The following is a 461373-nucleotide window of genomic DNA, read 5'->3' on the forward strand; positions in this document are numbered from 1 at the left end:
AACGATCGAACTCTGGAACAAGATCAGCACCGTCGAAGATCCGGAGTGGACTCGTCGGTATCACTCAAGTAATCCCGACGAGAAGGCGTTCGGCTGCAAGGCCGTCGTCACTCTCAAGAACGGCGAGGTGATCACCGATGAGCTGGCGATCGCCGATGCACACCCCCTGGGGGCGCGGCCGTTCGCCCGGGAGAACTACATCAACAAGTTCACTGTGCTGTCCGACGGCGTCATCGAGCAGCACGAGCAGGACCGATTCCTTTCGGTGGCACAGGGGTTGGCCGACCTGAAGGCCGGCTCACTGGGTGCGCTCAACCCGCTCGTGGATGCCGTAGTTCTCGACAAGGCGCCCACGACACCGGAGGGGATCTTTAAGTGAGCGCGCTTCTTGCCTCCGCCACGGACGCGGCCACCAAGCGTGCCGCGTTCCGGGCGGGCTTGTCTTCCGGTGAACTGCTGCGTTTTCCCGGCGCGTTCTCGCCGTTGGTGGCCAAGCTGATCCAGGAGGTCGGGTTCGAGGGTGTTTACGTCTCGGGTGCCGTACTGTCGGCCGATCTCGCGCTGCCCGATATCGGATTGACGACGCTCACGGAGGTGTCGGCCCGCGGCCGTCAGATCGCGTCAGTCACCGACCTGCCGACCCTGATCGACGCTGACACAGGATTTGGCGAGCCGATGAGTGCGGCACGCACGGTCGCCGTGCTCGAAGACAGCGGAGTCGCCGGCCTTCATCTCGAGGACCAGGTGAATCCCAAGCGGTGCGGGCATCTTGACGGCAAGGCCGTCGTCGAGAGCGCCGAGATGGTTCGGCGGCTCCGTGCGGCGGTCTCCGCCCGGCGCGACCCCAACTTCGTGATCTGCGCCCGCACTGATGCCGCGGGCATCGAGGGGTTGCCCGCGGCAATCGACCGCGCAAAGGCCTATGCCGACGCGGGCGCGGATCTCATCTTCACCGAAGCACTCAGTGATATCGGCGAGTTCGAGAAGTTCCGTGCCGCGGTCGATGTTCCCTTGCTCGCCAACATGACCGAATTCGGAAAATCCGAACTCGTGACGGCCGACCAGCTCCGCGACGTCGGGTACAACGTCGTCATCTATCCCGTCACCACCCTGCGGCTGGCGATGTTCGCCGTGGAACAGGGTCTGCGCGAAATCGATTCGGCGGGAACACAGTCTGGCCTGCTGGACCAGATGCAGCACCGCAGCCGTCTGTACGAGCTGCTCCGCTATTCCGAATACAACCAGTTCGACACCGAGATCTTCAATTTCAGCCTCAATGGAGGAGGAGCCCGATGACCACCGCGACCCCGACCATTCACAAGGGACTTGCCGGCGTCGTGGTGGATACCACCGCCATCTCCAAGGTGGTGCCCGAGACGAACTCGCTGACGTACCGCGGATATCCGGTACAGGACCTAGCCGCCCAGTGCAGCTTCGAGCAGGTCGCCTACCTGCTGTGGCATGGCGAGTTGCCGAACGATGCCGAGCTCGCGCTGTTCAACCAACGCGAGCGGGCGCAGCGCCGCCTGGACCGTTCCCTGATGGCGCTGTTGGCCAAACTGCCGGAGACCTGCCATCCGATGGACGTGGTACGCACCGCCATCAGCGTCCTGGGTGCCGAGGATCCTTCCGAAGACGACAGCACCCCGGAAGCCAACTACGCCAAGTCACTTCGCATGTTCGCGGTGCTGCCGACGATCGTCGCGGCCGACATGCGGCGCCGTCGTGGGCTGGACCCCATTCAGCCCCACAGCCACCTCGGCTACTCGGCCAACTTCCTGCGGATGTGCTTCGGTGAGGTACCGGACCCGGTGATCGTCACGGCGTTCGAACAGTCGATGATCCTGTACGCCGAGCACAGCTTCAACGCCTCGACCTTCGCCGCCCGCGTGGTGACCTCGACACAATCCGATATCTACAGTGCGGTCACCGCAGCGATCGGTGCACTCAAGGGCTCCCTGCACGGCGGAGCCAACGAGGCCGTCATGCACGACATGATCGAGATAGGTGACGCCGCCAAGGCTGCGGAATGGTTGCAGGGCAAGCGGACCCGTAAAGAAAAGGTCATGGGCTTCGGACACCGCGTATACAAGAACGGCGATTCCCGGGTGCCGACGATGCGCGCGGCGCTGGAGGACGTGGCCCGGGTTCGTGACGGTCGCCAATGGCTCGAGATCTACAAGGTGCTGGAATCCGAGATGGATGCCGCCACCGGAATCAAGCCCAATCTCGATTTCCCCACCGGGCCCGCCTACTACCTCATGGGATTCGATATCCCCTGCTTCACACCGATTTTCGTGATGAGCCGGATCACCGGCTGGACCGCGCACATCATGGAGCAAGCAGCGGCCAACGCCCTGATCAGGCCGCTGAGCGAATACTCCGGCAAGCCCCAGCGGTCACTCGCGTCGTAAGCGCGATCGCCGAGTGTGCGGTTTGTGTCGAAATCTCGCTGATTATCGACATAAACCGCACACTCGAGCTGGCTAGTTCGGCATCCTGTCGCAAAGCAATTGGATGAACAACTCGTCCGCCGGGGGCGCCTCCGGGTCGATGTTGAGGAAGCTGGTGTAGAAGCCATCTGGTGAGTGCACCGCGCGACTTACTTGCCCGGCAATGCCCGTGACAACACCCGCGTAGCCACGCGTATCGTCCACGCCCAGCCGCGGATCCGCCAGATCAACCGTCACTCGATCTCCCCGCGATGGGATCACCGCGCCAAACGCGTCTGGGGGCCCGAATAGATGCAACGTCCTGCGGCCACGATCTCGCGCATCACGCAGCGCCTCAATGTCATCGCCAGTCGGCTCCACTACTGAGGTCACACGCAGCCCCACAACGGATCCGGTGGTCACTCGATGCCCGATCTCACCCGACGGCGGCTGATCTGGCCAACGTGTTGCGAGTTCGGTGGGCCGGTACTGAAACGATGACGGCTCTTGGCTCACCTGACCGGACTCATTCAGACAGGTAGTGGCCGACACCTCATACAGCTCCTCGACGACACCCCGAAGACGGGGCCAGCTTTGGCTGTCATGCCAAGTAGCCCAGAGGATTACCAGCGCATTCGCAGGATCTCCGAGTGCTGGATCCCAGCTCGCACAACCGTAGGGAAACCGGACGATCTCGCGGTCCTCGTCCCAGTCGACCGTAGCAGCCGATGCCAGTAGGTAGCCACCCTCAGCGGGATGGGCAGAGATCTGCCAATCGACAGACTGGCCTATCTCGGGAGTCCTACCGCAGCACTGGTATTCCCAATGCGAAATACCCAGGTATACAAGCGATTCATTTCGATTGAGAATCTTGTTATTCACTGAAGAACCGGGTGTTAGACGAACGGAGCACGAACGCTCCGGACCCGGTGTACCGAATCCAAAGGTTAGCCAGCATCACGCCTAGCGTCAACACCCGTCACTCGGGCCGGGACAAGAGCCCGCCAACCCACCAATCCGCGGGGGCCTCTCGCCGATACCCACGCTGACGCAGCAAGCCCTCCATGTCGAATCCGACGGCTTGCGCCACCGCCCGCGAGCCATCGTTGCCGACGACGGCCCACCATTCGATGCGGTGCACGCCCAGCACGTCAAATCCCCACTGGCACAGCCGCCGAATCGCCTCCGTTGTCAGCCCCTTACGGCGATGCCGTGAGGCAGACCAATACCCGACTTCCACCACGCCGGGCGCAATCGACTTAAGTGAACAGGTGCCCACGAGTTCATCTGTGTCGGCGAGGAAGAACCCAAAGCCGTATCGCGCGTTGTCCGCCCATTCCTGCGCCGACCTGGCGACGAAACTCCGGGCGTCTTCACGGGTGTACGGAACCGGTAGCGGAAGGTAGTGCGCGATCTGCGGCTCGTTGCACGCTTCGACAATCGCGGCCTCGTCCGCAGCAGTGACCGCGCGCAGAACCAGCCGGTCCGTCTGCAACTCGGTAGGTTCCATGCGACCAGTCTCAACCACGAATTACAACGTGGTCAAAGGAATTCCGTACGACCCTGCCTGCCTCAGGAGGTCTCGCGTACCGGCGACCAGTACTCCAGCATCTCCGCGAAGGTCTCGAAGGCCGGCCTAGCCAGACCATACGGCGCTTCGAAATGCACGCTCAGAGGAAAGCCGAGGTCTGCGACTCCATCGATGACTCGCTCGTAGAGATCCACAAGCTGTGGCCGCCGGACATCTGGTTCGCAGGCAGCCAACGACTTCACGAAGTCCTGTTCGCGCGCAACAGCTTCATTGCCGGGGTCTTGGATCAACCAGTCGATGAGCCCGACCTTGGACTCCAGCTTCGGGACGAAACCGAACGAGAGCAACACCTCTGGCCGGTGTTCGGTTGTGCGCGCAAACTCCTGCAGAAAGCCAACCACCGCATCGGAATACAGCAGCTGGGTCATGGCGAAGGTGGCACCCTTGTCGCATTTGAAGGAGAAGCGGCCCTGTTCGCCACTGCGGGTGGGGATCAGGATCACTCCCCTGTTGTCGACGATGTCATCGAACTTCGACAACGCATCAGTCGGTGGAATGCCCGAACCGTCGCCGTCGCTCATGGTGCGCGGTACGCCGACGAAGATCACGCCGTCCATCCCGGCTTCCGTGAGACCGGTCAGCCGGCTCCGTAACGACGTCTCATCCGAAAAGGAAGTGACCTGCGTGCACAGTCCCCGCATGGTGGGTAGCTCCGACCGGATGATCGACCAATAGTCGACGACATCCAGCTTCGGCTTCATCTCCAGCGGACGATCGGCATCCTCCACGATCATCGACGGGATCATGACGTGGTCGATGCGCCCATCGATGCCGAACTCCGCCGAGAACCTGGACAGTTTCTGCAGTTCTTCGGATGCCTTCTCGAGGCCGCCATCGACATTGGGAGGCACCAGCTCCAGCGCAACGGTATTCATGGACACCAAGGACCTCCGATTAGTCTCGCTAATGGTTTATACACCAATCAAATTCACGCGCGAGCAGTCCCCCGCGAAGGGGACTGCTCGCGCGTTCGTCGGGAACTAGGCGCCCGCACGCACCTCGGTCGCAGCCGCCACCAGGTTGGCCAGCGAGGCAGTCACCTCGTCAGCCTTCCGGGTCTTCAGGCCACAGTCAGGATTGACCCAGAGACGCTGGGCCGGAACAGCCTGCAGCGCCTCACGCAGCGAGTTCGCCATCTCGGCCGTCGAGGGCACCCGCGGCGAGTGGATGTCGTACACACCCGGACCGACGCTGTTGGAGAAGCCGATCGCGTTGAGGTCGTCGAGCACCTCCATGTGCGAACGAGCCGCCTCGATGGAGGTGACATCGGCGTCCAGATCGGCGATCGCACCGATCACCTCGCCGAACTCCGAGTAGCACAGATGCGTGTGAATCTGGGTCGCATCGGACACACCCGAGGTGGACAGCCGGAACGCACCGACCGCCCAGTCCAGGTATGCGGGCTTATGCGCCGAGCGCAGCGGCAGGAGCTCGCGCAATGCGGGCTCGTCCACCTGGATGATCGCAATCCCGGCGTCCTGCAGATCCACCGTCTCGTCCCGGATGGCCAGTGCGATCTGGTTAGCGGTATCCGCCAACGGCTGATCATCACGAACGAACGACCACGCGAGAATGGTCACCGGCCCGGTCAGCATGCCCTTGACGTACTTGGGAGTCAGCGACTGGGCGTAGGTAGCCCACTCGACGGTCATCGGGTTCTGCCGTGCGACATCGCCGTACAGGATGGGTGGGCGCACGCAGCGGCTGCCGTATGACTGAACCCAGCCATTCTGGGTGGCGAAGAATCCGTCGAGCTGCTCGGCGAAGTACTGCACCATGTCGTTACGTTCAGGCTCGCCGTGGACCAGCACGTCCAGGCCCAGCTTCTCCTGTAGCGCAATAACATCGGCAACCTCGGCACGCATCCGCCGCACGTACTCGGCCTCGTCGATCTCGCCCTTGGTCAGGGCCTGACGGGCCTTGCGGATCTCGACGGTCTGCGGGAACGACCCGATGGTGGTGGTCGGCAGCTCGGGTAGCTGCAGGCGCTCATCCTGGCTGCGGCGACGCTCGGCGGCATCGCCACGTGAAATACCAGCCGCCAGAATCGAATCCAAACGCGCACGGATCTGACCGTTGTTCAGACGCGGATCTGTCTTGCGAGATTCGACAGCCGCATTCGACGCCGCGAACTCGGTAGCGTCGCGCGCCCCACCCACTGCCCGCGCCAGCACCACAACTTCCTTGACCTTCTCGTCGGCGAACGCCAACCAGCTGCGCAACTGGTCATCGAGTTCGGTCTCCGGTTCCAGCGAGTAGGGCACATGCAACGTCGAGCAGGACGTCGACACTGCGACGGCACCGGCGGATCCCAACAGCGTCCCCAGGGTGCCCAGCGCGGACTCCAGGTTGGTGCGCCAGATGTTTCGTCCGTCGACAACGCCCGCGACGATGGTCTTTCCGGCCAGCTCTGGCACCAAGGCCACACCCGATGCGGACCCGTAGACCAGGTCGACGGCAATCGCCTCGACGGGGGTACGTGCCAGCGCCGGCAGTGCGGCACCGAGGTCCCCGAAGTAGGTGGCGACCAGGATCGCGGGGCGATCGGCCACCGTGCCGAGACGGCCATACACCTGCTCGGCCAGTTCGGGACCATTCGGCAGGATGTCGGTGACGAGCACCGGCTCATCGATCTGCACCCAGCCGACGCCTGCCTCGGCGAGCTGCACCAACAGCTGCTCGTACAGCGACACCACCTCGTCGAGCCGTTCGATGGGCGCGGGGGCGCCGTCGACTGACTTACTCAACGCGAGGAAGGTGATGGGACCGACGACGACCGGACGTGCCGGAATACCCAGCGCCTGAGCTTCTTTCAGCTCTCCGAACAGCTTGGCCGGATTCAGTTCGAACTTCGTGTCCGGCCCGATCTCCGGCACCAGGTAGTGGTAGTTGGTATCGAACCACTTGGTCATTTCCAGCGGTGTCACATCATCATTGCCGCGAGCGGCGGCGAAGTAGCGATCGAGCTCATCGGCGATACCGGCGACACGGGGCGGGAGGGCTCCCAGCAGCACCGCGGTGTCCAGCACCTGGTCGTAGTACGAGAAGGTGTTCACCGGTACGGAGTCGAGCCCGGCGGCCGCCAATGCGGTCCAATTGTCGCGCCGAAGCCCTGCGGCGACAGTTTCGAGCTCGGTACGGCTGGTACGTCCGGCCCAGTAGCTCTCGGTAGCCCTCTTGAGTTCACGCCGCGGGCCGATACGCGCGGATCCGAGCGTGGTGGCGGTCAAAGGTTGAGCAGTCATGAATTAGTCCTTCATCAACAGCGGGGTAGCCACCGCCCGGGGACGAAGAACCGAGCACGGAACCACCGCGACAGATATCTGCTCGGTGAAACCGCTTCGGCCATACGCCCATTCCGCGAGGCGATGATCCGCCGGGTGCGGCGCACCCGGCACAGCTGGCAGGTCTTCGGACTTACAGGCGTTACCCGGACTCAGGTTTTCCTACTGGCCGCCGCTTCCCAGGCTTCTTGGTGCTCAACCCAGTGCATATGACGACTGTCGTTCCTGCATACCGCTGCGGGACAGTCCCGGATTCTCACCGGGTTCCCTCTTATGCCGGACCCGAGGGCCCGGCACTCGATGCTGATAAGGGCTCGGATCAAACCCGTGCCACTACCAGCAGACCAGCTGCGTTTCTCATCATATGCGCGCTATCCAACACAAATATTAGCGACTATTCTCTAATATCGTGATCACCTTGGACCAGGCTCAGCGGGTGCTCGATGCGCAGCCCTTCAGTCGCCTCCTCGGCGCATCCGTGTGCCGGGTCGATGCGTCCGGAATCCGGCTCGCACTTGATATCCGTGACGAGCTACGGCAGCAGAACGGGTTCATCCACGGCGGCGTATTGAGCTATCTCGCCGACAACGCGATCACCTACGCCTGCGCCCTTGGTTTGGGTGCAGACATTGTGACCAGCGGATACACCATCGAGTACGTGTCCCCGGCGGGCGATGGGGTGCGACTGCTCGCGGACGCCTCGCTGGTCAGCGCCGGCCGCACCAAGGCGCTGGGCCGCTGCGAAATCTCCGTCGAAGGCCACGACGGCAAGACCAAGCTGGTTGCGGTTGCTCAGGGCACGAGCATGGTCCGGCGCCGTGGGGCGTAAAGCGCAGTACACCGCGGACGACATCCTGGACGCGGCGCTGGCCCTGGTGACCTCGGGCGGCCCACCAGCGGCCACCGCCTCCGCCATCGGACGCATCCTCGGAGCACCGTCGGGTTCGATCTATCACCGATTCGCCAGCCGCGATGAGCTCATGGCCCGGCTCTGGCTGCGATCGATCGCCCGCTATCAGAACGGGATACTCGCGGCCCTGTGCCTGCCAGATCTCGACAACGCACTTACGGCGACCATTGACCACGCCTTCGATTGGACGGCGGCGAACCGCAACGAGGCACAGCTGCTACTCCAGTACGAGAAGGCCGATTTAGTCGCGCACTGGCCCGACACCCTCGCCGCGGAGCTCACGACACTCAACTCACGGGTCCGCATGGCGTTGCGCGAATACACCGAGCATCGGTTCGGCGTGATCACTCCCGAACTGATCGACAAAACGATGTTCGCATTGATCGACATGCCGTACGCAGCGGTGCGTCGTCACCTGCCCGATAGGGGCGAGCCCGCACCGTGGCTGCGCGAGTTCGTCCGGACCAGCGCCCGGGAGCTTCTCGCCCGCGAGAGTTAGACCGTGGCGTATTTCTGACGCAGGGCCTTCTTGTCGAGCTTGCCCAGCGCGGTCAATGGCAGCGAGTCGGCGACGATCACGTGTTTGGGCGACTGCACCGAACCCTTGCGGTCCTTGACCGCGGACTGGATCTCGGACGTCATCTTGGACACCGCGTCGCCGCTGCGGTCGGCATCCGCACGCAGCACCACGATCGCCGTCACCGCCTCGCCCCATTTCTCATCGGGCACCCCGATGACGCCGACCTGCGCCACCGAGGGATGCTCGGCCACAACGTCTTCCACCTCTCGGGGGAACACGTTGAAACCACCGGTGACGATCATGTCCTTGGTCCGGTCGACGATGAACCAGAAACCGTCCTCGTCTTCGCGTGCGACATCGCCGGTGCGCAACCAGCCGTTCTTGAACGTGTCGGCGGTCTGTTCGGGCAGCCCCCAATAACCACCCGCCACCAGCGGGCCGGCCACACAGATCTCGCCGGGCTCACCCTGCTTCACCGGCTGATCGTTCTCGTCGAGCAGCGCCGTGCGCAGGAACGCCGAGGGCCGGCCACAGCTGGAGAGCCGCTGGGTGTCGTGATCGCCCTTGGCCAGATAGCTGATCACCATGGGCGCTTCGGATTGGCCGAAGTACTGCGCGAAGATCGGCCCGAATCGCTTGATCGCCTCCGCGAGCCGTACCGGGTTGATGGCCGAGGCGCCGTAGTAGACCGTCTGCAACGACGACAGGTCGCGGGTCTGAGAATCCGGGTGGTCCAGCAGCGCATAGATCATCGACGGCACCAGCATGGTGGCGGTGATCTTGTGCTCCTCGATCGCCGCCAGCACGGCGCCCGCGTCGAACTTGGGCAGCACCACCATTGATCCGCCCTTCATCAGGGTCGGCATGAAGAACGCCGCCCCGGCATGTGAAAGCGGGGTACACATCAGGAATTTGGGGCGATCCGGCCACTCCCACTCGGCCAGCTGGATCTGCGTCATGGTGAGAATCGACTGTGAGGTTCCGATGACGCCCTTGGGCTTGCCCGTCGTGCCACCCGTGTAGGTAAGGCCGTTGATGTGATCCGGCGACAAATTGATCGGAACCAAAGGCCTCGCCTCGAAGCCTGCGGCCGCGGCAACCAGGTCATGTCCCACCTCGGCCAGCTCAGCGGGCACCGGCCCGAGCGTCAGTACGCGGGTCAGCGTCGGCACCTTCTCCACCAGGGCGGCGGCGCGCTCCACGAACTGCGGCGTGGGGTCGATGACGAGGGTGGTGATCTTGGCGTCGGCCAGCACGTACGCATGATCGTCGAGCGAACCGAGCGGATGCAGCGCGGTACGCCGGGTGCCCAGCAGCTGCCCCGCGCCGATCACCAACAGCACCTCGGGGCGATTGAGGGCCAGCATGCCCTGACCATCGGTCGGATCAGGCACCAGTGCCGTGAAGGCCTGGATGTACTTGCTGATCTCATCGGCCATCTGGGCGCCGGTGAGCGTCACATCCCCCAGCACCAGCGCGGGCGCGCTCGCATTCTTCTTCAGCGCGGCGACCAGCAGGTGCCCGGAGTTGATCGACCCGTGCAGCGGGTCAAATGAGTCAGGCATCGCGCTCCTTGAGTGGATAGTCGCCGATCAGGCACTTCGCTCGACGTTAGAACATGTTCTAGTTTTGGGCAAGAACGTGCTCCTGCCCCGCTGCACCGGGATCAATGGCGTTACAGGCGATGCTCGCGACGGATGCCCCTCAGACTGCGGTGAATCCCTTGGCCCGCTGCGCGTCCTGCGCACCCCACAACGTCGACGTGACCTCCGCCTTCACCAACGGGACCACCTCTTCGGCGAATCGGCGCAGGGTGTCCTTCTGCTCCTCGAAGTCGGCCTCAGGGCTCAACGAAATCGACTGGAACTCGTGGCCGAAGGCCTCATGCCACTGAATGATCTTCTCGGCCACGCGTTCCGGCGAACCGGCCAGCACCGGGCCGCGATCCGCCGCGTCCTCGATGGATTCGAAGGAGGGAAACTTGCCGACGGCTTTCGGATGGTCCTTGAGCTTGGCCATCTGCGCCAGGCGTGCCTCATAGATCGGCCGGTACTGCGCGATGGCCTGTTCGGTCGTATCCGCCAGGTAGAGCCCTCCCGAACCCGCACCCACGTGCAGATTGGCCGGGTCGTGCCCGTTCTGCGCGTACAGCTCCCGATACCTGTCGATGAGAATCTTGTAGTTCTCCTTGGGCTGCAAAGCATTTGCGGTGACTATCGGATCGCCCCACTTCGCGGCGAGTTCAACCGCGAACGTCGAGGTCGCCGACCCGTGCCAGATCCGGAACGGCCCGTCGTACGGCCTGGGCAGGGTTGTCGCGTCGGCCAGCGGATGCCGGTGCGTGCCCGTCCAGTCGACGTGTTCCTCGCGCAGTAGCCGCCGCAGCAACTCGTAATTCTCTTGCAAATACTCATACTGCTTGGCGATATCCAGCCCCATCAACGGGTACTGCCGGTCTTCATTGCCCTTCCCGATGACGATCTCGAGCCGTCCGCGGCTCAGCTGGTCGATGGTGGCGAAGTCCTCCGCCGCACGCACCGGGTCCAGGAGGGAGAGCACCGTGACGCCGGTGGACAACAGGATCCGTTCGGTCGCCGCAGCCACCGCTCCCAGCAGTACCGTGGGCGCCGAAGACAGCACGTCTCCCGCATGCCGCTCCCCCACCGCGAAGGAATCCAAACCCAGGCTCTCGGCTAGAACTGCCGTCTCGACCACGCGGTTCAGCCGGTCGGCGGCGGGTGCCAATGCGCCCGTTGCGGGGTTCGGTAGGTAGAAGACAATGTCGAGAAGCTGAAAGCGCATATCGCCAGTATGCCGAAACGGACCCCGGTCCGGCAGGGAGAAGATGCTCTGATGATCACCGAACTGGACTCGGTGCTTCTCGACGTTCCAAATCTCGCTGACGCAAAGGCTGCCTATGCGCGGCTGCTCGGAACCGACACTCCGCACCCCCAGCTCCATCTCGGGCTCCCAGATTGGGCAACGCACCCCGGGTTGCTGTTCGGCGTCGCAGACCTGTCGTCCGCGGCCCGGACGGTCGATCGCCGCGGCCTCGCACTGGCCACGCACGGAGAGCTCGTGGTGGGACAGGCCGACGGACTCACCCTGGGACTACGCGCGCGACCGGCAACACACGCGGTTCCGGCGAGCGAGCAGATCGATCACCTGGTGCTGTTCTCCCCCAATCGCGACAGGATCATCGCGACGCTCTGCGGACGGCTCGGCTTCGATCTGCGCCTGGACCGCATGCAGTCGTGGGGCGTACACCAACTGTTTTTCCGCTGCGCGGGCCTGGTGGTCGAGGTGGTGCTGCGCGACGACGACCCCACCGGACCCGACTCTCTGTGGGGAATCGCCTGGCGCACCAACGATATTGACGCTTCCCATACTCGGCTGACGGATGCTGGGGTGACTCTCAGCGCCATCCGTGACGGTCACAAGCCAGGCACCCGAGTCGTGACGGTCAAGGACCCCGGACTGGCAGTCCCCACAATTTTGATTGAGCAGCGCTAGCCGCCGACTAGGTTGGGGTCTATGACGACTCCGAACCCGGGAAGCTGGCAACCCGACCCCGACGGACGATTCGAATTCCGCTGGCACGACGGCCACCGCTGGACGGACCAGGTAGCCCATCAGGGAAAAGTCAGTTCAGCTCCGCTCGGAGGCTCCGCACCCGTCGCCCCACAGCCCGGCCCCTCGGCACAGGCCGCGCAACCGGCAGCGCAGGCCCAACCTCTCGGGGACCAATTCTCAGGTATCAGTGGAGATTTGGTGGACGGCCGATTCAGCGAGAATGAGGCCAAGCCGATCTCGAACCAGAACGCCAAACTGTTACGCGTTCGCCTTGGCGAGCCATTCCTGGCACGTCAAGGATCGATGGTGGCCTACCAGGGCAATGTCGATTTCGCCTTCGAAGGCGGCGGTGCGGCGAAGTTCCTGAAGAAGGCACTCACCGGAGAAGGCTTGCCGCTCATGCGGTGTTCGGGCCAGGGCGACGTATTCCTGGCCGAGCGCGCCTTCGACGTCCACCTACTGAACCTCAACAACGCGGGCCTTTCGATCAGCGGCAAGAACGTGCTGGCCTTCTCGGCAGGCCTGAACTGGAACATCGAGCGGGTCAAGGGCGCCAGCATGGTCACCGGCGGCCTGTTCAACACGACCTTGCGGGGAACGGGGTGGGTGGCCTTGACCACCGATGGTCCGCCGGTAGTGCTCAATGCCGCAGAGGCCCCGACATTCGCCGACACGAACGCGGTGGTGGCGTGGTCGGCCAACCTTCAGACGCAGCTCAAGACGAGTTTCAAGGCCGGCGCCCTCATTGGCCGCGGTTCGGGCGAGGCACTCCAAGTCTCGTTCCAGGGCCAGGGATTCGTCATCGTGCAACCATCCGAGGGCGTTCCTGTCGTCACCGCCGGCTAGAGGGTCATCAGCCCCGAAAGCTCCCGGGCCCCCCGGGTCAACGTCGCGATCAGTACTTCTCGCTCCGCGCGGGTCGCACTAGGCAGCAGCGGCCCCAGCTGAAGTTCGTAGGCGGCATCGGCACCCACGAAGATGGGCGCCGCTAGATAGCTGATCGGCAACACATCGTCGGATACCAGCTCGTCGCGTGAGTAGAGACGCGAGGTGAGCCGGGACAGCTGTCGCAACAGCCGTTCGCGGAGCGCCGCCTCCATCACCTCCGAGCCCACCGAACCGAGCAGATCCGAGAGCAGGTCAACCATCCCGGTGTCGTCATGGTCGGGGCGGTAGATCACGTATCCGCAGTCGGAAACCTGCCGCAGAAGCCGCTGGCCGGAACGCGCGCTCAAGCCGCGGGCGGTGCCGAGCCACTGCGCGCGTTCGTCTGATGAACGCCAGGGCATCACGGCCGAACCCGCGGGAAAGGCCAGCGGTATCGTCTGCCCGACCGCGAATCCGGTGACAGCTCTGCGGCCCGCTTGCGCCTTGGCGACGATCGTCAATGTCTTCGGACTGATTCGGCTGATGGTCGCCCCCGCCTGTGCTGCTCCGGCGATTCGGGTCAGCACGTCCTGGACCTCGCGGGGCATGGTCGCCTCGACCGCGCGCGGCAGCGCCGACCCAACCCGATAACGAAGCTCACCGTCGCGCGTCAACCATCCCGCCGACTCCAACTCGTTCACCACGGCGGTGGCGGTGGCCCGGGGAATACCTGTACTTGCGGCGATCTCGCTCAACGATTTGGGTTGTGTTGCAGCAGCAAGCATCTCCACGATTCTTATGACGCGTGCGGTCGGCGGTGAAATGGTCGCCATGAGTTCCCTCCCTCTTGCGTGTTGCAGTGCCCAGGTCTACAGTGCATCGACTATTCGCCCCAAGGTAGTCGAATATTCGACACGGAGGTAGACATGATTCTGGACCGCTTCAGGCTCGACGGCAACGTCGCGATCGTTACCGGCGCGGGTCGTGGGCTGGGCGCGGCGATCGCAGAGGCCTTCGCGCAGGCGGGTGCCAATGTGCTGATCGCCTCGCGTACTGAATCCCAACTGCATGAGGTCGCCGCGAAGGTGGCTGCCGCGGGACGCCAGGCCGAGGTCGTCGTCGCCGATCTGTCCGACACCGAAGCATCCGCCTCCCTGGCACAGAAGGCCGTCGACCGGTTCGGGCGGCTCGACATCGTCGTCAACAATGTGGGCGGCACCATGCCGAAACCGTTCTTGGACACTACTAACGACGACCTCGCCGAGGCCTTCTCCTTCAACGTTCTCAACGGTCACGCGCTGTTACGTACCGCGGTGCCGCACCTGCTCAAGTCTGACAACGCTTCGGTCATCAACATCACGTCCACCATGGGCCGGCTTCCGGGCCGCGCCTTCCTCGGATACTGCACCGCCAAGGGTGCTCTTGCTCATTACACCCGCACGGCTGCAATGGATCTGAGTCCGAGAATCCGCGTCAACGGTATCGCCCCCGGCTCCATACTCACCTCTGCGCTGGAGGTCGTCGCGGGCAACGACGAAGTGCGCGGGACCCTCGAAAAGAACACGCCACTGCACCGACTGGGCGATCCGGCCGATATCGCGGCGGCCGCAATCTATCTCGCATCGCCAGCCGGCAGCTTCCTCACCGGCAAGGTCCTCGAAGTCGATGGCGGTCTCATCGCACCCAATCTCGACATTCCCCTGCCCGACCTCGCCTGACTACTTCCAGAAGGAACCTGATATGACGAAGACACGTGTAGCTGTCTGGGGCACAGGAAATGTCGGCCAGCATGCGCTCGCCGGGGTAATCACCGACCCGACCATGGAACTCGTCGGCGTATGGGTGTCCGGAGCCAACAAGGCCGGAAAGGACGCCGGTGAGCTGGCCGGGCTCGCCACCACCACTGGTGTCGCCGCGACCACCGATGCCGCAGAGATCTTGGCACTCAAGCCCGACTGCGTGGTGTACACCGCTATGACCGACAACCGCCTGATGGAGGCGATCGAGGACTTGCGCTCGATCCTGGCAGCCGGTATCAACGTCGCCGCCAGCGCGCCGGTGTTCCTGCAGTATCCGTGGGGCGTCCTGCCGGATAACATGCTGGAACCCATCGAAGCCGCAGCACGGGAAGGCAACTCGTCGATCTTTGTCGGTGGTATCGATCCTGGTTTTGCCAACGACCTGCTGCCGCTGGCGCTCATGGGTACCTGCCAGCACGTCGATCAGGTGCGCTGTATCGAGATCGTCGACTACGCGACGTACGACAGCGCAACGGTGATGTTCGATGTCATGGGCTTTGGTAGGCCGATGGACGAGACCCCCCTCCTGCTGCAGCCGGGAGTACTGTCGCTGGCCTGGGGTTCGGTGGTGCGGCAGCTCGCAGCCGGTCTGGGCATCGAATTGGACGAGGTCACCGAGACCTATGAAAAGCTATCCGCACCTGAGGATTTTGACATCTCATCGGGACATATCCCCGCGGGCACCATGGCCGCGCTGCACTTCGAGGTTCGTGGGATGAAGGACGGCAAGGTGGTGACGGTCCTTGAGCACTTCACCCGCCTGCGCGAGGATCTAGCGCCGGACTGGCCACAGCCCGCACACGAGAGTGGCACCTATCGTGTCGAGATCACCGGGGAGCCCAGCTACATACTGGATTTGGGCTCGTTCAGCGCACACGGTGATCACAACTACGCCAATCTGATCGCGACGGCGATGCGCGTGGTCAACGCGGTACCTGCCGTCGTCGCAGCCGATGCGGGTATCCGCACCACTTTGGACCTACCGCTGATCACGGGAAAGGGGCGCGCGCGATAGCGTTCGGGCAATGCTCCCGGCGTGAATCCAGTTGCCCAGCCACACCGGCATCGCGAGCGCACCGCCAACCAATCCGAGCGGCCCGGGGAGCAGTGAAACGATTTGCAATGCGCACCACGCTAAACCCGTTGCACGCCAGATATTTCGATTGACATCGCTAATGGTCGGCGATGCCGCAAGGCTTCCGGCGATGTCGTTGACGATGAAGAAGTCTTCAACGAAGTTGAAGGGCAGGGCGAACATCAACCACACCGACCGAGGAGACCGCGTGCGCCCCCATTCGGGCAGGCGCACGAGAATGCGCTGCAGGGTAAGGCAATAGAGGGCTACCAGGCCGAAGAATGTCACGATGGTGGTCACCGCTGCCACTGGGCCGGTTGCGCTGAGTTCCCCGAGAATTCCCGATCCCCATCGCGGCGCCCATAGCGGCTGTAGCAGCAGTGCTACCACCGGGATGGTGAGCACCACGGTCCATGCACGCATCAGCAGACCCTACTGGCGGCTCTTGCGTGGTGGAGGATTACGGCGTGGTGCCGGCAGGGACGTACAGCCTGATGAGCTCTGCGAGCCGCTCACCGACGTCGTCGAGCGTCTCCGTCGACTGCGCGGCGATCGACATGATGACGGCGCCTTCGATCGCCGCGATCATGGTCCGGGCCAGCGAGCGTGCCGCCTCGGCAGCCACGTGATAGCGCGTAAGCCGCTCGGTGAGAATGGCCTGCCAATCCTGGAATGCGTCCGCCGCCACCGCCGAGGCCTCGGGCGCCTCGGTACGTCCCAGCACGGCAGCGACGATCGGGCACCCCGCCTGCATCTCGGTTTCGCCGAGTTGCGCCTTCCACAGTTCGATGAACAACTGAATGCCGTGTGCCGGATCGATATCGTCACCGGCCGCCTTGATGATGGCCGTCAGCTCTTGTCCCGCGAGGCGGGTCGCCTCGGCGACCAGTTCCTGCTTACCGCCGGGAAAGTTGAGGTAGATGGTTCTCCGTGACACACCGCTGTCTTCCAGCAGTGCGTTGAGACCGGTTCCCGCGACGCCACGGCGCCGCACCAGACCCGTCACGCTAGCGATCAACGTGTCACGTGCCGACATCCTGCCCGCCTCCCAACTTGTCAGGTGTTAACTATACCGCTCAGTCTACCGAGTCGCCGCCGGGCCGGGGCACTTATCGGAACATTGCGGTAAACCAATCGGTGTACTACCGTCGGCCGAGTGGCAGACCTACACGATCCTCTTCCACTGGCCTCGGGCCAGGTACTGCGCAATCGACTGATGAAGTCGGCCCTCAGCGAGGGCCTCGGCGACACCTCTCAGGGACCCGACCACCGGCTCGTCGAGTTGTACCGCCGCTGGGGCACCGGCGGGTTCGGCCTCGTCGTCACCGGCAATGTGATGGTTGACCGCAGCCACCTGGGTGAGCCGGGAAATGTGGTCATCGAGGACGACCGGCATCTCGATGGCCTGTCGCGGTGGGCCAAGGCAACCAAGGATGGCGGCGGCCTGATCTGGATGCAGGTGAACCACCCAGGGCGGCAAGCCAACCCGCTCGCCACGGCGTCCCAGCCGGTGGCACCGTCCGCGATCAAGATGAACGTCCCCGGATGGCAAGCGCCACGTGAACTCACCGATGACGAGATCGAGAACATCATCGACCGGTACGCGACCACGGCGTCGATCGCCGATGCGGCCGGGTTCGACGGTGTTCAGATCCACGGCGCACACGGCTATCTGGTGGCACAGTTCCTGTCGCCACGTACCAATCGGCGCACCGACCGGTGGGGAGGCGACCCGGAACATCGGATGCGTTTCGTTCTCGAGGTTGTCCGCCGCACGCGTGCGGCGGTGAGCCCCGGCTTCTCGGTCGCCATCAAGCTCAACTCCGCGGACTTCCAGCGTGGAGGCTTCACCGAGGAAGAGTCGCGGGCAGTCATCGCGGCGCTCGCCTCCGAAGAGGTCGACCTCATCGAAATCAGCGGTGGTACTTACGAATCGCCGGCAATGGAGGGCAGGCCGCTGGTGACATCGGCGTCGACCCAGGCCCGCGAGGCCTACTTCCTCGAGTACGCCCGCACCGCCCGCGAGGCGGCAGGTGACGTACCGATCGCCGTGACAGGAGGCTTCCGCACGGAAGCCGCCATGTCCGACGCCGTCCGATCGGGTGATTGCGATGTCGTGGGGCTCGGGCGCCCGACAACTGTCAATCCCGAGTCCGCCGACAGCCTGCTGACGGCGCGTCAGGACAAGCTGACCGTTCCGGACGCTTCACTGCCCCTACCCGGCTGGCTGGCTTCGACCGGCAGGGCGAAGTCTTTCCTGAGCGCACTGGAACTCCAGTGGCACAACACCCAACTACACCGCCTGGGCGCGGGGACCGACCCGGACCCCACCATCGGCCCGTGGATCACGGCACTTCGGCTCCTCAAGAACAACGGGGTCGACGCCTTTCGGAGAAGGAGAAGTTCATGACGGACAAGACACTGCGCAAGTTCCGCAGAGAGCGCGCCATGGGCCGTTACCTGCTCAACCCCGCCGTCTCGGCCCTGACAAAGCTTGGCCTGCGTACAGCGCTCGCCTCGGAGCTGGAAACCACCGGACGCAAGACCGGCCAGCTGCGGCGAGTCCCGGTCTCGGTCCAGTTCGACGCGACCGGTGCGTGGGTAATTAGCCAGCACGGCACCCGCTCGGGCTGGGGCAGCAATATCGCCGCGAATCCCAATGTCCGCCTGAAGCAGGGAAACAGGTGGCGTACCGGAACCGCCCAGTTCCGGCCCGATGACGACGTCGTCGCGCGGGGCCGCAAGTTCGGGGCCGTCGGCGCGCGGGTGGTCAAGGCACTGGAGACCACCCCGATATCGGTGCGCATCGATTTCACCGACTGAGGACAAGGAATCCGGGATATGCCTCTCTATCAGTGCATAACACGTGCGGAGAGCCTCACCGACGAGGTGCGGCAGGCCATCGCCCAGGAATTCACACGTATTCACTGCGAAATCACCGGCGCTCCGGCGGTATTCGTCCACGTGGTCTTCAATGAATACCAACCAGGCCACCACTATCTGGCGGGCAAACCGGAAAGCGACACCACCTTCATCGCGGGCACTATCCGTTCAGGGCGTTCCCTGGAACAACGTCAACAACTGCTCCGTGAACTCTCGTCCGCCTGGCACGAGCTGACCGGCCAGTCGGAGGAGGAACTCGTCCTGGGCATTTCCGAACAGGACGCCTCCGCAGTCATGGAAGCCGGGCTCATTTTCCCCGAGGCCGGCGCCGAGGCCGCCTGGTTTGAGCAGAACCGAGAGAAGCTGGGCTTCCTTCTCAATCAGTAGGCCCAAATCCGCCACTGGCACACTTGCGCACTTTTGTGCCATTGAGTTAGCGTGGTGCTCATGGTCGATCAGAGCGCCATCACCCGTCCCGTCAGCCTCGACGAAGGGCTCCGGGAAGCAATCCCCATGCCCGTGGAAGACCCTGCGGACGACTCCGTGGAAACCCCGCGACTGGGCGCCGACTCCCTGGTGTGGAAGTTCTACGGGGATGTCCGTGGCGTCCTCGGCTTTCAGCGGCTCGCCGGCACCGAGAACTGCATCGAACAGCTGGGTAAGGCGGTCGAGGACCATTCGGTGATCTTCACCGACACCCTTGGCCGCGCACGCCGCTCCGGGCCGCCCATCATGAAGACCATCTACTCGGCGGACCCACAGAAGTGGGGGCGGATGGTGCGCGATTTCCACAAGCCGATCACCGGAACCATCAGCGACGGATCGCGTTACCACGCACTCAATCCCGAGCTCTTCTATTGGGCGCATGCGACTTTCGTCGATCAGGTCTTGTACATCACCGACACATTCATCCGGCGTCTCTCCTACGCCGAGAAGGTACGGATCTTCGAGGAGAGCAAGGTCTGGTACAGCCTCTACGGGGTCAGTGCGCGCAATCAGCCGCAGACGTACGACGAGTTCGTCACCTACATGGAGGGCATGTTCGACCGGTTCGTGCCGACCAAGACGATCCTCTACGCGACGGGCTACATCCGCCAGGGCGTGCCCGGGCCCAAGCAGATTCCCAAGCCGCTGTGGCGTCTGCTGTCGGCGCCACTGAACGCCTTCATCCGGACGGTCGTCGTCGGAACGCTCCCGCCGCAGATGAAGCAGGTCTGCCGACTGGAGTGGAGCGACAAGAAGGAACGCAACTTCCAGCGCTTCGCCACGGTCATGCGCGCATTGAACCCGTTGTTCAACAGGCTGCCGGTGCGGGCGCTGTACCTGCCGTGGGCGTCCGAGGGCTGGAATCGTGAAGGAGTCGACCCCCGCCCGCTGTACAACCGGGCGCCATGACCACACTCGTGGGGGTGACCAGCGCCCCACCCACCGATGCCGTACTCGATGCCGCGCGCATTGAGTTCGAGCGGCACGGTATGCGCCGCGCCAACATGGACGCCATCGCACGTCGCGCCGGGGTGAGCCGCCGCACCCTCTACCGCCGCTTCCCCACCAAGGAAGCGCTGTTCGAGCACCTCATCGAGGCAGAGAGTCTGGGCATCTTCGGCCAGCTCGCCGTCGCCGCCAACGGCCAGGATGCCCAGGGCGCCATCGTCGAGTGCTTCACGCTGGCCATGCGGCTCATCACGGAAAGTCGGCTAGCGGGCACCATCATCGAGAACGAACCGGAACTCGTCATCGGCCTCAACACGCCTTCCGGTGAGAAGGCCATTGTGCGAGCCAGCGCGCTGGTGGCGTCCAGCCTGCGGCACAGCGGCGCCACAATGCCCGATGACGCAGTGCTCGCGGTGTCGGAAATCCTTGTGCGGCTGGTTGGTTCCCTGCTCACCAACCGCGCCGGCGTACTCGATATCACCGATACCGTGGCGGTACGGCGGTACGCACAGACCTACCTGGCTCGATTGGTCTGGTAGTACTACTCGTTCAGAAACCGACCTTGAGTCGGCATCTGACTAAACTGCCTGCATGGCGACACGGCGGCAGATGTACGCAGAACAGACTCGTTCGGACCTTCTGGATTCCGCGCGCCGGCATTTCACGACGACCGGCTACAACAGCGTGACCGTCGACGACATCGTCAGCAGCATCGAAGTCAGCAAGGGCACGTTCTACTACCACTTCTCCGATAAGCAGGCGATGTTCAGCGCCCTGCTCACCGAATGCCTGACCGAGACCGCCGATACCGTCACCACAGCCATCCGCCTCCTGGACAAGCCCGGCGCCAACGGCCCCCAGGTCGCCGCCACGTCAGCATGGGTGTACCTGTCCCGATCGCGCGACGACAGAACCTACCGGGAACTCATGCGCCAAGCGCCGATGGTCCTCGGCGAGGAGACCTACCGCCACATCGACGACACCATCGTGCTGCCTCCCTTGGTCACACTCATGGAGACCCTTGCCGCCCGTCATGAACTGAAGGCCGGTGTGCACACCCATATGGCCGCCCGGATGCTCATGACGATGTTCGTCACCGCCAACAGCATCATCGCCGAATCCGATGATCCCGCAACAACAATGACAGAAGTCGCCGATACGATCGCCACCATGTTCAGCGGGATCGTGCTCGGAGACGTCCCGCTGTCGCGGGCCGCCGCTAACGGATAGCCAGGAACAACAGCGTCCGCAGGAAGGGGCGCACCGCGAACGCCGTCCAGCGCAAGGGGAACCATCCCACCCACTTCGGGGTGAACGCCACTGTCCAGCGCACCAGCACCTTGTTCCCATCAGCGGCGAGCTCCCAACGTTCACCGAATGCCTTGATAACCAAGGGAACCGAAACACCGGTCCCGATCGCGACCAGCTTGAGGCCCTCTTCGCTGTGAACTACCTTCTCGGTGATCGCGAACAGCGGAGTGCGGGTCACCACCTGGTCACCCGATCTCACCGGGCCGGACACAAAGGGAATCGTCTCCAGGTAGCCGCCCTCGGAGACCTGAGTCCACACCCGCTCGACGGGCCCCGGCACGGTGACCTGCGCGGTGACAGCGAACGATGCCCCCTTGTCGAAAAAGTCGGTGTCCGGCATCGTCACCCCGAAGCGTCGCGGCCCGCTGTCGCCGGAAGCCAGGGCGAACAGCACCACAGCCCCCAGCAAGCCCCCGAGGGCCAGCACTCCCACGACGATCCCGATCAGCACCGGAGTGGACATGGTCCTCCTTGAGTACGAGTTGCCATTAACTGACTCGCGAGTCAGTTAGCAAGCTAGCCCTCCTACCAGCAGCCACAGAAGCGCAATCGCACAAGTTCGTGACCGAGGCCAGTCTGAGGCGCCCATTTCTTGTGACCCACCCCCGTATCGCTACCGGCGGCCCGCACGCAAACTTGCGTCGACAATTCGGGTAGCTCTACTCATGTCCTATCGGGCCTCAGCTGCCACCGTGGTCTCATGAGCACATCGGAGCCCACCGTCCGCGCCTCCACGGCGTACTACGTCCAGTCCGCAATCGCCTTCGCGGTCGCATTCGCCTCCACGCTGGGCGGCATCGCCTACCTACCGATATCGCCGTGGCCCCGCGCGTTCCTCGCGGTGTGCACCCTGTTCTTGGTCACCAGTTGCTTCGGGCTAGCCAAGGTCATCCGGGACACCCACGAGTCACAACAGGTCCGCAACCGCATCGACGAGGCGCGCATCGAGCAGATTTACGCTGAGCACAACCCGCTGAAGCCGGCGATCTAGTTCAGCACCCGATCACCGGCACGCAACAACGCACTGGGGACCTCGTGCCCGACGACCGATTGCACCACCCGGGCGGCCGCGATCGCGGCTTCGAGGTCCACATCGACGCCGATACCGCTGTCCCGCAGCAGATACACCAGATCCTCGGTGGCGATGTTGCCGGTCGCGCCCGGCGCGAACGGGCAGCCACCGAGGCCGCCGATCGAGGAGTCCAGCCGCGTCACTCCGGATTGCACAGCGGCGTACGCGCTGGCCAAACCAGATCCACGGGTGTTGTGGAAATGTGCGCCCAGCGGTGCATCACCGACGATGGGCCGCACCGCCGCAACGAGATTCGCGACGCGGCGCGGTGTCGTAGTGCCGATGGTGTCGGCAACGGCGTAACGGTCCACCCCCCAATCGCGGGCTCGGCGCACGATGTCGAGCACTCGATGTTCCGGGGTGGGCCCGTCGAAGGGGCAGTCCCATGAACAGGCCACTATCACCTCCACCGTGGCATCGGCTTCACGGGCGAGCGCCACGATTTCCTCGATGCGCGCGGTGGCCTCGGCGCTGCTAGCGCCGACGTTGGCTCGACTGTGTCCATCGGATGCCGAAACCACGTACTCCAGCGAGGTCAGTCCCGCCGCCAGGGCACGCTTGGCGCCGTTGGGGCTGGCGATGAGGGCAGAGAATTCGATATCCGGGTAGTTGTGCAGCTGTGCCGACAACTCGGCGGCGTCGGCCAGCGCCGGCATCTTGGAGGGTGAGACGAATGCGGTGGCCTCCACCTCTCGCACTCCTGTCGCCGCTATCGCATCGAGCAGTGTCAGCTTGTCCGCCAACGAGATCGGTGCCTCAAGCTGAAGTCCGTCTCGCAGCAGCACCTCGCGGATGGTGACGTGGGCAGGCAGACTCATACGACCCCCTCGGCCCGCAACTTCTCGATATCCGCGGCGCTCCTGCCCAGCAGTCCCCCAAAGACGTCCTCGTTGTGCTGGCCGGGCCGAGCCGGGCCGGCGTTGCGGACACCGCCCGGCGATTCGGACAGCACCGGGACCACGCCGGGCCCCAGCACCGACCGGTCGAGCCGTTCATCGAAATGTTCGACGAGCATCTCTCGGGCCTTGAGCTGCGGGTCCTGCACCACATCGGCGACGGTGTTGATAGGGCCTGCGATGACACCGGCCGCACTGAGCACGTCGATGATGTCGGCGGGCAGACGCCCAGCCGCCCATTCGGCGATGATCGCGTCGAGTTCGTCCTGATTGCGGCCCCGCGCAACGTGATCGACAAAGCGCTCATCAGAGCTCAGCTGCGGCTGATCCATCGCTTCGCACAGCCTGCGGAACACGGTGTCTTGATTCGCAGCGATGACCACCCAGCTGCCGTCCGCGCTCTGATAGATGTTCGATGGCGCAATGCCCTCCAGTCGGGTTCCCGACGGGCCACGCACCACGCCACCCACGTCGTAATCAGGAATGGTGGATTCCTGCACTGCCAAACAACTCTCGGTCAGTGCCGTATCGACGATCTGTCCGCGGCCGGTGACGGTTCTCCGGTACAGCGCAGCCAGCGCACCCTGGGCGGCGAACATCCCGGCAAGGGTGTCACCGATCGAGAGCGCCATTCGGGGCGGCGGACCGCCCGGAAAGCCGTTGAGATGCCGCAACCCGCTGGCGGCCTCGGCCACCGAGGCGTATCCGGCCTTGTGCGCGTCCGGACCGGTCTGCCCGTAACCGGAAACACGAACCAAGACGATGCCCTTGTTACGTTCGGCCAGAACGTCGTAGCCGAGGCCCCATTTCTCCAGGGTGCCGGGCCGGAAGTTCTCGACGATCACATCCGACTTCTCGACGAGATCGAGGAACAGCGCGCGTCCGGGCTCGGTCCGCAGATCCAGGGTGATGGCCTTCTTGTTGCGTGCGTGCACCGTCCAGAAAACATGGTGCCCATCGACCTCGGCCTGCCCCCACGTCCGCAACGGATCCGGCGCGCCGGGCGGCTCGATCTTGAGCACCTCGGCACCCATATCCCCGAGTAACCGCCCTGCGAAAGGCCCGGCAATCAGGGTGCCCAACTCCAGCACCCGGATCCCATCAAGAGCACCCGTCATGCAGTCACCATAATCCGCGCCGAGTGTCGACTTGTCGCGCCGTCGACTCGCACTTTCGCCCGACAAGTCGACACTCGGCGGTGGTCAGCTGCTCATAGAGCTGTACGGGGTCGCTATCGCAACCGGTGACTACTTCGTGGTGTAGCCACCGTTGATCAGGATGGTCTGCCCGGTGATCCACCAGCCGTCGCTGACGAGGAACCGGATGAACGGAGCGATGTCTTCGATATCGGTCAGTCCGGTCTTCGAGAACGGCGAGAGTGCGGCGGCCGTCTTGTGATACGCCACCGCGTCTTCACCCTCCGCCGGGTAGAAGAACGGCGTGTCCATCGGCCCCGGGCCCACGGCGGTCACCGAAATGCCGCGCTCCCCGAATTCCTTCGAAGCGGCGCGGGTGAAGTGCTCGACGGGCGCCTTGGTCCCCGCGTAGGCCGCGTAGAACGGGGTGTACGCACCCAGCAGCGACGTCACCAGCGTGACGATCTTGCCGTTGTCGTTGACATGCTTCCCGGCCTCCTTCAGGAACAGGAAAGCGGACTTGGCGTTCACCGCGCTCGCGGAGTCGTACTCCTCCTCGGTGATCTCGGTGAACGGCTTCTTGATGACCTTGCCGACGGTGTTGATCGCAATGTCGGGACGCCCAATCGCTTCAACGGTATCCGCGAACAGTTTGCTTACCGCGCCCCCGGTGGTCAGGTCTCCCTGGAACGCCACCGCCTTCGCTCCGGCCGCTTGGAGGGCAGCCACCGTCTCATCCGCGGCATCCTTGCTCGACGGGCTGTTGTAGTGGATCGCGACCGCACCAGCGCCGTTGGCAACCAGATCCCGGGCAATGAGACCACCTAGATTCTTGCCGCCACCGGTGATAAGAACAGTCTTGCCCTTTAGTGAATGATCTGTCACTCGAGTATCTCCCTCTAGTACGTTGTGGCCTTGTCATTGCGGGTGGGCTCCACGATCGCCCACATCTCCATACGAATCGTAGGTTTAGGTAGCACAAGGGAAAACCACATTATTCTTGTATAAACACAATCAGGAGTTGTCATTGCAGATGAGCGGGACAGCAGAGGGTAGTTCACTGGTCAATTTGCTGGATTCCCGGCGATTGTTTCAGTTCGTCGTGGCCGCGGAAGCCCCGACGCTCGCGGCCGCGGCGGCCGAGCTGTTCATCACGCAACAGGCACTGTCGTCGGCGATACGCCAGCTGGAGCGCGACCTCGGCGTCGCGCTCTTCTCACGCGCGCAACGCAGCCTGCAACTGACCGATGCCGGCCACGAGCTGTACACCGGTGCAAAACCACTTCTAGCCGGAATACGTGTGCTGGCCAATGCGACACGAAACCACTCGAATCCCCAGCGGGCCTTTGTCATCGGACACTCTCCGGCGATTTCCAGTGAAGAGGTCTACCGGATCATCGAGCCGACGGTCATCGCGGATCCCACAGTGTCGATCACCGTCCGACAGGTCTTCCCGAGCACCATCGGTGATGGCCTCCTGGACGGCTCACTGGACTTGGCCCTACGGCGCGGGGTGGGTATGCCCGCAGATTTGGCCACCGACACCCTGCTGTACCAGCCGTTGCGTATCGCAGTCGTGCGCTCTCACGCCCTTGCCGCCCACGATCGCATCGACATCACGGAGATCGCCGAGCACCCCATCGTGGTGTGGGCTCCACCTCGACACTCGTACTACACGGACTTGCTGGTTTCACATTGCCGTCGAAGCGGTTTCGAACCCCAATTGCTGGTCAATCCGGTGCAGGGCACTCCGCCGCATACGGCCGTGCTGGCCCACCCCGATCATTGCGCGTTCGTCACCGATGACCCCGGCGCCGTCTACCACGGCAAGGTGAAGGTGATCGAGATCGCCAATCCCCCATTGGTTCCCGTTCAGGCGGTTTGGCTCCCGCATTCGGTGTCGACCGTCCGTAACAGGCTTTTCGAGAATGCCCGTGGTGCAACTGTTGTCAGCGCGGGATCGCAGTTGGAAGATGGAGACATCCGGGCAAGCATTCCGAGTCCCTCCCATGTCGCACACGCATCGGATGTTCAGTGATCGCCAGGACGCGGGCCGCGTACTGGCAGGCATCCTTGCGCCGTACCGGGAGCAGGATGTGGTGGTGCTCGCGTTGCCTCGCGGTGGAATACCGGTGGGGCGGGAGATCGCGACAGCCCTGAATGCCCCGCTAGAGGTGCTGGTGGTTCGTAAGCTCGGCGTACCCGGACACGAGGAGTACGCGATGGGTGCCATCGCCAGCGGCGGAGAGGTAGTCGTCGACGAGGGCATTGTGCGCACGATGGGGATCAGCCAGGAACAGCTCCGCACTGTGACCGCCAATGAACGTCGTGAGCTCGCCCGGCGCGAACGGCTGTACCTGAGACATCGCAGTATCGAAATCGAGGGCAAGACAACCATTCTGGTCGACGATGGCGTCGCCACCGGCGCCACGATGCGGGTCGCACTGCTCGCGATCAGGCGAACATCGCCGGCTCGGGTGGTGGCGGCTGTACCTGTTGCACCTCGATCGGCGTTCCACCGATTCAATTCCCTGGTGGACGATTTCGTGGTCGCCTGTTGTCCCTCTCCATTCCAGGCAGTGGGGGATGCGTACGAGGACTTTCGTCAGGTCTCCGACGAAGAGGTCCGTGCCCTGCTCTCGCCGCAGATCACCAAATAGTCCGGTCGGGCGCATACCGTGGTGCCATGCGCCTGGTTGTGATGGCAGTCCTCCCCTTCGCCCTCCTGGTGGGCTGTGGCGACCGCGGGCTCGATACGCCACGAGCAGCCGCCGATACCTCGGCGGCTACCCCGACCGAGGTTGCGCTTCCCGCTTCATCTGTCGTGTTTGAGGACGACGCACGAATCCTCGATAGCCGTCCGATGACATTCGACAGCTGGAGTCGCTCCCCCGACGGCACGGCCGTGATCGTGCACTTCACCAGCGGCACCCCACAGTGCCACGGCGTGCACGCCACCGTCCGAGAGACCGACGACGCCGTCGCGGTTGCGTTGCGCGGTGGTACGCCGCCGGAGGCCGCAGGCAAGGCCTGCATCCTGATCGCCGTTCAAGGCAGCCTCGCCGTGCCATTGGCGACCCCTCTCGGCGACCGAAGAGTTCTCAGCGTCTCGTGACTGTCACTTCACGGGGTCGTGTTTAAAGCTCACCCTGACGATGCCGTGGTCTCCGGTACCAGTCTCCCGATGATTCTCGAAGTTGAGATGATCGTTGTTGATCAGCAGCCCTTCGAAGAGCCACACCCGCTTACGGCTGTGGTCATAGAACTGCTCGCTCACCATCACGTGGTCGAGCGACTCCCGCAGATCTTGATGCACGTGGGTGTAATACACGTCGCGGGTGTCCCGGTACTCCTGCAACGTCTGCGCCGAATAAAGACCAAAATCACTGCCCCCCTGCGAGTCTCCGACGAGATAGCGCGGCTGGCTCGTCAGGATGTTGGCCGTGTTGCTCTCCTTGCCGTCGTTGATATCGCCCAGTACGACGACCGGAGTCTCCGTGTCGCGCATGACGCCGTTGAGCAGCACCCGGACGGCTACCGCCTCGGCCGTTCGGCGGATGGTTGAGATCCCATCGCCCAGCGCCTGTTGATGTGGCCGATACGTCGCCGAGGACTTCTTGTACCAGGCCTCCTTGCTGATCTGCGTCGGCAGCTTGGACTTGAGGTGCACCACAAAGATTTCCGTGGCCGGTTCGTCGTCGCGCAGCTGAACCTGAAAGTTCAAGACCGGCCGGGAAAAGCTCTTGATCGAGACGTCGATGACAGGCGCCTGGGGGTCGGCCGGGTCATCCCTGGATTCAAGCCGGACCGCCTTGGGGAAGTCGGTTATCCATTTGGGCTTTCCGGTGAGGAGACCCTTGCGCACCAACGCGGCGCAGGTAATCGAGGTTCCTACCGCCGGAGTGGCCAGGACGTCGTACTCGTCGGCCAGGCCCTGCGGATCTACCGCAAGGACCGCCTCCAGGGCACTTTTGCTCCACACTTCCTGCAGGCCGACGACGTCGGCGCCGAGAGTGCCCAGTTGCCATGCCGCCCATTCGGTCTTGCGCTTGAACTCCTCGGGAGTCCATGGCTTCGACGTGGCATAGAGCGGAGTGTCTGCGTCCTGCAGGTTGTACATGTTGAACGTCGCGACGCTGAAGGTGGTGCGGGCCATGCTCGTCAAGGTATTCCGCGAACCGTCGAACGTCGAGAGTATTCACCCGGTTGCCACTCATCCGTCACACCCGAACGCTCACCGACCGCGAGCACGCCAGGTGGGGTTCTCGTGTTGTTTCCTGTCCCGCCATGTTCCGTGGCTAACTTCCAGCCATGGACATGGGTCTGGCGCCCTCGGACGTCATGGATCCGATGTATTGGCTGGGCGAGGGCGGACTATTCGGTGGCGCCGTTCTGGCCGGCGTTATGGTCATCGTCTTCATCGAAACTGGCTTACTGTTTCCCTTCCTGCCCGGTGACACGCTGTTGTTCTCCGCGGGGCTGATTGCCGCTCAGCCGAATTCCCCTGTCTCGATCCAGGTGCTGGCGCCTTGCGCCGCGTTAGCGGCCCTACTGGGAAGTCAATGCGGGTACTTCATCGGCCGCCGGCTCGGCCCGGCATTGTTCAGAAAAGAAGACGCACGTTTCTTCAAACAGCGGTATCTAACCGCCTCCCGGGAGTTCTTCGACAGACACGGACCCAAGACGCTGCTCGTCGCCCAGTTCATCGGCGTGGTCCGCACTTTCACCCCGGTCATCGCCGGCATGTCTGGCATGAGGTATCCAATTTTCTTGCTGTACAACGCTATTGGTAGTGCGGCATGGGGTGTCGGGCTGACGACGGTCGGCTACTTTCTGGGTAACGTCGCCTTTGTCGGTGAGCATCTGGACGTCTTCATCCTGGTGATCGCCATCTTGTCGACGCTCCCGGCCGCCGCCACAGCGGCCAAGGTGTACTTGGAGAAGCGGCGCGCAGTCACCGACAGCGGCTAAACACCCGTCGAGGTTTGGCGGTCGTAATGCCGCTTCACCCGCGCGCGGTTACCGCATTTTGGGGTGCACCACTCGCGACGGGGATGTTCCTTGACGAAATAGAGCACGCAGTGCGACGACAGGCAGGCCCGCAGCCGGTGACGTTCCGGGCCACCGAAGAAGTCGATTGCCTGACGCGCGATCAGACCGACCGTCAACCGTGCTTGCGATCCGCGGGCCGTCGCCGCCCTGCTGGGTTCTCCGCTCACCGGCCATACCAGCTCTGCCCGAGCACGAGCAAGCGTGTTGATCGTGGTGACGGCCTGGGTGTGCGTCATGCCCGATGTCGGCGGTCTCGGATCTGCGGTGACCTCCGCGGCCAGACACCGTAGGGCGTCACGCAGAGCCCGCAGATCGTCGGCGATGAACTGGGCATCCTCCAACGAGAAGGCAATGGTGTGCGCCCCCGATTCGGCCAGTATCCGATCCGCCATAGCCTCGAGCCACGCATGCACAGGCTGGTCGCCCGCCAGAGCATCCATTACCTCCCCGCGCCCACCGCGGACGGTGTTCATCAGCTCCACGGGGAGTGGTTCACCCAAGATGGCGGCGATAGTGCCCGACGTGCTCGTTTCCATGCCACGACCTTATCTCTCCTAATGGATAGCACCACTTGTAACCATGTGGCCTATCTAACAGTGCAGAGGAAATACCGCCTAATGTTTAGGGGTTCCTCTAAACGTTAGAACTTTCCGACGGTGGAAGGAACCGCCATGAACACCCAGATCACCTCATTCACCCGGTCGGCCATCCGATCGGCAGTTTCGTTCATGGTGGCGCTGGCCGCTCTCGGGGCGATGGCCGTGGCCTCATTCGCATTCACCGCACAAGCCTCTGCGTCCGCCGGGGGTGGCTCGTCGGCCGCCGACACCGTGAACCAGCTACAGGCGCAGGGTTACACGGTTCAGTTGAACGGCATCGCAGACACACCACTATCGGAGTGCGTGGTGACCGGTGTCGAAGGACTGCGCGGCGCCACCGCTTTCTCCACGGTCTACGTCGACATCTCCTGCCCCATCCACAACTGAAGACACGCTTCAGAAGCTAACGCGGACTGCCCCCGGTCGAATGGCCGTGGGAGTCCGCGTTTCGCGTATTCGGTTGTCTTGCTTAGTCGAACAGGCCGGTGCTCGAGATTATTCCGGCCCCGGATGACTGACTTATCACAGGTCATGACGGATTGCAGCCGATAGCGCTCACGTTATTAGAAGCATCGCAAGCAGATCTTCAAAAGCATTGGAGCACAGACAAAATGACCGCTATCACCGCCACCTCGCAGGCAATCTCCACTAACGCTCGCCGCGTTGTCGCCGCGGCCGGTATCGGTCTCGCGATCCTGGTGCCCACCTTCGCCGCCATCGAATTGGCAACGGCCCCCACCTCCGCTCTGGTCGCTGGCGCCGGCAACAACGGCTCAGGGGGCAACAACCGCGACCACGCTCGGCTGGGCACCGGCCAGTACACGATGAACACCTCCGGCCCACAGATGCGGTACACCCCTCCCGCTAGTGGCCAGTACATCGGCGGCATCAACTAGTCCGTCGGAAACACCAAGGGCCGCTTCCGGAATAACATCCGGAAGCGGCCCTTAGTGTTGTTCGGCGCTAAGCCCGATTAGGGCTAGGGCAGGATCGAGTCCACGTACCCGCCGTCGGCGCGAACCGCAGCACCTGTCGTGGCCGAGGCCAGCGGCGAGCTGAGGTAGACCACCAGATTGGCGATCTCCGCCGGCTCGATCAATCGCTGCAGCAGCGACTGAGGGCGATGCTTCTTCATGAATTCACGCTGTGCCTCATCCCAGGGCAGCGACTTATCGACGAGCTGATAGACGAAATCTTCCACACCCGCGGTGTGCGTCGGCCCGGCGATGACCGAGTTGACGGTGACACCCGAGCCGGCCGCGTCCTTCGCGAATCCTCGTGTGACTCCCAACAGCGCGGTCTTGGAGACCCCGTAATGGATCATCTCCTGCGGGATGACAATCGCCGAGTCACTGGCGATCTGAATGACGCGGCCCCATCCGGCGTCAATCATTCCCGGCAAGTACTCACGGATAAGGCGCACGGCGGACAGCACGTTCACCTCGAAATAGTTCCGCCACTGTTCATCGGTGATCTCGCGGGCCGGCGCCGCCCCGAAGATGCCCAAGTTGTTGACCAGGATGTCCACTTCGGGGAGTTGCGCACGAAGTGACTCGACACCTTCCGCTGTCGAGACGTCCGCCGCAACACCGATCACGCTGCCGTTCTGAAGCCCAACCTCCGCGATAGCCGCGTCGACGCGTTCCTGGGACCGGCCGTTGACCACAGCGCGCGCACCACTGGCCGCGAGCTGCCTAACAATCTCCAGGCCAATGCCCTGTGTGGAACCCGTTACTAGCGCTGTCTTACCGGTCAGGTCGATGTTCACGTATTCATTGAAGTCGCCCCGCACCCGACTTCATTCCCGAACGGGCTGATTGACGGGAATCATGAAGGTCTAGCAACCCTAGACATCGCGGTTGTCCGCCACGAGCAAGTGCGGGTCCGTACTGGCGTCGTCTATACCGAAGCTGATGATCCGGCTCGGGGTGATCCGGATGATCGCGGTATCCAACTCGTCACCGGCGGCACCGTGCGCCACCGGGGCCACGGCAGGTCGAGCAGTACCGCGTATCTCAAGACACCGCACCCGCCACGGCGCCCTGGACGGGATGTCATCCACCACAAACGCGACCTTTTCGTTGTCGATTATGTTGCGGTACTTACGGCTTCGACTCATGCGATAACCGGATACGTCTATGGTTCCCAACTGCTCGTTGTATGTGAATCCCACGGGACTCACCTGAGGCGCGCAGTCCGGCAAGATAGTGGCGAGTCTGCCAAGCTCGGCCTGACGCATGAATGCGATCTCATCGGGTCTGAAGGTCATACTCACGACGGTAAGTTCTCAACTGGACTTGAGATCAAGCACTAATAGGAAACGGGGCCGCACCCAAGATCCGATTCCGGGTGCGGCCCGGCGTCCTGCTCAGTCCGAGCAGCAGCATCCCCCCTGCTGAGCCGACGCCAACTCCTCCGAGACAACCTCAACCTTGCCGTCGGGGCGCCAATCGAACGGGAAGTGCTTGCTCGACTCACCGCGATGCTCATGTGACCACTCGAACCCGACCGAGTGGTCCTTCTTGACCACACCCCAGGTCGCGATCTGACCGGGGCCGACTTCGGCTCCTGGGGCGTTCGCGGTGGTAACCCGACGACTTGGGTCGGCGGTCGGGCCGGTCAGGGCCTCAACACGGAGATCCACTTTGCCGGGGATCTCCGCACCCCAGCTCGCCAGATCGTCGGCCTTGTCGAAGTTGATCGGGACGTACTCGATGCCGCGCAACTCCTCGATGAGGCTCGCGAACTCCGCGGGCCAGCCGCCCTCTTTACCGGTGAAGATCCGCTCGAGGGCGATGCGCTGGCGGGCGTCCGCCGACTCGTCGATGTAGAACATCAGCTTCATGGTCGCGTCCGGGTCACCTATCCACATGTTCCCCTTGAATTCGCCCTGGGCAACCACGCCCAGATTGCTCAACTCAACGTCGCCCCAATGGCCTTCGCTGACATGCCACACCAAGGTGAACAGGCAGTCCCCGTGTGTGGGCTCCTGCGCAAAGCTGCACGGGCACGGCAGCTTGCAGCTGCACACGTCGAACCAATCGCCCTTGAGATTCCAGTCGTAGGTATCTGTCGCCGACATTTCGTCCATTCCTTTCTATACCCCATAGGGGTATCTGACATCCCGAACGTAGCAGCGGTCGACACGCCTTGGCAAGTACCCCTAGGGGGTATATTTCGAAGCCTTTGGAGGCCGAGAAAACTCGATTGATATAGATAGGCGTATGCCCGAATCAGCCTTCGACCCCACACCTGTCACAAAGATCTGGCAGGAGCTGGGTGTCCCGGGGATCGTGGACGTGCACACCCACTTCATGCCCAAGCCCGTCATGGACAAGGTATGGGCGTACTTCGACTCGGCGGGGCCTCTCATCGGGCGCCCCTGGCCGATCACCTACCGCACCGAAGAGTCCCAACGGGTACAGACGCTGCGAGAGTTCGGCGTTCTCCGTTTCACCTCGTTGATCTATGCCCACAAGCCGCAGATGGCTGCCTGGCTGAATCAGTGGGCCACCCAGTTCGCGGCGCAGACCCCGGACTGCGTGCACACCGCAACCTTCTTTCCCGAAGCCGGCGCCATCGACTACGTGCGCGAGGCTATCGAGGCTGGCGCGGGCGTCTTCAAGGTCCACATCCAGGTGGGAGCGTTCTCCCCCGTCGATCCGCTGCTCGTCCCCGTGTGGGGGCTTCTCGAGGACGCCGCTGTTCCGGTGGTGATCCACTGCGGCTCCGGACCGGCGCCGGGCGAGTTCACCGGGCCCGAGCCAATCCGGGTGCTGCTCAAGCAGTTCCCCCGCCTGCGCCTGATCATCGCGCATATGGGTATGCCCGAGTACTCCGACTTTCTCGATATCTCCGCGCAGTACGACGAGGTACGTCTCGACACCACCATGGCCTTCACCAAGTTCTCGAATGAGAAGGCGCCGTTTCCGGAATCCGCCTACCCCCGACTGATAGATCTCGGTCACAAGATCTTCTTCGGCAGCGACTTTCCGAACATCCCCTACGGATATGCCGAAGCGGTTACCGCGCTGCAGACGTTGCCCGGTGTCGACGACAACTGGATGCGCGATGTCCTCTACCGCAATGGCGCCGCACTATTCCGTGTTGACAGCTAGACGAGCGAGCCCGCCCGATAGGCCTCCCGGACCATGAGCCGCTGGCGTTTTCCGCTCGTGGTCCGGGGAATGGTTCGCGCCGGTACCACAACCACCTCATCGAGGGAGAACCCGAAGGCGGCACGCACACCCCCGGCGATACGTGTCCGAAGTTCCTCATATTCGTCCACTGCCGCGCGGGTCCCGACGACGGCGATCACCGACTCACGGGCCCGCTGTTCGTCACGCAAGGAGAAGACGACAGATACTCCACCGGCGCCGGACATACTGTCGATCTCCCGCTCGATGTCGTAGGGCGGGAAATTGCGACCACGCACGATCAGCATCTCCTTGTGCCGGCCCACCACGAACAGTTCGCCATCGGTGAGAAAGCCCCGGTCGCCGGTGTCATGCCATCCACCCACAGGCGTGGCCACTCCCCCGTCTGCGGTGAGGTAGCCCGCCATCACCGATGGCCCCCTCACCTGAATATCGCCGACCGTACCGTCTGATGAGCGCGCACCGTCCGGGGTGACGATCCGAAGTTCCAGGCCATCGACCACCTTCCCGCAGGAGACCACGGGCTCGCCGTCATCCGGGCCGCGACCAACCCGCACCCGTCCGAAGGATGTCGCGTCAGGCATACAGGCTTGCAGCGCAACGGTTGTGGCGAGCACTGTCTCGGCCATGCCGTAACACGGCACCAACACATCGGTCCGCATCCCCAGCGGCGCAAACCTTTCGGTAACCTCGCGCAGCACCGAGAACGCAATGGGCTCGGCGCCGACGTAGGCGTGACGCAGCGACGACAAGTCCACGTCTGCTATCCCACCACCACGCGAGATCGCCTCCACTACTGCCCGATACGCGAACGGTGGCCCCGCGGTATGGGTGGACCCATGTTGGGACATGTGCCGTAGCCAGGACACTGGATCCCGCAAAAACCCCATCGGGGTCATCACACCGACCCGAAGACCGTAGAGCAGCGCGGCCAGCACCTGGATGAATCCCATGTCGTGGTAGAACGGTAGCCAGCTGAACACTCGATCCCGCCCGCGTAATGCCCTTGTGCCATAAGCGATTGCCGTGGTGTTGTGCACCACATTGCCGTGCGTCAGCAGCACTGCTTTAGGGGCCGACGTGGATCCGGAAGTGAGCTGGATGTGGTGGATGTCGCCGGGATCGGCACGCGAGCACCGCTTCCAGTCAATCGGTTCAGCATCAGTCAGCTCGTCATACATCACGACCAACGGATGCGTGGTCGCCACCTCTACTCGTGGCTGTGTGATGACCATGGCCGGGTTCAACACGCCCAGCGCCGCACTCAGATGCGCCACTCCCGCAGATTCCGGCCGCGACGGCGTCGGCGGCGGTGCGATCGCGCACGGTACCGCGCCCAGCAAGAGCACTGCCAGCAGCGTGGTCAGGTACTCCTCGTCGCTCACCGCAATCATTGCCACCCGGTCGCCACGGCGAAGGCCCCGCGCAGCCAGCGCCGCAGCACGAATCCTTGTGGCATGGACCAGGTCTACCGCCGCAAGCGTATACAGATGACGGCGCGAGTCGTAGAAGTCGATCTGCTCCAACTCCGAGCGCAGCAGCGCGGCGTAATCGATCGCGCCGGAGGCCAGAGCCGGAGCATTCGCCCTCACATGCCGACTAATTGCTATGTCAATCATGCCTGTTCGCGGCGTTTCGCCTTATCGCTAAGACGCTGACGGATGAGCACTCCGATATCGCCCACCACCGTGAACGCGAAGGCTTCCTCTTCGGGAATGAAGACCGAGAACCTATCCTCTAGCTCGTTCATCAACGCCATCAGCACCACGGAGTCGACGGGTAAGGCGAGTAGCGGCGAATCGACGTCGACCGCCTCAAGATCGACCTGCGCCAGATCTTCCGCGGGAAGCAGCCGGGTCAAGGCATCTCGAAGCGCACCGATGATTTCCGTATCGTCCGGGAGCGCAACGGTTTCTGTCATTTTTCCTCTTTCTCCAGCAACACGCCATCTTCGAGGTGCAGCACCCGATCAGCGATCCCGGTGAGGCGCAGATCGTGTGTCACGATCACCACCGCCGCTCCTTGAGTCCGGGCGGCATCCGCGAGTTGTTCGGCCACCTTCTTCCCGGTAGCCGAATCCAGGTTCGCGGTGGGCTCATCGGCCAGGACCAGCCCTGGTCGCGCTACCAGGGCGCGTGCGGCAGCGACGCGTTGCTTCTCTCCGCCCGAGAGCGCCGGTGGGCGATGGCCGGTCCGGTGCCCCAATCCCAGCTCGGTCAGCACTTCCCTAGCCCGTGTCATAGCGGCGTCCTTCTTGACGCCGGCATAGCGAAGCGGCAGAGCCACGTTCTCAGCGCTCGTCAACGCGTTGAGCAGGTTGTACTCCTGAAATAGGAAGCCCAAGCGCTCCAGGCGGATTCGTGATCGCTCCCGTTCGCCGAGCTCGCCAACGTTCTGTCCGTCGATCCGGACGTGCCCCGAATCCGGGGTAAGCAGAAGCCCCATGACAAGAAGTGCTGTGGTCTTTCCTCCACCGGAGGGGCCGACAACCAGAACCACCTCATGGGGTTTGACCGTTAGATCCAGACCCCGCAGAGCGCGCACCGCGGCATCGCCGGTTCCGTATTGGTGTTCGACATTCTCAAGTTGCAGTACAGGATTCATCGAATTCACCTCCGGAAGGCCTGAGCAGGGTCGATCCGCGTGACCCGCCGAACGGGAATCAGTGATCCGATGATCGCCATGACGCCCGTGGCCGCCGCCATCGCGGCGAGCATGGTGGGAGTGACCTGCACTGTGACGTCCCCGAGCCGGTCTTTCACCAGGAACTGCACCGCGTAGGTGACGCCCGCGCCCAGCACATATCCGAGTCCGGCGATCAAGGCGGCCTGGGTAATCACAGTGCGGCACAGCTGCGCCGGACGCACCCCCAGCGCGCGCAGCACTCCGAAATCACTCATCTGCTCGGTGGTTACCGCGAGCACAGTCAACCCCACCAGCGCCACACCGACAAGCGCGGCGATCCCGATCATCGTCTTCAATGGTCGTCCGATCATCGAGATCACAATCGCCCGGCTGTTCTCGGCGAACGTGTCGGAGGTGAGTGCGTCCATTCCGGGAGCCGACTTGCGGACCGAATCCGCGACCTGGTCGGAACTGAATCCCTCGGCCGGTTGGACCAGGAAGTAGGACACGCGATTTCCCGCACGCAGTAGACGCGTCGCATCAGGAAGCGAGATGAACGCATAGAAGTTGCCCACGGCGGCTGTTTGGTTCGACAACCCCACAACCGTGAAATCACCGTCCACGAGCTGCACCGTGTCGCCGACATGGATCTTGTTCTTCTTGGCGAGGACGCGATCGAGCACGACCTCACCTGACCCCGCCACGTTGCGCCCCTCCGACAATGACCACGGGCCCCCCACACCGGTGGCCGTGTCGTATCCGACGACGAAGTAGGCGGTGTGCCCGCCGTTGTGCACGAAATCCGATGGGAGTCCGAGAATCGGGTCGGCCGACTGCACACCGGGGACCTTCAACAGCTGGTCCTTGCCATCGGCAGGCAACCACGACACCGCGCGGAACATCTGGGAAACGCCGGGCTGGACAACCCACACCGCCCCCTTGGAGTGGTCGATGTAAGTGGTGACCTGATTCGTGGTTCCCACGAAGATGCCGGACATCACCAACACCAGGATCACCGCGACGGCGACCCCGATCACCGAAAGGACAAATCGGGCGCGCTCTGCGACAAGGTTCTTGACGGCGACGATCATCGGACCATCCCACCGGCCATGGCGCGCAACCTGTGTACGGCCCGAGTAGTGATCGCGACGACCCTGTCGACATCGTCCGGTGATACGTCGGGGCCCATCGAGATTCGCACTGTGGCCCGCGCCTGGTCCTCGGTCAACCGCATCGCCTGCAGCACATGAGAAACCGAGTCTTCTCCGGCGTGACAGGCCGATCCGGTAGATACATAGATGCCGTGCATATCGAGATCGTCGGCGAGGGTGTCGGCGCGAATTCCGTCAAAGCGGACGCTGATTGTTTCCTCCAGTACCGGCTCTGTCACGTTGAGATGCACACCGCCAACGGCACCTAGCCCGTCGAGCAGCTGCTCGCGGCGGTCGCGCATGCCCAGCCGGTAGCCCATCGAGACCGAGCTCAGACACGCGTCGGCCGCGGCGGCCATGCCCAGCGCACCGGGCACGTTTTCGGTACCCGCGCGCAACCGGTTCTCCTGCGGTCCCCCGCGCATGACCGGCAACAGCTGATGTCCACCGCGTACCAGTAGCGCACCCATTCCCCGTGGTCCGCCAAACTTGTGCGCGGAGACCGAGATCATTGTGGCACCAATGCTTGTCAGATCAAGCTTGCCGGCCGTGTGCACGGCGTCCACATGGAACGCCGAACCCGACCGTGCGGCGATCTCGGCGATCTCCTCAACCGGCTGGATGGCACCAGTCTCGTTGTTCGCGTGCATCACCGAGATCAGCCGCGTCTCACGGCGCAACGCACGAGCCACCTGCGCCGCATCCACATGCCCGGTCGGCGCGGGATCGACGAAGGTCACTTCCACACCCAGGTCCTGCAGCGCGTGAGCATTCGCCAGGACTGCCGGATGCTCGATCGATGAGGTCACCAGGTGACCCTGAAACCCCACAGCCGCAAAGGTTCCCCATAGTGCCAGAGTGTTGGCCTCGCTTCCACCGGAAGTCAGCACCACCTCCTCGGCATCGGCGCCGAAGAGCCTGGCAACGGTCTGGCGGGCATCGCTGAGGGCGTCCGCGGCGTCCCGCCCCGCGCTGTGTCGGCTCGACGGATTTCCGACTAGCCTGTGCCCGCTCAATATCGCCTGTGCGGCACGTGGATGCAGGGGTGAGGTGGCGGCGTAATCCAAGTAGATCTCTGCCGGCGCTATCTGCGCGGGTGGACTAAGTACCGGGGAGGGCGCTGACATCTTCGTGAATTCCGTTGCGGTAGTTGTTGGCTAGGCGTTGTGCGACATCGGCACCCAGGGCGGCGACGTGCTGCTGTTCCGGCGAGAGGCCCCCCGACCATTCCGCGACCTGCACCGCTTCGATCGCGGCGATCGTTTCCACCGGCATGCCGGTGAGCCGCTCGGTGAGGATGGACGCGACCGCCAGGGAAGCCGAGCATCCGTAGGCCTCGAAGCCGATCTGACTCACGGTCTCGCCCTGCACCTGCGCGGTCAGCAGGATCTGGTCCCCGCACACCGGGTTGCCAATGAAGGCCGAAACATCGGATTGCGCAAGGCGGCCCGAGTTGCGCGGGTTGGTGAAGTGATCGACCACCGTCGGACTGAACCGGGGCACTAGGCGTCCGCCAACTCGCACTCGGAAACGACTTCCCGAGAGTCGATGTACTTTTCGATACTTACTGCGCAGCAGCCCAATTCGGCGCCCTGGCGTCGCCGCCGGAACTTCACGGTCTGGCCGGTACGGCCGCACGGACAGTCACCCTCGTCTACCTCGCCGACGTCGTCGGAGAGCAGGAAGCCGGGATACGCGGTGTTTAGCGCGTCAAGGATCGCTATTCCGCCGGTCTTACCGGGTTCAAGCTCGACGGACGCGTCGGTGACGTCGCGGATCGAGATGTAGCACCACGGCGGCACATGTTTGCGTTGATGCTCGCACTCGATGGCGAGCATGTTGGACTCAATCATGCCGTACATGTCGCGGATGCGGGTGCGGTCAATGCCCAGCATGCGCTGTGCCTTTTCGTTGAAGTCGTCCCGGCTGATCGAGTTTCCGGTGTACTGCTTCCAGCCGCCCAGCATGATGATCAATGAGTCGGGGTCGAGGGTGAGCGGAATGTCCTCCAGCTCCAGGTACTTGAGGAATCTGGCGATGATGAACGGCGGACCGATCAGGTGCCGGGTCATCCGGCCCTCCCAGCTCCGCAGCTGGGCCAACGCCTCCTCGGGGTCGAAGGAGTATTCACGCACGATGTAGCGATGGTCATCGAGCATGCCGGTGAGAAGGTTGAAGATCTTGACCATGCCCATCTCGGGCACTTCGGCGGTGGATGGGCACAGGAACAGGCCCGCGCCCTGGGAGATACCGAAGAAGTCCCGGTATCCACCGAAGATTCCGACCGATGCCCGGGTGACAGTCGTCGAATCGCGCCGCGCCACCGATGGCACACCGCTTGTGCCGGTGGAGCGGATCTCGATCTCTACATCCTCAAGGCCGCAGGTCATGAGGACGTGCGCGCCAGCCTGTTTGAACATGCTGACGGGAAGCAGAGGGATGCGCTGCAGGTCAGCCCAGGCGCGGATGTCACTCGGGGCGAGTCCGGCGGCGTCGCACTGGGCGCGGTAGAAGCCGTTACGTTCGAAGTGCAGCGCGAAGGCCTGACGTACCACGTCGGTGAGCGACTCTCGCCAGTCGTCCCGCGCAACCCGGAGGGCTTCCCCCGGCATCCCGAGCATGGTGACCAATTCCACTGCGCATCTCCTTTGACTGCCTAGCCCACACAGGGCACCGGTGGAGTGGTCGAATCATCGTGAGGAAAAGTTCCCGCAGAGTTTCGGGCTGTTATGGAAGAGTCCGGGCCATGGCTGATGAACCAATGCGCGCTGATCACGCTGAGCTATTGAGGCGACGTGCGCTTACCGAAGACGCGGCTCGCCCCGATGCAGTTGCCCGCCGCCACGCGGGCGGCGGCCGCACCGCGCGCGAGAACATCGCCGACCTGGTCGATGCGGAGTCGTTCGTCGAATACGGCCGATTCGCTATCGCTGCGCAGCGCCAGCGACGGGACATCGCCGACTTGATCGCCCGCACACCCGCCGATGGTCTGGTGGCAGGGACCGCACGGATCGCGGGTCATCCGTGCGCCGTGCTGTCCTACGACTACACCGTGCTCGCCGGTACGCAGGGGGCGCTTGGGCACCACAAGAAGGACCGGCTGTTCGATCTCATCGAGCGCATGAAGCTGCCGACGGTGTTCTTCGCCGAGGGCGGCGGCGGGCGTCCGGGCGATACCGACTATCCCGTTGTCTCGATGCTCGATGTACGGGCGTTCAAGTTGTGGGCCGCGCTCTCGGGCGTGGTGCCGCGGATCTCCGTGGTCAAGGGCCGGTGCTTTGCGGGCAATGCCGTGATCGCGGGGTGCTCGGATCTGATCGTGGCAACCAGAGACACGTCCATCGGCATGGGCGGTCCGGCCATGATCGCTGGCGGCGGTCTCGGCGAGGTACACCCCGACGAGGTCGGGCCGCTGTCGGTGCAGTCGCCCAATGGGGTGGTCGACGTTGTCGTCGACGACGAAGAACAGGCCGTCGCTGTGGCCAAACGGCTCATCGGGTACTTCCAAGGGGCAGTGGAGCCAGGACACGCAGCGGACCAAACCGTCTTGCGCACAATGATTCCCGAACGTGCGCGGCGAGCCTATCCCGTGGGGCCCATCATCGAGACGCTCGCCGACGAGGACTCGGTGACATTTCTGCGAGAGAAGTTCGCACCCGAGATGGTGACGGCACTCGCACGTATCGAGGGCCGTGCCATCGGGATCCTGGCCAATAATTCGATGGTGATGGCGGGAGCGATCACCGCGGCCGCATCGGATAAGGCCGCTCGTTTCCTGCAGCTGTGCGACGCATTCGGGTTGCCGGTTCTTTCGTTGGTCGACTGCCCGGGATACATGGTGGGTCCCGCGGCGGAGGCCGATGCGTTGGTGCGGCGCGCCTCGCGCATGCTCGTCGCCGGAGCGGCACTTCGCGTACCGCTCGTCTCAGTCATCCTGCGTCGAGGGTATGGCCTTGGCGCGCAAGCTATGACCGGCGGCAGCCTGCACGAACCACTGCTGACGGTGGCTTGGCCCGGCGCACATCTGGGACCCATGGGCTTGGAAGGCGCGGTGCGTCTGGGGCTGCGCAAGGAGTTGGAGGCCATACCCGACGAGGCTGCCCGGGAGGAAGCGGTACGTCAGGCCACCGCGGCGGCACAAGAGAATGCCAAGGCGCTCAACGCTGCTCAGATATTCGAGATCGACGATGTGATCGATCCTGCAGAGACGCGATCGCTCATCGCCTCGACATTCGCCGCGGCCATGCGAGAGCCCCTGCCGCCGCGCAAATCCGTCGTCGACACCTGGTAGCTATTCCCCTGTCGCTATGAAATCGCGTTTTCCATACTGAATACTGGCGTCCTGCCAACGGCCACCGGCCGCATCCACGAGGCGATGCGCGGTGCTCACATCCTTGATGTCGGCAATCAGGATCAGCCACCCGTCTTCGGTGATCGACCCACCGCCCAACGCCTCCCGCGCGGATGCGTCCGCCGCGAGCGCGTCGTGGAACCGCACGCGGTCGACGCCCGGAACCTCCACCGCCACAGCGTTTATCTCCGCATCTCCGGCCGGTAGGTATTCGAAGGTGAGCACCGATTCCTGACCGTACTGCCGCCGCACCTGCTCACCGATGCGTTGCAAGTCATCGCGATCCACGCACGCGAGTTCGAACGCGCGCGACCGCTCGTAGGTCATGTGGTTGTTGTCCTGAGACCAGTACACGCCGTCAACCGGTGTCGACCGCACCGGCAGCACCAGATTCTGAGCGGTTATCGCGCTCACCTGCAGCGAAAAGTCATCGAGAGGATCCAGCAGACGCCCATCGGCAGGATCGGTGATGACCGCGGTGTTGTTGGTGGCGAAGAGCTCCGCTTGAGGCCGGGCAGCATCACCCGGAACACATGCCTGTGGGTCGGCGTGAGCGAACCCCGCAGGCGGCCCGCCCAAGATGAGCATCAGCGCCGCAATTCCGATCGCGAACACGCGGGTCATCCGGCCATTATTCAGACACATCGCCCCTGACGGAAGTACGGATTTGACCTCAAGCGCGCTTGAGCTTCTAGGTTGTGGATCCATGACCTCGATCCACGATCCGGCCGTCCGGCAGTTCCTCGATTCGACTCCCGCTCTGGTAGGGCAGCTGGGCTATCTCGGAAACGACGGACGGCCGCTTGTGCTGCCTATCTGGTACCGGCTCAACGAGGACCACCTACAGTTCGTCACGCACGTGAGCACCCTGAAAATCCGTTCTTTGCAACGTGATCCGCGCTCGGTGATCACCGTGGCCACGCCAGCAGAGCCCTACCTGTATGTCCAGGTTCAAGGGGAAGCCCACGTGGAACCCGGCACCTCGGAGGTTCGAGGCACCCTGATCGACATCACCACCCGGTATCTGGGAGCTGACCGTGCCGACGCGTACGTGGACGAACACCACAGCGCACCCGGCGAGGCGATTGTGCGCATACATCCCGTCCGTGTCCACGCCGCTCTCTGACACTCGGGAGGAGCCACGATGTACACCATCACCGTCAACGGAGCGCAGCTCACCTTCGACGATCAAGGCCTGGACAACGGACCGGCCATCCTGCTGCTCACTGGCTGGGGGCACGACCACCGTGCGTATGACGAGCTACTGCCCCACCTCGTTCCCCACCACCGCGTCATCCGCATGGATTGGCGCGGCCACGGTATCGACCGCACACCCGCAGCCGACTTTGGTATTACGGAACAGGTTTCAGATGTCATCGGGCTGCTTGATGCCCTCAGCGTGCAGTCGATCGTTCCCGTCGCTCATGCCCATGCCGGGTGGACCGCGCTTGAGATAGCCGACCGTCTCGGGACCGGGCGGGTGCCAAGCCTCGTGATCATTGATCTGATCATGTCAGCGGCTCCTGCTGAATTCCTCAACGGCATAAGAGACTTTCGTGATCCGCAACGCTGGCAATCCAGTCGCCTCGAATTCCTCCGAGCCTGGCTATCCGGCAGCGACAATGAAGCCGTCAACCGGCACATCCGTTCCGAGATGGGCGGTTTCGGGTTCGACGTGTGGGCGCGAGCCGGACGAGTCATCGAGGATGCCTACGCCACGTGGGGCTCACCCATGTCGCGAATGGAAAAGCTGGCCGAACCGCGACGCGTTCATCACATCTTCTGCAAGCCCGAGCGCACTGCCTACGATGATCTTCACCAAGAGTTCCAATCCCGCAATCCGTGGTTCAGCTACGTTCGCCTGCGCGGCACGACCCACTTCCCGCAGCTGGAGTTGCCCGCACAGGTCGCAGCGGAGATCACGCATCTGCTCTCGTAACTACTGACCGGTCATGGTCTTCAGGGTGGGGCCGGCCGTCCAGCCGCCGTCCACGGCAAGTTCGGCCCCCGTGACATAGCTCGCCGCGTCCGAAAGCAGATAGGTCACCGCACCGGCCACCTCGTCGGGCGTTCCCACTCGTCCCATGGCGGTGATGGGCATATTGCCTTCCCCCTCCCGAAAACCGGCTTGGGCCGTCATGGGGGTGTACACGACACCGGGATGCACTGAGTTCACCCGAATCCGCTCGGGGCCTAACTCAACCGCCGCAACCTTGGAAAGTCCACGTACACCCCATTTCGATGCGCCATAGCCAGAGGTGAGGGCCAGACCGACGAGACCGGCGGCCGAGGAGATGTTCACGATCGAACCGCCGCCCCGTGCGCGCATCGGCGGGATAACGGCCTGCATGCCGATGAAAACACCGACCAAGTTCACCTCGATCACCTTGCGAAAGTGTTCAAGGTGCTCGTCGGCAACCAACGAGGCACTGGAGATACCGGCGTTGTTCACCAATCCGGTGACAGCGCCGAACTCCGCCAGCGTGGTTTCGACCAGCGCGCGCCACTGGTCGGCGTCTGTTACGTCAAGCCGGGCAAATCGCGCGGAGTCACCGAGCTCGGCCGCGAGCCGCCGTCCGTCGTCCTCGAGCACATCGGCCACGACGACTTGGCCGCCCTCCGACACTATCCGGCGCGCAAAGGCCGCACCGAGCCCGCGAGCGCCACCGGTGACGATGACGTTCTTTCCTTGTAGCAGAGCAGAATTGCCATTCATGTTTCCAGGCAATCACAACGCTACGAAGGCACGCGGAACTTGTCCCGCCTATCGGGAACAGTGAGCGACAACACCAATTACGGGGTGGCGCCTATGGATTGGAGGTTCCTTAGATCGCGACGGCGTCTGCTTCAGCGGGGGCCTCGTCGGCGGGAGCCGGCTCGGCATCAGGCGCGAGGACCGACGCGGGGATCACCTCGGGACCTTCCCCATGAGCGGGTACATCCAGCGGAGCGGCCTCACCCTCATTGTCCATCGGCAGGTACATGTGCCGCTTGAACTGCGCCTGGTAGGCGCCGCCGCCACCGATCTTGACGCCACCGCCCTCGCCACTGGACACCGCAGTGCCGTCGGGCAGCGTGACAGCGGTGTGACCGCCGTTCCAGCCAATCACCAATGCACCTGGTGCGGTGCCGTACTTGAAACCACGCGCGAGGAGGGCACGCTCTTGGTTCCCCGTATTGAAGCGAGAACCGAAGGCGGGACGATCGGTGGCGACATTGGACACCCAGGAGGCCAGACCGGAGCAGTCGGTGCCACGAGCGGAGTCTCCGCCCGAGATGTACGGCGTACCCGAGACCTGATGGATAAACGCCAGCAAAGCAGCGAGATCAGACATGGGACGCGACGCTAACAACGAGCTTGACGACCTACCAAAATATGTGGCTTGCGTCATATTTGCTGAAGATTATGGCGAGAATTACTCTCCGCCAACGCCTTACTGATTACGGTAGAGCATGGATGAACGTTCGTCCAATCCAACAAACGCCCAGTACATGATTGGTTTGTTGAATGTTCGATGACCCCGCGCCGTAATTTGCTGTGCGCTAATCACATTGGTCACTTTTCTCACACATCCGTGCATCTCTTGTATTAACGCAGGAAATTTTCTGTTACCCATCCCACCTTTTGGGCACCCGTCGTCCCACTCTGTGGGATGGCTTACGCGCTATCTCATTCGGCGAAATAGCCGCGCGTCACGCCCATGAAATAGACGCGACATGCATTTTCTTCCGGTGGTGGCCGCCGTCATCCACGAATACGAGAACAAGGAACTGCCGTCTGACACCGAACCGCCTCTTGCACTTCTGAATCCGCTCCCGACCCCGGTGTTCGCACTCGCGAAGCATCCGTGCGCCAGGCAACTCCAATCTCATCGACGAGTACCGGACCGTATTTACTTGTGCCGCATGAGTTTCCGATGAATATCTTTATCCCACAGCATGATACGTGTCGTCCGTGGGGAGTCATGCCTCGGGCGCGCCAGCTGGGGAGACAGCGGTGCTCTCATACGTACGGGCCGAGTTCTCTTTCGAGAATCGGCCCGCAGTCTCAGTGCTCATCCGGGTAGTGGCGACACGGCAGGAGGATCGTTGGCAGATCCGCTCACTACCAGGTGCCGCCACCACCGAAGGGGTGGTTAGCAAGCCAGCGTGACGTACGCGACCTTTTGTCCCGCAGTAGGAACCGTCGTCGGCTGGTTGCGCATGTTGCGTCCCGGCTGCACGTTCTGAACGGCGGACTGCTGTGACACTCCCTGCACGGTGCACTGCGACGGATGATCCGACCCCACCTTGGTGACGATGACTCGGTACCCGTTGGACTTGAGGTCATTGATGACGGAGTCCGGGTCCGCAGCGGGACCGGCCAAGGCTGCGCCGGCTGTGGCCAGGGACAGCCCCGCGGCAGCGAGTAGCGCCGCGGCGGTCGTGATCTTCTTCATGGTTGTTGCTCCTTCTGCGTCGACGAAGATGAAGCGGACTTACATCTGGTTACGAAGCGTTGTTTTTGTTGGTGCCAAAGGGGACGTGCGGGTTGGTGCCCAGCGGGACCAACGGATTGGCGCCTTCATACGTCGGCTGGTGGACGCCCTGCTCATAAATGACATCGCCCGGAGCCACGCAAGGACGCAGATCAGTAGCGTTGACACTGGTCTCGCTGGCGTAGCAGACCGGAGGAGGCGTCGGCCCCGCCAGGGCGACAGGGGCGCCCATGACAGCGACGGCTACAGCGATGCCAGCGCCGCCGACGATTGCAGCGAGTGACTTTTTCATGTGGTGTTTCCTTTCCGCTCGGTCATCTTGCTAATGGCCTAGGAAGTGAACATCACTTGCCAAAGACATCAACGTTGATGCATTCACCCTGTTCAACGGTATTAAGGTCCACCTGGTTCCCAATTTATGAGATCCTCGGCTGATTCTCAGCTAAAACTCAGAATACCCCATGGGGGTTGGGGTCAGCGAAAAGTGGTATATAGCCGTTAACTTGCCGTTAACCAGGCGAAACAGCCTGAACTGTCTAGATCAATTGATCTATAATTCGATCATGCGATCTAAAACCGGTCGGGAGCCGACGTTCACTGAGGTCGCCCGCCGCGATCAGATCGTCGCGTGCGCCATCGAAGTCATCGCCGAGCTGGGTTATCCGCAGACCTCGATTCGGAAGATTGCCGAGCGTGCCGGAATCGCGATGAGCGTGGTGCTGTACCACTTCGGTTCCAAGGATGGACTCGTCGAGGCGGTGATCGCCTCGATGTACCGGTCCGGACTCGATGCGGTGATCCCCGAGGTTGATCGAGCGCGGACGCAGACTGACAAGCTTGCGGCCTATATCCGTTCCAGTATCAGCTATTTCGACAGCCACCGGATTCAGTTGGCGGCGCTGACACAGCTCGCAGCGGGCTACAAACCCAGCGGTGGCAGACATCTGCGCGACGTGGGATTGACACCCGAGCTAGCCGCGCAATTGACCCAGCTCGACCCATCAGCAATTCTCCGAGCCGGTCAGAAGTCCGGTGAATTCTCGTCCTTTCCAGTCGATTCCACCGCGATCGCACTGCGAGGAGCCGTCAATGCCGTCGTGGAGAAGATCCTGCAAGACCCCTCGTTCGATACCAACGGGTACACCGAGGATCTCGTGAAGATGTTCCGGCGAGTAGTGCGGAGGGTGTAATGGCCCGCATCCTCATCGCCGCCATCGGCAGCCACGGTGATGTCGCCCCGCTGACCGGTGTCGGTGTCCGCCTACGCCAGGCCGGACACCAGGTGACAATTGCCGCGTTTGATCGCTTCAGCTCCTTGATAACCGCTTCAGGCCTGCATTTCCGTGGCGTTGCTGAGCCGGACACACCGGCCCAGGACGCCGACGTCAACGTCACCAAGGGGCTCGCCGAGTTTCTCGCCCCGCGCGGCATGCGGTCCCTCGGCGCCGCAATAATCAGCGCCGTTCAGGACGTGACGACAGACATCTTGCTGCTGTCGCCCTTCTCCGAATTAGCAGGGCATCCTCTAGCCGAAGCGAAAGGCATTCCCTCCATGGGGATTCGGCTACAGCCCTGTTCTGCCACCTCCCAGTTCCCGCCAGCGACCCTCGGAGCTTGGTCCGCGGCCGCGGCAGGCAATCGTCTGGCATCCCACGCCGGGGCCTGGCTTGTCGATCGCCTCTATGGCGGGGTGGTAGCCGGCTTCCGGCGAGAGCTTGATCTGCCGAAGGTATCGGCAAGCAAGTCGCGCATGAACCGTACAGAGTCGAAATGGACTGTTCTGCACGGATTCTCGACATATATTGTACCGCGCCCGCCGGATTGGCGGCCGGGCCTGGAGGTCGCCGGGTACTGGTGGCCGGAAACCGATCCACAGTGGCGACCCGCCCCAGAGCTGACCGATTTCCTCGCGGCGGGTGATCCACCGGTGTACTTCGGCTTCGGCAGCACGATGACGTCGGCTGCCGACGCTGAACGCCTATCGGAGCTCGTGCGCGGCGCGGTACATCAGGCGGGTGTGCGGGGGATCATGCAAACAGGTTGGGCCGGGATCAATGCCGACGATGATGACATCCTGACCGTGGACGAGCTGCCGCACAGTTGGCTCTTTCCACGCATGGCCGCCGTGGTGCACCATTGCGGCGCCGGGACAACCGCTGCCGGTCTGCGTGCCGGAGCGCCCACGGTGGCCGTACCCGGCCTCGGTGATCAACCCTTCTGGGCTGGACGGCTCCGGAATCTGGGGCTCAGCACCGACACCATCCCACAACGCGCCCTGACGACTGAACGACTCTCGGAGGCCATCCGTGCGGCCACTACCGACCAAGAGCTCAAAGATCGGGTCCGCCTGGCGGCGAATGTCGTCGGTGCCGAGAACGGCGGTGCCTACGCTGTCGCAGCCATCGAACGACTATTGGGCTGAGGGTCGCTGCGAGTCCTGGTCAGAGGCGACCGAGGAAGTCCGCGACACCCCTCATGAGCCAGTCCACGTCATCAGCGCGGTGTGGACTCGGTCGCGGTTCCCTGGTCATGCCATCTGACTGAATTACGGAGACAGTGTTGCCGAAATTGCCGGGCGGTGTCAAGAGGGACATACTGGCCGGTGTGACGGACGAGCGACGAACACGCGGCCGCCCACCTGTACCCATGGATTCGATCGTCGACGCGGCGCTGCGGATCGTGGACGAAGAGGGCGGCGAGGCGCTGTCGATGCGCGCCCTGGCACGTCGGCTCGATTCCGGGACCGCGACGATCTACCGGCATTTCGAGAACCGCACCGAGCTCGTCGCGCATGTCGTCGATCGAGTATTTGGAGAGGTCGAGTTCGACGACGAGAAACTCGCGGAACTCCCCTGGCAGCGCGCGTGCATCGTCACCTCGCGTGCTTTGTTCGAGGCCATGCGGCGGCATCCGAATGTCGCCGCGTTACTCACCGAGCAGTTGCCCGTCGGGCCGAAGGTTTTCATGCTCCGCGAACGCACGCTCGCGCTGTTTGTGAATGCGGGATTCTCCCCGGGGGATGCGGCCCGCATCTATACGACTGTGGGCCGCTACGTCCTGGGCTTCGCGACTCAGCTAGGAGTGGAACATAGGAGCCGCGGCACCGATCCCGCACTTCTGATGCGCCTCGTGCAGGACCTCGACCTGGCCAACTTCCCGATGACACTCGCCATCGGGAACTCCCTGGCCGTTTCGATTGAGGATGATTTCGAGTTCGGCCTGGGACTGCTCGTCACCGGCCTGGAACATCTCCACGACAAGTAACCGGGCCCCCACGTTGATCTCAATTGAAAACGGGTGCCTGCGGGGCCCTAACCTCTTGGGGAAAGGACGGCGACAATGACCAGCACCGGATACGTGCTCAGCACCGACACCGCCATAACACTTATTGCGGCCGGGCTCCTCTTCCTTCTCGCCCTCGGATTGGGCGTGTGGAAGTACCGTCAGATGGTGACCAGCCCAAACCATCTCGCGCACCCGTATGTGGATACCGCGCATCGCGCCGCCCTGCTCTACGCATTCGCCACCTTGCTCACCGCGGTATTCGTCGAGTTGAGCGGGTGGCCCAGCTGGGTAAACCTGACTGCCGCAATGGTGCTGGTCTTCTTCTTTCTCGCCGCGATCGTGAGCTACATGATTCATGGCGCGCTGCGTGACACCACCAATCAATTCGAAAAACCCAGTGCGGCAATGCACCTGGCTATGGTCTCACTCATCGCCGGCGAGATAGGCGGGTTCGCGGTTCTGCTCGCCGGATTTGCACGTGCGCAATGGTTCTCGTGACAGTCACGACGCTCATTACCGAAGACACCGTGCAGCCGCGACACGGTGAATCCGCCCGCAACTCCCACCACCACGAGCACCAACGGAATCCACACACGCTTCAAGATCGTGAAAATCTCGAGTCCCTCCGACTGTCATCCGCGCTCGGCAGCATGTCAGCTGCACAAACATGTATCTCCAGATCGGATGTGAGCACAACGGATAACCGAACTTCGAATGCGGCGGCACCCAGGCTCGGTCATGTGCGAAGCACCGCCAACGTACGGCACGCCTCGTCGCGCGCGACCCGATTCCGACGAGTAAACCACGTTGACTCGTCACGAAGGACACAATCCGCGATCTCGGTCTGGAAACGTCTAATACCTTGATACCAAGCCTATTTGGGAATGAAATGCTCGTGCAGAAATCCCCGGACGCCCGAATGTGAGGCCTATCCGTAATCACATCGCACGTAGATGAAAGCTTGAGATCTACTGGGAGAGAAACGCATAGAAGGGTCTTACTGAATGTTCTGCAGCACGGCTATCCGTCAGCGTCGACAGAATCCGGATCCATTTCCGGTTGAATCCAACGGAATCCGGACTTGCTGCGTTCCATGAACCGGCGCTCGTAGGTGCCCTCGATCCTCTTGCCCTCCACGACACCGTTGAGCAGCAGCCGGTCCCGGCTGGGTTGAAGCGCCTGAAGAACCAGCTGAGGTGGATCGGACTCACGCTTGCGCAACTCGAGCCGATCATCCTTGACCTGTAGCAGCCACGCCGAGGTACGTCCGTCCGGCGTCTGGGAAACGAACTTCATCACGCTGAACTCCGCCACCGTGTCGCGGTGAGAGATCGCGACGTTGGGCCAGGGCGCCGGCTGAATCTGGTTCAGCGTTGCCCCTTGCCCGTCAATGGTGAATGACGTTGCATGCCAAACGCCGTCAAGACTCGAGGTCGGTGTGTTGTACGTCGAGTACACCGCGATCGACTGCAGGATGATGAGCGCGGTGAGAACCGATGCCACCCCGAACTTCAGCACGACACCGGTGGTGAGCGCCCACTTCCGACTGGAGCCGAGGGCTCGCCAAAGCCGCACCGGTTGCGTGCTCACGCGATTCAAGACCACCCGGACGAGGTTTGGCCACAGGGGCGCGGTGACGGCGACGGCTACCAGGAACAACTCTCCGGATACCTGCTTCACCGGAACGTCGTAGGTCATGTTGAGAAGGAACACCTGTGCCATGGCGAAGACTGACCCCAGGGCGCCCAGCACCCACGTGCGGTTCCACAGCAGCAGCAGTCCCGACACCAGTTCCACGAGCCCCGTGGCGATGGAGTAGGGCTCCGAGGCACCCATGAAACCCCAGAGCGTGTTGAACAAGCTTGTGTCGCCGACTAATTGCAGCTGTCGATCGGGCAGAGCCATGAACCCCATCTGCGTGGGAATCGCTTTCGCGATTCCATACGTGATCATCGACATCGCGAGACCGAACCGAGCGAACACCCACAGCGAGGCTGCCAGGCCCCGATAGTTCGACCGGCGGCGGTCCAACACCGTCCATATCGCGGTGATCGCCACGGCGAGGACAATCCACCCCAGGTGGTAGCACCACAGCCATAGCAGGTCGCCGCCGGAGGAGACGGTGAGTTCGATACCGCGACCGCGAATGAGGATGCTTCCAATCTGGGCCGTCAGCCACAGAACCGGCTCAAACAAGCTGTAAAGACCCAGGTTATCGTACACCGAGAGCAGGAGAATCCCGCCACCGATGGTGAACAGCAGACGGAATCCGAGCTTCTGCAACGGGGTCCACCGCGGCGCGGTACCGGCTCCCTCATCTTCGGCGGTGCCAGATTGCTCGGGCGCAACGGTCGTCATGCCAGCGAGCGTAGCCGTCCGACAGTGCTCCCCGCCTCCGGGAAAACCCTGAGTCACATCCTGATTCGAGGACGCCTAATCCCCCAGTGCGCCGCGCATCCAACGCAACACACTGGGCATCGCCCACCCCGCTGCGATCAGATGTTCGCCAGGCACGGGCAGGTAGTCCACCGTCGCTCCCTTGGACCGCCAACTCTCGACGAGCGCCTTCGCGCCCTGCTCCGGGACGAACTGATCACCGATGAACCGATCGCGTGATCCGTGGTAGAGCAGGATCGGCATCACCGGCGCCGCGGCGCCGGGCTTGTTCGCGGCGATCACATTCTGTGCGATCGTGGACTCGAAAGGCTCTGGAATTGCCGCTAATACGTCCAGATCAATACGTGCCACCCCGGCCACAGCCAGGGGCGGCTGGGGTAAGTCCTTGATCAAGGTCGTCATATAGAGAGCAAAGTCACCGAACAGCTCCAGCATGTCCGGATACTCACGCGCCTGCCCGATCGTGGCCGCGGCGAAAAGCCCAGATCCCAAGGCACTGTTCATGCTGCGATACAACAGCGCGTAATCCGTCGGTGTCCCACCCGCGACGGCCCCTTTGAAACTCAGCTCCGGCGCGTAGACCGGCTGCTCCTGGGCGGCCCACACCGTTGCGATGGCACCACCGCTGTACCCGTCCATCACCATGGGGGACTCGACGAGATCAGGGCGTAGTCCCCGCATTCCGCGTACCGAATCCAGTACGGCGTGAGCAGCCATGACGCCCGCAGAGTAGGCCATCCGCGGGCCCTCATGATCGGGTACGAGCACCGCGTAGTTTCGTGCCAGCAGCAGCGGCGCGAACGGCGGCACGTCCACGTACATGCCGCGCTCGATCCGGTACGAGGGCGCCGCCTTGAGCCCGAGCGAGTTGATCGGCTGGTTGCGGACCACCACGGGCCGCGCACCCGGGCCCCGCCACGGGCGGTTCGGCTCGATCAGGGTCGCCGTCACGGGTACCGCATTGCCCGCCGTATCGGTGGAGCGCACCATAAATCGCTGAATGGTCAATCCCGGCAGCGGAATCCGCGGAAAGACTCGATGGGTACGAACGATTTCTCCGTTGGCACGGCTGGTCAGATCACCTGGTTCGGAATAGAAGCTGGGCCCCGGTATCGGCGACGGCAAGATGGCGGCGTGCCGATCGGCCCGTTGCGCGTCGGTCAGCTTGCGTGCCGCCCAGTTGTTGAGCCGGCGCACCACCGCGGGACTGCGCAATGCGGTCGCGGTGCCTGCTATCCCTGCCACCGCCGCTGCCGCCCCGGCCCATGCGGTGCCACCGAGAACAGCTTTGGGCTTCGTTGCCATCGGCGACCTCCTGTGTCCAGGACAGCGTAGACAACGCGTTTTCACAACGGACGTAGTGGCTTTCACGACAGACGTAGTGGAAGGTCGACGATTCAGGCGCGCCCGGTATCGCTAGGCGCCCACATACTCAGCGAGGTGCTTGCCTGTCAGCGTCGACCGTGCACCAACAAGATCTTCGGGAGTACCTTCGAAGACCACGCGGCCTCCGTCGTGCCCGGCACCCGGGCCCAGGTCGATGATCCAGTCGGCATGTGCCATCACCGCCTGATGGTGCTCGATGACAATCACGGACTTCCCGGAATCCACCAGCCCGTCCAACAAGCCGAGGAGCTGCTCGACGTCGGCAAGATGTAGGCCCGTGGTCGGCTCGTCCAGGACATAGACACCCCCTGCCGCGCCCATGTGTGTGGCCAGCTTGAGGCGCTGCCGCTCTCCACCGGAGAGCGTCGTGAGCGGCTGACCAAGGCTGAGATAGCCCAGGCCGACCTCATTCAGGCTGGTCAAAATCTTGTGGGCTGCTGGAAGTTTGGCATCGCCTACCCCGAAGAACGTCTGTGCGTCCGCGACCGACAGTGCCAGCACCTGACTGATATCGCGGCCACCGAAGTGATAGTTCAGCACCGCGGTGTCGAACCGCTTGCCTTCGCACACATCGCATGTGGTCTCCACAGTCGCCATCACACCCAGATCGGTGTAGATGACACCCGCGCCGTTGCAATGGGGGCATGCCCCTTCCGAGTTCGCACTGAACAGGGCCGGCTTCACCCCGTTGGCTTTGGCGAATGCCTTACGGATCGGCTCCAGCAGGCCGGTGTAGGTCGCCGGGTTGCTGCGCCGTGAGCCCCGGATCGGTGTCTGGTCCACAGTGATTACTTCATCGAGCTTGGCCACCGATCCGTCAATCAGCGAGCTCTTGCCCGAACCCGCGACGCCGGTGATGACCACCAGCACACCGAGAGGGATATCGAGGTCTATCTTCTGCAGGTTATGGGTGCTGGCACCTCGAATTTCCAAGCAGGAGTTCGGTATCCGCACGGATTCCTTCAACGTGGCACGGTCATCGAGGTGCCTCCCGGTAATGGTGCCGCTGGTTCGCAGCTGCGCCACCGTGCCCTCGAAGCACACAGTCCCACCGCGAGCGCCCGCACCGGGTCCCAAATCGACGACATGGTCCGCGATGTGGATGGTCTCAGGTTTGTGCTCCACCACCAGCACGGTGTTGCCCTTGTCGCGCAACTGCAGCAGCAGACTGTTCATCCGCTGGATGTCATGCGGATGCAGGCCTATGGTCGGCTCGTCGAACACATAGGTGATGTCGGTAAGCGAGGAGCCGAGGTGGCGAATCATCTTGGTGCGTTGAGCTTCTCCACCGGATAACGTTCCGGCTGGCCGATCCAGGGATAGGTAGCCGAGCCCGATCTGTACGAACGAGTCCAATGAATGCCTTAGTTTTTCCAGCAGCGGGGCAGCCGAAGGTTCCTCCAGAGCACTCACCCACTCGGCCAGGTCGCTGATCTGCATCGCGCACACCTCGGCAATGTTCTTGCCTTTGATCTTCGACGAGCGGGCGAGCGCGGAAAGCCGGGTTCCGTCGCAGTCCGGACAGGTGGTGAAGGTGGCAATCCGCTCCACAAACGTGCGTATGTGCGGCTGCATGGACTCAATGTCCTTGGACAAGTAGGACTTCTGGATCTGCGGAATCAATCCGAGATATGTCAGGTTGACACCATCAACCTTGAGCTTGGTCGCCTCCTTGTGCAGCAGATCATGCAGTTCCTTTTTGGTGTACTTACGAATCGGCTTGTCGGGGTCCAGGAACCCGCAACCGCGATAGATGCGCCCGTACCACCCGTCCATGCTGTAACCGGGAATGGTCAGTGCGCCCTCGTTGAGCGACTTGCTGTCGTCATAGAGTGCGGTGAGATCGATATCGTTGATCGAACCCCGCCCTTCGCATCGTGGGCACATACCTCCGGTGATGCTGAACTCTCGACGCTCCTTGGTGGGCTGTGAGCCACGTTGAACGGTTACCGCTCCCGCACCGCTTATCGAGGCAACGTTGAACGAGAATGCCTGTGCCGAACCGATATGCGGCTTGCCGAGCCGGCTGAAGAGGATACGTAGCATCGCGTTGGCATCGGTTGCGGTACCCACCGTGGATCGCGGGTCCGAGCCCATGCGTTCCTGATCGACGATGATCGCCGTCGTCAGCCCGTCGAGCACATCGACATCTGGTCGCGCGAGGGATGGCATGAATCCCTGCACGAAAGCGCTGTAGGTCTCGTTGATCAGGCGTTGCGATTCGGCGGCCACGGTGCCGAACACCAACGAACTCTTCCCTGAGCCGGAGACACCGGTGAACACCGTGAGTCGGCGCTTGGGTAGCTCGACGCTGATGTCTTTCAGGTTGTTGACCCGTGCGCCGTGCACGCGGATCAGATCGTGACTATCGGCCGGATGGTGGTCGGTCGTTTTGGCGCTCTGGGCCATTCAGGGCAGCTCCTGGATGCGGACGGTGCAGCCTGCGGGATCACGGAAGGCACAGTCTCGGGAACCCCAGGGCTGATCGATGGGCTCCTGCATGACTTCGGCGCCGGTCGCCTGCACACGTTCGAAAAGCGCGGCCAGGTCATCGGTGGCCAGCATGATGCTCGCGTACGTGCCCTTGGCCATCATCTCGGAGACGGTCCGGCGCTCTTCCTCCGTGATTCCCGGGTCTGCAGCAGGGGGTGTCAACACGATGTTCATATCGGGACGCCCCACCGGACCGACGGTGATCCACCGCATGCCTTCATATCCGACGTCCTTGCGCACCTCGAACCCAAGCGCGTCACGATAAAAGGCCAGCGAGGCCTCCGGGTCGGTGTGTGGCAGGAAGCTCGCATTGATCGTGATGTCCATGCCGGTCACGCTAGCTGCGCCGCGCAGTGGTAGCTTCTTGATTCCTGATCGGTCTGGTGACGTGCTTGGCGACGCACGCCGGGATTCCTGCGACGTGCTCTGCAGAGCGCTCTCGGTACACACTGGGCGGAACACCGACCAGTTCGGCGAAACGCGTGCTGAAAGTGCCGAGCGATGAGCCACCGACCGCGAAGCAGACGTCGGTGACACTCATGTCTCCCCGCCGCAGCAGCATCATGGCCCGCTCGATCCGCCGGGTCATGAGGTAGGAGTACGGCGACTCCCCGTAAGCGCTCTTGAACTGGCGGCTCAGGTGCCCTGCGGACATATGAGCATCGCGAGCCAGTTCTTCGACGTTCAGCGGCTGCGCGTACTCGCGGTCGATCCGGTCGCGTACCCGGCGAAGACGCGCGAGGTCGCGCAGGCGCTGCTCCTCGCCTGCATGGGTCACAGGCGGGATTCTATCGGCTAGATCAGACCCAGCAGACTGATATCGTCGGCGTACTTGAGGATCAGCTCCTTGGTGACATGCGGGATCTCACCTGGTGTCTGGTCCAGGCCGCCGACCTTCGCCTCTCGCACCGCTCCGCTGAATTCGGCTGTCGGCAGCGCACTTCCGTCGATCGCCGACTGCGGATTCTGGTACATCTTGAGCAGCGGTAGCACGGACTGCTGGCGCTGTTGCTCGGGCAACCCCTTGAGGGCTGTCTCGAACCGCGCCAGCCACTGGCCATAGTCGTCAATGCGGGCGATCTTGTACCCGGCCTCGATGAGCCAATCCACGAAGGTATCCATCGAGACACCGTCGTGGTGGGGGTTGAACACATCGAAGCTGTGGTAACCGTCCGTCACATTCACACCGCCAATCGCGGTGATCGAAGCGGCCGTGAAATCACCTGGGACGCCGTCATAATGGGCGCGCTGACGATTGCCTTCGGCATCCAATTCGTAGAAGCTGCCCGGTGCGACGCCGGTGAGCAACAAACTCTGGATGGTTCGCGTGAACACGTCGGTGACATTGAGCTGACCGTGGTACTCGCTGTGGGCCAGGATCATGTCGGACCGGAACACCCGCACCGGCAGCCCCGCCAGGTCATGGGCCTCACGTAGCAGCACCTCGCCGGCCCATTTCGAATTGCCGTACCCGTTGGCGTAGCCATCGTTGATCTGCCGCTGCGCCGACATCTCCCTGACATCGGAGTCTTCCTCGAACTGCGTCACCGGGATCTGATCGGCGATGCCGACCGTCGACAGATAAGTGACCGGCTTGAGCCGTTCGGAGATCGCCAACTTGATGATCTCGGCGGTGCCCGCCACATTGGGGCCGAACAGCTGGCTGTACGGCAGCACATGGTTCACCAATGCACCGGAATGGACAATCAGATCGACATCTGCGGCCAGCTTCTGCCAAATATCCTGGGACAGACCCAGGTTCTGGTCACCGAAGTCACCGGCGATCACTTCAAGGCCCTGCTCGGCGAGCTGACGGTAGTGCGCCGACAGCTTCGGGTCTCCCGACTCATAGACGGCATCGAGGCGCGCACGGGCGGCCGCGGCATCGGTACCGCGGATGAGTGCGTATACCTTCCCGCCTGCGGGAACCAGCCGCTCGAGCCAGTCCAGTACCAGCCAGCGGCCAAGCCAGCCATTGCCGCCCGTTACCAACACGGTCTTCACGTCCGCGGTAGGTGGCTGAATTTCCTTGGCCGCTTTCAACACCGACTCGTCAATGAACTTTTCGAGGGTGAGTTCGGCTGCGTTGATAACCGTGGCATCTCTGCCGTGGACCGATGCGAACGTCGGCTGCGTCGCGGCGCCAGTGCGCTGTGCCTCAATGTGCCGGGCGATGGCAGCGAGATCATTGGCGACGCTGTTGATGACACCGACCGGAACGTCCACCTCGAAGATGTCGCGCAGCAATTCGGAGTACGACAGCGCCGAAAGCGAGTCACCGCCGAGGTCAATGAACCGGACATCTGGGCCCAGGTCTGCCGCTGACGCCCCCAACAGAGCCGCAGCGGCATCGGTCACGGTATCGAGCACCGGACGGCCCGCCGCCTCCCGCGCCAGCTCGCGCAGACGCTCGTTCTGACTTTCGGCCAGGTCGGCGTACAGCGCCTCCAGTCGTTCGCCGTAGTGCTCCTTCAGCTTGGGGCGCAACAGCTTGCGGGCATCCGATAGCAATCCGGACTCGACCGTGAACGGCACGGTCTCAACGATGAAGTCCCGGGGGATTTCGTAGGACTGTAGCTCCGCACTCTTGGCGACCTGCTGCAGTGAATCCTGGATTAGCGGCTTGAGCGCATCCGGCGAATCCGCATATCGTTCAAGGGCTTCCGGAGTGGGCACGACTACTGCCAGCAGGTACGAACGCTCGCTGTTGCCGTACACGAAGATCTGCCGAACCAGCGGACTACCGGTGTAGGCGGCCTCCAGCTTGGACACCGCGACAAACTCACCCTGGGCGAGCTTGAGCACGTTCTTGACGCGGTCGAGGTACTTGAGGTGGTCCGGTCCCAACTCGGCGACCACGTCGCCGGTCATGTAGAAGCCGTCTTCGTCGAAGACATCCGCCGTGGTTTCGGGGCGCTTGTAGTAGCCGGGGAACATGGTCTCCGACTTGATGCGCAGCTCACCCCGCGGATGCGGGGAATCCGTTGTGAAGTAACCAAGTTCGGGAACATCAACAAGCTTGTACTCGGTGACCGGAGGGCGCTGCAAGACACCGTCACGCCACACTGCGCCGGCCTCGGTGGAACCGTAGCCGTCGAGCATCGCTACCTGCAGCAACGACTCCATGAAGTCATTCATCTCGGGAGACAGTGGCGCAGAACCAGATCCGGCGTTGAGCACACGCCCACCGAAATCTTCCTCGCGGATGCGCACCTTGATCTGTTCGGCGATTTCGGCATTGCTTTCGCCAGGTGCGAGCGAGCGATCCAGCTCGGCCTGGTACCGCTGGAAGACCATCTCCACCACCCGCGGCACAAACAGCACCTCGGTGGGACGGATGAGCGCGATGTCCTCGAAGAACGTCGACAGGTCGCTGGACGCGATGTAGTAGGCCGTACCGCCGCCGGAGAGGGTGCCCATCAGAGTAAGGCGGCCCGCGAGGTGGCTCATCGGCATGAAGTTGACGCCCACGGATGGGATCACCGTTGTGGTGAGCCACTTCTTCTGCCACAGGTTGGCCACCAGCCACTGCGGGTACATCGCTCCCTTCGGGGTGCCGGTGCTACCGGAGGTGTAGATAAGCAGGCGCAGCGCGTCGGGATCTTCGCTGGGCTGTGGCGCTGCGGGAAGCTCGCGGCCACGGGCGATGGCATCGCCCAACGAATCGATGGTGATCGTCCGCCCGGCCGTCTCCAGCCGGTCACGCACGGCGCTCAGTGCCGCACGATGGGCATCCGCCTCCGGGTGGTAGTCGAACACCGACAACAGTTGCACGGACGGCGTCGCGAGCACGGATTCCACCGCGGCCTCGAGGTACTCGACGCTGGCGGCGAACACCGTGGGCTGCGTCTCTTCGAGGATCGCGTTGCGCTGCTGCACGGATGCGCCGGTCTGCAACGGCACCGAGACGGTGCCCAGACGTAGCCCCGCGACATCCAATGAGGCGAAGTCCGTGCTGGTAAATCCGAGCTGTGCGACGAAGTCCCCGTCACGAATTCCCTGTGCGTACCAGGCGGCGGCGATGGCCTCGGCACGATTCCACAGCTCACGGTAGGAGGTCGTGACGAACTCGGTCTTCAGCGCCACGGTGGTCACACCGTGCTCGTCGGTCACCAATTCGACGGCGCGTTGCCCGAGAGCCGGGCGATCCCCATAGCCCTCCAGCAGCCGCCGGATCAGCTCGATGAGCGTCAGGCCGGGTTCGTTGACCGCGTCGGACACCGTGTCATCGGGCAGGAGGGCCTGTAGCTGCGGGTCGTTGGACACGACCTGCGCGACACGTCGTTCGAGCTCTTGCTGATCGGCGAGGTCGGGCGTCGTAGTTGCGGCGGGTGTGGAAATCGTTTCAGTCATGCCTAGACACCTCAGTAGTCGATGTACGTACGTGGGGGGCGGTTACGCCTACAGAAGAAAAGTACATACCTACGCTAACTATTCCCTGTGAGCGTACGGCCCTCCCCTCCCACCGATCGGGCATTCATGCTGGTCCAGGCCGAGCGGTCCAGCACGGATGTCACCGCGGGGTGAGGAGCGTCACTCTCGCAACGCCTGTGGTGCATGCTCTCTAACCAAGGCCAGCAGCTGCCGCCGTGAGGGGTTCACCACGGCATGCCCCGCGACGTCGACAGTCGGCACCGTCTCGTTGCCGTTGGCGACGGAACGCACGTAGGCCGCCGCCTCCGCGGACTCCCAGATGTTGACCTGCGTGTAGCGAAGTCCGCTGAAGCGCAGTTCCGCCCGGAGTTTGATGCAGTAGGGGCAGCCCGGTCGCCAGTACAGGACAACCTCGTCAGACGCTGAAATGGGCTTCGTCATGATCCATGTCTACACGCGCTTCCCCGCAGTGACACCTGGCTTGAGCGTGTAGATGTCGTCGATCGCAATGACGACGGCACAGCGCGGGTACTTCAGACCGCGCTCCTGCGCGAACGCGACGGCATCGTCGAACGCGGGCCCCGACTCGTGAATGTGGGCCGAACCGACAAACCGGTAGCCGTCCAACGCTTCGCGATCGATCACCGCGACCGAGACCTTCGATCCCGCATGAATATTGGCCAAAGTCTGCCCACCGGTGTTCTCGTTGAAAATCAGCGAATGCTCGTCCCGGACCCGCAGGGAGCGTTTGGGTCCGATGTTAGGGGTCGTGCCGTCGGTCACGGTCGCAAGAATCGCCAGCTGGGAACCGAGCATCCGCTTCATCTCATCGGTGAGCGTGGGCATAGTGGGCGTGACCTCCTGGAGTGGTTGTACTGGAACGAGATTCGGAATAGGCGGCGGTGGTGTGCAGGTCCGGGCGGTGTCGAGTAGTCGCCTCGTATCACCGACCGGAGCCGTGCGCATCAGCACCGAGAGCAGGTGCAGCACACCCTCGGACACCACGAGCGGGCGCTGGCTGGTCCGTAAGATACCCGCCGCGGAAACCTTGTCTCCCTGAGCGATTGCTTGAGCTATCGCAACCGTCTCACACCAGGACGCGTGTCGGGACCCCAGATCCATCTCATGGTTTCGGGTCACCTAACTATATTATTCGGAATGACTAACTACGTCTAGTGCTCGCTTCCGCGGCGGCACCCCGCTCCGGTCGCGCCGTTCCCGTGGGGTGGTCGCTCCCCACACCCCGAAAGATTCGCCCGCCGCGATGGCGTACCTACCGCACGGGTCCCGCACCGGGCAATTCCGGCAGATCTGTTTGGCGCGTGCCTCCCGCAGATTTCGGGCCCTTCCCCGTTCGTTATCCGGCGAGAAGAACAGATCGGTCGACATGCCACGGCAGCGCGCCCACTCAAGCCACTTCATTTCCGCTACCCCACGATCGTCTGCGCGACTTTGACACCGACCAGCACCACGGCCAGCACGAGGTAGCCACGGAGAGCCACCATTCCCGCGGTACGCAGCGGCGACCACGTTGGGCGTTCCAGCGTGTCCAGCGCTGGGGTGCGCCAGGTTTCACGCTCCTGCCGCAGGACTTCCCGCCGCAGTACCCGATCACGCGGCGCGGACTCGAGGTCCCAGATCTCCGCGGGATCCAGTCCCCCGAGATCGCTGGCCGTGACACGAGCGCCAGCACGCTCGGCCCGCTTCTGCATCGCGTAAATCACCAGTCCACCAACGACTCCGGCAACGACTCCGGCCCCAAAGAACATCTTGAGCTGTTGGGTCGTCAGGTCCGGGAAGAATGTCACCGCGGTCAGCGACAACGACAGCAGTACCAATGACCAAACGATCACTCCCGCAACGATGTTCTGGCGCACGTTGTTGACCCACGGCCCCAGGACTGCCTTGTCGTTGCACAGCAGCACCAAGAACACCGTCGCCGAGGGCAGCAGCACGCCGGCAAGTGCCTGCACCCCCTGAGTGAGGACACCCAGCACCGGATCCGGGCTGAACGACACCGCCGCGGCTACCGCGAGCAACGCGCCATAGCCCAGGTAGAAAGTGGGTGCCTCGCTGAGCTTCCAGTGCAGCGAGTGGCGCTTGCCGAAGGTATCGCCCAGCGCATAGGTGGTGGCCAAACCCACCGCGTTGGCGCCGATGAGCGAGGCATCCAGCAGCAAGAGGGCGAAGAGCGCACCCACCGTAGGGCTCACATGCTCGTGCAGCAGCCGCGCGACGGCACCCGCGTCGGTGAAGTTCCCGACAGCGTCGGTACCCGCCAGGCCGAATGCGGCAGCTCCCATGATGCACATGGCGCCGACCATCACCACGACGATTCCGATCGCCAGATCGATTCGCTCGTAACGGATCCAGCGCGGAGTCAAACGCTTGTCCACGATGTTGGACTGCTGGAAGAACAGCTGCCACGGTGCCACCGTGGTACCCACGATCGCGACGATCAACATCAGCAGTTCTGCGTTCAACCCGCCCGGAAATGACGGAACGAATCCGGAGGCCGTTTCGGCCAGCGTGGGCCGAACCAAGACCACCATCGGAATCATCACCACGTTGAGCGCGATGAGCGCGAACAGGAATCGCTCCCAGCGCCGGAACGATCCTCCGGCGATCACCGCGAACAACAACACGGCAGCCAGCGGCACCGAGATCCACCGGGGAAGTCCGAAGTAGCTCAACGCCATCGCCACGCCGATGAATTCGGTCACGATCGTCAGCGCGTTCACCACAAACAGGTCGCCGACGCTGAACGCACCCCAGAACCGTCCGAACCTGGTGAAGATAAGCCGCGCATGCCCCACCCCCGCGACCGCACCGAGCCGGACCACCATCTCCTGATTCACGTAGAGAACGGGAATCAGCAGGGCCAACGTCCATATCAATGCCATGCCGTAGTTCTGTCCGGCCTGGGCGTACGTGGCGACGCCTCCCGCGTCGTTGTCGCCGACCATCACGATGAGGCCGGGGCCCAAGACTGCCAACAACATCCGGAATCGCTGTCGCTTACTGCGGCCCTCGGTGCTCTCATTCTGCCCGATGCTGCCCAGGGCGCCGACGATGTCGCCGACATGCGCGCTATCCATGACGGCGCTAGTAGGGGCTTGGGTGCCGTCGTCGTATCGGCGGGAAACGCCGTTGAAAAATGCCATAGCAGATGCCGCCCTTCTCAGGGTTCGGTCCACTGCGGACGATTTCCGCGCACAGCAAATCAAGCCTGGCGCAATGTTTTTCGCGACAGGTCAGACGTGAGCGGTATCGCAGCGGAAGGCTGGGAACACGTGTACGTGCTGGTCTAGGCCAGGTTGCCGACCCGGACTGGGATACGGACTATCGCCGGACTGCATGTCGTCCCTCACCTCCTCGCTGCCAGAGCGGCTGTGCCGCAACATCTTCATGTCAACGCACGTCAAAGGCGCCCAGACAGGAGAGAGCGCCCGCCAATGAGCGGGCCGACCACCTCTCTCGTCAGAGCTTCGGCACTGCACGACGTAATCCCCAACGGGAAGCCACCTCGGATCACCCCTTAGGCCGGGGAGATCTGTCCTAACCCTGGGCGTCTCTCGACGTCGTCGGATCAGTGGCCTGTGTTCGTGCAGGAGCCTCGCCTAGCGAGGTGCTGACGCGCGTTACTGTATGCCCGAGTGCTGCTGTGCGTCAACGCAAACCCTAATACCCCACAATTTCTTGACGCTATGCGCCGCAATCAGCCGAGGTCCCCGTACTCGTCGAACCAGTACGCGAGCTTGCCGCGCCGACTCACCGCACGCAGTCGCGACTCGGTCAACGCCCGCGCCTTGCTGGTAGTGACGATCATCAATTCATCGTCCGATTCGATCCTGGTGTCCGGTAGCGGAACGAAGGTGTTGCCCTGCCTGATGATCAGGGTGACGACAGCCGGATCCGGTAATCGCAATTCGAGGATGGTGACATTGCGTAACCGGGAATCCGACTGCACCTTCATGGTGAGCAGCTCGGCGTCCAGCACATCCAAAGGCGCTGCCTCGACTTGGATTTCACGGGTGGCCTCGCGAGTGATCAGGCCGAGCAGACGCGCGACGGGCCGCAAGCTTGGCCCCTGCACCAGGGTGAAAACCACCACCAGAACGAACACGATATTCAGCAGACGGTAACTGTTCGGCACGCCCTCCACGATCGGGAAGGTGGCAAGAACGACGGGCACCGCACCGCGCAAACCTGCCCAGGACAGAAAGGCCTGCTCGCGCCAGGGGATTCCGAAACCGACAAGTGATCCCACCACAGACAGCGGCCGGGCCACCAGCAGCAGCACGAGCCCGACGACGATTGCCGGAACCAGGTCGCCCCACAACTCACTGGGATTGACCAGCAAGCCCAGCAGCACGAAAAGACCTATCTGCGCCAGCCAACCGAGCCCCTCTGCGAACGATCGGGTAGCAGACCGGTGCGGTAGACCGGAATTGGCCAGCACCACGGCGGCCAGATAGGCGGCGATGAATCCGCTGGCGTGCACGCTGCCGGAGGCCGCGAACGCGACCAGACCGATACCGAATGTCGCGATCGGGTACAAACCCGACGCGGGCAGCGCAACGCGGCGCAGTGCGATCGCCCCAACAAACCCACACACCAAACCGATCGCAGAACCGGCCAGGAGTTCATACACGATCTGAACAACGGCACTCTTCGGCTCGAATACGAAGGGCACGATGCTGAACATCAAGACCAGAATCACGGCGGGAGCGTCGTTGAATCCGGACTCCGCCTCCAGCAGACCCGCGAGCCGGCGCGGCAGCGGCAGCACCCTCAGAACGGAGAACACGGCCGCGGCATCGGTGGAGGACACGATGGCGCCCAACAGCAATGCCAACTGCCAGTCCATACGCAACAACACGTGCGCACCGACGGCGGTTACCACCGTGCTGATCACCACTCCGACGGTGGCCAGCGCACCGGCGGGTGCGAGCACCTTACGAATGTCGGAAAACCGCGTGGTCAAACCACCCTCGACGAGAATGACCGCCAGTGCTGCGGTGCACACATTCCGGGCCAGTTCCACATTGTCGAAGTCAAGGCCGAGCCCGTCTTCGCCAAGCACCACACCCACCAAAAGAAAGAACAAAAGGCTGGGGAACCCGATACGCGTAGCCACCCGAGTGCCGACAATGCTGGCGAGCAGCACAAGCCCACCGATAAGCAAGGCCAGGTACAGCTCGTGCAGGCTCACGTCATTCCCGTCGGTCGACTCTGATTAATAGGGCACGATAGCGGGATGGTGGAACGGAAGATGCGAGTCGCTGTTGCCGGCGCCGGCAAGGTCGGCCGTTCCGTTGCCCGCGAGCTGCTCGACTACGGCCACAAGATCCTGCTGATCGAACGCGAGCGCAGCAACTTCGATCCGCACGCGGTGCCCGGGGCCGACTGGCTCAACGCCGATGCCTGCGAGCTGGAGACTCTCGAAGAAGCAGGGATCGAGACCTGTGACGTGGTTGTCGCCGCCACCGGTGACGACAAGGCAAATCTGGTCGTGGGCCTGCTGGCCAAGACCGAGTTCGGTGTGCCCAGGGTCGTGGCCCGCATCAACGACATCCGCAATCAGTCGCTGTTCGGCCCGAACTGGGGCATCGATGTGGCAGTCTCCACGCCCGGCGCCATGGTGGCGAGTATCGAGGGCGCGATCGACATCGGCCATCTGGTCCGCCTCATGGGGTTGCGTGAGGGCAGCGCGGAACTGACAAAACTCACCCTGCCGGAAGACAATCCATTGGTAGGACAGCGTGTAGCCAACCTGGACTTGCCGCCAAACACTGCACTGGTCACCGTGATTCGGAATGGATCCGTTGTTGTACCCAAACCAGAGGACATCTTGGAGGCCGGGGACGAGATGCTCTTTATCGCCAACAGTGCCGTCGAGGCCGCGGTTCGCGCAGCAATCCATGGAGCTGCGGTGTCACCCGACAGATAAATGGCTACACGCTGAGCAGGGCCAGTTCCTCGCGCACCCGCCGCTCCACCAGCAGTGGAACGTAGTCACGCAGCGGGCTGTCATCGAAGCGGGAGTGCTCGGCCCTAACCACCGCCTCGACGATGTCGCGAGTCAGATTCGGATGCCGCCCATGAAGCTGTTCCACGAGCTCGCCGATCCCTGCCTGCCTACCGAGTACCGCCACAGGGACAAAATTTGCACTACGTTTACAGTTTCGTCAACTGCCGAAATTGACGTCGACGACGGCCAGCCAAGGGCTCCGCAACCGAGTTTGTAGACTCGGATGACAGACCCTACGGAGGTGGATGTCACGGTGCAGGTCGTCTGTAATTCGTTGATCACCTGCGTATCTCGCAGTGTTTGGACCGGCCTCCTGGTAGCTCGATGAGCACCGCGACCGTAGTCGGCAGCGGACCCAATGGGCTAGCCGCAGCAATTACCCTCGCCCGCGCGGGGATCTCTGTCACTGTGTTGGAAGCCACTGATGAACCCGGGGGCGGGTGCCGCTCCTCGGAGATGCTCCACCCTGGGCTCATCCATGACCACTGTGCGGCCGTGCACCCGATGGCCATCGGGTCCCCGTTCTTAACCAGCCTGGATCTGGCTCGCCATGGTGTGCATTGGCTGCTGCCCGAGATCGACTGTGTTCACCCCCTCGATGACGGCTCGGCAGGCGTGCTGCTCCGGTCAGTCGAGGACACCGCCGCACAGATGGGGCGGGACGGCAACCGTTGGCGTGCGTTGTTCGGCTCTCCCTCGCGGCATTTCGACACCCTCGTGGAAGACATCACCGCACCATTGCTGCGGATGCCCAGCCACCCGGTGCAGATGGCGCGATTCGGAATACCCGCCGCCCTGCCCGCCTCAGCCATTGCACAACTGCTCCGCACTGAACCGGCTCGCGCACTGTACGGCGGCGTCGCCGCACATGCCTTCCGGCCATTGCACTACCCCATGACTGCCGCGGTGGGTCTCGGAATCATGACGGCCGGCCACCACTACGGCTGGCCCGTTGTCTCCGGCGGCACCGGTTCTCTCGTCGACGCCATGATCACAACGCTCAGAGACCTGGGAGCACAGGTGCAGACGGGCATTCGCATCGATGACGCCGCGCAACTACCCGCCGCCGATCTCACGCTGTTCGACCTTGAACCACGCTCTGTAGCAAAGATTCTCGGTGATCGGCTGCCCCCGCGAGCCGCCCGAGCGTTCACGCGTTTCCGGCACGGGCCCGGCGCCTTCAAGGTCGATTTCGCGATCGAGGGCGGCGTGCCGTGGACCGCACCCGCCGCCCGACGGGCAGGCACTGTGCACCTCGGCGGGAACTACGCGGAGGTGGCCTCAACCGAGCGGCAGATCCACGCGGGCGCCATGCCTGAGCACCCCTTCGTCCTTGTCGGCCAACAGTATCTGGCCGACCCGCAGCGCTCCTCCGGCAATATCCACCCGTTGTGGACCTACGCGCACGTGCCATTCGGTTACACCGGAGACGCTACCGAGGCGATCATCGGGCAGATCGAACGATTCGCACCCGGGTTTCGTGAACGGGTCGTCGGTCTGGCGGTGCGCTCCACCACGGAGATGTCGGTGTACAACGCCAACTACGTGGGCGGAGACATCATGACCGGCGCCAAGGACATTCGGCAGCTGGTATTCGGCCCCCGCGTCGGACTCGCCCCGTACAGCCTTGGCACACCGGGTATGTACCTCTGTTCGGCGGCCACACCGCCCGGCCCCGGCGCTCACGGCATGTGCGGTGTACATGCCGCGAAGACCGCGCTCAAACATCTCCCCCGATGAGGGCCGACGGCGTATGGTTGACACCGTAAACAAAATGTAGTGCGTGGGAACCCGCACGGAACGAGGTGAGGGCCATGATCGTCCTCGGGGCCATCCTGTTGGCTGCCGGTTTCTTTCTCGACATTGGATGGTTGTGGACCGGCGGGGTTGTGCTCATCGTCATCGGATTGATCCTGATGGTGGCGGGCCGCATGGGGCACGCCATCGGTGGCCGTCGCCACTACTACTAAGAGCCGCAAAGGAGTACATCATGCGGTACGCAGGATTGTTGCTCGCCGTCTGGCTGATCGTAGGGGCCATCGCCGTCGCTCAACGCGGATACTTCACCAACAGCCCGCAAACCTGTGCCAGCGCGGGAACCATCGCGCTGACTGTGCTCGCCGGTCCGCTCAACTACGCGGGACTCAATCCGACGGTCAGTCAGTGCAACATCCCGCAGCCAAGCCCGTGAACCACTCAGCCCGGCTCTGATCTGATCGCCGCACCCACCCGAACCAGCACGTCGAGCTGCGCCGGGTTGAACAGGTCCAACAGTGCCCGCGCCACCGTGCGTTCGGCGAATTGCTGCCCGCGCGGAGCGTCCGCGGTCGAGTTCAGCATCCCCGGGTGATCGGCGTAGAGCTTCCGGGCATGTGAGGACATCCGGGCCGCAAGATCGGCGCGCGTCTGCTCGTCGGCGTCCGACGCCAGATTTTCCAGCTCGCGGTCGAGATCGCGGTCTTGCTGGTCCAAGAACATCCCGATGAAAGCCTGCAGCCCTTGCGGACCGAGCACCCGGGACATGACGAATGCCAGCGAGCGGTCGGTATCGGTGAGCTCCATAGCGACTGCCGCGGAGCCGAATTCGGGCGGCATGTCGGCCGGCACCTTGCTGGACAGTATTTGACCAAGCTCGTCACGAATGCGTTGCAGCCGTTCGATGGTCGCGGCGAGTTCTGCGTCCAGTGCCCGTAATGCCTCTTGCGGATCCTCGTCGGCCTCATCCATCTCCGCGATCTGCTTCAAGGAGAGACCCAGCCCCGTAAGACGTTTGATTTGCAGCACCCTGACCAGGTGTGCGACTCCGTAACTCTTGTAGCCGTTCGACCGACGTTTCGGCTCATCGAGCAGGCCTATGTCGTGGTAGTGGCGCACAGCACGCAGGCTGGTGCCGGCGAGCTCGGCAAGCTCCCGCGTACTCCAGCCCACCGTTACTCCTTCTGCATCTGCCGACATACCGCCCACTGGACACTATGCCGCTGCGGCATGGTCAACATTCGAAACCCTCGGCTACCAGCAACTCCCCGGCCAACGCTCACTATCTGGTTTGCCACATTCTGATATTAGGGTAACCGAAGAATTCATAACGGTGCCTACTAGCTGCTAATTTTCCCATTTCAAGTGCATCACACAGGGGTATCGATCTGTTGCTGAGCGCACGCGGCGGTGCTAACTTGGTCCCCGTGCAGACCACCGCCAACGTGACCACCGTGCCCGGTGCGCTGCGCCGTCAGCTCCTGCGGTCGGTGTTCATCACGGCGTTGTTCATGGCGCCCGCACTGATCACTCGGATCGGTGGGTTGCATCCGAATCCGGTAGTAGCTCTCGTGATCTACGGCGCTGCGGTGGTAGCCGCCAGCTTCGTGTTGGCCTGGGCCGCGGAGGCCGCGCAGATCGACGTCTCCGGCGGCCTGGCCATCGCGGTGCTGGCCCTGATCGCAGTACTGCCCGAATACGCCGTCGACCTCTACTACGCCTACATCTCCGGCCAGGTCCCCGAGTACAGCCAATACGCCGCGGCGAACATGACCGGCTCGAACAGGTTGTTGATGGGACTGGGCTGGCCCGTTGTCGTTCTCATCGCACTCGCGGTGGCGCGCAAGACATCCGGTCGCCCCACCAACCTGCTGTCGCTGGAGCCGTCTAACCGCATCGAGCTTGGATTCCTGCTCGTGGCCGGGGTCGTGGCGTTCGTGATACCGGCAAGCGGCCAGATTCACCTCGTGCTGGGCATCGCATTGCTGGCCTGGTTCGGGTTCTACCTGTTCACGATCAGCCGCGGCGAAGCCGAGGAACCGCAGTTGGTGGGCACCGCCGCGGCCATCGGCATGCTGCCCAAGCACATGCGCCGCAGCACCGTGGTGACGATGTTCATTCTTGCCGCGTCGATCATCCTGTTGTGCGCAGAACCCTTCGCCAACAGCCTGGTAAGCGCCGGAACGCAACTGGGCATCGACCAGTTCCTGCTGGTGCAGTGGTTGGCGCCGCTGGCATCCGAAGCGCCCGAGTTCATCATCGCCGCGATTTTCGCCGCGCGGGGCAAGGGAACCGCCGCCATCGCGACCTTGATCTCGTCCAAGGTCAATCAGTGGACGCTCCTGATCGGTTCGCTCCCGATCGCCCATCTGGCGGGCGGTGGCGGCTACTCCCTGGTTCTCGATGCCCGGCAGGTCGAAGAAACCCTGCTGACCGCCACGCAAACCATGATGGGTGTGGCCCTGATCCTCGCGCTGCGATTCCACCGTGGCACCGCGTGGGCGCTACTGGCATTGTTCGTGATCCAGTTCCCCATCACCTCAACCCACGGCCGGCTGATCCTGTGCGGCGTGTACGCCGTCTTGGCGGTCGCCGGCTTGATCGTCAACCGCAGGCACGTCATCGCGACACTTCGCGCGCCATTCAGCAGGTCCGCGACCCCACAGTTGACTGTGCCGTAGCGGCATAGTTTCTCCTGGTGTTACTCCGCCACACCGAGAGGAACACCCACCGTGCTGCCCAAGCTCATCACCGTCGAAGAATTCTTCGATCCGCCGGTTCGCGCATCCGCATCGATCTCACCGGACGGCACCAAGATCGCGTACCTGGCACCGAGGAAGAACCGGCTCAACGTATGGGTCCAAACCCTCGATGACGACAACAACGCCGCCGCACGGTGTGTTACCTACGACGAAACACGCAGCGTCACAGGATTTCTCTGGGTCGATGACCCGCGTTGGCTGCTATACGTGCAGGACTCCGGTGGTGACGAGAACTGGCATCTATACCGGGTTGACCTGGACAGTCCCGATACCCCGGCACTCGATCTCACTCCGTACCCCGGCGTGCGTCTACTGGGCCTGGAGCAGCCCCACGGCCGTCCCGGAAAACTATTCGTTCAGCTGAACCACCGCAGGATCGACCAAATCGACCTGTACGAGCTCGATGTCGCATCCGGCGAACTGACCATGCTCGCTGAAAACCCCGGCAACGTCATGTCCTGGTTCTGCGGCCCTCATCATGAAGTGTTCACCCAATCGCTGACACCTGAAGGCGATATCGAGTTCTCCCGATACGAGTCCGGGGCGCTGGAGTCTCTCGTCGTGTACAACGGCGCGGACTACCCGGTCGGCATGCACCCGACACAGATGACCCCGGACGGCACCGGGTTGTGGATGGGCTCAAGCCGCGATACCGATCGCACGCGTCTGGTCCGGCTCGACCTGGCCACCGGCGAAGAGTCGGTGGTCGACAGCCACCCTTCGTTCGACCTCTCCGCTGCCCTGGGTCTGGCACCGGCGCTGATCCGGCAACGCAAGACCGGGGAGTTACTGGCCGTTCGCTATCTCGGTGAGCGGCAGGATATCCGGGTTCTGGATCCGGACTTCGCTCCGGTGCTGGAAAAGCTTCAGGAGCTCTCCGACGGCGACCTCGCGGAAATCTCGTGCGACGAGAACGGCAACCGTTGGGTGGTCAGCTTCACCCACGACCGGGATCCCGGTGTCACCTACTTCTACGACCATGAGAAGGGCGAAAGCAGACAGCTGTTCCGTCCGTACCCGCACTTGGATCCGGCGACGCTTGCGCCCATGACGCCCGTGACGATCACCTCGCGCGACGGCTTGAGTCTGCACTCCTACCTGACGCTGCCCGTGGGTGTGGAACCCGCAGGACTACCCCTGGTGCTGGTGGTCCACGGCGGTCCGTGGCACCGTGACAGCTGGGGATTCGATCCGTCGGTGCAGCTCCTGGCCAACCGTGGATACGCAGTGCTGCAGGTCAACTTCCGCGGATCCACCGGCTATGGAAAGGCATTCACGAAAGCGGCCATCGGCGAGTTCGCGGGCAAGATGCACGACGATCTGATCGACGCCGTTGACTGGGCGGTCAAGCAGGGCTACGCCGATCCGAGCCGGGTCGCGATCTTCGGTGGCTCGTATGGTGGTTACTCCGCACTGGTCGGAGTTGCCTTCACTCCTGATGTCTTCGCGGCCGCGATCGATTACGTGGGCATCTCCAACCTGGCCAATTTCATGCGCACCCTTCCCGCGTTCGTCCGTCCGAACCTGACCAACAACTGGTATCGCTACGTCGGCGATCCCGCGGTGCCGGAGCAGGAAGCCGATATGCTCGCCCGCTCGCCCATCAGCCGGGTGGATCAGATCCGCACCCCGTTGCTGGTTGTGCAGGGCGCCAACGATGTTCGTGTGGTCCAAGCGGAGTCCGACAACATCGTGGCCGCACTGAAGGCCCGCGGCGTCGAGGTCGAATACATGGTGAAAGAGGACGAGGGGCACGGGTTCTTGAACCCTGAAAACCAGATCGACCTGTTTCTTGCGACGGAGCGATTCCTGGCTCAGCACCTGGGCGGACGGCAGGTGTCGTGACCGAGGTCGTTGAGTTCTCAGACAAACCCCACAACAAGCCCACACTTCTCGAACAGGTCGGCGGACTATCCGGACTCATCTACGCCGGCCTACCGAGTGTGACTTTTGCACTGGGCAACAGTGCTTTTGGCTTAGCCGGTGCCATCTGGATATCCATGGCTACGGCGGGTGCCATCGCCGCGTGGCGGTGGTTACGCAACCAACCACTGCAGCCGGCAATCTCCGGGTTGTTGGGGGTGGCCATCTCGGTGGCCATCGCCTACCAAACCGGTTCGGCCAAGGGCTTCTTCCTGATGGGTATCTGGACCAACCTGATCGGCGCAGTCGTGTTCCTGGTCTCGGTCTTGGTGGGTTGGCCGCTAGCCGGAGTGATCTGGCACGGCTTAACCGGCACCGGGCACCGCTGGCGCAAAGACAAACCCTCGCGATTCGCTTTCACACTGGCGACACTGACCATGGCGGCCGTTTTCGCCTCCAGATTTGTTGTGCAGGAATGGCTGTACGCCGCTGATTCGGTTGGCTGGCTGGCCATCGCACGCATCGCGATGGGCTATCCGCTCGCCGGAATAGCGCTTCTGGTGGTCATCTGGGCAGTGCGGCGTTCGAAGAGCCGTGCATCTCAGTTTGATTCAGCCAGCGCGGCAACCGATCACGACCAATGAGTTCACACTTGCTGGTCGCGGCCAGAGCCTGCGCCTGGCGGGTGAAATCCTGATTGCTGACCACCATGGTGCGGGTGCAGTCGTAATGCCGCGCACCCGCAACGACCTCTTGAACGGCCCTGACACCCACTGTCTTCGAGTACCGCTTGCATTGGACGGCGACGACGTCACGCCGATTGGTGGCTATCAGATCTACGCCGTAATCACTGGATGCCGACGTTGTCTCGATATGCCATCCGGCTCCGTGCATACGAGCCGCCACGAAGGTCTCGAAATCGACGCCAGACATCTCATCGATCTCGGAAAGCCCTGACATTGTCATATACCTGCGCAGCTGGGCTTCGTAACGACGCTGCGCCATGACATCGCCGAGCCCACGCAGGCACCATCCCGCTCCGCGCAGAATCAGATACACCGCATACGGCGAAGCCAGATAACCGACCTGTGCCAGCGCGGCAAGCGCGGGGTCTGCCGTGTTCCGGTACACCAGGACACCGGGCCAGACAGCCAGCGCGATGATCGGCCCGGCAAGCACCACGATGATCAGCACGACCAGTGCACGCGAAAGACGGTGCCACCTACGAGCAGCCCTCCGTCTGAAACGCCGCAGCCTCATTGGATGGACTTTAAGCCAGCCCTCCGACACCCCGGGGGAACTGGCGCCCGGGTACGCGGCGTCACGTCACCGCTGGCAATTGGGGCACCAATATGTCACGCGCGGCAGGGCCTGATCACGCGTGATCCGGGTTCCGCAACGGCGGCACGGCCTTCCATGCCGGCCGTAAACCCACAGTTCACGGCCGGGGCGCGGATCACCGGTCGTAGTCCTGCGATGGCTGTCCTTGTTCGCATGCAACAACGCCTGGGCACGCTCGATGAATCGCTCGGGGTCGGTGAGGTCCCGCACCGGTGAGGTGGGCAGCATCCCAGCCAGAAAACACAGTTCGTTGGAATACACGTTGCCAATACCCGCCATGACTCTCTGATCGAGAAGCGTCGAACTCAGCTCGTCATCTGCTCGCGCCATCAATCGCTCCAAGGCGACCGACGGATCCCAATCTGCCCCAAGAAGATCCGGGCCCAGATGACCCACGATGTCGTTTTCCCGTCCCCGCTTGACCACATCGAGAACACCCAGGCTGACTCCGAGGGCCACCGAATCGTCCGTCCTCAGTACCGCTCTGATTCGATGGTCCCACGTGGGTACGGACTCCCGAGCGGACACGATTCGCCAGCTGCCATCCATTTTCAGATGCGAGTGAATGCTGGCCCAGCCGGCCCGAATGAACAGGTGCTTTCCGCGCGCAACCACGCCGTCCACGCGTTCTCCACTCAAATCGACGGTCGCGAAACGTGGAACACGGATATCGCAGCCCGTGAGCACCCGGCCGGTCAGCGCATCGCCCAGGCGCCGCGCCGTTCGGAAAACCGTGTCGCCTTCTGGCATTCCGAGGCCTCCTTGCGCTAGCCGTCACAGGCTACCCAACTCCGCACCGGCGTGATAGCGAAGCCGCTATACGCAAAGATCAGGCGGCAGAGACGGTCTCGTCTCCGACGGTTGCCGCATCGGAACTCTGGGCCCGTCCCCACCGTCCCGCTAGGGCCGCGCAGGTGATCAGTTGAATCTGGTGGAAGATCATCAGTGGCAGCACGATCAAGCCCACCGGGTGACCCGCGAACAACACGGTCGCCATGGGCAATCCGGTCGCCAAGCTCTTCTTGGAGCCACAGAAGATCACGACAATGCGGTCGGCCCGGTCGAACCGTAGTAGCCGTGCGGCCCCCGCTGTGACACCCAGCACCACCGCCAGCAGCACGATGCTGACCGCGAACACGGCCAACAAGCGGGAGATCTGCAGACCCTGCCACACATGCTCGACCATCCCGGCGCTGAAGGCCGCGTAGACCACCAAGTAGACAGATCCACGATCGACGACCTTGGTGAGCGTGGTGTGGGACAGGATTCGATACAGCTTGGGGCGCAACAACTGGCCCGCGACGAAAGGCAACAGCAGTTGCACCACGATCTCCAGGATCGCGGTGGGTGAGACCGCCGCCTCCCCGGTGGTCTGCATGAGCAGCATCACCAAGACCGGAGTCATGAAGACGCCCAACATATTCGACAACGAGGCGCTCACCACCGCGGCCGCGACGTTGCCGCGGGCGATGGATGTGAACGCGATCGAGGATTGCACCGTCGAGGGCAACAGACACAGGTACAGCACACCGGTGTAGAGGTCGTTGGTCAGCACCGAGGGCACCAACAGCCGCATCGCCAGGCCCAGCAGGGGGAACAGGACATAGGTCGCCGCCAACACCGTGGTGTGCAGTTTCCAGTGCTTGAGGCCCTCGATCGCCTCGCGCGGTTCCAATCGGGTTCCGTAGAGGAAGAACAGCACCGCGATGGCGATCTTGGTTGCCCAGTCCAGGACATCGGCCGCGTCGCCGCGCGCGGGGAGCAGCAGCCCAATCCCCATGGCAGCGAACAGTCCGAGTAGGAATCCGTCAATGCGGAGTTTGGCCAGCCACGTCACTACGCCACAGTACGAGCGCAGGAACTAATTATGAAAGCCGATAGAAGCGATATCTATGAACGCGTACCGTGATGGATGTGCTGGATCCTGAACTGCTGCGGACCTTCCTGACCGTCGAAAGAGCCGGGGGATTCACCGCCGCCGGACGTATTCTCGGGCTGCGCCAGTCCACCGTGAGCGGACATATCGCGCGGCTGGAGCAGTCCGTCGGCCGGGAGCTGTTTCGCCGCGATACCCGCAATCTGTCGTTGACCGCCGACGGTGCCGCGATGGTCGGCTTCGCCCGATCCATCCTGGACGCCCAGAGCCAGGCCGATCGCTACTTCGCGAGTTCGGAGCTGACCGGACTCATCCGGCTCGGCGCCTCCGATGACCTAGTGGCCCGTGAGCTGCCCGATGTCCTCGTCGAGTTTCAGGACTCCCACCCCGGTGTGGATCTGGAGCTGGTCGTGGGGCTCAGCGAGTACCTCAAGACACGCATGACCGCGGGCGAGCTGGATCTGATGGTGGCCAAGCGCCTGCCGGGTGAAAAGCATGGCGAATTGCTCTGGCGCGACAGGCTGGTGTGGGCGGGCCGGCCCAATACGCATGACGTGCGCGACCCGGTGCCCATCGTCACCTATCCCCCGCCGAGCCTTACGCGGCATGCGGCACTGCGCGCACTCGAGCGGGAAGGCCGCACCTGGCGCATCACCTGTGTGAGCGACAGTCAGCTGGGGCTGCGGGCAGCGGCCTTGGCAGGTATGGGTGTCATCTCACACGCCGAATCCCTTCTGCCCGAAGGCCTTGTCACGGTTCGCGATGACAGCCTGCCCGACCTTGGCGAGCTGGAGTTCGTGCTGGTGCGTCGACGCAGCGTGCTGTCCGAACCCGAACAGGCATTGTGTGACGCGATCATCGCCAGCACGCACCGGCTACATCGGTGACCCTGCCCTTAGGCCCTAGACCGGTAGCGCGAAGTAGGCCAGCGACCCCACCGCAAGTGCCAGGAACACACCGGGGAAGGCGATGTTGTGCAGCACATTGCTGCGGATATGCGCACCCACAGCGCCAATGAAGAACGCCACCAGCCCAATTGCCGCGGCAAGGCCTATCGGGCGCACGCCGGCCAGCCCGATGATCAGGCCGGCCACCCCGGCTCCTTCGATCACCGCGAGATAGGGAATCCAGCGCGGGGCCAATCCCACTTCACCGGAGTTCTGCACCACGAACTGTGCCTTGACGGCCTTGGCCACCACCTCGAATCCATTGGCGATAACGCAGAGGACCGTCGTCACCCACAGCCCAATTCCGAGAACCGACATCAGCCCTCATACCTTCCCAGCACGGTGAAATGTTGGGGTGCAACAGGTTCAACCGCCCATCCGGCGACCCTACCGCGGAAGTCGAGCGCATCCGGGATGCCCAGGAGTGGATTGTCGACCCCCTCGGCGAGCTGCAGCAGGAATACGAAGTCGGGGCCATCTCCGACCCTGCCTGCCGTGTAGGTCATGCCCGTGGGGGCCGCCGCGCTCACCGCTGTGAACAACGCCGCGATCGCATCCTCAACCTCGTGCACCCGTTCGGCATCTGTGCTGAAGCGGACCATCTGTACGCTCATCTGTGCCTCCTCTCTAGTCGGTTTCGTTGACCTCACCCCTCTTGACGACCGGCATGACGGAAAGGTGACCTCGTGGATCTCACGGAAAGATTCCAGGCCGCACGGCCACGGCTGCTGTCTGTGGCGCACCGGATCCTGGGTTCGCACCACGATGCCGAGGACGCCGTACAGGCTGCGTGGATCCGGGCACAATCGGCCGACCTCAACGCGGTGGACAGTCTCGACGCGTGGCTCACCACGGTCACGGCCCGGCTCTGCCTCGATCAGCTACGGGTGCGCGAGCGGCATGGGGAGATTCCCCTGACTGCCGAACACCTCCCGGGCACGCAGCTCGGCGCCGATGAGGACTTCCTGAAGCGCGAGCAGGTTTCGCGTGCACTACTCGTGGTGCTCGGCGAATTGTCCCCCAAACAGCGTGTGGCCTACGTCTTACACGACCTGTTTTCCGTACCGTTCGAAGACATCGCCGCAGCGCTTGATACCACTGCCCTCTCTGCTAAGAAGCTCGCCAGCCGGGCGCGACTGCGCCTCGATACCGCGGACCCGGTGCAGACCCGCGACGTTCCGAACCAATCGGCGATCGTCGATGCCTTCCTGTCGGCCGCCCGCGGCGGCAACATCGAGCGCCTGATCACGCTGATGGCACCCGATGTGGTCCGCACGGTCGACCGCTCACTCATCCCCAGCGACACAGCGACACTCGTGCAGGGCGCCCGAGCCGTCGCCGAGGAAACGCGCACCTTCGTCGACCGCATCGCCGTGGCGACAACGCTTTTCGTCGACGGCAGGCCGGGTGCCGTCATCGCGCCGGGCGGCCACCCCTTCGCCATCATCCGAATGGACATCCGCGACGGACTGATCACCCGTATCGACATCGCGCCCTATGCGCGTAACAGCGCCGAACTATCGATCTAATCTGGAATAGATCCAGATTAGACCAGGTTGCACCTGACATGCCGAACACAACCCGTACCCCCGAATCCGACGTCACCAACTTTCAGGCCTCCGCCGCACTGAGCGCGAGTCTGCAACAGGTCCTGGTCGACCTGATCGAACTGCATCTGCAGGGTAAGCAGGCGCACTGGAATGTCGTGGGCAGCAATTTTCGCGATCTGCACCTGCAACTCGACGAATTGGTCGACTTCGCCCGCGAATCGAGCGACACCGTCGCCGAGCGCATGCGCGCGCTCGATGCGCTGCCCGACGGCCGATCCGACACTGTCGCGGCGAGCACGACACTGCCGGAATTTCCGCCCTATGAACGCAGCACCGGTGATGTCGTCGACCTGATCACCACCCGCATCTATGCCACGGTAAAGACGCTGCGCGCAGTACACGACGCGGTGGATGACGAGGACCCCACCACCGCCGACATCCTGCACCAGCTCATCGACGGCTTGGAGAAGCTGGCCTGGCTGATCAAGTCCGAGAACCGGAAGGTGTAGCCGGCTGAGCGATGATGGACCGATGCATGCAGTGAAGCGCTTCGCAACGATCATCGGTCTATTGACCGCGGTACTGGTCCTTGGCCCCAACGCCGGACTGGCACACGCGGCCGATGCGTCGCCCGCCGGGGATGTGTTGTCCCTCGGCGACCCGGCTGCCCCGGGGCAGATCGATCTCTACCTGGACCCGTTGTGCCCTTACAGCGGGAAGATGGTTCAGAGTCAGGGCGAGGAGATCGGGCGGCGCATCGAGTCCGGCAAGCTGCACGTCAACCTCAGGTTCGTGGACTTCCTCGATAAGTACTCTGCCAGCGGCACATACGACAGCCGTGCGATCTATGCCAGCTTCGTGGTCGCCGATCAGTCCCGGTCAAGCGATATCACCTGGCGCTTCATCCGAGAGTTCTACGCCAAGGACCAGCAGCCCGAGGAGGAAGGTGACACGGACCTGAGCAACGACCAGCTGGCTGGGCTGGCCGCCCGGGTCGATGCGCCCCAGAGCGCACAGGATCTGATCAGGGTCGGACTGCCAGTGGCCTTTGATGCCCGTGCCATCGCGGCGAACAATCTGCCGCTGCTGCGCGCCTTTCCCAAATCCGGTGTGCCCATGGTTGTCATCGACAATCAACCCGTTGATGGAGAATCGGCTTGGCTAGATCGCATCCCGCGGTAACGGCGTCGCTCTGCGAAATACTGGTGAGGTGGCAGTGAACTCGAAGGTTTCACGCTCATGGCTTCTGGTCAATCCTTCCCGGGAGCCCGACCTCGGTGCCGCGGTCGCATCCACACATGCCGACGAGGTGATCTTGGACCTGGAGGACGCCGTCGCACCGAATGAGAAAGAGTCGGCACGCGCACGCGTGCTGGCATATCTCAACTCAGGCGGGCGCGCCTGGGTGCGTGTGAACGATGCTTCCAGTGATTTCTGGTCGGCCGACTGTCGAACGCTCGCGGAGGCCCAGGGCCTCAAGGGTGTGGTGCTGGCCAAGACCGAGGGCGGAAATCATATGTGGGACACCGCCAACCGCCTCGGTGGCGAAACTCCCGTGATCGCGCTGATCGAGACCGCGCGAGGCCTGTCCCGCGTACACGACATCGCGGCGGCTCGTCCCTGCTTTCGTATTGCCTTCGGTGTCAATGACTACACACTCGATATCGGTGTCGATCCAGACCCATTGGCCCTGGCCTACAGCAGATCCCAGCTTGTGGTGGCCTCGCGCGCTGCACACCTCCCGGGTCCGATCGACGGACCAACGCGCGAACCGGCCGAGCTGGCCGAGGGAGTAGCGCTGACTCGCCGCATGGGTATGACGGGAAAGCTGGCACTGCACTCATCCGATGCCGACACCATCAACAAGGGTTTGAGCCCGTCCGATGACGACATTGCGTGGGCTCAGAACTTCGTAGAGCAGTTCAACAGACACGGGGGAAAGCCGCAGGACGGTAGCGACCTACCCCGGCTCAATCGCGCCCGGATCATTCTGGAGCGCGCGCAGATGCTGGGCTTGATCACGCCGTAGCGGTCAACCGCGACAATGCCGCCACGGTGAGCGCCTCAACCCCGGTGCTGAGCGTCGGCTCCAGCACCGGCGCGAACTCCGGAGAATGGTTGGACGGCACCGGCTTTCCGGCCGCCGCGGCGTCCTCGAAACGCTGTTGCTCGTACCCACCCCAGAACCAGAACGCGGTGGGGACACCGGCTTCGGTGCCGAAAAATCCCACATCCTCACTGCCTGCCAGCGGATTCGGAGACTCGATCACCCGCGCGGCACCGAAATGCTCACGGAACACCGCGGCAATCGCCTGCATCGCCGCGTTGTCGACGACGGTGATCGGGAAGGTGTGCAGCGGCGTCACCGCCGGTTCCTTGTCAGCACCTGAAGCCGTCGACTCGGCCTGAGCGATCCGCGTGATCGACGCCAGCGTCTTGCGCCGCACCTCCTCGTTGAAGGTACGGACATTGATGCCGAGTTCTGCATCGTCGGGGATGATGTTGTCCTTTGCCCCCGCATGCAGGTAACCGACGGTCACCACGGCGGGTTCGAAAGGGGACAGCTCGCGCGACACGATGGTCTGGAGACGCTGCACCACATTCGAGGCCATCACCACCGGATCGACGGTCGATTCCGGTTGCGAGCCATGGCCACCCCGCCCGAACAGTTGCATCTTGAGCGAGTCCGAGGCGGCCAGTGCCGTGCCCGTCTTGTACGCAATCATCCCGGCCGGCAACGGGCCGACGTGTTGACCGAGAACGACCTCGGGCTTGGGGAACCGATCCAGGATGCCGTCAGCGATCATCGCCTTCGCACCCCCGCCCACCTCCTCGGCGGGTTGAAAAACCGCGACCACCGTTCCCGACCACGCGGTCTTGAGTTCATTCAGTAGCCGAAGGGCTCCCACCAGTGCGGTGACATGCATATCGTGCCCGCACGCGTGCATGACGGGAACATCCCTGCCGTCCGGGTTGGTGGCACGGACGGTGCTCGCGTAGGGAAGGCCGGTCTGCTCCTGCACCGGGAGTGCGTCGAAGTCGGCTCGCAGCCACACCACCGGACCGGATCCGTTGCGCAGCACGGCCACAACTCCAGTGCCGCCGACGCCCGATGTCACCTCCAGCCCGAGCGGCGCAATCGCCTCCTGGATCTTCGCCGCGGTCCGGTGTTCCTGAAAAGAGAGTTCCGGGTGCTGATGCAGGTCGCGGTAGAAGTCGGCCAAATCCCCCAAAGCGTCCGCCCAGTTGTCGGGCAGCGTGATCGTCATCCGGCCTCTCCCACTCTGTGTGTTGCTGCGTCTCAGACCGACCATACGGCGGTCGTTACGACCTACCCTCGGACATGTGAGCCAGTCCATCGATACCGAATTGTCTGTCGACACCATTGTCGTTGGAGGCGGGATGTCGGGTGCGTCGATTGCCTATGAGTTGGCTGAAGATCAAACCGTCGCATTGTTGGAACGCGAATCGACGCTGGCGTTTCACACCACCGGAAGGTCTGCGGCCACCTTCATCGAGAACTACGGAAATCCCGTCATCCGGATGTTGACGGCGGCAAGCCGCGACTTCTTCACCGAACCACGCGAGGGCTTCGAAGCTCCGCTCGCCACATCCTTACCGCTGCTGATCATCGCCGATGACGCGCATGCGGAGACGCTGCGTGAACTACATGGCCAGGCCCTGCTCCAGGGGTGCCATACGGAGTTGGTCGATGGCGCGGTTGCCGAGGAGATCAACCCGTACCTGCGTCCCGGACACACCCGCTTAGCGACCATCGATATGACTCCGATGGAGCTGGACGTTCACGGGCTGCACCAGGGCTACGTGCGCGGGCTGCGCCGCCGCGGCGGAAGCATCGTCAAGTCGGCGCCCATCGTGAGTGGCACCCGTCATCAGGGCAGGTGGGTCCTGAGGGACTCATCCGGACGGCAATTTGAAGCGGAAACCGTCGTGAATGCCGCCGGCGCCTGGTGCGATGAACTTGCGCACGTGATGGGCGCGCAGCCGGTGGGGATCATGCCGCTTCGGCGTACCGCATTCATGGTGTCCGCGCCGCAGGAGAGGTCTGCCGGCTCGATTCCTATGACACTGGACACGTCAGACACCTTCTATTTCAAACCCGACGGCGCCCAGTTCCTGTGCTCGCCCGCCGACGAGACGCTCCAGGCGCCCGGCGACCCCCGACCGGACGAGCTGGAGATGGCGCGGGCGATCGGGATGATCAACGAGGCCACCACCCTCGGTATCCGGACCGTGAATTCCGCATGGGCGGGGTTGCGCTCCTTCACCCCCGATCGCACGCCGGTTGTCGGAGAAGACCCGGATATCGAGGGCTTTTTCTGGTACGCCGCTCAGGGTGGCTACGGCATCCAGATGGCCCCGGCGCTCGCGCGGGTTGGGGCCGCGCTGGCCGCACAGTGCCCGGTTCCACAAGATCTGGCCACTCGCGGAGTGGACGCGGCCATGCTGTCGCCCGGTCGCGAGTCGCTGCGCGCCAGCCGCTAGCGGCCGTCCCGCAGACCCGGACCGCGCCGAGCGAATCCTGTTATCGTCGGCGTCGATGGTGAATATGGATCGGCGCCGGATGATGGCGTTCTCAGGGCTTGGCATGTTGGCAGCAGCGGCTTCTATGCCGCAGGCGTGGGCGCAACCCGCACCACAGAACCCGCCCAACCGGCCGCCAGCGGCACCCCCCACCGGCAAGTACGTCTTCGTCGACGAGTTCGACGGCCCGGCCGGGTCGGCGCCCGACGGGTCCAAATGGGCTGTTTCGAAGGCGCGCGAGTCCATGAAGGACCCGACGTTTTGGGAGCTCCCTGAGAACGTCGGCCAGTACCGCGACGATCGCAAGAATGTCTACATCGACGGCAACTCGAATCTGGTCATCAAGGCCGCCAAGGAAGGCAACACCTACTACGGCGGCAAGATCTACAGCACCACCGAACTTGGTATCGGCTACACCTGGGAAGCGCGTATCAAGTTCAACTGCCTGACCCCGGGCGCGTGGCCCGCGTTCTGGCTCGGCAGCGACCAGGACGGTGAAATCGACATCGTCGAGTGGTACGGCAACGGCAGCTGGCCGGCCGCAACTACAGTGCACGCCAAGGCAAACGGCTCGGAATGGAAGACCCACAATCTGACCCTGGACAGCGGCTGGCACACCTGGCGCACCCAGTGGGACGACAAGGGGATTCGCTTCTGGCGGGACTACACCGACGGGGCGGCGCCGTACTTCGATGTCCCGGCCAACTCCCTGGCGGACTGGCCGTTCAACAATCCCGGACACAAGGCTTTCGCGGTGCTGAACCTGGCCGTGGCCGGATCCGGCGGTGGTGATCCGCGCGGCGGCACCTACCCCGCGGAGATGCTCGTCGACTGGATCAGGGTCTGGTAGCTCAGCTGCCGATCTCGTCTCATCATCGGCGCTCATCGTGCGAGCGGCGGCGTTGCCACGGATACTCGATCCATGGCTGAGGTTACGGATCTTGCACCGATAGGCGCCGTCACCCGGACACAGGTGGGCCGCGAGGCCACCGAGCCGATGCGTGAAGACATCCGGCTGCTGGGCACCATCTTGGGTCTTACGGTGCGTGAGCAGTGCGGCAACGAAGTCTTCGAGCTCGTGGAGCGGGCGCGAGTGGAGTCGTTCAGGGTGCGCCGATCAGAGATCGATCGCGCCGAACTGGCGCAGCTGTTCGACGGCGTCGACATCCACCGAGCCATCCCCGTGATTCGGGCTTTCACCCATTTCGCGCTGCTGGCCAATGTGGCCGAGGATATCCATCGAGAGCGCCGGCGGGCCGTGCACGTCGCCGCGGGCGCGCCGCCACAGGACAGTAGCCTCGCCGCCACGTACCTCAAACTCGATGCCGCACAACTTACTTCGGATCGCGTAGCACACGCTCTCACCGGCGCGCTGGTGTCGCCGGTTATTACCGCTCACCCGACCGAGACCCGCCGACGTACCGTGTTCGACACCCAGCATCGCATCACCGAGCTCATGCGGCTGCGCATGCAGGGACTGTCGCAGACCGAAACCGGCCGGGATATCGAGCACGAACTTCAGCGGCACATTCTCACACTGTGGCAGACGGCATTGATCCGGTTGTCCCGGTTGAAGATTCAAGACGAAATCGCCGTGGGGCTGCGCTACTACCAGGCCTCCTTCTTCGAGGTGATACCTGAGATCAACGCCGAGATCCGCACGGCGCTACGCCGCCGGTGGCCGGATGCCGAGTTGCTCAGCGAGCCGATTCTGCGGCCCGGATCGTGGATCGGTGGTGACCGGGACGGAAATCCGAACGTCACCGCCGAGGTAGTGCATCTTGCGACAAGTAGTGCCGCACAGACGGCGATCGCCTACTACTTCGAACAATTGGTGGCACTGGAGCAGGAGTTATCCCTATCCGTCCGCCTGGTCACAGTCTCCGCCGATCTGATCGCATTGGCCGAGCAGGGCGGCGAAACCGACCGGGCAGACGAGCCCTACCGTCGTGCACTACGCGTCATCCACGCGCGCCTCACCGCGACGGCCGCGAATATCCTTGACCAGCTGCCCGAGCACGGTCTGGATCTTGACCTGATTCCGTACCGCACACCGGACGAACTACTGCGAGACCTCGACATCGTGGACGCTTCGTTGCGCGCGCACGGCAGCGTGGTGCTGGCGGACGATCGACTGCGTACGCTGCGAGAGTCCGTTCATGTCTTCGGTTTTCATCTCAGTGGGCTGGACATGCGGCAGAACTCGGATGTCCACGAAGAGGTGGTTTCCGAGTTGCTTGCCTGGGCCGGTGTGCACTCCGACTACCGATCGCTCTCGGAGCCGCAGCGCATCGAAGTACTTGTCACCGAGCTACGTACCCGCCGCCCCTTGATCGGCGAAGGCGCCGAGCTCTCCGAGCTTGCCCGCAAGGAACTCGACATCGTGGCAGCCGCCGCGCGAGCGGTTCAGACCTACGGCCCCAGGGCGGTGCCCAATTACATCATCTCGATGTGCCAGTCGGTTTCGGACATGCTGGAAGCGGCAATCCTCCTGAAGGAAGCAGGATTGCTGGACGCGTCACGGCCACGACCGTTCTGTCCGGTGGGCATTGTGCCGCTGTTCGAGACAATTGACGACCTACAGCGTGGATCCGCCATTCTCGAAGCAGCCCTGGAGCTTCCGCTTTACCGGGCACTGGTGGCAGCTCGAGGCGAAAGCCAAGAGGTCATGCTCGGGTACTCGGACTCCAACAAGGACGGCGGCTACTTGGCTGCCAACTGGGCCCTGTACCGCGCCGAACTGGACCTGGTGGAATCTGCCCGCAGGAACGGAATCCGATTGCGGCTCTTCCACGGCCGCGGCGGCACCGTAGGACGCGGTGGCGGTCCGAGTTACGACGCCATTCTGGCCCAACCGCCCGGGGCGGTATCCGGATCACTTCGTATCACCGAGCAGGGCGAGGTGATCGCCGCCAAGTACGCCGAACCACGCGCGGCCCACCGCAACCTCGAGACGCTGTTGGCCGCAACCCTGGAGTCGACGCTGCTCGATGTCGAAGGATTGGGAGAGGCGGCGGGCGCGGCATACGAAATACTCGATGACCTTGCCGCGCGCGCCCAAAGCACCTACCGCGAGTTGGTGCACGAAACACCCGGCTTCGTCGAATATTTCAAGGCATCGACGCCGGTCAACGAAATCGGCGCGCTGAACATCGGCAGTCGCCCAACCTCCCGGAAGCCCACCACATCGATCGCCGACCTACGCGCCATCCCCTGGGTTTTGGCCTGGAGCCAGTCGCGGGTGATGCTGCCCGGCTGGTACGGCACGGGCGCGGCGATCGAACAGTGGATCGCCGAAGGTGACGGACGGCTCGAGGTGCTGCAACAGCTCTACCGTCGGTGGCCATTCTTTCAGACGGTCCTGTCCAACATGGCCCAGGTGCTGGCCAAGTCAGACATGGGATTAGCGGCCCGCTATGCCGAACTCGTCGACGATGAAGCACTGCGGCACCGGGTGTTCGACAAGATCGTGGCCGAGCACGACAGAACCATTGCCATGCATCAATTGATCACCGGGCATGAGGATCTGCTTGCCGACAACCCGGCGCTGGCACGGTCGGTGTTCAACCGTTTTCCCTACCTGGAGCCGCTCAACCACCTACAGGTGGAACTGCTGCGCCGGTACCGATCCGGCGATCAGGACGAGCTGGTGCAGCGCGGCATACTGCTCACGATGAGCGGTCTGGCCACCGCACTGCGCAACAGCGGCTGAGATATCAAGCGCCGGAACGTGACTCCCACATGTTGCGCCATTGCGCTTCCTCTTCTTGTTTGTCACGATGCTGACCGGCGGAAGGCTCGGTGAGGGTGATCTCCGGATGCGGCAGTGTGAAGAAGTCGCCTTTGCCTTGTGCCGCACGATGTTGCCCGGTATCGAGGTAGCAGTACCCCAGACCCGAAAGTGCTGCGGTCCGGTCGGACCTCTCGAGATAGTGCAGCACGTTTTGGGCAGCCGCTTTTGCACCGTTCTTGGCAAAGATGGCCGCCTTCGGCAGTGGCCTGCCGGACGGTGATGTCACCGATACGGTGTCACCGATAGCCCAAATGCCCTCATAGGGCGTTTGCATGGTCTGCGCATCGACGCCGATCCATTCCGGCCCGTCGATGGTCACGGACGGCTCGTGAGGCGGTACGAACACCAACAGGTCGAAGCTCACCGTGGTGCCGTCGGCGAACACGACAACCTTTCCGTCCGGGTCGATGCGTTCTGTGGTGTGTTCACCGTGGAAGGTGATGCCGTTGTTCTTGAGTAACTGCACCAGCTGCGGTCCCGCGTAAGGGCCGGCCGAGGGCATCGGGTGCTTCTCCGGGGTGTACACGCTGATTTCGACAGCCGATCGCATGTTCTTGTCGTTCAAGAAGTCCGAGGCCAGTAGGGCGCCCTCATACGGAGCCACCGGACAACGGTAAGGCTGTGAAGTCACCAGGAAGACGATCTTGCTCCCCGAGAAGCCTTCCATCGCGCGCCGGGCATCACCGGCCGCATCGACGCCGTAGTAGTGCACCGCCTCACCTCGTGCTGCTGCTTCACTCAAGCCCGGAATCTTGTCGAGGGCGTTGCGCGCACCGGTGGCGATGATGAGCGCGTCAAAGTCCAGAGCCGATGCGTCGGAAAGGGTGACGGTGCGGGCAATGGGATCGATGCCGATGACGGAACCGGTGACAGTGGTTATCCCCGACAGCGCCTCGGAGCTGGGCCGTATCGGCACACTTGCCGCGTCGCGCCAGCCCCTCATGACCCACGGCAAGGTAAATCCCAGAAAGTGCGCGAAGTCTTCGTCCACGATGGTGATGTCGAGGTCGCCCAGTGGCACCTGCGACTGACGGAATTCGTTGACCACGCTCAGACCGCCGATTCCGGCACCCAGGATGACAACCTTCTTCTTCATGTTCTGCGATCCCTCTTCCTGAACAGGCCCCTATGCGGGCGGTTTGTTTTCACGGACGTAAGACGTGGCGACCCCGCCTGGGCTTAATGCGCCGGGCGCGGGCGCTGCAACTGGGTGAACTCCGGCACACCCGCCAGCACGGTGAGCGCGTCAAGAAGCGCACGCGCGTTGCCGCGCTCCGGCAATGCCGTCAACACAGGGCCGAAGAACGTGCGGCCGTTGATCTGCAACAGCGGGCTGCCGCCGACGTCTCCCAACGCCTGCTGCCCGGACTCATGAGAGGAACGGACCAGTGCATCGAGGGAACTGTCCGATAGCGATTCACGTGACACCCCGTGGGGTGCGACCGCCGCCAGGACCCGGTCCACCAGATATGCGTCGACGGGCATCGACTCATCGAAATACAGTTCACCGAAGCTGAAGTACGCGGTGCGCAGGCCCTGTTGACCCAACTCACGATGGACGCCGGCCATCAGTCGACCCACCTGTCGCGAGTCCTCCATACGTGCTTGTTGTGCGGGCGGGAGCTCCCTGCCCTCATTCAAGACCGCGAGGTTCATCAGCTGCCAATTAATCGATAGGCCCGACTGGTCCGCGAGTGTGTCCAGCCATCGCGCGGTATTCCAGGAGAACGGGCACACCGGGTCGAGCCACACCCTCACGTCGAACGTGTCGGCTTGTGCAGAACCACTGTCTGTGGACATTCGGCGTCTCCCATCACGGCTCACAAACTCGTTCTCCTTCCGTTTATACCATACCCCCTACGGTATATAAGCCCGGGATGAGATTCCGTCCATATACCGTAGGGGGTATGGTATTTGTAGAGTCGATGCGGGCGAAGAGGGCACACGTTGGCGCCGAAAGCATCTGATCTACAACAGAAAGGCGGCCAGAAGGTGCGCACAGCGATAGTTGCGGTGATGCGGCGCGCGTGGGTTGCGGCAGTGGTTGCATGTGCGGTCGGTGTCGGCGCAATCGCCGTGAATCACCTGCGGGGAGCGTTCGGCTCCGAACCCATATTCTCGGCCACCGGCAGCAGCGCACAGCCGCTCGCGCCGTCGGCGATCAAACACGTGCGATACGAGATCTACGGCCCCACCGACACCACGGGTGCGGTGAGCTACCTCGACAAGAACGCGCAACCACAGTCCGCCGATTTCACCACTTTGCCCTGGACCTACACCATCGAAACCACCGTACCCGCGGTTGTTGCCAGTGTTGTGGCGCAAGGCAATAGCGCCGCGATTGGGTGCCGGATCACCGTGAACGGCCGAATCGAAGACGATCAGTCTGCTGACGGGCACCACGCCCAGATCTCCTGTCTGGTGAAAGCCGCATGAACCCTCCTGCTCGAGAACGTCCTGCCTTCATGCGATTTGTTCGCAGATTCGCCATCCCCATTGTGCTGGCCTGGCTACTACTGACCGTGGCGGTGAACCTGCTTGTGCCACCCATTGAATCGGTGGCAAGAGATCACGCGGTGACGATGTCGCCGCGTGACGCGCCGGCGATGATGGCGGCTAAGCACATCGGCGAGAAGTACCACGAATCTGACTCCGACAGCATGGCCATGATCGTGCTGGAAAGCGACAATCCGCTCGACGCATCGGCACACCACTACTACGACAACCTGGTACGCGCACTGCGGACAGACACTGACCACGTTCAGCACGTTCAGGACGTGTGGGGCGACCCGTTGACGGCTTCCGGTGTTCAGAGCCGCGACGGTCACGCCGCGTATGTGCAGCTCAATCTGGCTGGCGACCAGGGCAGCACGCTCGGCAACAAGTCGGTGACAGCGGTCCGCGCAATCGTGGACAGCTCCCCGCCACCGCCGGGCCTCAAGGTTTACGTCACCGGCCCGGCGGCGCTGACCACCGACATGAATGAGGCCGCCGACAAAAGCATGCTGATCATGATGGGCGTGACCGGCGCAGTCATCATGATCATGCTCCTCATCACGTACCGCTCCGTCAGCACGATGCTGCTGGTTCTGGTCATGGTCGGCTTCGAGATGGGCACCGCCAGAGGTGTTGTCGCGATTCTCGGTAACTACGACCTCCTGGGATTCTCGACATTCGTGGTGGCCATGTTGTCCTCGTTGGCGATTGCCGCGGGAACCGACTACGCCATCTTTCTCATCGGCCGCTATCAGGAAGCGCGCCAAGCCGGCCAGGATCAAGAAACCGCGTACTACACCATGTTCCGGGGAACCGCCCACATCATCCTGGGATCTGGTCTGACCATCGCCGGTGCAACGCTGTGTTTGCATCTCGCGCGACTGTCGTACTTCAAGGCCCTCGGCATCCCCTCTGCACTGGGGCTGCTGGTGGTTGTCGCAGGCGCCCTCACCGCGGCGCCCGCCGTCGTCGTGCTCGCAACCAGGTTCGGGCTGCTGGAACCCAAACGAGCCGTGAAAGTTCGGCGGTGGCGGCGTATCGGCACCGCCACCGTGCGCTGGCCCGGCGCGGTGCTCGCCGCCTCACTGGGCATAGCGATCATCGGTATCGCGATCATGCCGACCATGAAGGTCAGCTACAACGACCGGTTCTACATACCGGCCGACCTGCCCTCGAACGTCGGTTACGCGGCCGCTGAACGCCATTTCACCGCCGCCACAATGAATCCCGACATTCTGATGATCGAGAGTGATCACGATATGCGCAACTCCGGCGACATGATCATTCTTGACAAGATCGCCAAAGACGTGTTCCGTTCACCCGGAATCGCCATGGTACAAAGCATCACCCGCCCCTTGGGGGGCCCGATTGAGCACACCTCCATCCCTTTCCAGATCAGCGCCCAGTCGATTCCGATCCAGCAGAATCTTCAGTTCATGAGGGACCGCGCAGCCGACATGCTCACCATGGGTGAGGATCTCGGCTCCATGATCGGCTCCATGGAGCGCATGCGATCCCTGCTGAGCCAGATGGGCAACACAACGCACCGCATGAGCGCGGACATGACAGATGCGACGGCAACACTCAACCAGATTCGGGACCATCTGGCCGACTTCGACGACGTGATACGACCGCTGCGCAACTATCTCTACTGGGATCAGCACTGTTTCGATATCCCGGCATGCTCTGCCATACGTTCGGTGTTCGACGCCATCGATGGCGTCGACACGTTCAGCGACACGATGCGCACACTGACCACAGACGTCGGGGACGCCGACGCAATCATTCCGCAAATGGCGGCCCAATTCCCCCCGATCATCGCCGTGGCCAAGTCCATGCGCGCGAGCCTGCTGACCATGCACAGCAGCTTCTCGAACCTGGTGACACAGATGGCACAGATGACCGACACCGCCAGCGCGATGGGGCAGGCCTTCGACGCCTCCCGGAGCGGCGACTATTTCTATCTTCCACCAGAAGCGTTCCAGAATAAGGACTTTCAGCGCGGGCTGAAGCTGTTCCTGTCCCCCGACGGCACAGCCGCGCGCTTCATCATCACCCACGACAAGGACCCGGCCACCCCCGCGGGAATCTCCTCAGTCATCTCCGAGTTGGAGGCCGCCCATCAAGCTGTCAAGGGAACCTCCCTGACCGACGCCGAGTTCTACCTCACCGGCACCGCCGCGATCTACCGCGACATCCAATCCGGCTCTCGCTATGACCTATTGATTGTCGGAATCGCAGCCGTGACACTGATTTTCGCTGTGATGATGATCATCACACGGGCACTGGTCGCCTCACTTGTCATCGTCGGCACCGTACTGCTGTCGCTCGGCGCTGCGTTCGGGCTGTCGGTGCTGGTGTGGCAGCACATTTTCGGCCTCGAGCTCAACTGGATCGCGCCGGTCTTCGGATTGATCATTCTGCTAGCTGTCGGCTCCGACTACAACCTACTGCTCGTATCCCGATTCCAGGAAGAGATCGGCGCGGGACTCAAGACTGGAATCATCCGTTCAATGGGAGAAACCGGCGGAGTCGTCACTTCCGCGGGGCTGGTGTTCGCGTTCACCATGATGTCCATGGCTGCAAGCGATTTGAGCTCGATCGGCCAGGCGGGAAGCACGATCGGCCTAGGTCTGCTGTTCGACACACTCATCGTGCGCTCACTGATGACCCCGTCCATAGCCGGGCTACTCGGCCCATGGTTCTGGTGGCCGCTGAGAATACGCACCAACCCTATACCCAGGAGGGTATACTGCCAGTAGCTAGGCGCCCCCGAAAGGTAGAGACATGATCGACGATCAAGACAGCATCACCGCGATCCTCAGCAGACTGCGCCGGGCACAAGGTCAGCTCAACGGCGTCATCAACATGATCGAGAACGGACGCGACTGCAAAGACGTGGTGACTCAGCTGGCTGCCGTATCGCGCGCCCTCGACCGCGCAGGATTCAAGATCGTCGCCACCGGGCTGCGGGAATGCATCACCGCCGATCGCAACGGAGACACCGCGCCCATGACCGAGGCCGAACTCGAGAAACTGTTCCTAGCCTTGGCGTGAGCGCGGCGCCTCGCGCCTGCCTTTCTTCGCGGCTCAGATATCGCCCGAGAAATCTGCGGTGAACCAGCGGTCGGGACGGATGGTGAACAGTACGTTCTCGCTGCCGTCGTAGCTGCGCACAAACTCCCGGCCGCCCTCCTCACCGAGGTAGCGGATGGCGATTTCCTCGCGCGCCGCCACCGGGGCCGGCTCAGCGGCCTCCACGACAGTGCCCTCGACGACGACGTACTGATAGGGCAGCTCTTCCTGCTGAACCGTCAGCGTCACCGCCCCGGCCTCCTGGATAAGCCGTGCCTTGCGATTTCCCGCACTCGTGCTGATACGGATGTTTCCACCGGGGACGTAGTCGTACCAGATCGGCACGCTGGCCGGCGGGCGCTCGTTGGCGGCAACCGACAGCACAGCGATGTGCTTGGCCGCAAGAAAATCCTGACGCTCTACTTCGCTGAACTGACGTGGCATGTTGCGTCAAACCCCCCGATCTGTCGGGCTTATTCCCGCACCTAGATTCATCTGGATTTGATCCCCCAAAGCACATTGGCGAGCAAGGCATCCACGAAGTCCGCCGTGAGCGGCTGATCCGGTACCAGCAGCCGGTGGTAGCAAGCGCCCCACAGTTGGTCCACGACGACTTCCGGGTCCGTGGCCGCATCAAGCTGGCCGCGTTCCTGCGCGCGGCGCAGCGCCGCTACCGCAAGTGCGCGCCGCGGACCTGAATATCGTTGTAGAAAGGCCGCTTTCAGGTCAGGATCGAGCTGCGCCTGACCAATAAGCTCCCCGATGATTCCGCCCCCGACCGTGTCACGGATGACGCCGAGGAACGCGCGCAGCTGCACGCGGAGGTCGCGCTCGATCTCCCCGGTATCGGGGAACCCTAATTCCGGTTCAACCTTTCGGAAGTAGCCATCGAGCGCGAGGGCGCCCTTCGACGGCCACCACTTGTAGATCGTCATCTTGCTCGCACCCGAAAGAGCAGCGACCTTCTCGATGGTGAATCCGCTCATGCCATCGGCGAAGAGCAACTCACCCGCCGCCTGCAGCACTTCCTCGCGCACCTCGTCAGCCGGGCGACGCCCTCGTCGCGGCCGCCTCACCGCGTTCCGTTCCGCCTGGGCCACCATCGCCTCCGTCCCCTTGCCAACTATGTGTACGTACCGTACATTATTGATATGTACGGTACGTACACATAATCGATCGGAGGTCGCGCATGAAGATGACGGGCAATACGGTGTTCATCCCCGGAGCCACCAGTGGGATCGGCTTGGAACTGGCCATAGCCTTGCAGGCCAAAGGCAATACCGTGGTCGTCGGCGGCCGCCGCACCGAGCTGCTTGAGCGAATCCGCGCCGAGCACCCCGGCATCTCGGCAGTGCAGATCGACATCTCTGATCCGGCGAGCATCCGCACCGCCGCCCAGCAGGTACTCACCGAGCATCCCGACGTGAATGTCCTCATCGCGATGGCGGGCATCATGCGCGTCGAGGACTGGCACCACCCCGAGTCGTTCCTTCAGTCGGCCGAGGAGATCGTCACCACGAACGTGCTCGGCCCGATTCGGTTGATCGCCAACTTCGTCGAGCACCTACAGGCCCAACCGGAAGCCACCATCATCACGGTGTCGTCCGGGTTGGCCTTCGCGCCGCTGAAGGTCACGCCCAGCTACAACGCATCCAAGGCTGCCATCCACATGCTCAGTGAGACGATCCGGCTGCAGCTCGCGGATACCACCGTCGCGGTCAAGGAACTCCAGCCACCCGCGGTTCGCACAGACCTCATGCCGGGACAGCAAGAGAGTGATTTCGCAATGCCCCTGAAGGACTTCGTCGACGAGGTGATCACCCTGCTGGAGACGCAGCCCGATGCCAACGAGATCCAGGTAGAGCGGGTGAAGTTCCTGCGCTACGGCGAGTCACGCGGCGACTACGACCACGTGGTCGCGACGCTCAACGCCTCCGATCCCCACGCTCGCCAGTAACGGGTGTCGCACACCTCACCTGGATACCTCGCTTCACTCTTGCCAAGATTGAGTGGATGACTGACGAGGCGAGTACCGGCGCACCCGGCACCAAGATCGCGCTGGCGCTGGGCGCCGGCGGGGCCCGGGGTTACGCGCATATCGGTGTGATCCAGGAACTGCGCGAGCGTGGCTTCGAGATCTCCGGGATATCGGGATCCTCGATGGGTGCGCTGGTCGGCGGTTTGGAAGCGGCCGGTGCACTCGACGGATTCACCTCGTGGGCGACCTCGTTGACGCAGCGCGCGGTACTGCGGCTGTTGGACCCGACCTGGACCAGCCCCGGCTTCTTCCGTGCGGAGAAGATTCTGGACGTGGTGCGCGACCTGCTCGGCGACGTCGCGATCGAAGATCTGCCGATCCCTTTCACCGCGGTCGCGACCGACTTGATCGCCGGTAAGTCGGTGTGGCTACAGCGCGGCTCATTGGCTTCTGCCATTCGCGCATCCATCGCGATTCCCGGAATGATCTCTCCACACGTACTCGACGGCAGAGTGCTGGCCGACGGCGGTGTTCTCGATCTGATGGCGGTTGCGCCGCTGGCCGGGGTGCACGCCGAGCTGCGAGTGGCGGTAAGCCTCAGCGGAGGCGAAGAGGTACGCGCCCCGGCGCCGCCGCTGGACCCCGAGCCCCGTGAGCCGCGCGTGACGACGGAGTGGCTGAACCGGCTGCTGCGCAGCACCTCGGCGCTGTTCGAAACCGATGGCACCGAGGCCGCCGGCCAACCCGATCCCGCCGCGAAACTGACGAGCTTCGAGGTGATGAACCGCACCATCGAGGTCATGCAGTCCTCCCTTGCCCGCATGCAGCTCGCGGCACACCCGCCTGATGTTCTCATCGAGGTGCCGCGCAGTGTCAGTCGCAGTCTGGATTTTCATCGCGCTTCCGAGGTCATCGAAGTCGGGCGCCGTTGCGCCGCTGAGGCTCTCGACGCATACGCGAACACGAACTAGCCGTTGCCATCCCGCCCACCAGTCGAATGACTGATGGCCGACCACCGCGCCCGCCGCTAGCATCCAATGAAGAGCGTCAACCGTCCCCGACCGCCCAGCACGCCTCATCCCCTTGGAGGGCACCATGGCCCGCACAGTCTCGCAACTCATCGTCGATACCGTGAAAGCCGCTGGTGTTCAACGTATTTATGGACTTCCCGGTGACTCGTTGAATGGCTTTACCGAGGCTCTGCGCCGCGATGGCACCGTGGAGTGGGTTCACGTGCGCCACGAGGAGGCGGCGGCATTCGCCGCAGGAGCCGAGGCCGCACTGACCGGCACTCTTGCGGTATGCGCTGCCAGCTGTGGTCCGGGCAATCTGCATCTCATCAACGGGCTCTTCGACGCGCACCGCAGCCGCGTTCCCGTCCTGGCAATCGCATCGCACATTCCCAGCGCCGAAATCGGCAGCGGCTACTTCCAGGAAACGCATCCACAGAATCTGTTCGCCGAATGCAGTGTGTACAGCGAGCTGGTGAGCAGCGTTGAACAGCTGCCGTACGTCTTGGACACCGCCATACGGGCCGCACTGGATCAACGGGGCGTGGCCGTCCTGACAATCCCCGGAGACATCCTCAGCGCCAAGACAGACGTGGCACCGCCCTCGGCTCCTATCGTGGCGGGCATCGGGACCCGTCTGCCCGATCCGGAGTCCCTGGAGCGAGCGGTACGTCTGTTGAACGGATCCAACGCGGTCACGATCCTCGCCGGGGCCGGCTGTGAGGGCGCCCATGCCGAACTGCTGGCGGTAGCCCGCACGCTGCAGGCCCCTATCGTGCACACGTTGCGCGGCAAGGAATTCGTCGAGTACGACAATCCGTTCGACGTCGGCATGACGGGCCTGTTGGGATTCCGTTCCGGGTACGACGCACTCGAGGACACCGAGGTGCTGCTGATGCTCGGAACGGATTTCCCGTATCGACAGTTCTATCCACCGAAGGCCACCGTGATTCAGGTCGATATCCGCGGTGAACACATCGGCCGACGTGTCCGGGTGGATGTTCCACTCATCGGTTCGGTGAAAGACACCTTGCAGCAGCTTAATTCGACACTTCTTCCGCATTCCGACGGCAAGCATCTGGAGCGCGCGAAGGAGAACTACACGCGTACGCGGGCTCAGCTCGACCGGCTGGCGGTGGACGATCGCAATCAGACGCCCGTGCGGCCGGAACTGGTAGCGCGCTGGATCGACGAGTTGGCGGACCAGGACGCGGTGTTCATCGCCGATGTCGGTACTCCCGTCATCTGGGCCGCGCGCTACCTGTCCATGAACGGCCGACGGCGCCTGCTCGGCTCGTTCAACCACGGCAGCATGGCGAATGCGGTACCTCAGGGAATCGGGGCCCAGGCATCACACCGCGGTCGCCAGATCGTCACCCTCTCCGGCGACGGCGGGCTGGCGATGATGCTGGGAGACCTCATCACACTGACCCAGTCACAGCTGCCTATCAAGATGGTGGTGTTCAACAATGGCGCGCTCAGCTTCGTAGAGCTGGAAATGAAGGCCGCAGGCATCGTGAACTACGGTACGTCCCTGGATAATCCGGTCTTCGCCGACGTCGCGAAGGCACTCGGGATTCACGGCGTCCGTGTGGAACGCCCCGATCAACTCGACGCCGCGTTGTCGGATGCCTTCAGTCACGACGGTCCGGCCCTCGTGGAAGTGCTCACCGCCCGCCAGGAGCTCTCGATTCCACCGACCATCACGGCGGCACAGGTGGCAGGCTTCTCCCTGTGGGCAACGAGAACCCTGCTGTCGGGCCGCGGCGACGAGCTGATCGACCTGGCCAAGACGAACCTCGGCGCACGCCTGCGCCGTCGGTAAGTCTCAACCACCGCTGCCACGCGGTCCTGGCGCTACCATCGCAAACGCCATGACCGCTCCTCATTCCCCTCCTTCGTTCGTCGGGCGCGACAACCTGCGCGACGCGGTCAGGCGCGTCGCGACCACGACGGATAACCCGCCCAACGTGCTACTCCTGCTCGGGGAGGCCGGGATTGGTAAGTCAGCGCTGCTGCTGGATGCCACCGCAGCTGCCGCGAACGCCGGAGTCCGGGTGCTCTTCGCCGCCGGGAGTCAGCCAGATCTGCTGCATGCCTACACGTCCCTGGCTGAACTCATCTGCCCCTTGAACGAGCACGTCAACGCGCTGCCCAGACTGCTGCGTGACACCCTCAACGATATCCTCGGTATCAACGGCACACCCTCACCACGCAGTCCTGCCGTCATCCGGCACGCGCTCCTTGCTCTCCTGAAATCCGTAGCCCGTGAACGCCCGCTCCTTCTCGCGATCGACGATGTCGACCTTCTCGACCGCGATTCACGTGAAGTGCTGACCTCAGTGTCACGCAGGCTCATCCACACTCCCATCTCGGTCATCATGACCGGCCGACACCGAGATGGGCTGCCGGGCTTCGACTCGGTCATCACCGTCATCGACGTACCGGCGCTGAACGATCGTGAAGCGAGTGATCTCCTCGATACACAGACGCCGCCTCCCGATCGTGGCGTTCGCGGTGAGATCATCCGGTGGGCGGGCGGAAATCCGCTGGCGCTGATCGAAGGGGCACGCTTCTACGGCCTTTCCGGCGCCACGGTGTTCCGCGGAAACAACATGGCCGGATACCGCGGTGCGCATTCCATCTTCTCCATAGAGCTGGCAGCACTCGACGCGACCACCCGGAAACTATTGTTGTACAGTGCCTCTGGTTCGGGATACGAAACCGTGGACGTCATCACCGACGTGGCCGGCTACGGCTCCGACATGTCCGTCTGGAACGATGCGGAAAAAGCAGGGCTGCTGAGTATCACCCCGGATAGGTTGATCAAGTTCTGTCATCCGCTGCTTCGGACCCTCGCCTACACCGATTCAACCCTGACCGAACAACGCGCCGCCCACCTCGCCTTCGGACAATCCCCGTTACTCGACAATGCCTGCCGCGCATGGCATCTGGCTGAAGCAGCGGGCGGGCCAGACGAGGCCATCGCGTCCGCACTGGAGCAGTCTGCGCAGCTGGCCCAGGAGCGCGGAGGCTACCTGGAGGTCACGCGTGCGCTGCAGCGTGCCGCAGAGTTGAGTCCACACGGTGACGACGGTGCGCGCCGGTATGCCCGCGCCGCGGCCGCCGCGAACTTCGGCGGCGATACCGCGTGGGCACTCATCCTCTGCGACAAGGCTTCTCAGCTAACCAATCAACCCGATATCCTCGGTTACGCCTCCCTCACCCGAGGTTCCATCCGGCTGCAATCAGCACAGGCGACCGAGGCCTTCGAATTGGTTCTCCGCTGCATGGAGGGCGCATCGCCTCCGGAGGGTCGGCTGGCCCTTACGCTGGCCTATCTGGGCGCCTCGGCCTCGTACTACTCCGGGGATATCGCACACCGCGAGGCCCTCCAGAAGTGGCTTCCCCGCCTCCCTTTCGACGACACCGAGCAGGAGGAGACACAGGCCGAATTCTTGACGTTCCCGGAGGGCGCCGCCGCCCTGCAGCGCACCTACATCGGCATGTACGCCGATACCGCCTCTTCGGGGCACGTCAGGCCGACATCCTTCGACCGGTGCTGGCTGACACCGCAGGCACCGATCTTGGAACCTTTTCGGCATCTGGTGGTAGGCGTGATGGCTGCCTCCACCGACGATTCCGACCTTGCCGTTCGCCATCTCTCGGAGGCGGTGGAATCCCTCAAAGGCAGTGGAGGCATGCGGGGCTTCACCTACGCGATAGCTCCCCTTTCCTGGGCACTGCTGGACACGGGCCGCTGGAGTCAACTCGACGAGCTCCTTGCCGCCACCACGGACCTGTACGAACTCCACGATCTCGCACTGCTGAGCAGCGAAACAGCCGTGTGTCGTGCGCAGCTGCTCGCGTATCGCGGTGACGTCACGGCAGCGACAGCGATGTTGCGAGGTATCGATACGTCCTCGTCGAGCACGCTGTCAGGAGCTACACGTGCGGCGCTGACGCGCGCACAGGGCTGGACGGCATTCCTCCACAACGACTTCGACGGCGCGTATCAGTATTTCCGCGCGCAATTTCATGCCGACGGGATGCCCACGCACTTCGTCGTATCGCACCGCGGGGTCGCCGAACTGGCCTGGGCGGCCGCGCGCAGCGGCCGCGCCGAGGAGGTCCGGCCGTTGATCGACGCCATCGGAGGCCAATTGGACTCCGCGTCACCCACCCGGATCCGGCTTCTGCATCACCAGGCGATGGCGCTGGTGTCCTCTACCGCGAATGCGGAGAACTACTTCCGGCTCGCGGTAGACGATTCCACCGGAGATCAGTGGCCGATCGAACGCGCGCGCGCCCGCCTGCACTACGGAGAGTGGTTGCGCCGAGCGCGTCGTCCCGCCGAGGCACGTCCACTCCTATCTACGGCCCTGGCGGTTTTCGAGCGCCATGGCGCCGAGGCACTGGCGGCACTCGCCCGTGCCGAATTGCGTGCGGCAGGCGTCGTCTCGAAATCCGTCCGGACCACAGCCGGTCTCGAATCGCTGACCGCGCAAGAACAGCAGATTGTCAGGCTGGTGGCGTCTGGCATGACCAACCGCCAGATCGGCGATCAGCTCAACCTCTCACCTCGCACCATCGCTTCTCACCTGTATCACGTCTACCCCAAGCTGGGGATCAGCCGACGGCACGAGCTGCGCGATCTGATCACGTAGCTGGGCCCGCTCACCGCACCAGTCATATGACTGATGCGCTCATGTCCACGGTGACGCATAGTGCACCCATGACTACCCTGCCCACAGCGGCACTGCAGGTAGCAGAGCTGTCGGCGCTCCCCGAGGGGGCGCCCTACGCCACCACAGTGAGCGGCGTGGACATCGTTCTGATCCGTCAGGACGAGAATGTTTCGGCGCTGTACGGGCGCTGCGCACACCGCGGTGCCCTAATGGCCGACGGCCACCTCGAAGGTGACCTCCTGGTCTGCGGGGTCCACGGCTGGCGTTACGAGGTGGACAGCGGCATCTCACCGGTCAATCCTTCGGTGGCACTGACGAAATTTCCCGCCTGGGTCTCCAACGGCACTGTCTACGTTGATAAATCGGCTGTCTCGGCATTCGCGAAGGTACATCCGGTGTCGTACGAGGACGACGGCTATCAGGGCGCGTGGATCAAACCTTCTGATACCGCGGAGGAGCCCTTCGTCACCCAGATCCACGAGCTCGCCGCCCACGGGCTCGACAGGGTCGGGCATCACGGGACGATGGCGGCGATGGGGGTTCCGCGCGACAAGCTGCCCTCGTGGGATTCGATTCAGCTGGTGACCGGCCAACTGGCTCGTCTGCCCCTGCTGGACGACGAACCCGTCGACACCCGCACGGTGATCGGTCCGGGCGCACGGCGCCCGCTGTCCCTCGACATCCCCCTGTTTGTCAGCGATATGAGCTTCGGGGCACTCTCGCAAGAGTCCAAGATCGCGCTGGCCGCGGGCGCCGATCTCGCCGGAACGGGCATCTGTTCGGGTGAAGGAGGCATGCTCCCCGAAGAACAGCAACACAATTCGCGATACTTCTACGAGCTGGCCTCCGCCAGATTCGGATGGAGCTTCGAGCACGTCAAGAAGGTGCAGGCTTTTCATTTCAAGGGCGGCCAGGGCGCCAAGACCGGTACCGGCGGGCATCTGCCCGGCAACAAGGTCGTCGGGAAGATCGCCGAGGTCCGTGGTCTCGCACCGGGCACCCCCGCGATCTCGCCGGCTCGCTTTCCCGATTGGACATCCCTGGACCAATTCCGCGACTGCGCGAACGAGGTGCGCGAGTTGTCGGGGGGAATCCCGGTCGGCTACAAGATGAGCGCGCAGCACATCGAGCGCGATATCGACGCGGCGCTCACCATCGGCGTCGACTACATCATTCTCGACGGTCGTGGAGGTGGCACCGGTGCTGCACCAATTCTCTTTCGCGACAACATCTCCGTACCGACCATTCCGGCTCTGGCCCGCGCGCGTAGACATCTCGATCGCTCCGGTGCCCGGGAGGTGACCTTGGCGGTGACCGGCGGCATCCGCACCGCGGCCGACATGGTCAAGGCGCTGGCGCTGGGCGCCGACGCCATCGGCCTGTCCAACGCCGCTCTGCAAGCCATCGGCTGTGTCGGCATGCGCGCCTGCAACACCAACACCTGCCCCGTCGGCATCGCCACCCAGAATCCAGCGCTGCGTGATCGTCTGCCCATCGACCTTGCCGCCATGCGATTGCAGCGATTCCTGCAGTCCACCGTCGAGCTGATGACAATACTGGCCAGGGCATGCGGGCATCGCCGTCTTGCCGACCTGGAGCTCGACGATCTCGTCACATTCGACCGCGACTTCGCATACCTCAGCGCAGTCCCCTACGCAGGAGCGATACCACTGTGAGCGAACAGGAACTGATCTGGCACAAGGCGGCTGATCAGGATGCGCTGGATGAGGGTGAGGTGACGGTCTGCCCGGTGGGCCTGAAATCCGTGGCCTTGACCAAACTGCACGGCCGTTTCGGTGCCATCGACAACCGGTGTCCCCACCAGGGCGGTCCGCTGGGTCAGGGCACCCTGGAGAACGACAAGATTCGTTGTCCCTGGCATGGATTCGACTTCGACCCGTTCACCGGAGAGGCAGCCGGTGGACCCGACTTCGATGTGCTGACCTATCCCGTAGACGTGCGCGAGGACGGCGTATACGTGGGCACTCCGCCGCCGGCTCCTCATGTCCGCACGGTCAGCGACGTGCTGATTGAGACCATGACCAACTGGGGTGTGGACACCGTCTTCGGCATGGTCGGACACTCGAATCTCGGTGTCGCCGAGGCGATGCACCGGGCCGAAGGCGACGGCAAGTTGCGGTACTTCGGCATCAGGCACGAGGGCGCGGCAGCCTTCGCCGCCTCGGCATACGGGAAGCTGACCGGACGCCCCGCCGCGTGTTTCGGTATCGCGGGCCCAGGCTCGACGAATCTGTTGACGGGGCTGTACGACGCGAAGGCCGATCGCGCACCGGTGCTGGCCATCTCGGGCAACGTGGATTCATCGGTGGCCGGTAAGGGCGCCTTCCAGGACATCGATCTGCTGGCGGCTTTCGCCGACGTGTCCGTGTATTCGGCAATGGTGCGGTCGGGCTCCGACCACGCTGAACTGATGACCATGGCGCTCAAGCACGCCATCCTGGAGCGCGGTGTCGGCCATCTTGTGCTGCCCGACGAAGTTCAGGTGCTCCCCGCGCCCGACGATCCGGCCGCCGGGCCGCAGGGCCGCATGCCGGATCTGCGGGTGGGCCCACCGGCAGCGGCGCTCGACGCGGCGCTGCGTCTCATCGAATCGGCCACGCGCCCAGTGATCGTGGTGGGCGCCGGTGCGAAATTCGATATGGCGGCCATCGCCGCGCTGGCCGAGCGGCTGAGCGCCCCGGTCCTCACCACCTTCAAGGCCAAGGGTCAGATCTCCGACCGTCATCCGCTCGCCGGCGGGGTGCTGGGGCGCTCGGGTACACCGGTTGCGTCCTGGATGATGAACAAGACCGATCTGCTCTTGGTATTCGGCGCATCGTTCTCGAATCACACTGGCATCTCGCCCTACAAGCCGACCATTCAGGTCGACACCGACCCACTGGCGCTCGGCCGCTTCCGGCCGGTCACGGCGCCGGTGCTCGGTGACGTCGGCGTGACGGCCACGGCCCTGTCCGATGGGCTCCGGATAAACCCGTCGTTAGTCGATCAACGCCCCGAGCTCGCGCAACGCTGGTCGGTATGGCGCACGGAAAAGGCGCGACGAGCCGCCGCCCCCGCACATGGACGGGTACCTGCTGCCGCTGTCTTCCATGAGCTCAACGGCTTGGTGTCCGAAAATGCGGTGCTGACAGTCGATGTGGGAAATCATGCATACTCGTTCGGCCGCTATTTCGAGCCCACCGCACAGTCGGTGCTCATGTCGGGATACCTCGGCTCCATCGGCTTCGGTTTTCCCGCCGCCATGGGCGCCTGGGCAGCGGCCCCGGATCGGCCCATCGTCGCGGTGACCGGTGACGGCGGCTTCGGTCAGTACCTCGCCGACTTCACCACTGCCGTGAAGTACGACATGAACATCACCCATATCCTGCTCAACAACGGCGAGCTGGCCAAGATCAGCGAGGAACAGCGCAGCTCCGAATACGCCGTGTGGCAAACCTCGCTGCACAATCCGTCTTTCGCGGAGTTCGCCCGCGACTGTGGAGCGTATGGCAGGCGCGTGAGCGATGCGGCCGAGCTGAATTCGGCGATTGCCGAGGCGCTCAGCCATCCTGGGCCTGCCCTGGTTGAGATCCTGACGGACCCACGGTCGCACTAGAGGATCTCCTGGGTTATCCACAATCGGCAGTTGGTCCACAACCAGGGTCTGGTGCACGGTGCGGCTCAACAGATTCCCCTAAAGTCGAAAATGTGTTCGATTCATTGGGAGACGCGGATCTGATCGATGTGGTCACGTCGGCACAGCGTGCCGAGGCGCAGGCATGTGCCCGACGCTTGGACGCTATCGGCGTGCTCGTCGACCGGCACGCTGACCTTGACAAGGCCGATGCACGTGACCGTCACCCCCTGGATCGCTGGGACAGGGTTGCCGCCGAAATCGCTGCGGCTCAGGGCATCACGCAGGCATTGGCCTCCAGCCAGATGCGGTACGCCCAGGTTCTGCGGCACCGCCTCACGGCAGTCGCTGAACGCTTCGCCGCCGGTGATCTTGACTTCAGGACCGTCGCACTGATCGTCAACCGGACCGAACTCGTCGACAACGATGCCGTGGTGACCCAGGTCGATACCGCGATTGTGCGGGCCCTGCCCCACTGGGCGCGCTGGTCACATAAACGCATCACCGCGGCACTCGATGCGTTGGTGCTTCGCTTCGATCAGGACGCCGTGCGGCGCAACAGATCCGCCAAGGAGGGCCGGCATATCGAAATCCGCCCCGTCGGCACCGGCGAACCCGTCGTCGAGATCTGGGGCACCCTGCAGGCCACCCATGCCGTCGCGCTGGACAAACGTCTCGATCTTCTGGCCGATACTGTGTGCCCGGCAGATCCACGCACCAAAGCCCAGCGCCGTGCCGATGCGGTCGGCGCGTTGACACGGGGTCTTGATCAGATGCGTTGCACCTGTGGGCGTCCCGACTGCGCTGGACGCGATATCGCCGATGTCGCGGTCGTCGTCAACGTGATCGTCAACCAGTCAACCCTCGATGGTCAAGACGACGTACCCGCCCATGTCCCCGGCTTCGGGGTGCTTGCCGCCGAGCAGGCGCGCACCCTGGCCGCCGGCGCCCGCACTCGGATGCTCGCTGACTCCCAGAGCACCGGATACCGTCCATCCGACGGGCTTGTGGCCTTCGTGCGATCCCGCGACCAGCTCTGCCGATTCCCCGGCTGCGAGGCAGCCGCAGACCGGACGGACACCGACCACACCGTGCCGTGGGCCGCGGGCGGCCCCACCACCGGCGCCAATCTGAAAGCGTTGTGCCGCAAACATCATCTCCTGAAGACCTTCGGCGGCTGGACCGAGATCCAGGAGCCCGACGGCACCGTGCACTGGAAGGCCCCAACGGGGCACACCTACGTCACCACTCCTGCCAGCCGCTTCCTCTTTCCCGCCCTTACCCGGCTACGCACCCGAAAACAGGAACGCGACCGTCGGCACCGCTCGGAACGAAGCCTCAACCGCCACCAACGATTACAACGCGAAGCAGCGCTGTCCGCACTCACCGCCCAAGATCCGCCACCGTTCTAGGGCGCCTTACCTACTCCGGCCAGCTATTGGCCCGGATCAGCTCCACCAGATCCGCCCGCACGAAGGACGGATCGAAATGCGCGAGCACATCGGCATTCATGTTGCCGAACGTACTGTCCGGCCGGTGCCGATTGCCCTCGAAGAAGGCGTTCAGGATTCTGTTCTTGAAGTCGGGCCGCGGGTGTGCGGCGGTCACCGCATCTAAATCTTTGGCAGACAGCGCATCCCGCGCAATGCCGACCACGTCGGTTTCAACCCCGGCAGTAACGAGGGCCACCTCTGGGCTCAAGAACTCCGTAATCCCGGGCGTGGTGTGCAGCGCGATCGCCAACCACACGTTCTGTGCCTCCTGGGCACCCACCCCACGTTCGGTCAGGAAGTCGCGGGCCGCGTTCGCGCCGTCCACCTCGAAACGCAGCTGCGAGTCCCGGAACCGCTCGGTAAGGCCGATGTCGTGGAACATCGCACCGGCGTACAGCATCTCCAGATCAGGTTTCACACCGCGACGCTGACCCTGCAACGCACCGAGCAGATACACCCGGCGGGAATGGTGAAACAGCAGATCGTCCTCGGTGTCGCGGATGTACTCGGTGATCTCACGGACCAGCGGGGTGTCCGGGATCTCGACTCCGGCAATCTCGGTCATGGCATCTCCTCATGTCTGGCGGAACGTGTCCGACGGAACTCGGTCACCTACGAGTCTCTGGCGCAGACACTCGCGGGTGGGAGGTGCGCAACCGCCGTCGATCCCACAGATCCGGACATGTGCACGGCCATGCATCTGCGATCCTGAGGTCATGTCCGATGAGCGGCTCATCACCATCGTCGTGTTCGACGGCATGAAGCTGCTGGACCTGGCCGGTCCCGCTGAGGTGTTCGCCGAGGCCAATCGATTCGGCGCGAACTACCGGTTGGTGGTGGCCTCGGTCGACGGGCAGGACGTGGCGACATCCATCGGGTCAGCGTTCTCGGTGACCGCGACAATCGACTCCATCGAGTCCACGGACACCGTGTTGGTGGCGGGTGGGGATGTGCTGATCGGGCGCCCGTTGGACCCCCCACTCGTGGACGCCCTGGCCCGAATACCCGCACGCTGCCGGCGCATCGCATCCATCTGTACGGGCGCCTTCCTGCTCGCGCAGGCCGGTGTACTCGACCATCGTCGCGCCACCACGCATTGGCGTCATACCGGGCTGCTGCAGCGGGCGTTTCCGAACATCACCGTCGAGCCCGACGCGATCTTCGTCAGAGATGCGGATGTCTTCACCTCGGCCGGGGTGTCCGCGGGTATCGACCTGGCGCTGGCGCTCGTCGAGGACGACTACGGATCAGACATCGTGCGCGAGGTGGCGCGGTCACTGGTCGTCTATCTCAAACGCGCGGGCGGACAGTCCCAGTTCTCGGTCTTCGTGGAGTCGGCGCCGCCTGCGGGCTCGGTGCTGCGTCCGGCAACCGACGCGATCGCCGCCGACCCTGCCGGCGATCACAGTGTCAACAAGTTGGCCGCGCGGGCGGCGCTGAGCACCCGCCAGCTCACCCGGCTCTTCCACACCGAGTTGAGCACTACGCCAGCGCGATACGTGGAACTCGCCCGAATCGATGCGGCCCGCGGCGCCTTGGATGCGGGCAGCACCGTCGCCGAAGCCGCACGAATCGCTGGGTTCGGCAGCCCCGAGACGCTGCGGCGGGTATTCGTCAGCGAGCTGGGAGTCTCACCGAAGGCCTACCGCGACCGGTTCCGAACCGCCGCACGCTAGTGCCCGCGCGCCACCCAATCGTCGTAGTGCACGATCTCGTCACCGATGGTGGTCGTATCGCCATGACCGGTGTAGACCACCGTATCGGCGGGAAGTGGACCAAGACGCCCAGAAATGGACCGCAGGATCGTCGGGAAATCGGAGAACGACCGCCCGGTGGCGCCGGGCCCGCCCTGGAACAGGGTGTCGCCCGAGAACACGGCCCGCAGCTCGGGTGCATACCAACATACCGAGCCCGGCGAATGACCCGGAGTGTGCAGGGCATGCAGTTCCAGTCCGCCGACGGCAAGCACCATGTCGTCCTCTACCGCACGGAAATCCTTGTCCGGATGAGTCATTCGCCACAGCACGTCGTCAGCCGGATGCAACAGCACCGGCGCGTCCAGCGTGTGACTCAACTCAGGAGCGACGGTGATGTGGTCGTTGTGGCCATGGGTACACACCACCGCCACAACATTGCGCCCGGCAACCGCCTCGACGATCGGCTCTGCCGAATGGGCGGCGTCGAAGACCACCACATCGTCGCCCTCGCCGACGATCCAGATGTTGTTGTCGACTTCCCAACTGCCGCCATCGAGTTCGAAGGTTCCGCGGGTCACGACCCGCTCAATGCCACTCATCCGTCGGCCTTTCGCATGGTTTCAGTATTGCGGATCGCCCCAGCACCGATCGATCGCACGCCATGGATCGGCGAAATGCCCACCCATCCCGCGGTACGGCGACTGCGATTTGAGCGCGGCCCACACTATGGGCGCTACCAATCGCAAGGGTGCGCGCCGCCACCCCACCGCGGCACTCGTCTGAGCATGCATCACGGGTAGCGAATGTCGCTGGAAGTCAAGGACTTGTTGAGAACGTTCGGTATCCATCCAATCGGTGACGAACCAGCTCCGATCATCGCCGGGATCGCCCGGGCGTCCCGCGGGAACGCCGCCGACAAGCCCCATCGCGGCCGCCGTTTCGGATGCGACGGCCGACTGCGTGGTGCGATGGGAGCTGTCGCCGCCGATCAGGAAGACCTCGCGTACCTGGCTCGTCGATACCGCGGCGCAAAAGGCCTGTGCAACATCGCGCACATCGACGGTCTGGATCCGGCCGTCCGACGGAAGCACCGCTTCAAACCGCAGCAAGTTGGGATCAATGCTCCACCGAGGTGCCGACGTCAAGACCCCGCCGAGCCGTAGCACAACCCATTCAAGTGCCGACGAAGTCACCAGCTTCTCGGCGGCAACCTTGTTGGCGCCGTAGAGATCACTCGGGTTGACCGGCGTCTGAGCGGTGAGCAGCCCCTTGTCACGATGCGGGTTTCGGGTGCCGTATACCGCGACGCTGGAGGCCAGAATGAAGCGCGGTGCCGATGCGAGCCCCGCGGCGGCGGCTACCAGATGCCCCGTCGCCTCGACGTTGACTGCCTGCGCCAACGCCCGATTCGCGTAACAGAACGGCGGAATCAGCGCCGCGAGGTGAACAATCGCCGCGGGCGCTACGGATTCGATCAATGCCGTGACCTCGGCGACGGATGTCAGGTCAGCCCAGTGCACCCGCACTCCGGATGGCAGACGTTCCGCGCTCCGCAGGTTCGCCGGTGTGCGCAGATCAGTGGCGGCCACGGCGTAACCCCGTGCCGCGAGGACATCCACAACAGCGGACCCCACCAGGCCGAACGCGCCGGTCACCAGAACACGATCACCGGTCACGCCAACCTCCAAATAGACAAGTGTCCAGCCCCTAAATGCTTGTGGCCGAGGCCATATATGCGACCTACCGCACCTACTATTGCCTAAAACCAGACACCTGTCCAGAATGGCCATGCGACGGCCCGGCGCTCCGGCGGATCGTTAGTGTTGGACCATGACAACAGCGTTTGTGTTGTCCGGCGGCGCCAGCCTCGGGTCGATACAAGTCGGCATGCTGCAGGCGCTGACGGAGGCGGGTGTCACTCCCGACCTGATCGTCGGCACGTCCGTCGGCGCCCTGAACGGCGGTTGGCTGGCCGCTCGCTCCGATATGGACGGCGTGAACGCACTCGCCGATCTGTGGCGTTCGCTCTCACGCGGTGACGTCTTTCCCACCAACCTGTACACGGGGTTCCTGGGGTTTGTCGGTCGCCGGCGCAGCCTGGTTTCAGATTCGGGCCTGCGCCGGTTATTGCGAGAAAACCTGGAGTTTCACCGGCTCGAAGACGCACCCATTCCCTTGCACGTAGTCGCGACAGACGTGCTCACCGGCAAAGACATTCTGCTGTCGCGCGGAAATCCGATCGACGCGATTGCCGCCAGTGCCGCTATCCCCGCCGTGCTGCCGCCGGTGACTATCGACGGGCGGGACTACATCGACGGTGGCGTCGTGAACAACACCCCTCTCTCGCACGCTGTTTCGCTAGGCGCCGACGAGATCTGGGTGCTGCCCACCGGATACTCATGTGCTCTTCGCGAAGCTCCGAAAGGCGCGCTGGCCATGGCATTGCACGCCACCACGCTGGCCATCAACCAACGCCTGGCCGTGGACGTGGCCCGATTCGAGGGAACCGTGGACCTGCGGGTGGTTCCGCCGCTGTGTCCCGTCCGTATCTCACCGATCGACTTCTCGCATTCCGGTGAGCTCATCGACCGTGCACGCGCGCAGACCCTCCGATGGCTACTCATGCCCAGATTCAAGATCAATCAGGCGGATCTGCTGGAACATCAGCACGACTGAGCACACCGAGCTGTAATACTGGCCCCGTGGTGCTCGACGACACCCCAGAGAAGGGCTCGCCCGCTTCCCGCAGCGGGCGTGAGCGGATCCAGAAACTGGCCCGCGCGGCACTCAACGCAGACGTCACCGTCGAGCAGCTCGACACCGTGCTCACCGACATGTCAGCCGTTCTCATCGACATGAACGACACACTTGGCGTCATCGGTGAGCTCACACCGCGCATGATGCTCGTCGTCGAGCGCATGGAGAACGTCATGACGCGCATCGAGCGGATCGTCGGGCTCGCGGAATCCGTGCTCACGCCGGTTACCGTCACCGAGTCCGCCGTGCGCGGCGTCCTCGCGTCGTTCCAGAACGAGATCAAGCGGCGGCTGAGTCCGCCACGTTCCGGCGATTAACGACGTGCCCCCAGAAGCTCGGCGGTAGCGTCCCATAACCGGGCCTCACGAGCCCGGTCGACGGCGAAGGATTTGACGTCACGCTCCTGGTCTTTGACGACAAACGCACCGTCACGCAGGTGCGCCCAACGGTCATCGAGGACAACCGACGCGAGCATCGGGCCGGATTTTGCCGGGGTGGAGACTCCCGGAATGCGCGATACCGCGCGCATCAGCTTCTGAATTCCCGCAGGCATCTCCCGCGTAATCCCGGTCCCAGGCATGAATCCCGGCTCGAACACCGACACGTGAACGCCATCGGGTACACGGCGCTGCAGCTCGTGCGCGTAGTAGAGGATCGCGAGTTTGGAATCGGAGTAGGCAACTCCTCCCGCTGTCCCCGCTCCGGGCCAGGCCAGCTCGATCGGGTCACGCCACTGCGCGGGCGGCACCCCGAGAATTCGCCGGAAAATGTTCTGGTGGTATGTGTTCGAGCCCAAGAGCACAATCCGCCCCGGCGTCTCGAAGACACCCAACAGATCGCCGATCAGCTGGGCGTGCGCCAGATGGTTCACGGCGAAGGTCAGCTCGTAGCCGTCCGCGGAGGCCGCGCGGGTGTCGACGACGGAAACTCCGGCGTTCGCCACCAACGCGCGCAGCGGGCGCACCGCACCCGCGGCCAACAGCTCGGTGACCTCCGCGGCAGCCGCACGCACATCAGCCAGGCGGGCCAGATCGCAGCCGACCGCGTGCACCGTGGCCCCAGCCGCTCGCGCCGCCTCCGCCACCTCGGTGAGTGCATCACCGGGCCTGCCGACCAACAACAGGTCGGGGCGGTCGGTGGCGTCACGACTGGCCATTGCCAGGGTCGCTGCTCGGCCAAGTCCCCCGGTCGGTCCGGTGATCAGCACTGTTCCCGACGAGATCGGGTGTGATGTCTTTGTCATGGCACCAGTGTTGAGCTCGTCCGGGCGTCCAGGCAGTCGTCGGGTTTTCGTAGGACTGCCAGTGCCAGGACAACGATCTTCTTGGCACGCATAGTTGTGGGGTGGAGTCGTGGGATTTCGGCAGGACCGTCCGGCACTGGCGTGACCGCATCGCCCCCGAGGCAGCGGGGGTTCCCGCCGGCACCCGGCGCCGGGCCAGTGGTCTGCGCCGTGAGGAACTCGCCGGCCTGGCCGGGATCTCGGTCGACTACCTGACACGGCTTGAGCAGGGCCGGGCCACCTCCCCGTCTGCTCAGGTGGTCGAGGCCCTGGCCCGCGCATTGCGCGTGTCTGACGCCGATCGGGATCTGTTGTTTCGCTTATCGGGACACGCGCCGCCCGGGCGCGACGTGGTGTCGACGCGCATCACGGCGAGCGTGCAACGTCTGCTTGACCGGCTGTCCTATACGCCGGTCGCGGTGTTCGATGCCACCTGGACGCTCGTGATCGCCAATGCGGCATACGACGCACTCATGGGCCCGACCACAACATGGCAGGGAATCGAGCGAAACAGCGTTTGGCGCAACATAGTCGGCCCCGGCACCCGGGTAGTGCACACTCCCGAGGAACATGCGGATTTCCAATCTCAGATCGTCGCGGATCTACGTCTCACCGCCACGCGTTACCCGGGCGATCACCGGCTCAAACAGCTGATCGGCGAACTATCTACGCAGAGCACACGTTTCGTCGAACTCTGGGAAGCCGGCGACCTCACGGCGCAACACTCGCCGGGGCGGCGCAAGACAATCCGCCATCCCGATGTCGGGCATATCACGCTGGACTGCGATGTGCTGATCGTCGCCGCAGACGATCTGCGGGTCATGATGTACACCGCCGAACCCGGAACCGAGGACGCCGAACGTCTTGCGCTGGCGATAGTCCTCGGCACGCAGTCGCTCGTCGAATAGCGGCGTCCCTAATCCAGCGTCTGCTCCCCGACCACGGCGAGCAGGCGCAGGCTCTCCAATGCCGACGACCCGGCGGGCGGGGTGAGTACCACCAACTGCTGGCCATCTGCCGTCGCGAGGACCTCACAGTCCAGCGTGATCGCGCCGACTCGGGTCAGAAATGTCTTGCGCTGCATGCGCCGTGCGGCGACCTCGTGCCGCTCCCACAGTCCGGCGAATTCGGGGCTGCGCTGCAGCAGGCTCTCGACAAGTTCACGCATGTCGGCGTCGGCGCGCCTGCGCCCCCAGGCCGCGCGTAAGTCGGCCACCAACGTGCGGCCATGCTCCTCGTGATCCTCCTCCGGCGCCAGCTCACGTATCCGGGGATCGGTAAACCACTGCCAGATCAGGCTGGACTGCAACCCGGCCTCTCCGGTAACGAGGTCACCCGAGAGCAGCTTCGAAAGTTCGTTCTGCGCCAACATGATCCCTGTGTCCGAGCAGACCAACGCGGCGGCATCTCGCAATTGATCGAGCACGAAGAGCAGCGCCGGACGCACATGCAACGCGGCGCAGGCACGGTCCGGAGCCGTATGTCCGGCAAGCCGGTACAGATGATCGGTCTCGTCATCGGTGAGACGCAGGGTTCGCGCGAGAGCACGCAGCATCTGCTCGGACGGTTGGGCGCTGCGGGCCTGTTCCAGCCTGCCGTAGTAGTCGACCGACATCCCCGTAAGCTGCGCTACTTCTTCACGCCGCAGGCCCGCGGTCCGACGGCGTGAGCCGGCCGGCAACCCGACCTCCGCGGGTTGCACCGCCTCGCGGCGACGGCGCAGGAAGTCCGCCAGCGACTCTCGATCCATCGCCCCATTGTTGCCGGGTAACGGCGCGCCAGCCAGGGACTGGCAGTCCCTGGCTCGACGCACCGTGGTTGTTCTGCCTGATCCGGCCAACACTGGCAAGCATGATGACCAAGACAATCGGCGCCCTGACCACTTCCGCGCTTGGCCTCGGCTGCATGGCCATGTCGGGCGCGTACGGGGTATCGGATCGCGACGAGGCCGCTGCGACCGTGCACGCCGCTCTCGACGCCGGAATCACTCTGCTCGACACCGCCGACTTCTACGGCATGGGACACAACGAACTGCTGATCGCCGAGGCGCTGCGCTCAGTGCCCCGGGACCAGTACCAGCTCAGCGTGAAGTTCGGCGCACAACTCGGCCCCGATACCTCCTGGGCGGGGTTCGACGCGCGTCCCTGTGCAGTGAAGGCCGCCGTCGCCTACTCGCTGCAGCGCCTGGGCACCGATCACATCGACATCTACCGCCCCGCACGGCTGGATCCGGCCGTGCCTATCGAGGACACGATCGGTGCAATCGGTGAACTCGTCGATGCCGGATACGTGCGTCGAATCGGATTATCAGAAGTCGGCTCGGAGACCATCCGCCGAGCAGCCGCAGTCCGGCCCATCAACGACCTCCAGATCGAGTACTCCCTGGTATCCCGCGGTGTGGAGGACAACATCTTGAACACCTGCCGTGAGCTGGGAATCGGCGTCACCGCGTACGGTGTGTTGGCCCGCGGACTGATCAGCGGCCATTGGACTAAATCCAGTGGCGGGCAAGGCGATTTCCGAAAAGCGAGCCCCCGGTTCGCCGAGGACAACCTGGACCGCAACCTGGCATTGGTCGAGGCGTTGCGTTCGGTAGCGCAGGAACTTGACGTCACGGTGGCCCAAGCGGCGATCGCCTGGGTGGGGTCACGCGGCGCCGACATCGTGCCGCTGGTGGGCGCGCGTACCCGCACCCGGCTGGCCGAAGCCCTGGGAGCGGCAACTCTCGAGCTGACGGTCGATCAACTGGACCGGATCGAAGTCGCGGTGCCCGCAGCACAGGTAGCCGGCGACCGCTACCCCGCAGCACAGATGGCGGTGCTCGACTCCGAACGGTGAGCCACCACCCGCTGACTAGAGTGACGTCATGGAACTTTACGACGTCATGCGCACCACGTTCGCGGCACGTGAGTTCACCGGAGAACCCCTGCCCGACAAGGTATTAGATCGCATCCTCGATAACGCGCGGTTCGCACCTAGCGGAGGCAACCGGCAGGCCGGTCACGTCATCGTGGTACGGGACCAGCGGACCCGTGAAGGCCTCGTCGCGGCGGCGCAGCCGGGAGCACGCCGCTACTTCGCGCAGATCATGGCGGGCGAATCGCCATGGAATCCGGTAACCCCCACGCAGGTTGATCAGGAGACCATCGATGCGACCACCGTTCCCGCGTCGGTAGCCGAAACGCTGCGCACCGCGTCAGTCGTCCTCGTCGTGTGCGTAGACCTGCGGCTTGTCGCCGCGACGGATCAGGAGCTCAATCGCGTCGGAGTCATCAGCGGAGCATCGGTCTACCCGCTGGCGTGGAACATCCTGCTGGCCGCGCGAGCAGAAGGCTTCGGCGGAACGCTCACCACCATGGCAGTCGCACAGGAGCCGAAAGTACGTGAGCTATTGGGTATTCCCGAAACGTATGCGGTGGCCGCGGTGTTACCCATCGGCAAGCCGATCAAGCAGCTGACCAGGCTGCGACGCAACGCCATCGAGGAATTCGTCACCCTCGAACGGTTCGACGGCGATCCCTATCGCCCCGAGCACGGCTGATCGGGTGGCCCGGAGGAGCATGCGAATGTCACTCACGGCCACACGAATATTCGAGATCACACTGATTTCCCTGGGCAACCTGATGTTTGATCGAATGGACGTGCCAGTCAGCGATCTGAAACGAGCAACCCGTGAACGCACAGGACGAGCCGGACACCACATCGGATGAATCGGATACCGCGCTACCCGAGGAGCCGGGAGAGGACGCTCCCCCGGAGAGTGCTTCGGCCCTGATCACCACCACGGGGCTTGGCGTGGACGGTGAACATGGACCGCTCTTCTCCGATATCGACCTGGAACTCACCTCGGGGTTCCACGCCATTCAGATGCCCGGTGGACCCGGACAGCACACCCTGCTGCTGGCGCTGGCCGGGCGACTCAAGCCCAGCCACGGCACGGTCACCGTGATGGGTGACAGCGATCCGCGGGCGATCCGCCGACACTGCGCCATCGCTGCTTTCGCCGATATCGATGAGCTCGAAGAGACCGTGACGGTGCAGACCGTTCTCGCCGAGCAGGTCCGCTGGCTGGCACCGTGGTTCTCGCGGGTCCCTGCCGACACCGGACGCGACAAACTGGCCGAAGTATTCGGTGAGCTTCCCACCCCTTCGGCGGGCACGTACATCGTCGAACTGTCTGACCTCGACCTGTTCCTGCTGCGGATCACGCTGGCACTGCTCTCAGACCGGCCCATCCTGGTCATCGGCGACCTGGAACAGGTCCGCGACAACTCCCGCCGGGCCACGGCCGTCGAACGACTCGGTGCGCTCGCCGAGAACCGCACCATCGTTGTCGGGGTGACCAACCCCCTGGGTATCGACGCGCCCATCCACGACTTGCACGACCATCGCATCCTCACGGGGAGGGACTAGCCCATGCTCGCTGGACTCGCATTTGGTTCAGAAATAAAGCGTTTCGGCCGCAGCCGAATGACCCGCGCCGCGATCGTGGTCCTCATGCTGCTGCCGCTGGTGTACGGCGCGCTGTATCTGTGGGCCTACTGGGACCCCTTCGGTCACGTCAACAAGATGCCCGTGGCCCTCGTCAACGCCGACAAGGGCGCCACTGTTTCCGGCCAGCAGGTGAACATCGGCGAGGAGATCTCCAAGAGCCTCACCGCTGACGGCAGCATGGACTGGCACGTCCTGAATCTCGATGAGGCGCGTGCCGGAGTTGACCACGGCAAGTACTACTTCATGTTGGAGCTACCGCCCGATTTCAGTGAGGCCATCGCCTCGCCACTGACCGGTCAGCCCAAGCAGGCCAATCTGGTCGCCGTCTACAACGATGCCAACAATTACATCTCCTCGAGCATCGGCCGCACCGCAATCGACCAGGTGCTCAATGCCGTCTCGACCCGCATATCCGGCCAGGCCGTCAATCAGGTTCTGTCCGTCGTGGTCTCCTCCGGCGCGGGTATCCAGCAGGCCGCCGACGGCGCCCAGAAACTCGCAGACGGCGCGGCCAAGGTCGACGACGGTGCCGGGCAGCTCGCCAACGGGCTGCACACGGCCCGACCCGGGTCAGCACAACTGGCCACCGGCGCCAAGCAGCTCTCCGACGGCATCAACCAGGCAACCGATCCCCTGCTGACCGTCAGCAAGGCGGTCGCGAACATCGGCGGCAGCACCGACAAGCTTCAGCAGGGCACCGACGCGCTCCGGCAGGCCAACGATCAGATCGAGGGCATCGCCAAGGCGCAGGACAGCGCCGCCAACGCACTCAGCCCGGTGATCGACCAGCTGGCCGGACGCCAGGACCCGGCGGCGAACACGTTGCGCGGGATACAGGATCAGTTACGCGAGCATCAGTTCACACCCCAGGTTCGCCAGCAGCTGACCGACGCGGAGAACGCGTCGATCGCAATGACCGAGACGCTGCGCGGACCCGGCAGCCCGCTGAAGTCTGCGCTCGATCAGGTCGGCGGCAAGGGCCAGGAACTCACCAACAAGCTCACCCAGCTGCGTAACGGCGCGCAGCAGCTGGCCACCGGGAACGCGCAACTGTCCAGTGGTATCGCCCAAATGGACGACGGTGCGCAACAACTGAAATCGGGTACCGCACAGCTGCGTTCCGGCTCGGCCGAACTGGCGACCAAGCTCGCCGAAGGCGCCAAGCAGGTGCCCAACTGGAGTGCCCAGCAGAAGGACGCCATCGCCGACACCATCGGCGGTCCGGTGCATCTGGAGACCTCGCATGAGAACGCCGCACCCAACTTCGGGACCGGCATGGCGCCGTTCTTCGTCACGCTGGCGTTGTTCTTCGGCGCATTGGTGCTGTGGATGATATTGCGGCCCTTGCAGACTCGTGCGATTGCGGCGGAGGTACTGCCGATTCGGGTGGCCCTCTCCAGCTATCTGCCTGCCGCCACCATCGGAATCTTCCAGGCGATCATCCTGTACTGCGTGGTGCGATTCGCGCTCGGAATGCACGCCGCGCACCCCGTCGCGATGCTCGCGTTTATGGTGCTGGTCTCATTCGCGTTCGTTGCCGCTACCCAGGCCATCAACGCGCTGGTGGGTCCGGCTGTCGGTCGGGTGCTGCTCATGGCCCTACTCATGTTGCAGCTAGTCAGCGCCGGCGGCATGTATCCGGTGGAGACCACCTCGAGACCCTTCCAAGTGCTGCACAAATACGATCCGATGACCTACGGCGTCGACGGACTACGTCAGCTGATTCTGGGCGGCATCGATGGCAGGTTGTGGCAGTCGGTGATCACACTGCTCTGCATCGCACTGGGCGGGCTCCTGATCACCAGCCTGTCGGCCCGGCGTAATCAACTCTGGAATCTGACGCGGCTGCTGCCGTCGATCAAGATGTAGCACGCTCCGCCGTGGCGGCTTTTCGCCGCGAGCGTGTCATGGCCACTCGGCGCTCCCGCGTTGTCATCGCACCCCAAACACCGTGTGGTTCATCGGTTCTCATGGCATACGCCGCACATGGCCTACGCACCGGGCACTCGTTGCAGATCTGTTTCGCCTGCACCTCGTATTGCTTTCGCAAGGCTCCGCGCTGAGTTTCGGCGTAGTAGAAGATATCCGTCGACATTCCGCGACAGACCGCTTTGACCTGCCACTCCAATTCATCCAAACCCGGTTCCAGGCCGCGAAACTTTGGTCGTGTCACGGCCGTGCCCCAAACCGCCCGAAAGCATTCCGGCGCGTCGATGCCATCCGCATCCACCGAGTCTGGAGCCCCTGACCGCCGGAATGCGATAGCCAGTTTGGACAATGTGCGCCACGGAATTGTCCCGACTGGCTCTAGGATTCGCCGGCGCCAATCGCTACTGTGCGCGTCCGCTGCGCCAATCCATCTCCGCGGGCAGGTGCGGCGACAGTCCAGGCGGCGATTGTGCTCGCCGCCGCGGTGCCCAAACAAATCGCGGCGTACCAAAGACTGCCGATCGGATCGCCGGCGCCGGTCACGCCATGGTCCGCCCCGAAGTAGCCGGGCAGCGCCGTCACCCACAGCACCGTCATCACCACCAGGTAGAACCCCGCATAGATCAGGATGGCCGGATGCGTGGTGTAACCGTCCGCGCCGTCGCGCCGAACACCGCGCCACTGCCTGATCAGCACAGGCACCGCCACTGCCACGACGGCGATCAGCTCCAGGACATAGACGACACCCACCACGGTGGTGCTGCCCGATGCCGCACCGGCGATGGTTGCCGGTAGCGGTAAGACCGCGGTACCGATCGATGCCAGCACGCCGATAACCACCGTGCGCCAGATGATCTGACCGCCCGTGAAGGATCGTCCGGCGTCCACATGCCGACCCACGAACAACTGGGCACAGAACGCCAGCGACATCGGCCACAGTGCGGCAAAGACGACCACGCTGCCCATCGGGACCGAGTCGAAGAATGGCTTGTTCAGCGGATTGTCCAGAGTCCATTCCCACCAGCGCAATTGCGGGCCGAGGTGGTCGAAGATCTCATAGAACGCGTGGTGCACCATACCGACGCAGGCTGCTCCGATCAGGACGCCGTAGCGGCGGAAGACGCCCAGTGTCCTGACGATCTCGAAGGCCACGGTGGCCATCATCGGGTAGATGGCGATGATGTACAGGGGCAACCGGCCCCACAAGAAGTCGACAGTAAAAACGTTGTGCGCGAACATCGTGTCCACGTGCTCGCTGATACCGAACGGCCCCGGGAAGTACAGCGGCGGTTCGATGATCAGCAGGTATGCGATCGCTCCGAACCACACGACGATGTTTGTTGGATCGTTGTGGCGGCGGAGCCGAATGATCGCGTAGACCAGCGTCAACACCGCCCCAGCGATTACGGTCAGCTCCAGGACCGGCAGCGTCCAGTTCTCCAGTGAGAACGGACTGCGGAAGGCGACGATCCCTCCCGCGGTGTCGCACGAGAATCCCAGGCGCGCTGCCAGATCGGCGAATGTGGGGGCACACAGATCAGACACGTTCAGACTCCCACCTGTGCCGCCGGATCAGCCGTGTACCACTGTGTGACTTCATAACCGGCCTCATATCGCGCGAACCACTCGTCGGCCAGGGCCGGCAACTTCTCGTGCGCCGGATTGTGCCCCGGGATCTGACTGCGCACCGCGCCCGACATCGCAACCATCACCTCACGCACCGGCAAGCTACTGAACGCGTTCTCGATGGGTCCGTCATACGGTGCGTTTACAAACGGAAGCCGTTGCAGCAGAGACTTCTTCCGCGCCTGCATGCCGAACATCGACAGCGCGTCCACCTTACGATCCTCGAGAGGGACATGCTTGTTGAAGCCCTCGCAAGCGATGCGCAACACCGACCAGACATGCCTGAAGATCGACGGCGCCACGCGCATGCGGTACCAGGGATCGTCGGCCACCGCGTCATAGATGATCAGCGCCGAGCTGCGATGTTCCACCTCTTCGACGAAGTGCCACAGGAACAGCGAGGCGACGCGATCATCGCCCGGCGCGAACAGGGTGTCGTCGTGATCCAGCATCAGTTTGAAGACCGGGGTGAACGTCGCCTCCAGGTCGGCGGTGTACGCCAACCGATACTTCAGCGGCTTGTTCGCGGTCAGTTCGTCGAAGGCGGCGACTACCTCATCCAGGGTCTCCTTGAGGCCCGGGTAGCTCTTGATCAGACCCTTGGCGTGCTGGCGATGACCCATGGAGTGCTGTCCCTCTTGCCGAACGAAGGCCTCGGCCTCCTCGGCGATCGCCGGATCGGCAATCAGCGGCATGGCCTCGGGAATCATCTGCCCGATCATCTTCTCGAATGCGATCGCCAGGAAGGAGACCGCGTTGGCCATGCTCGAAAAGGCCGGGTTGGACTCGTTCCACAGGAACGGAACGTGATGGTCGGCAAACGCAAACCGCAACTTGCGCACGATGAGTTCCGTCATGACAGGCACCTCGCTTAGAACATACAATCAGACACTTATTTGTTGTTCTGTATGATTACTGGATCGAGCGGGTGGTGTCAACGGTCGATATGCTGCGTAGATGCCGGCGGCCAGGGGACTTCACGATGGCGCGTAGACGGGGATGGGACGGTCAACCACCGAACAGTGACGTCGAGGCATCCGATCGGATAGTCGCCGCAGCCGTGAAGCTGATCGGCGAGACAGGTTCAGCGGTAAGCCTGGCCGACGTCGCGGCAGAGCTCGGCGTCATCCGGCAGACGGTCTACCGGTACTTCCCGACGGCTGACGCACTCATGCACGCGGCCTCCATCGCGTCGGTGGACAGCTTCCTGGACCGGCTGACGGGAGTCGTGCGCGGCATCACCGATCCCGCCGAAGCACTCACCGAGGGTGTGCTCTACACCTTGGAAGAGGTCACTCGCACACCACATTTGGCCATCATGATGTCCGAACCGTACGCACACTCACACACCAGCGATATGACCTCGGACGAGGCGCAGGCGTTCGGTCTGCGCATGCTCAGCCGATTCGACGTCGAATGGGATCAGTACGGATACGACGACGATGCCAAACGCGGACTCGTCGAGTTCGCCCTACGAATCATGTTGTCGTTCTTCGTCTCCCCCAATGAAGCCACGCGTTCCCGTGACGAACTGCGCAGCTTTCTCAGGCGCTGGCTCGGTGGAGCCATCTTGGCCCAGCGCCCCAATTAATCACCAATTCCGTTTGAATTAATCGCTTCTATCGCCTTTCATAATTAGTTGGGTGGTCCTACCTTGACGTTATGAAGCCGATCAATCGACGCACCGTCCTCGGCGGTGCCGGAGTGGCGGGGGTCGCAGCCGTCGCCGGCGCGGGGGCCGACCGGGCTCTGTCTTCTCCCCGCTCCCGTGACGACGTGAAGGATCAGACCGTGACCGATGACGCCGCCCGCTTCGGCGATCCCCGCCTCCCCGCCGAGCTGAACACCGCACAACCGCACCTGTTTCACCTTGGCGCACTGGCGCCGCAGACCTTCGACGGGGGCGATCTGCGGCAGGCTCACGAGGGCAATTTCCCTATCCTCACCGGGCAGCAGGCCAGCATCGTCATGGTGACCTTGCAGCCCGGCGGAATACGGGAACCCCACTGGCATCCCAGTGCCTGGGAGATCAACGTCATCACCAGCGGTGTGGCGAAGTGGACGTTGCTGGACCCGGAGGGACACAGTGAAACCTTCGATGCGCACGTCGGCGATGTCGTCTTCGCACCTCAGGGATCGCTGCACTATTTCGAGAACAAGGGCACCGAGGACCTCAAGCTGTTGATCGTGTTCAACGCCAGCACTGCGGAAGGCAAGGATGACATTGGCATTGGCGCGTCGATCAGCAAGCTGCCGCCCGATGTCCTCGCCGCGATATTCGGTGTACCGACGGAAACCTTCGCATCATTCAAAAAGATCGATGAGTCCGTCACCATCCTGCGCAGGCCTAACCGGTGATGTAGAGCCCCATTGCTCGTTCACTACCACTAGCCTTACTTCGCGGACAGCGGTCGGTGCGCGTTATGGAGGAGAAGGTGGCCACACCCCGACGCCGGCGTGTGTCCCTGAAGTTCCGGCGCGCCTTGGTTCTCACTCACCGCTGGATCGGCCTCATCGGTGGACTCCTCGTGGTGATCATCAGCACCAGCGGCGCCATACTCGTGTACCAGCCGGAGCTGGTCCGGGCACTGCACCCCGAGATCTTCCGCACCACATCCGCAGCCGAACCGGTCGGATTCGCGCGGGCGATCACCGAGGTCCAATCGCACTACCCCGAAATCCAGCTTGCGAGTGCTTCTTTCAAGGACGGTGTGTATCTACTCAACGCCTCCGGCACACATGACACATTCTTCGTCGACGCGGGCACCGGCCTCCTCAACGGCCGAATCGATCTCGGCGCGGGTGTACTGGGATTCCTGGTCAACATGCACGACTGCGGGTTCACCTGCGAGGGCTACAGCGGCTATCTGCCCATCCTGACTCAGCCTTCCCCGCTGGCGCAGCTCAACGCCTTCGCCGGAATGTCCTGGGGGTCCGCTCTACTCGCCCTGGCGGCCCTTATCCTGCTGCTCCTGGTGGTTCCCGCGCCGTACATCTGGTGGAAGGCGATTCGTAAGTTACGCAACGCCTTACGTGTGCGATGGGCCTCCGGACGATTCGCCCGTGATTTCGACCTGCACGCCATGATCGGCATCGTCGCCACGGCGCCGTTGATCGTATGGGGGCTGACCGGAATGCAATTCGAGGCCCCCGGGCTGACCACCCTCTGGTACTCCCTCACCGGAGGGCACGCCTCCGAGCGCACGTTCACGGGAAGCCCAGGCGGCCAGAACATCACCGTGGAACGCGCCATGGACGCCGCCGCGCGCCAGTTCCCGGGGTCCGAGGTGACCTGGATAGGGCTCCCGGATGACGACAATGCGTTCTACACCGTGGACCTCCTGGATCCCGGCGAACCGGATTTGCGGGCGCACAGCCTGAACTACCACGGCAACCGCTCCGTCGGGGTAGACGTCCACGACGCCGGCCACGTGCAGATCCTCCGCGACAAACCTGCCACCGCATCGAACGCCATCGCCGACGAATGGGCCGGGCCCGCCGCGCATTTCGGCCTTGCCGTAAACGGCTACTGGCGCTCGATCTGGTTCGTTCTCGGCATGGCTCCACTACTGCTCGGACTCACCGGCCTGAGCACCTGGCATTGGCGGCGCCGGGCCCGCTTGCGTGCGCGACTCAGGAACGCACCGGCTCCCGGCGCGGACGCGAAAGCACCCGCGTTGGCCACCAGAACCACGTCCCCAGTAGCCGAACGAGGGCCGGGACGATGAAGGAGCGCACGATCAGCGTGTCGAGCAGCAGCCCGATGCACACGGTGGTGCCCACCTGGCCGATGGTTCGCAAATCACTGGAAAGCATCGCCAGCATCGTGAAGGCGAACACCAAACCCGCGGAGGTGACAACCCCTCCCGTACTTCCCAGCGCACGGATGAGTCCGGTGTTCAATCCGGCATGGGTCTCTTCTTTGAGCCGGGCGATCAGCAGCAGGTTGTAGTCCGATCCCACTGCCACCAAGATGATGAACGTCAGCGGCAGGATCAACCAGTGCAAGGGCAGACCGACGAGATGCTGCCAAATGAGCACCGAAAGCCCGAACGCACCCGCGAACGAGAAGGCCACCGTGCCGATGATGACGAACGGCGCCACCAGACTTCGGGTGATGACCATCATGATCAAGAAGATCAGTGTGAAGGCCGCGATCGCCGCGATGAGCAGATCCGATGCGGCGTACTCCTTGATGTCCTTGTTGTTCGACCCCGCTCCGCCGATGTAGACCTTTGACCCCGCCAACGAGGTTTCCTTCAGCGCCGTCGTAATGGCATCGGGGAACTCGTTGACGTGTTCAATTCCTTCCGGCCCCATGGCATTGCCCATGTGCGTGACGATGAACCGGGCCGCTTTGCCATCCGGTGACATCATCAGCGCCATACCGGTTTTGATGTCCTCATTGTCGAAAGCTTCATGCGGTATGTAGAAGAAGTCGTCGCTACGGGACGCGTCGAAGTCGTTACCGACATTGATCATGTCGTCGAATGTCTGGTCCGTGGCGGTGGACTGCAGATTCGTCTGGCCGTAGGTGTTGACGATGAGGGCTTGTAGCGCTTCCTGGTCGTTGGCCGTGAGCTTCAACAGCGAAACCATCTGCGGCAACAACTGGTCGACGACCTCAAGGGAGCCCACCGCATCCTTGATGTCGGCGGCCAACTTGTCGATGCTGTCCAGCATGTCGAACAGCGATCGGAACGACAGGCATACCGGGATGTCGAAACAGTGCGGTTCCCAATAGAAGTAGTTGCGCAGCGGCCGCATGAAGTCGTCGAGGTTCGAGACCTTCTCGTTCATATCCTTGGTGACTTGCTGCATATCCTCCATCGTCACGACGGTGTTGTGCATTTCATCCGCGAGCTTTTGCGTCAGGTCGATGGTCTGTCGCAAGACCGCCACCGAGTGCGCCATGATCTGGGCCTGCTTGTCGGTGTTGGCGTTCTGCGCCTTCGTGAAGGGCAGTTGCTGACCGTTCCCGCTCCCCTGAGTGGTGAACAGGTAAGGCAAAGAAGCATGTTCGAGCGCTCGTCCCATCGGCCTGGTGATGCTCTGCACCATGGCAACGCCGGGAAGCCGCACCAGGCTCTTGGAGACCCGGTCCAACGAGATGAAATCGGCCGAGTTACGCATGTCGTGATCCGATTCGACCATGAGCATCTCGGTGAACAACTTGCTCGGCGGGAAATGCCGGTCTGCCGCCGCAAAACCTTCCTTCGCGGGGGCGTCGGACGGCTGATAGGCCCGATCGTCATAGCTCACCTGATAGGTGGGCACGAAGACCGCGCCCACGAGAACCGCTGCCGCACTTGCCACAAGGATCGGCTTGGGCCAACGCACCACACTGGCCCCGATACGCCGATACAGATGCGCCTTGGCTTTCTGCTTGGGATCGAAGAGCCCGAACAGGCTGCCCAGATGCAGCATGGCCGGCCCGAGGGTGAGCGCTGCTGCGATGGTCAAGAGCATGCCGATGGCGACCGCCGGGCCCATCGTGTGGAAGTAGTTGAGACGAGCGAAGCTCAGGCATAGACCAGCGCCCGCGATCGTCAGACCCGAGCCGATGATGACATGAGAAACGCCGCGGTACGCCGCATAGAACGCGTCCTCCCGGCTCAATCCCGCGTTGCGCGCTTCGTGATAGCGCCCCAGCAAGAAGATGCCGTAGTCGGTGCCCGCGCCCAGCGTCAGCGAAATGACGATATTGACGGCGAATGAGGACAGCTCGATATATCCGAAATGTCCGAGGGTCGCGACAACTCCTCTGGCGACCAGCATCTCGACCAGAACTCCGAACAACGGCACCAGCATCGTGGTGACCGACCGGTACACCATGAGCAGCATGAAGATGATGAGGAAGATCGTGACGATCGTGATGTTGTTCAGGCTCGAGTTCGCGACGCTCAACGTGTCCGAGGCCAGCGGTGCCGCACCACTGACGTAGACCTTGAGTCCCGGTGGCGGAGTGTCCTTATCGATCAGGTCCTTGACCGCGTCAACGGACTTGTTCGCCTGCATCTGGCCGATATCGCCGGCCAGACGTAGCAATACGAACGCGGACTTGCCATCGAGACTCTGAGCCCCGGCCGCCGTGATCGGCTTTCCCCAGGTGTCCATCACGTACTGCACATGCTCGGTGTCGTTCTTGAGCCGGCGCACCAACTCGTCGTAATAGTCGTGATCAGCGGCGCCGAGTGGCCGGTCGGCCTCCAGCACAAGCATGGTCAAGCTCGTGGACGTCGACTCGTGAAACTTCTCCCCGATTTGCAGCATCGCCCGCTGCGACGGCGCGTAGTGCGGGATCATCGGACCGGCGAGCTCGGCGGCAACGTCTTCCACGTGCGGCACGAACGTATTCGTCGTCACCGCGACAATGGCCCAGAAGACGATGATCGGCACCGCCAGGATGCGAACCATCCTGGGAACGAAGGGCCTCTTCACCCGGTGCTCGCTCATGCGGACTTCACCCTGCACATGACGTTCGCGTCCGCATGGTCATCGGACATCTCGTCGCGGACAACGTCATTCACCCGTATCCGGCAACCGACCTGCCCCCCACGCACCTGTACCGAAATGCTGCCCGAAACCACGGTGAGAGTCGTCGTCTCCGTGTGTGACCACGGCAGCGTAGTCACGTCCACCTGGTGCGGATGACCATCGATATCGACATAACTCAGCATCCCGCCATTCCCGACCGTGCCGAAGACCTCGTAGGTGAGCGTCTTGGGGGTGAACTCCGGTGGCGCCTGCGGCGGATTGACGGTGAGCACCGGTCCGGGAGCGGACAGTTCGTGCACCTTCAGCATCGAGCCACCAGCCACTCCCAGCGCAATGACGGCGACGAGCGGCATCCAGGCGCGTGCCAGGACCGTCCTGCCAACCGAACGTCGGCTCACCCGACCACCCTCCCGGACCTCGCACCGTGTGCATGTCAATGAAGCTGACATAAGTACGGTCGGAAATGCTATCAGCCAAACCTGGGAATGCGAGCGGCAACTTTCGCCGGCCCCGGCAATCCGTCAGATCGGTATCACGACGCGCGCGGCAGCCGCCCCTTCAGCCGCCGCATCCGCAGCACCTGCGCCGTGATGTTGATCGACGAGATCATCGGAATGACCCCGAGGAACGTCCGCTCGGAGGGGGTGGCTCCATGTAGCTGCTCCAGGCTGCCGAGCACATAGAAACAGCCCAGGCTGAAGATGGTCGCCGGAATGGAGAACGCCCACAACGATCCGCGATCGGCGATGGCCTGCCGTGCAAAGGTGAGCTCATCGGGCGACATCGGCTCCCGTTTGCGCACCTTCCTCAAGACCGATGGATAGCCACCGATCCGGTCCGCCAGCGGTGACGACACCTGCTTCCTCAAGCGCGTGGTGTACACGAACATGCACGTCGCGAAGGTCAGCAGGGCCACAAAAGCGAGAATCGCCAGGTACCCGAAGAGGTGCCAGTTGTGCCCCAAGAAGTTCCAGTTCATCGCACCGTCCCTTTGCCCCGCCATCGAGGAATCTCCCTGGAGATACTCGGGGTTTCTTTGAATCAAGTCAAGGTTCCTGACACTGCCTGCGGCTCACAGGGTTCTGCCGACACCGGGTTGTAGGTGTGTTGTACTGGCGAGATGGCCGAGTCTCGCGAGCTCAACGAGGTGGTGGACGCCGCGATCGAGCAGTCGCTCCTCGGTGGCCCCCGCAAGTACACCCGGTCTCAGGTGTCCGAGCTGTCCGGCGTTCCGGTCGAACGCGCCCGCAAGCTATGGGTGGCACTGGGCTTCGCCGCGGCGGAAAGCGACGACGAGGTCGTGTTCACCGATGCCGACGTCGCCGCGATCCGCACCTTCGCCGCATTGGGAACGGCTACCGCAGCCAACGAGCAGAGCCAGGTCACCGCGGCCCGCACCCTCGGCCAGGCCATGGCGCGGCTGGCCGAATGGCAGGCAGACCTACTGACCCGCGAGGTCGAAGATCGCATTGCCAACGATGGCGACGCGTTCACAACCGGCTCAAGCGTCGACGCGGTTACACGCACAATCTCCACACTGACCGACTTGCAGGACTATGCCTGGCAGCGACATTTGGCTGCAGCACTCACCCGGTCGAATGAATCCGGCAGCACCACAAGACAATTGCTTGTTGGCTTCGCCGACATGGTTGGCTATACCCGCCTCTCCCGCCATCTGGACCTCGACGAACTGACCAACCTGCTCGAGACCTTCGAGACCGCACTCACCGAGGCAGTCACCACCCACGGCGGCTGGGTGATCAAGAACGTCGGCGACGAAGTCATGTTCGCCGCCGCGAGCGCCGGGGCCGGCGCGCGCATCGCCGTTGCCATGAATGCAGCGATTACTGCAGCAGCACAGGACATTCCGGATATGCCGCAGATCCGGGTGGGCCTGGCCTACGGACAAGTGCTCGTACGCTTCGGCGATCTCTACGGCACCGTGGTCAACGTCGCCGCACGACTGACCGGCGTGGCCCGGCCCGGAACGATCCTTCTCGACGACGCCGCCGCGGCGGCACTGGGAGACGACGACGAGTTCGTTCTCCGTCACCTGCGCGGCGTACGCGTCAAGGGGTTCTCCCGGTTGGGTTCGCATGTCTTGCGAACCCGCAAACGCTCATAACGACCCCATGATTTTGACGGATAGGAAAGGACATCACATGGCGCAGTACATCGAGGAAACAATCTTCGAGGCACCCCGAACGACTGTGTATGAATTGTTCGCCGACCGCGAAGGGTACAACGAATTTCTGCCCTTCACAGTCAAGCTGGTCCGGCCTGGCACCACCGAACGGCAGGGTGTGGGGGCGATTCACCGAATCGGTGTGGGCCCTGTCGGCGTCAAGGAAGAGATCCTCGAACTTATTGCCGGGGAACGCATTCAGTATCGCGTCGTCGGTGGACTGCCGGTGCGCTCGCACATCGGAACCATCACCCTCACTGACCACCCGCAGGGAACGGCCGTGCGCTATTCCATGGAGTCCACCCCGCTGATTCCGGTACCCGATACCGCGATGGTGTGGGTCCTGCGTAAATCAATGTCGAGCCTCGTCGACGGCGCACGCCGGGAAGCGGCGCGCCGGGGTGCGGCCGGGAAAGCATAGGAAACCAAGACTATTTGAGTCACGAACGTATTTTGAATTCCAGAGTAGAAATTTGCATTTCTGGTTCAGTTCGTGCGCCATTCTTAGGCATTGCTAATTAATCACATTCGCCCCCCATAAACCGAGTGATCTTCATTTATTCAGATACCTGCGCTTTTACGTGACTACCGACTCATATCGAATACTATTCCGTCACAGTTCCATCTCGCCTGAAAATACCCCCGGTCTCATCGGTATGCGCCTTCTGACATGGCAATTAGCCGGACATCTGGGAGGCAACTGATTACCGCCGTGCGCCCGTTAGGTCACAGCCACAGTTCATATTCCGCATCAACTTCATAACCAACCTGAACGTCAGCTGGACGTCAATTTTGGGGCGTTATAAAGTTCAGCCATCGAATTTCACCAGCGTGATTTACACGCTCAAGCTAGGGAGTCGGGTCGGTGGCGATCATCATCTTTGATCGAATGGCTATTCAGGTAATTGCCAGCGCTGGTTTATGTGCGGCCGCGTTCGTATGGGCGCCATCCGCAGTCGCAGAGTCATCCGGGAGCGCGCACCACGCGGTTGAAGACGGCCCCGGAGGCTCCGGCAAGGGTGCGTTAGTCGGCGCCCCCGCCGCAGGCGCCGCGCCCGTGGCCGGGGTGCCGATACTGCCGGGGCCTGTTGCGGCACCTGTCGTACCGGCAGCGCCCATCATCCCGGCCGCACCGATTGTTCCTGCGGCGCCCGTGGTTCCGGCCGCGCCGGTAGTTCCGGCCGCACCCGCCGTGGTCCCCGCGGCCGCGCCCCTTGATGGTGCCCTGGCCGCAGGCCCCGTGGCCGGAAAGGGCGTCCCGGTCGGTTCCACGGTCCCGGGCGCGCCGACGCCGGGTGTTCCGACCCCCGCCGGTCCGCAAGGCTGATAGCCCAACCACACCCGCTTCTTCAATGATGCCGAGGCCGCGAATGCGGCCTCGGCATCATTGTTTCTCGCCAAATATTCAGAACCACAAAAGATTACGTTGGCCGCGCGCCACTACTCTTGCACGACCACCGGGTCGCCGACGTTGACGTTGTCGAAGTACCACTGGGCTGCCGCGGGACTCAGGCTGATACAGCCGTGGCTGACATTCTCATAGCCCATGGCCGGTACGGCCCACGGAGCCGCGTGCACGAACAGACCACGGCTGGTGAAGCGGACGGCGTACTCCACATCGATCTTGTAGCCATCGGCGGCGGTGACCGGGATGCCGACACTACTGGAATCCATCAGCACCGAGCGCTCCTTCCCCAGGACCGCGTAGGTGCCGATGGGCGTCGGATACTCCGGGCGGCCCATGGAGGCCGGGAAGACCCCTTCTTCCCCCAGGCGCGGAAGATGATGCGGCGCAGGCAATCCCGATGCCCCGTCCGATGGCCTTCTCCACACTCCCTCATAGGACACGGTGAACGTGTGCCGCGAGATGCTGGCGATACCGACGAGAGCCGGGCCGGTGGTGATCTCCGCGGGCTTGCCGCCCACCATAAGCTTCACGGTGCTGTGCGACGGCCAGAAACGATCGGGGATCCATTGCACGACATTGCTATCGAGCCATTCGTACTTTCCCGTCATGGCCGGCGTCGATGTGATACTCAGACTTCGCTCGGCTGCCGTGCGATCGGCAATCGGACCATTGAAGGTCACCACCACGGGGTGCGCGATGCCTACTTCCTTATCCGGCTCGGGCGCGATCGACCTGATATCCCATTCGAGCGGTCGGCTGACAGCTGTGGTGTCAACACCATCCGGGTGCCCGGCCAGTGTCGCGCCGACGACGGACACCGCTACAACAATGTGAAGAATTGCCCTCATCGACCGACCCCTCTGGGATGACCACTTCGTCATGAACGATGTGATCGTAAGGACGTGTCAACGGCCGAAGTAGCGGGCGCGCTTGCCGTTTCGATAACGCGTTCCCCACGGTTTGATAACGAAAACAGCAGCAGATCTGGCCCGCTAACTGATCTCATGCGCACCCCAAATATCCGCACTTCGGGAGGTGTTTTCAGGGGAGATAAGCGCCCTCAAAACGGGGTCGTCCACGCGAGAATCTCGTCGTCGCTGGCGGCCGCCACAACAAGCATGTGCGGTAGATCGCGCTGGCTAGCGACACCCCTCAGTACAACGCTCATCGGTGCCACCCACAGCCGTGCGTCAAGTTCATCGATGCCGCCGACACCGAACTCACCGCATGGCTCAGTTACCCACTCCTGCAACAGTTCCAGCGCGTTTTCGCTGGTCTAGCAGTTGCCCAGCAGAACCTCATCCCGCCATTCAGCTGTGGAACCTCTCCCGAGAGCGACCGGCACAAGTAGTTCGTCCGGATCGCCGCCAGATCCCGCACGCGCTACTCATCCACCGGCATGCGCCACCGGAGCCGCACACGGAAGAGGTTGCTCTTGCCCACGCGGTACTGGATGACTGTGGATTTTGTCGATACGGGCCACTGCTCTTGTTAGGCAAAGAAAGGAAATACGCCCGCTGAGCAGCAAAATCTAGCAGCAGCCGTCACCACTTCTCGTTGAGTGCCTGCTCGAGTATCCGTTCCAGCTCTCCTTGCACTCGCTCCAATGGCGCGGTGTCGCGATTGGCGCGCGCCAGGATCAGGCCACCCTCGATCGAGGTGACGATCAGTGTGGCCAGTCCCCCCGCGCGGGCCTGCGTGATACCGATGCCAGCCAGGCCCGACGTAATGAGTTCTTGCCAGGCACGAAAGACGGTGTCGGCTTGTGGGATAAGGCTGCTGTCAATCTCTCCGCCGCCGATCGCCGCCGACGCGATGGGACAACCGGCACCAAAATCTTTGTGCTGCACTATCAGCCCCGCAACGCCGCAATCAGATTCGTGAGATCAAGCGGGGTGCTTTATCGATCACAGCTGCGCCTGCAATCGCATTTCGTCGATGACGCCCCGGAGGGCGACCCGCCCGATCTCGATGGCGCTCGCGATAGCGGCAAGGTCCCGGGATAGCCCCGACACATCATGCGCGCCAACAGGAGGACGCACCTGAACAAACTCCACGCCTCGCGTCCGGGCGTTGTCAGCGCGCCGGTACGCGAGGTGCCGACTGAGGTGGCTCCGACCGGCACCGCGCGCGTGCCGCAGGTAGTACGGCATCAACGCGAGAAGTTCGAGCCCGGCCACGGATGCCGCCTGGTCCTCGCGCAGGGTGCGTAACACCAGTACATGCGTGGCACCCTGAGCGACAGCCGAGGGCCAGGGAATTGCCTCGGCAACGCCCCCATCGACGAATGCACGGCCTGCGAGTTGCACTGGCGGGCCTGCTAACAGCGGCAGGCACGCACTCGCCCGTAACGCTGTCTGCAACGACGCCCGGCCTACGATGTATGGAGCCAAGTCACATGCCGCACCGGTCCGCGCATCGGTGGCGATCGGGTGAAACGTGATCGAATTGCCAAGTATTGCATCGAAATTCATCGGTGTGATTGAGGTGTAGACGTTACCGACCAGTGCCTTCAGATCAACTACCGGGCCGCCGCGCAGCAGTCGCGCCGGATCATTCACCCTCGCAGCGGCCACTTCTGGCCACGCCCACGACGGCAGCCAGCGCTGCGCCTCCCCTGTCAGCAGCCAAGCCCCGTTCAGGGCGCCGCCCGAAGTGCCGTAGACCGAGTCGAAACAACTGGTCAGGCCGAGCTCATCAAGTGCGATGCACATACCGGCGGAGTAGGCCAATCGGTTACCACCGCCTTCGATCGCCAACGCGACACGGTGGCCGTCCTGGCGATTACCGGGGCGACTACCGGTAGCCAACCGGGCTGCCAACACTTCGATAAGCGAAAGCCGCCCGTCCGTCACTAGAGCGCCTCCCATACGTCGATAGTGCGCGACCCCTACCGGCCCGCGTTACGCGCCAGATCGATCGCGAACTGGTTCACGAAGGTGCCGGCCCGAGGGTCCCCGCGGTCGCACGAACCGTCAGATTCCCCGGGACGCTTGACCCACAGGTAGGCATCGACGTTCGGGCTGGCGGTGGCCGTCGTGGGAGGAGTGCCCAGTGCGCGCCCGCTGGGATTGCACCAGTAGAGGGCGTCCGCGGTGGGGCCCGCTCCATTGCGCGAGGTATCGATCACGTAATGCGCGCCATTCGTCATTCCCGAAATCGCGTCGCCGTAACCGATTTCCTCATCCGTGGTGAAGAAGTTCGCGGTGTTGAGGCTGAAACCCCGTGCTTTTCCGACGCCGACATCGTTGAGTCTGGCCGCCATCACGTCGGCACTCACCCACCGCGAGTGGCCGCCGTCGACATAGAGCGCCGTGGCCGGGTTGCGGGTCAGCGTGTCGACCGCGTAGCGCATCAGCTCGAAGCGTTCCTGGCGTTGGCCCGGCGACAGGCAGTCCGCCATCGCCAGGGCGTCCGGTTCGAGGATGATTACTGCCGGTCCCGAACCCACGGCCGAGGCGACGCCATCGATCCATCCCCGATAGGCATCGGCGGATCCGAAACCGCCGGCGGCGAAACTGCCGCAGTCGCGGTGGGGGATTGCGTAGAGGGCCAGCACCGGGGTGGCGCCGGAGGCCTGCGCCGCGCTGATGTACTTCGCGTCCACGCTGGGAGTCGACACATTGTCCATCCAGTACGCCTGCGGCGTGTTGGCGATGGCCGTCAACTCGGGGCTCCCGGCGCCCTGCGCGGCACGCATCGCCGCCGAGTTCGGGTTGACGTAGAACCCTTGACCGTCCAAGGGGTTGTCCGCCCGCGCCACCGGACCTACGAAGAGGCCCAGACACATCACGGCCAGCAGGGGAGCGATCCGTCGCGCGAGGACACCAGCAGCTGAGGAAATCACCTCAGAAAAATAGCCTCAGCACCACAACAAGCGCCATTCGGCCCAGTGGCGATCTGCGCTATCTATCCATCGTGTGCGGAGGGTCGTCGACTTCCTGCTTGTCCTCACAGGCGCCCAACGCGTTGACCAGTACACAGTTGTCTCCGCTGTCCTGCTGGTTGGGAGGGAGTTCCTCGCAATCGCCGACTTCGTTGACCCTCTCGCACATCACCCGAGTGCTGGGCGCCGCGTATGCCGCGGGGGCCGAGACCTGAAAAGCACCCGCGATCATCGCGGCAAAGGCCGCGGTCACGACACCTCTCATGATGGCTGCCACAGTGCCCTCCCTTCTTTGTACGGGCACAACCCCCGATCACCGTTTCAGAGCGAGAACAACGGTGAATACGGGCGGTGACCACCCATTTTACAAACTAATGATCACCGCAACGAGGGTTTCGGATATGGATCGGCGACCAACTACCCAGAACCTGCGCGCTAGGGTGCTTCCGTCGGCCTCAGCGAACAGGCCGGTAGAAAAGTTGGACACCTCATGACTGCACCCGCAGAAGCGTCGGCACTCGAAGCACGCGTCGGCCATTACTACCAGATGGACGGCCCCTACCTGGTGGGCCGCGAAAAGGTGCGCGAGTACGCCCGCGCGGTGCAGGACTACCACCCCGCGCACTGGGACGAGGCCGCCGCTGCGGGGCTCGGCTATTCCGGTCTGGTGGCGCCGTTGACGTTCACGTCGACCCCGGCCATGGCATGTAACCGGCGCATGTTCGAATCCGTGGTCGTCGGGTACGACACCTACCTGCAGACCGAAGAGGTCTTTGAACAGCACCGCCCGATCGTGGCCGGTGACGAGCTGCACATCGACGTGGAACTGACCTCGGTGCGCCGGGTTGCGGGCAGAGACCTGATCACCGTTACCAACACCTTCACCGACACAGCCGGCGCCCGCGTGCACACGCTGCACACCACCGTCGTCGGGATCACCGCAGATGAAATCAGTCCAGGGACGATGGCGGCCGTGCAGAGGGCGATGATGCACGACGTCGACTTCTCTGGCATCGGGACAGCCGCCGACGCCTACGAGAAGACCGTCCGGCCCGAGGGCGACGTTCGGATCGCCGCGGACAGCCGCGCACCGGGCACGCCGTCCTTCGACGATGTACAGGTTGGCGACGAGCTACCGGTGCACCACACCCGGCTGTCCCGAGGCGATCTGGTCAACTACGCCGGTGTCGCCGGCGATGCCAACCCGATTCACTGGGACGAAGACATCGCCAAGCTGGCCGGACTGCCCGATGTGATCGCGCACGGCATGTTGACCATGGGATTGGGTGCCGGATTCTTCTCGGTCTGGTCGGGCGACCCAGGTGCCGTGACGCGTTATGCGGTGCGACTGTCCGCGCCGGCCATCGTGTCGTCCGCCGAAGGCGCGGACATCGAGTTCGGCGGCAAGATCAAATCGCTGGATCCGGAAACGCGCACCGGCGTCATCGTCGTCACCGCGAAGTCCAGCGGTAAGAAGATCTTTGGCCTGGCGACGCTGAACGTCCGCTTCAGCTGATCTGACAGCGCTAGAGCTCTGTCACGCGTCCGTTGTCGACCTTCCAGGATCGATCCAGCCGGATGTTCTGCAACATCCGGCGATCATGTGTCACGAGTAGCAGCGCACCGTCATAGGCCTCGAGCGCCTGCTCGAGCTGCTCGATGGCGGCGAGGTCGAGGTGGTTGGTCGGCTCGTCCAGAGCCAACACATTGGTGCCGCAGGCCTGCAGCAGTGCCAGACCCGCACGGGTGCGCTCACCGGGTGAGAGCTCGTCAACCGGGCGCTCGACATGGTCGGCGCGCAGCCCGAACTTGGCGAGCAGGGTGCGTATATCGGCTGTCGACCATGGCGGTAACCGCTGCTCGAAGCGGTCGACGAGCCGGGCCGGGCCGGTGAAATCGCCACGCGCTTGGTCGATTTCGCCGATCGAGACATTTGCTCCCAGGCTCGCACGGCCCTCATCGGGTTGCAGACGCCCCAACAGCAGCCGCAGCAGTGTGGACTTTCCGGCCCCGTTGGGCCCCGTAATCCCGATGCGTTCACCGGCATCAACCTGCAAGGAGACCGGCCCAAGAACAAAGTCGCCTTGCCGCACAACAGCATTGGCCAGAGTCGCAACAACCGAACTCGAACGCGGTGCGGCGCCGATGGTGAACTCGAGCACCCATTCCTTGCGGGGCTCGGCCACCTCTTCCAGGCGTGCGATCCGGCTCTCCATCTGGCGAACCTTCTGCGCCTGCTTCTCGCTGGACTCGGAGGCCGCGCGGCGCCGGATCTTGTCGTTGTCAGGAGCCTTGCGCATGGCGTTGCGCACACCCTGGCTCGACCATTCCCGCTGAGTGCGAGCGCGCGCCACCAGGTCTGCCTTCTTTTCGGCGAACTCTTCGTATTGTTCGCGCCGGTGACGCCTGCCAACCTCACGCTCTTCCAGATAGCTTTCGTAACCACCACCGAACACGGTGGTGGTGTTCTGGGCAAGGTCCAGTTCGAGGACGTGGGTGACGCTGCGGGCCAAAAACTCGCGGTCGTGACTCACCAACACCACACCACCACGAAGATCGCGGACGAAGTCCTCGAGCCGGGCCAGTCCGTCCAGGTCAAGATCGTTGGTCGGCTCATCGAGCAAGACGATGTCGAACCGCGATAGCACCAGGGCCGCCAGTCCAACACGTGCCGCCTGCCCACCCGACAAGGACGTCATCAAGGTCGACTCCGGTCGCACCGCATCCAGACCGAGGCCCAGATCGGCCAGCGCCGCCGGCAGCCGCTCGTCAAGATCCGCCGCCCCGGAGGCGAGCCAACGATCAAACGCCGCGGAGTAGGCCTCGGCCAGATCGGCCTCCGCTAGCCCCTGCCCCGGGTCGGCCAGCGCCGCGGCCGCAGCCTCCATGGCCTGGGTGGCATCGGTACACCCCGTGCGGCGGGCAATGTAGGCCGCGACGGTTTCCCCCGGGAAGCGCTCATGCTCCTGCGGTAACCAGCCGATGAACGCGTCGGCCGGGGCAACGCTGACCACACCCTCGAGTGGTTCCAGATCCCCGGCGAGGATTCGCAGAAGGGTGCTCTTGCCGGCGCCGTTGGCGCCCACGACTCCGATCACGTCCCCCGGCGCAACAGTTACGTCGAGCCCCTCGAAGAGGGTGCGGTGAGCGAATCCACCGGCCACATTCTTCGCGACAAGCGTTGCCGTCATGGCTTCATCGTCGCATCATCACGGCGCAGAAGAACCCGCGCGCCCGTACCGGACCGATACCATCGCGCCATGCACCGGCCGGTTTCGAGACGCGATGCCCTTCGATACACCTTGGCCGCACCGATCCTCGCGGGTCTTCCGATGGTCCTCGCACCGAGCGCCTCCGCGGACGGGCTGAAGCTGATCGACTTCACCGAGCGGCTGGTGACCCCCGAACAGATCAAATCCGCCGGCTACGCGGGTGCCCTCGTCTATGTATCCGAGTTGCGGCCGGGAGCTACCTTTGACTTCAAACCCGTCACGCGTGACTACACCGCCGGGTTACGCGCCGCCGGACTGCACATCGTCAGCTGCTACCAGTACGGCAAGCCCGGATGGCCCACTCCGTCGGACTTCACGCGCGGCTACGACGGCGGCGTTGCCGACGCCCAGACCGCCCTGCGACTACACGGGGCCGCGGATGGGCCCGATACCGCGCCGATCTTCTTCAGCGTCGACGAGGACATCGACCAGAACACCTGGAAAACACTTGCGGTCCAATGGTTCCGGGGCATCAATTCGGTGCTCGGAGTTCGCCGTACCGGCATCTATGGTCACGCCCGGGCGTGCGGGTGGGCGATCCGCGACGGCGTCATCGGGCATTCCACGACCGGCGGTTACCGCTGGGCCTGGCAGACACGAGCGTGGTCAGGCGGGGCACGTGAGCCAGCCGCCGTGCTGTACCAGACCGCAGTGAACACGGCGACGAACCCCGGCCCACTGATCGGTGACGTCCACGTGGACGTAGACGATGTGCTGGCAACCGATTTCGGCCAGTGGGACTTGAGCCGATAGCGATCTGACACCGCGGCCGAACCAGATTTGCCGCGGAGGGACGCCCCCACATCGAAGGAAGGTTACGCTAACCTTCATTGGCTGGCCCGATCTCGCAGGCGGTCAGCAGCACTGGAGAGGAGACGCCAGGCTGCCCGCGTGTGGCCCTGGAAATCGGTCAGATGATGCGTTGTGAAACTGATTCCCCCACAGTCGGTCCGGTCGACCGCGCAGGCAACAGGTCATGACGGCTCCGGTATGGATGGCGGCACCTCCCGAAGTGCATTCGGCCCTACTCAGCAGCGGCCCCGGCCCAGGGTCTCTGCTCGCCGCGGCATATGCCTGGCGCTCGTTGAGCACTGAATACTCTGCAGCGGCAACCGAACTCACCACGACGTTGGGCACAGTACAAAGCGGTCCGTGGAACGGGCCCAGCGCGGATCAGTACCAGGCGGCGCATGTGCCATACCTCAGCTGGTTGCAGCAGACCAGTACCGTCAGCGCCGGAGTGGCCGCCCAGACCGAGACGGCAGCCACGGCCTATTCCGAGGCGCTGGCCACCATGCCCACCCTTGCCGAGCTCGCCGCGAATCATGCGGCGCATGGGGCACTTACCGCCACCAACTTCTTTGGTATCAACACCATTCCGATCGCCCTCAATGAGGCCGACTACATCCGGATGTGGATACAGGCCGCGACCGTGATGAGCACCTACCAGGCCGTCTCCGAAACGTCGGTGACCACAGCACCGCCGACCCTCCCGTCACCGGTGGTGCTCTCGCCAGAAAGTGGCCGCACCGCGCGGGCCGCGGCTCAGGACGCCACCAAGCCACCCCCCATCGTGCCTGATCCGAACGATCCCATCGAGATGTTGCTGGCGAACTCCCAACACTTCCTGGGTATGTATCGCGCGCTAAAGGGACTGATAACCGACCCGGTCGGCACCATCATCCAGATCATCATCGACTTCTCCACCAATCCGGCCGCAGCCCTGGTTACCTGGCAGCCGCTGTTCTTTGTATTCGCCTATGCCGCAACGTTTGGTGTGATGGGAACGCCGATCTACGCCGCAATCTTGGGCCCCGCGGCGGGTATCTCACTGCCGCTCGCCATCACCTTGGGCAGCCTCTCTCAGATGCCCCCGGCGCCACCTGCCGACGTCGCCGCGGAGGTCGTCCATCCCCGTGCCGACCAGCCGAATGCGGTCGCGATGAGCGGTGGCACGGTGACCACGGCGAGCTCGGCCGCACCTCCCCCACCATCCACCTCCACGGTGACTCCTACCTCCGCCCCGGCTCCCACCACCCCGCCACCCGCGGGCGCAGAAGGACTCGGATACGCCGTTCGGGGGGACGGGCCCGGATTCGGGTTCGGGCCAACCATGGGCCAGAGCACTGGCGCCGCGGCTCATGCCCCAAGCAGTGCCGTGGCGGCCGCGGCCGCACTGGCCTGCAACCCTGGAAAGTCCAAGAGCCGCAGGCGCCGTCGCGGAACCGCCGAGGACCGCGGGTACCGTCACGAATACGCCACCCTGGACAACGACATCTCTGCCGCCAACGTTGCCGACGATCCGCTGACGGTGAGCGCCTCACGTACCGGCGCGGGAAGGCTCGGCTTCGCCGGTGTGCGCACCACATCGGCACCCGCCGAGGCCGCCGGACTCACCACCCTCGCCGGCGACTCCCCCGAAAGCCGGGTGACCCCCATGCTCCCGGGAACGTGGAACACCGCGGAAGACGGCAGCGAAACCCCCTGATCCGGGCACCAGCTGCCGCACATACATGCCGTTCGAAACATTTGCCATTGTTCGTGTTTCGGAATCACATCGAGCGGGTATATCCCGGTCGTGAGGCCGAAGTGGCCGCTACGAACCTTGAGCAAGGAGAGCCGCATCATGATTATTCTCGGTGTTCTGCTGGCAGTCCTGGGGTACGTCTTGGCCGTCCCGATTCTCCAGACGGTGGGGATAATCCTGGTAGTAGCCGGCGCGGTCCTGTGGATCTTAGGGGCGGTGGGCCGGCCCGTCGCGGGTCGCAAGGTGTGGTTCTGAGTGTTGGTACGCCGCATTGCCCGTCCCATGCTCGGGTCCATATTCATCGCTGCGGGCGCCGATGGCCTCCGCCATCCGGAGGCATCGGCCGCCGTTGCCGAACCCCTGGTCAACGATCTTTTGGAGAACGCGCCCAGCTCAGCCACCCGATACCTGCCACGAGACCCGACGACCTACGTCCAAATACACGGGGCCGCACAGCTTGCCGCTGGCTTGGCCTTGGCCAGTGGACGGCTCCCCCGGATATCGGCCTGGGTACTGGCAGGCACCCTGGTCCCGGTGACCCTGGGCAGCAAGGCGTTCTGGCGCGAGACCGATCCAGCCCTCAAATTGCAGCAGAAGACCGACTTCTGGAAGAACGTCTCCATCTTGGGCGGTCTGATCATCGCCGGCATCGACACTGAGGGAAGGCCCGGCTTATCGTGGCGTGCGCGCAGGGCAGCTAGCGACGCTGTCGCTGTGGTTACCTCGGCGCTCCCCGGGGCCGAAGACACTTCGCAGTCGCTCCGCGCCAAGACGGTAGAGCTGGGAGAAGCGGCGCGCGAGAAGGTTCCCGTGATCGCCGAACACGCCCGCGAACGGGGTGCGGAGATCGCCGAGGCCGCGCAACGACGGGGCGGCCAGCTAGCGGATATCGCGTCACGGCGGGGAAGTGAACTCGCGGAACGCATCTCAGAACACAGCGCCGAACTGGCCAGCGCGGCAGATAGAGGCCGGAAACAGATCGAGGCACTTGCCGCCGATCCGCCACCGAAACTCCGCAGGTTCGCCCGCACCTTCGGCCGCCACTAAGAGACGGCGAAGCCCATTCCGCGCATGACGGTGTCCACGTGATCGTCGTAGAGCGCATCGCTGTCTGTCACGAGATCCCGAAGACTCCCGAAGATCTCGCCGGCGAGATACCCGGTGATGGATGCCCACGCTGAGATACCGATCCCGATGATCGCGGTGTCAGCCGGTGCGTCCGTAGTCGTTCCCAGCAGCGCAGCAAGTAGTGGCCCCGGAGCCAATGGGCGGAATGTAGTGCGTTGCGGCACCGCCTCACCCGCCGCGACGGCGCTGAGATACGCGCCCATGAAGGAGACGATGACTTGCACTGCAGCAGGACCGGTCTCGGAGGGCTGCGCACGATATCCCGGGATGGGCGTACCGCTGAGCAAGGCGAAATCTCCCGGATTCGCGAGCGCCCAGCGACGGGCGGCGACGAACGCGGCGCGTACCCGCCCCCTCGCACTGCCCTGCTCCGCGGCTTCTTGCCCCTCGCTCATCGCTTCGGCAAGGGCGACATTGGCGTCAACGCACAATGCGGTAATCAGCGCTGCCTGCGTATCGAAGTAGCGGAACAGTGCCGCAGGTGCCATACCCATTTCTCGGGAGATCGCCCGTAGAGACAAGGCACCGGTGCCGCCGTCGGCGAGCTGCCTTCTGGCGTGGGACTTGATCTCATCCGTTGTCTGCGCACGCTGTCTTGCCCGCCTCGTGGCGGGGACATCCGCGGCATTCGTCGGGGTGGGCACGTGGCCAGTCTATGAATGCCGTGTGCTCAGCTGTTGCTGAGCCTGGGCCGAAGTAGATCCACGCCCGGGCCGGTGAGCTCGGGCAGCGCGCTGGGACGGGCACCGACCGCCATCACGATTGCCTCTCCTGGGCCTCGAATCTCCGGGCCGTCACCGTAGGTCCAGTCCACATCGGTTGCCGTCCAACGCAACCCCTTGAGTCTGCGTTTCGAGTGAATAAAAGGGTCAGGATTCTCCAGTACCGTTCGCAGCGTGTCAGCGGGCACCTTCCGGAGCCGCTTCAGCGGGCGCCGGATGTCCTGGTGATGGATGAGCAGATCAGCGAGAACCAGCTTCGGCTGGATCTTCGCCGAATAGCTTCTGTCGATGGTGGATTCGAAGGCCGCGAGCAGCTCGTCGGTCGACCATCCTTCTGCTCGGTCGATATAGAGCTGGTTCAATTTATCGGCCGATCCGCGCACCCGGACGACCTCGTAGAGGTACCTGGGGAACGAAGTTCCGTCATACAGCACGTGGGCCACCACATCACGCACCCTCCACCCCGCACACAGTGACGGCGCGTCCCATTCCTGCGGAGTGAGCGTGTGCAGCAATGCGGCGAGGTCGCGCTTCTCCTGTTGAACCATCGCGTACACATCGGCTCGAGACATCTTTAGCTCCCTTGGCTCGGTGTTCCCTCGGCGCATTCAGTGAAATCGCAGCCGGATGAAGTTGCCCAGGCCGTTCCTTCGCCAGCTGGACAGCATCTTTGGCGTCGGCAGCCAGAATGGATCGGGCACATGGAATCCGAGCCGCGTGGCCCGGGTGAGACCCATCTGCCGCATTTGTCGTGCCATCGTCAGCAGCGGCAGACTGGGTTGGTAGGAGTAGTCGTGTCGCCCTCGCGCGATCGAACCGGAAATCAGGCGCGCCATCTCGGCGGGCGATCGAGTAACTCCGGCGATCCCGGGATGCTCTGCTCTCCACTGGTTCACGGCGTCCTCCGATGCAAAGAAGCTGTTGTAATCGCACCAGCCGACGACCCGATGGGGCATCTCACGAACCGGATATCCGAGGTGTACCCGCAGTGTCTTGGGTGAGAAGTCGACCAGCAGGCCGTCCCGCCCGACGAGGCGCACCGGCTGCTTGGTCTGCCGGCACACAGAGTCCACGATCACCTCCGCACCGGGGAACTGCCCGGATATCGCGCACGCCTCGACAGCACATTCCGCGAACCACTTCTGCTGACCATCAACGGTAATCGCGTAGTGGTTCGTGAAGGTCGCAAACGGGCGCGCGTAGACCAGCTCGCCCAGCGGCGGCTGCGGGGCACTGAGCACTTCGTCCTGGAAAGTCTCGCTGTCCGCATGCTCCTGGTCCTGGCGGGCAACACAGATCGCGCCCTCCAGGGCACGCAGGAGCAGAGCGACCTCTCCGTCCGACAGCGCGAATTCGCTGCGTAGTTGCGCAACCGTCGGCACGGTTCCGTCGGTCAGCACCTGCGCCATGATGCGCCCTCGGAGCGCACGCGCCTCATCAGTCAGTATCGCCATCGACGCCTCCAGTTAGTGATCACTGCTCACGTTTCGATCACTGTACACATACCGTCGGGCGTCCTCCATGCGCAACAACCCCCGTCCAGGCGGCACGTGCGGGGCCCGGTAATATGACCGTGTGGTCACATCGGTAATGGCCACCACCGATGTGAAGGGGATTCCGTGTCCGTACGCCGCACCGTCCAAAACCTTGCTCAGCGCCGCACCTTGCTGCCTGCGCCGATCGATTCACTGCTGGCAGGCCCGGGACGTGACGTCAGCCAGCTGACGGTGGTCGTTACGGGTGCGTCGGCCGGAATCGGCCGACAGGCCGTCATCCAACTACGCGCCCGGGGAGCTCGCGTGATCGGTGTGGCCCGGCGGGCCGACGAGCTGAAGGCTCTCGCGGAGGAAACCGGTTGCGAGTGGCGCACCTGCGATCTGAACGACGAGGCGGAGATCGCCCGGCTGCTGGAGGACCTCTGCGATCAGCGCGTGGATGTGTTGGTGAACAACGCCGGTCGCTCCATCCGCCGTCGCATCATCGACGCGACCGACCGGCTGCACGACTACCAGCGGACCATGGCGCTGAACTACTTCGCGCCCGTGCAGCTGACCCTGGGATTACTGCCCGGAATGATCGAGCGGGGCCGCGGCCAAATCGTCAATGTCTGCACGTGGGCGCTGCACGCCAACACTTTTCCGCGCTTCTCCGCCTATGCGGCGTCCAAGAGCGCACTGGCGATCTTCGGCCGCACCCTGAACGCCGAACAGCCACACCCCGGTGTCCGCGCGACCAATGTGTACTTCCCACTGGTGCGCACCGAAATGATCGCACCCACAGCCGAATACGAGGCCGCCGTAGCGCTATCCGCACCGGAAGCCGGTCGCTGGATCATGCGCGCCGTGACTCACCAGCCGGTGGAGGTCAACGCCGCCGTGCTGCGCGCATTGCTACCGGCGATCGACTTATTCTCACCGGCAGCAGCGGACACCACCATCGCGTCGATCACATAGGTCCGGTTACCGTACGGATTTGATCGGAAGCACTGCCAGCGCGCCGAGGACCGACAGCACCATGGACGCCAGATACAGGATGCTGAAGTCCCCTTGAGTGTGATGTAGCCCGAATAGCGCTGTTGCCAACATGGGCACAAGCAACTGCGGCAACAGGTACGCCATAGCCACCACGCCAAGGTCTTTCCCCGACGACTCCGTCTCGGGGAGCACCTCCGTCATCAGTGCCAGATCCACGGCGGCGTAGGCGCCCTGCCCTGCTCCGATCACAGCCGCGCCGAGCAACAGCGAATGAAAGTCTTTGAACAGCAGCAAGATCACCAGGCCGACCGCAGTGATCAGGCATGAGGTCCAGACGATGCCCTTGCGCCGCCCGGTGCGATCTGACCACCACGCCGATATCGCTGCGGTGATCGTATTGGTGATCAGGAAGGCACCGATGATGATGCCGTACTTGGCGGCTGCCTCATGCTCCGACAATCCCAAGGTGCCCGCCACGATGTACAGCATGTAGACCGTCACCAACAGCACCGACATCGTGACGAAAAGGCGGCAGATCCATGCCCACGCGAAATCCTGGTGTTTCCTCGGATTTATCCAATAGCTCGCGAGGATCGCTTGCCAACTTCGGGGGACGCGCTGCGTGCGGACGGTGTCACGCAGAATAAGTGCGGCGGCGCCATTGAACATCAGCGCCAGTACCGCCGGGAGTCCGAACCACCATCGCGGATCGTTCGGTAGGACGTTGATGAACACGCTGCCGACCACAGGCGCAAGGCTGGTCGAGATGCCAAACACCGCCGCCACACGTGCCCGGATCGCGACCGATATCTGATCTGCCAACAGCGCGTTGAAGACCACCAGAGTTGCGGCGAAACCAATCTGGGTGATGCACCAACCCGCGACTACTCCACCGACCGTCGGTGCCGTGGCCAATGTCGTCAGACCCACCGCGCCGACAAGGGTGCCGCCCACCAGAAACGGCCTGCGAATACCGAACCGCGAGATCGAGGTGTCACTCAGATGGCCCAAGGGAGGCGTCACCAGGATGATCGCAATGCCACCGAGAGCCATCGTCAGCGACAGCACCTGCGTCTTGTGCGCCGGGTCAAGCTCGGCCAGCCGCAGCGGGATGCTCACCGCACCGGCGGCGAGCAGCGCGACCGCGGAGGCGAAGTACGCCAGCAGAAAGACCGGCAGGAAGGCGCGCGGCTGCACAACCCGGACATCCGCCTCAAGGCGTGTAGCAGGCGTTTCCGTAGACATACGGTCCTCTCGATGTTCTTCGAACAACCACTGTAGGTGCTCACGCGCTAGGGCCGCTGGGCACGAGATCGGGGCACAATCATTGCGGCACCCTGAAACCGACAACTGAGGCGGATACTCATGGCACGCATCGACACCCACCATCACTGCATCCCGGCCCTGTATCGCAAGGTCCTACAAACCGCCGGAATCGATGAGGCCGGCGGGCGGGCGCTACCGGACTGGAGCCCCGAGGCGTCGCTGGAAACCATGGATGCCCTGGACATCGCCACCGCAATCCTGTCGGTGTCGACACCGGGCACTACCTTCTTGTCCTCCGCCTCTGATGCCGCGGCGCTGGCCCGCGACCTGAACGACTACACCGCGTCCGTCGTCGACGGACATCCGAAGCGGTTCGGCTTCTTCGCCACCGTCCCGATGCCCCATATCGATGCGTCTATCGCCGAAACCGTTCGTGCACTGGATGTCTTACGCGCAGATGGCGTGGTCCTGCTGGCCAACAACGACGGCGTCTACCTCGGCCAGGACGGACAGGACGATCTGTTCGCCGCTCTGGACGCCCGCTCAGCGGTGGTTTTCATCCATCCCGCCGATCTGCCCGGACCGGCCGTAACCGGGGTGTTGCCCTTTGCCGCCGACTTCCTTCTCGATACCACCCGTGCTGCATACCTTTTGGTCCGCAACGGAATCCGCCGCAAATACCCGAACATCAAGTTCATCCTCAGCCACGCGGGTGGCTTCGTGCCGTACGCCAGCCACCGCATGGCCGTCGCCATCACCAGCGACACGGGGGCCAGCCCCGCGGACAATCTGGATGACTTCGCAAGCTTCTACTTCGATACCGCACTGTCCTCCAGCCCCGCCGCACTGCCCTCGTTGCTGGCATTCGCCGAACCCGGTCACGTCCTGTTCGGATCGGACTGGCCGTTCGCGCCACTCGCAGCCTCACAGCTGTTCGCCGCCGGTCTGGAGAACTACCCTCTGGACAACTCGGCTCGCGCCGCGATCGACCATGCCAATGCCCTGAGGCTCTTTCCCCGTCTCGGCACGGCACCTACTCCCCCGACGCGGTCGCTCGCGGACAACGCACGGAACTTGGCGCGTCGCACCGTGATGCGTGGCGTCGCGCATTTGATGGCTTCGCGGTGAACTTCGCCGTGTAGCACCAACGAGGTCATCCGGACGTTGTCTGCGACATCGCCGGTGTGCTGCGCATCTGCATGCTGTCACCTTGCTTGAAGGGATAGGCCACGGGTCGCGTCAAGGAAGGGTGTCTGCGGGCGTTATGCCGGTAGCCCCATGCTTCTGGTCCGGCGATCGGGAGGAAGTCATCGATGACCTGGTGCCGATGGGCCATGGTGAGTGCCCGGCGCACGACCGCATTGTTGGCAGCCCATAAACGCTGATGACGTTGCACCCCAATAAGTTCCAACCATTCGTCCGGCAGGGTCGAAACCGCCGCGTGGGCGGCCATCCGCAGGAACGGGTTGATGGGTAGCAGCGGAAATGCTGGCGCGGCTGGGGGTTTCAGGAAGAACGAAACGAGCTTGTGCATTTCAGCGGTGGGCCTGATGATCTTCTTGGCGTCGACGGCGAGGTAGTCGGCGACGTCTTCCGGGGTGGCGGGCACGTAGCGCGGCGGGATGCCCAGCAGGTCGGCGGTGATGAGGCTTTCCCGGTAGAACCGGCGGATCTCCTCGTCGGTCAGCTGTTGCCCGGGCGGGCAGAAGCGCTGGTAGCACTCGAGCAGCCCATGCCAACCGGTCACATAGACGAACAGCAGCGTCTCAGGGACATTCGCGACATAGGGCTGTTGGGTATCGGGCACCACACCATTGACCGCACTGTGCCGCTTGAACAACCACTGGCCAATCTTCTCCGCGGCCTCGGTGTCGCCGAAGACCGCTTGGGTGAAGAACATGTTGGAGCGCCGGACTCGGCCAAGAGGATCCGCGGCATAGGTGGAGTGTTGATCGACTCCGGCGGCGCCGGCCGGATCGAACACGGCGACGATGGAGCCCCGGATGCCCGCGAGCGAGATGACGGGATGTCCCCACACTTTCCAGCTCACCGATTCCGGGCCAAAGTAGCCCGCGTTGCGACGCGGCCCGTTGGCGATCTGCAAGGCACGGCGGCCCGATTTGCCTAATGCGTCGACGAGAAGATCCATCCCTGGGCCTCTTTCCTGTATTCCCTTACGGGCAGAGCGATTTCAGCGCGATGTGCGAGGTTGGGGTACCGGCAGGCCCGGTGTTGTCATCCCGTTGAAAAAGACGCCAAGCACCGTGAGGACCTCGCCGAACACGTCGTGAGGGTCCTCCGCTTGGCAGATCAGCGTGTTGCCCGAACACAGCACCCGTAAAAGCAATTGCGCGGTCGTGACCACGGGCATGGCGGAGATCAGCTCGCCCCGCTGGACCATGTGCGTCAACAGCGCGACGAGCGGCGGCAACACGTACTGGTCATCGATCTGCTGGTAACGGTCCGGGCCCAGCGCCTGGGGTGCCTGACGCAGCAGCTCGCGATGTATCGGATCGCTGAGTGAGAGGCCCACGAACTCCGTCGCAGCGCGGCCCGCGATGGGCAATCCGGCTCCCACTGGCCGATCCCGCATCCGGGTATTCGCTGCTTCGATTCCTGCTGCCGCGACGACCAGCCGTTCGCTGAACACCGCCTCAAACACGGCCTTCTTGTCCGGGAAATGCCGATAGAAGCCGCCCTTACTCACTCCAGCATGCGCGGTCAACGTCGCGACACTGGTCGCGTCGTATCCGACCGTCGCGAAGCACTCTTTGGCGCTGTCCAGCAGCGCACGCCGCGTTCCCTCGGCGCTGACCTGTCGGCGCGACAGCTTCGGTGCCAACTCGACTGCCATGAGCCCCTCCTTTCAGCGACCGTCGGTCGCTGAACGACCGATGGTCACCATACCCACTGCGGGCCAGGAAGCCAAGCGGCGCAGCCCACGGGATGCACCAACCCATATCCGGCCTCTACCGTTGATCCGGTGAAGCTGCCGGGTGCTCGGGTCTGTGCCGTCGCCGCAGTACTCCTTGCCCTCGCGGGCGTGCCTTCTTGCCGGCACGCGACAAACCCGACCGCCCCCGCGCCAAGCGTGGAGCCCCAAGGTCCTTTCGCGCCCGTCATCCGCCTCATGAACGATGCGGTTGCGGAGCCTCGGCTACCGGGCGCGGTGGTGCAGATCGGGCACGCAGGCACGGTCGTGTTCCGGCAGGCCTTCGGGTGGCGCAAACTCCCCGATGAACCGGGACTGGACGGGTCGCCCGCACCGGCCGAACCGATGACCGACGACACGATTTTCGACCTGGCGTCGCTGACCAAACCGCTCGCGACGAGTGTGGCCCTTCTTCAGCTGTACGAAAAGAGCCTGGTTCGGATCGACGAACCCGTGCAGACATATCTGCCGGATTTCAACCCCGACAACGACCCGCGACGCGCACAGGTGACACTTCGCATGCTGTTGACGCATACCTCGGGCATCGGAGGCGACCTGAGCCATCAGGGGCCTTGGGGAGTGACGGAGGCGGACAAGGCAGACGGTGTACATCGGGCACTCACCGCCCCGTTGGCATTGGACCCCGGTAAGACATTCCACTACTCCGACATCAACTTCATCATCCTCGGCGTGCTCATCGAGAAGATCACCGGCGAGTCTCTGGATGTCTACGTGCAGGACAACGTTTTTGCGCCGCTGGGCATGTCCGACACGCGTTACCTACCCCCGGCCAAGGCATGTGGACCGCACCAAATCATCGGTACAGCAGTTTCTTTCGACAAACTGCCGACCGCGAACGTTCCCTGTCCGGTGGGCACCTGGAACACCGATCTGTTGACACGCATCGCACCGACGGCACGCGACGAGGACGCCCCGGCTATCAATCCCCACTACGGCAATCTGCTTCGCGGGACCGTGCACGACCCCACCGCGCGCCGGATGGGCGGCGCGGTCGGCAGTGCGGGTGTGTTCTCGACGGCCGATGACATCGGCCGGTACTCCCAGGCACTTGTTGATCGGCTCGCCGGACGACCGAGCCTGTTCCCGCTGAAGCGATCCACCCTGGAACTGATGACGACACCGCAGCAGCCAGGCCACACCACCGCACAACTCGAAGCGGCCAACAACGCCAGCCGCCAGGCCATCCAGAAGAGTCCAAACACCACCGATCCCCTACTTGCACCGCACTATCCGGCGATAGCGGGACAGAGCCTGCGCGGTTTCGGCTGGGATATCGATACGGAACTGTCCAAGCCGCGTGGAATGCTCTTTCCCATCGGCAGCGTCGGCCACTCTGGCTTCACCGGGGTGACGGTGTGGATCGACGCAGCGTCGGACACGTATGTAGTGGTCCTGGCGAACGTTATCCATCAGCGCGGCGGCCCACCCATTGTGGGGCTGAGCGGCGATATCGCCACCACTGCAGCCCGGGTTCTGCATCTCTACAGCAATTAACCGGCCCGGTGGCCGAGAACCACTGCGCCCCTGCCGATCACGGATTCTTCACCCTGATGCCAGAACGTTATCGGACGTCTCGGCGAGGCAACTTCTTTAACAACAGTCACATTGTTAACTTCCTGCGATGCACGATTCGTCGGGGACCAACGACCCTCTGCGCTCTTCACGATCGGTGACGCGACGTGACGCACTGCGCTACGCCACAGCCCTATCCGCATTGGCCGGGCTCGGTGCGGCATCTGCCGCTGCCGGCGCACCGACGGCGTCCGCCGCCGCGCCCACGTTGATCGACTTCGCCATGCGCCAGATTCCGGCAGAGGACATCAAGGCCGCGGGACACTCGGGAGTGATCAACTACGTCTCCACCTCACGCCCCGGCTCGTCCATGGGCGCCAAGCCGATCACCCGGCCGTATGCCCAGGCGCTCACCGCGGCCGGGCTGGTGATCGTCAGCAATTTCCAATACGGAAAGCCCGGCGGGACAGCGCCATCGGACTTCACACGAGGATTCGCCGGTGGCGTCGAGGACGCTCGCACCGCCTGGCAGCTGCACACCGCCGCCGGCGGCGGCCAGAGCGCGCCGGTCTTCTTCTCCGTCGACGACGACATCAACCGCGATACCTGGAACAACGTTGCACTGCAATGGTTTAAGGGCATCAACTCGGTGCTCGGCGTACAGCGCACCGGCATCTACGGCGGCGTCAATCCGTGTCAGTGGGCCGCTGCCGATGGCGTGATCGGCAATTCGCGCTCACCCGGCCACGTGTGGGCCTGGCAGACCCGGTCATGGTCACGCGGCCAGGTCTTCCCCGGTGCGGTCCTCTACCAGCGCATTGTGAGCACCGCATCGAATCCTGGCCCGGTGGTCGGTGGGCTCGAGGTCGACGTCAGCGATGCCCTGGCCCAGGATGTGGGCCAGTGGAACTTCCACCAGTGAGAGACACCCGAAGCTCGGCGTAGGCGTCGACGAGTGCATCGAGCGCGAATCGCCGGTTGAGACCGCTGGGATTCGGCAGCACCCACGTCGTCACCTCCGCGAAGCGGAATGGCTGTAGTCCGAATGCGATGCGCGGGGATTCGAGCATGGACACCACTGCACGCTTTCCGAGAAATGCCAGCGCCCCAGGGTTCAAGCGACGCATCCTCTCCTCGAAATCTGGTCGCGCCGCACGGAATTCGCTAGCCGTGATGTCGTCGGCGCGCGGTGTTGCGCGGCTGACAGCAGCAGTGATGCCGCACCCGTACGTCAGCAGTTGACGCTCGTCCTCTGGGCGCAAGCGAATGTCGGTGAAGCCGGCCCGGTAGAGCACTTCCCAGAAACGGTTACTCCGGTTGGAGAAGTTGTGTCCATCGGCCACTGCCGTGGCGGCAGGATTGATTCCACAGAAAATTACATCGAGTCCATGCGCGAGAATATCGGGAGAGTACTGACCCACAGCATGTAGGTTCTCATGCTCACCGGCCTGGCGGTACCGAACTATCTTGGGGGGCTGGAGGGTTCGGGCCTTGCCCAACGATGCGTTCCTGAAGCCGATACAAGGTGTACTTGAAGCTACCGACAAAGTAGGCCCAGTCGGCCTGCTTGGGTCCGTGGTAATCGCTGGACCCCTTGTAGCCCGCGTCGTCGATGTTGCCCAATGCCAGCTTGGCGATGTTGACGTCATGCGCTTGCGCACTACCGGCGTTCGCCTTAATGAGCATTGGTATCAGCCGGTTGAGTGCGACCAGGCTGGTGTCGGGACTCACCGCGATGTCGTTGAAGCCGCGCGAGATCGAGTTGAGGTCGGCGAGTGTGCTGCGGCCGTCAGTGCCCTGGATCGACGGGAATTTCGCAAGTTGGTCACTGATCTGCCCGCTCTTGTTGGCCAGGTCGCCGATCTGGTTAGCATCGATAGCTTGCACGCCCGGGCCCGATGCCGCGATCAGATCATTGATCGTCTTCTCCCGCGACGAAATCGAGGCGGCCAGTTGGGACGTCTTGTCCAATGAGCTTTGAATCTGTGCCGAACGCTTGTTGAGGGTATCCAGCAGCTGATTCGATTGCCCCACGATGTCGCCCAGGGTTTGACCATTGTCAGCCGAAGCCTTGCCGAGCCCATTGACCAGATGAGTCAGGTTGCGGACTACACCACCGTTAACCAATACCGCGGCTGAACTGAGCACACCTTCCACGGAGGCAGCCGATGACGTGGTTTGTAAATCGAGAACGTCGCCGTCCTTGAGGAGTTCCGCAGATGGCGAAATGGGGGGTTCGAGGGCTACGAACACATCACCCAACGGGGTCGCACTGCGCAGCTGGGCGGTGGATCCGACCGGCAGGCGCACACCCCTGAGTATCCGAAGTTTGACGACGGCCACATCGTCGATTGCCTCGATGGATTCGACCTCGCCGATATCGGCGCCCTTGAGGCGTACCTTTGCCATATCCGGCAGATTCAGGGCATTAGCAAATTTGGCCGTCACTGCATAGGCGTCGGAACCGATGCTCGGCGCCGGCAGGTCAAGACTCTCCAGTGTCGGCGGATCACAGGCGGATACTGTCATTGCCAGTAGAGCTGCCGCGGTAGCTTGAACGACCGGACGAGCGCGACGCGACGCCCCTGCTGCCGTTGAGCGGATGGGCACAACCGTACCAGAATTTACCTGGGAATGCGCGTCCCATGCCATCGCGCAACCGTATCAAGCGGAATTGGGTCAAACACCCTCGCTATCTCGTGAAAGCCAGTGATTTCCACTACATGACGGTGCCTCAGATGAGCCTCGTCACGGGCCTGCGTCGGGTGACGGATTTTGACTCGACGCGTTCAACGAACGAATCGGGACCGAGCGATCGCTGAGGGCAGGGGCGCGCCGGCGTACAGGCCACGAAGAGCGGTCAGGAGTTTGCTACATAGATACATTCTCCGCTTCCGTGAGGCACCAAACTCTCTTCACCACATTGATCGCCCGGTTTCGGGCACCCCACCCAAGCAATGCTGATTGTTCAGGCAATGAATTTGCCATCGCTTGGAGAAGGTCCGTGGGCGGTAGTCGGTACGCCTTCGGCAAGCTGGATCGACACCGTGAACCGAAGGTGGATCCAGAGGAGTTTGGCCGCCCGGTCTCGGCCGTGAATCGATATGCGGGGCAACACATAAGCGCCGCTAGGACGACCGTTTGTTCGTGAGGAATGTGTCCACGCTCACATGCGCTGCATACGATACCCCCGTAATGCACAATGCGCATATGACAGCTGATCCGAAGTCCGCCTGGAAGGCACTCAAAGAGGGCAACGAGCGTTTTGTGGGTGGTTTTCCGCAGCATCCGAGTCAGAGCATCGCGCGTCGTACTGAGCTGGCAAATGGTCAGAGCCCTGATGTGCTGTTGTTCGGCTGTTCGGATAGCCGGGTGGCTGCGGAGATCATTTTCGATCAGGGCCTTGGCGATATGTTCATCGTGCGTACCGCCGGTCAGGTGATCGACTCGGCGGTGTTGGGCTCCATTGAGTACGCGGTGGCGGTGCTGGGTGTGCCGTTGATCGCGATCCTGGGCCACGACTCCTGTGGCGCGGTGGGGGCCACGGTGGCCGCCCTGGATAGCGGCGAGGTACCCGGCGGACATATCCGGGACTTGGTGGTGCGGGTGATGCCCTCGATCCTGGGTGGCCGTAAGGACGGGCTGTCGCGTATCGATGAGTTCGAGGCTCGCCACGTCGAAGAGACCGGCATCAAGTTGTTGCAGCGCTCGCAGGTGGTCGCCGATGCGGTCAAGGCCAACAAGCTCGCCATCGTGTACCTGACCTACAAACTGGCCGACGGGCGCATCGTCCTGCACGGCCACGTCGGCGACATCGAGTAGGCAGCAGCCTGGCGCTTCCTATCCGAGCAAAGGGGCACATCTCGGCGCCAACGGGCAGTCGATGAAGTGCACGTCATCGACTGCCCGTTATCCCTACGATCCGGCATTCCGGTACGGCAGCACTACTGTGTTCGATGGAAGTGAAATCGTCAGCTGCACAACGGATTAAGGCGTTGGTACAGTCCGTCGGTCGGTGACCGCCCTGTGGCACAGGCGGTACTGACCCACGTCAGACGCCGGTTGTTGAGCGCGGCTTGGCTAGTCGTTTCCGGTTAACTTGTCCTTGACGGCCTCAACACCCTCTTTGACCTTATCGGCAGCATCAGCGATCTTCTGCTTGGCAGAGGCGATCCCCTGCTCGGCCTGTCCTTCAGCTTTCAGATCGTCGTCGTTGGTGACGGATCCGGCGGCTTCCTTAGCGCGGCCCTTAAGATCATCGAACTTGTTCTGGGCGTCATCAGTAATTCCCATGTTTCCCAACCTTTCTCATGATGTCGTACAGCGAGACAAGCGTCTCGTTTTTAGAATGGCCAACTCCGCTGTTGTCAGCAGCACGGGTCGTCTGCGGCGTTTTGAAGGCCACCGACGACCCGTGCCCGTGCTGACGTTTCTACTGGTTGCTCAGTTTGTCAGTGAGACTTTCGCATCGGCATCGCCGACTTTGAAAGTGATCGTTCCGTGCTCGAAGGTGGACTTGAACGAGCCGTCGGACTCGGTCACCTCATCGGCCGTGGGATAGCCGAGTTTGCCTTGTGAGGCTTGGTTTTCGTTCCAGGTGTCTCGGATCTTGCCCCACACGAAATAGACCGGCTCTCCATTGCGGTAGATCAGCACGCCGCCGTCAAACTGCTGATAGACGCCGCTGCGATCCAGGGTCTCCTTCTGATTGTCATACGGTGCGCCCAGGTCCTTCTTCTGAACATCGTTCAGGGTGTTCCACTTGGCGAGGATCGGTCCCTCCACGGTGTAAGGCGTGCCGTTTTTACCCGGAATCTGTGTGGTGCTGGGCTTTTCGGAGGGCGAAGCGGTGATGGACGAGATCGCCGACGAAGCGGCCGAGCTAGCAGAACTGAGCGAAGGCGCGTCACCAGTCTTGTGTGAGCAGCCCACCGCAACTGAGGCAATGACGCCTACTGCGACGGGCAACGCGGTGACATGCAGATTCTTGATGCGCATCTACTTCTCTCCCTTGGTGTGTGATCGATCTTCCGCGAAAAACGCGTACTGCACTCATGCCGATCGTGCGCCGGCAAGAGACATCTATGAACCAACCTCGGATGTCCGACGATGCTAGCAATTGTTTACAGAATAAACTAGGGTTATGGCTATGACGGGCAAGCCTTCAAACCGCGACCGGCTGTTGGGACGAGCGCTGGTGGTGTGCGGGGCCGTGGCTTTGTTCGGCGGCGCCGTCGCCACCAATCACGGCAGCCACGCTGGCGTCCTTTCCACGGTGATGGCACTCCCCGGCAATTCCGAGGTGGCCGATCCCGACAGCGATTCTTCCGGGGGTTCGGACGTGACCGGTCCCATCGGAAACTCTGACCGTTCCGACGTGACGGGCCCCATCGGTGGTTCACCTAGCGGTCCTATCGGCGGTTCCACCGACACGAATGTTCCCCCCATCGGTGGCCCAGGCGGCGGTTCGGCGGGCGGTTCTTCCAACGGTCCGGCTGGCGTGAACGGTGCCGCCGGTGGTGTCCCCAACGGTCCCCCCAACGGGAACGGTGTTGTTGGCGGCGGTCCCGGCACCTAGTGATTTCGTCAGGGGTTGTCGCACCCCCGGTGACGACAGTGCAAAAGCGACCACAATCAGCCAGCTAATCGCGACGCGATATCTATCGCGCTGCTTCATGACGGCCAGCGTCGGCACTGACCCATGTAGTAGCCACCAAACCCGGGCGCTTCAAGTTGATAACGATATGAAACCTCAGTGGTTGCAATGCGATACGTGGGCCTGCGTACTTGCTGGACACCACTATGTTCACTAAGTGCACCGTCGAACGGCCCTAAAGATTCCGCTGGCGCTGGCAGTAGCGACTCTCCCCCAGATACTGGCGCCTCTTTCGGCAATCCCGCGTGCGACCGCCGCGCCAGGCCAATGGCCGGTTGAACGCGCCAATGCGTGGTACCAGGCGCAGGGTTGGCAGGTCGGCACCAACTTCATCACCTCGAACGCGATCAACCAGCTCGAGATGTTCGCGCCGGGCACCTACGACGCGCGACGCATCGACAGCGAGTTGGGGGCGTGCCGGCTATTGGGGTTCAACACCGTACGGGTGTTCCTACACGATCTGCTGTGGGCCCAGGATCGCGCCGGATTCCAAAACCGGCTGTCGCAGTTCGTCGGGATCGCCGCGCGCCAGGGCATCAAGCCCATGTTCGTCTTCTTCGACTCGTGTTGGGATCCGAATCCTCAGCTAGGAGCCCAGCGGGCGCCGACGCCGGGCGTGCACAACTCGGGCTGGGTACAGAGCCCAGGGGCGCAGCGCATCGACGACCCGAGCTACCGCGGGATGCTGAGAGATTACGTGGTGGGCGTCATGAGCCAGTTTCGCAATGACAACCGGGTCCTGGGCTGGGACCTATGGAATGAGCCGGACAACCCGGCCAAGCAGTACCGCAAAGTGGAGCGCAAAGACAAGCTCGACGCCGTCAGTGGGCTGCTTCCACAGGTATTCAGCTGGGCACGTTCGGTCAATCCAGTGCAGCCGTTGACCAGTGGTGTGTGGCAGGGCAGCTGGGATCGCGGAAGCCGCAGTGAGATGGCCGGTTTCCAACTCGACAACTCCGACGTCATCTCGTTCCACTCGTATGCAGGCCCCACCGAGTTCGAGGCCCGCATCAACGAGCTCGCCCCGCTGGGCCGACCGATCCTGTGCACCGAGTACCTGGCCCGCGACCAGGGCAGCACCGTCGAGGGCGTGCTCCCAGTTGCGAAGCGGCACAACGTAGGTGCGTACAGCTGGGGGTTGGTGGCAGGCAAGACCCAGACCTACTTCCCGTGGGATTCCTGGGACAAGCCTTACACCAAGATCCCGGACGTGTGGTTCAGCGATCTACTACAGCCGGACGGGCGGCCGTATCGCGACGCCGAGTATCAGACGCTGCGAAAGCTGACTACGCGCGTGTAAGCATGCCGGCCAACTTTGTCCATGAGGCGGTAGGCAACCTCTCGGAGAGCCCCGCCATCAGCAGTGGCGGCCAGTCAGCGCCCGCGCATCGAAAAATGCCGGGCGGGGATGAAACTCGGGACCCTACAACCGATGTAGGCTCTCACATTTGGCTGCACCGACTCGCGCCCCTAAACTGGGATTTTCTGATTTGTCTCACGACGACTGCACCGCAGTTTGTCTCATACAACACTGCATCTCCTACGAATGCTCCGCGGCGCACTCGCCCTCATACGTGAATTACCGAGCTGGGCTCGCAACTCACTTATTAGCCGGTCTCGGCCGCTAAGAGTCGGCGCATGGCCAAGCCGGCGACGTTGGCGCGATTGCGAAGCGACTCGTCGCCCACGACGACGGCGGTCTCATCTTCGGTTGGCAGCTCAGTGATAGACCATTTCGCCTGCGGCACAACCATTTCAAACTCCTCAACGCATAACATCGGTCTATCGATAGCGATAGGTGAGTTGCTGCTCACGGGGGGTACGACCACAAAGCGGGCACCCAGCTCATGGGCTTTAGCCGATCCCGACGATATAAGCGTGTCAGCTTCGCCTCGCAGTTGCTCGATGATATCGGCCGGCAATTTTGACCACAGTCGCATAAAATCGATGCACCGAAGAGCGTCGACATCCGCTACGTCTGTGCTCAGATCAAGCCGACATACGTCGACAATACGTGACCGCACGCCCTGGCTGGCTGCCGCCATCGGTGCCTGGTTAATTCCCGGTACGGCAGCAGACGCATACAAGACTTCTGCAGTGGCGAGCAACCCTTCGGAAGCACAGAAATCGTCCAAACTACGCTGGGCTTCTTCGGGAGTTGGCGCACCGGCAACAGCGTGTCCAAGAAGAGCATTCAGCACCGTTGCCCAGCGGCCGAATACCCGACCTCCTTCATGGAGTCGCTGATTGAGAAAGATCGCTGCTCTACCGGTGTTTTGGGATGGCGATTCCGCGATCACCTCAATCGCACGCAGCAGTTTACGCAGAACGAGAGCAGATGACTGAGGCGAAGCCAACTTCTCGATGATCGTCGAATCCTGGCTTAATTCTCCGTTAGTGCAGAGCGCTACCAACTCCTCGCGCACCTTGTCGTCACTGACATCGCCAGCGGGGATGCACAGTGCCACGTAGCGGCCGAAGTAGTCCCGCGAGTTGATACGGCACTGCTCGTCATCCTGGCGCATCCCGCCTTTTTGAAATGCGCCGGGGAACAGTGCGCTCATCAAACGCAACACACCCTCAAGTTCGGTATCGCCGCGTGATGTTCCCACCTTGATCCCCATTGCCTCAACAATGAGATTGGACCAATTTTTGTCTTTGTTGGCCGAAAGACTCTGTACCTGGATGTCTTTGACCAGATCGGACCGCCAGCCTGGTAGATGCTCATATAGGGCCGGATACCACAATCGTAAGTACGTCACGAGTATGGCGTCGATGAAATTGAGGTTGCGCGCGCCAACCAGGGCGCACAGTACTTCCGCCTGACTGGCGAGTCGTTTGATTCGTCGCAACGTCATGCAGGCAATATCGTCGTCCGGCAGTGCATGGATGATGCGGTCAACATCATCCCATCCTTGTGTGCCTGCAGAGTTCGGGGAGATCCCGTGTGCGGCAGCCACCTTAAGTAATTCGGCGCGCAGCTCGGCTTCGAGCTGGCTGACCTCAAGAGGAGGCAACACAAATGGGTACTGGATGATCTTTTCAAGGTATTGCCGAGCACGCTTCGCCTCACGGTTAGCGATGTCAGACGCCACGAGTACATCCAGAATTGTCTGCTCGTCGTAAGACAGCAGATAATGCACACGGCTGAATCGGCCCAGTAGCCTGACCGCCTTGAGCACGCCGAGAAGCTCGTCGGTATGCAGGCGATCAATATCGTCGACCACCACTAGTACGTTCTGGCCAGCGTCGTTGATCGCCTCGGACAGCTTCTTAAAGCGTTTAAAGAACGGATCAGGTTCGAGCGTGAATTCCCCAGCTCTGTCTGCGAGAGCTCCTGCGACCGCCTCAGATGTGTCGCGTAATGCACCTTTCCCGATTTTGCTTTCGATCGCCGATGTCACAACCGCTTTGGCCGCCGCAGCAAACACCGGGGCCATTGACAGTATCCGGTCAGCCGCCCGGCGTCCCGCCTCAGTGGCGGGCATTGCCGCAGCAATCGCCCGATAGAACTCATCGGTCAGCGCGTCGACGTCGCCAGCCGACCAGGCCGTGAACCGCACGACCGCCCATTCTTGGTCACGCTCTTCAGTCAGTAGATATTCGATGAAATTGAGGACTGACGTCTTTCCCGATCCCCAGGGGCCCGCAAGACCGAATACCACGCTCGGACCGCTACCAGCTGCGTCGATTCGCTCCACGACACGTCGACAGAACGGCAGACGGTTGAGCCGATCGTCATTGAGATCACGGACCTCAACATCCGCGTTGACCGGCGGAGGCTTAGCAGCGGACGGATTAGGCACCACTACCTCATCGCGAGACATTCGCGAAGCACACGTACGACGGAAATCCACCGTGCATACACTAGGACCGGCGGGCCACTTACCTACCGCTTTACGGATACGGGCACCAATACCGCTCCCCGAATCTCTGGGCGACGCCGAACCCACAGTCGTCTACACCATCACCATTAACCATGACGCGCCCGGCTTTACCTGGAGACCACGCTTTCGGGTACATCGACACCCTGATCTCGTACCCCGCGCTGGCGAGCGCTAATAGTTCTCGCGCACATATTGATAGATGCGGTCGAACAAGTCGCCCTTGATCGGCAGCGAGTAGTTTTTAAGAACCGCGCGCAGCTCCCGGCGGACGGACTTGTCGCCGGAGTCGCTCGACGTCCAGCCTGTGTAGGCAACTTCGCCGACGATCGCGTCGATGCGTTCGACGATCTCCGGGACGATCTTGTGTAGCCCATCCGGCGTGTTCTCCTCCACGATCTGGGTAAGAACGCCCTTCTTCGGGTCGGCGAGGCGCTCGAGTGTCTCCTCGTCGCCCTCCTCGGCTGCGCGATCGGCTGCGACGACGTCTTGGGCGACTTTCAGCGCTTCTTCGAGGAACGCGAGCGAGTCCTCAACATTCTCGATCGCCTTGGCCCGGAGCTTCTCGATCCGTTCGGCGAGGGACTTGTACACAGGGCTGTCGCCCTCCGCGAGCCGGCGCTTGAGACGCGTTTCGATCGAATCCAGCACGTCCTGGTAGACGTCGGTGTCCCCCTTGCCCGACGAATCGTCTGGGAGCTTCAACTGCTCCGCGATCCTCTTCAGCAGCGCCAGCCCGGCGGCATCGAGGGTTACTGTCCGCGACGCCATCGACTTCACGGCGACCTCGTTCATGTGGCCGTGGATAAGTTCCGTGGTCTTCGCGCCGAGGCGGGCCCACAGGAAGGCCTTTGAGATGTCCTTCGGGCGGATGGACTCGTACACCTTCGCGAGCCAGTGGTACTGCTGCTTGAAGGGCAGCAGCATCGGGTGGGGGTCGAGGAACTCCCATACGGTCTGCAGCGCCACGTAGCCCTCGACGAACTCCGTTCGCTGCGAGCTTCCGTCGGGGATCCGCTCGTGCGCTTCGGCGAGGGACTCGAAGGAGGCGTCGGTAGTGTCTATGCCGGCGAAAAGGTGGAGGAGCTTCGTCAGGTCGGTGACGAACTTGCCCGCCAGCTTGGAGGCGTCGACAACATTGAGTTCGTTGTCCTCGTCCTCGCTTGCGTTCGGGCCTGCGATAGCCTTACCGATAGCCTTGGCGAGGCCGATGTAGTCGACCACGCGCCCGTAGTCCTTGCGCTGACCCGTGATTGGGTTCTTCCACGGCCGGTTCGGTCGAGTGATCGTCTGAAAGAGGTTCGCGTCCTTGGCGGGTTTGTCGAGGTACAGAACACCCTCGATGGGCGCGTTGAACCCAGTCATCCACTTCGCGGTGACCACGACGAACGACATCGGGTCGTCGACCTTCTTGAAGCGGCGCTTGAGCGCTTCTTCCTGCTCCGGGGTGAGCAGGTATTTCTTGAACTCATTCGGCGTGTCCTTGCTGTCGGCGACGTGCATCACCACGCCGACCTCGCGCAGCTGGCCGTCGGGCATCAGCGCCTCGCGACGAACGAGCTCAGCCTCGATGGCCCGTGCGTAGGCGATGACCAGACGCTGGTTGTAGGCCACGACTTGTGCCTTCTGCCCCAACGGGGCGACGAACGTCCGGAAGTGGTCGACGATGTCGGCGCACACTGCGGCGACGCGGTCCGGGTTGGACAGGATGGTCTCGATGTGCGAGGCCTTCCCCGAGAGGTACACCTTCTCGTCTTCGTCGAGGTTCTCCTCCGCCGCCAGTTCGTCGAATGCCTCGTCCAAGGCTTCCTTGTCGAGGCTGAAGCCGACGGACCTGCCCTCGACGACGACAGGCTTGGTGAACCCGTCGGCGATCGACTGCCCCGGGGTGTACCGCGACATGACAAAGTCCGGATCTGACGGATCGCCAAACAACCTGAAGGTCGAGCGGTCCTTGTCCTGGATCGCGGTTCCGGTCGCGCCGAAGAACTTCGCATTTGGGACCGCGTCCCGCCACGCCTTGCCGAATTTCCCTTCTTGAGAGCGATGTGCCTCGTCGACGAGGACGATGATGTTCGAGCGGTCGTTCAGGTGCCCTGCCTCGGCGAACTTGTGCACCGTGGTGATGACGACTCCCGGCTCATTGCCCCGGAGCAGGGCGAACAGCTCGCGCCGATTCTTGGGCACGCTCATGCGCGGCATACCGGCGGTCTCGAACATCTCCGCGGTCTGGCGCACGAGGTCCTTGCGGTCCGCGATGACGATCACCGTGGGCGCGCCGCCGAACTTCTCGATGACCGCATCGTCCCTCAGCAGGCGGGCTGCGGCGAAGGCCATCAGCTCGGTCTTGCCCGAACCTTGGTGGTGCCAGATCAGCCCGCCGGGTCGGTCGGCGAGCACTTTGTCGTGGATCGCCAGCGCCGCCTCGAACTGTGGGTAGCGCGGCAGGAACTTGATGTCGACCTCGGATGCATCCCGCGCGTGCCGGAACATCACCAGGTCCTTGAGGATCGGCAGGATCGTCTCCGGCCGAAGCAGCAGCCGCGCTGCGCGCTCGACGCGGGCCGGGCCGGTCACGACCTTGGGGTCGTCCTCGGTCGAGCCCCACGGAGCCCAGATCTCGGAGTCGGGGTCCGGGACCGAGCGGATCGGCGCCATCCGAAATTCAAGTCCCTCGGTGGCGACGTTGAAGACGTTGGCGGCGAAGAAATTTGGGTACTCCTCCTCGTACACATCGTGAATGTCCTTCGCGGCGTTCACCCATGAGACGGCCTGCTTGACGGGCGTCTTCGTCTCGGCGACGACGAGGGGGAAGCCGTTGACGTAGTAGACGACGTCGAACCGCCTTGTCTTCACCGCCCCTGTGATGGTGACCTCGTCGGCGACGACGAACCGGTTGTTCTCCAGGTACTCGAAGTCGATGAGCCTGCGCGGCACGTGCTTTCCGGCCATGGTCGGGAACGCGTGGTCGCCGCGAAGCATCACCGTGAGCCGCTCGTTGGCCGCCACGAGCCCGTTGTGTGCGTCCAGGACCGCCTGGTTGATCTCGTGCATCACAAGGTCCGCCGATTCAGGATCGTCGATGAGCTCGGGGTTTAGCGCGAGGAGCGCATCCCGAGCCCAGGTCTCGATGACGACGTCGTGCTCCTCGCGCGGCAGCTTGTCGCCCGGGGTGGGCTCCCAGCCTGCCTCGTCGGCCCATTCGATCAGCGACCGCTGGATCGTGCTTGCCTCTGTCCAGCCCATGTCAGGACACCCCCCCAAGCAGAGCGTCGTAAACCTCGGGAATCTCGATCTCCTGGTCGAGCAGAGACGAAAGGATGGCGGAACGGAATGCACGGAGACGCGAGAGTTCCGCGCGCAATTTACGAGCCTCCTCGCGCACCTTACCTAGTGCGCTATCCAGCTGGGCACTGGAATGGGCGGGCCAGGGAATCTGCGCGTTCCGGATCAAGCCCATGTTGAGTGATGGCACAGCGCCGCTCTGCACGAGGTCCGACAGTCGGATCGACTCAACGGCGGCGAGTAGCTGTTCTGACGAAACGCCTCCTTTCGGAGTGAGAACAAGGTGGTTCTCGTCGACAGCCGCTTCAACGTCCAGCACGCGCTTCTTCTCCGTGAGGACCGCGGCACCCACCCGCGGGAACACGACGGACCCCGCCGCGGCTACAGCCCCTTTCAGCCCGCGGATGTGTTCCCGAGCGAGGCGCGTGTCCGCAAGCGTGTACCCGTCTTCATTTCCCGGGCCAGTCATGTCGGCGATCTTGAACCAGGAGACGTCACCGATGCGCTGGCCCTGTACGGCCTTCGGAAGTGCTTTGCCCTGCGAGACATCGGCGAGTTCCTCGACATTCACGGCTTGCAGGTCGTCCGAGTCGAGAAAAAGTCGGATCCGCAGCGGCAGCAGTCTGTCAAGTTCTTCAGCTACCGACTCGATCTGCGCGTCCACCGCGGCCAAGATGTCGACTATGCGACGCTGCTCGGCCAGAGACGGGAGTGGAATCCTCCAAGCTTCAAAATCCGCCTCCTTCCAACGTGACCGTCCCTCACTGCCTGCGCGCATCACATCTATCTGTGCAAGCACGGACGACTGCTGGAAGTAGAGAAGTAAGAAGCGTTCCGACAGTTGGTCGGGATCAACTACATAAAGAGGAAACTCATTGGTGGCCAGCGCACCGTCGAGCGCTGCCGGGACGACATCAAACGCGCCCTTCTGTGTGTCGATGCGGTTGAAGACGAAGTCACCCTTGTGGGCTCGGAACAAGCGCTTAGCCTTAATCGTCTCGGTCGTACCAATCCCCCGGTCGTAGGCGCCCCTCCCGTACCAGCGCACGCCCATCGTTTGGTACTCGACACCGGGCTCAAGCGTGACAATGTCCTTCCGCTGTGCCGAAACAATCCCGGCAGGAACCTTCTCCCACTTACTCACCAGCTACCTCGAACATGCTCAGGTCGATGCCTGCTGCCGCAAGCCGCTCGAACATGGCTGCTTCGGTGTCGATCCGGTGCTGGCGGGCATCCGCGTACGCGACAAGTGCGGTGCCGAGGTCGGCGGTCTCGTCAGCGGCGACCTTGATATATCGTCCGATGTTGAGGTCGAAGCCGTTGTCCTTGATCTCGTCAAACGGCACAAGGCGCACGTTCGCTCCGCCTGCACCGTCAGGATCCTCGCCGGTGCGGTATGCCTTAACGAGCGTCTTCACGTCGTCCTCGGACATTCGGTTCTGATTGGTTGCCTTGACGAACCGGGCCGATCCGTCGACGAACAGCACGTGGTTTTTGCGGCTGTCTGACTTCTGGTCCCGGAAGATCAACAGGCAGGCCGGGATTGTCGTCGAGTAGAAGAGATTCGGGGGCAACCCCACGACAGCCTCGAGTATGTCCCTTTCGATCAGGCACTGCCGGATACGACCCTCCGCCCCGCGGAAGAGCGCACCATGAGACATCACGACCCCGACTCTGCCGGTTCCGGGGTTCATCGACGCCACCATGTGCTGAATGAAGGCGTAGTCGCCGTTTTGTGTCGGCGGAACGCCGCAGAACGCCCGCGGGTCCGACAGCCATCGGTCCGCCCCCCAGTTTGTCAGTGAGAAAGGCGGGTTGGCGATCACCGCGTCGAAACGGCGGACCGCGCCGCTGTTGTCCTTGAATGCGGGTGCGCGGAGCGTGTCGCCGCGCTTAATGTCGAAGTCCTCGATCTCGTGCAGGAAGAGATTCATGCGGGCGATCGAGGAGGTAGTCAGGTTGATCTCCTGGCCGTACAGGCGCAGCGTGCGGTGGTCCATGCCGGAGTCGCGTAGCTGATTGATGGTGGCGACGAGCATGCCGCCCGATCCGCACGCCGGGTCGTAGACGGCCTCGCCCGGCTGCGGTTCCAGGATCCCGACGAGCAGGTGGACGACCTCGCGCGGTGTGAAGAACTCGCCTGCTTTCTTGCCAGACTCGTCGGCGAAGTTCTTCAGCAAGTACTCGTACCCGGCGCCGAGCAGGTCGTGGGAGACCGTGGACGGGTCAAGTCGGATCTGGGTGAATGCCTTTATGAGCCCCAGCAGCGCCGACTGGGGCATGCGCTCCTGGTTTCCCCACGACGCATCGCCGAAGACGCCCGCCAGCGAGCGCGGGTTAGCCTTCTCGATCTGCTGGAACGTCCGCGCGATCTCAGCTCCAAGGTTCTTGACCTTGATCGTGACCTCGGACCACAGCGTGCCCGCAGGCATCTCGAACCTGTGGAAGTCGGCCTCGATCTCGTCGTCGAGGTCGTCGCCATACTCGTCGAGGGCTTCTTTATGCTCGTACGCCCAGGTGTCGGAGATCCACTTCCAGAACAGCATCGGAAAGACGTAGGTCTTGAAGTCGGCGGGGTCGACCGGTCCGCGCAGCGCGTTGGCCGCGTCCCATAGCCGCGCCTCAAGTTCTTGCTGGTTGATCGTCACCGGGTGCGTGCTTCCTTACGTAGTTGAACTCCTTCAATTCGGAGCCGCGTGACATTGTTTCAGCGGGCCACGGGCTTCCGCAGCCAGACGGGGCTAACGTCGACACACTGCGTGACGGCTTCCGTACGGACCCGCGGGCCAGGATCGTCGACTCCTCAACTTCAGCAACACGCATGCCGACCTCATACAGAGGTCGTGTCCGAGCATCACCCTAGTCAGGTGGGACGACACGCAGGGCATGAAAGCCCCGGTGGTGGTAGCACACCCGTTCTGCAACCACTACCAGCCTTTGTGTTGGCAAGCACGAACGTCTGCCACTACCTGCGCTCCGTCTTTGGTCAGTTTCATTGGGTGGCCACGTTCGGCGCGATCAAGGAGCTTCGTCCCGAGTTCGCGTTCGATGCGGTTGATCTGATTGACGAGGGTGAATTGATTCACCCCGAGCGCTCTAGCCGCAACGGCGAGCGTGGGATGCTGCGCCGCCGCTTCGAACCGCCGCAAGCGTTCCGACCCACCGATTCCAGCGAGCGCAGGCTTTAGCACTTCAGGCGCATCGGCGATCACATTCTGCGTAGCGAGCGTGGCGCTGTGGCTGGGGCCGCCCCTACCCCTCATCGGAATTGCATAGATCTTCGCCAAGCGCGCCAAGCTAGATGTGCTCACGCCAACTTCCTTCGCGATTTCGGGTAGGGCTCTCCGCTCGATGGAGTACTGGTCGTAGAGCCAGCCTCGATCAACCGTCACACGACGACGATGGACAGGGTCCCGCAACTGGATCTCGTAATCGCGCGCGAGATTCGTGATCGCGCTGCGTCCGACACCCACCCGAGCGGCAATCTCATCCAGCGACAGTCCGTCCTGCTAGCTTTCTCGTGTCAATGTTGAGTCGTGGCTCAGGGGCCGACTCATATCGATGCCGAACTCTTGCGACCAAATCAGGTGAAGTAGCGCCGACCGCGCCAGAGATCCGGGCCAACCTTGCAATACACCAATGGCTTTGCTGATCGACAGGTCGTCGATAGAGATCGCGCGTAGGGCTGCCAGTATCGCCGGGTCAAACAACGACCGGCGCCGGAAACCTGCGAGGAACCGCACATTCTGGAGCTCCGCGGCATTCGGCTCGCTCCAAACCTCGTATTGCCATCCGCGACCTTCGATCGCGGACCGCGTCCAGGCAAATGTTGACGCCACCTCCGGCCGAGACAGTCGGCCCACGGGCTTGACGTCGACAACCATTGGACCCTGATCGGTCTGCAATAGGTAGTCCGGAATATGTTTGGCCCAGACACCATTGGATTCCCTCACCAGCAGGAACGGCTGTGCGCAGATCCGGTTTACCGATCGGTCGAAGTCGGCGAACAATAGCCTCGCGAGCTCAAGCCTCGACTCGTAGATAACATGGCGGCCCTCAGTAGCCGACCAGTAGGCACCCGAATAGTGCTTCTGCCCTGCGCGCCAACGAAACTCACGCCACGGGTACGCATCGATGAGGCTGCTTGGGTCAGCATCAGCAAGCCTAACTGCGGTCACATCTACATTCGGAGCGGTCCGAAACCGCACCGTTGTGGTTGCAGCGGTCTTGGCCGCCGGAACCATCTCTCGCCGCTACCTCTCGGTTCGGCCAGCACGCAGAGTCATACGCACAGCGTGATACTCATGCGGACCGCAATCATGGACGTGCATCGGCGCGTCTCGCCAAACTTCAAATTTGAATCCCATTGGAAGTCAACAGTGAGATTTTGAAGTCAACCGCGAGAACCTACAACCGAATGTAGTTACCGCGCCATGTTGGTAAAGCGCGACAGGTGCAACTGGTGCGCCACGGTGATGGTGGCCGTCGGACCGTTACGGTGCTTGCCCAGAATCAGGTCGGCCTCACCACCGCGCGGATCGTCACGCTCGAACGCATCGGGACGGTGCAACAGGATCACCATGTCGGCATCCTGTTCCAGCGAGCCGGATTCACGAAGATCCGAGACCTGTGGACGCTTGTCGGTGCGCTGTTCGGGACCACGGTTCAGCTGACTGATCGCGATGACCGGAACCTCAAGCTCCTTGGCCAATAGCTTCAGGTTTCGGGAGAACTCCGAGACTTCCTGCTGACGGGATTCGTGCTTCTTACCGGAGGTCATCAGCTGCAGGTAGTCGACCACCACCAGCTTGAGCCCGGCCTTCTGGTTGAGCCGTCGTGCCTTGGCGCGGATCTCCATCATGGTCAGGTTCGGGGAGTCGTCGATGTAGAGCGGCGCCTCACTGATCTCACTCATCCGCCGTGCCAGCCGGGTCCAGTCGTCATCGCTCATCCGGCCCGAGCGCATATCACCCAGTTTGATCTTCGCTTCGGCCGAGAGCAGTCGCATGACGATCTCGGTCTTGCTCATTTCCAGCGAAAAAATCACGCTGGGCAGCTGGTGTTTGATCGAACACGACCGCATGAAATCCAGGCCCAGGGTCGATTTACCCACACCCGGCCGGGCCGCCACGATGATCATCTGACCCGGATGCAGCCCATTGGTGATCTCGTCCAGATCGGTGAAGCCCGTCGGCACGCCCTTGGACATACCGCCGGCCGACGCGATCGCATCGATCTCATCCATCGTGGGCTGCAGCAGCTCTTCGAGGGGCACGTAGTCTTCCGACATCCGCCGGTCGGTGACGTCGTAGACCTCGGCCTGTGCGCGGTCCACCACCTCGGCGACATCGGCGCCCTCGGCCCCGGCGTACCCGTACTGCACCACGCGGGTCCCGGCCTCCACGAGACGGCGCAACAGCGCCTTCTCGGCCACGATCCCGGCATAGAACCCGGCGTTGGCGGCGGTCGGCACGGTGGAGATCAGCGTGTGCAGATACGGCGCACCGCCCACCCGGCGCAGCTGCCCGCGCCGGTCCAGCTCGGCGGCCACCGTCACGGCGTCAGCGGGCTCTCCCCTGCCGTACAGGTCGAGGATGGCCTCGTACACGCTCTGGTGGTTGGGCCGATAGAAGTCGTGCGGCCGCAGCTTCTCCAGCACGTCGGCGATGGCGTCCTTGGACAGCAGCATCCCGCCCAGCACGGACTGCTCGGCAGCCACATCCTGGGGTGGTTGACGGCCGAACTCCTCCTCGGGAGGGGCAACTGGGCCGGACTGGCCCAGATCGTCGACTATCGCCACGGCGCGCTGGTCCTCCTAATCACATCAAGTCGAACACATGATCGCGGCGAGGTCTGACAAGTACAGTTCAGCCCGCGCGCCGCGGTAGACGTTAGATGTTGCTGGCGGCCCTGCCAAGCGCCCCTGTGGATGAGCCTGGGCATGGGGTGTGGACTACTGTCCAACCCGGTGTTAGGGGGTTGGGGACAACCTGGGGATAGCTACCTACATTCCTGCACTTTTCCCAGTTGGCAGCCGGTGAACTAATTGACAGGACTGTGGATGGGAATCCGCCCGGCGTGTCGCATCAGGTTGCGGGCTCGGGCGTGTTCTGTTACCCCTCTCAACCCTCTAGGTTAACTAGAGGTAGCTTCGCTGGAGTGGCACACGCGTACAATACGTTCGCCAACAGATACGGCAACGGCGCCGCGGAAACCCGCGACGCCGTTGACCCGGCAGTACTTCCGATCGGTCAGCCTGCGGCGACTACATCCACGGTGATCTTGGTCGCCACACCGGCGTGCAGGTGCACATCCAGTGCGTACGAACCGATCTGCTTGATGTGCGCCTTCGGCAGGGTGACGGTGCGCTTGTCCAGGTTGGGTCCACCGGCGGCCTTGATGGCGCCCACCACGTCAGCGGCGGTCACCGAGCCGAACAGCTTGCCTTCGCCGGCGGTCTTCACCGTCAGCTGAACAGCACCCAGGCCCTCGATAGCCTGCTTGATCTCGTGGGCGTGCTCGACACCACGGATCTCCTTGGCCTCACGGGCACGACGGATGTCGGTCGCCTGGCGCTCCGCACCACGGGTGGCAACAATCGCCAGTCCGCGCGGCAGCAGGTAGTTACGTCCGTAACCGTCCCGAACCTCGACGGTGTCACCGGCAGTGCCGAGGTGCTCGACCTCGGTCGTCAGAATCAGCTTCATCAGATGTCCCTCCGGTCCTACCGCGTCGCCGAGCTGAACGGCAGCAGGGCTACCTCGCGAGCGTTCTTCACCGCGATCGCGATGTCGCGCTGGTGCTGAACGCAGTTTCCGGTGACCCGGCGGGCACGAATCTTGCCGCGCTCACTGATGTACGTGCGCAGCAGGTTGGTGTCCTTGTAATCGATGTTCAGCGCCTTCTTGGTGCAGAACGCGCACTTACGTGTCTTGACCGGCTTTTCCGGGGCAGGACGGCGCTTAGTCGTCTTGGCCATGGTGAATCTCTTTCTTTCTAGCTAGATAAGTTGTATCGCCCAGATCAGAAGGGCGGTTCGTCGTCGGCCGCGGTGGAACCGGAGGCCGGGGCACTGCCCCACGGATCGTCGGCAGGCTCGTTGGAGCGGGAACCCCCGCCGCCACCGCCGCCGCCGAAACCTCCACCGCCGCCACCACCGCGCGAGGCCTTGTTGACCTTGGCGGTCGCGTACCGCAGAGACGGGCCGATCTCGTCGACCTCAATCTCCATGACGGTGCGCTTCTCGCCCTCGCGGGTTTCGAAGGAGCGCTGCTTGAGCCGGCCAGTGACAATGACACGGGACCCACGGGTCAGGCTCTCGGCCACGTTCTCGGCGGCCTCACGCCAGATATTGCACCGCAGGAACAGCGCCTCTCCGTCCTTCCACTCCGAACTCTGTCGGTCGAAGATGCGGGGAGTCGACGCCACAGTGAAGTTGGCGACGGCAGCCCCGGACGGTGTGAAGCGCAGTTCTGGATCGGCGGTCAAGTTTCCGACGACCGTGATGGTGGTGTCACCTGCCACGGTTCCTCCTCGTGTCTGTCAGCTGGCGTGGTTAACGGCAGCCTACGGAAGTCAACTGACTTCCGTAGGACCTCAGCGGGCTCCGGTACGCAGGACCTTGGTCCGCAGCACGGACTCGTTGAGGCCCAGCTGGCGATCCAGCTCCGAGACGGTGGCGGGCTCCGCGACCACGTCGATCACCGCGTAGATGCCCTCGGCATGCTTGGCGATCTCGTAGGCAAGACGGCGCTTACCCCAAACCTCCACCTTCGAGACGGTTCCACCGTCACCGCGGATGACGTTCAGAAACGTATCCAGCGATGGAGCTACGGTGCGCTCGTCAAGAGTGGGGTCGAGAATGACCATGATTTCGTACTGACGCATGAGAAACTCATCACCTCCTGTGGTCTAGTGCGGCCACGGCGTATCCGTGGCAGGAGAGTCGCCTGCGTCGGCAACCGGCCAAGGCTACCGCACAGCCCCCTGACCGGCGAAATCAGACCGACGCGCGGGCGATATGCGGTGTGGGCTTACGCGCGCGCAGCCACGACGGCAGCCAGGCCGGAGGATTGTCGGCAACCCCATCGCACGGCCCGCCCGCCGGATCGTCCGTGTCATCGCTGTGTCCGCGCACCAGGTCCTCGCTGGGGTGATAGATCTGGCGCAGCACCAAGGCGCACAACCCGATCACCGCGATATCGCGCACCAGCACCGTGCCGGTGAACCATTGCTCGGGCAACCCCTTGTTCTCCAAACCCAGCAGGTAGTACATCCGCGGACCCCAGACCAGCGCGTCGACGGTCATCCATGCCAGCAGGATTCGCCGATGCGGCAACGCCACCACGGCAAGTGGCACCAGCCACAGCGAGAACTGCGGGCTCCACACCTTGTTGGTCAGCAGGAATACCGCCACCACCAGGAAGGCCAACTGCGCCACACGCGGGCGCCGCGGAGCCGTCAGCGCTACGTATCCGATGCCCAGACAGCAGATCCCGAACAGAACAGCCGATATCGCGTTGAGCACGACCGGGGGCTCCCAGAAACCCAGCGGGCCGTCGAAGCCCTGCCATCCGGTGAAGGATTTGAAGACGTTGTACAGCGAGTCCATGTCGTCGCCGCGGCGGGTGTTGAGCCGGAAGAACTCCCCCCATCCGCGGGGGAAGAGCATCGCCACCGGAGCATTCACCACAACCCAACTGGCCAGTGCGGCCGCGGCGGTCTTGGAGAACTCATGCATCTTGCCGCTGCGCAGACTCACCAACAGCAGTGGAAACAGCAGCAGCACCGGATAGAGCTTGGCGGCCACGCCCAGCCCTATCAGCACACCCGCCAGCCACGGTTTCCTGCGAGCCCACGCCCACAGTGCCGTCATGCTGAAAGCCGTTGCAAGAGCATCGAAATTCGTGAAGATCTGGAAGATCACGATCGGGGACGCCGCGATCATCACCACATCCCACGGGCGGGTACGCGGGCTCAATCCCGCGCTGGCCCAGATGGTTACCAGCCACGCGAGCGCCAATCCGAAAGCCACGATGTTGAAGAACATCACCACTTCGGCGACGATGGGCAGCCCCAGTAGATCGCTGGCCTGGGTGTACGTCTTGGCCAGGGCCATCGCGGTGTACTGATACACCCCGGTCACTACCGGATACTCCATGTACCGGACCGCCGGAGTGCCGTCGTACTGAATCTTCTGATGGCCGCCCGAGTCCGTCTCCAGCCAGCTGGACTTGTAGGGGAAGCGCCCCTGATTCAGCAGCTCCGCGCCATAGAGCGGCACGGTGTCTGAGTAGCACAACTGGTAGTAGGCCCGGTTGTTGTCCCAATTGGCCACGCGCTGAGCACCATTGCCGGAACCACTCTGCTGCAGGCAGGGTGCCTTACTGGTCCACCCCAGGATGAGGAATCCCAGCGCGATGATGAACACCACCCGCAGTGGTGTCCAGAATGGCTGGCGCCCGACCAGGGCGTGCCCGCCCAACGGCCCACCGATCACCTCGGATAGCTCGGCACCCATCGCATCGGTGCGACTGGGGAAGTCGCGATCGTCGGCACTGCGCAGGTCATCGGCGAGCTTCTCGGGAGACACCGTCGCACGGGATTCGGCCGGCACCTGCCTACTGCCCCGGAGGCGGCGGCGCGTCACCCGCCGGTGGCGCCGCCGGGCCCACCGGAATCGTCGTCGGGGGTCCCACCGGAATGGTGATACCCGGTGCGATCTCGATGGTCGGCTGGATGACCGTCACCTCGCCGCCACCGCCCGGCGCGGGCGCCGGAGGACCGTTCGGAGCCGGCGGCGGAGGCACGTAGACCGGCACACCGGCGTATCCGCCGATGGCGCCCGGCTTGGGGAAGGTCTCCTTGGTGGAGCCGTCCAACGCGCCATTCATGGTCTTCTGCCAGATATCCGACGGCAGACCGGAACCGTAAATCGGTCCACCCCAACTGTTTCTGATCGGCTTGCCGTCGTCGGTTCCTATCCACACCGCGGTCGAGAGCGACGGGGTGAAGCCGACCATCCAGGCGTCCTTGTTGTCCTTGGTGTCGCCCAGCTGCGCGGTACCGGTCTTGGCGGCCGACTCTCGTCCACCCGCCAGGCCATGCCCGCGGGAGTAGGCCGCGATCGGTTTCATCGCCGAGATCGCGTTGTTCGCAACATCATCAGAGAAACGCTTCTCGCCCGTGTTGTCGGAAGAACCCGCGTCGAAAAGCACCTGGCCGTCCGCGTTCACCACCTTCTGGATGAAATGTGGCTTGCGGTAGGTCCCGGACGCCGCCAAGGTCGCGTACGCCGAGGCCATGTCGATCACCCGGGTCTGGTACTGGCCCAGCACCACACCGTTATTCGGCGGACCGCCCTGACCGTCCTCGGACAACGTGTGCGAGACACCGGGGAAGTTCTCGGCGATACCGGCGGCATGCGCGGCGGTAGCCACATCGTCGGGCCCGTTCTTCAGCTTCAGCATGAGCCGGTAGAAGCTGGTGTTCAGCGAGCGCTTGAGCGCCTCGGCCACCGAACACGTTCCGCACGAAGCGTCCTCGCTGTTCTTGATGGTGATGCCCTGATAGGTCAGCTCCGAGCTGTCCAGCTGGTAGCCCAGTCCGATTCCCTGCTGCAGCGCCGCCACCAAGGCGAACACCTTGAACGACGAACCGGTCTGCAGACCCTGCTGCGCGTAGTCCAGACCCTGGGCGTTGGAACCGCCGTAGTACGCCTTGACCGCACCCGTGCGCGGGTCCACGGACACCACCGCCGTTCGCAGGTCCGCGTTCTCGCCCTGCAAGGTGCTGTTGACCGCGTTCTCGGCGGCCTGCTGCGCCTTGGTGTCGATGGTCGTCGTGATCTGCAGGCCCTCGGTGTTCAACGTCTGCTCGTCGATGTTGAACAGATCGGTGAGCTCCGCCATCACCTGACGCTTGATAAGTCCGTTGGGACCGGTGGTCGCGTTCTGGGCAGCAGCCTGCTCAGGCGGCACCGTTGCGGGGTACACCTGCCCGGCACGATCCTGCGCGGACAGTGCACCGATGGTGACCATGCCGTCGAGCACCCAGTTCCAACGGTTCGTCGACTCGGGCAGATCAACGGCGGGATCCAGGCGCGACGGCCGCTGGATCAGTGCGGCCAACAACGCGCCCTCGGACACCGTGAGCTGTTCCACGGGCTTGTCGAAGTAGGCCTTCGACGCCGCCGAGATGCCGTACGCGCCACGTCCGAAATAGATGATGTTGAGGTAGGCCTCCAGCACCTGATCCTTGGACCAGGACTGCGACATCTTCGTGGAGATGACGATCTCCTTGGCCTTACGGGTCAGACCGCCGAGGCCGGCGCGCTGCGCACCCACCATCGCGTTCTTCACGTACTGCTGGGTGATCGTGGAACCACCCTGGGTATCGCCGCCGAACATGTTGTTCTTGACCGCGCGCAGCAGACCCGAGAAGGAGAAGCCCGGGTTGCCGTAGAAATCGCGGTCCTCGGCGGCCATCACGGCCGCGCGCACATGCTGGGGCACCTGGTCGATCTTGATGTCGACCCGGTTTCCGTCCGGTGGAACGACTTTGGCGAGTTCGGTGGTGCCGTCGCTGGCCAAGATGGTGGACACCTGGCTGGTACGGATATCGCCCGGCTTCGGGATGTCTACCACCGAATACGCCAGTGCGAACGTCGCCAGCGGGATGACGATGGCCAACAGCACCAGGGCGATCATCACGCGGCGGAAGATTTTCCAGCCGTTGCTCTTTCGCCTGCGGCGACGCTGCGGCGGACGCGACGAACCACCCGGCCGGCTGGAGGGGGGCGGCGGCTCATGTCCGTTGCCCTCGTCATCACGTTCCAGCGCCGCGCGAGCCGCGGCCACGGCATCCTCATCGCGCCGGTACAGCGGCAGATCCTCGACAGGGTCGAGGATCGACGTCGGCCGATCGTCCATGCTGGGGGTGCGCGGTGAATCCGAGCCGCCGGACGCTACCGGATTCTGTCCGCCAACCACGCCGCCCTCACCCTGTGGCCTATTCACTGGCCGTCCGGGCACGAGTTGTTCGCTGACGTGGGGTGGTCCCCTTCGGCGCCGGGAGGGCGCCCATGACATACGACTTCACCAAATGATTCCAACTGCAGGTCCGGCATACCTCGACAACGTGCACGGCGAACTCCGAGTACCGAGTGGCCAGCAACACCAGTTCCTCGGCCGTACGGGCCGAACCGGATACCGCGCCCAGATGCTCGCCGAAAACCCACGACACCAGCGTCAGTTGCTCCTTGCGGCAGATCGGGCACACCACCGCACTCGATTTGCCGTGGAACTTGGCCGCACGGAGCAGATACGGGTTCGCGTCGCAGACTTCGGCCACGCCGGTACGCCCGGAATAGACCTCAGCCAGCAGGGATCGCCGCTTGAGCGCGTAATCCACCACCTGTCTCTGCAATCGCACGGTAACCAGAGTACGTCCGATTACGCGCTGGCCGAGCCCGGGCCACACAGACAGCACGTACTTTGCGAAGCCGATCTCTGTCCGCGTTCCGCTCGTTACGATGGGGCGGCTGTCAGGAAGAGGGGGACATATGACATTCCGTCGACTATCACCGGTGCTCGGTGGCTTTGCGGCCTTGACCGTCATCGCCTCCGCGGCCATCAATCCCGCGGCGACCGCGTCCCCACCGGTTGGCACCGGAAAGGTCGTAGGAACGGCGGTCCTGAAGGTGATCGGCGGCGGGACGGCGACCGTCACCTGGAAAGAGAACGACGGCGCGGCCCACGTCGAAAAGGATGTGGCGCTGCCCTGGGAGCACACCATCGACGTCGTCGAAGAGGCGAACTCCGAAGTCCGGGCCAGCGGGGCCGGCGCCACCGGCTGCACGATCACCATGGGCGACATGCTGGTGTCGTTCAAGAGCGAGCCGAATCCGGTCTGCGAGTTCGCGTACTGGGGCTGACGCGCCCGGGCCCTGAGGGACCGCGCCGCTCTACGATTCCTCGCATGGCGACCCGTGCCAAGGATTCCGACCGAGACGTCACGTGCACGGCGCTCGACGCCGCCTTCGGCGACGGCCAGCTCTCCTCGGAGGAGCACCGTCAGCGGATCGCCATCGCCACCAGTGCGCAGACTCTCGGCGAGCTCAACGGCGTGGTCTCCGATCTGCAGATCGCCGCCCTCCCGGCCCAGGTACCCATCCCCCGGCCGCCGCGGCGCCGCTGGCCGGCGATCGTCGTCACCGCCGTCGTCGCTGCCGCCCTCGGAGCCGGGGTGAGTGCCTATGTCACACGGCCGGTGCCACCGGACCCGGGGGCGGCCGCCGACGGCATCGCTCCCGTCGTGATCGCCCCGACGAAGTTGTTCTCCGTTCCGGGCCTTTCCGGCCTGCTGGACCAGATGCGCGCAAAATTCGGCGACACCGTCGGCATCGAACTGACCGTCCGCTCCAACAACGCGGCGCTGGTCCGCATCGAATCCACCGATCCGAACCTGCCCATCACCTACCCGTATCAGGGCGGGTTCCGTGACGGCGGAGCGATGCCCGGTACCTGGCGCAACGTTCGGATCGGAGACCTGAGCCGATTCGATCCGGCCAAGATCATCGGGGTCCTGCGCGGAGCACCCGAAACCCTGAACGTGCCCGCCGCCGGCGAGGGCGGAACCGTCATGGTGATCAAGCCCAACGACGAGGGCGTCGACATCACCATCACCGTCTCGGAGCGGGACCGCACCGGCCGAATGGTCGTCGCGGGTAACGGCGAGCCCAAAGAGGTCGTGCCCGCATCCTGACCATCAAGATCGCTCTACGATTCCTCGCATGGCGACAGGCACCCGGGCCAAGGACAGCGACCGCAACGACACCTGCAAGCTGCTCGACGACGCACTGAGCGACGGACAGCTGTCCATGGAGGAGCACCGCGAACGCGTTGCCTCGGCCACCACCGCCTCGACGCTGGGACAGCTCAGCTCGCTGGTCTCGGATCTGCAGAACGCCAAAGCGGCCGCCCACATGCCCGTGCTGAAGGGTCCGCAACGCCCCTGGTGGCGACGGTGGTACGCGCCCGCCGGTGTGGCCGCCGCCCTGGTCCTGGTCGGTGTGCTCATCGGTTGGGGCGCCTACGGAAACACCAGCTCGCCGATGGACTTCACCACCGATCCCGGTGCCAAGCCCGACGGTGTGGCGCCCATTGTGATGACGCCCCCACGCCAGCTGATGTCGCTCGGCGGCCTCACGGGTCTCTTTGAGCAGATGCGCCAAAAATTCGGTGACACCACCGGGTACGAGCTGAACATCTACGGGGACTACGCGATTCTGACGCGCCCCGATCCCCGCGAACCTCGCCGCACGCTGCGCTACACCTATCAGGGCGGATGGGACCATCCCGACGACTCGTCGGGCAGTCACGCCGACCGCACGGTTGACCTCGCCAAGTTCGACGTCAAGACCATCATCGGCATCATGCGCGGCGCACCCGAGACCCTCGGCATCAAACAGAGCGAGGTCAAGAACACGTACCTGTTCATCAAACCGAGCGAGGACAAGACCGCACCACCGGACACCGTTCAGATCGACATCTCGATCAGCGGTGAATTCCAGAACGGGTCGATCTACGTCAATCCGGACGGCACCCCCATCCGAACCACGTACCCCTCCGGCAGTTAGATCTTCCCCCGTGTGGCGCCCGCATATATCGCGGCGATACTATGTCCCGATCGGTGCACGAGAGATGCTCCGGCGTCATACACGGTGTGAGGAGGTGACTTCATGTTGGAACTGGCCATCCTCGGCTTGCTGCTTGAGTCACCCATGCACGGCTACGAGCTGCGCAAGCGCCTGACCGGATTGCTCGGAGCATTCCGGGCGTTCTCTTACGGCTCGCTGTACCCGGCCCTGCGCCGCATGCAGGCCGATGGGCTGATCGCCGAAGACTCCGCGCCCGCGGGCACCACAGTGCTGCTTCGCGGCAAGCGGGTCTATCAGATGACCGCCGCCGGCCGTGCTCGCTTCAGCGAGCTAGTCGCGGACACCGGCCCGCAGAATTACACCGACGACGGCTTCGGTGTGCACCTGGCGTTCTTCAACCGCACCCCGGCCGAGGCCCGGATGCGAATCCTCGAAGGCCGCCGCCGTCAGGTAGAAGAGCGCCGGGAGGGCCTGCGCGAGGCCATCACCCGGGCAAGCAGTTCGTTCGACCGGTACACCAAGCAGCTGCACCAACTTGGCCTGGAATCCAGTGAACGAGAAGTGAAGTGGCTCAACGACTTGATCGCCGCCGAGCGCACCGCGCAGGCACGAGTCGAGGAGCGTTAGACGTGACACAGCGCACGACCATCGGTAAAGGAGAACCGTCCATGTCCAACACATCATCTGAGGTGCGAGTCGCCATCGTCGGCGTCGGCAACTGCGCATCCTCGCTGGTTCAGGGCGTGCAGTACTACCAGGATGCGGACGAGAACTCCACTGTTCCGGGCCTGATGCACGTCAAGTTCGGCCCGTACCACGTGCGCGACGTGAAGTTCGTCGCCGCGTTCGACGTGGACGCCAAGAAGGTCGGCTTCGACCTCTCCGAGGCGATCTCGGCGTCGGAGAACAACACCATCAAGATCGCCGACGTGCCGCCCACCGATGTCATCGTGCAGCGCGGACCGACCCTGGACGGCATCGGCAAGTACTACGCCGACACCATCGAGGTGTCCGACACCGATCCGGTCGACGTCGTGAAGGTGCTGAAAGACAACAACGTTGACGTCCTCGTGTCCTACCTTCCGGTGGGTTCTGAAGAGGCCGACAAGTTCTACGCCCAGTGCGCCATCGACGCCAAGGTGGCGTTCGTCAACGCGCTACCGGTGTTCATCGCCTCGGATCCGGTGTGGGCCAAGAAGTTCGAAGATGCCGGTGTGCCGATCGTGGGCGACGACATCAAGAGCCAGGTGGGCGCCACCATCACCCACCGGGTGATGGCCAAGCTGTTCGAGGACCGCGGCGTCACCCTGGACCGCACCTACCAGCTCAACGTCGGCGGCAACATGGACTTCAAGAACATGCTTGAGCGTGAGCGTCTGGAGTCCAAGAAGGTCTCCAAGACTCAGGCCGTCACGTCGAACCTCAACGGATCACTGGCCGACAAGGTGTACGACAAGAACGTGCACATCGGCCCGTCCGACTACGTCGCGTGGCTCGATGACCGCAAATGGGCTTACGTGCGCCTGGAAGGCCGCGCCTTCGGCGATGTGCCGCTGAACCTCGAATACAAGCTCGAGGTCTGGGACTCCCCCAACTCGGCCGGCATCATCATCGACGCGGTACGTGCGGCGAAGATCGCACTCGACCGCGGACTCGGTGGCCCGATTCTTCCGGCCTCGGCCTACCTGATGAAGAGCCCGCCGAAGCAACTCGCCGACGACATCGCGCGCACCCAGCTGGAGCAGTTCATCGAAGGCTGAGCCTGTTTCTTCGTTCTACCCACCGAGGGCACACCGTCAGGTGTGCCCTCGGTGTTATTTGTTGGCCCGCAACCGATTCGCGACTGCGGCTAGCTGGTCGAGCGCGGCAAGGGTCTCGTCCTCGCGCAACGGATCCAGATGAAGGAGCACCCGCTCCACGCCAGCATCCAGATACGCAGCGGCAGCCCGCTCCCCGGACACGCCGCTCACACCGACCGGCAGATCCGCGCGTCCCTGCTCCGCGAACCGGCGACGCGCCACCCGCACATCCTCGGGGCTAGACGTCGCCGCGTATGGCAACCACCCATCACCTAACCGCACCGCGCGTGACTGAGCGGCCCGGCTCGGACCACCCACGTACACCGGAATGGGCATCCGTGGACGCGGGCTCGCGGCGACGGGCCCGAAATCGAGGTGCTCGCCATGGAATTCCGCTACGTCCTCGGTCCACAGCTGTTTGAGGGCGACCAACTGTTCGTCGAGTTTCGCACCACGCAGCGTCGGGTCGGCGCCGTGGTTGCGTAGCTCGCCCAGATTCCACCCGACGCCGACTCCCAGCACGGCTCGGCCGCCCGACAGCGTGGCCAGCGTCGCCCAGGCCTTGGCGGTGTGCAACACATCGCGCTGGGGTAACAGTGCGACCCCGGACCCGATCACCAAATGCTCGGTGGCCGCCGCGGCGTAGGCGAGCACCACCGGAAGGTCTCGTATCAACGGAAGCCGCGCCCGGAACTCCGGATCGATGTCATCGGGTGTGTCGACCGGGAAGTAGGAGTGGTCGTCGAAGAGCAGCCAGTCGAAGCCGCGCTCCTCGACAGCGCGCGCGAGCACGTCGGGGGCCACGTATCCGTCGGCCGATGAGGTAGAGATACCGAAGCCGGTCATGACCTCCAGGAACCACCCGCGTGCCACCGAAATTCCTGGCAACGCGCTGCACGATCTGATTGCGGGGTGCAACATCGACCTACCCGGCTGTAAGGAGAATCCATGGCGACCACGGAATCGTCCAGCGAGGGCGGCCTGCAGCATTCGTTGCAGAAGCGCCACCTGACGATGATCGCGATCGGTGGCGTCATCGGCGCCGGCCTGTTCGTGGGGTCCGGTGCGACGATCAAGGCGGCCGGCCCGGCGGCCTTCCTCACCTATGCCATCACCGGTGTGCTCATCGTGCTGGTGATGCGCATGCTCGGCGAGATGGCCGTGGCGAATCCGTCGACGGGCTCTTTCGCCGACTACAGCCGCCGCGCCCTCGGCGACTGGGCAGGATTCTCTGTCGGCTGGCTCTACTGGTACTTCTGGGTAATCGTCGTGGGGTTCGAGGCAGTCGCCGGCGGCAAGATCGTCCAAGATTGGTGGCCGCACTTTCCGTTGTGGCTGATCGCACTTGTCCTCATGGTGGCCATGACCGCCACCAACCTCTTCTCGGTGCGGTCCTACGGCGAGTTCGAATACTGGTTCGCCAGTGTGAAAGTACTTGCCATCATTGCATTTCTCGTCCTCGGTACGATGTTCGTACTGGGCTGGTGGCCGGGTAAGCACATGGACTTCTCCAACCTCACCAAGAGCGGGTTCGCTCCCAATGGCACCGGTGCGATCTTCTCCGCCATCGTGGTCGTGGTGTTTTCGATGGTCGGCCCGGAAATCGCGACCATCGCGGCCGCCGAATCCAAGGACCCCGCGCGGGCCATCAGCAGGGCCACCAACTCGGTCATCTACCGAATCGGGCTCTTCTTCGTGGGCTCCATCTTCCTCATCGCGGTGATCGTGCCGTGGGACAGCCCGACATTGGGCACCTCACCCTTCGTCACCGCATTCAAGACCATGGGAATTCCGCACGCCGACAACATCATGCGGATAGTCGTGCTTACCGCCGTGTTGTCCTGTCTCAACTCGGCGATGTACACCGCCTCCCGCATGCTGTTCGTGTTGGCAGGCCGGGGCGAGGCACCGCGCAGCTGGCTGCGCGTCAACTCGCGCGGTGTTCCGGTGCACGCCATCTTGGCGTCCTCATTCATCGGATTCGTCTGCGTGGTGCTGGCATACGTCGCCGAAGATACCGTCTTTCTATTCCTGCTCAACTCCTCCGGCGCGGTAATCCTGTTTGTGTACTTCATGATTGCGATATCGCAGCTGGTACTCAGGCCCCGCACACCCCCAGAGAAGCTGATCGTCAAGATGTGGGGTTATCCGGTGTTGACGATCCTCACCGCCGGTGCGATCGTCGCGATTCTGGTCGCGATGGGCTTTCAGGACGGCACCCGCTCGCAGCTGTGGACCAGCCTGCTGTCCTGGGCGGTGATCCTGCTCGCCTTCGTGGCACTCCGGCTGACCCGGCGCCGCGCACCGATGCCCGACGAACCGGTTACCCGGTAATCGCCCCGGCCCGCCGGAACAGCTGCAGCGTGAGGCCGTGCAGGTAATCACCCACCGCCACAGGCGCTTTCCCGGCGAAGGCGCGGGCGTGCGTGCCCTCCAAGATGATGCCCAACTTGAAACAGGCGAGCACGGTGTACCAGTGGATCGCGCTGAGATCACGGTCCGTGCATTCCGCGTAGTGCGCGACGAGCTCCTCGGGCGTGGGCAGACCTCCGGCCTGCACGAGTGCTCCACCCAGTGAAGCATCGTCGCCATCCGAGGGCCACGTCGCCAACAGCCAGCCCAAGTCCAGCAGCGGGTCACCGATCGTCGACATCTCCCAGTCCACGATGGCAGCGAGCTCAGGACCATCATTGCGGAACATCATGTTCGCCAGGTGGAAATCACCATGCATGATCCCCGGCTTCCACCGCGACGGCCGATGCTGCTCAAGCCAATCCGCGACGGATTGCAGACCCGGGATGTCCGGGCCCGGGTACCCCTCGTGCTTGCTGAACGAGTCGAGCTCTTTGAGCCAACGCGGTACCTGACGCTCCAGGAAGCCGTCGGGGTTGCCGTACCCGTCCAGTCCCAGCGCCTGATAGTCCAGTGCCCCCAGGGCGGCGATACCGCTGACCGCCTCCAGCCCCATCTGGTGCCGAATCTGCGGACTGCTCGCGTGCGGCTCCGGCAGGGTGACCGAGGCATTGAATCCGTCGACCGGCTCCATCAGATAAAAGACCGCGCCGCCCAGCACCGTCTCGTCGGTGCACGCCGCGATGAGCTCAGGAGCGGGAACTCCCTGTCCGCGTAACGCTCCCAGCAATCGCGACTCCCGGCGGATCACATTGTTACTGGCCTCACGTAGATGCTTCGGGGGCCGACGCAACACATACTCGCGGCCGCCCCGGGTGAAGCGCACCATGATGTTCTGCGTGCCGCCCGTGATCGCCGAGACGTCCGCCACCTCACCCGCCGGAAGTCCCTGCTCATCCATCCAGCGCGAAACAACACCGAAATCAACGCTTTTCGGGTCGACATGCTGCGGAGCCGCCATTACAGGTTGCCCACCCGGTGCTCGAGCCGGGCCGCCACATGTGCCCTGGCCTTCTCCGTCAATGCCGGGATGTGACTCGGCGGGAACAGACCCTCATACGGGGTGTAGTCCTTGAGGACTTCCTTGGCGATGGTGACCTTGTGCACCTCGGTGGGGCCGTCGACTAGACCCATCACCTCCGAGTACAGGAACATCTTGGCCAACGGCATCTCTTCGGACACGCCGAGCGAGCCGTGCAGGTGCAGCGCACGCTGGGCGACGTCATGCATCACCTTTGGCATGGCGGCCTTGATGGCCGCGATGTCCTTGCGCACCTTGAGGTAGTCCTGGTGCTTGTCGATCAGCCAGGCAGTCCGAAGCACCAGCAGACGGAATGACTCCATCTCGATCCAGCTGTCGGCGATGCGCTCCTGCGTCATCTGCAACTTGGCGATGGTGCCGCCACGTGCTTCCCGGCTGATGACGCGCTCGCACATCATGTCGAATGCCTTACGCACCTGAGCCACCGTCCGCATCGCATGATGCACGCGACCACCGCCGAGGCGGGTTTGCGCGATCACGAACGCGGCACCCTCGGCACCCAGCATGTTCTCGGCGGGAATCCGGGCATTGGTGAAGCGGGTGTAGGCCTCGTCCTCGCTGAACCCATGCACGGTGATGTTTCTGACGATCTCCACCCCCGGCGCATTCGGGTCGACGATGAACATCGACATTCCCTGATACGGGCTGACATCCGGGTTGGTGACGGCCATGACGATCCAAAAGGCGGCGTGCCGCGCCTCGGAGTTGAACCACTTCTCCCCGTTGAGGATCCACTCATCACCGTCACGCACGGCAGTTGTCTTGAACAGCGTCGGATCGGACCCGCCCTGCGGCTCCGTCATGACGTAACAGGACCCGATGTCGCCGTCCATCAGCGGCTGCAGATACTTCGCCTTCTGCGCCTCGGTGCCGTAGTGCGCGAGGATCTCGGCATTGCCGGTGTCGGGAGCCTGACATCCGAAGATCGAGGGGGCCCACACCGAACGACCCAGAATCTCGTTGAGCAACGCGAGCTTGAGCTGCCCGAAGCCCGGGCCGCCCAGCTCGGGGCCGAGGTGACAGGCCCACAGCCCACGGCGCTTGACCTCCTCCTTGAGCGGTCGCACGTAGTCCATGGCCTCGGTATCGGACTTGTCGTACGGGTTGGGGAACACGTAATCGAGCGGTTCCACCTCGGTGCGGACGAATTCCTCAGCCCAGTCCAGCAGCTCCTGGTATTCGGGGTCGGTCTCGAAATCCCATGCCATGTCAGTTACTTCCTGTCGGTTCGGGTTCAATGGGAAGTTCATGCGGACGATCCGTATGCACGCCGTCCACCACCATGTCGGCGATGCGCTTGGCGATCTGCGCCGGGCTCTTGCCGTCGGCGCGGTACCAGACCGCCACCATGTTCAGCATCCCGAGAATCGCATTGGTGATCAGGTGATCGCTGGTGCGAAATACCCCGGCTTCGTAGCCCTCGTCGAGAACGCGTTGCCAGCAGCGCTGTAACTCGTCACGCATTCCCTGCAACTCCGCGGCCCGCTCGCCGGTCAGCGCGGAACCATCGCGGACCTGGATGGCAACCTGCTTGCGGTACTTGACGATAAGGATGACGTAGGAGCCGATGAGAGTGCGCAGACGCTTGGCGGGCGGGGTGTTCATGCCTGCGATGTGCGCAGCCTCGGTGAGCATTTCGTCGATGTAGCTGCGCAGGATCTCCCAGAGGAGTTCCTCTTTGGACCCGATGTGGTAGTACAGCGCGCCACCCCGTACACCGGCCGCAGCGCCGATCTCAGCAACACCGGTCGCGTGAAATCCCTTCTCGGCGAAGAGTTCCGTTGCCACATCCATGATCCGCCGGCGGGTCGCCGCGGCATCGCCATCGGCCGCGGGCGGACGGCCCCGACGCGGCTTGGCGCCGGCCTCGGTCACAGGATGCCGCCATCCAGTCGAATCGTCGTTCCCGTGCAGTAGGCCGATGCATCACTTGCGAGATACAGTGCCGCGCCGACGATGTCTTCCGGTTCGCCCACGCGGCGCAACGGAATGCTGGGAATAAGCGCCTCGGCGAATCCTTCCGGCCAGGCCGCCGCGATATCTGTGTTGAAAAGTCCGCATTGAATGGTGTTGGTGCGCACGGTCGGCCCAAAGCTGTGCGAGAGGCCAAGGGTCAGGGCATTCAAACCGGCCTTTGCCGCTGCGTACGGCAACGCGGTGGCGTCGGGCCGCACCGCTTCGATCGAGCTGATGTTGATGATCGAACCGCCGGCTCCTGCCGCCATCTTGGTGGCGATCAGGGCCGACAACCGGAACGGTCCCTTCAGATTGACCCCAATGACCTTGTCGAACAATGCTTCCGACACCTGGTCCAGGCTGGGGTACAGCGGGGACAGTCCGGCGTTGTTGACCAGGACGTCCACCCGCCCGAACTCCCGGTACACGGTGTCGACCAGCTCATCGCATTGCTCCCAGGAGCTGACATTGCAGGCCACCGGGAGCGCACGTCGACCGTGTTCGGCCTGCACCTGGGCGGCCAGCTCGTTACAGGAGTCGATCTTGCGGCTCGCAATAACCACATCGGCGCCATGCGCGGCGAACGCCTGCACCATCGCCCGGCCCAACCCGCGGCTACCACCGGTGACGACGACGACCTTGTCCTGCAGCATCCAGTCCTCCTTGACTAATGTGGCGATCGATACATTAAAGAAGCGATGCCGATAGCGCAAGAGGCGGCAGCCGTGGATCAGCGGGCGAGCTTGTCCAGCAGCAGCGTGAACATCGCCTCGGTCTTGTCATCGTTGGGGTCGAGTCGGCAGAACATCACCGAAGCGACGTAGTTCGCGCGCTGGCGCGCCACCAGACGGCAGGACCACGGTGAACGGTCAGTGGTTCGCGTCCAGTTCACCTCGTCTTGACCGCTGTGCCCGATGCTGAGCGTCCAATTCTCCGCGATGCCGTTCACCGAGGTAACCCCATGTACTCCATCGCATCTGGACATGCGCTGGGCGAATTGCTCGAACTGCCGACTTGCCGAGGTAGCGGTCTCGAAGACAATCAGCGCTGACCCTATGGTGTGCTGGCGAACCCTTCCGACCGTCTCCGAATACGCCTGGATGCGCGCCGCACCGAAGCTCAGGTACTGCTGCCGCGTGGCCAACGAGTATCCGTATGCACAGTCGGAGACCGTGTTGGCCGTCGAGAGCACAGACTCGACGGCGGGAATGGTCCTGATATCCGGAAGGCCCACTGCCGCACGGATATCCGACGCCGACAGAAGCCTATCTTCAAGGTCGGCCTGCCTGGGCGGCAGCACCGGATACAACTTCTCCGGCCTGGCGGGGGCCGCCGCGTCGCCCTCAACCGCGTGCGTACAGGAGGCCAACAGCGCGGCGGCCGTCAGTAAAACGACTGGTGCCCAGCGCATTACCGTGCCCCCGAGAGTTTTAGCGTCAACCGGTCCAGCACGTTGCCCGCCTTGTTATCCGAACCGTGGGTGCAGAACATCGACGATGCCACAAAGTTGGCCCGCTGTCGTGCAGCCATGTAGCAGGTCCAGCTCGAGTCGACCACGCTGCGCGTCCACGCCACCTCGTCGGCGGTGTCGGCACTGGTGATGCTCAGCTTCCATGAGGAGGGATCGCGCTGTGTATGCGTGGCGCTCGTGATCGCGTCGCACCTGGCCATCAGACCGTTGAACCGCTGGAACTGTTGTCGAGCCGTGGCATCGTCGGAGAAGGTCACCACCGCGTTTCCCACCGTATGCAGCCGCGCGACATCACTCTCCTCCACATACAACTCGATGCGCGCCGCCTCGTGCTTCTCATAGGAAGCGCTCTCGGCCAGAGAGTAGCCAGCCGCGCACACGGTGGCGTCGGTGGTCGAGCGGAACATCGCGTCCACTGCCTGCCCCGGCTCTAGTCGTGGCAACTCCGATATCTCGCGAATCTGCGAGCCAGTGAGCAGCGTGCCGCCGGGAAGCTTGTCGCCGATGGCGTGCAGTTCTGGATAAAGGCCAGCACGCTCGGGCGGCGGGGTCGCGAGTCCGTCGGCTACGCGGGAGCAGCCGCCACAGGCAACCATCACGCAGAACAACATCGCCGCCGCCCGCATCACCGCACCCCCTATCCCAGCATCCCTACCCGAGGTTTGCTAGAAGTGAAGCTACACCACCAGCGCCATGCGCGGGTCGGTAAGCAGCGCACCCAGATCCGCGAGGAACTTGGACCCCTGCTCACCATCCACCAGTCGGTGGTCGAAGGACAGCGCGAGCGTGGTGACGTCGCGGACGGCGAGTTCTCCGTGCACCACCCAGGGGCGTTTGGCAATCGAGCCCAGTGCCAGGATGGCCGCTTCGCCCGGATTGATGATCGGGGTACCCGCATCGACGCCGAAGACTCCGATATTGGTCAGCGTGAACGTTCCGCCGGACATGTCGGCGGGCGCGGTCTTTCCCTCGCGTGCGGTAGTTACCAACTGCGCGAATGCGATCGCCAGTTCACGCAGCGACATCCCGTTGGCGTTCTTCACGTTCGGGACCACCAGTCCGCGCTCGGTCGCTGCCGCCACACCGAGGTTCACGTAATGCTTGATGACGATCTCGCCGGCTTGCTCATCCCAGGTGGAATTCAGCGAGGGATGCGACCGCAGAGTCAGCAGCACCATCCGCGCGACCAGCGTCATGGGCGTGAGTTTGAGGTCGGGGAACTTCGCCTTCAACTCGGCCAGTAGCTCCATCGTCGCGGTCATATCGACCGTGAGGAACTCGGTGACGTGGGGCGCCGTGAAGGCGCTGCGCACCATGGCGGCCGCCGTGTGCTTGCGGACGCCCGCGATGGGAATCCGCGTCTCCCCGCCCACTGGGGCCGGGACCGGGGGCTCAGCCTGCGGAGCGCGCGCGGTGAGACTGCGCGTATAGGCCTCCACATCCTGACGGGTGATGCTGCCCCCGATCCCCGTGCCGCTGATCAGGTCGAGGGCCACGCCCAGTTCGGCGGCCAGTTTGCGCACCGACGGTTTCGCGGCGGCCCGCACCGGTTCCGGTGGAGCAACCGGTACTTCGGGTTCGACGAGGGCGAGGGCGGCCGAGCCCGCGCCCGCGCGACGCCGACGGCGGGTCTGGCCCGTCGACTCCGACGGGCCGTAGCCGACCAGGTTGGCGGGCTCGTCAGGTTCGGCACCGGCGACCTCGATCGAGATCAGCGGCGACCCGACCGCGAGGGTCGAGTTCTCCGCCGCCTCCAGGGCCACCACCGTTCCCTCGTACGGCGACGGCAGCTCGACCATCGCCTTCGCGGTCTCCACATCGGCGAGCACCTGGTTGAGCTTCACCTCATCGCCGACCTTCACCTTCCAGGCGATCAGGTCGGCTTCGGTGAGTCCCTCACCGAGATCCGGAAGCAGAAACTGTTTGACTGCCATGGATTTCGCACCTCTCCTACGCGGCGATAGCGCGGTCGACGGCGTCCATCACCCGCTCCGCATCGGGCAGGAAGTGGTGCTCCACCTTGTTGGCGGGGTATGGGAGAGCGAAACCACCGACCCGTAGCACCGGCGCCTCCAGGTGGTAGAAGCACCGCTCGGTAATGCGTGCCGCGATCTCGGCGCCCAATCCCATGAACACCGATGCTTCGTGAACCACCACCAGCCGGCCCGTCTTGCGTACCGAGGCCTCCAGCGTCTCGAAGTCGACCGGCGAAAGGGAGCGCAGATCAACGACCTCGATCGACATCCCCTCGGCCGCAGCCATTTCCGCCGCCGCAGTAGCGACGGCGACCATCGGGCCATATGCGGCCACCGTGGCCGCGGTACCAGGCCGGACGATGCGGGCGGACGACAGCGGCAGCACGTCTCGTGCTTCGGTGTTGACCTCACCCTTCTCCCAGTAGCGCCGCTTGGGCTCGAAGAAGATGACCGGGTCGTCGCACGCCACGGACTGGCGGATCATGTCGTAGGCATCTTGGGGCGATCCACACGCCACCACCCGTAGGCCCGCGGTGTGGGCGAAGTAGGCCTCTGGCGATTCCGAATGGTGTTCCACCGCACCGATTCCACCGCCGAACGGGATGCGGATGGTCAGCGGCATGCCCACCGCCCCCTTGGTGCGGTAGTGCAACTTGGCCACCTGACTCACGATCTGATCGAAAGCCGGATAAACGAAGCCGTCGAACTGGATCTCGCACACCGGGCGATATCCACGCATGGCCAAGCCCACCGCCGTGCCGATGATTCCGGATTCGGCCAGCGGCGTGTCGATGACTCGATGGTCACCGAAGTCTTTCTGCAGCCCGTCGGTGACCCGGAAGACGCCGCCGAGCTTGCCCACGTCCTCCCCCATGACGATCACCTTGTCGTCGTCTTCCAGGGATGCACGCAGACCCGCGTTCAGGGCACCGGACATCGTCATTCTGGTCATGATGCGATCCCTTCATCCTCAAAGCCGGCGAGATATTCCAAGTAGTCGCGCCGTTCCGCGGCGACAAGCGAATGTGGTTCCGCGTACACGTGGTTGAACATGTCGGCGGCGGTCGGCTCGATGGTGCCGAGACATCCCGCGCGCATTTCGGCAGCCACCGCATCGGCCTTGGCCACAATGCGCTGCTTCTCCGAATCTGTCAGCACCCCAAGTCTTTCCAAATATTTTTCCACTCGCGACAGCGGGTCTTTGGCGCGCCACTCCTCAAGCTCGGCGGAATTGCGGTACTTGGTCGGATCATCGGAGGTGGTGTGTGGTCCCATCCGGTAGGTGACCGCTTCGACGAGAGTGGGCCCGCTACCCTCTCGCGCGCGCCGCAGCGCCGCACGGGTCACCGCCATCACCGCGAGCACGTCGTTGCCGTCCACCTGGATTCCCGGCACGCCGAATCCGGTGCCGCGCGCGGCCAGCGGCAGATGGCTCTGCACCCGCACCGGCTCACTGATGGCCCATTGGTTGTTCTGGCAGAAGAAGACTACGGGTGCACCGAAACTCGATGCGAAGGCGAAAGCCTCCGACACGTCACCCTGACTGGTCGCGCCATCGCCGAAGTACGCGATGACCGCGGAGTCGGCACCGTCGAATTTGACACCCATCGCGTATCCGGTGGCGTGCAGCGACTGCGCACCGACGATGATCGCGGGTGCGGTGACATTGTGGTCGCGCGGATTCCAGCCCGACTGCGTTGAGCCGCGCCAGAATTGGAGCATGGCGGTGGGTTCGATACCGCGGCAGTAGGCAACGCCGTGCTCACGAAAACTGGTGAAGGCGAAATCATCGTGTGCCAGCGCACGCGCGGAACCGACCTGAGCGGCCTCCTGACCCAGCAGCGGCGCCCAGAGCGCGAGCTCACCCTGACGCTGCAGTGCCGTGGCCTCGGTGTCGATGCGGCGGACCACCACCATGTCCTCATACAGCGCGACAAGGTGCTGGTCGTCGATATCCGCGACCAGCGGCCCGTACGCCGGATCCTCGACCCGGTTGCCTTCCGGATCCAGGAGCTGGATGGTTTCCATACCCGCCTCGCTAACCATCTGATGCACTGTCCATACCTGACCGTCACCGCAGAGGTGTGTCTTGCTTCACAGTGCATCAGATAGTCATACTGCGCAACCGATGCGTGTCACATTGTGCATAGTGCCCAGATTTGTCGGTCAATTCTGTGCGATACTGCGCTCTATGACCACTCTGGATGCCACTGATGCGAAGTTGTTACTCGCGCTCACGCAAACACCCCGCGCGTCCGGCGTGGAGCTAGCGCAGCGACTGAATCTGTCCCGCAACACCGTGCAAGCGCGGCTGACCCGCTGGGACCAGCACGAGGCCCTGGCCGGTATCGACCACCAGATCGTGCCGCGCGCGATGGGTTATCCCATGACGGCTTACGTCACCGCACGCATCGACCAACATCAGCTCAAGGGGATTGGCGTGGCGCTAGCCGACGTGCCGGAGGTGGTGCAGGTGCACGGTCTGGCGGGCGCGGACGATCTGATGATCAAGGTGGTGGCCGTCGACAGCGACGATCTATACCGAATCGCCGGGAACATCCTCGACATCCCCGGCATCACTCGTACGTCGATCGCGATTGCCATGCACGAGTTGGTGGCATTCCGGATGACGCCACTGCTGCGGCGCCTCGCCGGACAAGACTGAGCGCTCAGCCCAGCCAGTCCAGAACCGCTGCAGCCGTCCAGGATTGCTGCATGCTGCCCAGCGGCGCACCGGTAAACGGTTCGTAGTACTCGGCGAAGGAGCCGTCACCCGCCTGCCGTAAACCCTCCTGCCGGAGCAGGAACGCCCGCTCACTCCATCCACGCCGCTCGAACGCCCAACAGAACAGCCAGGTGAGCACCGGCCACACCGGGCCCCGCCAATACTCGCGCGGACGAAAATCCCTCGACACCGGCGACGTCGACGGCACCAGTGCGTACCGCAGATCCGGGTGGCCGCAGAAACGTGGTCCTTCCAGCAGCCGCAGCAGCGCCAATTCCTGCGCACGCGGCAGGCCTCCGGATAGCAGCGGTGCGAACATGGCCACCGTGTCGGTCGCCACCCACTTGCCGGTCTTGACGTCGAAATCCCTTGCGGCACCGCTACGTTCTTCTGTGGTGTCGACTACCCCGGCACGGAACCGCTCGGCCCAGCCGTGCAATTCACGCACATCGGCTCGCGGGCGCGCGTGCTCCTCACCAATGGTGGCCAGGACCTCGCAGGCCACCGCGAAGATTGCCGAGACGAACACGTCTTCCATGACGAAGCTCATCACGTCCGGCAGCCGGGCATCGTCGTACCCCACCGATTTCATCTCTTCCAGCAGCCACAGATAGACGTCATACTCGGCATCCTTGGGGCGCTGCGAGGCGTCGGTGATGATTGCGGTGTCCTCCCGCACATACGGCGGTAACTCTCCGGGAACAACATTGGCGTACGCGCCATCCCAGCGCGGCGAGTTGTCCATTCCCGATTCCCACCCGTGATAGAGGGTGATGCGCCCGTGCTGGTTCTGATCGCGGGACTCGGCGAGCCACCGATGCCACCGCATCAGGTCTGCCCAGCGCCGATCCAGGAAGGCTTCCGCGATGCCGCGCGCACTCCGGCCACGGCGGCGCGCATGATCCAAGATGCGCTGCACCGCTATGGCATGCACCGGTGGTTGGGTGATGCCCGATGTCTGGTAATTCGACGGTGCGTTCACCGCCAGTTCCGAGGTGCGCCAGCGCGCGGGTCCGGGAAAGTAGCCGTCGACCCCGTTCGCGAAGACGATGTGCGGGATCATCCCGTTGGCCCATTGCGCGGAAAGCAGGGTGTCCAATTCGGTGACGGCGCGTTCGACGCTCAGCGGCGCCAGGCCGACCGCCACGAAAGCCGCGTCCCAGCTCCACATATGTGGGTACAACTTGGGGGCGGCACTGGTCATCGTCCCCCTGTCATTTCCCCTCAGCAGGTATGCCGCACGTGCGGCCAACTGCGTGGGGGTGAACATCGGGTGGGACGGCATCCGTCCATTGTGCGGCGTACCCGGCCATTCCCTCTCGCCGAAAGCCGACTTTTGGTGTGAAAGTGCGACTGGACGCCGCCAAAAGTCGACATTCGCCCGGAGGCGGCTAGCCTGGCGCGCATGCCCCTCGCTCTCATCACCGGCGCAAGCGGCGGTCTCGGTGCTGCCATCGCGCGTGCCCTGGCCCCCACCCATGCACTCCTGCTGGGAGGCCGCCCATCCACGCGGCTGGACGCACTGGCCGATGAGCTGCAGGCCACAGCATGGCCGGTGGACCTGGGCGATGAGCGCGCGTTGCTGGCGGCCACCGCCGGCATCGACGAACTCGATGTACTGGTGCACAACGCCGGGGTGTCCTATCCGGCGACGATCGCCGATTCGCAGTTGGCGGACTGGCGTAAGACCTTTGATGTCAACGTCTTAGCGCCGGTGGCACTGACCAAGGCCCTGCTTCCCGCTCTACGCGCGGCACAGGGCGACGTGGTGTTCGTGAACTCCGGAGCGGGAATCAACGCGCACCCCGGCATCGGCTCGTACTCGGCGAGCAAGTTCGCATTGCGCGGCGTGGCCGATGTGCTGCGGGCGGAGGAGCCGCTGCTGCGGGTGACCTCGGTGCATCCCGGCCGGATCAGCACCCCGATGCAGCAGGAACTCACCGAACATGAAGGGCGCGTCTACAACCCGGATGAGTACATGCGTCCCGAGTCCGTCGCACAATTGATCGTCGATGCCGTGCGGCTGCCGCGCGACGCGCGTGTGCACCAAATTGTGGTGCGCCAGAACTAGACGACCAGATTCACCATGCGCCCGGGCACCACGATGACCTTCTTCGGGGCAACGCCCGCCAGGAACTCCAGCACCTTCTCCTCGGCAAGGGCCGCCGCCTCGATATCGGCCGCCGGTGCGTCGGCGGCCACCGTGATCCGGCCGCGCACCTTGCCGTTGACCTGAATCGGGTACTCGACGGTGTCGGCCACCAGCCATCGCTCATCGAATCCCGGGAAGGGGCCGTGCGCCAAGGTCTCATCGCGTCCGAGCTGGCTCCACAGCTCCTCAGCCAGGTGCGGCGCCAGCGGAGCCAGCAACAGCACCAGCGGTTCCACCGCCGCACGCGGGGCACCCTCCGGGTACTCCTTGGTGAGGTGGTTGGTGTACTCGATCAACTTGGCTGCGGCGGTGTTATTGCGCAGAGCCGCATAGTCTTCGGTGACTCCGGCAATCGTCTTGTGCAACGCCCGTAGGGTGTCCTCGCTCGTCAGGTCCCCTTCGGTGACCCGGATCTTGCCGGTCTCCTCGTCGACCACCACGCGCCACACCCGCTGCAGGAACCGGTGCGCACCAACGACATCCTTTGTTGCCCACGGCCGCGACAACTCCAGTGGACCCATCGACATCTCGTACACCCGCAGGGTGTCCGCACCGTAGTTGTCACAGATGTCGTCCGGCGAGATCGAGTTCTTGAGGCTCTTGCCGATCTTGCCGAACTCCTGCTTCACCTCGACTTTCCCGTCGGGACCGGGCCAGAAGAACGTTCCGTTCTCCTCGACCACCTCGGCGGCGGGCACGTACATTCCGCGCGCATCCGTGTAGGCGTACGCCTGGATGTAGCCCTGGTTGAGCAGCCGCCGGTACGGCTCGCGGGAGCTGACATGTCCGAGGTCGTAGAGGACCTTGTGCCAGAACCTCGAGTAGAGCAGGTGCAATACGGCGTGCTCCATGCCGCCGACATACAAGTCAACGCCCCCGGGATCGTCCGGGCCGTGCTCGGCCGGGCGCGGCCCCAGCCAGTAGGCCTCGTTCTCCTTGTCGCAGAACGCGTCCGCATTATCCGGGTCCGCGTAGCGCAGCTCGTACCACGAGCTGCCCGCCCACTGCGGCATCACGTTGGTGTCGCGCGTGTACCGCTTGAGTCCGTCGCCCAGATCCAGCTCAACGTTGACCCAGTCGGTGGCCTTCGACAGCGGCGGCGACGGCACGCTCGATGCGTCGTCGGGATCGAAGGACACCGGTGCGTAGTCCTCGACCTCCGGCAGCTCGACGGGCAGCGCACCCTCACCCAGCGCTCGTGGTCGCCCGTCCTCGCCGTAGACGATGGGGAACGGCTCGCCCCAATAGCGCTGGCGTGCGAAAAGCCAATCGCGAAGCTTGTATTCGATGCGCGGTTCGCCGCGGCCGTCCTGCACCAGCCGGCGCGTCACCTCCGCCTTGGCAGCGGCGATATCCAGCCCATTCAGGTAATCGGAGTTCACCAGCGGACCGTCGCCCGTGTACGCGGACTCGGTGATATCGCCGCCGGAAATGACTTGCTGCACAGGCAAACCGAACGCATGCGCGAAGTCCCAGTCACGCTGGTCGTGGCCGGGCACCGCCATGATGGCCCCGGTGCCGTAACCGAACAGCACATAGTCGGCAATGAAGACCGGCACCGGCTTACCGCTCACCGGGTTGGTGGCGTAGGCGCCGGTGAATACGCCGGTCTTTTCTTTGTTCTCTTGACGTTCCAGGTCGCTCTTGGCGGCGATGGAGCGGCGATACTGCTCGATGGCCGCGCGCGGCGAATCCTGCCCGCCGGTCCAGCGCGCGTCCGTTCCCTCCGGCCAGGTGTCACCCGTCAGGCCGTCCACCAGTGGGTGCTCGGGTGCCAACACCATGTAGGTGGCGCCGAAGAGCGTGTCGGGCCGGGTGGTGAACACCTCGATATCGCCCACACCGGCGACGGCGAACAACACCGATGCACCCTGCGATCGACCGATCCAGTTGCGCTGCATGGTCTTGACCTTGTCGGGCCAGTCCAGGAATTCAAGATCGTCGATCAGCCTGTCGGAGTACGCGGTGATCCGCATCATCCACTGCCGCAACCGCTTACGGAAGACAGGGAAGTTACCGCGCTCGCTGCGTCCGTCCGAGGTGACCTCCTCGTTGGCCAGCACGGTACCCAGTCCCGGGCACCAGTTGACCACCGAATCCGATTGGTATACCAGGCGATACGAGTCGACCAGATCGGCGCGCGCGCCGTCGCTCAGCTCGCCCCATACCGTGCCGTCGGCCGGCGTACGCGCACCGGAATCGAACTCGGCCACCAGCTCGTCGATCCGGCGGGCACGCTGGGCTTCGACGTCGTACCAGGCGTTGTAGATCTGCAGAAAAATCCACTGTGTCCACTTGTAGAAGTCGACGTCGGTGGTCGAGAAACTGCGGCGCGAGTCGTGGCCCAATCCGAGCCGGCCAAGCTGACGCTTGTAGTTGACGATGTTGGCCTCGGTACGGACCCGCGGGTGGGTGCCGGTCTGCACCGCGTACTGCTCGGCCGGCAGACCGAACGCGTCGAACCCGAGCGCGTGCAGCACGTTGGCGCCACGCATCCGGTGGAAGCGGGCATATACGTCCGTCGCGATATAGCCCAGCGGATGTCCGACGTGCAGCCCGTCACCCGAGGGATACGGGAACATGTCCTGCACAAACATCTTGTCAGCGGGAATCGGCGTGCCATCGGCCGGTGCGAGTGAGCCCACCGGATTGGGTACGTGGAACGTGCCGCGGTCGGCCCAGCTCTGTTGCCAACGACGCTCGATCTGCCCGGCGAGCTGCGCGGTGTAGCGATGCTCGGGGGTATCGGTGGCGTCTTGCTGGGCTTCAGTCACGCATCAAGGGTAAATGCGGCAGCTCAGCGAACAGAAATCGCCGGTTTGGCGACGAGAGTTAATCACTCTGGTCACAATCCGGCCACTTCCGGGGGTGTCCGGGGTGCTTTCTCAGCTGCGCTTATTAACTTCGGGACCGCTACAACCGAGAGCCCCCTGTCGACATAGCGGTCGGCGTGCCCGCGCCCACGGTTGTCGTCCACAACTCACACACCACGCATTGGACAGAGCCGGAAGGACAGAGAAGGTGACGACCACACGGTATTCAGTCAGGTTCGCGGCGGCCACGGCCTCCGTCGCGGCACTGCTCGCCGGGACCACCGCCATCGCACTGGCGGACCCACAGCCGGCGCCTCCAGCACCGGTGGCCACTCCGAACGCAGCCACCTCGGCACCCATCGCACCGGCGGCGGCCCCCAACGCCCCCGCCACCCCGAACGCCGCCGTTCCGGCGACCGCACCGACCGCGTCGACGAACCCCCTCCAACCCGCCCCGCCGATCAACGGGGTCGCGCCCGCCGCCGACGGCACGCTGACGGAGTTCTTCGCTTCCAAGAACGTCAAGCTGGAGCCGCTGACCAAGAACAGCCATGGGGCACCGCGCGTCAGCATCCCAATTCCGGCGAACTGGGCGAACGTGCCAGATCCCAACGTTCCCAACGCGTACCAGGTGATCGTGAGCAAGGCCAACGGCACCGGGCTGTACCAGTCCAACGCGCAGGTCACGATGAGCAAGCTCGTCGGCGAGTTCGACACCAATGAGGCCGTTTCGCACGGCCCCGTCGAGGTCAAAACACTGCAGGGCTGGCAGCCGACCGACGCCTCGCTGGTCACCTATCAGGGCTTCCCCTCTTCGATCGTGGAAGGCACCTTCCGGCAAGACGGTGAAACCCTTAACACCTCGCGGCGCTCCGTGATCATCACGCAGGGCAAGGACCGGTACCTGGTTCAGCTGGCCGTCACCACGACAGTCGGAAACGCCATCTCCGAGGCTCCTGCCACCGACCTCATCGTCAACGGCCTGCGCTTCGGCGAAGGCGCCCCGGTCACCGCCCCGGTAGCGGACCCCAACGCGCTCGCCGATCCGGATGCGCTGCCCGCGGCACCCGTAACCCCTGCTCCGGGCACCGACCCCAACGCTCCGGCCGCGCCGGCGCCGGGAGTCCCGGGGCTGCCACCGCTGCCCACCCTGCCTCCGCTGGTGCCGCCGGCACCGCCCGCGGCATAAGCGCACTCCCATCCCGCTTAAACTGAGCGGGTGCTGATCGCCGCCATCGTGACCATTGCCCTCGCCGGGCTGCTGGGCGCGCTGTCGGCGGCGGCGTTTCTGCGGGCACCGCACGGCAGCCCTCAGCGCATGCTCGCGCCCGCGCAGGCCGCGGCCGCGCTGATTCTCGCGGCGGGCGCGCTCGCAGCCTTATTTGGTTCCACCGCAATCGGTTTGGTGGGACTGATGGTGTGCGGCGCTGCCGCCATCGTGACGGTGGGTGCGGCCGCCTGGCAGGTGGCGCGCTACACCACCGCCGCACAACAGATGTCGTCCTCGGGCGGCGGATGCGGCAGTTCCTGCGGCGGATGCCCCAGCGCGGGGCGGGCCGACTCCTCGGTGTGCGCTCGGCCCTGACGTGTCCAATCTTTAGACACCGCGGCGCTACCTCATCTGAATGTGATCCGTATTCGCCCATGTCGACCCATTTTTTGGTGTTATGTTCCCGGGCACTCGTGGACAGGCGTGGTCAGAAAGGGAGCCGTGAAAGACACCAAGCAGATGGTGAAGTTCATCCTCGTTGGTGTTCTCACGCTCGCCTCCGCTATCGCCGCGTACATCTATCGCGACGATCAGCTGATCGTGGACCTGCTCACGGTGCCGTTGTTCACCGGCATCATCGGCTACATCACCAACTGGACCGGCGTGCTGATGCTGTTCGCACCCTTGCGTTTCTACGGCTGGCGCATCCCCGGGCTGCGCACTCTGTACGCGTTCCTGCCCCGGCGAGTACAGGTGATCCCCGCCATCACCTCCGACGGGCGATTCGGGTGGCAGGGCATCGTGCCATCACGCGCGGAGAAGATGGCCAGCATCGCCGTCGACAAGAGCCTTGCCAAGCTCGGTAGCATCTCGGACTTCTACGAGCAGCTCGAACCGGACCTCATAGCCAATCACCTTGCACTGATTGCCAAATCAGAGATTCGCAGCGTCATCACCAAGATCATGGAGCGCGAGGATCCGCAGCTGTGGCACAACCTGCCGCCGGCCCTGCGGGAGATGATGTTCAAGCGCATCGAGAATCAGCTGCCGCAGATCGTCAAGAACATGACCGATCAAATCGGCGAGAACATCGGGCAACTCGTCGACGCCAAGCTGATGATCATCCGGTACCTCACGGCTCATCCCAAGCTGCTCAACGACATCTTCCGGACCATGGGGCACAAGGAACTGCAGTTCATGCAGAACTTCGGCTTCTACTTCGGCTATCCCATGGGCTTCGTACTCGTGGCGATCCTGCACTCGGTGCCGCACCACTGGTGGACTCCATGGATCGTGCTGCCGCTCGGCGGCATCATCATCGGGTACATCGTCAATTACCTCGGCATCACCATGATTTTCGAACCCGTCCATCCCAACAAGTGGGTGCCGTGGCGCCAGGGCCTGTTCATCAAGCGCAAGTCGGAGATCTCCGAGGAGTACGCGCGCACCATCTCCGAGAACGTCATCACCCTGGAAAACATCGGCAACGAGATGCTCAACGGGCCGCGGTCGGACCGCACCAGACAAATGCTGGCCGACGGCATCCGGCCGGCACTGGAGCAAGCACTCGGGCCCGCACGACGCGCCATCCGGGTAGCCGTCGGCCGGCGCCAATACGACCAGATCACCGAATCGGTCACCATCGAGGCAACCGGCTTTGCGCCCCTTGCGTTTTCCGACCCCGAGTTCAACAAGCAACGCCAAGGCAAGATCGGCGCCTTCGTCTCGACCCAGATGCACAAGCTCTCACTCGACGATTTCAACGAGTTGCTGCGCTCGGCGGTCAAACAGGACGAGTGGTTGCTGTTCGTGCACGGTGCGGTCCTTGGCGCGGCCGGCGGCCTGGCGCACCTGCTGATCTTCCCGCCAGCGGGGTGACACGTGACCCGAATCGACCTGACAAGATGATGCCCGATGACCGATAACACGCCCGTTCCCGCGCACAACAATCGTGAGCTCCGGCCCGATCGCGTGGTCCAAGGGGTCGCGATGCTGGCCGCGAAAACCTGGTGGCGCGGGGTGAAGTGGTCGGCCGATATCGCCACCACCACCGGCACCAAGATCATCGACGATGTGCGGGCGGGCCGCTCGGCCACCGACATAGCCCTGTCGGCCACCGAGCATGTGCTGGGCGCCGTGCGCGACGCGCTGCAGCTGCCGGCCAACGATTCCGCAGGGATCACTCTCGCCAAACCGCAACGGCCCGCCCCGTCGCGGGTCACCATCGACATCACCGAGTCCGGCTCCGCCGACTGCGATGAACTGCGCCGGCGCGGTGCCGAATTGCTGCGGCGTTCAGCCGATGTCACCGACGTAGAGGACACCCATCCGGCCTACGCGCGGATTATCAATCAGCTGGCACCCGATGAGGCGCGCATCCTGCGGTTCCTGGCCGCGCACGGCGCGCAACCGGTGGTGGACGTCCGTACCAGCCGCCCGTTCGACGTCGGCTCGGAGATGATCGCCGAGGGCCTCTCGATGGTGGCCGAACGCTCCGGCTGCCGCTACACCGACCGCAACAACGCCTACACCAACAATCTGGTACGGCTCGGCCTGGTCCGGGCGTCTCCGGAATCAGTTGCTGCCGAGCGTTATCAAGTGTTGGAGGTACAGCCGGACGTGGTGGCGGCCTGCCGCCGGGCGGGCCGCGCGCATAAGACCGTTCGCCGCAGCATCCACCTGACGCCATTCGGTGAGGACTTCTGCCGGGCGGTCATCCCCTCCGATCCGTCGGTGGGCGACGACCTGTAGGCCTAGTTTCGGCTCACGTCGATGGGGTGCGTCGCCAACAGCGACAACGGCAGCGGCTGACGACGCAGCACCCTTGCCCACAAGTCACCACTGACATCGGTGAGCACATCGGACGGCAGCGCGAACAACACGATCCAGTCGTCGCGCTCGACCTCACCCTCGAGCTGACCGATCGTCCACCCCGAATAGCCCGCGAAGACCCGGATGCCCTCCACCAGCGGGGCGATGTCCTCGGGCTCGGCATCCAGATCAACCATGGCCATGCGGCCCGCCACGTGACGCAGACCCTTCACACCGTCGATGCTGACACCGGCCCGCAGGGTCGCCAGGCACAGGGCCGCATCGCGTTTGACCGGCCCGCCGATGAACATCGTCTTCGGCTTGCCGGCGAGCTTGGCCCACTGCGGCAGCACGTTGTACACGGCGGTTTCGCTCGGACGGTTGAGGACCACACCCAAGGTGCCACCGTCGTTGTGCTCCACGATGAAGATCACGCTGCGCCGAAACGTCGGCTCAAACAGATTGGTGTTGGCGACCAGCAAGGTGCCCGCCCGCAGACGGTGTGCGGGCGGCGCCATATAACCCTCGCCATATGCCTCGCCCTCATCGGGCTCGTCCCCGTGCGCCACCTGAACATCATGACACCGTTTGCCGTTTCATGACTTGTGCTCGGCCAACCGCTACACATTTGTAGTGTGGGCGTAAGCGCTCCGCCTATTTCCCGTAGCCCGATCCAGACATACGAAAGCGACTCACATGACTGCGCGCCACTCGCCGCTGAGCCTGTGGCACGCAATCCACGATCTCCCCGACTTCGGGCGGCTGGTCTGGGTGCGGCTGCTCACCCAGTTCAGCGATGGACTCTTCCAGGCCGGGCTGGCTGGGGCATTGCTGTTCAACCCCGAACGCGAGGCCGAGCCGTGGGCCATCGCCGGTGCGTTCGCGGTGCTGTTCCTGCCGTACTCGGCAATCGGTCCCTTCGCCGGTGCGCTACTGGACCGCTGGGACCGGCGCACGGTGCTGATCTGTGCCAACCTGATCCGCGTACTGCTGGTGGCCCTCGTCGGTATCGAGCTGGCCTTCAGCGCCGACGACGTGGTGCTGTTGCTGGGCGCGCTGATCGTCAACGGGGTCACCCGGTTCGTGACATCGGGTCTCTCGGCGGCACTCCCCCATGTGGTGCCCCGCGACCAGGTCGCGACCATGAACTCGGTGGCCACCGCGGTGGGCGCCACCGCCACCTTCGTCGGCGCCAACTTCATGCTGATGCTGCGGGCGGTCTTCGGGGCGGGGGACTTGGGTTCTGCCACAGTCATTTTCCTGGTGATCGTGCCGACCCTCGCCGCGGCATGGATGGCCACCGGCTTTCCGGGCGATCGACTGGGTCCCGACGACAGTGTGCGCGCCGTGCACGGCTCGGCCTTCTACGCGGTGGCCACCGGGTGGCTACATGGTGCGCGCACCATTGTCGGCACACCCTCGGTGTTCGACGCGCTCATCGGTCTGGCCGCCCACCGCATGGTTTTCGGCATCAACACCTTGCTGGTCCTGGTGCTGGTGCGCAACAACGCCTCGCTGTTCGCGGGGATCGGGGCCGCGGCCTTGTTCCTGGCGTGCACCGGCATCGGCTCGTTCCTCGGAACGGTCTCCACCCCTGCGTTGCTCCGGCGCTTCGGCCGTGGCCGCACCCTCGGGATGGCACTCGGCAGCGCCGTCGTGCTGCAGCTGATCGCCTCGAGTCTGTACGTACCGATCGTGCTCGTTGCCGCGTTCGGACTCGGAATGGCCGGGCAGGTGATCAAGCTGTGCGCCGACGTCGGCATGCAGACCGATGTCGATGACGCACTGCGGGGACACGTCTTCGCCGTGCAGGACTCGCTGTTCTGGGTCACCTTCACCGGAGCGATGAGCGTGGCCGCCGCCTTCATCACGCAGTCGCACTGGCTGGCCTTCTCCGGGGCAGTGGTCTACTTGATCGGCCTGATCGTGCACATGACCCGAACTCTTTGGCCCAGCCCGGCCGAATCCAGCCAATCCGACCCGGAAGGACACGCCCGTGACCTCGACCGCTGACGCTGTCATCGATGACCTGCGTGACGAGAGCGATGGACTCGACACACTGGTAGCTCCGCTGTCCGCAGAGGGCTGGGCCCGCGACACCCCGGCCGCCGGCTGGACCATCGCCCATCAGATCGCCCATCTGCATTGGACCGACGCGCAGTCCCTACTGGCGGTCACCGATCCTGAGGGCTTCGCCAACGAGCTGCCCAAGGCGATGGCCGATCCCTTCGGATTCGTGGACAAGGCCGCCGAGGAGACCGCCCAGACTCCCCCGGCCGAGCTGCTCGCCCACTGGCGCGATACCCGCAACCAACTGCACGCGGCGCTGCGCGCGGTGCCCGATGGCGTGAAGATCCCCTGGTACGGGCCTCCCATGAGCTCCGCGTCGATGGGCACCGCACGCCTGATGGAGACATGGGCTCACGCCCTTGACGTCGCGGACGCGCTCGGCGTGGTCCCCGCGCCCACCGCGCGCCTGAAATCGATTGCACACCTGGGTGTTCGGACCCGTGACTACGCGTATTCCGTGCACTCACTGGCTCCCCCGGCTGAGCCGTTCCGCGTCGAGCTGACCGGACCCGACGGCGAGACGTGGACGTGGGGCCCCGACGACGCCGCCCAGCGCGTCACCGGATCGGCACTGCACTTCTGCTACCTGGTGACCCAACGGCGTCCGCGCGCCGAGCTGGATTTGCAGGCCACCGGCGAGGACGCAGAGAAGTGGCTCTCCATTGCACAGGCCTTCGCCGGCCCGCCCGGCGCCGGCCGGGGGTGAACACCGGGGCCACCATCCGCCCGCTATATCCCTCGGAAGCGATGTTCGCTGGGAATCGCAGCACCGTGGCGTACTCGGCGTTCGGCAGCGGCGCTCTCAAAATCGATGCTCTGACAACGGCTTTCCGCGCACTGCTGGCTACGTACCCGGTGCTTTCCACGCAGATTGTTTCTGCTGGGCACGGGTACGCGCTGCGCTACGCCGCCCAGCCGCCCGCCCTGCAGATCGGTACATCCACCGCCCTCCCCCGGGCAGGGTTCACCATCGTCGACCCCGGCGCGGTCTGTGCCATCGACGTGGCACAGACCGGCACTGACTTTCGGTTGACGCTGCTGACCCATCACAGCATCGCCGACGCGGGGGCCGCGCTGCGCTACCTGGAAGTGCTGTGCACGTATTACACCCGCGTGGTCGAGACGGGGTCGGCCGGGACCATTCGCACGCATCCACTCGCCCTCTCCCTAGAGCAGTTCCTTGCCGCGCGCGGCTACGTCATACCCGAGGCTGGCGAGCCCCCGGCGCCGCGAGCAGAAACGACGGTCGACGCGGCGGTCGTGGTTCGGCACGGGCGCACCCAGCTCGGGCGCAAGCAGACCACGCAGTTGTTCGATGCGGCGCACGCGGCAGGCCTCACCGTGCACGGAGTCGTGTGTGCCGCGATTCTGGCGGCCGCTCATGCGCTTTCGCGGTCGCAAGGCGCGGTCACATTTGGCCTGACGTCATCGGTGGACCTGCGCACACGAACAGACGTACCCATCGCCGCGGCGCAAGGGACAGTGATCCAGGGTGCCGACACCGCGATTCTGGCTGTCGTACCCGAGGACGACCCACTGCGCCTGGCTCGTGCCGTACTGGATTCTCTAGCTAGCGGCCTCGCGGATCACACTGTGCGTCAAGTATTTCTGCACCAACCGCAGCGACAGCACCCGTGCATCGAGAATCCACTCATGGTCACGAACTGGGGGCCTATACCGGCGCTGCGACTGCCGGAGGGCCTGCGCGTACACGATTTCCGCGCCACCGTCCGCGGTCGGTATATCGGGTCACGCGCCACGACACTTCCACCGAGCTTCTTCATCACCACCTGTGACGGCCGGCTCAGCATCGATCATCCCGCCTGGGTTGCCGACGGGTCCGACCCCACCATCGGATGGACGGAGGCGCTAGGGCGCGCCTTCGACCGCATTCTGCGCTGACGGGTGCGGCGGTCCGAGCGGCCGGGCGGCATCGGCAATCCCGTCGCCGTCCGCATCGGTGAGTTCGACATCCCAGCGGCCGTCACCCGTGGTGTCCGCATACACGGAGGTACCTGAATCGGTTGTCCGGAAAGCTCTTTCAGCATCTCCGTCGTTGTCCGCGTCGACCAGCTGCTCGGGCTTCCCGTCCCCATCGATATCTGCTGTGCCACCGGCGTGTTCGATCCCGTCAAGACCGAACCAGCTGATGGATCCGCTTCGTTCCACGTGAAACGCCCACGTGCCCAAGCCATCATCGGTGAAGTACGTCTCGGGCCTGCCGTCGTTGTCCACGTCAAGGACGCTGTGGTCCGCCGAACCATCACCGTCCGCGTCCCACATCACATCGTCGAACAACCCGTCACCGTCGAAATCCAGGCGCACCGCGTCCATGACTCCATCGCCGTCCAGATCAGCGTTGGGTGGTACGTCCCAGGCGGTGACGCTCCCGTCCCCGGTACCAAAGCAGTAATCCATACCCGATACGAGGCCGCGGCGGCTCCGCGCGTTCCGCCTTCTTGGGGCATGTGGATAACCACGGAGACAGAAACTGCGCTGATACCGGTTCACATAACGTAGGAGTGGATTCGGGGGCAATCGGTTCCGTCCGTAATCTCTGACCCCGTGGATGCCCCAACACTCACGCTGCTTCTCAGTGCAGCAGCCGCCGCAGGCTGGGTCGATGCGGTGGTGGGTGGTGGCGGGCTCGTCCTCATCCCCGTGCTGATGCTCGTCTTTCCCGGGATGACTCCCGCGACCGCCCTGGGAACCAACAAACTCGCCGCGCTGGCCGGCACGTCCTCGGCCGCCGTCCGGCTCTTTCCACGCACCCCGTTGAACTGGCGTGCGCTCCTGGGCGCATTCGTGCTCGCGGCGGCCTGTTCCAGCGCCGGCGCCTACACCGCCTCGCGGCTACCCGTATCGGTCTTCAAACCCGTGGTGCTCGTGCTGCTGGTGGCCGTCGGAGTGTTCGTCGCGACCCGTCCTCAGTTCGGCACCGCGACGGAAGGCGCCGCGCGCACCAAGGCCACCACTGTCGCCGCACTCGCGGTCGCGGCCATCCTGATCGCGTTCTACGACGGCATCATGGGTCCGGGCACCGGAACGTTCATGATCATCACCCTGACCGCCGTCGCGGGAATGACCTTCCTGGAAAGCTCGGCCACTGCCAAAGTGCTCAACTCCGGAACCAACGTCGGGGCTCTCATCGTCTTCGCGTCGCAGGGTCACGTGCTCTGGCTACTGGGCCTGTCGCTCGGTGTCGCGAACATCGCGGGAGCTCAGCTCGGCGCGCACATGGCGCTGGGTCGCGGCGCGGGATTTGTCCGCGTGGTGCTGCTGGTGGTCGTCGTGGTCATGGTGGGCAAGCTCGGCTACGACATGATCGGCTGAGCGCGCTCAGGTACGGCTCGCCCACCATTCGCGCAGCGCCTCAACCGCCTCGTCGTGATCGAGCGGTCCACGCTCCAGCCGCAGCTCCTTCAGGAACCGCCACGCCTGGCCGATGATCGGACCGGCCGGAACGCCCAACAGCTCCATGATCTCGTTGCCGTCGAGGTCGGGCCGCACCCGCGCCAGATCCTCCTTGGCGGTCAGTTCAGCAATGCGCTCCTCAAGCCCGTCATAGTTGGCCTGTAGCCGCGCCGCTCGTCGCTTGTTCCGCGTGGTGCAGTCCGCGCGCACCAGCTTGTGCAGCCGCGGCAACATCGGGCCGGCATCGGTGACATACCGGCGCACCGCCGAATCGGTCCACTTGCCATCCCCATAGCCGTGGAACCGCAAATGCAGGTACACCAGCTGCGACACATCGTCGACCATCTGCTTGGAGTATTTGAGGGCACGCATGCGCTTGCGCACCATCTTGGCCCCGACGACCTCGTGGTGGTGAAAGCTGACCCCGCCGCCGTCCTCGTGCCGGCGGGTGGCCGGCTTGCCGATGTCGTGCAGCAGCGCCGCCCACCGCAGCACCAAATCGGGGCCATCGTCTTCGAGATCGATCGCCTGCTCCAACACCGTCAGCGAGTGCCGGTAGACGTCCTTGTGCTGGTGATGCTCGTCGATGGTCAGCTGCATCTCACCGACCTCGGGCAGCACCACCGCGCCGAGGCCGCTTTCCACCAACAGATCGATTCCGGCGACCGGATTGACGCCCACGATCAGCTTGTCCAGCTCTGCCTGCACCCGTTCGGCAGTGATCCGCCCCAGCTGGCCGGCCATCTCATCCAGCGCCTTCAGCACCCGGGGCGCCACTGTGAAACCCAGCTGGGAAACAAAGCGGGCCGCGCGCAGCATGCGCAACGGATCGTCACCGAAGGAGATCTCCGGAGCCGACGGGGTGTCCAGCACCCCGGCACGTAAGGCCTCCAGTCCGTTCAGCGGATCGCAGAACTCTCCCGGCCCGTCCGGCCCGATTTTCACCGCCATCGCGTTGACGGTGAAGTCCCTGCGCACCAGATCACCCTCGAGGCTGTCGCCGAACACCACCTCGGGGTTGCGCGACTGCTGGTCATAGCTGTCGCTGCGGTACGTGGTGATTTCCACCCGCTGCCCCTTGCGCACCACGCCGAGGGTGCCGAAGGCGATACCGGCATCCCAGATGGCCTCGGCCCAGCCGGCCACCAATTCCTGCACCTGCTCGGGGCGGGCATCGGTGGTGAAGTCCAGGTCGGTGCCCAACTTGCCCAACAAGGCGTCACGGACGGTACCGCCCACCAGATACAGGTCAAAGCCTGCCGAATCGAAGAGTGCACCCAGCTCCGACAGCATCTTCTTGTGCCGGTTCAGGGTCACTGCGGCGGTGGCCAGCAGCTCGGCGGACGGTATCGATTCGGGCACGTCGGGCAGCCTACCGGCGCGTATCACGGGGGCTCTCAGTAGCGGGAACTACTATCACATGGGTGTCTGACTCCTCCGGCGGTTCCCGCACGGGTGGGTCGTCGGATGAACCCGGCTCGAACCCCGCCTCGGCGCGCGGCAGGGGGTCGCGACGCGGCCGGCGCAACCGATCGCAGGGCCGGGCGCAAGGCGCTGGCACTCCGGCGGCCTCCCCTGCCGCGGGCGCTCCTCACGCAACCAACGGAACCGGTGCTGCGGGTGCAAAGGGCCGCGGGCGCGGGCGCCCGAAGGGCGGCGCCGCAGGAACCTCGTTGCGTACCGTCCGTGAGACCTCCGCCGGTGGCCTGGTCATCGCCGGCATCGACGGCCCCAAGGACGGCCAGGTGGCCGCCCTCATCGGGCGGACGGACCGGCGTGGCCGAATGCTGTGGTCGCTGCCCAAGGGGCATATCGAACAGGGCGAGACGGCGGAACAGACTGCCATCCGCGAGGTCGCCGAGGAGACCGGTATCCGCGGAAGCGTGCTGGCCGCACTCGGCAGCATCGACTACTGGTTCGTCACCGAGGGGCGCCGCGTACACAAGACCGTCCACCACTATCTGATGCGCTCGCTGGGCGGAGAGCTCTCCGATGACGATGTCGAAGTCACCGAGGTCGCCTGGGTTCCCCTCGAGGAGCTGCCCACTCGGCTGGCGTACGCCGATGAGCGGCGGCTGGCCCAAGTGGCCGGCGACCTCATCGACAAACTGCACACCGACGGGCCAGAATCGCTGCCCCCCTTGCCTCCGTCCACCCCGAGACGCCGCCCGCAGACGCACTCCAGCACCCATAGGACACCGGGCCGACGAACCGGGCGTGGACCACAGCAATGACTCGAATCACGCTTCGCAACGCGACGCGTGTGGCGGCGGTACTTGCCGTCCTCGCACTTGTCCTGCTGGGCACTCCCTGGGCCGCGCCCCGCGCCCACGCCTATCGGGACGGGCAGTTCCTCAAGGTTGTCCTTGACGAGGTCACCCCACAGACCGTCACCACCGTCGATTCGACCGTGACGGTGCGGGGAACGGTGGTCAACGTCGGCGATCGCCCGGTGACCGACGTGGTCGTTCGGCTGGAGCGCGCCGAGGCCGTCGCGACCAGCGCCGAGTTACGCGCCAATCTTCATGGCCGCCACGATCAGTACCAGCCGATCGGTGATTTCGTCACTCTCGCAGGCACTCTCGAGCAGGGCCAGCAGCGCCCCTTCACGCTAGCCTTCCCGCTGCGCGGCGGCACCGGACCAACCTGGAACATCTCCACGCCCGGGGTGTATCCCGCCCTGGTGAACGTCAACGGCACCCCCGACTACGGGGCGGCTGCCCGGCTCGATGACGCGCGCTTCCTGCTGCCGGTTCTCGGAGTTCCGCCCCCCGCCGGTGCCGCAGCCGAACCCGAGGTCGCACCCGACACCTCTCGCCCCGTGGGTCTGACGCTGTTGTGGCCGTTGGCCGACCGACCGCGGCTGGCGCCCGGTCAGCCCGGTGGGCCTGCGCCGGTGCGGCTGCTCGACGATCAGCTCGAACGCTCCCTGTCACCCGGAGGCCGGTTGGACGCGCTGCTGGGAGCCCTGGAGTTCGCGACCGAGGCGGTCGTCGATCCCAAGGCAGATTTGGCCCGCACGGTCTGCCTGGCTGTGGACCCCGATCTGCTGGTGACGGTCAACGAGATGACACTCGGTTACCAGGTCCTCGACAATTCGGCTGATCCCGCCGGTCCGGTGCACCCCGGCACCGGGCAGGGACTCGCGGCAGCCTGGCTCGACAGGCTGCGCGCGTTGGCCAAGCGCACCTGCGTCACACCGCTGCCCTACGCCCAGGCCGGGCTGGATGCTGTTGCTCAGATGGCCGATGAGGGTCTGGCTCATCAGGCCACCACCGGCACCGCAGATGTGCTCGACCAGATTCTAGGAATCAACAGCCTGCGCGGTGCCACCCTCCTCGGCGACGGTCATCTCTCGAAGGCGGGCATAGGTCTGCTCACCGGGCAGGGCCCCACCGTCGCGGTGTCGGCCCTGCCCGCGGATCAGGAGACTCCGCCCGACTTCAACCCGCGCCGGGTGTCCGACACCGTCGTGGCGGCACCCTTCGACCCATCGGTGGGCGCCGCGATGAGCGCCGCCGGACGCACCCCCACCACGCCCGATTACGTGCCCCGGTCACTTCGCTTTACCCTGCAACATGATTCGCGCGTTGCGCGGATGCAGGACGCGCTCGGAGCGATGGCCTGGCAGGCGCTGACACCCCAGCAGACTCCCCGCCAGACGATTCTGCTGCCGGACGCCACCTGGGACCTGTCCGACGGCGAGGCCCGCGCCATCCTTTCCACCACGTCCACGCTTTTGCACGCCGGACTCGCGATACCGCGCCCGCTGCCGACCGTCATCGGCGAGGCGCGCGCCAGTGCCCAGCCCAACCCGGTGGACACCGCGTTCGGGGTGGATTCGCCGGGCGCCGTGGACGATGGGGTGTCGCTCGGGCTGGGCGACGAGGTACGGCGGCTGTGGGGCCTCACCGCAGCGCTGACCGTGGACGCCCGCACCGGCCTCACCGGTGTTCAGTACACCGATCCGTTACGCCAGGACGCCCTGCGCGCGGTGAGCCAAAGCGTTCCACCGGATGCTCGCGACGACACCGCCCAGGAACGGCTCTCGGCCATCCGCCGCACGGTGGGTGACCTGTTCAACGCCGTCACCGTCGTCAATCCGGGTGGCTCCTACACGTTGGCCACCGAACACAGCCCGCTACCGCTGGTGCTGCGCAACGAGCTTCCGGTGCCCATCCGGGTCGCTCTGCGCGTCGAAACGCCGGCCGGTATGAGTGCCACAGATGTTGGCGTACAAGAGATTCCGCCCGGCTTCCTGCCGGTGAAGGTGCCGGTGGAGGTCAATGTCTCCCAGCGCATGGCTGTCGACGTAACGCTGCACACCCCTGATGGTCTGCCCCTGGGTGACCCGGTACGCCTGTCGGTGCATTCCAACGCGTACGGGAAACCGCTGTTCTTCATCACCATCGGCGCGGCCACGGTGCTCTTCGCGTTGACGGGCCGGCGCCTGTGGCATCGCTTCCGCGGCCAACCCGACCGCGCCGATCTCGACCGCGAGGATGAGGTTTCCGCCGGCGGGAGGGGCAGCCAGTGGCAGCCGTGAGAAAGCCGCTGGACCCGCTACCCGATCCGGAATCCGACGACACGATCGAAGAGCTCTCGGATGCGGCCGTCGTAGCGCATTCCGGCTCGATGGCGGTGGCCACCCTGGTCAGCCGGATCACCGGATTCATCAAGCTGTTGTTGATCACCGCTGCGCTCGGCGCCGCGTCCGCCAGTGCATTCTCGACCGCCAACCAGCTGCCCAACATCATTGCCGCGCTGGTACTTGAGGCCACCTTCACCGCCATATTCATCCCCGTGCTCACGCGCGCCGAGCGGGAGGATGCCGACGGCGGTCAGGCATTCATGCGCAAGCTGCTGACCATCGCCACATCGGTGTTGGTGGTGGCGACGGTGCTGTCGGTGCTGGCCGCGCCATTGCTGGCCGCGCTGATGCTCGGCGATGACCCCAAGGTCAGCACGCCGCTGACCACCGCGCTGGCGTACCTACTGCTCCCGCAGATCCTGTTCTACGGACTGTCCTCGGTATTCATGGCAATCCTGAACACCCGCAATGTGTTCGGACCACCCGCGTGGGCTCCGGTGTGGAACAACGTTGTCGCGATCGCCGCGCTGATTCTGTTCTGGCTGATGCCCGGGGAACTCACCCTCGATCCGACGCGGATGAGCGATCCCAAACTCCTGGTGCTGGGCATAGGCACCACGCTCGGCGTGGTCACCCAGGCCACGGTGCTGATTCCCGCCATTCGTCGCCAGGGGATCCCCCTGCGCCCCCTGTGGGGAGTCGACGACCGGCTCAAGCAGTTCGCCGGTATGGCCGCGGCCATGTTCGCGTACGTCGCCATCAGCCAGCTGGGGTTCGTCATCACCAACCGGATCGCCGCCGGCGCAGCCGATTCCGGTCCCATCATCTACAACCAGACCTGGATGATCCTGCAGCTGCCCTACGGGGTGGTCGGCGTGACCATCCTGACCGCGATCATGCCGCGGCTCAGCCGCAACGCCGCTGACGAGGACACCTCCGCGGTGGTGGGCGACATATCTCTGGCCACGCGGCTGACAATGGTCGTCCTGATCCCGGTCGTTGCGGTGATGACCGTCGCCGGTCCGGCGATGGGTCCGGCGCTGTCCGCATACGGGCACTTCACCCTCGGTGACGCCCACTACCTCGGGCTCTCAATCTCGCTTTCCTCCTTCACTCTCATCGCGTATGCCCTTGTACTGCTTCAGCTTCGGGTGTTCTATGCGCGCCATGAGGCGTGGACGCCCACGCTGATAGTCATCGTGATCACCACGGTGAAGATTGTCTGCTCGGTGATCGCCCCGCATCTCACCGACGATCCCAGCCTGGTCGCCGGTTATCTCGGTGCCGCCAATGGACTCGGGTTCGTGGCGGGCGCCGTGTGTGGGTATCTGCTGTTGCGCCGAAGCATCGGGCGCGCGGCCGGGCCGCTCATCGGCCCGGGCGTGGTCCGTACGGTGCTGATCGCCCTCGCCGCCTCGGGTACCGCGGCGGCCGTCGGCCTGGGCATCGACCGCGGGTTCGACCTCGATCTGCTCACCCGGGCCGGCGGCGGCCTCGGTTCGATTCTGCGGCTGGTCATCCTCGGCACCGTGATGCTCACCGTCACCTTCGCGGCCATGGTGACGGTCAAGCTTCCCGAGGCACTGAGCATCGTCGCGCTGCTGCAGCGCCGCCTGGGCAGCCGGCTCGGCATCGGCATCCAAGATCACGCTTCGGTCATGGGCAACTCCCCGCCGCCATCCCTGCCGTACCCTGATTCGGGTGATCGAGTCGGCGGCGGCGACGCTGTCGGCCTGACAACCGCAAACAAATCAGTGCACGGGGGCGGCGCTGATACGAGAAAGGGCAGGGCAGTGACAGACACCCCTGGGTCATCGACCCGGTCTGTTTCCACCGAGTCCCCCTCCGGGGGCGCAGTCCCCACCTCCGTGATGCCGGGTGCCAGCATCGCGGACGGCCGTTACCGTCTGCTCACCTCGCACGGGGGCCCGGACGGGCTGCAGTTCTGGCAGGCCACCGATACCGAGCTGAATCGCCCGGTAGCGCTCACCATCATCGACGGCGCCACCTTCACCTCCGATCAGGTGCAGGACATCCTGTCGAATACCTTGCGGCTCAGCAAGATTGGGTCCTCAGGCCTCGCGCGTGTGCTGGACGCCGTACGCGAAGGAACCGGCGGCATCATCGTCGCGCAGTGGGTCCGCGGCGGTTCGCTGCGCGAAGTTGCCGACACCGAACCCTCCGCCGTAGGCGCCAGCCGGGCGGTCCGATCCCTGGCCGAGGCCGCCGATGCTGCTTTCGAGGCCGGGTCGGCGCTGAGCATCGACCACCCCGATCGCGTACGCATCAGCATCGACGGAGACGCAGTGCTCGCGTTCCCCGCCACACTCTCCTCGGCCAGCGCCGACGAGGACGTCCATGGCCTCGGCGCCACCCTGTACGCACTCACCACCCGCCGCTGGCCGCTGGCCGAAACCGGCCAGCCAAGTGGGCTGCCCGGCGCCAACCGCGCGCCCGACGGTCGCCCCGTTGAGCCACGAGTCATCGTCCCGACCATCCCCGCCGAGATCTCGGATGTGGCCTCCCGCGCGCTCAGCGATGATCCCGGTTCTGCCGCGGACCTGCTCGACGGCCTGGAATCGGCCATCGCGAGCGTCGATCACACCACCATGTTGGAGCCCGCCGCCGCAGCACCCACGCAGTCGTTCAGCATCGGTCGCCCCCAGGGTTTCCAGGATTCCGGGGACCCTGCGGACGATGACGACTACGACGAGGACGACGAAGACGAGGACCCCGAGGAAGCGGCCCGGCACCGGAAGATCTTCCTGATCGGGCTCGGCGTGGTCGGTGTCCTGGTCATCTCGCTGTGCATCGCGCTGGGCGTCTGGGTCACGCGGATCTTCGGCGATGTCGGCCCGTTGGACAAGATCAACATCGGTATCGGATTACCCACCCAGTCCGCCAACGGTGACGCCGCCAAGCCCGGTAGCCCGGCCAAGATCGTGCAGGCGACCGTGTTCCCTCCGGGCCCGGACGCCGACCAACCCGGCAAGGCGAATCTGGCGGTGGACGGCAACGCTTCCACGTCATGGTCGACCGACACCTACACCGACGCCGATCCTTTCCCGGTGATCTTCAAGCCAGGGGTTGGACTACTGCTCGATCTACAGTCGGCCAGCGCTCTGAGCAGCGTCACGATCGAATCTCACAGTGTCGGAACGCAAGTGCAGATTCGTTCTGCCGACTCGGCCACACCCGGCTCCTTCAACGACACCAAGGAGATCTCCGCTTCTACGACGTTGCAGCCCGGCAAAACGACGATCCCGATCACCAGCAGTTCGCAGGTCTCTCATGTGCTGGTGTGGATCAACAAGCTGGGCTCCACCAACGGTGATCACCATGCGGAGATCGGCGAAATCACCGTCACCACTGCTTCCTAGCTGCAGGAACGCCTGACCGTCGAGCGGTTATCGAACGGTTTTCAGTATCGCTCCACAAGCTCAAGTCGTCTTTTTCAGCATGGTTGAAACTCGATGGCAACCTAATGTTTAGCGACTGTACTGCGGTTCATGTTGTTCAGTTACCGGTATCGCTACCACCTATCGTTGAAAGTTGTACGACCGTTTGCTATGGGGTGACTTTGTGGTCGACGTCACCCCCCTTTCTTATTAGTGTGCGCGTGTGGGCATGGTTCAGGGGGTTCTCACCGCTCCTCAACACTCGGACGCCGAGCTGCTGGCTGCCCACGTCGCCGGCGACCCCTCCGCTTTCGAGCAGCTATTCCGCCGTCACCACCGTCGCCTCTACCGGCTCGCTCGGGCCACCAGCCGCACCCCCGAAGACGCCGCCGATGCGCTGCAGGAAGCGATGCTCTCAGCGCACCGTGGAGCCGCCAATTTCCGCAACGATGCCGCCGTCACCAGCTGGCTGTACCGCATTGTCGTGAACGCCTGTCTGGACCGACTACGTCGTACCAAGGTGCACAGCCCGCTCGAACTCGAAGAGGACGTCTACACCCTCGAGGACCCCTCGACCAATATCGACACCTCGATCGTCATCCAGAAAGCCCTGCTCAGGCTGCCCGCCGAACAGCGCGCCGCGGTCATCGCCGTCGACATGCACGGATACTCGGTGGCCGATGCCGCTGAGCTGCTCGGCGTGCCCGAGGGCACGGTGAAGAGCCGCTGCGCCCGAGCCCGCGCACGTCTGGCCGTCGCCCTGCACTATCTCGACAAGGCCGGCTCCGTCGAACCGGAAACCATCGACCACTAACCGTATGCCGCCGTACCATGCTCCGCCTGCGAAATTGGGTAACACGGGTGGCCAGCGGTAGCTGGGTACGAGGATGATGAATTCACATGGTCAACAATCCGCCGGACACCGCCGATGGCGAAGGTAACCTCGACAAGGTGAACCTCGCCGAGGTACCGCTGTCACTCGACGTCCTGGCCGACCTACACGCAGGCGTCTATAGCGCACGCGACGCCGAGATACTTCGGCAACGGGCAGAGCAGGATCCGGACGCGCGCACGACACTCGCCGCCCTCGACCATGTACGTGCCGACCTGGTGGCGTGGAGGGAAAGCCCCGCCCCCGATGTGCCCGCGTCTGTCGTCGACGGCATCGTTGCCGCACTGCACGCCGAGTCGTCCAAATCGACGTTGCCCGTGGTAGCTGCGGATGCCGTCCGGCCCGCGGAGCCGCGCCTCAACCTGGTGACCGGCCCCGTCCCCCTGGACCATCGCCGTCGTCCCGCGGCAAAGCGCCGCTGGCTCGCATTCTCGGGCGCGGGGTTGGCCGCGGCCGCCTGTATCGCGGTGGCCATCACCGTGGTCGCGCAGAACAACCAGCGCACCTCTGAGACCACCGCCACCGTGGCGGGCCCGTCGTTGTCGCAGTACATCGCGCCCAAGACCGCCGCACCCATGGCGCCGGAATTGCCGCCGCAGGGTGCCCTGGGCCAGACTGCCTTCCCGATTTCTGGCAACGAGATCACCGCACTCGTCGGCCGCACCCCCACATTCGGCACCCTCGAGGACCCCGCACTGCGCGCGTCCTGCCTCACCGGCCTCGGCTTCCCGGCCTCAACGCCCGTGCTCGGAGCGCAGACCCTGGACGTCGACGGCCCCGCGGTGTTGATGGTGCTGCCCGCCGAACGTCCGGGTGAACTGTTGGCGGTGGCCGTCCGGCCCGGTTGCAGCCAGTCCGATCCCCAGCGGGTGGCACAGACCCGAATCGGCGCGACACCCGGCCGCTAGAAGGCCGGGCCGCACCCGTATCTCCCACCGCCCGCCCGGCTGTATCTCCCACCGCCCGCCCGGTGCGGAACATCCCGCTCTAGGCTGTTGTTTCAGCACTCGCATGGCCTTTGTCTCCAACAGGCACTCAGATCGGATCAGAAGGGAACCGCATGTCGGAGGTTGTATCGACCGAGTCCGAATCGGACATCCATGAGCTCATCATCATCGGCTCAGGACCCGCTGGGTACACCGCGGCGGTCTACGCAGCCCGCGCCCAGCTGAAGCCGATCGTTTTCGAGGGCACCCAGTTCGGCGGGGCACTCATGACCACCACCGAGGTCGAGAACTACCCGGGTTTCCGCGAGGGCATCATGGGTCCCGACCTGATGGACCAGATGCGTGAGCAGGCCATTCGCTTCGGTGCCGACCTGCGCACCGAGGATGTCGATGAGGTCTCCCTGCAGGGCCCCGTGAAGACTGTCACGGTCGGTGGCGAGATCTTCCGTTCCCGCGCGGTGATCTTGGCCATGGGCGCCGCTCCGCGGTATCTGGGGGTACCGGGCGAGGACACCTTGCTGGGCCGGGGCGTGAGCTCCTGTGCCACCTGCGACGGTTTCTTCTTCAAGGATCAGGACATCGCCGTCATCGGCGGCGGCGATTCCGCGATGGAAGAAGCGACTTTCCTCACACGGTTTGCCCGCAGCGTGACACTCATCCATCGCCGCGACGAGTTCCGCGCGTCCAAGATCATGCTCGAGCGCGCGTACGCGGACCCCAAGATCAACGTCCTGACCAACACCAAGATCCTCGGGGTCGAGGGCACCGACTCGGTGATCGGGCTCAAGCTCGAGAACACCGTGACCGGGGAAGCCTCGCAGCTGCCCGTCACCGGCATGTTCGTCGCCGTCGGGCACGATCCCCGTAGCGAACTCGTTAAGGATGTCGTCGACGTCGATTCAGACGGGTACGTACTGGTGCGCGACAGAAGCACCTACACCTCACTGGAAGGCGTGTTCGCCGCGGGCGACCTCGTTGACCGAACCTATCGGCAAGCCGTCACCGCCGCCGGAAGTGGTTGTGCCGCAGCTATCGACGCCGAGCGCTGGCTCGCCGAGACGGCGCATTCCCAGACCCTCGTCGAGGCCTAGCCTCACCGCCACCCATCACAAGGAGAACCCATGAGCGACCACGCGACCGTTACCGTCACCGACGACTCATTCCAGCAGGATGTCGTCTCCAGCAACAAGCCCGTGCTGGTGGATTTCTGGGCGACCTGGTGCGGGCCCTGCAAGATGGTGGCCCCCGTGCTGGAGGAGATCGCCAAGGACCATGGCGAAACGCTGACCATCGCCAAGCTCGATGTGGATGCCAACCCGGAGACCGCACGCGCCTTCCAGGTGACGTCGATCCCCACCCTGATTCTCTTCCAGAACGGTGAGGCAACCAAGCGGATCGTCGGCGCCAAGAGCAAGTCGGCGTTGCTGCGTGAGCTGGACGGGGTCGTCTAACCGGTTCGACACCGGTCGGTTGACTCGGCCGGGAGTTTCTCTCATCGCCTAGGCATCTGAGACAATAGTGCCGTCCCGACGACGGGCAGCCCGTGTCCGGTCGGTGACAGTGCGGTTTCTTGCGAAAGGCGGAGTATGACGACAGGCGCGTCGAACATTCGCCGCGGCGATCGAGGCCCCGCCGTCAGCGAGGTACGCGAGGTGCTCACCGCACTCGGGTTCCTGGAGGATCCCGATGAGGTGCTTGCGACCGGTCGGCACGTCATGCCCGACCACTTCGACCCGACCTTGGACGACGCCGTGCGCGCGTTCCAGCAGCGCCGCGGCCTGTTGGTCGATGGTGTCGTCGGACCCGCGACCTATCGCACCCTGAAGGAAGCTTCCTATCGGCTTGGGGCTCGCACCCTTTTTCACCAGTTCTCCGCACCCATGTACGGCGACGATGTGGCGACTCTGCAGAAGCGCCTGCAGGATCTTGGGTTCTACACGGGCCTGGTCGACGGGAACTTCGGGCTGCAGACCTACAACTCGCTTATGTCGTACCAGCGGGAGTACGGGCTGACCGCGGACGGAATTTGTGGACCCGAGACCCTGCGCTCGTTCCAGTTGTTGGGTCGACACGTCACCGGTGGATCCGCGCACGCGATTCGTGAGACCGAACACGTCCGCAACGCCGGCCCACAGCTGTCAGGCAAGCGCATCGTGATCGATCCCGGTCTCGGCGGCGCCGACCGCGGAGTCATCGTTCCGGGTCGCGAGGGCCCGACCAGCGAGGCAGACATCCTGTGGGACTTGGCCAGTCGCCTCGAGGGCCGGATGACAGCGATCGGTATGGACACGTACATCTCGCGCGCCATCCAGAACAACCCCACCGATATCGACCGCGCCACCTACGCCAACAATGTGGGTGCCGATCTGATGATCAGCCTGCGTTTCGACTCGCAACCGACGGTGGCCGCCAGCGGCGTCGCGTCCTATCACTTCGGCAACCTGCATGGCTCGGTGTCCACCATCGGACACATGCTGGCCGACTTCATTCAGCGAGAAGTGGCTGCTCGCACGGGATTACGCGACTGCAGAGCACACGGCCGGACGTGGGACCTGCTGCGCCTCACCCGGATGCCCACCGTGCAGGTGGACATCGGGTACATCACCTCGCCGAACGATGTCTCCATTCTGAGCGCCGCCCACTATCGCGATGTGGTGGCCGAGTCGATTCTGGCCGCGGTCAAGCGTGTGTACCTGCTCGGTAAGAACGACCGGCCTACTGGCACATTCACTTTCGATGAGCTGCTGGCCCACGAGCTGTCCGCCGGAAGTTAGTCCGAGCGCACCAGCTCGATCGCGCTTGCCGGACAGAGGTGCACTGCCTCATCGGCCTTCGCCACCTGGTCCTCGTTCAACACCCCAGCAGCCCTCGGTACGGCAGTGCCATCCGCATCCGCACTGAACAACTCCGGGTGCTGCGCAACGCAGTATCCGGACCCCATGCACAGATCCTGATCGACGATCACACTGAACCCTGCGTGGGCCCCGACCACGGTCACGCCCTCGTTAGGGTAACGGGCAGCCCACCATCGAGCGTCACCGAAAAGTTGAAGTGGTGCTTGGGCTTCCAGGTCTGCGGGAACGTCAGCCGATACCTCTGGAAAATGATCGTCAACAAGAACTGCGCGTTCATGTAGGCCATGCCGGTGCCGAGGCAGTGGTGTCTGCCCGACCCGAACGGCATGAATGCCAGTCTCGGACGCTCCCTGACAAGTGCCTGATCCATGAATCGATTCGGGTCGTAAGAGTCTGGGTTCACCCACCAGCGTGGATCACGGTGCATCGAGTACAACGACGGGCCGACGATGGTGTATCGCGGGATGAGGTACCCACCTATCACGTCGTCTTCCATCGCGAATCTAGGATTGAGCGGGTGGCCCTGCAACCTCTGCCCCTCGTCGAAACACGCTTTCGCCCAAGATAACTTGGGTAGATCATCCGGCGTCGGCACTGCACCGTGCAGCGCGTCAACCTCTGCGTACAGCCGGTTGAGGTGATCCGGGTGTGCCAGTAGTAGCGCGAGTGTCCACGACAGCGACGCCACCACCGTCTCGTATCCGCCCGCCATCAGGATCATCAGTTCCATGCTGAGATCCCGCTCCGACAACGGACTTCCGTCATCGTAGGTCGCCTCCAACAACAGGCTCAACAGATCCGGGGTCTCGACGGGGTGCCTGCGGCGGTCCTTGATCAGCCTTCTCGTCAATCGCCACAGTCTCCACATGGACCTGGGCGCGCTCTCGCGCCCGGGTAGCGGCACCAGGTTTGGTAAGGGGCTCATCAACGTCACCGACGCCATCAGCGACATGAAAGTCCTTAAGTCCACGTCGGTTTCGTGGATCTCCTGCGCGGTGATCGACGAGGAGAACATCGCGCGCAGGAACGCGGGCAAGGTCACCTGTGCGATCGCGTGTTGCAAGTCCACCTCCTGCCCGGTGTCTGCCCACCGTGCCCAGCTGTCGACTCGGCCCACGAATTCGTCGGCGATCACCTCTGCCACCCGCGCCAGATGACGGCGTCCGAACATCGGCATGAGCATCCGGCGCCGTTGCCGGAACTTGTCTCCCTCCAGCATCGGAATCGCAGCACCGATCATGCCCATTGCCGCCTGGCCCGGTCCGATCATGCTGTACCGACCGACAGGGTCGTCCATCACCTGGCTGGCGTAATCCGGATGGTTCACCACAATAATGCTGCCGCCCAACGGAAATGGAACGCTATAGATGTCGCCGAACTCCTTTGCGCAGCGCCGAAAGAACTCGAAGGGTTCACGCCGCATCTCCGGGACACTCCCGACGAACGGTCGGCCAACGGGGCCCGGTGGAGTGAGCGCTGCTCGCCCCACTCCCCGCACGGCGCTAGCCGCCAGAGGAATGCCTGCGCGGGTGACCCGCCATGGATCATGCCTACCGAAGGCAGATCCTCCGTGTCGTCTACCAATCTCGTTGACTTCGCGCACCGTCGGATTGAGCGGCAATGGCCCCCAATCTCCCGTCAGCTCACGTGGCAGCGACACATCTATTGCGCCGGATTGGGTCCTTGCGGAAGCCTCGAATGGACAAGCATCGGTCGTGTTCTCGGCAGTGGGTGGCTGCGGCATGCTCCTTGGTCTCCTTTTCCGAGGGGTGACTACGCCACGGGCACGGGCTGTTTGGAGCGCGCGCCACGCGCCGGTCCCAACACCGTGGCTCCGACCGCATCGCGGTAACGCTGACACGTAGGTGAGTACGCCGCGATCACAACGGCCAGGAGGTTGAGGGCCGTGCACAGGATGGCGATCGCCCATGACGGTCCGGGCCCGAGTCCCAGATGAATCGCGAAGTAGTTCGGCAGCGTGCAGATGATGGTGTAGGCGAGATATGCCCCCGGTGCGACGAATGGGATTATTGCCCAACGGTATCCGCGCATATGCGGCCGGATCGCTACCAGTACCCAGGCGATCATCACCAGGAATCCGCCGTTCTGCACGAGGCTGGGCAATGGGACTCCGTACACCAGTGCGTTGTTGCTGTAGTACCTCATCAGGCCGAAATGACTGTTGACCATCTCACCGATACATTCGCCAATCCCGAAGATCACCGCGAACGAGATGAGTGTCCAAGCGGCCCAACCCTTTTTGATCATCTCGTAGACGAGTAGCGCCGTCGGCGCCGTACCCACCCAGACCAGCGGAACGAAGATCGGAAGGGGCCGGTCGGCGATCGTGACGTAGGGCAGGGCGTTGGTCATATAGGTGGTGGCACCAATGACGTCGAGCCACGGCTCGACGAAGTACGGCAGGACTGTCACCCCGCTGAGCATGATCAGCCAGTACATCAGCGCGTCTTCGTGCCTCCGTAGGGTCATCCATCCCACCCAGATCAGCGAAATCGCCAGGCAAGCAACAAGTATCGCGACGACGGTCCATGCCCACCACGGCTCACCGTGAATGACTGGTGGTGGACCCCACTGCGCACCCGCACTCCATCGTCTCGTCACAAGTGTCCTTTCGCCGTCGGCAAGCGGTTCATTCGGACACTAATGTCTGATTTGAGAATAAGTCAATCATTTCGAGACAAATCATTCCGTAAGGCGACACGCCTCATCGATAGCCTGCGGCGTCGACTATTCTCAGCCGCATGGAGGACCCCGCGGAAGCGCCGATCCGCATGGCAGACCGGCAGCGCGCTCGACGCAGCGAGCTCGTCAAAGAAGAGGTGGTGGAGGCTGCCCTGGCGGAATTCTCCGAGCGCGGGTACCACCAGACATCGATCGCGCATATCGCGGAGCGGCTCGGCACCGGCCACTCGATGTTCTATCGATACTTCACCAACAAACGCGACATCCTCGAGCACGTGGTGCAGCACGCCACCCAGCGCACCGTCGAAACACTCAGTCACACGCTGCCCGGCCGCATTACGTCGCTCGACGAATTCCACGATTTTGCAGTGAATCTCGGACTTGCCTACATCGGGATGGTGGTGGCAGATCCCCGACTGTCGCGCTTGATGCTGCAACAGGGTGCCGCTGTTGATGCGGAGATGACTGCGCAGTTCTGCCAGGTGTTCGACGCCGGGGCTTCGGTTCTCGCTGGCCTATTACGTGACGGGATCGAATCTGGTTATGTCCGGCCGGGTATCGACGTCGAGGCCGTCGCTGATTCGGTGGCCGGCATCCCGCTGGGAATACTTGCCCGCTACGGGCACGACCCCGATCAGGACATTCTCGCATCACGCGTACGCGCAACCGCCGACCTCGTCTGCCGGGGGATCGCCCCCTAGCGGGAATACGCCGCTCCCGGTGAGCGTTTCCGGCCGCTGTGAACACATTCACCGTCGGTGATGCGACAGTCACCCAGCTCACCGAACTTGCGGTGTGGCCGATCCCGCCACACGATTGGTATCCAGCCATCAGCGAGCAACAGCTCGCGTTCGCCCGAGCCGCCTATGCACCATCGGCCATCTCGGCAGATGGTGCCGCTCTGATCTTCTCCATCCACAACTACCTCATCGAGTTGGGCGACACCGTCGTGGTGGTCGACACCTGCTCAGGCAATCACAAGAACCGGCCCTTGTTCCCAGACCTCCACATGCTCGATACCGACTACCTGACTCACCTCAAGCACGCAGGATTTGATCCCGAGGACGTCGACATCGTCATCAATACCCATCTCCATCTGGACCATTGCGGGTGGAACACCCGGCTGATCAACGGCACCTGGCAGCCCACCTTTTCGAACGCCACGTATCTGTTCCACGCCACTGAGCTCAAATACATTCAGGCACAATGGGAGTCGTCTCCGGCAGGTGAGTGGGCCGAGGGGGGCGGCTGGGTCTATCAGGACAGTGTCCTTCCGGTCCTCGAACATTCTCCGCACCGCTTCGTCGCCCCGGGTCATCAAATCCACGCGCACGGCTCCACGCGCATCACCACCCTGGACACAGCCGGGCACACACCGGGGCACCTTGCCATCGAAATCAGTGCTCCGGGCACCGGTGTCATCATCTCCGGCGACGCGCTGCATCACCCCATGCAGGCCCAGTTTCCAGATCTGCCCTTTTTCGCGGACGCCGATCCTGTCATGGGTACCGCTGCTCGTCGCGCACTGCTCGGACGCTGTGCCGACGAAAACTTGCGCCTGGTGACCGCCCACTTCCCCGCACATCTACCGATGGGTGTCCGCCGCAGCGGCGCCACATTCGAATGGACGGACCCTCCGGCCGGGCAATGAGCCCTGCCGCTAGAACGCGGCGCCCACCACCGGGCCGGCCCCCGCAGGTTGCGGAATCCGCACCGACTCCAGGAGTCGCTCCAACGCGGCCTCCACGTCGGCCTTCCAGCCGAGCCCGCTGTCAAGCTCCAACCGCAGTCGCGGGAAATGCTGGTGCGGTGCGACCACCGTGAAACCCACATCCTTCAGGAAGTCGACATCGATCATGCACTGCTCGATGGTGCACTCCCCCAGTACATCTGCCGCTTCCGAATGCCTAGCCAACGACCCTTCGCAAAGATCCAGCGCCTCGCTGGTCCGGCCGAACGCCTCCAGCGCGCGCACACCGCGGCGCACCAACTCGGCGACCACATTGGCGATGATGCTGTGCGGCAATCCGTCTGACTCGTGACCCGGCTCCACACCCAAGGACGTCAGCAGGACTGCATCCGCACTGACCGGGGCGGTCGGGAACAATTGCGCGCGAGGCACCACCCCGGGCGGGGCATACAACGCGTATCCCACCGTCGCGGGCCGCGACTGCGGACCGGCTATCGCGACCTGACCGCATGACCCCCACTCGAGCATGACCATCGACAGCCATGCTTCCTTCTCGAACTCTGGGTCCGACAGGTGCTGGCTGTCTCCGACGGTAGCGGGGTCCACTTCCCAGAAGACACACCGCCGGGCGTGCTTGGGCAGCTGCTCGAAACCATCGAGCCGCAAAGGAACGATCCGAGCCGACACTGGTCTTGTACGCCTCCACGTCAGGTCCACATGGTGCGCGGAACGCCTCAAGCGTCCGGCAACCCTTCAAGGATATGCGAAATTTCTGGTTTGGCACCCGGCGACCTTGCCGCGATACCTGGAATGCACGGCCGGAGCCGTCGTCGTGCCGATGATTCCCCTACGGAGCCGAAACTTCTTACTTGCCAAGCGTTTTCGCGCGGGAGCCGTGCTTCGTGGGTTTTCGCGTCACAGTGACGTTTCTCCCCCGTGGGCTAGGACGTGGCTTCGCCGGACATCATGTCGACAATTCGCTGCAAATCTTCCACCGAGCCGAACTCGACGACGATCTTGCCCTTGCGCTTGCCCAGGCTCACCGTCACACGGGTGTCGAAGGTACCCGACAAGCGCTCGGCGACATCCTGCAAGCCCGGCATCTGGATCGGCTTGCGCCGCGGCGCCGGCTTGGGAGCATCGCTGCGGTTCGCCAGCGTCACCGCTTCCTCTGCGGCCCGCACCGACATTCCCTCGGCCACGATCCGGGCGGCAAGCTCCTCCTGGGCCTCGGCTCCACCCTCAAGAGCGAGCAGCGCCCGCGCGTGGCCAGCCGATAGGACTCCCGCCGCGACCCTGCGCTGTACCGCGATCGGTAGGCGCAGCAGTCGGATCATGTTGGAGATCACCGGGCGCGATCGACCGATCCGGGACGCCAGCTCTTCATGCGTCACTTCGAACTCATCGAGAAGCTGTTGGTACGCGGCCGCCTCTTCCAAAGGGTTCAGCTGCGCCCGGTGGATGTTCTCCAGCAGCGCGTCTCGAAGCAGATTGTCGTCGGCCGTCTCCCGGACAATCGCCGGGATGGTATCCAAACCGGCCTCCTGGGTAGCACGCCACCGCCGCTCCCCCATGACGAGTTGGTAGTCACCGCCCGCGACCGCACGCACCACGATCGGCTGCATCACACCGAACTCGCGGATGGAGTGGACCAACTCCGCGAGCGCCTCCTCGTCGAAGACCTGGCGCGGCTGCTTGGGGTTGGGCTTGATGGCCGTCACCGCGATCTCGCGGTACACCGCGCCGATATCGGTGGCCGGTGCAGACGGAGCCGCTGGGCCGCCGCCGATGATCACATCGGCGGCGGCGTCACCCAGGCGCGGGCCTGCGGGGGTGGGTGCACCATCCACCGGTGCCGTCGGGATCAGGGATGCCAGGCCTCGGCCGAGTCCGCCCTTACGCCGTGATGGTGGCGACTGACTCATCGGTTACTTCTCCCTTTTTGCATCCGCTGTACGCACATGATCATCTTCTCGTAGTGCACGGCGCTCATTGTGGATCACTCGCCGACGGGCTCGGCCGCTGCGCGAGTTCGCGCGCGGCATCCAAGTAGCTCAGGGCTCCCCGTGAACCCGGGTCGTATTCGAGGACGCTGGTTCCGTATCCCGGAGCCTCTGAGACCTTGACGCTACGCGGGATGACCGACCCCAACACCTTCGGACCGAAGTGGCTACGCACTTCGTCGGCCACCTGGTCGGCGAGCTTGGTCCTACCGTCGTACATGGTCAGCAGAATCGTCGACACATGCAGCGCGGGATTCAGGTGGGCCTGGACGAGTTCGATATTGCGCAGCAGCTGGCCGACGCCCTCCAGCGCGTAGTACTCACACTGGATCGGGATCAGCACCTCGTTCGCCGCCACGAGTGCGTTGACCGTCAGCAGGCCGAGCGAGGGCGGGCAGTCGATGAATACGAAGTCAAACGCGTCGGCGGGTAGCCCAGCGATCGCGCCACGCAGCCGGCCCTCGCGAGCCACCATCGACACCAATTCGATCTCGGCACCGGCCAGGTCGATCGTCGCCGGAACGCAGAAGAGGTGCTCGCTCTGTGGACTGGATTGGATCGCGTCCTTGATGGGGATCTCACCGAGTAGAACTTCGTACGACGACGGGGTGCCCGCACGATGATCGGCACCCAGCGCGGTGCTCGCGTTGCCCTGTGGATCGAGGTCGATCACCAGAACATTCAGACCCTGCATCGCCATCGCGGCGGCGAGGTTCACCGCGGTTGTGGTCTTGCCGACGCCACCCTTCTGGTTGGCGATCGTCAGCATCCGGCGATGCGCCGGCTTCGGAAGACGGACCGATCCTTGCTTGATCTGGGTGGCACGCTGAGCGGCTGCACCGATCGGAGTCTCCGACTCCTCGAAGTTCGCGGGCGAGCGGTGGCCGTCACCCGTTGCGCCGGTTTCACGTGAAACATCGTCGCTAGTCACTGTCGTCTCCTTGATCGGATGCTCATCGGCTCCGCTTCCGCGTACCGTCGCGGGAGCTTCCCCGTCGACGGCCTCCGTCGCATTCTTTCCGCCGCGCGACCACCACCGTGGTGGGCGGATCGAGGTACCGCGTGCCACACTGCACCACCCTCACATCGTCAGCGCCGAGCAGGCTCAGCGCACTACCGTACTGCTGCACTTCTTCATCGGCGCGATCGCCTTTGATCGCCAACATGCGTCCGCCGATCCGCGTCAACGGAAGGGACCACCGACCGATCTTGTCCAGTGCCGCGACCGCCCGAGACGTGACCGCGTCCGCCCCACCAACCTCCGCGATAACACTTGGTTCCTCCGCCCGGCCGCGCACCACCGATACGTTGGTGAGGCCCAGCCGCTCGATCATTTCACGGAGGAAGTCGGTGCGGCGCAGCATCGGCTCGACCAGAACGATATCGACGTCGGGGCGTGCGATACCCAACGGGACACCCGGCAGGCCCGCGCCGCTTCCGACATCGATCACTCGCTCACCGGAGTCGAGTAACTCCCCCAGCACGGCGCTGTTGAGGATGTGGCGCTCCCACAATCGATCGGCCTCGCGTGGGCCAATCAGACCGCGCTCCACACCAATCGTCGCGAGTGCGTCAACGTAGTCGACCGCTAGAGGCAGCCGCTCGTCGAAGACCTCGGCTGCGGCCTCCGGCACCGGGAGGGTCTCGCCGTGTTTCACGTGAAACATTCCTCCCGGAGCGCGGCCACTGAATTACATGGATGGGATTTGGTGGCTGACTAGTCGTGCAGGACGACGACACGACGCGAGGGCTCCACGCCCTCGCTCTCGCTGTGCACACCGTCGATTGCCGCAACGGCGTCGTGCACGATCTTGCGCTCGAAAGGAGTCATGGGAGCGAGCTCCTCGCGCTCACCAGACTCCAGCACCTGCTTGGCGATCTTGGTGCCCAGCGCCGCCAGCTCGTCGCGACGACGGCCCCGCCAGTTCGCGATATCCAGCATCAGGCGGCTGCGCTCACCGGACTTCTGCTGCACCGCCAGCCGTGTCAACTCCTGCAACGCGTCGAGCACCTCGCCCTTGCGGCCAACGAGCTTGGACAGGTCGCCCCCACCGTCGATGCTCACGATCGCGCGGTCTCCCTCGACATCGAGGTCGATATCGCCATCGAAGTCCAGGACGTCGACGAGCTCCTCGAGATAGTCGCCGGCGATCTCGCCTTCGGCAACCAGACGTTCCTCGAGATCCACCGTGCGCGTCTCACCCTCGGGTGCGGCGTCGACCTCGGTTGTGGTCTCTTCGGCTTGAGTGTCCAGATCGGTCATCGTTCTTCTCCCTCTGTCACGCCCGTGCAGAATCGCGGGCGGTTAGCGCTTGCGGCGACGATCGGGCCGAGCACCCGGCTTCGGGGTGCGGCTCGTCGTACCTGATCCATTGGTGGAGTCCGGGGAAGCCTGTCCCCCGGTGTCCTCGTCCGTGCCACCCGATTCCACAATCTCGGTGCTGTCGGATTCGTCTGCTTGTTTCGCCGGCTGGTTCTTCCCGCCGCGCGTCGGCTTGGCACCTGGCTTCGGGGCATTCGCGGCCCGTCGCTCCAGATCCGCCTGCTTCTTCTCTTCTTCTTCCTTGGCGATGTGGTTGAAGACGTAATGCTGCTGACCGAACGTCCAAATGTTGTTGGACACCCAGTACAGGATGATCGCGATCGGCAGGAACGGACCACCCACGACCACACCAAGCGGGAACACGTACAGCGCCAACCGGTTCATGATCTGGGTCTGCGGGTTGGCCTGGGCCTCAGGACTCTGCCGCGCGATAGAGGCCCGGCTGTTGAAGTAGGTCGCGATACCCGCGATGACCATCAACGGTATCGAGACTCCCGCGACAGCCCACCTGTTGAATTCGGTGAACGCGTCCAGACCCGTCGTCTGAATCATCGTGGCGCCCAGCGGGGCACCGAACAGGTTCGCGTCCAGGAAGTTGGCCACGTCGCCGGCGCTGAAAATGTAGTTACCCGTGGCGCGGTTCGCCTCTACCGACATATGCACCTGACCGAAGCCACCGGTAGTTCTGTTGAACGAACGCAGTACGTGGAACAGACCCAAGAACACCGGAATCTGCGCCAGCATCGGCAGGCAGCCGAGGATCGGATTGAAACCGTGCTCGCGCTGCAGCTTCTGCATCTCCAGTGCCATGCGCTGACGATCGTTCTTGTACTTCTTCTGCAGAGCCTTGATCTGTGGTTGCAGCTCCTGCATCTGCCGGGTGGTCCGAATCTGGCGGACGAACGGCTTGTACAGAATCGCCCGGAGGGTGAACACCAGGAACATCACCGACAGCGCCCATGCGAAGAAGTTCTTGGGGCCCAGCAGGTACGCGAACAGCTTGTACCAAACCCACATGATCGCCGAGACGGGGTAGTAGATGAACCCGAGACTGAACCAATCAAACATCCGCTGTACTCCTCCGCACGCTCACGTGCTCTACGTCTTCGTGCTTGGTATGGCGTTCAGGAATCGGATCCCATCCACCGTGGTGCCAGGGTCCGCACTTCAGTAGGCGAATCGTGGCCAACCAACCGCCGCGGACCAGTCCGTGCACGGTCAATGCCTCGACCGCGTACTGGCTGCAGGTCGGCATAAACCGGCAACTGGGCAGACGCATCGGCGAGACCCAGGTTTGATACAGGCGAATCAGGAAGATCACCGCGCGTGCGGGACGGCTTTTCATGGCTGCCGCTCGGGTGCGGGTTCCAACCGGGGTATCGACCGGTGGACTCCGTCACGCAATTGCTGACGCAGACTCGCCGAGAGTGCGGTGCTGCTACTGGGCAGCGCTCTGATCACCATGCGATCCACGGGTTCAAGTGTGGGGAGCACCTCGGCGGCAACATGCCGGAGCCGACGAGACACCCGATGGCGCACTACCGCGCCGCCTACCGATTTCCCGACGATCAAACCGACCTTGGGACCCTCGGCGTCGGCCGGTGTAGAACCCACACAGCCACGTTGCAGATGAATCACCAAGTCTGCGTGGGCAGTTCGCACTCCACGCTTGACGGTCTGCCGGAATTCGGATGATTTGGTCATCCGGTGTCGAGTCGGTAACACCGACTACCTACCTGCGCCCGAAACTCAGGCGGTCAGTTCCTTGCGGCCCTTACGACGCCGGACCGCAATGATTGCGCGTCCGGCACGGGTGCGCATGCGCAACCGGAACCCGTGGGTACGCGCGCGACGCCGATTGTTTGGCTGGAAGGTCCGCTTGCCCTTTGCCACCGCTACTACTCCTTTATATCCGTCACGTGCTCAACTGACATCACTCACGCCGCCCGTTCACGACGCATGCAATGTGCTGAGACGCATCAGTCCGTTGGTACTGCTCACTCGCCACCGGCGCGGTGCCTACGGAATCTCGGGTTTCACCCCTGATGACGTGCGGGTCGCGGCCGTGCCGCCAACGTTCGGGCGACTGTTTGAGGGTACTGACCTGCTCGTCGCCGGTCAAACTGATCTCAACCGTCACACGCGTATCCCCTCTGCACAGCAGTCCGTCACCTTTACGAAAGTTGTCACCGTAGTCACGGGATAGGTTGGCGGGGCGGCACAAAAACTGTTAGCTTCTGCGAATGCCGTTTCCACCGGGCGAATGCATCGGAACCACCCACGCGGGCCGATGCCGATCGCGGTCGGACACCGACTAGCCGGTCCCCCGGAACAGGTGATCCGACGTGATCTCCTGGTATGCGCACACTGACCACCACACGGGTGGTCTGCTTTGTTGTCCACAGGTGTGGATAACCGTGTGGAAACCCACGACCGATCATTGAAAAGGGGCTACTGTCGACGTGTCCCCTACTGCCAGAGAGATGCTCGCCGTTGACTGATGAACTGAATTCCCAGTTCACGGCGGTATGGAATACCGTCGTCGCAGAGCTCAATGGTGACGACAACCAATATTTGTCGAGTTTTCCGCCACTCACGCCTCAGCAGCGCGCCTGGCTCACATTGGTCAAGCCACTCACCATGGCCGAAGGTTTCGCACTGCTTTCCGTGCCATCCAGCTTCGTGCAAAACGAGATCGAACGGCACCTGCGCGGACCCATCGTGGAGGCCCTTTCCCGTCGCCTCGGCGAGAACGTCGAGCTGGGCGTGCGAATCGCGGCGCCGGCTCCTGGCGAAGATTTGGAAGTCGCCGGCCCCACGCCCGAACTCGAGCTCGACGAGGTCGATGAGACCACCGAGGCGCTTGCTAGCGCACACGAATCGTGGCCGTCCTACTTCATCAACCGTCCGGGCGGGGCCGACAAGGCCGAGACCCCCGACACGAGCCTCAATGCGCGTTATACCTTCGAATCTTTCGTCATCGGCGCATCCAACCGGTTCTCGCATGCGGCCGCCGTCGCAGTTTCCGAGGCTCCCGCCCGCGCGTACAACCCGTTGTTCATCTGGGGTGAATCCGGGTTGGGTAAGACGCATCTACTGCACGCCGCCGGGAACTATGCCCAGCGCCTGTTTCCCGGTATGCGCGTCAAGTACGTCTCCACCGAAGAGTTCACCAACGACTTCATCAATTCTTTGCGCGATGACCGTCGAGTCGCCTTCAAACGCAGCTACCGCGACATCGATGTTCTCCTGGTCGACGACATTCAGTTCATCGAGGGCAAGGAAGGTATCCAGGAAGAGTTCTTCCACACCTTCAACACCCTGCACAACGCCAACAAGCAGATCGTGATCTCCTCCGACCGGCCTCCGAAGGGCCTGGCCACTCTTGAGGACCGGCTGCGCACCCGCTTTGAGTGGGGCCTCATCACCGATGTTCAGCCCCCCGAACTGGAAACGCGGATCGCGATCCTGCGCAAGAAGGCACAGATGGATCGGCTGGACGTCCCCGATGACGTCTTGGAACTCATCGCAAGCCGGATCGAACGCAATATTCGGGAACTCGAAGGGGCGCTCATCCGGGTGACCGCTTTCGCCTCGCTGAACAAGTCCCCCATCGAGCTGTCGCTGGCCGAGATTGTGCTGCGCGACCTCATCCCCGACTCAAACTCCATTCAGATAAGCGCCGCCACGATCATGGCGGTCACCGCGGAGTACTTCGACACCACCGTGGAAGAGCTTCGTGGGCCCGGCAAGACACGGGCGCTGGCGCAGGCGCGCCAGATCGCCATGTACCTCTGCCGCGAACTCACGGACCTCTCGCTGCCCAAGATCGGCCAGACGTTTGGCCGTGACCACACCACCGTCATGTATGCCGACAAGAAGGTCCGTGGCGAAATGGCTCAGCGGCGTGAGGTTTTCGATCACGTCAAGGAACTCACCGCCCGGATCCGCCAGCGTTCCCGGCACTGACCTAATTCCTGCCCCACCCGGCCCCCGCGGCCGGGTTTTTTGTCTCACCGCACCGCGCCGGGCCCTCAACACGTACCCATTTCAAGACTTTTCGAGATTTTTCTCGATGATTTTTTGTCACCTCGTGTGGCTCACACGTCACATCCACACCAATCGACGTTGTGCACAGGACTGTGGACTGCCGTGGGGCAAACCTACGATCGGTTGGGGGTTGCTGAACGAATGACATGTCCTCCACATCCGCGGGGCGCAACCTTCGTCGGAATCCACAAACTCCTGACAACCCCTCTGAGCCTCTGTCGTGCGACAACACTTGTCTGTCCACAGATTCCACAGCACCTACTAATACTGCTTAGATCTCTATCTAATCTTTCTCTCTAAAAGCAGCTGTGTGGATGGACGCGTCAACAAGGACCGTCCAGCCGGTAACCCGGCCATGGACTTCAGGGATCCTCGGAGCGACTGATCCGCTTTCCCGATGCGTCGAAAGCATCTACGGTTGTGCTTCGGAAGTCGCAAGGCCTGAGACTTCCCACTCCGAGTGACAGAACTTGTGCGCGGTGCCCCGGTGACGTGCCGGGGGTCGTCCGATGCGCTGTCAACGCTGTCACCCGGGCGTGCCACGATGGCTATCACGGATTTTTGTGTGCAGACAGTCCGACCTGGACAACGAGGAAGCGAAGGGTATTCATGGATCTTGCGAGCCCCACTGCCGCAGACACCAGCCTGAAGTTCAGGGTCGCGCGCGACGACTTCGCCGATTCGGTGGCGTGGGTTGCGCGGAGTCTGCCCTCGCGGCCGACGGTTCCGGTCTTGGCTGGTGTGCTGCTGACCGCGCATGACACGGGTCTGACCCTCTCCGGCTTCGATTACGAGGTTTCCGCGCAGGTGCAGGTGCCGGCGGAGGTTGCCGCGTCCGGTAGTGCGCTGGTGTCGGGCCGACTTCTTTCTGATATCACCCGGTCGCTGCCCAATAAGCCTGTCGATGTGGCGTTGGAAGGTACACGCCTGTTGATCAGCTGTGGAAGCGCGAAGTTCTCGCTGCCGAGCATGCCGGTCGAGGATTACCCGGCGTTGCCCTCGCTGCCGGAGGAGACCGGCGCCCTGGGTTCGGAGGTGTTTTCCGAGGCGATCGGCCAGGTCGCGGTCGCTGCGGGTAAGGACGACACGCTCCCGATGCTGACCGGTATCCGGGTTGAAATCAACGGCGACACAGTGGTTTTGGCGGCAACAGACCGCTTCCGTCTGGCTGTTCGCGAGCTGAAGTGGACGTCCGGATCAGGCGAGACCAGCGCCGCGGTGTTGGTTCCGGCCAAGACGCTGTCCGAGGCGGCAAAGTCTGCGTCCAGTGGATCAGACGTGCAGCTCGCGCTGGGCGCGGGTTCGGCGATCGGATCCGAAGGTCTGTTGGGCATCGTCAGCAACGGCAAGCGCAGTACCACCCGCCTGCTCGACGCCGAGTTCCCCAAGTTCCGGCAGTTGCTGCCGACCGAGCACACCGCACTGGCCACCGTCGGTATTGCCGAGTTGGTGGAAGCCATCAAACGTGTTGCGCTGGTTGCCGACCGTGGAGCGCAGATCAGGCTGGAATTCGAGCCGGGACTGCTGCGGTTGTCGGCAGGTGCCGATGATGTGGGCCGTGCCGAGGAAGAACTCGAAGTGGATTTCGTCGGTGAACCGCTGACCATCGCCTTCAATCCGACGTACCTGACCGATGGTCTTGGGTCGCTGCACTCGAATCGGGTGACTTTCGGCTTCACGACTCCCAGCCGTCCGGCCGTACTGCGTCCGGCGGAAGACGATCAAAGCTCGCCAGAAGGCCCCGGGCCGTTTACGGCAGCGCAAACTGACTATGTCTATCTATTGATGCCGGTGCGCCTGCCCGGCTAGGGCTCGCACCCCAATCGGTATAGGTACTGGTCATCGGAGGTTATAGGTCATGCAGCTGGGTTTGGTTGGACTGGGCAAGATGGGTTTCAACATGCGCGACCGGCTGCGCGCCGGTGGGCATGAGGTCATCGGATACGACCCACGCCCGGAGGTCACCGATGTGCCCTCGCTTAAAGGGCTGGCTGATGCCTTAGAGGCGCCTCGTGTGGTGTGGGTGATGGTGCCGTCGGGTCCGATTACCCAACAGACGATCGCTGAGCTCGCCGAGGAATTGTCCGAGGGCGACCTCGTGATCGACGGCGGTAACTCGAGGTTCACCGAAGACCAGCCGAATGCGGAGCTGTTGGCGGCCAAGGGGATTGGATACATCGATGCGGGTGTATCCGGCGGGGTGTGGGGCAAGGAGAATGGCTACGGGCTGATGGTTGGGGGCAGCGACGCCGATGTGGCGCGGGCGTTGCCGATCTTTGACACGCTGCGTCCCGAGGGTGATCGTGCGGACGGCTTCGTACATGCCGGCCCGGTCGGCGCGGGTCACTACGCCAAGATGATTCACAACGGTATCGAGTACGGCCTCATGCATGCCTATGCCGAGGGGTACGAGCTGCTGGCGGCCGAACCGCTGATCACCGATGTGCAGGCCGTACTGCAGGCCTGGACCAAGGGCACCGTGGTGCGGTCATGGCTACTGGATCTGCTGGCCAAGGCTTTGAAGGAAGATCCCGGCTTCGACGCGATTTCCGGATACACCGAAGACTCCGGAGAGGGACGTTGGACGGTCGAGGAGGCCATCAACCATCGGGTGCCCGCGCCGGTCATCGCCGCGTCGTTGTTCGCGAGATTTGCTTCGCGGCAAGAAGATTCACCTGCAATGAAGGCGGTCTCGGCGTTGCGTAACCAGTTCGGCGGCCACGCGGTCAAGCGCGTCGGTCTCTCCGGCTAAGGACGCGCGCGGACCGACGTGTACGTACGACAGCTGGGATTGCGAGACTTCCGGTCGTGGGAACGAGTCGACCTGGAGCTCGAACCCGGGCGCACCGTGTTCGTCGGCCCCAACGGCTACGGCAAGACTAATCTTGTTGAGGCCCTTTGGTATTCGTCAACCCTGGGTTCGCACCGAGTCGCCACCGACGCTCCCCTGGTACGCAACGGTGCCGAAAGGGCGGTGGTGTCGACCATCGTCGTCAATGACGGTCGGGAACTGGCGATCGATCTGGAGATCGCGGCCGGGCGGGCGAACAAGGCACGGATAAACCGCTCCCCGGTGCGCAGCCCACGGGAGATCGTTGGAATTCTGCATGCCGTGCTGTTTGCACCAGAGGACCTGTCCTTGGTGCGCGGGGACCCGTCGGATCGACGCCGTTTTCTTGACGACCTGCTGATTCAGCGCCGTCCCCGGATGGCTGGCGTGCGTGCCGACTACGACAAGGTGCTCCGGCAGCGCACCGCGCTGCTCAAGACCGCGGGTGCGGCGTTGAGACAGCGGAATGATCAGAGTGTGCTGGATACCCTCGATGTGTGGAATGGGCATCTGGTTGCACATGGCGCCGAATTACTTTCTGCGCGTATCGAATTGGTCGGTGAGTTGCGGCCACTGGTGGAAAAGTCGTATCAGCTGCTGGCGCCCGCATCGCGGCTGGCCGATATCGCGTACCGCAGTAGCGTCGAGGGTGTCGACGGAGAACTTTCGGTGGAACGCCTTGCGGAGGCACTGCACGCCGGGCTGGTTGCTAAGAGGTCGGCAGAGATTGAACGCGGAGTCTGCCTGGTGGGACCACACCGAGACGACCTGGAGCTGCGGCTCGGTGATGGGCCGGCGAAAGGCTTCGCCAGTCATGGGGAATCGTGGTCTTTCGCCCTGGCCCTGCGGCTTGCCGCCTTTGACCTGCTCCGTTCCGACGGCACCGACCCCCTGCTGATGCTCGACGATGTGTTCGCAGAACTCGATGGCGCCAGGCGGAGGTCTTTGGCCACTGTTGCGGCCGACGCGGAGCAAGTACTCGTGACCGCGGCGGTCCCCGACGACGTTCCCGAGGAATTGTCGGCGCGCACGGTTACCGTCGACGTACAGGAAGATCCTTCGGGACGAAAGTCGGTGGCGCATGAGTGAGGAAGAGGCCTGGCCGCCGGAGCATCTGGCCGGGGTCACAGGGATGGATTTGGTGCGCCGGGTGCTCGAAGAGGCACGTGGCGCGGCAAAACAGCAAGGAAAAGATATCGGCAGAGGCGGCAGATCACCGCAGCAGCGTCGACGGGTCGCGGGAGGGCGCCGCACCTGGTCAGGTCCGGGCCCGGATGCGCGTGATCCGCAGCTGCTGGGAAGGGCGGCAGGAGATCTGGCCAATCGCCGGGGCTGGTCCGCGCGAGTCTCCGAGGGCGCGGTGTTCGGTCGGTGGGAGGCCGTCGTCGGCGAGCAGATTGCCGCACATGCGACCCCGACCGCCCTGAACGAGGGAGTACTGACAGTCTCGGCGGAGTCCACAGCCTGGGCGACGCAGCTGCGGCTGGTGCAGGCGCAGCTGCTAGCGAAGATCGCCGCGGCGGTGGGAGACGGGGTGGTGACGAGTCTGAAGATCTCCGGGCCGACCGCACCCTCCTGGCGTAAGGGTCCCCGACATATCGCCGGACGCGGCCCGCGCGATACCTATGGTTGAGGGCTCATCGCCGCGTCGTGCCGTAGAACCGGTGTCTAGAGCGTCCTGACACGGCCTGATCCGAGATATGCGACGGACGGCGTAAATAGAGGGGATGAAACATGCCCTGAAGCTAGGTGCCGCCGGTACAGACCAGTAGGATGTTGGTAACACGGTTCGCTGGGTCTGTGGCCCGCGAGAGTCGTTACTTCCAGACAGGAGACAAAGTCGATCGTGGCTGCGCCGAAGAAGAGTGCCAAGAGCGAATACAGTGCCGACTCGATCACCATCCTAGAGGGGCTCGAAGCGGTCCGGAAACGCCCCGGCATGTACATCGGGTCCACCGGTGAACGCGGTCTGCACCATCTGATCTGGGAAGTTGTCGACAACTCCGTTGATGAGGCGATGGCCGGCTACGCCACCACCGTCGAGGTGACGATGCTTGAGGACGGCGGCATCCAGGTCAAGGACGATGGCCGCGGTATCCCGGTGGCCATGCATGCCTCCGGCATACCCACCGTTGACGTCGTCATGACCCAGCTGCACGCCGGCGGCAAGTTCGACTCGGATTCCTACGCGGTGTCGGGCGGTCTGCACGGTGTGGGTATCTCGGTGGTGAACGCGCTCTCGACCAAGGTCGAGCTGGAGATTCTGCGCGATGGCCACGAGTGGCAGCAGGTGTACACGGCCTCAGTGCCGGGCACATTGCAGCAGGGCGCGGCCACCAAGAAGACGGGTACCACCGTCCGGTTCTGGGCGGATCCGGAGATCTTCGAGACCACTACCTACGACTTTGAGACGGTCGCCAGGCGCCTCCAGGAGCAGGCCTTCCTCAACAAGGGCCTGACCATCAAGCTCACCGACGAGCGTGTGAGTAACGCCGACGTGACCGACGAGGTGGTCAGCGACACCGCCGAGGCGCCTAAGAGCGCCGAAGAGCAGGCCGCGGAATCGGCTGCGCCGCATAAGGTTAAGAACCGCGTCTTCCACTACCCCGATGGCCTGGTCGACTTCGTCAAGCACATCAACCGCACCAAATCAGCCATCCACACCACCATCGTCGACTTCTCCGGAAAAGGTGAAGGCCACGAGGTCGAGATCGCGATGCAGTGGAATGCGGGCTACTCCGAGTCGGTGCACACCTTCGCCAACACCATCAACACCCACGAGGGTGGCACGCACGAAGAGGGATTCCGCGCGGCGCTCACGACGGTGGTCAACAAGTACGCCAAGGAGAAGAAGCTTCTCAAGGAGAAGGACACCAACCTCACCGGTGATGACATCCGTGAGGGATTGGCAGCGGTCATCTCGGTAAAGGTCGGTGAGCCTCAGTTCGAGGGTCAGACCAAGACCAAGCTGGGTAACACCGAGGTCAAGTCGTTTGTGCAGAAGGTATGCAACGAGCAGCTGCAGCATTGGTTCGACTCGAACCCTGCTGACGCAAAAACCGTTGTGAATAAGGCGGTTTCGTCGGCACAGGCGCGGATCGCGGCGCGCAAGGCGCGCGAGCTGGTCCGCCGCAAGAGCGCCACCGACATCGGTGGGCTGCCTGGCAAGCTGGCCGATTGCCGCTCAACCGATCCGTCGAAGTCGGAACTGTATGTGGTGGAGGGCGACTCGGCCGGTGGTTCGGCCAAGAGCGGCCGCGACTCGATGTTCCAGGCCATCCTGCCGCTGCGCGGCAAGATCATCAACGTTGAAAAGGCCCGTATCGACCGGGTTTTGAAGAACACCGAAGTCCAGGCGATCATCACCGCGTTGGGCACGGGTATCCACGACGAGTTCGATATCGCCAAGCTGCGGTATCACAAGATCGTGTTGATGGCCGACGCCGACGTTGACGGCCAACACATTTCGACGTTGCTGCTGACGTTGTTGTTCCGTTTCATGCGCCCACTGGTGGAGCACGGCCACATCTTCCTGGCGCAGCCGCCGCTGTACAAGCTCAAGTGGCAGCGCAGCCAGCCGGAGTTCGCGTACTCCGACCGTGAGCGCGACGGGCTGATGGAGGCCGGGCTCAAGGCCGGCAAGAAGATCAACAAGGACGACGGCATCCAGCGCTACAAGGGTCTTGGTGAGATGGATGCCAAGGAACTGTGGGAGACCACCATGGACCCGTCCGTGCGTGTGCTGCGTCAGGTGACACTCGACGATGCGGCCGCGGCCGACGAGCTGTTCTCGATTCTGATGGGCGAGGACGTCGAGGCGCGCCGCAGCTTCATCACCCGAAACGCCAGGGACGTGCGCTTCCTCGACGTGTAGTGGCGCTCGCCCACCCGGCGAGATAGTTGCCGTGTCTTCGACGGAATGGCCTCGGGCAGGTATCGACGTTAGTGCTGTGCCAGCCGTTCTAACAGCAGTGACGAGTCATCGTCCTTCAGTTCGATACCGAAGATGTCGCGCAGCGCCACCACGACTTCCGCGGGTGTCAGCTGCCGTGTCTTGCGGCCTATGGCGGGGCGGATGTCGTGCAACTCGCGGTGGTCCAGGATGTACGCGTGATCGGACGTGATCTTCTGTACGAAAACCCTTGTACTGAAGGGTGAATGGGGACTCGATGCGACGAAGTAACTCGCGGCGCGATAGTCGATCGGGTACTGCGGTTCCAGCACGAAGGTGTACCGGCTCATCCACCCCGGCAGCGTTCCGTCCCCGGCGGCCTCCGACAGGGTCCACCCGTCGGCGCCGGGTGTGACCTCGCCGCGCAGCAGTTGGTACGCCCACGATCCGTCGTCGATGGTGGCCTCGTCGACAATGCGTATCGGGGCAAGAGGGCTGGTACCGAATCCGACATCGCAGAGCCACTGTTGTCCGTCGAGCCGGACCACGAGCATGCCGTGCGTCGCCGGCCGAATGGTGGTGGCGCCCATTTGCACGCGCCCCTGAATTCCGAAGAAGTCGAAGCCGAGGCGCTCCAGAACCCCTGCGAACAGGGCGACGTGCTCGTAGCAGTAGCCGCCGCGGGGCCCGCGCAGCAGCTTCGCCTGAACCGCCGGGATATCCAGTGCGACGTGCTTGTGCAGCACCGCATCGAGGTTCTCCCACTTGACGTTCAGGACGTGCCCACGCTGTAGGCGCCGCAGGGTGTCCAGGGACGGCGCCTGGGCGCCGTCGAAGCCTATGAAGGCCAGGTATTCGTCGAGCGCGAGCTCGTCTCCGTTCCACATGGTGTGGACAACGTACTAGTCGCCCTGGGTATCGCTGTAGCGCCGCGGACCATATCTGGCAGAACGGTGGAACGGTGCTGGTCGCGACACCAATCGGACGCGTTTCGTCGCCGGTGAGGACGCCGATGGGCACGGGTCTGTCATGTCACCGCCCACCCGTACCCTAACCACATGGCCGCCGACCGCCCCACCATCTACTTTGCGTCGCAACGTGACTGGGAAGAGTGGTTGGAAGAGAACCACGCGGACTCCCCTGGCGTCTGGATCAAGATGGCCAAGAAGGCCAGCGGCATCCCCAGCGTCAACCACAAGGAAGCCCTGGAGGAAGCACTCTGCTTCGGGTGGATCGACGGTCAAGCCAAATCGCTCGACGAGCAGTACACCCTGCGCATGTTCACCCCGCGCCGCGCCCGCAGCACCTGGTCGAAGATCAACGTCGGCCATATCGAACGGCTCACCGGCGAGGGCCGGCTCAGGCCCGCAGGCCTACGAGAAGTAGACGCCGCCAAGGCTGACGGCCGTTGGGACGCCGCCTACAGCTCGCAGGCCACCATCGAAGTCCCCGAGGACTTCGCGCGGGCACTGCGCGCCGAGCCGCAGGCGCAGCAGTTCTTCGACTCTCTGACCAAGACGGCGCGCTGGCCGTTCCTGTTCCGCCTCACCACCATCAAGAGACCGGAGACTCGTGCCCGGCGGATCGTGCAGTACGTCGAGTTATTGGCGCAGGGAAAGAAGTTGAGCTAGCGCTCAGGCCTTGTGCGCCACGGACACGATGTAGTCCGAATGCAGCGAGAAGAGCCGCATACCCACCGAATTGAACTGCGCGCGCAGCAGCGGGTTGACATGTTTCATGTCGGGTTGGCGCAGCCGCTTGGCCAGGAACTTGGACAGCGGTGGATAGACATCATCGGCGATTGACCATGTCTCGGCCCGGGCAAAGCCCATGTCCAGCAGTAGATCTCGGTATCCCTGTACATCGACGGCCCAGGGCACCGCGCTCGGTGACGCACCCTGCCAGCCTCGACGTGCCACCTGATTGCGTGCCAGCGCGGTCAGCGCGGTACGCCGCGGGACGATATCCGCCGTCACCAGACGTCCACCGGGCTTGAGCACGCGCAGCGCCTCCCGGAAGAAGTCGATGCGCGACGGGAAATGAAAGGCCGACTCCAGCGCCACCACTTTGGTGCAGGACTCGTTGCCGAACGGTAGATCGGTGGCCGAGGCCTTGACGTAGGAGATCGTGTCGGACAGACCGGCCTCGGCGACCCGTTGAGTCGAGATCGCGATCTGCTCCTCGGCGATGTTGACCCCGGTGATCTTCTTCACCTTGAACTCGTTGGCCCACAGAATGTCTTGATCGCCGTATCCGCAGCCGCAGTCCACCACCACGTCCTTCGAGGTGAATCCGGCGCTGGAGGCAACCAGGCGCGCAAGGTCGCGGCTTGCCTCGTCGAGGGTTGTCGGGTGGTCGCGCCAGTACCCGAAGTTGATGAAGAGCGACTCTTCGCCGAATAAGTTCTGCGGACCGACGATGTCGTAGACCATTCCGGTCTTGGGGCCGTCGGCGTTCGACACCGCGACCGCCGCCATGCGCCGCCACTCGTCGGCCCATCGGCGTAGCCGTTCGCCGGTGGATTCCTCGGTGAAATCGGACGTCAGAGTGGTCATGGCTGGCAGCTCCCTTTCGGCCCTGGCCGCCTCGTTGCGGCTCACGCCTGCGTAACAAAGAGTACCGGATACTTGGGATATCGGCATCTAAAGCCGCTGAGAACGACGCACGGGCCTGGATCCGAGAAACCCATCGCAGAAGTGACTAGGCTGGTGGGGTTGCCCGGCCTTCTCCGGGCGCAGCATGAACGAGGAGCACATGACCGACACAACGCTGCCCCCCGGCGGTGACGACGCCGTCGACCGGATCGAACCGGTAGACATCCAGCAGGAGATGCAGCGCAGCTACATCGATTACGCCATGAGCGTCATCGTGGGCCGCGCCTTGCCCGAAGTGCGCGACGGCCTCAAGCCCGTGCACCGCCGCGTCCTTTACGCGATGTACGACTCCGGGTTCCGGCCCGACCGCAGCCACGCCAAGTCGGCGCGCTCGGTGGCCGAGACCATGGGTAACTACCACCCACACGGCGACGCCTCCATCTACGACACCTTGGTGCGTATGGCGCAGCCCTGGTCGCTGCGTTACCCGCTGGTGGACGGCCAAGGAAACTTCGGCTCGCCGGGTAACGATCCCGCCGCCGCCATGCGTTACACCGAGGCCAGGCTGACACCGCTGGCCATGGAAATGTTGCGTGAAATCGACGAGGAGACAGTCGATTTCATTCCCAACTACGACGGCCGGGTCATGGAGCCGACCGTGCTGCCGAGCCGGTTCCCGAACCTGCTGGCCAACGGCAGCGGCGGTATCGCCGTCGGTATGGCCACCAACATGCCGCCGCACAACCTGCGTGAGTTGGCCGAGGCCGTGTACTGGGCGCTGGACAACCACGAGGCCGACGAGGAGACCACCCTCAAGGCGGTCTGCGAAAAGATCACCGGCCCCGATTTCCCGACATCCGGCTTGATCGTTGGGACACAGGGGATTCACGACGCGTACACCACCGGGCGCGGCTCCATCCGCATGCGCGGTGTCGCCGAGATCGAGGAAGACTCCAAGGGCAGAACGTCTTTGGTGATCACCGAGTTGCCGTACCAGGTCAACCACGACAACTTCATCACCTCGATCGCCGAGCAGGTGCGCGACGGCAAGATCGCCGGCATCTCCAACATCGAAGACCAGAGCTCCGACCGCGTCGGCTTGCGAATCGTGGTGGTGCTCAAGCGCGATGCCGTGGCCAAGGTGGTGCTGAACAACCTCTACAAGCACACCCAGCTGCAGACCAGCTTCGGCGCCAACATGCTGTCGATCGTCGACGGCGTGCCGCGCACGCTACGCCTGGATCAGCTGATCCGGCTGTACGTCAATCACCAGTTGGACGTCATCGTTCGGCGTACCCGGTACCGGTTGCGCAAGGCCAACGAGCGCGCCCACATCTTGCGCGGTCTGGTCAAAGCCCTTGACGCCCTTGATGAAGTGATCGCATTGATCCGCGCCTCGGCGACGGTCGACATCGCGCGCCAGGGCCTGATCGAGCTGCTCGATGTCGATGAGATCCAGGCCCAGGCCATCCTCGACATGCAGCTGCGTCGCCTGGCGGCCCTGGAGCGGCAGAAGATCGTCGACGACCTGGCCAAGATCGAGGCCGAGATCGCCGACCTCGAGGACATCCTGGCCAAGCCGGAGCGTCAGCGCGCCATCGTCAAGGACGAACTCGCCGAGATCACCGAGAAGTACGGCGACGACCGTCGCACGCGCATCATCTCTGCCGACGGCGATGTCGCCGACGAAGACCTCATCGCACGTGAGGATGTCGTCGTCACCATCACCGAAACCGGATACGCCAAGCGCACCAAGACCGACCTGTATCGCAGCCAGAAGCGCGGCGGTAAGGGCGTGCAGGGTGCGGGCCTCAAGCAGGACGACATCGTCAAGCACTTCTTCGTGTGCTCGACGCATGACTGGATCCTGTTCTTTACCACCAAGGGTCGCGTCTACCGCGCCAAGGCGTACGACCTGCCCGAGGCGGCCCGCACCGCGCGCGGCCAGCACGTTGCCAACCTGCTGGCCTTCCAGCCGGAGGAGCGCATCGCCCAGGTCATCCAGATCAAGGGTTACGAGGACGCGCCTTACCTGGTGCTGGCCACCAAGAACGGTCTGGTGAAGAAGTCCAAGCTCACCGACTTCGATTCCAACCGCAGCGGCGGCCTGGTGGCCGTCAACCTGCGTGACGGCGACGAATTGGTGGGCGCGGTGCTGTGCGCCGCCGAGGACGATCTGCTGCTGGTGTCGGCGCACGGCCAGTCCATCCGCTTCAGTGCGACCGACGAGGCGTTGCGACCGATGGGCCGCGCTACCTCGGGTGTGCAGGGCATGCGGTTCAACGGCGAGGACGAGCTGTTGTCGCTCAATGTCGTCCGCGAGGGCACCTATCTGCTGGTGGCGACGTCGGGCGGCTACTCCAAGCGCACCGCGATCGAGGAGTACCCGGTGCAGGGCCGCGGCGGAAAGGGCGTGCTGACGGTTCAGTACGACCCGCGCCGCGGTTCTCTGGTGGGCGCGCTCATCGTGGACGAGGACGCCGAGCTCTACGCCATCACGTCCGGCGGCGGCGTCATCCGCACCATCGCGAAACAGGTGCGGAAGGCCGGCCGCCAGACCAAGGGCGTGCGGTTGATGAACCTCGGCGAGGGCGACACCCTATTGGCAATCGCGCATAATGCCGATGAGGGTGATGCTGACCCTGACGACGACACAGCCGGCGCAAGCGAGTAAGGAGCTGTAGGTGAGTTCACCGAACGATCCGGGGGAGTCTGGCGCCAACGAACGCCCCGTGGACCAGGCGGACTTGCCTCCCTGGCAGCGGGCGGAGCGGCGGCGTGGTTCACACGCCGCCGCCACCGGCCCGCAGCGGATTCCCAGCAGGGAACCGCGCCCCGGCGGCGCCCCGACGGAGATCATCCCCATCGTGGACGACGCCACCGCGCCTCCAACCGCTCCGACGTCGGCGCCGCGGCCCGGGCCCCGCCCGTCGGCCGGCCTGGATGCCCGGCTCAGCCGGTTCATCTCGGGCACCGCGGCCCCGGCCGGATTCAACACCCCGCCGGAGCGTCCCGAACCCGAAGCAGCAGTGCCGGAGCTGGAGCCCTACGACGAGGCGCCGGAGCATCCCGAGGTGCCGGAGCGTCCCGAAAGAACCGAGCGGCCCCAACGACCCGAGCCGGTGCGTTCGGGCACCCCGTGGGGCGAGGCGAGCGCGCAGGAGCCGGTGCGCGCCCCCAAGAACAATGACCTGCCCGACCTGTCGGGCCCGGTCCCCCGCCCTCCACGCAGAAGTGATGCGGCACAAGGTGGTTCGGCAGTGACGGTGGGCCCCTCGCGCCGCGGCCCGCTGCGGGCGGCCATGCAGATCAGGCGCGTGGATCCATGGGCGACCCTGAAGGTGTCGCTGGTGTTGTCGGTGGTGTTCTTCTTCGTCTGGATGATCGCCGTCGCGATGCTGTACCTGGTGCTCGGCGCGATGGGTGTGTGGTCGAAGCTCAACGAGAACGTCGGTGAGCTCATCACCAACAGCGGCGGCGGTGAGCTGGTGTCCAGTGGCACCATCTTCGGCACCGCGCTACTGATCGGTTTGGTGAACATCGTGCTGATGACCGCGGCCGCCACCATCGGTGCGTTCATCTACAACCTGACCACCGATCTAGTCGGCGGTATCGAGGTCACACTGGCCGATCGCGACTAACGGTTTGGGATGCAACCCATCCGTGCGGTAATCTCTGCCTTCGGTTCAGGGGCTATAGCTCAGGCGGTTAGAGCGCTTCGCTGATAACGAAGAGGTCGGAGGTTCGAGTCCTCCTAGCCCCACCACACTCGTTGGGAGGTCGACCACATGAGAGTGCTGTTGCTGGTGCTCACATTGCTGGGCGTGGCCTACGCGGCAGCAATCACCGTGGCGCGCAACAACATGGAAGTGTGGCACACAGCAGCAGGTGAGGGGCCTTAGCTCAGTTGGTAGAGCGCTACCTTTGCAAGGTAGATGTCAGGAGTTCGATTCTCCTAGGCTCCACTCAAGTTTCTCGTTCGCGCGACCCGATCCAGCCCTACGGCTGAGGTTGCGAATCCACACTCGGTGCCAGCGGCGACGGTTCGGGCTGTCCTGAGCGCCGCAGCACGCTGAACGCGACGGCGCCCGCACCCAGCAGACCGACGACCGCAAGGCCGGTCAGCGCGCGCGGTAGCTTGCGCTTGCGGGCTCCGCTGACCACCTCGGGCAGGGTGTCCACGACATCGGCGACGGCGTCCTGCACCTCCGACGACACCGCCTTGCCGCGACGCACCAGCTTGCCGGCCACGCCCGCCGCCGATTTCGCCAGCCCGAACCCGAGTCCAGCGGTACCGCGTGAGACGTCGATAGGGGCCAGCGCGGCCTCCTTCAGACCCCGCACGAGCCGCTCCCCGGAGGTCAGCTTGACGGCGGGTTCGGAGGTCTTGGTCAGCAGGCTCATTGTCAGCGGGTCCCTTCGTCGGGCGGTGATCTCCAGAATGACTGATACTCCAGATTGCCATCTTTGCGCCGCCTATTGGGAAACATCCGCATGAATGTCTTTTCGGCGCGGATAAGGTGGTCGTCGTGACTTCACCAATCCAGACACAGACCGCCACCTTGCACACCAACCACGGCGACGTCGTCATCGCGCTCTTCGGCAACCACGCCCCGAAGACCGTCGCCAACTTCGTCGGTCTCGCCGACGGCAGCAAGGACTACTCCACGAAGAACGCCAAGGGCGAGGCCGCCGGCCCGTTCTACGACGGCGCCGTCTTCCACCGCGTCATCGAGGGATTCATGATCCAGGGCGGTGACCCCACCGGCACCGGCCGCGGTGGCCCCGGATACCAGTTCGCCGACGAGTTCCACCCCGAGCTGCAGTTCGACAAGCCGTACCTGCTGGCCATGGCCAACGCCGGACCGGGCACCAACGGCTCACAGTTCTTCATCACCGTTGGCAAGACCCCGCACCTGAACCGTCGCCACACCATCTTCGGTGAGGTCGTGGACCCCGCTTCGCAGAAGGTCGTCGACGCCATCGCCTCCACCTCCGTCGATCGCGGCGATCGTCCCACCGAGGACGTCGTGATCAACTCCATCACCATCAGCTAGCTCTCGATGGCTCATCCCGGACAGGTACCGGTCTACGGGTGCGCTTGGCACCCGGACCGGGCCACCGCGGTGCGCTGCGTGCGCTGCGGGCGCCCCGTGTGTCCGGACTGCATGCGATCAGCGCCCGTCGGACAGCAGTGTGTCGAATGCGTCCAGCAGGGCGCCAAGTCGGTACGTCAGGTCAAACCGCTGCGGCAGGCACGGGCCTGGGTCACCTGGGCGCTGATCGCTGTCAACGTGCTCGTGTACTCCGCCGTGGTCGGGGGCACCGACGAGACGATGGCCGTAACCACCAGCCCGCTGTTCCGGGACCTGGTCCTGTACCTGCCGTGGGTGGCGCAGGGTGAACTGTGGCGCACGGTCACCGCGGGCTTCCTGCATTTCGGCCTGATGCACATCGGGGTCAACATGCTCTCGCTGGCCTTGATCGGGCCCGGACTCGAGCACGCGTTCGGTCGTGAGCGCTACGCCACGATCTACGGCACCGCGCTACTGGGCAGCAGCGCTATCGCCATGTGGTTCAGTCCGAATGCGTTGGTGGCCGGTGCATCCGGCGCTATTTACGGTCTGCTGGGCGCGGCACTGGTGCTGTATCTGCGGGAGCGGCTGAACCCGCAGACCATCATCATCGTGCTGGTGCTCAACATCGGGCTGAGCATCTCGCTGCCGGGCATCTCGTTGGCCGGGCATATGGGCGGCCTGTTGTTCGGTGTTCTGAGCGCAGGTGCGCTGCTGTACTACCGCGAGGTGTGCCGTGGGGCCGGTGTACCGGACCTGGCGCAGAAGCCCTCGACGCCCTGGGTGCTGGCTGCGGTCGTGATCGCGTTGTCGGTGACGCTCATCGTGGCGAGGGTTCTCACCTATTCCGGATAGTGCACGTGCGGCAGTTTGGCTCTGAGGAACTGCCATTGGGTGTGCTGCTTGACGATGTCCGGGACATCATCGGTGAACGGCCGGTCGTAGTGTGCGGCGATCTCGGCGGCCGTCTGCACGTCGGTGGCCCAGCCGTGGCCCGTCAGCCAGTCCGCGGGGGGCATGCGGGAATCCGGATATGTCAGCATCCAGAAATTGGCGGCCCGAATATCTCCGGGGACCACGGGTTCGGCCAGTGAATCCCACATCTCGGTTGACGGCAGGAAGATGTTGGCATCGCTGCAGATGGCGCTGCCCGGCGCGGACAGCTCGATGATGCGTTCGAAGAGCAGGTCCTGCGCCTGGCCGGGCAGACCCGCCATGATCAGCGGTGCGATCAGCCACGCGGTGGGCTGCTCGGGGTCAAAGCCCGCAGCGCAGAGATCCTCCACCCAGGGATCGGCGGTTGTTGCCGCGGGTACGAGCCGCTGGGTCACCGCGGGGAAAGCGCCGTGCTCCCTGAGCACACGGGACCGGAACTCCAGCGTGTGCGGATGGTCCACTTCGTACAGAACAGCATCGGCCGGCCACCGGAGCCGGTAGGCCCGAGTGTCCAGACCCGCGACGAATTGCACGACCTGCCGGGTTCCCGACTCAAGCTCCGTGGCGATGAAGTCGTCGCCGTACCGCGTGAAGATTCCCGACGCGTTGATGAGAAGAAAGGTGCCGTCGGCAGCCGAGGGGTTCTCGGGAAATCCGGTGGCGAGGAAGGCACTACTGAGCGGTTCGTTCGCCGCGGTGACCAGGACCTCCGCAAGTGGATCGTCGATCAATGGATGGCCGCGCCGACTTTCCAGCGCGCGCAGAGCTGCGGCAATCAGATCGAACTGATATTTGTGCGCCGGTGAGGTCACAGCCTTTTCCGGTTGACCATCCAAGGAATCACCTGCCTTCGTGCACGTTGTCCCCAAGATAGCCATCGCGCGGCGCAAAGGTAATGGCGCTGCGCAAGCTGTGCGGCGAGATCGGGCTACGGAACGAAGCTCATTGGTTCGCCGGCCCGTCACTCAGTGGCGATTCTGTGGAATGCGCAAGGTAATCGGTCGGCAGCATCGCGGTCAGGAAGCGACGGTCCGCGAGATCGTCGAAACCCGGCACCAGCTCGTTCCCGAACGGTCGGCCATAGCGCTCGGCGAGCTCACGTGTTGTGTACGTCCGGGTTAGCCACCCGTGCCCGGCGAGCCAGTCTCCGGGATGGGTGCGTTCGTCACGATGTGCCAGCGCCGAGTAGTCGGCGCCGCGAAGCGCGTCCGGCAGGACGGCGTCCACGGCCTCGCCCCATGTCCGCCCGGACGGGGCCAGCGGATCATTGTCTGTCGCGATGATGCTGCCCGGAGCCGACATCTCGATGATCCGCTCGAACATCGTGTCGTGGCTGCCACCGGGAAGGTTGCAGACGACGCACTCGGCGAGCCACGCGGTGGGGATGTCTGGGTCGAATCCGGCCAGCGTCAGCTCCGCTTGCCACGGCTCGCCCAGACCACACAGGACCATCCGCTGTGTCGTATGGGGCTCAGCTCCCGCGTTGTCGAGCGCCTTCATCTTGACGGTGAGGACCTCGGCATAGTCGACCTCATAGACGACGGTGCCCGCGGGCCAGGAGAGCCGGTAGGCGCGGGTATCGAGGCCCCCGGCCAGCAGCACCACCTGGCGGATCCCGTTGGTGACGGACGCGAGCAGGGATTCGTCGTAGTACCGGCACATCGCCGCCACGTAGTTGGCGAGCAGATGGGTGCTGAGCTCATTCGCCGTCGACGGGTTCTCGCGAAGGCCGATGTCCAGGAGCGCTCGGGTGTGGGGATCAGCGACGGCATCGAGGATGGTCCGGGCGTGCTTGTCGAACAGCAATGGCTGTGCGCGGCGTGCCTCGAGCGCCTTCAGTGCGGCGATCGTCAGCCCGATCTGCATACTCTGGCGGACGAATCCGCTGCTATGCCCATCTCCTGGCATCAAGTCCAGCTTTCAATCCCCCAACCGTCAAACGACAAGCCTTTGCCAAATGACCTGTTCGTACAGACGGCACCCTTGTGATCGATTGCATGGGAAACTTTAGTCGAAACGGGACCGAAGGCCCCACCCCAGCGTCGGTCCGCGCGCCTTGCGCGCAGGGGCTAGCGGGTGGCGGTGATGAAGTAAGCGTCCGACCACAGCGAGGTGATTTCGCTGTGCTCCTCGGGGGCGGGCCGTCCATAGGCGGCAGCCTGTTCCAGGCGGTTGGTGACGTCGACGTGCCAACCATGTTCGCCGAGCCACTCGATCGGGTCTTTGCGCTCATCGTCATAGATCAGATCGCCGATGCTGACGTTCTGGAGAAAGTCCGGCTTGAGTTTGTTCACGGCGTCTTGCCATTGGCCGGCGGTGGCCACGCGGCGGCGCCATTCGGTGGCCAGGAAGCTGCCGGGGGCGGAATGGGCGGTGATCTTCTCGAACAACGCGTCTTGGGCGGCACCCGGCAGGTACGCCAGCAGGCCCTCCGCGAGCCAGGCCGTGGGCTTGCCCGCGTCGAAGCCCTCGGCCTCCAGCGCGGCGATCCAGTCATCGCGTAGGTCGACGGCGACTTCGCGCCGTTCGGCCCGCGCGACCGCGTTTTCTTCGGCAAGGACGTGGTCCTTGAATTCGAGGACCTTCGGCTGGTCCAGTTCGTAGACGAGGGTGCCGTCCGGCCAGGGCAACCGGTAGACCCGCGCATCCAGTCCGGCGGCCAGGATGACTACCTGCCGGATACCGGAAGCTGTTGCAGTGGTGAAGAATTCATCGAAGTATTTGGTGCGGACGGCCAGGTGATTGACCAGGTAGGTGGTGGCGACGTCCCATTCGGACTCGGGACGCGGCGCGGCCAGGGCCTCGGTGAGATGAGGTTCCCCCGAAGCCTCCACGAAGGCGCGGGCGTGCTCGTCGCGAATGAGTGGCTCGGATCGTGTGGTCTCCAGGGCGCGGAACGACGACACCATGAGGGCCGTGAAACCGACGCTGCTGACAATGTCCCACTGATCGCCCTCGGTCCGTGTCATGTGCCCGCCTCTTACCTCGGAGTAATTACCTAAGGCAACGATACGCGCGTTGCGGCGTTCACGCCCGATAGTGGGCAGCGCGCAGTGCCTCGTGCACTTCACGAGGGTCGGTACCCAGGTCCCAGCGGTTCAGGACGATCAGGTTATCTCCGGATTCGATCTCCAGCAGCCGGGTGCGGCGACCCAGCCGGCGGAACTCGCTGACCTTCACCGAGTCCACCGCGGCACGGGGCAGCAGCGTGAGGCGGGTGAGGCCTTGCAACTCAAGACCCTCGTCGGTGATGCGCAATTTCGGACGGCACCGCCAGGACACGGCGGCGAACCCCAGCAGACCGAGCGCGGCCACCGAGGCCAACAGACGCCCCGGCGCATCGGCGACCAGGAAGACGGCGATACCGAACGCGACGCCCACGAGGGCGGCAGCAGCGATACCGGCTGGTTTCGGGCCCCATTCGGCAGGGGATGCGGTCGGTTTATCCACAGGCGTTATCCACAGTGGGGATAAATCACATCGTTGTGATTGGGTGTCTCTTGGGTGGACTCGATGGAAACGGGTGCTAACCGGACCGGCAACGACAGCCCGGGCTCCCTCTCGTCTCGTGTCACCGCCACCGCATGGTCAGCAATAGTCCGGTGATCATGAAGGCAAACGCGATGGCGTAGTTCCACGGCCCCAGATCCAGCATCCAGGTGATGTGTTGTGCGGCGAGCTGGAACACCATCAACCAGGCCAGGCCGATGAGCATGAGGGTGAGGAAGAACGCGACGAACCAGACGCTCGACGGACCGGCTTTCACCTTGACCGGAGTACGGCTAACGGTGGTCGCGTTGAACGCTGACTTCTTACGGACCTTGGACTTGGGCATCGACTACCTCGGAAGCATCTGGGATATGGCGGCACGGCGACGGGTCGCCATGGCCGGAGTCGTCATGGGTTCCTACGCAGGTTACAGCGCGATGCTGCGACAATCTTCTGGTGACCGCCGATGAGGCCCCCAGGAGCGGGGGCAGCCCCCAGCGTGAACCGGCGGCCCCTTCCGCCCGAGGGGGCCTCCTCTGGCGGGTCGGGGTGCCCCTGGTGTGCGCGCTTGCGGGCTTTCTGCTGGCCGCGACGCACACGGTGTCGGGTGGCAACGAGATCCGGCGGGGCGATTCTCCGGCGCCCCGGTTGGTGGATCTGGTGCGCGAGACGCAGAAGTCCGTCGACAAACTCAGCGCCATCCGTGACGGCTTGGCGAATCAGATGGCTGCCGCGCGGGCACAGTCGGCCGGGGGTGACAGCCAGGTGGCGGCGGCGCTCGCCGAAACCGGTGAGATGGCCGATGCCGCGGGCGTCCAGCCCGTCACCGGCCCCGGTCTGGTGGTGACGCTGACCGATGCCAAGCGTGATGCGTACGGGCGTTTCCCCCGCGACGCGTCACCGGATGACTTGGTGGTGCACCAGCAGGATGTCGAAGGTGTGCTCAACGCCTTGTGGAGTGCGGGCGCCGAGGCCATCCAGATGCAGGATGATCAGCGCCTGGTCGCGAGCTCGGTACCGCGATGTGTCGGCAACACCCTGCTGCTGCACGGTCGTACCTACAGCCCGCCCTACGTGATCACGGCCATCGGTGATGCCGATGCCATGCAGGCAGCACTCGACGCGGCTCCGCTGGTAACGCTGTACCGGCAGTACGTCGCGCGATTTGGCTTGGGATACACGGTGACTCGCGGCCATCACCTCGAAGTGGCCGGATATCGGGATGCGGTGGGGCCCGGCCGTGCGGCTCCGCTGGAGGGCCGGTAGACATCCGTCGGCACCTGTCTGGGTAAACCGGCTGGGAATCCGCTGGTGCGGGTCCGTACCCTTGACCTGTGCGCATCCTGGTCGTCGACAACTACGACAGCTTCGTGTTCAACCTGGTCCAGTACCTGGGTCAGCTCGGCGTGGACGCGACGGTGTGGCGCAACGATGACCCGCGACTGGCCGATACCGATGCGGTGGCCGCCGACTTCGACGGCGTACTGATCAGCCCCGGCCCCGGTACACCAGAGAGCGCGGGCGCGTCCATCGCGATGGTGCATTCCTGCGCGAAAACGGGCACCCCGCTGCTCGGGGTGTGCCTGGGACACCAGGCGATCGGCGTGGCGTTCGGCGGCACCGTCGACCGCGCACCGGAGTTGTTGCACGGCAAGACGAGCACTGTCGAGCATGAAGACGCCGGCGTGCTGCGCGGGCTGCCAAACCCGTTCACAGCCACCAGGTACCACTCGCTGACGATCCTCCCCGACACCGTGCCCGAGGGGCTTCGGGTGATCGCCCGCACCGCCAGCGGGGTGATCATGGGTGTCATGCACACCGAACACCCGATTCACGGGGTGCAGTTCCACCCGGAGTCGATCCTCACCGAGGCCGGGCACCGGATGTTGGCCAACTGGCTCACCTATTGTGGTGCGCCCCTTGATGAATCGCTGGTGCGCTCGCTTGAGGCAGAGGTCGCCTCGGCGCTGGACGGAGTCAGCGGACGTGTGAGCGCGCTCGGCGGCTGAGGTCTAGCCCGCGCCGAAGCGCAGCTTGATCGGTCCGTTGTAGTTGACCCCGGCACCGGCCGGGGGATCCTGCGAGACCACGCGAGCTCGGTTGTTGCCGTCGGAGGGCACGTCCTCGGTGGTCAGGCCTCCGCCTTGCCATCCGGCCTGATACAGCATCGGCTCGGCATCGGTCCAGAACTTGCCGACGAGGCTCGGCATGCGGAACTGACCGCCCTGAGACACCCGGATCTCGATGACCCCATCTTCGGCGAACATGGTTCCGGCGGCCGGATTCGTGCTGAGAATCTGCCCCTTCGATTCCGGGCTGGGGACCGGAATCACCGTGGGCGGTGCGGTGAAGCCATAGGTGGGCAGGTTCTTGAGGGCGACGTCGATGTTCTGCCCGACCAGATCCGGCGCGGGCTTCTCCCCCGGGCCCTTACCGACAACGATGGTGATGTTGTTGGTGACCGCCGAGTACTGTCCGGCCGGCGGGTTGGTGGCCATGACCCGGCCCTTGTCCTCGGGCAGCGATTTGGTCTCGCTCTGGGTGAAGGTGCCCTTGAACCCGGCGGCCTGCAGCTTCTTGACCGCGTCGCCGAAGCTGAGGCCATGGCAATCGGGCACCTGCTGGCTCTCCGGCCCGATGGACACGTTCAGAGTCACCTCGGAACCGGCCGTCACGGTAGAACCCTTCGCGGGATCGGTGTCGATGACTCTGTCGGGAGCAAGCTTTGAGCTCGTGTTCTTCTGGATCTTGGTCTTGAACCCGAGGTTCTGCAGGGCGGCGACAGCGTCGGCCTGGGACTTGCCCGTCACGTCGGGGACCTGGACATCACGCGAGGGGCCGTTGCCCAAGATGATGGCGAAGGTGACCACCACGGTCAGCACCACCAGCGCGGCAAGTCCGACCAGCCAGCGGCTCAGCGGATTGCGCCGCGGTTCTGCGTAATGGCTGGGCAGCGGGTTGGTCTGCGGCCCAGAGGCCGGGTAGGCCTTGGCGTTGGAGGGGGTGCTGAGCATGGAGCTGCGCTCGGCATCGGTGAGAACCTTCGGGGCCTCCGGCTGCTCGCCCTGATAGACCCGCATGAGGTCGGTGCGCATCTCGGCGGCGTTCTGGTACCGGTTATCGGGATTTTTCGAAAGTGCTTTGAGCACAACCGAATCAAGGCCGGGTGGAATCTCGGGGTTGTGCTTGGAGGGCGCTACCGGATCTTCACGCACATGCTGGTAGGCCACCGCGACAGGTGAATCGCCGACGAAAGGCGGCTCGCCGGTCAGCAATTCGTAGAGGACGCAGCCCAGGGAGTACACGTCGGAACGTGCGTCCACGGTCTCGCCGCGCGCTTGTTCCGGCGAGAGATACTGCGCGGTCCCGATGACCGCCGCGGTCTGGGTGACGCTGACGCCGGCGTCCGACACGGCCCGCGCGATCCCGAAGTCCATCACCTTTACCGCGCCGGTCTTGCTGATCATGATGTTGGCGGGCTTGACATCACGATGGATGATGCCGTGCTGGTGGCTGAAGTTGAGCGCCTGGCAGGAGTCGGCGATGACCTCGATCGCCCGGCGGATCGGCATGGGGCCGTCGTCCTTGACGATGTCGCGCAGGGTGATGCCGTCGACGTACTCCATGACGATGTACGGCAGCGGCCCGGTGGGTGTCTCGGCCTCGCCCGTGTCGTAGACGGCCACGATCGCCGGGTGGTTCAGTGCGGCGGCGTTCTGCGCCTCCCGGCGGAAACGCAGATAGAAGCTGGGGTCCCGGGCCAGATCGGCGCGCAGCACCTTGATCGCGACGTCACGGTTCAACCGTTGGTCGCGCGCCAGGTGAACCTCGGACATGCCTCCATAGCCGAGGATCTCCCCCAGCTCATAGCGGTCCGAGAGGTGCTGCGGAGTGGTCATTACGGTGATTTCGTCCCAGTGATCGGGTCCGGTTCGGCGACCGGAAGCAGAGCCACGATATTAGCTGGCGCAAGCGCTCCTGGCGAAGCTGAAGCCGGACTTGAGGGTGCCTCGCTGCTGGGCGTCGTCGCCGATGGGAGCGGCACGTCATTCTTCTGCTCACTTGCTCGCAGCAGGATGAGCGCCGCGATGATGATCGCGAAGATACCCAGCACCGCGGCGGCCCACATCAGGGCCTTCTGGCCGGGCGAGAACGTGCCACGCCGGGGTGGTGGCGGCCGGTGTGAGCCCGTCGGCGGTCGGGTGCGGGAGGTGGGCGGGGCAACCCGGCTGGGTGTCCCCATGGCGGGCCGCACCTGCGTGGCGGGCGGGATGGCCGCCGGCGTGGCCCTGCTGATGGTCGGCGCCTGGTTGGGCCGGGGTGGGCGGCGACCGGCACGCACCGCTGCCACCGCATCGGCGAACGGGCCGCCGCTGGTGTACCGATTCTGCGGGTTCTTCACCAGCGTGATCTCGATGAGCTCGCGCACGTTCGGGGGTAGATCGGCGGGCAGCGGTGACGGTGTTTCCTTGATGTGCTTCATCGCGACCGTCAGCGCGCCGTCGCCCGAGAACGGGCGCTTACCCGAAACTGCCTCGTAACCAACAACTCCCAGTGCGTAGACATCGCTGGCGGGCGTGGCGTCGTGACCCAGGGCCTGTTCGGGGGCGATGTATTGGGCAGTGCCCATCACCATGCCGGTCTGGGTGACCGGGGCGGCGTCCACGGCCTTGGCGATGCCGAAGTCGGTGAGTTTCACCTGCCCGGTGGGCGTGATCAGGATGTTGCCCGGCTTCACGTCGCGGTGCACCAGGCCCGCGGCGTGCGCGACCTGCAGGGCACGCCCGGTCTGCTCGAGCATGTCCAGCGAGTGACGCAGCGACAGTCGGCCGGTGCGCTTGAGCACCGAGTTCAGCGGCTCGCCGTGAATCAGTTCCATGACCAGGTAGGCGGTGCGGCCTTCACTGTCGATGTCGGTTTCGCCGTAGTCGTACACGCTGGCGATGCCGGGATGGTTGAGCATCGCCACGGTGCGTGCCTCGGCGCGGAAACGCTCGATGAACTCCGGGTCCGACGAGAACTCGGCCTTGAGCACCTTCACGGCCACTTTGCGGCCCAGGCGGCTATCGGTGCCCTCCCAGACCTGGCCCATACCGCCGGTAGCGATGAGCCGCTGCAACCGGTAACGGCCCGAAAGCGTTTCTCCCACACGAACTGTCATGAGGCCCCCTGTAGTGCTGCGGCGATGACCTGCCGCCCGATGGGTGCGGCGACGGAGCCGCCGGTGGCCGCCAGGGCGCGGTCTCCGCCATCTTCGACGAGTACCGCGATGGCCACCTTAGGGGTGACCGCCGTGGCTTGAGGATCCGATGTGGTGCTCGATGCCGGTGCAAAGGCGATGTACCACGCGTGCGGTGGGGTGTTACGCGGATCGGTGCCGTGCTCGGCGGTGCCGGTCTTGGATGCGATCTGCACGCTGGGGATGGCTCCGGTCTGTGCGGTGCGCTGTTCTGAGGCAATCATCAGTTCGGTCAATGTGTTCGCGATAGCGGGTGTCACGGCTTGGCCAATGTCATCCGGGGTGGTGGTGGACAGATTCGAAAGGTCTGGGCCCTTAAGGCTATCGACCAGGTGCGGCTGCATCAGCACACCCTTGTTGGCAACGGCCGCGGCGACCATCGCGTTCTGCAGGGGGGTCACCGCGACGTCCTTTTGCCCGATGCTCGACATCGCGACGGCCGCGTCGTCGGACATCGACCCGACGGTGGAAGTAGCCACCTGGAGTGGGATGCCGTCGATTTCGTGGTCGAGTCCGAATGCTTGCGCGGCCTTGACCAGCTTGTCGCGCTTGAGTTGTTCGGATCCGAGTTTGGCGAAGGCCGTGTTGCAGGAGCGCGCGAACGCCTCCTTGAGGGTGGTGTTGTCGCCACCGCCGCAGGAGGTCCTGTTGTAGTTCTCCAGGGTTGCGTTGCTACCCGGCAGGAAGATGGTTGGGGACGCGGTCACCTCGGTGTTGACGGTCTTGCCGTCGGCCAGTGCCGCGGCGGTGGTGATGACCTTGAAGGTCGATCCCGGTGGGTAGGTCTGCGAGATCGCGCGGTTCAGCATCGGCTGGGCGGGGTCTTCCTGCAGCTGCTTCCAGGCCGCGTTCTCCTTCTCGGAGTCCTGGCTGGCCAGCAGATTGGGGTCGTAGGAGGGCGTCGACACCATCGCGAGGATCTTTCCGGTGGAGGGCTCGAGCGCGACCACCGAGCCGCGGCAGCCGTTTTTGCAGCCGTGCTGCATGGCGTCGTAGGCGGCCTGCTGCACATCGGGACGGATGGTGGTGACCACGCTGCCGCCACGCGGATCGCGACCCGTGAAGAAGTCTGCGAGCCTGCGGCCGAACAGCCGGGGATCGGATCCGTTGAGCACGCTGTCCTCGGCGCGCTCCAGCCCGGCGCTGGAGTAGTTGAGCGAGTAGAAACCGGTGACGGGCGCGTACACCAGTGGATCGGCGTACTGCCGCAGGAACCGGAAGCGACTGTCGGTGGCCACCGAGGAGGCGAGCAACTGCCCGCTTGCCGATATCTGCCCCCGCTGGCGCGAATACTCGTCGAGCAACACCCGCTGATTGCGGGGGTCGGCGCGCAGTCCGGGTGCTGTGAACACCTGGGTGAGAGTGGCATTGGCCAGCAGCAGCACGACCAGTCCCATGACGACGAGAGACACCCGGCGGATCGATGTGTTCATACGCGATCGATCAGTTCCGTCCGGGCCTCCGCGATGGGGGCGGCGTTGGGTGCGGAGGTGGTGGTGAGCGGTCGCCGGGCGATATGCGAGATGCGCAGCAGGATGGCCAGCAGCACGTAATTGGACACCAGTGACGAGCCGCCGTAGGAGATCCAGGGCGTGGTGAGCCCGGTCAGCGGAATGAGTTTGGTGACGCCGCCGACGACGATGAACAGCTGCAGCGCCAGCGCCGCCGAGAGGCCGGAGGCCAGCAACTTGCCGAAGCTGTCGCGCACCGCCAGTGCGGTGCGGAAGCCCCGGACGATGAGGATGGTGAACACGAGCAGCACTCCGGCCAGGCCGACTAGTCCGAGTTCCTCACCGATCGCGGCGATGATGAAATCCGTTGAGGCGGCAGGAACTGTGCCCGGCTGACCGTTTCCGAGACCGGTGCCGAAGATGCCACCGGTGGCGAAGCTGAACAGCGACTGCATCATCTGGTAGCCGTTGCCATCCGCATCCGCGAAGGGGTCGAGCCAGGTTTCGACGCGCACGCGCACATGTGCGAATAGGAAGTACGCCAAGAACGCGCCGACGACGAAGAGGCCCAGGCCGATCAGCACCCAGCTAATCCGTGCCGTGGCGATGTACAGCACCGTCAGAAATGAGGTGTACAGCAGCAGCGAGGTACCCAGGTCCTTCTCAAAGACCATGACGCCCACGGAGATTGCCCACACCGCGAGCAGCGGGCCCAGGTCCCTGGCCCGGGGCGACTCCACGCCCCAGTAGCTGCGGCCGGCGGTGCGAAACAGGTCGCGTTTGGTCATCAGGAAGGCCGCGAAGAACACCAGCAACAGGATCTTGGCGGCCTCGGCGGGCTGAATCGACAAGAACGGCAATTCGATCCAGATCTTGGCGCCATTTCGTTCCGAGGCCGAGGACGGCAGCAGCGCGGGGATGGCCAGCAAGACGATGCCGACGATGCCGAAGGTGTAGCCGTACCGTGCCAGCACCCGGTGATCCTTGACGACTGCCAGGATCCCGACGAGCGCGGCGACACCCACCAGCGTCCAGAGCACCTGCGCGTTGGCTTCCACAGTCTCGGAGCCATCGCCGGCGGCCGCTTTCGCCAGGTCCAGGCGATGAATCATCACCAGCCCGAGGCCGTTCAGCAGGGCGACGCACGGCAGCAACAGCGGATCGGCGTAGGGGGCGTAACGGCGGATTCCCAGATGCGCCAACGTAAACAGGACGAGGTACGCAAGACCGTACTTCAATAGATCCCAGGAAAGACCACGCTCAAGGTTGGCCTCGACCAGGATCAGGGCCACGGTGGTGATCGCGGCGGCGAACCCGAGGAGCCCCAATTCCGCGCTACGTCGTGTGGATTGGGGCGGTGGCGAGGTGCCTGCCCCACGGGCCACTACAGCGGTTTGGGGCGCCGTCGTCATGACACGGTCCGGCAGGTGACGCCCGGCTCTTGTGGTGGCGCCGGCAGTGGCGCCGGCGCGGGGGTGGATGTTGTGGTCTGCGTGGTGCTTGCGCCGGGCGTCGCCGGAGACGTGGGCGCGGGCGACGGCCGCGTGGTTGTGGTCGTCGTCGTGGGGGATCCGGACGTGGCGGACGGAGAACGACCCGCGGTGGTCGGTGCGGGCGGCGCCGTCTTGGGTGCGGGGGGCGCGCACGGGGGCAACGCGCTCTTGGTGAGCTGACGTAGCTGGCCGATGGCCTGGTCGAGAGTGCCGCCGGGTAGGCCGGTTTCGACCTGCTGACGCTCCGACGGACGCAGATCGGACACCTTGAAGTACTTGCAGGACAGGCTGGATGCGGACTCGCCGTAGCTCACCAGCGACAGGTCGCCCCGGCTGTCGAGGCAACCCACGAGGTCCGGCCGCTGCAGCCGATAACCCAGGAGTGAGCCCTGGACGCCCTGCATGATGGAGACGTTGCCTTCGTAGGCGCTCACGTAATAGTTGTTGAGCACCACGCGGCGGCCTATCGCCAGACCGGCCAGCGCGATCAACACCACGAGCACCGCCGCGATCAGCCAGCGGAGCCGGCGTTTCTTGGGCCGTGTGGCTTCGGAATCGGCTGTGTCACTATCGGATTCGTCCGGAGTGGGCTCGGGTTCTTTGAGGGCGCGCTGGATGGCGGCGGCCCGTCCGGCGGCAGTGTTCGGCGGAGGGGTGTCGGTGTCGGAATCGGCGGATATCGCCCCCGCCACGATCGGGCGCGTCTGTCCGTAGTCCAGCTCCACGACATCGGCGACGACGACGGTGACGTTGTCGGGTCCGCCGCTGCGCAGCGCCAGCTCGATGAGCCGGTCGGCGGCGGCGGAGACATCGGGGATCTCCAACGCCTCGGCGATGGTTTCGTGGCTCACCGGATCGGACAGCCCGTCCGAACAGAGCAGGTATCTGTCACCCGCCTGCGCCTCACGGATCACGAGAGTGGGCTCGACCGGAGCGCCGGTGAGCGCGCGCATGATGAGCGAGCGCTGCGGATGGTTGTGCGCCTGTTCCGGAGTGATGCGACCCTCGTCGACGAGGGTCTGGACGAAGGTGTCGTCCTTGGAGATCTGCGCCAGCTCGCCATCGCGCATCAGGTATGCGCGTGAGTCGCCGATATGCACCATGCCCAGCCGCTTGCCGGTGAACAGGAAAGCCGTCAGCGTGGTGCCCATGCCGTCGAGCTCGGGCTCGGCCCGCACATGGTCGGCGATCGCCGCGTTACCGGAGTGCACCGCGTCGGCCAGCGTATCGAGCAGATCGCCGCCGGGCTCATCGTCGTCGAGTGGGGCCAACGCCGCGATGACCAGCTGTGAGGCCACTTCACCGGCGGCATGACCGCCCATGCCGTCGGCCAATGCCAAGAGGCGGGCACCGGCATAGACGGAGTCCTCGTTGTTCGACCGCACAAGTCCGCGGTCGCTACGCGCTGCGTAGCGAAGCACCAGTGTCACGAGCGCAGCTCGATCACTGTCTTACCGATCCGTACCGGCGTCCCCTGGGGAACCCGCAGCGCCGTCGTCACCTTCTCCCTATCCAGATATGTGCCGTTGGTCGATCCTAGATCCTCGACGTACCAATCGGCCCCGCGTGGCGATAGCCGCGCGTGCCGCGTCGACGAGTAATCGTCGGTGAGCACCAGTGTTGAGTCGTCCGCCCGGCCGATCAAAATGGGCTGGGTGCCTAGGGTGATCCGGGTGCCGGCCAGGGCGCCCTCGGTCACCAGCAGGTACTGCATCTGCCGCCGGCCCGCCTTCGCGGGACTGATCGCACGCAGGTTCAAACCACGATTGGCCATCAGTTGACCGGTGGGGGCGTAGATATCGGTCCGCAGTATGCGCAGCACCGACCAGATGAACACCCACAACAGCAACAGGAACCCACCGCGGGTGAGCTGGAGCACCAGTCCCTGCATCCGGTTGTCGTTCCTCTCGCTGGTCCATCGCGCCTCGGCGAGGGTGTCCGGAAGACCGGACATATTCGGCAGGGCAACGATACTTGGCCGGGTTACCCGCCGGGGCTCGATACGTGCAGCCTGTGTCGACCGCGGCGTTGTGGGTGCGGTTCTCCTGCCCCCTACTGGACCCGAACGATGATCTCGGAGTGGCCCAGCCGGATGATGTCGCCGTCGGCCAACTGCCATTCGGTGACCGGTGCGTTGTTGACGGTGGTGCCGTTGGTCGAATTCAGGTCCGACAGCAGCGCGGCATGCCCGTCGAAGCGCACCTCGAGGTGGCGGCGTGAGACACCGGTGTCGGGCAGACGGAACTGGGCGTCCTGACCACGGCCGATCACATTGGTGCCCTCACGCAACTGGTACGTGCGTCCACTGCCGTCGTCCAGCTGCAGCGTGACAGTGGTGCGACCGGCACCGGCGCCGCCTCCAGTGGGGGCGCCGTAGTCGGGACTGCTCTGGTAGCCGCCGTGCTCGTAGTCGCCGTACTCGGGCTCGCCGTAACCACCCTGAGGTGATCCGTATCCGCCCTGCTGCGGCGGAGCACCGTAGCCACCCTGCTGCGGGTAGGCCGGGGGACGACCGTAGTCCTGGCCGGGAGGCGGACCCTGCGGTGCACCGTAGCCGCCGCCCTGCTCGTACTCGCCGTAGTTGGGACGGGGAGGCTCGCCGTATCCACCCTGCTGAGGCGGGGCGCCGTAGCCGCCCTGCTGCGGAGGTGCCGGGGGACGGCCGTATTCCTGACCGCCGCCATAGCCGCCCTGCTCGTAGCCGCCGCGGCCGCCTTGGTCGTATCCGCCCTGCTGCGGCGGGCGCTGCTGGTAGCCGCCTTGCTCGTAGCCGGCCGGTGGGCGACCGTAGTCCTGGCCGTACTGCTGGCCCTGTCCATAGCCGCCCTGGCGCGGGGGATATCCCTGGTCACCCTGCGGAGGCTGCTGACCACGTGGATCCTGTTCGGGACGTCCGTAGCGGTCGTCCTCTCGGCCGTACTCTTCGCCGGGGCGTCCCTGCTGGGGACCTGGGTTGTCAGTCATGGATGCTCCTGGTTGTGGATCCGGGGTCGAAGGGGCAGTCGTCACGGCGCCGTGCGTACGGTCCCGCTTGGTGTCGGGATTGACCACACCGCGCGTGCGAAACTGGCCGGTGTGCAAGTTCGGTGATTGTTCGAATCGGACAACAACTTCACCATACGTTTGCCACCCCTGATCGCGAATATATTCGCGCAGGTGTTCGGCGAACGTGTCTGCGTTGAGATCGCGGTCGTCGGCCGCCTTCTCGTGATCTCCGGTGCTGAGGAGAACAAAGAACTCGTTGGGAGCCAGCAGCCGTCCCTGGCCCGCTGACCGGACGCCGTCGGCGGCCTCGCGACGCAGTGAGGCCTGCACTTCCTGAGGGACGATGCTGCCGCCGAATACGCGGGCGAAGGCATCGCCGACCACGTCTTCTAGCTTGCGTTCGAAGCGTTGGACAATTCCCATGCCTCCTCCTTTCGGCGGTCGCGTGGCAGTTCTGAGCGCATGACACAGCGCTCCGCCACGAGCGGATCTCGAGTAGATCGTATCGGTTTGATGATCGTCGGCACCCACTCCTCTATTACGAGACGACATCGTCTTTGCACCAAGAGGCCTTCTATGCTCGCCATTTGAGAGGATTGACGTGTGTGCGCGGGCTCTGGCGGGCTGTTCGCGGTTCCAAGATGAGGCCGGGAGCGTGATAGGCTCTCGCGGTCGTTGGGGCGAGTGGCGGAATGGCAGACGCGCTGGCTTCAGGTGCCAGTGTCCTTCGGGACGTGGGGGTTCAAGTCCCCCTTCGCCCACAAGGAGTGGTTTGGGCGACTCAACGGCAAAAGGTCAGGAACTCGAAAGGGTTCCTGACCTTTGCTTTCGACCGCTTTCCGGGAGTGTTGCGTAGATCTCCACGGGTTCGGGACTTCGGAGCTCGCGTCCCGATCTGAACAAAGGCGGCATGGCGATTCTGTCTCTGTTGTACTGCTGGCAGGGGGTGCGTTTGCAGCCGTATTGCCAGCCGGTGGAGGTGCCGTGCTGGGGGTGACTTCGCGGGTGAAGCGGCGTCGCGTCATACACCGAACCCACGGAGCGCCCGAGATTTTCGGCCATCACTTTGATGCCCAGCGTGGGATCGGTGAGCACCGCGGTGTCGGCGGTGCTCACACGGCGGGAGCGGCCTGGTTTGTGGTCGCGCCCTCGTGGGTACATCATGCGGGCAGCGTGCACGGGGGCCATGGGGCGATTTAGCTGGATCGCGGCTGACCGCACGTGAGGGCCGGGTCCAGCGCTACCGTCAGCGCTTCTTCGGAACGTCGCCTGCCCACAGAACCGCTCATTTTCCGGATTACTCGGCTGTGTAGAGGTGGGGGTGCGGCGGACACCTCTGCGTGGGCACAGTAGGCGTCCCTCTGCGGTTAGCCCAGCCCTCGATCCTCGTGGATTTCGCAGGGCTTTCCACTCATACGATGTCGGTCTCGTTCTTAGCTGTGACTCGCAGCACTATCACGTGCGATCCTTCAAAGCCATTGCTGTGCTTACGATTACATAGGCCCGGCTAGTGGTCCTTGATGGTTGAAGACCCAAGGCGAAAGCGACAATTTGACCAATGTGATCCGTCGTTTATTGCGCGGGTTGAGTCTGCCCCTAGTTTGGTTGACTCGGTTCGGTCAACTTTCTAGGCCGCGATCGCGGCTTTGTTGATTTTCTCAAATTCGATGGGTGGGAGTTTGCCGAGGGCACGCTGGAGGCGCCGCCGGTCGTACGTCCGTTCGATCCAGTTCGCGATGGCTATTGCCAGTTGGTCACGGTTGTCTCAGCGGCAACGTTTCTTCGACGTGGCCCCTTCCGCAAGAGACTCACCTATTCGTCTGGCTACGGCGTTCCGCGGTCGGGCTGCTGGCCTCGGATCGGCGGCGTATTCGTCAATTGCCTTATGGCCGCTAGGGTCTGGTTGATCGTGGCTGAAAGGTCCGGGTCGCCGGGCTGGTTGAGCCAGCGGGTCGTCGCTATCCGAAACGTGGCCACAGCGATCTCGGCCGCTACCCGGGCGGTCAGGTCGTCGGTGCCGCGGTCGCGGAAGCCCTGCTCGAAAGCCTGCGTCATCAGCGTGAATTTGCGCAGCTCACGCTCTTGCAGAGCCGGTTCGGCGTCGACGGCGGCGCGGCGGCGTAATAGATCTTCGACGCTGCGACCCGCGAAGATCTGGGCTGCGGCGGGGGCCAGGCGTTCGGTGATCAGTTCCATAGGGGTTAGCGACGGCGGAGCCCCGGCCATGAGGTCGGCCACCTGACTGGGCACCAATTCCTCATGGGCGAATAACACTTCACGCTTGTCAGCGAAATACCTGAAGAATGTTCGGGTTGTGAGCCCGGCGCGCGCCGTGATCTGCGGCACGGTGGTTTCGTTGAAGCCCTGCTCAAGGAAGAGGTCAAGTGCAGCCTGTTCGAGCCGTTCTCGCGCACCCGGTTGCCAGCGACCCATAGCGACAGATTCTAGTGATGACACGTCGTGCCACGCTATGCAATACTGATGACATGACGTGTCATCACGATAGGGCTGAAAATGACCAGTGAGATCTGGGTGCTGGGCGCGACCGGCCGGATCGGCCGGGAGACAGTGGATCTTTTGCGGCGGGCGGGCGCCGAAGTGGTGGTGGCCGGCCGCGATCGGGAGCGGCTGGCCCAGGTGAGTCCACATAGCCGGGCGGTTACCGGCTCCTTTGAGGAGGTCTGCGCGCGGCTGTCCGCGGAGGCGCCGGCTGTCGTGATCAACACGGTCGGGCCATTTGCGATCACGGCGGCGCAGGTCGTGCGGGCGTGCCCGCCAGGCACGCACTACGTCGATGTCTCCAACGAACTGGTCGCGTTCGAGCAGCTCCACGGCATGGATGACGAGGCGGCGGCAGCTGGCCGCACCGTGGTTTTCGGGGCGGGCTTCGGCGTGATTGCGACCGAAAGCATCTTGCTGCATCTGCTGGCTGGCGAGGAAAAGCCGTCGCGAGTACGCGTCGATGCCATCGCGTCGGTGGCGACCGAACCCGGCATCATCGGGGAAGCGCTGGCCGCCATCATCGTGCAGGGGTTGCGTGACGGTGGACGTGAGGTGCGCCATGGTCGGCTGGTACGCACTGCGGCTGGCGGCGCGGCCGAACGATTGACCACCCCCGACGGCGATGTGGTCACCACTGCTTCTATGAACAGCGGTGATCTGTTTGCGGCCTGGCAGGCTAGCGGCGCACCGGCGGTAATCGGCGCCTCGGCCCTTGCCCCGGCCAACCCGGCCATCCGGGCGGCGCTGCCAGCGGTTGGGGCGTTGCTGCACTTGCCAGGTATGACCAGGCTCGCCGCTCGGCAGCTCGCCCGCATCGCGACGACCACGGCCAAAGAGCGTCCGCGCCGATCGTCGTGGGGCCGTGCCCGGATCGAATGGCCGTCCGGTCGCGTGCGTGAGGGCTGGTTGCGCACCGGCGACGCCATGGCGTACACGGCCGCTGCCGTCACCGAGGTGGCCCAGCGACTAGCCGCGGGAGAGGGTCGTCCCGGTGCGTTCACGCCGGGCAGGCTGTTCGGCCCCGACTTGGCGCTGGCCGCAGGCGCCGAATACCTGGTGACGGACTGAGACAAGACCCAGCGTGCCATCACCGGATGGCACCCAATTAACCCCCTGGAGGAAGTTCAATGTCTAATGCCGCCACCCGCCCGAAGCGCCGGGACATCGAATACAACGTGCGAGATATCACGGTGCGCGGATGGTTACAAGTACCGGACGGTCCAGGCCCGCATCCGGTGGTCATCCTCGCCCACGGTTTCGGCGGGCTGAAGGAGTGGACAATTCCCGAACTCGCCGACACTTTGGTCAGTGTCGGCATCGCGGCAATCGCTTTCGACTATCGCAACTTCGGTGACAGCGATGGGAGCCCACGCGAGGAGGTCGACCACTGCGGCCAGATTGAAGACTTCCTGGGCGCGATCGCCTACGCGACCACCGTGTCTGAACTCGACCCCGCCCGAATCGGGCTATGGGGAACCAGTCTCGGCGGCCGCAATGTCCTTGCCGCCGCGGCGATCGACTCGCGAGTCAAGTGCGTCGTCGCACAGGTTCCCGGCGTGTCCCTAAGTAGCCGGCTGTGGGTGGACATGATGCTGCCAGACAGCGACGTCGCGACGTTAGAAGCAGCCATCTTCGAAGACCAGCGTGACCGCCTTCTCGGCAAGGAGCCGCGCTACGTCTCCATGGATGCACCCCCAGACAGCGAGCCCGGGAGCTATCTGATCACGCACGGCGAAGAGGAGAGGCGTAACTGGCGCAAGCGAATTTCGCTGCAATCCTTCGCACCGACAGTCGTGGATGATCTCGCTTACTTGATTCCGAAAATCTCACCCAAGCCGCTGCTGATGATCCTCGCCGAACAGGAGCACCCAGCCCTGCTGGCTGGCCAGCGTTCCGCTTACGCGGCAGCAGGAGAGCCCAAGTCACTGCTGAAGGTCGACGGTCACCACTACTCGGTCTACACCGACTGGAAAGACGTGACGACCGCGGCCACCACGGACTGGTTCTTGGAACATCTCACACCTTCACAGTCTTGGCGCTGACTCTGCCCAGGTGAATCCCGACGCCCTTGATTAGAGACCTCATATGACCACGATGAAACGAATTCAGTACCACCGGTACGGCGGCCCGGAAGTCATGCGGCTCGAAGAGTTCGAGCCGCAGAAACTCGGCTCTGACGATGTTCTCGTCCGGGTGCGGGCGGCAGCAGCCAACCCGATGGACTTCGGAATCCGCAACGGCGCAATGAAAATGGTGACCGGTCGCAGCTTCCCACGAGGAATGGGTCACGACTTCGCCGGCGTCGTCGAGGCCGTCGGCGAGAATGTCACTAGTGTCCGCGTGGGTGACGACGTTCTCGGTGCGACGCCCATCAAGTGGGCGGGCGCGTTCGCCGAGGCGGTCGTCGCAGAGCAGAAGGGCGTCGTCAAGAAACCCGCAGGACTGTCTTTCGAGGCTGCGGCCTCCATCCCGATAGTCGGCGTCACTGCCTATCAGGCGTTGTTCGCAAAGGGGAAGCTGCAACCTGGCGAATCGGTGTTCGTGCACGGCTGTCTCGGGGGAGTCGGCCGCTCGGCGGTGCAACTCGCGTCCGCCCGCGGCGCGGCCGTGGCAGGTAGCTGTCGCGTCGGCGCGGAACGTGAGGCCCGCGAACTGGAGATCGATCCCATCGTCGAGTTCGACTTCGACCCGACCCGACTCAAGGGACGATTCGACATCGTCCTCGACACCGCTGGCACGATGCCGGTCAAAGACGCCAGGAAAATGCTGACCCGGAACGGTCGGATCGTCAGCGTCCACCCCAGTCCAGCCAAGGTGGCGAGAAGCGCCGTCCCCGGCCCCTTCCGCGTCGTGATCGCTCAAACAGTTACAGCCGATATCGAGGCGATCGCACGAGCCGCAGCCGAAGGGACGCTGCGGATACCGATCGCCCGGACAGCGCCGCTCGCGGAGACAATCCCGGCGCTCAACGAGTTGGAACAAAACGGCGCAGCCCAGCGTGGCAAGCTCATCATCCTGCCCGAGATCGGTCGCCAGTACAGCTGATACGGACGTTCAACGATGATGAGCGAAGGGCCTGCCTCCACGGGAGTTTTCGCGGCAACTTTGGCCGCCAGTCAGCGCCGAGCGGCGCCTACCCAGATGATTTCTACTACAACAGGAGACGCAAACGATGGAACCGCAATCGACTTATCTCGTTTTCGGGGGGACCGGCAGGACCGGGCGCCACTTTATTACTCTCGCCCTCGCACGGGGTCATGCGGTGCGCGCCCTCGCTCGCCGTCCGGAGAACTTCGGAATCGAAAGTCCCAATCTGACGCTGATCAAGGGCTCCATCTCCGATCCCGGCATCCTTGAGGAGCTAGTGCATGGCGTCGACTGCGTCGTCGCCATGCTCGGCGACGCCAAAGCGCAAAGGATCAGCAAGGTCAATGCGAATTTCGTGAAGGAGCTGATACCAGCGATGCGACGGCACGGCGTGGATCGCTTTCTCTATCAGGCGGGCAGCGCGACAAGACCATATAAAGGACGGCTTCAGCCATTCCAATGGCTGATGAGAAACACCCTCGTTAGAATCAACGGCCTTTCCGGGCAACACGAAGACAACGAGGCCGTGATCGAATACCTAGTGGAACAGGCTCAAGACATCGCATGGGTTGTGCACCGCGCCAGCATCTTCTCAGACGGACCATCCAAGGGCGTACTGCAGAGATCGCGACGCCGGATAAGCATTGCAACCTTCGTAGATACCGCCGCCCACAACTACGAATTACTGCAAGACCCCTCGGCAGTCCACACCTACGACGCGAGCCGCTATGCCCACTAGGAAGTCATCGCCACTAGCAGTAGGAAATGACATAGCTTAATTTTCCGTGGTCTCGCCAGCGGGAGTGCGCGGCATGCAAGCGTTCATGATTTAGAAGAAAAACTAAGGTGACGGGCTCGGTGAACGGCTCGTTTCAGGCGAGCCACCCGATCCAGGGTGGAAATGCGGAATAGGCCGACTGTTTTTCAGGGTGTGGTGCGAAGGCCATCCATGAGGATGTTCAAGAGGCGGTTCGCGCGGGCCTTGTGCTCGGGCGGCTTAGCTACGGTGAAGACGCCGATGAGGCCGGCGGCAATGTCTTCGGCGCTGATATCGGCGCGGAGTTCACCGGTCGCGCGCCCAGCGTTGAGGATGTCGTCGATAGCCGCGAGCAGCTCGGTTCGGGTCTGCGCGTGCGCGATCTCGCCGGATTCGACCATCGCGACCAGTGTGTCGAGCATGCCGTTCTTGGCGGCGATCCAGTCGCCGAATAGGTCCATCCATCGCCGTAGCGCCTCCGGCGGGGGGAGCTGTGCGAGCAGCTCGCGTGCGCCGGTGACGAGCCGCGCGACCTGATCACGGTAAACCGCGTCAACCAAGGATTCTCGGTTGGGAAAGTGTCGGTAGAGGGTCGCGATGCCAACTCTCGCTTCGCGGGCGATTGCGCGCATTGACGGCTCGGCATCGGAGGAGGCGAACACGCGCGTGGCCACCTCGAGGAGTTGGTCGCGGTTGCGAGTCGCATCGGCTCTCGTTCGTCGATCCTCCAGGTCATCCAAAACGGATCACGCTCCGTTTTATGTTAGGGTTGCTCACGGAAACGGAGCATAGTCCACTTCCGTTCTATTCTGTCGAAGGAAAGAGCAGGTTGAGCATGCAAGAACAGCCCGTCGACACGTCACTGGCCACTGGCCGAGCCGTCCAGCTTGAGTCATTCGGCGGCCCCGAGGTTCTGACTCTGGGCCGGATACCAGTACCGCAGGCCAGCGCGGGCCACATCCGTGTACGTGTGAGGGCGGCCGGGTTGAACCCAATGGACTGGTTCATGACATCTGATGCGGACACCGCCGCCCGGTTCGGGTTGAGGCTGCCGTGCGGGTTCGGCACCGACTACGCCGGCGTCGTCGATCAGGTCGGTGACGGTGTGACCGACTTCGCGGTCGGTGACCGGGTTTTCGGTGGGATCCTCTCGCGTGCGGTGGCCGATTATGTCGTTATCGACGCTGCGGGAACCATGGCGGCGGGCGGCCAGGCCCACCACACCCCCGATGGGGTCGATGACCGCACTGCAGCGACCCTCGCGATCGCAGGCGCTACGGCTTCTGCCGCACTTGCCGTTGTCGGTCCCGGTCCAGGGGACACGTTGCTCGTCGGCGGCGCTGGCGGCGGGGTCGGCGTGTTCGCCGTCCAGCTCGCACGCATCGCGGGCGCGAAGGTGATCGGGACGGGATCGGCATCGTCGGCCCAGGCCCTACGCGCTCTGGGGGCAGAGCCAGTCTCCTATGGTGACGGCCTGGTCGAGCAGGTCCGCGCGCTAGCTCCCGCGGGCGTCACCGCCGCGATCGACCTGCACGGCACCGAGACTGTGCAGGCCGCGCGAGAACTCGGCGTACCCGACGAGCGGATCACCACCATCGCTGCGCAGGTCGACGACATCACCGCGGCCAACGGCGCCAACGCCACCGCCGGAGCCCTCGATGAGATCGCCAATCTTGTTGCATCGGGCCAACTTCGGGTACCCATCGCAGCAAGCTTCCCAATGGAGCAGATCCGCGCTGCGGTCGAGCTTCAAGCCGGCAGGCACGTCCACGGCAAAGTCGTCATCGACATCTAGGCGTCGCACCAGAAACGTCGCACCCTGATCCAGGGGTGCAGCGCAGCCTCGGCGATTCGCCACCATCACGAGGTACTCGACCGCTTCTGCGCGGGTCTGTCCGCACCTACACCAAGAGGAGCTGCATCATGATCGACGTTCTCATCGCCGGGGCAGGGCCGAACGGCCTCATGCTGGCCTGCGAACTCGCCCTGGCTGGGGTTAAGTCCTTGGTGCTCGACCCGACGCCCGGGCCGAACCTGGGGCCGAGGGCAGCTGGGGTGACGGGCCAAGGGCCGCGTCTGCTTGACCACCGGGGGCTCTACGAGCAGCTGTCCGGCACCTCCGATCGCCCCCGCCCGATCGCAGAATTCTCATTCGGTGCGTTGCCGGTTGATTTCAGCGAGGCGCCCGACTCGCGGATGTACATGCTCGCCGCGCCGCAGGCTGAGCTGGCGCAGGCGTTGGCGCGGGAGGCTGGCGAGCGCGGGATCGACGTACGGTGGGAGCATCAACTCACCGGCTTTGCCCAGCATGACGGCTTGGTCATCGCTCAGGTTCAGGGGCCGGACGGCCCGTACGAGCTGAACTGCCGCTATCTAGTCGGTGCCGACGGCGGGCACAGTCTGACGCGCAAGCTCGCCGGGATCGATTTCCCCGGTATGTCCTCCCAAGATGTGGTTACCCGGCTGGCGTTCGGGGTGCTGCCGCCCTACGACTGGGCAGACGACGTAGGTGGCCCACTGCCCTTCCGGCGCGGCGTGCGCGGCTTGTACTTCTGGGGACAACCAGCGGGCAAGCCGCCCTTGCTCGGCTCAATAGAGCTAGATCCCACAGCACGTGATGAGCGTGCGCCCGAACACGAGGCTGAGCCGATGACGTTTGCGGAGTTGCAGGAGAGCGTCGAGCGCATCATCGGCGCCCCTTTCCCGGTGCGGCTCGCGGGTGCAGAAGAAGACGTGGAGTTCCGCCGCTTCGCCGGCATCAACTCGCGCATCGCGTCCCGATACCGCGAAGGGAACGTCTTTCTCGTCGGCGATGCCGCGCACGTGCACTTCACCATGGGCGGCCCCGGGCTCAACCTGGGTCTGCAAGACGCCGTCAACTTGGGCTGGAAACTCGCCAACGTAGTGCACCGCCGTGTGGACCCGACTGTGCTCGACACCTACGAGGCAGAACGCAGGCCGATGGCCCTGCGCGTGCTCACCAGTAGCCGGGCACAGCTCGCGCTCATTCGTCCAGGACCCGAAGCCACGGCATTGCGAGAGGTCTTCGGCGAACTACTCGCAGACGCGCAGGCTGCCAGCCGTATCAGTAACCTGCTTTCCGGAGCCGACATTCGCTATCCCGTACCCGAAGGTGCCCACGAACTCGCCGGCTGGTGGGTACCCGACCTGACCATCGAGACCCCGGCCGGACGAAAACGACTCGCCGAGCTAGCCCGCGACGGCGAACCTCTCTTACTCGACCTCACCGGCGACGGCACCCTCGATTTCCGCGGGGAGCTTGGCGACCGCGTGACCCTCGTCGTCGGCAGTCCGGTCGAGCCGGTGGCTGCCGACCGGATGCTCATCCGACCGGACGGTTTCGTCGCATGGGCCGGCACACCCGAGCAACCCGACCACGACGGTCTCAAACACGCCCTGAGACACTGGTTCGGCGTAAACCTCACAGTGACAGGAGCGAACCCACCACGGGATATCCGCGGCAAGACAAACTAGAAAAATACCGAATCGTTTGCATCCCTTGACGAGCGATACCACCTGGCCAGCTGACGCTACGCCATCCGAAGATGCATGCAACGAATCTGTATACACACGAACGCAACCGCCTCGCGCAGTGCCCGTCGCAGCTTAGGACTGTCACTTTAACGGTGTAAGTGGCGCGCATTTCTAGCGGGTTGAGCCTGCCCCTAGCTTGGCTTACCCGGTTCGGTCAACTTTCTAGGCCGCGATTACGGCCGGATTTATTACCTCAAATTCGATGGGAGTGAGTTTGCCGAGGGCATCTTGGCTGCGCCGCTTGCGACACGTCCGTTCGATCCAGTGCCTGAAGGCAATCGCCAGCTGGCCGCGGCTAACGACAACACGATCTCATCGACACCATTCAACAGGCGCTGGAGTTTCTTGACGACGCGAACGTGCCGTCCCGGTCGCAGGACACCTCAATGGGCACCTGGCCGGCGCTCTCGGTGAGCACCGTTTTGGATCGGGTGCCATTTGCGAGTACTCGTCGATTCCCGGGCCGGGTCTGGCCGGTTCCTCTCATGTCCGAGATGCTCAGTCATTTCCTCATTGAGCGCAGTTTCCAGCACCCGGTTAGTGATCAGCGTGAGCAGCCCATCTGGGCCGTCAGCGATAGCCCCTGTTCCTTGGCTAGCCGCACCAACCCGGCCGCCGCCTGCTCCTCGGCTGACGGTTCGACCTTCGGTTTTCTTGCCACAACATCCAGTGTCGTCATCACAGCACCTTTCCCACCGGACAATCCGCCCAGCGTGTCAGGCCAAACACCGATTACTGCACAGTCCCGGCAATAGTGTCAGCTGCAGTTGGGTGTGGTGGGGACCCCGTTGAAACGGTCGGCGATCCAAGCCATGCTGCGTTCGCCGTCGACGAAGGCGGTCAATAGGGCGTTGGTGTTCGTTTTATTGAGGAACGGTGGTTGTTCGTTGGTCCACAGGGTGACGTCGGCCCCCAGCGCGCACCAATCTCTCGCAGTGGCCTCAACCGACTCATATGGCGCGAAAGAATCCCACCGATTGTGTGAAAGGTATACTGGTCCAGTGGGTTTCACATTACCAATGCGTTGCATCGCCAGGATTGAGTGGAGCGGCTCTGCCTGTACCGTTTGATAGAGATCTTCCTTGAACCATGACTGCAGATGTCGGAACGCGTAGTCGACGCCTGTTTGCAACATGCACTGCCGACTGGTGTTGGCCAGCATCTCCGCACCGCGCGGGGTCAAGGAATTCGCAATCGCTTGTGCCATCTCGGGATACGCCTCTTGAATACCACGTAGCACCCATCCCATGGTCCCGGCCAGCATGTTCCCGTCAAGGGGTGGCAGCATGCTGGGGAGATCGGTCGTCGCGCCGTTGGCATAGGTTCCGACAACGTTGAGTTCGGGTGCGTAGGCGCTAGCCAGCTCGGCCGCTGCCAACGCGGAATGTCCGCCGCCGGCCAGCCAGCCCCAGAAGGCGACGGGCCCGTCGGGCGACAACGTGGTGTCGGGCAGCTTCATCGCCGCACGCGCCGCGTCGTTGAGTGCCGTACCGCCCGCCATTCGGTTCAGGAACTGCGGTGCCATCTGGCCGTGCACTCCCAGTCCGACGCCATCGGTGACCACTATGGCGTAGCCCCGCGCCAGTAGCGTTGCGATGAATCCTTCCTCGAGATTGAACATAAGGTCGAAACCCGTGGCCAACGAAGCATGGATGCCCTGGTTGAACAGGCGAGAGGGAGCGCACTGCTCACCCATTCCGTAGGGGGCTGTGACATAGGCAAGCAGCGGGCGGGGTCCACTGCCGGCCCAGGGTAGGTCAGGCTCTATGTGAGTGCCAGTGACCGCCACGGGGTGACCTTGAGCATCCGTGCTGCGATACATTATTCGAGTTCCGGTCCCCACGAATGAGCCGAGCTGACCGGAAGGCTCCAGGACCAGCTCGGAAGGCTCCGTTCGTATGAGATCTCCCGGCGCGCCTGCGGGCAGGGGATTCGGTGGGGTGTAGAACGCCAGATAGCGTGATTCGTCAGCGCGAGCAACCGGCGTACTCGCCGAAATCGGCGTTGAAGCAACGACACACAAGGCGACCATCATTGCCCTAGCCCAGATCCGCGCAGATTGGGAAAAGAGAAATACGTTGTCGCGGAGGCATTTTGGGCAGCGCGTGTATTCGTCACTCGGAAAGGGAATCATCGTTGGATCTGTTGAGCGCGGAAAGCTGTTCGATTCGATCCTCGTGAAAGAAAGCGAGTAGCGCAACAATGCAATACAGACTGGTATCGACGGCTCTTGTTTTGACTGCCCTTACGACATCCGGGTGTTCAGTCACGTCGACGTGGCATGCTGGCACGATAGCGTCCGAAACACCACCAACCCTATCCGCACGACAGATTCCAAAAGAACAAGCGGGGAAGATCGCGGCCGAGCGCCTTGAGAGTCAATTTGGCGGCAAAGTGGAGTCGGTTGTATGCGATGGGCCTCTTGACGCGACTGTGGGCGCGACCCAACGATGCGTGATGAGCGAAGGCGGGCAGAAAGCGGGTCTGACCCTCACCGTCACAAAGATCGAGGGCGACAAGGTCGACTTCCGTTTCAAGGTAGATGACTATGCGCTGCCTGGATAATCACCAATTCTTACCGCTTTAAGTACCTGTTTTTAAACCGGAGGCAGGCCGTTCCTTGAGCTCTGCCGACGATCTTATTTTGGTCAGTGTCGATAGCAGATGTTTTGGATTTTTCCGGTTTCATCGAGTATCTGTTTGCTGACCGCGAAGTAGGCGTCGTTCCAGCCGGTCTGTACCGCACCGGGGGTTTGGGTTTGGCGTATGAGTGCTGTGGCCTGACCGGATAATTCGGCGATGTGCTGAGCAGGTGGGGCTAGGTCGGTTCGGGATACCTGTGCAGCCAGGCTGCTGAGCTGGTCGGACCAGCTCTGGTAATCGGTGACAGTAGGGCCTTGCGGTGAGGCTGCGTGCTTTCCTAGGAGCAGAGCCTCGTGCCCCAGGACCGTGTCCACGATCTCGGTGGCCAGGCGGCATTGCCACACTGTGCGTGGGCGCTGCAGGTAGGCCATCGCCCCCGCGGTGATGCCGATGATCAGGCCTGTGGCCCCGATCGCCAGCCAGAGGCGCCGGCCGAACATGGGCGGCGGTACCACGACCGTGACTTCCGGTAGCGGCACACCACCGACTACTTGGACGAGCTGCGACTGCATCAGTTCGACACGGGCACTTGTACGGCGCATCGTGTGATCGCTGAACCAAAACGTGGCAGCCAGCGTCAACATCAGCAGGGTGTAGAGGACGCTACGGCGTATGTCGGCGGTGGCGATAGAGACGACGGCCACCACAAGCATCACGACCGGCATCGCCCACTGGAACCGCATCAACCACCGCGGTGTTTGCTTCCTGAGCCCCAATATGAGTGTGCCCAAACGGATTCCCGCGGCAAGCACCACCGGATCGACTGGCACCGGGCCACGCCTGACCGAGATGATCGCCTCGCGTCGCTGGGCCCGGTCAAGACTGCTCAAGATCGCCACCACTGAGCGGTGCAGCGGCTGCTGTACCACTGTCATCAGCACCGCGGTGACCACCCCGATAGCCCCGGCCTGCAGCACGACCGGCCACACACCTGTCTGCCGATCAGCAAGCAGCAACACCCACATCGGGATCTGGATTAGCGACAGCGTCGCCGCGAGCACCAGAAACCGCCACCACCACGGGCACACCACCAGTTTCATCGACACAGCAAACATCTTCGCAGACGGCTACCCGGACCGTGCTTATGCCGCCGGACTTGCGGCATGGTGGACCCTGTTGGAGCACACCGACACCGACTGGACACAGATCCCGACATCGTTGTTCGGCAGTTTCCTCACCTACCTGCGAACCGGAGATCTTCCTGGCACCTCGCGAGTAGGGCCGACGGACAACTGGCTGGCACCGGCCACCGTGCAGCAGAGAGGCGCTGCCGTGCTGGCGTTCTACCGCTATCACGCGCACGCCCACCACCTCGACGTGCCGTACCAAAAGCTCTACGGCTCCCTGAGCAAACGCGGCAGGTCCCGTTATGCCCCAATGCTGGCCGGTGTCGCACGGGGGCGCCGCCAGGATCGACCCATCTACCGAGTACGCGGCGCAACTGCCGGCCGCACACCGATCTTGCTGCCTGCGCAGGTCCAGCTGATCCTGGACACGTGCGCAGCTCAAGGCGCCGACGGACAATGGTCGGGAACCCATGCGGGCCTGCGGGACCGGCTGCTGTTCGCCACCCTGGCCGAGACCGGGATGCGATTGGGTGAAGCACTATCACTGCGGCATAACGATTTTCACATCGGAGCCGGAGGCACCCCCTGGATCGATGTAGCCGCACGCCAAGACCATCCCCATGGCGTCCGGGTCAAGGGGCAGCGTCGACGCATCTATGTCGGCGACGACCTGGAGGCCCTGTATTTGGCGTATGTGTGGCAATTGGTTGATGCCGGCGCGGACCTGTCGGTGCCTGGCCTGGCCACCCATTTCGTATTCGTAAACCGCGCCGGCGGAATCCCATTTGCCGCGCTGCGCCCCGAGACCGTGTACACGAAGGTGCGCTCACTAAATACCGCCACCAAAGGTCTTCTTCCCCAAGGATGGTCACCGCATTGGCTGCGTCATACCCACGCCACGGCGCTGCTGGCCTCGGGGGTGCCCGTGCATGTAGTGATGCGCAGGCTCGGGCATCTGGACATCCAAACAAGGCTGTCTACATACGGATGGGTGACCGAGGACATTCAGATGCGCACAGCTGCGCAGTGGAAAAACTATGCCGCCGGTTGGAAAGGCCTGCACGATGACACCCACTAACCCGCCCACCGAATACCCCCGCCCCGAAAGCACCGGCAGTTCCCCGTGGGAGCAGCAATGGGCCAAAGTGCCTGCCGCATGGCGCAAACCGGTGTATCGGATCGACACGGAACCCTTTAGCGACGTGTTCGTGCAGAACCGTTACTACACCAAAGCCACATCGGCCTGCGACGGTTATGACTCTAGCCTGCCCGGGCCACCGCGGTTCTGCGACGAGCTGGCTTGGTGGGTGTACACGTGCTGGCGCGAAGGGCTGCGCCGCATCGATCCAGCCAAGATCGCCTGGTTCACCCAAGCGCTGCCGGAGGCCACCGCCGAATACCGGCGCCGCCACGGCCGAGCGCCCACAACTTTGCTCGATATCAGCGTCCCGGACATCATCCGGCACGCCACACGACAGTTCGAGCAGCGCCGCCGCCGCCTGCCCACGCCCAGCTACCGCCGTAACCTGCAATGGACCGCGGAGCATCTGCATACGTTGTTGGCGGCGCGCTGCACACCGGCGCCGTGGTGGAGTCATGACGTGTGGGATTTACGGATCGATCCGCGGATTCCGCAGCGCGAGCATGAACCTCATCACGAACGTGTGCTCAAACTAGTTGGCATACAACCTTTGTGGTTGCGCGAGGGACTGCGTTTCTGGATGCGCACCGCCATCACTCATCAGCTGTTCACCTGGACCACCGCCGTGGCGCGGTGTCAAACCCTCGGCCGGCACCTGGGACGGTTCCGCCACACCAACAATTATGTGAACGATCCACTGATCACCACCGACCCCGACGAACTCAGATCAGTGTTTCAGGACTTTCTGGCTTACCTGCGCAGCCCCGAAGCCGCCACCAAACCCGGCACGCTGAGTGCCTACCTCGTCGCTGAGATTCAATACCAGGTGTAAGCATTCTACACCTTCATGCACGATGCCGAGGCCGCCGCCGCCACCGGCGACAAGCGCTGGAAAGACATCGGGATCGGCCATACCCGGTTGTGGGCACCGGCCTACCTGCCGCGCAAGACACGTCGGTCCCGCGAATTAACGTGGTACAGCACCGCCGATCTGCAGCGCATGTTGTCGTATCTTGATGTCCTGGCAGCCGATACCGAGGAACGGGTCGTGCTCACCCACCCCGATGGAGCGATCTCGGTGATGACAGGTTTGGGGGATCCGCGGGCCGCGCGGACTTGGCTGCTGCAAGCCATGACCGGTCGCCGCGCTTCGGAGATCTTGATGCTCGATCACGATCCGCTAGAAGCGATTCCGGGTGTCACACCCGCAGCTGGTGCTGACAGCGGCATATTCGTGGCCAGGCTGCGCTATCAGCAGACCAAGGTCGCCGGGGTAGATCCCACGATTTTGGTCGAACAGCAGATCGTCGATGTCATCCGCGAACAACAACGCTGGCTCTCGCGCCGTCACCCTGGCATCAAATCCAAATACCTGTTTGTAGGGATGGTGCACCAGCATCAAGGATAGCGTGCCCGCCCATACACCTCGTACCTGAACTCCTTGAAGAAACTGGACACCATTCACAGTCTCATCGATGCGCAAGGCAACCCGCTGCGGTTCTCCCAAACCCACCGGCTGCGCCATACACGTGCCACCGAGCTACTCAACGACGGTGTCCCCTTCCATGTCGTGCAACGCTACCTGGGACACAAGAGCCCTGAAATGACCGCCCGCTACGCCGCAACGCTGGCCGCCACATCGGAAGCAGAATTCCTCAAACACAAGAAAATCGGCGCTCATGGCGCCGACATAGCGATCAGCCCATCGGACATCTACGAAATGACCCAACTCGGCAAACGCACCGACCGCGTGCTGCCCAACGGGGTGTGTCTACTGCCGCCGCTCAAATCGTGCGACAAGGGCAACGCGTGCCTATCGTGCGGGCATTTCGCCACCGACCGCACCCATCTTGATGACCTTCGCAACCAGCTCACCTCAACGGAAGAACTGCTAGCGCAGCGCCGCCGACCGTTCGCCGAACGCACCGGACGCGAGCTAACCGATGAAAACATTTGGGTCAGTGAACGTCTGCGGGAAATCGCCTCCATACAAGCAATCATCGCCCGCCTAAACGACCAGGGAGACGCCCTGGCAGACAATCAATCTGGCGGTATCGCGGTCGCGGGTGCAGCTACCGCCGGACGGCGACCACAACTGCCCATCCTTACCCGCGGCGCCCACGAGACCACCATCAGCCATGCCGACACCCGCCGGCGCAGCGATGACTGACCGCAGCCGTGGCGCCGACGGGCTGCGCCGACACGCTCAACAACGCTCCGCCGAGGTCCGTCGCCGCATCGAAAAAGCTATCCGCGACCTACGTAAACGCGGCGAGGCGATCAACGTCAACGCCGTGGCCCGCACCGCCGCGGTGACCCGCAAGACCATCTATGCTCACCCCGATCTTCTCGAACGCATCCGCGCCCACACACCCCTAAGCGTCTTAGCCCCCACACCAGCGGTCCGGCCGCCGGAGGCGCACAACAGCATCGTGGCCGCGCTACGCCGACAGCTCACCACCCAACAAACTCAACTGACCAAGCTCAAGGCTGAACTCAAAGCACGTGATGACGCACTGGCCGCCGCCCACGGCGAGATCGCCCGACTCTCATCCCAACAACAGTGATGCCACCTGCGGTGCCGAGCGAACGACCACCAATCCCGTCGCGCCCCTCCAGCACGACAACTTCGCATCCAGCTTCGGCGAGGCGGATAGCAGCACACAGTCCTGTCAGACCAGTGCCCACGACGATGGCTTTGGTCATTAGCCCATTAGACACCCGCCGCAATGACTGGCTCCTACCACGGAAAATAAGGCGCGAATGCCTGAGCATAGTGCTCTGCGGCAGCCAGGCAGCCGCGATGAGGGGTGTAATCGGTGTCCGCAGTGCTTAGTTGCACACCGTAGATACCGGTGGTTGCGGCGAGATCGACCTCGCAGGCGTGGGTCTGCACTGAGTTGGGCAGCACAAAACTCACAGCACGTCGACCACCGATGGTCAGAGCGTGGCGGTCGGCGCCCAGCAGTCTGGCTTGACCCTGATTCAACAGGCTGTTGGAGGCGATAATCGTGATGTGCTGGCTGTGGTCCGTGGACCGGTAGGTGCAGGTGCGGGTTTCTGTACCGCTACGCGTGGTGTGCTTGGACACGACGGCCGGACTCGGATCCAGCAGCTGCTGGCGCAGAACCAGATGCGGGATCTGCTCGCAGGGCCGCACAAAGACCCGCGCCAAACCCGCCCCGTTGGTGGGAACCGGTGCCCGAGTTGCGGTTCCGGCAACAGCCGAACATGATGCCAACGTTAGAGTAATCGCCGCCATCGCGGCTCGGCAGGCAATGTGGCGAGTCATCGCGGCGCTCACTTATTGCTGCTGGCAGGGCAGGTCGCCCGGCCGGCGGTTAATACGATGAAACCGGACCTGTGAGAAACGAGGGCGTTGGACGCCACCGACACTGCGCGCGAGCTCGGTGCGGCAAGACGCTTCATCAGCCCCAGGTCTCTCACCGGGCCAGGCTGCCATGGGCGCGTTCTTGACATGTCGATTCACCGAGTGTGGCCGCCCCAGCGTGCATGTGTCGTTGTTCTGAACTCATCGCCCAATCATCCCTGCATAACATGCGCATGCGCAACTATTGCGCGCAAGCGGGGATGACGTAGTATCGTATGCGTAAGCGCAATTATTGCGTGAATGTCAGCCTTTGGCGGCTGCGAGGAGGGTCCACAGATATGGTCATGGACGAGTTCGTCACCGCGGCGCTTGGTTTCGTGGTGGGTTGCGCAACCACAGCCGCGTTGTATATCGGGATGTTGGGCATGATGGGCGCCGTCCACGTGGTGCGCTGCACCGCCTGCAGCCATTGGATGGTCGACGGGACCGACTCCCCAGCGGTCTGCAGGCGCTGTAGCCACCCACGGCTGTGGCACCCGGTGATAGCCATGCGGCGTCGGCGAGGGATCGAAACTGAGGCGTTGACCCGCCTGTACGGGCCCGCGGGCGTCGCGGCGCCCCGAGGTGAGGCGGGCCTCTTGCACATCCCGGCGAGTAAGAGGTGACAGCGATGCGATCACCAGCGGGGATAGCAGCGGTCAGCGTTGCGGCAACGATCGGCGCTCTGGTCGTAGGTGCGGCCCCGGCCGCCGTTGCTCAGGGCTGCCAGCCTGAACAAGCCTGCCGCGGGAGTCAGATTCAGCCGGACAGGCAAACGCAGGCAGGCAGGCAACCAGAGGCTGCCCCGTCCACGCAGTGCCGGGCATCGATCATGAATCACATGTGCGCTAAGCCTGGCAATGCCCAGTTGCAGTCGTGGCCGAACCCTGCGATCATCCCCCCGGTACCGGTCACCATCCCACCGTGGCAGGTTCTTGGGGCCCCGGGCGAGGGTCGTTATCCGTGATGCCTGGCGGTAAGGTCAACGCGAAAACTATTGCAGCATAGAACTTTGCGGTCAGCATGAACGTAACAAGTCCGCAGCCTTGGCGCTGAAGTGACGCCGCACCCATCGGTTCGGATCTAAAACCGTAACCGCACGGCAATACCCATGCGTGACACATCGATGTGTTGCGCCGTCTCAAACTCGCATTTGCCCATACCGAACTGAACCCTGGTGTTTGTGAATTCTTTACGGGCACACCAGGTTCTTCACAGGTTCATTGGTTATCTTGGGTCATATCTAAAGTGTTGATATTGAATGGATTAACTTAATGTCGCTGCTCACTCATACGCATTGTCCGTACTGCGGCTTGCAGTGCGCGATGTCGGTTATCGGCACCTCGGTGACCCCCGTAGAGTTTCCTACCAACCGTGGAAGACTTTGCCAGAAAGGGTGGTCATCGGCTGAACTACTTACGCACACCGATCGGCTGTTGCAGCCGTTGGTGCGTCGTGGTGGGCAGTTGCGGGAAACTTCTTGGGATGACGCGCTTTATCGCGTAGCACGAGGGTTTCAGCGGGCGCAAGCTGTGGGTGGCCGTGACGCGGTGGGTGTCTTTGGCGCGGGCGCGTTGACCAACGAAAAAGCCTATCTGTTAGGTAAATTCGCGCGGGTCGCGTTGGGGACGGCCAATATTGACTACAGCGGCCGGTTCTGTATGGCCGCAGCGGCTGAGGCGGGGTTGCGTTCGTTCGGTGTGGACCGGGGCCTTCCGTTCCCGGTGGCTGATCTGGATGATGCTGGCGCTGTGTTGGTGTTCGGCGGCAATCCGGCAGAGACCATGCCGCCGTTCATGCAGCATCTGGAACCGGCCGCCTCGTCGGGGGGCTTGATCGTGGTCGATCCGCGGCAGAGTGCCACCGCCGAACGTGCACTGCGCGGCAACGGAATTCATGTTGCGCTCACGCCGGGAACCGATCTGCCGTTGGCGTTGGCGCTGACTCATCTGGCGGTCACCGAAGGTTTTGCCGACCGCGCCTATATCGCCGCACGCACCAGTGGTTTCGATGATTTCTGGGCGGCCGCGTCGCGGTGGTGGCCCGAACGCGCTGAGCAGGTCACCGGGGTGGCGGTCTCGCAGATGTACCAGGTGGTGCAAACCCTGTGTGCGGCACGCGATCGCGGTGCCGGAGCCTATGTGCTGACGGCGCGCGGCGCCGAGCAGCACCGCGACGGCACCGACACTGTCAGTGCCGTTATCGCCTTGGCATTGGTGTTGGGGCTGTGTGGCCGGCTGGGCAGCGGCTATGGATGTGTGACCGGGCAGGCTAACGGCCAGGGCGGTCGTGAGCTGGGCCAGAAAGCTGGCCAGCTGCCGGGCTACCGCAAGATCACTGACCCCGGCGATCGGGCGCACATTGGGAAAATCTGGGGCATCGATCCTGGCGAGTTGCCTGGTGCTGGCATGAGCGCCTGCGAAATGTTCGCGGCCTTAGGCCGCCCGGGCGGGATCCGAGCGTTGATGGTGTGCGGGTCCAATATCGCGGTGTCGGCGCCTGATGCCAGCCGTGTCATCGAGGGGCTGCGATCGCTGGATCTGTTGGTGGTCAATGACTTTGTGCTTTCGGAGACCGCGCAGCTGGCCGATGTGGTGCTGCCGGTGCTGCAATGGGCCGAAGAAGAAGGCACCCTGACCTCACTCGAGGGGCGGGTGCTGCGGCGGCGCCGGTCGGTGCCCGCGCCGCCAGGACCGCGGAGCGAGCTGCACATTCTGCAGGACCTCGCGGTGCGTTTAGGACAGCCGGCGGACCGTTTTCCGGCCAGTGCGCCGCAGGTGTTTGAGGAGCTGCGCGCTGCCACTGCCGGCGCGCCCGCCGACTACAGCGGCATCACCTACGAACGCCTTGACGATGGCCAGGCCCTCTACTGGCCCTGCCCAGGCCCCGATCACCTCGGCACTCCGCGGCTGTTCCTGGACCGTTTCGCCACCAGCGACGGCAGGGCACGTTTTGTGCCAGTGGAACCCCGGGGGCCCGCCGAACCCGCCGATAGCCAGTTTCCGCTGCTGGCCACCACAGGGCGGCTGTTGGCTCAGTATCAGTCGGGGGCCCAGACTCGTCGTGTTGCGGCGTTAGCTCAAGCCGCTGGCCCGATGTTCGCGCAGATGCATCCGGATGTGGCCGCGCGGGCAGGGCTTTCCGATGGAGATCCGGTGGAGGTGGTCAGCCGCCGTGGCCGCACAGCGGCCATCGTGCGCTGCGATCCCACGATGCGCCCCGACACCGTCTTTTTGCCGTTCCATTTTCCGGGCCTTGCCTCGGCCAATCGGCTCACCAACGCGGTGCTGGACCCCGACAGTGGTATGCCCGAATTCAAGGTATGCGCGATACGGCTCGACAAACCCACCCCAACGCCCAACTCAACGACCCATGACCACACCGATCACCACAACATCCGGGAAAGCAGCGATCCGGTCCAGACACCAAGGGCGTGCCCGTGACCGCATCGCAGGTAGTGATCGTTGGATACGGTCTGGCCGGGGCACGGCTTCAAGAAGAGCTGCACCGCCTGGATCCCCGCCAGCAGCGGGTGCGTCCTATCGTCTACGGCAAAGAACACATCCCGTCCTACAACAGGATTCAACTGCCCAATGTGTTAGCCGGGCGGCTTAGTGCCCGCGAAATCTATTTGCGGCCGCCGGGCTGGTGCGATGAAGAGGGCCTGCAAACCCACCTCGGGGTGTGGGTCACCGGAATTGATCGCGTCAACCACATCGTGTCGTGTTCAGATGGTTCGGCTTGTGACTACGACACGTTGGTCATCGCCACCGGCAGCCGACCTCATATCCCCAATATCCCCGGTGCCCGCGACGCCGATGGCGTGCTGACCGCAGGGGTGGTGCCGTTTCGCACATTGCAGGACTGCGCCGATATCGCCGAGCGGTTGCGCCCGGACAGCCGCGTGGTGGTGCTGGGCGCCGGCCTACTCGGATTGGAAGCTGCACGCGCTGCGCTGCTGCGCGGCGCCCAGGTCACCGTGGTGCATCCCAAAGACTTCCCCATGGAACGTCAGATGGATCCCACAGGCGGGTCGGTGCTGGCGCGGGTGCTGCAAGATATGGGCCTGAACATGGTGCTGGGCCGCCGGGTCACCGAAATTATTCCCGACACCGCCAACAATACTGTGATCCTCAACGATGGTCAGCAGATGCCCGCCGATGTGGTGGTACTGACCGCGGGAATCCGCCCGCAATGCGCGCTGGCCGAACAGGCCGGGCTCTCGGTCGACAACGCCATCATCGTCGATGACAGCTTGATCACCTCCGACCCGGATATCCGTGCTATCGGCGAATGTGTGCAGCACCGGGGTCAGGTCTACGGTCTGGTGCAGCCCGGCTGGCATATGGCCGAAGTGCTGGCCAAGCAACTCACCGGCGCCGATCCCGGCGCCCGCTACACCGGAACACGGCAAGTGACGCGCCTGAAGGCACAGGGCATCGACCTGCTGTCGATGGGCGAAATCGACGTCGCCGAACTAGATCCTGATCTGGAAGTGCTGACGTTGGCTGACCCCGCGCGTGGCCGGTACGAAAAAATCGTGGTCCGCGACGACCGCCTCATCGGCGCCATCGCCCTGGGCAGCCCCACAAACACCGGGGTGCTCAGTCAACTGTTCGACAGCCAGGGCCTTGTCCCCGCTGACCGAATGAGCCTGCTGCTTGGTACTGCTCAATCACAAGCACCTGCACGCCCCGAAGACCTGCCTGCCGAGTCCGTCATCTGCCGCTGCAACAACGTCACCAAAGGCGCGATCACCGATGCCTGGATACAAGGACAACGCAGTCTGCCGCAGATCATCGAAAAGACCAGGGCAACAACCGGTTGCGGCGGCTGCTCGGACACCGTAACCGCGTTGTGCACCGCCTTGCAGGCATCTGCCCCCGATACCGATCCCGCCCCGATCAACGCTTAGAAAGGCTCGCCACGTGGTAGACCAAGCAGAATGTACCCACCCCCGCAGAGCCCGTGGTTGGGGGCGGTTGGTGTTGGAGTTTGTTGGGCGTCAGGAGTGGCTGGACCGGCCTAGTTATCGGCTGGAAAACGTTCTGAGCTTTGGTTACAACGCTTTTGGTGGTGCCCGTAACCGGGTAACCAACGCTCTTCATGGGGTGTGGTTGGGTCATCCTGTGCATCCGCCGCTGGCATCGCTGGCTTCCGGTGTGCTGGCCGCAACGATGGCTTTAGATGCCCTGGCGGTCGGTGAAGCGGTCACTGGTCGGCGCACCCCGGGTGCGCACCGGCTGGCCACCTACACGTTGGGGGTGGGGATCGCCGCGAACGTCGGGGCGGCCGCGACAGGGATCACCGATTGGCAACACACCCATGAGCAGGATCGGCGTATCGGTCTGGTGCATGGGCTGCTGAACATGACAGCTACTGCACTGTACGGGTTCTCATGGCAATCGCGCCGGCGCGGTCACCGTCTGCGTGGCATCGCATTGAGCACGATCGGATACACCATCTCGCTGGGCAGCGGTTACCTCGGCGGGCATCTGGTCTTTGCTTCTGGGATCGGCACCGACATGTCAGGCCCCCAGCCGCCGGCTCGGACCTGGACGCCCGTGCTGCCCGAGCACATGCTGCCCGACGGAGCACTACGTCATGTTGAAGCCGACGGGTTCGGGATCGTGCTGGGCCGCGACGACCAATCGGTCATCGCAGTCGGCCAATACTGCCCGCACCTGGCCGCCCCCATGGCCGACGGATGGATAGATCGCGGCAGAATCGTATGCCCTTGGCACGGATCACAATTCGACACCAGCACCGGATGTGTGGTGCGTGGACCAGCATCGACGCCGCTGCCCTGCTACCAAACGCGGATCAACAATGGATACATCGAAGTATGCACACAAACAACCCCACAGGCAGATTCCACTGAATCTGCGGCACTCGAGAACGCATCCGAACCGACTTGCGATCGCCCCGGCCCCGCAGGGGCTGTGTCTCAACGCACCGGGTCGGAAAAAAAAATTAGTGAACAGCACCAACCAGCGATCTCGCCTCCGTCTCACAACAGAAGCGACCAAACCCACGAAAGGCAAACCCCGTGAACGCCTACGACGTGCTGCGCGAACACCACAGCCTGCTACGCCAATTAGGCCTCAGCATGCGCCACGCACCCGTCGGCTCGCCACAGCGTCAACGCTGCACCGAGGAGCTCCTGCGCGAGTTCGACATACACATGCGCATCGAGGACGACATCTACTACCCAGCCATGGCCGCAGCCAGCACCCTGATCGCCATCGCACACGCCGAACACCGACAAATCTACGACCAACTCGCCGTCGCACTACGCACCCACCCCAAATCCCCTCACTATCAAGCCGAATGGGACAGCTTCCTACAGGTCCTCGAAGCTCACGCCGATGAAGAAGAACGCGACCTAATCCCCCCGCCAGCACCGGTCAACCTCACCACCACCGAACTCGACGACCTCGGTCAAAAAATGAGCACCCGTATGCACAAACTCCGCACCTCACCCCTACACAAACTCCGCGTCAAAACCCGAACAAACACCCTGCGAACATTCTAAAAACCGCAGGACCAGTGTGGTGGGCTTAACGGAAGATAGTAGGCGCCTCGGCGGTATCCGTGAGGCGAATGGCATTGCGCGGCTGCTTCTGGCCGCGATCGATATCGAACAAGCTGATGCGATCCAGATCGACTACACAGTTAGTCCCCACGGACCCAACTGTGACCAAACCTGGGATAACTACATTCGCCCACTTGATAATTCAGGGCGATGGGGTTGTGCGGGTGCGTGCACCTTCGCGCAGGACGGTACTGAGCCACGCCACCCCCTGCGTGGTGTGTGTTCAAGTCCATCGGTCAGATCTCGAACATCGAGTCAGTAAGACAATGCAAGTCGACGGTGGGCGTGATTCACACAGCCTTGGTTATTCCGTAATAGGCCACAAGGTCTTCGGTCGTTGCGGTGGAACTGGTAAGAACCGCATACGAGCGGAGAAAGGATTCGCCGACGCATCCATCGATCTTGATATGTATGCCCTTGAGCGTTATCCGAGGCGACATACCTTTGAATTTTTTCTTGGTGACGCTTACGTTAATAACCTCCCCGGGCCTGGGCCTGACCTCGATGTTGCCCTGGATGGGTGCACTCATGTTGCCGATGCCGTTTTGGCCGATGGACGAGTTGATACCGATATTCGCAGTGAGACGCACGGCGTTTAGCTCTATACCACAACCGATTTGGTAACCAACCTCCACTGTCCCGCCATTTAGCGTGGTTCTGCCACTGCCTTGGATGCTGCCGGTGAATGTGCCGCCGGTCAGGTACTCGCGGGACGACAGTGAAGTGGTTAGGGGCGGGATGGGAAGTTGAGTTTCGTCCTTGGCGGAAATGGTCAGAACCCAATCATCGGGAGTGGTTGTAGTGGAAGGTGGTTCAGACGCAACTATGCCGTTATCCAGCGCCGGGCCGGGATCCTCCGCGGTGGACACATTGGGCAGTGGTGGTTCGGGATCCGCTGATGCCGGTGGCGCAGCCGCTGCTAGAGCACCGGCGAGAGCCAGGGACACAAACGTTCTGAGCATGATGCTGGCACCTCTCGAAAGAAAATTGACGGCAAATCAAACAGCTTTAGTCACACCCACATACGTGACCATGTCCTGCGTGTCGTCGGTGGAGCCGGAAAAGATCGCGTAGGAGCGTATGAAGGACTGGCCCATACAACTGTCGATCTTGATGCGAAGCCCGGTGATCGTCACACGGGCGTAGCCTCCTTTGAACTGTTTCTTAGTGATGGGGATAATGTTCACGGTGCCCGGCTTGAGCGTGGGACGGATTTGCGCAAATGCGCTACCCCCTAGACTGGGTACTCCGGCCGGGCTAAGCGTGGGCGTGAGGCCGCCACCGAATCTCAGATCGACGACATCAGCGGTTATGCCGCAACCAATTTGGTATCCAGCTTCCAATTCGCCCTCAGTTGGCTTTGTCCGACTTGAGCCCTGAATTGTCCCCATGAAGGTTCCGCTTGCCAGGTACTCGCGCGAGGACAGAGCCGTGGTAAGCGGCGCCACTGGTAACAGCACCTCGTCTTTGGCGCTGACTGACAAGATCCAGTCGTCAGGAGCGTGCAATATGCCGGGCTCAGCAGAAGCGATGGTTCCGTTGTCCGGAGGCGGACTGGGGGTAGAACCCGACATTTGTGTTGACGAAGGGCCGTCGTCGGGCGGGTCGGCGAATGCATATGGTGACGCAGTGCCCAGGGCGCCTACGACAGTCAGAGCTGCAAGACTTTTCAAGACAGCAGTGTCAAAACCAAAATCGTTCATGGCGCAACGCACGCTCCTTCACGGCTTTGGGGCTTCCTGCGGAAGCACCGTCATGTCGAAATCATTCAAAGATAAAACCTCCTGCGAGCATGAGCCCGAGAACGTAAGCGGCGAAACATATCAGGAGTTTCATTCGTCCACCACGTCTGCACTGACCGGGTCCTCGTACTCGAAGGAACCCTAACATCTATTGTCATAGGACAAATAATGATCTCGGTCACCCTCTCCACTCGCCGAACTTCAGGCGGCCAGTCGCGGCGGAATCGGCCAAAAGAGCATCGATCAGGTTGCTCGCCAACGGCTTTCAACGAGATATTGGAAGCCGATGCCCGAAGCATGGTTTCAGCATCTTCTATGGCAAACCAAAGAACGCGGATAACCCAATCACCCGCCCTAACCTGGCGTCCCACTTACATTCGGCGCAGCACCGACGTACGCGTCGATGGGGTTCGAGTTCAGAAGGGAAGGTACGGAAGGAAGGCTCCAGCGTAATGCAAAACAGCTGTAGGGCAATCAGGAAATGGGTCGTAGTCAGTGCCCGGTGCGCTGACCTGTACTCCGAAGATTCCCGTGATGGCCGCCAGATTGATCTCACAGGCACTGGAGCCCAGGAGTGCGGTGTGCGTGAATCGGATCGCACGTCGACCACCTAGTGTCAGAGGCTCTAAACCTTGACGGGGCCGGAAGTCGAGGTCCTTGCCCAGGGGGTCGTTTGAGGCAATGACTGTCACACGGTAACGGCGGTCAACTGGCCGGTAGGTGCAGGTTCTACTTTCCTTACCCTGGCGCGTGAATTGCGTGAAAGTGACAACCGGACTTGGATGGAGATTCTGCTCACGCAATACAGCCTCCGGAATGCCTTCGCAAGGCGAATGAAAGATGGTTGGGAGCCCCGCAATATTAGTAGGTACCGTTGCGCGCGTGGGAGTTCCGGGTATCGGAGCGCACGAAGTAGCCATCAGTGCGGCGACGATGACTCCGACTTTCGTAATACAGTGCAACGCCATAACGTTCACCACCCACTTCCTGTAGGCGCGGCGTTCCGAGTGGGGCCTACGAACCGCGCCATAGACTGGCACGAGCCACAGCTACCCGAATTCTGGCGATGGCGCGCTAGTTGCACCAACGCACGCCTGACCGGCCGTCTGTTCACTGCTGCCCGCTTCCCGCAAAATTCATGGTTCAACTCGAGCTCCTCGCAAGCTTCGAGGTCTTGAACCGAAGCGCTGCCGTGCCGAAAGCATCCGAATATCCAAATCTGGCCTGTGGTCTCACGATGCAGAGCCGGGGGCAGCCTAACATTCATTGTCATAGGACAAAAACTGGAGGTGTACTACCTCGTCGCATTTGGCTACATCGTGAGGTAACGCCCGGACACGTCACGCGCCAATGCTCACGGGCGTCATAGGCGATCCCAGCACTCGACGCTGATCTGCCAAACTCGTTGAACCTCCGGCGTCAGCGGCGAGCAGGGGCTACTGTCGGCGCGGCGACGAAGTAGACCTCGGGGGGTAGTCGCAGATGCCGTATGGCCTGTCTGGCCGTTCTTTGCCGCGAACCTCATACCGAGGATTCCTCCGACCGTGACGGCTCCAGGAGGGACCACTAGAGCGACCTGCACCTGGAGCCATAGCGGCACTCGGGGCATAGTGTGCACGCCATTCTTGTCGCTCAGCCTGCGAACGCCGAGTGCCTACTTCCTGTGCAATCACGATGCCGTCGTCGCGGAGTCAATGTGCCCGTACTTATTCGGAGATGTTCAGCGTTCGCCCGGAGGATGTATGCGAGTGCCCGTGACGATCTCGGCGGCTATTGAAATGAAAGAGCATTTCGGCGCATTGATCCAGGGCCCCATCCGTTCCTCGTACCGGGCGATCAGTGCCGGATCGGTTACCGGGCTCGCCAAGCCGGTCACCACTACACTCCAACCACATCGGTGCTCGGAGCTGATGTGGTCAGTTTCGTAGGCGACCACGACGGAAGTCGGGCGCCTGAGATGACTTTGCGTACCCTCAAACGAAGGTAGCCGGGTATGGACGACGATTAGACCGTCATCGACGATGTGATTGACCACCCGGATCGACGGCAACGCATCTTGACTGCATGCCATGCGACCGAAGCCTTCCATGGCCAGTAGCTCCCATGCTTGTCGCGCATCTAACGCTGTGTGCCGCGGCTCACCTGACGCGTCTACTCCCCGAACGCTCATCGCCGCGCCTCCTCGGATAGCCAAACAGACTGTCCCGCTGTATGCACGGGCGCGCACAGCGGTCCGCGACCCAACACATCGCAGGCCACAACTGTTGCCTGGTACACAACGGACCGCACTCTTCCAGTAAACCCTCTCATCGCTCAAAGGGCTAGAGGAAGGGCATGTGAACATACGCCAATTATCGGCCGGGCCAGATGTGAGCAGCGTCATGGTTGAGTTTTTACAACATTGATTGGATAATTTGGCCCACTACCCATCCGCGCTCTCACCAAGCCCGAGGAGCACACTGGCACATGGCAATCGGATCAGCAGCATCAGAACTCACAACGCGCTCAGCCCGCGCGCCGTTGATCGGCAGGGGCTGGGCCCAGGGCGTGGCTTTGGTGATGATCTTTGGATTTTTCGTGATGGGCATTCTTGTGTATCGCACCTACACCGCATCAATGCCGTTGCCGGCCAGCGTGGTCGACGAGTCAGGAAAGGTGATGTTCACCGATACGCAGATTACCCACGGCCAGGAGATTTATCAGGCGCGCGGGCTGATGGAGTACGGCTCGGTGCTCGGACACGGCGCCTGGCTCGGCCCGGACTACACCGCGGAGTATCTGCGTCGATCCGCGGAGGACGCCACCGCGCAGTGGCGAGCACAAGGGGTAGCCGACCCGAAGCAAAAAGTGGTGACCGAATTTCGTGCCAACCGCTATAACCCTGAGACCAAGACGTTGGTCTTCACTGACAAGCAGGCCGTCGCGTTTGATCATATCCAGGGGTATTACGCGGATTACTTTGGTCAGGATTCGACCAAGTACGGGCTACTTCCGCATATGATCACCAGCAAGGCCGATATCCATGACCTCACAGCGTTTTTCGCGTGGACGGCGTGGGCTGCGGCCGCAGAGCGGCCTGGGCACAGCTACAGCTACACCAACAATTGGCCGGGCGAGCCGCGGGTGGACAACGGCCCAACTGCTCCGATCGTGGTGTGGTCGGTGTTGTCGCTGATCCTGTTGCTGGGCGGTACCGGGATCATGTTCGCCGTATACGGGCGCTGGAGCCAGAAGATCGGGTGGCAAAGCGCTGAGGCATCTACTTTATCGTTCCGTCAGCCCGGCGAGGTCGGCCTGACCGCATCGCAACGCGCCGTGACCTGGATTTTCGGGATTGTTTCGGTGCTGTTTTTGGCGCAGACACTGATGGGGGGCGCCGCTGAACACTATCGTGCCGACCTATCGGCGTTTTATGGGCTCGACTTGGCGAAGGTGCTGCCCTACAACCTTGCTCGTACCTGGCACGTGCAGCTTTCACTGTTTTGGACGGCGGCGGCGTTCCTGGCAGGCGGAATCTTCTTGTTGCCCTTCATCAGTCGCCGCGAACCACGCCGGCAGAGCTGGCTGGTCTACGGCCTGCTCAGCGCACTGGTGCTGGTGGTCGGCGGTTCCCTGATCTCCGAGGCACTCTCGATCTACGGGGTGATCCCCGAGGGCGGCCTTTTTTCCCAGCAGTGGTCATTTCTTGACCTTCCGCGGTTCTGGCAAATCCTACTGACCATTGGCCTCTTTTTCTGGATCGTGATCATCTGGCGGGGTATCCGATCGCGTCTCAAAAACGATTCGAAAATGAATCTGCCGTGGATGTTCTTCTTTACCGGGCTGGCGATCCCCGCCTTCTACGCGGTAGGTCTGCTAGCTGGCCAAGACACTCATTTCTCGGTCGCCGATTTCTGGCGGTTCTGGGTGGTACACCTATGGGTCGAGGACTTCCTGGAGCTGTTCACCACCGTGATGGTCGCCTACATCTTCGTACTACTCGGTGTGGTGCGCGAACGCATCGCGCTCGGCGTGATTTTCCTCGATATCATCTTGTACTCTTCGGGCGGCGTGATCGGCACGATGCACCACCTGTATTTCTCTGGAACGCCCGTCGAGCACATGGCACTAGGCGCGTTCTTCTCGGCAGCCGAAGTGATCCCATTGACCTTCCTGACCGTCGAAGCATGGGCTTTCCTTCAGCTCGGCTCGCGGCAACAAAGCCACGCCACCCCATTCCCTCACCGCTGGGCAGTGATGTTCCTCGTCGCGGTCGGATTCTGGAACTTCCTGGGCGCCGGCATCTTCGGGTTCTTGATCAACCTGCCGATAGTGTCCTACTACGAGATCGGCACCGCCCTGACCGCCAATCATGCCCACGCCTCCATGATGGGTGTGTACGGCATGCTCGCCGTCGGGCTGGCGATGTTCGCCTTCCGCTATGTGATCCCCGCCGAGAAATGGCCCGAAAAGTGGGCTCGACTTTCGTTCTGGTGCTTGAACATCGGCCTGGCCTGGATGGTTTTTGCCACACTGCTGCCTCTCGGAGTTTTGCAGCTGTATCACTCAGTCAGTTCCGGCTATTTCGAAGCGCGTTCACTGGGTTACATCACCCAGCCGGGCAATGCACTGATCGAATGGCTACGTCTGCCCGGTGACCTGATCTTCATCCTCGGCGGTGTGCTGCCGTTCGTCTGGGTCGCCTGGATTGCGATACGCAATATCCGTCGCGCACCGGCAGCCGACGAGCTGCTCGAACATCCGCTCTACCTCGAAGTCGACCGGCCCCCAGTGCAGCAGGGGCAGCGGTGACGGGCGCTACGACTGCAGCATGGCTGGTTGCCGCGTACGCCCTTGCATTGGTGGCTGCCGCCTGGTCTCTCGACGTGACGGCGCGGCGCGTTTCGGAGCGCGCCGCGCAATGGCGCACCGGTCAATTTCGCTACCACGCCGACCACGACGCGTGGGTGTGCCCGCAGGATCATTGGTTGTGGCCCAGTTCCTTCGATCCTCAACATCGGGTCACTCGTTATCGAGCCAAACCCAGTGTGTGTAACAGCTGTCCGGTCAAATCGACCTGCACCACCTCAGAGCACGGTCGCGAGGTCAGCCGCGAAATTGACCCGTGGCCGCATTCGGAGGCCGGTCGCTTCCATCGTGGTATTGCGTGCTGCGTGGCAGCACTAGGAGCCGTTCTACCCGTAGTGATGCTTATCCGATTACATTCTGTCGCCGATATTCTTGTGTTAAGTTGCGCCGTCGCGATTGTAGTGGTTACCACACTTCCCTTGGTCCGCCATTTGTGGAACAGCCCGTCCAACGCTCCGGGTCATCTTCAGCCCCGCACCGCTACGCAAGACCGCACAGCGATCGCACAGGACCGCTACAAGACCCGATGGGGCACCCGACCGGCAGGACAGGACAGGACATCATGAATGCCGCTCTGATTGCGCTGGTCGCGGCGCTCATTGCGCTACTGGCGCTAGCACTGATCTCGCTGTCGGTGGTGCGTGAATACGAGCGCGGCGTGGTGTTTCGGATGGGGCACGCCCGCCCTCTATATCGGCCGGGGCTGCGGTTCTTAACTCCATTGGTAGACAAGATGATCCGGGTCGATCAACGTCTGGTGACATTGACCATCCCTCCACAGGAAGTGATCACCCGCGACAATGTGCCCGCACGGGTGAACGCGGTGGTGATGTTCCAGGTGGTAGATCCGCTCAAAGCGATCCTGGCTGTCGAAAACTACGCGGTAGCGACCTCGCAGATTGCCCAAACCTCGCTGCGCTCTCTGCTGGGACGTGCCGACCTGGACACCTTGCTGGCCCACCGGGAAGACCTCAACAGCGACCTGCGCGCCACCATCGAATCTCAAACCAAGCCATGGGGCATCGAAGTCCAGGTCGTGGAAATCAAAGACGTCGAAATCCCCGAATCCATGCAACGCGCCATGGCTCGAGAAGCAGAAGCTGAGCGCGAGCGCCGCGCCAAAGTCATCAACGCCCGCGGTGAACTACAAGCTTCCGACGAGCTGCGCCAAGCGGCCGAGACTCTCTCCAAAAACCCTGCATCGCTCCAGTTACGTTATCTGCAAACCCTCTTAGAGTTAGGCGCAGACCAAAATTCAACAGTTGTGTTTCCACTACCCGTGGACATACTCACCCCCTTCCTTCAGCAGGCAACCAAATCCCCTCGAAGCACCCTCTAGGTTCAGATCCACTGCGTTGCAGGCGTGTTGATCAAGGACTGCACACTATAAGCCCAACTACACACCTGCCTGTCTAGACACAATTCTCATCACCCCATCCTGCGTTAAGCCGGCCCGATTCCATTGACGTCTTGCGCCGCATCAAGTTGTCCTGACGGTGGGGGTCAGTGCAAGGATTTCTCTCTTCTGATGAACGGTGAGGTAGCGCAGCCCGTCTGGGCCAGCGGAAAATCCTCGCCGAGAGCGTCGAGGCAGCCACAGCAAGAAACCCGGGTAAAGCTCGATCGCGCCTACTTCTGTGGTGAGCTGACCAGTACCCCACAGTACGTAGATCAATACGTCAACATCAGCACCCGTATGCGAATCGATCCCACTATTTGGAGCCAAGGTGATCACGTTGGAGTCCAGATCACGTTCACGGACTTCCAGTTTCCAAGACACTCCCGCAGCGTCGGAATCGACTGGGGTGCCCACGATATCCGTGATATTCGTTAGAACTCGAGGCGGCGGCGTCTCGGCCAGCTTACGAATCCTGATACGCCAGGCCGCCGGGCCTTTCTCGACATACTCCCATCCATAACCACCCGCGAAATCAACGTCAAACTCCTCGCGCAGATGCTTGGGATCGTGATTGTTGACAAGGACAAACGCCCCACCTACAGGCAGATCGGCATAGACACGGAAGATCGCCGGATGCTTCTCAGGCTTGGGCAACGGCCGCACATCAAGTTCTGCACCTGACATGACTGATCACCTCCCTTTCGTTGTTTAAACAACGATCATTGTATAAATAGAGCATAGCGTGCGGCGCTACGATCTGAAAGCCCTCGCCCGACAGCGCCATAAGGTGATTCATTCTGAATGCGTAGCCACTCAAAGAGTTTCACGACACCTACGCCTGGATGCCGACCGCCTATCGAAGTAAACTGGTAGGCGAAACGCCAGTGGTGTTGAACCACTTACCCTAAAGAACTCAAATGCGGTCGACCCACGCGCTGCTGGAGCGGTAACCAACCTTCCGTGGCCAGCGCATCATGTAGAGGTGTATAGACCAACACGGTCAGGCGATGGGCTGGCGTTTGATCGAATGCGCAACACAGCGGTCCCATCGTTGACGGCGCCCGGGACAACCCCTCTGCTGGTTTCGCCAGCCCCGGTCACGTGCACACCTACAGGCACCAGGGCCATCGCCAAGCATCTACGTAACCTCGTTTCTACAACATAATTCGGGTAAACTCTGCGCTGTGACGTACGCATCGGCCGATCTTGTGCCCACGTCGCAGGTTGCATGTCGTACGGAGGAATGCTCAGTGGACTGGATTCACGAAGCTAACTCGCGACATCTTGATGTCCGCCCGGCTGTCACCCAACGTCGACAGGATTTGAGGCAGCTATGAGTGCGGGCACGAATGCCGGTGAAGCAACTAGCGGTCGCCGCCGTGATGTACTGAGGGTGCTGAGGGCGGCGCCGGGCCCGATGAGCATTGTGGCGATCGCTGAAGTTCTTGATGTACATCCGAATACGGTTCGTTTTCATTTGGAAAGACTGGTCAGCGACGGCACCGTAGAGCATATCGAGCCTGACCGTAGAGGGCCGGGACGCCCCCCGTTGATGTTCCGTGCTATACCCCAGATGGACCGCGGTGGGCGGCGGCATTACCAGCTATTGGCCGAAATCTTGGCGGTAACTGTTGCTTCCGGGCGCCAGCCCAGCGTCAAGGCGCAAGCTGCGGGTTACTCGTGGGGACTGCAGCTTAAAACCGGTGCGCGGGCCGGCAGGAAAGGAAGCATCAACGCATCGATCAGTCTGTTGGTCGACATGCTCGATGAGTTTGGCTTTGCCCCAGAACGCCGCGGATCAGGTGCGCAGCATCAAATTGGCTTGCGTCACTGCCCCTTTCTGGAGCTGGCCGAGGCCCGACGCGACATCGTCTGTCCTATTCATCTAGGGCTGATGCAGGGGATTTTGGAAGGCCAGGGAGCATCAATCACGGTCGACAAATTGGACGCATTTGTCGAGCCGGGTCTGTGCTTGGCCCACCTGGCCAAGCAAGGACACTCTCAGTGAGCGCCCTTGCCACCGCCGCAACTTTCCTGTGGTTAGGGATGGTGCTGGCTATTTCGTTTCTGGAGACGCCGCTAAAGTTCCGAGCACCGAACGTGACACCGCAGATCGGCCTGGAGATCGGAAGACTTGTCTTTCGAGCGCTCAACCTCGTCGAGATTGTTCTTGCCATCGGCATCGCCTGCGCTGTGTTCCGTGTACGTGATACGTTGCCCCCCAACGCCATAGTGGCATATGTGGCCGTATTCGCGGCACTCTCGGTGCAGATGGTGGTGGTACGTCCGATTCTGAGCAGGCGTTCGAATCAAGTTCTGGCCGGCGTCAATAGGGCGCGTTCGCGCGGCCATTACGCTTACGTGGTCCTAGAAGTAGTCAAAGTGATCGCGCTGGCGGTGTCCGGAACCGCTCTGCTGCTGCACGGCGCAGGGTACTGAGCCCTCACCGACCGAACTGGTGAATGTCGCCGTCGGCGGACATGAGCCTAGGTATGCCCACGTCAGCACGTTCACGGCATCTCTACCTACATGACTTCCAGATAGTGGTAACCAAGCTCACAACATCAAGACCTGCAGCAGTGACGCGGATACGTCATGGACACCGCGCCCTCCGATTGCCGGAGGGGCCGATCGATCGGCGTGGTCTTGGAGTTCCCGCAGAGCTGGCAGCGCATTTTTCTAGCCAATTAGGGCCCGACGGACTACAGTTTAGACAATTCATTTTGTATAAATCTCGTGTCGAGGAGGGCGATATTGCGCAGCAAGGCAAGCTCGTGGCAGCCAATGTCGGGCGGTAGCTCAAGTGCAGAGGATCTCCGAGAGTCCGCGGCACTGTGCGCGGTCTCGGCAGCTGAGGCGACTGCGTGATTGACTGGGAATTTTCTAGCGAGATGGCTCGGGAACACCACGAAATCGACAGGCGGATAGGGGATTTCATCGATGGCCTCGATTCGGGATGTGTCCAGCACGCGATGTTGGTGGAAGCGCTGGAGATATTGCGTCGGCATATTTACATCGAAGAGGTCTTCGTGTTTCCTCCACTTCGAGCTGGTGGAGCTGTGATGCCGATCTTCGTCATGATGCGAGAGCACGGACAGCTATGGCACACGATGGACGCCCTAGTCGACCTGCTTGACCGCGGCAAAAGCCCTGCCGCACTGAGAAACATCTGCTTGCAGCTGCTGGATCAACTGCATCGGCACAACTCTAAGGAGGAAGCGATTATCTATCCCACCGCCGAAACCGTCTTGCCGCTGCATCTGGGCGCGGAGATAGACCGGTTCGCGGGGCACGGTCAAGTCCCCGCCGGATGGGTCTGTCAGCACGCTCGACAATGGATTATCCGAACCTAATGGTTCGCGTCGAATCTGAAGGGAAGTCATTCATGCGCGTCGTAGTCGACCGTGATCGCTGTGAAGGCAATGCCTTCTGCGTGAACATCGCTCCAGCAGTATTTCGCATAGATGCAGACGAATATGCGGTGGTCACCGCGTGCCCCGTGCCCACTGAGCAGATAGCCGCCGTTGAACAGGCTATCCATGAGTGCCCCCGAGCGGCATTACATCGGGAAGACTGAGCCATCCGGGCGCAGGGACCTACCGGTACGCCACCTGACCAGAACGGTGCAGATACGGAATTGCGATTAGGACGCCAGCCCCACCTGTTAGCGTTTCAGTGATCGCGCATAGCGTGGAATGATTGCAGCAAGTCTTCCAATATGGGCGATTGTGTGCCGATGATTCTTTTGTGCATCGTGCACGCTATTTGCGTAGCTACCTTTTTGGCGTGATGCGCCACAGCTCCAGTAAATTTACTGTCGATAGTCGCTATCCACAAGCCGATCCAATGCTCGAAGTGTTCAGACTTCAGTGGGTATAGTGCGTGCAAGTGCAGGTGTGCGTACAGAGGGTCTTGCCGATACTCTTGGGTGCCGAACAGTGCTGTATCCCAAAAGTCGCACATTTTTGGAATATATCGTTCGAGCTCGCCGAATCGCAGTTCTAAAAAATAAGGGAATAAAGCTTCGTCACTCAAAGCGCGCGTATAGAAAGAATTTACTAAAACGTAAATGTCGTCACGGTCTGCTATTTCTCGCCGAGGTTGAGGAACGGGGGAAACATTTTCGGGCTGATTCAACATGTCAGCGTTACGTAAGCGGTCTTACGCCCTATCGTCGGCTTCGTGGTGGGTCTGTTCCGGACATCACGAGCAGCGTCCACGTCTCTCACTGCCGATAGCTGCTTGACAGACTTTACCGTGCATTCTCTAAGGTCACCGTTGCCGCTCTTAGTGACAATGACATGATAATCCTGTGCTTTGAGCTGATCCAGAACTGTCTGGGCATCGGCTGGCGAAGATGGTTCAGCCTGAGCGGGCGGTGCTGCGGCAAGGGCCACTACAGCCGAAACAGTGGCTAAAGCAATCCGACTGAATGGATGTGTCTTCACGGTGGCTGCCATTTCTTCCCGCGTTTTTAGAATGTTCGCAGGGTGTTTGTTCGGGTTTTGACGCGGAGTTTGTGTAGGGGTGAGGTGCGGAGTTTGTGCATACGGGTGCTCATTTTTTGACCGAGGTCGTCGAGTTCGGTGGTGGTGAGGTTGACCGGTGCTGGCGGGGGGATTAGGTCGCGTTCTTCTTCATCGGCGTGAGCTTCGAGGACCTGTAGGAAGCTGTCCCATTCGGCTTGATAGTGAGGGGATTTGGGGTGGGTGCGTAGTGCGACGGCGAGTTGGTCGTAGATTTGTCGGTGTTCGGCGTGTGCGATGGCGATCAGGGTGCTGGCTGCGGCCATGGCTGGGTAGTAGATGTCGTCCTCGATGCGCATGTGTATGTCGAACTCGCGCAGGAGCTCCTCGGTGCAGCGTTGACGCTGTGGCGAGCCGACGGGTGCGTGGCGCATGCTGAGGCCTAATTGGCGTAGCAGGCTGTGGTGTTCGCGCAGCACGTCGTAGGCGTTCACGGGGTTTGCCTTTCGTGGGTTTGGTCGCTTCTGTTGTGAGACGGAGGCGAGATCGCTGGTTGGTGCTGTTCACTAATTTTTTTTTCCGACCCGGTGCGTTGAGACACAGCCCCTGCGGGGCCGGGGCGATCGCAAGTCGGTTCGGATGCGTTCTCGAGTGCCGCAGATTCAGTGGAATCTGCCTGTGGGGTTGTTTGTGTGCATACTTCGATGTATCCATTGTTGATCCGCGTTTGGTAGCAGGGCAGCGGCGTCGATGCTGGTCCACGCACCACACATCCGGTGCTGGTGTCGAATTGTGATCCGTGCCAAGGGCATACGATTCTGCCGCGATCTATCCATCCGTCGGCCATGGGGGCGGCCAGGTGCGGGCAGTATTGGCCGACTGCGATGACCGATTGGTCGTCGCGGCCCAGCACGATCCCGAACCCGTCGGCTTCAACATGACGTAGTGCTCCGTCGGGCAGCATGTGCTCGGGCAGCACGGGCGTCCAGGTCCGAGCCGGCGGCTGGGGGCCTGACATGTCGGTGCCGATCCCAGAAGCAAAGACCAGATGCCCGCCGAGGTAACCGCTGCCCAGCGAGATGGTGTATCCGATCGTGCTCAATGCGATGCCACGCAGACGGTGACCGCGCCGGCGCGATTGCCATGAGAACCCGTACAGTGCAGTAGCTGTCATGTTCAGCAGCCCATGCACCAGACCGATACGCCGATCCTGCTCATGGGTGTGTTGCCAATCGGTGATCCCTGTCGCGGCCGCCCCGACGTTCGCGGCGATCCCCACCCCCAACGTGTAGGTGGCCAGCCGGTGCGCACCCGGGGTGCGCCGACCAGTGACCGCTTCACCGACCGCCAGGGCATCTAAAGCCATCGTTGCGGCCAGCACACCGGAAGCCAGCGATGCCAGCGGCGGATGCACAGGATGACCCAACCACACCCCATGAAGAGCGTTGGTTACCCGGTTACGGGCACCACCAAAAGCGTTGTAACCAAAGCTCAGAACGTTTTCCAGCCGATAACTAGGCCGGTCCAGCCACTCCTGACGCCCAACAAACTCCAACACCAACCGCCCCCAACCACGGGAGCCCTGAACTTGTCCGAACTGCTGCGGGCGGGGTTGTATTGATCTCTGCTCTAATGCGCTCATTAGGATGCCATGTCCCAACCCGAGCTGTAGTGGCCTGGGCCGCCAGGGATCTGCGGATTAGAACCCCACGGCACCATCGGATTGGTTCCGTACGGGAGCCACGGGTTGGTGCCCCCTTCCACGCAGTACATCGCGTCACTACAGCTCCCCGGCTCGTCGCTAAAAGCAGTGGAGTCCATAGGAGTGCCGCCGCCGAGCAATTCGCTGCCCACAAGAACGACAGCTGCCGCCGCGCCAGTAATAGCGATCCGCGCTACACCGCGGATCTGACTCAGATGATCCATCTAGCCGTCTCCTACCATTCTCAAGTTGTTCACCTACGAAGTTAACATCTTTTGTCCTAGGACAAAAGATGAGTAGGGTCACAGCTCTTTGTGGATAGGCTTGGGCCGTGACATCGATCTCCGGGACGACCGCTAGTGCGATCGCGAGCAGCATTCGGGATTTGGTGCTGCGCGGGGATTTCGCCCCCGGGCATGTTTTGCCGCCGATACGTGCGCTGGCCAGCGAGCTGGGGGTTAATCGCAACACGGTTGCCGCCGCATATCAACAGCTGGTGACAGCAGGGGTAGCACAAGCCCGCGGCCGGCTGGGCACGGCCATTGCTTCGGTACCTGAACTGGATGCTGAACATCTTCATGAACCCGGTCTCATTGACCTAGCCAGCGGTAACCCGGACCCCGATCTGTTGCCAGATCTGCAGCAGGCGATCTCTGAAATGCCTTACCGGGCACCTCTATACGGAGCCTCGGCAATCACCGAAAATTTGATGGCAGTGGCGGAATCAATATTTGCTAGCGATGTCGGCGACGGTTCCGCTATCGCTGTCACGCACGGCGCCGTGGATGCAGTGGAACGCGTGCTCAACAGCAGCCTTACTCGTGGAGACGCGGTAGCGGTCGAGGACCCTTGTTTCCTGGCCAGCATCGGAACAATTCGCCTCAACGGCTACCGGCGTGCACCGGTTCCGCTCGACGAGTACGGGATGACCCCAGCAGGTCTGCACCAAGCCATCAATAGCGACGGCGCGCGCGCGGTGATCATCACGCCCCGAGCGCACAACCCCACCGGAGTTAGCGTCAGTGCCGAACGCGCCAAAGAATTGCGTTCAGTGCTGGCCAACCACCCGGAAGTACTGGTGATCGAGGATGACTACTTTTCTGCCGTATCGTCAGCGCCATATTTTCGAGTCACCCCGGCCTCAACCAATCACTGGGCATTAGTCAGGTCCGTTGCCAAATTTCTGGGGCCGGATCTGCGGCTTGCCGTCGTGGCCAGTAACACCCAGACCGCCCAGCTTTTAACGGCGAGGCTGCGCGGAGGCAAGACATGGGTCAGTCACCTACAGCAGGAGGCAGCCGCCTACCTACTCACAGACCGCCCGACGCTGAAGACGCTCTCTCGTGCGCGGAAATTGTATGCTGAGCGCATCGTTGTTCTCTCTAATGCTCTTGCTGCACAAGGCATCGCTGCTTTCGGGGCGCCGGATGGTCTGAATTTATGGATCGATCTACCAGGGGCTGACGACGTCGACAGGATCGTCGCCCACCTAGCTCAAGCTCGGTGGGCCGTGCAATCAAGTCAACTATTCGCCGCAGACCCTTACCGTCCCCGCCATGGTATCCGGGTTACGTCCGCTACGGTTGATCGGCGCACGGCTACCGACTTTGCCGCCCAGTTATCAAGCGTGCTATGAGATCCGCAATAGCGGGGTGTGCGCCCAGCGGTTGCGCCACGCCGTCGGCACCGCACTCTGCCAGGCGCTGCTGAAACAGACCTTGCGCCAATAGATATGACGCGATGAAAACGCGCCGACCGGTCGCACGCGCTGCTGCGACCATGTCGGGCACCCGCGGTTCGCCTGTGGCGACATAGCCCACCCTGACGGGGCCGGTGTGATGCGCCAGCATGTTCGCCGCGGTGTGCACCTCATGGCGAGCCCGGGGATCGGAAGACCCTGCCGCCGCGAGCACCACCGCATCGCCATGACGCCACCCGGCCTCGCGCAGCCGCTCGGCCATTACGCTGGCCAGCACCGGATCGGGCCCCAATGTTTGGGTCACCGCGACGTTGGGATGTCCACTGAGCTCGACATGCTGCGGAATATCCTGGTGCACATGGTATCCCGAGGCCAAGAAGGCCGGAAGCAATACCGCGGGTCCGTCAATGGTGGATAACACTTCCGACGGGGTAGGACCCAGCACATCGACGAAGGCGGTGCGCACCGAACCGACACGCCGCGATACCGCCTCGGCAAGCGCGGCGATGTTCTCAACACCGGCTGCCGAACGGGTGCCATGGGCCACCAGTACGTGCTCAGCCATGGCATTCCCCAATCGTGGTCGGATCGATCGCCAGCCGGTAACCGCGCTTGACCACTGTTTGAATCACTTTCGGCGCGCCGAGCGCAGACCGCAGGCGCGTCATTGCCGTCTCCACCGCATGGGTGTCGTCTCCGCCTCCGGGCAGGACACCCAACAGATCTTCGCGCGACACCACCTGACCGGGACGCACCATCAGCCGTTTCATCAACGCCATTCCCGCCGGAGAGATCTGCCGTGTCTCACCATCGACGGCAATCCCGCAGCTGCGTACACTCACAACATGCCCACCGGCGTGGAAACGCGGTGCACGCCTAGGCAATTCATCAGCAACGTGCCGGGCCAACGCACCCAGCCGCGCGCGTTCGGGTTGCGTTGTCTGCACACCCAACACTTCCAGCGGCGCCGCGGTCACCGGGCCGACACACAGCGGCGCCACCCTGCCCCGCAGCGCGGACAGCAGCTCATCCAATCGTCCTGTTGCCTTGGCGCGACCAAGCATTGATGCCACCGCGGGGGCGCTTGTGAAACTGATCCCGTCCAGCTCGGCATTGATGGCCATGGAGATCATGCGGTCCATCGGCCGCTGGTCCTCCGGTGGTTCCCAGCGGTATACCGGCACCCGAATCACCTGCGCGCCAGCGATTGTCAGCGCTTCACAGAGATCGGCGATGGGCTCCCACTCGGTGGCAGCACCATGAAGCTGCACGGCGATACGCCGGCCCTCGACGCCCTCTTCCAGGAGCCTATCCAGCACCTCCGCTGACGACTCGGACGCGGGTGACCACTCTTCACGCAGACCCGCTTGGCGAATCGCCCCAGTGGCTTTGGGCCCGCGGGCGACCAAACGCCCGGACTCCAACGCCGACTTGAGACTTTGCGCCACACCCCATTCGTCAGCGGCTTCGATCCAGCCACGGAATCCGATTCCGGTGGTGGCCACCGTGACGTCGGGCGGGTCTGCGATGACGAGCTCGGTGGCCTCACGCAACTCGGCGTCATCCGCGAGCGGGATGATCCGGATGGCCGCGGCGTACACCACTGCAGCACCCCGGCGTTCCAGGAGCGCGATCAGTTCCTCCGACCGGCGCGCAGCAGTGACACCGATGGTGAATCCGTCGAGCCGACGCTCTTGTTCGTTACGCGGCAACCGCGTTCCGGTGTCGGCTCCTGAGCATTCCGATTTCGACATTTCCATTGCTCACCCGCACCTCGAAGACTGGCAACCGGCGCGACGCATCATCGAGGCAACGCCCGTCTATTAGCGAGAAGACCTGCTTAAGCAGCGGCGAAGCCACCGTCGGCTCACCGCCACGGTCACCGGTCAAACCGCGCGACATGACGGCGGCATGACCGTATGGATCGATGTTACCGACCGCGTACAGCTCTCCATTGGACAGCAGAAACAGTGCGGCCTGCACATCATCCGGAAGGAGCACCGCAGCACCCCGGCCCGGGGTGAGCGAGTCCACCGCACACACCGTCGACCACACGTACTGGTACCGCCTCACGCTGCTACAGCGATTCTCCTGTGACACCGGCACGGGTGCCTCCCTTCATCATTTGTCGGCCACGTATGTGTCCGTTGACTTTTCCTGTTCAGGCAACCACTAGTTGTGGCGCCGGACGTTCTCGATCGTCTCGGCGCCGTTGCCAAGACTGTGAAGTGCTTCTAGTCGCAGGGCCGGGACGTTACGACGGTGCCCGCAATCCCGGGGTGCCGAGCAGCACCGGCACCTTGCGCGGACCGCTGTCGTCGAATGCGATGGTGGAGTCGAGCTCTTCGGGCGCATTCACGAACGACACGAATCGGCGCAGCTTGTCCTCGTCGGCCAGGACGGCCGCCCATTCGTCGGAGTAGCCCTCAACGTGACGGGCCATGGCGGCTTCCAGCTCATCGGCGATACCAAGCGAGTCCTCGCATACCACGGCCCGGATGTGATCCAGGCCGCCCTCGATCGCTTCCTGCCACGGCGCCGTGCGCTGCAGCCGGTCCGCGGTGCGGATGTAGAACATCAGGTATCGGTCGATGTACTTGATGAGCGTCTCGGAATCCAGGTCGCCGGCGAGCAGTTTGGCGTGCACAGGAGTGGCGCCACCATTGCCACCCACATACAGGTTCCAGCCGTTCTCGGTGGCAATGACACCGACGTCCTTGCCCCGGGCCTCGGCGCATTCGCGGGCACATCCGGACACGCCCATCTTGAGCTTGTGCGGGGAACGCAGCCCGCGATAACGCAATTCGAGTTCGACGGCCATGCCCACCGAATCCTGAACCCCGTACCGGCACCACGTCGAACCCACGCAACTCTTCACGGTGCGCAGGGACTTGCCGTAGGCCTGCCCGGATTCCATGCCGGCGTCGATGAGTCGCTTCCAGATCAGCGGGAGCTGTTCGACCCGGGCACCGAACAGATCGATGCGCTGACCACCGGTGATCTTGGTGTACAGCCCGAATTCCTTGGCTACTTCGCCGATGACGATGAGCTTCTCCGGTGTCACTTCCCCACCTGGGAGCCGCGGCACCACTGAATAGGTGCCGTTCTTCTGCATATTGGCCAGGAAGTGGTCATTGGTGTCTTGCAGCGCGGCCTGCTCCCCTTCCAGGATGTGATCGCTCGACGTCGAGGCCAGGATGGATGCGACGGTGGGCTTGCAGATGTCGCAGCCGGTTCCGGTGCCGTGCTTGGCAATCAGCTCCGAGAATGTCCGGATGCCGGTCACCTGCACCACTTGGAACAGCTCGGCACGCGACTGCGTGAAATGCTCGCACAGCGCCTTGGACTGCTCGACACCCTGAGCGGCCAGGATCTGCTTGAGCATGGGAATGCAGCTACCGCAGGATGTTCCGGCGCAGGTGGCCGCCTTGAGAGCGGGCACATCGGTGGCGCCCTCACAGATGGCACTGCAGATCGCACCCTTGGTGACCGCGTTGCACGAGCAGATCTGCGCGTCATCAGGCAGTGCGCCGACGCCGATCTCCGCACCTGAGGGCGCGATCAGTGCGGCCGGGTCTGCCGGCAGTTCCCGGCCCAGCATGGGCCGCAGGGTGCCGTAGGCGCTGGCATCTCCGACGAGGATGCCGCCCAACAGGGTTCGCGCATCGTCGGAGACCACAAGCTTGGCGTAGGTGCCCTTGGTGGCGTCATTGAAGACGACCTCCAGGGCACCGTCGGAGGTACCGTGGGCATCGCCGAAGCTGGCGACATCCACCCCGAGCAACTTGAGCTTGGTGGACAGATCGGCGCCCGGAAACTCGGAGGTGCCGCCGAGTAGCCGGTCCGCGACAATCTCGGCGGTCGTGTACCCGGGCGCTACGAGCCCATAGCAGCGGCCCTCGATGGCGGCTACTTCACCGATCGCATAGATGTGCAGATCGCTTGTCTGGCAACCGGCATCGGTGAAGATACCTCCGCGTTCAGCCAACTCCAGCCCACACTCCCGCGCCAGCTCGTCGCGCGGCCGGATACCCGCGGAAAAAACCAATACCGACGCATCGATCGAGGATCCGTCGGACAGCTGCACAGAGAGCGTCCCGTCGGGCGCCGTCTCAATGGACTTCGTGGAGACGCTGGTGTGCACCGTCAACCCGAGCTCGGTCACCAGCCTCGTGAGCAGCGCACCACCACCCTCGTCGACCTGCAGATGCATGAGACGGGGATTGAGCTCCACCACATGCGGGGCCAACCCCATGAGGCGCAACGCATTCGCGGCTTCCAAACCGAGCAGCCCACCGCCGATGACGACACCCGCAGCACCGGGCGACTTGTCAGCGGTCGCCTTGATGGCATCCAGATCATCCATGGTGCGGTAGACGAAGCAGCCTTCGGCGTCGCCACCGGGCACCGGGGGCACAAATGGGTATGAGCCGGTGGCCATCACGAGCGCGTCATACTCCAGCACGGTGCCCGCCTCGGTGGTGACCGTCTGCCCCGCCCGGTCGATGCCGACCACCCGGTCGCCGAGATGAAGAGTCACCATGGGGTCATCGGTATAGCTGTTTCCGGTGAGCGCCAGCGAGTCCCGGTCCCAGCTCTCGATGTACGAGGACAGTGCCACGCGGTCGTACGCGGCGTCTGCTTCCTCGCCGAGGACGGTGACCTGCCACTGATCGGTGGCGTCACGCTCGCGGAGCACCTGGACAAATCGGTGGCCGACCATTCCATGGCCGATGACGACGACTTTCTTGTTCATGACTTTCACACCACCACTTCATTTTTGGAGCTGGAGATCGGAAGTCTGCGAGATCCGGGCGCGTCACGGCTTTGTCACACGATGCAAACGGCGATGTTCGGAGCTGAATTTCACCGCGTAGAAAGATCTATGCGGACGAGGAACGGGGCAGGATATAAGTGTCGAATATCTTGTCGTTCAGTTACTCTCACCGAACATCGACGCTCCGATGTACCGCCGAACTGGCGACCCTAACAGCAATACTCTTAATCGGCCTGTTCTGCAACCGCTGTTGATCTACAGCCGTCGACACAGACCGTGCCGGTCCAAAAATCATCGACTGCGGACATCTAATGGACGAGGTCATCAGCCCTCGCCACTGCGGCACCGCCGTGCGCGCATCCGCAGCGGCCACGACCACACCCGGCAAAGCGGAACGCTTACCAGAAACCGATGTCGGCCAATCTCGCCGCTCAGATCCCGGCCACGCCACATCAGTGGGCATCGAATTCATGAATCCATCCTCAAACAGAACTATGCGTTAGCGCAACTATTGCGGTGTGCGTGATTGCTCACACCGGCACCTCCACGACGTGGGTAAGTAGAAGACGTGCCGGATGCCGCACCCATTGCGCCACAGTGCAGGTCCAAATCTTTCTGCGCGTGACAAGCACACTTCACCGGCGAGCCGCTTGCGGCAAACGCTCTTGCTGGACAGTCCATCGGCGCCCACCCGACCTGCGATGCCCCCGCTGGCATAGCGCTGCTGCGATAACGAGGGATTGCGCGACGGTCGCTACTTCACCATCGTGTGCGCTGGATGCTCGACTTGATACTGGTTTTCACACGCGCCCACAGCATTGATGAGCACGCACGGGTCTGCACCTTCAGATGCGCTGCTATCGGATTGGCAATTACCGTAGACGTTGACCGATTCGCACTGCGCGAGCGGATGCCAGACTGTCGGGACACCGAGGGACGCCAGATGTATAACCCCCATGAATGCGCAGGTAAAGACTACTGCGCCGATACCGTGCCCTACAGCTGGCCTCGCTGAGGAAGTCTGGTGCGAGCGTTTGGCGCAGTGGCTGGCGTTGTCACACCGACGGGAGTGCGCATGTGTACGGACCATACGCACTCGGCGGCGACGCACATCGACTGCCACTGCCCTGACGTATTCGTTGTTGCCCAACGGTATCGGCCTCCTAGCAACCCAGTGCGCGAACTAACGCAATAATTGCGTCTACGCACACAAATATACGACGACGAGGCCGACGGTCAAGGATTAGGCGCGCCACAGTTCAGTTCGACACGGTGGTCGGCTCGGTGGATTTTCCTGTCTGACAATATATTTGAGCAGCGTTAGCGCACGATGGCGAGCCGAATGGGCCGGACACAAGGTGCGCGCCGCGACTTGCGCCGCCGCAAGGGTGGAACCCAGTCGGGCCCCTCTGATCTTCGGCGGCAACAGACGAGGCGCTCTGCGCTAGCGGCACTTGCGCGGTAGCGATCACCTCCAGCGCGCCTGGCGCCCGCGCGTTAGCAAAGGCCGCGGCCTCATCACGCCCCGAGGCCCGTTATACCTCGTCGTTGTCCAAGGTCAAGGCTGTGCCACTTTGGTCGTGAATGCACTTGGCTCCCACGTCCTCGCATTCCATGCCGGTACCGCTACTAGGCGGTGGCGGCATGACATTGTTCGAGTCACGATCGTAGGGTCCGCTGACGTCGGAGTCGGGATTGTCGTTACCGGAGTTATCGGCGGGCACCGCCCCAAGACGCCCTTGCAGCGATGCGGTTGCCCCGTCGCCGGACATCGGTCCGAAAGCCAGGTTCACACTCGAAATCGCCGATGCGCCCGGACCTATCCCCAGCACACAGACCATCAACGCCACAGGCGCCGCCACGCCCGTGATCCCCTCTCGTACCGTGTATTTCATGCTCGTTCACCTCATGACCCAGCGCCGGGTCACGGTGATCGAGGATCTCCAGACAACAACGGAACCCGCCGCGCCGCTCTGGCAGCGACACACATCACCACATCAACCTGGTGCATTATCGCAATAATTGCGCTTATGCAAGCAATACGATGCCGACGTTGCTTGTACGCAATGGTTGCGCTATAACAGTTAAGCGACAATGATGGCGGTCATGAGTTCAGTGCGAAGCAGCACCGGCACTCGGCGGGTGTCCGAAGCGCAAATCGATGTCGTGATGGAGGCCTGTCGCGCGTTGGTCGGTATTGCCGCGGCATCGGTGGCTGAGGTCGATGATCACGTCACGCTGCCGCAGCTTCGGGTGTTAATCATGATTTCAACGCAAGGCCCCCTGAATATCGCGGCGATCGCCGCCGGGCTCAAGGTCAATCCGTCCAATGCCAGTCGGGCCTGTGACCGCCTGGTGCGTGCTGGACTGCTGGACCGCCAGGAGTCCCCGGCGGATCGACGTAACTCGACGTTAAGCCTGACCGATCGCGGCACTGAGATTGTGCAGGCCATCACCGACCGGCGCCGCGAGGCCATTGAGCAGGCCCTGCGAGCGATCGACCCGGCCCAGCGCAACCATGTGGTGTCGGCGTTCGAGCACTTCACCGAGGCCGCGGGAGAATCCGCCGAACATCTGCAGTTCACCGTGCTCTGGCCGGGCAACGCCTAAGCCCCCCGGCGCTCGGTGTGTCGCTTGCGGTCCGGTCGCGCGCTAAACATGAGTTGCTGCGCAGATTCTTTCCGAACTGGCAGACCGCAGCGCTGCGGTGCACGGTGGCCGTCAGATGGTTTGGTGGCGGCCGAAAAATTCGTTGTCCTCGTTGCAGCCGCCATAGCCGCTGCCCAGCTCACGGTAGTGGGCAACGAACTCGATGCCGCGCAGCCATTTCACGTGGCGGAAGCCATGCTGCAATTCGTTGCGCAAGCGCAAGGGAGCTCCGTGCCCGTAGCTGACCGGTTCGCCGTTCATATCGTAGGCCAGCATGCTCAGATGATGGCTCATCTGCTTAATAGGGTGTGCCACATAGTAAATACCGCCGTCGGCACCCGGGCCTAGGGAGTAAAAGACCACCCATTTGGCTTCGGGGAGGGGAGCCACGATATCGATGATGGTTTGCATGGACACACCGCCCCATTTGGCTACCCCGGACCAGCCCTGGATACAGAAATGCTGGGTGAGGCTGGACCGAAACCCGCGATATGTCAGCAGTACTCGGACTTTCAGCGGAAGGCTTACGTGCGACAGTCTTCACAGGTCCCGTTGACCAGAAGGTGGCGCTGGAATCGCAGGAAGCAGCCCGTGCAGACCGCCTCGCGGTCAGCTCGTCGATCACAGTCGCATCGCGCGCAATGCGGGCAGCGATGTCGGTGGCATTCCTCGCATGGGTAGCCTCGAACCGTCACGGTGCGGCCGCAGCAGGTGACCTTGCGAGGACGGCCGACGATCGAAGTCGCCCGGTTCGTCAGCATGGAGCTTCTCGGCATTCCATAGGTCTACGTCCGCCAGAACAGCAACAACTCGCCTGCCGTCGCAAACCGCATCAGCGTAGTACTGGCGGCGGTTCCCTCAGGGGGCTTGCCAGTAGGTGCGTCGTGTTAGGGCGTCGCCACGGCGCATGTTCAACAGCGGGTGCCCAGCAGGCACGGTGTTTCCTGGCCAGGGAAACACCGTTGGCCAGCCCTCTTGCACATCAGGCTGCACGCTCGCGTGAAGGATCTCACCGCTTGCCCGGTCAATGAGTAGTACGGAGCCGCAGCACGGCAACCGCTTGGCTATCGCAATGGCGCACACCGGGCGACTGGCTTCGCTGCGCCCATACAGATCAAGCACATGATGCGCACGCACAGGCCCGACGAGGACGGAATCCACCAATGTTTCCGGCAGCAGCAGGCGCTGAGCGATCCTGTCGCATAGCGTCTCCAGCAGGTGCTGCGGCTCATTCTGATCGGCGAGCCAGTCGTAGAGCTCGTCGTTTTGCTCGATGAGCCAATGCGCCAACTCGTGAGCGAGGGTGAAATTCTCACGCTTACTCGATTGTGTTGGTGCATAAAGAATCACACCGTCCTGAAGAAACGACAGACCGTGGCAAGCTCCGCCGTCTTCACGATGCGCAGTCAGATGATCAACAGCCCGAATCTTCAGGCCGAGCCCGTCGCGAATGACCGCCACAGGATCTGTTGCGAACTTGCTCTGCAACGATAAGTCCAGGGCGCTGATACCCAGATCTGTTGCCCGGTCAAGATTCATGCCGAGGGTTCTGTTCCTGCTCTAGTGCGGCGATCAAAGAGTCCAGCGATCTCAGCATCTGCTCGTCGTTCGGTCGATCCCCGCGATGCACCGTCGCCAGCAGGCGTGATCGAAGAGCAGAAGATGCCAGGGACCGTGAGATACCTTGCAGTCTGGCCCACCGGTTCACCAAACCTTCAAAACTCGGCGAGTTGACTATCGCTGAAAAATCTTGTCGCTCCGGAGAGGTGCCACGATCTACGGTGAGCTGCTCTGCCCCAACGCCAAGAACTTCAGCGATCGCGTATCTGCCGGTGATGGCGCTTCGGTGATGGGTGCCATTGCTGTGGTTGGCGCCACGTTCGGTCACCGTGGTTTTGGGGTTGCGCGCCGCGGTAGACGCCTTGACGTAGCGGCCGGTGGCTGCGCTGCGGTGATGTCCCTTGGCCATCGTTCTTCCTTTCTGTTCGAGGTCATTCAGATTGACAAGACGTCGCACCGACCTGTGCTGTCCAGTTCGTGCAAAGCTCTGGTCGTGGCCTAAGTACAGCGGGGTTTGGCAAGAATGCCGAGGCGGGCTGGCGTACGGATCGCCCGCGCGGTCACACAGTGTCGGCTGCGGCGCCATGTACTTTTAACGACGGTTCTGCGGACGGGGATCGCTAAGTGGCGTCCGCGTCTCCAGGACGCACGTAGATCACGCGCGTGTTATCCGGGTACCGAAGCGCTAGACGGCGGGCGAGGGGCTCTTCGTAAGTGGTGACTAGGATCTGGCGCGCACCGCTAGTGGTGGCCGCGCGTGCAAGCATGCTGCCCACGTGGCGCCTGGTCGCGGGATCCAGGTGTTCAAGGGGGGCCAGCTCACAACTTCTGCTCCGGTTGCTGACTCTCGACGCCGCTACGCAGGCCGACTTTTGTTGGATTGACGAACGTGTGAGGGCACTCCGCTACCGTCATACGCGTGCAACCCGTCCGGTCCGGCAGCAAGGGAATGCCCCGGCAGGAGCGGGAGCAGTGGATCTTGACTGCCGCCGCGGACGAGTTCGGCGAATCGACCTTCGTGGCGTCGAGCATGAACGGGATCGCTGCCCGTGCCGGGGTATCGAAAGCCCTCGTGTTGGCCTATTTCGGGTCCAAAGAAGATCTCTACGTCGCTTGCGTCGAAAGGGCCGGGGAGCGGCTGGCCGCGGCAATCGGCGGTGCGCTGTCCGGATCGTCCGCGGGTAAGGAGGTCGCTGAATCAGTGTTGACGGCGATCTTCGCCACCTTGGAGGACCGGCGCAGCGACTGGCCAGTTCTCTACGACAGAACAGTGCCCAGCGGACGAGCCCGGGATGCGGCTAGGCGCCAGCGAACCGTACTGCGTGAACAGGCCGCAGCGGCGGTGACGGAGGCGCTCGGTGCCTTGGGCCTGAGTGACGAGGATGACCTGTCGGCCGCGACTCTGGTCTGGGAGAACATGGTTTCGGCCTTGGTGCAGTGGTGGTGGCACCACCCCGAGCGGTCGGCCGATGAGATGGCGGCGCGTGCACGCAGAGTCCTCTCGGCACTGTCCGACCGTCCGGTTGGGTGATCCCAACGCCGGAGGCGCGACGGGGGCGTCGTTGCTAGTGACTTGCGCCACAGTGGTCCGGCGATTTTCGGAGCCCAAGCCGTTAGCGCACTAAAGAGATTTTTCTAGACCGAGGGCGTAATAAGCGCAGTTCACACCCAAGCGCGGGGCGTCAATGGGGCCGAATATCGATTCCAGCAACCTATAATTTTCTAATTGAAACAGCTCAGTACTAGTGAATCGGCTTTGAGCGAACTATCGACAACAGTGTTAGGCGATGCTAATTTCCCTTTATGCGGTCATCGATTCGCAGGGTTGGTCGATCACCAATGATCTTTACAGCTACTTCAAATTGCCTGCAGGTGAGGACGTTTCCTCGTGCCGGTGCGCGCAGATGCGCCCAGGCCGCGTCTTCGCTCATCAGTGAGCATGCTGCTCAGGGAAGGGAGTACCCACGATGAATCTGAATGTCATTCCGGAAGGTCTGCTTGCCACTAGTGCTGCGGTGGAGGCGCTGACCGCGCGTTTGGCCGCCGCACATGCTGCTGCCGCGCCGGTGATCGGTGCGGTGGTGCCCCCGGCGGCCGATCCGGTGTCGTTGGAGACCGCGGCCGGTTTCAGTGCCCGCGGTGTGGAACACACCGGTGTGGCGGCGCTGGCTGTTGAGGAGCTGGGCCGGGCCGGGCTGGGTGTTTCGGAGTCCGCGGCCAGCTACACCACCGGGGATATGCAGGCCGCGGCAACGTACATGATCGCGCGGGGCTAGATTCCGTGTCCGCCCCCATCTGGATGGCTTTCCCGCCCGAGGTCCACTCGGCGCTACTGAGCGCTGGACCCGGGCCGGGAGCACTGTTGGCGGCTGCTGCTCAGTGGCAGGCGCTGTCCGCGCAGTACGCCACTGCCGCAACGGAGTTGACGCAGCTGCTCGCTGCTACCAACGCCGGGCCCTGGCAGGGGCCCAGCGCCACCCAGTATGTTGCCAGCCACGCACCGTATCTGGCCTGGCTGACGCAGCAGAGCGCGCTGAGCGCCTCCAATGCGGTATTGCAGGAGACGGCCGCCGCCGGTTACGCCACGGCTCTGGCCGCGATGCCGACGCTGGCCGAGCTGGCGGCCAACCACATGATTCACGGCGTGCTATTGGCCACCAATTTCCTTGGTATCAACACCATTCCGATCGCGCTCAATGAGGCGGACTACATCCGGATGTGGGTTCAGGCCGCCACCACCATGGGCGTCTACCAGGGGGTCTCGTCCACCGCGCTGGCTGCTACGGCTCCGACGGAGCCCTCACCGATGATCATGGCTCCGGGTGGGGAAATGTCGCGGATGTCCGCCGACATGACCTCGATGGCGGCGCAACCGCAAGCCCTCGAATCCGGTACCGCGCTGGATAACAGCAACAACATGATCGACCAGCTCATGCGGTTCATGACCAATCCGCTCGGCACGCTCCAGGACATGATCGAAGACTTCATGAAGAACCCGATTGCTGCGTTCTTCGCGTGGTTCCCACTGCTGTTCTTCATTGCGTACGAGGCGTTCTTCATCCCCTTCGGGTTCACCTTCTGGGGCATTGTGCTTTCGGCGCCGGCCTGGCTACCGATTGTGCTCGGACTCGCTCTTTCAGCGCTGGTTCCGCCCGCCGGTATCGAAGAGCCCGGGCATGAGGACGAGCCCGGCCGCGAGCCTGCACGGATCGAGCGCCGCAATCTCCAACAGGATCTACAGCTCGCGCAGGTGCCGTCGGGGCAGTCGATGCCGGGCGGATCATCCTCTGCCCCAACGACTTCCAGTGCACCCACGTCCACATCACCGGCTCCGGCGGCCGCCACTCCCGCATACATGGTGTACGCGGTGCAGGAGGATCCACCGGCGGCGCGGTTTGGGCCGACATTGAACGAAGGTGCGGGTGCCAAGGCGCCGGCAGCGGGGATCTCCGCAGCGGCCGCCGCGGCCGCGTCGGCGCGTTCACGTGCCCGCCGCAAGCGCGCGGCGCGGATCAAAGATCCGGCCCCGCAGTTCATGGACATGAATTCCACCGTGGACCCGGACTTTTCGGAACAGACAGCACGGCAGCCCGCTGGCGTGGGGGCTTCTTCTCGCGGCACGGGCCAGCTCGGCTTTTCCGGGACGGTGTCCAGGAGTACCTCGAGCACCAGCGCGGCCGGTCTGATCGAGCGCGAGACCGCCTCGGAGAGCATGGACGCCACGCGCACCATGCCCATGATCCCCACCACGTGGGGAGCCGAACCTGACGGACCCGCAGAAGGGGGGTCCAGCAGCTGACCGGCCGACCCACTTCACTGACCATTTGAATCACATGCAACACAACATAATTCAGGAGGAACAATGAGTTTGCTTGATGCGCACATTCCGGCTCTGGTGGCTGCGGAGGGCACGTTTGGTGCTAAGACTGCTTTGATGCGTTCGACGATCTCGCAGGCGGAGTCGGCGGCGTTGTCGGCGCAGGCGTTCCATGTCGGTGAGTCTTCGGTGGCTTTCCAGGCCGCGCACGCCCGGTTTGTGGAGGTCGCCGCGAAGGTCAACGCGCTGCTCGATATCGCGCAGATCAACCTTGGTGATGCCGCCGCGACCTATGTGGCTGAGGATGCCGCCGCCGCCAGCCGTTATGTCGGTGTTTAAGACCGGATTTTTGAGGAGATAGAAATGTCGCAGATTACTTTCAACTACCCCGCGATGCTGGCCCATGCCGGTGAGATGAACACCTATTCCGGTGTGCTGACCGCTCTGGGTGCTGATCTGGCTGCTCAGCAGGCTTCCCTGCAGGCGGCCTGGCACGGTGATACCTCGATGAGCCAGGCCGCCTGGCAGGCTCAGTGGAACACCGCGATGGAAGAGCTCATCCGCGCTTACCGCGCGATGGGTTCCACCCACGAAACCAACACTTTGTCGATGAACGCCCGCGACATGGCCGAAGGCGCCAAATGGGGCGCATAAACGCCGGCTAGCGATTCGCATAAGGGCCAGAAACTCTCAAGAGTTTCTGGCCCTTATGCTTTGCCGATCCGATGAAACCTACCGAGCTGCGTTGATGGCCTTGATGATTCGTTGCTCACTGACCGCACGCGCGGTGCCGAGCTGCTGGGCCCACAGGCTCACTCGCAATTCCTCGATGAACCACGCGATATCTCTGATATCGGGATCATCGGAACGTCCGGCGGGTAGATCACGCAGCAGATCGTCGTAGACGTCCTCGACTGAATGCACGCGTTGCATGCGTTCGCGGTCCGCCTCCACCCCCTGGGTCAGACGTTCCAGTCGCTTACCGATCGCGGTGACGTAACGCGCAAGGTCGGCCAGCTTCGCGGCGCCGGTGGCCGCGACGAATCCCGCGTCCAGGAGTCTGGCGAGCTGATCGCGCATGTCGGCGATCGCATCGGCCTGCACCGCAGGCACCGTGGTGGGCAGCGCCACGTGTACCTCACTCCAGGCCGTCACAACTTTCTCGGCACGGCGCACGGTATCGAGCGTGGTGGCTGCCAGACTCTGTGCCGTACGGTCGCGGAGCGCCGTGAACTCTGCCCGGGTCCATACCGGTGCGGGGGCCAGCAGATCGACGGCTGCGTCGGCACAGTCGTCGAGCAACGCGGCCAAGGAACCATCTGGGTTGGACGAGAGTAAGAGCCGGGATCGCGGGTCCAGGCCGCGTTCAACGGCTTTCATCGGTGACGGAATCGACAGACGCAGCAGGCGACGGGTGCCCGCCGCCATGGAGGCCCGTTGCTCGGCAGCGGTGGCGAAGACGTGAATGTCCACCGCGGTGCCCGTATCCACCAGCGCCGGATATCCGCGTACGGTGTGGGCGCCGCTGACTTGTTCGACGGTGCAGGGCAATTCGGGTAAGTCCTCCGGCCAGCCGCGTAGATCCCTGCGCTCCCAATCCCCCGCGACCGCCGCCGCCACGGCCTGGCGGGTGGAGCCCGCGAGCTGTTGCTGCAGCGCATCGAGGTTCTTGTCACGTGCCACCTCGGTGCCGTCGGCGGACTCGACCACGAAGGTCACCTGCAGGTGCGGGGGCACTTTGTCCAGGTCGAACGCGTCGGTGGGTACACGGATGCCGGTGAGCCGGTGCAGCTCCCGCCCCAACGCGTACACCAGCGGTTCGGATCCGGGCTCAATGTTCTCGAGCACCGCACGGGCGGTGTCAGGCGCGGGAACAAAGTTGCGGCGCAGATCCTTCGGTAGCGAACGGATGAGGGCGGTGACCAGCTCTTCACGCAGAGCCGGTACATGCCAAGCGAATTCGTCACCGCCCAGGCGAGCAAGAACCTCGACCGGAATATGCACGGATACGCCGTCATCAGCCGCACCGGGTTCGAATCGATAACTGACAGGCAACGCCACATCACCGGATCTCCAGGTGTTGGGCATATCGTCGGTCGCGTGCTCGGAACGCAGCAGATCGTCACGTGTGAACGTCAGTAGAGCGGGCGTCTTGTGCCGCTGTTTGCGCCACCAGGCATCAAAATGCCTGGCGGACACGGCATCTTCCGGTATGCGTGCCGCGTACAGGGTGAAGATCTCGTCATCGCCCACCAGCAGATCGCGCCGGCGCGCCTTGTCCTCGAGCTCGGACAGCTCGCGCAACAGTCGCGCGTTGTCCCGCAGGAAGTGGTGCTTGCTCTGCCAGTCGCCCTCCACCAGCGCGTGCCGGATGAACATCTCGCGAGCCAGCTCCGGATCCACCTGCGCGTAGCCCACCCGGCGGCGCGGCACCAGTGGCAGCCCGTAGAGAGTCACCCGCTCGAAGGCCATCACAGATCCGCGCTCGGCGTCCCAGTGCGGCTCGCTGTAGGTGCGCTGCACCAGATCCCCGGCGATCCGCTCTACCGATTGTGGTTCGACGCGGGCCGCGATCCGGCCGAACAGCCGACTGGTCTCGACCAGATCGGCAACGACCACCCACCGGGGTGGCTTCTTGGTCAGTACCGAGCCGGGGGCGAGTACGAATTTGGTGTTGCGCGCACCGGAATAGTCGCGGGAGTCGCCTTCGCGCAGACCGATATGGGACAGCAGGCCCGCGATCAGGGCCGCGTGGACCAATCCCGGATCGGCGGGCTCACCCGACTCGCGGATGCCGAGGTCACGCGCGATGCTGCGTAGCTGCCCCACCAAGTCCTGCCATTCCCGGATGCGCAGGTAATGCAGGAACTCCTCGCGGCACATGCGCCGGAAGGCGCTGCCCGAGAGTTGGCTTCGTTGATCTTGGATGTATCGCCAGAGATTGAGATAGGCACTGAAGTCGGAATGGTCGTCGGCGAAGCGCGCGTGCTTTTGGCGAGCCGCCTCTTCGCGGTCGACCGGTCGTTCCCGTGGATCGGGAATCGACAGTGCGGCCGCGAGTACCAGGATTTCCCCGACGCAGCCCTCGGCATCGGCCTGCAAGATCATCCGGCCGATGCGTGGGTCGAGGGGCAGCCGTGCTAGCCGTCGCCCCAGCTCGGTGATGGCGCCGCCGGTATCGAACGCACCCAATTCCTGCAGCAGCTGCACACCATCGCGGATGCTGCGTTTGTCGGGCGGATCCAGAAACGGGAAGTTCTCGATATAGCCGAGCTGCAGCGCCGCCATCTGCAGGATGACGGCGGCAAGGTTGGTGCGCAGGATCTCGGGATCGGTGTAGCGGGGCCGGGCCTCGAAGTCTTGTTCGGAGTACAGCCGGATGCAGATACCGGGTGCCGTGCGTCCGGAACGGCCGGAGCGCTGGGCGGCCGACGCCTGGGAGATGGGCTCGATAGGTAGGCGCTGCACCTTCGTGCGGCGACTGTAGCGGGAGATGCGTGCGGTGCCGGGGTCAATGACGTAGCGGATGCCCGGAACGGTCAGGGAGGTTTCGGCGACGTTGGTCGCCAGCACCACGCGCCGGCCGGTGTGGGGCGCAAAGACCTTATGCTGCTCTGCTGTTGGTAGACGTGCGTACAGCGGAAGGACTTCGGTGTTGCGGAAGCTGCCACGCAGCGTCTCGGCGCAATCGCGGATCTCGCGCTCACCCGACAGAAATACCAATACGTCCCCGGGTGGTTCGGCTTCCAGCTCGCGGACGGCGTCGGCGATCGCCTCGGTCTGGTCGCGGATCTCGGTACGGACGATTTCATGGTCGGGGTCGTCCGGATCATCTGACGAATCACTGGAAACAGGGACTTCCAGCGGCCGGTAGCGGATCTCGACCGGGTACGTCCGCCCGGACACCTCGACGATGGGTGCGCCCCCGAAGTGCTCCGCAAAGCGTTGCGGCTCAATGGTGGCCGAGGTGACGATGATCTTCAGGTCGGGCCGCTGTGGCAGCAGTTCGCGCAGATAGCCCAGGAGGAAGTCGATGTTGAGGCTACGTTCGTGCGCCTCGTCCAGGATGAGGGTGTCGTAGCGCAGTAGCCGTCGATCGCGCTGGATCTCCGCGAGCAGAATGCCGTCAGTCATCAGCTTGACCAGGGTGCGGTCGCTGGCTTGGTCGGTGAATCTGACGGTGTAGCCCACGGTTTCGCCAAGGGGCGTGCCCAGTTCCTCGGCGATACGTTCGGCGACGGTGCGTGCCGCGAGTCGGCGTGGCTGGGTGTGGCCGATGGTGCCCCGGATTCCACGGCCCAGCTCCAGACAGATCTTGGGAAGCTGTGTGGTTTTCCCCGAGCCGGTCGCGCCGGCGACGACGACCACCTGATGCGCGGAAATTGCGCGGGCGAGTTCGTCCCGATGCGCGCTGACGGGTAGGTCCGGGTACGTGATCGTCGGGACGGCAGCGGTCCGGGTGGCCACCAGTGCCTCGGCGGTGGAGATCTGTTCGAGGAGTTTCTCGGCATCGGCCGGGTTGCGCAGGTTTTTGAGGCGGCGGCCGAGCCGGGACGCGTCGCGAAGGGTCACGCCGTCGAGGCGCGCGCGGATCTCGGCGCGGGACAGGTCGGACACTCACGCAATCATAAACGCGCTGCCCGCGCTCCTACCGACTCGGCGTCAAACTGTGGAAATGCACTGTTGACCAGGGTGAAACGTGTTTGCCTGACCATGTCACGCGGGGAAGAGCGCGGTGGAGAAGGGGAAGCTCAGTGCAGGGACACACGATCGTGTACGGCAAGGACGCGCTGGCGGTGCGTATTGCCGAGGAGTTATGGAGCGCAGGGGTCGTCGTCTCAGCGTTGCCCGGCGTAGAAGGCCTGATCGCAGCGGGTGTCGTCGATGCCGCTGCCATTGTGTGCGCGAGCTCCGACGACGAGAAGAACCTCGAGATCGCCTTACTGGCAAGGCAACTCAACCCCACGATGAGGGTCATTGCCCGTCTTGCCAATGATGTGCTGCGCGCGGCCGTCGCGGCGGACAACGGGCCGGGTGCGGTGCTCAGCGTCGCGGATCTGACGGCGAGCTCGGTGGTGGAGGCATGTCTGCGGCGCACCACCCACGTCATTCCCGCGGCCGGTGTCGATTTCATTGTTTCGGGAGCGACCGTGCCGCGCGAGGGGACCCTACGAGGGATTTACGGAGACTTGGCCCCGGTGGCGGTCGTTCATGGAGAAGGCTCGCCCACCCCGGGAGAGGTAGTCGCGTGCCCGGGGCGGGATCTTGCGGTTCGGGAGGGTGATTGGGCGGCAATGATCGGTACGGGAGAGGAGCTGGCGGCCCAGGGAATTGTCGCTGTGTCGGGGCGGACGAAGATGCGGCGGCGGCGTTCCCCCGTATCGCGAATGCTGGACGGCGTTCGCGCCTTTCGCGACGATGTGAATCCGATCTTCTTCCGGGCGTTGGGCGTTGCCTTAGGGCTACTGGTCGGCGCGACCGTTCTGCTGCGGTACACCTACCAGCGGCCCGGAATGAGTTACGTTGATGCGCTGTACTTTTCTACTGAGACGATCGCCACCGTCGGATACGGGGACTTCAGCTTCGTCGATCAGCCGACGTGGCTGCGATTGTTCAGTATCTTCCTGATGTTCGCCGGAATCGCCACTACCGCGGTGGTGATGGCCTTTGTGGTGGATCTGCTGCTGTCACGGCGCATCGCGCAGAATTCGGGTCGCCGGAAGGTGCGCGAACTCTCGGATCACGTCATCGTCGTCGGTGTGGGCTCCTTTGGCGTCCGGGTGGCAACAGATCTGAAAGCGGCCGGTTGCGACGTCGTCATCATCGAGCGCTCGGAGAGCAACCGATACCTGGCGACTGTCACCGACCTGGGGATTCCGGTGATATTCGGCGACGCGACCCTGCCGCAGACGTGGGATGCGGCGCGACTCGACGAGGCAGCGGCAGTCGCGGTGCTCACCCAAGACGACGTCACCAATATCGAAACCGGAATTGTGGTGCGAAACCGACTGGGGGCCAGATGGTCCGACGTGCCGCTGGTGGTTCGGGTCTTTGACCGCACGCTTGGAACGGCTGTGGCGCAGCGATTCGGATTCGAGAATCTGCGTTCCACTGTCGAACTCGCGGCGCCTGGTTCATCGGCGCTGCGATGGGACTGCAGGTGCTGGGCACCTTCTCGGTGGGGCAGCAATCCTTCACCGTGGGCGGGGTGCTGGTCGAAGAAGGTAGTGAACTGGCCGGAATGCGGATGGCCGATTTGTCCACGAAGACGCGGGTCATCGCGATATCCCGGCAGGGCCTACCGATCCGGCTGCATCCCCGTCGGGATACCCGCCTTTCGGCTGGAGATACTGCCTACGTGGTCGGCCCGTACCGGGAGCTGCTTGAGACGCTTCGCGGGGGTCGGACGGTCTGTCGCGACTAGACGCTAAAGCCGAGATCATCGCCTCTAGATTCTGTCGGTGAAGCTGCCGTGGAATCCGGGAAAGTGGTGGCCCGGCAGGATCGCGATGGCGAGCGCAGAGTCTTCGATGGCGTGAGCGTCGAGGATATGGAGCTCTGTGCGGTGGGAGCCGCTGTTGTAGGCCACGGTGAGTATCCAACCCTCGTCCTCGTCGGCGGTCGGACTCTTCGGGACGAAAATGGGCTCACCGGCCACCAGGCCCGGCGCGAACGTGTGGTGCCGTTGCGTATCGGTGATGCGATCCAGCTTCACGATTACGTTCTGATCGGGTCGGCTCTGGGCCGACAGGTAGGTGTACCGATGTTCACGGCCCGTTCGTCTGTCGTCATGTGTGGGGAATTCTGCGGGATCCGTCGGGTAGTCGGTGACGTGCACCCTTCCGGTCCGCGTGATCCGCAGCCGGGTCGGCCAGCCCAGAGTGGGCGCCTGGGTGCGGAATTGCTTCAGCCCAGAGGTGAGAAAGCCGAAGTCTCGGTGGCGCAGGATATCCAGCACGACATCGTCGCCGTCCTCATAAGCGTTGTCGACGTGGACATAGACGAGGGGATCGCACTCGATGACGCGGTGCGGGCCCCCGTCACGAGGGACCAGCACGATCTTCATGCCCTGCTCGGGTCGATAGTCCGCGCTGTCACCGAGTGCTCTTAGTCCCAGACCTGCCCATGCTGCTTGAATGGGATCGACGGTGATCGGTGCGAGCGCGAACACCAAATAGGTTGGGGTGATGGCAAAGTCGTGCTGAATGTAGATGTGGTCCGTGGGGATCTTGGCAACCTGTTTCAGTGCGCCGTTCGGATCGACCCGGAAGCAGCGGAGGCACGCGACGGTAGCTCCAGTCAGGGATGGTGAAATGTCCAGCCCGAAATTGAACAGCTCACCGGTCACCGGGTCGATACGTGGATGTGGTGAGAACCGGGAGAAACGTGGCAGCTGACCGCCGAATGTGCAAGGACCGATTGTGCTCAAGTCATCCGTGTGAATTTCCCAGGGCCTTCCGCCATCGCTGAGCGCCAGTAACCGATCGGCGTGCAGGACGGCGTGAGTGTTCGCGGCATCGGCAGGCTGACGGCCGATGTTGTCCCACAGGTGCTTTCCCTGTGTGTAGATGCCTCGCACGTGTGCACCTCGGCCACGTGTCTCCTTGCGTCGCTTGGGGGTATCGACGAAGCGTGAGCGGAAACGGATCTCGCCGTTGTCGATGGTGAACTTCACCACCAGACCATCACCGTCGAACGGGTGTGCAGCGCGGAAACCGCCATGATCCCAGTCGGCCGGCCCATTGCGATAGAGGGTGCCGCGTAGTTCTTGTGGCACGGAGCCGAGGAGGGGTAACACGATTTCGCCGGGTGTTTCCTGCGCGGGTCGATACATCTTGAGTGCGTCGGCCACGTGGCTGTCGGCAAGGGTCATCGCGTGCTCCTCGGGCGGAGAGAGTATCGGCCATATCTGCACACATTTGTTCGCAGATATGGCCGATTGTGGTCGCCTCGAGGATCAGAAGTCAATAGCCAGGTCGGATCGATGAGGCGAGGGACGCCTCGTCGCGACTAGACGCTCCAGGCGCTCGCCAGGCCGGCCGAGACCGAGGCCGCCGCGGTGACCAGGCCATGCCAGGTCTCAGGCTGCAGCTGATGGATGTCCAGCGGGCCCGCCGTGGCGATATGCGGGTCATAGGGCACGGCGACGATGTGGTTCGGCGAGATCCAGCGATGGAACCGGGCGACCATCGCCGCGACCAAACGCTCGGAGTTCCTGCGATCCTCGCGACTGTCGTAGCCGCGGACGTGGTTGATCACCACCACCATGCGGGGGATCAGATACTCGTAACCCTCGGAAATGAGCCACTCGATCGCGCGGACAGCGCCCTCGGCGCCGACCGGCGTGGCGGCCGCAACCAGCACCACGCCGTTGGCGCACCGCAGCACGCCGGGCATCACCGGATGCCAGAAGTCCACGCCGGTATCGGTGAGCAGCAGGCTGTAGAGCCGCTGCAGCCGATTGTGGGCCTGGGTGTAGATCTCGGAATTGAGTTCTCCGCGCGGACGCACCGAATGTGCGTTGGCGGCAAGCACATCCAGGCCGGTCACCGGATTCTGGCCGACGAAGAAGCGCAGATCGAAGTTGCGCTCGGGTTCGTCTTGGGCCAGCACATCGGCGAAGGTGGACGAGGCCGATGGATCAATCCACGATGCCAGGTTGGCCGACTGGCCCGGATCGGCGTCGGTGGCCAGCACCATGTCCTTGCGGCGCAGCTCTGAAAGCACCGAACCGAGGGCCGCGGTGATCATCGTCTTGCCGACGCCGCCGTTTCCGCCCAGCACCGCCAGGGAGTGGATACCCCGCCAAGGGGTGCGCACCACGGCGGTCAGCTCACGAAGCTCGGCCTCTTCACGGGATTCGCCCGGGTTGATGACGCCAAAACTCCCGCGGTACACCCACTTACGCCAACCAATGGACGCGGGCCGACGCGGCGAGGGCAGAATTTCTGAACGAAGCTGCGCTCCCAAGGCATCGCCGATGGCCGGAGGGAGGTCGACATGCGGATCGTGGGGCGGCACGGCATCGACGATGGACAGCGGGCCACGAGGGGGCAGTTGCAGTGGGCGGGGTTCCGCTTCGGGCTGGCGCTGCTGCAGCGAGACGGCTTCGGCGCGCTGCCGTTTGGCGTGTGCGCCCAGCTTGATGGGGATGATGGGTCCGGTCCGGTCGAGGATCTCGTCCTCGGAGCCGTCCGCCGGGGAATCGTTGGGCGCACTCACGGCAATCTCCTCCTCCACCAGAAGCCGTTTGGCCCCAGCGCTCCGACAGTTTCGATCTGCATCGCGGGCAGCGTGAGACCCGTCGCATACGCAGTCTCTTATGGTCGTTGCGCGGTTGGCGAGGGCCGTTACCCACCCGTGTCTGAATCGGCATCAAATGGAACGAGGTTGGTATGTAGTCGGTACCGGAGCTAAATCAGCAGGTCACATCCACATACGTGGTCTTGGTGGTCGTGGTGTTGGTGAAGACGCCCGGACGCTTGTTGCTCGGCAGGCCGTAATCGGACCGCACGGTGGTCTGACCGGGACGCACGCTGCTGGCGGTGCACTGGTTGAGGGCCTTGGATCCGGTCTTGCTGACGATCACGCTGTAGCCCTGTGCCTGAAGCTCGCTGACGGTCTGTTGGGCGTTGGAGCCGTCGGTCTGAGCGGATGCGGTGCCGAGGGCGAAGCCGAGTGGCGCCAGCGCGAGGGCGGCGGCTGCGGTTCCGGCGATGATGTACTTCTTCATGATTTCTCCTGTGCCAGTGGGCCTTTGAGTTGGATCACCGGGTTGCTTGGTGATACTTCAACGATGCGGCGCGGAGGCCGGAATGTATGTCGGGCGACCGGCTGATACACCGGAGGATCTTGATGTCCCCCAATTGGGGGACACACGTGGATTTGGCGTGCCAAGCTTGCGTTTGTGCAGGTGAGCGGCGAACTTGTGCGGGTGGTTGTCGGCGATGACCACCCGCTTTTTCGCGAGGGTGTGGTGCGGGCGCTGACCGGAAGCGGCCAGATATCCGTGGTGGCGGAGGCTCAGGATGGCGCCGGTGCGCTCGCGTTGATCAGAGAGCACCAGCCCGACGTCGCGCTGCTCGATTACCGGATGCCGGAGCTCGACGGGACGCAGGTGGCGGCGGCCGTGCGCCGCGACGAGCTGCGCACCCGGGTACTGCTGCTCTCGGCGCATGACGACGCGGCGATCGTCTATCACGCGCTGGCGGAGGGTGCCGCGGGCTTCCTGTCGAAGGAATCCACGCGCGCGGAACTGGTCAGTGCGGTGCTCGACTGCGCGCGGGGCCGGGACGTGGTGGCGGCCAGCCTCACGGCGGGACTGGCCGGTGAGATCCGCAAGCGCGCACAACCGGCAGGCCCGTCGTTGAGCACGCGTGAACGTGAGGTGCTCCGGATGATCGCCGACGGCCTCACCGTGCCGGCCATGGCCAAGCAACTGTTCCTGGCTCCGTCCACTGTGAAAACGCACGTGCAGCGGCTGTACGAAAAACTCGGCGTCGGTGACCGGGCGGCGGCGGTAGCCGAGGCCATGCGGCGTGGATTGCTCGAGTAGCCGTGGCGCTGGAGCGGGTGGCCGGGTACTTCACCGCTGAACCCATGCGGGTTTCGGCCTGGCTACGTCTGCCCCTGATCGTGCTGATTGTGCTGCTGGGGTCTAACCCGAACATCGAAATGTGGCATGTCGGTGTGTATTACGGGGTACTGGCCGTGTACACGGTGTCCGCGATTGTGTGGGTGCTGATCGCGGTGCGCGGACATGTCCCGATGTGGGTGGCCCCTGCCGCCACCGCCGTGGACATCGCCGCCGTGGTGGCGCTGTGTGTGGCCTCCGGTTACGGCACGTCGGAATTACTCCCGGTGTTCTTCCTGCTTCCCGTTTCGGTGGCCTTCCAAGAGCGTCCGGCTGTGACGGCTGTCCTCGGAACCATCACCGCTGCAGGGTATTTGGGTGTTCTGGTGTTCTACACCAGGAGTGGCAATATCGACGGTATTCCCGGCGACGAGTACCTCACCGTTGTGACACTGCTGTGGCTGGCCGCTGCGACCGCCGGAATGTGCTTCGTGCTCAAACGCCGCTCCGAACACGTCGAGCAGCTCTTGCGCACGCGCGAGCAGCTGGTGCTGGAAGCGATGCGCGCCGAGGAACGGCACAACCGCGAAGTCGCCGAGCGCTTGCATGACGGCCCGCTGCAGAATCTGCTGGCGGCACGCCTGGAAATCGAGGAAGTTCTTGAACGACAACCTGATCCGGTGTTGGTGGCGGTGCATGCGTCGTTGCGCGACACGGCAGCGGAATTGCGCGGCGCGGTGTCGGCCCTGCATCCGCAGGTGCTCGCCGAGCTGGGATTGACGGCGGCGGTTCGTGAGCTCGGCCGACAGTACGCGGCGCGGGGCACCGTCGAGGTCAGCACTGAGCTGCAGGAAGTGGGCAGTCCCCCGGCCCAGCCGCTGGTGTATCGCGCGGTCAAAGAGCTATTGACCAATGCGGTGAAGCATGGACGTGCCAAGAACATTCACGTCGAGCTGGCTCGAGATGACGATCTCCTCACGCTGGTGGTCGCCGATGACGGCAAGGGCTTCGATCCGCGTGATCTGTCCGCGTCGGTCGCCGACGGGCACATCGGGCTGGCCTCGCTGACGGTTCCCATCAACGCCGCGGGCGGCGATGTCGCGATCACGTCGGCGCCGGGCGCCGGTACCCGGGTGTGCGTCACGGTGCCGGCCGATATGGCAGCGTAAGGGGCGAACGCTCGGCACCGAGAGAGCGCGCCCTCAACGGATGGAGAACAGGTGTACGACCTCGTCATCATCGGTTCCGGCAGCGGAAACTCGTTGCCCGATGACCGCTTCGCGGACCAGAAGATCGCGATCGTCGATCGCGGTGTGTACGCGGGCGCCTACGGTGGCACCTGCCTGAATGTCGGTTGCATACCCACCAAGATGTTCGTCTACCCCGCAGACCTGGCCGACGAGGCCCGTGACGGCTCGCGGCTCGGTGTGGACAGCTCGGTGCAGGGAACTCGCTGGGCCGAGATCCGTGAACGCGTCTTCGGCAGGATCGACCCGATCGCGGCGGGTGGGTTGCGCTACCGCGTCGAGGACTGCCCCAACATCACGGTCTTTCAGCAAGAAGCGCGATTCATGGCGCCGGGCACCGATACCGACGGCGACCCGATCCATCGACTCCAGCTGGCGGACGGCACGATCCTGGAGGCCCGGCAGCTGGTCATCGCCGCGGGTTCACGTCCGGTCATCCCGCCGGTGATCACCGACAGCGGCGTGGCCTTTCACACCAACGACGACATCATGCGTCTACCGGAGTTACCCGAGCGGGTGGTGATCGTGGGCAGTGGCTTCATCGCCGCCGAGTTCGCGCACGTTTTCAGTGGCTTGGGCTCGGCGGTCACGGTGATCGCGCGCGGCCCGCGGCTGTTGCGCGCGCAGGATGAGACGATCGCGCAGCGTTTCACCGATGTGGTGTCGGCGCGGTGGGATGTGCGGCTGAACACAGAAGTGGTGGCCGCTCGCGAGATCGATGGTGACGGTGTCGAACTGGACCTCACCGACGGATCAACGGTGACCGGCGATGTGCTGCTGGTCGCCACCGGACGCACCCCCAACGGTGATCAGCTGAACGTGTCCGCGGCGGGACTGGCGCTCGACGAGCAGGGCCGGGTGCCGGTCGACCAGTACCAGCGCACACCGGTGCGCGGCATCTACGCCCTCGGCGATGTGAGTTCGCATTATCTGCTCAAGCACGTGGCCAATCACGAAGCGCGGGTGGTACAGGCGAATCTGCTGTCCGGCTGGGATTCCCCGACTACCGCCAGCGATCACCGGTTTGTCCCCGGCGCGGTGTTCAGCCGTCCGCAGGTGGCATCGGTGGGGTTGTCAGAGGACCAGGCGCGGCAACGCGGGATCGACGTGGCGGTCAAGGTGCAGACATATGGCGACATCGCGTACGGATGGGCGATGGAGGACACCGAGGGGCTGTGCAAGCTGGTCGCCGACCGGTCGACGGGGCTGCTGGTTGGCGCGCACATCGTCGGCTACCAGGCGTCGGCGTTGATCCAATCACTGATCACTGCGATGAGCTTCTCGATACCGGTGCGCGAGATGGCGCGAGGTCAGTACTGGATACACCCGGCCCTGCCCGAGCTGATCGAGAACGCGTTGCTCGGCCTGGAGCTTTAGCCGAGCTCAGCCGGCCATGAACTCGTCGTACGCGGAGGCCAGGCCCGGCGGCAGCACGGTGACATTGCATTCGCGCTGGGCAGCACCGATCGGGGCCAGGATGCCGCGCAGCTCGTGGTACTCGGCGGGGTTGGCGGTGAAGTACGCGCGGATGTTCGCGGCGGCCTGGGCGCGCGGCTGGTCGGGCGCGGCGTCGAGCACCGCCCGTGCACCGGGGTGATTGTCGAGGTATCCGCGGGCGGCGATCGTTGTGGAGCCGACGGTGTCGGAGAGCCTCTCGCGGCTACAGTCCGGCGCGGCCGACGCCGTGGGCAATAGGGCCGTCGCGGTGATGAACCCGAGCACACCGGCGGTGCTGGTGGCACGGCGAATGCGGGTGTGGGAGAGCGTCATGTCGATGTTTCCTTCGCTGGGGCAGTTCTTGCTTCCCCGATCCACGCGAGGTGTACCCCGTAAACGCGTGCTGAAACATCAGGAGACGAGCGGTACCTCCGCGGCGATGAGGTCCAGCAGGGCCGGGTAGCGCTTGGCTTCCTTGTGGTTACCCGGCTTGCCGCTGCTGACCACACCGACGGATAGCGCACGGGCGGGGTCCGCCCACACGGCGATGTCCACCAGCCCGGTATGCCCGAACGCCGCAGGCGAGTTGCGCCCGAATGGTCCGAACCGCTTGGAGCCCAGCATGTATCCGGTCCCCCAGCGCATCGGCATGCCGCCGGTTGCCATGTCCGGCCGCAGGCGCCGGGCCGGTGCCGCCGCGGCCCGGATGGTCTCGGGGGACATGATCCGTACCCCATCGAGTTCGCCACCCCGGCAGAGGATCTCGGCAAATCGGGACAGTTCGTTCGCGGTGGAGACGGTGTTGGACGACGGCACCACGCCGGTGAGGAAGAAGGGCTGGTTCGACATCGGGATGATCTCGTGCATCGTCCCGCCGACCACCGCCCGGAAGGCCGCGCGCATGGGCGCGGGCAGTGGCTTACCGGTGGGATGGCTCGGCGCCACCAACGGCACATCCTCCGGGGCCACACCGTAGTTGGTCCACCGGAACCCAAGGGGATCAAGGATTTCGGTGGCAAGGATGTCGCGGATGCTCTTACCGGTCGCACCGAGCACGATCTCGCGCACCAACGGCCCCCAGGTTAGTGCGTGATACATGTGCACCAGGCCGGGACGGTAAAGCGGGCGCAGCTGGCCGAGCTGTTCGCGGGTGTACTCACTGTCATCCATCCGGGTGACATCCGGCCGGGGTCCGGTGGGCACCGGGATGCCCGCGCTGTGCGTCAGCACGTGGCGGATGGTGATGCGATCCTTGCCGCGGCTGGTGAAGGTGGGCAGGTACTCGCAGACACGGGCGTCGAGCGAGAGCGCTCCGCGTTCGATGAGTAGATGCATCACCGTCGTCGAGACGGCCTTGGCGGCCGAGTACACGCAAAACGGTGTGTCGGTGGTGACGGGGATCTTCTCGGCGTCGGCGGGATCGGTGGGCGCGTTACCCCATCCGTGCCCGATGGCACGGTTGAGGATCACTTTTCCCTTGTGCCGCAAACACACCTGGATCGCCGGGTGCATGCCCGCCTGATACCAGTGCCGGGCCGCCTGCCAAATGCGCTCAACGGCGGCGGGATCGATCTCGGAGTGGTCCTCGGCCTGATCGCCGCTGCCGATGTTCGTCACCGAGTCCAGGTCGGCTGGAACCCGTATGCGTCCGTCGTCAGTCATGATGCCCTTTCACCGAGTGGGAATCTCACGAGGAAATTCCGGCCAAACGCCTCGCCAGATTCCCATTCGACGGTAGCGGCCCGGGCGGGGTCGGATCAGAAGCCCAGGTCGCGACCGATGAGCTCCTTCATGATCTCGTTGGAACCGGCCCAGATCTTGGTGACGCGCGCGTCCATCCAGGCCCGTGCGACGCGGTATTCCTTCATGTAGCCGTAGCCACCGTGCAGCTGCACGCAGGCGTCGATGACCTCGTTCTGCACCTGAGAGGACCACCACTTGGCCTTCGCGGCATCGATCGCCGAGAGCTCGCCCTTGCTGTGCGCCAGCACACCCTGATCGACATACACCTGCGCCGCTTCGAGTTTGGTGACGAGCTCGGCGATGAGGAACTTGTTGTACTGCAGGCTGCCGATCTGCTGACCGAACGCCTTGCGCTCCTTGGCGTACTCGATCGTCTCCTCCAGCACGGCGGCCGCGTGGGCGATGTTGGCGACCGCACAGCCCATCCGCTCCTGGGGCAGGCGCTGCATCATGGAGATGAATCCCTGGTTGACCTCGCCGATCACGTTCTCGGCGGGCACCCGCACATCGGTGAAGAACAGTTCGGCGGTATCGGCCTCGGGCTGGCCCACCTTGTCCAGCTTGCGGCCGCGCTCGAAGCCGGGCATGCCCTCTTCGACGGCGAACAAGGTGATGCCCTTGGCCTTGAGCTCGGGTGCGGTGCGCGCGGCGACGACGACGAGATCGGCACGTGCGCCGTTGGTGATGAACGTCTTGGAGCCGTTGATGACCCAGTCGTCACCGTCCTTGACCGCGGTGGTCTTGAGGGCTGCCAGATCGGAGCCGCCCGACGGTTCGGTCATGCCGATGGCGGTGATCATCTCGCCGCTACAGAACTTCGGCAGCCAGCGCTGCTTCTGCTCATCGGTGGTCAGCTCGACCAGGTAGGGGGCGACGATGTCGAAGTGGATGGACATCGAGGAGGCCAGTGCGGCGCTGGAGCGCGACAGCTCCTCCTGCAGAACCGCGTTGTAGCGGTAGTCGCCGGCACTGCTGCCGCCGAACTCCTCGGGCACGTCGAGCCCCAGGTAGCCCTGCTTGCCGGCCTCTAGCCACAGCTCGCGGTCGATGTAGCGCTGCTCGATGAAGTTCTCGGCGCGCGGCTCGACGTGGCGCTGCACGAATGTCTTCACGGACTCCCGGAACGCGTCGTGGTCCTCGGTGTAGATAGTGCGTTGCATGGTGTTATCGAAGCACGCGTCTAAATCCGCGTGCTCGGGTGTTCGGTGAGGTGGTAGGGATGGAGATCGTGAAACTGCTCGCCGCCGCCGCTCTCGCTGTCCTCGTCGCGGGCTGTACCGCCTCGCCGGAGGGGCCCGAACAGCATGAACATGGGAACTCGCTGACCGCGCCGGTGGCGGGAGACCCGATCTGGACGCAGCCGCGTGCGCCTATCCGTGTGCACGGTGACACCTATTACGTCGGAACCGAGGGCATCAGTTCGGTACTGATTCGGACCGACGAGGGCCTGATTCTTCTGGACGTGGGCATGCCGCAGTCGGCGCCCCAGGTGGAGGACAACATCCGCACGCTTGGTTTCGCCGTCGAGGACCTGAAGTACGTGTTGTCCTCGCATACTCACGTCGACCATGCCGGCGGTATCGCCGCGGTGGTTCATGACAGTGGTGCCACCGCGGTATCGAGCCCTATCGGTGCACAGTCGCTGCGCGCCGGGCACGTGTCCGCCGATGATCCGCAGGCCTCCGATACCGCGAATGCAGCCTTCCCTGCCGTTGAACGAGTGCGGGAGATAGCCGATGGGGAGGTGCTGAAGCTCGGAAATGTCGCGGTGACAGCGCATTTCACGCCGGGTCACACACCCGGCGGTGTCAGCTGGACCTGGAAATCGTGCGAGGGAGGGCGGTGCCTGGACATGGTCTACGCCGATAGCCTCAATGCTGTCGCCACCGGTAACTACCGTTTTGCGCCCGGTCACGTCTCGAGGTTCCGGCAGAGCATTCAGACGGTGCGCGCGCTGCCCTGCGACATCTTGTTCTCCGTGCACCCCGAACAAGCCGACGACATCACGAAGCTGAACAGGCTCGCGGCGCAACGTGACCCGAATCCGATGATTGACCCGACGGCGTGCACGGCGCTTGCCAACACGTTCGACGCAAAGCTGGACAAGCGGATCGCCGACGAGCAGGCGGCCCGCTAGCGAGGCGGTGCGTCTGCGGTGACGGTGGCATCGATCACCGGCTCGACGTGACGCTGAACACCCCGTGAAGTGTGTTTTTCGGTTTGCTATAGCTATCGCCATCATCTTAGATACAAGTTGTGTCTATTATTCGAACAGTGGCCATCTCCGCAAGTGAAGAGGCATATCGCTCGGTAAAGGAGCGCATCCTCAGCGGCGATATCCCCGGCGGTGAGCTGCTGAGCGAAGGGGAGATCTCGGCGCGGATGGGGTGTAGCCGCACTCCCGTGCGGGAAGCCTTCCTGCGGCTTGAAACCGAAGGCTGGCTGCGGCTCTATCCCAAGCGCGGGGCGCTGGTCGTGCCCATCACTCCAGAGGAACGCCGACACGTCGTCGACGCGCGCCGCGTCGTGGAGAGTGCTGCCGCGGCGCGCATTGCCGAACGAGGCGCATCTCCGGCACTCCTGTCAGACCTGTCAGCACTCATCGAGGTGCAATTGGGGCGTGCCGCGCAGGGCGATGCCGCAGGTTTTGCCGCCGCAGACGTGGACTTCCACCGCGCGATCGTGGCCAAGCTCGGAAACCCACTGCTGGAGAACTTCTACGACAGCCTGCGCGAGCGTCAGCGCCGAATGGCGGCGGCCGCCATCGGGGTAGACCCGGTGCGGGTCGCACGCTCGGTTGCCGGGCACCGCGCGCTGGTGGACGCGCTCGCGGCGGGCGACGCGGCACGCTTCAGCGTCGAGCTGGTGGAGCACATGAAAGTGGTGACCGAGCGTGACTAGCCGACTGCTGGCGCCATGGCAGCGGGTGGCCCTCGCGATGTTCGGAATTGCCTGGGGCGGTAATGAGTTCACCCCGCTGCTGGTGATGTATCGGCAGGCCGGGCAATCTGCCGCATCCGTTGACACACTGTTGTTCGCCTACGTGCTGGGCATCATCCCGGCGCTCTTCCTGGGCGGACCACTTTCGGACCGTTACGGCCGACGTGCGGTGATGCTGCCGGCCCCGTTTATCTCGATGGCCGGGTCCCTGGTGCTGGCCCTGGGGGCACAGCATTTCGCGCTGCTCTTCACGGGGCGGGTGTTCTCCGGTATCGCGCTGGGCCTGGCCATGGCCGCAGGAAGCTCATGGGTCAAGGAACTGTCGGCTCCCCCGTTTGACCGGATCGGTGCTGGTGCGCGGCGCGGAGCCATGAGCCTGACCGCGGGATTCGCGCTCGGCGCGGCCGTGGCCGGAGCGTTGGCGCAGTGGGGCCCCTGGCCACAGCACCTGGCGTTCCTGGTCAACATCGCTATCACGATTCCCGGTGCGGTACTGGCACTTTCGGTTCCGGAGTCTGCGGCCGAGCGCGCGCCGGGCCGGCTGGTGGACGATCTGAAGATCCCTGCCGCGCGCCGTCGCCGCTTCCTGTTCGTTGTGATGCCTTTGGCGCCCTGGGTGTTCGGCTCGGCGGCGGTGGCGTACGCGGTGCTGCCCACGCTCATCGCCCCGACACTCCCGGGCGAGCGCATCGCGTTCTCCGCGTTGTGCTGTCTGGTCTGCCTGGGCTGCGGTTTCACCGCACAGCTGCTTGCGCCCAGGATCGATCGGCCGGGTACCGCGCGGCTCGGCATCATCGGGCTGGCGCTGGTCGCCGCGGGGATGGCGCTGGCCGCCGTTGCCGCGCACCGGCTCACGATCCCATGGGTCCTGATCGCCGCGCTGGTGCTGGGTGCGGGGTATGGGACGGCACTGGTCAGCGGGCTCCAGGAGGTGAACCGGATCGCCGGGCCCACGGACCTGGCCGGACTCACCGCCGTCTTCTACGGGCTGACCTACCTGGGCTTCGGGGTGCCGATGATGCTGACGATGCTCAGCGACACGCTGCCGGTGCTGACACACCCCGTGCTGCTCTGCGGTGGCGCGATACTGGCGGCGCTCTGCATGGTGGTGCTGGCGATGAACTCGCGCACCGATATCCGCGAAGAGGCCCCCCTAGAGGCGGCGGAATCCGGCATGACGCCCGAGCCGGCTCTGCGTTAGCGGCGAGACGGATAGGCTCTCGCAGCATGATCATCGCAGGGCTGGTACTGACCGGAATCGCCGCGCTCATCCACGTCTACATCTTTTATCTGGAATCGATCACGTGGACCAGTGAGAAGACGCGCAAGATTTTCGGTGTTCGCACGCTCGAAGAGGCCGAGGTGACGAAACCTCTGGCCTTCAACCAGGGTTTCTACAACCTGTTCCTCGCGATCGCCATCGCGGTCGGCACGGTGCTGTGGGCACGGGGCTGCACGTCGGTCGGTGCGACGCTGGTGTTCACCGGTGCAGGGTCGATGGTCGCGGCCGGGCTGGTGCTGTTGATCTCGTCGCCGGATAAGGCGTCGGCCGCGCTCAAGCAGCTGGTGCCGCCACTTCTCGGGGTTATCGCGCTGGCCGTGGGGCTGGCGCTCTGATCGGCTAGCTCGGATCGGGCCCGGTCGCGACGGGGCGCTGTGGATCGCTCGACCACTCCGACCACGACCCTGGATAGAGGGCGGCGTCGTATCCCGCGACGGCCAACGCCGCGATCTGATGCGTGGCGGTGACACCGGACCCGCAGTACACCGTGACAGGGTGCCGTCCGGCGCCGAGTAGCTCGAAGCGCTCGCGCAATTCGGCAGCGGGCCGGAAGGTGCCCTGCGGTGTGAGGTTCTCGGCAGTCGCAGCGGAGACGGCACCGGGGATGTGCCCGGCGCGGGGATCCAGGGGTTCTTCGTCGCCGCGGTAGCGGGCTGCCGCCCGGGCGTCCAGGACCAAGGCATCGGGTGATTCCGCTTGGGAAGCAATCGCATTGGCGTCGACCGAGGCGAAGCCGTCCAGCGAGGAAATGGTGATCCCGCCGGGCTCGGCGACAACCTCTCCCGTCTCGACGGGTCCTCCGAAGCGCTGCCAGGCCGCCCAGCCGCCGTCGAGAATCCGGACATCGGCAACTCCGGCGGCACGCAGCAGCCACCAGGCGCGCGAGGCCGCCTGCCCGTTCCAATCGTCGTAGACGACCACGGCGTCACCGTCGCTCAGACCCCAGCGCCGGCCACTGGCCTGGAGAGCCTGCGGTGTGGGCAGCGGATGGCGGCCACGGCCCGTCACCGCGTGGTCGGCGAGGTCGGCATCCAGGTCAACGAACACCGCGCCGGGAAGATGACCCTCTAGGTAGGCCGCGCGGCCGTTCGGCTGCATCACGGTCCAGCGCACATCGAGAACGCGAAAATTGGACAGGCGTTGTGCGAGTTCGTCGGCCGAGATGAGCACGTTCATGCCTCGACGGTACCGCCGAACGCTGCTACCGCTGCGTGCTGCCCGCGTCGACCGGCAGGGCGACCGAGGTGATGTAGCGCGCCTCGTCGGAGGCCAGGAACAGTGAGGCGTTGGCGATATCGAGCGGCTGTACCCACGGCAGGTCGAGCATGTTCATGGTCTTGGCGGCGTGAGCGAATTCTTCTTGAGTCGGTTCTTCAAGGTCGGGCCGGAACATCCGTCGCACATGGTCGTTCTGGATCATCGGGGTATCCACGTTGGTGGGGTGCACGGTGTTCACGCGAATCTTGTGCGGCGCCAACTCCGATGCCAGTGAACGCATGAGCCCCACCACGCCATGCTTGGCCGCGACGTAGTGCGAGACCCCGACGAGACCGCGCAGTCCGGCGATGGAGCTCACCAACACCATGGAGCCGCCGCCACGGCTGATCAGGTGTGGAATCGCGGCGCGGGTGGTGTGCCACACGCCGGTCAGGTTGACGTCAAGCACGGTCTGCCACACGCTTTCACTCATCTCGGTGAGCATGCTGCGCGAGCTGATTCCGGCGGTGGCACACACGACATCCAGTCCGCCGAATGCGGTAACCGCGTCGGTGACAAAGGTTTCCAGGGCACGCAGATCCCGTACGTCGACCACACCCGGAATGACCCGCTGACCGTGAGACTCCACCAGATCGGCCGTCCGGTCCAGGTCGGCCCGTGTCGCGGGCGGTGTGACGGTGGTGTGTACCGGCGCGCAGATATCGAGAGCGATGACATCGGCACCCTCCTGCGCGAAGCGTTCCGCCTGCGCACGCCCAATACCCCGGGCAGCACCGGTGACCAGCGCCACTTTGCCCGCCAATCGTCCTGTCACGCGATTCATCACACTTTCTGCGTTAGTCCGGCGTCGACCACCAGCTGGGTGCCGGTGATGTAGCGCGCTTCGTCGGAGGCCAGGAACACCACGGCATTGCTGATGTCCACGGTGTCCACCCACGGCACCGGCAACAAGGTGCGCGCCGCGAGGGCTTCGGCAGCGTCGGCCTCGGTGGGATGTGCGAGGTCCGGCCGCAGGCGAGCGATGACCTCGGGATTGAGGATCATCCCCGTGTTGACCGCGCCCGGATGCACGGTATTGACCCGAATACCTAACGGTCCCAGCTCATTGGCGGCCGTGCGGGCCAGGCCCACGACGGCGTGCTTGCTCGCGGTGTAGTGCACGGTGTTGGGGGTGCCCTTGAGGCCGTTCGTGGAACTGATGACCACGACGGAGCCGCCCGCTGTCAGGTGTCGCACCCCCGCCTGAACGGTGTGGAGGACACCCGTCAGATTCACGTCGAGCGACCGCCGCCAGGCATCTTCGGTGATCTCCCAGGAGGGGCCGAGGCTTTCGTAGATTCCGGCGTTGGCGACGACGATGTCCAGCCGTCCCAGCATCTGCACTCCGGCATCGATGGCCTGGGTGAGTGATTCCGGATCGCGGACATCGGCGAAGCCGGGCACGCAGCGCCGGCCGCGATACTGCACCTCTTTGACGGTGTCGGCCAGCTCGGTGCAGCCCGGTAGGTCGATCGCGATGACATCGGCACCCTCCTCGGCGAGGCGCTCGCAATGTGTGCGTCCCATGCCGCGGCCTGCGCCGGTGACCAGCGCAACCCGCTCCAGCAGCCGTGTCACGCGTTGCTACCGCTCAGGGCGAAGCCCTTGTACCCGCTGGCAGCGACATCGGCACAGATGGCCCCGTACACGCCGAAACCACCGATGAACGGCATGAAAACCCTTGGCTTGCCGGGGATATTGGCGCCGAGGTACCACGAGTTGGCCTGCGGGAACATGGTGGAGGCGGCGCGTTCATTGCACTCGGCGACCCAGTCGTCGACGGCTCGAGGGTCGGCCTCCACTGCCGAGAAGCCGTGTTCGGCCATATGTCCTAACAGCTCGCCGATCCAATCCACATGCTGTTCGGCACCCAGCACCATGTTGGCCAGCACCGAGGGGCTGCCCGGGCCGGTCACGATGAACAGGTTGGGGAATCCGTCGACCCCGAGCCCCAGATAGGTGCGCGGCCCGGCCCGCCAGGTGTCCTGGAGTGTCTTGCCGCCCCGGCCCCGGATGTCGATCCGATTCAGCGAGCCCGTCATGGCATCGAACCCGGTGGCGAAGACGATCATGTCGAGTCCGTAATGCTGTGCAGTGGTGGTAATTCCGTCGATGTCTATCGACTCGATCGGGCTGGTGCGCAGATCCACGACATGCACATGATCCTGGTTGAATGTCTGAAAGTAGTTGGTGTCAGTGCAGATTCGCTTGGTGCCGATGGGATGATCCGTCGGGATGAGAACATCGGCGACGGCGGGATCGTCGATGACAGCGCGCACCTTCTCCTCGAAGAAGGCGCGCGCTTCGTCGTTGGCGCGCATGTCGGTCGTCTGATCCGGGAAGGTCTTACCGAACAGCACCCCGCCGAGATCCCAGCGTTGCTCGAACGCGGCCCGCCGCTCTTCGGCGGTGATCTCCAGAGTCTTCTTGGGATGGGCCTGGTGTGGGGAGCCGCCGCCACTTGCCCGGGATTGTCGCCGCCGCTCGTCGTAGCTGGCCTTCACCTCGGCGCGGCGTTGCGGAGTGAGCACGGTATTACCCGCGGGGACACTGTAATTGGCGGTGCGCTGGAATACGAAGAGTTCGCCGGCGGTCTGGGCGGCGATGGGCACCAATTGGATACCCGAGGATCCCGTGCCGATGATCCCGATGCGTTTGTCGGTGAAATCCACGCCTGCCGTCGGCCAGTGTCCGGTGTGGTACAGCTCGCCGGCGAATGCATCACGCCCGGGGATGTCGGGCATGTTGGCGGTGGACAAGGCGCCGGTGGCCATGACGCAGAACCGCGCTGTCACCTCGTCCCCTCGGTCGGTACGCACCGTCCAGGACGTCTGTCCCTCGTCAAGCACCACCGACGTGACGCGGGTACGGCAGCGGATGTCGCGGCGCAGGCCGAACCGGTCGGCGACGTGATTGATGTACCTCAGGATCTCCTCCTGGGTGGCGTACTTCTCGGTCCAGTCCCAATCCTGTTGCAGCTCATCGGAAAACGAATAGGAATAGTCGATGCTCTCCACATCGCAGCGCGCACCCGGGTACCGGTTGAAGAACCAGGTGCCACCCACGTCCGAGCCTGCTTCGAACACGATGACCGACAGGCCCTGTGACCGCAGCCGTTGCAGGGCATACAACCCGGCGAAACCGGCGCCGACCACCACCACATCAACGTTTCTTACGAGGGCCTTCACGGTTGGCCACGCTAGGTCCGTGTCGCAATCCCCCGATCCCCCATTCCCGGTGACCGGTCAATCAGATCCAACGGACCGCTGATCGGGAAAACGTCCCATGGGGATGGGGTGGTGAGCGCACTATCAAGCGCATGACCGAACGCGTAATCGATCGCATCAACGATCTCGCTGACCAGCTACGTGAGCAGGCGTGGGAGGCGGAGAAGCTGGGCAAGCTGCCCGATGAGACCGCCAAGATGCTCAGGGCTGCCGGACCGATCCGGCTGCTCCAGTCCAAGGGTTACGGCGGATACGAGGTGCACCCTCGCGAGTTCGCCGAAACCGTCATGGCCACCGCCGCACTGGATCCCGCCTCGGGCTGGATCTGTGGGGTCGTCGGTGTGCACCCCTGGCAGGTGGCCTTTGCCGACCCCAAGGTTGCCGCCGAGATGTGGAGTCAGGACCAGGACGTCTGGATGGCCTCCCCCTATGCGCCTACAGGTGTGGCCAAGCCGGTGGACGGCGGATACATCTTCAACGGACGGTGGCAGTTCAGCTCAGGCACCGACCACTGCGACTGGATCATCCTGGGCGCGTCGCTCGGTGACGGCGAAGGCAAGCCCCTCATGCCACCGAAAATGCTGCATATGATCCTGCCGCGTCAGGACTACGAGATCGTCGAAGACTCCTGGAATGTGGTGGGGCTGCGCGGTACCGGCTCGAAAGACATCATCGTCAGGGACGCGTTCGTACCGTCGTATCGGGTGATGGACGGGGACGAGGTGATTGACGGCACCGCGCAGCGCAACGCCGGCATGACCGGCACCCTGTACCGAATGCCGTGGTCGACGATGTTCCCACTGGGTATCAGTTCGGCCGTGATCGGCATCGCCGAGGGTGCGCTGGCCGCGCACCTGGACTATCAGCGCGAGCGGGTCGGGGCCCAGGGCACCGCGGTCAAGGACGATCCGTATGTGCTGTTCGCGATCGGGGAGGCCGCCGCCGATATCAATGCCGCCCGCCAGGAGATCCTCGCGAATGTCGACAAGATCTGGGACATCGTCGATTCAGGCAAGGAGGTGTCATTCGAGGACAGGGCCGCGGGCCGTCGTACCCAGGTGCGCGCCGCGTGGCGCGCCGTGATGGCGGTCGATCAGATCTTCTCGCGTTCCGGGGGTAACGCGATGCGATTGGACAAGCCCTTGCAGCGGTACTGGCGTGATGCGCACACCGGGCTCGCCCACGCGATTCATGTGCCCAGCACCGTGTTTCACGCATCGGCGCTGAGCTCGCTGGGCATCGAACCGCAGGGCCCGCTGAGGGCGATGATCTGATGCTGAAGAGCTTGGGATACATCACCGTCCAAACCCAGGACATGGACCGTTGGCGGTATTTCGCCCTGGGGGTGCTGGGATTCGCCGAAGGCAGTGGGCCCGACCCCGGGGCGTTGTACCTGCGGATGGATGAACGTGCCGCGCGGATCGTCGTGGTGCCCGGCGATACGGATCAGGTCGTCACGATCGGCTGGGAGGTGCGTGACGGCGCGGCGTTGCGCGACGTCACGCGGGCAGTGGAGGCTGCGGGCCTTGGGGTTAAGCAGTTGTCCGTCGAGGAGGCCGACGCGCGGCGAGTGGAAGAGGCGGTGACGTTCACCGACCCCGGCGGCGCCACGGTCGAGGTGTTCCATGGCCCGGTACTGGACCACAGCCCGGTGGTCACGCCCTTCGGTGCGCGATTCGTCACCGGCGCTCAGGGGCTCGGGCATGTGGTGCTGCCGGTCACCGATCCGGATGCTGCCTTCACGTTCTATACCGAGGTGATGGGATTCCGGTCGAGGGGAGCGTTCCGCATTCCCGCGCCTCCGGAGTTCGGCCCGATGCGGGTGCGATTCCTGGGCATCAACGAGCGCCACCACAGTTTGGCGCTCTGTCCCGCGCCGCACGGTGGTGCACCGGGGCTGGTCCACGTGATGGTCGAGGTGGACAGTCTCGATGCCGTGGGGCAGGCCCTGGACCGGGTATTGAAATCAGACTCCACGGTCTCTTCCACTTTGGGGCGCCACACCAACGACAAGATGGTGTCCTTCTACGTCCGGGCTCCTGGCGGCTGGGATATCGAGTTCGGTACTGAAGGTATGCGGGTCGACGAAACGTATTACACCGCAGAGGAAATCACTGCTGATAGCTACTGGGGCCATGACTGGTCGGGCAGCGAGCCGCTAGCCGCCATGTAGCCCCGGTCTTCTCTCCGGCAAACAGACGCCTGTTGCAGACGCAACCGGCGTCTGTTCGCGTGTGGGGGCTCTGCGGGGTTGTGGCGGCGGACACACTCATGATACAAACAGGTATATGACTAATAGTCATATGTGACCGAGACCCCAACGCCGTGGGAGGGCACCATGACCACCATTACCGCCGAATCGGCGACCCCGAGCGCTGTCATCGATCGGGTATCCCTGCTGCTTGACGCCTTCGACGGCCCGGGCCGGCTCACGCTGGCGCAGCTGGTGCGCCGCACCGGCCTGCCGCGCTCGTCCGTTCATCGCATGCTGGAGCGGTTGGTACAGCTGCGGTGGTTGCGACGCGATGGTCGCGACTACGAACTGGGCACGCGATTGGTCGAGCTCGGCTCACTCGCGGTGCATCAGGACAGGCTGCATGCGGCCGCGCTGCCGATGCTGCACGAGCTGCATCGGGCCACCGGGCTCGTGGTCCACTTGTCGATCCTGGACGGCACAGACGTTGTGTATCTGGAGAAGATCGGTGCCGCGATGGGCGCGGCCCTGGCCACCCGCATCGGTGGTCGCCAGCCGGCGCACTGTACGGCCTCGGGTAAGGCCATCCTGGCGTACCAGCGCCAGACGCTCGACGAGTTCACCGCGCTGGCCCGCAAGACGCGCTACTCCATTGGCTCGGCGGCACAGCTGCGTCCCGAGCTGGATAAGGTTCGCGGTCACGGCGTGGCCTTCGACCGTGAGGAGCTGCAGCAGGGCATCGGCTGCGTGGCCGCCCCGATCGGAAGCATCGGCGATGCTGTCGCCGCGGTTTCGGTATCCGGGCCGATGCCGAGGATGACCTTCGATCAACGGCTGGTGGCTCCGGTGCGCATGACAGCGATGGGCATCTGGCGCAATGTCGAGAACGGCCCGACCCGGGTGGCGCCGACCCTGCAGCCGATTCGGCCACTGCGGTGCGGCCCGTCCTCTGCTCCGCGCGAGACGAACTCACGCGCACTGCAATACGCGTGAGCCTCGATCCACAGATCGCGGCGCTGCTTCCATCGCTGAACGAGGGGTTTCCGCGCGTCGAGACGATGACCGGAGCGGCGGCGCGCGCTGCCGTCCGTGCCCGATACACCGCACCGGCCGATCCGCTGCCGATGCGTTCGGTGACCGATGAGTACGCCTCCGGGCCTCATGGTGAGATACCGGTCAGGGTGTACCGCCCAGTTGCGACAGGGCCGCTAGCTACCCTCGTCTTCGCCCATGGTGGTGGATTTGTCTTTTGCGACAAGGATTCCCACGACGGCTTGTGCCGACGGCTGGCCAATCAGATGCCCGCCGTGGTGGTATCGGTGGACTATCGGCGCGCGCCGGAACATCGGTGGCCGGCGGCGGCGCACGACATGTTTCTAGCGACGTGTTGGGCGGTGCGTCAGGCGCGCACTCTCGGAGGAGACCCCAGCCGCGTCATCGTGTGCGGCGACAGCGCTGGAGGCAATCTCGCCGCAGTCACCGCGCTGATGGCCCGCGATATGGGTGGGCCCGCCCTCGCGGGCCAGATCCTGATCTACCCGGTGGTGGACGCGAATTTCGACACGGACTCTTATCGGCGGTATGCCAACGGTTACTACAACACCCGCGCCGCCATGCAGTGGTATTGGGATCAGTACCTGCCCGATCACGCCCTGCGCACACATCCCTACGCGGCGCCACTGCGGGCAGATCTCACGGGACTACCTGCCGCGGTGGTGGTGACGGCGCGTTACGACCCTCCATGCAGTGAGGGTGAAGCCTACGCGCGGGCGCTGCAGAAGGCCCGGGTTCCGGTGCGGTACCGGCTTTACGACAACGCTATTCACGGGTTCATGACCATGCCGAGTCTGGATCTGGCCGGCGCAGCGATCGAGCGGTTATGCCGCGATGTCGACGAGCTGCTTGCTTAAACGCCGTACTCTTCGGCGAGGACGGGTAACCGTCCGCTGCGTGCGGCATCGAGAATCGATCCGCGTAGCTCCGGGCACACCAGGAAGAGTCCGGTGCTGTCCCGCCGCCGAAGGCACCGAGATTCGGCCTCGGCATTCCACTGAACACTGGTCTGCTGCCAGCTGCTCTTGCGCGCTAAAACCTCCGCGCCGCAACGCTGACAGCCGACCGGCACCATCGGTGAGTCGGCCAGGCGATTATCGGCGCGGATCACGACGATGAGCTTCCGGCCATCGCCGCGAGGTTCTCCTCGATCTGCGATTTCCAGGCCTCCCCGGGACGAGTGGTGTCCACCTCGTACTCGAACCGGTCGATCATCTCGTCGGCCACATCCTCGGCGTCCACATAGAACTGCTGGTACCAGCGCCGCAACTGGTACACGGGGCCATCCTCCTCGCGCAGCAGTGGATTGTCGATACGTGCCTTGTTCTTCCAGATCTGGACATCCTGCTCAAACCCGATCTTCACCCAGTCGCCGAGCGCTATGGCGGCACCCGTGGCGGCGTCATCGGGCAATGCGGGGGACTTCTTGACGATGATGCCGTATTGCAGCACAAAGGAATCCGCATCGATCGGATAGTGACAGTTGATGAGAATCGATTGCTGGTCGCCGCCCACGAAGTGGTAGGTCAGGTCATCGATCATGAAGGAGGGTCCGTAGTACGACGCGACGGAGGTCTGTCCGATCATCTCCACCCCTTCCGGGCTGGGCACGTCCGGCCGGGTTCCGCCGTTCATGTACTGCGTGGCAACGTGGCCCTCGAAGATGTTCTTGAAGTACGTAGGCAGCGCACCGTGTACGTAGAAGAAGTGCGCCATGTCGACGACGTTGTCGACGATCTCTCGGCAGTTGGTGTTGACAATCGTTGTGTACCAGTGCCAATCGGTCCACTCGTCACTGCCGGCGCCCTCGATTCGGGGAATCGTTATGCCCTCCGGCGGCGGACTCCCTTGCGGGTCATTCCAGATGAACAGCATGCCGTCCTGTTCCAGCGTGGTCCAGGTGGCCGTGCGTGCGAGCTTGGGGGTGCGACGGCTATAGGGCACCTGCTTGCAGCGGCCATCGCCGCCCCAGCGCCAATCATGAAATGGGCAAGCGATTTCGTCACCCTTGACCTCGCCCTGGCTGAGGTCACCGCCCATATGCCTGCAGTAGGCGTCCAAGACGCTGATCTTGCCTCCGGCGCCGCGGAACACCACAAGCTTCTGGCCGAACGCGTTGATGGAGTGTGGCTTTCCGTCGCCGAAGTCCTTGATGAGGCCAAGGCAATGCCAGCCGCGGGCGAACCGGGTAGGCGCCGCGTCCGCCTCGATGCTTCGCACCTTTACAGAATCAAGACCGGGCTCTGACTGGGCTGTCGTCATGGACCCGTTCTAGCAGCGTCTTTGCCCTCACAGCAGGGGGTCGGTCCGCTCACCGGACATCGGTTGTCGCCCGCAGAGCTGACGTCCCGCTGGGAGGGAATCGGCGGCTACCGCGAGGAACTATCGGCATAACCTCGCGGGCGTTCATACCTATTCGACGGAGGTACATGCAGATGGCATCAGCACCCCATGGGCTGATTCCGGCGGGAACCGTCGCGGCCGACACCGAGGTCGATCTGCTGGTGGTCGGCGCCGGAACGGGGATGGCCGCCGCGCTGGCCGGCAGTGAGCGCGGACTGTCGGCGCTGATCGTCGAGAAGTCGCCCTATGTGGGTGGGTCTACCGCCCGCTCGGGAGGAGCCCTGTGGCTGCCGGCGAGTCCGGTGCTGAGTGCCGCCGGTACGGGTGACACCCTGGAGCAGGCACGCACTTATCTGCGATCGGTGGTCGCGGGAACCGCTTCGGAGGCGCGCAGTGACGGGTTCCTTGAGCACGAATCGGCGACCATCGAGATGCTGACGCGACTGACGCCGATGCGTTTTACCTGGTGCCGGGACTACGCGGATTACCACCCCGAAGAGCCTGGCGGCAGCCCGGTCGGGCGCACCTGCGAATGCCGCCCGTTCGATGCATCCGTGCTGGGCGCGTACCGAAACCGACTGCAACCGGGTGTCATGAAGCCCCCCGCGGTCCCGATGCCCGTCACCAGCGCCGACTATCGGTGGATGAACCTGATGGCACGGCTCCCCCGTAAGGCTTTGCCGCTCATCGTGAAACGAGTCGCGCAAGGAGTCGGCGGGGCGGTACTGGGCCGGCGCTACCTGGCGGGCGGTCAGGCCCTGGCGGCGGGACTGTTCGCCGGGGTGCTGCGTGCGGGGATTCCGATCTGGACGGACACCTCGCTCGTGCGTCTGGTCACCGTGGGCGCGCGTGTCACCGGCGCGGTGGTCGCTCACGAGGGTCGCGAGATCGCGGTGACGGCCCGTCGAGGCGTCGTACTGGCGGCCGGAGGCTTTGATCACAACATGGAGATGCGGCACAAGTTCCAGTCGGCGACCCTCGGCAGGAACATGAGCCTGGGTGCCGACACCAACACCGGCGATGCGCTACAGATCGGCCAAGAGTGCGGTGCGGCAATCGATTCCATGACCCAGGCCTGGTGGTTCCCGGCGGTCGCGCCGCTGCCCGGCGGTAGTCCAAAGGTGATGCTGGCGGAGCGATCGTTACCGGGATCGTTCATCGTCGACCAGACCGGACAACGCTTCATCAACGAGGCAACCGACTACATGTCGTTTGGGCAGCGTGTACTTGAGCGGGAGCGCCGCGGCGACCCGGTGGAATCGATGTGGATCATCTTTGACCGGCAGTACCGCAACAGCTACGTCTTCGCCGGCCAGCTTTATCCGCGTATGCCGATACCGGCCAGCTGGTTCCATTCCGGAATCGCTTATCGTGCAGAGAGTTTGGCGGCACTGGCGCCGATGATGGGGATACCGCGCGAGGAGTTTCTGGCCACGGTGCGGCGATTCAACGCATCGGCGGCAGCCGGTGATGACATTGATTTCCACCGGGGCCGCAGCGTGTACGACCGTTACTACGGTGACCCGACCGTGACACCGAATCCGAACCTGCGGCCGCTGCATGACGGCCCGTTCTATGCGGTGCGCATGGTGCTGAGCGACCTGGGCACCTGCGGCGGACTTCGTGCGGACGAGCGCGCACGCGTGCTGCGCGAAGACGGCACCGTGATGGAGGGGCTCTACGCGATCGGCAATACCGCCGCCAATGCGTTCGGCGCCACCTATCCGGGTGCGGGGGCCACGATTGCTCAGGGGCTGGTGTACGGCTACATCGCCGCACAGGACGCGGCGGTGCGGTAGCTACTCCGGCGAATCGTGTTGTTTAGAAAGCTTTTCGGCATCAACTCGTTTTTCGACCTCGCGCCAGTAACCCGGGACGAGGCGAGGGGTTCCGCCGTCGGGATCGGCCTTGTCGAATTCCTCCGCGGCCTCGGCAAGATCGTCGATCATCATCAGCGCGAGATCGCGCTCGGCCGCGTAGTAGCGCTCGGCCCATTTGAGTGCCACGCGCGAGTACGCCCAGGCAGGCTGGGCCGCAGCGCCATCCGCATCGAGCGCCGCGCGCCGTTGCATGTTTTCGGAGTACTCGACGTGACGTTCGAGAATCTCCTTGAGCCTGGCCGGATCCGTCATATGGCCCTGCATCACGCGCAGCACCACGCTGTGCTTGAGAACCTGCGGCTCGGCGGGCGTCTCGTTCGCCCACTGGTTCATCGCAGCCATACCCGCAGCCGTGATCTTGTACAGCCGGCGGCTACGGGCGCCGTTGTCGTGATCGACTCGCGACGTGGCGTACCCGATCTTTTCCAGTTTCCGTAGTTCCGAATAGATCTGGCTGAAGGAAGGGCTCCAGTAGAAGTAGCTGATACTCCAATCCGCCCACTTCTTGATGTCATAGCCGGAGACCTCTTCCTCGTAGGAAAGCATGCCGAGGATCGTCCAGCTGGTGGCAGCGAGATTCGGTTCGTCGGGCGAACTGGTTGCTGCCATCGATCAAGGGTAGCAACGCGACATGCCGTCCAGGGCGCTCCGGGGCCGCTCAGCGGGAGAATGGTAACTGTGTCAACATGACTGATATGGATGAGCAGGAATGGCAACCGCTCGGTGCGTTGATGTACCGCGTCTCGGCGGCCTTGCGTTCGGAGATCACGGCGGCGTTGGCGCCCCTGAATCTGCCATTCCCCCAGTACGTCTGCATGCGGGTGTTGTCCAAGAACCCCGGCTGGTCCAATGCGGATCTGGCCCGTGCGACGGATGTGACCCCGCAGTCGATGAACACCGTTTTGCAGGCGCTGCAGGACGCCGGTCTGGTGTCACGGCCGGACACCGTGGACTCCGGCCGTGCCCGGCCCGCTCAACTGAGCCGGTCCGGGGCGGCACTTCTCAAACAGGCTGACGTGCTGGCACGAGAGGCCGAAGAGCGCCTGCTCGCGGACATCTCGGCGGGGCAGCGCGCCGACTTCTTCCAGACCCTCCGCGACATCGCGGGCGAGGATGGCCCTACCTGCTGAATCGCTTCTCGTTGCACTGTCGGCGGGTAGCTTCGATGCCATGAACAGGCTTGTGGCAGGTGTGATGGTCGGTGTAACGGCAGTTCTGGCGGGGTGCTCGGCGCATCCGCCGTCGGCGGCTCCCGCCAACACACCGAGTGCGTTGTCCCCAGAGCGGCGCACACCCGAGGGCGCCATCGTTGTCACCCCTGACAACTTTGCGCGGGCAGAGTCGGACCTGTACTTCGGCAACATCGTGAAGGATGGCGGCTTCGGCTCCTTCCATCACATCCGGGAGTTGTCACCACTGGATCGGCAGCTGGTAATCCGCCAGAACCGTGACACCCTCTACTCGTCGGCGGTGTTCGACCTTGACGCGGGTCCGGTCACCATATCGATGCCTGACCCGGGGCAGCGATTCATGTCGCTGCAGCTCATCACGGAGGATCACTATGTTCCGGCCGTCTTCTACGGCAAGGGTCAGCACACAATCACCAAGGAACAGACCGGAACCCGCTATGTAGCCGCCGCCGTGCGGACCTTGGTGAACCCGGGTGATCCCGCGGACCTCGCGGAGGTCCATGCCTTGCAGGACACTGTGACGGCACAACAAGAACGCCCCGGGAGCTTCGATATCCCTCAATGGGACAGTGCAAGTCAACAGAAGGTGCGCGAAGGCCTGCTCGAGCTGGCCGCGACACTTCCCGATACCAAGGCAACGTTCGGTACCAGGGACACCACCGACCCGGTCCGCCATCTGATCGGTACCGCCTCGGCCTGGGGCGGCAACCCCGAGAAAGACGCCCTCTACCTCAATGTCAACCCAGCCAAGAATGACGGCACCACGGTGTATCGACTGACGGTCGGACAGGTACCGGTAGATGGATTCTGGTCGGTCACCGTCTACAACAAGAACGGGTACTTCACGCCGAACTCCCGTAATGCCTACTCACTCAACAACATCACCGCGCGACGCGGAGCCGGGGGCGACACCACGGTGCAGTTCGGTGGGTGCACGGACACCACGGTGAACTGCCTGCCGATCACGCCAGGCTGGAACTACATGGTCCGGCTGTACCGCGCGCAACCGCAGATTCTCGACGGCCAGTGGGTGTTCCCGGAGGCGCAACCCGTCGCCTAGTGGAATCTATTGGGGTGTAACGAGCTTGGCGACTTGCCCGGCGACCTCTGCGCGGATATCGGCATCGGACATGTCGTCCAGGCCGAAGCCGGCACGCAGGCTGGGCCCCATCAGCCGCCAGCCGAGCTGCAGGGCAATCGCGTGGGCCCCCGCTAGCCGGGCCTCACGCTCGTCCGCATGACCGGGGCGTATCTGTTCGAGTAGCCACTCCATCCCGGGTCTGCGCTCCTGGAGTTCTTCGATGGGAAAGCCGTCGAGCGTGGAGCGCACCATCACTCGCAGCTGCAGATCATGTGCGGCCTCCAGGTCCGGAGCGGATGCCCCGGCTTCGCGTAGTGCGGCCCCGGTGTCGGCCAGGTGTTGCAGCGTGGAGGCCAGCAGCTGGCGTTTGCTTCCGAAATGGCGATGCACTAGGCCGTGGTTCACCCCGGCGCGGGCGGCGACCTCGCGGATGGATGCGGCGGCGGGCCCCTTCTCGGCGAAGAGCTCGGCGGCGGCGTTCAGAACGGCCTCCACCACTTCTTCCTTGCCTACGGGCTTGGCAGCCGTTGCCTCGGGTGTAGTCATGTGTGTACAGTAGCGGACGAGCGAGTGTAGTCATTTGACTACACCGAATTATCTGGAAGAAGGAGCGGGTCATGAGCAGCGATGTACGTGTGGTGAAGCTGGGCGAGAACATCGGCGCCCGTATCGACGGAGTGCGCCTCGGCGAAGTGGACGCCGAGACGGCAGCTGCCATCAACGAGGCCATGCTGGAGCACAAGGTGATCTTCTTCCGCGGACAGCATCACCTCGACGACGAAGCGCAGTTCGCTTTCGCGCGCTGCATGGGCGTACCGACATCGCCGCACCCCACGTTGAAGTTCGACGGAGAGCGTGTGATGCGGCTCGACTCGGAGGAGGGGGGCCGCGCCAACCAGTGGCATACGGATGTGACCTTCGTGGACCGGATTCCGAAGGCCTCGATCCTGCGCGCGGTGGAGCTGCCACCGTATGGCGGAACAACCACGTGGACCTCCACGGTGGCGGCCTACCGGCAGCTGCCCAAGGCCCTGCAAGAGTTGGCGGACAATCTGTGGGCCATGCACAACAACCAGTTCGATTACGCCCAAGTAGATCCCGCGAAGGTGGCCGAACTGCTGGCCAAGGCGGGATCCGGATCCAAGTATGTGCGCGAGTTCGGGTCGACGCATTTCGAGGCGCACCACCCGGTGGTTCGGGTGCATCCCGAGACGGGCGAGAAGGCGCTGCTGCTGGGCAACTTCGTGAAGCGGATTCTGGATGTGAACGGCAGCGAATCGCAAGCGCTGTTCCGAATGTTCCAGGATCGGATCACCTGGCTGGAGAACACGATTCGATGGAGCTGGGAGCTCGGTGACGTCGCGATGTGGGACAACCGCGCCACCCAGCACTATGCCGTCTCCGATTACGGTGACCAACGGCGCCGGATGCATCGCGTCACCCTGGCCGGTGATGTGCCGGTGGGTGTCAACGGTGAAAGCAGCCGGGTGATCTCCGGGGACGCCAGTGACTACTCGGTGATCGACAACCCGAAGCGGCTGGTGGCGTAGGCCTCAGGGCATCGAGTGGGAATTTCGCGAGGAAATCCGGCCGATTCTCCTCGCGAAGTTCCCACTCGGCTGTTCGAGCCCGGTGCGCGTGGCCGTCAGGCCCCGCGCCTGCCCAAGAAGAACGTGGCGGCGGCGCCCAGCGCGGCTGCCACCACCGCAATCCCTCCGGCCAGCCACCAGGACGGGCCGTTCGAGGCGTCGGGGCTCTTGGATCCGAGCAGCGCACCGACGATCGTGTTGAAGTTGTCGGTCTGATCGGTGAGTCCGGAGACGTTCGCGGCACCCGGCCCGTAGGCGGCGATGCGCACCTGCGTTCCCGTGTGCGTCTGCGACTCCCCCTCTGGCGCGGTGGGATACATGATCCGCATGGTGGCGCCGTCGGCCGTCTTCACCGCGACCGACAGGGCGGTGGGGTTGTCGAAGTCCTCGGGAACGATGAGCGAGGAGTGCCCGTGATCGGCGGTCACGATGACCAGGGTGTTGCCGTCCTTGCGGGCGAAGTCCAGCGCCGCCGCGACGGCCTCGTCCAGCGCGATGGTCTCACCGATCTGACCGCAGATGTTGGCCGCGTGATCCTGCTTGTCGATCGACGCCGACTCCACCTGCAGGAAGAAGCCCTTGTCCTGCCCCTTTTTCGAGTTCACCAGCAGGTCAATGGCTTTGGTGGTCATCGCGGACAGTTGAGGTTGGTCTTTGGGCAGCTCGGGGTTGGGCCGGCAGGTGGTTGCGGGCAGCTTGCCGCCGTTGGGAACCGCCGCGGGCACCTTGTCCCACTGCACCGGCAGGTTGCCCTTCGCGAACACACCGAGCACCGGATTGTCCAGGCTGCCTACCTTGTTCAGATCACCCGCAGTGGTGGGCAGCTGGTATCCGGCGGCCTTGGCGACATCCAGTGAGGTCTTGCCCTTGTGCTCGCCGGCGGTGATGGTCTCCTCGAAGTACTTACCGCCGCCGCCGAGGCTGATATCGGCCCGGGTGGCCACCAGCTGCTCGGAGATCGAGCCCTTGCCGCCGTTGTCGACGGCGTTGCCCGCGCACTTCTCGAGGGTCTCCTTGGGGCCCTTGCAGTCCCGATCGACGACATGGGCGGTGAGCACCGCCGGGGTGGCGTCCTGCAGCTCCGCGGTGGTGACGTTTCCGGTGGCGAATCCCTGCTTCTGCACGATCTCCAGGATCGTGTCCAGGGGCTTGCCGTCGAGGTCGACCGAGATGGCTCCGTTGTAGGTCTTGGTCCCGGTCGCCCACCCGGTGCCTGAAGCCGCCGAGTCGGTCACGTAGTCCGGCTTGCCCTTCTCGGGACCGTCCTTGGTGAGCGCGAACGTGGTGTACTCACCGGTGATGGGCAGCGCGTCGAGTCCGGGAAGGGTCCCGGCGGCGCCGTGCTGGTAGTTGCGCGCCGAGGTGATCTCCGAGGTTCCCATGCCATCACCGATCAGCAGGATGACGTTCTTGGCGTTGCGGCCCTGCACCGAATTCCGCAGATCTGCCGCCTTGTCGCCGTCACGTCCGCCCTGCGTACGGTTGGCGCCACCGGTCTTGGCGATCTCGCCGACAGGCACCTCGGGAGCGTCCGAGGGCGGTGCGGCGGCCGCGGACGGAGCAAGGGCCAGGATCAGTGTCGAGGTGAGGGCGATGACTGCGTGGGAGATGCGCATCGGGCCAGTTTCCAGGGAACCGATGAACGCTCGGTGAACCGATGGGGAAACGCCTCACCCAGACCGAGGTTATGGCGCATACGTCTCGCACAAATTCGCCACAACCTCGGCCTCGGCGCAGAGGTGTTACTCGGCGGGCAGATCCAGAACCAGGCGCCCTTCCCCGCGCGATACGCAGGTCAGAATCTGTCCCTCGTCTCGCTGGGATTCGGTGAGGATCTGGTCCCGATGGTCGACGGTGCCTGCGAGCACATTCACTCTGCAGGTACCGCAGAAACCCTGCTGGCATGAATACGCCACATGCGGCAGCTGCTTCTTGATGACGTCCAGCGCCGTGCGATCGGCGGGCACCTCGAGCACCGGCCCACCGGGGCCCAGCTGTACCTCGAAGGGATGACCATCCACCACGGGTGCGGCGGCAAATCGCTCGAAATGCAGTTCCACCGAAGGCATTTCGAGTAGGCGCCGCTGCAGGACGGCGAGCATCGGTGCGGGGCCACAGCAGTACACCGCGTCGTTCTCGCCCACCTCGGGCAGCAGGTCATTGGCGGTCGGCAGACCCGACTGATCGTCGGTCCGCACGATGACCCGATCACCAAAGCGTTTGAGCTCGTTGAGGAACGGGAGCGAATCGCGGTTCCGGCCGGTGTACACCATGGTCCATGGCTTACCCAGCTGCTCGGCGAAGGCGATCATGGACAGGATCGGTGTGATGCCGATGCCGCCGGCCACGAAGTGCAGCTTGCGCGGTCCGGGCTGGGTCATCGCGAGCGGGAAGGCGTTGCGCGGTCCGAGGATCGACACGGTGGCGCCGATCTGAAGCGCGTCATGCACCTCGATGGAGCCACCGCCGCCCTCGGGGATACGACGCACGGCGATGCGGTAGTGGTACGGGTCGGAGACGTCGCCGCACAGTGAGTACTGCCGCATCCGGCCCGACGGCAGCAGTAGATCCAGGTGTGCGCCGGGATGCCACGGCGGAAGGCGTTCGCCGTCGGGTGCGGCGAGCACCAGGCTGGCGACGTCCTGATCCTTCGCCTCGATCCAGCGGTCCTTCACCACCAGCGTCAGCGTGCGGTCGACGTGGTTCTCGGGCGGTTTCTTGAGAATCAGCAGGGCGCCGATGGCCCGGACCGCGACCGGGAACAGCACGCTGCCGAGTGCGATCGTGGGCGACACCGGCAGGGTGCCGTACAGCGTGGGCGGCAGCGAGGGCCGTTTGCGCTTGGGGGTGGGCTGCGGAGTGCGGCGAAAGCGATCGAACATCAGTAGCCGGCCGCGGCCTTCGCGGCGGGTGACGTACTCAGGTATGCCACCGCCTGCGCCGTGCTGCCCACCTGGTCGGGTGAGAAGCCGGGACGCATGAATTCCATGGCCGACTTGGCCAGCTCGCGCCACCGCAAGAACGCTCCCCGCTTCATGGCCTTGTTCATCTGCCGCAGCACGCCGAAGACGCCATAGTTGGGCAGCGACGGGTCCTGCCGCACCAAGAACTTGGTGTAGCGGAGCATCACGCCCACCAGCAGCATGGTGGCCAGCACGAAGGTCAGCATCATGTGCCCGCGGCGGATCTGGAAGTACCGGGCCACGTCGTATGCGACGCTTCGGTGCTCGACCTCTTCGGCGCCGTGCCAGCGGAACAGGTCAACCATCTCCGCGTCGGCGTTGAACTTCTCGAAGGGGTGGTTGAGCACCCAGTCGCCGAGCACGGCGGTGAAGTGTTCGATACCAGCGATGAGGGCCAGCTTCTCCACCATCACGCGGTACCGGAGCTTCTCGCTGCGCAGCTCGTTGGTGCGCTCCAGCATGTGTGTGATGTATTCGATCTGGGTGATCGCGGGCGCGACGTTGATGCCGTTCTTCTCCAGGAAGTCGCCCAGCACCTTGCTGTGGGTCTCGGCGTGCACGGCCTCCTGGCCCATGAATCCGATCATCGCCTCGCGGATCTTGTCGTCCTTCACATACGGCAACGCGCGGGTGAAGGTGTCGACGAATGCCCGCTCACCCTCCGGCAGAAGGAGATTGAAGGCCGAGATGAAATGCGAGACGATGGGCTCGTTGGGGATCCAGTGCAGCGGCGTGTGGCTGGTGTCGAACTGGACATTGCGCGGCCGGAGCACCACCTCGCCGGGCTCAGTGGGTACGACGTGCAGGCCGGTGGCCTCAGTTGTGTTGCGCGCCATGGTGTCCTCCTATTTGTTGAGTTTGTTGCCAAGGCTGCCCCAGAAGAGCCGGTTCAGCGCCGGGGCCAGGCGGCTGAGGTGGTACTGCATGTGTGCTTCCGGAGTGACCGGGACGACCGACTTGCCTTTGAGGACGGCATTCACGATGCCCTTGGCCACCTTCTCCGGGCCGTAGCCGCGTTTGGCGTACAGTCCCGCGCCCTGCCGCTGGCGCTTGGCCTGGTCCTCGGCCGACAGACCGGAAAACTGCGTGGTGCGAATGATGTTCGTGTTGACGATGCCCGGGCAGATGGTGCTGACCTTCACCTTCGCGCGGGCGAGCTCGCCGCGCAGCACGTCGGAGAACATGAACACGGCGGCCTTACTGGTGGCGTAGGCGCCCATCTCGGGGATCGGCGTGTACGCGGCGGCACTGGAGATGTTGACGATGTGACCGCTCTTGCGCGCAGCCATTCGGGGGCCGAACGCGCGGCAGCCGTACACGACTCCATTGAGATTGATGTTGAGCACGCGCTGGAAGTCCGCCGACGGCGTATCGAAGAATCGTCCGGCCTGGCCGATGCCGGCGTTGTTGATCAAGACGTCCGGCACTCCGTGCGTGGCGCAGACTTCATCGGCGAACGCGGTCACGGCGCTCTCGTCGGATACATCCAGGGCATAAGGATGGGCGGTGCCGCCCAATTTCTCCACGAGGCCGACGGTCTCGTTGGCGGTGTCGAGGTTGATATCGGCGACAACGACACGGGCCTCCTGGCGGGCGAAGGCCAACGCGGTTTCGCGGCCGATGCCGCTTCCGCCGCCGGTCACCACCACCAGGCTGTTGCGCTGTGCACTGCCGGATGTCATGCATCCTCCGAATCCTGCGCACCGAGCGCGCTTACGTGATAGCGGAGATTGTAAATCACCAAACGGGGGTCAAAAAAGACGCAGCGTTTGGTAAAGGGGTCCGGTGGTGTTTATCGAGGAAACGGGCGTTGACCTACACGTTGAGAGAACGACGCCGCAAGGTGTCGCGCCATCTAACCACCCGAGTTGGCGTCCACCGGGGTTCCTGACATATCGTTTTGATTACTTGTCGCGTCGGGGCACGAGATCCGCTGGTCAACGGTGTCCGGCGGGTGCCTCATCGTCGGAGCCGGATGCTCTTCACGCAAGCGGTTCATCGCCGCGAGCCCACGAAGCAGACGGCCGAGAAGGACGCTACGGACAAGGGCCAACGGGCCAGCCCCGGGGTTTGAGCACCACCCCGTGCCGGTCTGTGGGGCACCTTCGAGGAGGGCATTGACGGGTGCATACAGCCTGTGCACCCAGGGAGGCCCTGGAGACGAGACGAGCAGCCATGCCACACCCCGCGACCGGGCTCTACAACCCGGCCTACGAGCACGATGCGTGCGGTGTCGCCATGGTCGTGGATATGCACGGCCGGCGCAGCCGCGACATTGTGGACAAGGCCATCACCGCACTGCTGAACCTGGAGCACCGTGGTGCCGCGGGAGCCGAGCCCAATAGCGGTGACGGCGCCGGAATCATGCTGCAGATCCCGGACAAGTTCTTCCGCGCTGTCGTGGACTTCGAACTGCCCGCCGAGGGCAGCTACGCCTCGGGTATCGCGTTTCTGCCTCAGGGATCCAAGGACGCGGCGGCGGCGTGCGAGGCCGTCGACAAGATCGTCGAGGCAGAGGGTTTGACCGTTCTGGGTTGGCGTGAGGTTCCGCACGACGACTCATCGCTGGGAGCTCTCGCCCGCGACGCCATGCCCACCTTCCGGCAGCTCTTCATCTCCGGTGCCTCCGGTATCGACCTGGAGCGGCGCGTCTACGTGGTGCGCAAGCGCATCGAGCACGAGCTGGGCAACCAGGGATCGGGCCGGGGCAGCCTCGGCGAGGAAACCGTCTATTTCCCGAGCCTTTCCGGCCGCACCTTCGTCTACAAGGGCATGCTGACCACTCCGCAGCTGCGGGCGTTCTACCTCGACCTGCAGGACGAGCGCGTCGAGAGCGCACTGGGCATCGTGCATTCGCGCTTCTCCACCAACACCTTCCCGTCCTGGCCCCTGGCGCACCCCTACCGCCGGGTGGCGCACAACGGTGAGATCAACACCGTCGCGGGTAACGAGAATTGGATGCGGGCCCGTGAGGCGCTCATCAAGACCGATGCCTTCGGCGATCCTGCCCAGCTCGACAAGATCTTCCCCATCTGTACGCGCGGTGCCTCGGACACGGCGCGGTTCGACGAGGCACTGGAACTGCTGCACCTGGGTGGCCGCCCCCTGCACCACGCGGTGCTGATGATGATCCCCGAGGCGTGGGAGCGGCACGAGTCCATGGACCCGCAGCGCCGCGCGTTTTACGAGTACCACGCATCCCTCATGGAGCCCTGGGACGGGCCGGCCTCGGTCTGTTTCACCGACGGCACCATTGTCGGCGCCGTGCTCGACCGCAACGGCCTACGCCCGTCCCGTGTTTGGGTGACCAACGACGGACTGGTCGTGATGGCCTCCGAGGCCGGTGTGCTGGATCTGGACCCCTCCACCGTCGTGCAGCGCACTCGCCTGCAGCCCGGCCGCATGTTCCTGGTGGACACCACCCAGGGCCGCATCGTCTCCGATGAAGAGGTCAAGGCGGAACTCGCCGCCGCGGAGCCGTACCAGAAGTGGATCGACGAGGGTCTGGTGCGCCTGGAGCAGCTGCCGGACCGCCCGCACCAGCACATGCCGCACAACCGGATCGTGTTGCGCCAGCAGGTATTCGGGTACACCTATGAGGAGATCAACCTCCTGGTGGCGCCGATGGCCCGCACGGGTGCCGAGGCACTCGGCTCAATGGGCACCGATACCCCGATTGCCGTGCTGTCCAACCGGTCCCGGATGCTGTTCGACTACTTCCAGCAGCTTTTCGCGCAGGTCACCAATCCTCCGCTGGACGCCATCCGCGAGGAGGTCGTCACCAGCCTTGGCGGTGTGATTGGCCCCGAGGGCGATCTGTTGAACCCGACCGCCGAGTCGTGCCACCAGATCCTGCTGCCGCAGCCGGTGTTGCACAACGACGAGCTGGACAAGCTCATCCACCTCGACCCTTCGGACGAGGTCAACGGGCGTCCGCATGGCTTCTCCAGTCGCGTGATTCGCTGCCTGTATCCGGTTGCCGAGGGCGGTGCGGGACTGCGGACCGCCCTGGAGTCGGTGCGCGCGGAGGTCTCCGCGGCCATCGCAGGCGGCGCCCAGGTGATCATCTTGTCCGATCGCGAGTCGGACGATCAGATGGCGCCGATCCCTTCACTGTTGGCTGTTGCCGCGGTGCACCACCACCTCGTACGCGAGCGGTCCCGCACCAAGGTCGGTCTGGTGGTCGAGGCCGGAGACGCCCGCGAGGTGCACCATGTGGCGGCACTGGTCGGTTTCGGTGCGGCCGCCGTCAACCCCTACATGGCCTTCGAGTCCATCGAAGATCTGATCGACCGCGGCATGATCTCGGGTGTGGAGCGCGACAAGGCGATCCGCAACTACATCAAGGCCGCGGGCAAGGGCGTGCTCAAGGTCATGTCCAAGATGGGCATCTCCACCCTGGCCTCCTACACGGGTGCCCAGCTCTTCCAGGCCATCGGCCTGTCACCGGAGCTGCTCAACGAGTACTTCACCGGATTGGCTTGTCCGACAGGCGGTATCGGTCTGGACGAGATCGCCGCCGACGTTGCCTCCCGTCACCACCTGGCCTTCCTGGAGCGCCCCGAAGAATGGGCGCACCGGGAGCTCGAGGTCGGTGGTGAGTACCAGTGGCGGCGTGAGGGCGAGTACCACCTGTTCAACCCCGACACGGTGTTCAAGCTGCAGCACTCCACCCGGACCGGCCAGTACTCGGTCTTCAAGGAGTACACCCAGTTGGTCGACGACCAGAGCGAGCGGATGGCTTCGCTGCGCGGTCTGCTGAAGTTCAAGTCCTCCGAAGACACTGGGCGCGCGCCGGTTCCGCTGGACGAGGTAGAGCCCGCCAGCGAGATTGTGAAGCGTTTCTCGACCGGGGCGATGAGCTTCGGCTCGATCTCTGCCGAGGCGCACGAGACCCTGGCGATCGCGATGAACCGCCTCGGTGCTCGATCGAACTCCGGTGAGGGCGGCGAGGATCCGCGTCGATTCACGCCCGATGAGAATGGCGACTGGCGTCGCAGTGCCATCAAGCAGGTGGCCTCCGGCCGGTTCGGTGTGACTTCGCACTACCTGAGCAACTGCACCGACATCCAGATCAAGATGGCGCAGGGCGCCAAGCCCGGCGAGGGTGGGCAGCTGCCCGCGCACAAGGTCTACCCATGGGTAGCCGAGGTGCGGCACTCCACACCCGGCGTGGGACTGATCTCCCCGCCGCCACACCACGACATCTACTCGATCGAGGACCTGGCGCAGCTGATCCACGATCTGAAGAACTCCAACCCGCAGGCGCGTATCCACGTGAAGCTGGTGTCGGAGAACGGTGTTGGCACGGTCGCCACGGGTGTTTCGAAGGCCCACGCCGACGTGGTGCTCATTTCGGGGCACGACGGCGGCACCGGTGCCACCCCGCTGACCTCCATGAAGCACGCGGGTGCGCCGTGGGAGCTGGGTCTGGCCGAGACACAGCAGACGTTGTTGCTCAACGGTCTGCGTGACCGCATCGTCGTGCAGGTCGACGGCCAGCTCAAGACCGGTCGCGACGTGATGATCGCCATGTTGCTGGGCGGCGAGGAGTTCGGTTTCGCGACCGCTCCCCTGGTCGTCTCGGGCTGCATCATGATGCGCGTCTGCCACCTGGACACCTGCCCGGTGGGTGTGGCCACGCAAAACCCCGTGCTGCGCCAGCGGTTCAACGGCAAGCCGGAGTTCGTGGAGAACTTCTTCCTGTTCATCGCCGAGGAAGTCCGGGAGCTGATGGCCGAGCTCGGTTTCCGCACCGTCAACGAGGCCGTCGGCCAGGTTGGCGCGCTGGACACCGAGAAGGCGATCGCGCACTGGAAGGCCAGCAAGATCGATCTGACCCCGGTGCTGACGGAGCCGGAGTCGGCGTTCATGAACCAGGACCTGTACTGCAGTGGGTCGCAGGACCACGGCCTGGAGAAGGCGCTGGACCAGCAGCTGATCGTGATGAGCCGCGAGGCCCTCGATCGCGGTACTCCGGTGAAGTTCGAGACGCTGATCACCAACGTCAACCGGACTGTCGGCACCATGCTTGGGCACGAGGTCACCAAGGCCTATGGCGGCGAGGGACTTCCGGACGACACCATCGACATCACCTTCACCGGCTCGGCGGGGAACAGCTTCGGCGCGTTCGTGCCGCGTGGCATCACGTTGCGGTTGTTCGGCGATGCCAACGACTACGTGGGCAAGGGACTGTCCGGCGGGCACATCGCGGTGCGCCCCTCCCGCGAGGCACCGGCAGACTTTGAGGCCGAGAAGAACATCATCGGCGGAAACGTCATTCTGTTCGGCGCCACCAGCGGTGAGGCCTTCCTCAACGGACTGGTGGGCGAGCGGTTCGCGGTGCGCAACTCGGGTGCATCCGCTGTCGTCGAAGGCGTGGGCGATCACGGCTGCGAGTACATGACCGGCGGCACCGTGGTGGTGCTCGGCCCGACCGGGCGCAACTTCGCCGCGGGGATGTCCGGCGGTGTGGCCTATGTGTACGACCCGGCCAAACAGCTGGTGGACAACCTCAACGACGAGATGGTCGATGTGGACGCGCTGGATCCTGACGATGAGCAGGTGCTGCGCAGCCTGATCGAAAAGCACGTAGCGGCGACCGACTCTGCTGTCGGACAACGCATTCTGGCCGACTGGAGCGGCCAAAGCGACTCCTTCGTCAAGGTGATGCCTCGCGACTACCGTCGCGTGCTGGAGGCCATTGCCGACGCGGAGCTGACCGGAGGCGATGTGAACGAGGCGATCATGGCGGCAGCTCGTGGGTGACCCAAGCGGCTTTCTGACTCACACCACCCGCGAACTGCCGAAGCGGCGTCCCGTGCCGTTGCGGTTGCTCGACTGGAAAGAGGTCTACGAAGACTTCGAGCACACGGCCCTGCAGACGCAGGCGTCGCGATGCATGGACTGTGGAATTCCGTTCTGCCACAAGGGTTGCCCCCTGGGTAACTTGATTCCCGAGTGGAACGACATGGTGTACCGCGGAAACTGGCGTGAGGCCATCGAGCGGCTGCACGCCACCAACAACTTCCCGGAATTCACCGGCCGGCTCTGCCCCGCGCCCTGTGAGGCGTCGTGTGTACTGGGCATCAACCAGGACCCGGTGACCATCAAGCAGGTCGAGGTCGAACTGATCGACAACGCCTTCGAAAACGACTGGGTCAAGCCCATTCCATCCGAGGTGAAGACCGGCAAGAAGGTCGCGGTGGTTGGTTCGGGCCCGGCTGGTTTGGCTGCGGCACAGCAACTTACGCGTGCCGGACATGATGTCACCGTGTATGAGCGGGCAGACCGCATCGGTGGTCTGCTGCGGTACGGCATTCCCGAGTTCAAGATGGAAAAGCGCCACATCGATCGGCGGTTGGACCAGATGCGGGCCGAGGGCACGGTTTTCGAGGCCGGAGTGAACGTCGGCGTCGACATCACCGCCGATGAGCTGCGCGCGAAATTCGATGCGGTGGTGCTCGCGGGCGGGGCGACGGCTTGGCGTGACCTTCCGGTTCCGGGACGCGAGCTCCAGGGCATCTACCAGGCCATGGAGTACTTGCCCTGGGCCAACAAGGTGCAGCTGGGCGACGACGTCGTGGATGAGGACGGGCAGCCCCCGATCACCGCAAAAGACAAGCGCGTCATCATCATTGGCGGCGGCGACACGGGTGCTGATTGCCTGGGTACCGCGCACCGACAGGGTGCGGCAAGCGTCCAGCAGTTCGAGATCATGCCCAAGCCGCCGGAGCTCCGTTCCGAGCGCGACCCGTGGCCGACCTACCCAACGCTGTTCCGGGTGGCCTCCGCGCACGAAGAGGGCGGCGAGCGGATCTACGCCGTCAACACCGAGCGGTTCCTCGGCGAGGACGGCAAGGTGACCGGTTTGCGAGCCCACGAGGTCGTCTTCAACGCCGGAAAGTTCGAGAAGGTCGAGGGCTCGGACTTCGAGCTGGAGGCCGACATCGTCTTCCTGGCAATGGGATTCGTGGGTCCGGAGAAGCCGGGCCTGCTGGAGAACCTGGGCGTGGAACTCACCGACCGCGGCAATGTGGCGCGCGATGGCGCGTATGCGACGTCGGTGGACGGCGTGTTCGTGGCCGGCGATATGGGCCGGGGCCAGTCGCTGATTGTGTGGGCGATTGCCGAGGGTCGTTCCGCCGCTGCCGCGGTGGACGAGTACCTGACCGGTGAGACGGCGCTGCCCGCGCCGATCAAGCCGACTGCCGCGCCACAGCGCTGAGCTTCCTGGTCGGCGTTGCCGGGCTCGCGAGGGCCGGTAGCTCCGGGCGATTTCACCTCGTGTTACCTGACATGTTTGCTTGTTGTCGGTGTGACACGTGATCTAGGTCGGAATTTGCGTTATGCTACTGCCTGGTTCTGAAAGCTTGCCGACGCAGGAGATGTTCTCGTGCCCAACACACCCGTTACGAAGACATGGGTTGGCCGAATTGCCTGGTCACTGCTCCGTCATCCCATGAAGAGTCATAGTTTCCCTGCGAAGAACGAGCGACTGATCACTCCCGAAGAGCTCCTGCGCTTCAGCCACTGAGCGTTGCTCGCGACAGCCATCGGGCGTGTCGAGGTGCGAACACGCCCGGTATTCAAGATCGTTATCGATCCGTAACCGTCTCTGTCGTAGGCGGTAGCGGATGATGCTGGTGGCCGATCCCGCTTAACTCCGTAGCGTGAGCACCTGTGGCCCGTCCTCGGTGATCGCGATGGTGTGCTCGGAATGCGCGCCCCGAGACCCGTCGGCCAGCCGGAGCGTCCAACCGTCTGGATCGACGGTCAGCCGATGGGTTCCCCGGCCGAACCATGGCTCCAGCGCGAGCGTCAGGCCCGGCTTCAAGGTCATTCCGCGCCCGGCCGTCCCCTTGTTCGGAACATGGGGGTCCTCGTGCATGGTCCGCCCCAGCCCGTGCCCGCCGAAATCGGTGTTGATCCGATACCCGCCACCCTCGGCCACCGCGGCGACGGCCGCGGAGATATCGCCGAGCCGGTTACCCGGCTGAGCGGCCGCGATGGCCGCATCCAGGGCGGCGCGGGTGGTGTCGATCAGTCGTATGTCCTCGGGGTCCGGGGTGCCGACGATGACGCTCACCGCGGAATCGGCCACCCAGCCGTCGATACTCACCGCGAAATCCATGCTCAGCAGGTCGCCGTCGGCCAGCACGTAATCGTGTGGAAGCCCGTGCAGTACTGCGTCATTCACCGACAGGCAGATGACATTGCGGAACGGTCCGCGCCCGAACGAGGGGGAGTAATCCCAGTAGCAGGAAACCGCGCCGCGTTCTGTGACCATTGCGCGCGCCCGCTGCTCCAGGTGCAGCAGATTGACGCCAGGCGCGGCGATGGCCGACAGCTCGGAGAGCACCGAGGCGACAAACTCGCCGGTCACTCGCATGTGCGCGATCTCTGCGGGCGATTTTAACTCGATCACGCGAACCTCCTGGACGGTATTTAAATACCACCTTAGGGCTTTCGGTATTTAAATACCAAGACTAGAGTCGGCGCCATGGTTCGGCAGCCGCTCACCGCAGAACAACTCGCCGCGGGGAAGCGTCTGGGTGGGCTGTTGCGCTCCGCTCGGGGCGACCGACCGCTGGACGATGTCGCCCGCGCGTCCGGAATCTCTCCGGAAACCCTGCGCAAGATTGAAACCGGGCGGCTCCCGACACCCGCGTTCGGTGCCGTCGTGCAGCTGGCCGCCGCATTGCATCTCGACCTCAACGACATCGCGGCGGTGTGGCAGGAAGAGACGAAGATCGGCGCCGCGTCGTAACTGGCCCAGCGGCCGTAAAATCTGGCCGATGCACAACTGGGGTGGGGAGATGCGGCTGCCGCGGGGCGCCGTTCTGAGTGCGCTGATCGTGGCCGGAGCTGCAATGGTGCTGCACAACGGCCTCGTCCCGTTCGATACGCGGTTCTTCGGACTGACCGAAAACGGCTACGACCTGAACACCTATCGCGCCGCAGTACGCGGCCTCTGGGAGGGCAAGAGGCTGTACGAGGCCCCGGCGCTCAACCAGGCGTGGTTCGTCTACCCTCCATTCGCGACGGTGGTTCTCGCGCCGCTTGCCTGGGCCTCGTTCGATATCGCCAAGTGGCTGTTGCTCGCGCTGTCCATCGCCGCGCTGACAGTCATCACGTGGCGCGTCCTGCGTCTAGCCGGCATCCGCGCCGATATCCGGCTGGCCGTGACGACCACGGCGCTCGCGGTTGTCGTGATCGATGCCGAACCGGTGCAGGCCACCCTCTGGTGGGGGCAGATCAACGTCCTGCTCATGGCGCTGGTGTTCCTGGACCTGGCGCGACCCAACCCGGGACGGTGGCAGGGGATCGGGCTCGGACTGGCTGCGGGTATCAAGCTCACGCCGCTGGTTTTCCTGCCGTACCTCCTGCTCACCCGGCAATGGCGTGCCTGCGCCATCGCGACGGCGACGTTCGCCGCCACCGCGGCGTTGACGTGGCCGCTGCTCTCGCGCGACAGCGCATGGTTTTGGAGCCATCTCGGAGACACCGCGCACATCAGCCGCATCGATCACTTGGCCAATCAGTCGATCAACGGATTCTTGGCGCGCTACTTCTTTCCGCACGCGCGCCCGGAGTGGCTATGGATTTCCTTGAGCCTCTTGGTGCTTGCCGCCGGCATGGCTGTCGCGGTGTGGGCACACCGCAGGGGGGAGTACGTGCTGGCAGTGGTGTCGGTAGGGCTCACCGGTTGCGCGGTGTCGCCCTTCAGCTGGGCTGCGCACTGGGTATGGTTCGCCCCTGCGATCGTCTGGCTTGTCGCCAAGGCGTGCACGACCGCGCGACCCTGGTCGAGCGGCTGGGCCTGGCGGGCGGCGGGGCTATTCGCGATGGTGTTCATGTGGACCCCGCACCGGCCGGGCCGTGGGCACACCACCATCTACTTCAGCGGGGTGTACTGGAACTTCCTTGACCTGCGCCCGTTCTGGATAGGCCAGCTGATGAGCGGCTGGTACCCGTTGGTGTTCCTGTGCTTCATGATCGGCGCCGTCAGCTGGTTGCGGCTCAGCAGTGCGCCGGTGCGAGATGACCCGGACGACTTTTCGATGCTGTCGACGGATGTCGAGGACTATCCGCCGGAAATTCTTGATGAGGAGCTGGCGCTGCGCGCCTAGAGTCCAGGGGGTGGACCCTGTCGCGGCATTGCGTGAAGTTGCCTACTACAAGGAACTCGCGCGCGAAGAGTCGCGCCGCGTCATGGCGTACCGCAAGGCCGCGGACGTCATCGCCGCGCTGAGCCCCGAAGAGCGAGAACGCCACGGTGCCAACAAGACCTGGAAGAGTCTCACGGGCCTGGGCCCCAAGACGGCGACCGTCGTCGCCGAAGCCTGGTCCGGAAAGGTGCCGGTTGCGCTCGAACAACTACGTGCCAGCGTCACGGGCACCGGCGGTGGCACCATGCGCGAAGCGCTCAGGGGCGATCTGCATCTGCATTCGAACTGGTCAGACGGCTCGGTGCCCATCGAGGAGATGATGAGCACCGCTAAGGCGCTCGGACACGAATACTGCGCGCTGACGGACCACTCGCCGCGTCTGCGGGTCGCCAACGGGCTGTCTGCGGAACGGTTGCGTGCTCAGCTGAAGGTGATCGACGGACTACGAGAACAGATGGCGCCCATGCGAATCCTCACCGGGATCGAGGTCGACATCCTGGACGACGGCGATCTGGACCAGGACCCTGAGCTTCTGGATCAGCTCGACATCGTTGTCGCGAGTGTGCATTCCAAGCTCGCGATGGACTCCGCGGCGATGACCCGCCGCATGATCGCCGCCGTGACCAACCCGCGCGTCGACGTGCTGGGCCATTGCACGGGGCGGCTGGTGGAGGGGGAGCGCGGCCTCCGCGCGGAATCGAAATTCGATGCCGCAGAAGTATTTCGGGCCTGCCGCGATTCGGGGACTGCCGTCGAGATCAACTCGCGCCCGGAGCGACGCGATCCACCGCGCAGGCTGCTGGACTTGGCGTTGAACATCGGTTGCGACTTCTCCATCGACACCGACGCGCATGCTCCGGGACAACTAGAGTTCTCCGGGTATGGCTGCGAGCGTGCGCTTGAGGCCGGTGTACCGGAAGAACGAGTGATCAATACGTGGCCCGTGGAGCAGCTGCTGGCCAGGACCAGCAAGGGCCGCTGATCGCCTATTGACACTTTGAACACATTCGCGCAAAGTGTTCAAACGTGAAGCTCGTGAAGACGGCGGGTCCGCGCGGTGAGGTGCCCGAACCGATTGTTGCGGCCGTCGCGCAGACCCTGGTCCGCTCGGGAATCCAGCGTTTCAGCCTCTCGGCGGCCGCCGACGAGGCGGGCGTCTCGCGCGGAACCATCTACAACTGGTTCGGCGGCAAGAAGGAAGCCATCGATGTCGCTGTCGGCTTCATCGCGGGCGCCTTCATCGAGCTGTTCGCCGGGGCGGTGAGCGCCAAAGCCACGCTGACCGAGCAGGTGGGCGAGGCGGCGGTACGCATCAGCGATCACCGGGCCTGGTCCGACCGCCTGGATCCGACCCTGCACGTGTCGAACGTGCTGGAGCTGGTGCTCGAGGAGTGCGGTGACGACCTGATGCGCCGCTCGGTGGAGTTTTGGGTGCCACAGGTGCAGGCGGCCAAGAAGCGCGGCGAGATCGGTAAGGACGTCGACGCCACCGAGGGCGCCGAATGGATCATGCGGACCCTGATGAGCATCGAGGTGCTGCCCGCCATCTCCGTGGACCTGAAAGACCCGGCCGTGGTGCGGGATTACTTCTCCCGGTTCATTCTGCGTGGGTTGGCATGAGTGACATCGACTATCAAGTGGCGATCATCGGGGCCGGCCCCGGTGGCATCGCCGCCGCTTACTACCTGCGCCAGCGGGGTATCGACGATTTCGTGATCCTGGACCGTGCCGACGATTTCGGTGGCACCTGGCGCGATAACACCTATCCGGGCCTCGCCGTGGACATCCCGGTCTTGTTCTACCAGTTGAGCTTTGCGCGAACCGGCCGGTGGAACAAGCTCTTCGCCGACGGTGCCGATATCCAGCGCTACCACCTGTCGGTGGTGGACCGCTTGGGCTTACGCAAGCACTTCCAGGGCGGCAGCGCCGTTACCGCGGAACGCTGGAACGAGGGCGGCAGCCACTGGGAACTCACCGTCGCCGGGAAGCCGACGGTGCGCGCCCGGTATGTCATCAGCGCCGTGGGTGGATACATCGACACCAAACCCGGCCCGAACATCCCGGGCCTCGGCGACTTTCGCGGCAGAATCATGCGGCCCAACGCGTGGGACCACTCATACGACTACGCGGGTAAGCGCGTCGCGGTGATCGGTACCGGCTCCAGCGGCATCCAGATCGCCCCCGCAGTCGCGGAAACTGCCGCGTCGGTCACCACCTTTCAGCGCACCCCCGCATGGATCATTCCCAAACCCAACCCGAGTATCTCGGCCCGCGGGCAGCGGATTCTCGGCGCGCCGTTTGTGCTGACAGTCGTCAACGCGCTGATCATCGGATCGATGGACGCCGCTCAGGCGGTGCTGTTCCATCTGCTGCCGCTGCTACCGGAATCGCTGCTGCGCAAGATGATTCCTCGATACGACGATATGGCGCGCAGGTGGTATCGCAAACTGCTGGCGGACACCGTCCGCGATCCGGCTCTGCGTGAGGCCTTGATGCCAAGCTACGGAATTCTGGCACGGCGCACCATCTTGTCCAATGACTTCCTGCAGGCCGTGGACGCCGGCGCGGTCCGACTGATCACCGACCCGATCTCACGGATCACCGAGAATGGTGTCGAGACGGCAGACGGCACCCATCACGACGTCGACCTTTTGGTATTGGCGACCGGATATGAGATCTACACGGATCCGGAGCACTACCGGCCCGGAACCGTGCGGGGCCGCGGCGGATTCGACCTGGGTGAGTACTACCGCGACCACGAAATGCGGACCTACGGCGGCGCGGCACTGCCGGGCCTGCCCAACCGGTGGGTGTTGGTGGGACCCGAGGGCAACCAGGGGCGGGGATGGCACGCCATGGTGGAGGCCAACGCGCGCCACGCCGCCCGGGTCATCGCCGAATCCGTGCGGACCTGCCGAGAGATCGCGGAAGTACGCCAACGTGCCTTTGACGCATGGGTGCGGCGGATGGCCCACCAGAGCAAGGCGATCCGGTTGTACGCGACCGACTGCCAACCGCCACTGAACACCTACTTCGTCAACTCAAAGGGGGAGGCACGCTACTACCGGCCCCAAACCGTAAGCGAAATGAACTGGTTCTCCGCGCATTCCCGACTCTCCGACTACTCATTTCGTCCGGCATCGATCCAAGCGAGGGCTTCCCATGGAAAAAGATCAGAACAGTCAGCCTGATAGACCACTGGCCGGCCGGGTCGCATACATCACCGGGGCGGGGCGCGGGCAGGGCCGCGCACACGCCATCCGGTTGGCCGCCGATGGTGCCGACATCGTGGCCATCGACAGCTGTGACAAGCCCTCGCCCTATAACGAATACCCGGCCACCACCGCCGAAGACTTCGACGAGACGGTCTCCGCGGTAAGGGAACTGGGCCGTGAGATCGTCGCAGAACGTATCGACGTAAGGGACCTCGCCGGACAGCAGAAGGTGATCAACGAAGCGATCACCCGCTTCGGTCGGCTGGACATCGTGGTCGCCAACGCCGGCATCGCGAGCTGGGCGCGGCTGTGGGAGATCGAGGCCGACCAGTGGCGCGACGTCATCGACGTCAATCTGACCGGTGTGTGGAACACCATCAAGGCAGCGGTCCCCGCAATGATCGAAGCGGGCAACGGTGGGTCCATCATCACGGTCAGCTCATCGGCCGGGATCAAGGCCATGCCCGGCTGCGGCCACTATGTGGCCGCTAAATTCGGTGTTGTGGGTTTGACGAACTCGCTGGCGGTTGAGCTGGGGGAGTATGGGATTCGGGTCAACTCCATCCACCCGTACGGAACCAACACGCCGCTGGCAGCCGACGAGTCGGTTCTGCGGATGTTCGAGAAGTACCCGGGTTATCTGCAGAGCTTCAGCCAGACACTGGTGGACAACGACAGGCTCGTCGAACCTGCCGAAATCGCCGAGGTGGTGGCATGGCTCGCCAGCGACGCATCCGGTGTCATGACCGGCGCCCAGATTCCCGTCGACAAGGGGTACTTGAAGCGATGACCACGTGCCCGTTCGCACCCGGATTCGATTTCACCGACCCGGACCTCATCCAGCAGCGCATCCCCGCCGAGGAGTTCGCGTATCTCCGCAAGGCCGAACCCATCTGGTGGAACGCCCAGCCCAGGGGAGTGGCCGGATTCGACGACGACGGCTACTGGGTAGTGACCAAACACAGTGACGTCAAAGAGATATCGCGGCTCAACGAAGTCTTCTCCAACAGCCTGAACACCACAGTGGTGCGCTACAACGAGGACATCACCGCCGAGCAGCTGGATATCCAGCGCGAGAATCTGCTGATCGATATGGATGAGCCGAAACACCGCATCCTGCGGCGCATCGTGTCTCCGCTGTTCACCCCCAAGGCCGTCAACGGATTACACGAACGGCTGGCGGTGCGCGCCAGAGGCATCGTGGAAGCGGCCGCCGAAAAGTCCAGCGGCAACTTCGTGTCCGATATCGCCTCGGTGCTTCCCATGCATGCCATCGCGGATCTGGTGGGTATACCGGAGTCGGACCGCCAACAAGTGCTGGACTGGACGAACCAGATGTTCGCCTACGACGACCCGGCGATCGGTAAAGACACGGCCACCACCGCAACTGTCTCTATGCTGGGCTACGCCTACGCGATGGCCGAAGAGCGACAACTGAATCCGCGCGACGACATTCTCACCGGATTGGTCCAGGGCGCGTACGAGGACCGCCCACTCACCCCGCTGGAGTTCGCCTACTTTGTCATCCAGCTCATGGTCGCGGGGAACGAGACCTCTCGTAACGCCATCACACATGGGGTACTGGCCTTCGCCGACAACCCCGCACAGTGGGAGCTGTACCGCGAGTGCCGCCCGCAGACGACTGCTGACGAGATCATCCGGTGGGCGAGCCCCATCATCGCCTTCCAGCGCACGGCACTGCAGGATGTCGATCTCGGTGGTGTGCGGATCCAGAAGGGGCAGCGCGTGGGAATGTTCTACGCGTCGGCCAACTTCGACGAGGACGTTTTCGACGACCCGTTCACCTTCAACATCGAGCGCGACCCCAACCCGCATCTGGCCTTCGGCGGACACGGCATTCACTACTGCCTCGGCGCGAACCTGGCCCGGCTGGAGATCGGCATCATGTTCGATGCCATGGCCGACAGGCTTCCGGATCTGATGCCGACCGGGGAGCCCACCCGCTTCCGGTCGGGGTGGATTAACGGCGTGGTGTCGCTGCCCGCAAGCTACCGAGGGTAGACATCCGTGCCCGCGCGTTCGGCAGGACTGCGTCCTGACCTGCGGTATCGGCGGCACAGTGTGCGTGCAACCGCAAGGGTCTAACTTTACTTTTCTCCCCGATCCGTAAGCGGTAGCATCGCGGCATGTCCGAACACTTTGACGTGCTCATCGTCGGCGCCGGCATCTCCGGCATCAGCGCCGCCTGGCACATCCAGAACCGCTGCCCGTCCAAGACCTATGCGGTGCTTGAGGCCCGCGACGATATGGGCGGGACCTGGAATCTGTTCAAGTACCCAGGTATCCGGTCGGACTCGGACATGTACACGTTGGGGTTCCGCTTCTCGCCGTGGAACGACAGCCGCACCCTGGCGGACGGACCGTCGATCCTTGACTACGTGCACAAGACCGCGGCCAACTCCGGAATCGACGGACACGTCCGATACCGCCACAAGGTGGTCGGAGCGGCCTGGTCCACCGAGACCCAGCAATGGACGGTCCAGGTGGATCACGACGGCAAGACCGTCGAGTACACCTGTTCCTTCCTGTTCTGCTGCAGCGGCTACTACGACTACGACCAGGGTTACTCGCCGGAGTTTCCCGGCGTCGCCGACTTCAAGGGCACCGTGATTCACCCTCAGCACTGGCCGGAGGACCTCGATTACAAGGGTAAGAAGGTCGTGGTGATCGGCTCCGGCGCCACCGCGGTGACCCTGGTGCCGGCGATGGCGCCCGATGTCGGACACATCACCATGCTGCAGCGCTCGCCCACCTACATCCTGTCGTTGCCGAACGAGAACCCGATCATCAACGGTCTGCGAAAGATATTGCCGGCCAAGGTCGCCTATCCAATCGCCCGCTGGATCAATATCGGCCAGCTGATCTTCAGCTACCAGGCCAGTCGCAAGTTCCCCAAGGCCGCGCGGCGGATCATCATGCAGCAGGCCAAACTGCAGCTGCCCAAGGGCTATGACTACAAGACCCACTTCGGTCCCAAGTACAACCCGTGGGACGAGCGTCTTTGCGTGGTGCCCAACGGTGACCTGTACAAGACCATCCGCAAGGGCAAGGCCGATATCGTCACCGATCACATCGAGACATTTGATGAGACCGGCATCAAGCTCAAGTCTGGTAAGCATCTCGATGCTGACATCATCATCACCGCAACGGGTTTGAACCTGAAATTCTTCAGTGGTGTCATCCCGACGGTTGATGGCGTACCCGTAGACCTGCCCGCGCAGACCGTGTACAAGGGTGCGATGCTCACGGGGATCCCGAACATGGCGTTCACCATCGGGTACACCAACGCCTCGTGGACACTCAAGGCAGACCTGGTATCCGAGTACGTTGGACGTCTACTGAACTACATGGACGAGAACGGCTATGTCACAGCGGTTCCCGAGCTGGCCGATGAGACGCTCGAAAAGCAGCCGTTCATGGACTTCACACCGGGCTACGTGCTGCGCGCGCTGGATGAGCTGCCCAAGCAGGGTGACAAGCACCCGTGGCGTCTGAAGCAGAACTATGCCTATGACGTCGGGATGATGCGGCGCAGCCGGGTCAGCGAGGGTATGCGCTTCGGCAGAAAGAAGGCCGCCACCGAGACAACACCGGTGGCCGTCAACAGCTAGATCTTCTCTGCGGAACGGCCGGGTGTCACGCGCGGACACCCGGCCGTTCGCTGTCTACGAACCGCTACCGGTGGACGCCCGTAAAACGCTATTTCTGTTCGGGTGCAGCCTGATCCGTGCTGGCGGCGATCAGCATGGGAAGCATCGGGCTCATGGGTAGCAGCCGTTGCACCGCGGTCAGGAGCCGCGCCGTCCAGTCGGTGGTCGATGAAGGATCTTTGATGCTGTCGAGGGCCACTCCCTGACCCATGGCGACGCAGAGGCGGGCGAGGTCACGCACGCTTGCCTCCGGAAGTTCGAGTTCGTCGTCCAGCTGCGAGATCACACCCGCAACGTGGTCCAGCATGGTTTTGTCGCGTGCCGCGAGTTCATCGTTCAGCGTCGAATTGCGTCGAGCAACCAAGGCGAGCTCGATCTTCAGCAGGGCCCAGCCGGTGTCGCTGAGTGATTGCTCGATCCAGTCCTGAAACTTCTGAACGCGATCCTCTGACGATCCTTCGGCGAGAGTGGTGCGATAGCTCTCCAGAACCTGTTCGGTGTGACGGTCGATGACCTCTAGTGCCAACGCCTCTTTGCTGGAAAAATTTGAGTACACGGCGCCGCGACTGTAACCGGCTTCTTCGGCCACCTGCTCGTTCGACGTCGCGGCGAAACCCTGTTGCAAATAGAGCTGGGTCGCAGACTCCACCAGCCGGGCCTTTGTCTGAGCCTGGGCTTCAGAACGAGTCAATCGCTTGGCCACAACCAGTGAGTCTATGCGGTCATCGGCACGGGCCAGGAGAGATATCGCGAGTAACGCCGCAGCGTATCGAGGGCGGAATCCCTCATCCCGCCAGTACTGAGCAGTTTTGGGTACAGTACGTAGCCAGATAGCCGCCGTCATTACAGGGATTGGAGAACGTCGTGGGACGACACAACCGGCCCGCCGTAGCCGACGATGTGCCCATCCGTACGGACTGGAGCGCCGACTTCCTGGTCGACAGCGAAGTGACCGCGGCATCGCCCGCGGTGATCGATTCCGACTCAGCGTTCTCCCCAACACCGCCGCCCTGGTTCAGGGGCTGACCGGGCCCAGGAGCCTATTCAGGTACGCACCGCTGAACACGCCCTCGGGATCCAGCCGGGCGCGTACCTCCTGGAAGGTCCGCCATTGCGGATACCGCTCGCTGAGCTGCCCGGCGGTCAAAGTGTGTCGTTTACCCCAGTGGGGCCGGCCGCCGAGCCCGATCAGGATGGGTTCAAGGTCGTGGAAGTAGGGCTCCCATAGCCCGTGAATGCTCTGGTGCACTGCCAGGTACACGCTCTCGCGGCCGTAGGCCGGGGCCAGCAGCGCATCATCGGCCTGGGTGAAGCGGACCTCTAGCGGGAAGGCGACCCGATGACGATTCTGTTCAATCGTGGCCAGCACGGTCTCGATCGCATCACCCGCATTTGTCAGCGGAAGCGAATACTCCATCTCCGTGAACTTCACCTTGCGGGGACTCGCGAACACCGCGGCGCTTTCATCCTGCGACTCATTCGAACCCGCGAGTTTGGCGACCAATCTGGATATGTAGGGGGCAGCCACGGGTAGGCGCCCGGCCGTCCACATCAGCGCGCCGAGCGCGCCGTTCTCTACCAGGTCGCGCTCCACCCAATGCCGTACCGGATGACTGGGCCACCGATCCTCTTGGGTGCGTGTCGACTGCAGCAGCAGAACCCGTCGCGTATGTGGAAACAAATACAGCTCAAGGTGATCGGTCTCGGCCAGCAATGTGGGCAGATCGGCCAAGACGGTGTCCAGGTCACGCACTGACTGGCGCCGGTGCAGCCGGAAGGCCGGAACACATTGCAGGGTGAGTTCGGTGACCACACCCAGTGCGCCCAATGAGATCCGCGCGGCGAGCAGCTCATCGCCGCTGTCGATCTCATAAATTATGCCGTCGGCAGTCATGATTCGCATCGACACGATGGTCTGCGAGATGTTGCCGAATCGCAGGCCCGTCCCGTGCGTTCCCGTGGCGGCGGCCCCGGCAAGGGTCTGGACGTCGATATCGCCGAGGTTCGGCAGCGCCAGCCCGCGCCGCAGCAGTTCGCGGTTCAGCTCATGCAGATTGATGCCGGCCTGGACCCGCACCCGGTCGTGTTCGTCCACTGAGATCAGTTGCCGCAGTTCGGAGATGTCGACCTGTACGCCGTCGGTGACGCACAGTTCGGTAAAGGAATGTGATGATCCGATCGGCCTTACCGTTCGTCCGGCGGAGCGTCTCAGGGCGAACGCCAGCTCGTCCTCGGATCGTGGACGCACCACAAGTCCTGGGGCGCAGGATGTTTGACCACTCCAGTTGCGCCACTGACTCATAGGAACATCATTCCCTCGCCGCGATACGTGGATACCGCACCTGCGTGTTGACCGTCTTCGACCAGCTGCAGTTCGGTGAAGTGTTCACAGAGCTCACCGGCCTTGGCATGCCGGAACCACACCGCATCGCCAATCCGTAGTTCCCGCGCACCCCGTAACGGGGTCTGTACCTCACCGGCGCCCTCGGAGGCCTCGAAGGACAAACCCGTAGGCCACGACGGGAGCGGTACGCGGCTGGCCCCGGCAGGGCCGCTGGCGATGTACCCACCGCCCAGCACGGTGGCGAGCTCGGGACTCGGCTTGCGCACGACCGGCAACGCGAACGCCGCCGCGGGATCCAGGTGCAGGCTGCGATAGTTGTCGAAGAGAGCAGGAGCGAAGAAGCCCGACCCGGCCGCCAGTTCGGTGGCGAATCCCAACCCGCCGATACGGGCCAGGCTGCCGGTGCCGCCGGAGTTCACCAGTTCCAGCGGCGGCGCTCCGGCGGCACGAAGCCGCGCGCTCACCGCGTCCAGAATCCGGGGAAGGCGCTGGCCGAGATCACGCAGCGAAGAGGCCTGCATTCCGCGAACAGCCAACTGGTACCAGGGATTCCCGGGGACGATATCGCCCACGCCGGCGATCTGCCCGTCATAGGCCATTACCGCGGCGAGCCGCAGACCGGGTGTAGCGCACACCAGGTCGGTGAGGGTGGCTGCCTGTTCAGGGGTGCGCACCGGTGATCGCTTGGGCCCCAGATGAATCGGCCCGTCGAGAGGCCGCCACCCGGCATCGATGTCGAGACACACCGGGATCGGTGCATTCGTCTCCTGCGCGATGTCTGCCAGTAGACGGACATGGTCGGCAGAATCGATCAAGGGGCGGATGACCGAACGATGCCGCGCAGCAGTCGCCAGGGCTCCCCGATCGACACTCGGGTAGGCGATCAACAGATCGTCGACCCCGGCATCGGCGAGGTGCACGGCCTCCGCAGGGGTGAAGGCGAGCGCCCCACGAAAACCCGGTATCTCCAGGAATTTCCGGATCAATGCGGTGCTGCGTATGGACTTACTGGCCACCCTGATGGGTAAGCCGGAGGCGGCGGCGACCAACGACGCGGCATTTGCCCGCGCCGCGTCCATATCGACTGCGGCCAGCGGTGCGGGTGCCCCCCGTAGTGCCGTGGCCAGCCGCCGTACCGACATCAGGCAGGAACCACGACTACGCCGTCATGGTCGGCGTAACAGATCGCACCCGGCGTGAAGTCGATACCACCGAAGTTGACGACGATATCGCGTTCTCCGGCACCGGTTTTGGTGCCCTTGCGGGGGTTGGTGCCGAGAGCCTTGATGCCGATGTCCATGGTGGCCAGGGCGGCACTGTCGCGCACCACCCCGTTGATCACCAGACCCGACCAGCCGCTCTCGACGGCGATCCCCGCGATGATGTCGCCCACGAGCGCGCAGTGCAGCGAGCCGCCACCATCGATGACCAGTACACCGCCTGAACCAGGTTCCGACAGAATCGATTTCAGCAGCGCGTTGTCATGGTGGCAGCGCACTGTGGTGATGACTCCGGCGAATACCGGACGCCCACCGAACTGGGTGAGCTGAAGATCGCAACTGGCCATGTCGATGCCCAGCTCGTCTCCCAGGTCGGCGGTCGGTTGGGGGGTGATCGGTGCGGTCGTCATACCCCAAGCCTATTCGCCAGTCCCTACCTCTGGGTCTCCGCATAGGCGATTACGACATCGCGCAGCCACTGCGCCAGAACCGGGCTCGGCACCTTCTCAGTAGGCCCGGGCTGGATGCCCTCAAGCCCTTTTCCGACACGGCCGGGCCACGCGGATCAGTCCGATTCGGCGGAGTCCTCGCGGCGACGCCTCCGCCGCAGTACCAACAGGACAAAAATCGCGAATGCGGCTCCGACCGCGATCTTGAGGTTCGGCGCTTGCCGGCCTGCTTCGGGTGCGGGGCCGGGAATCGGTGGTGGGGCCGAATCGACGGTCGACTTCGCCTGCGCGGCAGTCTCCCGGGCCGCCGCCGCGAGATCGGGCTGAGCCGGTTCGGGTGCGCGTGCAGGCTTGGGTGCCTCCGGCTTGGGAGCTTCGACGACCGGCTCGGGAGTGGGCTCAGGCTTGAGCTCTGGTTCAGGCGCGGGTGCGGGCTTCGGCACCGGTGGCGCGGCAGGCTTGGGGGCCTCGGATGCCGGTGCCTCGGCGGGCTTCGCCTGCTTGACGGGCTTCGGCGCGGCCGGCGGCTTCGGGGCCGGGGCAGCACCGGACTCGGGTTCGGCCTTGGGGCCCGACTTCGGCGGCGCCGTCGAGCCGGCGGGTCGTTTGGCAGGTGCGCGTTTGGCCGCCGGTCGCTTCGCGGCCTTCGCGGGGCGGGCCGGGGCCGCGGGCTTAGGTGCCTCGCCGCCAGCGGGCGTCTCCGGTGTCTGGTTGGGCTCGTTAGCCGAATTGTCCTGGTCCGCCATGCGCCTGCTCCTTCGCAAGTTTCGGTCGTCCTGGGTGTTCGTGGCGCGCTCGCGGCCACGATGGGCGGCTCACACCCGAATCTCTGCCGCCCCGCCGTTGTCCATCATGCCGTCACACCGGAAAAAGGCCAGTCGTCCCCCGCCGGTCTACGACTGACGACGCTGAGTCCAGATGAGTGCCGCACCCACAGAGACCACCACAGCCACCACAAACGGCCACATAGGAAGGTCGCCGTCGGTCGGATTCGCCGAAGGCACGGGAGCCGAGGAACTTGTGCCCGACGGCTGCTGCGACACCGCCGGCGCGCCAGCGGAGGCCGGTGCACCCGAGCCGGTGACGGTGAACTGCCAGGATCCGTCGACCGGGTGGCCGTCCTCGGAGATCACCCGAAAGTTCACGGCGTACTTTCCGGCAGGCGCGCCCGGCTTCACCCCGACCGAGATCGTCGCACCGGCCACCACTGGATCGCCTGCCTGCCACTGATCGGTCTTGGCATCCGGCCCGATGATCGTCATCGCGGAGAAGCGCTTCTGCAACGGCTCGTTGAAGGTGGCGCTGACCTGGGCGGGAGGCCCGGATAGCACGGCATTTTCGGCGGGATCGGAAGACACCTTGACGGCGTGCGCCGCGGCCACACCCGGCAACGCCAGGCCCAGCGCCAACGCGATGAAGGCCGACAAGAACACGGACACGGACTTACGTCGAACAGACATCACTGTTGCCTCCGTCGATTTGTCACCGCAAGCACGAGCGCGACCGCACCAAGGATCAGACCGATCCCGCCGAACCAGCGGGCAGTCTTGTCCGGATGCCCCGCGTTCTGCGCGGAATCATGGGTTGCGGACACCTGCGGTGCGTGGGCCGAGTGTCCGTCGTGGTCGGCCTTGCTCTGCGTCAGGTCGAGGGTGGGCGCAGGGTGCTCCGGCTCGGCGCCGCCGGGCTGAGCTTGCTGATCCCACCTGACGACCTGACCGTCGGTATAGGTCTGCGTCGCCGGGAAGGCGACCGACTCGGTCTCGGGGAGTTTGACGCGCACCCGGAACAAGGCGAACTGGTCGGGCCCGATCCCGTTGCCTGGGACGGCCTTCCAGGTCACCGCCCTGACCGTACCCTTGGCGGCGTCCCGATCCACGGAACTGGTCCAGCCGGGCAGCAGCTCGGTGCTCGCCGAGCCCACGTCCGGCAGCTGGACGGTCAGTTCGGTGGTCAGCGCCTTGTTCTGGGACTCGTTGGGAACCGAGAACTCCAGCGTTGCGTAGCCACCGCGAGCGGTGTTGTCTGCTGTCACGCGCACATGGGCGGAGGCCGGAACGGCAAGCGCCAATAGCGCGGCGGCTGCCGCGGCTGACGCTGTCGCCAAGCGGGGGAACACGCGCATCGGTTACCTCACCCCGAGTCGGGCAAGTAGGTCGGCGTCGATGCCGTCGAGCTCACGGGCGATCGCGGCATGGGCTGCGCGGCGGCGGGTCGGCGGCATGTGCTCGGAAGCCCCCACCGCAGTACCGAGCTCCTCCAGTCGGGCACGGACGGCCGAGGTGAACTTCTTGGTCTCCGCGTCCTTGGGCGCCCGGTCGAGCACGGCCTGCAGCGACTGCTCGGCGCCGGCGATACGAGCTGACAACTCCGCCCCGAACCCCGAGTACTGGCCAAGCTCCGCCAGCGGTATCCCGAGGCGGTCGGCGCGGCGTTGATCCAACACGCCACGGACCGCGATCGCGCCCTTGTACAACACCGGTAGCAGCACAGGGGCCAGCAGCCGCACCACCGTGAGCGTGCGCCTGATCCGGGTGGGTGAGAGCAGCTTGCCCTCACGCACCGCCCGGAGCTGATCCTGGGCGATCTGCCGCTGGGCCTTCAACGTCGCCAGCTCTGTCTTGCGTGAGTCACGCCGGGCGGCGGATTCAGAGCGCGCTTGCATGTGCATCCGTCGCCGGTCGTTACGCGCCGCCAAGCGGGCTTCGAGCTTGGCTTTCGCCTTCAGCGCCCGAGCCTCGGCGCGTTTGGTCGAGCGGCTCTTGCGGCTGGTGAGAAAACCCATCCCAGCGGCCTCCGTTCATCGCGTTGCGAGTGTGGCGCTAACCCTAGCGCGCCGACCTGCGCTGGCCCCCTGCGGATAGGGCGGCGTATTTAGGTGGTCGCGCCGCGTGCTGCAAAGGTTCCCCGCGGCCCCCAGCGAATTCCAGGCAGCAATCATTTAGGCGGCTCATGGGCAACATGAGGTGAAAGAGCCCACAATTCGTCACAGATATTTGACCTGCGAGCAAATCACCGGCATGCTGTTCGCCGTGGGGCGACATCGTGCAAAACCGAGCGGGCGGAGCCAGCAGCTGAAGCGTGCCTCGGCGCGCGCTGCTGTGGTGACGGTGCTCAGCTCCGGGACGCTCATGGGGGGCTTCGGAGTATTCGCCATCTCGACGCCGGCCGCGGACGCAAAACCCGGCGGCGGATCAGGTGGCGACAACGACCACGACCACGGCTTGGGTGGTGCGATCCACAAGATCACCGGTGGCCTGCTCGGCGGGGGATCCGGTGGCGGCGGTGGGCCGGGCAGCGGTGGCACGCGCAGCGCGCCCTCTGCCCCGAGCTTCGGTAAAAGCCTGCATGGTGGCTCCGGATCGGAAAGCGCGGCGGGCAGCAGCAGCGGTAGCAGCGATTCGTCCAAGGGCGACAAGGACAAGGGGCCCGGAGCGAATGTTCCGAAGCCGGGATCTGCGGGCTCGAGCGGTAACTCCTCCGACCATGCCTCCGGTAACTCCGGCTCGAGCACCATCGGTGGCGCCGCTTCCAGCACCAACGGTTCCGGTTCGAGCACCAGCACTTCCGGTAGTACCTCGGGTGTGGGAATCGGTGGGGGCACCGGGATAACGCTGCCGCATTCCGGTGGTGCTGCGGGTGTCCATACCCCGAACGCAGAGGCCCCTTCGACTGAAAACCCTAGTGGCACAACAACTCACACCGAAGAGTCGCCGACCTTAAAGGGTGCTTTGGGCTCTGTCGCGGGCGCGATGGCCCCCAAGACGCAGACCGCCACGACACCCAAGGCCGACACCGCGACCTCGCCGCACAACGCGACGGCACCGGGCGCGACTGCCGACACACCGGCTCCCGGCGTCACACACACCGAGCACGAGACATCGGCTGAGGAGCCCAAGGTTCCCGGCGTCACCCTCAACGTGGGTGGGCGCACCATCATCATCTGGAAGAAGAAGCCGAGCACCTCGACGCACACGCCCGGCGCCGGCGGCGGATCGACCCACGAGCACGAAACCGACGACCACGATCACGTGATCACTCTGCCGGGGCTTCCCAACATAGGTGGCACCCCGAACCCGGCCACCCCGTCGTTCGGTGGCGCGGCCGGAACCCGGACACCGGGCGGAAACCCCGGTATCCACACCGGACCCATCGCCCCGCCCACCGTGCCCACGCCCAAGGCTCCTGCGGTCGCCATCGCGGCGCCGCCCGCGCCGCCGGTTATCGCCCCGCTGGCGCCTGTCGTACCTCCGGCGCCCCCGGTCGTCACCATCAAGCAGGCCGAAGGTGGCCGCGGTGGCGACGCCATCGTGACCGCCGGCGGGACCAAGCAACCCGAGGCGGTCACCAAACCGATCGAGCAGTTCGTCGCGGCCGAGACCATCGCGCCGCGTACCGGTTACGGCGACTACCTTCGACTGACGAAGACTTCCGAGATCGCCGCGGTGGCCATTCCGGGTGCCGTGGGCATCGCGATGATGACCTTCGTGGGAGGCGCCATCGGATACCGGCAAGCCAAGGCCGGGCATACCGTGCGTGCCTCCGCTGCCGCCCGCTTCCTGGAATAGGGGAGAATCGATACAGCACCCCGTGAGGGGTCTGTCCGGGAAGGCACACGGTGAGGGGAGACACACATGGGCGCAGGCCGTCGTGTGACCGACGCCGTCAGTGCTGTGCTCGACCTCGCCCCGCGTAAGGGTGAGGTGACACTGACGGCCCTCGTCGAGGCCGTTGGTCGCGATCGGGACCGGTCCATCGAGATCATCTCGGCTGATCTGCCGCCCGGGGTATGCGGTCAATGGCGCCAGTACGAGAACGAAGACATCTTCATCATCCAGCGTGGCCTACCCACCTGGGACCGGACCCTGGCCCATGAACTCGGGCATGTGGTGTTGCGGCACGAGGGCATCTCGGTGGTTGAAATGGCCAGGGACGAAGCCGAATTCGCGAGCGATGACCTCATCGCGTACATGCTTTCTCAGCGCACCGGCTGCGTGGGGGCGGCCGGGATGGAGGCCGAACAAGAGGCCGAGGACTTCGCGGCGCTGCTGCTGTACCGGCTTGGCCGATTGCCATCTGATCGCGCATCCATTGTTCAGGTGAGGCTCGGGGAGGCCTTTGGGTGATCGCCTGGGTGATTGCCGGGCTGCTGGGGATGGCGACGGGTTTGCGCATCGGGTGGGTGCTCGTCCACAAACAATCCCCGGTGAGCACCGGCATGATTGTTGCGTTGGGGAGCCTGGCACTTGTATCGGCGCTGAACTGGGAGCCGCTGACGATTCTTGTGGACAGCTCGGTGGGCTGGCCAAACATTTCGGTGGCTGTGAGCCAGGCCGCGCTGACGGCCTGCGCGGCGGGCAGCTGCGTGATGATCACCAGTATGTCCGCGAACCGCACCGCGGCAGACAACAGGCGATGGGCGCGCTGGCAATACCTGGCCGCAACCGTGATCGCCGGCGCCAGCCTCGCCGTGTTCTTCTCTCGTGGGCCACAGCCCGAGATGACACCGCGCGAGTTTCTGAAGCACGATCTTGGCGGATTCGCCTCTGGCACAGCCTGGCTCATCCCGATGCTGTACATCGCCGTGGCGCTCTCGGTGGTCTTGTGGGCGGGTATGGCCTACTCGAATCGCAGCCGCCGCGGTCGTGCCCTGTTTCTTTTCACCGTCGGGATCAGCCTGCTGGTATTGGCCGTCTTGGTGGTCGCGGGCGTGGCTGTGGCCCAGTCGGAGTACGTGACGATCGGGACCGCGGCCACTTTGATCGGATGTGCGATGGCGATGGTGGCGGTGGGATCGCTGTTGCCGACCTTCGAGACCTGGCTGGTTGCTCGCCGCGAAATGTTCGTACTGGCACCGCTATACAAGGATCTGAAGAAGCGGCAGCCGGATGCGGCGATCGGAGTGCGGCCCCGTGGCCCGCTCGCCTTCCAGGTCGCAGATCGCATGGCGTACATCTCCGACGCACTCTTCCTGGAAGCGATGCACGCCCAGGGGCTTGACCCAGAGGCGGAGAGTGACGGCGATATCGAGCTCGGTGTGGACCCGGCCAAGCTCGACGTACCGCCCGAAGTGCAGGCACATGCGGTAGTGAAATGGGTTCTTACCGAAGGTGATCCGGAGGAAAACTTCCCGGGCCCGGAATGGCTACACCAGCCTGACGGATACTCCGATCGCGAATGGATTCTCGCGATCGCCACTGAGTACCGCAGACTGGTGCATGCCCAACGTCGTTCTTAAGTTGTACATCGCCGTCCCCCTGTGCGTACTCCGCCGGCTCGAATGAGCGGTGAACGCCAAACTGACCGGTCCTTCCCCGAGTGGACCGGCCAGGCGAGCGGCGGACTAGCTGTCGAGACCCTCTTTGCGACGGTATTCGTCGACGGCCTGCGTGATGCGGTCCTGCGCCTCGACGGACAGACCCACGGTGCGGGCCGCGATCCGGCGGACGCCCTCGTCGCGCATGTTGGCGAGCCAGGTCAGTTCCTGATCCAGCTTCTCGTAGTACTCGTCGTCGGTGAAGTACGCCGGCTTGATCCGGAAGAAGTTCGCGAGTGCCTTCATGGTCGCCGACGAAGGGTTGGTGCGGTTACCCGATCGCAGCTGCGACAGGTACGGCGCGGACATCGTGATGCCCTCGGAACGCAGGGCCGCGATCACCTCGGCAGAGGTGTGGGGGCCGCGTCCGGGCGGATACACGGTGTCGAACAACCGATTCAAACGTGCGGTGAACGTGGTGCTCATCGAGCCTTACCTCCACAAACAGATAAAGTTGCTAATTCGGGGGACGTATTTGCTGCCCATCGTAACCTTAATTTTGCCTGGAGCCAAGCGCAACCATCAAGTTCGCCCACGGTGGACATAGTGTTCGGTTATCCAAACCTGCTAGCTCAGGCACATCTGTGCAGCGTCCAATGTTCGGGACGATCTGGGAATCTTCGTTCTCAGGCAAAGGATTGATAAATCCCCAGGGCGACGACTCGGGGACTCCGCCGCGGGCTGTGTGGAGAAGCGGCATTCGTTTCCTAAGTCGGCCGGACACGGGGCCCGGCGGTATAACCTGCTTCGTTGCTACTGACACCGACGCCGCGCTTTCTCGGCGCATGCCTCGCTGACCTGGCCCGATGTCATGCCCGTGACGATAACGGCAGCTTGCGATTATGGTGTGAATCGCCGCGCAGTCGTAACGTTTAAATACTGGAACATCGACCGCAAGTGTGGTCGTCAACAGGGCATCCCCTCTGACCAGCGGTAAATCCGCGACCGCGCACTGTGAGCAAGATCACAGCAACCTAGGGCAACGGGGGACGGTCACTGCCCCGCGATGAAACCCTTCGGTGCCGTCGCGGATCCCTCGGGATCGGACTCTGGGCGGCTGTCGTCACCGTTCGTCGCGAGCAGACCTGGCGGAACGGCCCGGCGTGGCGAAGTGCCCGGCGTAATCAAGACCGCGCTAGCGCACACCCTGCCCGCCGAAGACCCGCACCACGCGCCGATGGACCGATGGTCGCTGGCAGGGGTGACCGCGGCCCGCGCTGTCGAGGCGCCGGGCCTGTCTGTAAGGAATGCGGAAATGGTCGCCAGGAAGAGGAAAGAACTCGCATGGGTGGTCGCTGGTTCGGCATGGTCGTTTGCGCCGTTCTCGCGTACCACGGCCGATTAACGACGCCGGTAAGCGCCGAACACGCGTGGAAGGTGGGGCGCGCAGAGCTCGTGGCCCCGTGAACGCGGCTGACGGCCACGGAGAGGCCATGAACTCCTGCCGGATATCTCCCCCTGTCACGACACCGCTGAACACGCGCAGCGGGGCGCACAACTCATGGGCCGGACGCCACTTCGGGACTGCAGTGGGCAGGCCGATCAAACGCCTTAGTTCTTCGGCGATCCGCTGGCGTCTGGCGCAGCCCGATCTGGAAAACTCCAGCAGGCGCGTGCCTTTCGGTTGTATCAGGCCGCTTCGTGACGTCTTGCCGGGAAGCCGAATTTCCTCAATTCCCTTATGCCGCAAGCAGCATTGCCAAAACGGCCGTATCCGGGTCGCTGATGGGGTCGATGCCCACTCGGCTCACCACCGATGTCACCGTGCCATCGGACTCGGCCTCGACCCAGGCGGCGCGGTGCTCCAGGCCCAGGTGCGGCAATCCTGGGAGGAGAAGGCAACCGGATGCCGCGCCAAGGCATTCGGGCAGTGTCGGGTTGGTTTCCGACGGTGGGTGGAGCATCAGCAACGCGGGTGGTTGGTGTTCCGCAAAACGCCCGGGTGTCACAGCGGACTCTCCGAGAACCGTTCCTTCGGCGATGACCAGTCCGACCATGCCAGGCGCGGGATCGTCGGGTAAGTCCTCGCGAGCGCCAAAAATCGTTGTGGTGGAAAGTAATCCAGGCAGCGTGGCGATGCGCACGGTCACGATCAGCAGCTGCATCCATTCCTTGGTGGAATCGGGCCAGCGGCCGCACACCACAAACCCTCTGAGTGATCCGCCCGCATGGAAGGGCGCGATCTCGATCGGCTGATCGGAACTGGTTGCCATATCTGCCACGCTCGCAATCACTCTGACATCACAATCCACATCGCGCGACGCTGCTCTTTCCAGAGTTACCATGCGCGGAGTCGGCCCGCAATCGCTAGCGGACACGCCGGAAACACACTTGGGCCCCGGATTTGTAACAAACCCGGGGCCCAAGCGAAACAGCAAGATCAGCCGAAGATCAGACCGGATGTCTTCGTGGTTGCCGCGGTGTAGCGGTCCTGCACGTCGGCCCAGTTGACCACGTTCCAGAACGCCTTGACGTAGTCCGCCTTGACGTTCTTGTACTGCAGGTAGAAGGCGTGCTCCCACATGTCGACCTGGAGCAGCGGGATGATGCCCAGCGGGACATTGGCCTGCTGGTCGTACAGCTGGAAGGTCAGCAGCTTCTGCCCCAGGCTGTCGTAACCGAGTACGGCCCAGCCGGAGCCCTGCAGGCCGTTGGCCGCGGCGGTGAACTGTGCCTGGAACTTGTCGAACGAGCCGAACTGGTCGTCGATGGCGGCGGCCAGATCGCCGGTGGGCTTGTCGCCGCCGTTGGGCGACAGGTTCTTCCACCAGATGGAGTGGTTCACGTGGCCACCGAGGTGGAAGGCCAGGTTCTTCTCGTTGAGGAAGATCGCGGCGTGGTCGCCCTTCTCGCGAGCCTCTTCCAACTTGGCGACAGCGGAATTGACACCCGCGACGTAGGCCGCGTGGTGCTTACTGTGGTGCAGCTCGTTGATCTGTCCCGAGATGTGGGGCTCCAGCGCTCCGTAGTCGTAGTCCAAATCGGGCAGTGTGTACTCAGCCACGAGATTCCTTTCGGCTTGCTTCGTATCCGCGTGTGTGCAGATCCATTCAATGAGAAGACACGGCCAAACCGGTTTCACCGGATGCGCCGGCCTACCGATTCAACCCTGCTCTATTGCGCAACGCGTCGCAAGGACGCACGCATCCTCAATTGGTTACCCAATGTTGGCCGGATGAAACCGGGCGTCGAATATCCCGGCTAGATCAGGATGAGAATCGCGAGGCCGGCCGCGAGGATGACGGCGATTACTAGCGCGCGGAATGCCGCGACACGATAGGACGTGTTGTAGCAGCGAGGTGTCAGCTGCCAGCCGGAAGTGGACATCGACTCATGTCCTGCCGACTGTGCCGTCATCGCTGCCCTCCTGCTCACATTGCAACTACCCTCGCGGTGAGATGAGTCACATCACCTCGCGTGTGACGGTCATCATAGCTCCAAATCGCGATGCGCGAAAATTCACCCTGCGTGTACCTGGAAACCCCAGCTAGACCAGCAAATTGGCTGGGTGCCACGGCGTACCATTGAACCCATGGCTTCTTGGGTAGATAACGTTCGCGATCAGATCCTGGGACGGCTCGAGGAAGGGCTCAAACCGGGGAAGGCGGCAATCGTTGAAGAGGGTGCGGCCCTGCCGGGGCGTGCCACCCCGATTCGGGTGTCCGGTGTCCATTTCGTCAACGGGCACACGATCGTGCCGCCCTTTCCCGAGGGGCTGGAGACCGCTGTGTTCGGGGAGGGCTGCTTCTGGGGTGCCGAGCGTGGGTTCTGGAACCTGCCCGGTGTCTATTCGACGGCCGTCGGCTACGCCGGGGGTTACACGCCCAATCCGACCTACGAAGAGGTGTGCTCTGGACAGACCGGTCACTCCGAGGTGGTGCTGGTGGTGTTCGACCCCCGCCAGGTGACCTACGAACAGCTGTTGGTGCAGTTCTGGGAGAGTCACGACCCGACCCAGGGCATGCGGCAAGGCAATGATCGCGGCACGCAGTATCGCTCGGTCGTCTACACGACCAGTGAGAGCCAGGCGGCACAGGCCGCCGCGAGTGCCGCACGGTACGGCGCCGCCCTTGCCGAGGCGGGGTATGGCGCTGTCACCACGGAGATTGCTCCGTTGGACGGCCCGCTGGGGGATTCGGGGGCCGCTTCCCGGACCTTCTTCTATGCCGAGGAGTACCACCAGCAGTACCTGGCGAAGAACCCGAACGGATACTGCGGCCTGGGTGGGACATCGGTGTCCTGCCCCATCGGACTGGACGTACCGCCCGGTGGTCCCGCGCAGGCGTGAGCTATCCCACGGCAGCGACCATGAATTCGCTAACTATGCACAGGCGGTGCTACGGTTCCCCGTCACCAGCCCTGCTGAGCGCCGCTACGAAGTCCTGGCCAGCGCAAATGCAAATGAGCAGCATGTGGTTTGTGGATCAACCTGTGGATACTGTGGATAAGCCGACATTGCTGTGGCGTGCGTCACACTGCGAAAAGTTGCAGGCGCGGCAGGTGTCATACCAATCGAGCGACAGGAATGGACGATGAGCTTCCCCTCGGGTGATGAGGTCCCACAGGTCGGAATCGACGAGATCTCGGCCGCGCTGGATCTTGGTGTCAAGTTGCTTGACGTCCGTGAGGACGACGAGTGGGCGGCGGGGCATATCGACGGCGCGCAACATATACCGCTCGGCGATGTGCCCTCTCGGATGGACGAGCTGGATCCGGACGCTTCGCTGTGGGTGATCTGCCATGCGGGTGGGCGATCTCAGCGCGCGGCCGCCTATCTGAACCGCAACGGATTCGATGTCAGCAACGTCTCTGGCGGGATGTTGGCCTGGGTACAGGCAGGTAAACCCACAATCAGCTGAGCGCCTGGCGACCAACCTCGTGGGTTGGTGTCTGTGTACTACTCGCTGCCGATTGCCCCCTCAGGCCGTTACGCTGGACGAATGATCCAGGTGTGCTCCCGCTGCGGTACCCAGTGGAACGTGCGTGAGCAGCGTCGATACTGGTGCCCGCGGTGTCGGGGCACGCTCCTTGAGCCGGGCATGACAGCACCGGCGCGCCATGCCGCGCCGGTTTCGCGTCCGCCCGCTGCTGCGCAGCCGTCGGGTGGCAAGTATTGGGTTCCGCCCGCCGCGCGGGGGCCCGTGGCAACGCCCGCCGGCCGTCCGCAGGCGCGTCCGACACGGCTGCCCGCGGGATATCGATGGATTGCCGTGCGCCCCGGCTCGCCCCCGACCGCCACCCGTCGCCGCCGTCCGCTCGGGCCGACGCCGCGCTACGCGTACATCCCGCGCTGGGGTCTGGTCGACCACATCGAACCGGCGGGATCCTCACGCCAAGGGATAGCCGGGGGTCGTGTCCCCAGCCGGGTGCTCGAAAGGCTCCTGCTGGCCACAATCATCACCCTGGCAATCGTTTCGTGTGCACATTTTCTTCGATATGCGTTGATGGTTTACAACCGCGGAGCACTGATTCCCAGGTTCGTCGCCAGCACGTCGAACGGGCTAGTGCTCTTCAGCGTGGCGCTCGCCTTCGCGGTGATGGTGGCGACCGCGTGGTTCCTCACCGAGTGGATGATCGCGCGTCGGGCCGAAACCTACCGGGACCTGGGATTTGAGGATCCGCGGGCGCGCTGGGAGATCCGCGTGGGGTGTCTGCTGCCGATCGTGAACATCGTCGGCGTACCCCTGCTGCTGCTGGAGCTCGCCAAGATAGAGAACCGCTGGTACCGGCAATACCGAAACATCGTGTGGTGGTCGGTTCTGTGGGGCCTGACCTGGCTGCTGGTGCTGGTGACTTGGGTGGCCCGTGACTCGGTCACTGTGCAGGGAGTGGCGGACAACGCGCTGTTCACCGCGATCGACTACGCGATCGCAGCGGTAGCGGTCTGGTCCCTTCGGCGCGTGTACGACGGCTTCACCGCGCCAGAAGGACATCACCGGGCGGTGCGCTGGCTGGCGGTGGAGTCGCCGCAAGGGCCAGTGCCGATTGACGCCGATCAACCCGATGTGCCGGCGACACGCGAGGACAATTCCGGCGCTGCGGTTGAACGGACGGGGCAGGAACCGGCAGCATTGGAGCGTGACCGAGTCGCCGGAGCCTGGTGATGGGGAGGACCCTCAGCTCGTGCAAGGAGCCGACGAGATAGACGGCAGGGCCGAGCGTCACCCATTCGTCGTCGCGCACCGGGGTGCGTCGGCGGATCGGCCCGAGCACACTCTTGCCGCATACGAGCTCGCCCTCGAAGAGGGCGCTGACGGTGTGGAATGCGATGTTCGCCTCACTCGCGACGGACAACTGGTCTGCGTCCACGACCGCAGGGTGGATCGCACGTCCAATGGGACCGGATTGGTCAGTGAGATGACACTGAGCCAGCTGCGCGCGTTGGACTTCGGAGGATGGCACCCCGGCGGAGCGGAGGCCGGGCCGAGCACCGGGCTGCTGACCCTCGAGGAGCTGGTCTCGCTGGTGCTCGACTGGAACCGCCCGGTGAAACTATTCATCGAAACCAAACATCCGGTCCGCTATGGATCGTTGGTGGAAAACAAGGTGCTGGCGTTGTTGCACCGGTTCGGCATCGCGGCACCAGCGTCAGCGGATATGTCGCGGGCAGTCGTTATGTCGTTCTCTGCCGCGGCGGTATGGCGTATCCGCCGCGCGGCGCCCATGCTGCCGACGGTGCTCCTGGGGGAGACGTCGCGATATCTGGGAGGCAGTGCCGCGACCACCGTGGGAGCCACCGCGGTGGGGCCATCCATCGCCACCTTGCGCGAGCACCCGGAACTGGTCGACCGGGCTGCGGCGCAGGGGCGAGCCACCTACTGCTGGACCGTCGACCATTACGAAGACGTCGAATTCTGCCGGAGCATAGGCGTCGCCTGGATAGCCACCAACCATCCCGGCCGCACCAAAGCATGGTTGCAGCGAGGGCTCACCGGTACCGCGCTGTAGTTGAATTTCTGTCATTAACCCCTATTTGCTACACGGGTCAGGCCCATAATCACGTTTGTGGCTGGTGACACGTCGCTGACATACGGGGAGGAGTACAGACTCGCCACGCGCGCGTTGCGAGTCAGCCGTAACCTGGTTCCTCTCAAGATCGCCATCGGATTGCTGTGCATGTCGATCGTGGTCTTTGGGGTACTCATTCAGCTCCATCCGATGGGGCCGCACGGTGTGTTGCCCAGGGTTATTCACGGCGTATTGGTGGCTTCTTCTCTGGTCGTCGGGATGTGCTGGATCGTGCTGCCCTGGCCTAAACGCCGCACGGCGATCGCCTTCGTGTGTTGGGCGGATATCTCATTGGTCCTCGGTGCGTGCATGCTCTCGGCGCCCGCCTCCCGCCTGGGCGCGATTTCACATATGGGCCTGGTAGGTGTGTTCGCAGCGTTCTTGCTCGGTTGGCGGGTGCTGGCCGCCCACTGTGTCTTTGCGACCGCGGCGATCTGTGCCATCACGGTGTGGAATGTCCATCTCGGCGAGGCCACACTTTTCGGGCAGTACGTCTACCACGCACCCGTCATCTCCTCCGTGGTGTTGTTGCCCCTCATCATCCAGGCGGTGATCGAGGGCGGAAGGAGATCGCTGACGGCTGTCTCCATTGCGGCACACCAGGATCCGCTTACCGGATTGTTGAACCGCCGCGGCGTGCAACTGGCGTTGAACTCACTGTTGTTCGGGCAGCGCGCCCCGCGAATCGTCGCTGTCGTCTTGGTGGACGTGGATCGTCTCAAGGAAATAAACGACACGCTGGGGCACGAGGCGGGCGATGAAGCCATCAAGGCTGTCGCTCAGGTGCTCACCACTACGGCCCGGGCCAGCGATATCACGGCCCGGGTGGGCGGCGATGAGTTCATGATCGTGGCCTTTCATGATCGGGCCGAGGAAGCAGTCGCGTTCATCGAGCGGGTCAGCACACTGCGAGCCGGTATCGGACCGCACGGTGCCACCGTCAGCGTTGGATCAGCCTGGCGATCGACGGGCGATGCCGGCTTTGATTTCGAGTCTCTGCGCAGAACCGCAGATGACATGCTTTATCGCGTCAAGCGCGCTCGAGATTCGAATCTCAGTGCGGCGTCTTAGTTCTCGGCGCTAGGAGAGGTACGTCGATGGCAGCGTCGCGGTGAGAAACCGGCGTTCCGCAAATTCCTGGGCGTACGGTGCCGGCTCAGCGCTCAAAGCCTTGGCGTAGCGCTGCGCGAGTTCGTGCCCGGTGGTCGTGCCGGCAAGCCAGCCATGCCCCGACAGCCACTCACCGGAACGGGTCCGTCCGTCGTTCGCCAGCGTGAGTTCCTGCACCTGGAATGTGTCGGGAGTCAACGCATCGCGAACGTCGGCCCACGGCTGGCCGGAGGGTGCTGCGCCGTCGGTGTCGGTGGCGATGGTGCTCCCGAGGGCCGACATCTCGATGACGCGCTCAAAGAGTGCGTCATGGCTGGGGCCTGGCAGATGTGAGACGAGTGCCTCGGCCAGCCATGCGGTGGGCAGATCGGGGTCAAACCCGGCTGCGGTCAGGTCGGGCTGCCACGGCCCGCTGAGGAACGTTCCGACCTGTCGGCGTTCGGCGCGCGGTTGCGCACCAATCTCGGCGAGCACCTCTTGTTTGAAGCCGAGTAGCTCCGGATAGTCGACCTCGAAAACCGTGGTGCCATCAGGCCAGTCCAGCCGATAGGCGCGGGTGTCTAGGCCACCCGCTAGCAGCACCACCTGGCGGGCGCCGGAATGTGTTGCAGCCAGCAGGGAGTCGTCGTAGTGCCGCGTCATCAGTGACCGGCAATGCGCGATGAACGATTTGTGGTCGCTAGTCGGATCGGCAGCAACGGGAGAATCCGCTGGTTGATGGTCGAGGAGTGCTAACGCGTAGGGGTCACCCGATGCCAGTACCAGGTGTTGGGCCAATGTGTCGACAAACAATGGGTTGGCTCGAAGTGACTCTATGGCGCGAGAAGCAGTGAGCGTCAATTGAATCTGTCTGCCGCGGGACATCCGGTACGCCGCCCCCCTTTCCGTAGCGTCGTCCTTTGAGGTGGCAAATCAGGATCTGCCAATCAAGATTAGCCGACGGGGAGTGAGAGAACGGGCGTGATGGGTGCGAAAACAAACTCTCCCCCGTTCTCGACCGTGGTCGAGCGCGAGGGAGAGCAGTCAGCGGCGCGTCAGGTTGGCTACAGCGAGCCACCCGCGGCCGGGGGTGCGGTGGGATCGCTTGATTCGACCGAGATCTCGCGTGCGACGAACTCCTCCAGGTCGAAGTAGTTGTCTCCCGCACGCTCGGCCACGGTGAGCAGCGTGTCCATGAGGGCGACCTCTTCGACCTGTTCCTTGAGGAACCACTGCATGAACTGCTCGCCGATGTAGTCGCCTTCGTCCCGGGCGGTGCGGGCCAGCTCGGTGACCTGCTCGGTGACGGTCTGCTCCTGAGCCAACGCCAGCGCCAGCGGTTCGCGCGGCGCGGTGAATCCGTTCGTGACCGCGCCCACGGGCGGGATCTCCACGGAAACGCGCCGGTCGATCAGGTATCGCACGATCATCATGGCGTGGTTGCGCTCTTCTACCGCCTGCTTGTAGAAATGTGCGGCGAGCTGCGGAAGATCGGCGTCATCGAAATACGCGGCAATAGCGATGTATTGCTGCGACGCGGTGAACTCGTGGCCAATCTGGTCGTGGAGAAGCGCGTTGAATTTAGTCTTGGGGGTGTCGTTCGCGGACATGAACTCGACAATAGACCAGGTCAGAGGCCTTGTCAGCCAAGGTCAGCCTTAATGAGGTTACCGTCACCTAAGTAATTCCCGAATTTTACGCAAGGTAATTGGCGAATTCTTAACTTAGCCAAAGTTAATTTCTGTGCAACAACAATTGGAAATCGTCGTGCACTAAATTGATTTAGAGTGCGCCCCCGGCGGCAGGGGGAGCGGTGGGGTCCTGCCCGATGGGCCGGTTGAGCTCGCGCGCCACGAAATTCTCCAGATCGAACAGGTCGTGGTCGGCACGATCGACAACCGTCAGCAGCGTGTCCATGGCGGCGACCTCCTCCACCTGTTCCTTGAGGAACCACTGCATGAACTGCTCGCCGTAATAGTCGCCCGACGTACGGGCCGCGCGGGCGAGCGCGGTGATCTGGTCGGTGACGCGCTTTTCCTGTTCGAGGGCCAAGGCGATGGGTGCGCGCGCATCGGCGAATTCGTTCACGACGCCATCAACGCCGGGGATCGAGACGTCCACGTTCTTGTCGATCAGATAGCGGATGATCATCATCGCGTGATTGCGCTCTTCGACCGCTTGCGCATAGAAGCGCTTGGCAAGCTGCGGCAGATCGGCATCGTCGTAGTAGACCGCGATCGCGATGTACTGCTGGGAGGCCGTGAACTCGTTGCCGATTTGGTCCCGCAACAGTTCGAGGAACGGTGAAGATGCGCGCGCATGGAGGTCGGTGGTAGCCACACCGAAAAGCCTAGTGCGTCAAGGGGTCGGTGTGGCCGGGTCGGGCAAGAGGTCTGCGGGTACTGGCTGACCGGTGCGCAAGGCCTCGAAGAGCCGTGCTGAGGCCTCCTCATCCCAGGTGACGACGTCCCCCGCCCAGTTTGAGGAGAACGAGCCGATGGGCATGGTCAGGTTTTGAGTAGAGGCGGTTAGGGCCAGGCCCAGTTGAGCCAGATTCCAGCTGTGATCGCCCTGAGCGACGGTGATGGCATCGGCAGTAGAGGTGGCGAGTGGATACCACCGGAATGGGTTGGCCCACACCGCCGGACTGCTCACACGGTGAAAAAGCGCGGCCATGAAAATCCGCTGATGTGTCATGCGGTCCAGGTCTGCACGAGGTGTGGCCCTACTGCGCACATATCCAAGTGCGTTGGGCCCGTTGAGTATCTGACACTCGGCGGCCAGACTGACTCCCGCTAGGGGGTCGTCGATCGGCTCGTCGAGACACATCGAGACGCCGCCGACGGCATCGACCACCGAGGCGAATCCACCGAATCCGATTTCCGCGTAGTGGTCCATGCGTAGGCCGGTGGCCTGTTCGACGGTTTGGGTGAGCAGGGCCGCTCCGCCCAGCGTGAAGGCGGCGTTGATCTTGTCGCTTCCGTATCCGGGAATGGGAACGTACGAATCCCGGGGGAGGGACACCATGGTGGCGGGCCCACCGTCGTAAAAGGCCGGTATGTGCACCACGAGGATGGTGTCGGTGCGGCCATCACCGGTGTCGCCACCGGTAGAGAGCTCCGCCTCCTGTTCGGGGCTGAGGGCTTGACGGCTGTCGGAGCCGACCAGAAGCCAATTTGTCCCGCTGCCGGGCAGCGGGCGTTCCGGATAGTCGGTGAGCGCGTCCACGCGGTGCAACCGCCCGTCGATCCAGAACGCCGTGCCGACGATGGTGCAGAACCCGACGAGAACAAGAGTCACTGCGAGAAGGAGAGTGCGCCGTATCCAGGTGCCCCACCGTCTGGTGCGGCGCGGCCGGGACGGCGGTGGGGGCGGCGGCGGTTTGGCAGGCGGTGCGGGCCGCCGGGGTCGCACATCACGTGAGGTCGGACGCGGCGGTGGGGAGTGCTCCCGGCGCGGCGGCGGTGGTCCCTGTCGACGCGGTGGGGTGCGGGCCGGTGGAGGCGGCGGCTGTTGCGGATACCGCCGGATGACCTCGCTGTCCTCCCGCCCGTCCCGTCGATGGGGGCGCCGCCCACGGAAGGGGATGGTGGGCTCGGTCATCGTGCGCATCCCATGAGATGAGGCTAATGGAGCCAGCTCAGGTGATCCCGGAGCAACGCGAACCCGACGAAGGCCACGGTGTCGATTACGCCGTGGGCGACAACCAGCGGCCATAGTCGTCCGGTCCGCTGCCAGACGTATCCGAAGACCAGGCCCATCACCAGATTTCCGATACCGGCCGAGACGCCTTGATACAGGTGGTAGCAACCTCGCAGCAGTGCCGAGAACGCGATGGCGGTCGCTGTTCCGTAGCCCAGCTGCCGCAGTCGGGTCTGCAGATAGGCCACGACCACCACTTCCTCGGCCCAGCCGTTTGCGAAGGCGGACAGCACCAGCACCGGTATGCGCCACCAGGTGTCGTCGAGTGAGGCGGGAATGACCTGAACGCTCAAGCCCATCCAGCGCGCGCCGACGTACAACGCCAGGCCAGGAAGTCCGATGAGCGCCGCCAATCCGAGCGCCCCCAGGCCATCGGTACGCGAGCGCCAGCGGGCGAGCCCGATCGATGACGGACCGAATCCGCTGCGCCACAGCAGATACACCGCGAGTGCGCCCCACGCGATCAACCGGGTGATCGACACGAGATTCAATCCGAGGTCGATCAGGCTCAGCTCGGCGCGACGGGGATTGAGGGCGACGGTCTGGCCGGAAAGCCCCGCGATGACGGCAGATGTGAACTGCAGAAGGGCGCTCACCGCGCTCATCCCGAAGCTGATGGCGAGCACAATCCCCATCTCGATGCGGATTGTGCGCGCTGACATGTCCGATTCGGCCACGGCGCTCATTGTGGCTGGTATTGGTAGAAGAGTGTCCGATGTGGTGAGCGCGTTGCGCTATGTGGCATCGCCCGATGGAGTGCGGCTGAGCCTGACTGTGTCCGGCGAGGGGCCACCGCTCGTCATGGTGCACGGAGCCATGGATTCGGGGGCGACGTGGTCTGATGTCGCCACAGAGCTGCAGCGGGACTTCACCTGTTTTCTCATCGACCGGCGTGGGCACGGCGCGAGTACCGACGCGGCAGAGCACAGCCTGGCGCGTGAGGCCGATGACGTCATCGCGGTGGCCGCGGAGGCCGGGCCGGATGCGGTGATACTCGGCCATTCGTTCGGCGCCGTCGTCGTCTTGGAGGCGTTACGTCGCGGACTCGATGTGGCGGCTGTTGTCCTTTACGAGCCGCCGCTTCCGGTGTCGGAGAGCGTGGCGGTGGCGAATCGGGAAGGCAGCGAGGCTGTCCGAGCGCGTTCGGTGACGGTGTCGCGGGAGTTTCAGGCGCTCGAAAAGTGCGCGGAGGTGCTCGATGAGTACACCCGGGCGGTCATCCCCATGCTGCTGCTGGAGGGGGCCAACTCGCCGATGCAGTTCCGTGAGCCAGTGGGCTACCTGGCGCGGCGGGTACCCGGCGTGCGAGTCAAAGAGCTTGTCGGACAGGACCATTTCGCGCACCGAACTGCTCCGGCGATGTTCGCCGGGGTGTTGCGCGAGCTGTTGCTGGGTTAGATCTTTCGGGCGCGCAGTCCGTTGAGGAAGGGGCAGCCGGCCAGGATGCGCAGCGCTTGGCTCAGTCCGGCAGTGTCGTTGACGGGTTCGTTGAACGGCAGCCTGACGTCGTGGTCACCGGCCTCGCCCTCCACGCGCAGTTGGATGCCGTAGCGGTCGATGCCGAGCAGCCGCACCTCACCGTGCTGCAGGCTCAGCGGAAGCCGCCGCGCCAGCCGCTCGACCAGATCGCGGTGGTCGTTGTCGATATGTGAGAGCCACCCGGCCTCGAGTGCGCAGAAAGGATCGGGGCGCGCGCCGAGCAGCGCGGAGACATCAACCGATTCGGCGCCGGTCGAATCGGCGACAACGACGGACTCCACGGTCAGGCACAGCAGGATCGAGCCGGGTTCCGTACGTAGCCGCATATCGGTGCGGATGTCCAGGAGTGCCGGATCGGGTGTGCGGCTGGCGATGACGTCGACGATGCCGCGGGCCTCCCGATCGGTGGCGGCCACGACGTTGCCGCGCACCCAGACCAGGGATCTGACCGGCTCGCGCAGCGGTAGCGGTGCCTGGTCTGTCAGTTCCAGGAGTGCCGGCATGCCGTTCGGCCCCGCGGAAACCACGGTCGCAGCGGTCGCGCTGTCGGCGGGGACCGCAACGGCGAAGGTTCCGTCGTCGAACAGGTGGTGCAGCGAGGTTCCGACCACATCGGCTCCGGCAATGGCGAGAGTGGAGCTTGCGGCGCGGGCGCATGCGGAGCGCACGCGCTCTGCGGTGGTGGGCGGTGCTGCGGTCATGGCGACCCTTTCCTTGGAACCCTGTCGTGTCAACCAACTGAGGTAAGCCTAAGTTAACAACGGACCGTGGAGAGTGCAAGGGACACCTGTGCTGTCGACTGTGTCGGGGGTTCGCCGGGCGGTGGAACGCCTAAGGTTTGGAGTGTGCAGCGCATCACGTATTTGGGGCCGGAGGGGACGTTTTCCGAGGCCGCACTGATCAAGCTGCGGACGACGGGGCGGATACCGGGTCTACCCGAGGTGGAGCCGGTGTCGGTGGCCAGCGCGCGCGATGCGTTGGTGCAGGTCCAGAAGGGTGACGCGACGTACGCGTGCGTTCCGATCGAGAGCTCGCTCGAAGGCCCGGTGGTACCGACGCTGGACACCCTGGCGGTGGGTGCTCCGCTGCAGATCTTCGCCGAGGCGGTGTTGCCGGTGTCCTTCACCATCGCGGTGCGGCCGGGCACTTCCGCGCAGGACGTGAAGACCGTCGCCGGTTTCCCGATCGCCGTCGCTCAGGTACGCGAGTGGCTGGCGGACAACTTGCCGAACGCCGAGCTGGTCGCCGCCAACTCGAACGCTGCGGCGGCCGAGGATGTGAAGGCGCAGCGGGCCGATGCGGGAGTGTGTACAGAATGGGCCGCGCAGCGCCTGGGGCTGAGTGCCCTGGCCAGCGGTGTCGTGGACGAAGCGCATGCGCACACCCGTTTCGTGCTGGTGGGTCAACCCGGGCCACCGCCACCGGCCACGGGCTCCGATCGCACTTCCGTGGTGCTCGGGCTGGGGAACGTACCCGGTGCACTCGCTGCCGCCATGAACGAGTTCGCGATCCGGGACATCGATCTCACCCGTATCGAGTCCCGCCCCACCCGGACCGGGCTGGGCACGTATCGCTTTTTCCTGGACTGTGTCGGGCATATCGACGATGTCGCGGTCGGGGAGGCACTCAAGGGGCTGCATCGCCGTTGTGAGGATGTGCGGTATTTGGGATCGTGGCCACGAGAGACGACGGCACCCGACGGCGCCAACCCACCGGTGTTGGACGAGGCGTCGGGATGGCTGGCCGAAACGCGGGAAGGGAGGCTGCGATGAGTGGGCGCCTTGTCCTGGTCCGGCATGGACAGTCTTATGGAAACGTCGAGCGCCGACTGGACACCAAACCGCCCGGTGCGGCGCTGACCGAACTCGGATTGCAACAGGCGCGCCTTTTCGCCAAGCAGTATGAAGAGCTGGCGCCAGCGGTCCTGGTGCATTCTGTGGCGCTGCGCGCGGTCCAGACCGCCTCCGAGATCGCGGGACATCTTGGTGTGGAAGCTCTTCAGCTCGACGGTTTGCACGAGGTACAGGCCGGGGAGTTGGAGGACCACACCGGCGTGGAATCGTTTGAGGTTTTCGACCGCACGTATGAGCGTTGGCATTTTGGTGACTTCGGCACCCGTTTGCCTGGTGGCGAATCCGCGCAGGACGTGTTCGACAGGTACCTGCCCGTTGTCGCCGAACTCCGGTTGCGGCACTTGGAAAACGACGCATCAACCGGCGATGTGGTGGTGGTGAGCCACGGCGCGGCGATTCGCCTGGTGGCGGCCACACTCGCCGGAGTGGATCCGGGTTTCGCGGTGAACCATCACCTGCGTAATGCGGAAGCGGTTGTGCTGGCGCCGATTACCGATGGGCGATGGAGCTGCGTGCACTGGGGTGATGCGGTGGCGCCATTCCCGCATCAGGAGGCTGCCAGCGCAGAGGAACTGGCGCAGTCGGCCGACCCGATGGGCTAACCGGCTAGTTGTATCTCGCCTTCGCAATCACATTGTGCGGCAATGCAATCGATAACGAGGCTGTGTCGAAGTAGATAGAGTCCGTCGCAATCGCGATCTGTGCACTCGGCGTGGCGAGTGGAATGCACGATGAGAGTGCCGTGACAGTGATCGATGTCCTGGACGCAGTCACGGCATGCCACACCGCAGCTGATGGCGTGGCGCCACTCCGGTGATTTCTTCATACCGGTGTTGTAGCACCGTATGCCGACAAGTCGTCGTAACCGAGCGGGCGGAAGAGCTCTTTTCCATATTTATATTGCAATGCAATCTGAATATCGATACTATTCCAACTGGTTGGAACCAAGCACGTCACACTGCGATGCAAGGGAGTTGGACTATGGGCAGCCTGCGAGACGACCCGAGGTACGCGGGAACTGTTGAGGAGCGTCGCAGGCGCGACCGGCGGTACGACTTCCTGTTGAAGCTGCACGGGAAGAACGGCAAGAAGGCATTGCAGATCGCCGAGGCGCCGCGCCAGGACGACGGCTACTTCGGGCTCGACTCGCTCAGCTTCAAGGTCTACGAAAACGTCATGATCGCCGGGATGGGTGCACTCTCAGGGTTGTTCATCTCCACCATCGACCCCGATGGCGCTTACGGCGTCGGCCAGCACACGACGTACTACTACGACACGGTGGGCAGGATCCGCCGGAGTCTGTTGTTTTTCGCCGGTGCTGTCGCGGGAGACACCGACGCGGCGGTCAAGGTAGGGCGAGATCTTTTCCGTAAGCACTCGCACGTCAATGGTGATGTGCCATCGACCGGCGAGTCGTATCGTGCGAATCATATTGAGACGCTGAAGTTTACGTATGTGGTCGGGTGGCCGCACCTCTGGCGTGCCTACAAGAGGTTTGGCGACCCGAACGCGACGTATGAGGACGAGTGCGTGTTCTACAAGGAGCAGGTGCGCGTGTGCGAGTTGATGGGCATGCCGGCGGGCGAGCTTCCCGATACGCCAGAGGCCGTCGAGGCCTGGGTGAAGGACGCGGAGAAGAACATCATGGCGGTTACCCGGCCGGCCCAGGAACTGTACGACTTCATGCTGCACAATCCGTGGACGCCGTTGTATCCCAACGCGATTATGAGTGCGGGCATCAAACTCGCGATCTGGGCGGCGATCCCACTGCTCACGCCGTACGTCCGGGAGATCTGTGACCTGGAGACCATGCGCATCCGGCCCGCCATTGGCACGTTCGCGATCAAGGGTGCCGTGCGTGCACTGCGTAATCCGATTGTCGAAAAGCTGATTCTTCCCTGGTTCGGATACGAGATGTGGGGATACATGCACAACGCGATCCGGCATGCACCGGATACCGGGCCGGTGCCTTTCGATCATGAGGTGGGCCTGAAACTGCAGCAGGGCAAGGGGGGAACACTCGAGGCCAGTGCATGCCCGATGCATGCCGTCGCGGCGGCGCGGTCGGTAGAGGCACTGGTATGACACGTATCGACATCATGGCCAATGAGCGGCTACTCGATGATCGTCACCACCTGCATGAGTTTCAGGAGCTGTGGGCCGAGGGCCCAGTGGCTTTCGTCTTCCTGCGCCAGTTCGGCAGTGCCTTCGCACTTCGGCAGGCCCAATCGCTCAACCGCTACCACGATGAGATCGTGGCTGCGGGAGCGAAAGTCGTCTTCATCGGATTGGGCACCTCTATCCAGGGCTTCACCTTTCGTAAGCGCAGCCAGACCCGGTTCTTGGTGCTGACGACGCATGACCAGACGCTGTACCGGACGATGGGGCTCTGGCGGTACCGAAGAGGAACGATCGGGCTCTCGAACCTCGGACCGTGGCTCGAGCTCATGCGTGAGGGTGTATATCCGTACCAACGAACGGGCGACCCGTATCAGCTGGGTGGTGTCTTCGTCGCGACCGCGGGAGGTCGTGAAGTCACCTGGGATTTCCGGGCGCACCGCGCCTGCGACGTCGCACCGGCGGGCGCCATAGCCAAGGCGCTCGTCGCCGCGTCCGCGCGAAATCCTGTCGCGACCTGACCGCCGCTGTAGCCCATGCCCCGAGCAGCGATCTCCGAGCCGATTGCGGTGGCTGGATATACTGCGAGCCACCTGGTTACGGTCGGGAATCGAAAGGCGCACGATGGGGCGCGCGGACTAGCGAGCGGGGTGTCGATGCCGAGGGCGCTGACACGCGAGGAGCTCCAGGCGCAGACCCGCGAGCTCGTGCTCACCGCCGCCGAGACGGTCTTTCTGCAACGGGGATTTCACGCGACGACGGTCGCGCAGATAGCGGCCGAGGCAGGACGCACCCAGGGGTCGATCTACAGCAACTTCGAGAGCAAAGACGCGTTGTGTCAGCAACTCCTGCGTATTCACTACGAAGGATGGCTGACGCAGGTCGCGCTGGCGGTGATGGCCTCCGAGGGGACGTCGGCCAAACTTGAGGTCGTCGAGGCGAAGTGGCGAGTTCTCAGTGGTGAGACCGATTGGATCGGCCTCACCACTGAGTATCTCCTGGCTGCCCGGCACAGTCCCGAACAATCAGAGCTCATCCGGGAGACGGTGTCGGGTCTGCAGGACGGGGTGAAAGCGGTACTTCTGGGACAGCTTCAGAGCGAAGGCATCGACGTAGACGAGGGCGCCCTCCTCGACGACGCGGTGGCGGCGATCATCGCGACGGGTATGGGTTTGGTGGTCAACCACACCATGGGCCTGGTCGGTCTCGATCAGTCGACCAGCGTGTTCATGCAGACCCTCGAGACGTGGCGAGATCGACTGAGTTCTTCTCACTAACGCTGGTGAACTCGTAGTCGGTGAATGGGAAATACCGGTTCTGCAGGCGCATCTCGGTATTGGTGGAGGGGCGGTACGCGGCAGCATCACCCTGATAGTTGATGTAGTAGGTGTTCGAGCCGGCACACAGCGGTGTGGGCAGATGACTCTTGGCGGCACGCGACAGCATCTGTTGCCAGTACTTGTCGTGAGGCTCCCGGCGAACCTCGCACCGGGTGGCTCCACGCCGCCGGGACTCCTTTATCGCTCGAACAGCATGGGCCACAGTTGATTCCAGTAGCACTAGGTATGATCCGGGCGAGTACGCCCACGGGCCGATCAGCATGTAGGCGTTGGGCCAACCCGGAATGGTCACCCCTTGGTAGGCCTGATAGCGATTCTCATCCCACCAGGTGTTCAGGTCGACGCCCTCGCGTCCCAGGCAGGGGAAGGGCGGGGTCGCGCCTTTTTCCATGACCTTGAATCCGGTGGCACAGACCAGCACATCGATCTTGTGCTCGACACCGTCAGCGGTGACGACGGAGTCCTCCGTGATGCGTTCGATGGGCTCGGTCACCAGGTCGACATTCGGCTTGGTGAACGTCGAAAACCACTCGTTATGCATCGAGGGCCGTTTGCAACCGAAGGCATAGGTAGGGGTGAGCTTCTTGCGTAGTTCGGGTTCTCCGGGGAGCTGCGTCCACATCCATCCCCGCAGGGCCAGACCAACGCTCTGCAGCACCGCCTTGTACAAGCGTTCCCCCAGCAGCTGTCCGCCTAGCAGCGCGCCGCCGAGCCCCAACTCGACGAGCACCATGCCGGCGCCGCGCAGGGGCGCGCGCAGCAGGCGATTGCCGAAGATGAATCGGGTGAGGGGGCCGGTCTTGAAGTCGAGCTTGGGCGCGACCCAGATCGCGGTGCGCTGGAACACCGTCAGGTGACTGACCTGATCAGCGATCGCTGGTACCAACTGCAGTGCGGTGGCGCCGGTTCCGATCACGGCCACCTGCTTGCCGGTGAGGTCGTAGTCGTGGTCCCACGCCGTGGTGTGCTGGAGCTTGCCGGCGAAGGTGTCGATACCCGGGATGTTCGGCAGGTTCGGCACCTCGAGCCCCCCGATCCCGACGATCACGTGACGTGCCGTGATTTCGCCTCGGTCGGTCTGCACATGCCAGATGTCGGTGGCCTCGTCGAACCGGCTGCCGAGCACCGTGGTGCTCAGCCGCAGCTTGTCGCGCAAGCCGTGTTGATCGACTACGTCCTCGGCGTACTGCTGCAGCTCTTCCCCCGGCGCGAACAGCCGGCTCCAGTTCCCGGTTTGCGCAAAGGAGTAGCTGTAGATGAAGGATGGAATGTCCACCGCCACACCGGGATACTTGTTGATAAACCACGTTCCGCCCACGGACGGATGCTTGTCGACGATGACGAAATCGTCGATCCCCGCCTTGCGTAGCTTGACGCCCGCGGCGATACCGCCGAATCCGGCGCCTACGACGAGGACCTCGTGTTGGGGGAGGGCGGGTGTGCTCACGATGTGCCTGCCTTGGAGATGGTCGGGTTGGTGATCTGGCCGATGAAGTACGCCATGTCTGCAACGGCTGCCCGAGCATCAGGCAGCAGATCCGCCGCTATCTGAAAATCGTGCACGGCGTGGTCCCAGATCTGAACCGTGCACGGCACGTTGGCCTCGGCGCAGCGGCGGGCCAATTGCTCGACATCGACCAGCAGCACCTCGAGTGATCCCACTTGAATGAAAACCTTTGGTAGGCCGGTGAAATCGTGGTTCACCGATGACCAGGCGGGGTCCAACACCCCGTCGGGGGCCATGCCCAGTTCGCCCGGAACGGAGAGAATGAGACCGGACAGCATCGCGTCACGGGACTCGTTCGGATGAGCCTTCTTGGCCGAACAATCGAGGTCCGCCCAGGGGGAGATGGCGGCGATGCCGCCGGGTACAGGTAATCCGAGATCTCGCGCGGCGAGCGCCGCGCTGAAGGCCAGTCCACCTCCGGCTGAATCACCCGCGAACACAATCTTGTCGGCGGTGTATCCCTGGTCGAGCAGATACCGGTAAGCGGTCATGGCATCGGCGACAGATTCGGCGATGTGCGCCAACGGGAGCTGGCGATAGTCGACCGCGAGTAGTCGCGTTCCCGCTGCCCGCGCAAGGCGTGCCGTCATGCGCCGGTGACTGTGGAGGCCGCCCAGAATGAAGGCACCGCCGTGGAAGTACAGCACCGCGCCCTCCGCCGGATTCTCGGGATCGGAAAGATCCTTATGCCAGAGCCATTCCGCGCGGAAGCGAGGAAACGTCACAATACGGCGTGCAGTACCCCTACTCGGCCGCAACGGGTATGCGGCCATCTCGACGAAGTTGACAGCCCGGAATCCGCGCGTCCTCAACGCGGGAAATCGCAGGACGAGTTTGGCAAGAAGCTCCAGCGGTGCTCGCAGCAGCACGCGCGCCACCGCGTGGGAAAACCTTTGTAGGGCTGATCCACTCCCCGTCATCTCGACGCTGACGGTGCCGCCCGTTGCGGCAATCGGTACCGAGTCGTTCATGCGAGCACCCCCGCGGGCTGCTTCTCGTAGATGTAGTCGTCGAGTGGGAACCTGCGTGTGCTGCGGCGTGCCTCGAAGAAACCTGCGGGCCGCAGGTACGTGCTGTCGCCCTGCGAGTTCCGGTAGTAGGTCGGAATATGTCCGTTCAGCTCCGCGAGGTAGTACCGGATCGCCTCGGACCGTCGCCGCACCGTCTGATGGTAGGTGTCGGCGATCTCCTTGCGTACTTCACAGCGAATCGCACCGCGCCGGATGGTCTCGGTGATCGCACGTACGGCGTGATCCGAGGTCATCTCCATGAAGGCATGCCAACCCGAGCCGGTCCACGAGTACGGTCCGCACAACGTCCATCGATTTGGCAGACCGTGCACCGCAACACTTTCGTAGGCCTGCAATCCCTGCTCGGCATAGTATTTCGCCAAATCGAAGCCGTTGCTTCCCAGAATGGCGCCGGGAAGATAGGTCTCCGGATCGGAGAACACTTCGTATCCCGTGGCCAACACCAGTACATCGAATTGGTGTTCGGCGCCATCGCGTGTCTGGACGCCGGCTGCGGTAATTCTCTCGATCGGCTCGGTGATCAGTGAGACGTTGTCACGGTTGTACGCCTGCAGATACCCGTTGGATATGGTCGGGCGCTTGGCAAGCGGGCCGAAGTTGGGAGCCAGTTTTTCGGCCGTGGACGGATCCTTTACCACCCAACGGATGTAACGCCGGTATGCGGCAATGCATGCCGCATCGAACCTGTCCATCGCGGGCCGTGACCATCGGAACGGCGCTCTGCTCAGGGTGCGTAGTAGTAGGTCGGCAAGTACCAGGACGGCGCCATTGAGTGCGGGCTGCACGCCGGGCGCCGCGTAAAGGGGGCGCAAGATGGGACCGATTTCAAGGTCCGGCTTGGGCAGTGACCACACCGGTGTGCGCTGAAAGACGCTGAGATGCGACACCTGCGGCGCGATCGTCGGAATGATCTGCACCGCACTGGCTCCGGTGCCGATGATGCCGACACGTCTTCCCGCCATATCGTACGAGTGGTCCCAGTCTGTAGGCCGTTGCACCTTGCCACCGAACGAGTCCGCTCCGGCGATGCCGACATCGGCCTTGGGGCGGACGAAGGCGCCGACGGCGCTGATCACGAAGCGTGCGGTGATGACCGAACCGTCGCTGGTGAGCAGGTTCCAGAATCCGGCGTCGTCCCACTCTTCCCGTTCGACGTTGGTGTTGAAGCGGACACGTTCGTGGACACCGAAGCGTTTGGCCACATCGACGTGATACTGCTTGACCTCGTCGCCCTTGGGAAAAAGCCTGCTCCACTGAGAGTTTCGTGCGAAGGAGTACTGGTAGGCGAAGGACGGAACATCCACCCCCAGGCCCGGATAGTGGTTCTCATGCCAGCTACCGCCCACGTCATCGGCCCGTTCCAGCAGCACGATGTTGCCGATACCGGCCTGCAGTAGTTTGACTCCGGCTGCGATGCCGCCGGGCCCGGCACCGATGATCGCGACATCGAATTCCGGTGCTGGTGCGCTCATTGTCCGACTCGATTCAGGAGGGGCTGCAGCCGAGACATCAGGCCGTCGGCCAGTTCGAACGAGCCGATACCGGTGACGACCCGGCTGAGACTCGGTGACAGGCGGTAGAGGCCGTAGATGAACCACGATTCGGGGTTTACGGGAACGACGGCCCAGTTGTGTCGCACCGATCGCTCGATGACGCGCGCCACCTTGTCCGGGCCTGCGTAACTGATCGACTGGATCTTGCCGGCGCGTGCGTACCACTGCTCTTGATCGGTCGCGCTGATGCCTGCGCGATGACCATTGGCGATCAGATTCGTGTTGATGACACCCGGGCATATCGCGGTGACGCCGATGCGGTGGCGACGTAGTTCGACGCGTAGCGCCTGGGAGGCCATCAGCACGGCTGCCTTGGCGGTTCCGTACGCGGCAATCATCTTGTGCGGCAGGAAGGCCGCACCCGAGGAGATGTTGATGATCTGACCGTGTACCCCGGCATCGATCATCTGTTGAGCGAATACGCGTGAGCCGTAGATGACGCTCATCAAGTCGATGTCCATGGTGCGCTGCCATTCCTGTGCGGTCATCTCGACGAAGCCGCCCCAGTCCATGATTCCGGCGTTGTTGACGAGTAGGTGTGGCGCGCCGAATTCGGCATCGACCCACTTACCGAAGGCCTCCCACTGTTCCTCGTCCGCGACATCCAATTGATACGCGATGGCGGTGCCGCCGGCGGTGACGATCTCACCTGCGGCGGACTCGGCGGCATCGATGTCGATATCAGCCAGGATTACCCGATCTCCCTGGGAAGCGAAGAGGCGGGCGGTTTCTCGCCCAATGCCCGACCCGGCCCCGGTCACGATTGCGGTCTTCATCGATCTGCTCCGATCCCCAAGGTGTTCAGTGTGCGCGCGCCCAGGTCCACGACACGTTCGGCCAGCGACATCCGTCCCAGGCTCATGAGCCCGCGGGACAGGCCGGGAGAGAGCCGGTACAAGTACCAGCCGAGCCAGGCTTCCAGACCGACCGGCACGGTGGACAGATTCCACCGCATGCCTCGCTCGATCGCAGCAGCGACATGATCGGGGGAGCGTCCGAGAAAGTGCTGACCACGGCTGAGTTTGTTCGTCCACGTTGTGCCCGTTGGGTTATCGACACCGCTGCGAGTGCCGTTCGCGGACAGATTTGTGTCGATCAAGCCGGGACAGATCGCGCTGACACCGATGCCCTGACGCCCGAACTCGGCGCGTAGTGCCTGTGTGCCGAACCAAGCCCCTTGCTTCGCCACGACATACGACGGCGCCAAGGACGTCGGCAGGAACGCCCCAACCGAGCAGATGTTGGCGATATGACCTCTTGCGCCGGCATCGACCATGCGCTGCACAAACAATCGCGACCCAACCAGCGGGCTCATCATGTTGATCGAGATCATCCGCCGCCAGTCCGCGCCGGTCTGCTCCAGGAAACCACCGGCAATGAGGATTCCCGCGTTGTTCACGAGCAGGTCCGGCAGGCCGTGGTGCTCGCATACCCAATCGGTGAATAGCTCCCAATCCGCCAGATCGGCGACATCCAGTCGGCGGAAGACGGCGTTACCGCCATCGCCCACGATGCGGTCAACCGTCTCAGCGCCGGTCGTCTCGTTGATATCGGATACCACGACGGTCCAACCTTTACGACCGAAGCGCTCGGCAGTCGCGCGTCCGATGCCGCTGCCCGCGCCGGTCACGACGGCTACGGGCATGGGTGGCATCCCCAGGACTGTGTGAACCAGAACGGCGCTTTCATCATGTGTGGACCTCTCCTCGTCGAGCACTTCATTCAGATAATAGGATTATCTGAATGAAGGCGCAATGCCCTACGACAGGGAGAACGGCAAGGACTCCATGACATCGGATTGCTCGCGTATCAGTTCGCGAGCTCGCTCGATGAATTAGCTGGAGGCGTTCGAAGAGAGCCGCAGGTCGGCAATCCACAGCTGCAGCGTGCGGGTCAGCAGCGCGACGTACTGCTGGTTGTCGATGGTGCCCAGCGTGCGGCCCAGTGCCAATCCCGTCGCGGTCGCGAGGATCGCGGTAAGCGCGGCGTCGCGTTCGTCATCGGGCACGGTGTCGGGAAGGGCGTTCGAAAGCACCGCACCCAGCAGACTGCGCCCCATGGCGATATGGCCCTGCGAGACCGCGAGCTGCGTTTGATCCTTGTGAATGGCCAGCGCATACTCGGCGGCCAGCGCTACCAGGCCCTCATCGCCGCTGAGCGCCGCGGACCATTGCGCGAGCTGAGCGACCTGGTCCTCGACGGACGAGGCGGACTGAAGGAGCTTGCCTGCGACCTCGGAGAAGGTCCTCATGTAGCAGCGCAGCAGTACCTCGGCGCAGAGGTTCTCCTTGCTGGAGAAGTTCGAGTAGATCGCCCCGACGGTCCGGCCGGCGGCATCGGCGATCTTGGTGACGGTAGTGCCGCCCAGTCCGTTGGCGAGGAACAATTCCTCGGCCGCATCAAGGAGATCTTCGCGGGTACGTTGCTGAGATTCGGCGCGGCTGATCCGTTGTCGCTGCCCGGACATCGCCACCTCCTTGAATCCTGCGCGATATTCGTCTAATCCGCCCAATGCGGGTCGGCCGAGTTCATATTTTGCCATTATCCCGATTGGGGAGTCCAGTGTGCCGGACGGAGGCTTCTGCCGCGCACTGCGCCTGAGGCCCGAGCCGGGGTGTGCGCATGGAGCAGACGCTCAACATACAAATCCCGTTCCCGATCCGTTCACTTGCCGTAAATGAGCTCAACTTAAAAATCATCCATACCCAAAAGGGGTATGGGGTACTAGTCCCGGGCTTTCCGGAACGGATCGTGTTGGACAACTGAGAGAGGCACCGCCGCCATCATGCTGAAAAGTCTTGTCGTCCTGACCATCGTGGGCGTGCTCGGCGCGACCGCTCCGGTGGCTCTGGCTGATCCGCTGGGCGGTGAACCATTGCCGGATCGGATTGCGGCCGATTCCGCACCCGCCCCAGCCGCAGACAACGGTGCCGTGGCCTCGGCAGAGCCCGGCACCCTACGCACGCGAGAGGGTTGGGTGCTGGCCATCGCAGCCAAGGACGAGGCCCAATTGCCCGTCGCGCCATTGACCACAGCCCTATCTTCACGCGAGTACGTGGTCAGTGGAACGTTCCTTGGTGCCATCCAGGGGTCCGGCACCACGAAACTGACCGATGGGATCCTTGAAGCTGGATACCAAATCGGTTGTGGCATAAGCGCTGCCGAGGTCGACTTGAGGTTCGGTGGCGGTATCACACCGCAGATCAGTCCCGCGGGTGTGCCCAGCATCGGAGGTAACGTCTTTGGGCAGGTCCGCCCCACCCTCAAGCCGGGCACCGCCACCATCATCCCGGTCACCAAGATGGCGTTCGAGGGGGATAGCGCGCGCGTCACCATTACGGCATTCCGCATCAAGATCGACAGCTGCGTGGGCCAGTCCTTCATCCGCTCCTATGCGATCTTGACCAGCTCGACCGAGGACACGCAGGACGTGGTCACCTACATGGGTGTGACCAAGGCCGTCTAACCCTGATTATCCAGATCTCAACTCGCTCAATCATATTCAGCTCTGAGAGGCGTCATGACCATGTTTAAGACTCTTGCCGCTGTGGCAACAGCGTGTGTACTCACGGGAGGGACACCGTTGGCGTCGGCTGAGCCCGGTCCCTCCCCGCTTCCCTTACCCGCCGGGATGGAGAACCCGCCGCGGCCCGCTGAAGGTGAGCCTGGCCCGCCGCTGGACAACGGTGTCGTCGCTTCCGAACCACCGGCGACTGTCACAACGCCGGATGGCTGGGTGCTGGCACTCGCGGCAGAGGAAGAGACCCAGCTGCCCATTCCCCCGCTCACCACGGCGACCTCCTCGCGTGAATACCTGGCCGGCGGCACGTTCATCGCCACCGTGAAAGGTGGTGGCAGCACCAAACTGAAAGGCGGGACCGTCGAGGCCGGATACCAGATTGGCTGCGGTATCGCCTTGAGTGGAGTTCGCCTGACGGGAAGCATCGGCCTGTCCTCGTCGATCGGGCAGTCCGGGCTTGGCAACATCAGTATGCCCCTCGTGGGAAACATCGAGGTGAGGCCCAAACCCGGCGAGGTCATCAATGTTTCGGTCACCAAGAAGAAGTTCAAGGGCACGCAGTCGCGCATCACACTCAAGGACGTTCACATCAAGATCGACGGATGTATCGGGCAGTCGTTCCTGCGGTCCTATGCGGTGCTCACCAGCACGACCTCGGGAACCGAAGACATCATCGCCTACTACGGCGTCACTAAGACGGTCTGAGCGGTACCGCAGTTTTATTCGAGCCCAAGGCTCTTGAGCGCGTGGGACATCCGCTGTGGGGTGGCGGGCGTAAGAGTTGCCCACAGCGCGCCGTCAGCGGAGGTGCTCGGCGTGGCCATAATCCGGCCAAATGCTGTGTCGTACACGGCAACTCCGCCGGGCGCGCGATCGGTGACACCGTCTACGCGACGAATCGCGGTGATCTCGGTCATCGCGCCGCGGCGAGCCATTGCCTTGGCCACGGCTACCGCGTCGGCTTTGGTGGCGCCGAGCGCGATGAGGCGCCGGGCCATTTCGGCGGGTTCGGCGTTAAGGGCCAGCGCCAGCTGCTCGGCGGGCGCGTTGATCGACCCGAACTTCAGTGGTGTGGCGTCACCCAGGTACCGCCACAGTTCGGCGCCGAGCGACCCGGTGACCGAACGCATGGCCACACCCTCGCCATCGTTGACCAGCAGCACGTACGCTTCGCCGTGCTCCACCAGGCACAGGCGCAGCATCTGCGATCCGGCCCAGCGGCGTACCGCTACCTGACCGGTGGCCTTGCTGGCCGAAGTCAGCATGTCCCGCAGAGTCGGGTGAAGGTCCTCGCCCTTGAGCAGGTTGCGTTCCTTCAGCCGGGCGCGCGCGCCCTCCAGAGCGTCTCGATGTTCGGCTTCGTCTTCGTGGCGCGGACCAGCGGCCAGCACCACCGGCAAGAGGTCGTTGCCGGTGATCTCGCGGGTCAGTTCCAGTTCGTCGAAGTCCAGGCGGACGGTCACAGCTCCGCGCTCGCACCGAGGACCGGCGGCGCGACCGCGCCCTTGGAGCCACCGCGCTCGAACAGCGCTGAGGCGTCGACGTTTTCGAAGTCGGCGACCTTGTCGCTGGCCGGCTTGGTGGTCAGGATGTCCGGCAACTCGACAGGCTTGCTCTCGTCGCCCATGAAGACGCCAGTGGCACCGATGGCGGTGAGGTCCTTGTCGTCCTCGTCCTCATCCTTTTTGGTGCCGGCGTTCCCCACCTTGATGCCCTTGCCTGCACTCGCGGCCAGCGCACCGCCGGCCATCATGCCGGCCATCGGCGCACCCATTCCGCCCATACCGATACCGGAGCCGCCGGCGGAGGCCGCATTGGCGGTCATCGAGATGGCTGCCGCGCGGGCGCTCTGCACACCCGGCACCGAGTCGGGGCTCAGCGGGCTCGGGCCCATCTCGGACATACCGAAACCGGCAGCGCTGACGCCGGTGTTGCCGCTGTTGGCTTCCGACTTCTCTTCGGGGTACTTGATGACCTCGGGGGCCGGCGGGAACTCCACGACCTTGGCTGCGGGCTCGCTGGCCGACTCGTAGGTCTCCATCGCTTTGGCCGCCTGCAGATCCAGGCCCTGCTCCATGCCCTCGGTGGTGGCGTGCAGCCCGAAGAGTGCCCCACCCGCGGACAACGCCTCGGCCTTGGCCTTCTCAAGCTGAGCCAAGTCGTTGATGTGCGGCATGTCCAGAACCGCCGTGCCGTACGACTCGGCGTACGTGTTGGCGGTGTCGCTGACCTCCTGGGTCAGTCCGGCCATCTTGTCCAGCCACTCGGTGAACGGGGTGATCTTGGTCAGCGCCTCCTCGGCGCGGGGGCCGCGGTACCCCTCCATCAGCTTCTCGCCGACACCCAGGCTGTTCTCGTGCACCTCGGCGAACACGGCACTGATCTCCTGCCAGGCCAGGGCACTGTCGACGACATGCGTCGGTCCGGCACCCGTGGCCAGGTCCAGGGCCAGCTTCTTGGCCTTGCGGGCCACCCAGTTGACGCCAGTGAATCCGGTCATGACTTATTCCCCCACGCCATTGATACGGGCGGCGTTGTGTCGTTCGAGATCGACGAACGCCTGCGAGTTGCGCCGGAACGCCTCGGCAATGCGCTTGAGCTGCTCGATGCCGTCCTTGGCGACCTTCTCGAAGTTCTCGTGGGTCTTCGCGGAGGCATTGGCCACCGCGGTGGACACCTCATCGCGACCGGCCGAACCGAACTTCGTGGCCTCGAGTTGTTTGTCGAGAGCTTCCTGTAGTCGCTGCGCCATCGCGTCGTACTCGACAGCGGCATCCTTCATGACATCCGGATCGACCTGCAGAACAGTTCCCGGCTGGTTGGCCAGGTCCCAACGGATCTCCTCACGCTGGGCCGGCGCTGGTACGTCAGCCATCTTCTGTCCCCTTTCCCCCACTCGTCTAACGTGGTCTTAAAGGCAGTTTTGCCCTTCATAAGATGGACGGCGGATCCCTCTGTTCGGTTCCGTCATTCTCCAAGATTTTTAGATTTTTTTCGACAAACCTCAGACGTCTCGTCAGCCCCAGCCCAGCTGGTGTAGCCGCTCATCGTCGATACCGAAATGATGAGCGATCTCGTGGATCACGGTGATTGTCACCTCGTCCACTACCTCATGTTCGCTGGAACACATCTCGAGCAGCGGCTCGCGGTAGATCGTGATGGTGTCCGGCAGCGCGCCGGCGTAGAAGCTGTCGCGCTCGGTCAGTGCGATTCCCTCGTACAGCCCGAGTAGCTCGGGGTCCTCCGGATTGCGGTCCTGGACCAACACCACCACGTTGTCGAGTGCGGCGGCGAGCTTCGGCGGCACAGCGTCCAAGGCGTCGGAAACAAGTTCCTCGAACCGTTGTTCGCTCATCTGGACGGCCATCAGGCGTTGAGGGCTCGCATAGAGCTAGGCCGGTCCGGGTGGGGGAGCGCCCGGAGGCGCCTGGCCCGGTGGCTGCCCCTCCATCGGCGGCCCCTCCATGGGCGGTCCGTCCATCGGCGGGCCCGCGGGCGGCGGAGGCGGACCCGCACCAGGAGGCAGCGTGGTCACGATCGTGTTGCCCGGAGGGTTGCTGGGATTCGGCGCTACCGAAGACGTCGGCGGCGCAGAGGTCCGAGTCGGCTGCTGTGTCGTCTGCTGAGTCGGTTGTTGGGTGCGGGTTGGCTGCTGCGTATACGTCGGCTGCTGCGTGTAGGTGGGTTGCTGAGTCGGCTGCTGGGTAGGCGCAGGAGTGGTGGACAGCGGGATCGGCGGCAAGTTCAGCCGGTCCGCCGGGATGTCCGGCGGCGGCACCGGCGGCTGCCCGTTGATGAGCAGCTGCCCACTCTTGGCGCTGTTGACCAGAGTCGACCAGGCACCGTTACCGAGGGTGGACCCGATGTTGCAGCTGACCTGACGGCTGCCGGCCGTCCAGCTCGGCAGGGTGATGGTGTTGTACGACAGCGTCAGCGTGGTGGCGCGGAATCCGTCGGGATTGCCCATGTACTCATTGGTCAGACGGTTGCAGTTGTCCTTGATGAACGCGTCCTGGTCAGGCTCTGGCGGCACCGCACCCGGGAACTGCTCTGCCAGGCTCACCGTTCCGGTGATCTCCATGGCATGAGCTCTGTCGCAGTCGACCGGCAGCTCGGTGGGCAGGTTCGTCGTGGAGTCGATACCGACGCAGGTCCCTACCGGCCAGACCTTGGACTGGTCCTGCTCGGCCACCTTGCCGCGGAACAGCTGTTGCTGGTTGTCGGAACCGGGGAGCTGCAGACCACAGAGCACGCGCCGTTCACCCGCTTCGGACCAGCCCTTCTTGTCGGGATACAGCATGCCCATGGTGAATCGGCTGTTCGGGTCGTAGCGATCTCCCAGGTAACGGTTGATGGCGACCTGGCACTGTTCCTGACTGATCTCCTGGATGCGCACCATGCTGGGTGGCTGTGAATCCGGCCCGTACTCGGTGCCGGGGAAGGTGCGCAGGTCAATGGACTCAGCGACCTCGAAGCGGTGATCGCTCCCGCAGTCAACGGTGCGGACATCGGCCATCGAGGTGGGCGCCGACCAGCTGAGGCAGTCGCCGGCCTTCGCCGAGTTGAAGGTGCTGTTGCCCGGCGCGCCGGTGCTCGGCACCGGGTTGGAGTCGATCCTGTTGACCAAGCGGTCCGCCGAGGTCCAGCCGTCCGGCAGTGCCTGGGTGAGACCGGCGATGAACAATCCGCCGAAGGTGACGAGCAGCAGGGCACGATGTGTGGACCGTTCCTTGAGTCCCTCTTTCAACCCCTCCCACCAGTGCGGTTTGTCCGATGGGGAGTCGCCCTCGTCGACGGCCGCGGGCTCGTCTGCGACGTCGTCCCCAGGCGCGTTCTCGGGGTAGTCCAGGACTTCCGTCTGCGGAGCTTCGTCGGGGGCCACCGATTCGGTGTCGTCGGAGTCCGAGGTGGCCGGGGTCTCTGGGGCCTGCTCGGCCTCCGCGGGTGGCACGGCAGCAGCCGTGGACTCGGCTTCGGAGTCTGCGGATGTCTCGGTGCCCACCTCGTCGTTAGGGGATTCGTCCGGGGCGGACTCGTCCCGCTCGACCTTCGTGGGTTCGGCTTCGTCGCTCATACTGCAGCCATTGTTACAGGTGGCGGTGCGGGTTAGCCCAGCGATGCTGTCCGCATGCGCAGCTAGATTGAACTCTGTGACAACGATGGAACCTGACCGTGATGACGCCGGCGATGCCGGGGACTCTCCCGCGGAGGAAGCCGAGCATCAGGCCCGCGTTGCCGAGCAGGTCGCCGCGCTGGCCCACGAACTGTTCGATATGGCCCGGGAGGGCAACGCGTCCACCCTGGCCGCCTACCTGGACTCCGGGGCGCCGGTAGACCTGACGAACCAGGCAGGTGACACTCTGGTCATGCTGGCTGCCTATCACGGGAATGCGTCCACGGTTCGGTCGCTGATCGCGCGCGGTGCGGACGTCAATCGTGCCAATGACAAGGGCCAGACGCCGCTGGCCGGCGCAGTCTTCAAGGGCTCCGACGACATCGTCGAGATCCTGGTCAAGGCGGGTGCAGATCCCACCGCCGGGACCCCGTCCGCGCTCGATGCGGCGCGGATGTTCGGCAAGGACGAGTATCTGAGTCTGTTCGGCGTGTAGGCCGCATGTCGATTCACGGTGAATGCAACCCTCGCCGTGGTCGCGGCTGTAGGCGAGCGTTGCTGCGTGGCATCTGCCGAGACCACCCCCCCAACTCGCTGCCCTGGCACCGCGGCTCGATGAGATCGCGCGCCTATTAGGTGTTCGATCGGTGCTGGTCATGCGTTCTGAACCTGGTGCGATGGCTGTCGCCGCCACGGCCGGCGAGGCGGCCGAGCACTACACGGTGGGATCCGTTGGCAAGAAAGCGGGCGACGACCAGAACAGGGTCCCTCTGTACTGCGAGCGGGTAGTGGACTCCGGTGACGAGGTTTTCGTGCGTGACTCGCGTGTCGACGAGCTTTTCGCGGGCAACGAGGACGAAATCGAGTTCGGCCTCACCAACTATTTGGGGCTTCCCGTTCACAACGCGGCCGGTGAGGTCGTCGGGACGGTGTGTGTGCTCGACGAGGTGGCGCGCGAGTACTCGCCCGCGGAGCGCGACGAGCTGGTGGGGTTGCGTGCCCAGGTCGAGACGATTGTCCGAGCCGATGGCTCAGCGCTGGGCTGAAGCGCAGGTGCGGAAACTAGCCCCAGTAGTGTTCAGCGGGTGATCGACCTGAAATTTCTGCGCGAAAACCCCGACGCGGTGCGTGCCTCGCAGCGTCTGCGAGGCGAGGACCCGGCGCTCGTTGACGTGCTGCTCGACGCCGATACGGCACGGCGGGCCGCGGTGTCGACCGGTGACACGCTGCGTGCCGAGCAGAAGACGGCAAGCAAGAAGGTGGGCCAGGCGACGCCCGAGGAGCGCCCCGCGCTCTTGGCAGCGGCCTCTGAACTTGCCACACAGGTCAAGGCCGCCGAGGCCGAGCAGGTAGTCGCCGAGGCCGCGTTCACCGAGGCGCACAAGGCGATCAGCAATGTAGTGATCGACGGCGTACCGGCCGGGGGTGAGCAAGACTTCGTGGTACGCGACCTCGTGGGGGAGCCGACTGCCATCGAAAACCCCAGGGACCACGTGGAATTGGGTGAATCGCTGGGCCTGTTCGACATGGAACGCGGCGCAAAGGTCTCCGGCGCCCGGTTCTACTTTCTCACCGGTTACGGAGCGCTGTTGCAACTCGGTCTGCTGCAGCTGGCCGTGCAGACCGCAGTGGCCAACGGCTTTACCCTGCTGATTCCGCCCGTGCTGGTGAAGCCCGAAATCATGGGCGGTACAGGCTTTTTAGGCGCCCACGCCGACGAGGTGTATCACCTCGAGGAGGACGACCTGTATCTGGTGGGCACCTCGGAGGTGCCGATCGCCGGGTATCACTCCGGCGAGATACTCGACCTGAATGAGGGGCCGCTGCGGTACGCCGGATGGTCCAGCTGTTTCCGGCGTGAGGCTGGTAGCTATGGCAAGGACACTCGCGGCATCATCCGGGTGCACCAGTTCGACAAGGTGGAGGCTTTCGTCTACTGCAAGCCCGAGGACGCCGAGGCTGAACACACCAAGATCCTGGGCTGGGAACGGCAGATGCTGGCCCACATCGACGTGCCGTACCGCGTTATCGACGTTGCCGCAGGTGATTTGGGTTCATCGGCCGCCCGCAAGTTCGACTGCGAGGCGTGGGTGCCGACGCAGCAGGCCTACCGAGAGCTGACCTCCACCTCCAACTGCACCACCTTCCAGGCGCGTCGGCTGGCGGTGCGTTACCGCGACGAGAACGGTAAGCCCCAGACCGCCGCGACGCTCAACGGCACATTGGCCACCACCCGGTGGTTAGTGGCAATCCTGGAGAACCACCAGCTACCCGACGGCAGTGTTCGGGTACCGGCGGCCCTGGTGCCGTTCGTCGGAACCGAAGTGCTGGAGCCCAAATGAGCAAGATGTTCGACATCGAGCTGGACGAGCTGCGTAGCTGGTTCGGTTTCGGAGTCGCCGGGAACTTCGCCGGACACCTCGAACAGGCCGGGGAATCAGCTGATTTCGTGAATGTCGCCTCAAACGGTGTGGCACCCAAGGGGATATTTCCGTGGTACGTACCCGGTGACGACGGGTTCCTGGGCCAGTTCCCCCTCTCGCACGATGAGACGGTGCTGCCCGACAGCGACACTCCACTGAACCTGCAGATCGAACCCGAAGTGGGCCTGGCCTGCCGCGTGCATTGGCGCGGCGATGTTGTCGCGTCGTTGGAGCCGTTCGCGCTGGGTGCCTTCAACGACTGCTCGATCCGGCGTCCCAACGCTCCCAAAATCAGTTACAAGAAGAACTGGGGTTCAGCGTCCAAAGGCGTTGCGCAACAGTTCTTTGAGGTCAGCGACCTCACCCCCGACGGCCCAACGGCCACCCTGCGACTGAACTGTCACCTGCACACCTCGGACGGGCAGGAGCATGAGTACGGCGTGGACAGCCCGCTGCTGGGGTACTCCTACTACGGCGAGGTGCTGCTGGACTGGATCACCGAGCGCCTGGATAACCAAAAGGGTTCCGCCGATACGCCGTTGGAGGATGTGGGCGCGCTCATGGTGGCCGCCGGGCATCCCGCACATGTGCTGATCGGTATTGGGGCGACTAGGTACACGCCGCTAGGTGAATCCACGTATCTACAGGCGGGGGATGAGGCCGTGGTCCGTGTGTACAGCACCGCGTCCGGCGAGGCGTCGGAGCTACGGCAGCGGGTTCGTAGCGTCCACTAGGCGGGACGGACAGGGTGTGCGGCCCCGAGTTCGCGCTAGCGTCGAGACATGACCGAAGGCGTGACCTCGGATACTTACCGGGAGCTTTCTGAGAACGGTGTGCAGAAGCACAATAGCCGGATGATCAGGCTGCTCCGCGAGAACGGCGGCAAGCTGCCCGGCGTGCCCGATGACGAGATGCAGGTTCTCATCCTGACGATCATCGGCGCGAGGACGGGAATCGAACGGTTGACCCCGCTGGGTTACTTCGAGCACGAGGGTCGCAGGTTCATTGTGGGATCCAACGGCGGACAGCAGAAGCCGCCATCGTGGATTTTCAATGTGCGCACTCATCCCACCGTGACCGTCGAGGTGGTTCCGGACAGCTACGACGCCGTTGTGCGCGAGCTGAATTCCGGAGAGCGCGAGGAACTCTTCCCGGTGCTGGTGGCCAGATACGCATTCTTCGGTGATTACCAGGCGCGCATCGAGCGAGTGATCCCGATGTTCGAGTTGGTACCGGTCTAGCCGAGCTTTCTGGAGCGCAGCTCATGCCCCTTGGAGGTCAGGCAGCGGCCGGTCTCCAGGTTCCAGTCCCAGCCGTGCAGGTTGCAGGTGAGCTTGTTTCCTTCTACCACACCGAATTTCGACAGATCGGCCTTGAGGTGCGGGCAGCGTCGCTGGATCTCCCAGCCGTCCAGTGTGATGGATGCGCTGTCGTCGTGGGCCTCGGCGAACCAGCCGTCCGCATACGCGATGCGCTCATTGGTGAGGCATTTGAAGAACGTGTACAGGTACTCGTTGTAGCCACCCACGCGCCACGCGGTGAAGCGGGTCGACAAGAAGATGGTGTTCACCCAGTCCGGCTCGTCATCGCGCAGCACCGTGCGCACCAGCTCCGGTGCGATCCCGAAGCCGTAGCGGTACTTCTCGTTGGGAATAGGCTCGCGGACAATCCGTTTCGGAAAATCCAGGACGACGGTTTCGCTACCGAGACGCAGCTCCACCGGATAGCCGATGCCATCGCAGATCTGATCGGTCTGCGCCATGATCGGCTCGAATTTGGCACGCAATGGCTCCAGCAGTGGCTCGCCGGCGGCGGGTGCCCAGGCGGCCTTCTCGGCGGCAAGCACCGGAGCCATCCGCTGCGCATAGTCCTCGATGTAGGCGGCCTTGCCGGTGCCGAAAATTGCCTCGGCCTCCTCGTCGGGGACAGGGTGCGTCAGCGAATTCAATTCGGAGGCAGTGAAATCGGCGACCGTGCCGGGAATCATCAGTAGGCCCTTGTCGTGGCCGTGCTGGCGCATCTGGTCCAGGAACACCAGTTGATCAGGGAAAATGTTCGCCGGGTCACCGTGGTCGTCGTTCAGGTCACGCAGCTCGGCGTCCAGGAAACACGGTGGCCCTGCGGACGGGATGACCCAGGTGGCTCCTACCTGCGCGATGTATTGACGGCACCGATCCATTTGGCGCTGCCGTTTCTGGGTGCCGAAGGCTTCCTTGGCGCGGGCAGGCATGTCGTAGACCATTGGGTACCAGATGGCGCCCGAGTACTGCAGCATGTGCACGTCGATGTGCCCGAACTGTTCGGCCAACACGTCAAGATCGACGGGGCGGGCGTCATTCATGTTGAAAGCCGTTGTGGTGCCGTCGGATACCACGAGGCCGGAGTCGCCGATGGGTCCGTCGGCCGGAGCGCGCAGCGCGATGATCATGACGTCCAAGTCACCCTTGGGGCCGCTGACCCGATGCTTGACGGAGTCCTCCGTCTCCACGAAGGTGTGGAACCCCAGCCCCTCCAGTTCGCGCTTCAGATCCGGCACCGGATAGTCGGGCAGCAGCACCACCGCGTCCTTGTTGACATGGTCGGTCAGGTTCTGCGGGTCGTAGTGGTCCTTGTGTAGATGCGAGACGTAGAGGTAGTCGCAGTTCCCCAGCCGGTCCCAGTCCAGGGTGCTGTTGTCGGGGTAGGGAAACCAGGAGGCGAAGTACGCAGGGTTGACCCAGGGGTCGCAGAGGATGCTGCCCGCAGCCGTCTCGATAAAGAATCCGGCGTGGCCGACACTGGTGACTCGCATGACCCCCAGCCTATCGAGCTGCGATTACGGGAGCCAAAGCCGCGGACGGGAGCGTAGGTCCGCTATTTGTCCATCGAAATCCCCTTGCATAGAGATGCTACGTAAAATCGATCTGGTGTCCACCACCGATGGCCTCACCGCCGACGTCCTTACCGTGATCGCGCGGCTCAACCGCTGGGTGTCCAGCCAGGCAGAGTTGCCCGTGCCCACCGGCCAGGCACGGCTGCTGGCACTCGTCGGCGAGATGGAGGACGCACGGATCTCCGATTTGGCGCAGGCCGACCACTGCAGCCAGCCGACGATGACCGTGCAGTTGAAGCGGTTGCAGGACGTCGGGTACGTCGAGCGGCGCGTCGACCCCACGGACAAGCGGGCACAGCGGATCAAGCTGACCACGGCCGGACGCGATGCCTTGGTTGCCATGCGCGCCGAGCGGCAGAGTGTGCTGGATCCGTGGTTGAGCACCTTGCCGCCAGATGAGCAGCGCACCCTCGCCGAGGCCGCCAGGATTCTCGAAGGGCTCACGCGCCGGATGGCGGCGCAGGCCGGCCGCTCACCAGGGCCCGACGAGGTACTCCAGCAGGGCCAGCGAGAACGCCCCCAGTAGGGCGATGACGAACGAAGCGCCGATTGTGTACGTGATGGCTCGTTCGCGGCGCAGTCTTTCTACTGCGATTCCTGCGGCAGCACCCAGACCGCCCATGACGGCGAACCCCCCGAACACCAGGTACAAGATGGCACTGAACATCGCGGGCCAGACCGCGCTGAGACCGCTGACGTAGCCGACCATGAATGCCGGAAACCGATAGACCACGGCGGTCAGCGCAGCGGCGATGGGGCAGCAGCCCGATCGCGGCCACCGAGCCGACGACGGCACACCGCATGTCGCGCTCCATCATTCGGCCTGGAACAAGTGTCGTAGATACGCGCGTGGGTCGGTGAGGAAGCGCTGCCAGTGCCCCACCATCTCCAGGTCGTTCCAATCGCTTTGCTGCACACCGTCTTCGCCGAATTCCAGAATGGTGGCGCCCGGGAAGGCCGCGAGTACGGGGGAGTGGGTGGCCATGATGACCTGAGATCCGGCGGCGACTACGGCGTCCAGCATCGCCATCAGTTGCAGGGATGAGGTGAAGGACAGCGCGGCCTCGGGTTCGTCGAGGATGAACAGTCCGCGCTCCATGTCTCGCTCGGCGAGGAACGCCAGAAACGACTCGCCATGTGAGCGTTCGTTGAGCCTGCCCTCGAAGATCTGTTCCGGGGTGCGCTGGTCGACCGTCGTGAATAGCTGGTGCATTGCCTCGGCCCGCAGGAAGCACCCTCCGCCGGGACGCGGGTGCTCGGCATCGAAGGTGATGGCCCAGTACAGGTCGGTGTCTTCGCGTCCGCCGGGCGCGCCCCAGTGGTTGACGGCATAGGGCAGCCGTGAGCGCCACGAGGAAGCCACCGCCTCGAGGAACGTGGACTTGCCCGAGCCGTTCTCGCCCACGATGACGGTGACACCGGTGGTCAATCGCAGGGGTTCTCGAGCGATCTGTGCGATCGCGGGGATCTCCAAATACCAAGCGTCGGGCTGCTTTTCACGATCGATCGCGATCTGGCGCAGGATCACGTCTTGATGGTATCGACACCCATCATTCTCCTATCGCGGTATGTAATGTGGATTTCGTTCTGAAAAACAGAACGCTCCTATCGTTAGAAACCGCTGGACCTGCGGTTTCTCGCGAACCTACGGTTGAGGCATGACATTGAAGACTCGGCTGACCCGGCATTTCGGCATCGAGCATCCGGTGGTCCTGGCGCCGATGGATGATGTCGCCGACGCGCGCCTCGCCGGTGCGGTCAGCACGGCGGGTGGCCTCGGCCTGCTTGGCGGCGGTTATACCAACGAGGTGTGGGTTCGCCGGCAGTTCGACCAGCCCGGCGCTGCCGTCGGGTGCGGTTTCATCACCTGGACCCTGAACGGTAACGAGCATGTCCTTGACTTCGTGTTGGAACGGAATCCCGCGGCGATCTTTCTGTCGTTCGGAGATCCCGCACCCTATGCGGCGCGTATCCGGGCCGCCGGTGTGCCACTGATCTGCCAGGTCCACAACGTCGAGCAGGCTTCCCGGGCCATCGAGGTGGGCGCCGACGTCATCACCGCGCAGGGCGCAGAAGCGGGTGGCCATGGGGCCGGACAACGATCGACGTTCACCTTGGTTCCAGAGATCGTGGACCTTGTCGCTAAGAACGCGCCTCAGGCCCTCGTGCTGGCCGCGGGCGGAGTGACCGATGGCCGCACCCTGGCTGCAGCGCTGGCGCTGGGCGCGGACGGTGTGGTGGTCGGGACCCGGTTCTGGGCATCACAGGAAGCGGCGATCTCCCGGGTTGCCCAGCAATACGCCCTTCAGGTCGACGGCGACAGCACCATCCGCCAGCACGTCTATGACATTGTGCGTGGCAAGGATTGGCCGTCTACCTACAGCGGCAGGGTGCTGCGCAACAGCTTTGTCGACAGATGGCACGGCCATGAGGTGGATCTCGCTGAACATCTCGAGCAAGCTCGATCCGAATACCAGATCGGTGTGGCCGCCGAGGATTACCGCGTGGCCAATCTCATCGTTGGCGAGGGCATCGGGCAGATACGGCATATCGCGAGTGCCGCAGACATCATCCATTCCATGGTGGCTCAAGCCGCCGCCATCAACCCGGCATATCAAGGAGTCAGCACATGCCACTAGTGCGTATCGACTTAACCTCTGACCGGCCACGCGATCAGCAACGGGCCATCGCCGACGCCGTGCATGACGCTCTGGTCGAAGTATTGAAAATCCCTGTACGAGACCGATTTCAGATCATCACGGCTCATGAGGCCGCAGACATCATCGCAGAGGATGCGGGACTGGGCTTCGCGCGATCGTCCCGTGTGGTGATCGTGCATATCTTCACGCAGACCGGCCGTAGCGTGGAGACCAAGCAGCGGATCTTCTCCGAGCTGGCCGACAGGCTGGCTGCCGTCGATGTGGCGGGCGCGGATCTTTTCGTGACGATCAGTGAAAATGGGCCGCAGGATTGGTCTTTCGGTTTCGGTAACGCGCAGTACGTTACCGGTGAGCTGGCTGTCCCCGCCGCAGCGAGCGCATGATGGAATCCTGATATGGAGCTCAGTGACATCGCGCACTTCCTGGCGGTCGCCGAGGCCGGGGGCATCTCTCGGGCCTCCAAACAGCTTCATACCGTGCAGTCCAACGTCAGCAGCCACATCAAAGCGCTGGAGGATGAGCTCGGCGTCGAGCTGTTCCGACGACATGCCCGGGGCATGACCCTGACCAACGCAGGGGAAGCCTTTCTGCCCTACGCCGAGCGGATTACGGCGCTGCTGCGTGAGGCGACCCAGGTGGTTGGCGACGAGGCTGAACCCACCGGAACACTGGCCATCGGCGCCATGGAAACCACAGCAGGACTGCGACTTCCTGGCATCCTGGCCACGTATGCCGTCGACTGTCCCCGAGTGGACTTCACACTCATCACGGGCACCACGGCCGAGCTGATCGATATGGTGAACGATCACCGGCTCGATGGCGGCTTCGTCTGTGGACCCGTCGAACACGATGCTCTCTCGGCGAATGTGGCCTTCGTGGAGGAGCTGGTACTGGTCACCGCTCAACACCACGGCGACATCCGTGATGTCTTCGATACCCCGGCGCGCATGCTTGTCTTCCGCAACGGGTGCGCCTACCGCGAGAGGTTGCAGGAGATCTTCGCCGATCACGGCAACGTGGATCCGCAGGTTCTTGAATTCGGAAGTCTGGAGGGAATTCTCGGATGTGTCGCGGCCGATATGGGTGTGACGCTGCTTCCGGTCGCGGTAGTCATGGCCTCGCAGCGTGCAGCAGCGCTGCGGGTGCATCAGCTCCCGCCACTGCAGGCGCGAGTCGAGACGCTGTTCATCCGGCGAGCGGACTCGGTTGTCTCACCAGCGATGTCGCAGTTCCTGCGCCATGTGCAGCGCGCTGGTTCACCCGCGGTGCTGCGATCGGTCGGCCGGTGATTACTCGTAGCGTCCGTAGCCGGTGATACCCGAATCGTTGGCCGCCACGTAGGTCGACAAGCCGACTCCGCGGCCCTCGCCACCACCGACGGTTGTCAGGGTGCCGTTGTCATTGATCAGCACGATGTTGACATGCTGGCCCTTCGGACTGGGCTCGTCGTACAACACCATGTCGCCCGGCTTCGGTGAGTAATCGGGGGTCTCGTAGCGCCCCTGCTCCTTGAGGTAGGCGGTCAGCGTCAATACCCCCGGGATGCGCCAATGCCCGGAGTTCGGGTTGGCGAACGGCTTGCCGGACGCGCGCATCACCCAGCTGGTGAAGTCGGCGCACCAGGGCTCGTCGTTGCCCTCTGAGTACTTCACCATGCCCGCTTGCTCGGCGTATTCCTGCCCGAGGATCTGTACGACGGCGGCGCGCCCCGGGGACAGCGCAGTGGTGTCGACGATGGGAAACGACGGCGTTGCGGTGCGGGAACGGTAGAAGCCGAGGGCAGCACCGGCCGCCACGACAAGGGTTGCGGCCAGGGCTACCAGGAGCAGCGCACGGCGGGTCGTCAGACGCATGCGATCCAGATTACGGAAGTTTGTCGCAACGCCGCTTTCGGTCCTCGGAGTTCCATGGGGACCGGTTGGCGGCCCCGAGGAATGTGCGAAAACGCACGCAACGCCCATCACTGCTGGTCGTCAGCGCCCTGCGGCGTTGCGGTGCTCGGGGTGATCAGGGACCCGGGGGTGTGGCGGTTCACCGCACAGCATCGGTTGGATGGCCAGGTTTCGTTCTCTGTGTCAATATGTCTGCGCCCGGGCCACTTTGGATCGTGGATTCGTTAAACGGTACGGGCATACCGGGTGTGAATCCCGGCTAATCGAGGCCCCGTTAATCCGTGGTGGCTGGCAGCATCCTGCGCGTCAGGATGCCGCAGGGCCTGTGGGCGTAGAGAGGATCGTGATGTCGAAGTCGAATATGGATCTCGGAGTGTTGGGGGTGCTGCCGGTTCGCGCCAGCGCGCTCAATTCCGCGCGTGCGGTGTCGGAATGGCTTCGTTTAGCCGGTACTGCGGAGCGCAGCCGCATGGTTGCCCAGATGTCTAAAGAGCAAATCGTGCATCTGGTTTCACTGCTGGACGAACAGACCGGCCCCGAACTGCTGGGATCCCTTGACGCCCACGCCGCGGCTCAGGTTGTGCGTGCTGCAGGTGTAGAACGGTGCGGCCGGTTCTTTGAAGCCCTTGACTACGACACGGCTGCCGACATCGTGCGGCAGTTGGGGGGTGTCCGCCGAGAGACCCTCTTGCAGACCCTGAGCCCGGAGTACGTGGAGGCACTCGACGCGGTGTTGCAGTGGCCGCCGGAATCGGTAGCGGCGCACATGATTCCGGATGTGTTCACCATCGGTCCCGAGTTGAAGGTGCCCGCGGCCCAAGAATCCGTGCGGGCGCAAAGCCGCTGCGGGGGCGGCAAAGTTCATGGTGGTACGGGCCAGATCTATGTCACCGACGCTGATCGGCACCTGCTAGCGGCAGTCGGCTTCGATGATCTCGTACTGGCCGATCCGAATCAGACTGTCGCACAATTCATGAGTGAGGACCCGATTCGGGTGGGGCCGCTTACCGACGCGGAGCACGCTGCTCGAATTCTGATCGATTACGACCTGTTGGCGTTGCCGATCGTCGATGATCAGGGTGAGGTGCTCGGGGTGTTGACCGCCGAAGCTGCCGACGACATCCTGATCGAAGAGGCCACCGAAGACGCGGAACGGCAAGGTGGTTCGGAGCCTCTTGACGTGCCCTACGTGCGGGCTTCGCCGGCACATCTATGGCGCAAACGCATTGTGTGGCTTCTGGTGTTGTTCGTCGCCGAGGCATACACCGGCACCGTGCTCAAGGCATTCGAGGACGAGCTCGAGGCGGCGGTGTCGTTGGCCTTCTTTATTCCGCTGCTGATCGGTACCGGCGGAAACACCGGAACTCAGATCACCACCAGTCTGATACGCGCCATGGCCACCGGCCAGTTTCACATCCGCGATCTGCCCCGCGTTTTGTTCAACGAATTGTCGACGGGCGTCCTTGTTGCGTTGACGATGGCTGGCGCAGGCATCATGCGGGCCTGGACCCTTGGTGTCGGCAAGGAGATCGCGATTACCGTCTCTTTGACGCTCTTTGCCATCGTTCTATGGACGGCTCTGGTGGCATCCCTGCTGCCGCCCCTGCTCCAGAAGCTGAAGGTCGATCCCGCGGTGGTATCCGCCCCGATGATCACCACCCTCGTTGACGGGACCGGCCTGATCATTTACTTCCTCATCGCCCACGCGACCCTTCCGCAGCTCGCAGGCTTGTAGGGAGGTTTCCAGCCTGCGCGGCATCGGTCGGCGGGTAGCGTGCCGGACGTGAACCTCAATGACTTCCAAGCGCTCTACGACTTGTCGGGACGTACCGCCATCGTCACCGGCGGCACTCGTGGAATCGGGTACGCGATTGCCGAGGCTCTCGGCGCCTGTGGGGCATCGGTCGTGGTGTCGAGCCGGAAGGCCGATGCCTGTACCGCCGCGGCAAAGGAGCTACAGGACAAGGGGTATCGCGCACTTGGCGTGCCCGCCCACATGGGGGACCTGGGCGATATCGACAGGCTGGTCGCGAGCACGGTTGACGAGTATGGTGGCGTCGACATCGTGGTGAACGCCGCCGCGAACCCGGTCGCGCAGTCCATGGGCAGCTACACACCGGAGGCGCTGGGTAAGTCCTTCGACGTCAATGTGCGTGGTCCGGTGTTTCTGGTGCAAGCGGCGTTGCCGCATCTGACCGCCAGTGAGCATGCGTCGGTGCTCAACGTGGTGTCGGTGGCGGCGTTCCAGTACGTGCCGATGCTGTCGATGTACGCGGCGATGAAGGCCACTCTCATGTCCTTCACCCGGTCGATGGCCGTCGAATACACCGGCCGGGGTATCCGGGTGAACGCGCTGGCGCCCGGCACAGTCGACACCTACATGCTGCAGCAGAACCCGCAGGAGGTCATCGATGCCATGGCCGCGCAATCCTTCATGGGACGTGTGGCACACACCGACGAGATGATCGGCCCGGCGCTGTTGCTGTTGTCGGACGCGGGTTCGTTCATCACGGGTCAGGTGATCGTGGCTGACGGCGGTGGCGGGGTTCAGCGTTAGGCGGGTATCCGAGTGCACTGAGCGGGCCACCAGCGCTAGGCTCGTCACGTGGAGCCTGTCTATGGAACGGTGATCGGGCTTGCCCGCACCGTCTGGGCCGTTCAAGGCCTGAAATTCACCGTCACGGGTGTCGAGAACCTGCCGACCGAAGGCGGGGCGGTGGTGGCGATCAACCACACCGGGTACATGGATTTCACCTTCGCCGGGCTACCGGCGTTCCTTCAGAAAAAGGGACGCAAGGTGCGCTTCATGGCGAAGAAAGAAACCTTCGACAACAAGATCACCGGCCCCATCATGCGGGGGTGCCGGCATATCTCCGTGGACCGCGTAGACGGTGCCGCGTCCTATGCCGAGGCGGTCGACAAGCTCAAGGCAGGTGAGCTGGTCGGGGTCTACCCGGAAGCCACCATCAGCCGCAGCTTCGAGATCAAGGAATTCAAATCGGGGGCGGCACGCATGGCCATCGAGGCCGGCGTGCCGATCGTGCCGCACGTCATCTGGGGCGCACAGCGCATCTGGACGAAGGGGCATCCGAAGAACCTCGGTCGCACCAATACGCCGATCTCGATTGCGGTGGGCGCACCGATCCCGCCGACATTGCCGGTTGCAGAGCTCACCGCGCTGCTGCACGCACGCATGCAGCACCTGCTGCTGGAAGTGCAGGACGATTACGGTCAGCATCCCGCCGGCGAATACTGGGTGCCGCATCGGCTGGGTGGGTCCGCGCCGACGCTGGCCGAGGCCGCGCAGTGGGACGCCCAGGACGCTGCCGAGCGCAAGGCGCAGCGTGCCGCCCGCGAGGCGGAAAAGCAGGCCCAGCAGGATGGGGCACAGAAAGACGGCTAGATGGAACCGGTCTACCGACTCCTCGAAATCACGGCTAATACGGCGGTCCTCCTCACGGGGACCACGATCAGATATCGAGGTCTGGAGCAGGTCCCCTCTGGCGGAGGTGCGGTGATCGCGATCAACCACACCAGTTACGTCGACTTTCTTCCCGCGGGTTTGGCGACGGTCCGCGCCGGGCGGCGGCTGCGGTTCATGCTCAAGGCGGAGATGCAGGAGGTGCCCATCATGAACTTCCTGATCAAACATGCCAAGGCGATTCCCGTTGACCGCAGCGCGGGCCACGGGGCCTACGAGGCGGCGGTGGACAGCCTGCGCAGTGGCGAGATCGTCGGGGTGTATCCGGAGGCCACCATCAGCCGCAGCTTCGAGCTCAAGGAGTTCAAGAGCGGAGCGGCCCGAATGGCGCATGAGGCCGGTGTGCCGATCGTTCCACTCATCGTCTGGGGAGCTCAACGCATCTGGACCAAGGATCATCCAAAAAACCTGGGCCACAGCAAAATCCCCGTCAACGTGGCGGTCGGCCCGCCGCTGGACGCATCCCCGGATTTCGAGCGCACCACCGCCGAGCTGCACGACGCCATGGAGCAGGTACTGACGCAGGCGCAACAGGATTACCCGGAAGAGCCCGGTGCCTACTGGCTGCCCAGGCGCTTGGGCGGCAGCGCCCCCACACTGGAGGAAGCCGCCGCGCTCGACGCGGCGGAATTGGCAGAACGCGCCCGTAAGCGGGCCCAGAAGAAGACAGGCCCGAACCGCACGTGACTCCTCCCACCCTCATCGCGTCCGACGTGGACGGGACGCTGATCGATTCCGACGAGCTGCTGTCGCCGCGTACCCGGGCGGTCATCACTGCTGCGGTCGAATCGGGCAGCACATTCGTCCTGGCTACCGGCCGTCCGCCCCGTTGGATCACCCCCATCGTCGACGCCCTCGGCTTTGCGCCGATCTCGGTGTGCGCCAACGGCTCCGTTTTGTACGACGCGGACAGTGACCGGATCCTCTCAGCGGCGACGCTCGCTCCGGCGGAGCTCGCCGTGCTGGCCGAGGTCGCCCAAGCAGCCATTCCCGGAGTGGGCCTGGCGGTGGAGCGGGTCGGCCGCAGCGCACACGACGCCGCGACACCGCAATTCGTCAGCTCACCCGGATACGAGCACGCCTGGCTGAATCCCGATAACACCGAGGTGTCGCTGGACGACTTGCTGAGCTTTCCCGCGGTAAAGCTGTTGGTGCGCAAGGCCGGAGCCCGTAGCGCAGACATGGCCGAGGTCCTCGCGCCCCTGGTGACCGAGGCAGGTGCGGCCATCACCTATTCCACAGACAACGGGCTTATCGAGGTGATGCCCACCGGGATCAGCAAGGCCAGCGGAATCGCGGTGTTGGCGGATCAGGTTGGGGTACGGCCCGAATCGGTGATCGCCTTTGGCGATATGCCCAATGACGTAGCCATGTTGCGCTGGGCCGGGCACGGAGTGGCGATGGGTAACGCGCACCCGGATGCGCGGGCCGCCGCCGATGAGATCACTGCCACCAACGACGACGACGGGGTGGCCAAGGTTCTCGAACGCTGGTGGGGCTGAGGTCTTTTAGGTGCGCCCGGCGCTAGGCGGCGGGCGCGAACTGCTCTACCGGGGGCGGCGGGGGAGGCGGAGCCGGTGCGGGTGGCGGTGGCGCTGCCGGTGCGGCAGGTGCTGAGAACTGTTCGGCCAGGGCACTTTGTGCCACCGGTGCCACGCCGAGGATCTCGCGGGTCTCTCCGTTGATCACGCTTGACACCCGGCCGCTGGCCCGGTCGTAGATCAGAGAGCCGTTCTGGAAGTTCTGCACGATGATGTTCGGTTCGCCCACTTCATCGGTCACTGGGAGCCCCAACGATCCTCGCTCAAAATCTGTTTCGGCCCAGGCGTGGTAGATCGCCCCGACAACGGGATGGGTGCCGGTGCCGGGAGAGAAGTACATGGCGCCGTTGCGGAAGGTCGCGAAGCGGGCATCACCGGCAGCCTGCTGCTCAGTGGATGTCGGTGCACCAAGGGAACTGTCGGTGCTGCCCAACCGCATCCAGGTGTCGTAGATGGCGCCGCCACGCATCGCGTCGACCAGATCAGGTGGCTCGCCGTTGGCGGCGCCTGCGGCGATATCGCGCAGGCGGGGTATCAAGCGGTACGCGGCCTCACCCGGGCATTCGGTGTTGCCGACGTCGCGGTGCGTGAAAATCGTTGGCAGCGTGACGACTTTTCCTCCGGGCACGGTGGTGAATGGTCCACCCTCCGACGCCAGGTCCACCTGGCCGCGCGGATCAACGCCGGCGAGCCGCAGTCGCCAGCCCAGCATGCGGCCGGTGGATTGCAGCATCGCGGGAGAGGGCTCCTCGCGAGTGAAGTCGCCGATCAGCGCCAGCCCCCAGCTGTGCTCGTTGAATCCTCCGGTGTGTGCGCCCTGCACGTTGTTCGTGATGCCGCCGAAACGGCCCTCGAAGATCTGCCCGTACTTGTCCACCAGCACGTTGTAGGCGATGTCGCACCATTTGAGGGTTTTGGTGTGATAGGCGTAGATGGCCCGGATGATGGCAGCGGAGTCGTAGGGCGAGTAGTTGTTGCTTCCGGCGGTGTGGTGGACCACTCCCGCGCGCACGTCCCTGTTGTAAACCGGTGGGCACCGGTCCGACTCATTGGCTCCCCATTGGGCACGGGTGATGATGCGCGGGCCCGCCTGGGGCAGCGCTATCGGCGCCGACCAGCGCTCTTCGAACCGCGCGCCATCGGGTGGTGCCAGCTTGGGGCTGATCAAGATGGCGTCGAGTCCGGTGGTCAGCGGCTGCTCGATGCTCGCCGGCCGGTACCCCAGGCCGGGGTCGCCGCCGCCGGTCTTCGGCGCCTTCACGTTCGCGCCGTAGCGGGGTTGCACGGCGATCTGAGCGGAATGGGTTGAGCCGACGAATACCGGCTCTGTCGCCGCGGGGATTGCCTTGTCCTGGGCCACGGGGTCGCCGGACTCGACGGGGTGGAGCTCGTACCACTGCCCCCAACCGCCATCAGTCTGTTGCGCCCGCACGGAAACGTTGACGGAGGCAAGGTCCTCGCCGCGGACGGCAACCAGGCTGAAGGATTCGGCCTGCTGGATGTCGTGCACGGTGGCCGGTGTATTCAGACCGGGTAGCCCGACCTCCGCGGTCAGGACCTCGTGAGTCGCGGAATTCTGCAGTGACTGCGAGGTGATGGCAGTCTCTTCGGCCTGCTCGGTTTTGAGGTGATCGACGACGCTGACGGTCATCACCGTCGCAGTCGCGGCAAGAGCCAGCGCAAGCTGCCGTCGCATGGGCATCTTGCTGACTCGTACTGGCACGTCGTCTCTCCTGGATCACACCGGACGTGCCGCATGGAGCGACACGACCACCAGGGATGTTACGTATGGGACAAATGTGACTAGTGATTCGACACGCGCCGAATGTCGATCTTGATATTTAGCCAGTTGGCCAGACGCAACGACACCGCAGAGCCTCTGTGCCCTGCGGTGCCGTTTCGCTACCTAGTTTGTGTGTGACCTATCCGGCCGGCGGAGCTGCCGCGGAGGCGGCTGCCGGGATGGCACCCTTGATGAGGTCAACCGCCTGGGTGATGCCCAGCTGGTTCACGGCGCCCATCGCGTCGCTGATCAGGCTGCTGCCCCCACCGAGCCCGCTGCCGCCCCCGAGTGCGCTGGGGGTACCGAGGCCCGCCAGTGAGGGATCGGCGAGCGCCGGGTTGGTCAGGCCGGTGCCCAGTGCCGGGTTCGGCGTGATCGGGACCTCACCACCGGGGGAGGTCAGGCCCGCGGTCGATGCGGCCGGATCGGTGAGCGCCGGGTTCACGCCCGTCGGGCCGGTGCCGGTGAGTGCCGGGGTGCTGGCCGGAGCTGCCGGGTTGGTCAGTCCGGGGTTGGTCAGCGCCGGGTCGGTGAGACTCGGGGTGGTGGTAGCGCCCGGGCTGGTGAGTCCGGGGCTGGTGAGACCGGGGTTGGTCAGTGCCGGGTTGGTCAGCGACGACGAGGGGCTGGTGAGCCCGCCCGGAGTGGTGAGCCCACCGGGCGAGGTCAGCGCGGGGTTGGCGCCGCCAAGGCTGCCGAGCCCTCCGCCACCCAGGCCGGGGATGTTGAGACCGGACAGCCCGGGGATCTGCACGCCGAACTGGGACGTCATCTGTTGAACAGCGCCCATGACCTCACCGGGGAGGTCGGACACGATCGCGGCCTGCACGAATTCCTGCTGTGAGGGTGCGGGCGCGGCGGCCTGGGTCATGTTGGTCGCGAGGGCAATGGCAAACGGACTTGCGACGGCCAGCGCGGCGACCGAGCTCAAGGCTGTCGAAAGCCGGCGGCGGCGACGATTAGGCACGGAAGTCTCCTCAATATCGGGTCGATCACTTATGGTGTTCTGCGGTTTTGCGTGTTCTGTCACGGGTTTTCCCGCGGGTGTCGGATCGGTGGATCGGCACCGGAACCGACGCTTTCGATGGTAACCAGAGTTACTGGTGTGACTAATGGGACGAAACCAAATCGTGAGCCAATTGCGACCGGATCCGTACCTGCGAACCCGGGTACAGCCGTTCTTCACGGGGCGGATGTCGCTGTCAGGGGCTCGCGGTACCGGTCCAGTACCCTGACTGCACGTGACCGGAGAAAACCAGCAGTTCGACCTGATCGTTGTCGGATCCGGGTTTTTCGGCCTCACCATCGCTGAGCGCGCCGCGACCCAACTGAACAAGCGGGTCCTCGTCGTCGAGCGCCGTCATCACATCGGCGGTAACGCGTACTCCGAGCCCGAACCTGAGACGGGTATAGAGGTGCATAAGTACGGTGCGCACCTGTTCCATACCTCTAATAAGAGGGTCTGGGACTACGTGCGGCAGTTCACCGAGTTCACCGGGTACCAGCATCGCGTCTTCGCGATGCACAACGGGCAGTCCTATCAGTTCCCGATGGGCCTGGGGCTGGTGTCGCAGTTCTTCGGCCGCTACTTCACCCCCGACGAGGCGCGGGCGCTGATTGCCGAGCAGGCCGCCGAAATCGCCACCGAAGACGCCACCAACCTCGAGGAAAAGGCGATATCACTCATCGGGCGCCCGCTGTACGAGGCGTTCGTGAAGGCGTACACCGCCAAGCAATGGCAGACCGACCCCAAGGAGCTGCCTGCGGGCAACATCACCCGCCTGCCGGTGCGCTACACCTTCGACAACCGGTACTTCAACGACACCTACGAAGGCCTGCCGGTCGACGGGTACACCGCCTGGCTGCAGAACATGGCCGCTGACGACCGCATCGAGGTGCGCTTGGACACCGACTGGTTCCAGGTGCGCGACGACCTTCGCGCCGCGAACCCGTCGGCCCCGGTCGTGTACACCGGCCCGCTGGATCGCTACTTCGACTATGCCGATGGCCGATTGGGCTGGCGCACACTTGATTTCGAGGTCGAGGTGCTCGATACCGGAGACTTCCAGGGCACTCCGGTGATGAACTACAACGACGCTGACGTGCCGTATACCCGAATCCATGAGTTCCGCCACTTCCATCCGGAACGGGCCTACCCGACGGATAAGACCGTCATCATGAGGGAATTCTCGCGGTTCGCCGAGGGGAATGACGAGCCGTACTACCCGATCAACACCGAATCCGATCGGGCCACCCTGGCCGCCTACCGCGCCCGCGCCAAGCAGGAGACAGCTTCTTCGAAGGTGCTGTTCGGCGGACGGCTGGGTACCTATCAATATCTCGATATGCACATGGCGATCGCCAGTGCGCTGAGCATGTACGACAACGTGCTTGCGCCGCATCTGGCCGACGGTGCTCCCCTGTCCGGAGGTGACGAATAATGAGTGACATACCATTCGGTCCCATCGATTCGACGGAATCGCATGCGGTGAGCCTGCTGTCCCGAGTGATCCTGCCCCGGCCGGGCGAGCCACTCGACGTGCGCAAGCTCTACATCGTCGAGTCCGAGACAAACGACCGGCGTGCACACGCACCCACCCGCACCACGCTGGAGATCGGCGCGGAGTCTGAGGTCTCGTTCGCCACCTATTTCAACGCGTTCCCGGCAAGCTACTGGCGGCGCTGGTCGACGCTGGAGAACGTCGTGCTGCACATCGAGCTGTCCGGTGCCGGCCGCGTCGACGTGTACCGGACCAAGGCCACCGGTGCGCGAATCACGGTGGGCGGCACTCAGTTCAGCGGTGCCAATGCGGTGATCGAATTCGAGATCGGCCTGGATGCGTTCGAAGACGGTGGCTGGATCTGGTTCGATGTCACCACCGACACCGAGGTGGCGGTGCACAACGCGGGCTGGTACGCCCCGACCGCAGCACCCGGCCGGGCCAGCATCACCGTCGGCATCCCCACCTTCAACCGCCCCGGAGACTGCGTGAACGCTCTCAAGGCGCTCGCTTCGGATCCTCAGGTGGACAAGGTAATCACCGCCGTCATCGTCCCCGACCAGGGCACCAACAAGGCCAAGGATCATCCCGAGTGGGCGGCCGCGGCGGGGCCGCTCGGGGAGCGCCTGCGGGTGTACGACCAGCCGAACCTCGGCGGTTCGGGCGGCTACAGCCGGGTCATGTACGAGGCGCTCAAGAACACCGACTGCGAACAGATCCTCTACATGGACGACGACATCCGGATCGAACCGGATTCGATCCTGCGGGCGCTGGCGCTGAGCCGTTTTGCCAAGTCCCCCATGCTCGTCGGTGGTCAGATGCTCAACTTGCAGGAGCCCTCGCACCTGCACGTGATGGGTGAGATGGTCAACCGTGACAACTTCATGTGGACCAGCGCGCCATTCGCCGAGTACGACCACGACTTCGCCGAGGAGCCGCTGGCGGATTCGCCGGACCTGCACCGGCGCATCGATGTCGACTACAACGGCTGGTGGATGTGCATGATTCCCCGCGTGGTCGCCGAGGAACTCGGCCAGCCGTTGCCGCTGTTTATCAAGTGGGACGACGCCGAGTATGGGATCCGCGCCAACGAGCACGGCTACGGCACCGCATCGATGCCGGGCACGGCGATCTGGCATATGGCCTGGAGCGACAAGGACGACGCCATCGACTGGCAGGCCTACTTCCACCTGCGTAACCGGCTGGTGGTCGCGGCTCTGCATTGGGACAACCCGATCCGCGGTCTGCTTGCCAGCTCGCTGAAGGCCACCTTCAAACACCTGCTGTGCCTGGAGTATTCGACCGTGGCCATCCAGAACCGGGCCATCGACGACTTCCTGGCAGGTCCCGAGCACATCGCGTCGATCCTCGAGTCGGCGCTGCCCGACGTGCGCAAGATGCGTCAGCAGTTCCCGGACGCCGTCGTACTCCCGACAGCCACCTCGCTGCCCTCGCCTTCCGGGCGCCGCAAGGTGCACAAGCCGCCGGTTTCCTTGCCCGCCATCGGATTACGGCTCTCCCGCGGCGTGATTCATCAGCTGAAGAAGGAAAACCCCGAGCATCACGTGCGCCCGGAGCTGAACGTGGCGACCCAGGATGCCCGTTGGTTCCTGCTGTGCCGTGTCGACGGCGTCACCGTCACCACCGCCGACGGGCGTGGTGTGGTGTATCGCCAGCGCGATCGGGCCAAGATGTTCGAGCTGCTGCGCGCGTCGGCGCGTCGCCACCTGCAGCTGATGCGTAATTTCAACAAGATGCGCAAGACCTACCGCAACGCGCTGCCGACGCTGACCAGTAAAGAGCAGTGGGAGAACATCCTGGGCATTGGTAAGGACAATTCGGCGGCCCAGTCCGTGAATCCCGGGGTGAGTGCATGACCGGTCTGCTGCCGGGCGAGGTGACCGCGCCCCAGGGGGAGACCGCGGTTCTTGTCGCCGTGCAGTCGGCCCTCGCTGGTCGGCCCGGGGTGCTCAGCACCGCCCGCGGTCTGTCCCATTTCGGTGAGCACAGCATCGGCTGGGTGGCTGCGGCGCTGATCGGCGCCGCGATCAACAGGCGAGACAAGGCCCGTAGGCGCAGCTGGTTGGCCGCGGGTGCGGGCGCCTTTGGGGCCCACGCCGCGTCGGTGATCATCAAACGTGTGGTGCGCCGGCGTCGTCCCAGCCATGAGGCGGTGCGGGTGAACGTCGGTACCCCGAGCCGGTTGAGCTTCCCCTCCTCGCACGCGACCTCGACCGCGGCCGCCGCGGTGCTGTTGGCGCCGCTGACCGGATTGCCCTTGCCCGCGCTGCTGATTCCGCCGATGGCGTTGTCACGGTTGGTTCTTGGCGTGCACTACCCCACAGATGTGGCCGCCGGCGCTGCCTTGGGCGCGCTGATCGGCACGGCCGTTCGCCGGGCGGACTCGCGCCTGGCGCTCAAGGAGGAACAGGTATGAGCGAGGAGCCGGCACCCACCGCAGGCCCGCCCAAGAATCTCGTCTCGGGGGTCATCAAGGCATTGCGGCCCCGTCAATGGGTGAAGAATGTCCTGGTTTTCGCGGCGCCTTTGGCGGCGCTCGGCGACATTTCGCCGCACGACTACCGGGGCATTTTCATCCGGGTCGCTATCGCCTTTGTTGCCTTCAGCATGGCGGCGTCGTCGATCTACCTGATCAACGACGCCCGCGATGTCGAGGCCGACCGGCAGCACCCCACCAAGCGGTTCCGGCCGATCGCCGCAGGGGTCTTGCCGATACCCGCCGCGTATGGGCTTGCGGTCGTGCTGGTTGCCGGGTCATTGGGCATCGCCTCTCGGGTCAGCCTGAACCTGGTCATCGTGATAGCGATCTATATCGCCATCCAGCTGGCCTACTGCTTTGGCCTCAAACATCAGCCGGTCATTGACATCTGCATCGTCTCATCGGCGTATCTCATTCGGGCGATCGCCGGTGGTGTGGCCGCCGGTGTGTATCTGTCGCAGTGGTTCCTGCTGATCATGGCCTTCGGGTCGCTCATGATGACCGCGGGTAAGCGTTATGCCGAATTGCAGATTGTCGAAAAGACCGGTGCCAAGATCCGTAAGTCGCTCGAGGGATACACATCCAGTTACCTGCGGTTCGTTTGGACGCTGTCGGCGACCGCGATCGTGGTCTGCTACGGGCTGTGGGCCTTCGAACGTGACCACCGCGCCGGATCCTGGTTTGTGGCATCGATGATCCCGTTCACCATCGCCATCCTGCGTTACGCGGTCGATGTCGACGGGGGCGAGGCGGGCGAGCCCGAGGAGATCGCTCTGGGGGACAGGGTATTGCAATTCCTGTTCGTCGCATGGATCGGATCGCTCGGTGCGGCCTTCTACTTCTCCTAACACCCAACCCGGCCCGGGCACGAATGGCCTGACCCGCTTCACAGTGTGGGTCAGCGTCCTCACCGTGACCGTGTTGTTCGGCTGGGGGGCCTGGCAGCGGCGCTGGATCGCGGATGACGGTCTCATCGTGCTGCGTACTGTGCGAAATCTGCTGGCGGGCAACGGCCCCGTCTTCAACAAGGGAGAACGGGTAGAGGCCAACACCTCCACGGTGTGGACCTACCTGACGTATCTGGGCGGCTGGGCCGGCGGAGGTATTCGCCTCGAGTACGTGGCGTTGGCCCTGTCGCTGGTGCTCAGCCTGGTCGGCGTCGCGCTGGCGATTCTGGGTACCGCCCGGCTCTACGCGCCGCTGCTTGCCGGACGCGCCGCGGTAATGGTGCCCGCCGGAATGCTGGTGTACATCGCGATTCCGCCGGCCCGTGATTTCGCCACCTCCGGCCTGGAAAACGGTTTGGTACTGGCATATTTGGGCGGACTGTGGCTCATGATGGTGATCTGGGCGCAGGCCGTGCGCGCGCCCGTGACCCTTGATCGGCGCGGCGGCCCACATCAGCCGGTGGATCCACGGATCGTGCATGCCGACCGAAAAGACCAGAAAGACGTTCTCAGTAGACGATTCACGATAGGGCTGGCCTTCATGGCCGGGCTGAGCGTGCTGATCCGTCCGGAGCTGGCTCTCGTCGGGGGTGGCTTCCTGGTGATGATGCTGATCGCCGCCCGCGGGTTCACCAGCCGGGTGTACATCGTGGCGGCCGGCGGAGCGCTGCCCGTGCTGTACCAGATTTTCCGGATGGGCTACTACGGCCTGTTGGTGCCGAGTACGGCGATCGCGAAGGACGCGTCGGGCTCCAAATGGGGGCAGGGCTTCGTCTACCTGCAAAACATGAACTCCCCGTATCTCATATGGGTGCCGGCGGTGCTGCTCATCGCCCTCGGTGTGGCCGCCTACCAGGCCCGCCGTGGTCAATGGTGGGTGCGCCAGGTGGCCGCCCCGGGTTACGGGTGGCTGGCGCGGCTTGTCCAAAACCCCACCGCCGTAGTTATTTTCATGCTCGCCAGCGGATTCATCCAGGGCCTGTACTGGATACGCCAGGGTGGGGATTTCATGCACGCGCGTGTGCTGTTGACCCCGGTGTTCTGCATGCTGCTGCCCATCGCGGTGGTTCCGCTGGCAGCGCCGGACAGTGCGGCCTTTACGCCCAAGCAGGCTCGTCTGCTCACCGGGGCCACCATCGGGCTTTTCGCGGGTATCGCCGGATGGGCATTGTGGGTGGCTAACTCGCCGGGAATGGGGGGTGACGGCACCAAGGTCACCTACAGCGGCATCGTCGACGAACGGCGCTTCTACGCGCAGGCGACCGGCGTCGCGCATCCGCTGACCGCCGCGGACTACCTGAACTACCCGCGCATGCGCGCGGTGTTGGTGGCGATCGACAACACCCCGGATGGGGCGCTCCTATTGCCCTCGGGGAACTACGACCAGTGGGATGTGGTGCCGGCCATCCCGCCGCCACCCCCGATCCCGCACGATTACCGCGGGCCGCACGCGGTTCTGTTCACCAACTTGGGCATGCTCGGCATGAACCTGGGCCTGGATGTACGAATCGTGGACCAGATTGGGTTGGCCAATCCGCTGGCCGCGCACACCACGCGCATCACGGATGGACGCATCGGCCACGACAAGGATCTGTTCCCGGAGTGGATGATTGCCGACGGACCCTGGCTCAAGCGTTACCCGTATATCCCGCGGTATCTCAGCCAGGACTGGGTCGCCGAGGCCGTGGAGGCGCTCAAGTGTCCGCGGACCGAAGCGATGTTGGGTTCGATACGCCGGCCCCTCTCACCTCGGCTTTTCGTGTCGAACTTGCTGCACGCCGCCGAGTTCACCACCTACCGGTTCGACCGTGTGCCGCGTCTTGAGCTGGCCCGATGCGGTCTGCCGATGCCGAAGCTGGATACCCCCCCGTACACTGGGCTTCCGGCGACCGGTCCCTAGAGGAGCGTTCCCGTCCGGGTCCTCGACGTGATCGTGCATGCGGGCTTCTGTGTCCGAATCGAGATCCCAATTAGGTAACGCCGCGGCCCCGTCGTCGCGATACGAAGACGACCGTGTCAGACACTTCAGACGCAATGTTGCGTTACAGAAGTGACAGTTGTGACTTTCCCCCAATGAAACGGATGGACCCCAGATGAGCGTGCGCGTGAGAGCCCGCCGCGTGCTGACGGCCCTGTTAGCGGCGTTTGTGATGCCCGTGGCAATGGCCGCGGGCTTGGCGGTCAACCCCGCCACCGCGCATGCTTTTTCGCGCGAGGGACTTCCGGTCGAATACCTGGACGTCTACTCCAATTCAATGGGACGCAACATCCGCGTCGAGTTCATGGGCGGGGGACCCAAGGCGGTTTACCTGCTCGACGGACTTCGCGCCCAAGACGACTTCAATGGCTGGGATATCAACACCGCGGCCTTCGAGTGGTTCTACCAATCGGGGATCTCGGTGGTCATGCCCGTAGGTGGCCAGTCGAGTTTCTACACGGACTGGTATTCGCCGTCGGCGCTCAATAAGCAGCCGTACACGTACAAGTGGGAAACGTTCCTCACTCAGGAATTGCCCGCCTACCTGGCCACCAATAAGCAGATATCGGCCACGGGTAATGGCGTGGTGGGACTTTCGATGAGTGGTGGCGCGGCATTGATCCTGGCCGCCTTTCACCCCGCGCAATTCAGATTCGCGGGCTCGCTTTCGGGGTTCCTCAATCCGTCGACCATCTTCATGACCAACGCGATCCGGGTCGCGATGCTCGACGCCGGTAGTTACAGCGTCGACAACATGTGGGGCCCGCCGTGGGATCCGGCGTGGCGGCGCAACGACCCCACCGTGCAGGTCCAGGCGTTGGTCGCGGCCGGGACTCGCCTCTACATCTACTGCGCTCCTGGTGGTTCGACACCCATCGACGAAAACGCCGATGCGGGTGTCGCCCTGAGCGCGAGCAGCTTGGAGTCGCTGGCCGTCAGCGGTAACAAGAGGTTCCAACAGGCGTATGCCGCAGCCGGCGGCAGCAACGCCACATTTGTCTTCCCCTCGTCCGGGAATCACTCCTGGCCGTATTGGGGACAGCAACTGCAGGCCCTCAAGGGTGATCTGATTGCCACGATCAATGGCTAGGGTCTCGGGGCACCTTGAGAAGGTCCGCAGGCGCACATAGTGATGGTGCTGCAGGTCCTTCAGATGTGGTTGACTACCGCGCGAGTATGCGATGGGCGTCCATCAAATCCCTTGACCTGCGCGTGGGAAATCGATTGAAACAGATGGGAAAACGAAGTAAATGAAGCTCTTTTCGAAGATGCGTGGTGCTACCGCGCGTCGGCTGGCTGTAGTTGCCACGGCCGCGGCCGTGCTGCCGGGTCTTGTCGGCGTCACCGGTGGTTCGGCGATTGCGGGCGCTTTCTCGCGTCCCGGGCTTCCGGTCGAGTACCTGCAGGTGCCGTCGGCGTCGATGGGCCGCGAGATCAAGGTTCAGTTCCAGCCCGGTGGCGCCAAGGCTGTCTACCTGCTGGACGGTCTGCGTGCGCGCGACGACTTCAGCGGCTGGGACATCGAGACCACCGCGTTCGAGGACTACTACCAGTCCGGTATCTCCATGGTGATGCCCGTCGGTGGACAGTCCAGCTTCTACACGGACTGGTACAACCCGGCCAAGGGCAAGGATGGCGTCTGGACCTACAAGTGGGAGACCTTCACCACTCAGGAGCTCCCGGCCTACCTGGCTGCCAACAAGGGCATCTCGCAGACCGGTAACGCTGTGGTCGGTCTCTCGATGGGTGCCTCGGCCGCGCTGACCCTGTCGATCTACCACCCGCAGCTGTTCGTCTACGCCGGTGCGCTGTCGGGCTTCCTGAACCCGTCGGACATGAAGTTCCAGATCGGTATGGCCATGGGCGACGCCGGTGGCTTCAGCGCATCGGACATGTGGGGCCCGGACAGCGATCCGGCCTGGCAGCGCAATGACCCGTTCCTGAACATCCAGAAGATCATCGACAACGGCACGCGCCTGTGGATCTACTGCGGCACCGGTGACTCCACCGACCTGGACGCCACCCGCAACGGTTTCGAGAACTTCACCGGCGGCTTCCTTGAGGGTATGGCCATCGGTTCGAACAAGAAGTTCGTCGAGGCCTACACCGCGGCCGGCGGCAAGAACGCCCACGTGGAGTTTCCTCCGGGCGGTATCCACAACTGGACCTACTGGGGCCAGCAGTTGCGGGCCATGAAGTCTGACATGGTCGCCTACCTGCAGAGCCACTAGGCATAAGCAGTCAAAAGAGCGGTGGCCGCCCTGTCTTTGGCAGGTGGCCACCGCTCTTTCGTCTTTTCGCCGGATTGTGTCTCAAGACCACATCGGTCCGGTTGCGGAGCACCAACAACCGTGACGGGATGTGTTGACAGCCGCCCTGATGTGGTTGACTACCTCGGGGACCCCACAGGATGTCTGTCGGCCTGACATGTAACGCCGACTGAAGCAGACGGGATACTGAGGTAATGAAGCTCTTTACACATATGCGTGGCGCGACTGCGCGTCGACTTGCGGCCGTGGCCGCCACTGCGGCTGTTCTACCAGGACTTATCGGCGTCGCCGGTGGTTCAGCGGTAGCGAATGCCTTCTCGCGTCCGGGTCTCCCTGTTGTAGACCTGCAGGTGCCGTCGGCATCCATGGGCCGCGACATCAAGATCCAGTTCCAGGGAGGCGGCGCCAAGGCCCTCTACCTGCTGGACGGTCTACGCGCACGCGACGACTTCAACGGCTGGGACATTGAGACCACCGCGTTCGAGGACTACTACCAGTCCGGTATCTCGCTGGTCATGCCCGTCGGTGGGCAGTCCAGCTGGTACACCGACTGGTACCAGCCCGCCAAGGGCAAGGACGGCGTCTTCACTTACAAGTGGGAGACCTTCCTGACCCAGGAGCTGCCCGCGTACCTGGCCGCCAACAACGGTGTGTCCCGGACCGGTAACGCTGTCGTCGGCCTTTCGATGGGTGGCGCGTCCGCCATCACGCTGGCCAACTACCACCCGCAGCAGTTCATCTACGCCGGTGCGCTCTCGGGCTTCCTGAACCCCTCGGACATGAAGGGGCAGGTCGGTATGGCCATGGGTGACGCCGGTGGCTTCAGCGCCCAGGACATGTGGGGCCCGGACAGCGACCCGGCGTGGGTCCGCAACGACCCGTTCCTCAACATCGACAAGACGGTGGCCAACGGCACCCGGTTGTGGATCTACTGCGGTAGCGGTGACGCGACCGACCTGGACGCTACTCGCAACGGTTTCGAGAACTTCACCGGTGGCTTCCTCGAGGGCATGGCCATCGGCATCAACAAGAAGTACGTCGATGCCTACACCGCCGCCGGCGGCAAGAACGCCCACGTGGAGTTCCCTCCGGGTGGTCTGCACAACTGGACCTACTGGGGCAACCAGCTCCGTGCCATGAAGTCCGACATGGTGAGCTACCTCGGTAGCCACTAGTCATCACTGACAATCGCAAAAGCGGCGGCCACTTCGGTGGTCGCCGCTTTTGTCGTTTCGGGGATCGCCGACGGCCACAATCGAGTAACGAATTCTGTGCTGCGACGATCATTTGCGCAGGTGCGGGTGGCATCGGTTCGGTAGCCTCGCTCGGGGCTCCCGGTACCGTGGAGCAAGCTGCGAGACCGCACGTCACGAACGGCCAGGAGACACATGCCCAAGACCTCGAGTAGTAAACGGCACCGGATTCTCGGTTTGGCCGCGGCGCTGGCCGTTGCCGTCGTCGTCATCCTGGTGATCGCGATCGTCGTGGTCATCGTCCGCAGGCCCGACGACGTCACGCCCCCCGCGGGGCAGGTGACAACGACGACACCCCCGCTGACGCGTCCCGGCCAGAAGCCCCGGCCGGCCTTCCAGAGCGCCGACTGCCCCGATGTGCAGGCGCTCATCATCCCGGGTACCTGGGAGTCGTCGCGCACCGACGACCCACTCAACCCGACAGAGTTCCCGCGGTCACTGCTGCTGAACGTGTCCCGGCCGATCACCGAGAAGTTCGATAAGGCCCGGCTGGAGACGTGGACGGTGCCGTACACCGCCCAGTTCCACAACCCGTTCGCCAATGACAACCAGATGTCGTACAACGACAGCCGCAAGGAAGGCACCGACCGGGCAGTCAAGCAGCTCTCCGAGATGTACGACCGGTGCCCGCTCACCAGCTACGTTCTGGTTGGTTTCTCGCAGGGTGCGGTGATCGCCGGTGACATCGCCAACCAGATCGGAAACGGCGAGGGACCCGTCGATCAGGACCTGGTGCTCGGCGTGACATTGATCGCAGACGGCCGCCGCCAGGACGGGGTCGGGCTGTCGCCAGGGCCCAACCCGCCCGGACAGGGCGCTGAAGTCACCCTGGGCGATCTGGGGGTGTTGGATTCCTTCGGTCTGAAGATGTCAGGCCCGCGTCCCGGCGGATTTGGTGAGCTCAACGATCGCACCAACCAGATCTGTGGAACCGGGGACCTCATCTGCGCGGCGCCGCCGGACGCCTTCAACATCTCCAACCTGGGTAAGACGCTGGACATTCTGTCCGGGGGCGCAGGTGCCCCGGTACACGCGCTGTACGCCACGCCGGAGTTCTGGCAGATCGACGGCCAGCCGGCGACGGTGTGGACCACCAACTGGGCCGAGGGGCTCATCGAGAAGGCGCCCCACCCCAAGCACGGCTGACAAGAGTCGATGTCATCTTCGCAACAGGGCGCCGAGATATTTGGAGGGCACGGTACGCTCGCCTAAGATTAAGAGAAAAATAAGACTGTAAGCCGTTCGTGAGGTTGAGTGATTTTGGCTGGCTGACGCTGACCGATAATCTCGTCGCGAATGGCCGCCTGAGCTGCCGTAGTACGCGATCGCCTCTCGGTAGGATCATCGAGGATTTGACGTTCGCGATGACGCGTGCTCGCGAATGCCTCAGGCCCGCGAAACGCGCATCATGCGCCGTCATAGGAGAGAAGCACACATGGCGTTCGACAACCCGTTCCTCGACTCGGCGGGCCACATCAAGTTCCCCGAGGACGGGAGCATCGTTGGCCACGTTGAGGGTTGGGCGGAGTCGCAGGGCGACAGCCTGGCCTACCGGTTCCTCGACTTCTCGACAGAGCGCGACGGTGCCTATATCGACATCACCTGGTCGCAGTTCGGCGCGCGCAACCGCGCCGTGGCGGCCCGCCTGCAGCAGGTGACCAAGCCGGGCGACCGTGTCGCCATCCTGGCCCCGCAGAGCCTCGACTACCTTGTCGCGCATTTCGGTGCGCTCTATGCCGGCGCGATCTCTGTGCCGTTGTTCGATCCCAGCGAGGCCGGCCATGCGGGCCGTCTGCACGCGGTCCTCGACGACTGCCAGCCGTCTGCGGTGCTCACCACGACCGACTGCGCCGAGGGCGTGCGCAAGTTCTTCCGGAATCGCCCGCCCAAGGAGCGTCCTCGCGTCATTGCCGTCGATGCGATTCCCGAAGACGTGGGTTCGACCTGGGTTGAACCGGTGGCCACCAAGGACACCATCGCGTACCTGCAGTACACCTCCGGCTCGACCCGCGCGCCCGCCGGTGTGCAGATCACGCACCTCGGCCTTGCGACCAACCTGCTGCAGCTGATCGACGCGTTGTCGGCCAAGCAGGGGCAACAAAGCCATGAAGATCTGCGCGGAACCACCTGGCTGCCGTTCTTCCATGACATGGGCCTGATCACGGTGATGGTGCCGTCGATGATCGGCCGGTACATGACGGTGATGAGCCCGGCGGCGTTTATTCGCCGCCCCCTGCGCTGGCTGCGCGAAATGGCCGTCAAGGGCGACGATCACGGTGGAACTTTCTCGGCGCTGCCCAACTTCGCCTTCGAGCACTGCGCGTTGCGTGGTGTGCCCAAGGAGGGCGAGCCGCCGCTGGATCTGTCGAACGTGTACTCGATCATCAACGGTTCCGAGCCGGTGTCCACGGCCTCGATCAAGAAGTTCTGCGATGCCTTCGAGCCGTACGGCTTTGATCCCAGGGCGATTCACCCGTCCTACGGCATGGCCGAGGCCACTCTGTTCGTCACCTCGACCATTTGGAACACGGAGCGGGCGCGCGTGCTGCACGTGGACCGCACCGAACTCAACGCCGGGCGCATCGTGCAGGTGGAGCCGGGTGCCGAGAACTCGGTGACTCAGGTGTCCAGCGGCCGGATGGCCCGGGACGAATGGGGCGTGATCGTCGACGGCGAGACCGCGTCGGAACTCCCCGACGGGCAGATCGGCGAGATCTGGTTGCACGGCAACAACATTGGGTCCGGCTACTGGGGCCGTCCGGAGGAGACCCGCGAAGCGTTCCACAACACGCTCAAGTCACGGATCTCCGAATCGCACGCCGAGGGCGTGCCTGATGACGCCAACTGGCTCAACACCGGCGACCTCGGAGTATGGGTCGACGGCGAGCTGTACATCACCGGCCGCGTCAAGGACCTCATCATCGTGGACGGACGTAACCACTACCCGCAGGATGTTGAGTTCACCGCGCAGGAGGCCAACAAGGCGCTACGCCCGGGATATGTGGCCGCGTTCTCGGTACCGGCCAACCAGCTGCCGCAGGTGGTCTTCGACAATCCGCATGCCGGTCTGAAGTACGACCCGGAGGATTCCTCGGAGCAGCTGGTGATCGTGGGCGAGCGCAGCGTGGGCGGACACAAGTCGGACAACCAGGCGGTCGGCGACGATGTGCGCGCCGCCATCGCGGTGCGTCACGGCGTGACAGTGCGGGACGTGCTGCTGGTGCCCGCAGGCTCGATCGCCCGGACCTCCAGCGGCAAGATCGCCCGCCGCGCCGCCCGGACCAGCTATCTGGACGGCAGCCTGCGCGGCGGATACCAGCAGACCGCATTCCCCGACGACCGGCAGTAACCGTTCACACACGGTCGTCCGTACGCAACACCCCGGAGAGGGCTCGAACATGACTGATACGCAACAGGATTCGACACCAGAGACCGAACCCGAGGCTCCAGAGGCGACAGATGGCGGCGCCGGTTCGGACGCGCCTCCCGCGGGCGGGACACCGCAGGGTGAGCTGACCATCCCGGAGATGCGCGCATGGCTGCGCGACTGGATCGCCAAGGCCACCGGGGTGAGCCCCGACCGTGTCGACGAGTCGGCGCCCATGGTGGAGATGGGCCTGTCCTCACGCGACGCGGTGGCGATGGCTGCCGATATCGAGGACCTCACCGGGGTCACGCTGACGGCCACCGTCGCCTTCCAGCACCCCACCATCGAGTCACTGGCCACCCGGATCATCGAGGGTGAACCGGAGCTGCCGGACGCCGGTGAAGAGGACTGGTCACGCGATCCCAACGTTGCCGCAGGCGAATTCGACATCGCGGTGATCGGTCTGTCGACGCGCCTGCCCGGCGATGTGAACTCACCGGCGCAGCTGTGGGAGGCGCTGCTGGAAGGCCGCGACGCCATCACCGACCTGCCCGAGGGGCGTTGGGAAGAGTTCACCGTCGAGCCGCGCATCGCCGAACGCGTTGCGCAGGCCAGCACCCGTGGCGGATACCTCAAGGACATCAAGGGATTCGACGCCGAGTTCTTCACGCTGTCCAAGATGGAAGCCGACAACATGGATCCGCAGCAGCGGATCGCTCTCGAATTGACTTGGGAGGCACTGGAAAACGCCCGTATCCCGGCGTCTGCGCTCAAGGGTCAGAGTGTTGGTGTCTACATCGGCAGCTCCAACAACGACTACAGCTACCTGTCGGTGGCCGACCCCACCGTCACGCACCCGTACGCCATCACCGGCAACGCGAGTTCGATTATCGCGAACCGGGTTTCGTACTTCTATGACTTCCGCGGGCCGAGTGTCGCCGTTGACACCGCATGTTCTTCGTCGCTGGTCGCGGTGCACCAGGGCGTCAAGGCCCTGCGGTGCGGCGAGGCCGACGTGGTGGTGGCCGGTGGTGTCAACGCGCTCATCACCCCGGTGGTCACGGTCGGATTCGATGAGGTCGGTGGCGTACTCGCGCCAGACGGCCGCATCAAGTCGTTCTCGCAGGATGCCAACGGCTACAGCCGTTCCGAGGGTGGCGGCATGCTGATACTCAAGCGGCTCTCCGATGCGCGGCGCGACGGTGACCCGATCATGGCGATCATCGCCGGGTCTGCGGTCAATCACGATGGCCGGTCCAACGGTCTGCTCGCGCCCAACCCGGATGCTCAGGCAGAGGTACTGCGCAAGGCCTACAAGGACGCCGGTATCGATCCGCGCACCGTCGACGTCATCGAAGCGCATGGCACCGGCACCATCCTCGGCGATCCGATCGAGGCAGACGGCCTGGGCCGGGTGGTGGGCCGTGGCCGCGACGCCGACAAGCCCGCGCTACTGGGCTCGGCGAAGTCGAACTTCGGGCACCTGGAGTCCGCGGCCGGCGCCGCGAGCTTGTCGAAGATCGTGCTGGCCTTGCAGAACAACAAGGTTCCGCCGTCGATCAATTACACCGGCCCCAACCCGTACATCGACTTCGACGCCATCCGCCTCAAGGTCGTCGATCAGGTTTCCGACTGGCCGCGCTACAGCGGCCACGCCATCGCGGGTGTCTCCGGTTTCGGATTCGGCGGAGCCAACGCCCACATCGTGGTGCGTGAGGTGCTGCCCATCGACCTGGTCGAACCGACGGAGCCGTCCGAATCCGATGAGGACGCCGACGTCAACGGCAAACATGCTGCGGCAGAGGACGATACCGAGGGCAGCGGTGACGAGTCCGTTGCTACCCGCTTTGACGAGTACGGCGAGTTCCTGGGCGGGTACTCCGACGAGCCGGCAGAACTGCCCGGACTGACCGATGAGGCCAAGCGTCTCCGGGATGAGGCACTGGCGGCGCTGTCGAATGAAGAGCCGGTGACTCCCGTTGTGCCGCTGTTCATCTCAGGCTTCCTTTCCTCGCGCAAGAAGGCCGCTGCGGCGGCCCTGGCCGACTGGATGGAAACCGAGGAGGGACAGTCGTACTCGCTGGAGTCCATCGGCCGTTCGCTCTCACGCCGCAACCACGGCCGCTCGCGTGCGGTGGTGCTGGCACATGACCACGAAGAGGCCGTCAAGGGACTGCGCGCCGTCGCCGAGGGCAAGCAGAAGCCCTATGTGTACTCCGCCGACGGGCCCGTCAGCAGTGGCCCGGTCTGGGTGATGGCGGGATTCGGTGCGCAGCACCGGAAGATGGGCAAGAGCCTGTACCTGCGTGATCCGCTCTTCGCCGAGTGGATCAACAAGGTCGACTCCTACGTGCAGGACGAGCGGGGCTACTCCGTCGTCGAGCTGATCCTGGACGATTCGCATGAGTACGGCATCGAAACCAGCAACATCGCCATCTATGCCATCCAGATCGGGTTGGGCGAGGTGCTCAAGGCGCACGGCGCCAAGCCCACCGCAGTGATCGGACAGTCGCTGGGCGAGCCCGCCTCGGCCTACTTCGCAGGTGGCTTGTCACTGGCTGACGCCACCCGGGTCATCTGCTCGCGTGCTCACCTGATGGGTGAGGGCGAGGCGATGCTGTTCGGCGAGTACATCCGGCTGATGGCTTTGGTCGAGTACTCCGCCGATGAGCTGAAGATGGTGTTCTCCGATTTCCCGGACCTCGAGGTGTGCGTGTACGCGGCCCCGTCGCAGACCGTCATCGGCGGTCCGCCCGCGCAGATCGACGCGATCGTGGCGCGCTGCGAGGCCGAGGGCAAGTTCGCCCGCAAGCTGCAGACCAAGGGCGCCGGCCATACCTCCCAGATGGACCCGCTGCTCGGCGAGTTCGCCGCAGAGCTACAGGGCATCGAGCCGACGACTCCGACCGTCGGGATCTTCTCGACGGTGCACGAGGGCAACTATTTCCGCCCCGGCGGTGAGCCGCTGCATGATGTCGATTACTGGAAAAAGGGAATGCGGCATTCGGTCTACTTCACCCACGGCACCCGCAATGCCGTCGAAGCCGGCCACACCACTTTCCTGGAGCTGGCGCCGAATCCTGTGGCGCTCATGCAGGTTGGCCTCACCACCATGGCGTCCGGTCTGCCCGACGCGCAGCTGATCGCGACCCTCGCCCGCAAGGAGGACGAGGTCGAGTCCCTGGTCAAGACCATGGCGCAGCTGTACGTGCACGGCCACGCCCTGGATCCGCGGACACTGTTCGACAAGGCCGCCAAGTCGTCGGACTACGCGCCGATTCCCGCCACGGAATTCAAGCGCAAGCCGCACTGGCTGCCCGCTCACTTCAGCGCCGATGGGTCGACCCGCATCCCGGGCACGCACGTCTCGCTGCCTGATGGCAAGCATGTCTGGGAGTGGAGCCCGCGAGAGACCGCCGGGGTCGATTTCGCCGAGCTGGTGAAAACGGCGGCGACATCGGTTATTTCGGGTGCACAGCTCACTGCCTTTGAGCAGCGGGCCATCCCGGGCGAGGGATCGACGCTGGTGACCACGCTGTCGCGGCACCCGGGTGGTGCCACCGTGCAGGTACACGCCCGCATCGGTGAGTCGTTCACGCTCGTCTACGACGCAGTGGTCTCCCGTGCCGGTCAGGGCGGCGCCTTGCCGTTCGCGACCGCCGCGGGTGTGGCCACCAACGGTTCGGCGACGGTGACGGCTGCCCCGGCACAAGCGGTCGCAGTCGTGGAAGACGAAGTGCCCGAGGAGATTCACGACAACCTGCTCTCCGGGGCGGGCGCGGGCGCCGACTTCAAGAAGTGGAGCAAGGAGTCCGGCGAACCGGTTATCGAGCGCCTGGCCGCGATCGTGTCGCTGGCCATGGGCTACGAGCCCGAGGACGTGCCGCGTGAGGTGCCGTTGATCGAGCTGGGTCTGGATTCGTTGATGGCGGTGCGTATCAAGAACCGCGTCGAATTCGACTTCGACCTGCCGCCCATTCAGCTGCAGGCCGTGCGCGATGCCAACCTGCTCGATGTCGAGCGACTGGTCATCTACGCGTTGGAGAACCCGGACGCGGTGCACGAGCTGCACGACTACCAGCAGACCGATGAGTTCAAGGAGGCCGCGCCGACAGGCGGCATGCTGTCGAAGGCTGATCTGGAGAAGGTGCTGGATGCGGTGCCGCAGCCGGCGGAGCCAGAATCCGCCGCCGACAGCGCTCCCGCCGCGGAATCGGCTCTTTCGGCGGAGACGTCGGAATTGGCCAAGGCCGCTGCCGCGATGAACCAGGAGGCGATCGCCGAGGCGCTCAACGCTGATGTGCCGCCGCGTGATGCGGCCGAACGCGTGGCATTCGCGACGTGGGCCATCGTCACCGGTGAGTCGCCGGGCAGCATCTTCAATGCGCTGCCCAAGATCGATGACGCAACGGCAGAGAAACTCGCTGAACGCCTTTCGCAGCGTGCGGACGGGGAGATCGGTGCCGAGGAGGTCAAGCTCGCGCCGACCATCGAGGCACTCGGCGAGGTTGTCCGCAGCCGCCTGGAGGCCGGCAAGATTGACGGTTTCGTGCGGACGCTCGCACCCCGGCAGGAGGGTTCCGCCACGGTTCCCGTCTTCGTGTTCCACCCTGCGGGTGGTTCGACGGTGGTCTACGAGCCGCTGTTGAAGCGGCTGCCGGAGGGCACGCCGATGTTCGGCTTCGAACGTGTCGAAGGCACCATCGAGGAGCGGGCCGCCCAGTACGTGCCGAAGCTGCTGGAGTTGCACAAGGGCCCGTTCATCCTCGCCGGGTGGTCACTGGGTGCGGTGTTGGCGTACGCCTGCGCGGTGGGTCTGAAGGAGGCCGGCGCCGAGGTCGCCTGGGTCGGCAATATCGATGGGGTGCGCCCCGGGACGCCGATCCTGACGACCACGGAGGAGACGCGCAAGCGATGGGATCGCTACGCGAAGTTCGCGGAGAAGACCTTCAACGTGCAGATCCCGGAGATCCCCTACGAGCAGCTCGAGGAGCTCGACGACGAGGGTCAGGTGCGGTTCGTGCTGGAGGCCGTCAAGGCCGCCGGCGTGGAGATTCCGGGCGGCATCATCGAGCACCAGCGCACGTCCTACCTGGACCAACGGGCCATCGACACGTCGACGCCGGTGTCCTTCGACGGGCATATGACGCTGTACATGGCCGACCGGTATCACGATGACGCCATCACCTTCGAGCCCGCGTACGCGACTCGCCAGCCCGACGGTGGCTGGGGTGAGTTCGTCTCCGATCTCGAGGTGGTCCCGGTTGGCGGAGAGCACATCCAGATCATCGACGAACCGTTCATCGCTAAGGTCGGTGCTCATATGAGTCAGGCATTGCGTTCCATCAATGCGAAGAACCAGGAAGGCTAGACGTGCCACCACATACAACTGCGGAGAAGGTCGCCGACCTGCGTGAGCGGATTGCCCGCACACAAGAGCCGGGTGACGCCAAGGCCATCGCCAAGCGTGATGCCAAGGGCATCCCGAGTGCGCGTGCCCGCATCCACGCACTGCTCGACAAGGGCAGCTTCCTGGAACTCGGCGCATTTGGGCGTACCCCAGGTGATCCGAATGCCCCGTACACCGACGGTGTGGTGACCGGGTTGGGCCGCATCGACGACCGCCCGGTGGCAGTCTTCTCGCACGATCAGACGGTGTATCAGGGAAGCGTCGGCGAGATGTTCGGCCGCAAGGTCGCCAAGCTCATGGAGTGGGCGGCCACCAACGGCTGCCCGGTGATCGGTATCAACGACTCGGCGGGCGCCCGCATTCAAGACACCGCCACCTCGTTGGCCTGGTACGCCGAGCTGGGGCGTCGCCACGAGATGCTGCGCGGCATGGTTCCGGAGATCTCGTTGATCTTCGGCAAGTGTGCCGGCGGTGCGGTGTATTCGCCGATCCAGACCGACCTCGTGGTCGCGGTGCGCGATCAGGGCTACATGTTCATCACGGGCCCCGACGTCATCAAGGACGTCACCGGCGAGGACGTCACATTCGACGAACTCGGCGGCGCGGACGTGCAGGCTCAGCGTGGCAACATCCACAAGGTGGTCGAGGACGAGGCGGCCGCGTACCAGTACGTGCGCGACTACCTCAGTTTCTTGCCTTCCAACACGTTCGACTATCCGCCGATCGTGAATCCGGGCCTGGAGCCCGAGATCACCGAGGACGATCTGTACCTCGACACGATCATCCCGGATGCCGATAACCAGGGCTACGACATGCACGAGGTTCTGCTGCGGATCTTCGACGACGGTGATGTGTTCGAAATCGCCGACCAGCGCAGCCCGTCCATGATCACCGCGTTCGCCCGTGTCGATGGAAGCCCGGTCGGCGTCATCGCCAACCAGCCGATGCACATGTCCGGAGCGGTGGGCAACGAGGCCTCCGACAAGGCGGCCGGGTTCATCCGCTTCTGTGACTCGTTCAATCTTCCTTTGGTGTTCGTGGTCGATACCCCGGGCGCCATGCCGGGTGTGGAAGAGGAGACGAACGGCGTCATCAAGCGCGGCGGCAGGTTCTTCAATGCCGTGGTGGAGGCTGATGTGCCCAAGGTAACCATCATTACCCGCAAGGCCTACGGCGGCGGGTACGCGGTCATGGGCTCCAAGCAACTCTCAGCCGACTTGAACTTCGCCTGGCCCACAGCGCGTATCGCGGTGATCGGCGCCGAGGGCGCCGCGCAGCTGCTGGTGAAGCGATTCCCCGATCCGACGGCTCCAGAGGTGCGGAAGATCCGGCAGGACTTCATCGACGGGTACAACAAAAACCTGGCCACGCCGTGGATCGCCGCCGAGCGTGGCTACATCGACGGCGTCATCGAACCGCATCAGACGCGGCTGCTATTGCGTCAGTCCCTGAAGCTGTTGCGGGACAAGCAGAATCTCGGCAAGGTGCAGCGCAAGCACGGTCTCACCCCGATCTAACGATTCATCACCAGAAGGCCCCCGTACGCGACGCGTGGAGGGGGCCTTCTGCTTGTCGGAGTTTTAGTCGCGCAGCACCAGGGCGCGGCTGCCCGCGTGCGCCCACACCATGGCGGCGGCGATCGAGAGCAGCATCGTCATCCAGGAAAACCAGGTGACGTCGATACGCGGACCGGAGATGAAGCTGTCTTGCACGGCCGGCCAGTACGTCGGCATGAGGTGGACATAACCGAGCCCGAGGACGCTGGCGGTGCCCACCACCACGGTGGCCTCAGGGGCGTGCTTGCGGTGGCGCAGGATCATCGTTACCGCAATCGCGATCAACACCGCGTGCGTGGCCGAGAGGTACGTGAGCGTGGGCGGTGCCGCCGCGATACCGCGGCGCAGGTGGTCGATGAGGTCCAGGGCCCAGCCGATGATGAAAGCAACGGTGGCGGCCCGCAAGAATCTGTCGGCGCGAGTGGTGAGCTCTGTCATCGCGACCTCCGTTGGTCTACTACAAACGATAGTAGATACCTAACCCTTGCCGGGCAACATGCTTTCGCCCGAGCGGTACGGCTCTCCATGGGGGTCGAGGCAGTGTGTGGAGGCCTCGGTGTCCTCGTGGTCGACCTGCAACGTGGTGTGGTCGATGTCGTACTGCGTATGGAGTAACCCTTCGATGTCGCGCCGTATTCCATGGCAGTCCGCATCGGGGGCCACCAGGATGTGGGCGGACAGTGCGGGCTGGCCGGAGGTGATCTGCCAGATGTGCAGATCGTGCACTTCGGCGACGGATGGCAACGCTGCGAGCTGGGTGCCGATGGCCTCGGGATCCATGTTCGCCGGTGCGGCTTCCAGGAAGATGCGGCCCGACTCACGCACCAGACCCCAACCGGCCTTGAGCATGAGCGCGGCGACGACGAGGGCGGCAATGGCATCGGCCCGGGTGAACCCGGTGAGCCACACCACGGCACCGGCGACGGCGGTGGCGATGAAGGCGTACAGGTCGTTGAGGATGTGCTGGAAGGCCCCCTCGACATTGAGGCTGGACCGGTTGGCCTTGCTGATGCACCAGGTGGCTGCCACATTGACGGCGATACCCGCGAGCGCCGTGATGAACACGAGCAGCCCCGACACCTCCGGGGGAGTGATAAGGCGGCGGATGCCTTCGTAGATGAAGAAGGCGGCAAGCAGGAACAGGGTGATGCCGTTGGCCTGTGCCGACAGGATTTCGGCGCGTTTGAGTCCGTAGGTGTAGCTGCCGCGAGCCGGGCGGGAGGCGAGTCGAATGGCAATGAGCGCCAACACGATCGATGCCGCGTCCGTCAGCATGTGCCCGGCATCGGAGATCAGCGCCAGCGACTGGGCGATCACACCGATGACGACCTCGATGGCCATGAATCCGCCGATCAGGATCAGGGCTATGGTCAGCCATTTCCGATCGGCGTCGGCACTCACGCCGTGGCTATGCGAGTGCCCGGCTCCGTGCTCGTGTGCGTCGGTGGACATGGCCACTTCCTTTCTCAGATTCATGCAAACATATGCATGCTAGCATGTGTCATGACAAACGTTCAGCCCTTGACCTGTCCCAAGTGTGAGTCGCAGATGCTCTCGACGAAATGGTTTGGTGTCCGCACGTTCCAATGCACAGGCTGCGCCGCCGTGCTGGTGGAGCAGGAGAGTCTGCAGCAGTTCGTGGACGGCGCCGCGCGCTTCGGTCCGTCGGCGCATATCGACCAGGCGCCCCCCGCGCAGCCGTATCCACCCGCCCCGCAACCGTATCCGCCCGCGCCACCGCAGCAGGACTACCGCGGCGTCATGGGTGGACTATTCGGTGGAGGAGGCCACGGCTATCGGCGACGGGGCCACCACTAGTCCCCAGTCGTCGTGGTCCGGCTAGCCCGCCGACATCACATTTGTGGACCGGCATTTCGTACAGTGCTTCGGCATGACGTCGATCATGCACAGCCAGGGTGCTCCGGTCTGGGTGGCGACTCGTGATGGCCGGCGCCTCTACAGCCAGGTGCTGCCCGGGCCTGCCGACTCGCCCACCGTCGTTTTCGAAGCGGGATCCGGTGCCACGCGCTCGTATTGGGCTGCAGTGCAGCTGCGCGTCGCGGCAGGTGCCCGTGCGATCGTCTATGACCGTGCCGGTCTGGGCCGTTCGGAGCCCGATCCGGCGGGCCGGTCCCTGGACCGGATGGCCGACGACCTGGTTGATCTGCTCGACCACTTCGGCCCGGGCCCCTTCATTCTCGTCGGGCATAGTGCCGGTGGCGCCATCGTGCGCCTGGCCGCCTCCAAGCGGCTACATCTACTTGCCGGGCTGGTCCTTGTCGAACCGGTCGATGAGTCTGCAGAGGTGTTGTTCGGCAAGGCATTCCGCCGAAACGAACGGATCGGCATCGCTGTCGGTAAGGTGCTGGCCCGATTAGGGGTCCTGCGGTTTCTGTACGGTTCACTGCTGGCAGCGGCCCCCGCCGCCGATGTCCGCGAGGATCTTCGCCAGGAGGCCTTCACCCACCGCGTTCTTGAGACGCAGCGCCGCCAAGCTAGCAGTTTTCTCGACGATCTCGCGGCCTGGCGCAGTTGTCCGCCCGAAGTCGGCGACCTGCCCGTCACCGTGATATCCGGCGCGCTCGCGTTGGCAAAAGACGGCATGCCCCGGCAGGTGCGCGCTCAAGCGATCGCCGCACACGTGCACCGCGCCGCGCAGTCTGCCTGCGGACGGCATGTCATCGCCCAGCACTCCGGGCATGCCGTCCCCGTTACCGAACCCCAGCTCGTCGCCGACGAGATCGCACGCCTGGTCGCCAAGGCCCGGGGCCAGTCCGGCGGCTAGTCGCACCAGCACCGGTACGTAGCCACCCGCATCGCTCCGCTGTCGGCTAGCCTCGGTCAAATAGTGAAGTAGCATCACAAATTACTGATCAGGGGTTTTAGCATGTCAGCAGCCTCGCGCCCGGTGGGCCGACCCGTCGTATTCACCCGCGCTGACATCGTGGCGGCCGGGTGCAAAATCGGGCTGCAGGGTCTGCGGATCAGCGCGGTCGCTGCCGCCCTCGGTGTGTCCGCGGCCGCGTTATACCGCCACATCGACGGCCGGTGGGAGCTCGAACGCCTAGTTGGTGAGGAGCTGTTGAGCCGATTGCGTATCGCAGACAACCCGGAGCACGACACGACCGAACACCTCGTGTCCTTCGCCGTTGCACTGCGAGCCTTCGTCACCGCGCACCCAGGCCTGGCCTCCTACATGCTGGTGCTGTTTCCCCGCGGAGAGAGCAGTGCCCAGTTGATTCGGGACCAGGTAGACGCGCTCGGGCGCCGCGGCTATCCCGTCGAGGTCGCGGTCACGATCGCGGGCTGCGTGGCCCGGGTGGCCCTGAGTCTGGTCGCCGCCGATGAGCAGCGCAGCGCCGCGAACGACGGTGCTGACTTCTTGGCCGAGAACGAAAAGGCGCACGACGTACTCACCGCACAGGGCGCGATAGGGCCCGCCTACGAACGCCGGTGGATGCTGACCGATGACGAGTACTTCGCGATGCTGATCGCCACGGCGGTGCGTGGATTCGTCGCCGCGGCACCGCCGGGGACGCCGGTGGATGAGGTGATGGCCGCGCTGCGGAACCACGGCACATCGTGATGCCGATCTGGATGGCACTGCCTCCAGAAGTATCCTCGACGCTGCTCAGCACCGGCCCGGGCCCGGGGGCGCTGCTGGCCGCGGCCGGCGCCTGGCTTGCTCTGAGTGCCGAATATGCTGACGCCGCAGCCGAACTCACTACGGTTCTGGGCGCCGCGGAGATGGGGGCGTGGCAGGGGCCGAGCGCTGAAAGCTATGTCGCCTCGCACGGTCCCTATCTCGCATGGCTTTCGCAGGCCAGCGCCGACAGCGCGGTGGCCGCCGCGCAACACGAAACGATAGCCGCCGCGTATGCGAGCGCGATCGCCGCAATGCCTACGCTAGCCGAACTGGCGCTTAACCATTCCGTTCACGGCGCACTGATCGCCACGAATTTCTTTGGTATCAACACTATTCCGCTTGCGCTCAATGAGGCCGACTATCTGCGCATGTGGTTGCAGGCGGCCACCGTGATGAGCACGTATGAGGCCCAGTCCAGCCTCGCACTGTCGGCGGTGCCGGCCACCGGGCCCGCGCCGGTGATCATGGCACCAGGCGGGGAGGCGAGCACTGCGAGCCAGTTCGCGGCCGACCGCGCTGCCACGTCGAGTGCCGCTGAGGCGGGAACAGCCCTCGACAGCAGCGACAGCGACAGCGGCGCCATCGACGGTTTCCCGTTCTTGGGCGAGGCGATCAAGGCACTGCGTGACTTCATCGCCAACCCCAGCCCAACCAGCCTGCTCGCCCTGATCGTCAACGGCGGATTGTTCGCCGCCTATCTATCGACGAACGTCCCCATCTACATGGCGTTCACGAGTCCGCTGTGGGGATCGGCCTTGGCCACGATTCTGGGGTCGATTGCCGCGGCCGCGCCGTCCGGTGTCGATCAGCCGACAACAGACCAGCCCGGACAGAGCCCACCATTGCGGGAGTCGGCCACCAGGGTGCACAAGGCGCTTCCGCTGCCCGCGTTAGGTGTTTCGGCGCCGGCGAGTCCGTCCGCACCGGCTCCATCCGGCTCGGCGCCGGTGTCGTCGGCAACCCCGGCCACCGCACCGGCTTCCGCGGTAACCCCCGCCTATCTGGTGTTCGCCCCAGGCGAGGACCCGCCGAACCATGGTCTCGGCCCGACATTCGAGGAGGGCTCCGCGGCACGGATGCCTGCGGCGGGCGCCGCTGTGGCTGCGCAGGCAACAGCACGTGGACAGACCGCCCGCCGACGGCGCGCACGGTTGGCGAGCTCCAGTCCGGAGTTCATGGACATGAATGTCACGGTGGCTCCGGAGCCCGAAGATCCGCCCGGCGTGCAGGCATCGGCGCGCGGCATCGGACCGCAGCGGCGCACCGGTACGGTTCCGGCTGCCTCACTGCGCCAGCCCGCAGGGCTTGTCGCACAAGACAACACCGCTTCTCATGACGGCGCCCGGACGACGCCGATGCTGCCGCAAACATGGGACCGTGATCACTGAGGTCCGCGGCTACCCATCTTTCTACGTGAGGTGGATTAGGGCTTGATCCGGATCTTGTTCGGCTTCCACAGCCCGCTGTGTACCTCGGACCCGTACTCGATCTGGGCGGGTTGGGCGTCGACGAGGGTCTCGAACTTACGCAGCGAGCCCCAATCTCTGCCCCAGTCCTTGGACAGGTAGGTCGGCATCACATGCGCGCGCAGGAGCAGATCGCTGATCCCCAGCAGGCCGCCGTTCTCGCCGTCTTCCCAGGTATCGGTGTCCTTGCGCTTCTGGTCGTAGTCCGGGGTGATGCGGAACTCGGGGATCTCGGTGATCCCGTACTGGTGCAGCATCGGCTGCTGGCAGGGGAAGACGAGTCCCACGGTCCAGTCCATGAGCACCGGCCGCTCGCTACCCACATACTCCTGCAACGACTTCAGCTCGGGTACCCGCGGCGGGGCGAAGGCTAGCCAGTCGCCCGGACTCAGCGAGAGGTCAACGGCCACGATGCGTACGGCGGTGGCGGTATCCGGGATATCCGAACGCGCGAAGCGCAGGTTGCGCCAAGACGGCGCGGGGCCAAGGTCATAGGGCGTCAGCCGTCCGGCGGGTGCGAAGGTGCCGTCTGGTCCGGCCGTGCCGTACTCCAGTTCCAGTGTCTGCCCGGCGATGGCGCCCTTGACGTTCTTGGCCGCAATCGTTCCGGCAGCTGTCACCACCACCAGCGGGTGGGCGGCGTCACGGGCCGGTAGCTCATACCAGTCGGAGGTCGCCTTTGCCTGCTGTTGCGGGCCGACCCGGTAGGTGCCCACGATCGGCACTCGCGCCGGGTCCAGCCCGTAGGGCAGGCGCACGGTGGAGCCATTGATTCCCGGAGTCTTGTTGCGGTCCTTGGAGTCCCAGTCGTAATCGGTGCCCGGGCGCGAGTCGTTCATCCGGATCGACTCGGCGACGATCTTGTCCGGTACTCCGTCTGGTGTGAATCCGGAGGGATTCGCGCCGCCGAGCGGGCCCAGGGGGCCAGACGGTGCGCCAATGGCCTGCAGCAGACCGGCATTCGCGTCGGATTCGACCAGAACGTCGTCGGCCAGCCCGCACCCGCCGGCCAGTTCACGGATGTTGGCCCAGCCGTTGGAGTACGACGGGTACTGACGAACGACACCGATCGCCAGCTGGCAGATGGACGTCAGCACCATGAACCCGGCCGCCCAGGCCACCGGGGCCGAGGTGATGGACCTGGTCACCCGATTGTCCTCGTGCCGGGGCGAGAAGTGCAGCCATGCCGCGTAGGCCACAGCGAGCGCGAACAGCGCGAAAAATATTGTGCTGACGCTTATTCCGGCGATCTTCGGCATGCTGCTGTTGAAGGGCACGCCGAAACTCGAGACGTACCACCAGCCGGCCGCGCTGGCCCAGCTCAGTGCCAGCACGAACAGCACGGTCGCTACGACCGCCATCCTGTTGCGGCTCCAGCGCAATACCTGTGGCGATACCAGCACCGTGGCCAGCGCCGCCACCGCGGCTCCCAGGGCGGCGAAGAGCCCGAAGTGGTGCACCCACTTCGTCGGCGCGAACATGAGGAAGAAGATGGTGCCGAATACGACGCCCAGCACGCGCCAGGCAGGTCCCCGGGCGACACCGGGAACCCGCTTGCGGCGCAACAGGATGAACATCGCGATGAACAGGCACGCGGCGATGAGCAGGAACCCGAAGCGTCGCGATACCGAGCCGTCGACGGTCGGCAGGAACATGTAGTAGTACCGCAGGTTGTCCGTGTACCACGCCTGTGCAGGGCCGATCGCGGTGCGAATCCGGGTGGCCTCGACGACCGTTGCCAGGGTCTGGTCGGCGAAAATGACGGCAAGCACCACTGTTCCCGCTGCCAGCATGGGCGACACCAACGGCCAGGTGCCCACCTGCCGGTGCTTCGTCACGATGATGCGCAGAATGGGCCGGCCACCGGCGAGCAGGGCGGCGACCGCGATCAGACCTGTCGGCTGGATCCCCAGGGTGAAGGCCGCGGTGACGATCGCCAGCGCGGCGGGAGTGAGTCGGCGCGAGGTGATGGCGCGTTCGATGAGCACCCAGGTGATCAGCGATCCGACGGCGATCTGGCCCTCGGGGCGCAGGCCGTTGTTGAACGGGAACCACGATGCGAGCAGCACAAAGCCGGCTGCCCAGGCCGCGGGCTTGCTGCGGGCGACGGCGGGCCCCAAGCGGGGCAGCACTTCCCGGCTGATCAGCAGCCAGCAGACCAGTGAGGCCACGAGGTCGGGCAGCCGGATCCACAGGCTGATATCGCTGAACTTCGTCATGATGGCCAGCAGGTTGTAGTACCAGCCGAAGGGGTCCTCGGGGCTGCCGAACCAGCGGAAGTAGTTGGCCATGTACCCGGCATGCTCGGCGGTGCGCGCGATGCCCATCTGGTAGCCGTCGTCCGAAGATCCCGCGCCGATCACGTACCAGAGCACCAGGCTGCTCATGATGACGGTGTCGGTGAGATCGAAACGGCGCCATCGGGTGGGGATGACCCGCCGCATGCGATGACCGTCGGTCTGGTCGATTCGCCACAGGGCCAGCAACGCGATGATTGTGGAGACGATCGCGCCGACCATCGCCGCGAGCTTGAGAAGCGTTGGGCTGGAGGAGAATCGGTTGTCGATATGGGCGGTGAGGCTCAGTCCTGCCGGAGCGGGACCGGTGAGCTGGGTGAAGACCCCGACGATCTGCGGGCGCAGATTGGGATCGGGGAATCCCGACTTGAGGTCGGCGGTCTTGTCGGCACCGTCGCCGCGCAGCCCCTCGAATGTCGCGTATGTGCCCTTGTCCGAGGAGGTGATGACGATCTGCCGGCATTCGGGCGAGGCGACCTTGGCGCGCGGAGCGGTCGCGATGACCACGTTGCGGTCGGTGATGTCGACGCGTTCCTTGGAGACCTTGACGAACAGGCCCTGTAAAGCAGCCTCTTTGCCTTCGGGAGGTGCGGTACCCAGGATCACCGCGCCCTCGGCGGGTGCCGAGTTGATCACCGCGCAGGGCACGGTCACGGTCATGTCCATGGGTGTCTGCGCGATCAGCGGCGCGGTGACGTTGTTCAGCTGTCCCTGCTGCGGCCAGTTGAGGGTCGCGGTGGACACCTCGACCGGCAGTAGGGGGATGGAGACACTCAATACGAACCCGAGCAGGCCGAAAACGGTTGCCGTCCAGCGTGCGATGTTCAGCTTGCGGGCCTCAGGGGAAGGGTCTGTCACGGAATTCTGTGTCATGGCAGGGCTCGAATCGGTCCGTTGCGGGTCCAGCCGTTCACCACGACGGTGCCCTCAGTGAGTTGTGCGTTGGGTGCCAGGTCTGCGGCGATGACGGGCTCGTACTTCTCGATCGAGCCCCAGTCGCGGTACCAGTCATTACGCAGGTAGGCCGGAACCGAGGAGGTCCGCAGCAGCGCGGTGGTGAACATGAACGGTCCGCCGTCCTCGGCCGACATCCACATATTTGACGACGTCGCGACCTGCTTGTGCTCGGGCATCACCCGGAACTTGGGCAGCTCGGCGACCCCGAGGCGCTCGCTGAACGGCCGCTGGCATGGGAAGTTCTGCGCCACGGCCATATCCAGTAGCACCGGAGTATCGGAGCCCAACAGATCCTGTGCGGTCTTGAGGGTGGGTACTCGGGGTGGGGTGAACGCCAACCACTGATCGTTGGACAGGTTCGGGTCGTCGGCGACTATCCGAACCACGTTGGCCCCTGCAGGAGCGGTCTTGGTGGGGAACCGCAGGTTGCGCCAGACCCGCTGCGGCCCAATATCGATTGGGTAATCCTGGCGAAGCGCGCGGATGCCACCGGGACTGCTCGGGTCGCGGACGCCCCACTCCAGCTTGAGCGACTGGCCGTAGTTGATCTCCGGACTGAAGGTGCCGTCTTGCTGGAACGACCAGATCGCTCCGGCGGCCGAGATCACCACCAGTGGGCGATCCGGGCTGGGCGGGGGAAGCTCGTACCACGAGGACTTCAGATGCGCGGCAATCGAATTCTCACCGTAGCTACCCATCACCGGAGTGCGGGCGGGATCGAGTCCGAATGGCAGCAGTGCGTTGGAGCCATTGATTCCGACGGGCCCGATACCGCCGGTGGTCCCGGCCGCATCGCTGACCTCCATGATCGGCGCGTTGGGTGAGGCATCGGAGTTCACCAGGCCCGGCTTGCCGATGACGGGCAGCGAGGTCATGCCGGTCTCCACCGCATCGGGGGTGAAGCCGATGGGATCGGTGCCCCCGAGGGGTCCGTACTTGCCCGCCGGCTGGCCCGGAACGGGTTGCAAAAGGCCCTCATTCGCATCGGGTTCGACAAGGACGTCGTTGGCCATCGCGCACGGGTTGCCGGCCAGGGCCAGCAGATTGGCCTTGCCGGTGGTGTAGGTATCGCTGCGTGCGTAGACCCCCTTGGCCATGGAGGAGACCTCGAGAATCACCATGATCGCCGCCACGATCATCAGCGGTGTGGAGGCCAGAAGCCGGTTCCTGCGGGTGTTCTCGACCTCGGTGTGTCCGGCGTAGTCCAGGCGGAAGTGCAACCAACCAGCCAGCAGGGCGGTGACGATCGACAGTGCCAGGAAGATCGTAGTGACCGGTTGTCCGGCGATGACCGGTTGCTTGTCGAACCACGGCACGCCGTAATTACCGACGTAGAACCAGCCGTTGATGCCGGAGGTCGACCACGCCAGGATGAACAGCAGGGCCGTGACGTACAGCGCCAGGTTGCGTCGTGAGTGCAGTCCGACCCGGGCGAACGTGAAGGCCGCGACCGCGCCGAGTGCACCGGCCAGCCCGGCGAAGATACCGAATTGGATCGCCCATTTGGTGGGGGTGAAGGTGAGTAACAGCAGGCCGATCGCGGTGCTGCCGAGGAGCCGCCACACGGGCCCGCTGGCCAGACCCGGAAGTACCCCGCGGCGCAGTAGCACCGCGAGTGTGCCGAAGAGGCAGAGCAGCAGGGTGAACACCGCGATGCGGCGTGTCAGCGAGCCGTCGACATTGGATTCGACGGTCAGGAAGTAGTAGCGCAGAAATTCCTGGTACCAGGCGATCGTCGGGCCCACCACATACTTGATGCGGGCGGATTCGGCGACCGTGGCCAGTGTCTGGTCCCGGAAGGTGAAGGCCAGCACGCCTGCGACCGATGCCGCTAGCACTGTGACGGGGGTGAATCGTCCGTACCGGACCCGCCGCACGGAGATCACGCGGGCAATGGCCCGTCCGCCGGCGAGTAGCGGTCCCAGCGCGATGAGGCCCTGCGGAGCGACGGTCGCGGTGAGCAGGGCCGTCACGATAGCCAGAGCGGCGGGGGATAGGCGCCGGGTCGCGATGGAGCGCTCCACCAGGATCCAGGTGACCACGGTGCCGAACACGATGATCGGTTCGGGCCGCAGGCCATTGTTGAAGGGCAGCCAGGCAGCCAGGAAGACCAGTGCCGCGGTCCATACCGCGGTGCGGCTCGCGGCGAGCTGCTCACCGAGGCGGGGCAGCATCTTCTTGCGCAGGATGTACCAAGTGCCGATGCCCGCGAGAGTGGCCGGCACGCGCATCCAGACGCCCACCGTGCTGACTTGCGTAAGCCAGCTCAAAAGGGTTGCGTACCAATCGAATGGGGAGGCCGTGGCGCCGAAGTAGCGGTAGTACTCGGTGACGTATCCGGCCTGATGGGCCACGCGCGCCTCGACCAGGACATTGCCGTCGTCGGAGGTGATGGCGCCGATGACATGCCAAAGAAGAAGTGTGCCAACGACTCCGACATCGGCGACGCCGTTGGTCAGCAGAGCCGCGCGGTCTGGCAGCTTGAACGAGCGCCGGGTGGGTCTACGTGCACCGCGGTCCAGTACGGCCAGTGCTCCGATGGCGATGGCCACCGCGGCAAGGCCGAGAATCAAGGCTGCGAGCTTCAAAGCGGTTGGGCTGGTGATGAACCGGGTGTCGACCACCACGCGGGCTGTCGGCCCGCCCGCTGCGGGCACCTTCAGGTCGGTGAACAGGCCGGTCACCTGAGGCTTTTTCTCGATGGGCAGGGTTCCGTTGGCGCCGGGGAGTCCGGCGAAGTTGGCACCCACACCGCCGGCATTGGCCCAGATGTCTAGCGAGGTGCAGCCACCGGATTCCACGGCCTTGCGTGGGGCGACCGTCGCGACGTTATCGCGGAAGGCGACGACGACCAGGTCGGAGGTCGCGCGGACGAACAACGCGTGCCGGCTTGCCTCGAGCCCGCCGTCGGGACTGGTCGAGAGCACCACACCGCCGCTGGCGGGCAAGGTCGCGATGGCAGTGCAGGGGATGTGCGCCTCGAAGGACAGCGGTGCGCCCGACACCAGCGGTGCCGTGATGCTGGTGATGTTCCCGTCGGCGGTTACTCCCTGAGGCCAGGTGATGTCGACGGTGGACTGGCGGACCGGCAGCAGGGGAACGAGCACGCACAACAGCACACCGATGGAGGCCGCAGCCAAT

438 protein-coding genes, 3 tRNA genes, 8 pseudogenes and 2 riboswitches (2 of these 451 running past the window's edge) are annotated in these 461373 nt (G+C 63.9%); of the genes and pseudogenes, 227 read left to right on the plus strand and 222 right to left on the minus strand.

What is annotated here, in order from left to right:
- The 3 genes in view from prpD to RHO23_RS19900 are tightly spaced (each overlapping or abutting the next) and all read left to right on the plus strand, a layout consistent with a single transcriptional unit that may run on beyond the window.
- On the plus strand, positions 1 to 379 hold the 3' portion of the coding sequence (gene prpD / locus RHO23_RS19890) for a 2-methylcitrate dehydratase PrpD (protein ID WP_070916035.1). It extends 1136 nt beyond the left edge of the window; 379 of the gene's 1515 nt are visible here — the last part of the coding sequence; the start codon falls outside the window, past its left edge; the stop codon is at positions 377 to 379.
- Positions 376 to 1296, plus strand: coding sequence for a methylisocitrate lyase (gene prpB / locus RHO23_RS19895; protein WP_030097456.1), 921 nt, complete (start codon positions 376 to 378; stop codon positions 1294 to 1296). The genes prpD and prpB overlap by 4 nt, the downstream gene beginning before the upstream one ends.
- Positions 1293 to 2414, plus strand: coding sequence for a bifunctional 2-methylcitrate synthase/citrate synthase (locus RHO23_RS19900; RefSeq protein WP_030097457.1), 1122 nt, complete (start codon positions 1293 to 1295; stop codon positions 2412 to 2414). The genes prpB and RHO23_RS19900 overlap by 4 nt, the downstream gene beginning before the upstream one ends.
- A gap of 72 nt (positions 2415 to 2486) precedes the next feature.
- Here RHO23_RS19900 and RHO23_RS19905 read toward each other — a convergent pair whose 3' ends face one another.
- From RHO23_RS19905 to metE, 4 genes are all read right to left on the minus strand, one after another.
- Positions 2487 to 3314 carry a DUF6578 domain-containing protein gene (locus tag RHO23_RS19905; RefSeq protein ID WP_070941606.1) on the minus strand — a complete coding sequence of 276 codons (828 nt, stop codon included), beginning with the start codon at positions 3312 to 3314 and terminating at the stop codon, positions 2487 to 2489.
- A 97-nt stretch (positions 3315 to 3411) separates the two neighbouring features.
- Positions 3412 to 3942: a GNAT family N-acetyltransferase gene (locus RHO23_RS19910; RefSeq protein ID WP_070941607.1), complete on the minus strand. Its 531-nt coding sequence runs from the start codon at positions 3940 to 3942 to the stop codon at positions 3412 to 3414.
- A 62-nt stretch (positions 3943 to 4004) separates the two neighbouring features.
- On the minus strand, positions 4005 to 4904 hold the full coding sequence (locus RHO23_RS19915; protein ID WP_070942111.1) for a mycobacterial-type methylenetetrahydrofolate reductase: 900 nt from the start codon (positions 4902 to 4904) through the stop codon (positions 4005 to 4007).
- Between the two features lie 99 nt (positions 4905 to 5003).
- Positions 5004 to 7268, minus strand: a complete 2265-nt coding sequence (gene metE / locus RHO23_RS19920; RefSeq protein WP_070941608.1) for a 5-methyltetrahydropteroyltriglutamate--homocysteine S-methyltransferase — start codon at positions 7266 to 7268, stop codon at positions 5004 to 5006.
- A gap of 140 nt (positions 7269 to 7408) precedes the next feature.
- Positions 7409 to 7623, minus strand: a riboswitch (cobalamin riboswitch).
- Positions 7624 to 7716: 93 nt separating this feature from the next.
- On the opposite strand from metE, the gene RHO23_RS19925 reads away from it, so the two are divergent.
- Both RHO23_RS19925 and RHO23_RS19930 read left to right on the plus strand, forming a co-directional pair.
- Positions 7717 to 8136, plus strand: a complete 420-nt coding sequence (locus RHO23_RS19925; RefSeq protein WP_064409944.1) for a PaaI family thioesterase — start codon at positions 7717 to 7719, stop codon at positions 8134 to 8136.
- The gene (locus RHO23_RS19930; protein WP_064409945.1) at positions 8126 to 8716 is read left to right on the plus strand and encodes a TetR/AcrR family transcriptional regulator; all 591 of its coding nucleotides are present in this window, start codon (positions 8126 to 8128) and stop codon (positions 8714 to 8716) included. The genes RHO23_RS19925 and RHO23_RS19930 overlap by 11 nt, the downstream gene beginning before the upstream one ends.
- Here RHO23_RS19930 and fadD8 read toward each other — a convergent pair.
- Positions 8713 to 10302 (minus strand): fatty-acid--CoA ligase FadD8, encoded by a 1590-nt coding sequence (fadD8, locus tag RHO23_RS19935; protein WP_070922366.1) that lies wholly within the window; start codon positions 10300 to 10302, stop codon positions 8713 to 8715. The genes RHO23_RS19930 and fadD8 overlap by 4 nt on opposite strands.
- A gap of 139 nt (positions 10303 to 10441) precedes the next feature.
- The gene (locus RHO23_RS19940; protein ID WP_070941609.1) at positions 10442 to 11539 is read right to left on the minus strand and encodes an LLM class flavin-dependent oxidoreductase; all 1098 of its coding nucleotides are present in this window, start codon (positions 11537 to 11539) and stop codon (positions 10442 to 10444) included.
- A gap of 51 nt (positions 11540 to 11590) precedes the next feature.
- Here RHO23_RS19940 and RHO23_RS19945 point away from each other — a divergent pair, with 51 nt between their 5' ends.
- Together RHO23_RS19945 and RHO23_RS19950 are read left to right on the plus strand one after the other, a co-directional pair.
- Positions 11591 to 12250, plus strand: a complete 660-nt coding sequence (locus RHO23_RS19945) for a VOC family protein (RefSeq protein WP_070942112.1) — start codon at positions 11591 to 11593, stop codon at positions 12248 to 12250.
- 21 nt (positions 12251 to 12271) lie between these two features.
- Positions 12272 to 13156 (plus strand): AIM24 family protein, encoded by an 885-nt coding sequence (locus RHO23_RS19950; RefSeq protein ID WP_064409949.1) that lies wholly within the window; start codon positions 12272 to 12274, stop codon positions 13154 to 13156.
- On the opposite strand, the gene RHO23_RS19955 is transcribed toward RHO23_RS19950, so the two are convergent.
- On the minus strand, positions 13153 to 13962 hold the full coding sequence (locus tag RHO23_RS19955) for a helix-turn-helix domain-containing protein (protein ID WP_070942113.1): 810 nt from the start codon (positions 13960 to 13962) through the stop codon (positions 13153 to 13155). The genes RHO23_RS19950 and RHO23_RS19955 overlap by 4 nt on opposite strands.
- A gap of 141 nt (positions 13963 to 14103) precedes the next feature.
- Between RHO23_RS19955 and RHO23_RS19960 the strand changes: the two genes are divergently transcribed.
- Both RHO23_RS19960 and RHO23_RS19965 read left to right on the plus strand, forming a co-directional pair.
- Entirely contained in the window at positions 14104 to 14895 is a 792-nt protein-coding gene (locus tag RHO23_RS19960) for an SDR family oxidoreductase (RefSeq protein WP_064409951.1), read from the plus strand.
- A 22-nt stretch (positions 14896 to 14917) separates the two neighbouring features.
- On the plus strand, positions 14918 to 15991 hold the full coding sequence (locus RHO23_RS19965) for a diacylglycerol kinase (protein ID WP_064409952.1): 1074 nt from the start codon (positions 14918 to 14920) through the stop codon (positions 15989 to 15991).
- On the opposite strand, the gene RHO23_RS19970 is transcribed toward RHO23_RS19965, so the two are convergent.
- Together RHO23_RS19970 and RHO23_RS19975 are read right to left on the minus strand one after the other, a co-directional pair.
- Positions 15956 to 16474, minus strand: coding sequence for a hypothetical protein (locus RHO23_RS19970; protein WP_070941610.1), 519 nt, complete (start codon positions 16472 to 16474; stop codon positions 15956 to 15958). The two genes, RHO23_RS19965 and RHO23_RS19970, sit on opposite strands and share 36 nt — an antisense overlap.
- A 37-nt stretch (positions 16475 to 16511) precedes the next feature.
- A complete protein-coding gene (locus RHO23_RS19975) occupies positions 16512 to 17087 on the minus strand; it encodes a TetR/AcrR family transcriptional regulator (protein ID WP_046255234.1) in 576 nt (191 codons plus the stop codon).
- Positions 17088 to 17207: 120 nt separating this feature from the next.
- On the opposite strand from RHO23_RS19975, the gene RHO23_RS19980 reads away from it, so the two are divergent.
- From RHO23_RS19980 to RHO23_RS20005, 6 genes are all read left to right on the plus strand, one after another.
- Positions 17208 to 18461, plus strand: coding sequence for an NADH:flavin oxidoreductase/NADH oxidase family protein (locus RHO23_RS19980; protein WP_046255235.1), 1254 nt, complete (start codon positions 17208 to 17210; stop codon positions 18459 to 18461).
- Entirely contained in the window at positions 18458 to 18874 is a 417-nt protein-coding gene (locus tag RHO23_RS19985; protein ID WP_030097479.1) for a nitroreductase family deazaflavin-dependent oxidoreductase, read from the plus strand. The genes RHO23_RS19980 and RHO23_RS19985 overlap by 4 nt, the downstream gene beginning before the upstream one ends.
- Positions 18875 to 18892: 18 nt before the next feature.
- Positions 18893 to 19321, plus strand: coding sequence for a tautomerase family protein (locus tag RHO23_RS19990; protein WP_046255236.1), 429 nt, complete (start codon positions 18893 to 18895; stop codon positions 19319 to 19321).
- A 60-nt stretch (positions 19322 to 19381) separates the two neighbouring features.
- Positions 19382 to 20329, plus strand: coding sequence for an oxygenase MpaB family protein (locus RHO23_RS19995; RefSeq protein ID WP_046256108.1), 948 nt, complete (start codon positions 19382 to 19384; stop codon positions 20327 to 20329).
- Positions 20326 to 20907, plus strand: a complete 582-nt coding sequence (locus RHO23_RS20000; RefSeq protein WP_030097482.1) for a TetR/AcrR family transcriptional regulator — start codon at positions 20326 to 20328, stop codon at positions 20905 to 20907. The genes RHO23_RS19995 and RHO23_RS20000 overlap by 4 nt, the downstream gene beginning before the upstream one ends.
- Positions 20908 to 20977: 70 nt before the next feature.
- A complete protein-coding gene (locus tag RHO23_RS20005) occupies positions 20978 to 21598 on the plus strand; it encodes a TetR/AcrR family transcriptional regulator (RefSeq protein WP_052740411.1) in 621 nt (206 codons plus the stop codon).
- Here the strand turns inward: RHO23_RS20005 and RHO23_RS20010 are convergent.
- Positions 21588 to 22142: an SRPBCC family protein gene (locus tag RHO23_RS20010; protein ID WP_064409955.1), complete on the minus strand. Its 555-nt coding sequence runs from the start codon at positions 22140 to 22142 to the stop codon at positions 21588 to 21590. The two genes, RHO23_RS20005 and RHO23_RS20010, sit on opposite strands and share 11 nt — an antisense overlap.
- 237 nt (positions 22143 to 22379) lie before the next feature.
- Here RHO23_RS20010 and RHO23_RS20015 point away from each other — a divergent pair, with 237 nt between their 5' ends.
- Positions 22380 to 22670 carry a YiaA/YiaB family inner membrane protein gene (locus RHO23_RS20015; RefSeq protein WP_046255239.1) on the plus strand — a complete coding sequence of 97 codons (291 nt, stop codon included), beginning with the start codon at positions 22380 to 22382 and terminating at the stop codon, positions 22668 to 22670.
- On the opposite strand, the gene RHO23_RS20020 is transcribed toward RHO23_RS20015, so the two are convergent.
- The 3 genes from RHO23_RS20020 to RHO23_RS20030 form a co-directional block, all read right to left on the minus strand.
- Positions 22667 to 23569, minus strand: coding sequence for a hydroxymethylglutaryl-CoA lyase (locus tag RHO23_RS20020; RefSeq protein ID WP_064409957.1), 903 nt, complete (start codon positions 23567 to 23569; stop codon positions 22667 to 22669). The two genes, RHO23_RS20015 and RHO23_RS20020, sit on opposite strands and share 4 nt — an antisense overlap.
- Positions 23566 to 24765 carry a CaiB/BaiF CoA transferase family protein gene (locus RHO23_RS20025; RefSeq protein WP_064409958.1) on the minus strand — a complete coding sequence of 400 codons (1200 nt, stop codon included), beginning with the start codon at positions 24763 to 24765 and terminating at the stop codon, positions 23566 to 23568. The genes RHO23_RS20020 and RHO23_RS20025 overlap by 4 nt, the downstream gene beginning before the upstream one ends.
- A gap of 129 nt (positions 24766 to 24894) precedes the next feature.
- Positions 24895 to 25668 (minus strand): SDR family oxidoreductase, encoded by a 774-nt coding sequence (locus RHO23_RS20030; protein WP_064409959.1) that lies wholly within the window; start codon positions 25666 to 25668, stop codon positions 24895 to 24897.
- A gap of 148 nt (positions 25669 to 25816) precedes the next feature.
- On the opposite strand from RHO23_RS20030, the gene RHO23_RS20035 reads away from it, so the two are divergent.
- From RHO23_RS20035 to RHO23_RS20045, 3 genes are read left to right on the plus strand one after another with little or no spacing between them, the layout of a single operon-like run.
- Positions 25817 to 26821, plus strand: a complete 1005-nt coding sequence (locus RHO23_RS20035; protein ID WP_070941611.1) for a LysR family transcriptional regulator — start codon at positions 25817 to 25819, stop codon at positions 26819 to 26821.
- Complete coding sequence (locus tag RHO23_RS20040; protein ID WP_064410493.1) at positions 26811 to 27443, plus strand: phosphoribosyltransferase; 633 nt, start codon at positions 26811 to 26813, stop codon at positions 27441 to 27443. Before RHO23_RS20035 ends, RHO23_RS20040 begins: the two co-directional genes overlap by 11 nt.
- A 26-nt stretch (positions 27444 to 27469) precedes the next feature.
- Positions 27470 to 27898, plus strand: coding sequence for a hypothetical protein (locus tag RHO23_RS20045; protein WP_064409961.1), 429 nt, complete (start codon positions 27470 to 27472; stop codon positions 27896 to 27898).
- 3 nt (positions 27899 to 27901) lie between these two features.
- On the opposite strand, the gene RHO23_RS20050 is transcribed toward RHO23_RS20045, so the two are convergent.
- Positions 27902 to 28939, minus strand: coding sequence for an endonuclease/exonuclease/phosphatase family protein (locus RHO23_RS20050; RefSeq protein ID WP_030097492.1), 1038 nt, complete (start codon positions 28937 to 28939; stop codon positions 27902 to 27904).
- A 155-nt stretch (positions 28940 to 29094) separates the two neighbouring features.
- Between RHO23_RS20050 and RHO23_RS20055 the strand changes: the two genes are divergently transcribed.
- Positions 29095 to 29754, plus strand: a complete 660-nt coding sequence (locus RHO23_RS20055) for a DedA family protein (RefSeq protein WP_057967549.1) — start codon at positions 29095 to 29097, stop codon at positions 29752 to 29754.
- Here the strand turns inward: RHO23_RS20055 and RHO23_RS20060 are convergent.
- Positions 29751 to 30371: a CGNR zinc finger domain-containing protein gene (locus RHO23_RS20060; RefSeq protein ID WP_064409962.1), complete on the minus strand. Its 621-nt coding sequence runs from the start codon at positions 30369 to 30371 to the stop codon at positions 29751 to 29753. The two genes, RHO23_RS20055 and RHO23_RS20060, sit on opposite strands and share 4 nt — an antisense overlap.
- Before the next feature lie 135 nt (positions 30372 to 30506).
- On the opposite strand from RHO23_RS20060, the gene RHO23_RS20065 reads away from it, so the two are divergent.
- Both RHO23_RS20065 and RHO23_RS20070 read left to right on the plus strand, forming a co-directional pair.
- Entirely contained in the window at positions 30507 to 30821 is a 315-nt protein-coding gene (locus RHO23_RS20065) for a hypothetical protein (RefSeq protein WP_030097495.1), read from the plus strand.
- A 224-nt stretch (positions 30822 to 31045) separates the two neighbouring features.
- On the plus strand, positions 31046 to 31330 hold the full coding sequence (locus tag RHO23_RS20070; protein WP_030097496.1) for a hypothetical protein: 285 nt from the start codon (positions 31046 to 31048) through the stop codon (positions 31328 to 31330).
- Positions 31331 to 31413: 83 nt separating this feature from the next.
- Here RHO23_RS20070 and RHO23_RS20075 read toward each other — a convergent pair whose 3' ends face one another.
- The 3 genes from RHO23_RS20075 to RHO23_RS20085 form a co-directional block, all read right to left on the minus strand.
- Positions 31414 to 32202, minus strand: a complete 789-nt coding sequence (locus tag RHO23_RS20075) for an SDR family NAD(P)-dependent oxidoreductase (RefSeq protein ID WP_057967630.1) — start codon at positions 32200 to 32202, stop codon at positions 31414 to 31416.
- A gap of 78 nt (positions 32203 to 32280) precedes the next feature.
- Entirely contained in the window at positions 32281 to 32703 is a 423-nt protein-coding gene (locus RHO23_RS20080) for a PPOX class F420-dependent oxidoreductase (protein ID WP_423488232.1), read from the minus strand.
- Positions 32704 to 32802: 99 nt separating this feature from the next.
- On the minus strand, positions 32803 to 33516 hold the full coding sequence (locus tag RHO23_RS20085) for a DUF1326 domain-containing protein (protein ID WP_064410494.1): 714 nt from the start codon (positions 33514 to 33516) through the stop codon (positions 32803 to 32805).
- Between the two features lie 142 nt (positions 33517 to 33658).
- On the opposite strand from RHO23_RS20085, the gene RHO23_RS20090 reads away from it, so the two are divergent.
- Complete coding sequence (locus tag RHO23_RS20090) at positions 33659 to 34552, plus strand: amidohydrolase family protein (RefSeq protein ID WP_030097500.1); 894 nt, start codon at positions 33659 to 33661, stop codon at positions 34550 to 34552.
- Here RHO23_RS20090 and RHO23_RS20095 read toward each other — a convergent pair.
- From RHO23_RS20095 to RHO23_RS20125, 7 genes are read right to left on the minus strand one after another with little or no spacing between them, the layout of a single operon-like run.
- Positions 34549 to 36183: an AMP-binding protein gene (locus RHO23_RS20095; RefSeq protein ID WP_193601846.1), complete on the minus strand. Its 1635-nt coding sequence runs from the start codon at positions 36181 to 36183 to the stop codon at positions 34549 to 34551. The two genes, RHO23_RS20090 and RHO23_RS20095, sit on opposite strands and share 4 nt — an antisense overlap.
- A gap of 23 nt (positions 36184 to 36206) precedes the next feature.
- The gene (locus RHO23_RS20100; protein WP_030097502.1) at positions 36207 to 36512 is read right to left on the minus strand and encodes an acyl carrier protein; all 306 of its coding nucleotides are present in this window, start codon (positions 36510 to 36512) and stop codon (positions 36207 to 36209) included.
- Complete coding sequence (locus tag RHO23_RS20105) at positions 36509 to 37195, minus strand: ABC transporter ATP-binding protein (protein WP_064410495.1); 687 nt, start codon at positions 37193 to 37195, stop codon at positions 36509 to 36511. The genes RHO23_RS20100 and RHO23_RS20105 overlap by 4 nt, the downstream gene beginning before the upstream one ends.
- A gap of 5 nt (positions 37196 to 37200) precedes the next feature.
- Positions 37201 to 38307 carry an ABC transporter permease gene (locus RHO23_RS20110; RefSeq protein ID WP_064409965.1) on the minus strand — a complete coding sequence of 369 codons (1107 nt, stop codon included), beginning with the start codon at positions 38305 to 38307 and terminating at the stop codon, positions 37201 to 37203.
- Complete coding sequence (locus RHO23_RS20115) at positions 38304 to 39494, minus strand: cysteine desulfurase family protein (RefSeq protein WP_064409966.1); 1191 nt, start codon at positions 39492 to 39494, stop codon at positions 38304 to 38306. Before RHO23_RS20115 ends, RHO23_RS20110 begins: the two co-directional genes overlap by 4 nt.
- Entirely contained in the window at positions 39469 to 39870 is a 402-nt protein-coding gene (locus RHO23_RS20120; RefSeq protein ID WP_057967558.1) for an iron-sulfur cluster assembly scaffold protein, read from the minus strand. The genes RHO23_RS20115 and RHO23_RS20120 overlap by 26 nt, the downstream gene beginning before the upstream one ends.
- Positions 39870 to 41003 carry an acyl-protein synthetase gene (locus RHO23_RS20125; protein WP_030097507.1) on the minus strand — a complete coding sequence of 378 codons (1134 nt, stop codon included), beginning with the start codon at positions 41001 to 41003 and terminating at the stop codon, positions 39870 to 39872. The genes RHO23_RS20120 and RHO23_RS20125 overlap by 1 nt, the downstream gene beginning before the upstream one ends.
- 110 nt (positions 41004 to 41113) lie before the next feature.
- Here RHO23_RS20125 and RHO23_RS20130 point away from each other — a divergent pair, with 110 nt between their 5' ends.
- Positions 41114 to 42658, plus strand: coding sequence for an acyl-CoA carboxylase subunit beta (locus RHO23_RS20130; protein WP_064409967.1), 1545 nt, complete (start codon positions 41114 to 41116; stop codon positions 42656 to 42658).
- On the opposite strand, the gene RHO23_RS20135 is transcribed toward RHO23_RS20130, so the two are convergent.
- On the minus strand, positions 42659 to 43342 hold the full coding sequence (locus RHO23_RS20135) for a hypothetical protein (protein WP_064409968.1): 684 nt from the start codon (positions 43340 to 43342) through the stop codon (positions 42659 to 42661).
- Between the two features lie 82 nt (positions 43343 to 43424).
- Here RHO23_RS20135 and RHO23_RS20140 point away from each other — a divergent pair, with 82 nt between their 5' ends.
- Positions 43425 to 43844 carry a TIGR03618 family F420-dependent PPOX class oxidoreductase gene (locus RHO23_RS20140; RefSeq protein WP_064409969.1) on the plus strand — a complete coding sequence of 140 codons (420 nt, stop codon included), beginning with the start codon at positions 43425 to 43427 and terminating at the stop codon, positions 43842 to 43844.
- 18 nt (positions 43845 to 43862) lie between these two features.
- Positions 43863 to 44657 carry an alpha/beta fold hydrolase gene (locus RHO23_RS20145; RefSeq protein WP_064409970.1) on the plus strand — a complete coding sequence of 265 codons (795 nt, stop codon included), beginning with the start codon at positions 43863 to 43865 and terminating at the stop codon, positions 44655 to 44657.
- Here the strand turns inward: RHO23_RS20145 and RHO23_RS20150 are convergent, their stop codons facing one another.
- The 4 genes from RHO23_RS20150 to RHO23_RS20165 all read right to left on the minus strand — a co-directional run bounded on the left by RHO23_RS20150 (position 44658) and on the right by RHO23_RS20165 (position 47488).
- The gene (locus tag RHO23_RS20150; RefSeq protein WP_064409971.1) at positions 44658 to 45434 is read right to left on the minus strand and encodes a glucose 1-dehydrogenase; all 777 of its coding nucleotides are present in this window, start codon (positions 45432 to 45434) and stop codon (positions 44658 to 44660) included. It lies immediately after the preceding gene.
- 109 nt (positions 45435 to 45543) lie between these two features.
- On the minus strand, positions 45544 to 46053 hold the full coding sequence (locus RHO23_RS20155) for a hypothetical protein (RefSeq protein ID WP_044105423.1): 510 nt from the start codon (positions 46051 to 46053) through the stop codon (positions 45544 to 45546).
- A gap of 801 nt (positions 46054 to 46854) precedes the next feature.
- Positions 46855 to 47157, minus strand: coding sequence for a hypothetical protein (locus RHO23_RS20160; protein WP_030097515.1), 303 nt, complete (start codon positions 47155 to 47157; stop codon positions 46855 to 46857).
- 49 nt (positions 47158 to 47206) lie between these two features.
- Positions 47207 to 47488, minus strand: a complete 282-nt coding sequence (locus RHO23_RS20165) for a hypothetical protein (RefSeq protein ID WP_030097516.1) — start codon at positions 47486 to 47488, stop codon at positions 47207 to 47209.
- A gap of 253 nt (positions 47489 to 47741) precedes the next feature.
- On the opposite strand from RHO23_RS20165, the gene RHO23_RS20170 reads away from it, so the two are divergent.
- The 4 genes from RHO23_RS20170 (at position 47742) to RHO23_RS20185 (ending at position 50979) form a co-directional block, all read left to right on the plus strand.
- A complete protein-coding gene (locus RHO23_RS20170) occupies positions 47742 to 48386 on the plus strand; it encodes a TetR/AcrR family transcriptional regulator (RefSeq protein WP_423488233.1) in 645 nt (214 codons plus the stop codon).
- Positions 48386 to 49618 carry a glycosyltransferase gene (locus RHO23_RS20175; RefSeq protein WP_423488234.1) on the plus strand — a complete coding sequence of 411 codons (1233 nt, stop codon included), beginning with the start codon at positions 48386 to 48388 and terminating at the stop codon, positions 49616 to 49618. The genes RHO23_RS20170 and RHO23_RS20175 overlap by 1 nt, the downstream gene beginning before the upstream one ends.
- A gap of 224 nt (positions 49619 to 49842) precedes the next feature.
- Positions 49843 to 50460: a TetR/AcrR family transcriptional regulator gene (locus RHO23_RS20180; RefSeq protein ID WP_030097519.1), complete on the plus strand. Its 618-nt coding sequence runs from the start codon at positions 49843 to 49845 to the stop codon at positions 50458 to 50460.
- A 75-nt stretch (positions 50461 to 50535) separates the two neighbouring features.
- Positions 50536 to 50979, plus strand: coding sequence for a hypothetical protein (locus RHO23_RS20185; RefSeq protein WP_423488235.1), 444 nt, complete (start codon positions 50536 to 50538; stop codon positions 50977 to 50979).
- 5 nt (positions 50980 to 50984) lie between these two features.
- Here RHO23_RS20185 and RHO23_RS20190 read toward each other — a convergent pair.
- The 12 genes and pseudogenes from RHO23_RS20190 to RHO23_RS20245 all read right to left on the minus strand — a co-directional run.
- A pseudogene (locus tag RHO23_RS20190) lies at positions 50985 to 51074 on the minus strand (MmpS family transport accessory protein); the annotation flags it as partial.
- A 427-nt stretch (positions 51075 to 51501) separates the two neighbouring features.
- The gene (locus tag RHO23_RS20195) at positions 51502 to 52839 is read right to left on the minus strand and encodes a hypothetical protein (RefSeq protein WP_423488236.1); all 1338 of its coding nucleotides are present in this window, start codon (positions 52837 to 52839) and stop codon (positions 51502 to 51504) included.
- 75 nt (positions 52840 to 52914) lie between these two features.
- On the minus strand, positions 52915 to 54183 hold the full coding sequence (locus RHO23_RS20200) for a lipase family protein (RefSeq protein ID WP_423488237.1): 1269 nt from the start codon (positions 54181 to 54183) through the stop codon (positions 52915 to 52917).
- A 111-nt stretch (positions 54184 to 54294) separates the two neighbouring features.
- On the minus strand, positions 54295 to 56673 hold the full coding sequence (locus tag RHO23_RS20205) for an ATP-binding cassette domain-containing protein (protein WP_423488238.1): 2379 nt from the start codon (positions 56671 to 56673) through the stop codon (positions 54295 to 54297).
- A complete protein-coding gene (locus RHO23_RS20210) occupies positions 56674 to 57084 on the minus strand; it encodes a VOC family protein (protein ID WP_064410502.1) in 411 nt (136 codons plus the stop codon).
- Positions 57085 to 57094: 10 nt separating this feature from the next.
- Positions 57095 to 57535, minus strand: coding sequence for a helix-turn-helix transcriptional regulator (locus RHO23_RS20215; RefSeq protein ID WP_030097541.1), 441 nt, complete (start codon positions 57533 to 57535; stop codon positions 57095 to 57097).
- Between the two features lie 17 nt (positions 57536 to 57552).
- Positions 57553 to 61110: a carboxylic acid reductase gene (car, locus tag RHO23_RS20220; protein ID WP_070922405.1), complete on the minus strand. Its 3558-nt coding sequence runs from the start codon at positions 61108 to 61110 to the stop codon at positions 57553 to 57555.
- A 180-nt stretch (positions 61111 to 61290) separates the two neighbouring features.
- Positions 61291 to 61572 carry a glutaredoxin domain-containing protein gene (locus RHO23_RS20225; RefSeq protein WP_057967585.1) on the minus strand — a complete coding sequence of 94 codons (282 nt, stop codon included), beginning with the start codon at positions 61570 to 61572 and terminating at the stop codon, positions 61291 to 61293.
- A gap of 9 nt (positions 61573 to 61581) precedes the next feature.
- Entirely contained in the window at positions 61582 to 61977 is a 396-nt protein-coding gene (locus tag RHO23_RS20230) for a pyridoxamine 5'-phosphate oxidase family protein (protein WP_064409988.1), read from the minus strand.
- A gap of 303 nt (positions 61978 to 62280) precedes the next feature.
- Entirely contained in the window at positions 62281 to 62520 is a 240-nt protein-coding gene (locus tag RHO23_RS20235) for a WhiB family transcriptional regulator (protein ID WP_232785744.1), read from the minus strand.
- 38 nt (positions 62521 to 62558) lie between these two features.
- Positions 62559 to 64295, minus strand: a complete 1737-nt coding sequence (locus RHO23_RS20240) for an NRAMP family divalent metal transporter (RefSeq protein WP_070922406.1) — start codon at positions 64293 to 64295, stop codon at positions 62559 to 62561.
- A 301-nt stretch (positions 64296 to 64596) separates the two neighbouring features.
- Positions 64597 to 64766, minus strand: a riboswitch (M-box (ykoK) riboswitch).
- Between the two features lie 83 nt (positions 64767 to 64849).
- Positions 64850 to 66346, minus strand: coding sequence for a potassium/proton antiporter (locus tag RHO23_RS20245; protein WP_030097547.1), 1497 nt, complete (start codon positions 66344 to 66346; stop codon positions 64850 to 64852).
- 60 nt (positions 66347 to 66406) lie between these two features.
- Between RHO23_RS20245 and RHO23_RS20250 the strand changes: the two genes are divergently transcribed.
- The gene (locus RHO23_RS20250; RefSeq protein WP_070922428.1) at positions 66407 to 67084 is read left to right on the plus strand and encodes a potassium channel family protein; all 678 of its coding nucleotides are present in this window, start codon (positions 66407 to 66409) and stop codon (positions 67082 to 67084) included.
- A gap of 4 nt (positions 67085 to 67088) precedes the next feature.
- Here the strand turns inward: RHO23_RS20250 and RHO23_RS20255 are convergent, their stop codons facing one another.
- Positions 67089 to 67250, minus strand: a complete 162-nt coding sequence (locus RHO23_RS20255) for a three-helix bundle dimerization domain-containing protein (RefSeq protein ID WP_423488239.1) — start codon at positions 67248 to 67250, stop codon at positions 67089 to 67091.
- Between the two features lie 239 nt (positions 67251 to 67489).
- Between RHO23_RS20255 and RHO23_RS20260 the strand changes: the two genes are divergently transcribed.
- From RHO23_RS20260 to RHO23_RS20270, 3 genes are all read left to right on the plus strand, one after another.
- Positions 67490 to 68905 (plus strand): phytoene desaturase family protein, encoded by a 1416-nt coding sequence (locus tag RHO23_RS20260; RefSeq protein WP_070921270.1) that lies wholly within the window; start codon positions 67490 to 67492, stop codon positions 68903 to 68905.
- Positions 68906 to 68979: 74 nt separating this feature from the next.
- Entirely contained in the window at positions 68980 to 69135 is a 156-nt protein-coding gene (locus tag RHO23_RS20265; RefSeq protein WP_044105428.1) for a DUF6131 family protein, read from the plus strand.
- Positions 69136 to 69155: 20 nt separating this feature from the next.
- Positions 69156 to 69356: a hypothetical protein gene (locus RHO23_RS20270; RefSeq protein ID WP_030097550.1), complete on the plus strand. Its 201-nt coding sequence runs from the start codon at positions 69156 to 69158 to the stop codon at positions 69354 to 69356.
- A 5-nt stretch (positions 69357 to 69361) separates the two neighbouring features.
- Here the strand turns inward: RHO23_RS20270 and RHO23_RS20275 are convergent, their stop codons facing one another.
- Entirely contained in the window at positions 69362 to 70120 is a 759-nt protein-coding gene (locus RHO23_RS20275) for a MerR family transcriptional regulator (protein WP_057964626.1), read from the minus strand.
- Between the two features lie 227 nt (positions 70121 to 70347).
- On the opposite strand from RHO23_RS20275, the gene RHO23_RS20280 reads away from it, so the two are divergent.
- The 3 genes from RHO23_RS20280 to RHO23_RS20290 are packed head-to-tail and all read left to right on the plus strand — an operon-like array spanning position 70348 to position 74189.
- Positions 70348 to 71601 carry a sodium:proton exchanger gene (locus tag RHO23_RS20280; RefSeq protein WP_064409991.1) on the plus strand — a complete coding sequence of 418 codons (1254 nt, stop codon included), beginning with the start codon at positions 70348 to 70350 and terminating at the stop codon, positions 71599 to 71601.
- Between the two features lie 51 nt (positions 71602 to 71652).
- Positions 71653 to 73527: a S9 family peptidase gene (locus RHO23_RS20285; RefSeq protein ID WP_070922407.1), complete on the plus strand. Its 1875-nt coding sequence runs from the start codon at positions 71653 to 71655 to the stop codon at positions 73525 to 73527.
- Positions 73524 to 74189 (plus strand): DUF3159 domain-containing protein, encoded by a 666-nt coding sequence (locus RHO23_RS20290; protein WP_070915999.1) that lies wholly within the window; start codon positions 73524 to 73526, stop codon positions 74187 to 74189. Before RHO23_RS20285 ends, RHO23_RS20290 begins: the two co-directional genes overlap by 4 nt.
- On the opposite strand, the gene RHO23_RS20295 is transcribed toward RHO23_RS20290, so the two are convergent.
- The 3 genes from RHO23_RS20295 to RHO23_RS20305 form a co-directional block, all read right to left on the minus strand.
- Positions 74110 to 74805 (minus strand): restriction endonuclease, encoded by a 696-nt coding sequence (locus RHO23_RS20295; RefSeq protein ID WP_070921272.1) that lies wholly within the window; start codon positions 74803 to 74805, stop codon positions 74110 to 74112. The two genes, RHO23_RS20290 and RHO23_RS20295, sit on opposite strands and share 80 nt — an antisense overlap.
- A 66-nt stretch (positions 74806 to 74871) precedes the next feature.
- Positions 74872 to 75636 carry an endonuclease VIII Nei2 gene (nei2, locus tag RHO23_RS20300; RefSeq protein WP_423488240.1) on the minus strand — a complete coding sequence of 255 codons (765 nt, stop codon included), beginning with the start codon at positions 75634 to 75636 and terminating at the stop codon, positions 74872 to 74874.
- Positions 75637 to 75715: 79 nt separating this feature from the next.
- Positions 75716 to 76723, minus strand: coding sequence for a bile acid:sodium symporter family protein (locus tag RHO23_RS20305; RefSeq protein ID WP_070941629.1), 1008 nt, complete (start codon positions 76721 to 76723; stop codon positions 75716 to 75718).
- A gap of 71 nt (positions 76724 to 76794) precedes the next feature.
- Here RHO23_RS20305 and RHO23_RS20310 point away from each other — a divergent pair, with 71 nt between their 5' ends.
- A complete protein-coding gene (locus RHO23_RS20310; protein WP_057964622.1) occupies positions 76795 to 77649 on the plus strand; it encodes a LysR family transcriptional regulator in 855 nt (284 codons plus the stop codon).
- A gap of 15 nt (positions 77650 to 77664) precedes the next feature.
- On the opposite strand, the gene RHO23_RS20315 is transcribed toward RHO23_RS20310, so the two are convergent.
- Both RHO23_RS20315 and RHO23_RS20320 read right to left on the minus strand, forming a co-directional pair.
- A complete protein-coding gene (locus tag RHO23_RS20315) occupies positions 77665 to 78027 on the minus strand; it encodes a DoxX family protein (RefSeq protein ID WP_070921275.1) in 363 nt (120 codons plus the stop codon).
- Positions 78027 to 78323, minus strand: a complete 297-nt coding sequence (locus RHO23_RS20320; RefSeq protein WP_070921276.1) for a hypothetical protein — start codon at positions 78321 to 78323, stop codon at positions 78027 to 78029. Before RHO23_RS20320 ends, RHO23_RS20315 begins: the two co-directional genes overlap by 1 nt.
- A gap of 72 nt (positions 78324 to 78395) precedes the next feature.
- On the opposite strand from RHO23_RS20320, the gene RHO23_RS20325 reads away from it, so the two are divergent.
- The 4 genes from RHO23_RS20325 to RHO23_RS20340 are packed head-to-tail and all read left to right on the plus strand — an operon-like array spanning position 78396 to position 81288.
- Positions 78396 to 79238: a sigma-70 family RNA polymerase sigma factor gene (locus RHO23_RS20325; RefSeq protein WP_070921277.1), complete on the plus strand. Its 843-nt coding sequence runs from the start codon at positions 78396 to 78398 to the stop codon at positions 79236 to 79238.
- A gap of 38 nt (positions 79239 to 79276) precedes the next feature.
- Positions 79277 to 79768: a Dps family protein gene (locus tag RHO23_RS20330; RefSeq protein WP_046255297.1), complete on the plus strand. Its 492-nt coding sequence runs from the start codon at positions 79277 to 79279 to the stop codon at positions 79766 to 79768.
- Between the two features lie 22 nt (positions 79769 to 79790).
- Positions 79791 to 80441: a thioredoxin domain-containing protein gene (locus RHO23_RS20335; protein ID WP_423488241.1), complete on the plus strand. Its 651-nt coding sequence runs from the start codon at positions 79791 to 79793 to the stop codon at positions 80439 to 80441.
- Between the two features lie 34 nt (positions 80442 to 80475).
- Complete coding sequence (locus tag RHO23_RS20340) at positions 80476 to 81288, plus strand: HpcH/HpaI aldolase/citrate lyase family protein (RefSeq protein ID WP_423489264.1); 813 nt, start codon at positions 80476 to 80478, stop codon at positions 81286 to 81288.
- Here RHO23_RS20340 and RHO23_RS20345 read toward each other — a convergent pair.
- Positions 81278 to 82528 carry a M20 family metallopeptidase gene (locus RHO23_RS20345; RefSeq protein WP_070932025.1) on the minus strand — a complete coding sequence of 417 codons (1251 nt, stop codon included), beginning with the start codon at positions 82526 to 82528 and terminating at the stop codon, positions 81278 to 81280. The genes RHO23_RS20340 and RHO23_RS20345 overlap by 11 nt on opposite strands.
- A gap of 133 nt (positions 82529 to 82661) precedes the next feature.
- On the opposite strand from RHO23_RS20345, the gene RHO23_RS20350 reads away from it, so the two are divergent.
- From RHO23_RS20350 to ppc, 3 genes are all read left to right on the plus strand, one after another.
- Positions 82662 to 83765, plus strand: coding sequence for an NAD(P)/FAD-dependent oxidoreductase (locus tag RHO23_RS20350; RefSeq protein WP_423489265.1), 1104 nt, complete (start codon positions 82662 to 82664; stop codon positions 83763 to 83765).
- A gap of 55 nt (positions 83766 to 83820) precedes the next feature.
- Entirely contained in the window at positions 83821 to 84654 is an 834-nt protein-coding gene (locus RHO23_RS20355) for a glycoside hydrolase family 16 protein (protein WP_030097571.1), read from the plus strand.
- A gap of 72 nt (positions 84655 to 84726) precedes the next feature.
- Complete coding sequence (gene ppc, locus RHO23_RS20360; protein ID WP_070924007.1) at positions 84727 to 87516, plus strand: phosphoenolpyruvate carboxylase; 2790 nt, start codon at positions 84727 to 84729, stop codon at positions 87514 to 87516.
- A 4-nt stretch (positions 87517 to 87520) separates the two neighbouring features.
- On the opposite strand, the gene RHO23_RS20365 is transcribed toward ppc, so the two are convergent.
- Together RHO23_RS20365 and RHO23_RS20370 are read right to left on the minus strand one after the other, a co-directional pair.
- Complete coding sequence (locus RHO23_RS20365) at positions 87521 to 88693, minus strand: NAD(P)/FAD-dependent oxidoreductase (protein ID WP_423488242.1); 1173 nt, start codon at positions 88691 to 88693, stop codon at positions 87521 to 87523.
- 83 nt (positions 88694 to 88776) lie between these two features.
- Positions 88777 to 89397 (minus strand): hypothetical protein, encoded by a 621-nt coding sequence (locus RHO23_RS20370; RefSeq protein WP_423488243.1) that lies wholly within the window; start codon positions 89395 to 89397, stop codon positions 88777 to 88779.
- Positions 89398 to 89613: 216 nt separating this feature from the next.
- Here RHO23_RS20370 and RHO23_RS20375 point away from each other — a divergent pair, with 216 nt between their 5' ends.
- The 3 genes from RHO23_RS20375 to RHO23_RS20385 are packed head-to-tail and all read left to right on the plus strand — an operon-like array spanning position 89614 to position 93150.
- The gene (locus RHO23_RS20375) at positions 89614 to 90033 is read left to right on the plus strand and encodes an MmpS family transport accessory protein (protein WP_423489266.1); all 420 of its coding nucleotides are present in this window, start codon (positions 89614 to 89616) and stop codon (positions 90031 to 90033) included.
- A 29-nt stretch (positions 90034 to 90062) separates the two neighbouring features.
- Positions 90063 to 92855: an RND family transporter gene (locus tag RHO23_RS20380; protein WP_423488244.1), complete on the plus strand. Its 2793-nt coding sequence runs from the start codon at positions 90063 to 90065 to the stop codon at positions 92853 to 92855.
- 25 nt (positions 92856 to 92880) lie between these two features.
- Positions 92881 to 93150: a metal-sensitive transcriptional regulator gene (locus tag RHO23_RS20385; RefSeq protein WP_030097577.1), complete on the plus strand. Its 270-nt coding sequence runs from the start codon at positions 92881 to 92883 to the stop codon at positions 93148 to 93150.
- A gap of 33 nt (positions 93151 to 93183) precedes the next feature.
- Here the strand turns inward: RHO23_RS20385 and RHO23_RS20390 are convergent, their stop codons facing one another.
- A complete protein-coding gene (locus RHO23_RS20390) occupies positions 93184 to 93612 on the minus strand; it encodes a pyridoxamine 5'-phosphate oxidase family protein (RefSeq protein ID WP_057967607.1) in 429 nt (142 codons plus the stop codon).
- 47 nt (positions 93613 to 93659) lie between these two features.
- Positions 93660 to 94205: a TetR/AcrR family transcriptional regulator gene (locus RHO23_RS20395; protein ID WP_227457885.1), complete on the minus strand. Its 546-nt coding sequence runs from the start codon at positions 94203 to 94205 to the stop codon at positions 93660 to 93662.
- Positions 94206 to 94357: 152 nt separating this feature from the next.
- Between RHO23_RS20395 and RHO23_RS20400 the strand changes: the two genes are divergently transcribed.
- The 7 genes from RHO23_RS20400 (at position 94358) to RHO23_RS20430 (ending at position 105890) form a co-directional block, all read left to right on the plus strand.
- Positions 94358 to 95125, plus strand: coding sequence for an SDR family oxidoreductase (locus RHO23_RS20400; protein WP_423488245.1), 768 nt, complete (start codon positions 94358 to 94360; stop codon positions 95123 to 95125).
- A 56-nt stretch (positions 95126 to 95181) separates the two neighbouring features.
- Positions 95182 to 96117 carry a patatin-like phospholipase family protein gene (locus RHO23_RS20405; protein ID WP_096505020.1) on the plus strand — a complete coding sequence of 312 codons (936 nt, stop codon included), beginning with the start codon at positions 95182 to 95184 and terminating at the stop codon, positions 96115 to 96117.
- A gap of 124 nt (positions 96118 to 96241) precedes the next feature.
- Complete coding sequence (poxB, locus tag RHO23_RS20410) at positions 96242 to 97981, plus strand: ubiquinone-dependent pyruvate dehydrogenase (protein WP_423488246.1); 1740 nt, start codon at positions 96242 to 96244, stop codon at positions 97979 to 97981.
- Between the two features lie 49 nt (positions 97982 to 98030).
- Positions 98031 to 100823, plus strand: coding sequence for an AAA family ATPase (locus RHO23_RS20415; RefSeq protein ID WP_423488247.1), 2793 nt, complete (start codon positions 98031 to 98033; stop codon positions 100821 to 100823).
- A gap of 68 nt (positions 100824 to 100891) precedes the next feature.
- Positions 100892 to 102520: a glutamate synthase-related protein gene (locus RHO23_RS20420; RefSeq protein WP_423488248.1), complete on the plus strand. Its 1629-nt coding sequence runs from the start codon at positions 100892 to 100894 to the stop codon at positions 102518 to 102520.
- Complete coding sequence (locus tag RHO23_RS20425; protein WP_423488249.1) at positions 102517 to 104460, plus strand: thiamine pyrophosphate-dependent enzyme; 1944 nt, start codon at positions 102517 to 102519, stop codon at positions 104458 to 104460. Before RHO23_RS20420 ends, RHO23_RS20425 begins: the two co-directional genes overlap by 4 nt.
- Positions 104461 to 104552: 92 nt before the next feature.
- On the plus strand, positions 104553 to 105890 hold the full coding sequence (locus RHO23_RS20430; protein ID WP_423488250.1) for a DUF222 domain-containing protein: 1338 nt from the start codon (positions 104553 to 104555) through the stop codon (positions 105888 to 105890).
- Positions 105891 to 105900: 10 nt separating this feature from the next.
- Here the strand turns inward: RHO23_RS20430 and RHO23_RS20435 are convergent, their stop codons facing one another.
- A complete protein-coding gene (locus tag RHO23_RS20435; RefSeq protein ID WP_423488251.1) occupies positions 105901 to 106536 on the minus strand; it encodes an HD domain-containing protein in 636 nt (211 codons plus the stop codon).
- 151 nt (positions 106537 to 106687) lie between these two features.
- On the opposite strand from RHO23_RS20435, the gene RHO23_RS20440 reads away from it, so the two are divergent.
- Entirely contained in the window at positions 106688 to 107647 is a 960-nt protein-coding gene (locus RHO23_RS20440) for a GlxA family transcriptional regulator (protein WP_423488252.1), read from the plus strand.
- Here the strand turns inward: RHO23_RS20440 and RHO23_RS20445 are convergent.
- Together RHO23_RS20445 and RHO23_RS20450 are read right to left on the minus strand one after the other, a co-directional pair.
- Complete coding sequence (locus RHO23_RS20445) at positions 107644 to 108267, minus strand: MBL fold metallo-hydrolase (protein ID WP_064410019.1); 624 nt, start codon at positions 108265 to 108267, stop codon at positions 107644 to 107646. The two genes, RHO23_RS20440 and RHO23_RS20445, sit on opposite strands and share 4 nt — an antisense overlap.
- Before the next feature lie 21 nt (positions 108268 to 108288).
- On the minus strand, positions 108289 to 109344 hold the full coding sequence (locus RHO23_RS20450; protein ID WP_423488253.1) for an NAD-dependent epimerase/dehydratase family protein: 1056 nt from the start codon (positions 109342 to 109344) through the stop codon (positions 108289 to 108291).
- Between the two features lie 154 nt (positions 109345 to 109498).
- Between RHO23_RS20450 and RHO23_RS20455 the strand changes: the two genes are divergently transcribed.
- Together RHO23_RS20455 and RHO23_RS20460 are read left to right on the plus strand one after the other, a co-directional pair.
- Positions 109499 to 110344, plus strand: a complete 846-nt coding sequence (locus tag RHO23_RS20455; protein WP_070915978.1) for a patatin-like phospholipase family protein — start codon at positions 109499 to 109501, stop codon at positions 110342 to 110344.
- 26 nt (positions 110345 to 110370) lie between these two features.
- On the plus strand, positions 110371 to 110742 hold the full coding sequence (locus RHO23_RS20460; protein ID WP_232783271.1) for an ATPase: 372 nt from the start codon (positions 110371 to 110373) through the stop codon (positions 110740 to 110742).
- Here the strand turns inward: RHO23_RS20460 and RHO23_RS20465 are convergent.
- Positions 110739 to 111668, minus strand: a complete 930-nt coding sequence (locus tag RHO23_RS20465) for an SDR family NAD(P)-dependent oxidoreductase (RefSeq protein ID WP_423488254.1) — start codon at positions 111666 to 111668, stop codon at positions 110739 to 110741. The two genes, RHO23_RS20460 and RHO23_RS20465, sit on opposite strands and share 4 nt — an antisense overlap.
- Before the next feature lie 101 nt (positions 111669 to 111769).
- Between RHO23_RS20465 and RHO23_RS20470 the strand changes: the two genes are divergently transcribed.
- Positions 111770 to 112615 carry a helix-turn-helix transcriptional regulator gene (locus RHO23_RS20470; protein ID WP_423488255.1) on the plus strand — a complete coding sequence of 282 codons (846 nt, stop codon included), beginning with the start codon at positions 111770 to 111772 and terminating at the stop codon, positions 112613 to 112615.
- Positions 112616 to 112623: 8 nt separating this feature from the next.
- Here the strand turns inward: RHO23_RS20470 and RHO23_RS20475 are convergent, their stop codons facing one another.
- Positions 112624 to 113457, minus strand: a complete 834-nt coding sequence (locus RHO23_RS20475; protein WP_057964603.1) for a helix-turn-helix transcriptional regulator — start codon at positions 113455 to 113457, stop codon at positions 112624 to 112626.
- A gap of 101 nt (positions 113458 to 113558) precedes the next feature.
- Here RHO23_RS20475 and RHO23_RS20480 point away from each other — a divergent pair, with 101 nt between their 5' ends.
- The 4 genes from RHO23_RS20480 to RHO23_RS20495 all read left to right on the plus strand — a co-directional run bounded on the left by RHO23_RS20480 (position 113559) and on the right by RHO23_RS20495 (position 118070).
- Positions 113559 to 114545 carry an aldo/keto reductase gene (locus tag RHO23_RS20480; RefSeq protein ID WP_423488256.1) on the plus strand — a complete coding sequence of 329 codons (987 nt, stop codon included), beginning with the start codon at positions 113559 to 113561 and terminating at the stop codon, positions 114543 to 114545.
- Between the two features lie 28 nt (positions 114546 to 114573).
- Positions 114574 to 115248: a nitroreductase family protein gene (locus tag RHO23_RS20485; protein ID WP_264922952.1), complete on the plus strand. Its 675-nt coding sequence runs from the start codon at positions 114574 to 114576 to the stop codon at positions 115246 to 115248.
- Between the two features lie 131 nt (positions 115249 to 115379).
- Positions 115380 to 116120 (plus strand): hypothetical protein, encoded by a 741-nt coding sequence (locus tag RHO23_RS20490; protein ID WP_070921299.1) that lies wholly within the window; start codon positions 115380 to 115382, stop codon positions 116118 to 116120.
- 3 nt (positions 116121 to 116123) lie between these two features.
- The gene (locus tag RHO23_RS20495) at positions 116124 to 118070 is read left to right on the plus strand and encodes a YhgE/Pip domain-containing protein (RefSeq protein WP_057967622.1); all 1947 of its coding nucleotides are present in this window, start codon (positions 116124 to 116126) and stop codon (positions 118068 to 118070) included.
- Here the strand turns inward: RHO23_RS20495 and RHO23_RS20500 are convergent.
- The 3 genes from RHO23_RS20500 to RHO23_RS20510 are packed head-to-tail and all read right to left on the minus strand — an operon-like array spanning position 118060 to position 120613.
- The gene (locus RHO23_RS20500; protein ID WP_081347467.1) at positions 118060 to 118470 is read right to left on the minus strand and encodes a WhiB family transcriptional regulator; all 411 of its coding nucleotides are present in this window, start codon (positions 118468 to 118470) and stop codon (positions 118060 to 118062) included. The two genes, RHO23_RS20495 and RHO23_RS20500, sit on opposite strands and share 11 nt — an antisense overlap.
- Positions 118471 to 118508: 38 nt before the next feature.
- The gene (locus tag RHO23_RS20505) at positions 118509 to 119675 is read right to left on the minus strand and encodes a hypothetical protein (RefSeq protein WP_423488257.1); all 1167 of its coding nucleotides are present in this window, start codon (positions 119673 to 119675) and stop codon (positions 118509 to 118511) included.
- 2 nt (positions 119676 to 119677) lie between these two features.
- Positions 119678 to 120613: a metal-dependent hydrolase gene (locus RHO23_RS20510; protein WP_057964599.1), complete on the minus strand. Its 936-nt coding sequence runs from the start codon at positions 120611 to 120613 to the stop codon at positions 119678 to 119680.
- Between the two features lie 125 nt (positions 120614 to 120738).
- Between RHO23_RS20510 and RHO23_RS20515 the strand changes: the two genes are divergently transcribed.
- The 3 genes from RHO23_RS20515 to RHO23_RS20525 all read left to right on the plus strand — a co-directional run bounded on the left by RHO23_RS20515 (position 120739) and on the right by RHO23_RS20525 (position 123484).
- On the plus strand, positions 120739 to 121347 hold the full coding sequence (locus tag RHO23_RS20515; protein ID WP_064410027.1) for a TetR/AcrR family transcriptional regulator: 609 nt from the start codon (positions 120739 to 120741) through the stop codon (positions 121345 to 121347).
- Between the two features lie 71 nt (positions 121348 to 121418).
- The gene (locus RHO23_RS20520; RefSeq protein ID WP_030097598.1) at positions 121419 to 122114 is read left to right on the plus strand and encodes a cupin domain-containing protein; all 696 of its coding nucleotides are present in this window, start codon (positions 121419 to 121421) and stop codon (positions 122112 to 122114) included.
- Positions 122115 to 122215: 101 nt separating this feature from the next.
- On the plus strand, positions 122216 to 123484 hold the full coding sequence (locus RHO23_RS20525) for a PepSY-associated TM helix domain-containing protein (protein WP_064410504.1): 1269 nt from the start codon (positions 122216 to 122218) through the stop codon (positions 123482 to 123484).
- Here the strand turns inward: RHO23_RS20525 and RHO23_RS20530 are convergent.
- From RHO23_RS20530 to RHO23_RS20540, 3 genes are all read right to left on the minus strand, one after another.
- Complete coding sequence (locus RHO23_RS20530) at positions 123390 to 126173, minus strand: RND family transporter (RefSeq protein ID WP_046255324.1); 2784 nt, start codon at positions 126171 to 126173, stop codon at positions 123390 to 123392. The genes RHO23_RS20525 and RHO23_RS20530 overlap by 95 nt on opposite strands.
- A 35-nt stretch (positions 126174 to 126208) precedes the next feature.
- Entirely contained in the window at positions 126209 to 126607 is a 399-nt protein-coding gene (locus RHO23_RS20535; protein WP_046255325.1) for an MmpS family transport accessory protein, read from the minus strand.
- A 179-nt stretch (positions 126608 to 126786) separates the two neighbouring features.
- Positions 126787 to 127233: a hypothetical protein gene (locus RHO23_RS20540; RefSeq protein WP_070927940.1), complete on the minus strand. Its 447-nt coding sequence runs from the start codon at positions 127231 to 127233 to the stop codon at positions 126787 to 126789.
- 141 nt (positions 127234 to 127374) lie between these two features.
- Here RHO23_RS20540 and RHO23_RS20545 point away from each other — a divergent pair, with 141 nt between their 5' ends.
- The 3 genes from RHO23_RS20545 (at position 127375) to RHO23_RS20555 (ending at position 129766) form a co-directional block, all read left to right on the plus strand.
- Entirely contained in the window at positions 127375 to 128379 is a 1005-nt protein-coding gene (locus RHO23_RS20545) for an adenylate/guanylate cyclase domain-containing protein (protein ID WP_046255327.1), read from the plus strand.
- A gap of 37 nt (positions 128380 to 128416) precedes the next feature.
- Positions 128417 to 128860, plus strand: coding sequence for an SRPBCC family protein (locus RHO23_RS20550; RefSeq protein WP_046255328.1), 444 nt, complete (start codon positions 128417 to 128419; stop codon positions 128858 to 128860).
- Positions 128861 to 129328: 468 nt separating this feature from the next.
- The gene (locus RHO23_RS20555) at positions 129329 to 129766 is read left to right on the plus strand and encodes a hypothetical protein (protein WP_030097606.1); all 438 of its coding nucleotides are present in this window, start codon (positions 129329 to 129331) and stop codon (positions 129764 to 129766) included.
- A gap of 113 nt (positions 129767 to 129879) precedes the next feature.
- Here the strand turns inward: RHO23_RS20555 and RHO23_RS20560 are convergent, their stop codons facing one another.
- The 5 genes from RHO23_RS20560 to RHO23_RS20580 all read right to left on the minus strand — a co-directional run bounded on the left by RHO23_RS20560 (position 129880) and on the right by RHO23_RS20580 (position 134010).
- Positions 129880 to 130677, minus strand: coding sequence for a L,D-transpeptidase (locus tag RHO23_RS20560; protein ID WP_423489267.1), 798 nt, complete (start codon positions 130675 to 130677; stop codon positions 129880 to 129882).
- A 714-nt stretch (positions 130678 to 131391) separates the two neighbouring features.
- The gene (locus RHO23_RS20565) at positions 131392 to 131697 is read right to left on the minus strand and encodes a hypothetical protein (protein WP_423488258.1); all 306 of its coding nucleotides are present in this window, start codon (positions 131695 to 131697) and stop codon (positions 131392 to 131394) included.
- A 57-nt stretch (positions 131698 to 131754) separates the two neighbouring features.
- Entirely contained in the window at positions 131755 to 132717 is a 963-nt protein-coding gene (locus RHO23_RS20570) for a patatin-like phospholipase family protein (protein WP_423488259.1), read from the minus strand.
- Between the two features lie 20 nt (positions 132718 to 132737).
- The gene (locus tag RHO23_RS20575) at positions 132738 to 133637 is read right to left on the minus strand and encodes a glycoside hydrolase family 6 protein (RefSeq protein WP_044105443.1); all 900 of its coding nucleotides are present in this window, start codon (positions 133635 to 133637) and stop codon (positions 132738 to 132740) included.
- 115 nt (positions 133638 to 133752) lie between these two features.
- Positions 133753 to 134010, minus strand: a complete 258-nt coding sequence (locus RHO23_RS20580) for a hypothetical protein (RefSeq protein WP_227457801.1) — start codon at positions 134008 to 134010, stop codon at positions 133753 to 133755.
- 213 nt (positions 134011 to 134223) lie between these two features.
- On the opposite strand from RHO23_RS20580, the gene RHO23_RS20585 reads away from it, so the two are divergent.
- A complete protein-coding gene (locus RHO23_RS20585; protein ID WP_423488260.1) occupies positions 134224 to 135249 on the plus strand; it encodes a fused (3R)-hydroxyacyl-ACP dehydratase subunits HadA/HadB in 1026 nt (341 codons plus the stop codon).
- Between the two features lie 10 nt (positions 135250 to 135259).
- Here RHO23_RS20585 and RHO23_RS20590 read toward each other — a convergent pair whose 3' ends face one another.
- The gene (locus RHO23_RS20590) at positions 135260 to 136924 is read right to left on the minus strand and encodes an ABC-F family ATP-binding cassette domain-containing protein (protein WP_423488261.1); all 1665 of its coding nucleotides are present in this window, start codon (positions 136922 to 136924) and stop codon (positions 135260 to 135262) included.
- Positions 136925 to 136993: 69 nt separating this feature from the next.
- Here RHO23_RS20590 and RHO23_RS20595 point away from each other — a divergent pair, with 69 nt between their 5' ends.
- The 4 genes from RHO23_RS20595 to RHO23_RS20610 all read left to right on the plus strand — a co-directional run bounded on the left by RHO23_RS20595 (position 136994) and on the right by RHO23_RS20610 (position 140579).
- Positions 136994 to 137758, plus strand: coding sequence for a DUF1906 domain-containing protein (locus tag RHO23_RS20595; protein WP_423488262.1), 765 nt, complete (start codon positions 136994 to 136996; stop codon positions 137756 to 137758).
- A gap of 223 nt (positions 137759 to 137981) precedes the next feature.
- A complete protein-coding gene (locus tag RHO23_RS20600; protein ID WP_423488263.1) occupies positions 137982 to 139493 on the plus strand; it encodes a PPE domain-containing protein in 1512 nt (503 codons plus the stop codon).
- Between the two features lie 138 nt (positions 139494 to 139631).
- Positions 139632 to 139787, plus strand: coding sequence for a hypothetical protein (locus RHO23_RS20605; RefSeq protein WP_044105576.1), 156 nt, complete (start codon positions 139632 to 139634; stop codon positions 139785 to 139787).
- Entirely contained in the window at positions 139788 to 140579 is a 792-nt protein-coding gene (locus tag RHO23_RS20610) for a DoxX family membrane protein (protein ID WP_070915967.1), read from the plus strand.
- Here RHO23_RS20610 and RHO23_RS20615 read toward each other — a convergent pair.
- The 3 genes from RHO23_RS20615 to merB are packed head-to-tail and all read right to left on the minus strand — an operon-like array spanning position 140576 to position 142836.
- On the minus strand, positions 140576 to 141304 hold the full coding sequence (locus RHO23_RS20615; protein ID WP_057967000.1) for a TetR/AcrR family transcriptional regulator: 729 nt from the start codon (positions 141302 to 141304) through the stop codon (positions 140576 to 140578). The genes RHO23_RS20610 and RHO23_RS20615 overlap by 4 nt on opposite strands.
- 26 nt (positions 141305 to 141330) lie before the next feature.
- On the minus strand, positions 141331 to 141954 hold the full coding sequence (locus RHO23_RS20620; RefSeq protein ID WP_423488264.1) for a maleylpyruvate isomerase family mycothiol-dependent enzyme: 624 nt from the start codon (positions 141952 to 141954) through the stop codon (positions 141331 to 141333).
- A 36-nt stretch (positions 141955 to 141990) separates the two neighbouring features.
- Entirely contained in the window at positions 141991 to 142836 is an 846-nt protein-coding gene (gene merB / locus RHO23_RS20625; protein WP_423488265.1) for an organomercurial lyase, read from the minus strand.
- Positions 142837 to 143001: 165 nt separating this feature from the next.
- Here merB and RHO23_RS20630 point away from each other — a divergent pair, with 165 nt between their 5' ends.
- Positions 143002 to 143835 carry an SDR family NAD(P)-dependent oxidoreductase gene (locus RHO23_RS20630; protein ID WP_057966998.1) on the plus strand — a complete coding sequence of 278 codons (834 nt, stop codon included), beginning with the start codon at positions 143002 to 143004 and terminating at the stop codon, positions 143833 to 143835.
- A 6-nt stretch (positions 143836 to 143841) separates the two neighbouring features.
- On the opposite strand, the gene RHO23_RS20635 is transcribed toward RHO23_RS20630, so the two are convergent.
- Positions 143842 to 145101: an MFS transporter gene (locus RHO23_RS20635; RefSeq protein WP_064410038.1), complete on the minus strand. Its 1260-nt coding sequence runs from the start codon at positions 145099 to 145101 to the stop codon at positions 143842 to 143844.
- Between the two features lie 120 nt (positions 145102 to 145221).
- Between RHO23_RS20635 and RHO23_RS20640 the strand changes: the two genes are divergently transcribed.
- Complete coding sequence (locus RHO23_RS20640; RefSeq protein WP_064410039.1) at positions 145222 to 146250, plus strand: amidohydrolase family protein; 1029 nt, start codon at positions 145222 to 145224, stop codon at positions 146248 to 146250.
- Positions 146251 to 146275: 25 nt separating this feature from the next.
- On the opposite strand, the gene RHO23_RS20645 is transcribed toward RHO23_RS20640, so the two are convergent.
- Together RHO23_RS20645 and RHO23_RS20650 are read right to left on the minus strand one after the other, a co-directional pair.
- On the minus strand, positions 146276 to 147271 hold the full coding sequence (locus tag RHO23_RS20645) for an oxygenase MpaB family protein (RefSeq protein WP_078353849.1): 996 nt from the start codon (positions 147269 to 147271) through the stop codon (positions 146276 to 146278).
- Between the two features lie 42 nt (positions 147272 to 147313).
- Entirely contained in the window at positions 147314 to 147976 is a 663-nt protein-coding gene (locus RHO23_RS20650) for a TetR/AcrR family transcriptional regulator (protein ID WP_070915962.1), read from the minus strand.
- Positions 147977 to 148105: 129 nt separating this feature from the next.
- Here RHO23_RS20650 and RHO23_RS20655 point away from each other — a divergent pair, with 129 nt between their 5' ends.
- Together RHO23_RS20655 and RHO23_RS20660 are read left to right on the plus strand one after the other, a co-directional pair.
- Entirely contained in the window at positions 148106 to 149569 is a 1464-nt protein-coding gene (locus RHO23_RS20655; protein ID WP_423488266.1) for a serine hydrolase domain-containing protein, read from the plus strand.
- Between the two features lie 127 nt (positions 149570 to 149696).
- Complete coding sequence (locus tag RHO23_RS20660) at positions 149697 to 150509, plus strand: DUF1906 domain-containing protein (RefSeq protein ID WP_030097625.1); 813 nt, start codon at positions 149697 to 149699, stop codon at positions 150507 to 150509.
- On the opposite strand, the gene mug is transcribed toward RHO23_RS20660, so the two are convergent.
- Together mug and RHO23_RS20670 are read right to left on the minus strand one after the other, a co-directional pair.
- A complete protein-coding gene (mug, locus tag RHO23_RS20665; protein ID WP_070915961.1) occupies positions 150460 to 151008 on the minus strand; it encodes a G/U mismatch-specific DNA glycosylase in 549 nt (182 codons plus the stop codon). The two genes, RHO23_RS20660 and mug, sit on opposite strands and share 50 nt — an antisense overlap.
- Before the next feature lie 19 nt (positions 151009 to 151027).
- On the minus strand, positions 151028 to 152116 hold the full coding sequence (locus RHO23_RS20670) for an MlaD family protein (protein ID WP_070915960.1): 1089 nt from the start codon (positions 152114 to 152116) through the stop codon (positions 151028 to 151030).
- Positions 152117 to 152797: 681 nt separating this feature from the next.
- Here RHO23_RS20670 and RHO23_RS20675 point away from each other — a divergent pair.
- Positions 152798 to 153409 (plus strand): carbonic anhydrase, encoded by a 612-nt coding sequence (locus RHO23_RS20675; RefSeq protein ID WP_057964646.1) that lies wholly within the window; start codon positions 152798 to 152800, stop codon positions 153407 to 153409.
- Positions 153410 to 153667: 258 nt separating this feature from the next.
- Here the strand turns inward: RHO23_RS20675 and RHO23_RS20680 are convergent, their stop codons facing one another.
- Positions 153668 to 153880 carry a CsbD family protein gene (locus tag RHO23_RS20680; protein WP_030097629.1) on the minus strand — a complete coding sequence of 71 codons (213 nt, stop codon included), beginning with the start codon at positions 153878 to 153880 and terminating at the stop codon, positions 153668 to 153670.
- Between the two features lie 150 nt (positions 153881 to 154030).
- Positions 154031 to 154585, minus strand: a complete 555-nt coding sequence (locus RHO23_RS20685; RefSeq protein WP_078353854.1) for an LGFP repeat-containing protein — start codon at positions 154583 to 154585, stop codon at positions 154031 to 154033.
- A 151-nt stretch (positions 154586 to 154736) separates the two neighbouring features.
- On the opposite strand from RHO23_RS20685, the gene RHO23_RS20690 reads away from it, so the two are divergent.
- Positions 154737 to 155165, plus strand: coding sequence for a hypothetical protein (locus tag RHO23_RS20690; protein WP_423488267.1), 429 nt, complete (start codon positions 154737 to 154739; stop codon positions 155163 to 155165).
- Between the two features lie 235 nt (positions 155166 to 155400).
- Positions 155401 to 156543, plus strand: coding sequence for a 1,4-beta-xylanase (locus tag RHO23_RS20695; RefSeq protein ID WP_423488268.1), 1143 nt, complete (start codon positions 155401 to 155403; stop codon positions 156541 to 156543).
- A 307-nt stretch (positions 156544 to 156850) separates the two neighbouring features.
- Here RHO23_RS20695 and RHO23_RS20700 read toward each other — a convergent pair whose 3' ends face one another.
- The 14 genes from RHO23_RS20700 to RHO23_RS20765 all read right to left on the minus strand — a co-directional run bounded on the left by RHO23_RS20700 (position 156851) and on the right by RHO23_RS20765 (position 174844).
- On the minus strand, positions 156851 to 159070 hold the full coding sequence (locus tag RHO23_RS20700) for a KAP family P-loop NTPase fold protein (protein WP_423488269.1): 2220 nt from the start codon (positions 159068 to 159070) through the stop codon (positions 156851 to 156853).
- Positions 159071 to 159301: 231 nt separating this feature from the next.
- Entirely contained in the window at positions 159302 to 162373 is a 3072-nt protein-coding gene (locus RHO23_RS20705; protein ID WP_423488270.1) for a type I restriction endonuclease subunit R, read from the minus strand.
- Between the two features lies 1 nt (position 162374).
- Entirely contained in the window at positions 162375 to 163556 is a 1182-nt protein-coding gene (locus RHO23_RS20710) for a restriction endonuclease subunit S (protein ID WP_423488271.1), read from the minus strand.
- Positions 163549 to 165060, minus strand: a complete 1512-nt coding sequence (locus RHO23_RS20715) for an N-6 DNA methylase (protein ID WP_423488272.1) — start codon at positions 165058 to 165060, stop codon at positions 163549 to 163551. Before RHO23_RS20715 ends, RHO23_RS20710 begins: the two co-directional genes overlap by 8 nt.
- Before the next feature lie 279 nt (positions 165061 to 165339).
- On the minus strand, positions 165340 to 165885 hold the full coding sequence (locus tag RHO23_RS20720) for a LysR family transcriptional regulator (RefSeq protein WP_423488273.1): 546 nt from the start codon (positions 165883 to 165885) through the stop codon (positions 165340 to 165342).
- A gap of 36 nt (positions 165886 to 165921) precedes the next feature.
- Positions 165922 to 166590, minus strand: a complete 669-nt coding sequence (locus RHO23_RS20725) for a TnsA-like heteromeric transposase endonuclease subunit (RefSeq protein WP_423488274.1) — start codon at positions 166588 to 166590, stop codon at positions 165922 to 165924.
- A 245-nt stretch (positions 166591 to 166835) separates the two neighbouring features.
- Positions 166836 to 168212 carry a replicative DNA helicase gene (dnaB, locus tag RHO23_RS20730; protein WP_030097637.1) on the minus strand — a complete coding sequence of 459 codons (1377 nt, stop codon included), beginning with the start codon at positions 168210 to 168212 and terminating at the stop codon, positions 166836 to 166838.
- A 451-nt stretch (positions 168213 to 168663) separates the two neighbouring features.
- On the minus strand, positions 168664 to 169119 hold the full coding sequence (gene rplI, locus RHO23_RS20735; protein WP_030097638.1) for a 50S ribosomal protein L9: 456 nt from the start codon (positions 169117 to 169119) through the stop codon (positions 168664 to 168666).
- Positions 169120 to 169136: 17 nt separating this feature from the next.
- Positions 169137 to 169391: a 30S ribosomal protein S18 gene (gene rpsR, locus RHO23_RS20740; RefSeq protein ID WP_005064619.1), complete on the minus strand. Its 255-nt coding sequence runs from the start codon at positions 169389 to 169391 to the stop codon at positions 169137 to 169139.
- Between the two features lie 44 nt (positions 169392 to 169435).
- Positions 169436 to 169936, minus strand: coding sequence for a single-stranded DNA-binding protein (locus tag RHO23_RS20745; RefSeq protein WP_423488275.1), 501 nt, complete (start codon positions 169934 to 169936; stop codon positions 169436 to 169438).
- A gap of 72 nt (positions 169937 to 170008) precedes the next feature.
- Positions 170009 to 170299 carry a 30S ribosomal protein S6 gene (gene rpsF / locus RHO23_RS20750; protein ID WP_030097640.1) on the minus strand — a complete coding sequence of 97 codons (291 nt, stop codon included), beginning with the start codon at positions 170297 to 170299 and terminating at the stop codon, positions 170009 to 170011.
- A 112-nt stretch (positions 170300 to 170411) separates the two neighbouring features.
- Positions 170412 to 172004: a glycosyltransferase family 87 protein gene (locus RHO23_RS20755; RefSeq protein ID WP_423489268.1), complete on the minus strand. Its 1593-nt coding sequence runs from the start codon at positions 172002 to 172004 to the stop codon at positions 170412 to 170414.
- Positions 172005 to 172032: 28 nt separating this feature from the next.
- Positions 172033 to 174402: a transglycosylase domain-containing protein gene (locus RHO23_RS20760; RefSeq protein ID WP_046255357.1), complete on the minus strand. Its 2370-nt coding sequence runs from the start codon at positions 174400 to 174402 to the stop codon at positions 172033 to 172035.
- A 19-nt stretch (positions 174403 to 174421) separates the two neighbouring features.
- Positions 174422 to 174844, minus strand: a complete 423-nt coding sequence (locus RHO23_RS20765; protein ID WP_046256144.1) for a DUF5318 family protein — start codon at positions 174842 to 174844, stop codon at positions 174422 to 174424.
- A 130-nt stretch (positions 174845 to 174974) separates the two neighbouring features.
- Between RHO23_RS20765 and RHO23_RS20770 the strand changes: the two genes are divergently transcribed.
- The 5 genes from RHO23_RS20770 to RHO23_RS20790 all read left to right on the plus strand — a co-directional run bounded on the left by RHO23_RS20770 (position 174975) and on the right by RHO23_RS20790 (position 178831).
- Positions 174975 to 175346, plus strand: a complete 372-nt coding sequence (locus RHO23_RS20770) for a hypothetical protein (RefSeq protein ID WP_057968853.1) — start codon at positions 174975 to 174977, stop codon at positions 175344 to 175346.
- A gap of 44 nt (positions 175347 to 175390) precedes the next feature.
- Entirely contained in the window at positions 175391 to 176176 is a 786-nt protein-coding gene (locus RHO23_RS20775; protein ID WP_070941656.1) for a DUF1707 SHOCT-like domain-containing protein, read from the plus strand.
- A gap of 28 nt (positions 176177 to 176204) precedes the next feature.
- Positions 176205 to 177050: a DUF1707 SHOCT-like domain-containing protein gene (locus tag RHO23_RS20780; RefSeq protein ID WP_057963612.1), complete on the plus strand. Its 846-nt coding sequence runs from the start codon at positions 176205 to 176207 to the stop codon at positions 177048 to 177050.
- A gap of 102 nt (positions 177051 to 177152) precedes the next feature.
- On the plus strand, positions 177153 to 177698 hold the full coding sequence (locus tag RHO23_RS20785) for a PadR family transcriptional regulator (protein WP_030097647.1): 546 nt from the start codon (positions 177153 to 177155) through the stop codon (positions 177696 to 177698).
- Between the two features lie 41 nt (positions 177699 to 177739).
- A complete protein-coding gene (locus RHO23_RS20790; protein ID WP_030097648.1) occupies positions 177740 to 178831 on the plus strand; it encodes an inositol-3-phosphate synthase in 1092 nt (363 codons plus the stop codon).
- A gap of 54 nt (positions 178832 to 178885) precedes the next feature.
- On the opposite strand, the gene RHO23_RS20795 is transcribed toward RHO23_RS20790, so the two are convergent.
- Entirely contained in the window at positions 178886 to 179716 is an 831-nt protein-coding gene (locus RHO23_RS20795; RefSeq protein WP_423489269.1) for an LLM class F420-dependent oxidoreductase, read from the minus strand.
- A 102-nt stretch (positions 179717 to 179818) separates the two neighbouring features.
- Here RHO23_RS20795 and RHO23_RS20800 point away from each other — a divergent pair, with 102 nt between their 5' ends.
- Entirely contained in the window at positions 179819 to 181204 is a 1386-nt protein-coding gene (locus RHO23_RS20800; RefSeq protein ID WP_423488276.1) for an amino acid permease, read from the plus strand.
- Here the strand turns inward: RHO23_RS20800 and RHO23_RS20805 are convergent.
- The 9 genes from RHO23_RS20805 to pdhA all read right to left on the minus strand — a co-directional run bounded on the left by RHO23_RS20805 (position 181194) and on the right by pdhA (position 189755).
- Complete coding sequence (locus tag RHO23_RS20805; protein WP_423488277.1) at positions 181194 to 182243, minus strand: phosphotransferase family protein; 1050 nt, start codon at positions 182241 to 182243, stop codon at positions 181194 to 181196. The genes RHO23_RS20800 and RHO23_RS20805 overlap by 11 nt on opposite strands.
- Positions 182243 to 183532 (minus strand): acyl-CoA dehydrogenase family protein, encoded by a 1290-nt coding sequence (locus RHO23_RS20810; RefSeq protein ID WP_046255361.1) that lies wholly within the window; start codon positions 183530 to 183532, stop codon positions 182243 to 182245. The genes RHO23_RS20805 and RHO23_RS20810 overlap by 1 nt, the downstream gene beginning before the upstream one ends.
- A 1-nt stretch (position 183533) precedes the next feature.
- A complete protein-coding gene (locus tag RHO23_RS20815; protein ID WP_057968858.1) occupies positions 183534 to 184199 on the minus strand; it encodes a TetR/AcrR family transcriptional regulator in 666 nt (221 codons plus the stop codon).
- Positions 184196 to 184933 (minus strand): SDR family NAD(P)-dependent oxidoreductase, encoded by a 738-nt coding sequence (locus RHO23_RS20820; protein WP_070927964.1) that lies wholly within the window; start codon positions 184931 to 184933, stop codon positions 184196 to 184198. The genes RHO23_RS20815 and RHO23_RS20820 overlap by 4 nt, the downstream gene beginning before the upstream one ends.
- 77 nt (positions 184934 to 185010) lie before the next feature.
- Positions 185011 to 185691 (minus strand): sensor domain-containing protein, encoded by a 681-nt coding sequence (locus RHO23_RS20825; protein WP_423488278.1) that lies wholly within the window; start codon positions 185689 to 185691, stop codon positions 185011 to 185013.
- Entirely contained in the window at positions 185691 to 186377 is a 687-nt protein-coding gene (locus RHO23_RS20830; protein ID WP_423488279.1) for a sensor domain-containing protein, read from the minus strand. The genes RHO23_RS20825 and RHO23_RS20830 overlap by 1 nt, the downstream gene beginning before the upstream one ends.
- 51 nt (positions 186378 to 186428) lie before the next feature.
- On the minus strand, positions 186429 to 187685 hold the full coding sequence (locus RHO23_RS20835; RefSeq protein ID WP_423488280.1) for a dihydrolipoamide acetyltransferase family protein: 1257 nt from the start codon (positions 187683 to 187685) through the stop codon (positions 186429 to 186431).
- A gap of 16 nt (positions 187686 to 187701) precedes the next feature.
- On the minus strand, positions 187702 to 188664 hold the full coding sequence (locus tag RHO23_RS20840) for an alpha-ketoacid dehydrogenase subunit beta (protein ID WP_193601907.1): 963 nt from the start codon (positions 188662 to 188664) through the stop codon (positions 187702 to 187704).
- Positions 188665 to 188675: 11 nt separating this feature from the next.
- Positions 188676 to 189755, minus strand: coding sequence for a pyruvate dehydrogenase (acetyl-transferring) E1 component subunit alpha (gene pdhA / locus RHO23_RS20845; RefSeq protein ID WP_423489270.1), 1080 nt, complete (start codon positions 189753 to 189755; stop codon positions 188676 to 188678).
- A gap of 163 nt (positions 189756 to 189918) precedes the next feature.
- Between pdhA and RHO23_RS20850 the strand changes: the two genes are divergently transcribed.
- Positions 189919 to 190392 carry an Lrp/AsnC family transcriptional regulator gene (locus tag RHO23_RS20850; RefSeq protein ID WP_030097660.1) on the plus strand — a complete coding sequence of 158 codons (474 nt, stop codon included), beginning with the start codon at positions 189919 to 189921 and terminating at the stop codon, positions 190390 to 190392.
- A 4-nt stretch (positions 190393 to 190396) separates the two neighbouring features.
- On the opposite strand, the gene ggh is transcribed toward RHO23_RS20850, so the two are convergent.
- Positions 190397 to 191737 carry a glucosylglycerate hydrolase gene (gene ggh, locus RHO23_RS20855; RefSeq protein WP_423488281.1) on the minus strand — a complete coding sequence of 447 codons (1341 nt, stop codon included), beginning with the start codon at positions 191735 to 191737 and terminating at the stop codon, positions 190397 to 190399.
- Between the two features lie 120 nt (positions 191738 to 191857).
- Between ggh and RHO23_RS20860 the strand changes: the two genes are divergently transcribed.
- A complete protein-coding gene (locus RHO23_RS20860) occupies positions 191858 to 192523 on the plus strand; it encodes an SDR family oxidoreductase (RefSeq protein WP_064410070.1) in 666 nt (221 codons plus the stop codon).
- On the opposite strand, the gene leuS is transcribed toward RHO23_RS20860, so the two are convergent.
- Positions 192520 to 195378 (minus strand): leucine--tRNA ligase, encoded by a 2859-nt coding sequence (gene leuS, locus RHO23_RS20865; protein ID WP_064410071.1) that lies wholly within the window; start codon positions 195376 to 195378, stop codon positions 192520 to 192522. The genes RHO23_RS20860 and leuS overlap by 4 nt on opposite strands.
- A gap of 247 nt (positions 195379 to 195625) precedes the next feature.
- On the opposite strand from leuS, the gene RHO23_RS20870 reads away from it, so the two are divergent.
- From RHO23_RS20870 to RHO23_RS20885, 4 genes are all read left to right on the plus strand, one after another.
- Positions 195626 to 196606 (plus strand): LpqN/LpqT family lipoprotein, encoded by a 981-nt coding sequence (locus RHO23_RS20870; RefSeq protein WP_030097664.1) that lies wholly within the window; start codon positions 195626 to 195628, stop codon positions 196604 to 196606.
- Positions 196607 to 196636: 30 nt separating this feature from the next.
- Positions 196637 to 197002: a hypothetical protein gene (locus tag RHO23_RS20875; RefSeq protein ID WP_030097665.1), complete on the plus strand. Its 366-nt coding sequence runs from the start codon at positions 196637 to 196639 to the stop codon at positions 197000 to 197002.
- A gap of 126 nt (positions 197003 to 197128) precedes the next feature.
- Entirely contained in the window at positions 197129 to 198505 is a 1377-nt protein-coding gene (locus RHO23_RS20880) for a hypothetical protein (protein WP_030097666.1), read from the plus strand.
- A gap of 36 nt (positions 198506 to 198541) precedes the next feature.
- Positions 198542 to 199378 (plus strand): DUF4393 domain-containing protein, encoded by an 837-nt coding sequence (locus RHO23_RS20885; protein WP_030097667.1) that lies wholly within the window; start codon positions 198542 to 198544, stop codon positions 199376 to 199378.
- 2 nt (positions 199379 to 199380) lie between these two features.
- Here the strand turns inward: RHO23_RS20885 and RHO23_RS20890 are convergent, their stop codons facing one another.
- Positions 199381 to 199956, minus strand: coding sequence for a YqgE/AlgH family protein (locus RHO23_RS20890; protein WP_423489271.1), 576 nt, complete (start codon positions 199954 to 199956; stop codon positions 199381 to 199383).
- Positions 199957 to 200134: 178 nt separating this feature from the next.
- Between RHO23_RS20890 and RHO23_RS20895 the strand changes: the two genes are divergently transcribed.
- From RHO23_RS20895 to RHO23_RS20905, 3 genes are read left to right on the plus strand one after another with little or no spacing between them, the layout of a single operon-like run.
- Entirely contained in the window at positions 200135 to 201451 is a 1317-nt protein-coding gene (locus RHO23_RS20895) for an MFS transporter (protein WP_064410072.1), read from the plus strand.
- Positions 201435 to 202214, plus strand: a complete 780-nt coding sequence (locus RHO23_RS20900) for a TIGR03084 family metal-binding protein (RefSeq protein ID WP_064410073.1) — start codon at positions 201435 to 201437, stop codon at positions 202212 to 202214. Before RHO23_RS20895 ends, RHO23_RS20900 begins: the two co-directional genes overlap by 17 nt.
- The gene (locus RHO23_RS20905) at positions 202211 to 203410 is read left to right on the plus strand and encodes a phthiocerol/phthiodiolone dimycocerosyl transferase family protein (RefSeq protein WP_423488282.1); all 1200 of its coding nucleotides are present in this window, start codon (positions 202211 to 202213) and stop codon (positions 203408 to 203410) included. Before RHO23_RS20900 ends, RHO23_RS20905 begins: the two co-directional genes overlap by 4 nt.
- Here the strand turns inward: RHO23_RS20905 and RHO23_RS20910 are convergent.
- Positions 203378 to 203926 carry a hypothetical protein gene (locus RHO23_RS20910; RefSeq protein ID WP_057963600.1) on the minus strand — a complete coding sequence of 183 codons (549 nt, stop codon included), beginning with the start codon at positions 203924 to 203926 and terminating at the stop codon, positions 203378 to 203380. The two genes, RHO23_RS20905 and RHO23_RS20910, sit on opposite strands and share 33 nt — an antisense overlap.
- A gap of 168 nt (positions 203927 to 204094) precedes the next feature.
- Between RHO23_RS20910 and RHO23_RS20915 the strand changes: the two genes are divergently transcribed.
- Positions 204095 to 204841, plus strand: a complete 747-nt coding sequence (locus tag RHO23_RS20915) for a TSUP family transporter (protein ID WP_070942122.1) — start codon at positions 204095 to 204097, stop codon at positions 204839 to 204841.
- Between the two features lie 6 nt (positions 204842 to 204847).
- Here RHO23_RS20915 and RHO23_RS20920 read toward each other — a convergent pair whose 3' ends face one another.
- A complete protein-coding gene (locus RHO23_RS20920; protein WP_064410517.1) occupies positions 204848 to 206284 on the minus strand; it encodes a CCA tRNA nucleotidyltransferase in 1437 nt (478 codons plus the stop codon).
- Between the two features lie 62 nt (positions 206285 to 206346).
- Here RHO23_RS20920 and RHO23_RS20925 point away from each other — a divergent pair, with 62 nt between their 5' ends.
- The 8 genes from RHO23_RS20925 (at position 206347) to RHO23_RS20960 (ending at position 217524) form a co-directional block, all read left to right on the plus strand.
- Complete coding sequence (locus tag RHO23_RS20925) at positions 206347 to 207156, plus strand: NUDIX hydrolase (protein WP_075908450.1); 810 nt, start codon at positions 206347 to 206349, stop codon at positions 207154 to 207156.
- Complete coding sequence (locus RHO23_RS20930) at positions 207153 to 209468, plus strand: DUF6049 family protein (protein WP_064410075.1); 2316 nt, start codon at positions 207153 to 207155, stop codon at positions 209466 to 209468. The genes RHO23_RS20925 and RHO23_RS20930 overlap by 4 nt, the downstream gene beginning before the upstream one ends.
- Positions 209456 to 212893, plus strand: a complete 3438-nt coding sequence (locus RHO23_RS20935; RefSeq protein WP_423488283.1) for a lipid II flippase MurJ — start codon at positions 209456 to 209458, stop codon at positions 212891 to 212893. The genes RHO23_RS20930 and RHO23_RS20935 overlap by 13 nt, the downstream gene beginning before the upstream one ends.
- 241 nt (positions 212894 to 213134) lie before the next feature.
- Positions 213135 to 213725: an RNA polymerase sigma factor SigM gene (gene sigM, locus RHO23_RS20940; protein WP_373877328.1), complete on the plus strand. Its 591-nt coding sequence runs from the start codon at positions 213135 to 213137 to the stop codon at positions 213723 to 213725.
- 86 nt (positions 213726 to 213811) lie between these two features.
- The gene (locus RHO23_RS20945; RefSeq protein WP_423488284.1) at positions 213812 to 214711 is read left to right on the plus strand and encodes a hypothetical protein; all 900 of its coding nucleotides are present in this window, start codon (positions 213812 to 213814) and stop codon (positions 214709 to 214711) included.
- A gap of 152 nt (positions 214712 to 214863) precedes the next feature.
- Positions 214864 to 215841, plus strand: a complete 978-nt coding sequence (trxB, locus tag RHO23_RS20950) for a thioredoxin-disulfide reductase (RefSeq protein WP_046255383.1) — start codon at positions 214864 to 214866, stop codon at positions 215839 to 215841.
- Between the two features lie 30 nt (positions 215842 to 215871).
- Positions 215872 to 216201: a thioredoxin gene (gene trxA / locus RHO23_RS20955; RefSeq protein WP_030097681.1), complete on the plus strand. Its 330-nt coding sequence runs from the start codon at positions 215872 to 215874 to the stop codon at positions 216199 to 216201.
- A gap of 135 nt (positions 216202 to 216336) precedes the next feature.
- Positions 216337 to 217524, plus strand: a complete 1188-nt coding sequence (locus tag RHO23_RS20960) for an N-acetylmuramoyl-L-alanine amidase (protein WP_030097682.1) — start codon at positions 216337 to 216339, stop codon at positions 217522 to 217524.
- Here the strand turns inward: RHO23_RS20960 and RHO23_RS20965 are convergent.
- From RHO23_RS20965 to RHO23_RS20975, 3 genes are all read right to left on the minus strand, one after another.
- Positions 217521 to 217691, minus strand: coding sequence for a ferredoxin (locus RHO23_RS20965; RefSeq protein WP_423489272.1), 171 nt, complete (start codon positions 217689 to 217691; stop codon positions 217521 to 217523). The genes RHO23_RS20960 and RHO23_RS20965 overlap by 4 nt on opposite strands.
- 53 nt (positions 217692 to 217744) lie before the next feature.
- Positions 217745 to 219028: a cytochrome P450 gene (locus RHO23_RS20970; protein ID WP_423488285.1), complete on the minus strand. Its 1284-nt coding sequence runs from the start codon at positions 219026 to 219028 to the stop codon at positions 217745 to 217747.
- A gap of 350 nt (positions 219029 to 219378) precedes the next feature.
- Positions 219379 to 220227, minus strand: coding sequence for a hypothetical protein (locus RHO23_RS20975; protein WP_423488286.1), 849 nt, complete (start codon positions 220225 to 220227; stop codon positions 219379 to 219381).
- A gap of 140 nt (positions 220228 to 220367) precedes the next feature.
- On the opposite strand from RHO23_RS20975, the gene RHO23_RS20980 reads away from it, so the two are divergent.
- Both RHO23_RS20980 and RHO23_RS20985 read left to right on the plus strand, forming a co-directional pair.
- On the plus strand, positions 220368 to 221009 hold the full coding sequence (locus RHO23_RS20980) for a TetR/AcrR family transcriptional regulator (RefSeq protein ID WP_064410080.1): 642 nt from the start codon (positions 220368 to 220370) through the stop codon (positions 221007 to 221009).
- 38 nt (positions 221010 to 221047) lie between these two features.
- On the plus strand, positions 221048 to 221959 hold the full coding sequence (locus RHO23_RS20985; RefSeq protein WP_217340570.1) for an MBL fold metallo-hydrolase: 912 nt from the start codon (positions 221048 to 221050) through the stop codon (positions 221957 to 221959).
- A gap of 9 nt (positions 221960 to 221968) precedes the next feature.
- On the opposite strand, the gene RHO23_RS20990 is transcribed toward RHO23_RS20985, so the two are convergent.
- The 9 genes from RHO23_RS20990 to rpmH all read right to left on the minus strand — a co-directional run bounded on the left by RHO23_RS20990 (position 221969) and on the right by rpmH (position 228217).
- The gene (locus tag RHO23_RS20990) at positions 221969 to 222685 is read right to left on the minus strand and encodes a hypothetical protein (protein ID WP_057968875.1); all 717 of its coding nucleotides are present in this window, start codon (positions 222683 to 222685) and stop codon (positions 221969 to 221971) included.
- Between the two features lie 254 nt (positions 222686 to 222939).
- Positions 222940 to 223923, minus strand: coding sequence for a ParB/RepB/Spo0J family partition protein (locus RHO23_RS20995; RefSeq protein WP_064410082.1), 984 nt, complete (start codon positions 223921 to 223923; stop codon positions 222940 to 222942).
- A 64-nt stretch (positions 223924 to 223987) separates the two neighbouring features.
- Entirely contained in the window at positions 223988 to 224845 is an 858-nt protein-coding gene (locus RHO23_RS21000) for a ParA family protein (protein ID WP_227457888.1), read from the minus strand.
- Between the two features lie 109 nt (positions 224846 to 224954).
- Positions 224955 to 225668 (minus strand): 16S rRNA (guanine(527)-N(7))-methyltransferase RsmG, encoded by a 714-nt coding sequence (rsmG, locus tag RHO23_RS21005; protein ID WP_423488287.1) that lies wholly within the window; start codon positions 225666 to 225668, stop codon positions 224955 to 224957.
- A 50-nt stretch (positions 225669 to 225718) separates the two neighbouring features.
- Positions 225719 to 226264: a protein jag gene (locus RHO23_RS21010; protein ID WP_423488288.1), complete on the minus strand. Its 546-nt coding sequence runs from the start codon at positions 226262 to 226264 to the stop codon at positions 225719 to 225721.
- 42 nt (positions 226265 to 226306) lie between these two features.
- A complete protein-coding gene (gene yidC / locus RHO23_RS21015) occupies positions 226307 to 227392 on the minus strand; it encodes a membrane protein insertase YidC (RefSeq protein ID WP_030097693.1) in 1086 nt (361 codons plus the stop codon).
- Positions 227385 to 227669 (minus strand): membrane protein insertion efficiency factor YidD, encoded by a 285-nt coding sequence (gene yidD, locus RHO23_RS21020; protein WP_057980052.1) that lies wholly within the window; start codon positions 227667 to 227669, stop codon positions 227385 to 227387. The genes yidC and yidD overlap by 8 nt, the downstream gene beginning before the upstream one ends.
- A complete protein-coding gene (gene rnpA, locus RHO23_RS21025) occupies positions 227666 to 228049 on the minus strand; it encodes a ribonuclease P protein component (RefSeq protein ID WP_078344360.1) in 384 nt (127 codons plus the stop codon). Before rnpA ends, yidD begins: the two co-directional genes overlap by 4 nt.
- Before the next feature lie 24 nt (positions 228050 to 228073).
- Positions 228074 to 228217, minus strand: a complete 144-nt coding sequence (gene rpmH / locus RHO23_RS21030) for a 50S ribosomal protein L34 (RefSeq protein WP_030097696.1) — start codon at positions 228215 to 228217, stop codon at positions 228074 to 228076.
- A 73-nt stretch (positions 228218 to 228290) separates the two neighbouring features.
- Between rpmH and RHO23_RS21035 the strand changes: the two are divergent.
- The 7 genes and pseudogenes from RHO23_RS21035 (at position 228291) to gyrB (ending at position 237078) form a co-directional block, all read left to right on the plus strand.
- Positions 228291 to 228695: pseudogene (locus tag RHO23_RS21035) on the plus strand (hypothetical protein).
- Positions 228696 to 228817: 122 nt separating this feature from the next.
- Entirely contained in the window at positions 228818 to 230293 is a 1476-nt protein-coding gene (dnaA, locus tag RHO23_RS21040; RefSeq protein ID WP_030097698.1) for a chromosomal replication initiator protein DnaA, read from the plus strand.
- A gap of 690 nt (positions 230294 to 230983) precedes the next feature.
- Positions 230984 to 232183, plus strand: coding sequence for a DNA polymerase III subunit beta (dnaN, locus tag RHO23_RS21045; RefSeq protein ID WP_057963591.1), 1200 nt, complete (start codon positions 230984 to 230986; stop codon positions 232181 to 232183).
- A gap of 49 nt (positions 232184 to 232232) precedes the next feature.
- Complete coding sequence (gene gnd / locus RHO23_RS21050) at positions 232233 to 233126, plus strand: phosphogluconate dehydrogenase (NAD(+)-dependent, decarboxylating) (protein WP_423488289.1); 894 nt, start codon at positions 232233 to 232235, stop codon at positions 233124 to 233126.
- A gap of 18 nt (positions 233127 to 233144) precedes the next feature.
- On the plus strand, positions 233145 to 234293 hold the full coding sequence (gene recF / locus RHO23_RS21055) for a DNA replication/repair protein RecF (protein WP_078285139.1): 1149 nt from the start codon (positions 233145 to 233147) through the stop codon (positions 234291 to 234293).
- Complete coding sequence (locus RHO23_RS21060; RefSeq protein WP_070928003.1) at positions 234286 to 234837, plus strand: DUF721 family protein; 552 nt, start codon at positions 234286 to 234288, stop codon at positions 234835 to 234837. The genes recF and RHO23_RS21060 overlap by 8 nt, the downstream gene beginning before the upstream one ends.
- A 213-nt stretch (positions 234838 to 235050) precedes the next feature.
- On the plus strand, positions 235051 to 237078 hold the full coding sequence (gyrB, locus tag RHO23_RS21065) for a DNA topoisomerase (ATP-hydrolyzing) subunit B (protein WP_030097703.1): 2028 nt from the start codon (positions 235051 to 235053) through the stop codon (positions 237076 to 237078).
- 68 nt (positions 237079 to 237146) lie between these two features.
- On the opposite strand, the gene RHO23_RS21070 is transcribed toward gyrB, so the two are convergent.
- Positions 237147 to 237983 (minus strand): arylamine N-acetyltransferase family protein, encoded by an 837-nt coding sequence (locus RHO23_RS21070; protein ID WP_423488290.1) that lies wholly within the window; start codon positions 237981 to 237983, stop codon positions 237147 to 237149.
- A 171-nt stretch (positions 237984 to 238154) separates the two neighbouring features.
- On the opposite strand from RHO23_RS21070, the gene RHO23_RS21075 reads away from it, so the two are divergent.
- Positions 238155 to 238727, plus strand: a complete 573-nt coding sequence (locus RHO23_RS21075) for a YdeI/OmpD-associated family protein (RefSeq protein ID WP_064407456.1) — start codon at positions 238155 to 238157, stop codon at positions 238725 to 238727.
- Between the two features lie 3 nt (positions 238728 to 238730).
- Here the strand turns inward: RHO23_RS21075 and RHO23_RS21080 are convergent, their stop codons facing one another.
- Positions 238731 to 239696, minus strand: a complete 966-nt coding sequence (locus tag RHO23_RS21080; protein ID WP_423488291.1) for an SAM-dependent methyltransferase — start codon at positions 239694 to 239696, stop codon at positions 238731 to 238733.
- Positions 239697 to 239850: 154 nt separating this feature from the next.
- On the opposite strand from RHO23_RS21080, the gene gyrA reads away from it, so the two are divergent.
- The 4 genes from gyrA to RHO23_RS21100 all read left to right on the plus strand — a co-directional run bounded on the left by gyrA (position 239851) and on the right by RHO23_RS21100 (position 243655).
- Positions 239851 to 242364 carry a DNA gyrase subunit A gene (gene gyrA, locus RHO23_RS21085; protein ID WP_064410085.1) on the plus strand — a complete coding sequence of 838 codons (2514 nt, stop codon included), beginning with the start codon at positions 239851 to 239853 and terminating at the stop codon, positions 242362 to 242364.
- A gap of 10 nt (positions 242365 to 242374) precedes the next feature.
- The gene (locus RHO23_RS21090; RefSeq protein ID WP_070941684.1) at positions 242375 to 243331 is read left to right on the plus strand and encodes a DUF3566 domain-containing protein; all 957 of its coding nucleotides are present in this window, start codon (positions 242375 to 242377) and stop codon (positions 243329 to 243331) included.
- Between the two features lie 48 nt (positions 243332 to 243379).
- Positions 243380 to 243456 (plus strand) — tRNA-Ile (locus RHO23_RS21095).
- 126 nt (positions 243457 to 243582) lie between these two features.
- Positions 243583 to 243655: transfer RNA gene (locus tag RHO23_RS21100), tRNA-Ala, on the plus strand.
- Between the two features lie 34 nt (positions 243656 to 243689).
- Here the strand turns inward: RHO23_RS21100 and cwsA are convergent.
- Positions 243690 to 244094, minus strand: coding sequence for a cell wall synthesis protein CwsA (gene cwsA / locus RHO23_RS21105; RefSeq protein WP_030098135.1), 405 nt, complete (start codon positions 244092 to 244094; stop codon positions 243690 to 243692).
- Positions 244095 to 244210: 116 nt separating this feature from the next.
- Here cwsA and RHO23_RS21110 point away from each other — a divergent pair, with 116 nt between their 5' ends.
- A complete protein-coding gene (locus RHO23_RS21110) occupies positions 244211 to 244747 on the plus strand; it encodes a peptidylprolyl isomerase (protein WP_193601848.1) in 537 nt (178 codons plus the stop codon).
- Between the two features lie 111 nt (positions 244748 to 244858).
- Positions 244859 to 245620: a rhomboid family intramembrane serine protease gene (locus RHO23_RS21115; RefSeq protein WP_064407459.1), complete on the plus strand. Its 762-nt coding sequence runs from the start codon at positions 244859 to 244861 to the stop codon at positions 245618 to 245620.
- Here RHO23_RS21115 and RHO23_RS21120 read toward each other — a convergent pair.
- The 5 genes from RHO23_RS21120 to crgA form a co-directional block, all read right to left on the minus strand.
- Positions 245608 to 246513 (minus strand): SAM-dependent methyltransferase, encoded by a 906-nt coding sequence (locus RHO23_RS21120; RefSeq protein ID WP_423488292.1) that lies wholly within the window; start codon positions 246511 to 246513, stop codon positions 245608 to 245610. The genes RHO23_RS21115 and RHO23_RS21120 overlap by 13 nt on opposite strands.
- A gap of 130 nt (positions 246514 to 246643) precedes the next feature.
- Entirely contained in the window at positions 246644 to 247609 is a 966-nt protein-coding gene (locus RHO23_RS21125; RefSeq protein ID WP_423488293.1) for an SAM-dependent methyltransferase, read from the minus strand.
- A gap of 161 nt (positions 247610 to 247770) precedes the next feature.
- Positions 247771 to 248670 (minus strand): class I SAM-dependent methyltransferase, encoded by a 900-nt coding sequence (locus RHO23_RS21130; protein ID WP_423488294.1) that lies wholly within the window; start codon positions 248668 to 248670, stop codon positions 247771 to 247773.
- A gap of 58 nt (positions 248671 to 248728) precedes the next feature.
- Positions 248729 to 249151: a PH domain-containing protein gene (locus RHO23_RS21135; RefSeq protein ID WP_423488295.1), complete on the minus strand. Its 423-nt coding sequence runs from the start codon at positions 249149 to 249151 to the stop codon at positions 248729 to 248731.
- 121 nt (positions 249152 to 249272) lie between these two features.
- Positions 249273 to 249536, minus strand: coding sequence for a cell division protein CrgA (gene crgA, locus RHO23_RS21140; RefSeq protein ID WP_005082859.1), 264 nt, complete (start codon positions 249534 to 249536; stop codon positions 249273 to 249275).
- A gap of 203 nt (positions 249537 to 249739) precedes the next feature.
- Here crgA and RHO23_RS21145 point away from each other — a divergent pair, with 203 nt between their 5' ends.
- Positions 249740 to 250456, plus strand: coding sequence for a DUF881 domain-containing protein (locus RHO23_RS21145; RefSeq protein ID WP_423489273.1), 717 nt, complete (start codon positions 249740 to 249742; stop codon positions 250454 to 250456).
- Between the two features lie 68 nt (positions 250457 to 250524).
- Positions 250525 to 251199 (plus strand): aminodeoxychorismate/anthranilate synthase component II, encoded by a 675-nt coding sequence (locus RHO23_RS21150; RefSeq protein ID WP_423488296.1) that lies wholly within the window; start codon positions 250525 to 250527, stop codon positions 251197 to 251199.
- A gap of 3 nt (positions 251200 to 251202) precedes the next feature.
- On the opposite strand, the gene pknB is transcribed toward RHO23_RS21150, so the two are convergent.
- The 7 genes from pknB to RHO23_RS21185 form a co-directional block, all read right to left on the minus strand.
- Entirely contained in the window at positions 251203 to 253089 is a 1887-nt protein-coding gene (gene pknB / locus RHO23_RS21155; protein WP_423488297.1) for a Stk1 family PASTA domain-containing Ser/Thr kinase, read from the minus strand.
- A complete protein-coding gene (locus RHO23_RS21160; RefSeq protein ID WP_423488298.1) occupies positions 253089 to 254351 on the minus strand; it encodes a protein kinase domain-containing protein in 1263 nt (420 codons plus the stop codon). The genes pknB and RHO23_RS21160 overlap by 1 nt, the downstream gene beginning before the upstream one ends.
- Positions 254348 to 255862 (minus strand): penicillin-binding transpeptidase domain-containing protein, encoded by a 1515-nt coding sequence (locus tag RHO23_RS21165; RefSeq protein ID WP_423488299.1) that lies wholly within the window; start codon positions 255860 to 255862, stop codon positions 254348 to 254350. Before RHO23_RS21165 ends, RHO23_RS21160 begins: the two co-directional genes overlap by 4 nt.
- Entirely contained in the window at positions 255859 to 257292 is a 1434-nt protein-coding gene (locus tag RHO23_RS21170) for an FtsW/RodA/SpoVE family cell cycle protein (RefSeq protein ID WP_057966662.1), read from the minus strand. The genes RHO23_RS21165 and RHO23_RS21170 overlap by 4 nt, the downstream gene beginning before the upstream one ends.
- Positions 257289 to 258803: a PP2C family protein-serine/threonine phosphatase gene (locus RHO23_RS21175; RefSeq protein WP_070915877.1), complete on the minus strand. Its 1515-nt coding sequence runs from the start codon at positions 258801 to 258803 to the stop codon at positions 257289 to 257291. The genes RHO23_RS21170 and RHO23_RS21175 overlap by 4 nt, the downstream gene beginning before the upstream one ends.
- A complete protein-coding gene (locus RHO23_RS21180) occupies positions 258800 to 259264 on the minus strand; it encodes an FHA domain-containing protein FhaB/FipA (protein WP_030098149.1) in 465 nt (154 codons plus the stop codon). The genes RHO23_RS21175 and RHO23_RS21180 overlap by 4 nt, the downstream gene beginning before the upstream one ends.
- A 161-nt stretch (positions 259265 to 259425) precedes the next feature.
- Positions 259426 to 260781: an FhaA domain-containing protein gene (locus tag RHO23_RS21185; protein WP_030098150.1), complete on the minus strand. Its 1356-nt coding sequence runs from the start codon at positions 260779 to 260781 to the stop codon at positions 259426 to 259428.
- 255 nt (positions 260782 to 261036) lie between these two features.
- On the opposite strand from RHO23_RS21185, the gene RHO23_RS21190 reads away from it, so the two are divergent.
- Positions 261037 to 261119, plus strand: a tRNA-Leu gene (locus tag RHO23_RS21190).
- Positions 261120 to 261985: 866 nt separating this feature from the next.
- Here RHO23_RS21190 and RHO23_RS21195 read toward each other — a convergent pair.
- A pseudogene (locus RHO23_RS21195) lies at positions 261986 to 262117 on the minus strand (IS3 family transposase); the annotation flags it as partial.
- Positions 262118 to 262182: 65 nt separating this feature from the next.
- The gene (locus tag RHO23_RS21200; RefSeq protein WP_005087684.1) at positions 262183 to 262791 is read right to left on the minus strand and encodes a TetR family transcriptional regulator; all 609 of its coding nucleotides are present in this window, start codon (positions 262789 to 262791) and stop codon (positions 262183 to 262185) included.
- An 81-nt stretch (positions 262792 to 262872) separates the two neighbouring features.
- On the opposite strand from RHO23_RS21200, the gene RHO23_RS21205 reads away from it, so the two are divergent.
- The 4 genes from RHO23_RS21205 to RHO23_RS21220 all read left to right on the plus strand — a co-directional run bounded on the left by RHO23_RS21205 (position 262873) and on the right by RHO23_RS21220 (position 266686).
- Positions 262873 to 263928: a saccharopine dehydrogenase NADP-binding domain-containing protein gene (locus tag RHO23_RS21205; RefSeq protein ID WP_005087685.1), complete on the plus strand. Its 1056-nt coding sequence runs from the start codon at positions 262873 to 262875 to the stop codon at positions 263926 to 263928.
- Positions 263929 to 263987: 59 nt separating this feature from the next.
- Positions 263988 to 264902 carry an alpha/beta hydrolase gene (locus RHO23_RS21210; RefSeq protein ID WP_005087686.1) on the plus strand — a complete coding sequence of 305 codons (915 nt, stop codon included), beginning with the start codon at positions 263988 to 263990 and terminating at the stop codon, positions 264900 to 264902.
- Positions 264903 to 264945: 43 nt separating this feature from the next.
- On the plus strand, positions 264946 to 265905 hold the full coding sequence (locus RHO23_RS21215; RefSeq protein WP_005087687.1) for an NADP-dependent oxidoreductase: 960 nt from the start codon (positions 264946 to 264948) through the stop codon (positions 265903 to 265905).
- A 127-nt stretch (positions 265906 to 266032) separates the two neighbouring features.
- On the plus strand, positions 266033 to 266686 hold the full coding sequence (locus RHO23_RS21220; protein WP_005097562.1) for an NAD(P)-dependent oxidoreductase: 654 nt from the start codon (positions 266033 to 266035) through the stop codon (positions 266684 to 266686).
- Positions 266687 to 266871: 185 nt separating this feature from the next.
- On the opposite strand, the gene RHO23_RS21225 is transcribed toward RHO23_RS21220, so the two are convergent.
- A complete protein-coding gene (locus tag RHO23_RS21225) occupies positions 266872 to 267366 on the minus strand; it encodes a TetR/AcrR family transcriptional regulator (RefSeq protein WP_005095988.1) in 495 nt (164 codons plus the stop codon).
- Between the two features lie 173 nt (positions 267367 to 267539).
- On the opposite strand from RHO23_RS21225, the gene RHO23_RS21230 reads away from it, so the two are divergent.
- Together RHO23_RS21230 and RHO23_RS21235 are read left to right on the plus strand one after the other, a co-directional pair.
- Complete coding sequence (locus RHO23_RS21230) at positions 267540 to 268499, plus strand: NADP-dependent oxidoreductase (protein WP_070915874.1); 960 nt, start codon at positions 267540 to 267542, stop codon at positions 268497 to 268499.
- Positions 268500 to 268627: 128 nt separating this feature from the next.
- On the plus strand, positions 268628 to 270199 hold the full coding sequence (locus RHO23_RS21235) for an FAD-dependent monooxygenase (RefSeq protein WP_005087692.1): 1572 nt from the start codon (positions 268628 to 268630) through the stop codon (positions 270197 to 270199).
- 350 nt (positions 270200 to 270549) lie between these two features.
- Here the strand turns inward: RHO23_RS21235 and RHO23_RS21240 are convergent.
- Positions 270550 to 270938, minus strand: a pseudogene (locus RHO23_RS21240) (transposase); the annotation flags it as partial.
- Positions 270939 to 271016: 78 nt separating this feature from the next.
- Entirely contained in the window at positions 271017 to 272294 is a 1278-nt protein-coding gene (locus RHO23_RS21245) for a lipase family protein (RefSeq protein ID WP_082822333.1), read from the minus strand.
- Positions 272295 to 272461: 167 nt separating this feature from the next.
- Here RHO23_RS21245 and RHO23_RS21250 point away from each other — a divergent pair, with 167 nt between their 5' ends.
- A complete protein-coding gene (locus RHO23_RS21250) occupies positions 272462 to 272824 on the plus strand; it encodes a DUF4333 domain-containing protein (protein WP_193601849.1) in 363 nt (120 codons plus the stop codon).
- A gap of 83 nt (positions 272825 to 272907) precedes the next feature.
- Here the strand turns inward: RHO23_RS21250 and RHO23_RS21255 are convergent, their stop codons facing one another.
- Positions 272908 to 273948 (minus strand): hypothetical protein, encoded by a 1041-nt coding sequence (locus RHO23_RS21255; RefSeq protein WP_193601908.1) that lies wholly within the window; start codon positions 273946 to 273948, stop codon positions 272908 to 272910.
- 31 nt (positions 273949 to 273979) lie between these two features.
- On the opposite strand from RHO23_RS21255, the pseudogene RHO23_RS21260 reads away from it, so the two are divergent.
- From RHO23_RS21260 to RHO23_RS21270, 3 genes and pseudogenes are all read left to right on the plus strand, one after another.
- Positions 273980 to 275047: pseudogene (locus RHO23_RS21260) on the plus strand (tyrosine-type recombinase/integrase); the annotation flags it as partial.
- Positions 275034 to 277280 (plus strand): annotated as a pseudogene (locus RHO23_RS21265) (tyrosine-type recombinase/integrase). The pseudogenes RHO23_RS21260 and RHO23_RS21265, both read left to right, overlap by 14 nt.
- The gene (locus RHO23_RS21270) at positions 277273 to 277677 is read left to right on the plus strand and encodes a DUF6262 family protein (protein ID WP_064410087.1); all 405 of its coding nucleotides are present in this window, start codon (positions 277273 to 277275) and stop codon (positions 277675 to 277677) included. The pseudogene RHO23_RS21265 and the gene RHO23_RS21270 overlap by 8 nt, the downstream one beginning before the upstream one ends.
- Here the strand turns inward: RHO23_RS21270 and RHO23_RS21275 are convergent.
- Positions 277607 to 277885, minus strand: coding sequence for an FAD-dependent oxidoreductase (locus tag RHO23_RS21275; protein ID WP_338154543.1), 279 nt, complete (start codon positions 277883 to 277885; stop codon positions 277607 to 277609). The genes RHO23_RS21270 and RHO23_RS21275 overlap by 71 nt on opposite strands.
- Positions 277851 to 278414, minus strand: coding sequence for a DUF3558 family protein (locus RHO23_RS21280; protein ID WP_227457805.1), 564 nt, complete (start codon positions 278412 to 278414; stop codon positions 277851 to 277853). The genes RHO23_RS21275 and RHO23_RS21280 overlap by 35 nt, the downstream gene beginning before the upstream one ends.
- Before the next feature lie 365 nt (positions 278415 to 278779).
- On the opposite strand from RHO23_RS21280, the gene RHO23_RS21285 reads away from it, so the two are divergent.
- The 5 genes from RHO23_RS21285 to RHO23_RS21305 all read left to right on the plus strand — a co-directional run bounded on the left by RHO23_RS21285 (position 278780) and on the right by RHO23_RS21305 (position 285015).
- Positions 278780 to 279106, plus strand: coding sequence for a hypothetical protein (locus RHO23_RS21285; RefSeq protein WP_064407476.1), 327 nt, complete (start codon positions 278780 to 278782; stop codon positions 279104 to 279106).
- A gap of 648 nt (positions 279107 to 279754) precedes the next feature.
- Positions 279755 to 281923 (plus strand): molybdopterin oxidoreductase family protein, encoded by a 2169-nt coding sequence (locus RHO23_RS21290; protein ID WP_082822335.1) that lies wholly within the window; start codon positions 279755 to 279757, stop codon positions 281921 to 281923.
- The gene (locus tag RHO23_RS21295; RefSeq protein WP_227457806.1) at positions 281920 to 283395 is read left to right on the plus strand and encodes an FAD-dependent oxidoreductase; all 1476 of its coding nucleotides are present in this window, start codon (positions 281920 to 281922) and stop codon (positions 283393 to 283395) included. The genes RHO23_RS21290 and RHO23_RS21295 overlap by 4 nt, the downstream gene beginning before the upstream one ends.
- A 214-nt stretch (positions 283396 to 283609) precedes the next feature.
- Positions 283610 to 284533: a Rieske 2Fe-2S domain-containing protein gene (locus RHO23_RS21300; RefSeq protein ID WP_082822336.1), complete on the plus strand. Its 924-nt coding sequence runs from the start codon at positions 283610 to 283612 to the stop codon at positions 284531 to 284533.
- A complete protein-coding gene (locus RHO23_RS21305) occupies positions 284530 to 285015 on the plus strand; it encodes a hemerythrin domain-containing protein (protein WP_423488300.1) in 486 nt (161 codons plus the stop codon). The genes RHO23_RS21300 and RHO23_RS21305 overlap by 4 nt, the downstream gene beginning before the upstream one ends.
- Positions 285016 to 285365: 350 nt before the next feature.
- Here RHO23_RS21305 and RHO23_RS21310 read toward each other — a convergent pair whose 3' ends face one another.
- The 4 genes from RHO23_RS21310 to RHO23_RS21325 form a co-directional block, all read right to left on the minus strand.
- Positions 285366 to 286037, minus strand: coding sequence for an MspA family porin (locus RHO23_RS21310; protein WP_064407481.1), 672 nt, complete (start codon positions 286035 to 286037; stop codon positions 285366 to 285368).
- Between the two features lie 36 nt (positions 286038 to 286073).
- The gene (locus tag RHO23_RS21315) at positions 286074 to 286778 is read right to left on the minus strand and encodes an MspA family porin (protein WP_064407482.1); all 705 of its coding nucleotides are present in this window, start codon (positions 286776 to 286778) and stop codon (positions 286074 to 286076) included.
- A gap of 455 nt (positions 286779 to 287233) precedes the next feature.
- On the minus strand, positions 287234 to 287785 hold the full coding sequence (locus tag RHO23_RS21320; protein WP_423489274.1) for a DUF3558 family protein: 552 nt from the start codon (positions 287783 to 287785) through the stop codon (positions 287234 to 287236).
- A gap of 752 nt (positions 287786 to 288537) precedes the next feature.
- The gene (locus RHO23_RS21325; RefSeq protein WP_081346356.1) at positions 288538 to 289200 is read right to left on the minus strand and encodes a pyridoxamine 5'-phosphate oxidase family protein; all 663 of its coding nucleotides are present in this window, start codon (positions 289198 to 289200) and stop codon (positions 288538 to 288540) included.
- A gap of 83 nt (positions 289201 to 289283) precedes the next feature.
- On the opposite strand from RHO23_RS21325, the gene RHO23_RS21330 reads away from it, so the two are divergent.
- The 3 genes from RHO23_RS21330 to RHO23_RS21340 are packed head-to-tail and all read left to right on the plus strand — an operon-like array spanning position 289284 to position 293004.
- On the plus strand, positions 289284 to 291608 hold the full coding sequence (locus RHO23_RS21330) for a nitric-oxide reductase large subunit (protein WP_064407484.1): 2325 nt from the start codon (positions 289284 to 289286) through the stop codon (positions 291606 to 291608).
- Complete coding sequence (locus tag RHO23_RS21335) at positions 291605 to 292231, plus strand: hypothetical protein (protein WP_081346357.1); 627 nt, start codon at positions 291605 to 291607, stop codon at positions 292229 to 292231. The genes RHO23_RS21330 and RHO23_RS21335 overlap by 4 nt, the downstream gene beginning before the upstream one ends.
- Positions 292228 to 293004 carry a slipin family protein gene (locus tag RHO23_RS21340; RefSeq protein WP_064410088.1) on the plus strand — a complete coding sequence of 259 codons (777 nt, stop codon included), beginning with the start codon at positions 292228 to 292230 and terminating at the stop codon, positions 293002 to 293004. Before RHO23_RS21335 ends, RHO23_RS21340 begins: the two co-directional genes overlap by 4 nt.
- 141 nt (positions 293005 to 293145) lie before the next feature.
- On the opposite strand, the gene RHO23_RS21345 is transcribed toward RHO23_RS21340, so the two are convergent.
- Positions 293146 to 293748 carry a DUF2249 domain-containing protein gene (locus tag RHO23_RS21345; RefSeq protein WP_423488301.1) on the minus strand — a complete coding sequence of 201 codons (603 nt, stop codon included), beginning with the start codon at positions 293746 to 293748 and terminating at the stop codon, positions 293146 to 293148.
- 649 nt (positions 293749 to 294397) lie between these two features.
- Between RHO23_RS21345 and RHO23_RS21350 the strand changes: the two genes are divergently transcribed.
- The 4 genes from RHO23_RS21350 (at position 294398) to RHO23_RS21365 (ending at position 296641) form a co-directional block, all read left to right on the plus strand.
- The gene (locus tag RHO23_RS21350; protein WP_064407486.1) at positions 294398 to 295072 is read left to right on the plus strand and encodes a helix-turn-helix transcriptional regulator; all 675 of its coding nucleotides are present in this window, start codon (positions 294398 to 294400) and stop codon (positions 295070 to 295072) included.
- A 38-nt stretch (positions 295073 to 295110) separates the two neighbouring features.
- Positions 295111 to 295503 carry a hypothetical protein gene (locus RHO23_RS21355; protein ID WP_064407487.1) on the plus strand — a complete coding sequence of 131 codons (393 nt, stop codon included), beginning with the start codon at positions 295111 to 295113 and terminating at the stop codon, positions 295501 to 295503.
- A gap of 452 nt (positions 295504 to 295955) precedes the next feature.
- The gene (locus RHO23_RS21360) at positions 295956 to 296417 is read left to right on the plus strand and encodes a hemerythrin domain-containing protein (RefSeq protein ID WP_064410089.1); all 462 of its coding nucleotides are present in this window, start codon (positions 295956 to 295958) and stop codon (positions 296415 to 296417) included.
- A gap of 32 nt (positions 296418 to 296449) precedes the next feature.
- Entirely contained in the window at positions 296450 to 296641 is a 192-nt protein-coding gene (locus RHO23_RS21365; RefSeq protein WP_074329334.1) for a ferredoxin, read from the plus strand.
- Positions 296642 to 296736: 95 nt separating this feature from the next.
- Here the strand turns inward: RHO23_RS21365 and RHO23_RS21370 are convergent, their stop codons facing one another.
- From RHO23_RS21370 to RHO23_RS21385, 4 genes are all read right to left on the minus strand, one after another.
- Positions 296737 to 297099, minus strand: coding sequence for a group III truncated hemoglobin (locus RHO23_RS21370; RefSeq protein WP_131822681.1), 363 nt, complete (start codon positions 297097 to 297099; stop codon positions 296737 to 296739).
- Positions 297100 to 297538: 439 nt separating this feature from the next.
- Complete coding sequence (locus RHO23_RS21375; protein WP_423488300.1) at positions 297539 to 298024, minus strand: hemerythrin domain-containing protein; 486 nt, start codon at positions 298022 to 298024, stop codon at positions 297539 to 297541.
- Positions 298021 to 298944: a Rieske 2Fe-2S domain-containing protein gene (locus RHO23_RS21380; protein ID WP_082822336.1), complete on the minus strand. Its 924-nt coding sequence runs from the start codon at positions 298942 to 298944 to the stop codon at positions 298021 to 298023. The genes RHO23_RS21375 and RHO23_RS21380 overlap by 4 nt, the downstream gene beginning before the upstream one ends.
- Positions 298945 to 299171: 227 nt before the next feature.
- Positions 299172 to 299456 carry a hypothetical protein gene (locus RHO23_RS21385; RefSeq protein WP_131822636.1) on the minus strand — a complete coding sequence of 95 codons (285 nt, stop codon included), beginning with the start codon at positions 299454 to 299456 and terminating at the stop codon, positions 299172 to 299174.
- 107 nt (positions 299457 to 299563) lie between these two features.
- Between RHO23_RS21385 and RHO23_RS21390 the strand changes: the two genes are divergently transcribed.
- A complete protein-coding gene (locus RHO23_RS21390; protein ID WP_064407489.1) occupies positions 299564 to 300868 on the plus strand; it encodes an aminotransferase class I/II-fold pyridoxal phosphate-dependent enzyme in 1305 nt (434 codons plus the stop codon).
- On the opposite strand, the gene RHO23_RS21395 is transcribed toward RHO23_RS21390, so the two are convergent.
- The 5 genes from RHO23_RS21395 to RHO23_RS21415 all read right to left on the minus strand — a co-directional run bounded on the left by RHO23_RS21395 (position 300831) and on the right by RHO23_RS21415 (position 307603).
- Complete coding sequence (locus RHO23_RS21395) at positions 300831 to 301496, minus strand: sirohydrochlorin chelatase (RefSeq protein ID WP_070915867.1); 666 nt, start codon at positions 301494 to 301496, stop codon at positions 300831 to 300833. The two genes, RHO23_RS21390 and RHO23_RS21395, sit on opposite strands and share 38 nt — an antisense overlap.
- On the minus strand, positions 301489 to 302643 hold the full coding sequence (locus RHO23_RS21400; RefSeq protein ID WP_415384577.1) for a uroporphyrinogen-III synthase: 1155 nt from the start codon (positions 302641 to 302643) through the stop codon (positions 301489 to 301491). The genes RHO23_RS21395 and RHO23_RS21400 overlap by 8 nt, the downstream gene beginning before the upstream one ends.
- Positions 302633 to 302986, minus strand: coding sequence for a nitrite reductase small subunit NirD (gene nirD, locus RHO23_RS21405; protein WP_030096951.1), 354 nt, complete (start codon positions 302984 to 302986; stop codon positions 302633 to 302635). The genes RHO23_RS21400 and nirD overlap by 11 nt, the downstream gene beginning before the upstream one ends.
- 199 nt (positions 302987 to 303185) lie before the next feature.
- Positions 303186 to 305687, minus strand: coding sequence for a nitrite reductase large subunit NirB (gene nirB, locus RHO23_RS21410; RefSeq protein ID WP_423488302.1), 2502 nt, complete (start codon positions 305685 to 305687; stop codon positions 303186 to 303188).
- A 1556-nt stretch (positions 305688 to 307243) separates the two neighbouring features.
- The gene (locus tag RHO23_RS21415; RefSeq protein WP_064407493.1) at positions 307244 to 307603 is read right to left on the minus strand and encodes a hypothetical protein; all 360 of its coding nucleotides are present in this window, start codon (positions 307601 to 307603) and stop codon (positions 307244 to 307246) included.
- Positions 307604 to 307802: 199 nt separating this feature from the next.
- Here RHO23_RS21415 and RHO23_RS21420 point away from each other — a divergent pair, with 199 nt between their 5' ends.
- A complete protein-coding gene (locus RHO23_RS21420; RefSeq protein ID WP_081346322.1) occupies positions 307803 to 308318 on the plus strand; it encodes a MarR family winged helix-turn-helix transcriptional regulator in 516 nt (171 codons plus the stop codon).
- Between the two features lie 111 nt (positions 308319 to 308429).
- Here the strand turns inward: RHO23_RS21420 and RHO23_RS21425 are convergent.
- The 3 genes and pseudogenes from RHO23_RS21425 to RHO23_RS21435 all read right to left on the minus strand — a co-directional run.
- Positions 308430 to 308825 (minus strand): annotated as a pseudogene (locus tag RHO23_RS21425) (molybdopterin-dependent oxidoreductase); the annotation flags it as partial.
- A gap of 390 nt (positions 308826 to 309215) precedes the next feature.
- Positions 309216 to 309818 (minus strand): ImmA/IrrE family metallo-endopeptidase, encoded by a 603-nt coding sequence (locus RHO23_RS21430; protein WP_423488303.1) that lies wholly within the window; start codon positions 309816 to 309818, stop codon positions 309216 to 309218.
- A gap of 67 nt (positions 309819 to 309885) precedes the next feature.
- Positions 309886 to 310326 (minus strand): hypothetical protein, encoded by a 441-nt coding sequence (locus RHO23_RS21435; RefSeq protein ID WP_064407497.1) that lies wholly within the window; start codon positions 310324 to 310326, stop codon positions 309886 to 309888.
- A 540-nt stretch (positions 310327 to 310866) separates the two neighbouring features.
- On the opposite strand from RHO23_RS21435, the gene RHO23_RS21440 reads away from it, so the two are divergent.
- The 5 genes from RHO23_RS21440 (at position 310867) to RHO23_RS21460 (ending at position 314388) form a co-directional block, all read left to right on the plus strand.
- Positions 310867 to 311448 carry a TetR/AcrR family transcriptional regulator gene (locus tag RHO23_RS21440; RefSeq protein WP_030098156.1) on the plus strand — a complete coding sequence of 194 codons (582 nt, stop codon included), beginning with the start codon at positions 310867 to 310869 and terminating at the stop codon, positions 311446 to 311448.
- A 436-nt stretch (positions 311449 to 311884) separates the two neighbouring features.
- On the plus strand, positions 311885 to 312193 hold the full coding sequence (locus RHO23_RS21445) for a PE family protein (protein WP_030095676.1): 309 nt from the start codon (positions 311885 to 311887) through the stop codon (positions 312191 to 312193).
- Between the two features lie 5 nt (positions 312194 to 312198).
- Complete coding sequence (locus tag RHO23_RS21450; protein ID WP_423488304.1) at positions 312199 to 313716, plus strand: PPE family protein; 1518 nt, start codon at positions 312199 to 312201, stop codon at positions 313714 to 313716.
- A gap of 63 nt (positions 313717 to 313779) precedes the next feature.
- Positions 313780 to 314073 carry a type VII secretion protein EsxS gene (locus RHO23_RS21455; protein WP_030098163.1) on the plus strand — a complete coding sequence of 98 codons (294 nt, stop codon included), beginning with the start codon at positions 313780 to 313782 and terminating at the stop codon, positions 314071 to 314073.
- A 24-nt stretch (positions 314074 to 314097) separates the two neighbouring features.
- A complete protein-coding gene (locus RHO23_RS21460; RefSeq protein ID WP_005062633.1) occupies positions 314098 to 314388 on the plus strand; it encodes a WXG100 family type VII secretion target in 291 nt (96 codons plus the stop codon).
- Positions 314389 to 314466: 78 nt separating this feature from the next.
- On the opposite strand, the gene hrpA is transcribed toward RHO23_RS21460, so the two are convergent.
- Positions 314467 to 318351: an ATP-dependent RNA helicase HrpA gene (gene hrpA / locus RHO23_RS21465; RefSeq protein ID WP_423488305.1), complete on the minus strand. Its 3885-nt coding sequence runs from the start codon at positions 318349 to 318351 to the stop codon at positions 314467 to 314469.
- A 137-nt stretch (positions 318352 to 318488) separates the two neighbouring features.
- Here hrpA and RHO23_RS21470 point away from each other — a divergent pair.
- Positions 318489 to 320158 (plus strand): annotated as a pseudogene (locus RHO23_RS21470) (NAD-binding protein).
- Between the two features lie 24 nt (positions 320159 to 320182).
- Here RHO23_RS21470 and RHO23_RS21475 read toward each other — a convergent pair.
- The 3 genes from RHO23_RS21475 to RHO23_RS21485 all read right to left on the minus strand — a co-directional run bounded on the left by RHO23_RS21475 (position 320183) and on the right by RHO23_RS21485 (position 323467).
- Positions 320183 to 321607, minus strand: coding sequence for a carotenoid oxygenase family protein (locus tag RHO23_RS21475; RefSeq protein WP_423488306.1), 1425 nt, complete (start codon positions 321605 to 321607; stop codon positions 320183 to 320185).
- Between the two features lie 137 nt (positions 321608 to 321744).
- Positions 321745 to 322974, minus strand: a complete 1230-nt coding sequence (locus tag RHO23_RS21480; protein ID WP_057967362.1) for a MinD/ParA family ATP-binding protein — start codon at positions 322972 to 322974, stop codon at positions 321745 to 321747.
- Between the two features lie 178 nt (positions 322975 to 323152).
- The gene (locus RHO23_RS21485) at positions 323153 to 323467 is read right to left on the minus strand and encodes a hypothetical protein (RefSeq protein ID WP_423488307.1); all 315 of its coding nucleotides are present in this window, start codon (positions 323465 to 323467) and stop codon (positions 323153 to 323155) included.
- A gap of 195 nt (positions 323468 to 323662) precedes the next feature.
- Here RHO23_RS21485 and RHO23_RS21490 point away from each other — a divergent pair, with 195 nt between their 5' ends.
- Genes RHO23_RS21490 through RHO23_RS21500 form a run of 3 tightly spaced genes read left to right on the plus strand, consistent with a single transcriptional unit; the run spans position 323663 to position 326931 of the window.
- Positions 323663 to 324289, plus strand: coding sequence for a response regulator (locus RHO23_RS21490; RefSeq protein WP_057967378.1), 627 nt, complete (start codon positions 323663 to 323665; stop codon positions 324287 to 324289).
- Between the two features lie 44 nt (positions 324290 to 324333).
- The gene (locus RHO23_RS21495; protein WP_057967377.1) at positions 324334 to 325476 is read left to right on the plus strand and encodes a sensor histidine kinase; all 1143 of its coding nucleotides are present in this window, start codon (positions 324334 to 324336) and stop codon (positions 325474 to 325476) included.
- A 51-nt stretch (positions 325477 to 325527) separates the two neighbouring features.
- Positions 325528 to 326931: a mycothione reductase gene (locus tag RHO23_RS21500; RefSeq protein WP_423488308.1), complete on the plus strand. Its 1404-nt coding sequence runs from the start codon at positions 325528 to 325530 to the stop codon at positions 326929 to 326931.
- A 6-nt stretch (positions 326932 to 326937) separates the two neighbouring features.
- Here the strand turns inward: RHO23_RS21500 and RHO23_RS21505 are convergent, their stop codons facing one another.
- From RHO23_RS21505 to RHO23_RS21515, 3 genes are all read right to left on the minus strand, one after another.
- Positions 326938 to 327324 (minus strand): hemophore-related protein, encoded by a 387-nt coding sequence (locus tag RHO23_RS21505; RefSeq protein ID WP_057967360.1) that lies wholly within the window; start codon positions 327322 to 327324, stop codon positions 326938 to 326940.
- Positions 327325 to 327402: 78 nt separating this feature from the next.
- Positions 327403 to 328653, minus strand: a complete 1251-nt coding sequence (gene lipE, locus RHO23_RS21510; protein WP_057967359.1) for a lipase LipE — start codon at positions 328651 to 328653, stop codon at positions 327403 to 327405.
- 95 nt (positions 328654 to 328748) lie between these two features.
- Positions 328749 to 329894: an acyl-CoA dehydrogenase family protein gene (locus RHO23_RS21515; protein ID WP_030096216.1), complete on the minus strand. Its 1146-nt coding sequence runs from the start codon at positions 329892 to 329894 to the stop codon at positions 328749 to 328751.
- A 59-nt stretch (positions 329895 to 329953) separates the two neighbouring features.
- Here RHO23_RS21515 and bla point away from each other — a divergent pair, with 59 nt between their 5' ends.
- The 4 genes from bla to RHO23_RS21535 all read left to right on the plus strand — a co-directional run bounded on the left by bla (position 329954) and on the right by RHO23_RS21535 (position 333291).
- Positions 329954 to 330871: a subclass B3 metallo-beta-lactamase gene (gene bla, locus RHO23_RS21520; protein ID WP_030096215.1), complete on the plus strand. Its 918-nt coding sequence runs from the start codon at positions 329954 to 329956 to the stop codon at positions 330869 to 330871.
- Between the two features lie 125 nt (positions 330872 to 330996).
- On the plus strand, positions 330997 to 331635 hold the full coding sequence (locus RHO23_RS21525) for a GntR family transcriptional regulator (RefSeq protein ID WP_057967375.1): 639 nt from the start codon (positions 330997 to 330999) through the stop codon (positions 331633 to 331635).
- Positions 331636 to 331672: 37 nt separating this feature from the next.
- The gene (locus tag RHO23_RS21530) at positions 331673 to 332875 is read left to right on the plus strand and encodes an MFS transporter (protein ID WP_030096213.1); all 1203 of its coding nucleotides are present in this window, start codon (positions 331673 to 331675) and stop codon (positions 332873 to 332875) included.
- Positions 332876 to 332901: 26 nt separating this feature from the next.
- Positions 332902 to 333291 (plus strand): DUF1304 domain-containing protein, encoded by a 390-nt coding sequence (locus tag RHO23_RS21535; RefSeq protein ID WP_030096212.1) that lies wholly within the window; start codon positions 332902 to 332904, stop codon positions 333289 to 333291.
- Positions 333292 to 333295: 4 nt separating this feature from the next.
- Here the strand turns inward: RHO23_RS21535 and RHO23_RS21540 are convergent, their stop codons facing one another.
- From RHO23_RS21540 to RHO23_RS21555, 4 genes are read right to left on the minus strand one after another with little or no spacing between them, the layout of a single operon-like run.
- On the minus strand, positions 333296 to 334132 hold the full coding sequence (locus RHO23_RS21540) for a sulfurtransferase (RefSeq protein ID WP_423488309.1): 837 nt from the start codon (positions 334130 to 334132) through the stop codon (positions 333296 to 333298).
- A gap of 25 nt (positions 334133 to 334157) precedes the next feature.
- Complete coding sequence (locus RHO23_RS21545; protein ID WP_423488310.1) at positions 334158 to 334988, minus strand: mycofactocin-coupled SDR family oxidoreductase; 831 nt, start codon at positions 334986 to 334988, stop codon at positions 334158 to 334160.
- An 8-nt stretch (positions 334989 to 334996) separates the two neighbouring features.
- Positions 334997 to 335791, minus strand: a complete 795-nt coding sequence (locus RHO23_RS21550; RefSeq protein ID WP_423488311.1) for a mycofactocin-coupled SDR family oxidoreductase — start codon at positions 335789 to 335791, stop codon at positions 334997 to 334999.
- Positions 335788 to 337401, minus strand: coding sequence for a flavin-containing monooxygenase (locus RHO23_RS21555; protein WP_423488312.1), 1614 nt, complete (start codon positions 337399 to 337401; stop codon positions 335788 to 335790). Before RHO23_RS21555 ends, RHO23_RS21550 begins: the two co-directional genes overlap by 4 nt.
- 131 nt (positions 337402 to 337532) lie before the next feature.
- On the opposite strand from RHO23_RS21555, the gene RHO23_RS21560 reads away from it, so the two are divergent.
- From RHO23_RS21560 to RHO23_RS21575, 4 genes are all read left to right on the plus strand, one after another.
- Entirely contained in the window at positions 337533 to 338714 is a 1182-nt protein-coding gene (locus RHO23_RS21560) for an acyl-CoA dehydrogenase family protein (RefSeq protein ID WP_423488313.1), read from the plus strand.
- A complete protein-coding gene (gene bphC / locus RHO23_RS21565) occupies positions 338714 to 339613 on the plus strand; it encodes a biphenyl-2,3-diol 1,2-dioxygenase (protein ID WP_030096206.1) in 900 nt (299 codons plus the stop codon). The genes RHO23_RS21560 and bphC overlap by 1 nt, the downstream gene beginning before the upstream one ends.
- Positions 339614 to 339778: 165 nt before the next feature.
- Positions 339779 to 340627 carry an IclR family transcriptional regulator gene (locus RHO23_RS21570; protein WP_057967353.1) on the plus strand — a complete coding sequence of 283 codons (849 nt, stop codon included), beginning with the start codon at positions 339779 to 339781 and terminating at the stop codon, positions 340625 to 340627.
- Entirely contained in the window at positions 340624 to 341544 is a 921-nt protein-coding gene (locus RHO23_RS21575; RefSeq protein ID WP_423488314.1) for an alpha/beta hydrolase, read from the plus strand. Before RHO23_RS21570 ends, RHO23_RS21575 begins: the two co-directional genes overlap by 4 nt.
- On the opposite strand, the gene RHO23_RS21580 is transcribed toward RHO23_RS21575, so the two are convergent.
- Together RHO23_RS21580 and RHO23_RS21585 are read right to left on the minus strand one after the other, a co-directional pair.
- A complete protein-coding gene (locus RHO23_RS21580; protein WP_423488315.1) occupies positions 341541 to 341798 on the minus strand; it encodes a ferredoxin in 258 nt (85 codons plus the stop codon). The genes RHO23_RS21575 and RHO23_RS21580 overlap by 4 nt on opposite strands.
- Positions 341795 to 342949 (minus strand): Rieske 2Fe-2S domain-containing protein, encoded by a 1155-nt coding sequence (locus RHO23_RS21585; protein ID WP_423488316.1) that lies wholly within the window; start codon positions 342947 to 342949, stop codon positions 341795 to 341797. The genes RHO23_RS21580 and RHO23_RS21585 overlap by 4 nt, the downstream gene beginning before the upstream one ends.
- 173 nt (positions 342950 to 343122) lie before the next feature.
- Here RHO23_RS21585 and RHO23_RS21590 point away from each other — a divergent pair, with 173 nt between their 5' ends.
- Positions 343123 to 344829, plus strand: a complete 1707-nt coding sequence (locus RHO23_RS21590; RefSeq protein ID WP_423488317.1) for a 3-ketosteroid-delta-1-dehydrogenase — start codon at positions 343123 to 343125, stop codon at positions 344827 to 344829.
- On the opposite strand, the gene RHO23_RS21595 is transcribed toward RHO23_RS21590, so the two are convergent.
- The gene (locus RHO23_RS21595) at positions 344830 to 345519 is read right to left on the minus strand and encodes a PadR family transcriptional regulator (RefSeq protein ID WP_057967350.1); all 690 of its coding nucleotides are present in this window, start codon (positions 345517 to 345519) and stop codon (positions 344830 to 344832) included.
- Between the two features lie 86 nt (positions 345520 to 345605).
- Here RHO23_RS21595 and RHO23_RS21600 point away from each other — a divergent pair, with 86 nt between their 5' ends.
- Together RHO23_RS21600 and RHO23_RS21605 are read left to right on the plus strand one after the other, a co-directional pair.
- Positions 345606 to 346040 (plus strand): MarR family winged helix-turn-helix transcriptional regulator, encoded by a 435-nt coding sequence (locus tag RHO23_RS21600; protein ID WP_030096199.1) that lies wholly within the window; start codon positions 345606 to 345608, stop codon positions 346038 to 346040.
- 40 nt (positions 346041 to 346080) lie between these two features.
- The gene (locus tag RHO23_RS21605) at positions 346081 to 347160 is read left to right on the plus strand and encodes a DUF1254 domain-containing protein (protein WP_423488318.1); all 1080 of its coding nucleotides are present in this window, start codon (positions 346081 to 346083) and stop codon (positions 347158 to 347160) included.
- A gap of 6 nt (positions 347161 to 347166) precedes the next feature.
- Here the strand turns inward: RHO23_RS21605 and RHO23_RS21610 are convergent, their stop codons facing one another.
- Positions 347167 to 347727, minus strand: a complete 561-nt coding sequence (locus RHO23_RS21610; RefSeq protein WP_057967349.1) for a TetR/AcrR family transcriptional regulator — start codon at positions 347725 to 347727, stop codon at positions 347167 to 347169.
- 71 nt (positions 347728 to 347798) lie between these two features.
- Here RHO23_RS21610 and RHO23_RS21615 point away from each other — a divergent pair, with 71 nt between their 5' ends.
- Complete coding sequence (locus RHO23_RS21615; RefSeq protein WP_030096196.1) at positions 347799 to 348731, plus strand: TauD/TfdA dioxygenase family protein; 933 nt, start codon at positions 347799 to 347801, stop codon at positions 348729 to 348731.
- Between the two features lie 95 nt (positions 348732 to 348826).
- On the opposite strand, the gene phoA is transcribed toward RHO23_RS21615, so the two are convergent.
- The 4 genes from phoA to RHO23_RS21635 form a co-directional block, all read right to left on the minus strand.
- Positions 348827 to 350386: an alkaline phosphatase gene (phoA, locus tag RHO23_RS21620; protein ID WP_423488319.1), complete on the minus strand. Its 1560-nt coding sequence runs from the start codon at positions 350384 to 350386 to the stop codon at positions 348827 to 348829.
- 126 nt (positions 350387 to 350512) lie between these two features.
- Entirely contained in the window at positions 350513 to 351652 is a 1140-nt protein-coding gene (locus RHO23_RS21625; RefSeq protein ID WP_057967347.1) for a PDR/VanB family oxidoreductase, read from the minus strand.
- Positions 351652 to 352569 (minus strand): metal-dependent hydrolase, encoded by a 918-nt coding sequence (locus RHO23_RS21630; RefSeq protein WP_030096193.1) that lies wholly within the window; start codon positions 352567 to 352569, stop codon positions 351652 to 351654. The genes RHO23_RS21625 and RHO23_RS21630 overlap by 1 nt, the downstream gene beginning before the upstream one ends.
- A gap of 9 nt (positions 352570 to 352578) precedes the next feature.
- Positions 352579 to 353415, minus strand: coding sequence for an SDR family NAD(P)-dependent oxidoreductase (locus RHO23_RS21635; RefSeq protein ID WP_423488320.1), 837 nt, complete (start codon positions 353413 to 353415; stop codon positions 352579 to 352581).
- A 493-nt stretch (positions 353416 to 353908) separates the two neighbouring features.
- On the opposite strand from RHO23_RS21635, the gene gltB reads away from it, so the two are divergent.
- The gene (gltB, locus tag RHO23_RS21640; RefSeq protein WP_057967345.1) at positions 353909 to 358501 is read left to right on the plus strand and encodes a glutamate synthase large subunit; all 4593 of its coding nucleotides are present in this window, start codon (positions 353909 to 353911) and stop codon (positions 358499 to 358501) included.
- Complete coding sequence (locus RHO23_RS21645) at positions 358494 to 359960, plus strand: glutamate synthase subunit beta (protein WP_423488321.1); 1467 nt, start codon at positions 358494 to 358496, stop codon at positions 359958 to 359960. Before gltB ends, RHO23_RS21645 begins: the two co-directional genes overlap by 8 nt.
- A gap of 432 nt (positions 359961 to 360392) precedes the next feature.
- Here RHO23_RS21645 and map read toward each other — a convergent pair whose 3' ends face one another.
- Positions 360393 to 361160 carry a type I methionyl aminopeptidase gene (map, locus tag RHO23_RS21650; RefSeq protein ID WP_423488322.1) on the minus strand — a complete coding sequence of 256 codons (768 nt, stop codon included), beginning with the start codon at positions 361158 to 361160 and terminating at the stop codon, positions 360393 to 360395.
- A gap of 75 nt (positions 361161 to 361235) precedes the next feature.
- Here map and RHO23_RS21655 point away from each other — a divergent pair, with 75 nt between their 5' ends.
- From RHO23_RS21655 to RHO23_RS21690, 8 genes are all read left to right on the plus strand, one after another.
- Positions 361236 to 361502, plus strand: coding sequence for a helix-turn-helix domain-containing protein (locus tag RHO23_RS21655; protein WP_064407512.1), 267 nt, complete (start codon positions 361236 to 361238; stop codon positions 361500 to 361502).
- A gap of 28 nt (positions 361503 to 361530) precedes the next feature.
- On the plus strand, positions 361531 to 362865 hold the full coding sequence (locus RHO23_RS21660) for a glycosyltransferase 87 family protein (RefSeq protein WP_423488323.1): 1335 nt from the start codon (positions 361531 to 361533) through the stop codon (positions 362863 to 362865).
- Between the two features lie 10 nt (positions 362866 to 362875).
- Positions 362876 to 363886 (plus strand): PHP domain-containing protein, encoded by a 1011-nt coding sequence (locus RHO23_RS21665; RefSeq protein ID WP_264918103.1) that lies wholly within the window; start codon positions 362876 to 362878, stop codon positions 363884 to 363886.
- Positions 363887 to 363930: 44 nt separating this feature from the next.
- Complete coding sequence (locus tag RHO23_RS21670; RefSeq protein WP_057967340.1) at positions 363931 to 364524, plus strand: TetR/AcrR family transcriptional regulator; 594 nt, start codon at positions 363931 to 363933, stop codon at positions 364522 to 364524.
- The gene (locus RHO23_RS21675; RefSeq protein ID WP_423488324.1) at positions 364521 to 366095 is read left to right on the plus strand and encodes a flavin-containing monooxygenase; all 1575 of its coding nucleotides are present in this window, start codon (positions 364521 to 364523) and stop codon (positions 366093 to 366095) included. Before RHO23_RS21670 ends, RHO23_RS21675 begins: the two co-directional genes overlap by 4 nt.
- Positions 366067 to 366909 carry a mycofactocin-coupled SDR family oxidoreductase gene (locus RHO23_RS21680; RefSeq protein ID WP_423488325.1) on the plus strand — a complete coding sequence of 281 codons (843 nt, stop codon included), beginning with the start codon at positions 366067 to 366069 and terminating at the stop codon, positions 366907 to 366909. The genes RHO23_RS21675 and RHO23_RS21680 overlap by 29 nt, the downstream gene beginning before the upstream one ends.
- Entirely contained in the window at positions 366906 to 368141 is a 1236-nt protein-coding gene (locus tag RHO23_RS21685) for a cytochrome P450 (protein ID WP_423488326.1), read from the plus strand. The genes RHO23_RS21680 and RHO23_RS21685 overlap by 4 nt, the downstream gene beginning before the upstream one ends.
- 125 nt (positions 368142 to 368266) lie before the next feature.
- Positions 368267 to 369751 carry a flavin-containing monooxygenase gene (locus tag RHO23_RS21690; protein ID WP_030096181.1) on the plus strand — a complete coding sequence of 495 codons (1485 nt, stop codon included), beginning with the start codon at positions 368267 to 368269 and terminating at the stop codon, positions 369749 to 369751.
- A gap of 88 nt (positions 369752 to 369839) precedes the next feature.
- Here RHO23_RS21690 and RHO23_RS21695 read toward each other — a convergent pair whose 3' ends face one another.
- Positions 369840 to 370493 carry a TetR/AcrR family transcriptional regulator gene (locus RHO23_RS21695; RefSeq protein ID WP_423488327.1) on the minus strand — a complete coding sequence of 218 codons (654 nt, stop codon included), beginning with the start codon at positions 370491 to 370493 and terminating at the stop codon, positions 369840 to 369842.
- A gap of 161 nt (positions 370494 to 370654) precedes the next feature.
- Here RHO23_RS21695 and RHO23_RS21700 point away from each other — a divergent pair, with 161 nt between their 5' ends.
- The gene (locus RHO23_RS21700) at positions 370655 to 370816 is read left to right on the plus strand and encodes a hypothetical protein (protein WP_423488328.1); all 162 of its coding nucleotides are present in this window, start codon (positions 370655 to 370657) and stop codon (positions 370814 to 370816) included.
- On the opposite strand, the gene RHO23_RS21705 is transcribed toward RHO23_RS21700, so the two are convergent.
- From RHO23_RS21705 to RHO23_RS21735, 7 genes are all read right to left on the minus strand, one after another.
- On the minus strand, positions 370806 to 372092 hold the full coding sequence (locus RHO23_RS21705; RefSeq protein ID WP_423488329.1) for a D-arabinono-1,4-lactone oxidase: 1287 nt from the start codon (positions 372090 to 372092) through the stop codon (positions 370806 to 370808). The genes RHO23_RS21700 and RHO23_RS21705 overlap by 11 nt on opposite strands.
- Positions 372089 to 373276, minus strand: a complete 1188-nt coding sequence (locus RHO23_RS21710) for an amino acid deaminase/aldolase (RefSeq protein ID WP_423488330.1) — start codon at positions 373274 to 373276, stop codon at positions 372089 to 372091. The genes RHO23_RS21705 and RHO23_RS21710 overlap by 4 nt, the downstream gene beginning before the upstream one ends.
- Complete coding sequence (gene rraA, locus RHO23_RS21715; protein WP_070928237.1) at positions 373276 to 373764, minus strand: ribonuclease E activity regulator RraA; 489 nt, start codon at positions 373762 to 373764, stop codon at positions 373276 to 373278. Before rraA ends, RHO23_RS21710 begins: the two co-directional genes overlap by 1 nt.
- A 155-nt stretch (positions 373765 to 373919) precedes the next feature.
- A complete protein-coding gene (locus RHO23_RS21720; RefSeq protein WP_423488331.1) occupies positions 373920 to 374549 on the minus strand; it encodes a hypothetical protein in 630 nt (209 codons plus the stop codon).
- A 147-nt stretch (positions 374550 to 374696) separates the two neighbouring features.
- Positions 374697 to 375263, minus strand: coding sequence for a copper resistance CopC family protein (locus RHO23_RS21725; RefSeq protein WP_423488332.1), 567 nt, complete (start codon positions 375261 to 375263; stop codon positions 374697 to 374699).
- Positions 375263 to 375928 (minus strand): YcnI family protein, encoded by a 666-nt coding sequence (locus RHO23_RS21730; RefSeq protein ID WP_423488333.1) that lies wholly within the window; start codon positions 375926 to 375928, stop codon positions 375263 to 375265. The genes RHO23_RS21725 and RHO23_RS21730 overlap by 1 nt, the downstream gene beginning before the upstream one ends.
- 3 nt (positions 375929 to 375931) lie before the next feature.
- Positions 375932 to 376588, minus strand: coding sequence for a DUF6474 family protein (locus tag RHO23_RS21735; RefSeq protein ID WP_046252090.1), 657 nt, complete (start codon positions 376586 to 376588; stop codon positions 375932 to 375934).
- 316 nt (positions 376589 to 376904) lie between these two features.
- On the opposite strand from RHO23_RS21735, the gene RHO23_RS21740 reads away from it, so the two are divergent.
- The 3 genes from RHO23_RS21740 to RHO23_RS21750 all read left to right on the plus strand — a co-directional run bounded on the left by RHO23_RS21740 (position 376905) and on the right by RHO23_RS21750 (position 380041).
- Positions 376905 to 378371 (plus strand): hypothetical protein, encoded by a 1467-nt coding sequence (locus RHO23_RS21740; RefSeq protein ID WP_057967371.1) that lies wholly within the window; start codon positions 376905 to 376907, stop codon positions 378369 to 378371.
- Positions 378372 to 378437: 66 nt separating this feature from the next.
- A complete protein-coding gene (locus RHO23_RS21745; protein ID WP_423488334.1) occupies positions 378438 to 378929 on the plus strand; it encodes a DUF955 domain-containing protein in 492 nt (163 codons plus the stop codon).
- On the plus strand, positions 378926 to 380041 hold the full coding sequence (locus RHO23_RS21750) for a hypothetical protein (protein ID WP_423488335.1): 1116 nt from the start codon (positions 378926 to 378928) through the stop codon (positions 380039 to 380041). The genes RHO23_RS21745 and RHO23_RS21750 overlap by 4 nt, the downstream gene beginning before the upstream one ends.
- Before the next feature lie 105 nt (positions 380042 to 380146).
- Here the strand turns inward: RHO23_RS21750 and RHO23_RS21755 are convergent, their stop codons facing one another.
- On the minus strand, positions 380147 to 380545 hold the full coding sequence (locus tag RHO23_RS21755; RefSeq protein ID WP_030096169.1) for a secretion protein EspR: 399 nt from the start codon (positions 380543 to 380545) through the stop codon (positions 380147 to 380149).
- A 580-nt stretch (positions 380546 to 381125) separates the two neighbouring features.
- Here RHO23_RS21755 and RHO23_RS21760 point away from each other — a divergent pair.
- Entirely contained in the window at positions 381126 to 381464 is a 339-nt protein-coding gene (locus RHO23_RS21760) for a hypothetical protein (RefSeq protein WP_423488336.1), read from the plus strand.
- Positions 381465 to 381798: 334 nt separating this feature from the next.
- On the opposite strand, the gene RHO23_RS21765 is transcribed toward RHO23_RS21760, so the two are convergent.
- From RHO23_RS21765 to RHO23_RS21775, 3 genes are all read right to left on the minus strand, one after another.
- Entirely contained in the window at positions 381799 to 382332 is a 534-nt protein-coding gene (locus RHO23_RS21765; protein ID WP_030096168.1) for a hypothetical protein, read from the minus strand.
- A 167-nt stretch (positions 382333 to 382499) separates the two neighbouring features.
- Positions 382500 to 383123: a superoxide dismutase gene (locus tag RHO23_RS21770; protein WP_030096167.1), complete on the minus strand. Its 624-nt coding sequence runs from the start codon at positions 383121 to 383123 to the stop codon at positions 382500 to 382502.
- A gap of 197 nt (positions 383124 to 383320) precedes the next feature.
- Positions 383321 to 383476, minus strand: a complete 156-nt coding sequence (locus RHO23_RS21775) for a hypothetical protein (protein ID WP_101312434.1) — start codon at positions 383474 to 383476, stop codon at positions 383321 to 383323.
- Positions 383477 to 383651: 175 nt separating this feature from the next.
- Here RHO23_RS21775 and msrA point away from each other — a divergent pair, with 175 nt between their 5' ends.
- From msrA to RHO23_RS21800, 5 genes are all read left to right on the plus strand, one after another.
- Complete coding sequence (gene msrA / locus RHO23_RS21780) at positions 383652 to 384407, plus strand: peptide-methionine (S)-S-oxide reductase MsrA (protein WP_030096166.1); 756 nt, start codon at positions 383652 to 383654, stop codon at positions 384405 to 384407.
- A gap of 244 nt (positions 384408 to 384651) precedes the next feature.
- Complete coding sequence (locus tag RHO23_RS21785; protein WP_423488337.1) at positions 384652 to 384978, plus strand: rhodanese-like domain-containing protein; 327 nt, start codon at positions 384652 to 384654, stop codon at positions 384976 to 384978.
- Positions 384979 to 385059: 81 nt separating this feature from the next.
- Positions 385060 to 386223, plus strand: coding sequence for a DUF4328 domain-containing protein (locus RHO23_RS21790; RefSeq protein WP_423488338.1), 1164 nt, complete (start codon positions 385060 to 385062; stop codon positions 386221 to 386223).
- On the plus strand, positions 386198 to 387067 hold the full coding sequence (locus tag RHO23_RS21795; RefSeq protein ID WP_096498345.1) for a glycerophosphodiester phosphodiesterase: 870 nt from the start codon (positions 386198 to 386200) through the stop codon (positions 387065 to 387067). Before RHO23_RS21790 ends, RHO23_RS21795 begins: the two co-directional genes overlap by 26 nt.
- A gap of 75 nt (positions 387068 to 387142) precedes the next feature.
- On the plus strand, positions 387143 to 388198 hold the full coding sequence (locus RHO23_RS21800) for a GGDEF domain-containing protein (protein ID WP_423489275.1): 1056 nt from the start codon (positions 387143 to 387145) through the stop codon (positions 388196 to 388198).
- Positions 388199 to 388207: 9 nt separating this feature from the next.
- Here the strand turns inward: RHO23_RS21800 and RHO23_RS21805 are convergent, their stop codons facing one another.
- The 5 genes from RHO23_RS21805 to RHO23_RS21825 all read right to left on the minus strand — a co-directional run bounded on the left by RHO23_RS21805 (position 388208) and on the right by RHO23_RS21825 (position 392604).
- Positions 388208 to 389101 carry an SAM-dependent methyltransferase gene (locus RHO23_RS21805; protein ID WP_057967327.1) on the minus strand — a complete coding sequence of 298 codons (894 nt, stop codon included), beginning with the start codon at positions 389099 to 389101 and terminating at the stop codon, positions 388208 to 388210.
- 179 nt (positions 389102 to 389280) lie between these two features.
- Positions 389281 to 389826 (minus strand): ferritin, encoded by a 546-nt coding sequence (locus RHO23_RS21810; protein WP_030096160.1) that lies wholly within the window; start codon positions 389824 to 389826, stop codon positions 389281 to 389283.
- Positions 389827 to 389998: 172 nt separating this feature from the next.
- Positions 389999 to 390556 carry a ferritin gene (locus RHO23_RS21815; RefSeq protein WP_030096159.1) on the minus strand — a complete coding sequence of 186 codons (558 nt, stop codon included), beginning with the start codon at positions 390554 to 390556 and terminating at the stop codon, positions 389999 to 390001.
- Between the two features lie 18 nt (positions 390557 to 390574).
- Positions 390575 to 391516 carry an LCP family protein gene (locus RHO23_RS21820; RefSeq protein WP_423489276.1) on the minus strand — a complete coding sequence of 314 codons (942 nt, stop codon included), beginning with the start codon at positions 391514 to 391516 and terminating at the stop codon, positions 390575 to 390577.
- 326 nt (positions 391517 to 391842) lie between these two features.
- A complete protein-coding gene (locus tag RHO23_RS21825) occupies positions 391843 to 392604 on the minus strand; it encodes a CPBP family intramembrane glutamic endopeptidase (RefSeq protein WP_070917070.1) in 762 nt (253 codons plus the stop codon).
- Positions 392605 to 392626: 22 nt separating this feature from the next.
- On the opposite strand from RHO23_RS21825, the gene RHO23_RS21830 reads away from it, so the two are divergent.
- Positions 392627 to 393316: an alpha/beta fold hydrolase gene (locus tag RHO23_RS21830; RefSeq protein ID WP_064407520.1), complete on the plus strand. Its 690-nt coding sequence runs from the start codon at positions 392627 to 392629 to the stop codon at positions 393314 to 393316.
- Here the strand turns inward: RHO23_RS21830 and RHO23_RS21835 are convergent.
- Positions 393313 to 394098 (minus strand): DUF2470 domain-containing protein, encoded by a 786-nt coding sequence (locus tag RHO23_RS21835; protein WP_030096155.1) that lies wholly within the window; start codon positions 394096 to 394098, stop codon positions 393313 to 393315. The genes RHO23_RS21830 and RHO23_RS21835 overlap by 4 nt on opposite strands.
- Positions 394099 to 394242: 144 nt before the next feature.
- Here RHO23_RS21835 and pheA point away from each other — a divergent pair, with 144 nt between their 5' ends.
- Together pheA and RHO23_RS21845 are read left to right on the plus strand one after the other, a co-directional pair.
- Positions 394243 to 395169 carry a prephenate dehydratase gene (pheA, locus tag RHO23_RS21840; RefSeq protein WP_064407522.1) on the plus strand — a complete coding sequence of 309 codons (927 nt, stop codon included), beginning with the start codon at positions 394243 to 394245 and terminating at the stop codon, positions 395167 to 395169.
- Positions 395166 to 395852, plus strand: a complete 687-nt coding sequence (locus RHO23_RS21845) for a histidine phosphatase family protein (RefSeq protein ID WP_030096153.1) — start codon at positions 395166 to 395168, stop codon at positions 395850 to 395852. Before pheA ends, RHO23_RS21845 begins: the two co-directional genes overlap by 4 nt.
- Here the strand turns inward: RHO23_RS21845 and RHO23_RS21850 are convergent.
- The gene (locus RHO23_RS21850) at positions 395849 to 396076 is read right to left on the minus strand and encodes a hypothetical protein (RefSeq protein WP_075908321.1); all 228 of its coding nucleotides are present in this window, start codon (positions 396074 to 396076) and stop codon (positions 395849 to 395851) included. The genes RHO23_RS21845 and RHO23_RS21850 overlap by 4 nt on opposite strands.
- Before the next feature lie 155 nt (positions 396077 to 396231).
- On the opposite strand from RHO23_RS21850, the gene RHO23_RS21855 reads away from it, so the two are divergent.
- The 3 genes from RHO23_RS21855 (at position 396232) to RHO23_RS21865 (ending at position 398645) form a co-directional block, all read left to right on the plus strand.
- Positions 396232 to 397335: an oxygenase MpaB family protein gene (locus RHO23_RS21855; protein WP_423488339.1), complete on the plus strand. Its 1104-nt coding sequence runs from the start codon at positions 396232 to 396234 to the stop codon at positions 397333 to 397335.
- Positions 397332 to 397889, plus strand: coding sequence for a peroxiredoxin-like family protein (locus RHO23_RS21860; RefSeq protein ID WP_423488340.1), 558 nt, complete (start codon positions 397332 to 397334; stop codon positions 397887 to 397889). The genes RHO23_RS21855 and RHO23_RS21860 overlap by 4 nt, the downstream gene beginning before the upstream one ends.
- 129 nt (positions 397890 to 398018) lie before the next feature.
- The gene (locus tag RHO23_RS21865) at positions 398019 to 398645 is read left to right on the plus strand and encodes a TetR/AcrR family transcriptional regulator (protein ID WP_070917064.1); all 627 of its coding nucleotides are present in this window, start codon (positions 398019 to 398021) and stop codon (positions 398643 to 398645) included.
- Here RHO23_RS21865 and RHO23_RS21870 read toward each other — a convergent pair.
- The 6 genes from RHO23_RS21870 to RHO23_RS21895 form a co-directional block, all read right to left on the minus strand.
- Positions 398596 to 400155 (minus strand): flavin-containing monooxygenase, encoded by a 1560-nt coding sequence (locus RHO23_RS21870; protein WP_423488341.1) that lies wholly within the window; start codon positions 400153 to 400155, stop codon positions 398596 to 398598. The genes RHO23_RS21865 and RHO23_RS21870 overlap by 50 nt on opposite strands.
- Positions 400152 to 401186: an alpha/beta hydrolase gene (locus RHO23_RS21875; protein ID WP_423488342.1), complete on the minus strand. Its 1035-nt coding sequence runs from the start codon at positions 401184 to 401186 to the stop codon at positions 400152 to 400154. The genes RHO23_RS21870 and RHO23_RS21875 overlap by 4 nt, the downstream gene beginning before the upstream one ends.
- Positions 401183 to 402718, minus strand: coding sequence for a flavin-containing monooxygenase (locus RHO23_RS21880; RefSeq protein WP_423488343.1), 1536 nt, complete (start codon positions 402716 to 402718; stop codon positions 401183 to 401185). The genes RHO23_RS21875 and RHO23_RS21880 overlap by 4 nt, the downstream gene beginning before the upstream one ends.
- Positions 402715 to 403575, minus strand: a complete 861-nt coding sequence (locus tag RHO23_RS21885; protein WP_423488344.1) for an SDR family NAD(P)-dependent oxidoreductase — start codon at positions 403573 to 403575, stop codon at positions 402715 to 402717. Before RHO23_RS21885 ends, RHO23_RS21880 begins: the two co-directional genes overlap by 4 nt.
- On the minus strand, positions 403572 to 404444 hold the full coding sequence (locus tag RHO23_RS21890; RefSeq protein WP_064410100.1) for an SDR family NAD(P)-dependent oxidoreductase: 873 nt from the start codon (positions 404442 to 404444) through the stop codon (positions 403572 to 403574). Before RHO23_RS21890 ends, RHO23_RS21885 begins: the two co-directional genes overlap by 4 nt.
- A gap of 189 nt (positions 404445 to 404633) precedes the next feature.
- The gene (locus RHO23_RS21895; RefSeq protein WP_064410101.1) at positions 404634 to 405266 is read right to left on the minus strand and encodes a TetR/AcrR family transcriptional regulator; all 633 of its coding nucleotides are present in this window, start codon (positions 405264 to 405266) and stop codon (positions 404634 to 404636) included.
- Between the two features lie 318 nt (positions 405267 to 405584).
- On the opposite strand from RHO23_RS21895, the gene RHO23_RS21900 reads away from it, so the two are divergent.
- Positions 405585 to 406265: an MspA family porin gene (locus RHO23_RS21900; RefSeq protein WP_030096143.1), complete on the plus strand. Its 681-nt coding sequence runs from the start codon at positions 405585 to 405587 to the stop codon at positions 406263 to 406265.
- A 60-nt stretch (positions 406266 to 406325) separates the two neighbouring features.
- Complete coding sequence (locus tag RHO23_RS21905; protein ID WP_030096142.1) at positions 406326 to 407024, plus strand: MspA family porin; 699 nt, start codon at positions 406326 to 406328, stop codon at positions 407022 to 407024.
- Between the two features lie 14 nt (positions 407025 to 407038).
- Here RHO23_RS21905 and RHO23_RS21910 read toward each other — a convergent pair whose 3' ends face one another.
- The 5 genes from RHO23_RS21910 to RHO23_RS21930 form a co-directional block, all read right to left on the minus strand.
- A complete protein-coding gene (locus RHO23_RS21910; RefSeq protein ID WP_030096141.1) occupies positions 407039 to 407782 on the minus strand; it encodes an ESX secretion-associated protein EspG in 744 nt (247 codons plus the stop codon).
- Positions 407779 to 408819 (minus strand): PPE domain-containing protein, encoded by a 1041-nt coding sequence (locus tag RHO23_RS21915; protein ID WP_423488345.1) that lies wholly within the window; start codon positions 408817 to 408819, stop codon positions 407779 to 407781. The genes RHO23_RS21910 and RHO23_RS21915 overlap by 4 nt, the downstream gene beginning before the upstream one ends.
- A 3-nt stretch (positions 408820 to 408822) precedes the next feature.
- A complete protein-coding gene (locus tag RHO23_RS21920) occupies positions 408823 to 409194 on the minus strand; it encodes a PE family protein (RefSeq protein WP_057965372.1) in 372 nt (123 codons plus the stop codon).
- A gap of 141 nt (positions 409195 to 409335) precedes the next feature.
- Positions 409336 to 409686 (minus strand): metallopeptidase family protein, encoded by a 351-nt coding sequence (locus RHO23_RS21925; RefSeq protein WP_057965371.1) that lies wholly within the window; start codon positions 409684 to 409686, stop codon positions 409336 to 409338.
- A gap of 24 nt (positions 409687 to 409710) precedes the next feature.
- Entirely contained in the window at positions 409711 to 411393 is a 1683-nt protein-coding gene (locus tag RHO23_RS21930; RefSeq protein ID WP_423488346.1) for a septum formation family protein, read from the minus strand.
- A gap of 85 nt (positions 411394 to 411478) precedes the next feature.
- Between RHO23_RS21930 and RHO23_RS21935 the strand changes: the two genes are divergently transcribed.
- From RHO23_RS21935 to RHO23_RS21955, 5 genes are all read left to right on the plus strand, one after another.
- Positions 411479 to 411928 (plus strand): ankyrin repeat domain-containing protein, encoded by a 450-nt coding sequence (locus RHO23_RS21935; protein ID WP_423489277.1) that lies wholly within the window; start codon positions 411479 to 411481, stop codon positions 411926 to 411928.
- A 160-nt stretch (positions 411929 to 412088) separates the two neighbouring features.
- Positions 412089 to 412478 (plus strand): GAF domain-containing protein, encoded by a 390-nt coding sequence (locus RHO23_RS21940; protein WP_423488347.1) that lies wholly within the window; start codon positions 412089 to 412091, stop codon positions 412476 to 412478.
- A gap of 39 nt (positions 412479 to 412517) precedes the next feature.
- Positions 412518 to 413774 carry a serine--tRNA ligase gene (gene serS, locus RHO23_RS21945; RefSeq protein ID WP_064407532.1) on the plus strand — a complete coding sequence of 419 codons (1257 nt, stop codon included), beginning with the start codon at positions 412518 to 412520 and terminating at the stop codon, positions 413772 to 413774.
- Between the two features lie 5 nt (positions 413775 to 413779).
- Positions 413780 to 414589: a DUF5718 family protein gene (locus RHO23_RS21950; RefSeq protein WP_064410104.1), complete on the plus strand. Its 810-nt coding sequence runs from the start codon at positions 413780 to 413782 to the stop codon at positions 414587 to 414589.
- Positions 414590 to 414637: 48 nt separating this feature from the next.
- Positions 414638 to 415096 (plus strand): nitroreductase/quinone reductase family protein, encoded by a 459-nt coding sequence (locus RHO23_RS21955; protein WP_064407533.1) that lies wholly within the window; start codon positions 414638 to 414640, stop codon positions 415094 to 415096.
- Here RHO23_RS21955 and RHO23_RS21960 read toward each other — a convergent pair.
- The gene (locus RHO23_RS21960) at positions 415093 to 416646 is read right to left on the minus strand and encodes an MBL fold metallo-hydrolase (protein ID WP_064407534.1); all 1554 of its coding nucleotides are present in this window, start codon (positions 416644 to 416646) and stop codon (positions 415093 to 415095) included. The genes RHO23_RS21955 and RHO23_RS21960 overlap by 4 nt on opposite strands.
- 115 nt (positions 416647 to 416761) lie before the next feature.
- Here RHO23_RS21960 and RHO23_RS21965 point away from each other — a divergent pair, with 115 nt between their 5' ends.
- A complete protein-coding gene (locus tag RHO23_RS21965; protein WP_423488348.1) occupies positions 416762 to 417253 on the plus strand; it encodes a MarR family winged helix-turn-helix transcriptional regulator in 492 nt (163 codons plus the stop codon).
- Here the strand turns inward: RHO23_RS21965 and RHO23_RS21970 are convergent.
- Both RHO23_RS21970 and RHO23_RS21975 read right to left on the minus strand, forming a co-directional pair.
- A complete protein-coding gene (locus RHO23_RS21970; protein ID WP_423488349.1) occupies positions 417200 to 417523 on the minus strand; it encodes a hypothetical protein in 324 nt (107 codons plus the stop codon). The two genes, RHO23_RS21965 and RHO23_RS21970, sit on opposite strands and share 54 nt — an antisense overlap.
- Before the next feature lie 18 nt (positions 417524 to 417541).
- Positions 417542 to 418255 (minus strand): AAA family ATPase, encoded by a 714-nt coding sequence (locus RHO23_RS21975; RefSeq protein ID WP_423488350.1) that lies wholly within the window; start codon positions 418253 to 418255, stop codon positions 417542 to 417544.
- Positions 418256 to 418385: 130 nt separating this feature from the next.
- Here RHO23_RS21975 and RHO23_RS21980 point away from each other — a divergent pair, with 130 nt between their 5' ends.
- Genes RHO23_RS21980 through RHO23_RS21990 form a run of 3 tightly spaced genes read left to right on the plus strand, consistent with a single transcriptional unit; the run spans position 418386 to position 420676 of the window.
- Complete coding sequence (locus RHO23_RS21980; RefSeq protein ID WP_423488351.1) at positions 418386 to 419366, plus strand: NAD(P)H-dependent flavin oxidoreductase; 981 nt, start codon at positions 418386 to 418388, stop codon at positions 419364 to 419366.
- Positions 419357 to 419770 carry a tautomerase family protein gene (locus RHO23_RS21985; RefSeq protein ID WP_070917052.1) on the plus strand — a complete coding sequence of 138 codons (414 nt, stop codon included), beginning with the start codon at positions 419357 to 419359 and terminating at the stop codon, positions 419768 to 419770. The genes RHO23_RS21980 and RHO23_RS21985 overlap by 10 nt, the downstream gene beginning before the upstream one ends.
- 12 nt (positions 419771 to 419782) lie before the next feature.
- A complete protein-coding gene (locus RHO23_RS21990) occupies positions 419783 to 420676 on the plus strand; it encodes a LysR substrate-binding domain-containing protein (RefSeq protein ID WP_423488352.1) in 894 nt (297 codons plus the stop codon).
- Here RHO23_RS21990 and RHO23_RS21995 read toward each other — a convergent pair whose 3' ends face one another.
- Positions 420677 to 421240 carry a CHAP domain-containing protein gene (locus RHO23_RS21995; RefSeq protein ID WP_423488353.1) on the minus strand — a complete coding sequence of 188 codons (564 nt, stop codon included), beginning with the start codon at positions 421238 to 421240 and terminating at the stop codon, positions 420677 to 420679.
- Positions 421241 to 421625: 385 nt separating this feature from the next.
- Between RHO23_RS21995 and mgtE the strand changes: the two genes are divergently transcribed.
- The 5 genes from mgtE to RHO23_RS22020 are packed head-to-tail and all read left to right on the plus strand — an operon-like array spanning position 421626 to position 426262.
- Entirely contained in the window at positions 421626 to 423014 is a 1389-nt protein-coding gene (gene mgtE, locus RHO23_RS22000; protein WP_227465402.1) for a magnesium transporter, read from the plus strand.
- Between the two features lie 48 nt (positions 423015 to 423062).
- On the plus strand, positions 423063 to 423836 hold the full coding sequence (locus RHO23_RS22005) for an SDR family NAD(P)-dependent oxidoreductase (protein WP_423488354.1): 774 nt from the start codon (positions 423063 to 423065) through the stop codon (positions 423834 to 423836).
- Positions 423837 to 423884: 48 nt separating this feature from the next.
- Complete coding sequence (locus RHO23_RS22010) at positions 423885 to 424682, plus strand: lysophospholipid acyltransferase family protein (protein WP_030096121.1); 798 nt, start codon at positions 423885 to 423887, stop codon at positions 424680 to 424682.
- Positions 424683 to 425447 carry a lysophospholipid acyltransferase family protein gene (locus tag RHO23_RS22015; protein WP_064407542.1) on the plus strand — a complete coding sequence of 255 codons (765 nt, stop codon included), beginning with the start codon at positions 424683 to 424685 and terminating at the stop codon, positions 425445 to 425447. It begins immediately after the preceding gene.
- Positions 425444 to 426262 (plus strand): Cof-type HAD-IIB family hydrolase, encoded by an 819-nt coding sequence (locus RHO23_RS22020; protein WP_423488355.1) that lies wholly within the window; start codon positions 425444 to 425446, stop codon positions 426260 to 426262. Before RHO23_RS22015 ends, RHO23_RS22020 begins: the two co-directional genes overlap by 4 nt.
- Before the next feature lie 22 nt (positions 426263 to 426284).
- Here the strand turns inward: RHO23_RS22020 and RHO23_RS22025 are convergent, their stop codons facing one another.
- Both RHO23_RS22025 and RHO23_RS22030 read right to left on the minus strand, forming a co-directional pair.
- Positions 426285 to 428024, minus strand: coding sequence for an N-acetylmuramoyl-L-alanine amidase (locus RHO23_RS22025; protein WP_423488356.1), 1740 nt, complete (start codon positions 428022 to 428024; stop codon positions 426285 to 426287).
- Positions 428025 to 428223: 199 nt separating this feature from the next.
- Positions 428224 to 429051 (minus strand): hypothetical protein, encoded by an 828-nt coding sequence (locus RHO23_RS22030; RefSeq protein ID WP_064407543.1) that lies wholly within the window; start codon positions 429049 to 429051, stop codon positions 428224 to 428226.
- A 274-nt stretch (positions 429052 to 429325) separates the two neighbouring features.
- Between RHO23_RS22030 and glf the strand changes: the two genes are divergently transcribed.
- The 12 genes from glf (at position 429326) to RHO23_RS22090 (ending at position 449827) form a co-directional block, all read left to right on the plus strand.
- Positions 429326 to 430525 carry a UDP-galactopyranose mutase gene (glf, locus tag RHO23_RS22035; RefSeq protein WP_423488357.1) on the plus strand — a complete coding sequence of 400 codons (1200 nt, stop codon included), beginning with the start codon at positions 429326 to 429328 and terminating at the stop codon, positions 430523 to 430525.
- The gene (locus tag RHO23_RS22040) at positions 430525 to 432462 is read left to right on the plus strand and encodes a glycosyltransferase (protein ID WP_057967302.1); all 1938 of its coding nucleotides are present in this window, start codon (positions 430525 to 430527) and stop codon (positions 432460 to 432462) included. The genes glf and RHO23_RS22040 overlap by 1 nt, the downstream gene beginning before the upstream one ends.
- A complete protein-coding gene (locus tag RHO23_RS22045) occupies positions 432459 to 433022 on the plus strand; it encodes a phosphatase PAP2 family protein (protein WP_030096114.1) in 564 nt (187 codons plus the stop codon). Before RHO23_RS22040 ends, RHO23_RS22045 begins: the two co-directional genes overlap by 4 nt.
- Positions 433019 to 433933 (plus strand): decaprenyl-phosphate phosphoribosyltransferase, encoded by a 915-nt coding sequence (locus RHO23_RS22050; RefSeq protein WP_070918757.1) that lies wholly within the window; start codon positions 433019 to 433021, stop codon positions 433931 to 433933. The genes RHO23_RS22045 and RHO23_RS22050 overlap by 4 nt, the downstream gene beginning before the upstream one ends.
- Positions 433911 to 435932: a flagellar motor control protein ZomB gene (gene zomB, locus RHO23_RS22055; protein ID WP_109491665.1), complete on the plus strand. Its 2022-nt coding sequence runs from the start codon at positions 433911 to 433913 to the stop codon at positions 435930 to 435932. The genes RHO23_RS22050 and zomB overlap by 23 nt, the downstream gene beginning before the upstream one ends.
- A gap of 193 nt (positions 435933 to 436125) precedes the next feature.
- On the plus strand, positions 436126 to 437100 hold the full coding sequence (locus RHO23_RS22060; protein ID WP_030096111.1) for an esterase family protein: 975 nt from the start codon (positions 436126 to 436128) through the stop codon (positions 437098 to 437100).
- A 160-nt stretch (positions 437101 to 437260) separates the two neighbouring features.
- Positions 437261 to 438241: an esterase family protein gene (locus tag RHO23_RS22065; RefSeq protein WP_070917043.1), complete on the plus strand. Its 981-nt coding sequence runs from the start codon at positions 437261 to 437263 to the stop codon at positions 438239 to 438241.
- A 233-nt stretch (positions 438242 to 438474) separates the two neighbouring features.
- On the plus strand, positions 438475 to 439455 hold the full coding sequence (locus tag RHO23_RS22070) for an alpha/beta hydrolase (RefSeq protein ID WP_046252145.1): 981 nt from the start codon (positions 438475 to 438477) through the stop codon (positions 439453 to 439455).
- Positions 439456 to 439668: 213 nt separating this feature from the next.
- Positions 439669 to 440679: a cutinase family protein gene (locus RHO23_RS22075; RefSeq protein ID WP_057967299.1), complete on the plus strand. Its 1011-nt coding sequence runs from the start codon at positions 439669 to 439671 to the stop codon at positions 440677 to 440679.
- Positions 440680 to 440968: 289 nt separating this feature from the next.
- The gene (fadD32, locus tag RHO23_RS22080) at positions 440969 to 442882 is read left to right on the plus strand and encodes a long-chain-fatty-acid--AMP ligase FadD32 (RefSeq protein WP_064407548.1); all 1914 of its coding nucleotides are present in this window, start codon (positions 440969 to 440971) and stop codon (positions 442880 to 442882) included.
- Positions 442883 to 442931: 49 nt separating this feature from the next.
- The gene (gene pks13 / locus RHO23_RS22085) at positions 442932 to 448271 is read left to right on the plus strand and encodes a polyketide synthase Pks13 (protein WP_423488358.1); all 5340 of its coding nucleotides are present in this window, start codon (positions 442932 to 442934) and stop codon (positions 448269 to 448271) included.
- A gap of 2 nt (positions 448272 to 448273) precedes the next feature.
- Positions 448274 to 449827, plus strand: a complete 1554-nt coding sequence (locus RHO23_RS22090; protein WP_030096105.1) for an acyl-CoA carboxylase subunit beta — start codon at positions 448274 to 448276, stop codon at positions 449825 to 449827.
- Positions 449828 to 449890: 63 nt separating this feature from the next.
- On the opposite strand, the gene RHO23_RS22095 is transcribed toward RHO23_RS22090, so the two are convergent.
- Positions 449891 to 450304 (minus strand): hypothetical protein, encoded by a 414-nt coding sequence (locus tag RHO23_RS22095; protein WP_070921993.1) that lies wholly within the window; start codon positions 450302 to 450304, stop codon positions 449891 to 449893.
- A gap of 39 nt (positions 450305 to 450343) precedes the next feature.
- Positions 450344 to 451318: a cation diffusion facilitator family transporter gene (locus tag RHO23_RS22100; RefSeq protein WP_070922193.1), complete on the minus strand. Its 975-nt coding sequence runs from the start codon at positions 451316 to 451318 to the stop codon at positions 450344 to 450346.
- 96 nt (positions 451319 to 451414) lie between these two features.
- On the opposite strand from RHO23_RS22100, the gene RHO23_RS22105 reads away from it, so the two are divergent.
- The 4 genes from RHO23_RS22105 (at position 451415) to RHO23_RS22120 (ending at position 454900) form a co-directional block, all read left to right on the plus strand.
- Positions 451415 to 451684: a hypothetical protein gene (locus RHO23_RS22105; RefSeq protein ID WP_030096102.1), complete on the plus strand. Its 270-nt coding sequence runs from the start codon at positions 451415 to 451417 to the stop codon at positions 451682 to 451684.
- Positions 451685 to 451757: 73 nt separating this feature from the next.
- Complete coding sequence (locus RHO23_RS22110; RefSeq protein ID WP_423488359.1) at positions 451758 to 452651, plus strand: alpha/beta fold hydrolase; 894 nt, start codon at positions 451758 to 451760, stop codon at positions 452649 to 452651.
- 102 nt (positions 452652 to 452753) lie between these two features.
- The gene (locus RHO23_RS22115) at positions 452754 to 453452 is read left to right on the plus strand and encodes a hypothetical protein (protein ID WP_070921995.1); all 699 of its coding nucleotides are present in this window, start codon (positions 452754 to 452756) and stop codon (positions 453450 to 453452) included.
- 11 nt (positions 453453 to 453463) lie between these two features.
- Positions 453464 to 454900 (plus strand): PPE family protein, encoded by a 1437-nt coding sequence (locus RHO23_RS22120; protein WP_423488360.1) that lies wholly within the window; start codon positions 453464 to 453466, stop codon positions 454898 to 454900.
- A gap of 35 nt (positions 454901 to 454935) precedes the next feature.
- On the opposite strand, the gene RHO23_RS22125 is transcribed toward RHO23_RS22120, so the two are convergent.
- Together RHO23_RS22125 and RHO23_RS22130 are read right to left on the minus strand one after the other, a co-directional pair.
- On the minus strand, positions 454936 to 458148 hold the full coding sequence (locus RHO23_RS22125; protein WP_423488361.1) for an arabinosyltransferase domain-containing protein: 3213 nt from the start codon (positions 458146 to 458148) through the stop codon (positions 454936 to 454938).
- Positions 458145 to 461373, minus strand: partial view of an arabinosyltransferase domain-containing protein gene (locus RHO23_RS22130; protein WP_423488362.1) — the 3' portion only. 62 nt of this gene lie beyond the right edge of the window; only the last 3229 of its 3291 coding nucleotides appear in the window; the start codon falls outside the window, past its right edge — the gene reads right to left on this strand; it ends in the stop codon at positions 458145 to 458147. Before RHO23_RS22130 ends, RHO23_RS22125 begins: the two co-directional genes overlap by 4 nt.

It is taken from the genome of Mycobacteroides sp. PCS013 (assembly GCF_049532645.1).
GTDB classification, from domain to species: Bacteria; Actinomycetota; Actinomycetes; order Mycobacteriales; family Mycobacteriaceae; genus Mycobacterium; species Mycobacterium gwanakae.

Coding starts and splice junctions, on each gene's coding strand:
- RHO23_RS19900 (WP_030097457.1), top strand. CDS start 1,293: ATGACCACCGCGACCCCGACCATTCACAAGGGACTTGCCGGCGTCGTG.
- RHO23_RS19910 (WP_070941607.1), bottom strand. CDS start 3,942: ATGGAACCTACCGAGTTGCAGACGGACCGGCTGGTTCTGCGCGCGGTC.
- metE (WP_070941608.1), bottom strand. CDS start 7,268: ATGACTGCTCAACCTTTGACCGCCACCACGCTCGGATCCGCGCGTATC.
- fadD8 (WP_070922366.1), bottom strand. CDS start 10,302: ATGCCTGACTCATTTGACCCGCTGCACGGGTCGATCAACTCCGGGCAC.
- RHO23_RS19940 (WP_070941609.1), bottom strand. CDS start 11,539: ATGCGCTTTCAGCTTCTCGACATTGTCTTCTACCTACCGAACCCCGCA.
- RHO23_RS19945 (WP_070942112.1), top strand. CDS start 11,591: ATGATCACCGAACTGGACTCGGTGCTTCTCGACGTTCCAAATCTCGCT.
- RHO23_RS19950 (WP_064409949.1), top strand. CDS start 12,272: ATGACGACTCCGAACCCGGGAAGCTGGCAACCCGACCCCGACGGACGA.
- RHO23_RS19955 (WP_070942113.1), bottom strand. CDS start 13,962: ATGCTTGCTGCTGCAACACAACCCAAATCGTTGAGCGAGATCGCCGCA.
- RHO23_RS19960 (WP_064409951.1), top strand. CDS start 14,104: ATGATTCTGGACCGCTTCAGGCTCGACGGCAACGTCGCGATCGTTACC.
- RHO23_RS19965 (WP_064409952.1), top strand. CDS start 14,918: ATGACGAAGACACGTGTAGCTGTCTGGGGCACAGGAAATGTCGGCCAG.
- RHO23_RS19970 (WP_070941610.1), bottom strand. CDS start 16,474: ATGCGTGCATGGACCGTGGTGCTCACCATCCCGGTGGTAGCACTGCTG.
- RHO23_RS19975 (WP_046255234.1), bottom strand. CDS start 17,087: ATGTCGGCACGTGACACGTTGATCGCTAGCGTGACGGGTCTGGTGCGG.
- RHO23_RS19985 (WP_030097479.1), top strand. CDS start 18,458: ATGACGGACAAGACACTGCGCAAGTTCCGCAGAGAGCGCGCCATGGGC.
- RHO23_RS19990 (WP_046255236.1), top strand. CDS start 18,893: ATGCCTCTCTATCAGTGCATAACACGTGCGGAGAGCCTCACCGACGAG.
- RHO23_RS19995 (WP_046256108.1), top strand. CDS start 19,382: ATGGTCGATCAGAGCGCCATCACCCGTCCCGTCAGCCTCGACGAAGGG.
- RHO23_RS20000 (WP_030097482.1), top strand. CDS start 20,326: ATGACCACACTCGTGGGGGTGACCAGCGCCCCACCCACCGATGCCGTA.
- RHO23_RS20005 (WP_052740411.1), top strand. CDS start 20,978: ATGTACGCAGAACAGACTCGTTCGGACCTTCTGGATTCCGCGCGCCGG.
- RHO23_RS20010 (WP_064409955.1), bottom strand. CDS start 22,142: ATGTCCACTCCGGTGCTGATCGGGATCGTCGTGGGAGTGCTGGCCCTC.
- RHO23_RS20015 (WP_046255239.1), top strand. CDS start 22,380: ATGAGCACATCGGAGCCCACCGTCCGCGCCTCCACGGCGTACTACGTC.
- RHO23_RS20020 (WP_064409957.1), bottom strand. CDS start 23,569: ATGAGTCTGCCTGCCCACGTCACCATCCGCGAGGTGCTGCTGCGAGAC.
- RHO23_RS20025 (WP_064409958.1), bottom strand. CDS start 24,765: ATGACGGGTGCTCTTGATGGGATCCGGGTGCTGGAGTTGGGCACCCTG.
- RHO23_RS20035 (WP_070941611.1), top strand. CDS start 25,817: ATGAGCGGGACAGCAGAGGGTAGTTCACTGGTCAATTTGCTGGATTCC.
- RHO23_RS20040 (WP_064410493.1), top strand. CDS start 26,811: ATGTTCAGTGATCGCCAGGACGCGGGCCGCGTACTGGCAGGCATCCTT.
- RHO23_RS20045 (WP_064409961.1), top strand. CDS start 27,470: ATGCGCCTGGTTGTGATGGCAGTCCTCCCCTTCGCCCTCCTGGTGGGC.
- RHO23_RS20050 (WP_030097492.1), bottom strand. CDS start 28,939: ATGGCCCGCACCACCTTCAGCGTCGCGACGTTCAACATGTACAACCTG.
- RHO23_RS20055 (WP_057967549.1), top strand. CDS start 29,095: ATGGACATGGGTCTGGCGCCCTCGGACGTCATGGATCCGATGTATTGG.
- RHO23_RS20060 (WP_064409962.1), bottom strand. CDS start 30,371: ATGGAAACGAGCACGTCGGGCACTATCGCCGCCATCTTGGGTGAACCA.
- RHO23_RS20065 (WP_030097495.1), top strand. CDS start 30,507: ATGAACACCCAGATCACCTCATTCACCCGGTCGGCCATCCGATCGGCA.
- RHO23_RS20070 (WP_030097496.1), top strand. CDS start 31,046: ATGACCGCTATCACCGCCACCTCGCAGGCAATCTCCACTAACGCTCGC.
- RHO23_RS20080 (WP_423488232.1), bottom strand. CDS start 32,703: ATGACCTTCAGACCCGATGAGATCGCATTCATGCGTCAGGCCGAGCTT.
- RHO23_RS20085 (WP_064410494.1), bottom strand. CDS start 33,516: ATGTCGGCGACAGATACCTACGACTGGAATCTCAAGGGCGATTGGTTC.
- RHO23_RS20090 (WP_030097500.1), top strand. CDS start 33,659: ATGCCCGAATCAGCCTTCGACCCCACACCTGTCACAAAGATCTGGCAG.
- RHO23_RS20100 (WP_030097502.1), bottom strand. CDS start 36,512: ATGACAGAAACCGTTGCGCTCCCGGACGATACGGAAATCATCGGTGCG.
- RHO23_RS20105 (WP_064410495.1), bottom strand. CDS start 37,195: ATGAATCCTGTACTGCAACTTGAGAATGTCGAACACCAATACGGAACC.
- RHO23_RS20110 (WP_064409965.1), bottom strand. CDS start 38,307: ATGATCGTCGCCGTCAAGAACCTTGTCGCAGAGCGCGCCCGATTTGTC.
- RHO23_RS20115 (WP_064409966.1), bottom strand. CDS start 39,494: ATGTCAGCGCCCTCCCCGGTACTTAGTCCACCCGCGCAGATAGCGCCG.
- RHO23_RS20130 (WP_064409967.1), top strand. CDS start 41,114: ATGGCTGATGAACCAATGCGCGCTGATCACGCTGAGCTATTGAGGCGA.
- RHO23_RS20135 (WP_064409968.1), bottom strand. CDS start 43,342: ATGACCCGCGTGTTCGCGATCGGAATTGCGGCGCTGATGCTCATCTTG.
- RHO23_RS20140 (WP_064409969.1), top strand. CDS start 43,425: ATGACCTCGATCCACGATCCGGCCGTCCGGCAGTTCCTCGATTCGACT.
- RHO23_RS20145 (WP_064409970.1), top strand. CDS start 43,863: ATGTACACCATCACCGTCAACGGAGCGCAGCTCACCTTCGACGATCAA.
- RHO23_RS20150 (WP_064409971.1), bottom strand. CDS start 45,434: ATGAATGGCAATTCTGCTCTGCTACAAGGAAAGAACGTCATCGTCACC.
- RHO23_RS20155 (WP_044105423.1), bottom strand. CDS start 46,053: ATGTCTGATCTCGCTGCTTTGCTGGCGTTTATCCATCAGGTCTCGGGT.
- RHO23_RS20160 (WP_030097515.1), bottom strand. CDS start 47,157: ATGAAGAAGATCACGACCGCCGCGGCGCTACTCGCTGCCGCGGGGCTG.
- RHO23_RS20165 (WP_030097516.1), bottom strand. CDS start 47,488: ATGAAAAAGTCACTCGCTGCAATCGTCGGCGGCGCTGGCATCGCTGTA.
- RHO23_RS20175 (WP_423488234.1), top strand. CDS start 48,386: ATGGCCCGCATCCTCATCGCCGCCATCGGCAGCCACGGTGATGTCGCC.
- RHO23_RS20180 (WP_030097519.1), top strand. CDS start 49,843: ATGGATTCGATCGTCGACGCGGCGCTGCGGATCGTGGACGAAGAGGGC.
- RHO23_RS20185 (WP_423488235.1), top strand. CDS start 50,536: ATGACCAGCACCGGATACGTGCTCAGCACCGACACCGCCATAACACTT.
- RHO23_RS20195 (WP_423488236.1), bottom strand. CDS start 52,839: ATGACGACCGTTGCGCCCGAGCAATCTGGCACCGCCGAAGATGAGGGA.
- RHO23_RS20200 (WP_423488237.1), bottom strand. CDS start 54,183: ATGGCAACGAAGCCCAAAGCTGTTCTCGGTGGCACCGCATGGGCCGGG.
- RHO23_RS20205 (WP_423488238.1), bottom strand. CDS start 56,673: ATGGCCCAGAGCGCCAAAACGACCGACCACCATCCGGCCGATAGTCAC.
- RHO23_RS20210 (WP_064410502.1), bottom strand. CDS start 57,084: ATGGACATCACGATCAATGCGAGCTTCCTGCCACACACCGACCCGGAG.
- car (WP_070922405.1), bottom strand. CDS start 61,110: ATGACTGAAACGATTTCCACACCCGCCGCAACTACGACGCCCGACCTC.
- RHO23_RS20225 (WP_057967585.1), bottom strand. CDS start 61,572: ATGACGAAGCCCATTTCAGCGTCTGACGAGGTTGTCCTGTACTGGCGA.
- RHO23_RS20230 (WP_064409988.1), bottom strand. CDS start 61,977: ATGCCCACGCTCACCGATGAGATGAAGCGGATGCTCGGTTCCCAGCTG.
- RHO23_RS20235 (WP_232785744.1), bottom strand. CDS start 62,520: ATGTCGACCGATCTGTTCTTCTCGCCGGATAACGAACGGGGAAGGGCC.
- RHO23_RS20240 (WP_070922406.1), bottom strand. CDS start 64,295: ATGGCATTTTTCAACGGCGTTTCCCGCCGATACGACGACGGCACCCAA.
- RHO23_RS20250 (WP_070922428.1), top strand. CDS start 66,407: ATGCGAGTCGCTGTTGCCGGCGCCGGCAAGGTCGGCCGTTCCGTTGCC.
- RHO23_RS20260 (WP_070921270.1), top strand. CDS start 67,490: ATGAGCACCGCGACCGTAGTCGGCAGCGGACCCAATGGGCTAGCCGCA.
- RHO23_RS20265 (WP_044105428.1), top strand. CDS start 68,980: ATGATCGTCCTCGGGGCCATCCTGTTGGCTGCCGGTTTCTTTCTCGAC.
- RHO23_RS20270 (WP_030097550.1), top strand. CDS start 69,156: ATGCGGTACGCAGGATTGTTGCTCGCCGTCTGGCTGATCGTAGGGGCC.
- RHO23_RS20275 (WP_057964626.1), bottom strand. CDS start 70,120: ATGTCGGCAGATGCAGAAGGAGTAACGGTGGGCTGGAGTACGCGGGAG.
- RHO23_RS20295 (WP_070921272.1), bottom strand. CDS start 74,805: ATGAGGCTGCGGCGTTTCAGACGGAGGGCTGCTCGTAGGTGGCACCGT.
- nei2 (WP_423488240.1), bottom strand. CDS start 75,636: ATGCCAGAAGGCGACACGGTTTTCCGAACGGCGCGGCGCCTGGGCGAT.
- RHO23_RS20310 (WP_057964622.1), top strand. CDS start 76,795: ATGGATGTGCTGGATCCTGAACTGCTGCGGACCTTCCTGACCGTCGAA.
- RHO23_RS20315 (WP_070921275.1), bottom strand. CDS start 78,027: ATGTCGGTTCTCGGAATTGGGCTGTGGGTGACGACGGTCCTCTGCGTT.
- RHO23_RS20320 (WP_070921276.1), bottom strand. CDS start 78,323: ATGAGCGTACAGATGGTCCGCTTCAGCACAGATGCCGAACGGGTGCAC.
- RHO23_RS20330 (WP_046255297.1), top strand. CDS start 79,277: ATGCCGAACACAACCCGTACCCCCGAATCCGACGTCACCAACTTTCAG.
- RHO23_RS20335 (WP_423488241.1), top strand. CDS start 79,791: ATGCATGCAGTGAAGCGCTTCGCAACGATCATCGGTCTATTGACCGCG.
- RHO23_RS20345 (WP_070932025.1), bottom strand. CDS start 82,528: ATGACGATCACGCTGCCCGACAACTGGGCGGACGCTTTGGGGGATTTG.
- RHO23_RS20350 (WP_423489265.1), top strand. CDS start 82,662: ATGTCGGGTGCGTCGATTGCCTATGAGTTGGCTGAAGATCAAACCGTC.
- RHO23_RS20355 (WP_030097571.1), top strand. CDS start 83,821: ATGGTGAATATGGATCGGCGCCGGATGATGGCGTTCTCAGGGCTTGGC.
- ppc (WP_070924007.1), top strand. CDS start 84,727: ATGGCTGAGGTTACGGATCTTGCACCGATAGGCGCCGTCACCCGGACA.
- RHO23_RS20365 (WP_423488242.1), bottom strand. CDS start 88,693: ATGAAGAAGAAGGTTGTCATCCTGGGTGCCGGAATCGGCGGTCTGAGC.
- RHO23_RS20370 (WP_423488243.1), bottom strand. CDS start 89,397: ATGTCCACAGACAGTGGTTCTGCACAAGCCGACACGTTCGACGTGAGG.
- RHO23_RS20375 (WP_423489266.1), top strand. CDS start 89,614: ATGCGGCGCGCGTGGGTTGCGGCAGTGGTTGCATGTGCGGTCGGTGTC.
- RHO23_RS20380 (WP_423488244.1), top strand. CDS start 90,063: ATGCGATTTGTTCGCAGATTCGCCATCCCCATTGTGCTGGCCTGGCTA.
- RHO23_RS20385 (WP_030097577.1), top strand. CDS start 92,881: ATGATCGACGATCAAGACAGCATCACCGCGATCCTCAGCAGACTGCGC.
- RHO23_RS20390 (WP_057967607.1), bottom strand. CDS start 93,612: ATGCCACGTCAGTTCAGCGAAGTAGAGCGTCAGGATTTTCTTGCGGCC.
- RHO23_RS20400 (WP_423488245.1), top strand. CDS start 94,358: ATGAAGATGACGGGCAATACGGTGTTCATCCCCGGAGCCACCAGTGGG.
- RHO23_RS20405 (WP_096505020.1), top strand. CDS start 95,182: ATGACTGACGAGGCGAGTACCGGCGCACCCGGCACCAAGATCGCGCTG.
- poxB (WP_423488246.1), top strand. CDS start 96,242: ATGGCCCGCACAGTCTCGCAACTCATCGTCGATACCGTGAAAGCCGCT.
- RHO23_RS20415 (WP_423488247.1), top strand. CDS start 98,031: ATGACCGCTCCTCATTCCCCTCCTTCGTTCGTCGGGCGCGACAACCTG.
- RHO23_RS20420 (WP_423488248.1), top strand. CDS start 100,892: ATGACTACCCTGCCCACAGCGGCACTGCAGGTAGCAGAGCTGTCGGCG.
- RHO23_RS20435 (WP_423488251.1), bottom strand. CDS start 106,536: ATGACCGAGATTGCCGGAGTCGAGATCCCGGACACCCCGCTGGTCCGT.
- RHO23_RS20440 (WP_423488252.1), top strand. CDS start 106,688: ATGTCCGATGAGCGGCTCATCACCATCGTCGTGTTCGACGGCATGAAG.
- RHO23_RS20445 (WP_064410019.1), bottom strand. CDS start 108,267: ATGAGTGGCATTGAGCGGGTCGTGACCCGCGGAACCTTCGAACTCGAT.
- RHO23_RS20455 (WP_070915978.1), top strand. CDS start 109,499: ATGACAACAGCGTTTGTGTTGTCCGGCGGCGCCAGCCTCGGGTCGATA.
- RHO23_RS20465 (WP_423488254.1), bottom strand. CDS start 111,668: ATGACAAAGACATCACACCCGATCTCGTCGGGAACAGTGCTGATCACC.
- RHO23_RS20475 (WP_057964603.1), bottom strand. CDS start 113,457: ATGGATCGAGAGTCGCTGGCGGACTTCCTGCGCCGTCGCCGCGAGGCG.
- RHO23_RS20480 (WP_423488256.1), top strand. CDS start 113,559: ATGATGACCAAGACAATCGGCGCCCTGACCACTTCCGCGCTTGGCCTC.
- RHO23_RS20485 (WP_264922952.1), top strand. CDS start 114,574: ATGGAACTTTACGACGTCATGCGCACCACGTTCGCGGCACGTGAGTTC.
- RHO23_RS20495 (WP_057967622.1), top strand. CDS start 116,124: ATGCTCGCTGGACTCGCATTTGGTTCAGAAATAAAGCGTTTCGGCCGC.
- RHO23_RS20510 (WP_057964599.1), bottom strand. CDS start 120,613: ATGACGGAACTCATCGTGCGCAAGTTGCGGTTTGCGTTTGCCGACCAT.
- RHO23_RS20515 (WP_064410027.1), top strand. CDS start 120,739: ATGGCGCGTAGACGGGGATGGGACGGTCAACCACCGAACAGTGACGTC.
- RHO23_RS20520 (WP_030097598.1), top strand. CDS start 121,419: ATGAAGCCGATCAATCGACGCACCGTCCTCGGCGGTGCCGGAGTGGCG.
- RHO23_RS20530 (WP_046255324.1), bottom strand. CDS start 126,173: ATGGTTCGCATCCTGGCGGTGCCGATCATCGTCTTCTGGGCCATTGTC.
- RHO23_RS20535 (WP_046255325.1), bottom strand. CDS start 126,607: ATGCCGCTCGTCGCCGTCATTGCGCTGGGAGTGGCTGGTGGCTCGATG.
- RHO23_RS20540 (WP_070927940.1), bottom strand. CDS start 127,233: ATGAACTGGAACTTCTTGGGGCACAACTGGCACCTCTTCGGGTACCTG.
- RHO23_RS20545 (WP_046255327.1), top strand. CDS start 127,375: ATGGCCGAGTCTCGCGAGCTCAACGAGGTGGTGGACGCCGCGATCGAG.
- RHO23_RS20550 (WP_046255328.1), top strand. CDS start 128,417: ATGGCGCAGTACATCGAGGAAACAATCTTCGAGGCACCCCGAACGACT.
- RHO23_RS20555 (WP_030097606.1), top strand. CDS start 129,329: ATGGCTATTCAGGTAATTGCCAGCGCTGGTTTATGTGCGGCCGCGTTC.
- RHO23_RS20570 (WP_423488259.1), bottom strand. CDS start 132,717: ATGGGAGGCGCTCTAGTGACGGACGGGCGGCTTTCGCTTATCGAAGTG.
- RHO23_RS20575 (WP_044105443.1), bottom strand. CDS start 133,637: ATGTGTCTGGGCCTCTTCGTAGGTCCGGTGGCGCGGGCGGACAACCCC.
- RHO23_RS20585 (WP_423488260.1), top strand. CDS start 134,224: ATGACTGCACCCGCAGAAGCGTCGGCACTCGAAGCACGCGTCGGCCAT.
- RHO23_RS20590 (WP_423488261.1), bottom strand. CDS start 136,924: ATGACGGCAACGCTTGTCGCGAAGAATGTGGCCGGTGGATTCGCTCAC.
- RHO23_RS20595 (WP_423488262.1), top strand. CDS start 136,994: ATGCACCGGCCGGTTTCGAGACGCGATGCCCTTCGATACACCTTGGCC.
- RHO23_RS20600 (WP_423488263.1), top strand. CDS start 137,982: ATGACGGCTCCGGTATGGATGGCGGCACCTCCCGAAGTGCATTCGGCC.
- RHO23_RS20605 (WP_044105576.1), top strand. CDS start 139,632: ATGATTATTCTCGGTGTTCTGCTGGCAGTCCTGGGGTACGTCTTGGCC.
- RHO23_RS20620 (WP_423488264.1), bottom strand. CDS start 141,954: ATGTCTCGAGCCGATGTGTACGCGATGGTTCAACAGGAGAAGCGCGAC.
- merB (WP_423488265.1), bottom strand. CDS start 142,836: ATGGCGATACTGACTGATGAGGCGCGTGCGCTCCGAGGGCGCATCATG.
- RHO23_RS20635 (WP_064410038.1), bottom strand. CDS start 145,101: ATGTCTACGGAAACGCCTGCTACACGCCTTGAGGCGGATGTCCGGGTT.
- RHO23_RS20640 (WP_064410039.1), top strand. CDS start 145,222: ATGGCACGCATCGACACCCACCATCACTGCATCCCGGCCCTGTATCGC.
- RHO23_RS20645 (WP_078353849.1), bottom strand. CDS start 147,271: ATGGATCTTCTCGTCGACGCATTAGGCAAATCGGGCCGCCGTGCCTTG.
- RHO23_RS20650 (WP_070915962.1), bottom strand. CDS start 147,976: ATGGCAGTCGAGTTGGCACCGAAGCTGTCGCGCCGACAGGTCAGCGCC.
- RHO23_RS20660 (WP_030097625.1), top strand. CDS start 149,697: ATGCACGATTCGTCGGGGACCAACGACCCTCTGCGCTCTTCACGATCG.
- RHO23_RS20670 (WP_070915960.1), bottom strand. CDS start 152,116: ATGACAGTATCCGCCTGTGATCCGCCGACACTGGAGAGTCTTGACCTG.
- RHO23_RS20675 (WP_057964646.1), top strand. CDS start 152,798: ATGACAGCTGATCCGAAGTCCGCCTGGAAGGCACTCAAAGAGGGCAAC.
- RHO23_RS20680 (WP_030097629.1), bottom strand. CDS start 153,880: ATGGGAATTACTGATGACGCCCAGAACAAGTTCGATGATCTTAAGGGC.
- RHO23_RS20685 (WP_078353854.1), bottom strand. CDS start 154,585: ATGCGCATCAAGAATCTGCATGTCACCGCGTTGCCCGTCGCAGTAGGC.
- RHO23_RS20690 (WP_423488267.1), top strand. CDS start 154,737: ATGACGGGCAAGCCTTCAAACCGCGACCGGCTGTTGGGACGAGCGCTG.
- RHO23_RS20700 (WP_423488269.1), bottom strand. CDS start 159,070: ATGTCTCGCGATGAGGTAGTGGTGCCTAATCCGTCCGCTGCTAAGCCT.
- RHO23_RS20705 (WP_423488270.1), bottom strand. CDS start 162,373: ATGGGCTGGACAGAGGCAAGCACGATCCAGCGGTCGCTGATCGAATGG.
- rplI (WP_030097638.1), bottom strand. CDS start 169,119: ATGAAGCTGATTCTGACGACCGAGGTCGAGCACCTCGGCACTGCCGGT.
- rpsR (WP_005064619.1), bottom strand. CDS start 169,391: ATGGCCAAGACGACTAAGCGCCGTCCTGCCCCGGAAAAGCCGGTCAAG.
- rpsF (WP_030097640.1), bottom strand. CDS start 170,299: ATGCGTCAGTACGAAATCATGGTCATTCTCGACCCCACTCTTGACGAG.
- RHO23_RS20770 (WP_057968853.1), top strand. CDS start 174,975: ATGACATTCCGTCGACTATCACCGGTGCTCGGTGGCTTTGCGGCCTTG.
- RHO23_RS20775 (WP_070941656.1), top strand. CDS start 175,391: ATGGCGACCCGTGCCAAGGATTCCGACCGAGACGTCACGTGCACGGCG.
- RHO23_RS20780 (WP_057963612.1), top strand. CDS start 176,205: ATGGCGACAGGCACCCGGGCCAAGGACAGCGACCGCAACGACACCTGC.
- RHO23_RS20785 (WP_030097647.1), top strand. CDS start 177,153: ATGTTGGAACTGGCCATCCTCGGCTTGCTGCTTGAGTCACCCATGCAC.
- RHO23_RS20790 (WP_030097648.1), top strand. CDS start 177,740: ATGTCCAACACATCATCTGAGGTGCGAGTCGCCATCGTCGGCGTCGGC.
- RHO23_RS20795 (WP_423489269.1), bottom strand. CDS start 179,716: ATGACCGGCTTCGGTATCTCTACCTCATCGGCCGACGGATACGTGGCC.
- RHO23_RS20800 (WP_423488276.1), top strand. CDS start 179,819: ATGGCGACCACGGAATCGTCCAGCGAGGGCGGCCTGCAGCATTCGTTG.
- RHO23_RS20805 (WP_423488277.1), bottom strand. CDS start 182,243: ATGGCGGCTCCGCAGCATGTCGACCCGAAAAGCGTTGATTTCGGTGTT.
- RHO23_RS20810 (WP_046255361.1), bottom strand. CDS start 183,532: ATGGCATGGGATTTCGAGACCGACCCCGAATACCAGGAGCTGCTGGAC.
- RHO23_RS20820 (WP_070927964.1), bottom strand. CDS start 184,933: ATGCTGCAGGACAAGGTCGTCGTCGTCACCGGTGGTAGCCGCGGGTTG.
- RHO23_RS20825 (WP_423488278.1), bottom strand. CDS start 185,691: ATGCGCTGGGCACCAGTCGTTTTACTGACGGCCGCCGCGCTGTTGGCC.
- RHO23_RS20830 (WP_423488279.1), bottom strand. CDS start 186,377: ATGCGGGCGGCGGCGATGTTGTTCTGCGTGATGGTTGCCTGTGGCGGC.
- RHO23_RS20835 (WP_423488280.1), bottom strand. CDS start 187,685: ATGGCAGTCAAACAGTTTCTGCTTCCGGATCTCGGTGAGGGACTCACC.
- RHO23_RS20840 (WP_193601907.1), bottom strand. CDS start 188,664: ATGTCCGGTGCCCTGAACGCGGGTCTGCGTGCATCCCTGGAAGACGAC.
- pdhA (WP_423489270.1), bottom strand. CDS start 189,755: ATGGAAACCATCCAGCTCCTGGATCCGGAAGGCAACCGGGTCGAGGAT.
- RHO23_RS20850 (WP_030097660.1), top strand. CDS start 189,919: ATGACCACTCTGGATGCCACTGATGCGAAGTTGTTACTCGCGCTCACG.
- ggh (WP_423488281.1), bottom strand. CDS start 191,737: ATGCCGTCCCACCCGATGTTCACCCCCACGCAGTTGGCCGCACGTGCG.
- RHO23_RS20860 (WP_064410070.1), top strand. CDS start 191,858: ATGCCCCTCGCTCTCATCACCGGCGCAAGCGGCGGTCTCGGTGCTGCC.
- RHO23_RS20885 (WP_030097667.1), top strand. CDS start 198,542: ATGACCGATAACACGCCCGTTCCCGCGCACAACAATCGTGAGCTCCGG.
- RHO23_RS20890 (WP_423489271.1), bottom strand. CDS start 199,956: ATGGCGCCGCCCGCACACCGTCTGCGGGCGGGCACCTTGCTGGTCGCC.
- RHO23_RS20895 (WP_064410072.1), top strand. CDS start 200,135: ATGACTGCGCGCCACTCGCCGCTGAGCCTGTGGCACGCAATCCACGAT.
- RHO23_RS20910 (WP_057963600.1), bottom strand. CDS start 203,926: ATGGATTACTGCTTTGGTACCGGGGACGGGAGCGTCACCGCCTGGGAC.
- RHO23_RS20930 (WP_064410075.1), top strand. CDS start 207,153: ATGACTCGAATCACGCTTCGCAACGCGACGCGTGTGGCGGCGGTACTT.
- RHO23_RS20945 (WP_423488284.1), top strand. CDS start 213,812: ATGGTCAACAATCCGCCGGACACCGCCGATGGCGAAGGTAACCTCGAC.
- trxB (WP_046255383.1), top strand. CDS start 214,864: ATGTCGGAGGTTGTATCGACCGAGTCCGAATCGGACATCCATGAGCTC.
- trxA (WP_030097681.1), top strand. CDS start 215,872: ATGAGCGACCACGCGACCGTTACCGTCACCGACGACTCATTCCAGCAG.
- RHO23_RS20960 (WP_030097682.1), top strand. CDS start 216,337: ATGACGACAGGCGCGTCGAACATTCGCCGCGGCGATCGAGGCCCCGCC.
- RHO23_RS20965 (WP_423489272.1), bottom strand. CDS start 217,691: ATGGGGTCCGGATACTGCGTTGCGCAGCACCCGGAGTTGTTCAGTGCG.
- RHO23_RS20970 (WP_423488285.1), bottom strand. CDS start 219,028: ATGCGGCGTGAACCCTTCGAGTTCTTTCGGCGCTGCGCAAAGGAGTTC.
- RHO23_RS20980 (WP_064410080.1), top strand. CDS start 220,368: ATGGAGGACCCCGCGGAAGCGCCGATCCGCATGGCAGACCGGCAGCGC.
- RHO23_RS20995 (WP_064410082.1), bottom strand. CDS start 223,923: ATGAGTCAGTCGCCACCATCACGGCGTAAGGGCGGACTCGGCCGAGGC.
- rsmG (WP_423488287.1), bottom strand. CDS start 225,668: ATGTTTCACGTGAAACACGGCGAGACCCTCCCGGTGCCGGAGGCCGCA.
- RHO23_RS21010 (WP_423488288.1), bottom strand. CDS start 226,264: ATGACCGATCTGGACACTCAAGCCGAAGAGACCACAACCGAGGTCGAC.
- yidC (WP_030097693.1), bottom strand. CDS start 227,392: ATGTTTGATTGGTTCAGTCTCGGGTTCATCTACTACCCCGTCTCGGCG.
- yidD (WP_057980052.1), bottom strand. CDS start 227,669: ATGAAAAGCCGTCCCGCACGCGCGGTGATCTTCCTGATTCGCCTGTAT.
- dnaN (WP_057963591.1), top strand. CDS start 230,984: ATGGATCTTGCGAGCCCCACTGCCGCAGACACCAGCCTGAAGTTCAGG.
- gnd (WP_423488289.1), top strand. CDS start 232,233: ATGCAGCTGGGTTTGGTTGGACTGGGCAAGATGGGTTTCAACATGCGC.
- RHO23_RS21060 (WP_070928003.1), top strand. CDS start 234,286: ATGAGTGAGGAAGAGGCCTGGCCGCCGGAGCATCTGGCCGGGGTCACA.
- RHO23_RS21070 (WP_423488290.1), bottom strand. CDS start 237,983: ATGTGGAACGGAGACGAGCTCGCGCTCGACGAATACCTGGCCTTCATA.
- RHO23_RS21075 (WP_064407456.1), top strand. CDS start 238,155: ATGGCCGCCGACCGCCCCACCATCTACTTTGCGTCGCAACGTGACTGG.
- gyrA (WP_064410085.1), top strand. CDS start 239,851: ATGACCGACACAACGCTGCCCCCCGGCGGTGACGACGCCGTCGACCGG.
- cwsA (WP_030098135.1), bottom strand. CDS start 244,094: ATGAGCCTGCTGACCAAGACCTCCGAACCCGCCGTCAAGCTGACCTCC.
- RHO23_RS21115 (WP_064407459.1), top strand. CDS start 244,859: ATGCGATCAGCGCCCGTCGGACAGCAGTGTGTCGAATGCGTCCAGCAG.
- RHO23_RS21125 (WP_423488293.1), bottom strand. CDS start 247,609: ATGCCAGGAGATGGGCATAGCAGCGGATTCGTCCGCCAGAGTATGCAG.
- RHO23_RS21130 (WP_423488294.1), bottom strand. CDS start 248,670: ATGACACGGACCGAGGGCGATCAGTGGGACATTGTCAGCAGCGTCGGT.
- crgA (WP_005082859.1), bottom strand. CDS start 249,536: ATGCCCAAGTCCAAGGTCCGTAAGAAGTCAGCGTTCAACGCGACCACC.
- pknB (WP_423488297.1), bottom strand. CDS start 253,089: ATGACCACTCCGCAGCACCTCTCGGACCGCTATGAGCTGGGGGAGATC.
- RHO23_RS21160 (WP_423488298.1), bottom strand. CDS start 254,351: ATGACAGTTCGTGTGGGAGAAACGCTTTCGGGCCGTTACCGGTTGCAG.
- RHO23_RS21165 (WP_423488299.1), bottom strand. CDS start 255,862: ATGAACACATCGATCCGCCGGGTGTCTCTCGTCGTCATGGGACTGGTC.
- RHO23_RS21170 (WP_057966662.1), bottom strand. CDS start 257,292: ATGACGACGGCGCCCCAAACCGCTGTAGTGGCCCGTGGGGCAGGCACC.
- RHO23_RS21180 (WP_030098149.1), bottom strand. CDS start 259,264: ATGCAGGGACTGGTGCTCCAGCTCACCCGCGGTGGGTTCCTGTTGCTG.
- RHO23_RS21185 (WP_030098150.1), bottom strand. CDS start 260,781: ATGGGAATTGTCCAACGCTTCGAACGCAAGCTAGAAGACGTGGTCGGC.
- RHO23_RS21200 (WP_005087684.1), bottom strand. CDS start 262,791: ATGGGTCGCTGGCAACCGGGTGCGCGAGAACGGCTCGAACAGGCTGCA.
- RHO23_RS21205 (WP_005087685.1), top strand. CDS start 262,873: ATGACCAGTGAGATCTGGGTGCTGGGCGCGACCGGCCGGATCGGCCGG.
- RHO23_RS21210 (WP_005087686.1), top strand. CDS start 263,988: ATGTCTAATGCCGCCACCCGCCCGAAGCGCCGGGACATCGAATACAAC.
- RHO23_RS21215 (WP_005087687.1), top strand. CDS start 264,946: ATGACCACGATGAAACGAATTCAGTACCACCGGTACGGCGGCCCGGAA.
- RHO23_RS21220 (WP_005097562.1), top strand. CDS start 266,033: ATGGAACCGCAATCGACTTATCTCGTTTTCGGGGGGACCGGCAGGACC.
- RHO23_RS21230 (WP_070915874.1), top strand. CDS start 267,540: ATGCAAGAACAGCCCGTCGACACGTCACTGGCCACTGGCCGAGCCGTC.
- RHO23_RS21235 (WP_005087692.1), top strand. CDS start 268,628: ATGATCGACGTTCTCATCGCCGGGGCAGGGCCGAACGGCCTCATGCTG.
- RHO23_RS21245 (WP_082822333.1), bottom strand. CDS start 272,294: ATGATGGTCGCCTTGTGTGTCGTTGCTTCAACGCCGATTTCGGCGAGT.
- RHO23_RS21250 (WP_193601849.1), top strand. CDS start 272,462: ATGCAATACAGACTGGTATCGACGGCTCTTGTTTTGACTGCCCTTACG.
- RHO23_RS21270 (WP_064410087.1), top strand. CDS start 277,273: ATGACTGACCGCAGCCGTGGCGCCGACGGGCTGCGCCGACACGCTCAA.
- RHO23_RS21275 (WP_338154543.1), bottom strand. CDS start 277,885: ATGCTCAGGCATTCGCGCCTTATTTTCCGTGGTAGGAGCCAGTCATTG.
- RHO23_RS21285 (WP_064407476.1), top strand. CDS start 278,780: ATGGTCATGGACGAGTTCGTCACCGCGGCGCTTGGTTTCGTGGTGGGT.
- RHO23_RS21290 (WP_082822335.1), top strand. CDS start 279,755: ATGTCGCTGCTCACTCATACGCATTGTCCGTACTGCGGCTTGCAGTGC.
- RHO23_RS21310 (WP_064407481.1), bottom strand. CDS start 286,037: ATGCTCAGAACGTTTGTGTCCCTGGCTCTCGCCGGTGCTCTAGCAGCG.
- RHO23_RS21315 (WP_064407482.1), bottom strand. CDS start 286,778: ATGAACGATTTTGGTTTTGACACTGCTGTCTTGAAAAGTCTTGCAGCT.
- RHO23_RS21320 (WP_423489274.1), bottom strand. CDS start 287,785: ATGGCGTTGCACTGTATTACGAAAGTCGGAGTCATCGTCGCCGCACTG.
- RHO23_RS21325 (WP_081346356.1), bottom strand. CDS start 289,200: ATGACGCTGCTCACATCTGGCCCGGCCGATAATTGGCGTATGTTCACA.
- RHO23_RS21330 (WP_064407484.1), top strand. CDS start 289,284: ATGGCAATCGGATCAGCAGCATCAGAACTCACAACGCGCTCAGCCCGC.
- RHO23_RS21340 (WP_064410088.1), top strand. CDS start 292,228: ATGAATGCCGCTCTGATTGCGCTGGTCGCGGCGCTCATTGCGCTACTG.
- RHO23_RS21345 (WP_423488301.1), bottom strand. CDS start 293,748: ATGTCAGGTGCAGAACTTGATGTGCGGCCGTTGCCCAAGCCTGAGAAG.
- RHO23_RS21350 (WP_064407486.1), top strand. CDS start 294,398: ATGAGTGCGGGCACGAATGCCGGTGAAGCAACTAGCGGTCGCCGCCGT.
- RHO23_RS21355 (WP_064407487.1), top strand. CDS start 295,111: ATGGTGCTGGCTATTTCGTTTCTGGAGACGCCGCTAAAGTTCCGAGCA.
- RHO23_RS21360 (WP_064410089.1), top strand. CDS start 295,956: ATGGCTCGGGAACACCACGAAATCGACAGGCGGATAGGGGATTTCATC.
- RHO23_RS21365 (WP_074329334.1), top strand. CDS start 296,450: ATGCGCGTCGTAGTCGACCGTGATCGCTGTGAAGGCAATGCCTTCTGC.
- RHO23_RS21385 (WP_131822636.1), bottom strand. CDS start 299,456: ATGGATCATCTGAGTCAGATCCGCGGTGTAGCGCGGATCGCTATTACT.
- RHO23_RS21395 (WP_070915867.1), bottom strand. CDS start 301,496: ATGGCTGAGCACGTACTGGTGGCCCATGGCACCCGTTCGGCAGCCGGT.
- nirB (WP_423488302.1), bottom strand. CDS start 305,687: ATGAACAAGAAAGTCGTCGTCATCGGCCATGGAATGGTCGGCCACCGA.
- RHO23_RS21415 (WP_064407493.1), bottom strand. CDS start 307,603: ATGAAATACACGGTACGAGAGGGGATCACGGGCGTGGCGGCGCCTGTG.
- RHO23_RS21420 (WP_081346322.1), top strand. CDS start 307,803: ATGATGGCGGTCATGAGTTCAGTGCGAAGCAGCACCGGCACTCGGCGG.
- RHO23_RS21435 (WP_064407497.1), bottom strand. CDS start 310,326: ATGGCCAAGGGACATCACCGCAGCGCAGCCACCGGCCGCTACGTCAAG.
- RHO23_RS21440 (WP_030098156.1), top strand. CDS start 310,867: ATGCCCCGGCAGGAGCGGGAGCAGTGGATCTTGACTGCCGCCGCGGAC.
- RHO23_RS21445 (WP_030095676.1), top strand. CDS start 311,885: ATGAATCTGAATGTCATTCCGGAAGGTCTGCTTGCCACTAGTGCTGCG.
- RHO23_RS21455 (WP_030098163.1), top strand. CDS start 313,780: ATGAGTTTGCTTGATGCGCACATTCCGGCTCTGGTGGCTGCGGAGGGC.
- RHO23_RS21460 (WP_005062633.1), top strand. CDS start 314,098: ATGTCGCAGATTACTTTCAACTACCCCGCGATGCTGGCCCATGCCGGT.
- RHO23_RS21475 (WP_423488306.1), bottom strand. CDS start 321,607: ATGACCCTTGCCGACAGCCACGTGGCCGACGCACTCAAGATGTATCGA.
- RHO23_RS21485 (WP_423488307.1), bottom strand. CDS start 323,467: ATGAAGAAGTACATCATCGCCGGAACCGCAGCCGCCGCCCTCGCGCTG.
- RHO23_RS21495 (WP_057967377.1), top strand. CDS start 324,334: ATGCGGGTTTCGGCCTGGCTACGTCTGCCCCTGATCGTGCTGATTGTG.
- RHO23_RS21505 (WP_057967360.1), bottom strand. CDS start 327,324: ATGACGCTCTCCCACACCCGCATTCGCCGTGCCACCAGCACCGCCGGT.
- lipE (WP_057967359.1), bottom strand. CDS start 328,653: ATGACTGACGACGGACGCATACGGGTTCCAGCCGACCTGGACTCGGTG.
- RHO23_RS21515 (WP_030096216.1), bottom strand. CDS start 329,894: ATGCAACGCACTATCTACACCGAGGACCACGACGCGTTCCGGGAGTCC.
- bla (WP_030096215.1), top strand. CDS start 329,954: ATGGAGATCGTGAAACTGCTCGCCGCCGCCGCTCTCGCTGTCCTCGTC.
- RHO23_RS21530 (WP_030096213.1), top strand. CDS start 331,673: ATGTTCGGAATTGCCTGGGGCGGTAATGAGTTCACCCCGCTGCTGGTG.
- RHO23_RS21535 (WP_030096212.1), top strand. CDS start 332,902: ATGATCATCGCAGGGCTGGTACTGACCGGAATCGCCGCGCTCATCCAC.
- RHO23_RS21540 (WP_423488309.1), bottom strand. CDS start 334,132: ATGAACGTGCTCATCTCGGCCGACGAACTCGCACAACGCCTGTCCAAT.
- RHO23_RS21560 (WP_423488313.1), top strand. CDS start 337,533: ATGACCGAACGCGTAATCGATCGCATCAACGATCTCGCTGACCAGCTA.
- bphC (WP_030096206.1), top strand. CDS start 338,714: ATGCTGAAGAGCTTGGGATACATCACCGTCCAAACCCAGGACATGGAC.
- RHO23_RS21570 (WP_057967353.1), top strand. CDS start 339,779: ATGACCACCATTACCGCCGAATCGGCGACCCCGAGCGCTGTCATCGAT.
- RHO23_RS21585 (WP_423488316.1), bottom strand. CDS start 342,949: ATGACGACAGCCCAGTCAGAGCCCGGTCTTGATTCTGTAAAGGTGCGA.
- RHO23_RS21590 (WP_423488317.1), top strand. CDS start 343,123: ATGGCATCAGCACCCCATGGGCTGATTCCGGCGGGAACCGTCGCGGCC.
- RHO23_RS21595 (WP_057967350.1), bottom strand. CDS start 345,519: ATGGCAGCAACCAGTTCGCCCGACGAACCGAATCTCGCTGCCACCAGC.
- RHO23_RS21600 (WP_030096199.1), top strand. CDS start 345,606: ATGGATGAGCAGGAATGGCAACCGCTCGGTGCGTTGATGTACCGCGTC.
- RHO23_RS21605 (WP_423488318.1), top strand. CDS start 346,081: ATGAACAGGCTTGTGGCAGGTGTGATGGTCGGTGTAACGGCAGTTCTG.
- RHO23_RS21610 (WP_057967349.1), bottom strand. CDS start 347,727: ATGACTACACCCGAGGCAACGGCTGCCAAGCCCGTAGGCAAGGAAGAA.
- RHO23_RS21615 (WP_030096196.1), top strand. CDS start 347,799: ATGAGCAGCGATGTACGTGTGGTGAAGCTGGGCGAGAACATCGGCGCC.
- phoA (WP_423488319.1), bottom strand. CDS start 350,386: ATGCGCATCTCCCACGCAGTCATCGCCCTCACCTCGACACTGATCCTG.
- RHO23_RS21625 (WP_057967347.1), bottom strand. CDS start 351,652: ATGTTCGATCGCTTTCGCCGCACTCCGCAGCCCACCCCCAAGCGCAAA.
- RHO23_RS21630 (WP_030096193.1), bottom strand. CDS start 352,569: ATGGCGCGCAACACAACTGAGGCCACCGGCCTGCACGTCGTACCCACT.
- RHO23_RS21635 (WP_423488320.1), bottom strand. CDS start 353,415: ATGACATCCGGCAGTGCACAGCGCAACAGCCTGGTGGTGGTGACCGGC.
- gltB (WP_057967345.1), top strand. CDS start 353,909: ATGCCACACCCCGCGACCGGGCTCTACAACCCGGCCTACGAGCACGAT.
- RHO23_RS21655 (WP_064407512.1), top strand. CDS start 361,236: ATGGTTCGGCAGCCGCTCACCGCAGAACAACTCGCCGCGGGGAAGCGT.
- RHO23_RS21660 (WP_423488323.1), top strand. CDS start 361,531: ATGCACAACTGGGGTGGGGAGATGCGGCTGCCGCGGGGCGCCGTTCTG.
- RHO23_RS21675 (WP_423488324.1), top strand. CDS start 364,521: ATGAGTGACATCGACTATCAAGTGGCGATCATCGGGGCCGGCCCCGGT.
- RHO23_RS21680 (WP_423488325.1), top strand. CDS start 366,067: ATGGAAAAAGATCAGAACAGTCAGCCTGATAGACCACTGGCCGGCCGG.
- RHO23_RS21685 (WP_423488326.1), top strand. CDS start 366,906: ATGACCACGTGCCCGTTCGCACCCGGATTCGATTTCACCGACCCGGAC.
- RHO23_RS21690 (WP_030096181.1), top strand. CDS start 368,267: ATGTCCGAACACTTTGACGTGCTCATCGTCGGCGCCGGCATCTCCGGC.
- RHO23_RS21705 (WP_423488329.1), bottom strand. CDS start 372,092: ATGAGTCAGTGGCGCAACTGGAGTGGTCAAACATCCTGCGCCCCAGGA.
- RHO23_RS21710 (WP_423488330.1), bottom strand. CDS start 373,276: ATGTCGGTACGGCGGCTGGCCACGGCACTACGGGGGGCACCCGCACCG.
- rraA (WP_070928237.1), bottom strand. CDS start 373,764: ATGACGACCGCACCGATCACCCCCCAACCGACCGCCGACCTGGGAGAC.
- RHO23_RS21720 (WP_423488331.1), bottom strand. CDS start 374,549: ATGGCGGACCAGGACAATTCGGCTAACGAGCCCAACCAGACACCGGAG.
- RHO23_RS21725 (WP_423488332.1), bottom strand. CDS start 375,263: ATGTCTGTTCGACGTAAGTCCGTGTCCGTGTTCTTGTCGGCCTTCATC.
- RHO23_RS21730 (WP_423488333.1), bottom strand. CDS start 375,928: ATGCGCGTGTTCCCCCGCTTGGCGACAGCGTCAGCCGCGGCAGCCGCC.
- RHO23_RS21735 (WP_046252090.1), bottom strand. CDS start 376,588: ATGGGTTTTCTCACCAGCCGCAAGAGCCGCTCGACCAAACGCGCCGAG.
- RHO23_RS21745 (WP_423488334.1), top strand. CDS start 378,438: ATGGGCGCAGGCCGTCGTGTGACCGACGCCGTCAGTGCTGTGCTCGAC.
- RHO23_RS21755 (WP_030096169.1), bottom strand. CDS start 380,545: ATGAGCACCACGTTCACCGCACGTTTGAATCGGTTGTTCGACACCGTG.
- RHO23_RS21760 (WP_423488336.1), top strand. CDS start 381,126: ATGAAACCCTTCGGTGCCGTCGCGGATCCCTCGGGATCGGACTCTGGG.
- RHO23_RS21765 (WP_030096168.1), bottom strand. CDS start 382,332: ATGGCAACCAGTTCCGATCAGCCGATCGAGATCGCGCCCTTCCATGCG.
- RHO23_RS21775 (WP_101312434.1), bottom strand. CDS start 383,476: ATGACGGCACAGTCGGCAGGACATGAGTCGATGTCCACTTCCGGCTGG.
- msrA (WP_030096166.1), top strand. CDS start 383,652: ATGGCTTCTTGGGTAGATAACGTTCGCGATCAGATCCTGGGACGGCTC.
- RHO23_RS21785 (WP_423488337.1), top strand. CDS start 384,652: ATGAGCTTCCCCTCGGGTGATGAGGTCCCACAGGTCGGAATCGACGAG.
- RHO23_RS21790 (WP_423488338.1), top strand. CDS start 385,060: ATGATCCAGGTGTGCTCCCGCTGCGGTACCCAGTGGAACGTGCGTGAG.
- RHO23_RS21805 (WP_057967327.1), bottom strand. CDS start 389,101: ATGTCCCGCGGCAGACAGATTCAATTGACGCTCACTGCTTCTCGCGCC.
- RHO23_RS21810 (WP_030096160.1), bottom strand. CDS start 389,826: ATGTCCGCGAACGACACCCCCAAGACTAAATTCAACGCGCTTCTCCAC.
- RHO23_RS21825 (WP_070917070.1), bottom strand. CDS start 392,604: ATGAGCGCCGTGGCCGAATCGGACATGTCAGCGCGCACAATCCGCATC.
- RHO23_RS21835 (WP_030096155.1), bottom strand. CDS start 394,098: ATGACCGCAGCACCGCCCACCACCGCAGAGCGCGTGCGCTCCGCATGC.
- RHO23_RS21845 (WP_030096153.1), top strand. CDS start 395,166: ATGAGTGGGCGCCTTGTCCTGGTCCGGCATGGACAGTCTTATGGAAAC.
- RHO23_RS21850 (WP_075908321.1), bottom strand. CDS start 396,076: ATGAAGAAATCACCGGAGTGGCGCCACGCCATCAGCTGCGGTGTGGCA.
- RHO23_RS21855 (WP_423488339.1), top strand. CDS start 396,232: ATGGGCAGCCTGCGAGACGACCCGAGGTACGCGGGAACTGTTGAGGAG.
- RHO23_RS21860 (WP_423488340.1), top strand. CDS start 397,332: ATGACACGTATCGACATCATGGCCAATGAGCGGCTACTCGATGATCGT.
- RHO23_RS21875 (WP_423488342.1), bottom strand. CDS start 401,186: ATGAACGACTCGGTACCGATTGCCGCAACGGGCGGCACCGTCAGCGTC.
- RHO23_RS21880 (WP_423488343.1), bottom strand. CDS start 402,718: ATGAGCGCACCAGCACCGGAATTCGATGTCGCGATCATCGGTGCCGGG.
- RHO23_RS21885 (WP_423488344.1), bottom strand. CDS start 403,575: ATGAAGACCGCAATCGTGACCGGGGCCGGGTCGGGCATTGGGCGAGAA.
- RHO23_RS21890 (WP_064410100.1), bottom strand. CDS start 404,444: ATGCCCGTAGCCGTCGTGACCGGCGCGGGCAGCGGCATCGGACGCGCG.
- RHO23_RS21895 (WP_064410101.1), bottom strand. CDS start 405,266: ATGTCCGGGCAGCGACAACGGATCAGCCGCGCCGAATCTCAGCAACGT.
- RHO23_RS21900 (WP_030096143.1), top strand. CDS start 405,585: ATGCTGAAAAGTCTTGTCGTCCTGACCATCGTGGGCGTGCTCGGCGCG.
- RHO23_RS21905 (WP_030096142.1), top strand. CDS start 406,326: ATGTTTAAGACTCTTGCCGCTGTGGCAACAGCGTGTGTACTCACGGGA.
- RHO23_RS21915 (WP_423488345.1), bottom strand. CDS start 408,819: ATGACCGGATTCACTGGCGTCAACTGGGTGGCCCGCAAGGCCAAGAAG.
- RHO23_RS21920 (WP_057965372.1), bottom strand. CDS start 409,194: ATGGCTGACGTACCAGCGCCGGCCCAGCGTGAGGAGATCCGTTGGGAC.
- RHO23_RS21925 (WP_057965371.1), bottom strand. CDS start 409,686: ATGGCCGTCCAGATGAGCGAACAACGGTTCGAGGAACTTGTTTCCGAC.
- RHO23_RS21930 (WP_423488346.1), bottom strand. CDS start 411,393: ATGAGCGACGAAGCCGAACCCACGAAGGTCGAGCGGGACGAGTCCGCC.
- RHO23_RS21935 (WP_423489277.1), top strand. CDS start 411,479: ATGGAACCTGACCGTGATGACGCCGGCGATGCCGGGGACTCTCCCGCG.
- RHO23_RS21940 (WP_423488347.1), top strand. CDS start 412,089: ATGCGTTCTGAACCTGGTGCGATGGCTGTCGCCGCCACGGCCGGCGAG.
- RHO23_RS21950 (WP_064410104.1), top strand. CDS start 413,780: ATGTTCGACATCGAGCTGGACGAGCTGCGTAGCTGGTTCGGTTTCGGA.
- RHO23_RS21955 (WP_064407533.1), top strand. CDS start 414,638: ATGACCGAAGGCGTGACCTCGGATACTTACCGGGAGCTTTCTGAGAAC.
- RHO23_RS21960 (WP_064407534.1), bottom strand. CDS start 416,646: ATGCGAGTCACCAGTGTCGGCCACGCCGGATTCTTTATCGAGACGGCT.
- RHO23_RS21980 (WP_423488351.1), top strand. CDS start 418,386: ATGACATTGAAGACTCGGCTGACCCGGCATTTCGGCATCGAGCATCCG.
- RHO23_RS21985 (WP_070917052.1), top strand. CDS start 419,357: ATGCCACTAGTGCGTATCGACTTAACCTCTGACCGGCCACGCGATCAG.
- RHO23_RS21990 (WP_423488352.1), top strand. CDS start 419,783: ATGGAGCTCAGTGACATCGCGCACTTCCTGGCGGTCGCCGAGGCCGGG.
- RHO23_RS21995 (WP_423488353.1), bottom strand. CDS start 421,240: ATGCGTCTGACGACCCGCCGTGCGCTGCTCCTGGTAGCCCTGGCCGCA.
- mgtE (WP_227465402.1), top strand. CDS start 421,626: ATGTCGAAGTCGAATATGGATCTCGGAGTGTTGGGGGTGCTGCCGGTT.
- RHO23_RS22015 (WP_064407542.1), top strand. CDS start 424,683: ATGGAACCGGTCTACCGACTCCTCGAAATCACGGCTAATACGGCGGTC.
- RHO23_RS22040 (WP_057967302.1), top strand. CDS start 430,525: ATGAGTGACATACCATTCGGTCCCATCGATTCGACGGAATCGCATGCG.
- RHO23_RS22045 (WP_030096114.1), top strand. CDS start 432,459: ATGACCGGTCTGCTGCCGGGCGAGGTGACCGCGCCCCAGGGGGAGACC.
- RHO23_RS22050 (WP_070918757.1), top strand. CDS start 433,019: ATGAGCGAGGAGCCGGCACCCACCGCAGGCCCGCCCAAGAATCTCGTC.
- RHO23_RS22060 (WP_030096111.1), top strand. CDS start 436,126: ATGAGCGTGCGCGTGAGAGCCCGCCGCGTGCTGACGGCCCTGTTAGCG.
- RHO23_RS22065 (WP_070917043.1), top strand. CDS start 437,261: ATGAAGCTCTTTTCGAAGATGCGTGGTGCTACCGCGCGTCGGCTGGCT.
- RHO23_RS22070 (WP_046252145.1), top strand. CDS start 438,475: ATGAAGCTCTTTACACATATGCGTGGCGCGACTGCGCGTCGACTTGCG.
- RHO23_RS22075 (WP_057967299.1), top strand. CDS start 439,669: ATGCCCAAGACCTCGAGTAGTAAACGGCACCGGATTCTCGGTTTGGCC.
- fadD32 (WP_064407548.1), top strand. CDS start 440,969: ATGGCGTTCGACAACCCGTTCCTCGACTCGGCGGGCCACATCAAGTTC.
- pks13 (WP_423488358.1), top strand. CDS start 442,932: ATGACTGATACGCAACAGGATTCGACACCAGAGACCGAACCCGAGGCT.
- RHO23_RS22095 (WP_070921993.1), bottom strand. CDS start 450,304: ATGACAGAGCTCACCACTCGCGCCGACAGATTCTTGCGGGCCGCCACC.
- RHO23_RS22100 (WP_070922193.1), bottom strand. CDS start 451,318: ATGTCCACCGACGCACACGAGCACGGAGCCGGGCACTCGCATAGCCAC.
- RHO23_RS22105 (WP_030096102.1), top strand. CDS start 451,415: ATGCTCTCGACGAAATGGTTTGGTGTCCGCACGTTCCAATGCACAGGC.
- RHO23_RS22110 (WP_423488359.1), top strand. CDS start 451,758: ATGACGTCGATCATGCACAGCCAGGGTGCTCCGGTCTGGGTGGCGACT.
- RHO23_RS22115 (WP_070921995.1), top strand. CDS start 452,754: ATGTCAGCAGCCTCGCGCCCGGTGGGCCGACCCGTCGTATTCACCCGC.
- RHO23_RS22120 (WP_423488360.1), top strand. CDS start 453,464: ATGGCACTGCCTCCAGAAGTATCCTCGACGCTGCTCAGCACCGGCCCG.
- RHO23_RS22125 (WP_423488361.1), bottom strand. CDS start 458,148: ATGACACAGAATTCCGTGACAGACCCTTCCCCTGAGGCCCGCAAGCTG.